The organism is Pseudomonas sp. Root569 (assembly GCF_001427465.1).
Taxonomy (GTDB): Bacteria; Pseudomonadota; Gammaproteobacteria; order Pseudomonadales; family Pseudomonadaceae; genus Aquipseudomonas; species Aquipseudomonas synxantha.
Genome location: NZ_LMGQ01000025.1, coordinates 1 through 407,302, shown reverse-complemented (window position 1 = coordinate 407,302; position 407,302 = coordinate 1). Strand labels below are relative to the sequence as shown.

General features: G+C 59.7%; 380 protein-coding genes, 2 tRNA genes and 3 pseudogenes. 209 read left to right on the top strand and 176 right to left on the bottom strand.

What is annotated here, in order from left to right; genetic code table 11:
• Positions 1-110 precede the first annotated feature (110 nt).
• Complete coding sequence (locus tag ASD70_RS22225; protein ID WP_056847464.1) at positions 111-1,223, bottom strand: TIGR00730 family Rossman fold protein; 1,113 nt, start codon at positions 1,221-1,223, stop codon at positions 111-113.
• Positions 1,224-1,516: 293 nt separating this feature from the next.
• On the bottom strand, positions 1,517-1,951 hold the full coding sequence (locus tag ASD70_RS22220) for a PA3611 family quorum-sensing-regulated virulence factor (RefSeq protein ID WP_043048893.1): 435 nt from the start codon (positions 1,949-1,951) through the stop codon (positions 1,517-1,519).
• Positions 1,952-2,130: 179 nt separating this feature from the next.
• Between ASD70_RS22220 and ASD70_RS22215 the strand changes: the two genes are divergently transcribed.
• The 3 genes from ASD70_RS22215 to ASD70_RS22205 all read left to right on the top strand — a co-directional run bounded on the left by ASD70_RS22215 (position 2,131) and on the right by ASD70_RS22205 (position 4,191).
• Positions 2,131-2,850 carry a tRNA-uridine aminocarboxypropyltransferase gene (locus ASD70_RS22215; RefSeq protein WP_046071232.1) on the top strand — a complete coding sequence of 240 codons (720 nt, stop codon included), beginning with the start codon at positions 2,131-2,133 and terminating at the stop codon, positions 2,848-2,850.
• Between the two features lie 252 nt (positions 2,851-3,102).
• Positions 3,103-3,753 (top strand): response regulator transcription factor ErdR, encoded by a 651-nt coding sequence (gene erdR, locus ASD70_RS22210; protein ID WP_046071233.1) that lies wholly within the window; start codon positions 3,103-3,105, stop codon positions 3,751-3,753.
• Between the two features lie 75 nt (positions 3,754-3,828).
• Positions 3,829-4,191, top strand: a complete 363-nt coding sequence (locus ASD70_RS22205; protein ID WP_043048897.1) for a diacylglycerol kinase — start codon at positions 3,829-3,831, stop codon at positions 4,189-4,191.
• A gap of 3 nt (positions 4,192-4,194) precedes the next feature.
• On the opposite strand, the gene ASD70_RS22200 is transcribed toward ASD70_RS22205, so the two are convergent.
• A complete protein-coding gene (locus tag ASD70_RS22200; protein ID WP_010212678.1) occupies positions 4,195-5,121 on the bottom strand; it encodes a LysR family transcriptional regulator in 927 nt (308 codons plus the stop codon).
• Positions 5,122-5,246: 125 nt separating this feature from the next.
• On the opposite strand from ASD70_RS22200, the gene fpr reads away from it, so the two are divergent.
• Positions 5,247-6,026, top strand: a complete 780-nt coding sequence (gene fpr, locus ASD70_RS22195; RefSeq protein ID WP_003172178.1) for a ferredoxin-NADP reductase — start codon at positions 5,247-5,249, stop codon at positions 6,024-6,026.
• 182 nt (positions 6,027-6,208) lie between these two features.
• Here the strand turns inward: fpr and tsaA are convergent, their stop codons facing one another.
• From tsaA to rimO, 5 genes are all read right to left on the bottom strand, one after another.
• Complete coding sequence (tsaA, locus tag ASD70_RS22190) at positions 6,209-6,904, bottom strand: tRNA (N6-threonylcarbamoyladenosine(37)-N6)-methyltransferase TrmO (RefSeq protein ID WP_046071234.1); 696 nt, start codon at positions 6,902-6,904, stop codon at positions 6,209-6,211.
• Positions 6,905-6,907: 3 nt separating this feature from the next.
• Positions 6,908-7,369: a DUF1456 family protein gene (locus ASD70_RS22185; RefSeq protein ID WP_056847463.1), complete on the bottom strand. Its 462-nt coding sequence runs from the start codon at positions 7,367-7,369 to the stop codon at positions 6,908-6,910.
• Between the two features lie 68 nt (positions 7,370-7,437).
• Positions 7,438-8,148: an rRNA pseudouridine synthase gene (locus ASD70_RS22180; RefSeq protein WP_056847462.1), complete on the bottom strand. Its 711-nt coding sequence runs from the start codon at positions 8,146-8,148 to the stop codon at positions 7,438-7,440.
• A gap of 71 nt (positions 8,149-8,219) precedes the next feature.
• Positions 8,220-8,693 carry a GNAT family N-acetyltransferase gene (locus ASD70_RS22175; protein WP_046071237.1) on the bottom strand — a complete coding sequence of 158 codons (474 nt, stop codon included), beginning with the start codon at positions 8,691-8,693 and terminating at the stop codon, positions 8,220-8,222.
• A 108-nt stretch (positions 8,694-8,801) separates the two neighbouring features.
• Positions 8,802-10,142: a 30S ribosomal protein S12 methylthiotransferase RimO gene (rimO, locus tag ASD70_RS22170; RefSeq protein ID WP_005785474.1), complete on the bottom strand. Its 1,341-nt coding sequence runs from the start codon at positions 10,140-10,142 to the stop codon at positions 8,802-8,804.
• Between the two features lie 289 nt (positions 10,143-10,431).
• Between rimO and ASD70_RS22165 the strand changes: the two genes are divergently transcribed.
• From ASD70_RS22165 to ASD70_RS22150, 4 genes are all read left to right on the top strand, one after another.
• Positions 10,432-12,333, top strand: coding sequence for a potassium transporter Kup (locus ASD70_RS22165; protein ID WP_046071238.1), 1,902 nt, complete (start codon positions 10,432-10,434; stop codon positions 12,331-12,333).
• Between the two features lie 211 nt (positions 12,334-12,544).
• Positions 12,545-13,651 carry an NADH:flavin oxidoreductase/NADH oxidase gene (locus tag ASD70_RS22160; protein WP_056847461.1) on the top strand — a complete coding sequence of 369 codons (1,107 nt, stop codon included), beginning with the start codon at positions 12,545-12,547 and terminating at the stop codon, positions 13,649-13,651.
• A gap of 103 nt (positions 13,652-13,754) precedes the next feature.
• Positions 13,755-14,291 carry a GNAT family N-acetyltransferase gene (locus ASD70_RS22155; protein ID WP_056847460.1) on the top strand — a complete coding sequence of 179 codons (537 nt, stop codon included), beginning with the start codon at positions 13,755-13,757 and terminating at the stop codon, positions 14,289-14,291.
• A gap of 204 nt (positions 14,292-14,495) precedes the next feature.
• Entirely contained in the window at positions 14,496-14,681 is a 186-nt protein-coding gene (locus ASD70_RS22150; protein ID WP_043051506.1) for a hypothetical protein, read from the top strand.
• Positions 14,682-14,734: 53 nt separating this feature from the next.
• Here the strand turns inward: ASD70_RS22150 and ASD70_RS22145 are convergent, their stop codons facing one another.
• Positions 14,735-16,360: a glucan biosynthesis protein D gene (locus tag ASD70_RS22145; protein WP_046071241.1), complete on the bottom strand. Its 1,626-nt coding sequence runs from the start codon at positions 16,358-16,360 to the stop codon at positions 14,735-14,737.
• 304 nt (positions 16,361-16,664) lie between these two features.
• On the opposite strand from ASD70_RS22145, the gene ASD70_RS22140 reads away from it, so the two are divergent.
• The 8 genes from ASD70_RS22140 to ASD70_RS22105 all read left to right on the top strand — a co-directional run bounded on the left by ASD70_RS22140 (position 16,665) and on the right by ASD70_RS22105 (position 26,121).
• Entirely contained in the window at positions 16,665-17,372 is a 708-nt protein-coding gene (locus tag ASD70_RS22140) for a tellurite resistance TerB family protein (protein ID WP_046071242.1), read from the top strand.
• A 339-nt stretch (positions 17,373-17,711) separates the two neighbouring features.
• A complete protein-coding gene (locus ASD70_RS22135) occupies positions 17,712-19,334 on the top strand; it encodes a methyl-accepting chemotaxis protein (protein WP_046071243.1) in 1,623 nt (540 codons plus the stop codon).
• A complete protein-coding gene (locus tag ASD70_RS22130) occupies positions 19,334-19,846 on the top strand; it encodes a chemotaxis protein CheW (protein ID WP_056847459.1) in 513 nt (170 codons plus the stop codon). The genes ASD70_RS22135 and ASD70_RS22130 overlap by 1 nt, the downstream gene beginning before the upstream one ends.
• On the top strand, positions 19,843-21,102 hold the full coding sequence (locus tag ASD70_RS22125; RefSeq protein ID WP_056847458.1) for a CheR family methyltransferase: 1,260 nt from the start codon (positions 19,843-19,845) through the stop codon (positions 21,100-21,102). The genes ASD70_RS22130 and ASD70_RS22125 overlap by 4 nt, the downstream gene beginning before the upstream one ends.
• Positions 21,095-21,796 (top strand): chemotaxis protein CheW, encoded by a 702-nt coding sequence (locus ASD70_RS22120; RefSeq protein ID WP_046071246.1) that lies wholly within the window; start codon positions 21,095-21,097, stop codon positions 21,794-21,796. Before ASD70_RS22125 ends, ASD70_RS22120 begins: the two co-directional genes overlap by 8 nt.
• Positions 21,793-24,060, top strand: coding sequence for a hybrid sensor histidine kinase/response regulator (locus ASD70_RS22115; RefSeq protein ID WP_056847457.1), 2,268 nt, complete (start codon positions 21,793-21,795; stop codon positions 24,058-24,060). The genes ASD70_RS22120 and ASD70_RS22115 overlap by 4 nt, the downstream gene beginning before the upstream one ends.
• A complete protein-coding gene (locus tag ASD70_RS22110) occupies positions 24,057-25,067 on the top strand; it encodes a chemotaxis response regulator protein-glutamate methylesterase (protein WP_056847456.1) in 1,011 nt (336 codons plus the stop codon). Before ASD70_RS22115 ends, ASD70_RS22110 begins: the two co-directional genes overlap by 4 nt.
• Positions 25,068-25,119: 52 nt before the next feature.
• Complete coding sequence (locus ASD70_RS22105; protein WP_046071249.1) at positions 25,120-26,121, top strand: response regulator; 1,002 nt, start codon at positions 25,120-25,122, stop codon at positions 26,119-26,121.
• 137 nt (positions 26,122-26,258) lie between these two features.
• Here ASD70_RS22105 and ASD70_RS22100 read toward each other — a convergent pair whose 3' ends face one another.
• The 3 genes from ASD70_RS22100 to ASD70_RS22090 form a co-directional block, all read right to left on the bottom strand.
• Positions 26,259-26,525: a bacteriocin immunity protein gene (locus ASD70_RS22100; RefSeq protein WP_056847455.1), complete on the bottom strand. Its 267-nt coding sequence runs from the start codon at positions 26,523-26,525 to the stop codon at positions 26,259-26,261.
• A gap of 222 nt (positions 26,526-26,747) precedes the next feature.
• Positions 26,748-27,002 carry a bacteriocin immunity protein gene (locus ASD70_RS22095; protein ID WP_056847454.1) on the bottom strand — a complete coding sequence of 85 codons (255 nt, stop codon included), beginning with the start codon at positions 27,000-27,002 and terminating at the stop codon, positions 26,748-26,750.
• 4 nt (positions 27,003-27,006) lie between these two features.
• Positions 27,007-29,274, bottom strand: coding sequence for an S-type pyocin domain-containing protein (locus tag ASD70_RS22090; protein WP_056847469.1), 2,268 nt, complete (start codon positions 29,272-29,274; stop codon positions 27,007-27,009).
• 557 nt (positions 29,275-29,831) lie between these two features.
• Between ASD70_RS22090 and prfB the strand changes: the two genes are divergently transcribed.
• The 9 genes from prfB to ASD70_RS22040 all read left to right on the top strand — a co-directional run bounded on the left by prfB (position 29,832) and on the right by ASD70_RS22040 (position 38,683).
• Positions 29,832-30,927 (top strand): peptide chain release factor 2 gene (prfB, locus tag ASD70_RS22080; RefSeq protein ID WP_108240705.1). Its coding sequence is split into 2 segments (ribosomal slippage): positions 29,832-29,903 and positions 29,905-30,927, totalling 1,095 coding nucleotides; the frame shifts between segments, so codons are not numbered across the junction.
• Positions 30,928-31,010: 83 nt separating this feature from the next.
• A complete protein-coding gene (gene lysS, locus ASD70_RS22075; RefSeq protein WP_046071251.1) occupies positions 31,011-32,513 on the top strand; it encodes a lysine--tRNA ligase in 1,503 nt (500 codons plus the stop codon).
• A 106-nt stretch (positions 32,514-32,619) separates the two neighbouring features.
• Positions 32,620-33,336: a TetR/AcrR family transcriptional regulator gene (locus ASD70_RS22070; protein ID WP_056847467.1), complete on the top strand. Its 717-nt coding sequence runs from the start codon at positions 32,620-32,622 to the stop codon at positions 33,334-33,336.
• Between the two features lie 16 nt (positions 33,337-33,352).
• Positions 33,353-33,901 carry a lipoprotein gene (locus tag ASD70_RS22065; RefSeq protein WP_046071253.1) on the top strand — a complete coding sequence of 183 codons (549 nt, stop codon included), beginning with the start codon at positions 33,353-33,355 and terminating at the stop codon, positions 33,899-33,901.
• A gap of 21 nt (positions 33,902-33,922) precedes the next feature.
• Positions 33,923-35,200 carry a flavohemoglobin expression-modulating QEGLA motif protein gene (locus ASD70_RS22060; protein WP_046071254.1) on the top strand — a complete coding sequence of 426 codons (1,278 nt, stop codon included), beginning with the start codon at positions 33,923-33,925 and terminating at the stop codon, positions 35,198-35,200.
• A 44-nt stretch (positions 35,201-35,244) separates the two neighbouring features.
• Positions 35,245-36,150, top strand: a complete 906-nt coding sequence (locus ASD70_RS22055; protein WP_056847453.1) for an alpha/beta hydrolase — start codon at positions 35,245-35,247, stop codon at positions 36,148-36,150.
• Entirely contained in the window at positions 36,147-36,473 is a 327-nt protein-coding gene (locus ASD70_RS22050; RefSeq protein ID WP_056847452.1) for a hypothetical protein, read from the top strand. Before ASD70_RS22055 ends, ASD70_RS22050 begins: the two co-directional genes overlap by 4 nt.
• Before the next feature lie 169 nt (positions 36,474-36,642).
• The gene (locus ASD70_RS22045) at positions 36,643-37,002 is read left to right on the top strand and encodes a hypothetical protein (protein ID WP_056847451.1); all 360 of its coding nucleotides are present in this window, start codon (positions 36,643-36,645) and stop codon (positions 37,000-37,002) included.
• Between the two features lie 1,285 nt (positions 37,003-38,287).
• Complete coding sequence (locus ASD70_RS22040; RefSeq protein ID WP_156382937.1) at positions 38,288-38,683, top strand: hypothetical protein; 396 nt, start codon at positions 38,288-38,290, stop codon at positions 38,681-38,683.
• Positions 38,684-38,755: 72 nt separating this feature from the next.
• Here ASD70_RS22040 and ASD70_RS22035 read toward each other — a convergent pair whose 3' ends face one another.
• From ASD70_RS22035 to ASD70_RS22025, 3 genes are all read right to left on the bottom strand, one after another.
• Entirely contained in the window at positions 38,756-39,541 is a 786-nt protein-coding gene (locus ASD70_RS22035; RefSeq protein WP_056847449.1) for an OmpA family protein, read from the bottom strand.
• 56 nt (positions 39,542-39,597) lie between these two features.
• Positions 39,598-40,023, bottom strand: a complete 426-nt coding sequence (locus ASD70_RS22030; protein WP_043050915.1) for a DUF4398 domain-containing protein — start codon at positions 40,021-40,023, stop codon at positions 39,598-39,600.
• 280 nt (positions 40,024-40,303) lie between these two features.
• Positions 40,304-40,648: a hypothetical protein gene (locus ASD70_RS22025; RefSeq protein ID WP_046071258.1), complete on the bottom strand. Its 345-nt coding sequence runs from the start codon at positions 40,646-40,648 to the stop codon at positions 40,304-40,306.
• Between the two features lie 196 nt (positions 40,649-40,844).
• On the opposite strand from ASD70_RS22025, the gene ppc reads away from it, so the two are divergent.
• From ppc to ASD70_RS21990, 7 genes are all read left to right on the top strand, one after another.
• Entirely contained in the window at positions 40,845-43,472 is a 2,628-nt protein-coding gene (gene ppc, locus ASD70_RS22020) for a phosphoenolpyruvate carboxylase (protein ID WP_056847448.1), read from the top strand.
• A gap of 280 nt (positions 43,473-43,752) precedes the next feature.
• Positions 43,753-44,400 carry an adenylate kinase gene (gene adk / locus ASD70_RS22015; protein ID WP_032893225.1) on the top strand — a complete coding sequence of 216 codons (648 nt, stop codon included), beginning with the start codon at positions 43,753-43,755 and terminating at the stop codon, positions 44,398-44,400.
• Between the two features lie 91 nt (positions 44,401-44,491).
• Entirely contained in the window at positions 44,492-45,178 is a 687-nt protein-coding gene (gene tsaB / locus ASD70_RS22010; protein ID WP_046071260.1) for a tRNA (adenosine(37)-N6)-threonylcarbamoyltransferase complex dimerization subunit type 1 TsaB, read from the top strand.
• A gap of 160 nt (positions 45,179-45,338) precedes the next feature.
• Positions 45,339-45,641, top strand: coding sequence for a hypothetical protein (locus tag ASD70_RS22005; protein WP_046071261.1), 303 nt, complete (start codon positions 45,339-45,341; stop codon positions 45,639-45,641).
• Entirely contained in the window at positions 45,641-46,501 is an 861-nt protein-coding gene (locus ASD70_RS22000) for a DUF72 domain-containing protein (protein WP_056847447.1), read from the top strand. Before ASD70_RS22005 ends, ASD70_RS22000 begins: the two co-directional genes overlap by 1 nt.
• 27 nt (positions 46,502-46,528) lie before the next feature.
• Entirely contained in the window at positions 46,529-47,356 is an 828-nt protein-coding gene (locus ASD70_RS21995; protein WP_056847446.1) for an isocitrate lyase/PEP mutase family protein, read from the top strand.
• 3 nt (positions 47,357-47,359) lie between these two features.
• Positions 47,360-48,058: an extensin-like domain-containing protein gene (locus tag ASD70_RS21990; protein WP_056847445.1), complete on the top strand. Its 699-nt coding sequence runs from the start codon at positions 47,360-47,362 to the stop codon at positions 48,056-48,058.
• A 3-nt stretch (positions 48,059-48,061) separates the two neighbouring features.
• Here the strand turns inward: ASD70_RS21990 and ASD70_RS21985 are convergent, their stop codons facing one another.
• On the bottom strand, positions 48,062-48,682 hold the full coding sequence (locus ASD70_RS21985; RefSeq protein WP_046071265.1) for a hypothetical protein: 621 nt from the start codon (positions 48,680-48,682) through the stop codon (positions 48,062-48,064).
• 96 nt (positions 48,683-48,778) lie between these two features.
• On the opposite strand from ASD70_RS21985, the gene ASD70_RS21980 reads away from it, so the two are divergent.
• A complete protein-coding gene (locus tag ASD70_RS21980; protein ID WP_046071266.1) occupies positions 48,779-49,561 on the top strand; it encodes a class I SAM-dependent methyltransferase in 783 nt (260 codons plus the stop codon).
• 39 nt (positions 49,562-49,600) lie between these two features.
• Here ASD70_RS21980 and ASD70_RS21975 read toward each other — a convergent pair whose 3' ends face one another.
• Positions 49,601-50,236 (bottom strand): TetR/AcrR family transcriptional regulator, encoded by a 636-nt coding sequence (locus tag ASD70_RS21975; protein ID WP_046071267.1) that lies wholly within the window; start codon positions 50,234-50,236, stop codon positions 49,601-49,603.
• A 93-nt stretch (positions 50,237-50,329) separates the two neighbouring features.
• Here ASD70_RS21975 and ASD70_RS21970 point away from each other — a divergent pair, with 93 nt between their 5' ends.
• From ASD70_RS21970 to ASD70_RS21960, 3 genes are all read left to right on the top strand, one after another.
• Complete coding sequence (locus ASD70_RS21970) at positions 50,330-51,430, top strand: efflux RND transporter periplasmic adaptor subunit (protein WP_056847444.1); 1,101 nt, start codon at positions 50,330-50,332, stop codon at positions 51,428-51,430.
• Between the two features lie 4 nt (positions 51,431-51,434).
• Positions 51,435-54,500, top strand: a complete 3,066-nt coding sequence (locus ASD70_RS21965) for an efflux RND transporter permease subunit (RefSeq protein ID WP_056847443.1) — start codon at positions 51,435-51,437, stop codon at positions 54,498-54,500.
• Between the two features lie 143 nt (positions 54,501-54,643).
• Positions 54,644-54,886: a hypothetical protein gene (locus ASD70_RS21960; protein ID WP_046071270.1), complete on the top strand. Its 243-nt coding sequence runs from the start codon at positions 54,644-54,646 to the stop codon at positions 54,884-54,886.
• A gap of 593 nt (positions 54,887-55,479) precedes the next feature.
• Here ASD70_RS21960 and ASD70_RS21955 read toward each other — a convergent pair.
• Genes ASD70_RS21955 through plsB form a run of 3 tightly spaced genes read right to left on the bottom strand, consistent with a single transcriptional unit; the run spans position 55,480 to position 59,169 of the window.
• Positions 55,480-56,169, bottom strand: coding sequence for a DUF4197 domain-containing protein (locus ASD70_RS21955; RefSeq protein ID WP_056847442.1), 690 nt, complete (start codon positions 56,167-56,169; stop codon positions 55,480-55,482).
• Positions 56,170-56,196: 27 nt separating this feature from the next.
• Positions 56,197-56,598, bottom strand: coding sequence for a YbaY family lipoprotein (locus ASD70_RS21950; protein WP_046071272.1), 402 nt, complete (start codon positions 56,596-56,598; stop codon positions 56,197-56,199).
• Positions 56,599-56,649: 51 nt separating this feature from the next.
• Positions 56,650-59,169: a glycerol-3-phosphate 1-O-acyltransferase PlsB gene (plsB, locus tag ASD70_RS21945; protein WP_056847441.1), complete on the bottom strand. Its 2,520-nt coding sequence runs from the start codon at positions 59,167-59,169 to the stop codon at positions 56,650-56,652.
• 179 nt (positions 59,170-59,348) lie between these two features.
• Here plsB and ASD70_RS21940 point away from each other — a divergent pair, with 179 nt between their 5' ends.
• Positions 59,349-59,558, top strand: a complete 210-nt coding sequence (locus ASD70_RS21940; RefSeq protein WP_003219353.1) for a cold-shock protein — start codon at positions 59,349-59,351, stop codon at positions 59,556-59,558.
• Between the two features lie 133 nt (positions 59,559-59,691).
• On the opposite strand, the gene ASD70_RS21935 is transcribed toward ASD70_RS21940, so the two are convergent.
• The 4 genes from ASD70_RS21935 to ASD70_RS21920 form a co-directional block, all read right to left on the bottom strand.
• Positions 59,692-60,069, bottom strand: a complete 378-nt coding sequence (locus tag ASD70_RS21935; RefSeq protein WP_046071274.1) for a hypothetical protein — start codon at positions 60,067-60,069, stop codon at positions 59,692-59,694.
• 54 nt (positions 60,070-60,123) lie between these two features.
• Positions 60,124-60,933, bottom strand: a complete 810-nt coding sequence (locus ASD70_RS21930; protein ID WP_056847440.1) for a putative RNA methyltransferase — start codon at positions 60,931-60,933, stop codon at positions 60,124-60,126.
• Complete coding sequence (dapE, locus tag ASD70_RS21925) at positions 60,933-62,084, bottom strand: succinyl-diaminopimelate desuccinylase (RefSeq protein WP_046071276.1); 1,152 nt, start codon at positions 62,082-62,084, stop codon at positions 60,933-60,935. The genes ASD70_RS21930 and dapE overlap by 1 nt, the downstream gene beginning before the upstream one ends.
• A gap of 111 nt (positions 62,085-62,195) precedes the next feature.
• Positions 62,196-64,787, bottom strand: coding sequence for a glycosyltransferase (locus ASD70_RS21920; RefSeq protein ID WP_056847439.1), 2,592 nt, complete (start codon positions 64,785-64,787; stop codon positions 62,196-62,198).
• A gap of 217 nt (positions 64,788-65,004) precedes the next feature.
• Here ASD70_RS21920 and tcdA point away from each other — a divergent pair, with 217 nt between their 5' ends.
• Complete coding sequence (tcdA, locus tag ASD70_RS21915; RefSeq protein ID WP_442965908.1) at positions 65,005-65,814, top strand: tRNA cyclic N6-threonylcarbamoyladenosine(37) synthase TcdA; 810 nt, start codon at positions 65,005-65,007, stop codon at positions 65,812-65,814.
• A gap of 131 nt (positions 65,815-65,945) precedes the next feature.
• Here the strand turns inward: tcdA and ASD70_RS21910 are convergent, their stop codons facing one another.
• From ASD70_RS21910 to ASD70_RS21895, 4 genes are all read right to left on the bottom strand, one after another.
• Complete coding sequence (locus ASD70_RS21910) at positions 65,946-66,359, bottom strand: SufE family protein (protein ID WP_046071279.1); 414 nt, start codon at positions 66,357-66,359, stop codon at positions 65,946-65,948.
• Positions 66,356-67,561, bottom strand: a complete 1,206-nt coding sequence (locus ASD70_RS21905) for an aminotransferase class V-fold PLP-dependent enzyme (RefSeq protein WP_056847437.1) — start codon at positions 67,559-67,561, stop codon at positions 66,356-66,358. Before ASD70_RS21905 ends, ASD70_RS21910 begins: the two co-directional genes overlap by 4 nt.
• 67 nt (positions 67,562-67,628) lie before the next feature.
• Positions 67,629-68,663, bottom strand: a complete 1,035-nt coding sequence (gene dapD / locus ASD70_RS21900; protein ID WP_056847436.1) for a 2,3,4,5-tetrahydropyridine-2,6-dicarboxylate N-succinyltransferase — start codon at positions 68,661-68,663, stop codon at positions 67,629-67,631.
• A 31-nt stretch (positions 68,664-68,694) separates the two neighbouring features.
• Complete coding sequence (locus ASD70_RS21895; RefSeq protein WP_231984831.1) at positions 68,695-69,003, bottom strand: arsenate reductase; 309 nt, start codon at positions 69,001-69,003, stop codon at positions 68,695-68,697.
• A gap of 267 nt (positions 69,004-69,270) precedes the next feature.
• On the opposite strand from ASD70_RS21895, the gene ASD70_RS21890 reads away from it, so the two are divergent.
• Positions 69,271-70,914 carry a Na+/H+ antiporter gene (locus ASD70_RS21890; RefSeq protein ID WP_046071282.1) on the top strand — a complete coding sequence of 548 codons (1,644 nt, stop codon included), beginning with the start codon at positions 69,271-69,273 and terminating at the stop codon, positions 70,912-70,914.
• 11 nt (positions 70,915-70,925) lie between these two features.
• Here ASD70_RS21890 and dapC read toward each other — a convergent pair whose 3' ends face one another.
• The 3 genes from dapC to map all read right to left on the bottom strand — a co-directional run bounded on the left by dapC (position 70,926) and on the right by map (position 75,835).
• Positions 70,926-72,125 (bottom strand): succinyldiaminopimelate transaminase, encoded by a 1,200-nt coding sequence (gene dapC / locus ASD70_RS21885; protein ID WP_056847435.1) that lies wholly within the window; start codon positions 72,123-72,125, stop codon positions 70,926-70,928.
• 158 nt (positions 72,126-72,283) lie between these two features.
• Entirely contained in the window at positions 72,284-74,986 is a 2,703-nt protein-coding gene (locus tag ASD70_RS21880) for a [protein-PII] uridylyltransferase (RefSeq protein ID WP_046071284.1), read from the bottom strand.
• 66 nt (positions 74,987-75,052) lie between these two features.
• On the bottom strand, positions 75,053-75,835 hold the full coding sequence (map, locus tag ASD70_RS21875) for a type I methionyl aminopeptidase (protein WP_043049616.1): 783 nt from the start codon (positions 75,833-75,835) through the stop codon (positions 75,053-75,055).
• A gap of 387 nt (positions 75,836-76,222) precedes the next feature.
• Here map and rpsB point away from each other — a divergent pair, with 387 nt between their 5' ends.
• The 23 genes from rpsB to ispD all read left to right on the top strand — a co-directional run bounded on the left by rpsB (position 76,223) and on the right by ispD (position 102,378).
• Positions 76,223-76,960, top strand: a complete 738-nt coding sequence (gene rpsB, locus ASD70_RS21870; protein WP_003219330.1) for a 30S ribosomal protein S2 — start codon at positions 76,223-76,225, stop codon at positions 76,958-76,960.
• Positions 76,961-77,151: 191 nt separating this feature from the next.
• Positions 77,152-78,015, top strand: a complete 864-nt coding sequence (tsf, locus tag ASD70_RS21865; RefSeq protein ID WP_046071285.1) for a translation elongation factor Ts — start codon at positions 77,152-77,154, stop codon at positions 78,013-78,015.
• 212 nt (positions 78,016-78,227) lie between these two features.
• A complete protein-coding gene (gene pyrH, locus ASD70_RS21860) occupies positions 78,228-78,971 on the top strand; it encodes a UMP kinase (protein WP_003189161.1) in 744 nt (247 codons plus the stop codon).
• Positions 78,968-79,525 carry a ribosome recycling factor gene (frr, locus tag ASD70_RS21855; protein ID WP_043049618.1) on the top strand — a complete coding sequence of 186 codons (558 nt, stop codon included), beginning with the start codon at positions 78,968-78,970 and terminating at the stop codon, positions 79,523-79,525. Before pyrH ends, frr begins: the two co-directional genes overlap by 4 nt.
• Before the next feature lie 17 nt (positions 79,526-79,542).
• The gene (gene uppS / locus ASD70_RS21850) at positions 79,543-80,298 is read left to right on the top strand and encodes a polyprenyl diphosphate synthase (RefSeq protein WP_005785713.1); all 756 of its coding nucleotides are present in this window, start codon (positions 79,543-79,545) and stop codon (positions 80,296-80,298) included.
• Positions 80,299-81,105 carry a phosphatidate cytidylyltransferase gene (locus tag ASD70_RS21845; protein WP_046071286.1) on the top strand — a complete coding sequence of 269 codons (807 nt, stop codon included), beginning with the start codon at positions 80,299-80,301 and terminating at the stop codon, positions 81,103-81,105.
• Positions 81,102-82,292 carry a 1-deoxy-D-xylulose-5-phosphate reductoisomerase gene (ispC, locus tag ASD70_RS21840; RefSeq protein WP_056847434.1) on the top strand — a complete coding sequence of 397 codons (1,191 nt, stop codon included), beginning with the start codon at positions 81,102-81,104 and terminating at the stop codon, positions 82,290-82,292. The genes ASD70_RS21845 and ispC overlap by 4 nt, the downstream gene beginning before the upstream one ends.
• A 53-nt stretch (positions 82,293-82,345) precedes the next feature.
• On the top strand, positions 82,346-83,698 hold the full coding sequence (rseP, locus tag ASD70_RS21835; RefSeq protein WP_046071288.1) for a sigma E protease regulator RseP: 1,353 nt from the start codon (positions 82,346-82,348) through the stop codon (positions 83,696-83,698).
• A gap of 74 nt (positions 83,699-83,772) precedes the next feature.
• Positions 83,773-86,160, top strand: coding sequence for an outer membrane protein assembly factor BamA (gene bamA, locus ASD70_RS21830; protein ID WP_046071289.1), 2,388 nt, complete (start codon positions 83,773-83,775; stop codon positions 86,158-86,160).
• Between the two features lie 45 nt (positions 86,161-86,205).
• Positions 86,206-86,709: an OmpH family outer membrane protein gene (locus ASD70_RS21825; protein ID WP_003172279.1), complete on the top strand. Its 504-nt coding sequence runs from the start codon at positions 86,206-86,208 to the stop codon at positions 86,707-86,709.
• 3 nt (positions 86,710-86,712) lie between these two features.
• Positions 86,713-87,768 carry a UDP-3-O-(3-hydroxymyristoyl)glucosamine N-acyltransferase gene (gene lpxD, locus ASD70_RS21820; RefSeq protein ID WP_046071290.1) on the top strand — a complete coding sequence of 352 codons (1,056 nt, stop codon included), beginning with the start codon at positions 86,713-86,715 and terminating at the stop codon, positions 87,766-87,768.
• Positions 87,769-87,879: 111 nt separating this feature from the next.
• Positions 87,880-88,320: a 3-hydroxyacyl-ACP dehydratase FabZ gene (gene fabZ / locus ASD70_RS21815; RefSeq protein ID WP_034118457.1), complete on the top strand. Its 441-nt coding sequence runs from the start codon at positions 87,880-87,882 to the stop codon at positions 88,318-88,320.
• On the top strand, positions 88,317-89,093 hold the full coding sequence (lpxA, locus tag ASD70_RS21810) for an acyl-ACP--UDP-N-acetylglucosamine O-acyltransferase (protein WP_043049624.1): 777 nt from the start codon (positions 88,317-88,319) through the stop codon (positions 89,091-89,093). Before fabZ ends, lpxA begins: the two co-directional genes overlap by 4 nt.
• A gap of 2 nt (positions 89,094-89,095) precedes the next feature.
• Complete coding sequence (lpxB, locus tag ASD70_RS21805; protein WP_056847433.1) at positions 89,096-90,235, top strand: lipid-A-disaccharide synthase; 1,140 nt, start codon at positions 89,096-89,098, stop codon at positions 90,233-90,235.
• Positions 90,232-90,864: a ribonuclease HII gene (gene rnhB / locus ASD70_RS21800; protein ID WP_046071292.1), complete on the top strand. Its 633-nt coding sequence runs from the start codon at positions 90,232-90,234 to the stop codon at positions 90,862-90,864. The genes lpxB and rnhB overlap by 4 nt, the downstream gene beginning before the upstream one ends.
• Before the next feature lie 76 nt (positions 90,865-90,940).
• The gene (gene dnaE / locus ASD70_RS21795) at positions 90,941-94,462 is read left to right on the top strand and encodes a DNA polymerase III subunit alpha (protein ID WP_046071293.1); all 3,522 of its coding nucleotides are present in this window, start codon (positions 90,941-90,943) and stop codon (positions 94,460-94,462) included.
• Positions 94,463-94,590: 128 nt separating this feature from the next.
• On the top strand, positions 94,591-95,538 hold the full coding sequence (locus tag ASD70_RS21790; protein WP_003189182.1) for an acetyl-CoA carboxylase carboxyltransferase subunit alpha: 948 nt from the start codon (positions 94,591-94,593) through the stop codon (positions 95,536-95,538).
• A gap of 161 nt (positions 95,539-95,699) precedes the next feature.
• On the top strand, positions 95,700-97,019 hold the full coding sequence (gene tilS / locus ASD70_RS21785; protein ID WP_056847432.1) for a tRNA lysidine(34) synthetase TilS: 1,320 nt from the start codon (positions 95,700-95,702) through the stop codon (positions 97,017-97,019).
• 273 nt (positions 97,020-97,292) lie between these two features.
• Positions 97,293-98,924 (top strand): CTP synthase, encoded by a 1,632-nt coding sequence (locus tag ASD70_RS21780; RefSeq protein ID WP_046071295.1) that lies wholly within the window; start codon positions 97,293-97,295, stop codon positions 98,922-98,924.
• Positions 98,925-98,929: 5 nt separating this feature from the next.
• Entirely contained in the window at positions 98,930-99,775 is an 846-nt protein-coding gene (gene kdsA / locus ASD70_RS21775; protein ID WP_003189190.1) for a 3-deoxy-8-phosphooctulonate synthase, read from the top strand.
• A 156-nt stretch (positions 99,776-99,931) separates the two neighbouring features.
• On the top strand, positions 99,932-101,221 hold the full coding sequence (gene eno / locus ASD70_RS21770) for a phosphopyruvate hydratase (RefSeq protein WP_003189193.1): 1,290 nt from the start codon (positions 99,932-99,934) through the stop codon (positions 101,219-101,221).
• A gap of 171 nt (positions 101,222-101,392) precedes the next feature.
• Positions 101,393-101,671 carry a cell division protein FtsB gene (gene ftsB, locus ASD70_RS21765; RefSeq protein WP_003189195.1) on the top strand — a complete coding sequence of 93 codons (279 nt, stop codon included), beginning with the start codon at positions 101,393-101,395 and terminating at the stop codon, positions 101,669-101,671.
• On the top strand, positions 101,668-102,378 hold the full coding sequence (gene ispD / locus ASD70_RS21760; protein WP_046071296.1) for a 2-C-methyl-D-erythritol 4-phosphate cytidylyltransferase: 711 nt from the start codon (positions 101,668-101,670) through the stop codon (positions 102,376-102,378). The genes ftsB and ispD overlap by 4 nt, the downstream gene beginning before the upstream one ends.
• Before the next feature lie 3 nt (positions 102,379-102,381).
• Here ispD and ASD70_RS21755 read toward each other — a convergent pair whose 3' ends face one another.
• Positions 102,382-105,405, bottom strand: coding sequence for a membrane-targeted effector domain-containing toxin (locus ASD70_RS21755; protein WP_056847431.1), 3,024 nt, complete (start codon positions 105,403-105,405; stop codon positions 102,382-102,384).
• 69 nt (positions 105,406-105,474) lie between these two features.
• The gene (locus ASD70_RS21750; protein WP_056847430.1) at positions 105,475-106,371 is read right to left on the bottom strand and encodes a LysR substrate-binding domain-containing protein; all 897 of its coding nucleotides are present in this window, start codon (positions 106,369-106,371) and stop codon (positions 105,475-105,477) included.
• 109 nt (positions 106,372-106,480) lie between these two features.
• Between ASD70_RS21750 and ASD70_RS21745 the strand changes: the two genes are divergently transcribed.
• From ASD70_RS21745 to rpoS, 8 genes are all read left to right on the top strand, one after another.
• Positions 106,481-107,593 carry an S-(hydroxymethyl)glutathione dehydrogenase/class III alcohol dehydrogenase gene (locus tag ASD70_RS21745; RefSeq protein WP_043049632.1) on the top strand — a complete coding sequence of 371 codons (1,113 nt, stop codon included), beginning with the start codon at positions 106,481-106,483 and terminating at the stop codon, positions 107,591-107,593.
• Positions 107,594-107,601: 8 nt separating this feature from the next.
• Positions 107,602-108,447, top strand: coding sequence for an S-formylglutathione hydrolase (gene fghA / locus ASD70_RS21740; RefSeq protein ID WP_056847429.1), 846 nt, complete (start codon positions 107,602-107,604; stop codon positions 108,445-108,447).
• Between the two features lie 54 nt (positions 108,448-108,501).
• Entirely contained in the window at positions 108,502-108,975 is a 474-nt protein-coding gene (gene ispF / locus ASD70_RS21735; RefSeq protein WP_046071301.1) for a 2-C-methyl-D-erythritol 2,4-cyclodiphosphate synthase, read from the top strand.
• Positions 108,972-110,030, top strand: a complete 1,059-nt coding sequence (gene truD / locus ASD70_RS21730) for a tRNA pseudouridine(13) synthase TruD (protein WP_046071302.1) — start codon at positions 108,972-108,974, stop codon at positions 110,028-110,030. The genes ispF and truD overlap by 4 nt, the downstream gene beginning before the upstream one ends.
• Entirely contained in the window at positions 110,018-110,767 is a 750-nt protein-coding gene (surE, locus tag ASD70_RS21725) for a 5'/3'-nucleotidase SurE (protein ID WP_046071303.1), read from the top strand. The genes truD and surE overlap by 13 nt, the downstream gene beginning before the upstream one ends.
• 41 nt (positions 110,768-110,808) lie before the next feature.
• On the top strand, positions 110,809-111,444 hold the full coding sequence (locus tag ASD70_RS21720) for a protein-L-isoaspartate(D-aspartate) O-methyltransferase (RefSeq protein ID WP_169850588.1): 636 nt from the start codon (positions 110,809-110,811) through the stop codon (positions 111,442-111,444).
• A 208-nt stretch (positions 111,445-111,652) separates the two neighbouring features.
• Positions 111,653-112,489, top strand: a complete 837-nt coding sequence (locus tag ASD70_RS21715; protein ID WP_056847428.1) for a peptidoglycan DD-metalloendopeptidase family protein — start codon at positions 111,653-111,655, stop codon at positions 112,487-112,489.
• Positions 112,490-112,594: 105 nt separating this feature from the next.
• Positions 112,595-113,605 carry an RNA polymerase sigma factor RpoS gene (gene rpoS, locus ASD70_RS21710; RefSeq protein ID WP_046071305.1) on the top strand — a complete coding sequence of 337 codons (1,011 nt, stop codon included), beginning with the start codon at positions 112,595-112,597 and terminating at the stop codon, positions 113,603-113,605.
• 236 nt (positions 113,606-113,841) lie between these two features.
• Here the strand turns inward: rpoS and ASD70_RS21705 are convergent, their stop codons facing one another.
• On the bottom strand, positions 113,842-114,051 hold the full coding sequence (locus ASD70_RS21705) for a cold-shock protein (protein WP_002554837.1): 210 nt from the start codon (positions 114,049-114,051) through the stop codon (positions 113,842-113,844).
• Positions 114,052-114,438: 387 nt separating this feature from the next.
• Here ASD70_RS21705 and dcd point away from each other — a divergent pair, with 387 nt between their 5' ends.
• Both dcd and ASD70_RS21695 read left to right on the top strand, forming a co-directional pair.
• A complete protein-coding gene (dcd, locus tag ASD70_RS21700; protein ID WP_003189215.1) occupies positions 114,439-115,005 on the top strand; it encodes a dCTP deaminase in 567 nt (188 codons plus the stop codon).
• 108 nt (positions 115,006-115,113) lie between these two features.
• A complete protein-coding gene (locus ASD70_RS21695) occupies positions 115,114-115,311 on the top strand; it encodes a hypothetical protein (protein ID WP_005785769.1) in 198 nt (65 codons plus the stop codon).
• Between the two features lie 23 nt (positions 115,312-115,334).
• Here the strand turns inward: ASD70_RS21695 and pdeM are convergent, their stop codons facing one another.
• From pdeM to ASD70_RS21630, 14 genes are all read right to left on the bottom strand, one after another.
• Entirely contained in the window at positions 115,335-115,985 is a 651-nt protein-coding gene (gene pdeM / locus ASD70_RS21690) for a ligase-associated DNA damage response endonuclease PdeM (RefSeq protein WP_056847427.1), read from the bottom strand.
• Positions 115,985-118,465, bottom strand: coding sequence for a ligase-associated DNA damage response DEXH box helicase (locus ASD70_RS21685; RefSeq protein WP_056847426.1), 2,481 nt, complete (start codon positions 118,463-118,465; stop codon positions 115,985-115,987). Before ASD70_RS21685 ends, pdeM begins: the two co-directional genes overlap by 1 nt.
• Positions 118,466-118,623: 158 nt before the next feature.
• Positions 118,624-119,388 carry an ABC transporter ATP-binding protein gene (locus ASD70_RS21680; RefSeq protein WP_056847425.1) on the bottom strand — a complete coding sequence of 255 codons (765 nt, stop codon included), beginning with the start codon at positions 119,386-119,388 and terminating at the stop codon, positions 118,624-118,626.
• Positions 119,389-119,401: 13 nt separating this feature from the next.
• The gene (locus ASD70_RS21675; RefSeq protein ID WP_046071309.1) at positions 119,402-120,520 is read right to left on the bottom strand and encodes a succinylglutamate desuccinylase/aspartoacylase family protein; all 1,119 of its coding nucleotides are present in this window, start codon (positions 120,518-120,520) and stop codon (positions 119,402-119,404) included.
• A 9-nt stretch (positions 120,521-120,529) separates the two neighbouring features.
• On the bottom strand, positions 120,530-121,240 hold the full coding sequence (locus tag ASD70_RS21670) for an ABC transporter permease (protein WP_046071310.1): 711 nt from the start codon (positions 121,238-121,240) through the stop codon (positions 120,530-120,532).
• On the bottom strand, positions 121,237-121,965 hold the full coding sequence (locus ASD70_RS21665) for an ABC transporter permease (protein WP_046071311.1): 729 nt from the start codon (positions 121,963-121,965) through the stop codon (positions 121,237-121,239). The genes ASD70_RS21670 and ASD70_RS21665 overlap by 4 nt, the downstream gene beginning before the upstream one ends.
• A gap of 57 nt (positions 121,966-122,022) precedes the next feature.
• Positions 122,023-122,802: a transporter substrate-binding domain-containing protein gene (locus ASD70_RS21660; protein WP_046071312.1), complete on the bottom strand. Its 780-nt coding sequence runs from the start codon at positions 122,800-122,802 to the stop codon at positions 122,023-122,025.
• Between the two features lie 239 nt (positions 122,803-123,041).
• The gene (locus ASD70_RS21655; RefSeq protein WP_056847424.1) at positions 123,042-124,676 is read right to left on the bottom strand and encodes an ATP-dependent DNA ligase; all 1,635 of its coding nucleotides are present in this window, start codon (positions 124,674-124,676) and stop codon (positions 123,042-123,044) included.
• Positions 124,673-125,677 carry a ligase-associated DNA damage response exonuclease gene (locus ASD70_RS21650; RefSeq protein ID WP_046071314.1) on the bottom strand — a complete coding sequence of 335 codons (1,005 nt, stop codon included), beginning with the start codon at positions 125,675-125,677 and terminating at the stop codon, positions 124,673-124,675. The genes ASD70_RS21655 and ASD70_RS21650 overlap by 4 nt, the downstream gene beginning before the upstream one ends.
• A 203-nt stretch (positions 125,678-125,880) precedes the next feature.
• Positions 125,881-128,322 carry a penicillin acylase family protein gene (locus tag ASD70_RS21645; RefSeq protein ID WP_056847423.1) on the bottom strand — a complete coding sequence of 814 codons (2,442 nt, stop codon included), beginning with the start codon at positions 128,320-128,322 and terminating at the stop codon, positions 125,881-125,883.
• Between the two features lie 223 nt (positions 128,323-128,545).
• Positions 128,546-128,746, bottom strand: a complete 201-nt coding sequence (locus tag ASD70_RS28605; RefSeq protein WP_046071316.1) for an SEC-C metal-binding domain-containing protein — start codon at positions 128,744-128,746, stop codon at positions 128,546-128,548.
• Entirely contained in the window at positions 128,743-129,225 is a 483-nt protein-coding gene (locus ASD70_RS21640; protein ID WP_056847422.1) for an LEA type 2 family protein, read from the bottom strand. Before ASD70_RS21640 ends, ASD70_RS28605 begins: the two co-directional genes overlap by 4 nt.
• Before the next feature lie 21 nt (positions 129,226-129,246).
• Positions 129,247-129,717: a YchJ family protein gene (locus tag ASD70_RS21635; RefSeq protein WP_046071318.1), complete on the bottom strand. Its 471-nt coding sequence runs from the start codon at positions 129,715-129,717 to the stop codon at positions 129,247-129,249.
• A 4-nt stretch (positions 129,718-129,721) separates the two neighbouring features.
• Positions 129,722-130,219, bottom strand: a complete 498-nt coding sequence (locus ASD70_RS21630; RefSeq protein ID WP_056847421.1) for a DUF6231 family protein — start codon at positions 130,217-130,219, stop codon at positions 129,722-129,724.
• 188 nt (positions 130,220-130,407) lie between these two features.
• On the opposite strand from ASD70_RS21630, the gene ASD70_RS21625 reads away from it, so the two are divergent.
• Positions 130,408-131,166 (top strand): hypothetical protein, encoded by a 759-nt coding sequence (locus ASD70_RS21625; RefSeq protein ID WP_046071320.1) that lies wholly within the window; start codon positions 130,408-130,410, stop codon positions 131,164-131,166.
• A gap of 120 nt (positions 131,167-131,286) precedes the next feature.
• Here the strand turns inward: ASD70_RS21625 and ASD70_RS21620 are convergent, their stop codons facing one another.
• Positions 131,287-131,751 (bottom strand): CopD family protein, encoded by a 465-nt coding sequence (locus ASD70_RS21620; protein ID WP_056847420.1) that lies wholly within the window; start codon positions 131,749-131,751, stop codon positions 131,287-131,289.
• Between the two features lie 99 nt (positions 131,752-131,850).
• On the opposite strand from ASD70_RS21620, the gene dinG reads away from it, so the two are divergent.
• The 6 genes from dinG (at position 131,851) to ASD70_RS21590 (ending at position 140,308) form a co-directional block, all read left to right on the top strand.
• A complete protein-coding gene (gene dinG, locus ASD70_RS21615; protein WP_043051579.1) occupies positions 131,851-133,995 on the top strand; it encodes an ATP-dependent DNA helicase DinG in 2,145 nt (714 codons plus the stop codon).
• Between the two features lie 88 nt (positions 133,996-134,083).
• On the top strand, positions 134,084-136,381 hold the full coding sequence (locus ASD70_RS21610) for a beta-galactosidase (protein ID WP_056847419.1): 2,298 nt from the start codon (positions 134,084-134,086) through the stop codon (positions 136,379-136,381).
• Between the two features lie 81 nt (positions 136,382-136,462).
• Complete coding sequence (locus tag ASD70_RS21605) at positions 136,463-137,608, top strand: serine hydrolase domain-containing protein (RefSeq protein WP_056847418.1); 1,146 nt, start codon at positions 136,463-136,465, stop codon at positions 137,606-137,608.
• A gap of 143 nt (positions 137,609-137,751) precedes the next feature.
• On the top strand, positions 137,752-138,903 hold the full coding sequence (locus ASD70_RS21600; RefSeq protein WP_056847417.1) for an OmpA family protein: 1,152 nt from the start codon (positions 137,752-137,754) through the stop codon (positions 138,901-138,903).
• A gap of 27 nt (positions 138,904-138,930) precedes the next feature.
• Entirely contained in the window at positions 138,931-139,578 is a 648-nt protein-coding gene (pdxH, locus tag ASD70_RS21595; protein WP_043051583.1) for a pyridoxamine 5'-phosphate oxidase, read from the top strand.
• Between the two features lie 265 nt (positions 139,579-139,843).
• On the top strand, positions 139,844-140,308 hold the full coding sequence (locus ASD70_RS21590; RefSeq protein ID WP_003189251.1) for a glycine zipper 2TM domain-containing protein: 465 nt from the start codon (positions 139,844-139,846) through the stop codon (positions 140,306-140,308).
• A 75-nt stretch (positions 140,309-140,383) separates the two neighbouring features.
• Here ASD70_RS21590 and nhaA read toward each other — a convergent pair whose 3' ends face one another.
• A complete protein-coding gene (gene nhaA / locus ASD70_RS21585) occupies positions 140,384-141,559 on the bottom strand; it encodes a Na+/H+ antiporter NhaA (RefSeq protein ID WP_046071325.1) in 1,176 nt (391 codons plus the stop codon).
• 216 nt (positions 141,560-141,775) lie between these two features.
• Here nhaA and ASD70_RS21580 point away from each other — a divergent pair, with 216 nt between their 5' ends.
• Positions 141,776-142,870, top strand: coding sequence for a PLP-dependent cysteine synthase family protein (locus tag ASD70_RS21580; protein WP_056847416.1), 1,095 nt, complete (start codon positions 141,776-141,778; stop codon positions 142,868-142,870).
• 36 nt (positions 142,871-142,906) lie between these two features.
• On the opposite strand, the gene ASD70_RS21575 is transcribed toward ASD70_RS21580, so the two are convergent.
• The 3 genes from ASD70_RS21575 to ASD70_RS21565 form a co-directional block, all read right to left on the bottom strand.
• The gene (locus ASD70_RS21575; protein ID WP_056847415.1) at positions 142,907-144,520 is read right to left on the bottom strand and encodes an NAD(P)/FAD-dependent oxidoreductase; all 1,614 of its coding nucleotides are present in this window, start codon (positions 144,518-144,520) and stop codon (positions 142,907-142,909) included.
• 106 nt (positions 144,521-144,626) lie between these two features.
• Positions 144,627-145,298, bottom strand: a complete 672-nt coding sequence (locus ASD70_RS21570; protein ID WP_056847414.1) for a COG3650 family protein — start codon at positions 145,296-145,298, stop codon at positions 144,627-144,629.
• A gap of 95 nt (positions 145,299-145,393) precedes the next feature.
• Entirely contained in the window at positions 145,394-146,026 is a 633-nt protein-coding gene (locus tag ASD70_RS21565; RefSeq protein ID WP_267896706.1) for a short chain dehydrogenase, read from the bottom strand.
• A 69-nt stretch (positions 146,027-146,095) separates the two neighbouring features.
• On the opposite strand from ASD70_RS21565, the gene ASD70_RS21560 reads away from it, so the two are divergent.
• Entirely contained in the window at positions 146,096-147,004 is a 909-nt protein-coding gene (locus ASD70_RS21560) for a LysR family transcriptional regulator (RefSeq protein WP_046071330.1), read from the top strand.
• Here ASD70_RS21560 and ASD70_RS21555 read toward each other — a convergent pair.
• From ASD70_RS21555 to ASD70_RS21515, 9 genes are all read right to left on the bottom strand, one after another.
• Entirely contained in the window at positions 147,001-147,486 is a 486-nt protein-coding gene (locus ASD70_RS21555) for a DoxX family protein (protein WP_056847413.1), read from the bottom strand. The genes ASD70_RS21560 and ASD70_RS21555 overlap by 4 nt on opposite strands.
• Positions 147,483-148,259, bottom strand: a complete 777-nt coding sequence (locus ASD70_RS21550; RefSeq protein WP_046071332.1) for an HvfC/BufC N-terminal domain-containing protein — start codon at positions 148,257-148,259, stop codon at positions 147,483-147,485. The genes ASD70_RS21555 and ASD70_RS21550 overlap by 4 nt, the downstream gene beginning before the upstream one ends.
• Complete coding sequence (gene bufB, locus ASD70_RS21545) at positions 148,256-149,134, bottom strand: MNIO family bufferin maturase (protein WP_056847412.1); 879 nt, start codon at positions 149,132-149,134, stop codon at positions 148,256-148,258. Before bufB ends, ASD70_RS21550 begins: the two co-directional genes overlap by 4 nt.
• Positions 149,135-149,157: 23 nt before the next feature.
• Positions 149,158-149,454, bottom strand: a complete 297-nt coding sequence (locus tag ASD70_RS21540) for a BufA1 family periplasmic bufferin-type metallophore (protein WP_046071334.1) — start codon at positions 149,452-149,454, stop codon at positions 149,158-149,160.
• A 248-nt stretch (positions 149,455-149,702) separates the two neighbouring features.
• Positions 149,703-150,404 carry an ABC transporter ATP-binding protein gene (locus ASD70_RS21535; RefSeq protein ID WP_046071335.1) on the bottom strand — a complete coding sequence of 234 codons (702 nt, stop codon included), beginning with the start codon at positions 150,402-150,404 and terminating at the stop codon, positions 149,703-149,705.
• Position 150,405: 1 nt separating this feature from the next.
• Positions 150,406-151,173 carry a high-affinity branched-chain amino acid ABC transporter ATP-binding protein LivG gene (livG, locus tag ASD70_RS21530; RefSeq protein WP_046071336.1) on the bottom strand — a complete coding sequence of 256 codons (768 nt, stop codon included), beginning with the start codon at positions 151,171-151,173 and terminating at the stop codon, positions 150,406-150,408.
• Entirely contained in the window at positions 151,170-152,423 is a 1,254-nt protein-coding gene (locus ASD70_RS21525) for a high-affinity branched-chain amino acid ABC transporter permease LivM (protein ID WP_046071337.1), read from the bottom strand. Before ASD70_RS21525 ends, livG begins: the two co-directional genes overlap by 4 nt.
• The gene (livH, locus tag ASD70_RS21520; protein ID WP_003193535.1) at positions 152,420-153,343 is read right to left on the bottom strand and encodes a high-affinity branched-chain amino acid ABC transporter permease LivH; all 924 of its coding nucleotides are present in this window, start codon (positions 153,341-153,343) and stop codon (positions 152,420-152,422) included. Before livH ends, ASD70_RS21525 begins: the two co-directional genes overlap by 4 nt.
• A gap of 227 nt (positions 153,344-153,570) precedes the next feature.
• Entirely contained in the window at positions 153,571-154,698 is a 1,128-nt protein-coding gene (locus ASD70_RS21515) for a branched-chain amino acid ABC transporter substrate-binding protein (protein WP_046071338.1), read from the bottom strand.
• A gap of 341 nt (positions 154,699-155,039) precedes the next feature.
• Between ASD70_RS21515 and ASD70_RS21510 the strand changes: the two genes are divergently transcribed.
• Positions 155,040-155,342 carry a DUF2288 domain-containing protein gene (locus ASD70_RS21510; protein ID WP_017530446.1) on the top strand — a complete coding sequence of 101 codons (303 nt, stop codon included), beginning with the start codon at positions 155,040-155,042 and terminating at the stop codon, positions 155,340-155,342.
• 225 nt (positions 155,343-155,567) lie between these two features.
• Here ASD70_RS21510 and ASD70_RS21505 read toward each other — a convergent pair whose 3' ends face one another.
• Together ASD70_RS21505 and ASD70_RS21500 are read right to left on the bottom strand one after the other, a co-directional pair.
• Entirely contained in the window at positions 155,568-157,832 is a 2,265-nt protein-coding gene (locus ASD70_RS21505; protein ID WP_056847411.1) for a putative bifunctional diguanylate cyclase/phosphodiesterase, read from the bottom strand.
• Positions 157,833-157,970: 138 nt separating this feature from the next.
• Positions 157,971-158,339: a YkgJ family cysteine cluster protein gene (locus ASD70_RS21500; RefSeq protein WP_056847410.1), complete on the bottom strand. Its 369-nt coding sequence runs from the start codon at positions 158,337-158,339 to the stop codon at positions 157,971-157,973.
• 250 nt (positions 158,340-158,589) lie between these two features.
• Here ASD70_RS21500 and ASD70_RS21495 point away from each other — a divergent pair, with 250 nt between their 5' ends.
• Complete coding sequence (locus ASD70_RS21495; RefSeq protein WP_056847409.1) at positions 158,590-159,936, top strand: spinster family MFS transporter; 1,347 nt, start codon at positions 158,590-158,592, stop codon at positions 159,934-159,936.
• Between the two features lie 158 nt (positions 159,937-160,094).
• On the opposite strand, the gene rapA is transcribed toward ASD70_RS21495, so the two are convergent.
• A complete protein-coding gene (rapA, locus tag ASD70_RS21490) occupies positions 160,095-162,941 on the bottom strand; it encodes an RNA polymerase-associated protein RapA (RefSeq protein ID WP_046071342.1) in 2,847 nt (948 codons plus the stop codon).
• Positions 162,942-163,160: 219 nt separating this feature from the next.
• Here rapA and ASD70_RS21485 point away from each other — a divergent pair, with 219 nt between their 5' ends.
• Complete coding sequence (locus ASD70_RS21485) at positions 163,161-163,502, top strand: hypothetical protein (RefSeq protein WP_056847408.1); 342 nt, start codon at positions 163,161-163,163, stop codon at positions 163,500-163,502.
• Here ASD70_RS21485 and ASD70_RS21480 read toward each other — a convergent pair.
• The 3 genes from ASD70_RS21480 to ASD70_RS21470 form a co-directional block, all read right to left on the bottom strand.
• Positions 163,499-164,680, bottom strand: coding sequence for an aminotransferase class V-fold PLP-dependent enzyme (locus tag ASD70_RS21480; RefSeq protein ID WP_056847407.1), 1,182 nt, complete (start codon positions 164,678-164,680; stop codon positions 163,499-163,501). The two genes, ASD70_RS21485 and ASD70_RS21480, sit on opposite strands and share 4 nt — an antisense overlap.
• Positions 164,677-165,147 (bottom strand): RidA family protein, encoded by a 471-nt coding sequence (locus ASD70_RS21475; RefSeq protein WP_046071345.1) that lies wholly within the window; start codon positions 165,145-165,147, stop codon positions 164,677-164,679. Before ASD70_RS21475 ends, ASD70_RS21480 begins: the two co-directional genes overlap by 4 nt.
• 90 nt (positions 165,148-165,237) lie before the next feature.
• Entirely contained in the window at positions 165,238-166,110 is an 873-nt protein-coding gene (locus tag ASD70_RS21470) for a LysR substrate-binding domain-containing protein (protein ID WP_046071346.1), read from the bottom strand.
• A 133-nt stretch (positions 166,111-166,243) separates the two neighbouring features.
• Between ASD70_RS21470 and ASD70_RS29165 the strand changes: the two genes are divergently transcribed.
• Complete coding sequence (locus tag ASD70_RS29165) at positions 166,244-166,405, top strand: hypothetical protein (RefSeq protein WP_164484814.1); 162 nt, start codon at positions 166,244-166,246, stop codon at positions 166,403-166,405.
• 143 nt (positions 166,406-166,548) lie between these two features.
• Positions 166,549-166,665 (top strand): cytochrome c oxidase subunit CcoM, encoded by a 117-nt coding sequence (gene ccoM, locus ASD70_RS29840; RefSeq protein ID WP_017530457.1) that lies wholly within the window; start codon positions 166,549-166,551, stop codon positions 166,663-166,665.
• 139 nt (positions 166,666-166,804) lie between these two features.
• Here ccoM and ASD70_RS21460 read toward each other — a convergent pair whose 3' ends face one another.
• Together ASD70_RS21460 and ASD70_RS21455 are read right to left on the bottom strand one after the other, a co-directional pair.
• Positions 166,805-168,280, bottom strand: coding sequence for an inorganic phosphate transporter (locus ASD70_RS21460; protein ID WP_046071347.1), 1,476 nt, complete (start codon positions 168,278-168,280; stop codon positions 166,805-166,807).
• Between the two features lie 332 nt (positions 168,281-168,612).
• Positions 168,613-168,813 carry a hypothetical protein gene (locus tag ASD70_RS21455; RefSeq protein WP_003189295.1) on the bottom strand — a complete coding sequence of 67 codons (201 nt, stop codon included), beginning with the start codon at positions 168,811-168,813 and terminating at the stop codon, positions 168,613-168,615.
• Between the two features lie 563 nt (positions 168,814-169,376).
• Between ASD70_RS21455 and pcaR the strand changes: the two genes are divergently transcribed.
• The 11 genes from pcaR to pcaC all read left to right on the top strand — a co-directional run bounded on the left by pcaR (position 169,377) and on the right by pcaC (position 180,081).
• Positions 169,377-170,219 (top strand): pca regulon transcriptional regulator PcaR, encoded by an 843-nt coding sequence (gene pcaR / locus ASD70_RS21450; protein ID WP_043049992.1) that lies wholly within the window; start codon positions 169,377-169,379, stop codon positions 170,217-170,219.
• A 145-nt stretch (positions 170,220-170,364) separates the two neighbouring features.
• Positions 170,365-171,705, top strand: coding sequence for an MFS transporter (locus ASD70_RS21445; RefSeq protein ID WP_056847406.1), 1,341 nt, complete (start codon positions 170,365-170,367; stop codon positions 171,703-171,705).
• A gap of 188 nt (positions 171,706-171,893) precedes the next feature.
• Positions 171,894-172,751 (top strand): CoA transferase subunit A, encoded by an 858-nt coding sequence (locus ASD70_RS21440; protein ID WP_046071349.1) that lies wholly within the window; start codon positions 171,894-171,896, stop codon positions 172,749-172,751.
• On the top strand, positions 172,751-173,530 hold the full coding sequence (locus tag ASD70_RS21435) for a CoA-transferase subunit beta (protein WP_034118527.1): 780 nt from the start codon (positions 172,751-172,753) through the stop codon (positions 173,528-173,530). The genes ASD70_RS21440 and ASD70_RS21435 overlap by 1 nt, the downstream gene beginning before the upstream one ends.
• Complete coding sequence (gene pcaF / locus ASD70_RS21430) at positions 173,527-174,732, top strand: 3-oxoadipyl-CoA thiolase (RefSeq protein WP_177342329.1); 1,206 nt, start codon at positions 173,527-173,529, stop codon at positions 174,730-174,732. The genes ASD70_RS21435 and pcaF overlap by 4 nt, the downstream gene beginning before the upstream one ends.
• Positions 174,733-174,746: 14 nt before the next feature.
• Positions 174,747-175,451 (top strand): protocatechuate 3,4-dioxygenase subunit beta, encoded by a 705-nt coding sequence (gene pcaH / locus ASD70_RS21425; RefSeq protein WP_046071351.1) that lies wholly within the window; start codon positions 174,747-174,749, stop codon positions 175,449-175,451.
• Position 175,452: 1 nt separating this feature from the next.
• Complete coding sequence (gene pcaG / locus ASD70_RS21420; RefSeq protein ID WP_046071352.1) at positions 175,453-176,019, top strand: protocatechuate 3,4-dioxygenase subunit alpha; 567 nt, start codon at positions 175,453-175,455, stop codon at positions 176,017-176,019.
• A 183-nt stretch (positions 176,020-176,202) separates the two neighbouring features.
• On the top strand, positions 176,203-177,498 hold the full coding sequence (locus ASD70_RS21415; RefSeq protein ID WP_046071353.1) for an MFS family transporter: 1,296 nt from the start codon (positions 176,203-176,205) through the stop codon (positions 177,496-177,498).
• A 10-nt stretch (positions 177,499-177,508) separates the two neighbouring features.
• Positions 177,509-178,873: a 3-carboxy-cis,cis-muconate cycloisomerase gene (locus tag ASD70_RS21410; RefSeq protein WP_046071354.1), complete on the top strand. Its 1,365-nt coding sequence runs from the start codon at positions 177,509-177,511 to the stop codon at positions 178,871-178,873.
• Between the two features lie 10 nt (positions 178,874-178,883).
• Positions 178,884-179,675: a 3-oxoadipate enol-lactonase gene (pcaD, locus tag ASD70_RS21405; protein ID WP_056847404.1), complete on the top strand. Its 792-nt coding sequence runs from the start codon at positions 178,884-178,886 to the stop codon at positions 179,673-179,675.
• Between the two features lie 10 nt (positions 179,676-179,685).
• A complete protein-coding gene (gene pcaC, locus ASD70_RS21400; protein WP_046071356.1) occupies positions 179,686-180,081 on the top strand; it encodes a 4-carboxymuconolactone decarboxylase in 396 nt (131 codons plus the stop codon).
• Between the two features lie 87 nt (positions 180,082-180,168).
• Here the strand turns inward: pcaC and ASD70_RS21395 are convergent, their stop codons facing one another.
• From ASD70_RS21395 to ASD70_RS21375, 5 genes are all read right to left on the bottom strand, one after another.
• Positions 180,169-181,068, bottom strand: coding sequence for a polysaccharide deacetylase family protein (locus ASD70_RS21395; protein WP_056847403.1), 900 nt, complete (start codon positions 181,066-181,068; stop codon positions 180,169-180,171).
• Positions 181,069-181,151: 83 nt separating this feature from the next.
• Positions 181,152-182,402, bottom strand: a complete 1,251-nt coding sequence (locus tag ASD70_RS21390) for an OprD family porin (RefSeq protein WP_056847402.1) — start codon at positions 182,400-182,402, stop codon at positions 181,152-181,154.
• Between the two features lie 183 nt (positions 182,403-182,585).
• Positions 182,586-184,043, bottom strand: coding sequence for an AdeC/AdeK/OprM family multidrug efflux complex outer membrane factor (gene adeC, locus ASD70_RS21385; RefSeq protein ID WP_046071359.1), 1,458 nt, complete (start codon positions 184,041-184,043; stop codon positions 182,586-182,588).
• A complete protein-coding gene (locus ASD70_RS21380) occupies positions 184,040-187,201 on the bottom strand; it encodes an efflux RND transporter permease subunit (protein WP_046071360.1) in 3,162 nt (1,053 codons plus the stop codon). Before ASD70_RS21380 ends, adeC begins: the two co-directional genes overlap by 4 nt.
• A gap of 3 nt (positions 187,202-187,204) precedes the next feature.
• The gene (locus tag ASD70_RS21375) at positions 187,205-188,353 is read right to left on the bottom strand and encodes an efflux RND transporter periplasmic adaptor subunit (RefSeq protein WP_043050009.1); all 1,149 of its coding nucleotides are present in this window, start codon (positions 188,351-188,353) and stop codon (positions 187,205-187,207) included.
• A gap of 265 nt (positions 188,354-188,618) precedes the next feature.
• On the opposite strand from ASD70_RS21375, the gene ASD70_RS21370 reads away from it, so the two are divergent.
• On the top strand, positions 188,619-189,251 hold the full coding sequence (locus ASD70_RS21370) for a TetR family transcriptional regulator (RefSeq protein WP_046071361.1): 633 nt from the start codon (positions 188,619-188,621) through the stop codon (positions 189,249-189,251).
• Between the two features lie 304 nt (positions 189,252-189,555).
• On the opposite strand, the gene ASD70_RS21365 is transcribed toward ASD70_RS21370, so the two are convergent.
• The 3 genes from ASD70_RS21365 to ASD70_RS21355 are packed head-to-tail and all read right to left on the bottom strand — an operon-like array spanning position 189,556 to position 192,150.
• The gene (locus tag ASD70_RS21365; protein WP_056847401.1) at positions 189,556-190,611 is read right to left on the bottom strand and encodes an alkene reductase; all 1,056 of its coding nucleotides are present in this window, start codon (positions 190,609-190,611) and stop codon (positions 189,556-189,558) included.
• Between the two features lie 31 nt (positions 190,612-190,642).
• Positions 190,643-191,809, bottom strand: coding sequence for an MFS transporter (locus ASD70_RS21360; RefSeq protein ID WP_056847400.1), 1,167 nt, complete (start codon positions 191,807-191,809; stop codon positions 190,643-190,645).
• A 14-nt stretch (positions 191,810-191,823) separates the two neighbouring features.
• The gene (locus ASD70_RS21355; protein WP_043050013.1) at positions 191,824-192,150 is read right to left on the bottom strand and encodes an ArsR/SmtB family transcription factor; all 327 of its coding nucleotides are present in this window, start codon (positions 192,148-192,150) and stop codon (positions 191,824-191,826) included.
• 154 nt (positions 192,151-192,304) lie between these two features.
• On the opposite strand from ASD70_RS21355, the gene ASD70_RS21350 reads away from it, so the two are divergent.
• On the top strand, positions 192,305-192,889 hold the full coding sequence (locus ASD70_RS21350; protein ID WP_056847399.1) for an acyl carrier protein phosphodiesterase: 585 nt from the start codon (positions 192,305-192,307) through the stop codon (positions 192,887-192,889).
• 44 nt (positions 192,890-192,933) lie between these two features.
• Here ASD70_RS21350 and ASD70_RS21345 read toward each other — a convergent pair whose 3' ends face one another.
• Positions 192,934-193,725 carry a lysophospholipid acyltransferase family protein gene (locus ASD70_RS21345; RefSeq protein ID WP_056847398.1) on the bottom strand — a complete coding sequence of 264 codons (792 nt, stop codon included), beginning with the start codon at positions 193,723-193,725 and terminating at the stop codon, positions 192,934-192,936.
• Positions 193,725-194,480 (bottom strand): L-ornithine N(alpha)-acyltransferase, encoded by a 756-nt coding sequence (gene olsB, locus ASD70_RS21340; protein ID WP_003189352.1) that lies wholly within the window; start codon positions 194,478-194,480, stop codon positions 193,725-193,727. Before olsB ends, ASD70_RS21345 begins: the two co-directional genes overlap by 1 nt.
• A gap of 188 nt (positions 194,481-194,668) precedes the next feature.
• On the opposite strand from olsB, the gene ASD70_RS21335 reads away from it, so the two are divergent.
• Both ASD70_RS21335 and ASD70_RS21330 read left to right on the top strand, forming a co-directional pair.
• Positions 194,669-195,742: a serine hydrolase domain-containing protein gene (locus tag ASD70_RS21335; protein ID WP_056847397.1), complete on the top strand. Its 1,074-nt coding sequence runs from the start codon at positions 194,669-194,671 to the stop codon at positions 195,740-195,742.
• Positions 195,739-196,053 (top strand): hypothetical protein, encoded by a 315-nt coding sequence (locus ASD70_RS21330; protein WP_046071369.1) that lies wholly within the window; start codon positions 195,739-195,741, stop codon positions 196,051-196,053. The genes ASD70_RS21335 and ASD70_RS21330 overlap by 4 nt, the downstream gene beginning before the upstream one ends.
• 125 nt (positions 196,054-196,178) lie before the next feature.
• Here ASD70_RS21330 and ASD70_RS21325 read toward each other — a convergent pair whose 3' ends face one another.
• Both ASD70_RS21325 and ASD70_RS21320 read right to left on the bottom strand, forming a co-directional pair.
• Complete coding sequence (locus tag ASD70_RS21325; protein ID WP_046071370.1) at positions 196,179-196,568, bottom strand: hypothetical protein; 390 nt, start codon at positions 196,566-196,568, stop codon at positions 196,179-196,181.
• Entirely contained in the window at positions 196,565-197,971 is a 1,407-nt protein-coding gene (locus tag ASD70_RS21320; protein WP_056847396.1) for a PAAR domain-containing protein, read from the bottom strand. Before ASD70_RS21320 ends, ASD70_RS21325 begins: the two co-directional genes overlap by 4 nt.
• 495 nt (positions 197,972-198,466) lie before the next feature.
• Between ASD70_RS21320 and ASD70_RS21315 the strand changes: the two genes are divergently transcribed.
• The 6 genes from ASD70_RS21315 (at position 198,467) to ASD70_RS21290 (ending at position 205,299) form a co-directional block, all read left to right on the top strand.
• Positions 198,467-199,645, top strand: a complete 1,179-nt coding sequence (locus ASD70_RS21315) for a M20 aminoacylase family protein (protein ID WP_046071371.1) — start codon at positions 198,467-198,469, stop codon at positions 199,643-199,645.
• A gap of 170 nt (positions 199,646-199,815) precedes the next feature.
• Positions 199,816-201,126 (top strand): citrate-proton symporter, encoded by a 1,311-nt coding sequence (locus ASD70_RS21310; protein ID WP_056847395.1) that lies wholly within the window; start codon positions 199,816-199,818, stop codon positions 201,124-201,126.
• On the top strand, positions 201,123-202,565 hold the full coding sequence (locus tag ASD70_RS21305; protein ID WP_056847394.1) for an amidase: 1,443 nt from the start codon (positions 201,123-201,125) through the stop codon (positions 202,563-202,565). The genes ASD70_RS21310 and ASD70_RS21305 overlap by 4 nt, the downstream gene beginning before the upstream one ends.
• A 63-nt stretch (positions 202,566-202,628) precedes the next feature.
• On the top strand, positions 202,629-203,387 hold the full coding sequence (locus ASD70_RS21300; protein WP_046071374.1) for a helix-turn-helix domain-containing protein: 759 nt from the start codon (positions 202,629-202,631) through the stop codon (positions 203,385-203,387).
• A 171-nt stretch (positions 203,388-203,558) separates the two neighbouring features.
• Complete coding sequence (locus tag ASD70_RS21295; protein ID WP_056847393.1) at positions 203,559-204,140, top strand: YceI family protein; 582 nt, start codon at positions 203,559-203,561, stop codon at positions 204,138-204,140.
• Position 204,141: 1 nt separating this feature from the next.
• The gene (locus tag ASD70_RS21290) at positions 204,142-205,299 is read left to right on the top strand and encodes a phospholipase D-like domain-containing protein (protein WP_046071376.1); all 1,158 of its coding nucleotides are present in this window, start codon (positions 204,142-204,144) and stop codon (positions 205,297-205,299) included.
• A gap of 130 nt (positions 205,300-205,429) precedes the next feature.
• Here the strand turns inward: ASD70_RS21290 and bglX are convergent, their stop codons facing one another.
• Positions 205,430-207,721, bottom strand: coding sequence for a beta-glucosidase BglX (gene bglX / locus ASD70_RS21285; RefSeq protein WP_046071377.1), 2,292 nt, complete (start codon positions 207,719-207,721; stop codon positions 205,430-205,432).
• A gap of 238 nt (positions 207,722-207,959) precedes the next feature.
• Here bglX and ASD70_RS21280 point away from each other — a divergent pair, with 238 nt between their 5' ends.
• The 4 genes from ASD70_RS21280 (at position 207,960) to ASD70_RS21265 (ending at position 211,406) form a co-directional block, all read left to right on the top strand.
• On the top strand, positions 207,960-208,571 hold the full coding sequence (locus ASD70_RS21280; protein WP_046071378.1) for a LemA family protein: 612 nt from the start codon (positions 207,960-207,962) through the stop codon (positions 208,569-208,571).
• Positions 208,572-208,589: 18 nt separating this feature from the next.
• Positions 208,590-209,318 carry a TPM domain-containing protein gene (locus ASD70_RS29750; RefSeq protein WP_056847392.1) on the top strand — a complete coding sequence of 243 codons (729 nt, stop codon included), beginning with the start codon at positions 208,590-208,592 and terminating at the stop codon, positions 209,316-209,318.
• Positions 209,319-209,349: 31 nt separating this feature from the next.
• Complete coding sequence (locus tag ASD70_RS21270) at positions 209,350-209,967, top strand: TPM domain-containing protein (RefSeq protein ID WP_046071380.1); 618 nt, start codon at positions 209,350-209,352, stop codon at positions 209,965-209,967.
• 221 nt (positions 209,968-210,188) lie between these two features.
• On the top strand, positions 210,189-211,406 hold the full coding sequence (locus ASD70_RS21265) for a class I SAM-dependent methyltransferase (protein ID WP_056847391.1): 1,218 nt from the start codon (positions 210,189-210,191) through the stop codon (positions 211,404-211,406).
• A 123-nt stretch (positions 211,407-211,529) separates the two neighbouring features.
• Here ASD70_RS21265 and ASD70_RS21260 read toward each other — a convergent pair whose 3' ends face one another.
• The 5 genes from ASD70_RS21260 to ASD70_RS21240 form a co-directional block, all read right to left on the bottom strand.
• Positions 211,530-214,088, bottom strand: coding sequence for a TonB-dependent receptor (locus ASD70_RS21260; RefSeq protein WP_056847390.1), 2,559 nt, complete (start codon positions 214,086-214,088; stop codon positions 211,530-211,532).
• Between the two features lie 127 nt (positions 214,089-214,215).
• Entirely contained in the window at positions 214,216-215,184 is a 969-nt protein-coding gene (locus tag ASD70_RS21255) for a FecR family protein (protein ID WP_056847389.1), read from the bottom strand.
• Entirely contained in the window at positions 215,181-215,720 is a 540-nt protein-coding gene (locus tag ASD70_RS21250) for an RNA polymerase sigma factor (protein ID WP_046071384.1), read from the bottom strand. The genes ASD70_RS21255 and ASD70_RS21250 overlap by 4 nt, the downstream gene beginning before the upstream one ends.
• Before the next feature lie 134 nt (positions 215,721-215,854).
• Entirely contained in the window at positions 215,855-216,727 is an 873-nt protein-coding gene (locus ASD70_RS21245) for a dihydrodipicolinate synthase family protein (RefSeq protein WP_056847388.1), read from the bottom strand.
• Positions 216,728-216,754: 27 nt separating this feature from the next.
• Complete coding sequence (locus ASD70_RS21240; protein WP_046071386.1) at positions 216,755-217,537, bottom strand: aldolase; 783 nt, start codon at positions 217,535-217,537, stop codon at positions 216,755-216,757.
• Positions 217,538-217,697: 160 nt separating this feature from the next.
• On the opposite strand from ASD70_RS21240, the gene ASD70_RS21235 reads away from it, so the two are divergent.
• On the top strand, positions 217,698-218,225 hold the full coding sequence (locus tag ASD70_RS21235) for a helix-turn-helix domain-containing protein (RefSeq protein ID WP_056847387.1): 528 nt from the start codon (positions 217,698-217,700) through the stop codon (positions 218,223-218,225).
• Between the two features lie 140 nt (positions 218,226-218,365).
• Here ASD70_RS21235 and ASD70_RS21230 read toward each other — a convergent pair whose 3' ends face one another.
• A complete protein-coding gene (locus tag ASD70_RS21230; protein WP_056847386.1) occupies positions 218,366-219,382 on the bottom strand; it encodes a DUF4917 family protein in 1,017 nt (338 codons plus the stop codon).
• A 123-nt stretch (positions 219,383-219,505) separates the two neighbouring features.
• On the opposite strand from ASD70_RS21230, the gene yiaY reads away from it, so the two are divergent.
• On the top strand, positions 219,506-220,654 hold the full coding sequence (gene yiaY, locus ASD70_RS21225) for an L-threonine dehydrogenase (RefSeq protein WP_056847385.1): 1,149 nt from the start codon (positions 219,506-219,508) through the stop codon (positions 220,652-220,654).
• 89 nt (positions 220,655-220,743) lie between these two features.
• The gene (locus ASD70_RS21220; RefSeq protein WP_056847384.1) at positions 220,744-221,418 is read left to right on the top strand and encodes an NAD(P)H-binding protein; all 675 of its coding nucleotides are present in this window, start codon (positions 220,744-220,746) and stop codon (positions 221,416-221,418) included.
• Between the two features lie 23 nt (positions 221,419-221,441).
• On the opposite strand, the gene ASD70_RS21215 is transcribed toward ASD70_RS21220, so the two are convergent.
• On the bottom strand, positions 221,442-221,930 hold the full coding sequence (locus tag ASD70_RS21215; RefSeq protein ID WP_056847383.1) for a DMT family transporter: 489 nt from the start codon (positions 221,928-221,930) through the stop codon (positions 221,442-221,444).
• Between the two features lie 77 nt (positions 221,931-222,007).
• Here ASD70_RS21215 and ASD70_RS21210 point away from each other — a divergent pair, with 77 nt between their 5' ends.
• The 4 genes from ASD70_RS21210 to ASD70_RS21195 all read left to right on the top strand — a co-directional run bounded on the left by ASD70_RS21210 (position 222,008) and on the right by ASD70_RS21195 (position 224,692).
• Complete coding sequence (locus ASD70_RS21210) at positions 222,008-222,925, top strand: LysR substrate-binding domain-containing protein (RefSeq protein WP_411741012.1); 918 nt, start codon at positions 222,008-222,010, stop codon at positions 222,923-222,925.
• A gap of 15 nt (positions 222,926-222,940) precedes the next feature.
• A complete protein-coding gene (gene fos / locus ASD70_RS21205; RefSeq protein ID WP_046071392.1) occupies positions 222,941-223,357 on the top strand; it encodes a fosfomycin resistance glutathione transferase in 417 nt (138 codons plus the stop codon).
• Between the two features lie 45 nt (positions 223,358-223,402).
• The gene (locus ASD70_RS21200; protein ID WP_046071393.1) at positions 223,403-224,044 is read left to right on the top strand and encodes a LysE family translocator; all 642 of its coding nucleotides are present in this window, start codon (positions 223,403-223,405) and stop codon (positions 224,042-224,044) included.
• A gap of 120 nt (positions 224,045-224,164) precedes the next feature.
• Entirely contained in the window at positions 224,165-224,692 is a 528-nt protein-coding gene (locus ASD70_RS21195) for a DUF4142 domain-containing protein (protein ID WP_005785958.1), read from the top strand.
• A gap of 55 nt (positions 224,693-224,747) precedes the next feature.
• Here ASD70_RS21195 and ASD70_RS21190 read toward each other — a convergent pair whose 3' ends face one another.
• The gene (locus ASD70_RS21190) at positions 224,748-225,173 is read right to left on the bottom strand and encodes a low affinity iron permease family protein (protein WP_046071394.1); all 426 of its coding nucleotides are present in this window, start codon (positions 225,171-225,173) and stop codon (positions 224,748-224,750) included.
• A 177-nt stretch (positions 225,174-225,350) separates the two neighbouring features.
• On the opposite strand from ASD70_RS21190, the gene ASD70_RS21185 reads away from it, so the two are divergent.
• Entirely contained in the window at positions 225,351-226,133 is a 783-nt protein-coding gene (locus tag ASD70_RS21185) for a GNAT family N-acetyltransferase (RefSeq protein ID WP_056847382.1), read from the top strand.
• Here the strand turns inward: ASD70_RS21185 and ASD70_RS21180 are convergent, their stop codons facing one another.
• From ASD70_RS21180 to ASD70_RS21170, 3 genes are all read right to left on the bottom strand, one after another.
• Entirely contained in the window at positions 226,134-226,634 is a 501-nt protein-coding gene (locus ASD70_RS21180; protein WP_056847381.1) for a methylated-DNA--[protein]-cysteine S-methyltransferase, read from the bottom strand.
• Between the two features lie 99 nt (positions 226,635-226,733).
• Positions 226,734-227,066, bottom strand: coding sequence for a hypothetical protein (locus ASD70_RS21175; RefSeq protein WP_056847380.1), 333 nt, complete (start codon positions 227,064-227,066; stop codon positions 226,734-226,736).
• A gap of 179 nt (positions 227,067-227,245) precedes the next feature.
• Positions 227,246-228,139, bottom strand: a complete 894-nt coding sequence (locus ASD70_RS21170) for a LysR family transcriptional regulator (protein WP_056847379.1) — start codon at positions 228,137-228,139, stop codon at positions 227,246-227,248.
• A 95-nt stretch (positions 228,140-228,234) separates the two neighbouring features.
• On the opposite strand from ASD70_RS21170, the gene ASD70_RS21165 reads away from it, so the two are divergent.
• Complete coding sequence (locus tag ASD70_RS21165) at positions 228,235-229,398, top strand: MFS transporter (protein WP_056847378.1); 1,164 nt, start codon at positions 228,235-228,237, stop codon at positions 229,396-229,398.
• 841 nt (positions 229,399-230,239) lie between these two features.
• Positions 230,240-231,211, top strand: a complete 972-nt coding sequence (locus ASD70_RS21160; protein ID WP_056847377.1) for a hypothetical protein — start codon at positions 230,240-230,242, stop codon at positions 231,209-231,211.
• Between the two features lie 313 nt (positions 231,212-231,524).
• On the opposite strand, the gene ASD70_RS29200 is transcribed toward ASD70_RS21160, so the two are convergent.
• Positions 231,525-231,677, bottom strand: coding sequence for a hypothetical protein (locus ASD70_RS29200; RefSeq protein WP_156382936.1), 153 nt, complete (start codon positions 231,675-231,677; stop codon positions 231,525-231,527).
• On the opposite strand from ASD70_RS29200, the gene ASD70_RS21155 reads away from it, so the two are divergent.
• Positions 231,676-234,102 carry a DEAD/DEAH box helicase gene (locus ASD70_RS21155; RefSeq protein WP_082561458.1) on the top strand — a complete coding sequence of 809 codons (2,427 nt, stop codon included), beginning with the start codon at positions 231,676-231,678 and terminating at the stop codon, positions 234,100-234,102. The two genes, ASD70_RS29200 and ASD70_RS21155, sit on opposite strands and share 2 nt — an antisense overlap.
• Before the next feature lie 340 nt (positions 234,103-234,442).
• Here ASD70_RS21155 and ASD70_RS21150 read toward each other — a convergent pair whose 3' ends face one another.
• From ASD70_RS21150 to ASD70_RS21130, 5 genes are all read right to left on the bottom strand, one after another.
• Positions 234,443-235,069 carry a retron system putative HNH endonuclease gene (locus tag ASD70_RS21150; protein ID WP_056847375.1) on the bottom strand — a complete coding sequence of 209 codons (627 nt, stop codon included), beginning with the start codon at positions 235,067-235,069 and terminating at the stop codon, positions 234,443-234,445.
• Positions 235,066-236,538 carry an AAA family ATPase gene (locus ASD70_RS21145; RefSeq protein WP_158682876.1) on the bottom strand — a complete coding sequence of 491 codons (1,473 nt, stop codon included), beginning with the start codon at positions 236,536-236,538 and terminating at the stop codon, positions 235,066-235,068. Before ASD70_RS21145 ends, ASD70_RS21150 begins: the two co-directional genes overlap by 4 nt.
• 324 nt (positions 236,539-236,862) lie before the next feature.
• A complete protein-coding gene (locus tag ASD70_RS21140) occupies positions 236,863-237,960 on the bottom strand; it encodes a helix-turn-helix domain-containing protein (protein WP_056847373.1) in 1,098 nt (365 codons plus the stop codon).
• A complete protein-coding gene (locus ASD70_RS21135; protein ID WP_056847372.1) occupies positions 237,950-238,570 on the bottom strand; it encodes a hypothetical protein in 621 nt (206 codons plus the stop codon). Before ASD70_RS21135 ends, ASD70_RS21140 begins: the two co-directional genes overlap by 11 nt.
• A gap of 158 nt (positions 238,571-238,728) precedes the next feature.
• Complete coding sequence (locus tag ASD70_RS21130) at positions 238,729-239,091, bottom strand: HAD family hydrolase (RefSeq protein WP_236708736.1); 363 nt, start codon at positions 239,089-239,091, stop codon at positions 238,729-238,731.
• Positions 239,092-239,242: 151 nt separating this feature from the next.
• On the opposite strand from ASD70_RS21130, the gene ASD70_RS21125 reads away from it, so the two are divergent.
• Entirely contained in the window at positions 239,243-240,415 is a 1,173-nt protein-coding gene (locus tag ASD70_RS21125) for an HNH endonuclease (RefSeq protein WP_236708735.1), read from the top strand.
• Between the two features lie 200 nt (positions 240,416-240,615).
• Here the strand turns inward: ASD70_RS21125 and ASD70_RS21115 are convergent, their stop codons facing one another.
• Positions 240,616-241,650: a tyrosine-type recombinase/integrase gene (locus tag ASD70_RS21115; RefSeq protein ID WP_236708734.1), complete on the bottom strand. Its 1,035-nt coding sequence runs from the start codon at positions 241,648-241,650 to the stop codon at positions 240,616-240,618.
• Positions 241,651-242,104: 454 nt separating this feature from the next.
• Between ASD70_RS21115 and ASD70_RS21110 the strand changes: the two genes are divergently transcribed.
• Entirely contained in the window at positions 242,105-242,896 is a 792-nt protein-coding gene (locus tag ASD70_RS21110; RefSeq protein ID WP_056847371.1) for a hypothetical protein, read from the top strand.
• Between the two features lie 75 nt (positions 242,897-242,971).
• Here the strand turns inward: ASD70_RS21110 and ASD70_RS21105 are convergent, their stop codons facing one another.
• Positions 242,972-243,874 (bottom strand): ribonuclease H1 domain-containing protein, encoded by a 903-nt coding sequence (locus ASD70_RS21105; RefSeq protein ID WP_056847370.1) that lies wholly within the window; start codon positions 243,872-243,874, stop codon positions 242,972-242,974.
• Positions 243,875-243,938: 64 nt separating this feature from the next.
• The gene (locus tag ASD70_RS21100; protein WP_056847369.1) at positions 243,939-244,295 is read right to left on the bottom strand and encodes an MbcA/ParS/Xre antitoxin family protein; all 357 of its coding nucleotides are present in this window, start codon (positions 244,293-244,295) and stop codon (positions 243,939-243,941) included.
• A 207-nt stretch (positions 244,296-244,502) separates the two neighbouring features.
• Between ASD70_RS21100 and ASD70_RS21095 the strand changes: the two genes are divergently transcribed.
• Positions 244,503-245,819, top strand: a complete 1,317-nt coding sequence (locus tag ASD70_RS21095; RefSeq protein WP_056847368.1) for an RES family NAD+ phosphorylase — start codon at positions 244,503-244,505, stop codon at positions 245,817-245,819.
• 159 nt (positions 245,820-245,978) lie between these two features.
• Here the strand turns inward: ASD70_RS21095 and ASD70_RS21090 are convergent, their stop codons facing one another.
• Positions 245,979-246,626 (bottom strand): TetR/AcrR family transcriptional regulator, encoded by a 648-nt coding sequence (locus ASD70_RS21090; RefSeq protein ID WP_056847367.1) that lies wholly within the window; start codon positions 246,624-246,626, stop codon positions 245,979-245,981.
• A 356-nt stretch (positions 246,627-246,982) separates the two neighbouring features.
• Here ASD70_RS21090 and ASD70_RS21085 point away from each other — a divergent pair, with 356 nt between their 5' ends.
• On the top strand, positions 246,983-247,825 hold the full coding sequence (locus ASD70_RS21085; protein ID WP_056847366.1) for a hypothetical protein: 843 nt from the start codon (positions 246,983-246,985) through the stop codon (positions 247,823-247,825).
• Between the two features lie 392 nt (positions 247,826-248,217).
• Here the strand turns inward: ASD70_RS21085 and ASD70_RS21080 are convergent.
• The 4 genes from ASD70_RS21080 to ASD70_RS21065 form a co-directional block, all read right to left on the bottom strand.
• A tRNA-Gly gene (locus ASD70_RS21080) sits at positions 248,218-248,291 on the bottom strand.
• 262 nt (positions 248,292-248,553) lie between these two features.
• Positions 248,554-249,438, bottom strand: a complete 885-nt coding sequence (locus tag ASD70_RS21075; protein ID WP_056847365.1) for an alpha/beta fold hydrolase — start codon at positions 249,436-249,438, stop codon at positions 248,554-248,556.
• Positions 249,439-249,744: 306 nt separating this feature from the next.
• Positions 249,745-250,437 (bottom strand): 16S rRNA pseudouridine(516) synthase, encoded by a 693-nt coding sequence (locus ASD70_RS21070; protein WP_046071401.1) that lies wholly within the window; start codon positions 250,435-250,437, stop codon positions 249,745-249,747.
• Complete coding sequence (locus ASD70_RS21065) at positions 250,427-250,639, bottom strand: cysteine-rich CWC family protein (RefSeq protein WP_046071402.1); 213 nt, start codon at positions 250,637-250,639, stop codon at positions 250,427-250,429. The genes ASD70_RS21070 and ASD70_RS21065 overlap by 11 nt, the downstream gene beginning before the upstream one ends.
• A 244-nt stretch (positions 250,640-250,883) precedes the next feature.
• Between ASD70_RS21065 and ASD70_RS28585 the strand changes: the two genes are divergently transcribed.
• Positions 250,884-251,243, top strand: a complete 360-nt coding sequence (locus ASD70_RS28585) for a hypothetical protein (RefSeq protein ID WP_081214409.1) — start codon at positions 250,884-250,886, stop codon at positions 251,241-251,243.
• 153 nt (positions 251,244-251,396) lie between these two features.
• Positions 251,397-251,888, top strand: coding sequence for a DUF3757 domain-containing protein (locus ASD70_RS28580; RefSeq protein ID WP_068966582.1), 492 nt, complete (start codon positions 251,397-251,399; stop codon positions 251,886-251,888).
• Here ASD70_RS28580 and ASD70_RS21060 read toward each other — a convergent pair.
• A complete protein-coding gene (locus ASD70_RS21060) occupies positions 251,836-252,948 on the bottom strand; it encodes an enoyl-CoA hydratase/isomerase family protein (protein ID WP_056847364.1) in 1,113 nt (370 codons plus the stop codon). The two genes, ASD70_RS28580 and ASD70_RS21060, sit on opposite strands and share 53 nt — an antisense overlap.
• A 136-nt stretch (positions 252,949-253,084) precedes the next feature.
• On the opposite strand from ASD70_RS21060, the gene ung reads away from it, so the two are divergent.
• From ung to ASD70_RS21040, 4 genes are all read left to right on the top strand, one after another.
• Entirely contained in the window at positions 253,085-253,777 is a 693-nt protein-coding gene (gene ung / locus ASD70_RS21055; protein ID WP_005785971.1) for a uracil-DNA glycosylase, read from the top strand.
• A gap of 228 nt (positions 253,778-254,005) precedes the next feature.
• Positions 254,006-256,036 (top strand): hypothetical protein, encoded by a 2,031-nt coding sequence (locus ASD70_RS21050; RefSeq protein WP_056847363.1) that lies wholly within the window; start codon positions 254,006-254,008, stop codon positions 256,034-256,036.
• Between the two features lie 262 nt (positions 256,037-256,298).
• A complete protein-coding gene (locus ASD70_RS21045) occupies positions 256,299-258,236 on the top strand; it encodes a hypothetical protein (protein WP_056847362.1) in 1,938 nt (645 codons plus the stop codon).
• 183 nt (positions 258,237-258,419) lie between these two features.
• Positions 258,420-260,708, top strand: coding sequence for an autotransporter outer membrane beta-barrel domain-containing protein (locus tag ASD70_RS21040; protein WP_056847361.1), 2,289 nt, complete (start codon positions 258,420-258,422; stop codon positions 260,706-260,708).
• 24 nt (positions 260,709-260,732) lie between these two features.
• Here ASD70_RS21040 and ASD70_RS28955 read toward each other — a convergent pair whose 3' ends face one another.
• The 6 genes from ASD70_RS28955 to ASD70_RS21015 all read right to left on the bottom strand — a co-directional run bounded on the left by ASD70_RS28955 (position 260,733) and on the right by ASD70_RS21015 (position 269,288).
• The gene (locus ASD70_RS28955; RefSeq protein ID WP_156382935.1) at positions 260,733-261,128 is read right to left on the bottom strand and encodes a hypothetical protein; all 396 of its coding nucleotides are present in this window, start codon (positions 261,126-261,128) and stop codon (positions 260,733-260,735) included.
• 334 nt (positions 261,129-261,462) lie between these two features.
• Positions 261,463-265,002 carry a YncE family protein gene (locus ASD70_RS21035; RefSeq protein WP_056847360.1) on the bottom strand — a complete coding sequence of 1,180 codons (3,540 nt, stop codon included), beginning with the start codon at positions 265,000-265,002 and terminating at the stop codon, positions 261,463-261,465.
• A gap of 159 nt (positions 265,003-265,161) precedes the next feature.
• The gene (locus ASD70_RS21030; RefSeq protein WP_046071408.1) at positions 265,162-266,190 is read right to left on the bottom strand and encodes an AbrB family transcriptional regulator; all 1,029 of its coding nucleotides are present in this window, start codon (positions 266,188-266,190) and stop codon (positions 265,162-265,164) included.
• A complete protein-coding gene (locus ASD70_RS21025; protein ID WP_046071409.1) occupies positions 266,183-267,697 on the bottom strand; it encodes a tripartite tricarboxylate transporter permease in 1,515 nt (504 codons plus the stop codon). Before ASD70_RS21025 ends, ASD70_RS21030 begins: the two co-directional genes overlap by 8 nt.
• A gap of 1 nt (position 267,698) precedes the next feature.
• Positions 267,699-268,157: a tripartite tricarboxylate transporter TctB family protein gene (locus tag ASD70_RS21020; RefSeq protein WP_056847359.1), complete on the bottom strand. Its 459-nt coding sequence runs from the start codon at positions 268,155-268,157 to the stop codon at positions 267,699-267,701.
• Between the two features lie 147 nt (positions 268,158-268,304).
• Positions 268,305-269,288: a Bug family tripartite tricarboxylate transporter substrate binding protein gene (locus ASD70_RS21015; RefSeq protein WP_056847358.1), complete on the bottom strand. Its 984-nt coding sequence runs from the start codon at positions 269,286-269,288 to the stop codon at positions 268,305-268,307.
• Positions 269,289-269,532: 244 nt separating this feature from the next.
• Here ASD70_RS21015 and ASD70_RS21010 point away from each other — a divergent pair, with 244 nt between their 5' ends.
• Together ASD70_RS21010 and ASD70_RS21005 are read left to right on the top strand one after the other, a co-directional pair.
• Complete coding sequence (locus ASD70_RS21010) at positions 269,533-270,204, top strand: response regulator (protein ID WP_046071411.1); 672 nt, start codon at positions 269,533-269,535, stop codon at positions 270,202-270,204.
• Positions 270,197-271,582, top strand: coding sequence for a sensor histidine kinase (locus tag ASD70_RS21005; protein WP_046071412.1), 1,386 nt, complete (start codon positions 270,197-270,199; stop codon positions 271,580-271,582). The genes ASD70_RS21010 and ASD70_RS21005 overlap by 8 nt, the downstream gene beginning before the upstream one ends.
• Here ASD70_RS21005 and ASD70_RS21000 read toward each other — a convergent pair whose 3' ends face one another.
• The gene (locus tag ASD70_RS21000; protein WP_046071413.1) at positions 271,583-272,404 is read right to left on the bottom strand and encodes an HDOD domain-containing protein; all 822 of its coding nucleotides are present in this window, start codon (positions 272,402-272,404) and stop codon (positions 271,583-271,585) included. It abuts the gene before it with no gap.
• A 36-nt stretch (positions 272,405-272,440) separates the two neighbouring features.
• Complete coding sequence (gene ygfZ / locus ASD70_RS20995; protein WP_056847357.1) at positions 272,441-273,382, bottom strand: CAF17-like 4Fe-4S cluster assembly/insertion protein YgfZ; 942 nt, start codon at positions 273,380-273,382, stop codon at positions 272,441-272,443.
• A 139-nt stretch (positions 273,383-273,521) separates the two neighbouring features.
• Between ygfZ and ASD70_RS20990 the strand changes: the two genes are divergently transcribed.
• Together ASD70_RS20990 and ASD70_RS20985 are read left to right on the top strand one after the other, a co-directional pair.
• Positions 273,522-273,776, top strand: a complete 255-nt coding sequence (locus ASD70_RS20990) for an FAD assembly factor SdhE (protein WP_043046387.1) — start codon at positions 273,522-273,524, stop codon at positions 273,774-273,776.
• On the top strand, positions 273,760-274,206 hold the full coding sequence (locus ASD70_RS20985; RefSeq protein ID WP_056847356.1) for a protein YgfX: 447 nt from the start codon (positions 273,760-273,762) through the stop codon (positions 274,204-274,206). The genes ASD70_RS20990 and ASD70_RS20985 overlap by 17 nt, the downstream gene beginning before the upstream one ends.
• On the opposite strand, the gene nadB is transcribed toward ASD70_RS20985, so the two are convergent.
• Complete coding sequence (gene nadB, locus ASD70_RS20980) at positions 274,175-275,791, bottom strand: L-aspartate oxidase (protein ID WP_056847355.1); 1,617 nt, start codon at positions 275,789-275,791, stop codon at positions 274,175-274,177. The two genes, ASD70_RS20985 and nadB, sit on opposite strands and share 32 nt — an antisense overlap.
• Positions 275,792-276,252: 461 nt before the next feature.
• Here nadB and rpoE point away from each other — a divergent pair, with 461 nt between their 5' ends.
• The 4 genes from rpoE (at position 276,253) to ASD70_RS20960 (ending at position 280,102) form a co-directional block, all read left to right on the top strand.
• Positions 276,253-276,834 (top strand): RNA polymerase sigma factor RpoE, encoded by a 582-nt coding sequence (gene rpoE / locus ASD70_RS20975; protein ID WP_003172477.1) that lies wholly within the window; start codon positions 276,253-276,255, stop codon positions 276,832-276,834.
• Between the two features lie 32 nt (positions 276,835-276,866).
• Positions 276,867-277,454 carry a sigma-E factor negative regulatory protein gene (locus tag ASD70_RS20970; protein WP_046071417.1) on the top strand — a complete coding sequence of 196 codons (588 nt, stop codon included), beginning with the start codon at positions 276,867-276,869 and terminating at the stop codon, positions 277,452-277,454.
• A gap of 16 nt (positions 277,455-277,470) precedes the next feature.
• Positions 277,471-278,430 (top strand): MucB/RseB C-terminal domain-containing protein, encoded by a 960-nt coding sequence (locus ASD70_RS20965; protein ID WP_056847354.1) that lies wholly within the window; start codon positions 277,471-277,473, stop codon positions 278,428-278,430.
• A 235-nt stretch (positions 278,431-278,665) separates the two neighbouring features.
• Entirely contained in the window at positions 278,666-280,102 is a 1,437-nt protein-coding gene (locus ASD70_RS20960) for a DegQ family serine endoprotease (protein ID WP_043046394.1), read from the top strand.
• 67 nt (positions 280,103-280,169) lie between these two features.
• Here the strand turns inward: ASD70_RS20960 and ASD70_RS20955 are convergent, their stop codons facing one another.
• The gene (locus ASD70_RS20955; RefSeq protein ID WP_046071419.1) at positions 280,170-281,603 is read right to left on the bottom strand and encodes a M48 family metalloprotease; all 1,434 of its coding nucleotides are present in this window, start codon (positions 281,601-281,603) and stop codon (positions 280,170-280,172) included.
• A 95-nt stretch (positions 281,604-281,698) separates the two neighbouring features.
• Between ASD70_RS20955 and ASD70_RS20950 the strand changes: the two genes are divergently transcribed.
• Positions 281,699-281,938 carry a sulfurtransferase TusA family protein gene (locus ASD70_RS20950; protein ID WP_056847353.1) on the top strand — a complete coding sequence of 80 codons (240 nt, stop codon included), beginning with the start codon at positions 281,699-281,701 and terminating at the stop codon, positions 281,936-281,938.
• A 19-nt stretch (positions 281,939-281,957) separates the two neighbouring features.
• Here ASD70_RS20950 and ASD70_RS20945 read toward each other — a convergent pair whose 3' ends face one another.
• The gene (locus ASD70_RS20945) at positions 281,958-282,431 is read right to left on the bottom strand and encodes a peroxiredoxin (RefSeq protein ID WP_056847352.1); all 474 of its coding nucleotides are present in this window, start codon (positions 282,429-282,431) and stop codon (positions 281,958-281,960) included.
• A gap of 10 nt (positions 282,432-282,441) precedes the next feature.
• Positions 282,442-283,002, bottom strand: a complete 561-nt coding sequence (locus ASD70_RS20940; RefSeq protein ID WP_003189463.1) for a glycine cleavage system protein R — start codon at positions 283,000-283,002, stop codon at positions 282,442-282,444.
• A 261-nt stretch (positions 283,003-283,263) separates the two neighbouring features.
• Between ASD70_RS20940 and dapA the strand changes: the two genes are divergently transcribed.
• From dapA to hepT, 7 genes are all read left to right on the top strand, one after another.
• Complete coding sequence (dapA, locus tag ASD70_RS20935; RefSeq protein ID WP_046071422.1) at positions 283,264-284,142, top strand: 4-hydroxy-tetrahydrodipicolinate synthase; 879 nt, start codon at positions 283,264-283,266, stop codon at positions 284,140-284,142.
• 17 nt (positions 284,143-284,159) lie between these two features.
• Positions 284,160-285,275 carry an outer membrane protein assembly factor BamC gene (bamC, locus tag ASD70_RS20930; protein WP_046071423.1) on the top strand — a complete coding sequence of 372 codons (1,116 nt, stop codon included), beginning with the start codon at positions 284,160-284,162 and terminating at the stop codon, positions 285,273-285,275.
• Positions 285,276-285,279: 4 nt separating this feature from the next.
• Positions 285,280-286,038, top strand: coding sequence for an MBL fold metallo-hydrolase (locus tag ASD70_RS20925; RefSeq protein ID WP_056847351.1), 759 nt, complete (start codon positions 285,280-285,282; stop codon positions 286,036-286,038).
• Between the two features lie 27 nt (positions 286,039-286,065).
• The gene (gene purC / locus ASD70_RS20920; RefSeq protein WP_005786030.1) at positions 286,066-286,779 is read left to right on the top strand and encodes a phosphoribosylaminoimidazolesuccinocarboxamide synthase; all 714 of its coding nucleotides are present in this window, start codon (positions 286,066-286,068) and stop codon (positions 286,777-286,779) included.
• Between the two features lie 83 nt (positions 286,780-286,862).
• A tRNA-Ser gene (locus ASD70_RS20915) sits at positions 286,863-286,952 on the top strand.
• 121 nt (positions 286,953-287,073) lie between these two features.
• On the top strand, positions 287,074-287,469 hold the full coding sequence (mntA, locus tag ASD70_RS20910; RefSeq protein ID WP_056847350.1) for a type VII toxin-antitoxin system MntA family adenylyltransferase antitoxin: 396 nt from the start codon (positions 287,074-287,076) through the stop codon (positions 287,467-287,469).
• Positions 287,459-287,878 carry a type VII toxin-antitoxin system HepT family RNase toxin gene (hepT, locus tag ASD70_RS20905; protein ID WP_056847349.1) on the top strand — a complete coding sequence of 140 codons (420 nt, stop codon included), beginning with the start codon at positions 287,459-287,461 and terminating at the stop codon, positions 287,876-287,878. The genes mntA and hepT overlap by 11 nt, the downstream gene beginning before the upstream one ends.
• A 32-nt stretch (positions 287,879-287,910) precedes the next feature.
• Here the strand turns inward: hepT and ASD70_RS29160 are convergent.
• Positions 287,911-287,994 (bottom strand): annotated as a pseudogene (locus ASD70_RS29160) (type II toxin-antitoxin system RelB/DinJ family antitoxin); the annotation flags it as partial.
• Positions 287,995-288,513: 519 nt separating this feature from the next.
• Between ASD70_RS29160 and ASD70_RS20895 the strand changes: the two are divergent.
• The gene (locus ASD70_RS20895; RefSeq protein ID WP_005786036.1) at positions 288,514-288,765 is read left to right on the top strand and encodes a DUF6124 family protein; all 252 of its coding nucleotides are present in this window, start codon (positions 288,514-288,516) and stop codon (positions 288,763-288,765) included.
• A 75-nt stretch (positions 288,766-288,840) separates the two neighbouring features.
• Here the strand turns inward: ASD70_RS20895 and ASD70_RS20890 are convergent, their stop codons facing one another.
• From ASD70_RS20890 to ASD70_RS20875, 4 genes are all read right to left on the bottom strand, one after another.
• Positions 288,841-290,067, bottom strand: coding sequence for an MFS transporter (locus ASD70_RS20890; protein WP_056847348.1), 1,227 nt, complete (start codon positions 290,065-290,067; stop codon positions 288,841-288,843).
• Positions 290,068-290,305: 238 nt separating this feature from the next.
• Complete coding sequence (nadS, locus tag ASD70_RS20885; RefSeq protein ID WP_003189536.1) at positions 290,306-290,593, bottom strand: NadS family protein; 288 nt, start codon at positions 290,591-290,593, stop codon at positions 290,306-290,308.
• 2 nt (positions 290,594-290,595) lie between these two features.
• Positions 290,596-290,910, bottom strand: coding sequence for a type II toxin-antitoxin system RelE/ParE family toxin (locus ASD70_RS20880; protein ID WP_046071432.1), 315 nt, complete (start codon positions 290,908-290,910; stop codon positions 290,596-290,598).
• A 105-nt stretch (positions 290,911-291,015) separates the two neighbouring features.
• Complete coding sequence (locus tag ASD70_RS20875; RefSeq protein WP_056847347.1) at positions 291,016-291,957, bottom strand: LysR family transcriptional regulator; 942 nt, start codon at positions 291,955-291,957, stop codon at positions 291,016-291,018.
• A 157-nt stretch (positions 291,958-292,114) separates the two neighbouring features.
• On the opposite strand from ASD70_RS20875, the gene ASD70_RS20870 reads away from it, so the two are divergent.
• Genes ASD70_RS20870 through ASD70_RS20860 form a run of 3 tightly spaced genes read left to right on the top strand, consistent with a single transcriptional unit; the run spans position 292,115 to position 295,721 of the window.
• Entirely contained in the window at positions 292,115-293,431 is a 1,317-nt protein-coding gene (locus ASD70_RS20870; RefSeq protein ID WP_056847346.1) for an MFS transporter, read from the top strand.
• Positions 293,432-293,442: 11 nt separating this feature from the next.
• Positions 293,443-294,672: a Zn-dependent hydrolase gene (locus ASD70_RS20865; protein WP_056847345.1), complete on the top strand. Its 1,230-nt coding sequence runs from the start codon at positions 293,443-293,445 to the stop codon at positions 294,670-294,672.
• An 11-nt stretch (positions 294,673-294,683) separates the two neighbouring features.
• Positions 294,684-295,721 carry a histone deacetylase family protein gene (locus ASD70_RS20860; protein ID WP_046071436.1) on the top strand — a complete coding sequence of 346 codons (1,038 nt, stop codon included), beginning with the start codon at positions 294,684-294,686 and terminating at the stop codon, positions 295,719-295,721.
• Between the two features lie 18 nt (positions 295,722-295,739).
• On the opposite strand, the gene ASD70_RS20855 is transcribed toward ASD70_RS20860, so the two are convergent.
• Both ASD70_RS20855 and ASD70_RS20850 read right to left on the bottom strand, forming a co-directional pair.
• Positions 295,740-296,093 (bottom strand): type II toxin-antitoxin system RelE/ParE family toxin, encoded by a 354-nt coding sequence (locus ASD70_RS20855; protein ID WP_056847344.1) that lies wholly within the window; start codon positions 296,091-296,093, stop codon positions 295,740-295,742.
• A complete protein-coding gene (locus ASD70_RS20850; protein ID WP_056847343.1) occupies positions 296,090-296,494 on the bottom strand; it encodes a ribbon-helix-helix domain-containing protein in 405 nt (134 codons plus the stop codon). Before ASD70_RS20850 ends, ASD70_RS20855 begins: the two co-directional genes overlap by 4 nt.
• 210 nt (positions 296,495-296,704) lie before the next feature.
• Here ASD70_RS20850 and ASD70_RS20845 point away from each other — a divergent pair, with 210 nt between their 5' ends.
• On the top strand, positions 296,705-297,607 hold the full coding sequence (locus tag ASD70_RS20845; RefSeq protein ID WP_056847342.1) for a LysR family transcriptional regulator: 903 nt from the start codon (positions 296,705-296,707) through the stop codon (positions 297,605-297,607).
• On the opposite strand, the gene ASD70_RS20840 is transcribed toward ASD70_RS20845, so the two are convergent.
• Both ASD70_RS20840 and ASD70_RS20835 read right to left on the bottom strand, forming a co-directional pair.
• Positions 297,599-298,357 (bottom strand): substrate-binding domain-containing protein, encoded by a 759-nt coding sequence (locus ASD70_RS20840; RefSeq protein ID WP_056847341.1) that lies wholly within the window; start codon positions 298,355-298,357, stop codon positions 297,599-297,601. The two genes, ASD70_RS20845 and ASD70_RS20840, sit on opposite strands and share 9 nt — an antisense overlap.
• Positions 298,357-299,661 carry an MFS transporter gene (locus tag ASD70_RS20835; protein WP_056847340.1) on the bottom strand — a complete coding sequence of 435 codons (1,305 nt, stop codon included), beginning with the start codon at positions 299,659-299,661 and terminating at the stop codon, positions 298,357-298,359. Before ASD70_RS20835 ends, ASD70_RS20840 begins: the two co-directional genes overlap by 1 nt.
• Before the next feature lie 197 nt (positions 299,662-299,858).
• Here ASD70_RS20835 and ASD70_RS29155 point away from each other — a divergent pair, with 197 nt between their 5' ends.
• Positions 299,859-300,002: a hypothetical protein gene (locus ASD70_RS29155; protein WP_173664474.1), complete on the top strand. Its 144-nt coding sequence runs from the start codon at positions 299,859-299,861 to the stop codon at positions 300,000-300,002.
• Between the two features lie 160 nt (positions 300,003-300,162).
• Here the strand turns inward: ASD70_RS29155 and ASD70_RS20830 are convergent, their stop codons facing one another.
• Positions 300,163-300,600 carry a hypothetical protein gene (locus tag ASD70_RS20830; RefSeq protein WP_046071441.1) on the bottom strand — a complete coding sequence of 146 codons (438 nt, stop codon included), beginning with the start codon at positions 300,598-300,600 and terminating at the stop codon, positions 300,163-300,165.
• 1,017 nt (positions 300,601-301,617) lie between these two features.
• The gene (locus ASD70_RS29150) at positions 301,618-301,794 is read right to left on the bottom strand and encodes a hypothetical protein (protein ID WP_173664475.1); all 177 of its coding nucleotides are present in this window, start codon (positions 301,792-301,794) and stop codon (positions 301,618-301,620) included.
• A gap of 129 nt (positions 301,795-301,923) precedes the next feature.
• Here ASD70_RS29150 and ASD70_RS20825 point away from each other — a divergent pair, with 129 nt between their 5' ends.
• Complete coding sequence (locus ASD70_RS20825) at positions 301,924-302,847, top strand: LysR substrate-binding domain-containing protein (protein ID WP_046071442.1); 924 nt, start codon at positions 301,924-301,926, stop codon at positions 302,845-302,847.
• An 89-nt stretch (positions 302,848-302,936) separates the two neighbouring features.
• Here ASD70_RS20825 and ASD70_RS20820 read toward each other — a convergent pair whose 3' ends face one another.
• The 3 genes from ASD70_RS20820 to ASD70_RS20810 all read right to left on the bottom strand — a co-directional run bounded on the left by ASD70_RS20820 (position 302,937) and on the right by ASD70_RS20810 (position 306,970).
• A complete protein-coding gene (locus ASD70_RS20820) occupies positions 302,937-303,872 on the bottom strand; it encodes a LysR family transcriptional regulator (protein WP_046071443.1) in 936 nt (311 codons plus the stop codon).
• A 137-nt stretch (positions 303,873-304,009) separates the two neighbouring features.
• Positions 304,010-305,197, bottom strand: coding sequence for a cyanate transporter (locus tag ASD70_RS20815; protein WP_056847338.1), 1,188 nt, complete (start codon positions 305,195-305,197; stop codon positions 304,010-304,012).
• Between the two features lie 150 nt (positions 305,198-305,347).
• Positions 305,348-306,970: a 5-guanidino-2-oxopentanoate decarboxylase gene (locus ASD70_RS20810; protein WP_056847337.1), complete on the bottom strand. Its 1,623-nt coding sequence runs from the start codon at positions 306,968-306,970 to the stop codon at positions 305,348-305,350.
• Positions 306,971-307,081: 111 nt separating this feature from the next.
• Between ASD70_RS20810 and ASD70_RS20805 the strand changes: the two genes are divergently transcribed.
• A complete protein-coding gene (locus ASD70_RS20805; protein ID WP_056847336.1) occupies positions 307,082-307,960 on the top strand; it encodes a LysR substrate-binding domain-containing protein in 879 nt (292 codons plus the stop codon).
• Between the two features lie 472 nt (positions 307,961-308,432).
• On the opposite strand, the gene ASD70_RS20800 is transcribed toward ASD70_RS20805, so the two are convergent.
• On the bottom strand, positions 308,433-309,047 hold the full coding sequence (locus ASD70_RS20800) for an NAD(P)-dependent oxidoreductase (RefSeq protein WP_056847335.1): 615 nt from the start codon (positions 309,045-309,047) through the stop codon (positions 308,433-308,435).
• A 34-nt stretch (positions 309,048-309,081) separates the two neighbouring features.
• The gene (locus ASD70_RS20795; protein ID WP_056847334.1) at positions 309,082-309,948 is read right to left on the bottom strand and encodes an MBL fold metallo-hydrolase; all 867 of its coding nucleotides are present in this window, start codon (positions 309,946-309,948) and stop codon (positions 309,082-309,084) included.
• Positions 309,949-310,053: 105 nt separating this feature from the next.
• Between ASD70_RS20795 and ASD70_RS20790 the strand changes: the two genes are divergently transcribed.
• Together ASD70_RS20790 and ASD70_RS20785 are read left to right on the top strand one after the other, a co-directional pair.
• Positions 310,054-310,959: a LysR family transcriptional regulator gene (locus tag ASD70_RS20790; protein WP_056847333.1), complete on the top strand. Its 906-nt coding sequence runs from the start codon at positions 310,054-310,056 to the stop codon at positions 310,957-310,959.
• Between the two features lie 101 nt (positions 310,960-311,060).
• Positions 311,061-311,240, top strand: a complete 180-nt coding sequence (locus ASD70_RS20785; protein ID WP_046071450.1) for a hypothetical protein — start codon at positions 311,061-311,063, stop codon at positions 311,238-311,240.
• Here the strand turns inward: ASD70_RS20785 and ASD70_RS20780 are convergent.
• Positions 311,233-312,108: a helix-turn-helix domain-containing protein gene (locus ASD70_RS20780; RefSeq protein WP_046071451.1), complete on the bottom strand. Its 876-nt coding sequence runs from the start codon at positions 312,106-312,108 to the stop codon at positions 311,233-311,235. The genes ASD70_RS20785 and ASD70_RS20780 overlap by 8 nt on opposite strands.
• Positions 312,109-312,297: 189 nt before the next feature.
• Here ASD70_RS20780 and pobA point away from each other — a divergent pair, with 189 nt between their 5' ends.
• Both pobA and ASD70_RS20770 read left to right on the top strand, forming a co-directional pair.
• Positions 312,298-313,482: a 4-hydroxybenzoate 3-monooxygenase gene (gene pobA / locus ASD70_RS20775; RefSeq protein WP_177342328.1), complete on the top strand. Its 1,185-nt coding sequence runs from the start codon at positions 312,298-312,300 to the stop codon at positions 313,480-313,482.
• Between the two features lie 66 nt (positions 313,483-313,548).
• A complete protein-coding gene (locus ASD70_RS20770; RefSeq protein WP_046072678.1) occupies positions 313,549-315,066 on the top strand; it encodes an MDR family MFS transporter in 1,518 nt (505 codons plus the stop codon).
• Positions 315,067-315,143: 77 nt separating this feature from the next.
• On the opposite strand, the gene ASD70_RS20765 is transcribed toward ASD70_RS20770, so the two are convergent.
• Genes ASD70_RS20765 through ASD70_RS20755 form a run of 3 tightly spaced genes read right to left on the bottom strand, consistent with a single transcriptional unit; the run spans position 315,144 to position 317,179 of the window.
• The gene (locus ASD70_RS20765; protein WP_056847331.1) at positions 315,144-315,983 is read right to left on the bottom strand and encodes a cache domain-containing protein; all 840 of its coding nucleotides are present in this window, start codon (positions 315,981-315,983) and stop codon (positions 315,144-315,146) included.
• Positions 315,984-316,038: 55 nt separating this feature from the next.
• Positions 316,039-316,509, bottom strand: coding sequence for a cyanase (cynS, locus tag ASD70_RS20760; protein ID WP_056847330.1), 471 nt, complete (start codon positions 316,507-316,509; stop codon positions 316,039-316,041).
• A gap of 28 nt (positions 316,510-316,537) precedes the next feature.
• Positions 316,538-317,179 (bottom strand): carbonic anhydrase, encoded by a 642-nt coding sequence (locus tag ASD70_RS20755; RefSeq protein ID WP_056847329.1) that lies wholly within the window; start codon positions 317,177-317,179, stop codon positions 316,538-316,540.
• A gap of 112 nt (positions 317,180-317,291) precedes the next feature.
• Between ASD70_RS20755 and cynR the strand changes: the two genes are divergently transcribed.
• Positions 317,292-318,176, top strand: a complete 885-nt coding sequence (gene cynR, locus ASD70_RS20750; protein WP_056847328.1) for a transcriptional regulator CynR — start codon at positions 317,292-317,294, stop codon at positions 318,174-318,176.
• A 131-nt stretch (positions 318,177-318,307) separates the two neighbouring features.
• On the opposite strand, the gene ASD70_RS20745 is transcribed toward cynR, so the two are convergent.
• Positions 318,308-319,081: a transporter substrate-binding domain-containing protein gene (locus tag ASD70_RS20745; protein ID WP_056847327.1), complete on the bottom strand. Its 774-nt coding sequence runs from the start codon at positions 319,079-319,081 to the stop codon at positions 318,308-318,310.
• 383 nt (positions 319,082-319,464) lie between these two features.
• On the opposite strand from ASD70_RS20745, the gene ASD70_RS20740 reads away from it, so the two are divergent.
• The 5 genes from ASD70_RS20740 to ASD70_RS20720 all read left to right on the top strand — a co-directional run bounded on the left by ASD70_RS20740 (position 319,465) and on the right by ASD70_RS20720 (position 324,121).
• On the top strand, positions 319,465-320,835 hold the full coding sequence (locus tag ASD70_RS20740; RefSeq protein WP_056847326.1) for a glutamine synthetase family protein: 1,371 nt from the start codon (positions 319,465-319,467) through the stop codon (positions 320,833-320,835).
• Positions 320,836-320,935: 100 nt separating this feature from the next.
• Complete coding sequence (locus tag ASD70_RS20735) at positions 320,936-321,532, top strand: class I SAM-dependent methyltransferase (RefSeq protein ID WP_046071460.1); 597 nt, start codon at positions 320,936-320,938, stop codon at positions 321,530-321,532.
• 125 nt (positions 321,533-321,657) lie between these two features.
• Complete coding sequence (gene rnd, locus ASD70_RS20730) at positions 321,658-322,791, top strand: ribonuclease D (protein WP_056847325.1); 1,134 nt, start codon at positions 321,658-321,660, stop codon at positions 322,789-322,791.
• The gene (locus tag ASD70_RS20725; RefSeq protein WP_005786089.1) at positions 322,788-323,081 is read left to right on the top strand and encodes a YcgL domain-containing protein; all 294 of its coding nucleotides are present in this window, start codon (positions 322,788-322,790) and stop codon (positions 323,079-323,081) included. Before rnd ends, ASD70_RS20725 begins: the two co-directional genes overlap by 4 nt.
• A 107-nt stretch (positions 323,082-323,188) precedes the next feature.
• Entirely contained in the window at positions 323,189-324,121 is a 933-nt protein-coding gene (locus ASD70_RS20720; RefSeq protein ID WP_056847324.1) for a D-2-hydroxyacid dehydrogenase, read from the top strand.
• Between the two features lie 131 nt (positions 324,122-324,252).
• On the opposite strand, the gene ASD70_RS20715 is transcribed toward ASD70_RS20720, so the two are convergent.
• On the bottom strand, positions 324,253-324,837 hold the full coding sequence (locus ASD70_RS20715; protein WP_056847323.1) for a nitroreductase family protein: 585 nt from the start codon (positions 324,835-324,837) through the stop codon (positions 324,253-324,255).
• Positions 324,838-324,990: 153 nt separating this feature from the next.
• Between ASD70_RS20715 and ASD70_RS20710 the strand changes: the two genes are divergently transcribed.
• Together ASD70_RS20710 and ASD70_RS20705 are read left to right on the top strand one after the other, a co-directional pair.
• The gene (locus ASD70_RS20710) at positions 324,991-325,440 is read left to right on the top strand and encodes a YcgN family cysteine cluster protein (protein WP_056847322.1); all 450 of its coding nucleotides are present in this window, start codon (positions 324,991-324,993) and stop codon (positions 325,438-325,440) included.
• 14 nt (positions 325,441-325,454) lie between these two features.
• Complete coding sequence (locus ASD70_RS20705) at positions 325,455-326,675, top strand: hypothetical protein (protein ID WP_056847321.1); 1,221 nt, start codon at positions 325,455-325,457, stop codon at positions 326,673-326,675.
• 79 nt (positions 326,676-326,754) lie between these two features.
• Here the strand turns inward: ASD70_RS20705 and ASD70_RS20700 are convergent, their stop codons facing one another.
• From ASD70_RS20700 to ASD70_RS20690, 3 genes are all read right to left on the bottom strand, one after another.
• Positions 326,755-327,105, bottom strand: coding sequence for a YgaP family membrane protein (locus tag ASD70_RS20700; RefSeq protein WP_056847320.1), 351 nt, complete (start codon positions 327,103-327,105; stop codon positions 326,755-326,757).
• Between the two features lie 67 nt (positions 327,106-327,172).
• The gene (locus ASD70_RS20695; protein WP_010212123.1) at positions 327,173-327,640 is read right to left on the bottom strand and encodes an RNA methyltransferase; all 468 of its coding nucleotides are present in this window, start codon (positions 327,638-327,640) and stop codon (positions 327,173-327,175) included.
• A gap of 161 nt (positions 327,641-327,801) precedes the next feature.
• Positions 327,802-328,176 carry a YajD family HNH nuclease gene (locus ASD70_RS20690; RefSeq protein ID WP_005786102.1) on the bottom strand — a complete coding sequence of 125 codons (375 nt, stop codon included), beginning with the start codon at positions 328,174-328,176 and terminating at the stop codon, positions 327,802-327,804.
• Positions 328,177-328,282: 106 nt separating this feature from the next.
• Between ASD70_RS20690 and ASD70_RS20685 the strand changes: the two genes are divergently transcribed.
• Entirely contained in the window at positions 328,283-329,203 is a 921-nt protein-coding gene (locus tag ASD70_RS20685) for a ParB/Srx family N-terminal domain-containing protein (RefSeq protein ID WP_056847319.1), read from the top strand.
• A 25-nt stretch (positions 329,204-329,228) separates the two neighbouring features.
• Here the strand turns inward: ASD70_RS20685 and ASD70_RS20680 are convergent, their stop codons facing one another.
• Complete coding sequence (locus tag ASD70_RS20680) at positions 329,229-329,915, bottom strand: spermidine synthase (RefSeq protein WP_046071468.1); 687 nt, start codon at positions 329,913-329,915, stop codon at positions 329,229-329,231.
• Between the two features lie 78 nt (positions 329,916-329,993).
• Between ASD70_RS20680 and ASD70_RS20675 the strand changes: the two genes are divergently transcribed.
• Positions 329,994-330,272 carry a hypothetical protein gene (locus ASD70_RS20675; RefSeq protein WP_046071469.1) on the top strand — a complete coding sequence of 93 codons (279 nt, stop codon included), beginning with the start codon at positions 329,994-329,996 and terminating at the stop codon, positions 330,270-330,272.
• Here ASD70_RS20675 and ASD70_RS20670 read toward each other — a convergent pair.
• Both ASD70_RS20670 and ASD70_RS20665 read right to left on the bottom strand, forming a co-directional pair.
• On the bottom strand, positions 330,269-330,742 hold the full coding sequence (locus tag ASD70_RS20670) for a Crp/Fnr family transcriptional regulator (RefSeq protein ID WP_056847318.1): 474 nt from the start codon (positions 330,740-330,742) through the stop codon (positions 330,269-330,271). The genes ASD70_RS20675 and ASD70_RS20670 overlap by 4 nt on opposite strands.
• Before the next feature lie 68 nt (positions 330,743-330,810).
• Positions 330,811-332,853, bottom strand: a complete 2,043-nt coding sequence (locus tag ASD70_RS20665) for a S9 family peptidase (protein ID WP_056847317.1) — start codon at positions 332,851-332,853, stop codon at positions 330,811-330,813.
• Positions 332,854-332,877: 24 nt separating this feature from the next.
• Between ASD70_RS20665 and ASD70_RS20660 the strand changes: the two genes are divergently transcribed.
• Genes ASD70_RS20660 through ASD70_RS20650 form a run of 3 tightly spaced genes read left to right on the top strand, consistent with a single transcriptional unit; the run spans position 332,878 to position 334,766 of the window.
• Positions 332,878-333,405 (top strand): hypothetical protein, encoded by a 528-nt coding sequence (locus ASD70_RS20660; protein ID WP_046071472.1) that lies wholly within the window; start codon positions 332,878-332,880, stop codon positions 333,403-333,405.
• Positions 333,406-333,435: 30 nt separating this feature from the next.
• Positions 333,436-334,212, top strand: coding sequence for a class II glutamine amidotransferase (locus ASD70_RS20655; RefSeq protein ID WP_003189615.1), 777 nt, complete (start codon positions 333,436-333,438; stop codon positions 334,210-334,212).
• Positions 334,213-334,223: 11 nt separating this feature from the next.
• Complete coding sequence (locus ASD70_RS20650) at positions 334,224-334,766, top strand: DUF2937 family protein (RefSeq protein ID WP_046071473.1); 543 nt, start codon at positions 334,224-334,226, stop codon at positions 334,764-334,766.
• A gap of 123 nt (positions 334,767-334,889) precedes the next feature.
• Here the strand turns inward: ASD70_RS20650 and ASD70_RS20645 are convergent, their stop codons facing one another.
• Positions 334,890-335,804: a LysR family transcriptional regulator gene (locus ASD70_RS20645; protein WP_056847316.1), complete on the bottom strand. Its 915-nt coding sequence runs from the start codon at positions 335,802-335,804 to the stop codon at positions 334,890-334,892.
• Positions 335,805-335,979: 175 nt separating this feature from the next.
• Between ASD70_RS20645 and ASD70_RS20640 the strand changes: the two genes are divergently transcribed.
• From ASD70_RS20640 to ASD70_RS20620, 5 genes are all read left to right on the top strand, one after another.
• On the top strand, positions 335,980-336,720 hold the full coding sequence (locus ASD70_RS20640; protein ID WP_046071475.1) for a 5-oxoprolinase subunit PxpA: 741 nt from the start codon (positions 335,980-335,982) through the stop codon (positions 336,718-336,720).
• Positions 336,717-337,421 (top strand): 5-oxoprolinase subunit PxpB, encoded by a 705-nt coding sequence (gene pxpB / locus ASD70_RS20635; RefSeq protein ID WP_056847315.1) that lies wholly within the window; start codon positions 336,717-336,719, stop codon positions 337,419-337,421. The genes ASD70_RS20640 and pxpB overlap by 4 nt, the downstream gene beginning before the upstream one ends.
• Entirely contained in the window at positions 337,418-338,326 is a 909-nt protein-coding gene (locus ASD70_RS20630; protein WP_046071477.1) for a biotin-dependent carboxyltransferase family protein, read from the top strand. The genes pxpB and ASD70_RS20630 overlap by 4 nt, the downstream gene beginning before the upstream one ends.
• 137 nt (positions 338,327-338,463) lie before the next feature.
• Entirely contained in the window at positions 338,464-339,006 is a 543-nt protein-coding gene (locus ASD70_RS20625) for a hypothetical protein (protein WP_046071478.1), read from the top strand.
• Positions 339,007-339,250: 244 nt separating this feature from the next.
• The gene (locus tag ASD70_RS20620; protein WP_046071479.1) at positions 339,251-339,835 is read left to right on the top strand and encodes a hypothetical protein; all 585 of its coding nucleotides are present in this window, start codon (positions 339,251-339,253) and stop codon (positions 339,833-339,835) included.
• Positions 339,836-339,853: 18 nt separating this feature from the next.
• Here ASD70_RS20620 and ASD70_RS20615 read toward each other — a convergent pair whose 3' ends face one another.
• From ASD70_RS20615 to ASD70_RS20605, 3 genes are all read right to left on the bottom strand, one after another.
• Entirely contained in the window at positions 339,854-341,032 is a 1,179-nt protein-coding gene (locus ASD70_RS20615) for a vWA domain-containing protein (protein WP_056847314.1), read from the bottom strand.
• Entirely contained in the window at positions 341,032-341,877 is an 846-nt protein-coding gene (locus ASD70_RS20610; RefSeq protein ID WP_034118675.1) for an AAA family ATPase, read from the bottom strand. The genes ASD70_RS20615 and ASD70_RS20610 overlap by 1 nt, the downstream gene beginning before the upstream one ends.
• A gap of 150 nt (positions 341,878-342,027) precedes the next feature.
• Positions 342,028-343,104, bottom strand: coding sequence for a DUF748 domain-containing protein (locus ASD70_RS20605; protein WP_046071481.1), 1,077 nt, complete (start codon positions 343,102-343,104; stop codon positions 342,028-342,030).
• A 125-nt stretch (positions 343,105-343,229) separates the two neighbouring features.
• Between ASD70_RS20605 and cysK the strand changes: the two genes are divergently transcribed.
• Positions 343,230-344,204, top strand: coding sequence for a cysteine synthase A (gene cysK / locus ASD70_RS20600; protein ID WP_056847313.1), 975 nt, complete (start codon positions 343,230-343,232; stop codon positions 344,202-344,204).
• A 244-nt stretch (positions 344,205-344,448) separates the two neighbouring features.
• Positions 344,449-345,387 (top strand): aspartyl/asparaginyl beta-hydroxylase domain-containing protein, encoded by a 939-nt coding sequence (locus tag ASD70_RS20595; RefSeq protein ID WP_056847312.1) that lies wholly within the window; start codon positions 344,449-344,451, stop codon positions 345,385-345,387.
• 137 nt (positions 345,388-345,524) lie between these two features.
• On the opposite strand, the gene acnA is transcribed toward ASD70_RS20595, so the two are convergent.
• A complete protein-coding gene (gene acnA, locus ASD70_RS20590; RefSeq protein WP_046071484.1) occupies positions 345,525-348,266 on the bottom strand; it encodes an aconitate hydratase AcnA in 2,742 nt (913 codons plus the stop codon).
• 196 nt (positions 348,267-348,462) lie between these two features.
• Here acnA and rlmM point away from each other — a divergent pair, with 196 nt between their 5' ends.
• Both rlmM and tusA read left to right on the top strand, forming a co-directional pair.
• On the top strand, positions 348,463-349,539 hold the full coding sequence (gene rlmM / locus ASD70_RS20585) for a 23S rRNA (cytidine(2498)-2'-O)-methyltransferase RlmM (RefSeq protein WP_046071485.1): 1,077 nt from the start codon (positions 348,463-348,465) through the stop codon (positions 349,537-349,539).
• A 127-nt stretch (positions 349,540-349,666) separates the two neighbouring features.
• The gene (gene tusA, locus ASD70_RS20580) at positions 349,667-349,912 is read left to right on the top strand and encodes a sulfurtransferase TusA (RefSeq protein WP_032877224.1); all 246 of its coding nucleotides are present in this window, start codon (positions 349,667-349,669) and stop codon (positions 349,910-349,912) included.
• Here tusA and ASD70_RS20575 read toward each other — a convergent pair.
• On the bottom strand, positions 349,909-351,303 hold the full coding sequence (locus ASD70_RS20575; RefSeq protein WP_056847311.1) for an MATE family efflux transporter: 1,395 nt from the start codon (positions 351,301-351,303) through the stop codon (positions 349,909-349,911). The genes tusA and ASD70_RS20575 overlap by 4 nt on opposite strands.
• Positions 351,304-351,474: 171 nt before the next feature.
• On the opposite strand from ASD70_RS20575, the gene pdxB reads away from it, so the two are divergent.
• On the top strand, positions 351,475-352,617 hold the full coding sequence (gene pdxB / locus ASD70_RS20570; RefSeq protein WP_056847310.1) for a 4-phosphoerythronate dehydrogenase PdxB: 1,143 nt from the start codon (positions 351,475-351,477) through the stop codon (positions 352,615-352,617).
• Between the two features lie 53 nt (positions 352,618-352,670).
• Here the strand turns inward: pdxB and ASD70_RS29145 are convergent, their stop codons facing one another.
• On the bottom strand, positions 352,671-352,844 hold the full coding sequence (locus ASD70_RS29145) for a PA1571 family protein (RefSeq protein ID WP_043047507.1): 174 nt from the start codon (positions 352,842-352,844) through the stop codon (positions 352,671-352,673).
• A 245-nt stretch (positions 352,845-353,089) separates the two neighbouring features.
• Here ASD70_RS29145 and ASD70_RS20560 point away from each other — a divergent pair, with 245 nt between their 5' ends.
• Positions 353,090-354,856: an ABC transporter transmembrane domain-containing protein gene (locus ASD70_RS20560; RefSeq protein WP_046071489.1), complete on the top strand. Its 1,767-nt coding sequence runs from the start codon at positions 353,090-353,092 to the stop codon at positions 354,854-354,856.
• A gap of 63 nt (positions 354,857-354,919) precedes the next feature.
• Positions 354,920-355,681: pseudogene (locus ASD70_RS20555) on the top strand (Fic family protein); the annotation flags it as partial.
• Positions 355,682-355,771: 90 nt separating this feature from the next.
• Here the strand turns inward: ASD70_RS20555 and ASD70_RS20550 are convergent.
• Entirely contained in the window at positions 355,772-357,700 is a 1,929-nt protein-coding gene (locus ASD70_RS20550) for a transglycosylase SLT domain-containing protein (RefSeq protein ID WP_046071491.1), read from the bottom strand.
• A gap of 213 nt (positions 357,701-357,913) precedes the next feature.
• Between ASD70_RS20550 and ASD70_RS20545 the strand changes: the two genes are divergently transcribed.
• A complete protein-coding gene (locus tag ASD70_RS20545; RefSeq protein WP_005786146.1) occupies positions 357,914-359,833 on the top strand; it encodes an ATP-binding cassette domain-containing protein in 1,920 nt (639 codons plus the stop codon).
• Between the two features lie 133 nt (positions 359,834-359,966).
• Here the strand turns inward: ASD70_RS20545 and ASD70_RS20540 are convergent, their stop codons facing one another.
• Positions 359,967-360,407 carry a universal stress protein gene (locus ASD70_RS20540; RefSeq protein WP_043047503.1) on the bottom strand — a complete coding sequence of 147 codons (441 nt, stop codon included), beginning with the start codon at positions 360,405-360,407 and terminating at the stop codon, positions 359,967-359,969.
• Positions 360,408-360,512: 105 nt separating this feature from the next.
• Between ASD70_RS20540 and ASD70_RS20535 the strand changes: the two genes are divergently transcribed.
• The 7 genes from ASD70_RS20535 (at position 360,513) to ASD70_RS20505 (ending at position 368,893) form a co-directional block, all read left to right on the top strand.
• Positions 360,513-360,950, top strand: a complete 438-nt coding sequence (locus ASD70_RS20535) for a hypothetical protein (protein WP_046071493.1) — start codon at positions 360,513-360,515, stop codon at positions 360,948-360,950.
• Between the two features lie 458 nt (positions 360,951-361,408).
• Complete coding sequence (fadB, locus tag ASD70_RS20530; protein ID WP_005786151.1) at positions 361,409-363,556, top strand: fatty acid oxidation complex subunit alpha FadB; 2,148 nt, start codon at positions 361,409-361,411, stop codon at positions 363,554-363,556.
• 29 nt (positions 363,557-363,585) lie between these two features.
• Positions 363,586-364,761: an acetyl-CoA C-acyltransferase FadA gene (fadA, locus tag ASD70_RS20525; protein WP_043047500.1), complete on the top strand. Its 1,176-nt coding sequence runs from the start codon at positions 363,586-363,588 to the stop codon at positions 364,759-364,761.
• Positions 364,762-364,859: 98 nt separating this feature from the next.
• On the top strand, positions 364,860-365,096 hold the full coding sequence (locus ASD70_RS20520; RefSeq protein ID WP_046071494.1) for a DUF1653 domain-containing protein: 237 nt from the start codon (positions 364,860-364,862) through the stop codon (positions 365,094-365,096).
• A gap of 114 nt (positions 365,097-365,210) precedes the next feature.
• Positions 365,211-367,832 (top strand): type I DNA topoisomerase, encoded by a 2,622-nt coding sequence (topA, locus tag ASD70_RS20515; RefSeq protein ID WP_043047499.1) that lies wholly within the window; start codon positions 365,211-365,213, stop codon positions 367,830-367,832.
• A gap of 190 nt (positions 367,833-368,022) precedes the next feature.
• The gene (locus ASD70_RS20510; RefSeq protein ID WP_046071495.1) at positions 368,023-368,544 is read left to right on the top strand and encodes a DUF6586 family protein; all 522 of its coding nucleotides are present in this window, start codon (positions 368,023-368,025) and stop codon (positions 368,542-368,544) included.
• A gap of 115 nt (positions 368,545-368,659) precedes the next feature.
• Positions 368,660-368,893, top strand: coding sequence for a hypothetical protein (locus ASD70_RS20505; protein WP_005786160.1), 234 nt, complete (start codon positions 368,660-368,662; stop codon positions 368,891-368,893).
• Positions 368,894-368,930: 37 nt separating this feature from the next.
• Here the strand turns inward: ASD70_RS20505 and sulA are convergent, their stop codons facing one another.
• Together sulA and lexA are read right to left on the bottom strand one after the other, a co-directional pair.
• Positions 368,931-369,404, bottom strand: a complete 474-nt coding sequence (sulA, locus tag ASD70_RS20500) for an SOS-induced cell division inhibitor SulA (protein ID WP_046071496.1) — start codon at positions 369,402-369,404, stop codon at positions 368,931-368,933.
• Between the two features lie 10 nt (positions 369,405-369,414).
• A complete protein-coding gene (gene lexA, locus ASD70_RS20495; protein WP_003172575.1) occupies positions 369,415-370,023 on the bottom strand; it encodes a transcriptional repressor LexA in 609 nt (202 codons plus the stop codon).
• A gap of 263 nt (positions 370,024-370,286) precedes the next feature.
• On the opposite strand from lexA, the gene ASD70_RS20490 reads away from it, so the two are divergent.
• From ASD70_RS20490 to ASD70_RS20480, 3 genes are all read left to right on the top strand, one after another.
• Positions 370,287-370,994 carry a TetR/AcrR family transcriptional regulator gene (locus ASD70_RS20490; RefSeq protein ID WP_046071497.1) on the top strand — a complete coding sequence of 236 codons (708 nt, stop codon included), beginning with the start codon at positions 370,287-370,289 and terminating at the stop codon, positions 370,992-370,994.
• A 136-nt stretch (positions 370,995-371,130) separates the two neighbouring features.
• Complete coding sequence (gene nagZ, locus ASD70_RS20485; protein ID WP_046071498.1) at positions 371,131-372,141, top strand: beta-N-acetylhexosaminidase; 1,011 nt, start codon at positions 371,131-371,133, stop codon at positions 372,139-372,141.
• Between the two features lie 127 nt (positions 372,142-372,268).
• A complete protein-coding gene (locus ASD70_RS20480; RefSeq protein ID WP_056847308.1) occupies positions 372,269-375,574 on the top strand; it encodes a DEAD/DEAH box helicase in 3,306 nt (1,101 codons plus the stop codon).
• A gap of 101 nt (positions 375,575-375,675) precedes the next feature.
• Here the strand turns inward: ASD70_RS20480 and ASD70_RS20475 are convergent, their stop codons facing one another.
• The 3 genes from ASD70_RS20475 to mfd are packed head-to-tail and all read right to left on the bottom strand — an operon-like array spanning position 375,676 to position 382,403.
• The gene (locus ASD70_RS20475) at positions 375,676-378,366 is read right to left on the bottom strand and encodes a DEAD/DEAH box helicase (RefSeq protein WP_056847307.1); all 2,691 of its coding nucleotides are present in this window, start codon (positions 378,364-378,366) and stop codon (positions 375,676-375,678) included.
• A 9-nt stretch (positions 378,367-378,375) separates the two neighbouring features.
• Complete coding sequence (locus ASD70_RS20470; protein WP_046071500.1) at positions 378,376-378,942, bottom strand: CsiV family protein; 567 nt, start codon at positions 378,940-378,942, stop codon at positions 378,376-378,378.
• An 11-nt stretch (positions 378,943-378,953) separates the two neighbouring features.
• Positions 378,954-382,403, bottom strand: coding sequence for a transcription-repair coupling factor (gene mfd / locus ASD70_RS20465; RefSeq protein WP_056847306.1), 3,450 nt, complete (start codon positions 382,401-382,403; stop codon positions 378,954-378,956).
• 340 nt (positions 382,404-382,743) lie between these two features.
• Between mfd and ASD70_RS20460 the strand changes: the two genes are divergently transcribed.
• Together ASD70_RS20460 and sthA are read left to right on the top strand one after the other, a co-directional pair.
• Positions 382,744-384,207 (top strand): glyceraldehyde-3-phosphate dehydrogenase, encoded by a 1,464-nt coding sequence (locus tag ASD70_RS20460; RefSeq protein ID WP_043047491.1) that lies wholly within the window; start codon positions 382,744-382,746, stop codon positions 384,205-384,207.
• Between the two features lie 450 nt (positions 384,208-384,657).
• Positions 384,658-386,052: a Si-specific NAD(P)(+) transhydrogenase gene (gene sthA / locus ASD70_RS20455; RefSeq protein ID WP_056847305.1), complete on the top strand. Its 1,395-nt coding sequence runs from the start codon at positions 384,658-384,660 to the stop codon at positions 386,050-386,052.
• Between the two features lie 42 nt (positions 386,053-386,094).
• On the opposite strand, the gene ASD70_RS20450 is transcribed toward sthA, so the two are convergent.
• Together ASD70_RS20450 and ASD70_RS20445 are read right to left on the bottom strand one after the other, a co-directional pair.
• Entirely contained in the window at positions 386,095-386,817 is a 723-nt protein-coding gene (locus tag ASD70_RS20450; RefSeq protein WP_046071503.1) for a glycerophosphodiester phosphodiesterase, read from the bottom strand.
• Positions 386,818-386,860: 43 nt separating this feature from the next.
• Positions 386,861-387,445, bottom strand: coding sequence for a PilZ domain-containing protein (locus tag ASD70_RS20445; protein WP_046071504.1), 585 nt, complete (start codon positions 387,443-387,445; stop codon positions 386,861-386,863).
• A 94-nt stretch (positions 387,446-387,539) separates the two neighbouring features.
• Here ASD70_RS20445 and ASD70_RS20440 point away from each other — a divergent pair, with 94 nt between their 5' ends.
• Genes ASD70_RS20440 through ASD70_RS20430 form a run of 3 tightly spaced genes read left to right on the top strand, consistent with a single transcriptional unit; the run spans position 387,540 to position 390,786 of the window.
• Positions 387,540-388,790 carry a lipoprotein-releasing ABC transporter permease subunit gene (locus tag ASD70_RS20440; protein ID WP_056847304.1) on the top strand — a complete coding sequence of 417 codons (1,251 nt, stop codon included), beginning with the start codon at positions 387,540-387,542 and terminating at the stop codon, positions 388,788-388,790.
• A gap of 7 nt (positions 388,791-388,797) precedes the next feature.
• Entirely contained in the window at positions 388,798-389,481 is a 684-nt protein-coding gene (lolD, locus tag ASD70_RS20435) for a lipoprotein-releasing ABC transporter ATP-binding protein LolD (protein WP_019818240.1), read from the top strand.
• 60 nt (positions 389,482-389,541) lie between these two features.
• Positions 389,542-390,786, top strand: a complete 1,245-nt coding sequence (locus tag ASD70_RS20430) for a lipoprotein-releasing ABC transporter permease subunit (protein WP_056847303.1) — start codon at positions 389,542-389,544, stop codon at positions 390,784-390,786.
• A gap of 117 nt (positions 390,787-390,903) precedes the next feature.
• On the opposite strand, the gene ASD70_RS20425 is transcribed toward ASD70_RS20430, so the two are convergent.
• Positions 390,904-392,250: a heavy metal sensor histidine kinase gene (locus tag ASD70_RS20425; protein WP_046071507.1), complete on the bottom strand. Its 1,347-nt coding sequence runs from the start codon at positions 392,248-392,250 to the stop codon at positions 390,904-390,906.
• Entirely contained in the window at positions 392,247-392,927 is a 681-nt protein-coding gene (locus ASD70_RS20420; protein WP_056847302.1) for a heavy metal response regulator transcription factor, read from the bottom strand. The genes ASD70_RS20425 and ASD70_RS20420 overlap by 4 nt, the downstream gene beginning before the upstream one ends.
• Before the next feature lie 159 nt (positions 392,928-393,086).
• On the opposite strand from ASD70_RS20420, the gene copI reads away from it, so the two are divergent.
• Together copI and queF are read left to right on the top strand one after the other, a co-directional pair.
• Positions 393,087-393,608 (top strand): copper-resistant cuproprotein CopI, encoded by a 522-nt coding sequence (gene copI, locus ASD70_RS20415; protein WP_046071509.1) that lies wholly within the window; start codon positions 393,087-393,089, stop codon positions 393,606-393,608.
• Between the two features lie 66 nt (positions 393,609-393,674).
• Complete coding sequence (queF, locus tag ASD70_RS20410; protein WP_046071510.1) at positions 393,675-394,505, top strand: NADPH-dependent 7-cyano-7-deazaguanine reductase QueF; 831 nt, start codon at positions 393,675-393,677, stop codon at positions 394,503-394,505.
• A gap of 138 nt (positions 394,506-394,643) precedes the next feature.
• Here the strand turns inward: queF and ASD70_RS20405 are convergent, their stop codons facing one another.
• On the bottom strand, positions 394,644-394,910 hold the full coding sequence (locus ASD70_RS20405; RefSeq protein ID WP_043047481.1) for a DUF4404 family protein: 267 nt from the start codon (positions 394,908-394,910) through the stop codon (positions 394,644-394,646).
• A 111-nt stretch (positions 394,911-395,021) separates the two neighbouring features.
• On the bottom strand, positions 395,022-395,630 hold the full coding sequence (locus ASD70_RS20400) for a hypothetical protein (protein WP_046071511.1): 609 nt from the start codon (positions 395,628-395,630) through the stop codon (positions 395,022-395,024).
• A 196-nt stretch (positions 395,631-395,826) separates the two neighbouring features.
• On the opposite strand from ASD70_RS20400, the gene ASD70_RS20395 reads away from it, so the two are divergent.
• On the top strand, positions 395,827-396,516 hold the full coding sequence (locus ASD70_RS20395; protein WP_043047479.1) for an MlaA family lipoprotein: 690 nt from the start codon (positions 395,827-395,829) through the stop codon (positions 396,514-396,516).
• Positions 396,517-396,578: 62 nt separating this feature from the next.
• Here ASD70_RS20395 and ASD70_RS20390 read toward each other — a convergent pair whose 3' ends face one another.
• Complete coding sequence (locus tag ASD70_RS20390; protein ID WP_046071512.1) at positions 396,579-396,875, bottom strand: PilZ domain-containing protein; 297 nt, start codon at positions 396,873-396,875, stop codon at positions 396,579-396,581.
• Positions 396,876-397,151: 276 nt separating this feature from the next.
• Between ASD70_RS20390 and rssB the strand changes: the two genes are divergently transcribed.
• Positions 397,152-398,333: a two-component system response regulator RssB gene (gene rssB / locus ASD70_RS20385; protein ID WP_005786210.1), complete on the top strand. Its 1,182-nt coding sequence runs from the start codon at positions 397,152-397,154 to the stop codon at positions 398,331-398,333.
• On the top strand, positions 398,333-398,815 hold the full coding sequence (gene rssC, locus ASD70_RS20380; RefSeq protein WP_010212025.1) for an anti-sigma factor antagonist RssC: 483 nt from the start codon (positions 398,333-398,335) through the stop codon (positions 398,813-398,815). The genes rssB and rssC overlap by 1 nt, the downstream gene beginning before the upstream one ends.
• 200 nt (positions 398,816-399,015) lie before the next feature.
• On the opposite strand, the gene tal is transcribed toward rssC, so the two are convergent.
• The 5 genes and pseudogenes from tal to ASD70_RS20355 all read right to left on the bottom strand — a co-directional run bounded on the left by tal (position 399,016) and on the right by ASD70_RS20355 (position 402,564).
• Positions 399,016-399,942 (bottom strand): transaldolase, encoded by a 927-nt coding sequence (gene tal / locus ASD70_RS20375; protein ID WP_046071513.1) that lies wholly within the window; start codon positions 399,940-399,942, stop codon positions 399,016-399,018.
• A gap of 331 nt (positions 399,943-400,273) precedes the next feature.
• Entirely contained in the window at positions 400,274-401,260 is a 987-nt protein-coding gene (gene dusA / locus ASD70_RS20370; RefSeq protein ID WP_056847301.1) for a tRNA dihydrouridine(20/20a) synthase DusA, read from the bottom strand.
• An 83-nt stretch (positions 401,261-401,343) separates the two neighbouring features.
• A pseudogene (locus tag ASD70_RS20365) lies at positions 401,344-401,669 on the bottom strand (type II toxin-antitoxin system RelE/ParE family toxin).
• Positions 401,617-401,859, bottom strand: coding sequence for a CopG family ribbon-helix-helix protein (locus ASD70_RS20360; RefSeq protein ID WP_056847300.1), 243 nt, complete (start codon positions 401,857-401,859; stop codon positions 401,617-401,619). The pseudogene ASD70_RS20365 and the gene ASD70_RS20360 overlap by 53 nt, the downstream one beginning before the upstream one ends.
• A gap of 216 nt (positions 401,860-402,075) precedes the next feature.
• On the bottom strand, positions 402,076-402,564 hold the full coding sequence (locus ASD70_RS20355; protein WP_420794066.1) for a thiol-disulfide oxidoreductase DCC family protein: 489 nt from the start codon (positions 402,562-402,564) through the stop codon (positions 402,076-402,078).
• A gap of 388 nt (positions 402,565-402,952) precedes the next feature.
• On the opposite strand from ASD70_RS20355, the gene ASD70_RS20350 reads away from it, so the two are divergent.
• Together ASD70_RS20350 and ASD70_RS28565 are read left to right on the top strand one after the other, a co-directional pair.
• Complete coding sequence (locus ASD70_RS20350) at positions 402,953-403,318, top strand: DUF6124 family protein (protein WP_056847298.1); 366 nt, start codon at positions 402,953-402,955, stop codon at positions 403,316-403,318.
• A gap of 145 nt (positions 403,319-403,463) precedes the next feature.
• A complete protein-coding gene (locus tag ASD70_RS28565) occupies positions 403,464-403,682 on the top strand; it encodes a hypothetical protein (protein ID WP_082561455.1) in 219 nt (72 codons plus the stop codon).
• Positions 403,683-403,827: 145 nt separating this feature from the next.
• Here the strand turns inward: ASD70_RS28565 and ASD70_RS20345 are convergent, their stop codons facing one another.
• Entirely contained in the window at positions 403,828-405,015 is a 1,188-nt protein-coding gene (locus ASD70_RS20345; protein WP_056847297.1) for an MFS transporter, read from the bottom strand.
• 481 nt (positions 405,016-405,496) lie between these two features.
• On the opposite strand from ASD70_RS20345, the gene mqo reads away from it, so the two are divergent.
• Positions 405,497-407,143, top strand: a complete 1,647-nt coding sequence (mqo, locus tag ASD70_RS20340; protein ID WP_056847296.1) for a malate dehydrogenase (quinone) — start codon at positions 405,497-405,499, stop codon at positions 407,141-407,143.
• Positions 407,144-407,302: the final 159 nt, after the last annotated feature.

Here is a 407,302-nt window from a genome sequence, read left to right as displayed (position 1 = left end):
GGAACGGCCACACCTGTCCCTGAAATACAAAACGCCCGATGCGGTGCATCGGGCGGTTTGAGACTGAAACAGGTGTAAACCTATTTCAGGACTAGACACCTGCAATAAAGTCACGCGGGTTCTGGCGTCACCCGTTGCTGCGTCTTGCCCTGAGCCTGCGCCCAGTTTTCCGGGAGGTTGATGTAATCCACCAACTCTCGTAGCCGCCCCTGATCGCGGCCATTGAAGTTGAACACCAAGCGGGTCAAATGACTGAATCGCGGTTCGTCGTGGTCTTCACCTGTATAGGCGAGTTGCTGGAACTCACCACTGAGCCGCAGGCTGGCAAATTCTTCCTGCAAATGGGCCAAGGCATGGTCGCTGAGGGGATGGTGCATGCGCACCACAAACTCACGCTTCAACCAACGGGTAGAGTGGAAGTTGGCGTAAAACTGGTTGATTTCGTCCACCGCTTCCTCGGCGCTGTAGACCAGGCGGATCAGCTTGAGGTCGGTGGGCAGGATATAGCGATTGGCCTCCAACTGGCTGCGGATAAAGTCCAGGGCGCCTTGCCAGAAACCACCACCAGGTGCATCCAGCAGTACCACCGGCACCAGCGGGCTCTTGCCGGTCTGGATCAAGGTCAACACTTCAAGTGCCTCATCCAGGGTGCCGAAACCACCCGGGCACAGCACCAGCGCGTCGGCTTCCTTGACGAAGAACAGCTTGCGGGTAAAGAAGAAGTGGAAGGACAGCAGGTTTTCGGTGCCATCAATGGTCGGATTGGCGTGCTGTTCAAACGGCAGGGTGATGTTGAACCCCAGGCTGTGCTCCAGGCCCGCGCCCTCGTGGGCTGCGGCCATGATACCGCCGCCGCCACCGGTGATGACCATCAGGTCCGAACGCGCCAACGCAGCGCCCACTTCTCGGGCTAACGCATACAGTGGGCTTTCCACAGGTGTGCGTGCCGAGCCGAATACTGTCACCTTGCGCCGCCCCTTGAACTGTTCGAGTACACGAAAGGCGTGGTCCAGTTCGCGGATGGCGCGCAGGGTGATCTTGGCGTTCCAGCGGTCGCGGTCGTCCTGGGCCATGCGCAGGACGGTGAGGATCATGTCGCGATAAAGGGGGATATTTGGGCTATTAGGGGCGATCAGCTGGATTTGTGCGTCGACCTGCTGCGTGAGGTCGGTCCCGTTTTCTTCAAAATGACGAAGCAACTGCTCATTCGATTCATAAGGCATTCAACTTCTCCTTCTTTACAGGGCCTGGGTAGTCGACGAGAGCGTCGTCGGGGCCACGACACTGCATGTGTCGCGACATGCCGCAGGAGGGCAGGCCTTTCTTGCCCTGAAAGTACTACAGAACAGCATTGAAACTGCTGTGGATGGGCGTATGGGATGGCTTGATCATGGGCCGAAAAACCCTTGGCTGGCAACCGCTTATTGGTCACCCATCACGAAGTTCGGTTGTTGGCAGGAAACGCCGCGGTGGTGTACGCGCTGCCGGACAGCAGCGCGTGAGGATTCAGCAGTCGTTACTTTTTCTTTTTTGCCGGAGCCGGGCAGTCGGCTTCTACGAACTTGACCGATGCCACAGGACGGTTGGTCTTGTTTTCGGTGATTTCGTAGCGCATCACCGCGCCCTTGGCCATCAGCTCGCGATAGCCCGGGTTGGTGCACACACTGCGGCCCAGCTGGAAGTACACAGCCTTGGGGTTGGCGCGCATCTGTTCGGCGCGATCAGGTAGCACGCTGAGGTGATCAATCAGCTGCATGCCTTCGACGGTGTAGGCCACTTCCAGGGTCTTTTCATCGATTTCCCGGGGCAGGTCCTTATTGCTTTCAGCCGCGACGCTTTGCAGCTTCCTGTTCATTTGAGCCTCCAGCAGCGAGGCCGCATGGGCGCCCATAGGCAAGGCCAACGCAAGGGCGACGGATGGGGCAACAAGGCGCAGCATGGAACGCAGCATTAAACTCTCCTGATTCGGTTACTGGTGCATAGACCAGCCACTGCGCTGTGCGTTCAGTGGCGCGCAATTATAGGTGAGCCCTTGCCACTACAGCCAGGCGTATCGCTGGTAAACTGCGGGCACTTCTGTTTTTCACGAGTTTGTTCCGTGTCGATTTCCTTTTCTTCGCCGCGTGCCCGATGAGCCACGCCGTTTCCCGCTTGCGCACCCAACGCCTGGCGCGTGCCATCAGGCCGTTTCTCAATCGTGGTTCCCGGGCTGAGCGCTGCCCCGGCTGTCGGGTGATTCCCGAATATTGCTTGTGCGCCTGGCGGCCCAAAGTCGCGGCCAAGTCAGCCATGTGCCTGCTGATGCACGACGTTGAACCGATGAAGCCGAGCAATACGGGCTGGCTCATTGCCGATGTAATCGGCGACACCACGGCATTTGCCTGGTCACGTACCGAGGTAGATCCTGATTTGCTGACGTTGTTGGCTGACCCGCAGTGGCAGCCATACATCGTATTTCCCGGCGAGTTTGTGGCGCCGCAACGGGTGGTCAGTCAAGTCCGCGTGGAGGAGGGCAAGCGTCCGCTGTTTATCCTGCTGGATGGCACTTGGAGCGAAGCGCGCAAGATGTTTCGCAAAAGCCCCTACCTGGAGCATTTGCCAGTCCTGAGCCTCGCCCCTGAGCAGTTATCGCGCTACAAGCTGCGGCGTTCTAAGCGTGATGACCATTTCTGTACTGCCGAGGTGGCGGCGCTGTGCCTGGAGCTGGCCGAAGACTTGACTGCCAGCGAAGTGCTGGACGCCTACCTCGATGTATTCAGCGCCCATTACCTGGCAGCCAAGTTCCAAATGCCCTTGGACCCGATGGACGCTGTCCATATGCGCCTTGCACCCTATATACCGGCAGCCTAGCCAGACGACGTTTGCATGATGGCACCCTGAACCCGCAACCCGCTAGAATGCCCACGGGCGTAGCGCTTGACCCTCCAGGCTGCGCTGGGCATGCTGGGCGCCGATTGGGGCGCAACCGTGAATGCTCGACGTCATTACATGTGTTTTTGGCGTTGGGCGAGCCCTGTGGCGATAGCTGCCTGGCCGTCGCCTTGTGTATTGGTGAGCCCTGAACCCATCAAGGCTCCCATAAAAAACAGGATCATTTAACCAATGGCCACATACGAAATCCTGATAGCCGATGACCACCCGCTGTTTCGCAGCGCACTGCATCAGGCGGTAACCCTGGGCCTTGGTCCTGATGTACGCCTGGTCGAAGTGGCCAGCATTGCCGAACTCGAAGCCCGCCTCACCGAAAAATCCGACTGGGACCTGGTATTGCTCGACCTGAATATGCCGGGCGCCTACGGTTTCTCGGGCCTGGTGCTGCTGCGCGGGCAATACCCACAAATTCCTGTGGTGATGGTTTCGGCCCAGGAAGAAGCCGACGTGGTAGTGCGCTCCAAGGAGTTTGGTGCCAGCGGTTTCATTCCCAAGTCCAGCGCGATGGAAGATATCCAGAAAGCCGTGCGCGCGGTGTTGGATGGCGATGTGTCGTGGCCACCCCAGGCGTTTGAAGAAATCAATGTGTCCGAGGAAGCCAAGGCTGCCCGTGATGGCCTGGCCAGCTTGACCCCCCAACAATTCCGCGTGTTGACCATGGTCTGTGAGGGGCTGCTGAACAAGCAGATTGCCTACGAGCTGAGCGTGTCCGAGGCGACCATCAAGGCACACGTGACAGCGATTTTTCGCAAGCTGGGGGTGCGTACGCGAACCCAGGCCGCGCTGCTGTTGCAACAACTTGAGTCAATTTCGCAGCATTAAGTTACAACCGCTTCACGCTTTTTTGACTTTGCGTGATCTAGCTTCCCCACTTCTTTGGTTCAGTTGCCTACATCTATGTCGCCTTTCAAGGGTCAAACCGGTATCAAACGTATCTTCAATGCAGGGGGCTATTCCCTGGATGGCCTGCGCGCGGCTTTCACTGGCGAGGCGGCATTCCGTCAGTTGGTGTTGCTGAACGTTATCCTGATCCCAGTGAGCTTTTTCCTGCAGGTCAGCCGGGTTGAGCGGGCACTGCTGATTGCGGTGTGCCTGTTGGCGTTGATCGTCGAGCTGCTCAACTCCGCGGTGGAAGCGGCTATCGACCGCATTTCCCTGGACCGCCACCCCTTGTCGAAAAATGCCAAGGACATGGGCAGCGCCGCGCAATTCGTGGCGCTGACCATGATTACCCTGGTGTGGGCCGTGATCCTCGTCTGAGCATCAAGCGATACTCGGCAGTACGATCTCGTCGCTGCGCTGCACCCCCGCGGTGAAGGCGCGGCACAGCTCCAGGAACTCGCGCATGGCCGAGGTCTGGTACTTCTGCTTATGCCAGATGAAGTAGAACTGCCGGGCCAGGTCCAGGTCCGGGGTTTCCACCGGCACCAGGCTGCCACGGCGGAACGCATCGCGTAGCGCCAGGCGCGAAATGCAACCAATCCCCAAACCAGATTCCACCGCCCGTTTGATCGCCTCGGTGTGTTCCAGCTCCAGGCGGATATTCAGCGCGCTGCGGTGATGACGCATGGCCTGGTCAAAGGTCAGGCGCGTGCCCGAGCCTTGTTCCCGCAGGATCCAGGCTTCATGGGTCAACTCGTCCATGCTCGCCACGCCACGTTTGGCCAAGTGATGCTGCGGCGCACAAAACACCACCAGTTCGTCCTCCACCCAGGTTTGCACCTCGATATCCGGGTGGCTGCAGTCGCCTTCGATTAGACCCAGGTCAATTTCGTAGTGCGCCACCTGATGCACGATATGCGCAGTGTTCTGCACGTGCAGCTTCACTTGGCTCTCGGGGTGTTGCTGCATAAAACTACCGATCAACAGCGTCGCCAGGTAATTGCCTATGGTCAGGGTGGCGCCGACCGCCAGGGAACCGAAGCCGGACTTACCGTTGAGCAGGTCCTCGATCTCCTTGGCCTGGTCCAGCAACGCCACGGCCTGGGGCAGCAGCTGGTGGCCGAGGGCGTTGAGGCTCAGGCGTTTACCGGCGCGGTCGAATAATTGGCAGCTGGATTGACGCTCCAGCTCGGTGATCGATGTGCTGGCGGCAGATTGAGATAAGGCCAGAAGGCCAGCAGCGCGGGAGACGCTTTCCTGCTGGGCGACGGCGACGAAGACTTGCAGTTGACGGAGAGTAAATCGCATATCGATATAACCGATAACCCTTATCTTAATAATCCAGTTAACAGATATTGTCGCCGCCATTAGAATGCTGTGCAATTGCGCATCTGTATCTTTGGCGCAGACCCATTTCCAGGAGTCCCCCGTACATGAGCAACATGAACCACGAGCGTGTCCTCAGTGTTCATCACTGGAACGACACTCTGTTCAGCTTCAAGTGCACCCGCGATCCGGGCTTGCGCTTCGAGAACGGTCAGTTCGTGATGATCGGCCTGCAACAGCCCAACGGCCGCCCGCTCATGCGTGCTTACTCGATTGCCAGCCCAAACTGGGAAGAGCATCTGGAGTTCTTCAGCATCAAGGTGCCCGATGGCCCGCTGACTTCCCAATTGCAGCACTTGAAGGAAGGCGACGAGATCATCATCAGCAAAAAACCGACAGGCACCCTGGTGCTTGACGATTTGAAGCCGGGCAAGCACCTGTACCTGCTCAGCACCGGTACTGGCCTCGCGCCCTTCATGAGCGTGATCCAGGACCCGGAAACCTACGAGCGTTTCGAAAAAGTGATCCTGTGCCACGGCGTGCGTTACGTCAACGAAGTCGCCTACCGCGAATTCATCACCGAGCACCTGCCGCAGAACGAATTCTTCGGCGAGGCCCTGCGTGAAAAGTTGATCTACTACCCCACCGTGACCCGCGAGCCGTTCGAAAACGAAGGCCGCCTGACCGACCTGATGCGCAGCGGCAAGCTGTTCAGCGACATCGGCCTGCCCCCGATCAACCCCGAGGATGACCGCGCCATGCTGTGCGGCAGCCCGAGCATGTTGGACGAGACCAGCGAAGTGTTGAACAGCTTCGGCCTGAAAGTTTCGCCACGGATGCGTGAGCCGGGTGACTACCTGATCGAGCGTGCGTTCGTAGAGAAGTGACTTCGGGTCACTTGTAGGAGCGAGCTTGCTCGCGAAGGACGTCAACGATAACGCTGGCATCTTGATTCAACGCGGTGCCTGTTCGTTTTTCGCGAGCAAGCTCGCTCCTACAGTTGAATGCGTTTGCAAAGAAAAGCCCGCGTTGCCTGTGAAGGCAGCGCGGGCTTTTTCGTTTATGCGATTTACTGCGCCGCAACCACTTCCAGCACACAAATCAGCCCGGGTTCCGGGTAGTGCCAGCGCACATCCACATCCCAGAATTGTGCTCCATACTCCCGTTCGGACGTAGGCACCTGGTACGCCGGCCGCGGATCCTGCGCCAGACACTGCTCAATCAGTTCCACCAACGGCTCGCCGAGGCGCTGAGCGTGGCCTTGCGCCTGTTGCAGCGCAGTCTTGAGCCACTGCACAGCAATCAGCTGCGGCGCGCTGCTGGCGATGCTGTTGGTGGCGCTGTCGATCATGTCGGCATAGGGCACATACGGTTTGATATCCAGTACCGGAGTGCCGTCGAGCAGATCAATCCCGGATATCCACAGCCGCCCCGGCTCCACCTTGTCCAGCTTCACCACCGACTGCCCAATGCCATTGGGCCGATGGGTTGCACGGGTGGCAAACACGCCCATGGACGTGTTGCCACCCAAACGTGGCGGGCGCACTTTCAGGCGCGGCTTGTCTTCCAGGGCCTGGTGAAACAGAAACAGCAGCCACACATGGCTGACCTGCTCCAACCCCTGCACCGCCTCACCCTGGTCGAACGGCGCCACCAACTCCAGTACGCCACGGGCAGCCGGTGCCAGTTGCGGTTGGCGCGGGATGGCGAACTTCTCCTTGAAGCAGGAGCGTACGAAGCCGACGGGCGAGACCTGGTAACTCATGGCTTAAGCGCGGACCCGCAGGGTCAGGCCCTTGAGGAAATTACGCAGCAACTGGTCGCCGCACGGGCGGTAATTGGTGTGACCGAACTTGCGAAACAGCGCGCTCAGTTCAGGCTTGGACACCGGGAACTCGGCTGCCTTGAGGATTGCATGCATGTCGTCTTCTTTCAGCTCGAAGGCCACGCGCAGCTTTTTCAGGATGATGTTGTTGGTCACCGGGGTTTCAATCGGCTGCGGCTGACGGCTTTCGTCCTTGCCGCGCTTGAAGATCACCAAGCCATCGAGGAAGTGGGCCATGACCTCATCCGGGCAGAACACGAAGCCTTCTTCCTCATCTTTCTTGAGGTAGGTCAGCAGGTCTTCCTTGGTCACGTCCATGCCGCCGAGCTTGATGATCTCGACCATCTTGTTGTCGCTGATGTCGAGCATGTAGCGCACGCTGCGCAGTACGTCGTTGTGAATCATGGTGGGCAATCCTGGTTTTCAACGGTGGACACCGCCCAATCAGGCGGTGTCGGGAAAGGGCGAACGACTTAGAACTTCTCTTTACCGGACAAGTAGCGCCATTGGCCAACTGGCACCTTACCGATGGACACGCCGCCGATGCGGATACGGCGGATGGCGATGACTTTCAGGCCAACCGCTTCGCAGAACAGCGCAATCACACCGGGTTGCGGGTTTTTCATCGCAAAGCGCAGGCGGTTTTCGTTCTGCCAGCTGGCTTTGACGGCCGGTAGCTCTTTGCCTTTGTAGGTCAGGCCATGGTTCAGGCGGTTGAGGCCGTGGGCAACCATGTCGCCTTCGACTTCTACCACGTACTCTTGCTCGATCTTGGCGGCATCGGCGGTCAACTTGCGCAAAATCTTCCAGTCCTGGGTAAACACCAACAGGCCGCTGGCCTTGGCTTGCAGGTCGGCACTGGCGGTCAGGCGCAAAAAATGCCCCTTGAGCGGGCGCTTACTGAAGCGGTGTTCTTCGGACAGTGTTTCAGCGCTGATCGAGGCCATGGCGGTTTCAGCATCCATGCCTGCCGGTGCATGCAGCAGGATAGTGACCGGCTCCGGAGCGGTGGCTTTAGCCTCCGGATCCAGCTCGACTTTCTCGGTCGTGACCTTGAACTGCGGCTCGTCGATCACTTCGCCGTCCACCGAGACCCAGCCGCCTTCGATAAACAACTCAGCCTCCCGACGGGAGCAACCGACCAGTTCGATAAGGCGTTTGGAGAGGCGTATGGGGTCAGTCATGACAAGGGCCGTAACAAAAGGGGGCGGCTATTGTACCTGCCTGGCGCCGGTTAATCCCGAGCCCATTTCATTTAGCCCTGGTGCGCCTGTTGTTGCGCCTGGCGCAAACGCATATGCAGCAGCGGGTAAGGCTGGCCAAGGCCGTCATGCTCAGTGCGTCCGATCACCTCAAAGCCTTGCTTTAAGTAAAACCCCAGGGCCTGGGGGTTTTGTTCGTTGACGTCCAGTTCCTCGGCGTTCATATGTTCGATCGCATAGGTCAGTAGTTGGCGGCCCAGACCCTGGCCTCGGTGTTGCGGGTCGATAAACAGCATCTCCACTTTGCCCGCCGCCACGCCCGCGAACCCGGTGATGTGTTGGCATGAGTCCTTGGTGCAGACCAGCATCACCGCATCCAGGTAGCGGGTCAGCACCAGGTTTTTCAGCAAGTCTATATAGCTGTCCGGCAGGAAGTCGTGGGTGGCGCGTACCGAAGCTTCCCAGATCTGCGTCAGGCGCGCGTAGTCGCTGTTTTTAGGTGTGTGGATAACCGAATGCTGATGCATGCCCGCTGCCCCTTGCCGTAATTGGCGTTGATGGGCAAAACGATAGCCCGAAAAAAGCCCCGCATCTTGTCAGAAACGGGGCTTTTTCAAAATATTGCGCAAACCCGATCAGTCGCGCTTTTCAGCCCACAAGTCATACTCGTCGGCGTCGGTCACGGTGCACCAGACCTTGTCGCCCGGCTTCAAGCCGCTGGCGTCGTCGATAAACACGTTGCCGTCGATTTCCGGCGCATCGAAGAAGCAGCGGCCAACTGCGCCTTGCTCGTCGACTTCGTCGATCAGCACTTCGATTTCCTTGCCGATACGCAGTTGCAGACGCGCCGAGCTAATTGCCTGCTGGTGCGCCATGAAACGCTCCCAACGGTCTTGCTTAACGTCGTCCGGCACCACGGCCAGGTCCAGCAGGTTGGCGGGAGCGCCTTCCACCGGCGAGTACTGGAAGCAGCCAACGCGGTCCAGCTGCGCTTCGGTCAGCCAGTCGAGCAGGTACTGGAAATCTTCTTCGGTCTCGCCGGGGAAGCCGACGATGAAGGTGGAACGGATGATCAGTTCCGGGCAGATCTCGCGCCAGTTCTTGATCCGCGCCAGGGTCTTGTCTTCGAAGGCCGGGCGTTTCATGGCCTTGAGCACTTTCGGGCTGGCGTGCTGGAACGGGATGTCCAGGTACGGCAGGATCTTGCCGGCGGCCATCAGCGGGATCAGCTCATCAACGTGCGGGTACGGGTAAACGTAGTGTAGGCGCACCCACACACCCAGGCTGCTCAAGGCTTCGCAGAGTTCGGTCATACGGGTTTTCACCGGCGCGCCGTTCCAGAAGCCGGTGCGGTATTTCACATCGACGCCGTAGGCGCTGGTGTCCTGGGAGATCACCAGCAGTTCCTTGACGCCGGACTTGACCAGGCGTTGGGCCTCGTCGAGCACGTCACCGACCGGGCGGCTCACCAGTTTGCCGCGCATCGACGGGATGATGCAGAAGCTGCAACTGTGGTTGCAGCCTTCGGAAATCTTCAGGTACGCGTAATGGCGCGGGGTCAGCTTGATGCCTTGGGGCGGCACCAGGTCGATCAACGGGTTGTGGTCCTGGCGTGGAGGCACCACGTCGTGCACGGCGTTGACCACCTGCTCGTACTGCTGCGGGCCGGTCACGGCGAGCACGCTCGGGTGCACGTTGCGGATATTGCCTTCTTCCACACCCATGCAGCCGGTCACGATGACCTTGCCGTTTTCCTTGATGGCTTCGCCAATCACTTCCAGCGACTCGGCTTTAGCCGAGTCGATGAAGCCGCAGGTGTTGACCACCACCACGTCGGCGTCCTGGTAAGTGGACACAACGTCATAGCCTTCCATGCGCAGTTGCGTGAGGATGCGCTCGGAGTCAACCAGAGCCTTCGGGCAACCCAGGGAAACAAAGCCAACCTTGGGGTTGGCTTTTGCGATGGTGGTGGACATGTCTAACCTCGGTATTGAATGACGCTGCCGGTCGTGCACGACAAGGCAGCGGAAGGGCGCTTGGTGCGCCTCTGATCAAAAAGTGCGCAATTCTAGCGACGGGCAACGCACTTGACCAGCTTTATGCAGGGAAATGCGACGAGTGCTGCGCTATGCTTCGCGCCGTTGCGCATGGGCAAAGCCCTTGGGTCAATAAAACGTCTGTTACGAGAAGTAAAACAGCGCATGCTAGGGTCAGCTTAGACGTGCTGTTTATAAAAGACCTCGGGTCAAAGGGCAGGAGTGGTTGATGGGTCAGGCAAGTAGTCAGGCAGCAGGTGCCGAGCATTCAAACGCCAAGCCGATTGGCATGTTGGTGGCAGCGGTCGGGGTGGTTTATGGCGATATCGGGACCAGCCCGCTCTACACCCTTAAAGAGGTGTTCAACGGCGGTTATGGCGTCCAGGTCAACCATGACGGCGTCTTGGGGATTCTGGCACTGATCTTTTGGTCGCTGATCTGGGTGGTGTCGATCAAATACATGCTGTTTGTGCTGCGCGCCGACAACCAGGGCGAAGGCGGCATCATGGCGCTCACCGCACTGGCGCGGCGAGCGGCCGGGGAGCGTGCAAAACTGCGCAGTTTCCTGGTGGTGTGCGGCCTGTGTGGCGCGGCACTGTTCTATGGCGACAGCATGATCACCCCGGCGATTTCCGTGTTGTCGGCCATCGAAGGCCTGGAGCTGGCGTTCGACGGCCTGGAAAAATGGGTGGTGCCCATCGCATTGATTGTGCTGGTGGCGCTGTTCCTGATTCAGAAGCACGGCACCGATCGCATCGGCAAGCTGTTCGGCCCGGTGATGGTCACCTGGTTCCTGGTGCTGGGAGGGCTGGGTGTGTACGGCATCCTGCAGCAGCCCGAAGTGCTGAATGCACTGAACCCGGCATGGGGCGTGCGCTTCTTTATGGTGCACCCCGGTATCGGCGTGGCGATTCTCGGCGCGGTGGTGCTGGCCTTGACCGGTGCCGAAGCGCTGTATGCCGACATGGGCCACTTCGGCCGCAAACCCATTGCCCGTGCCTGGTTCATCCTGGTGCTGCCGGCGCTGGTACTCAACTATTTCGGCCAGGGCGCCATGCTGCTGGGCGATCCGGAAGCCGCACGCAACCCGTTCTACCTGCTGGCGCCGAGCTGGGCGCTGATCCCGCTGGTGGGCTTGTCCACACTGGCTACGGTGATTGCATCCCAGGCGGTGATCTCTGGTGCGTTCTCATTGACCCGCCAGGCGATCCAGCTTGGTTACATCCCGCGTATGCATATCCAGCACACCTCCAGCGCCGAGCAGGGCCAGATCTACATCGGCGCCGTGAACTGGTCGCTGATGGTGGGGGTGATCCTGCTGGTGTTGGGCTTCGAGTCCTCCGGCGCCCTGGCTTCGGCCTACGGCGTAGCGGTGACGGGCACCATGCTGATGACCACGATCCTGGTGTCGGCGGTCATGCTGCTGCTGTGGAAATGGCCACCGGTGCTGGCTGTGCCGGTATTGCTTTGCTGCCTGTTGGTGGACGGCCTGTTCTTCGCGGCCAATGTGCCCAAGGTGATCCAGGGTGGCGCCTTTCCGGTGTTGGCGGGGATCGTCTTGTTTGTGTTGATGACCACCTGGAAGCGCGGCAAGCAATTGCTGGTCGAGCGCCTCGACGAAGGCGGTTTGCCGTTGCCGATTTTTATCAACAGCATCCGCGTGCAGCCGCCCCATCGCGTGCAGGGGACTGCGGTATTCCTCACCGCACGCCCGGATGCGGTGCCCCATGCGCTGTTGCACAACCTGCTGCATAACCAGGTGTTGCACGAGCAGGTGGTGTTGCTGACGGTGGTCTACGAAGACATTCCAAGGGTGCCCGCCGCACGGCGCTTCGAGGTGGATTCCTACGGCGAAGGCTTCTTCCGCGTGATCCTGCACTTCGGTTTTACCGACGAGCCGGATGTGCCCGAAGCACTGAAGCTGTGCCATCTGGATGAGCTGGATTTCAGCCCGATGCGCACCACCTATTTCCTCAGCCGCGAAACGGTGATCGCCTCGCGTATCAAGGGCATGGCCCGCTGGCGCGAAGCCCTGTTCGCCTTCATGTTGAAGAACGCCAACGGCAACCTGCGCTTCTTCAAGTTGCCGGTAAACCGCGTGATCGAGCTGGGCACCCAGGTCGAAATGTAAGGCGCTGCACTACGGGAGCCGGCAATCGGCTCCCGCTTTCCTTTCTGAACCCTGTGCTATCGATAGTTGTCGACTAGGCTGGTAGGAGCGAGCTTGCTCGCGAAAAACGTCAACGATAACGCGTTAATGCTGGATAAACGCAGCGCCTAAGAGGCCTTCGCGAGCAAGCTCGCTCCTACAGAAATGTCTAGAAACCCAGAAGAGGTGCGCCATGAGTCAGCTGCTCGAACCCTATACCCTGCGCCAATTGACCCTGCTCAACCGCATCGCGGTCTCGCCGATGTGCCAATACTCAAGCGACGATGGCCTGGCCAACGACTGGCACCTGGTGCATCTCGGCAGCCGCGCCGTGGGGGGCGCCGGGCTGATTTTCACCGAAGCCACTGCCGTGACCGCCGACGGGCGCATAACCGCCCAGGACCTGGGCCTGTGGAACGACGCCCAGATCGAGCCACTGCGGCGCATCACGCGCTTTATCGCGGCCCAGGGGGCGGTAGCGGGTATTCAGCTGGCCCATGCCGGACGCAAGGCCAGTACCCATCGGCCCTGGATCGGCAAGCATGGGAGTGTCAAGCCGGGGGAGGGCGGCTGGGTGCCGGTGGGCCCATCACCGATTGCCTTCGACCCGAATCACACCCAGCCCAAGCCACTGGACGAAGGGCAGATCCAGCAAGTAATCGCCGATTTTGTCGCTGCCGCCAAGCGCGCCTTGACCGCAGGCTTTGAAGTCGTGGAGATCCATGCTGCCCATGGATACCTGCTGCACCAATTTCTCTCGCCGATCAGCAACCAGCGGCAGGACCACTACGGTGGGTCGTTCGAAAACCGCATTCGCCTGGTGCTTGAGGTAACCCAAGCCGTGCGCGCCGCATGGCCTCAGGAGTTGCCGCTGTTTGTGCGGGTGTCGGCCACCGATTGGGTAGAAGACGGCTGGAACCCGGATGAAACCGTGGAGCTGGCGCGCCGCCTGAAAGACCTGGGCGTCGACCTGATCGACGTGTCCTCCGGAGGCACCGCCGCCAATGCCGAGATCCCCACCGGCCCCGGCTACCAGACGCGCTTCGCCGAGCGGGTGCGCAAGGAGTCGGGCATCGCCACCGGCACGGTAGGCATGATCACCGAACCGGCCCAGGCCGAGCACATCCTGCGCACTTGCCAGGCTGACATTATCTTCCTGGCCCGTGAATTGTTGCGCGACCCGTACTGGCCGCTACATGCCGACGATGACCTGGGTGGGCGCAAGGCCATCTGGCCGGCGCAATACCAGCGGGCGACCCATCGCGACCAGCCGATCCATGAGTCGGACCTGCGCGACTGATCTTGCACACGGCCCTGCCAGACCCACCCTGACACGGTGGGTTTTTTCTTGCCCGCGTTTGAAGGAAGGCTGATCCTTGGTGGTCGTGAAGCAGGAGACCCCTATGCTGGTGGAACGCGCATTAACCGAAAACGATATCCCCTTGCTGGCAACCATCGACCGTACGGAACTGATCCAGGCGTGCTATCGCATGGATCGCGGCGAACTGGTGTTATATGCCGCGCACCATGATATGCGCGGCTGGCCCGAAGGCGAGGCCGAGCAGGATGCAGTGGCTCTGCGGGCCTGCCTCCAGCGTGGCGGATGGTTGTGGGGCGTATTTGACGGCCAGGCGCTGGTCGCCGCAGCGGTGGTGGATAATCGGACTTTCCATCATCAAGGCCTGCTGATGCGGCAGTTGAAGTTCCTGCATGTCAGTCACGCGGCCCGTGGCTCGGGCCTGGGCAGTCGATTGTTGGTGCTGGCCTGCGAGCACGGCCGGCAAGTGGGAGCTCAAGCGCTGTATATCTCGGCCACGTCGTCGCGTAACACCGTGGACTTTTACCTGCGCCATGGTTGCCGACTGTTGCAGCTACCTCATGCTGAGCTGTATGCACAGGAACCGTTAGACATTCACCTGTATCGACCACTGTGTGAGTAACGGCTGTAGGGTTTTATTACCCAGGCTATTTTTTTAAGTTAATACTCTAAAAAAATCCCACGTGCGACGAGATAGTTTCTAAGATTAGGGTAAGTCTGGTTCCTGGCCCAGGGAGGCAGGTTGCTTGTCCACGAAAGCGTTGCGCTTCGGGGAGTTGGTAAGTGGGCACCAGGAGTATTTGACTGATATCAGGAGTAACAGTCCATGGCCAAGTCCTATGGCGTAGCGGGTGCGGTGGCGTCTTTCCTCAGCCGCCGGATGTCCTTGCGGGATCGCAGGTTGAGTTCGGATGAAATGGAGCTGCTAGCCCAGTATCGGGCGCTGACCGAAAGCGATCAGGTGGCGATGCGGTACTTGATTGGTGCGATGAAAAGCGTATCGCGCTTCTGAGCTATATACGATCACTCCCACGTTCTCGCGTGGGAATGATCGCGAAGCTCACCTCAGGTGTACTTGCGCTGCTCCGGCGCAGGCGGGAAGTACTGGTAGAGCCAGGTTTCGCTCAAGGTTCGGTCCTGTGTGCGAATAAACAGGCGCAGCTCCACCGGCTCCACGCTGTCGCTGGTGGGGTACCAGTCGAACAGGATGCGATAGCCCTTGATATTTTCCAGCACCAGCACGCTGAAATCCTTTACCTCACCATGGGAGCAGGTCACCACCGGTTCGATGCCGGTGCCCGCCGGCAGGCGATCCAGGCCGCCGCCCTTGAAGTCGACGGCGAAACGCCGTGCCCACACCTGCGGGTAATGTTCGCCGGGCGCCCAGCCCTCGGTAAATCCACCCATGCCCGAACGAGTCGCGTCGACCTGTGCCAGCGGCGTGCTCACCGGCGGCAATGCGCTCCAGTACAGCTTGTAGCCATAATTGAGCGAATCACCGGCGGCCACGGGATTTTTCGGGGTCCAGAAGGCCACGATGTTGTCCAGGGTTTCTCCGGTGGTGGGGATTTCCAGCAGGTCGATCGAGCCTTCGCCCCACGCAGTGGTAGGTTCTACCCATAGGCTGGGGCGCTTGCTGTACCAGTCGACGGTGTCCTGGTAGCTGGCGAATTCATGATCGGTCTGCACCAGGCCGAAGCCTTTGGGGTCGGTGTCGGCGAACGCATTGAATTGCAGCTTGGCCGGGTTGTTCAGCGGGCGGCAGATCCACTCGCCATTGCCGCGCCACATGGCCAGGCGGTCCGAATCGTGGATTTGCGGGTGGATGGTGTCGCACATGCGCCGCTCGTGGGTACCGCAGCTGAACATGCTGGTCATCGGCGCGATGCCCAGTTGTTCGATGGCGGTGCGGGCATTGATATGCGCATCGATCGCCATCACCACCTGATTGGCCTGGCAGTCGATATCGAAACGGTAGGCGCCAGTGGCGCTTGGCGAGTCGAGCAGGGCATAGACCACAAAACGCGTGGCGTTCTTGTCCGGGGTTTCGAACCAGAACTGCGTGAAATCGGGGAATTCTTCGCGTTTTTTCGCGTAGGTATCAATCGCCAGGCCACGAGCCGAGAGGCCGTATTGGCCGGTGGAGTCCACTGCGCGGAAGTAGCTGGCGCCGAGAAACGACAGCACGTCATGGCGGTCCAGTTCCGGCGCCTTGAACAGCTTGAAACCGGAAAAGCCCAGGTCGCCGGTCAGTTGCTTGGTGTCCACCGTGGTTTTTTCATAGTTGAACAGCGAAGGGCGGAAATGCACTTCGCGGGCCTCGCGGGTCTTTGGATCGACACTGTGCATGCGCACCGGCGTCTTGAAGCCCATGCCGACGTGGAAGAACTGCACGTCGAGTTGGCCGTTCAGCTCTTTCCACAATGAATGGTTGCCGTCATAGCCAATGGCATTGAAATTCTGCGGGGTCATGCTTGCCAGGGTCGGTGGCAGTACCTGTTTAGTGTCCTGATAGCCACGGGTGGCCAATTGCTTGGCTTGCGCCTTGAGCGATTCGAAATCGAACGCCACGGCCTTGCCATCGGCGGCCCGGTTCCCGGCCCAAGCCTGCGCGGCCAGCAGGCCACTGGCCGACAAACCGGTGTAAGCCGCAATGGCCATGGATGCTTTGAGCAAATTCCTGCGGTGCATAGAGACAACCTGTCGTGAGCAAATCCCGCGCCGTTCCTGGCACGTAATGGATCAGAAATAACGGTTCGGACATGCCTTCGGCCAAACGCAACGGACATTAAACAGACGCCGGATAGCTTAAGCGGTTCGATGCTTAAGGAAAAATGATTGATGGCGTGATGATGGCGTTGCATGTGCAACAAGACATTTCCAGCATGGCAGTCAAACGTTACATCTGGAAGCACTCTAGATCGTGGCTCTTTGGCACTTAGTTTTACGCTGAGGGCCTACTGTTCCTACCAACTCAAGTGTCTGGAGGCTATAAATGAATACCCGTGGATTGCTCGATCAGTTGCTCAAGTCTGGCCAGGACATGTTGCAAAACAAGGCTGGTGGCCAGGGGAAGTCCAATGACAAAGGCGCCCTGGGTGGCTTGCTCGGCGGTGGCGGGCTCGGCAGCCTGCTCGGCGGTGCCGGCGGCGGCGCCCTGGCAGCCGGGGCCATGGGCCTGTTGCTGGGTAACAAAAAGGCGCGCAAATTCGGCGGCAAGGCCCTGACCTACGGCGGCCTGGCGGCACTGGGTGTGATTGCCTACAAGGCCTACGGCAACTGGCAGGCCCAGCAGGCCAGCGCCCCCCAGGGCGAGCCACAAACCATCGACCGTCTGCCTCCGGCCCAGGTCGAGCAACACAGCCAGGGCATCCTCAAGGCCCTGGTGGCGGCGGCCAAGGCTGACGGGCATGTGGATGAACGCGAACGTGCGTTGATCGAAGGGGAATTCACCAAGCTGGATAATGACCAGGAACTGCAGCACTGGCTGCATGCCGAACTCAACAAGCCCCTGGACCCTGCGGACGTCGCCCGCGCCGCCAGCACCCCGGAAATGGCTGCTGAGATGTACATCGCCAGCGTGATGCTGGTGGACGAGGAGAACTTCATGGAGAAGTCCTATCTGGACGAATTGGCTCGCCAACTGAAGCTTGAGCCGGGGTTGAAGCTGGAGTTGGAAAAGCAAGTACGGCTCAACACATAAGTTAAGGCAGCCGGCACAACTTTGCAGGCCAACGGTAAGCGCGATGTGAGGCGGGCCGCTCTTGATCTTGCCTTTGATCATGATCTCAGGCGTCCCGCCTCTGTATCCCGGCCGACCCCAAGGCCGCCATCGAGGGCAAGCCCCCTCCCACATTTGAACTGAGGACCGTCAGTTAGATCTGCGTGGGCTTTCGGGCCTACGAGGGAGCAAGGTCCATCGCCGCAGGTGATATCCATCCTACATTTTCATTCTGTGCACGCGCCCTCAAAAGCGTTGATAAACGCAGGCATCCGCTCAGCTATACTCCCCTCCATTTGAATGGCTCTGCGAGGAATTACTGTGAAGAACTGGACCCTGCGCCAAAGGATTTTGGCGAGCTTTGCGGTAATCATCGCGATCATGCTACTGATGGTGGTGCTCTCGTATTCGCGACTGCTGAAGATCGAAGCCAGCGAAAATTCAGTCCGTGACGATGCCGTGCCAGGGGTGTTTTTCAGCTCGATGATTCGCAGTGCCTGGGTCGACAGCTACCTGCAGACCCAGGAATTGGTCGGGATCCACGAGAACCAGAGGATTTCCGAGGAAGACAAGCAGGACTACAAGTCGTTCGAGGCGCGGCTTGAGCAGCACATGGCCAGCTACGCGGGGACGATCAATATCACCCAGGATCGCACCCAATTCGATGCCTTCGAAAAATTGCATCAGAGTTACAACGGGATTCTTGCCCAGGTCCTGGCGGCCCATCAAAACAACAACCCGGCTGAGGCGCTGAGACTGTTCAACGAGCAACTGACGCCTGCCTGGACCGCAGGCCGCATGAAGCTCAACGACATCATCAATGAGAACAAACAGGTTGCTGACAATGCCACGGCCGCCATCGATGATGCCGTTGCGGCCGCAAAGGTCAGCATGGGCGTCTCGCTGCTGCTGGCGATTCTCGCCGCCGCGTTGTGCGGCCTGTTGTTGATGCGCGCGATCATGGCGCCGATGCAGCGCATCGTCGAGATCCTCGAAGTCATGCGCACCGGTGACCTGAGCAAGCGCCTGAACCTGGAGCGCAAGGACGAATTCAACGTTGTCGAAACCGGCTTCAACGACATGATGACCGAACTGACCGCCCTGGTATCCCAGGCGCAACGTTCGTCGGTGCAAGTCACCACTTCGGTTACCGAGATTGCTGCGACCTCCAAGCAGCAACAGGCCACCGCCACAGAAACCGCAGCCACCACCACCGAAATCGGCGCCACGTCCCGCGAGATCGCTGCTACCTCCAAGGACCTGGTCCGCACCATGACCGAAGTGTCCACTGCCGCCGACCAGGCCTCGGTTGCCGCCGGTTCAGGCCAGCAGGGTCTGGCGCGCATGGAAGAAACCATGCACTCGGTGATGGGCGCCGCCGATCTGGTCAACGCCAAGCTGGCGATCCTCAACGAGAAGGCCGGCAATATCAATCAGGTGGTGGTGACCATCGTCAAGGTGGCTGACCAGACCAACCTGTTGTCGCTCAACGCCGCCATCGAGGCTGAGAAAGCCGGTGAGTACGGTCGCGGTTTTGCCGTGGTAGCCACCGAAGTGCGCCGCCTGGCCGACCAGACCGCCGTGGCCACCTACGACATCGAGCAAATGGTGCGTGAGATCCAGTCGGCAGTGTCGGCGGGGGTGATGGGCATGGACAAGTTCTCCGAGGAAGTACGCCGGGGCATGTTCGAAGTGCAGCAAGTCGGCGAGCAGTTGTCGCAGATCATCCATCAGGTCCAGGCCCTGGCGCCGCGGGTGTTGATGGTCAACGAGGGCATGCAGGCCCAGGCCACCGGCGCCGAACAGATCAACCACGCGCTGGTGCAGTTGGGCGATGCCAGCAGCCAGACCGTCGAATCCCTGCGCCAGGCAAGCTTCGCCATTGATGAACTGAGCCAGGTTGCGGTCGGTCTGCGCAGCGGCGTGTCGCGTTTCAAAGTCTGATGAGCGATCTCGCGGCTAAGCGCGGCGCCGTTCCGGCAGCGAAAAAAGCGTTGTTCCTGGTGTTCCACATCGGCAACGACCGCTTTGCCCTGAAAGCCACCGAAGTGGCGGAGGTGCTGCCGCGGCTGCCACTCAAACCCATCGCCCATGCGCCCGTGTGGGTGGCGGGTATCTTCGCCCATCGCGGGGCGCTGGTGCCGGTGATTGACTTGAGCGCCCTGACCTTCGGCACCTCGGCCCAGGCTCGCACCAGCACACGGCTGGTGTTGGTCAATTACCAGCCGCAGCCCTGGAGCCAGGCGCGCTGGTTGGGGCTGATCCTGGAACAGGCCACCGACACCCTGCGTTGCGACCCCGCCGAGTTCCAGCCCTATGGCTTGGACAACCAGCAGGCGCCGTACCTGGGGCCGGTGCGCGAGGATGCCCATGGCTTGATGCAGTGGATTGGCGTCGCCGAGCTGCTGACCGCTGAAGTGCGTGCCTTGTTGTTTTCTGCCGAGTTGAGTTTATGAGCAGCGACCCGCGTTTTTCGGCGTTCTTGAAAGAGCGCATCGGCTTGGACGTTGCCTCGGTGGGCGAGGCGATCATCGAGCGTGCCGTGCGCCAGCGTTGCCAGTCATCCCAGGCACAGTCGGTGGAGGCTTACTGGCAGCACCTGCAAAATTCCCACGACGAGCAGCAGGCGCTGATCGAAGCGGTGATCGTGCCCGAGACCTGGTTTTTTCGCTATCCCGAATCCTTTGCAACCCTGGCTCGCCTGGCCCAGGTGCGCCTGGCCGAAATCAAGCAAATGCGCGCCCTGCGCATTCTCAGCCTGCCGTGTTCTACCGGCGAAAAGCCCTATTCGATTGCCATGGCCTTGCTCGACGCGGGCTTGGCGCCCCATCAGTTCAAGGTGCAGGGGATGGACGTCAGCCCCCTTTCGGTAGAGCGTGCGCGGCGCGGTGTGTACGGCAAGAACTCGTTTCGCGGCGCCGATCTTGAGTTTCGCGACCGCCACTTCACCGAAGAGGCGGGCGGTTACCGCATCGCCGACCGGGTGCGCGAGCAAGTTCGCCTGCAAGTTGGCAACTTGCTCGACCCGACACTGCTGGCCAACGAGCCCACCTATGACTTTGTGTTTTGCCGCAACCTGCTGATCTATTTCGACCAGCCGACCCAAAAGCAAGTCTTTGACGTGCTCAAGGAACTCACCCACGTGGACGGCGTGCTGTTTATCGGCCCGGCCGAGGGTAGCCTGCTGGGGCGCCACGGCATGCGTTCGATTGGGGTGCCGCAATCTTTTGCCTTCAGCCGGCATGTAGAACAGACACCGCCGGCACCGGTATTTGTACCCATGCCCGCGCCAACGCCGCAACGCAGCGCGGCGCCGATACCGCCCAAGCCGCGGCCGTTCAGCAAGCCCTGCCCGCCAGTGCCGCAGGCCAAAGTGCCACACACCGATGCCGGCGAGCTGCTCAGCCAGATCGCGACCCTGGCCAATGAAGGCAAAAGTGCCGAGGCTCGTGCCGCCTGCGAGCGCTATTTGAGCAGCCATCCACCGGCCGCCCAGGTGTTCTACTGGCTGGGGCTGCTCAGCGATGTGGCCGGCAGCGCCCTGGAGGCCCAGGGGTATTACCGCAAAGCCTTGTACCTGGAACCGCAGCATCCGCAGGCCTTGATGCATCTGGCCGCGCTGCTCGAGTCCCAGGGCGACAGTGCGGGGGCGCGTCGTCTTCAGGCGCGCGCCGCCCGTAGCGAGCTGACAGTGAGTCCAAACCATGAGTAGCCCTGACGCGCTCGACACCGCAGGCCTGGACCTGACGCTGACCGATACCCAAGCCATCGACGACTGCTGGAATCGCATCGGCATTCATGGCGACAAGTCTTGCCCATTGCTGGCTGAGCACATTCACTGCCGCAATTGCTCGGTGTACTCGGCCGCCGCCACGCGCCTGCTGGACCGCTATGCGCTGCAGCAGGACGATCATCGCCCCCAGGCTGCCGTCGAAGCGGATAACGAGGCAGTCACCCGATCACTGTTGATGTTCCGCCTCGGCGAGGAATGGCTCGGTATTGCTACCCGCTGCCTGGTGGAAGTGGCGCCATTGCAGCCGATCCACTCCCTACCGCACCAGCGTTCCCGGGCGCTGCTGGGCGTGGCCAATGTGCGCGGCGCGTTGGTGGCGTGCCTGTCACTGGTAGAACTGCTGGGCCTGGACAGTACCAGTGCCGGTGCCAGCGGCGCGCGTATCATGCCGCGCATGTTGATCATTGCGGCTCAGGACGGCCCGGTGGTCGTGCCGGTGGACGAAGTGGACGGCATCCATGCCATCGATGAACGCACCCTGAAGGCGGCGTCGGCCTCCGGTACCCAGGCCAGCGCACGCTACACCCAGGGCGTGTTGCAGTGGAAAGGCCGCAGCCTGCGCTGGCTGGACGAAGCGCAATTGTTGTCCGCCGTGACTCGGAGCCTCGCATGACCCCCGACCAGATGCGCGATGCCTCGCTGTTGGAACTGTTCAGCCTGGAGGCCGATGCGCAGACCCAGGTATTGAGCGCGGGCCTTTTGGCCCTGGAGCGCAATCCAACCCAGGCCGACCAGCTCGAAGCCTGCATGCGCGCCGCGCACTCGCTCAAGGGCGCGGCGCGGATTGTCGGCGTGGATGCCGGGGTCAGCGTCGCCCACGTCATGGAAGATTGCCTGGTCAGTGCCCAGGAAGGCCGCCTGTATCTGCAGCCCGAACACATCGACGCGTTGCTGCAAGGCACCGACCTGCTGATGCGTATCGCCTCACCGGGCAATGATGTGGGGGCGACGGATATCGAGGTGTATGTGGCGCTGATGGAGCACTTGCTTGATCCGACACAGCCCACCGCCATGCGTGCGCCAAAGCCCGAGCCTGCACCTATCGTTGAAGAAGTGCCGCAGCAACCGGAGCCCGCACCACCGGTCAGCAGTGAAGCGCCGCGCCAGAACAAACGCATGACTGAAGGCGGCGAGCGCGTACTGCGGGTGACGGCCGAGCGCTTGAACAGCTTGTTGGACCTGTCCAGCAAGTCCCTGGTGGAAACCCAGCGGCTCAAGCCGTACCTGGCGAGCATGCAACGCCTCAAGCGCATTCAAAGCAACGGCTTGCGCGCCCTGGATACCTTGGACGGCCAGCTCAAGGCCCTGGACTTGAGCCTGGAAGCCCAGGAGGCCCTGGCCGACACCCGTCGCTTGTTGAGCGAAGCCCAGGCGCTGCTGGCGGAAAAACACGCCGAGCTGGACGAGTTCGGCTGGCAGGCCGGGCAGCGTGCCCAGGTGCTCTACGACACCGCGTTGGCCTGCCGCATGCGCCCGTTTGCTGACGTGCTGGCCGGGCAGGTGCGCATGGTGCGTGACCTGGGCCGCAGCCTGGGCAAGCAAGTACGCCTGGAGATCGAGGGCGAGAAGACCCAGGTCGACCGTGACGTACTGGAAAAACTTGAAGCGCCGCTCACCCATTTATTACGCAATGCCGTCGACCACGGTATCGAAACCCCCGAGCAACGCGTGCTGGCAGGCAAACCCGCCGAAGGCCTGATCCGCCTGCGCGCGTCCCACCAGGCCGGGCTGCTGGTGCTGGAGTTGAGCGATGACGGCAACGGTGTCGACCTCGAGCGCCTGCGGGGCGCCATCGTCGACCGGCACCTGTCGCCGGTGGAAACCGCACTGCGCTTGAGCGAAGAGGAACTGCTGACGTTCCTGTTCCTGCCCGGTTTCAGCCTGCGCGACAAGGTTACCGAAGTGTCCGGGCGTGGCGTCGGCCTGGACGCGGTGCAGCATATGGTCCGGCAACTACGCGGCGCGGTGGTGCTGGAGCAGACGGCGGGGCAGGGCAGCCGCTTCCACCTGGAAGTACCGTTGACCTTGTCGGTGGTGCGCAGCCTGGTAGTGGAAGTGGGCGAAGAAGCCTATGCCTTTCCGCTGGCCCATATCGAACGTATGTGCGACCTGGCGCCCGACGACATCGTGCAATTGGAGGGTCGCCAGCACTTTTGGCATGAGGGCCGGCACGTTGGCCTGGTAGCCGCCAGCCAGTTGTTGCAACGCCCGCCGGGGCAAACCCCATCAGATACCTTGAAAGTGGTGGTGATCCGCGAGCGTGACGCGGTGTACGGGATTGCTGTGGAGCGCTTTATCGGTGAGCGCACCCTGGTGGTGTTGCCCCTGGATGATCGCCTGGGCAAGGTTCAGGACATCTCTGCCGGGGCCCTGCTCGATGACGGCTCGGTGGTGTTGATCGTCGATGTCGAAGACATGCTGCGTTCGGTGGACAAGCTGCTCAACACCGGCCGCCTGGAGCGTATTGCCCGGCGCAGCCAGCAGGCCAGCGAAGCACCGCGCAAGCGCGTGCTGGTGGTAGACGATTCGCTGACCGTACGGGAGCTGCAGCGCAAATTATTACTCAATCGTGGTTATGAAGTGGCTGTTGCGGTCGATGGCATGGATGGCTGGAACGCATTGCGTTCCGAGGACTTCGACCTGCTTATCACTGACATTGATATGCCTCGCATGGACGGTATTGAATTGGTCACACTCTTGCGTCGTGACAGTCGCCTGCAATCGTTGCCGGTGATGGTGGTTTCCTACAAGGATCGTGAAGAAGACCGGCGCCGTGGGCTCGACGCCGGTGCCGACTATTATCTAGCCAAAGCCAGTTTCCATGACGACGCCTTGCTCGACGCCGTGGTTGAACTGATCGGAGGCGCCCGGACATGAGGATTGCGATCGTCAACGACATGCCTCTGGCCGTGGAGGCATTGCGTCGTGCCTTGAGTTTCGAGCCCGCCCATGAGGTGGTGTGGGTGGCCAGCAATGGCCTGGAAGCCGTGCAGCGTTGCGCCGAACTGACCCCGGACCTGATCCTGATGGACCTGATCATGCCGGTCATGGATGGGGTGGAAGCTACCCGCCAGATCATGGCCGACACGCCATGCCCAATCGTGATCGTCACGGTCGACCGCCAGGCCAACGTCAGCCGCGTATTCGAGGCCATGGGCCATGGCGCCCTGGACGTGGTGGATACGCCGGCGCTGGGTGTGGGCAACCCCAAGGATGCGGCCGCGCCGTTGTTGCGCAAGATCCTCAATATCGGCTGGCTGGTCGGCCAGCGCGGCAGTCGCGTGCGTGTCGAAACCCCGACGCAGCGCATCACTGGCAAGCGTCAACGGTTGGTGGCCATTGGTTCTTCGGCCGGTGGGCCGGCGGCCCTGGAGATCCTGCTCAAGGGCTTGCCGCGCAATTTCCCCGCCGCCATCGTGCTGGTGCAGCACGTGGACCAGGTGTTCGCCGCGGGCATGGCCGAATGGTTGAGCAGCGCCTCCGGCCTGCCGGTACGCCTGGCCTGTGAAGGCGAGCCGCCGCAAACCGGGGTGGTATTGCTGGCCGGTACCAACCACTATATTCGCTTGTTGAAAAATGGCACGCTAGCCTATACGGCAGAGCCGGTGAACGAGATCTACCGGCCTTCCATCGACGTATTTTTCGAAAGCGTCGCCAGCCATTGGAACGGCGATGCCGTCGGTGTCTTGCTGACCGGCATGGGGCGCGATGGCGCCCAGGGCCTCAAGTTAATGCGGGAACAAGGATATTTGACCATCGCCCAGGACCAGCAGAGTTCGGCGGTGTATGGCATGCCCAAAGCGGCAGCGGCGATCGACGCTGCTGTTGAAATTCGCCCACTGGATAGAATTGCGCCCCGATTGCTGGAGGTCTTTGCCAAATGAACAAAAATCTCCCGCCGTGCTGGCTTGCAGGTAGTAATTCAGGTGATTGCACATGAATGATTTACAGCTCGACGACTTCAAGACCGACGAAAACGCCGCCATGGTGTTGTTGGTCGACGACCAGGCCATGATCGGCGAAGCCGTGCGGCGTGGCCTGGCCAATGAAGAAAACATCGACTTCCACTTTTGCGCCGACCCGCACCAGGCGATTGCCCAGGCGATCCGCATCAAACCGACGGTGATCCTGCAAGACCTGGTAATGCCGGGCCTCGACGGCCTGACCCTGGTGCGCGAATACCGCAATCACCCGGCCACCGCGAATATCCCGATCATCGTGCTGTCCACCAAGGAAGACCCGCTGATCAAGAGCGCGGCCTTTGCCGCCGGAGCCAACGACTACCTGGTCAAGCTGCCGGACAACATCGAGCTGGTGGCACGCATCCGCTACCACTCGCGCTCCTACATGACCCTGTTGCAGCGCGATGCGGCCTACCGCGCACTGCGGGTCAGCCAGCAACAGCTGCTGGACACCAACCTGGTGCTGCAACGCCTGATGCACTCCGACGGCCTGACCGGGTTGTCCAACCGCCGCCACTTCGATGAGTACCTTGAACTGGAATGGCGCCGCGCCATGCGCGATCAGACCCAACTGTCGTTGTTGATGATCGACGTGGACTTCTTCAAGACCTACAACGACAGCTTCGGTCACGTTGAAGGCGACGAAGCCCTGCGCAAAGTCGCCGAAGCCATTCGCGATGCCAGCAGCCGCCCTTCGGACTTGCCGGCGCGCTACGGCGGTGAAGAATTCGCCCTGGTGCTGCCCAACACCTCGCCGGGCGGTGCGCGGCTGGTGGCTGAAAAACTGCGCATGGCCGTGGCCGCGTTGAAAATCCCGCACAATGCTCCGGTGGAAGGTTCGAGCCTGACCATCAGTATCGGCTTGTCGACCTTGACGCCGGTGCAGGGCACGGACTGCCGGCAACTGATCATGGCGGCGGACAAGGGGCTGTATACGGCCAAGCATAATGGGCGCAATCAGGTTGGTATCGAATGATTTGAGGGCCGTACCCCAGTTCAAGTGTGGGAAGGTTGCCCCTCCCACATTCAAACTTCAGAGTTTTCCGGCTTTAGCAAAATCGTAGGGGCGTTGAGTAAAAACGCCGCTCAATATCAGTTCAATGGCCGTATTTGTTATGGCTCAACTTTAAAGCCAGGCTTGTTATTGGTGGTTCGCCAGTTTTCAACTCTTTCAGTTATAGCTTCAATTGTACTTTCTGTATCCGATGCGGCGTAATAAATAAGGTCTGTTCCTTTCGGGTGTTCAGTAATTAACTCGAAGTGTTGTAAGAGCTTATCTAGTCGCTCATCGGTTGGGGCGGTATTTTCCTTGAGTATTTCTTTCATGAGTAGTAAAAATTCATCTTTTGTATACTCGGAAAAGCTTTGTTTGAGTTTCATTGTTCGGCTCCTTTTTTATGAAGTTCTATATGGCGTTTAGGGGTTAGTATGCGTAAATTTTCAGCATTATGATTCTGACCGCCCATCGGCAGCCGTCTTCGAACTCATTCGAGCCGGCAGGTCGATTGGGCTCTTGACTGCCGAGGTTATCGTCGACTCGTTGAGTGAAAAAATAAGAAGTTTGCCATCGTTGTAGAACCGATGGCAGGTGACAGGGCGGCGTTATTCTACTCTGAATCCAGGCTTGCCATTTTTCGCGCGCCACTCTTTGACCTCTTTTACAATGCCTTCTGGGGTGTCCTCTCTGTCATCTTTTGGGTAGTAGATTAGATCGGCTCCGTCCGGGTGCTCCGTCAGGCGTTCGAACTCGAAAACCATTTCAATGTCTTCTTCTTCGGTGCGAACGCTGCTGTCACAAAGAGAGATTACAAAGTTCAGAAATTCGGTCTCTGTGTATTCAGTGATTAATGTTTTCATCTTTTTAAATGCCTTTTCTATGAATTTCTTTATGGCGTTTTGGGGTGACTATATAGATGTTGTCAATGTCAAAAATCTCGCCGCCTTGAGAAATTAAAATTTTGTGGTGAATTTCGAATTTAACAGATTTCCCCACCCATTCTGATTTGCTTGGAAAGGGAGCTTTCCCATCCAGCATTATCGACAAATTTTGACGTTTGAACTGACTTGCCAGTTCCGAGTCGTTGGCAACCGTTTTCCAGAAGGCTTCGCGAAATGCTCTGAAGTTTTTAAACTCCTGACCTTTAAGCTTGTCGGCAATTTGCGAAGGGATAGGGGAGCCTTCCCCTTGTGAGGCCGCTCCTAGCCAGGAACCGGTTATAGATTGCCCGTTGCCTGTCACAACTCCTGGGTCTTCCCGTCGATCCCTGAAAAACACATAGATGGGAGGTAAGCCAGAGTTGACCGGGAAGACAGTGATGAAGTCGTCAAATCCTGCCTCATCAGCGGCTGGAAAACTGTCAATCCTTCCTTCAACGGGAGTTACGGTAGCTCCCGTATAGACAGGCGGTTCAGGTTGATCAACGGGCAGTGTTGTTGAGCTATCCCCAGGGGCAACGATAGGTGTCCAGATCAACGTTCTTGGTGGACTGTCACCTGTAGTAACGGTGTACACCTTCTGCGCTGGATCATAGGTCGCAGCAACCACCTTGACCTTGGAAGGCACGCTTGTACCGTCGGCGTTGACCACGAATACTTCTGAGCGGCCATCCGCAGCGGTCTTCGAGCTCATGCGAACCGGAAGGTCAATTGTGCCGTTGACTACCGAGGTTATCGTTGACTCGTTAAGGTCTGGTACGAAGGTTGAGACCGGTGTGCCGAGCGCATAACGCTCTGGAAGTTCTCCATTTGCGAGTTTGGGGGAATAGACCAAAGCTGAAACACCGACCAGTAAGCCACTGGCGGTACTGGCGGCCAATTCCGTCAATGCGGCCACGGCTGCACGAATAGCGGTTTGAAGCGTGACGGCAGTCCCTTCTGCTGTAGCGATAGTCCCGACTGAGGTTATGACTATCGCTTGAGTCGCAGAGGGAGTACCCGACAGGCGATAGGTATTGGCTACTCGGACCGCTTCCATACGAGCCTGCGCCGCAGCGACCTGTCGCGCACGTTCCGCGAGATTGCTGATTGCATTGGAGGCGTTGACCAGATACCTGGCAGACTCTGACTTGAGCACAAAATCATGATGGCTGAGCCACCTCACCCCAAGCGCGGTATTCTGCTGCAGATAAATGAGCTGTTTGAGCCCCTCAAGCTCGGGTTTGCTCAGGGGCGGTGTGACCAGTGGATTGGTTGCAGGATAGTAAATGATGAGCCCATTGCGGTTATGGGCGAGTGGTGGGTCAACAGGCCTGATAGCAGCCACCGTGTCTTCGATCATTTTGTCCAGCGTGGTTTTGTAATGCATGAGGGTTTGGTCGGGTGGCAAGCCAACTACGGAACCTGAAAGGGAAGCCAATTCGACCTGCAGAAACTCCGGGAGTAGCTGCACGTGAATGTCTAATTCATGTGCAATGATCTTCAGGTATTCGTTGTTTAAGTTTGACCAGGCTGGATCAGTCTCGACGATGGAGGCTTCCAACATTTGCCTGGTTTTCGCCAGCCCTGAAAGCTTTTCGGTTAAAATTTCCAGGGCGAGTGAAAGAGCCTTGAGTTCTTGTGCGGCCCGCCAGACGCTATCGTAAAGTGCATATGTATCGCTCAGGTTTGTTACTGGATCGGCAGACGCCAGTGTTTCGCGAAGCTTTGTGTAGGTTAAATTTTCCATCAGGTAAAAAGGGCTCTGATCATAAAGACCATAGATGAGTGGTGCGTTACTCATATATTTTGTTTTTTTGGCGCTGATGATTTCCAACGCGATTTTTTGATCGATAACGGCTGACTCTATATCAGTGAGGTGTTGGGAGGCTTTCGCCGCCTGCTGCTGCTCTTTGAGTTCGCGTTCAGTCTCGGTATTGAGTATTGCGAATCGTGCTTTGTACTCTGCATCAATCAAGGATTGGTTGTACTTTTGCTCTCCAATGAAATCTGCTGTGGTGCTGGGGAAGTCGAACTGCTTGAAGCGGCTACGGTCTCCTTCGCCTCGGCGTGGCCCTTCCTGAAGGCCCCATCCATCTCCGCTACCGATATAACCGCCGCCTTCGCCGCCCCAATAAGTGTTTCGTCTCCCAGCTGTAATTATCGTTGGCTTGAGTACTAACGGTTGTCCTGGCTGCCACCCTTGTTGTGCCATGTGTCTCTCCGCTTTCTTGTGAGAGTGATCTGGTTTTGAGATGTGTGCGTGCTGAAGGAACATAGCTTCAGTCGCTTTGATTAAACTTATTTGAGCAGGAAGGAAGAAAAAACTGATGGCGTTTTGATGCGGTCAGAGGTTTGTAGGACGCTTTGTAAGTTTGGTGTGAAACAGATGTATTTATATTCTGATATATTTGTAGGTTGCGTCTTAGGACGGTTTGTCTGGACGTCTAATTGTTTGTTTTTGCTGGAGGTAGGTGATTTAGAATTTTCCAAGTTGTCTCTGATGTTGGTTTTAAGCTTTTTTGTATAAACAGATGAACGGTCTGTTTTTAACCAGTAATAGAGTCTGGTTGCTCTAACGGTAGACGCCGCCAGCCGACGCGAAATGGGTGGACGGGTGCCTTTTACTGAATCAAGCGAAACGGCAGCAATCAGGATTTGATCCAGAGGGCAGCGCCGCCTTGGCAGAATCGACCAAGCGGGCTGCCGCTGCCGCCCGTTTGCCGTTATACTCGCCGGCTTTCAAAAGTTCGCCAACGAGTGCTGCCCGCCATGGAAATCAACCCGATCCTTAACACCATCAAGGACCTGTCCGAGCGCTCCGAAACTATTCGGGGGTATCTTTGACTACGATCAAAAGCATGAGCGTCTGACCGAGGTCAACCGCGAGCTTGAAGATCCGAGTGTCTGGAACAAACCTGAATACGCCCAGGAGCTGGGGCGCGAGCGCTCTGCGCTGGCGCAGATCGTCGATACCCTCGATGAACTGAACACTGGCCTGGGCGATTGCCGTGACCTGCTGGACATGGCCGTCGAGGAAAACGACGAAGGCGCAGTGGGCGATGTCGTCGCCGAGCTGGCCCGTCTTGAGGAAAACCTCGCCAAGCTTGAGTTCCGCCGCATGTTCAGCCATGAAATGGACCCGAACAACGCCTACCTGGACATCCAGGCCGGTTCCGGCGGCACCGAGGCCCAGGACTGGGCCAACATCCTGTTGCGCATGTACCTGCGCTGGGCCGACAAGCGCGGTTTCGACGCGACCATCATGGAACTGTCCGCCGGTGAAGTCGCCGGTATCAAGGGCGCGACCGTGCATATCAAGGGTGAATACGCCTTTGGCTGGCTGCGTACCGAGATCGGTGTACACCGCCTTGTGCGCAAGAGCCCGTTCGACTCCGGCAACCGTCGCCACACCTCGTTCTCTGCGGTGTTCGTCTCGCCCGAGATCGACGACAAGGTGGAAATCGAGATCAACCCGGCCGACCTGCGCATCGATACCTACCGTTCCTCCGGTGCTGGTGGTCAGCACGTAAACACCACTGACTCGGCCGTACGTATCACCCACGTACCGACCAACACCGTGGTCAGCTGCCAGAACGAGCGTTCCCAGCATGCCAACAAGGACACCGCCATGAAAATGCTGCGGGCCAAGTTGTACGAGCAGGAAATGCAGAAGCGCAATGCCGCTTCCCAAGCGCTGGAAGACACCAAGTCGGATATCGGCTGGGGTCACCAGATCCGTTCGTACGTGCTCGATGCGTCGCGGATCAAGGATCTGCGCACCAACATCGAACGCAGCGACTGTGACAAGGTGCTCGACGGCGATATCGACGAATACCTGGAAGCCAGCCTGAAATCCGGCCTGTAACACCCTATGTGGGAGCGGGCTTGCCCGCGATCCCCAGGCCGCAGGCCTGGGGGCAACGAACCTGTGATGGAAAATTTAAAGACATGAGCGACCAACAACTCGACCCGCAAGCCCTGCAACAGGAAGAAAACTCCCTGATCGCCCTGCGCAAGGAAAAGCTTGCTGCCGAGCGCGCCAAGGGTAATGCCTTCCCCAATGACTTCCGCCGCGACAACTACTGCGATGCCTTGCAGAAGCAGTACGCGGACAAGACCAAGGAAGAGCTGGCAGAGGCTGCGATCCCGGTCAAGGTGGCAGGTCGCATCATGCTCAACCGTGGCTCGTTCATGGTGATCCAGGACATGACCGGGCGTATCCAGGTCTACGTCAACCGCAAGACCCTTTCCGAAGAAACCCTGGCCTCGGTGAAAACCTGGGACATGGGCGACATCATCGCCGCCGAGGGCACCCTGGCCCGTTCCGGCAAGGGCGACCTGTACGTCGAGATGACCAGCGTGCGCCTGCTGACCAAGTCCCTGCGTCCGCTGCCGGACAAACACCACGGCCTGACCGACACCGAGCAGCGTTATCGCCAGCGCTATGTCGACCTGATCGTCAACGAAGACGTGCGCCAGACGTTCCGCGTGCGTTCGCAAGTCATTGCGCACATCCGCAGCTTCCTGATGCAGCGTGACTTCCTCGAAGTGGAAACGCCGATGCTGCAAACCATCCCAGGTGGTGCCGCAGCCAAGCCGTTCGAAACCCACCATAACGCCCTGGACATGGAAATGTTCCTGCGCATCGCGCCTGAGCTGTACCTCAAGCGCCTGGTTGTCGGCGGTTTCGAGAAAGTGTTCGAGATCAACCGCAACTTCCGTAACGAAGGTGTCTCGACCCGTCACAACCCTGAATTCACCATGTTGGAGTTCTACCAGGCCTACGCCGATTACGAAGACAACATGGACCTGACCGAAGAACTGTTCCGCGAGCTGGCACAGCTGGTCCTGGGCAGCACCGACGTGCCGTACGGCGACAAGGTGTTCCATTTCGGCGAGCCGTTTGTGCGTCTGTCGGTGTTCGACTCGATCCTCAAGTACAACCCTGAGCTGACGGCTGACGACCTCAATGACATCGACAAGGCCCGCGCCATCGCCAAGAAAGCCGGGGCCAAGGTGCTGGGTTTCGAAGGCCTGGGCAAGTTGCAGGTGATGATTTTCGAAGAACTGGTGGAGCACAAGCTGGAACAGCCGCACTTCATTACCCAGTACCCGTTCGAAGTGTCGCCGCTGGCCCGTCGCAACGACGACAACCCGAACGTCACCGACCGTTTCGAGCTGTTCATTGGTGGCCGTGAAATCGCCAACGCCTACTCCGAGCTTAACGACGCGGAAGATCAGGCCGAGCGCTTCATGGCCCAGGTGGCCGACAAGGACGCCGGCGATGACGAAGCCATGCACTACGACGCCGACTTTGTACGTGCCCTGGAATACGGCATGCCGCCCACCGCCGGTGAAGGCATCGGTATCGACCGGCTGGTGATGTTGTTGACCAACTCGCCGTCGATCCGCGACGTGATCCTGTTCCCGCACATGCGGCCACAAGCGTAACCGTAGCGAAAACCGAAGCCGCCTTTTATAAGGCGGCTTTTTTATGTGGCGTATTCAAGCGTCAAGCGAACAGCGCCAGGTTTTGATCTATTCAAGGATGTGTTTGGTGAACCGCGTAATGGCTCAAGAAGGTGCCGCCGGCATAGCTGCTGCCGTGGCTGAAAGCGTTCAATATCAAGGCCGCAAGGCCAGCCGCCGGGGCAGTGAGCAACGCCGCCAGGACATTCTCGATGCGGCCATGCGCATCGTGGTGCGCGAAGGCGTACGCGCCGTGCGCCATCGGGCCGTGGCCGCCGAGGCCGGCGTGCCGCTGTCGGCCACTACCTACTATTTCAAGGATATCGACGACCTGCTTACCGACACCTTCGCCCAGTACGTCGAACGCAGTGCCGCGTTCATGGGCAAGCTGTGGGTGCGCAACGAGGGCTTGCTGCGCGAGATGGTTGCCTATGGCGATGGCAGCCCACAGTCGCGTTCGCAACTGGCCGATGACATCGCCCGGCTGACCGCCGACTACGTGCTGCGCCAACTGACCAACCGTCGCGAATACCTGATGGCCGAACAGGCCTTTCGCCAAGAGGCGCTGTTGAACCCGCGCCTGGCCGAGCTGGTGCGTTCCCACCAGCAGATCCTGTTGCAGGGCACCGGGCAGTTTTTCCAGGTATTGGGCTCCCGTGAGCCGCAACAGGATGCCAAAGTGTTGACGGCTATTATCAGTCGGATGGAATATCAGGGCCTGCTTGGCGGCCCAGAGCCGCTGACCGGCGAAGAGATGCTTGAAATCCTCAAGCGTTACATGCATTTGGTGCTGGCTTCGGTCTGACACCGGGGGATGTCCAATGAAAGTCTGGCGCGTCGCGGTAATCGCCTTGTTGGTCCTGTTGCTCAGCGGTTGCCTGGTGACTTTCAAGGAACCATTGCCGACGGCTGAAGCCGCGCCAGAGGCTCTGCTAGGCAAGTGGGCCAGTAGGAATGCCTGGGGCGAGCCGCTCAACCTGCAGATCACCCGTGCCGGCGAGCATCGTTATAAAGCGGTGAGCTACCCTAAAGCCAAGCCGGGCCAGCGCGATGAGTATCTGTTTAGCGTCTCGCGCCACGGCAGCCGCTGGTATCTGTCGGCGCCGCTGCCTGCAAGACTGGGCGGGCATTTCATCCTGGCGGGCTTTGAGTTTGATGAAAAGCACGAACTGGTGGTCTACAACCTCGACCTCGAACAGATCCACCAAGCCATTGGCCAGCAGGCCTTGCACGGCGGCACTGTAGACACCGTCGAAGGCGCCGGTGTGCTGGTGGACAGCCCCATGGACCAGGTGTTTGCCTACCTGGATGACCCGGCCAATGCCGATGTGTTCGTTGAAGCCGTGCGCTACCGGCGCGTGGGTAAATAACGTTTAAAGAGGAAGCACCGGGTGGACGAATACCAGCAGACGATACGCACCTTGTCCGATCGCATTGTGCTGGCGCAAACACCGATCCGTGTCCTCGATGCGGTGAAATGGGACGAGAATATCCGCCAGGGATTTCTCAAGGCCAAGGGCAAGGCCATGCCTGCCGTAGACCGCGATTACTACCTGAACCGGCCTCTGTCGTTCGACTCCAGTGCGGTCAAGCTGGAGTTCCAGAACATCGAGCGCGACATCACCCGTCGCCTTGGGCAGTTCAGCCCGGTGGGGCAGATCATGCGTCGCATGTGCCGTGAATACCGCATGGTGGTGCGCATGCTCGAAGCACGCGGCACCGAGGATTTCGGCCTGATCTCCCAGGAGCTGTATGGCGCCGCTTCCGATGCCTTCCACGCCGGCGACCCGACCCTGGCGGACCTGGGCCTGATGCTGTCCGACTACCTGAACAATATCGATGGCCGTGGCGACCTTAAGGACGAAGCCAAGACCCTCACGGCCAAGGATGCGGTCAGCCTGCTGCAAACGCGCTTGAACAAGGTATTTGGTGAAGCGGAGGAAACCATCCGGGTGTTCGAGTCCGACGGGATCGTCGCCGATGCGGCAGCCGGCGCCGACTACATCAAGATCCGCGCCGACGCGATGTTCAACGACCGTGACGTGCGCGCCCTGGAGGTGCATGAAGGGCTGGTGCATGTGGGCACCACCCTCAATGGCCAGAACCAGCCGATCTGCACGTTCCTGTCAAAGGGCCCGCCGTCGTCCACCGTGACCCAGGAAGGCCTGGCGATCCTGATGGAAATCATCACCTTCGCCTCTTACCCCAGCCGCCTGCGCAAGTTGACCAACCGCACCCGCGCCATCCACATGGTGGAGGAGGGCGCCGACTTCTTGCAGGTGTTCGAGTTCTTCCGCGAGCAAGGCTTTGAAATGGCCGAGAGCTATGGCAACGCCAGCCGGGTATTCCGTGGCTCGGTGCCGACCGGACTGCCGTTTACCAAGGATTTGTCCTACCTCAAGGGCTTTATCATGGTCTACAACTACATCCAGCTTGCTGTGCGTAAAGGTAAGCTGGAGCAAGTGCCGTTGTTGTTCTGCGGCAAGACCACCCTGGAAGACATGCGGACCCTGCGCCAACTGGTCGATGAAGGCCTGGTGATACCGCCCAAATACCTGCCGGAGCAGTTCCGCGACATGAACGCGCTGGCGGCGTGGATGTGCTTCTCCAACTTCCTCAACCATTTGAGCCTGGACCGGATCGAGGCGGATTACTCCAATATCCTTTAGGGGGTCTCCAAGGGACTTCATATTTGTTAGCGAGGTTTCAACGGATGAGAATCCTCGGCATTCTATGCCTGCTACTTACACTCAATGGCTGCAGCTCCTTGCTGTTCTACCCTGAACCCGGCCTGCCGTTTACGCCGGAAAAAGCCCGCCTGCAATACCGCGACGTCACCCTCACCACCGCCGACGGCATCAAGCTCCACGCCTGGTGGCTGCCGGCCAAACCCGGTGTGCCGCTCAAGGGCACGGTGCTGCACCTGCACGGCAACGGCGGCAACCTGTCCTGGCACCTGGGTGGCAGTTGGTGGTTGCCCGAGCAGGGCTATCAAGTGCTGCTGCTGGACTATCGCGGCTATGGACTCTCGCAAGGCAAGCCGTCGTTGCCGGCAATCTATCAGGATATCGACGCCGCGTTCAGCTGGATCGACAAGGCGCCCCAAACCCAGGGCCAACCGCTGATTGTGTTGGGCCAAAGCCTGGGCGGCGCACTGGCCGTGCATTACCTGGCAGCCCATCCGGAGCGTCAAAGCCAACTCAAGGCCTTGGTGCTGGACGGTGTGCCGGCCAGTTATCGTGACGTAGGACAATTCGCCCTGAGCACTTCATGGTTAACCTGGCCATTCCAGGTTCCCTTGTCTTGGTTGGTGCCCGACGCCGACAGTGCGATCAACACCATGCCCCAGTTGACCGGCGTGCCAAAACTGCTATTTCACAGTCTGGATGACCCGATCGTGCCGGTGTCCAATGGGCTGCGCCTGTATCAAGCGGCCCCACCGCCAAGGGTGCTGCAACTGACCCGGGGCGGCCATGTGCAGACTTTTGCCGACAAGACCTGGCAAACCGTGATGCTGCGTTACCTGGACGATCCACAGCATTTCAATGGCCTGCGTCGCCTTGGCGAAATCCCGAATTATCCAACCTCTAAAGTTGATCCATCAGAGAGCCCGCAATGAGTGAAGAACGCAACATGATCCCGCTGATCCTCACCGGTATCTGCACCATCATCGGCACCGTCGGCTGCCTGTGGTACTACGGCTATCTGCATTTCGCCAAGCCGGAGGATGCGTTGCTGCTCAGTGACTTCACCATGCTCAAGACCTTGCCGGGTGAGGATTACAAAATATCCCTGACGCCCGCCGCGCAAGTGGCGCAGTGCGTGGACGGTGTGTTGGTGATGTTTGATACCGAACAGAAAGGCTTGAGCGGCGTACTGGTGAACAACAAGAAGCAGGCCGTTCGTTGCATGGGGCAGGAAACCCCGCAACTGCAACAGTGAACTGCACTACCGCCTTTGTGGGAAAGCCCTTTGATAGATGCCGATTAGTCAGTCAAGGCCGGTCGGAACCGTTACAGGCCGGAACCACTTTGACGCGTTTGCCACAGATGGGGACTGATCGGCGTGGCTGATCAGCCCACCGTATTAATTAATCTGGAGTACGCGTTTTATGGCTGGTATCAGTGGTGTGCAGGGCGCAGGCAATGTTGGCAACCCAGGTAGCGTCGGCGGTCCCCAGCAGGACCTTGCCCAGCAAATTCAGGACATTAGGCAACAAATAGATGCCAAGCTTGCCGAAGGTTCCCAAGGTGGCCAAGCGGGTGGCGGTAGCAACGGGGCTGGCGGTGCTCAAGGCGGTGGAGGTGCCGAAGGAGCAGAGAGTGGTCTCAGCCTCGAAGAGCTGCTCGAAAAACTGAAGCAATTGCTTGAACTATTCAATCAAAACGCCCAAGGCGCACAGAATGGCGCGCAAGATCCGGGTCAGGTCCCGGCGGGTGGGGCCGAGAGCCAAGGCCCGGTCGCCTGGTAATCGACGACTCGTCACACACTCGCCCGCTATAGCCGGGTTTAACATGCATGCAGGGATGAACCTGGCCGGGCCGGCCGGTTAATACTGTGGGCGTGCGCAACGAAATTATCTGGAACCGTTTTGCGTAAAAATGCCACACAGGGCGATGTAACTTACACAGAGCGGGGGCCGGAAAGCAGTGATAGACATTGATGCGATACGCAATATGGTGGCCATGTGCAGGGCGCATCAGGCGTTGGAGCGAGAGGACGCGCACCATCGGGCACGTAACAAGTCGGAAGGTAGCTCATCGGACAGCTCCCATAATGGAAAGATGATAATGCCACCGGATGAAGATACTGATCGTCCGATCAAATTTTCCTAATCAAAAAACCCACCGCTTCTGGTGGGTTTTTTAATTTTCAATCCGCGACAAATACGGTAGGAGCCCGCACGGTACGGCCTGCAGGCACGACGTGCCGTGATCAAACCCCCCGCTTGGAAGACTGGCATGCCAGCCATAGTTTATTACCAGGATATACGGTCGGGAACTGATAGTTGTCAGCGACCACTGTTATAGCTGCCAGGAAATCAAATCTGGACGTGTGGGAAAATCATTAGGAGTAAAGCGATGAGATTAGACTCATTGATGAACACGATGTTCATGAACACCATAGGGACCATGTCCAATGCGTGGAACGTTGTCACAGGGCAGAACACAGGCTGGCGGCGCCCTCCAGGAAAAAATACATATAATTACAATAGCTACCAATCGAGCGCGCGCCCCATGTATACAGGCACTCAACCTTCTACTCGCGGGTCAGCTCAGTACAGGGGGGTATCCCCTGGGGTTCAGCCATCAGCGTCACGTCGGCCGCCTACAGTCAACTACATAAGCTATGTGTTCAACACCAACTATGTTTACGTCGGAGGTTTAAAGTCTGGTCAAGTTGGCGTGCATGTCAATAACGGTAATAACAGCATGAACGGGGGTAATTTTGGCAATTATGGAAATAACGGCAATAGTGGAAGTCATAGCCGTTATTCCAATCACGGCAGCAACGGAAATCCTGCAAACCTAATGATGAATGGCAATAGCCAGGCTCGGCCAATTCAAGCGTGAAATCCATCGCCCTTGACGGGGGCAAGAGCACTGCCTTGCTTGGACTTGATGTTTAGAGCGCTCGCAATGAAAGGCTCAGTGCAATACGCCAGTCACGAACCGACACCCTACAGGCTGCGCAATGCGCCTCGTGTGTGTGAATTTATAAAGTAGTTATTCTATTTGAAAGGAGAAAGTATCAAGATGAATTATTTAATGGCCTCGCGATATGCACAAGATGCTGCTTTTTATCCACGTTATCCTCATGAGTACGCCGGGAAAACAGCGCCAGGACAGCGGGTGTGGGGGAGTAGGCATAATAATGGCAGTGACGGTAATTATGGCAATTATGGGAATAACGGAAACAGCGGGAGCTGTAGCCGCTATGAAAACCATGGTCATAACGGCAATGACAGGATTAGTCAGTTCGTGCAAACATCTGACGGCTACGGTGGCTACCGCAGCCACCGAGGTTACGCAAGCTACGGCAACTCTGGGAACTACGGAAATTACGGGAATAACGGTAACTCCGGCAGCTATAGCAGCTATATTAACTCCGGTCAGAACGGCAACCGCAGTAACGGTTATCTCAGTTACTAAAGACTAAAAGCGGTTTTAGATAGGTAAAAAAAAGCCCCGTCTATCAAGACGGGGCTTTTTCCAGGCAACGGATCAGTTGGCTACGGAAGACCGTGGCTTGACCGGCTGGTTATCGTTGGAGATGGTAACTTCAACGCGACGGTTCATGGCACGGCCAGACACGCTGCCGTTGTCGGCAACCGGGTATTCCTTGCCGTAGCCCTGGGTCACGATGCGCGAGATGTCCACGCCTTGTTGAGCCAGTGCACGTTGTACGGAAGCGGCACGACGCTCGGACAGGCTCTGGTTGTACGAGTCCGAACCGGTGCTGTCGGTGTAGCCTTCAACGATGACTTTACGGTCCGGATTATCGCGCAGGAACTGAGCCAGCTTGGTGATGTTCACCAGGCCGCTGGATTTCAGGTCGGACTTGTTGGTAGCGAACAGCACATCACCGAAAGTCACCAGGGTGCCACGGTCGGTCTGCTTGGCATTCAAGCTGTTTTGCAGTTGCTTGATCTGCGCATCACGGGCGTCGAGCAGGGCGCGGGCACGTTCGTCGCCGGCGTTTTTCAGCTTGGCTTCGTTTTCGCGCAGGGCGATGGTGTCCTTGGCGACTTCAACGCGCTGGTTGGTCAGGTAGGCGAGTTGGTCGACCTTCTTCTCGTCTTCCTTGTCGCGGTACGCCTTGTCAGCCTTGTCCAGCCATTCGCTGGCGTCTTTGGTTTCCAGTGCTGCCAGCTTGGTGGCTTGCGGGTTGGTTTGCAGGGCCGAGAAGTTGGTCCGTGCATTTTCCAGGTTCGCGTTCGGCGGGGTGGAGCAGGCCGCCAAGGCAACGCTCATCGCCAGCAGGGCAGGGATCATCAGTTGTTTACGCATAGTCGTGTCGTCCTTTCAATTCGATATCAGGTGCGATGCAGTCAAGGGGCTGCGGCTTACTTCTGCTGGATAGCAGCCGGGCGCATGCCTTCCTTACGCAGCTCTTCAACAGCCTTCTGGGAGTCCTTCACAGCCTGTTCAGCCTTGGCAGCCTGGGCTTTACGCTCAGCGACGCGAGCGTCCCACTCGGCCTGCTCAGCCAACATACGAGCCTTGTCGTAGTTCTTGTCGTGCATGGCCAGTTCAGCTTCCTTGAGCTTGTCCTGGGCCGCCTTCATTTCCACGGCAGCGTACTCGGTGCCGCCGGCGCTCACGGCGCTGTTGACAGCCGATTGAGTCACGGCGTACTGCTCGGTTGGAGGGTTGCCGGCGCAGCCCGCCAGAACGAAGCTGGTGCCGATTGCCAGCGCGGCCAATTTGAGCCCGCGCAGGTGGTTAAACGAGGATTTGGCAGTGCTGGTGTTCATCGTCTTCAACTCCATTGGATAACTCCTGAAAAACATCAAAATCCATCGTGGCGTATCGATTGCGGCCCCGGCGATAAAGCACATGACGCCAGTTTCAAACGACCGTTCCAAGTGATGGCTTACTGGCTGTGACCGGCGGCTTTTTTCAAAAGTTCAGAGAAGATGGCGATTTGCCTAAAAAAATATCTGACTGATCGGTCAGCGTTTAAACATGGAACTTTCAGTGCTCGCAGAGGTAGACCGAGCCTCTAAGAGGCCCGGAATACTTGATTCAGATGGGCATTGCGGGTGTATATCAGTGCTTTTGTTCGTCGGCACTGGCTGACAGATCATGCAGATAACGGCGCGACAGGCTAAGAAAACGTGGAGTGGGCCCGACGTCTTCATACAGCGGGTCACCTTCCTCGTCGGTGGCAATCACTTGCTGGCCCTTGATATAGGGGAAGCTGGCTTCCAGCTCTTCCAGGGCGGCACCGATCAGCTCTCCGAGCAATTCCTCGGTGTGGCGCTTGGGGTACATCTCGGCAAGGGCAGCCAAGCGTGCTGCGGATTCCACGTCCAGATGAATCGCGTATTCAGTCTGGGTCAGGCGACCCTTGGCGGTTTCTTCCCAGTGCTGGGGCAGTTCTCGAATCTTCATGGCAACCTCAATGAGCCTGCGATGGCAGGCGGTGATGAGTGACCAGCCGCCTGCTTGGATAACGTGGCGGCTCACTCTTGAGACTAGCTGTCAGCCACAAGGTTTAAAGTCGTTTGCGTTCGGTCTTGTCAGATACCGACGCGGGCGGCACTCTGGGACACCTGCGCGTCCCGGATTTCTGGCTGGAGATTGGCTGATGAGTGATATCGATGCACGCTTGCGTGAGGATGTTCACCTGCTGGGTGAGCTGTTGGGCAACACCATTCGAGAGCAGTACGGCGATGATTTCCTCGATAAGATCGAGCAGATCCGCAAAGGCGCCAAGGCCGATCGTCGCGGCGCTGGCGATGAACTGAGCACCCGTCTGAACCAGTTGCAGGAAGACGAATTGCTGCCCGTGGCCCGGGCCTTCAATCAGTTCCTCAACCTGGCCAACATTGCCGAGCAATATCAGTTGATTCATCGGCGCGATGAGTCGCAACCCGCGCCGTTCGAATCCCGAGTCTTGCCGGAGTTGCTGGCCCGTCTGCAAGGCGAGGGGCACAGCAATGAATCCCTGGCCCGCCAGTTGGCACGGTTGGAGATTGAGCTGGTGCTCACCGCCCACCCCACTGAAGTGGCTCGCCGCACCCTGATCCAGAAATACGATGCAATCGCCGCGCAACTGGCCTTGCAGGATCACCGCGACCTCACCAGTGCCGAGCGCGAGCAGATCCGCACACGCCTGCAACGACTGATCGCCGAAGCCTGGCATACCGAGGAAATCCGCCGCGTCCGGCCCACCCCGGTTGACGAAGCCAAATGGGGCTTCGCGGTCATCGAGCATTCGCTGTGGCACGCCATCCCCAATTACCTGCGCAAGGCTGACCAGGCCCTGTTTGCCGCTACCGGGCTGCGCCTGCCCCTGGAGGCAGCGCCGATTCGCTTTGCATCGTGGATGGGCGGCGACCGTGACGGCAACCCGAATGTAACCGCGCCGGTCACCCGCGAAGTGCTGTTGTTGGCACGCTGGATGGCGGCTGACTTGTATTTGCGCGACATCGACCACCTGGCCTCCGAGTTGTCGATGCAACAAGCCAGCCCGGCGTTGCAGGCCAAGGTTGGCGACAGCGTCGAGCCCTATCGAGCCTTGCTTAAGCAACTGCGTGAGCGCCTGCGTGCGACGCGCCAGTGGGCCCACACGTCGTTGACCGCCACCACAGCGGCGCCTGCCGAGGTGTTGCAGGACAACCGCGACCTACTGGACCCGCTGGAGTTGTGCTACCAGTCGCTGCATGAATGCGGCATGGGCGTGATTGCCGATGGCCCGCTGCTCGACTGCCTGCGACGCGCCGTGACCTTCGGCCTGTTCCTGGTGCGCCTGGATGTGCGCCAGGATTCCAGCCGCCATTGCGCGGCCATGACCGAAATCACCGACTACCTGGGCCTCGGCCGTTATGAGGACTGGGACGAAGACGCGCGCATCAGCTTCCTCACCCAGGAGCTGGCCAATCGTCGGCCTCTGCTGCCGGGCTATTTCAAGCCGTCGGCGGACACCGCCGAAGTGTTGAATACCTGCAAGGAAATCGCCGCCGCACCGGCGGCATCATTGGGTTCGTACGTTATCTCCATGGCGGGCGCCGCGTCGGATGTGCTGGCGGTGCAGTTGCTGCTCAAAGAGTCGGGCGTACAACGGCCGATGCGCGTGGTGCCGCTGTTCGAGACCCTGGCCGACCTGGATAACGCCGGGCCGGTGATGGAGCGGCTATTGCAACTGCCGGGCTATCGCGCACGGTTGCAGGGCCCGCAGGAAGTAATGATCGGCTACTCGGACTCGGCCAAGGACGCCGGTACCACCGCTGCGGCCTGGGCGCAGTACCGGGCGCAGGAGCGGTTGGTGGATATTTGCCGCGAGCAGCAGGTGGAGCTGCTGCTGTTCCACGGTCGCGGCGGCACGGTCGGCCGTGGCGGCGGCCCGGCTCACGCGGCGATCTTGTCGCAGCCACCGGGCTCGGTGGCGGGGCGGTTCCGTACGACTGAACAAGGCGAGATGATTCGCTTCAAATTCGGCCTGCCGGATATTGCCGAGCAAAACCTCAACCTCTACCTGGCTGCCGTGCTGGAAGCGACGTTGTTGCCACCGCCGCCACCGGAACCAGCCTGGCGTCATCTGATGGATGAGTTAGCGGCCGATGGTGTCAGCGCTTACCGTGCCGTGGTACGGGAAAACCCGCAATTCGTCGAATACTTTCGCCAGTCCACCCCGGAGCAGGAACTGGGCCGGTTGCCCCTGGGCAGTCGTCCGGCCAAGCGCCGGGCCGGCGGTATTGAAAGCCTGCGTGCCATTCCGTGGATTTTCGGCTGGACCCAGACGCGCCTTATGCTGCCCGCCTGGCTCGGTTGGGAAGCGGCATTGAGCAAGGCGCTGGAGCGCGGTGAAGGCCCGTTGCTGGGGCAGATGCGTGAACAGTGGCCGTTCTTCCGCACGCGCATCGACATGCTGGAAATGGTGTTGGCCAAGGCGGATGCCGATATCGCCCGTCTTTATGATGAGCGCCTGGTGCAGGTGGACCTGCTGCCATTGGGCGCGCATTTACGCGACCTATTGTCGCAGGCGTGTGGCGTGGTGCTTGGCCTGACCGGGCAGTCTCAGCTGCTGGCCCATAGCCCCGACACTCTGGAGTTCATCCGCCTTCGCAACACCTACCTCGACCCTTTGCACTTGTTGCAGGCCGAGTTGCTGGCACGTTCGCGTCAACAGGAGGCGGCGCAAGACAGCCCTCTGGAACAGGCGCTGCTGGTGTCCGTCGCCGGTATTGCCGCCGGTTTGCGCAACACCGGTTGAGGTTTCTTGCGAGTTCTCAACGGCTTGCGGATAAACCCCGATGACCGCCCTGAAAAGGGCGGTCATCGTTTGAGAGGGCGGGTTGCGCTCAGGCACACCCCGTCGCTGACGCATGCCGGGCGCGGGTTTCTCCTACTTTTGGCGGCTTGTATGGTAAGGGCCCGCTGTGTATCTTGATCAGCCTTTGGCCGTTTGATCGGCCTGGAACCACATTTTTACGAGATTGGCCCCACGCGGCGAATCCGAGCGTCATCTCTATAAAAAATTGAGGAGCACATCGATGCGCGTCATTCTGCTGGGAGCTCCCGGGGCCGGTAAAGGTACTCAGGCAAAGTTCATCACTGAAAAATTCGGCATTCCGCAAATCTCCACCGGCGACATGCTGCGTGCGGCCGTCAAGGCTGGCACCGAGCTGGGCCTGATCGCCAAGAGCGTGATGGACAGCGGTGGCCTGGTCTCCGATGACCTGATCATCAACCTGGTCAAGGAACGCATCAGCCAGGACGATTGCAAGAACGGTTTCCTGTTCGACGGCTTCCCACGCACTATTCCCCAGGCTGAAGCCCTGGTTAAGGCGGGTGTGGAGCTGGACGCCGTGGTCGAAATCGCGGTTGAAGATGAAGAAATCGTCCAGCGTATTGCCGGCCGCCGTGTCCACGAAGGCTCGGGCCGCGTTTACCACATCGTCTACAACCCGCCAAAAGTGGAAGGCAAGGACGATGTCACCGGCGAAGACCTGGTGCAGCGCAAAGACGACACCGAAGAAACCGTGCGTCATCGCCTGTCGGTCTATCACTCCCAGACCAAGCCGCTGGTGGATTTCTACCAGAAGCTGTCCGCAGCCCAAGGCAAGCCGAAGTACAGCCATATCCCTGGCGTGGGCTCGGTAGAAGCCATCACCGCCAAGGTGCTGCAAGCATTGAGCTGATCCAGTCATCGGCTTTACCTACAACGGCCCGCTTGCGGGCCGTTGTTGTTTATACTGGCGCACTTTTTTTCCGACTTGGACACCTACACCGATGAGCACCCTGCTGGCCCTGGACACCGCGACTGAAGCTTGCTCCGTTGCCTTGCTGCACGATGGCAAGGTAACGAGCCACTACGAGGTGATCCCGCGCCTGCATGCGCAGAAGCTGTTGCCGATGATCAAGCAGTTGCTTGAAGACGCCGGCACCACCCTGGCGTGTGTGGATGCCATCGCCTTCGGTCGTGGCCCCGGTGCCTTTACCGGCGTGCGTATTGCCATCGGCGTGGTGCAGGGCCTGGCCTTTGCATTGGAGCGTCCGGTATTGCCGGTGTCCAACCTCGCCGTGCTGGCCCAGCGCGCATTGCGTGAACATGGCGCCACGCAAGTGGCGGCGGCGATTGATGCGCGCATGGATGAAGTTTATTGGGGTTGCTACCGCCAGACCGCCGGCGAAATGCGCCTTGTGGGTGTGGAAGCGGTACAGGCGCCGCAAGTGGTGACATTACCGGATGACGCCAGTGGGGATTGGTTTGGTGCCGGCACGGGCTGGGGTTATGGCGAACGCATCAAGGTGCAGTTGGCAGGACGGGACGCTGCGATGTTGCCCCATGCCGAAGATTTGCTGGCATTGGCACGGTTCGCATTCGAGCGCGGCGAGGCCATTGCGGCAGATCAGGCTGCACCGGTTTACCTGCGCGATAAAGTGGCGCAGACCAAGGCCGAACGCGGAATTATTTGACGTCAAGAATGTAGGCATTCGGTGGCAAATTTCGCCAATCGTCAGAATTTGCCGCAGTTTTTAAACCTTTTACGAATTATGTGTTCTAGTTATCACCAGAGCATTTGCGCACCACGGAAAGTGCCGCTAAATTGCCATCATTGATACCGAGTCTGCATGTATGCGTATAGACGGCTTTTCCTCACAGTCCTACCCACTCAAGCGTAAGCCGCGCAAGGCGAACGTGACGGTAGATGATTCGGTCGAGGATTCGCCGGACTTCATCGAAGTCCACTCTGAGTCGCCCTCCCGCGCCCAAAGTGCTGGCGGCGCCCGTACCAGCGGCGTTCCCGCCCGTCAGCAAGACATGGTCTTCCCCCGCTCCATGAGCAAAAGCGTTGCCACCGCCTTGGCCAGCTACCTGACCACTGCCGGTTTCGTCGAGTGGGATATGGAAGTTCTGGGTCTCGATATCCATATCTGATGAGGTTGCCTTACTACATCGGCTGCCCGTCCTGGAGTGAAAACGCCTGGCGCGAATACCTGTATCCCCTGGATGCTCGCTCCGGCGATTACCTCGGGCTCTACTCCCAGGTCTTCAACGCTGTTGAAGGCAATACCACATTCTATGCTCGCCCCTCGGCCGCCACAGTACAGCGCTGGGCTGACATCATGTCCGATGACTTTCGCTTCACCGCCAAATTCCCCGGGGATATCAGCCATGCCGGCGACTTGCGTGAGCAATTGCCGGCGGCCGAAAGTTTTGTCGGGCTGATGAGCCCTCTGGGCGCGCGCGTTTCGCCGCTGTGGCTGCAACTTTCCAAGGGTTTTACACCGCAACGCCTCCCTGAGCTGGCCGGGTTCCTTGATGGCATTGATCGTCCGCTGGCCGTGGAGGTCAGGCATGAGCAGTTCTTCGCCAAAGGCGACGCCGAACGCATGCTCAACCGCCTTTTGCGTGACCGTGGCGTCGAACGCATCTGCCTGGATCCCCGTGCCCTGTTCAGTTGCACCTCCACGTCGGCGGCGGTGCTGCATGCCCAGGCAAAAAAGCCCAAGGTGCCACCGCGCCCGGCGGCGCTGACCCAGTTTCCCCAGGTGCGTTTTATCGGCCATCCGCAGCTTGAGGCCAACGACCCGTTCCTGATCCCGTGGGTGGAAAAGATCGCCAGCTGGATCGAAGAGGGGCGTACGCCCTACATGTTCCTGCACACCTCGGATAACCGCCTCGCCGCACAACTGGCCCTGCGCTTTCACGCCAAGCTGATGGTGCGCCTGCCCGGGTTGCCGCCGCTGCCCACCTTGCACCGAGCGCCCGAAGCGGAGCAACTGGGGTTACTCTAAGGCTCCTTTTCTCGCCAGGAGTCAGTCATGGATGCCCAAACCCTACGCGCCGAAACCTTCAAGGCCCTGCATGAACGTGACCGCGCGTTTGTGATGCCCAACCCCTGGGATGCGGGCTCCGCGATCATGCTCGCCAGCCTGGGCTTCGAGGCGCTGGCCACCACCAGCGCGGGTTATGCATTCAGCCTGGGGCGGCCGGATGCGCAGGGCGCTCTGACCCTCGAGGACACCCTGCTCAATGCTGAAATGATCGCCAACGCCACCACTCTGCCGGTCGCGGCGGACCTGGAAAACGGCTTCAGTGATACCCCCGAAGGCTGCGCCCAGGCCATCTTGCGGGCGGCGGCCAGCGGGATTGTCGGTGGCTCCATCGAAGATGCCACGGGCATTGCCGTAGACCCGATCTATCCCTTCGATCTGGCGGTTGAACGTGTGGAGGCCGCCGTCGCCGCCGCCCGCAGTTTGCCATTCCCCTTCACCCTGACCGCCCGCGCAGAAAATCTCCTGCACGGTCACCTGGATCTGCCGGACACCCTCAGGCGCCTGCAGGCCTTTGCTGAGGTCGGTGCCGACGTGCTTTACGCCCCGGGCTTGCGCAGCGCCGAAGAGGTGCTGGCGGTGGTCAAGGCTGTGGCGCCTAAACCCGTGAATGTGTTGATGTCCGGTTGCCTTAAGCTCAGCGTGGCGCAGTTGAGCGCGATGGGCGTCAAGCGCATCAGCGTCGGCTCGGCCATGGCGTTGGCGGCGTATGGCGAGTTCTATCGCGCTGCCCGGGAAGTCCATGAACAGGGCACATTCACCTTTACCGAGCGTTCGATGTCTTATGCCCAGGCCACTCAATTCTTCAAGGCCTGAGCCGTGGGCGGGATAAAAGTGTTGGGTGCGTTGCTATTGCTGGCGTGCGCGTTCGCGCTGGGAGTTTGGCGGGGCTGGGTGCCGATGCCGGCTGAATGGAATCCCTGGGCACCTTTGGATGTGCGCGCCAGCCCGAACCTGCTGACGCGCTACAAGCTCAGCCGTTTGCAAGATGATCCGGCGCTGTGCGACCAGGTATTGCAAACCTCCGGCCTGCGGGTAAGTCGCCAGGCGGACACCGCGGCCGATACGGCGTGCCCCTTGCGCAATATCTTGCGGGTGCAGGGCGCTGACGTTGTCTTGAGCAGCAGCTTTCTCGCCAGTTGCCCGCTGGCCGTGGCGTTCGCCTTGTTCGAGCGCCACAGCCTGCAACCGGCGGCCCAGGCGATTTTTGGCCAACGGGTGAGTCGCGTCGAGCATTTGGGCAGCTTTGCCTGTCGCAATGTCTACAACCGAGCCGAAGGGCGACTCAGTCAGCACGCCTCGGCCAATGCCCTGGACATCGCCGGTTTTCGCCTGGCGGATGGGCGCAGCATCAGCGTGCTCAAGGATTGGCCGGGGGAGGGTGACGGTGCGCGGTTCCTGCGCCAGGTACGCGATGGCGCTTGTGATGATTTCAACGTGGTATTGAGCCCGGACTACAACGCGGCGCATCGCAACCACTTTCATCTGGATATGGGGCGGTGGTGGGCGTGTCGCTGAGGTTTAAGCGGCCAGGCGCAGGTTTTGGGTAACCAGCGGGCGTGCCCAGTAGTAGTCGAAATCCAAGGCCTTTTGTTGTGCCACAAGCTCTTCTTCAGGGTACGGCGTAGCAGCTGGTGGCAACAGATCCAGTTCGAACTCGGCAATTGGCAAATGCAGTGGGCGTGGCTGCGGCGCCGGGCCTGGGGCTGGCAGCGGTTGGCCGGCATTCAGGACAATCGGCCGTACCCAGCCACTATCGAAATCCTGCAGGCGCTGCTGGGCGATGATTTCGTCTTCCGGGAACGGTGTCGCGGCCGGTGGCAGTAGCTCGGTTTCGAATTCGGCAATCGGCAGGAACAGCGGTTCGGGCGGCGCGATCTCGGTGTCTTTGACCTCGCACTCGCGTTGGGTGAGGATCTGCGACAACAGGTCGGCGCCTTCACTGGGCTCGACCGCTGGGTCCAGCGGTGCTGGCGCCTTGGCGGCCAGCGCCTGCGGCGTTTCACCGAGCTGCTCGGCCAATGCCCGGGCGAAGAAGTCCTGCCACACATGACTCACCCCGGCCAGCGCTTGGGTATTGCGCAGGCCGTAATGGTTGTGGGTCGGCAGTACACCGATGGTTAGAGGAAGAATGTCTGACATTTTTCTCGGTCGTCGCTCAGCTCTGGCAAAATACCTGACTGTTGTTTTTATCGGCCGTTTTTGGCCGATCCTTAATATTTTCGAGCGTAGCGATTGATGAGCGAACAACCAGCGGCCAGCCGCATCCAGGTCGAGGCGTTGGCCGACAGTTTCCAGGCCCGCGCCGAGCAGTGGGCTGCGCTGCTGGGCTTGCCCCTGCAGGTGGTGGATGCGGATTTTTCCCTGCAAGTCGGGGAACAGGGCCTGCAACTGCAACAGCTTGGGCCTGATGCGCCGGGGCCCGTGCGGGTCGACTTTGTCGAAGGAGGCGCGGCGCACCGGCGTCTATATGGCGGTGGCAGCGGGCAAATGATCGCCAAGGCCGTGGGCATCGCTCAAGGCGTGCGGCCCCGGGTACTGGACGCCACGGCCGGCTTGGGCAAGGATGCGTTCGTACTCGCCAGCCTGGGGTGCGAGATGAGCCTGATCGAGCGCCAGCCGTTGATCGGCGCCTTGCTCGAAGACGGTCTGGCACGCGCTGCGCAAGATGTTGAAGTGGCACCGATTGTGGCGCGCATGCAGTTGCTCAAGGGCAACTCCATCGACGTGATGCTCAATTGGGAGGGTGAGCCGCCGCAGGTGATCTACCTGGATCCGATGTTTCCGCACCGTGAGAAAACTGCCCTGGTAAAGAAGGAAATGCGCCTGTTCCGGCCGCTGGTAGGCGATGACCCGGATGCACCGGCGCTGCTCGCGGCTGCCCTGGCCCTGGCCAGCCACCGTGTGGTAGTCAAGCGCCCGCGCAAGGCGCCGTGCATTGACGGGCCGAAGCCGAGCCATGCGCTGGATGGCAAGTCCAGCCGTTATGACATCTATGCTAAAAAAGCCCTGAAACCCTGAGGCCGACCGCTCCCACGCAGGCGCGTGGGAACGATGGGTTCAAGGCCTGAATGCGCGCATAAACAACCTCACCACCTCCTGCACATGCTCTTCGGCCTCTACGGCGCTCAGTTGCCCACCGCAGCCGTACAGCAAGCGAAAATTCGCCGTGCCCTTGAGCAGGCAAAAGAAGTGTTCGGCTGCCTTGAACGGTTTATCGATGCGCAGGGCACCGCTCTGGTCAATCTTGCCGAGCAGGCGCTCCATGCCTTGCAGCATGCGCATGGGGCCGGCTTCAAAGAAGATCTGTGAGAGTTTCACGTCCTGATTGCCGGTGGTCATCATCAGGCGATGCAGGTTCACCGACTCCTCGCTGTTGATCAGCCGATGGAAGCCACGTGCGATGTTCAACAGCACAGTCTCGACGGGCATGCCTGCGGGTAGCTCGAAGTACATCACCGGCAATTGCTCTTCACACTTGGCCACCACCGCGGCAGTGAACAACGTCTCTTTGTCGGTGAAATGGCTGTATACGGTGAGTTTCGATACGCCGGCCGCCAGGGCCACGGCATCCATGCTGGTGTTCGCGTAACCGTTGCTCAAGAACAGGGACTTCGCCGCTTCGAGGATTGCCTGGCGTTTTGCCATGTCCTTGGGACGCCCGGGGCTGGCGGTGTTCACAGGATTGTCGGACATTTTTACCTTTAATACTGGACTGGCGAGTTTGGTATTAATAACATACCGGCCAGTATAATTATTCCTAGCTCTATTTGCGAAAGGTCCTTCAGCATGCGCAGCGCCGTCCTGCCCCTTGCTTTGCCTGTCAGTCTGGTCTTCCTGTTAGCCGCCTGCGGCCATGAAGAAGCGACCCAAACCAGCGTCCGCCCAGCCATGGTGGTACAACCGCAACCCTCGGCGCAGGCAATGGACAGTTACCCTGGCGAGGTGCGTGCCCGTTATGAGCCAGACCTGGCCTTTCGCATCGGTGGCAAAGTCAGCAAGCGCCTGGTGGAGGAGGGGGAGCGGGTCAAGGCCAACCAGCCGCTTGCCGAACTCGACCCCCAAGATGTGCGCCTGCAACTGGAAGCCACCCGTGCCCAAGTGGCTGCCGCCGAGGCCAACCTGAGCCTGGTGCGCGCAGAGCGTGATCGCTACAAGACCCTGATGGATCGTCAGATGGTCAGCCGTTCGCAGTACGACAATTCCGAAAACCTCTACCGAGCGGGTGAAGCACGCCTGAAGCAGATCAAGGCCGAGCACGAAGTCTCGAGCAACCAGGCCGGCTACGCCGTGCTGCGTGCGCCCCAGGACGGGGTGGTCGCCAAGCGTGCAGTGGAAGTGGGCCAAGTGGTCTCCGCTGGCCAGACGCTGTTCACCCTGGCCACCGATGGCGAGCGTGAGGTATTGATCAGCCTGCCCGAACATGGCTTTGGCCGTTTCAAGATTGGCCAAGCGGTGTCGGTGGAATTGTGGAGCCAGCCGGATCAACGCTTCGCCGGGCGCATTCGTGAGCTGTCACCTGCCGCCGATCCGAAATCACGCACCTTCGCCGCTCGCGTGGCCTTCACGGGTGGCAAAGTACCCGCCGAGCTGGGCCAAAGTGCCCGTGTGTTCATACAAGCTGACGGTGTCATTCCACTGTCGGTGCCGCTGTCTGCCCTCAGCGCTGAGAATGGCGCGTCCTACGTCTGGCGCGTACAGCCGGACAACACGCTTGAGCGCACCCCGGTGCGCATTGGCGCTTTCGGTGAAAAAACCGTGCCGGTACTGGAAGGCTTGACCCCCACCGACTGGGTGGTTGCCGCAGGCGTGCATGTGCTCCATGAGGGCCAGCAAGTGCGCCCGGTGGATCGCTCCAACCGAGTGGTGAATCTGGCGGCCAAGGAGTAGTCCCATGGGTTTCAATCTTTCCGAATGGGCGTTGCGTAATCGCCAGATCGTACTGTTCCTGATGATCCTGCTGGCGGTGGTCGGCACCTTGTCCTACACCAAGCTTGGGCAAAGCGAAGACCCGCCCTTTACCTTCAAGGCCATGGTGATCAAGACCAACTGGCCCGGTGCCACGGCCCAGGAGGTGTCGCGCCAAGTCACCGAGCGCATCGAGAAAAAACTGATGGAGACCGGTGAGTACGAGCGCATCGTGTCCTTCTCGCGCCCCGGTGAATCACAGGTGACCTTCATGGCTCGCGATTCGATGCCTTCGGCACGGATCCCTGAGCTGTGGTACCAGGTGCGCAAGAAAATCAGCGACATCCGCCAGACCTTGCCGCCCGACATCCAGGGGCCATTTTTCAACGATGAATTCGGCACCACTTTCGGCAACATCTATGCGCTGACCGGCGACGGCTTTGACTATGCCGTGCTCAAGGACTACGCCGACCGCATCCAGATTCAACTGCAGCGGGTGCCGGACGTAGGCAAGGTTGAGCTGCTTGGCCTGCAGGACGAGAAGATCTGGATCGAGCTGTCCAACCTCAAGCTCGCCACCCTCGGGTTGCCATTGGCCGCGGTACAGCAGGCGTTGCAGGAGCAAAATGCGGTCTCGACCGCCGGTTTCTTTGAAACCCCGAGCGAGCGCGTGCAGTTGCGGGTATCGGGCAATTTCAAAACCGTGGAGGAAATCCGCAACTTCCCGATCCGTGTTGGGGATCGCACCTTCCGCATCGGTGATGTGGCCGACATCCACCGTGGCTTCAATGACCCTCCGGCACCGCGCATGCGTTATATGGGCGCAGACGCCATCGGCCTGGCGGTGGCCATGCGTGACGGTGGGGATATTCTGGTGCTGGGTAAAGCCCTTGAAGGTGAATTCGCACGCTTGCAGAAGAACCTTCCAGCAGGCATGGAGCTGCGCAAGGTGTCAGACCAGCCGGCCGCGGTGAAGACCAGCGTCGGCGAATTTGTCCAGGTACTCGCCGAAGCATTGGCGATTGTATTGCTGGTGAGTTTTTTCTCCCTCGGTGTGCGTACCGGCATGGTGGTTGCCCTGGCGATTCCGCTGGTACTGGCGATGACCTTTGCCAGCATGTATTACCTCGGCATCGGCCTGCACAAGATTTCCCTCGGCGCCCTGGTCCTGGCCCTGGGCTTGCTGGTGGACGACGCGATCATCGCTGTGGAAATGATGGCGATCAAAATGGAGCAGGGCTACGACCGCCTCAAGGCTGCCAGCTTCGCCTGGACCAGCACCGCGTTCCCCATGCTCACCGGTACGTTGATCACGGCGGCGGGCTTCCTGCCGATTGCCACCGCGCAATCGAGCACTGGCGAATACACTCGTTCGATCTTCCAGGTGGTGACCATCGCGTTGCTGGCCTCCTGGGTGGCCGCCGTGGTGTTCGTACCCTATCTGGGGGAAAAACTCTTGCCGGACCTGGCAAAGATTCATGCGGCCAAGCATGGCGCCGATGGTCCTGATCCCTACGGCACGCCTTTCTACCAGCGCGTAAGACGTTTGGTGGAGTGGTGCGTACGTCGGCGTAAGACGGTTATCGTCCTGACCTTGCTGTTGTTCATTGGCTCGGTTGCGTTGTTCCGCTTCGTGCCGCAACAGTTCTTCCCGGCGTCCGGGCGCCTGGAGCTGATGGTCGATCTGAAACTGGCCGAAGGCGCCTCCCTGAGCAACACCGCCGACCAGGTCAAGCGCCTGGAGGCGTTGCTCAAGGAACACGCCGGCATCAATAACTACGTGGCTTATGTGGGCACCGGTTCGCCGCGCTTTTACCTGCCTTTGGACCAGCAATTGCCGGCCGCCAGCTTTGCGCAATTCGTGGTGCTGGCTAACACCATCGAGGAACGTGAAAGCCTGCGCACCTGGCTGATCGAAACCCTCAACGAGCAATTCCCCGACCTGCGCTCGCGGGTCACCCGCCTGGAGAACGGCCCGCCCGTGGGTTACCCGGTGCAATTTCGTGTGACTGGCGAGCACATTGAAGAAGTCCGCGCACTGGCCCGCAAAGTGGCGGCCAAGGTTCGCGAAAACGCCCATGTGGTCAACGTGCACCTGGATTGGGAAGAACCGAGCAAAATCGTCTACCTGAACATCGACCAGGACCGTGCACGCGCCCTGGGTGTGAGCACCGCCAACCTGTCGAAATTCCTGCAAAGCTCCTTGACCGGTTCCAGTGTCAGCCAATACCGGGAGGACAATGAGTTGATCGAGATCCTCCTGCGCGGCACTGTCCATGAACGTACCGAGTTGTCGCTGCTGCCAAGCCTGGCGGTGCCGACTGACAACGGTAGAAGCGTGGCGCTGTCGCAGATCGCTACCCTCGAATATGGTTTTGAAGAGGGCATTATCTGGCACCGCAACCGCCTGCCGACAGTGACCGTGCGCGCCGATATCTACGGCAAGGAACAACCGGCGACATTGGTCCAGCAGATCCTGCCGACCCTCGCACAGGTGCGTGCCGAACTGCCGGACGGCTACCTGCTGGACGTGGGCGGCACAGTTGAAGACTCCGCTCGTGGGCAGAACTCGGTGAAGGCGGGCGTGCCGCTGTTTATTGTGGTGGTGCTGACGTTGCTGATGCTGCAGTTGCGCAGCTTCTCACGCACGGCGATGGTCTTCCTTACCGCGCCGTTGGGGTTGATTGGCGTCACGCTGTTTCTGCTGGTATTCCGACAACCCTTCGGTTTCGTCGCCATGCTCGGCACCATCGCCTTGTCGGGGATGATCATGCGCAACTCGGTGATCCTGGTCGACCAGATCGAGCAGGACATCAAGGCCGGCCTGGCGCCTTGGCAGGCGATCATCGAAGCCACTGTCCGGCGTTTTCGCCCCATTGTGCTGACGGCCCTGGCGGCCGTGCTGGCGATGATTCCGCTGTCGCGTAGCGTGTTCTTCGGGCCGATGGCCGTAGCGATCATGGGCGGATTGATTGTAGCGACGGCGTTGACGCTGCTGTTCTTGCCGGCGCTGTACGCGGCATGGTTCAGAATCAGGAAGGATGGGGTGTAAACCTGCGAATGTTTTGGTAAGCCGGGCGGGAACCTTTTTTTCACGCTTGCCACATATGGTTACCTGTTCGACAGGTATTTAATCCGGTCGATTTTTTATCGCCAGGATCAAGTTTCCAGAACATTCATAGAGGTGGAACTGAGATGCTACTACAAGCATTGGGTAACTTTTATACCGGGATCGGCATGCTGCTGGGTGGTGGTCTAAACCAGATGGGCTGCAACAAGCATTCGGATAATGATTCTGTCAGTCGGCGTGAGCTGACTGATGCGCTCGAATCCTTTAAATACGACAATTCACAGCCCAAGGGCAATATCACAATCAACAACAGCATTGCCAACGCCAATGCCAATAGCAACACCCAATTGGGACGCTCAATGCATTGAGTGAGCGTTTGTCACTTTTTTGTCATTGGGTGAACGGCAAGCACTTCGCGCCTCGCGAAGTGTTTGCCGTTTACGATCAAGCAATGCTCCATGGGCCAGGCTGTTGGCTGGTTATCCGCGCCGATTTACATGCTGATGCAAACACCCAGCAGCTCAGTTGGAACGCCTGCGCCTGTTTCCCCGACTCAGAAATGCCTGATGGACAGGCAGAAGACTTGGCATCGCCATCTGGCGGCCAAGCCGTTTTCAATGAGTATATGGAGAGTTCTACATGTCGTTTTTTAATGCCATTGCAGCTTTCAAAGGGGCGTTTCTCGGGGCTTTGCTAGGTAATCATTTTCCCCGTGATGATGTTGGCACCACCCGACCCTACAGGCCTGATGAAGGGGCTTCGGGCCATCACCGTCCCCACTTCAGCCACACCCGCCCCGTGACGACATACCAGCATCAACAACCGGTCAGCGGCTATCACTCGCCCCACAGACCCTTGTACCCGCTTTTTCGTTGATCCATTAGTGGGCGTTGCCTGAAACAACTGCGCCAAGGCCGTTAGAAGCGGCCTTGGCGCAGTGGTAAACAGGTGCAGTTGAGGGTTACAGCGCCCCAAACACCTTTTTCGCCAGACTGGTGGCTGCAGCGGCCGGATTCTTGCGAATGGTCTCTTCCTGTTGCGCAATCATCTTGAACAACCCGTCCAGTGCCTGCTCGGTCACGTAGTTTTCGACGTTGGCGCTCTTGGCATCCACGGCGCCGAAAGCTGCGGCCTTTCCGGCCAGGGCGTTGTACTGCTGGGCGACGCCGACCTTGTCGGTGGCGGCCTTGACGATGGGCAGGAACTTGGCGCGGATTTCCTCGCGGCTGCTTTTGTCCAGGTATTGAGTGGCGGAGTCCTGACCACCACTGAGAATGCCCTTGGCGTCGGTCACACTCATCTTCTTCACGGCGTTGACCAGAATCGGCTGGGCCTGGGTCACGGCGGTTTCAGCCGCCGCGTTCATGCTGGTTTCCAACTGCGTGACCTGGTCACCCATGCCAAACATTTTCAGCTTGTCGGCGACTTTGCCGAGTTTGCCCGGCAGGCCGATTTTCACTTCCGGGTTGTCGCTGAAACCACCGGGTTTACCCAGTTGCTTCACGGCGATCTGCGCACCCTGAGTCAAGGCATCCTTGAGGCCACCGCTGGCGTCGCCCTGGGACAGGCTACCGAGATCCAGGGCCATGGCATTGGCACCGAACATCAGTCCGGCGCACAGGGCGGTAAGGCGAAGAGTTTTACGAAGCATGGGCGCTTCCTTATGACGTGGAAATTATTAATGTGCGACCGCATCAACCCGCAGGCGCAGCGGTTGGGGATCCTGGCCATTGAGGTGCACGGCGTGCCGCTCGGTGGTGATAAACAGTAGCTTGCCGTCCAGCTCGATGCGAGCGCTCACCGAGTAGGTGTGGCCAGGCTTGACCTGGGCCGGGTCATAGCTCAGGTGAAACGGCAGCGGCACCTGACCTTTGACCGGGCCTTTCTGTTCGGCAAGGGTCACGGCCGGAGCGTCCATCAGGGACACGTCTTGCAGGCTGACGCTCAGTGTGGCGGCAGGCGGCAGGGCAATGCGTTGCAGGTAGAACACTTCGCCGTCGAGGCTGGCCTTCGGGGTTGGGGTCATCGAGTGGCAGGCTCCGAGCAGGGCTGTCAGGCCAAGGAGGATGATCTTTTTCATGGTGCAGCTCCTTTTCAACGGCGCCGGAATCCGCCCGGCGCCTCAGTCAATCTAACGGCTTTCTTTAGGGGGCACCGCATCCGCTTCGGCCGATCCCTCGGCGGCGCCATCCACGCGGTGCAAGGCGACCTGGCGGATCGACAGGCGAATATCGGCCGGCAGCACGCGTTTGGCCGCGCCTTCGGCCAGTTCGCCAAGCAGGTCGTGATAGCTCAGTTTGCCAGCTTCATCGCGGCGCAGCACATCTTGCTCCAGCAACGTCTGGATGAAATGTCGGAAAAGACTCTTGTCGAAGAATTCCGGGGCGTTGAGGCCGTGCAGGATCGACAGGCGCTGGGCCATGATCGTGCACAGGTCTTCCAACTCTTCGGCGCTGATACTGTTCTGGCCACTGTTGAGCAGCAGCGAGATCGCCATGTAGAAGCGCTGCAGGGTCTGGGCGATGCTCTTGGACAGTAGCGTCAGCAGCACAAACTGCCGCGAACTCGGGGCCGGGCGCAGGTACACAGCGTTTTCGAAGCGCAGCAGGCCTTGTTCGACAAACGCGTCCAGCCACTGGTCGACCACGGTGTCCAACTCTTCCAGCGACCAGCGAATAAACAGCTCCGATTGCAGGTACGGGTAGAGCGCGCGGGTGTAGCGCAGGATCTGTTCGCGGCTCATCCGCGAGCTGCTCTGGAAGAAGCTCGCGAGCAACGCCGGCAGGGCAAAAATGTGCAACACGTTGTTGCGGTAGTAGGTCATCAGGACGGCGTTCTGTTCGTCCAGGTAGACGATCTTGCCCAGGGCGTCGCTCTGTTCCGACAGCAGCTTCATGTCCTTGACGTGCTTGATCAGCGCCAGGCCATCGCCTTCCGGCAGGGTGGTATGGGGCGAGTAGGGCACGCGGCGCAACAGCGCCAGGTACAGGTCCAACTGACGCGCCATGGCTTGCTCATCCAGGGCCAGGCGTGTGGTCGACAGCAGTGCCAGGGCCACCAGGTTCACCGGGTTGATCGCTGCAGCTTCGTTCAAGTGCCGCGCCACCTGCTCGCCGAGGCGGTTGGTGGTTTCGTTGAGCCAGGCCGGCTTATAGTTCGGGCCCAGTTCCTGGGCGCGCCAATCCGGTTGTTCTGCGTCGAGGAATTCGGCCAGCTTGATCGGTTCGCCGAAGTTGACGGCGACTTGGCCAAAGCGCTGCTTGAGGGCGCCGACCACTTTGAAAATATCGAAGATCGATTCTTTCTTCTTGCTCGCGCCGCGCAGTTCGCCCAGGTAGGTGCGGCCTTCGAGCACGCGTTCATAGCCGATATACACCGGTACGAACACGATTGGCATGCGCGAGGAGCGCAGGAAGCTGCGCAGGGTAATCGCCAGCATCCCGGTTTTCGGTTGCAGCATGCGCCCGGTGCGCGAACGGCCGCCTTCGACGAAATACTCCACCGGGAAACCCTTGGTGAACAGGGTGTGCAGGTATTCATTGAACACCGAGGTGTACAGCGGGTTGCCCTTGAAGGTGCGGCGCATGAAAAACGCCCCGCCACGGCGCAGCAGGCTGCCGATCACCGGCATGTTGAGGTTGATCCCGGCGGCGATGTGCGGTGGGGTCAGGCCATTCTTGAACAGCAGGTAAGACAGCAGCAGGTAGTCGATATGGCTGCGGTGGCAAGGTACGTAGATCACCTCGTAGCCTTGGGCGACCTTCTGCACGCCCTCGATGTTGTTGACCTTGATGCCGTCGTAGATCTTGTTCCAGAACCAGCTCAGTACCACTTCCAGGAAGCGGATCGCGGTGTAGGTGTAGTCCGAGGCAATCTCGTTGCCATAGCGCAGGGCCTGGACCTTGGCTTTTTCCGGGCTGATCTTCTCCCGTTCAGCCTCATCCAGGATGGCCTGGCGGACCAGCGGCATATTGACCAGGCCCTTCACCAGGTTACGTCGGTGGGACAGGTCGGGGCCGATCACCGCGGTCTTCAGGTTACGAAAGTGCACACGCAGGATGCGCTGGGCCATGCGCACGGTACGTTCATGCCCTTTATTGTGCTCGATCAATTCGCGCAGGTTGATAGGCGCGGAGAATTGCACCCGGGTCTTGCGCCCCAGGATCAGGATGCTCAACAACCGGCGCAGGCGCCCGGTGACGGCCCAGCTGTCGGCGAACAGCAATTTCCATGGGCTGGACTCGCTCTCCGGGGATTGTCCCCAGAACACGCTGACCGGAATGATTTGTGCATTCTCTTCGGCGTGCTCGGCGAGGGTGTTGACCAGGCGCGTCAGGGTGGGCGGTGCGCCGCGCTTGTCCTGGCGGCCGAGCCAGTCCGGATCCGGCGTGAGGTAGAAAAACGCTGCGGGCTCCAGCAACGGCCCCACTGAGACTGGCAGCACCGGGCGCGGCAAGCCGGCCTTGGTGCACTCGGTATCGACCACAGCCAATTCGGTGAGGGAGGGTGATTGCAGGACGTAGAAAACCGGCCGGCTGCGGTCCAGGTTAAGGGTTAGGGACGACTGGTTGATCGTCTCCGAGCGAACCCAGAGGTACAACAGTCGGCGCAAGGTGCCAAACACCAGACGGCGGAACGGGGAGCGGGTCATAGGCGAACTGCTTCAAGTGGAAAAAACCGAGCAGGCGCTCGGGCGGATAGTGTGCCGTATTCGCCAAAAATCGGCAAAAAAGCAGCGATGTAAACTTGAGTTGATGGTTTTTGAGCCTGTCTTATACTCGGCAGTTCAATGCACCGACTCAACAATAAAAACCAAGTGGGAGTGAACTGATGGCAACGCGCGAAACGGGCAATGTGAAGTGGTTCAACGATGCAAAAGGCTACGGCTTTATTCAACGGGAAGATGGCAAGGATGTTTTTGTGCACTACCGCGCCATTCGCGGTGAAGGCCACCGTTCGTTGGCCGAAGGCCAGCAGGTGGAGTATGCCGTGGTGACGGGTGAGAAGGGCTTGCAGGCCGAGGATGTGGTCGGTTTGTAAGTTCACCACTGAACCAATGTGGGAGGGGGCTTGCTCCAGATGGCAGAGTATCAGTCAATGTATTCAGTGACTGACCCACCGCTATCGGGAGCAAGCCCCCTCCCACACTTTTGATTGGATTTACAGACCAGGATCAGGTGGTTTTCCAGGTGATCTGTTCTTCACCGTCTACGCTGATGCGAATCCAGGTATCGGCACTTTCCTCACCTTCCTCCTCAACCCACGTCCCCGGTGCACAGCGCACTTCGACGTTCAGCGCGGCGAACGCAGCGCGGGCGCAGGCGATGTCGTCTTCCCACGGGGTCTGGTCGCTTTCCAGGTACAGGCTGTTCCACTTGCCGACGGCTTTCGGCAGCCAGGTGACCGGCACGCTGCCGGCCTTGCACTTGTAGGTCTGGCCTTTCTGGACCCAGTCGGTGCACGGGCCCAGGGCGCCGCCGAGCCAGGCGGCGATGGCCTTGTGATCGACGTCGGCGTCTTTCAGGTAAATCTCAATATCAGGTTGGCGCATGGATGTTCCTCGTTGCGGGATTCGAAAATCCATTCGCGGATGCTTGAAAGGCGGTTATTGAAGCACGAAATAATCGTAGCGCATCGACACAGTGACCAGCAGTGGCTCAACCGCCTCGATCACCTCGCTGCGACGCTCGGCACTGGCACGCCAGCCGTGGGGCGTCATCGCCAGCAGGTTGGCGCGGTCCTTGGGGGCGGCCAGGCTCAGGCTGAACTCCAGGGTTTCACTGTGCGCAAGGCTCATGCCGTCCGGCACCAGGGCCAGGTGTTTGTCGTCGGTGTACTCGCGCACTTCGTCGTACAGGCGCTCGCGCAGTTCCATCAAGTGGCCGCTGGTGGGGCCGACCTTCATCAAGCCGCCACCGGGGCTGAGCAGGCGCTTGGCCTCTTGCCAGTCCAAGGGGCTGAACACACTGGCGAGGAACTGGCAGCTGGCATCGGCCAATGGCACACGGGCCATGCTGGCGATCAACCAAGTTAGGTCTGGGTTGCGTTTGCACGCACGCTTGACCGCTTCCTTGGAGATATCCAGGGCATAGCCATCGGCGTTGGGCAGGGCCTCGGCGATTTGCGCGGTGTAGTAACCCTCGCCACAGCCGATGTCGACCCAGCGCTGCGGTGCGCGCTCGTCGGCCAGCTCGGCCAGGCGCTTGGCCACCGGGGCGTAGTGCCCGGCGTTGAGGAAGTCACGGCGTGCCTCGACCATGGCCAGGTTGTCGCCCGGGTCGCGGCTGTTCTTGTGCTGCACCGGCAACAGGTTCAGGTAACCCTGGCGCGCGCGATCGAAACGGTGCCCGGCCGGGCAGACCACGCCATTGTCCACCGCGTTGAGCGGTGCGCTGCAAATGGGGCAGGCAAGCATCAGGCGAGCAACTTGATCAGGGTCTGGTAATAGATTTCGGTCAGTACATCCAGGTCGCTGGCGAGAATGCGCTCGTTGACCTGGTGGATCGTCGCGTTGACCGGGCCCAGTTCGACCACTTGGGTACCCAGGGTGGCAATAAAGCGCCCATCGGAGGTACCGCCGCTGGTGGACGCCTTGGTCTCGCGCCCGGTGATCGCCTTGATGCTGGCGGATACCGCATCCAACAGAGCCCCCGGCTCGGTGAGGAACGGCAGGCCCGACAGCGCCCAGTCCACATGCCAGTCCAGGCCATGCTTATCCAGGATCGCCGCAACCCGTTGTTGCAGGCCCTCGACGGTGGACTCGGTGGAGAAGCGGAAGTTGAACACCGCCGTCAGGTCACCGGGGATCACGTTGGTCGCGCCGGTGCCGGAGTTGAGATTGGAAATCTGGAAGCTGGTCGGCGGGAAGAAGGTGTTGCCGTCATCCCAGTGCTCGGCAGCGAGTTCCGCCAGGGCCGGCGCGGCGAGGTGGATCGGGTTCTTCGCCAGGTGCGGGTAGGCCACGTGGCCCTGTACACCGCGTACGGTCAGGGTGGCGCCGAGGGAGCCGCGACGGCCATTCTTGACTACGTCGCCGACGAGGGTGGTGCTCGACGGTTCGCCGACGATGCACCAGTCCAGGCGCTCCTTGCGTGCCGCCAGGCGTTCGATCACAGCCTTGGTGCCGTGGTGCGCCGGACCTTCTTCATCGCTGGTGATCAGGAAGGCCACCGAACCCTTGTGGTCCGGGTAGTCGGTGACGAAGCGTTCCGCCGCCACCAGCATCGCCGCCAGGCTGCCTTTCATGTCCGCCGCGCCACGCCCGCAGAGCATGCCATTTTCATCGATCAACGCATCGAACGGGTCGTTCTGCCAGGCCTGCACCGGGCCGGTCGGTACTACGTCGGTGTGACCGGCGAAGCACAACACCGGGCCTTCATGCTTGCCGTGGGTGGCCCAGAAGTTGTCCACGTCGAAGATGCGCATCGGTTCAAGTGCAAAACCGGCGTCGCCCAGGCGCTGCATCATCAGCTTCTGGCAATCGGCATCGACCGGCGTGACCGATGGGCGACGGATCAGGTCGATGGCAAGTTGAAGGGTCGGCGAAAGGTCGGCATGGGCCGTCATGGTGAAACTCCGGAAAGCGTATTTGGAAGAGCGGGGCGGGCACACAAAAGGGCCGTTATCTTATAGCAAAACGGCGGCCAGAGGCCGCCGTTTAGTGCATTGCGCAAGTTTTTACACCGCAGTCACAGGCTCAGCCTTCGATGCCGGCTTGGGCAGCGACGACAGGAACGCCATGATCAGCGCCGCCACGTACGGCAGCGATTGCACCAGCAGCATCACCACCCAGAAGCGTATGTCATTGCTGGGCAGGCCCTGTACCAGGTAGATCCCCAGCGCTGCGCCCCACAGCAGTAGCATGATGAACATTTCTTCGCGGGCTTCGGAGATCGCCACCCAGAAGCCGTGGTTATCCGCGTTTTTCGGCGTACGAAAGAACGGAATACTGGTGGTGAAGAAGCCATACAACACTGCCTTGGCGATGGTATGGGACAACGCCAACCCGGCCAGCGCCGCGCAGAACGCATCTTTCAAGTTCACGCCTACCGCACGACGGTAGAGGAAGATGATCTTGCCGACCTTGAACACAAACAACGCCAAGGGCGGGATGGCGAAAATCAGCAACGGCGGGTCGACCCGCGTCGGCACGATGATCATTGCCGCCGACCACAACAGCGCGCCGACGGTAAAGAAGATGTTCATGCCATCGGCCACCCACGGCAGCCAGCCGGCGAGGAAGTGGTAGCGCTGGCCGCGGGTCAGCTCGGTGCCCTTGCCGCGCAACAGGCTGGCGGTATGACGCTTGATGATCTGGATCGCACCATAGGCCCAGCGGAAACGCTGTTTCTTGAAGTCGATAAAGGTATCCGGCATCAGGCCCTTGCCGTAGCTGTCGTGGTAATAGGCCGCTGACAGGCCTTTCTCGAACACGCGCAGGCCCAGTTCGGCGTCTTCACAGATGCACCAGTCGGCCCAGCCCAGCTCTTCGAGCACCGAACGGCGAGTCATGGTCATGGTGCCGTGCTGGATAATCGCGTCGCGGTCGTTGCGGGTGACCATGCCGATATGGAAGAAGCCCTTGTATTCGGCATAGCAGAGCTTCTTGAAGGTGCTTTCGTTCTGGTCGCGGTAATCCTGGGGCGACTGCACCACAGCGATTTTTGGGTCGGCGAAGTGCGGCACCATGTGCTTGAGCCAGTTGGGCGACACGCAGTAGTCCGAGTCGATCACCGCGATCACTTCGGCGTCCTTGGCGGTGTGCGGGATCAGGTAGTTCAGCGCGCCACCCTTGAAACCAGCCAGAGGGGCGACGTGGAAGAACTTGAAGCGCGGGCCCAGGGTTTCGCAGTAGTCACGCACCGGCTCCCACACCGCGGGGTCCTTGGTGTTGTTGTCGATGATCAGAACTTCGTAGTCCGGGTAATCGAGGGCGGCCAGGGCGTCGAGGGTCTGTTTGACCATCTCCGGCGGCTCGTTGTAGCACGGCACATGGATCGACACTTTCGGGCGGTAGTGCGAATCCCCGATCACCGGCAGGAATTCACGCCGACGCTTGTGGGTCCAGACTGCTTCTGCCAGTTCGTGGGCTTCGGTCAGCAACACGATAAACACACCGAGGGCGCCCAGAGCGAGGAGAATGCCCACGGTGACGCTGAACCAGGTGCTGTATTGCTGGCTGTAGTCGTAGCCGATCCAGACCAGCACCGACCCACACAGGAACGCGATAAAGGTCAGGAAGGTACGACCACGCTGGCGCAGGGCCGAACCGTCGATCATCAACAGGGTCAGGGACAGCAGTGCAAGCACCACCGAGCCGATGGCCAGCACGCGCCATTGCGGGATTGCTACCACCGGGCCTTCAAAATTGAATTTCTGCTGGCGTGCGGCGTTGAACACGCCCCAGTAGGCGCCCGCCGAACCTTCGTCGCTGACCTTCCAAGGCTGGTCAAAGGCTTCGATTACGAAGTAGTTGTAACCCTGGCGATTGAGCTTGTTCACCAGCGTGCGCAGGTAAATCGCCTGGTCGGCCGGGGACGATTCATTGCCACCGCGCATACGGCCGTTACTCGGCCAGCCAACTTCCGACAGCAGCAGCGGTTTTTTCGGGAAGGCTTTCTTCAGGTCTTTGGCGCGGTCAATAACGTATTGGCCGGCCTTGTCCATCGGGATGTATTCCCAGAATGGCAGGATGTGCGCGGCAATCAGGTCAACGTGCTTGGCCAGTTGCGGGTTCTTTTCCCAGATGTGCCATTGCTCGGAGGTGGTCACCGGCACTTTTACCGCGGCGCGTACGCGGTCGAGCAGTACGATCAGGTCTTCGGGGGTGATTTCTTTACGGAACAACGCTTCGTTGCCGACCACCACGCGCACAACACTGCGCGAGGTGTTGGCGATTTCGATGGCGCGCTGGATTTCACGCTCGTTGCGTTCAAGATCCGGGCTGATCCAGATCCCCAGGGTCACGCGCAGACCGAACTCTTCGGCCAGCTTGGGGATGTCACCCAGGGTACCGTCGACCGAGTAGGTACGGATGTTGTCCGTCAGCTTGCTCATGATCGCCAGGTCTTGACGCATCTGTTCGTCAGTGGGGAACTGGTTCTTCTGCGGGTACTGGCCCTGCTGGAACGGCGAGTAGGAAAACCCGGAGATCTGTTCAGGCCAGTTGGGGGTAGTGACCGGGCGGTTGATCAGCGCCCAGAAGCCGGTGAACAGCGCGGCAATTGCCAGCACTACCACCAGGTTGAGTCCAAATTTACGCGATGACATGGCGATTTCGGGTTCCAAAAGGTGTGGAACGAAAAGAGGTGTCGGCCTACGCCGAACGGCGCGCATCCTACACCGGCCCCTCCCTGAGCGTATAGCAGACAAGGAAAAGCCGGACGTTAGTCTGCGAAAGTTCACCTAAGTTCTTTACTTGTAGCTGGAAGCTTCGAACTTGTCGCTCTGTAGTCCATAATGCGCGCCGGTTTTTGGGGTAATGATCATGAGTACAGAAGATCCGCGGTTTGCAGGCGTCGCCCGCTTGTACGGCATTGAGGGCCTGGAACGCTTGAAAGCGGCCCATGTGGCAATTGTCGGCGTCGGCGGCGTAGGCTCCTGGGCGGCGGAAGCGATTGCCCGTTGCGGGGTGGGCGAGATTTCACTGTTTGACTTGGACGACGTCTGTGTCAGCAATAGCAACCGGCAGCTGCATGCCCTGGACAGCACCGTGGGCAAGCCCAAGGTCGAGGTAATGGCCGAGCGCCTGCGAGGCATCAACCCGGGTTGCAGCGTGCATGCCGTGGCGGATTTCGTCACTCGCGACACCATGGCCGAGTACATCACCCCGAACATCGACTGCGTGATCGACTGCATCGACGCCGTCAACGCCAAGGCGGCGCTGATCGCCTGGTGCAAGCGCCGCAAGATCCAGATCATTACCACCGGCGGCGCCGGCGGGCAGATTGACCCGACATTGATCCAGGTGTGCGACCTGAACCGTACCTTTAATGACCCCCTGGCCTCGAAAGTGCGCTCTACCTTGCGCCGCGACTATGGCTTTTCGCGCACGGTGACCCGTCATTACAGCGTGCCCTGCGTGTTTTCCACCGAGCAGCTGCGCTATCCCAAGCCGGATGGCAGCATCTGTTTGCAGAAGAGTTTTGTCGGTGATGGGGTCAAGCTTGACTGCGCAGGAGGGTTTGGCGCGGTGATGATGGTGACCGCCACGTTCGGCATGGTGGCGGCGACCAAGGCGGTGGACAAGATCGTGGCAGGAGTGCGCAGACCTTCGGAACGGGTCAAGCCCACCTAGATCCCACTGTCGAACATAGATCCAAATGTGGGAAGGGCGGTGCGACGATTCGACTTGCTCCCGATTACGGTGTGTCAGATTGATATATGTACCTGATCCACCGCTATCGGGAGCAAGCCCCCTCCCCAGATTTAGTTGTGTGTACGGCTTAATTCACGCATGCGCTGCAACACGGCATTCAGGCCATTGCTGCGCGACGGTGAAAGCTGGCGGGAAAGCCCAAGTTGATTGAACCAACCAGGCAAATCAACCGCCTGCAACTGCGCCGCCGACAACCCATTGACCCGCGCCAGCAGCAACGCCACTAACCCACGAATCATTCGCGCCTCGCTGCTGGCAGCAAACTGCCAATGGCCGTCCTGCAAGCGCCCCACCAGCCATACCAGGCTTTCGCAGCCATGCACCAGGTTGGCTTCAACCTTTTCGTCATCAGCCAGTACGGGTAGCCGCTCGCCCCATTGCATCAGCATACGGGCCCGTTGCTCCCAGCTGCCGACGGCCTGGAACGCTTCGAGTGCCGCTGCTGCGTCAACTGGCAAGTTCATCGCAACATGTCCAGTGCCTGGTCCAGCGCTTCAAACAAGCGCTCCAGGTCGTCGGAATCGTTGTAGAGCGCCAGGGAGACGCGAATGGCCCCCGACAACTGCATCGCCTTGAGCAACGGCATGGCGCAATGATGACCGGCGCGCACGGCAATGCCTTGCTCGGTCAGAAGGTGAGCGAGGTCGGCATTGTGCACACCGTCCACCACAAAGCTGACCAACGCCACTTGCGGCGATCCGAGTACGCGTACGCCCTTGCGTGCTTTAAGCCCACGCAACAGGTAGTCGTGCAACGCCGCTTCATGGGCGATAACGGCGGGCTGATCCAGGGAACTCAGGTAATCGAGGGTCGCCCCCAGGCCGATCACGCTGGCAATCGGCGGCGTGCCAGCCTCGAACCCCAAGGGCGCGGGACGGAAACTGGCGCTCTGGTAATCCGCCTGTTGCACCATCTCGCCGCCGAATTGCCAATGACGCAGGTGATGCAGGGCTTCATTGCGGCCAAATAGCACGCCTACGCCGTCGGGGCCGTAGAGTTTGTGGCTGGAAAATACATAGAAGTCGCAGCCCAAGGCCTGCACATCATGGCGGCCATGGACGATGCCTTGGGCGCCATCCACCACGGCCAAGGCGCCGTTTGCTTTGGCCATCGCCAGTAAGGCCTCCAACGGCTGCCAGGCGCCGAGTACGTTGGATAACTGGCTTACGGCGAGCAGGCGCGTGCGCGGGCCGATCAAGTCGGCGGCGGCCGCAAGATCGATCACCCCGTCATCACCCAGGGGCATTACCACCAGTTTGAGCGCGCGACGCTTGGCCAGTTGCTGCCAGGGCAACAGGTTGGCGTGGTGTTCGAGGGCGCTGATGACAATCTCATCGCCCGCATTGAATAAGTGCTCCAGGCCGTAGGCCAGGAGGTTCAGCGCAGAGGTCGCGCCGTGGGTAAACACGATCTGCCCGCTGTCACCTGCGTTCAACCACTGTGCGACCTTGCTTCGACTGTCTTCAAAGGCCTGGGTCGCATGGGCTCCTGGCAAATGTTGGGCGCGGTGCACATTGGCGGCGCCATTGGCGTAGTAATGGCTGATCGCATCCAACAGGGCCTGGGGCTTTTGCGTGGTGGCGGCGTTGTCCAGATAGGTCTGGTCTTGCCGTTGCAGGGTGGCGATGGCCGGGAAATCGGCGCGCCAGGGGGAGGGCACAAGCATGGTGATCAAGACTCGTATAAGCGGGCCGCCCCGGAGGTGCGGCCCGCTAGTGGCATCGAGTGGCTGCTTAGTTGTGAGCGTGCAGCGCTTCGTTCAGTTCGATGGCCGATTTGTGGGTTTTGCATTCCACGGCACCGGTCACGGAGTTGCGGCGGAACAGCAGGTCTGGTTGACCAGCCAGTTCGCGCGCCTTGACCACCTTGACCAATTGGTTCTGCTCGTCCAGCAGGGCAACCTTGGTGCCGGCGGTGATGTACAGGCCCGACTCCAAGGTGTTGCGATCGCCCAACGGGATGCCGGTACCGGCGTTGGCGCCGATCAGGCAGCCTTCGCCCACCTTGATCACGATATTGCCGCCGCCTGACAGGGTGCCCATGGTGGAGCAGCCACCGCCCAGGTCCGAGCCTTTGCCAACGAATACGCCTGCCGATACGCGGCCTTCGATCATACCCGGGCCTTCGGTGCCGGCATTGAAGTTGACGAAGCCTTCGTGCATCACGGTGGTGCCTTCGCCCACGTAGGCGCCCAGGCGGATACGCGCGGCATCGGCGATACGCACGCCGGCCGGTACCACGTAGTCGGTCATTTTCGGGAATTTGTCCACCGAGAACACTTCCAGCAGCTCGCCACGCAGGCGCGCTTCCAGTTGGCGTTCGGCCAGTTCGTTGATATCGATGGCACCTTGGCTGGTCCAGGCCACGTTCGGCAATTGCGGGAATACGCCGGCCAGGTTCAGGCCGTGGGGCTTGACCAGGCGATGGGACAGCAGGTGCAGCTTGAGGTAGGCCTCAGGCGTGGAAGTCAGCGCGGCGTCTTCGGACAGCAAGGTAGCGACCAGCGGCGTATGGCTTTCAGCCAGGCGATTTAGCAGCGCGGCTTGGGTGGCGTCGACGTTCTTGAGTGCATCTGCCAGTTGCAGCGCCTGGCTGATGGTGAACGTGATCGCCTGGTTACCCTCGGTGTAACCCAGGATCGGCGCAATGGCCGCAACGATTTCTGCCGACGGGTTGAGCAACGGTTGTGCGTAAAACACTTCCAGCCAAGCACCTTGGCGGTTCTGAGTGCCGACGCCGAAGCCCAGGCTGAACAGGGAATTGGACATGCTGTTACCTCTACAAAAATGGAAGGCTGGCCTACTTGAGGGCCGCCGAATAACTTTCTGGCTTGAAGCCAATCAGGGTTCTGTCACCGAGATCGAGCACCGGGCGCTTGATCATCGAGGGTTGTGCGAGCATCAATTCAATGGCTTTCGACTGATCGAGATCGGCTTTGCGTTCGTCTTCGAGTTTGCGAAAGGTGGTGCCCGCACGGTTCAAAACCACCTGCCAACCGTGCTCGTTGCACCATTGGGTCAAGTGTTCGCGGTCGATACCGGCCGTTTTGTAGTCATGGAACTCGTAGCTCACCGCGTGCTCATCGAGCCAGGTGCGCGCCTTTTTCATGGTGTCGCAGGCTTTGATGCCGAAAAGGTGCAAGGTTTTGCTTGAAGCGGTCAAGGAATTGCCCCCCTTTGGACGTACGAAAATGAAAGGTCACGGATTATGCCACGACCAGCAAGTTTCGGCGCCGCTCGTCAACACTCTGCGACTTTTGTGCAAAAGCCTGCGCGTAGCATGAGCGGGTAACATAGCTGGGTAATATGGCACTTCAACGGCCAGTTGTTGCCTCACGTGTGTCGTTGCAAGTCGATTGTCCGGGAAACCCGCGTTATGCAAACTGCCTATACCGTTCTTATCCTGCTGATGCTGGTCAGCGTTTCGCGCCTTGTCGGGCGTGTCATTCCTCTGCCCCTGCCGCTGGTGCAGATTGCCGCCGGAGCCTTGTTGGCCTGGCCCACGCTGGGGCTGCATGTGGCCCTGGACCCGGAGCTGTTCCTGTTTTTGTTCCTGCCGCCACTGCTGTTCTCGGATGGCTGGCGCATGCCCAAGCGCGAATTGTGGCGTCTGCGCGGGCCAATCCTGACGCTGGCGGTAGGGCTGGTATTGTTCACCGTGGTTGGCGCCGGCTATTTCATTCACTGGATATTGCCGACGATTCCGTTGCCGGTGGCCTTCGCCCTGGCAGCAGTTTTATCACCGACGGATGCTGTGGCAGTGTCGGCCATTTCCCAGAACCGTTTGCCCAAGCCACTGATGCATATGCTCCAAGGCGAGGCGCTGATGAACGACGCGTCGGGCCTGGTGACCTTCAAGTTCGCCCTGGCGGCGGCGTTGACCGGGGTGTTTTCCTTGGCGGATGCCAGCCTGACGTTTGTGTTGGTCGCCGTGGGTGGCCTGGCGGTCGGCGTGGCGTTGAGCTGGCTGGTCGGCCGCCTGCGCGCCTGGATGATCGCGCGGGGCTGGGATGATCCGGCGACCCATGTGGTGTTCATGCTATTGCTGCCCTTTGCTGCCTACGTGCTGGCCGAGCGCCTGGGCGCTTCGGGCATTTTGTCGGCGGTGGCGGCGGGCATGATGCAGAGCTGGCTGGACCTGCTGCCACGCCAGACCAGTACGCGCTTGCTCAATCGCAGTGTCTGGTCGTTGCTGGAATTCGCCTTCAACGGCCTGATCTTCCTGCTGCTCGGCTTGCAATTGCCGGACATCATCAAGGCGGTGGTGAGTCACGAAACCACGCTGTGGCCCACCCTGTTGTATCGCTGCCTGGATGTGGTGGCGATCTTCCTGGTGCTGGTGGTATTACGTTTTATCTGGGTGCAAAGCATCTGGCGCCTGTCGGGCTTGCTCCGCAGGCTGCGTGGGAAAAGTGCGCTCACCCTGGTGCCCACCGCCCGTTCCTGCTGGTTGTTGACCGTCGGCGGTGTACGCGGGGCAGTGACCTTGGCCGGTGTCATGTCGGTGCCGTTGCTGTTGGCGCCGGGGCAGGATTTTCCTGAGCGCGACTTGCTGATCTTTATCGCGGCGGGAGTGATCCTGTTGTCGCTGGTTGCTGCCTGTATTGCGCTGCCGCTGCTATTGCGCGGCGTAGAGAAGAGCCCGGATGAAAAGCGCCATAACGAGGTGCGCGAGGCGTGGAAAAAGACTGCCGTGGCGGCAATTCATGCTCTCGAGGCTGAGGAGCCCGCAGAGGCCGAACCGTCGGATGCGGCCCAGGCTGCATTGGCTACGGAGCTGAAGGCCCGGCTGATGTCGGAATACCGCCACCAACTGGAGGTTTTCAATGATTCGGCCGAAGCCCAGGCGCTGGCGCAACAGATGGATCAGCTGGAGCGCAAACTGCGGCTCAAGGCCCTGCGTGCACAACGCCTGGAGCTATATAGCTTGAGCCGTCATCACCAGATTGGCGATGACGTTTTGAGGGAAGTGCTGGCAGAATTGGATATGAGCGAGGCGAACCTGGGCCACATGAAGTGACCCATGGGCCTTTATCGGCGCCGTTGGATAAAGTCTCGAATCCGCTCGGCCGCTTCCACGCATTCAGCTAGCGGTGCAACCAACGCCATGCGCACACGCCCGGCGCCTGGGTTGACGCCATCCACGTCCCTCGACAGGTAAGAGCCCGGCACCACGGTCACGTGTTCCTCTACGAACAAATCACGGCAGAAAGCGGCATCATCGCCATTCACGTTCGGCCACAAATAAAAACCGCCGTCCGGGCTTTGTACGTCCAGTACCGGCTTGAGGATCGCCAGCACCGCGTCGAACTTTTCGCGATACAGGTCGCGGTTGGCCTGGACGTGGGCTTCGTCCTGCCAGGCGGCAATGCTTGCCAGTTGGGTTTGCACCGGCATCGCGCAGCCGTGGTAGGTGCGGTAAAGCAGGAAGCTCTTGAGGATGTCGGCATCACCGGCCACGAAGCCCGAGCGCAGGCCTGGCAGATTGGAGCGCTTGGACAGGCTGTGGAATACCACGCAACGCTTGAAGTCCTGGCGCCCCAGCTCGACGCAGGCACTGAGCAGGCCCGGCGGCGGGGTTTGTTCGTCGAAGTACAGCTCGCTGTAGCACTCGTCGGCGGCGATCACGAAGTCGTATTCGTCGGCCAGGGCGATGAGTTTTTTCAGGGTGCCCACCGGGATCAGCGCGCCGGTCGGGTTGCCTGGCGAGCACAGGAACAGGATCTGGCAGCGTTTCCAGATATCCGGCGAAACCGCCTCGAAATCCGGGTTGAAGCCGTTGGCATCCAGGCACGGCAGGTAGTGCGGCTTGGCGCCGGCGAGGAACGCAGCGCCTTCGTAGATTTGGTAGAACGGGTTCGGGCTGACCACCAGCGCATCATCGCCGCGGTTGACCACGGTCTGGGTAAAGGCGAACAGGGCTTCACGGGTGCCGTTGACTGGCAGGATGTTACGCGCCGGGTCCAACCAGCCCTTGGGCACGTTGAAGCGGCGTTCGCACCAGGCGCCGATGGCTTCGCGCAGTGCCGGGATGCCCAGGGTGGTGGGGTACACCGCCATCTGGTCGAGATTGTTGCTCAACGCCTCGGCAACGAATGCTGGCGACGTGTGCTTGGGCTCGCCGATGGATAGCGCGATCGGGCGTTTGTCCGGGTTCGGCGTGACACTGCCGAGCAAAGCGCGCAATTTCTCGAAGGGGTAGGGCTGCAACTGGTTAAGGGCGTTGTTCATCGAAGATCTCGTTTAATTCAGTTGTAATGCGATGGGCCGGACAAAGCAGATCTAAAGGTGGGAGGGGGCGTGCTCCCGATAGCGGCCTGTCAGTTGATCTCTTTGTTGCTGACCCGCCGCTATCGGGAGCAAGCCCCCTCCCACAATAAGCCGGGTGTTCAAATGGTCAGGCGCGTCAGCTCAACGCCAGGTTCCTGGGTCACGCTCAATTGCTGGACGATGGCGTCCTGCAAACGTCGGCACAGTTCCGGGTCGGACAGCGGCTGGTTGTCGGCATCGGTAATAAAGAACACGTCTTCCACCCGCTCGCCAAGGGTCGCAATCTTGGCGTTCTGCAATGACAGGTCGAACTCCAGAAAGATCCCGCCGATGCGTGCCAGCAGGCCTGGGCGGTCCGGTGCGCTGAGCTCCAGCACCGTTACCGGGCGCTGGGCATCGTTGGAAATGGTCACCTGGGGCGCAAAGGCAAAATGCTTGAGCTGGCGCGGCACCCGGCGCTGGATGATGGTCGGGTAATCGTCCGGGTTGCGCAGGGCTTCGGTCAGGCCCTCGCGGATCTTTTTCACCCGCGCCGGGTTGTCGCCAATCGAGTCGCCGTCGGTGTCGAGCACGATGTAGGTGTCGAGGGTGAACTGGCTGCTGGAGGTGATGACCCGGGCGTCATGGATGTTCAGGTTGAGCTGGTCCATGGCGGCCACGGTCACGGCGAAGAAGTCGTGCTGGTCCGGCGCGTAGATGAAGATCTGCGTGCCGCCTTCGAATTCGCGCTGGGTAGTTTCCTTGATCAGCACCAAAGGGCCGCCATCGGCCGGTTGCTGCAGGATCGCGTCGCTGTGCCAGGCTACGTCGCCGGCGGTGTGGCGCAGGAAATAATCGTCACCCAGTTGCGACCAGAGTTGCTCGACGTCGTCCGGGTCGTTGCCACCGCGTACGAGGATATCCAGGGCCGCGCTCTGGGTGCGGCGGATCTGTTCTTCGCGATCCACCGGGTTCTCCAGGCCGCGGCGCAGGGCGCGCTTGGTCTCGGTATACAACTGGCGCAACAGGCTGGCACGCCAGGAATTCCACAGCGTGGGGTTGGTGGCGTTGATGTCGGAGACCGTCAGCACATACAGGTAGTCGAGGCGGGTTTCATCGCCGACGACTCCCGCGAAATCGTGGATCACCTGCGGGTCGGACAAATCCTTGCGCTGGGCAGTGGTCGACATCACCAGGTGGTTTTGCACCAGCCAGACAATCAGGCGGCTGTCCCACAGGGGCAACTGGTGACGCTGGCAGAAGGCTTCGGCGTCCACCGCGCCAATTTCCGAGTGATCGCCATGCCGGCCCTTGCCGATATCGTGATACAGGCCGGCCAGGTAGATCAGTTCGGGCTTGGGCAGTTTGGCCATCAGCTTACTGGCCAGCGGGAATTTCTCTGACACCTGGGTGTACTGCAACTTACGCAGATGCTTGATCAGGTTCAGGGTGTGGGCGTCGACGGTATAGATGTGGAACAGATCATGTTGCATTTGCCCGACGATAAAGCCGAACTCCGGCAGATAGCGCCCGAGGATGCCGTAGCGGTTCATGCGCCGCAGGTTGCGGTGGATGCCGATGCGGCACTTGAACAGCTCGATGAACAGGCTGGTGTTGCGGATGTCGTTGCGAAATTCGTCGTCGATCAGGTGGCGGTTTTCCCGCAGCAGGCGAATGGTATCGGCACGCACGCCTTTGATATCCGGCTGCTGGGCCATTAGTACGAAGATTTCCAGCATGGCGAACGGGGTGCGGCGGAACACGTTGTCGTTGCGTGCCTCGATATAGCCATCGTGCAGCTGGAAGCGCGCATTGATCGGCTGCGGCGGCGCTTCGTCTTCGGGAGCCAGGATCACCTCTTCGAAGTGCTGGATGATCAGGTCACTGAGCTGGGCAATGCTCATGACCACCCGGTAATACTGCTGCATGAAGCTTTCGATGCTGGTCTTCGCGTCTTCGCCTTCAAACCCCAGCAGGGTGGCGATGGAGCGCTGGTGATCGAACAGCAGGCGGTCTTCGGAACGTCCGGCCAGCATGTGCAGGGCGTAGCGCACCTTCCACAGGAACTCCTGGGACGAGGCCAGCAGAGTGTTTTCGCTTTCCACCAGGAAGCCCTCGCCGGCCAGGGCGCGCAGGTTCAGCGTGCCATATTGGCGGCGCGCCACCCACAAAATCGTCTGGATATCCCGCAGCCCGCCCGGGGAGCCTTTGACGTTGGGTTCCAGGTTGTATTCAGTGTCGTTGTACTTGTGGTGCCGCGCCTTCTGTTCGGCGCGCTTGGCCAGGAAGAAATCCTTGCTCGGCCACATGTGTGCAGTGCTGGTGACTTCGAGCATGCGTTGGCGCAGGCGCTCGGGGCCGGCGATGGTGCGGCTTTCCATCAGGTTGGTGATCACCGTCAGGTCGGCGCGGGCTTCTTCGGCGCACTCGGCTACCGAGCGCACGCTCTGGCCGACCTCCAGGCCGATGTCCCACAGCAACGTCAGAAAACGCTCGATAGAATCGCGAAAGATCTCATGGTCGGCGCTGTCCAGCAGGATCAGCAGGTCGATGTCGGAGTAGGGGTGCAGTTCGCCGCGACCGTAGCCGCCGACAGCCACCAGGGCGATATCGGCGTTTGCACTCCAGCTGAACTGTTCCCAGGCCTTTTGCAGGATGTTATCGACGAACCAGGCGCGATCCTCGATGAGGCGACGGATGTCCCGACCGCTGCGAAAGCGCGCGTCGAGCACCTCGCGGGCCTGACGGATGGCCTTCTTGAAGGCGGCGATGGGGCTCGCCTTCAGTGCCAGCTCGGCCTGGAACTGGCCGCGGTCGAAGAGTTCGGGATCCACCTGGGGCATCGATCGGCTTTCCTTTCTATCTAATAGTCAGTCACAGCACAGCGTGGGAAAACCAGCACAGCCTTTTTACGCAGAGACGCGAGGGATTGTGTCGTCGGCGCGCAGGGTGAAGATCTCGTAGCCGGTGTCGGTGACCAGCAGGGTGTGTTCCCACTGGGCCGAGAGCTTGCGGTCCTTGGTAATGGCGGTCCAGCCGTCGCCCAGCACCTTGGTGTCGGCCTTGCCCTGGTTGATCATCGGCTCGATGGTGAAGGTCATGCCGGCCTTGAGTTCCATGCCGGTGCCGGCCTTGCCGTAGTGCAGGATCTGCGGCTCTTCGTGGAACACCTTGCCGATGCCGTGGCCGCAGAATTCGCGCACGACCGAGAAGCCGTTCTTTTCCGCGTGCTTCTGGATCACTTCGCCGATGTCACCCAGGCGGCAGCCAGGCTTGACGATCTCGATAGCCTTGTACATGCATTCCTGGGTGACCTGGGACAGGCGCTCGGCCCACACCGGCACGTTGCCGACGTGGAACATACGGCTGGTGTCGCCGTGGTAGCCATCCTTGATCACGGTGACGTCGATGTTCAGGGTGTCGCCATCCTTCAGCGGCTTGTCACCGGGAATCCCGTGGCAGACCACGTGGTTGATCGAGGTGCAGATCGACTTGGGGAAGCCTTTGTAGTTCAGTGGGGCAGGGATGGCTTTTTGCACGTTGACTATATAGTCGTGGCAGATACGGTCCAGCGCCTCGGTGGTGACACCGGGCTTGACGTGTTCGGCAATCATTTCCAGCACGTCGGCAGCCAGTTTGCCGGCAACGCGCATGCCTGCGATGTCTTCGGCGGTTTTCAAGGTAACGGTCATACAGGCTCTCTCTAGCGCGACGCGCTGAAATCAATACGGTTCACGGGGGGCGCGACAAAGGGGTGAAGCATTCGCGCAAGTCCCAAAAAACGCAATTCTAACAGACGATGGTGTCAAATCATGAGCGTCTGGTGATCGCTTCTCTCTATCAAGGTAGCGCCAGGGTGGCTCTATTCAAGGGTTTGGCTAAAGGCGGCGGGGCAAATGTGATTGCGGGTTTCGTTTTTGTCGATGCTGTGGTATAAAATGCGCCGCTTTCCGGGGATACCCCGCGAAGCTTAAATCCACACACGTGTCGACACGATGACCTGGGTGCCGGAGGCCTTGATGCCGCTGGTTGGTCATTGGGATACGTGGAGGCCAAACCCGACTTATTAAGGAACTATCATGTCCCAAGTCAACATGCGCGATATGCTGAAGGCCGGTGTGCACTTCGGTCACCAGACCCGTTACTGGAACCCGAAAATGGGTAAGTACATTTTCGGCGCGCGTAACAAGATCCACATTATCAACCTTGAAAAAACCCTGCCAATGTTCAACGAAGCACTGACTTTCGTAGAGCGCCTGGCCCAGGGCAAAAACAAGATCCTGTTCGTCGGCACCAAGCGTTCCGCTGGCAAGATCGTTGCTGAAGAAGCAGCACGTTGCGGTTCGCCGTACGTCGATCACCGCTGGTTGGGCGGCATGCTGACCAACTTCAAAACCATCCGTGCTTCCATCAAGCGTCTGCGTGACCTTGAAGTGCAAGCCGAAGACGGTACTTTCGCCAAGCTGACCAAGAAAGAAGCGCTGATGCGCACTCGTGACCTGGAAAAGCTCGATCGTTCCCTGGGTGGTATCAAGGACATGGGCGGTCTGCCTGACGCACTGTTCGTTATCGACGTTGATCACGAGCGCATCGCGATCACCGAAGCCAACAAGCTGGGCATCCCGGTTATCGGCGTAGTCGATACCAACAGCAGCCCGGAAGGCGTTGACTACATCATCCCAGGCAACGATGACGCAATCCGCGCTATCCAGCTGTACATGGGTTCGATGGCTGACGCTGTAATCCGTGGCCGCAACCACGTTGCTGGTGGTACCGAGCAGTTCGTTGAAGAAGCTCCGGTAGCTGCCGCTGAGTAACTGACGCCCTGGCGTTGACTCAGTAAGCAAAAAGGGGGCTTGGCCCCCTTTTTGCCACCTCGAAAACCATTTGTCGGCAGCGCAGCTACATTCTTTGTAACGTGCAGCGGCCTACAACGGAGATTCGGGAAGAATTGATCGCCCGTTTGATCGGGTGGAATGGTTGAAAACCTATCCAAGAGGATTTTGAAATGGCAGAGATTACTGCAGCGTTGGTTAAAGAACTGCGTGAGCGTACCGGCGAAGGCATGATGGATTGCAAAAAGGCCTTGACCAAGGCCGGCGGCGACATCGAAAAAGCCATTGATGACATGCGTGCTTCCGGCGCCATCAAGGCTGCCAAGAAAGCAGGCAACGTCGCTGCTGAAGGCGCCATCGCCCTGAAGGAAGACGGTAAATCCGCCGTTCTGCTGGAAGTGAACTCGCAGACCGACTTCCTGGCCCTGCAGGATGACTTCAAGGCATTCGTTGCTGCCAGCGTCGAGAAAGCCTTCGCTGACAAGCTGACCACTGTTGAGCCTCTGATCGAAGCTCAAGAAGCTGATCGCCTGGTACTGGTCGGCAAGGTTGGCGAAAACGTCAATATCCGTCGCCTGGTTCGCGTTGAAGGTGATGTCGTTGGTGGTTACCTGCACGGCAACAAGATCGGTGTAGCGGTTGTTCTGAAAGGCGGCGACGTTGAGCTGGCCAAAGATATCGCGATGCACGTTGCAGCCAGCAACCCTGAGTTCCTGCTGCCTTCGGAAGTTTCTGCCGAAGCGATCGAGCGCGAAAAAGCGGTATTCCTGCAGCTGAACGAAGAAAAAATCAAAGGCAAGCCAGAAAACATTGTTGAGAATATGGTCAAGGGCCGTATCAGCAAGTTCCTGGCTGAAGCAAGCCTGGTTGAACAGGCGTTCGTCAAGAACCCTGAAATCAAGGTGGGCGAACTGGCCAAGAAAGCCGGTGCTGAAATCGTTTCCTTCACTTACTTCAAAGTAGGCGAAGGCATCGATAAGCCGGTCGACAACTTCGCTGAAGAAGTTGCTGCCCAGCTGGCTGCCGCCAAGCAATAAGACAGTTCCAGACTGTCGCCGAAAGAGGCTGCCCGCTCACGCGCGCAGCCTCTTTTCAAATGGGAAGGCCAATTTTATTTGGTTTCCTCTCGGAACTGGCTTACAAAGCCGTGTTCCGATGGCGCTGTGATAGCGTCCAGCTAGAGTGAACGCAAGCCGTAAACGGCTCGCCAAGAATTTTTTAAAAAAATACGCCGCAGGAGAGATTCGCAATGGCTCAGCAGGGCAGTGGTTATCAGGCTCGCTATAAACGCATTCTACTCAAGCTCAGCGGCGAGGCCCTGATGGGCTCGGAAGAGTTCGGGATCGACCCCAAGGTGCTTGACCGCATGGCGCTGGAAGTCGGCCAGCTGGTCGGTATCGGCGTGCAGGTCGGCCTGGTGATTGGTGGTGGCAACCTGTTCCGTGGTGCGGCACTGAGTGCGGCTGGCATGGATCGGGTCACCGGCGACCACATGGGCATGCTGGCCACTGTGATGAACGCCCTGGCCATGCGCGACGCCCTGGAGCGCGCCAACATCTCGGCCATCGTGATGTCGGCTATTTCCATGGTTGGCGTGACTGATCACTATGATCGACGCAAAGCCATGCGCCACCTGAATTCCAAGGAAGTGGTGATCTTCGCTGCCGGCACTGGTAACCCATTCTTTACCACCGACTCGGCTGCGTGCCTGCGCGCGATCGAAATCGATGCCGACGTGGTGCTCAAGGCGACCAAGGTAGACGGCGTATACACTGCAGACCCATTCAAAGACCCGCATGCCGAGAAGTTCGATCATCTGACCTACGATGAAGTGCTGGATCGCAAGCTGGGCGTGATGGACCTGACGGCTATCTGCCTGTGCCGCGACCACAAAATGCCGTTGCGCGTATTTAACATGAACAAGCCCGGCGCCCTGCTGAATATCGTACACGGCGGCGCAGAAGGGACTCTGATCGAGGAAGGCCAACAATGATCAATGAAATCAAGAAAGACGCCCAGGCGCGTATGCAGAAATCCCTGGAATCCCTGAGCCACGCATTTGGCCAGATCCGTACCGGCAAGGCGCACCCGAGCATCCTGGGCAGCGTGATGGTGCCTTACTACGGCGCTGACACTCCTCTGAGCAGCGTGGCCAACGTCACCGTCAAGGACTCGCGTACCCTGCAAGTCGTGGCTTTCGAGCGCAACATGCTTGCTGCTGTAGACAAAGCGATCCAGAGCGCCGGCCTGAACCTCAACCCGACCAACCTGGGCGAGTTGTTGCTGATCTCCATGCCTGCCCTGACCGAGGAAACCCGTAAAGGCTTCACCAAGCAGGCACGCAGTGCCGCTGAAGATGCGCGCGTTGCCGTGCGCAACATCCGCCGTGATGCATTGGGTGACCTGAAGAAGCTGGTCAAGGACAAGGAAATCAGCGAAGACGAAGAGCGTCGTGCCGTCGCTGATATCGACAAGCTGACCAAGGACGCCGAAGCGCAGATCACCAAGGCGACCGAAGAAAAAGAAAAGGACCTGATGGCCGTATAAGGGGTCAGGACGCCTTCATGGAAAAGACCAAGCAGACTGTGCCCTCCGTGGTGCCGCGCCATGTCGCGATCATCATGGATGGGAATAATCGCTGGGCGAAAAAACGCTTTATGCCGGGTGTTGCCGGGCATAAAGCGGGTGTTGACGCGGTAAGGGCAGTGATTGAGGTGTGCGCTGAGGCCAAGGTCGAAGTGTTGACCTTGTTCGCCTTCTCCAGTGAAAACTGGCAGCGGCCCGCCGATGAAGTCAGCGCCTTGATGGACCTGTTCTTCAAGGCGCTGCGTCGTGAGGCCAAGCGCCTCAATGACAACAACATCAGTCTGCGCATCATTGGTGATCGCTCGCGGTTCCACCCGGAACTGCAAGCCGCCATGCGCGAAGCCGAGGCTATTACCGCAGGCAGTAACCGCTTTGTGCTGCAGATCGCAGCCAACTACGGTGGCCAGTGGGATATCGCCCAGGCAGCGCAACGGCTGGCCCGCGAAGTGCAGGCCGGTCACCTGCGACCGGACGACATCACGCCTGAACTGTTGCAAACCTGCCTGGTGACTGGCGACCTGCCGTTGCCGGACTTGTGCATTCGTACCGGTGGCGAGCATCGCATCAGCAATTTCCTGCTGTGGCAGCTGGCATACACCGAGTTGTACTTCTCCGACCTGTTCTGGCCGGACTTCAAACACGATGCCATGCGTAATGCGCTGGCTGATTTCGCTTCCCGTCAGCGTCGCTTCGGTAAAACGAGCGAGCAGATCGAAGCTGGAGCCCGGGTTTAAATGTTAAAACAACGAATCATCACGGCGCTGATCCTGCTGCCGATTGCCTTGTGTGGTTTTTTCCTGCTTGAAGGTTCCGGCTTTGCGCTGTTTATCGGCCTGGTCGTGACGCTGGGAGCCTGGGAGTGGGCGCGCCTGGCGGGTTTCAGCGGCCAATTGCCGCGTATGGCGTATGCGGCAGTGGTCGCAGTGCTGTTGTTCCTGATGTACATCCTGCCGGACATTGCGCCTTGGGTGCTGGGTGCGGCAGTGCTGTGGTGGGCGTTGGCGACATTCCTGGTGCTGACTTACCCGCGCACCAGTGGCCAGTGGTCGAGCGTGGCCTGCAAGCTGGTGATTGGCCTGCTGATCCTGCTGCCGGCCTGGCAAGGGCTGGTGGAAATCAAGCGTTACCCCCTCGGTAACGAATTGATCCTGGCGGTGATGGTGCTGGTGTGGGGCGCAGACATTGGCGCCTACTTCTCCGGCCGTGCCTTCGGCAAGCGCAAGCTGGCCCCGGCCGTCAGCCCCGGCAAGAGCTGGGAAGGCGTGTATGGCGGCTTGGCGTTGACGCTGCTGATCACGCTGGTAGTCGGTATGGTACGCGGCTGGTCGGTGAAGGAGATTTTCATGGCCTTGCTGGGCACGGCTATCGTCGTGTTCATCTCGGTGGTGGGTGACCTCACCGAAAGCATGTTCAAACGCCAGGCCGGCATTAAGGACAGCAGTAACCTGCTGCCAGGGCATGGTGGTGTGCTGGATCGTATCGACAGCCTGACTGCCGCGCTGCCGATCTTCGCTGTGCTGCTGTGGATGATCGCTTCGTGAGCCGCCTGCAACAGGTCACCGTGCTGGGGGCGACCGGCTCGGTCGGGCTGAGTACCCTGGACGTCATTGCCCGTCATCCTGATCGCTATCAGGTTTTCGCCCTGACCGGCTTCACGCGCTTGAGTGAGTTGCTGGCCTTGTGTGTGCGCCATGCGCCGCGCTTTGCCGTGGTGCCTGAGGCGGCGGCAGCCCGTAGCTTGCAGGATGATCTGCGGGCTGCCGGGCTGGACACCCAGGTCCTGGTGGGTGAGGCGGGGCTGTGCCAGGTGTCAGCCGATGCGCAGGTGGATACCGTCGTGGCGGCGATTGTCGGTGCGGCGGGTTTACGCCCGACCCTCGCTGCAGTCGATGCAGGCAAGAAGATTCTGTTGGCCAATAAGGAAGCCTTGGTCATGTCCGGGGCGCTCTTCATGCAGGCGGTGCGCAAGAGCGGTGCGGTGCTGCTGCCACTCGACAGCGAGCACAACGCAATTTTCCAGTGCATGCCCGGGGATTTTGCCCGCGGCTTGAACCAGGTCGGCGTGCGCCGGATTCTACTGACGGCGTCTGGTGGTCCATTCCGGCAGACTCCGTTGGCCGAGCTGGAACATGTGTCTCCCGATCAGGCCTGCGCTCACCCGAACTGGTCCATGGGGCGCAAAATCTCCGTGGATTCGGCAAGCATGATGAACAAGGGCCTGGAGTTGATCGAGGCGTGCTGGTTGTTCGATGCGCGGCCTGACCAGGTCGAGGTGGTGATTCACCCGCAAAGCGTGATCCATTCCCTGGTCGATTACGTGGACGGTTCGGTGTTGGCGCAGCTGGGTAATCCGGATATGCGTACACCGATCGCCAACGCCTTGGCCTGGCCGCAGCGGATTGATTCCGGCGTAGCGCCATTGGATCTGTTTGCGGTGGCGCGCCTGGACTTCGAAGCGCCGGACGAGCAGCGCTTCCCATGCCTGCGCCTGGCTCGGCAGGCGGCCGAGGCGGGCGGCACCGCGCCGGCGATGCTGAATGCGGCCAATGAAGTGGCCGTGGCGGCGTTTCTCGAACGGCGCATCCGCTTTCCGCAGATCGCGAGTATCATCGAGGACGTCCTGGGCCTTGAGCCTGTCGTGGCGGTGAATGACCTGGGGGCCGTGTTTGAGGCGGATACCAAGGCGCGAGCCCTGGCCGGACAATGGCTGGGCCGCAATACGCGTTAGGCTGTGGGTGGGATCGAGCCTTCAGGCATTGGATTGAAATGCGGAGAAATTAGATGAGTGCGCTCTACATGATTGTCGGCACCCTGGTTGCTCTGGGTGTGCTGGTTACCTTCCACGAATTTGGCCACTTTTGGGTGGCGCGTCGTTGCGGCGTCAAGGTATTGCGCTTTTCCGTCGGTTTCGGCATGCCTTTGTTGCGCTGGCATGATCGCCGTGGCACCGAGTTTGTGATCGCCGCTATCCCGCTGGGTGGCTACGTCAAGATGCTCGATGAGCGTGAAGGCGAAGTGCCCGCTGATCAGTTGGACCAATCGTTCAATCGCAAGACCGTTCGTCAGCGTATCGCGATTGTCGCTGCGGGCCCGATTGCCAACTTCCTGTTGGCGATGGTGTTCTTCTGGGTGCTGGCCATGATGGGCAGCCAGCAGGTGCGTCCGGTCATCGGCGCGGTCGAGGCGGACAGCATCGCGGCCAAGGCGGGCCTCATCGCAGGGCAGGAAATTGTTTCCATTGATGGCGAGCCTACCACGGGTTGGGGCGCGGTCAATTTGCAGTTGGTGCGTCGCCTGGGTGAAAGCGGCACCGTCAATGTGGTGGTGCGTGACCAGGATTCCAGCGCCGAAACCCCGCGGGCATTGGCGCTGGATCATTGGCTCAAAGGGGCCGACGAGCCGGATCCGATCAAATCCCTGGGGATTCGCCCTTGGCGCCCGGCATTGCCGCCGGTGCTGGCTGAGCTCGATCCGAAAGGCCCGGCCCAGGCCGCGGGCCTGAAAACCGGTGATCGTCTGTTGGCCCTCGATGGCCAGGCGCTGGGTGACTGGCAGCAAGTGGTCGACCTGGTGCGTGTACGCCCTGATACCAGGATCGTGCTGAAAGTTGAGCGAGAGGGTGCTCAAATCGATGTGCCTGTGACCTTGTCGGTTCGTGGCGAGGCCAAGGCGGCCGGGGGGTACCTGGGGGCCGGCGTCAAAGGTGTCGAGTGGCCGCCATCGATGGTACGAGAGGTCAGCTTCGGGCCTTTGGCCGCGATTGGCGAGGGCGCGAAACGCACCTGGACCATGAGCGTGCTGACCCTCGAATCGCTCAAGAAAATGTTGTTCGGTGAGCTCTCGGTAAAAAACTTGAGTGGACCGATAACCATTGCTAAAGTGGCGGGCGCTTCTGCCCAGTCGGGTGTCGCGGATTTCCTGAATTTCCTGGCTTATCTGAGTATTAGCCTGGGGGTTCTGAATTTGCTGCCCATTCCAGTATTGGATGGGGGGCATCTGTTGTTTTATCTGGTCGAGTGGGTGCGTGGTCGCCCCTTGTCGGATCGGGTGCAGGGTTGGGGGATACAGATCGGTATCAGTTTGGTGGTCGGAGTGATGTTGTTAGCTCTGGTCAACGATCTGGGACGACTGTAACGCTTCGCTGAATTGCGAATCTGCCGCATTTTGCGGCAGTTTGTTTATTGCCAGTTGGAATAAGAAAGGACTTCATGAAACGTCTGCTGCTAACTGCGGTTCTCACCGTATTGATGATCGCCGAAGTTCACGCCGAGTCCTTCACTATCTCCGATATTCGTGTCAACGGCCTCCAGCGGGTATCCGCCGGTAGCGTCTTTGGTGCCTTGCCGTTGAACGTCGGGGAACAGGCGGATGATCGTCGCCTGGTGGAATCCACTCGTGCGCTGTTCAAAACCGGGTTCTTTCAAGATATCCAGCTGGGTCGCGAAGGCAACGTCCTGGTTATCACGGTCGTCGAGCGACCTTCCGTCGCCAGTATCGCGATCGAGGGTAACAAGGCCATCTCCACTGAAGACCTGATGAAGGGCCTCAAGCAATCCGGCCTGGCCGAGGGCGAGATCTTCCAGCGCGCTACCCTTGAAGGTGTGCGTAACGAGCTGCAACGCCAGTACGTTGCCCAGGGCCGCTACTCCGCGACCGTGGAAACCGAAGTAATCCCGCAGCCTCGTAACCGTGTGGGCCTGAAGGTCAACATCAACGAAGGCACCGTGGCGGCCATCCAGCACATCAACGTGGTGGGCAACACCAAGTTCGCTGATGACGACCTGGTCGACCTGTTCGAACTCAAGACCACCAACTGGCTGTCGTTCTTCAAGAACGATGACAAGTACGCCCGTGAAAAACTCTCCGGTGACCTGGAACGCCTGCGCTCCTACTACCTGGACCGTGGCTACATCAACATGGACATCGCTTCGACCCAGGTGTCCATCACCCCGGACAAGAAGCACGTCTATATCACCGTCAACGTCAACGAAGGCGAGAAGTACAAGGTTCGTGACGTCAAGCTCAGCGGCGACCTGAAAGTCCCTGAAGACCAGGTCAAGTCCCTGCTGCTGGTGCAGAAGGACCAGGTGTTCTCGCGCAAGCTGATGACCACCACCTCCGAACTGATCACTCGTCGCCTGGGTAACGAAGGCTATACCTTCGCCAACGTCAACGGCGTGCCGACCCCGAATGATGAAGACCACACCGTGGACATCACCTTCGTCGTCGACCCGGGCAAGCGTGCCTACGTCAACCGCATCAACTTCCGCGGCAACACCAAGTCTGCCGACGAAGTGCTGCGTCGTGAGATGCGCCAGATGGAAGGTGGCTGGGCTTCGACCTACCTGATCGACCAGTCCAAGACCCGTCTTGAGCGCCTGGGCTTCTTCAAGGAAGTCAACGTCGAAACTCCGGCCGTACCGGGTGTGGATGACCAGGTTGACGTGAACTACGCCGTTGAAGAACAAGCCTCGGGTTCGATCACCGCCAGCGTCGGTTTCGCACAGAGTGCCGGCCTGATCCTCGGTGGCTCGATCACCCAGAACAACTTCCTCGGTACCGGTAACAAGGTGTCCATCGGCCTGACCCGCAGCGAATACCAGAGCCGCTATAACTTCGGTTATGTCGACCCCTACTGGACTGCTGACGGTGTGAGCCTGGGCTACAACGCCTTCTACCGCACCACCGACTACAAAGACCTCGACGTTGACGTTGCAAGCTATGCGATCGACAGCCTGGGTGTGGGCGCCAACATCGGTTACCCGATCAGCGAGACCTCGCGCCTGACCTTTGGCATCACTGCGCAACAGGATGAGATCAAGACCGGTGTGTACACCGTGGACGAGATCTTTGACTTCACCCGTCGTGAAGGCGACAAGTTCCTGAACTTCAAGGCGTCTGCCGGCTGGTCCGAGTCGACCCTGAACAAAGGTGTGCTGGCAACCCGTGGTCATTCCCAAAGCCTGACTGCAGAAGTCACCACGCCGGGCAGCGACCTGTCGTTCTTCAAGCTCGATTACCGCGGCCAGCTGTTCCAGCCGTTGAGCGATAACTACACCATGCGCCTGCACACTGAGCTGGGCTATGGCGACGGTTACGGTTCCACTGATGGCTTGCCGTTCTATGAAAACTACTACGCCGGTGGTTTCAACTCGGTGCGTGGCTTCAAGGACAGTACGTTGGGCCCGCGTGGTACCCCGAGCCGCGGTGTTGAACAAACCGGTAACGCCGGAACGCGACGTGACGACGACAACGACCCGCTGCCATTCGGTGGTAACGTGCTGATCCAGGGTGGTGCAGAGATCCTGTTCCCGCTGCCATTCGTCAAGGACCAGCGTTCGCTGCGCACCTCGGTCTTCTGGGACGTGGGTAACGTGTTCGACTCCAAGTGTGAACAAGTCACCAACCCGAACGGTTCGCGGTCCAACACCCAATGCAACGACGTGAGCCTCAGCAACCTGGCGAGCTCCGTGGGCGTGGGTGTGACCTGGGTGACGGCGCTGGGCCCGTTGAGCTTTGCTCTGGCCATGCCGATCAAGAAACCGGATAACGCTGAAACCCAGATTTTCCAATTCTCCCTCGGCCAGACGTTCTAAGCGTCTGACCTAAGATAACGACAACGGATTCTGTAGGAGTACATCGTGCGTAAGTTGACTCAATTGGTCCTGCTGGCCACTGTGCTGGTAACCACCCCGGCCTTCGCCGAAATGAAAATCGCCGTGCTGAACTATCAGATGGCCCTGCTGGAATCCGATGCGGCCAAGAAGTACGCCGTGGATGCCGAGAAGAAGTTCGGTCCGCAACTGACCAAGCTCAAGACGTTGGAAAGCAGCGCCAAGGGCATCCAGGATCGCCTGGTAGCCGGTGGCGACAAGATGCAGCAAGGCGAGCGCGAGCGTCTGGAGCTTGAATTCAAGCAAAAGGCCCGTGACTACCAGTTCCAGTCCAAGGAACTGAACGAAGCCAAGGCCGTGGCTGACCGTGAGATGCTCAAGCAGCTCAAGCCCAAGCTCGACAGCGCCGTGGAAGAAGTCATCAAGAAGGGTGCCTTCGACCTGGTGTTCGAGCGCGGCGCCGTGATTGACGTAAAGCCTCAATACGACATCACCCGCCAGGTGATCGAGCGCATGAACCAGCTGAAGTAACCCATGACTGCGACTATCAAGCTCGGCGAGTTGGCCGAGTTCCTGGGAGCCACCTTGCGTGGCTCCCCGGAGAAAGAAATTACTGGGCTAGCCACCTTGCAGGAGGCTGGCCCAGCTCAGTTGAGCTTCCTCGCAAACCCCCAATACCGTAAGTACCTGGTCGATTGCCAGGCCGCAGCCGTGTTGCTGAAGGCCGCTGACGCCGAAGGGTTTATCGGGGATGCGCTGGTGGTGGCCGACCCGTACCTGTCGTACGCCAAGGCGTCACACCTGTTCGATCCCAAGCCGAAAGCGGCTGGCGGTATTCATCCGTCTGCCGTGATCGCCGATGATGCCCAGGTTGATCCTGCGGCCAGCATTGGTGCGTTCGCCGTGATCGAGAGTGGTGCGCGTATCGGTGCAGGCGTGACCGTGGGCGCCCACTGCTTTATCGGTGCGCGCTGCGAAATCGGCGCCGATGGCTGGCTGGCCCCCCGTGTGACCCTCTACCACGATGTGCGTATTGGTCAGCGTGTGGTCATTCAGTCGGGGGCGGTGATCGGTGGTGAAGGGTTCGGTTTTGCCAACTCCAAGGGTGTCTGGCACAAGATCGCCCAGGTCGGCGGCGTATTGATCGGCGACGATGTGGAGATCGGCGTGAACACCGCTGTTGATCGCGGGGCCCTGGCCGATACCGTGATCGGCAACGGCGTGAAGCTCGATAACCAGATCCAGATCGCCCACAACGTACAGATTGGCGATCACACCGCCATGGCTGCCTGCGTGGGCATCTCCGGCAGCACCAGGATCGGCAAGCATTGCATGCTCGCCGGTGGTGTCGGGCTGGTCGGGCATATCGACATTTGCGACAACGTCTTCATCACCGGCATGACCATGGTGACCCACTCGATTACCGAGCCTGGTGCCTATTCTTCCGGTACCGCCATGCAACCTGCGGCTGAATGGCGCAAGAGTGCGGCGCGGTTGAGGAAGATCGACGACATGGCACGACGCATCAAACAGCTGGAAAAGCGTGTTGGGGACGTGACCCCTGGCGGTAATGCTTCATCAGAAGGCTGATACCATTTCCATATCAAGTGTGCACAGCCGCTAGACTGCCCCCTTGATTTGCTAGCGGGGCGTGCGCTTAGTCCGCCCGCCCCCAATCTTTATTACAGGCTTCCCCCCGAAATGATGGACATCAACGAGATTCGCGAATACCTGCCTCACCGTTACCCGTTCCTGCTGGTGGATCGTGTAGTGGACCTCAACGTCGAGGAAAAGCGCATTCGTGCCTACAAGAATGTCAGCATCAACGAACCATTCTTCAACGGTCACTTTCCTGCGCATCCAATCATGCCGGGTGTGTTGATCATCGAGGCGATGGCCCAGGCTGCCGGTATCCTTGGTTTTAAAATGCTCGACCTCAAGCCTGCCGATGGCACGCTTTACTATTTCGTGGGTTCCGACAAACTGCGTTTTCGCAGCCCGGTCACTCCGGGTGACCAGTTGATCCTGGAAGCCAAGTTCATCAGCTGCAAGCGCCAGATCTGGAAGTTCGAATGCCAGGCCTCGGTCGATGGCAAGCCAGTGTGCTCTGCCGAGATCATCTGTGCGGAACGCAAACTATGAGTTTGATTGACCCTCGCGCAATCATCGATCCGTCGGCCGTACTGGCCGCCGACGTTGAGGTCGGCCCTTGGTCGATCGTCGGCGCAGGTGTGGAAATCGGCGAGGGGACTGTCATCGGGCCGCACGTGATCCTCAAGGGTCCGACCCGCATTGGCAAACACAATCGTATCTACCAGTTTTCCTCGGTAGGTGAAGACACCCCGGACATGAAGTACAAGGGTGAAGAAACACGCCTGGTAATCGGTGACCACAACATCATCCGTGAAGGCGTCACCATTCACCGCGGGACTGTGCAGGATCGTGCCGAAACCACCTTGGGTGATCACAACCTCGTCATGGCCTATGCGCATATCGGCCATGACAGCGTGATCGGCAACCATTGCATCCTGGTCAATAACACCGCGCTGGCAGGCCACGTGCACGTTGACGACTGGGCGATCCTGTCCGGATTCACCCTTGTGCATCAGTATTGCCATATCGGCGCCCACAGCTTCTCCGGCATGGGCACTGCTATCGGCAAGGATGTCCCGGCATTCGTTACGGTGTTCGGCAATCCTGCCGAAGCCCGTAGCATGAACTTCGAAGGCATGCGCCGCCGGGGTTTCAGCGAGGATGCGATCCACGCCCTGCGCCGCGCCTACAAGACCGTTTACCGCCAAGGATTGACGGTTGAGCAGGCCCTTACCGAACTGACCGAGCCGGCTACGCTGTTCCCGGAAGTCGCGGTGTTCCGTGACTCGATCCAGGCGTCGACTCGCGGCATCACCCGCTGATCATGGCCAACCTGCGTATTGCGCTAGTGGCCGGTGAAGCTTCCGGCGATATCCTGGGTGCTGGCCTGATGCGTGCCCTCAAGGCCCAGCATCCCGCGGTGGAATTTATCGGGGTGGGTGGCCCCTTGATGCAGGCCGAAGGTCTTGCCTCCTATTTTCCCATGGAGCGTCTGTCGGTCATGGGCCTGGTGGAGGTATTGGGACGCCTGCGCGAGCTTCTCGCTCGTCGCAAACTGCTGGTCAAGACACTCATCGAAGAAAAGCCCGATGTGTTTATCGGTATCGATGCGCCGGATTTCACCCTCAATATCGAACTCAAGCTGCGTCAGGCTGGAATCAAGACCGTGCACTACGTCAGCCCGTCCGTGTGGGCGTGGCGACAGAAGCGCGTGTTGAGGATCCGTGAAGGCTGCGACCTGATGTTGACCCTGTTGCCATTCGAGGCGCGGTTCTACGAAGAGCAGGGCGTGCCGGTGCGTTTTGTCGGTCATACCTTGGCAGATGCCATCCCCCTGCACGCTGACCGTGCTGCGGCGCGTGCCGCATTGGGCTTGCCCGATGGCCCATTGGTGGCGTTGATGCCGGGCAGTCGTGGCGGTGAGGTCGGGCGCTTGGGTGCGCTGTTTTTTGACGCCGCCGAACGTCTGCAAGCGCAAAAACCGGGCGTTCGTTTTGTATTGCCATGCGCCAGCCCGCAACGTCGCGCGCAGATCGAAACCTTGCTGGAAGGCCGCGACCTGCCGCTGACCCTGCTCGACGGCCAGTCCCACCTGGCCCTGGCAGCCTGCGATGCCGTGCTGATCGCGTCGGGTACTGCCACCCTGGAGGCCTTGCTGTACAAGCGCCCCATGGTCGTAGCCTATCGCCTGGCGCCGCTGACCTTCTGGATCCTCAAGCGCATGGTCAAGAGCCCCTACATCTCTCTGCCCAACCTGCTGGCCCAGCGCCTGCTGGTGCCGGAGTTATTGCAGGACGATGCAACGCCTGAGGCGCTTGCGCAAACTCTACTACCCTTGATCGACGGCGGCGAAGAGCAGACCCGTGGTTTCGATGACATTCACCGTACCCTGCGTCGTGATGCCTCGAACCAGGCGGCCGACGCCGTGTTGACCTTGATCGGCCAAAAACAGGGAGCCTTATGATCACGCAAATGGGCCTGGATTTCAGCCTGGTTGCCCAAGCCCATGAGCTGGTGGCCGGCGTTGACGAAGTAGGGCGCGGTCCGCTGTGCGGTGCAGTGGTCACGGCGGCGGTGATCCTTGACCCGAACCGTCCGATCCTGGGCCTCAATGATTCGAAAAAACTCACTGAAGCCCGTCGTGAAAAACTCTTCGACGAGATCTGTGAGAAAGCCCTGAGCTGGCATATTGCCCGGGCAGAAGTAGAAGAAATCGACGAATTGAACATCCTGCACGCTACTATGCTGGCCATGCAGCGTGCGGTGGAAGGCCTGCATATCACCCCGAAATTGGCGATGATCGACGGCAATCGTTGCCCGAAACTGGCGATGCGCGCTGAAGCCGTGGTCCAGGGCGATGGCAAGGTTCCGGCCATTGCTGCGGCGTCGATCCTGGCCAAGGTCAGTCGTGATCGCGAAATGGCTGCGTTCGATTTGATCTACCCCGGCTATGGCATGGGTGGGCATAAGGGCTATCCGACACCCGTTCATCTGGAAGCCCTGGCCCGCCTCGGCCCAACGCCTATCCATCGTCGCTCCTTTGCCCCGGTGCGCCAGGCTTATGAGGCGCGTGAGAGCCTGATCGAGGTTTAGCGGCAAGGCTGATGTTTTTACCAAGGCCCGGTACAATCCGGGCCTTGTTGTTTTCATGTATCAAGACAGGATCACTATGCCGGCTTCATTCGTTCACCTGCGCCTGCACACTGAATACTCCCTGGTCGACGGCCTGGTACGGATCAAGCCACTGGTCAAAACCCTGGTGGGCATGAACATGCCTGCGGTGGCGGTTACCGATCAGAACAACATGTGCTCCCTGGTCAAGTTCTACAAGAATGCCATGGGCGCCGGCATCAAGCCGATCTGCGGTGTCGACCTGTGGCTGTCCAACAAAGACCCGGATAACCCCCTTAGCCGCATCAGCCTGCTGGCGATGAACGGCGTGGGTTATCGCAACCTTACCGAACTGATTTCCCGTGGTTTTATCGACGGCCAGCGCAACGGCTCGATTATTATCGAGCGCGAGTGGGTGGCCGAAGCCAGCGAAGGCGTGATCATGCTCTCGGCGGCCAAGGAAGGTGAAATCGGTATCGCGCTGCTGGGCGGTAATCCCCAGGAAGCCGAAGTGCTGGCCCGCGAATGGATGCAGGTTTTTCCGGACCGCTTCTACCTGGAAGTCCAACGTACCAACCGCCCCAATGATGAAGAGCACCTGCACGCCGCCGTGGCCCTGGCCGACAAGCTGGGCGCGCCGCTGGTGGCGACCAACGATGTGCGCTTTATCAAGAAAGAAGATTTCGAGGCCCACGAAACCCGCGTGTGCATCGGCGAAGGTCGGGCCCTGGATGACCCGCGCCGCTCGAAAAACTACAGCGAAGAGCAGTACCTCAAAAGCGCCGAAGAAATGGCGGAGTTGTTCAGCGATTTGCCCGAGGCCCTGGAAAACTCCGTCGAGATCGCCAAACGCTGCAACATTGAAGTGAAGCTGGGCAAGCACTTCCTGCCCAACTTCCCGATTCCCGATGGCATGACCATCGATGAGTACTTCCGCAAGGTGTCGTTCGATGGCCTGGAGGAGCGCCTCAGCGTGCTGCTGCCCAAAGACACCACCGAAGACTATGAAGCCAAGCGTCAGGTGTATGTCGACCGGTTGAATTTCGAGCTGGATATCATCATCCAGATGGGGTTCCCGGGCTACTTCCTGATCGTGATGGACTTTATCCAGTGGGCCAAGAACAACGGCGTGCCGGTCGGTCCGGGCCGGGGGTCAGGTGCTGGCTCCCTGGTGGCCTATGTGCAGAAGATTACCGACCTCGACCCGCTGGAATATGACCTGCTGTTCGAACGGTTCCTGAACCCGGAACGGGTATCCATGCCCGACTTCGATGTCGACTTCTGCATGGACGGTCGCGACCGGGTCATCGAGTACGTGGCCGAGAAATACGGCCGCAACGCGGTAAGCCAGATCATCACCTTCGGTTCCATGGCCGCCAAGGCGGTAATCCGTGACGTGGCGCGGGTGCAAGGCAAGTCCTACGGTTTGGCGGATCGCCTGTCGAAGATGATCCCGTTCGAAGTCGGCATGACCCTGGAAAAAGCCTACGAACAGGAAGAGATCCTGCGCGACTTCATCAAGGTCGATGAAGAAGCCGCGGAAATCTGGGAGATGGCGCGCAAGCTTGAAGGCGTGGTGCGTAACGTCGGTAAGCACGCCGGTGGTGTGGTGATCGCGCCGACCAAGCTGACCGACTTTTCGCCGATCTATTGCGATGAAGAAGGCGACGGCCTGGTGACCCAGTTCGACAAGGATGACGTGGAGGCGGCCGGCCTGGTGAAGTTCGACTTCCTCGGCCTGCGCACCCTGACCATCATCGACTGGGCGCTCAAGACCATCAACCGCGACCGTGCCAAGGTCGGCGAAGAACCGCTGGACATCGCGTTTATCCCGCTGGACGACAAGCCGACCTACAGCCTGTTGCAAAAAGCCGAAACCACGGCGGTGTTCCAGCTTGAATCCCGGGGCATGAAGGAGCTGATCAAAAAGCTCAAGCCCGACTGCCTGGAAGACTTGATCGCACTGGTGGCCCTGTTCCGTCCGGGCCCGCTGCAATCGGGCATGGTGGATGACTTCATCAACCGTAAGCACGGCCGCGCCGAACTGGCGTATCCGCACTCCGACTACCAGTACGAGGGCCTCAAGCCCGTATTGGCGCCGACCTACGGCATCATCCTGTACCAGGAACAGGTGATGCAGATCGCCCAGGTGATGGCGGGCTACACCCTAGGTGGTGCGGACATGCTGCGTCGCGCCATGGGTAAGAAAAAGCCCGAGGAAATGGCCAAGCAGCGTGGCGGTTTCATTGAAGGCTGCGCAACTAACAATATCGACGCCGACCTGGCGGGTAACATCTTCGATCTGGTGGAGAAGTTCGCCGGTTATGGCTTCAACAAATCCCACTCCGCCGCCTACGGTCTGGTGTCGTACCAGACCGCCTGGCTGAAAGCCCACTATCCAGCGCCGTTCATGGCAGCAGTACTCTCGGCGGATATGCACAACACCGACAAGGTCGTGACCTTGATCGAGGAAGTGCGCACCATGAAGCTGCGCCTCGACGCGCCGGACGTGAACGCCTCGGAGTTCAAGTTCACGGTGAATGACGAAGGCCGCATCATTTATGGCCTCGGCGCGATCAAGGGCGTGGGCGAAGGCCCGGTGGAAGCCATCACTGAGGCGCGCCAGGACGGGCCGTTCAAGGACCTGTTCGATTTTTGCGCACGGGTTGACCTCAAGCGCATCAACAAACGCACCCTCGATGGCTTGATCCGCAGCGGCGCACTCGACCGGCTCGGCCCGTATTTCCATGATGAGCCGAAGGCTTACCAGGCCAATATCGACCGCAACCGCGCGGTGCTGCTCACCGCCATGGAAGAGGCGATCAAGGCTGCCGAACAGACCGCACGTACCCATGACAGCGGTCACGCCGACCTGTTTGGCGGGCTGTTTGTCGAAGAAGATGCTGATGTCTACGCCAACCATCGCAAGGCCAAGGAGCTGACCCTCAAGGAGCGTCTCAAGGGTGAGAAAGATACCTTGGGCCTGTACCTCACCGGTCACCCGATTGACGAGTACGAAGGCGAGATCCGACGTTTCGCCCGCCAGCGCATCATCGACCTGAAACCGGCGCGCGATACCCAGACCGTCGCCGGCATGATCATCGCCCTGCGGGTGATGAAAAATAAGAAGGGCGACAAGATGGGCTTTATCACCCTGGACGACCGCTCGGGCCGTATCGAGGCGTCGCTGTTTGCCGACGCCTTCCACTCCGCCCAGTCGCTGCTGCAGACCGACGCCATGGTGGTAGTGGAAGGGGAGGTCAGCAACGACGACTTCTCCGGCGGCCTGCGCCTGCGTATCAAGCGGGTGATGAGCATGGAAGATGCCCGTACCAACCTCGCCGAAAGCCTGCGCTTGAAGGTCAAGACCGAAGCGCTCAAGGGCGATCAGCTACGCTGGTTGGGTGACCTGCTCAAACGCCACCGTGGCGCTTGCCCGGTGACCATGGAGTACACCGGCAATGACGCCAAGGCCATGTTGCAGTTTGGCGAGACGTGGCGAATTGATCCCGCCGATGGCTTGATTCAAGCTTTGCGTGACCAGTTCGGGCGAGACAACGTCTTCCTCCAATACCGTTGACGGTCAGTACCCCTGACCTCGGCTGAACATTTAATCTCGACCTAAACGCGCCTCTCCCTTAAGGTAGGGCGCGAATAGACAACCGGCTGGCCAGGCACCCCTTGGCCGTCGACCCAAGACGGACGCTTATGAACCCGAATTTTCTTGATTTCGAACAGCCGATCGCTGACCTGCAAGCCAAGATCGAAGAGCTGCGCCTGGTCGGCAATGACAATTCGCTGAATATCGGCGATGAGATCGCTCGCCTGCAAGACAAGAGCAGCACGCTCACCGAAGACATTTTCGGCAAGCTGACCAGCTGGCAGATCGCGCGCCTGGCTCGCCACCCGCGCCGTCCGTACACCCTGGACTACATCGAGCACATCTTCACCGAGTTCGACGAGCTGCACGGCGACCGACATTTTTCCGATGACGCAGCCATCGTAGGCGGTATCGCTCGCCTGGACGACCAGCCAGTGATGGTGATCGGTCACCAGAAAGGCCGTGAAGTGCGCGAGAAGGTGCGCCGCAACTTCGGCATGCCGCGCCCGGAAGGCTACCGCAAGGCGTGCCGCCTGATGGAAATGGCCGAGCGCTTCAAGATGCCGATCCTGACTTTCATCGACACCCCGGGCGCCTACCCGGGTATCGATGCCGAGGAGCGTAACCAGAGCGAAGCGATTGCCTGGAACCTGCGGGTCATGGCGCGCCTGAAAACCCCGATCATCGCCACCGTGATCGGTGAGGGTGGGTCCGGCGGTGCACTGGCCATCGGCGTCTGCGACCAGCTGAACATGCTGCAATACTCGACCTACGCGGTGATCTCACCGGAAGGTTGCGCCTCGATCCTGTGGAAAACCGCAGAGAAGGCGCCGGATGCGGCTGAAGCCATGGGCATCACCGCTGATCGCCTCAAGGGCCTGGGGATTGTGGATAAAGTCATTGCCGAGCCACTGGGCGGCGCTCACCGCGACCCGGCTGCGGCCGCCGCGACCATCCGTGCTGAACTGGGCTCGCAATTGGCGATGCTCAAGAAGCTGGATAACGAAGCGCTGCTGGCCCGTCGTTACGAACGCCTTATGAGCTACGGTCTCTAAAGTCGCAGCAGTACTAATGTGGGAGGGGGCTTGCTCCCGATTGCTGGGTGTCAGTCACTGTATCTGCTGACTGATCCACCGCTATCGGGGGCAAGCCCCCTCCCACATTTGCTTTGTGTATGCTCAGCCTACGTATTCCAGATTTGTGGCGGTGACATCTGATGAAACCGGCTCTACCCGCCAGACTCCTGAAAACCCTGGCCCCCTGGCGCAATGCCCCCGCCTGGCATATCGCATTCTCCGGTGGCCTCGATTCCACCGTCCTGCTGCACCTTCTGGCCTCCCTGGCAAACACCGAAAACCTGCCGCCCCTCAGCGCTGTGCATGTCCATCATGGCCTGCAAACGGCCGCTGACGCCTGGCCCAGTCATTGCCACGAGTTATGTGACAGCCTGGGCATACCTTTGCAGGTATTGCGTGTACAGGTGCAACCCGGTGCCAGCCTGGAGCGGGCCGCGCGTAACGCACGTTACCAGGCGTTTACCGAAGTGATCGGGGCAGGGGAGGTGCTGCTCACCGCCCAGCATCGCGACGATCAGGCCGAAACCCTGCTGTTGCGCCTGTTGCGCGGCGCCGGAGTGCGTGGGTTGGCGGCAATGCCCGAGTGTCGCCGGTTGGCGACGGGGTACGTGGTGCGGCCATTGCTGGCGGTTTCCCGCGGAGTGCTGGAAGCCTACGCCCACGAACACCAATTGAAGTGGATTGAAGACCCTTCGAATGCCGATCCACGGTTCTCGCGCAATTACCTGCGCCATCAGGTCTTTCCAGCGCTGACCCAACGCTGGCCACAGGCAGCCTTGAGCCTGGCCCGCACTGCCGAGCACCTGAGTGAAGCCCAGGGCCTGCTCGATGAGCTGGCGCACATGGATCTGATCGTCGCCGATCAGCCTTCAGCGTTTCCCTGGTTGCCTTTGCCCTCCCTGGCCCTTGCTCCGTTACGCAAGCTTTCCGATGCGCGCCAGCGCAATGCCTTGCGTCATTGGCTGAATCCCCTGACTCGACTGCCCGACAGTCACCACTGGGCCAGCTGGTACGCCCTGCGCGATGCCAAGGTGGACGCGCAGCCGTTATGGCGCCTGGCGGACGGTCAGCTTCATCGTTGCGGCGAACGCATTTGGTGGCTGCCTTCCATTTGGTCGGAATTTTCCGACGTGTCGGTGAGCTGGCCCGATCCGCGAAATCCACTAGAGTTACCCGGGAACGGCCAACTGATATTTGTCGGCAAGGCTCCCGAGGGCCCTTTGTCGATTCGTTATCGCCAGGGTGGCGAAATCGTCGAAGTGCCAGGTCGAGGCCGGCGTGATCTTAAGCGCCTGCTGAATGAAAGTGGTATGCCGGGCTTCGTCCGTGGCAGATTGCCGCTGGTCCATCGGGGCGAGCAATTGCTGGCTGTGCCGACGCTTGCGGGGCTGTGGGCCAGCCCGCTGGATGACTGGCAATTACATTGGTTGCCACAGACCTGCGATCAAGGTTTGAGCTGATAGAGCCTTTCCGGTAGACTACGCTCCCTTCTTGATACAACTTCTGTGGATTCGACTGAATCGCAGCAGTTGCCGATTACCAAGCAGTCTTTGCTGGGCGATTCCAAAAAATGTGTAGCGATCAACGTACCGGTGTTCCATTGCTGGTCTGTCACAACGCGGCGGTTTTTTTGAAAGGTGCACTGTGATTAATGCAGGTGATCGGGGGCTTCGGCCTTCCTTCGCTTTCCCCGGCGGCTCGGACCGCTTTAACGCAGACTTCTAGGGTTTTTCATGACGCGCTACATATTCGTCACGGGCGGTGTTGTTTCTTCATTGGGGAAAGGCATTGCCTCCGCTTCATTGGCGGCCATCCTGGAGGCGCGGGGACTTAAGGTCACCATGCTCAAGCTGGACCCGTACATCAACGTTGACCCGGGCACCATGAGCCCGTTCCAGCACGGTGAAGTGTTCGTCACCCACGACGGCGCCGAGACCGACCTGGACCTGGGCCACTACGAGCGGTTCATCCGCACGACCATGACCCAGAACAACAACTTCACCACCGGCCGTGTCTACGAGCACGTGCTGCGCAAGGAGCGCCGTGGTGACTACCTGGGTGCAACCATCCAGGTGATCCCGCACATCACCGACGAAATCAAGCGCCGCATCATCAAGGGTGCAGGCGATGCCGACGTGGCGATGGTCGAGATCGGTGGCACCGTGGGTGACATCGAATCCCAACCGTTCCTCGAAGCCATCCGCCAGTTGCGTTTCGAAGTTGGCGCCAAGCGCGCGATGCTGATGCACCTGACACTGGTGCCGTACATCGCCACCGCCGGCGAAACCAAGACCAAGCCCACCCAGCACTCGGTCAAGGAACTGCGTTCCATCGGCCTGCAGCCTGACGTGCTGGTGTGCCGCTCCGATCACCCGATCGACATTTCCTCGCGCCGCAAGATCGCGCAATTCACCAACGTTGAAGAACGTGCGGTGATCGCCCTCGAAGACGCCGACACCATCTACAAGATCCCGGGCATCCTGCATTCACAGGGCCTGGATGATTTTGTGGTCGAGCGTTTCGGCCTGCAGTGCAATGGCGCGGACCTGTCCGAGTGGGAAGCCGTGGTCGACGCCAAGCTCAACCCTGAGCATGAAGTCACCATCGCCATGGTCGGCAAGTACATGGAGTTGCTGGATGCGTACAAGTCGCTGATCGAAGCGATGAGCCATGCCGGCATCAGTAACCGTACCAAGGTCAACCTGCGCTACATCGATTCCGAAGACATCGAGAATCAGGGCACCGCGCTGCTCGAAGGTGTCGACGCGATCCTGGTTCCCGGCGGTTTCGGCCTGCGCGGCGTGGAAGGCAAGATCACTGCGGTGCAATATGCCCGTGAGAACAAGGTGCCGTACCTGGGCATCTGCCTGGGCATGCAAGTGGCCGTCATCGAGTTCGCCCGTAACGTGCTGGGCTGGAAAGACGCCAACTCCACCGAGTTCGATCACAGCAGCGGCCACCCGGTCGTGGGCCTGATCACCGAATGGGAAGACGCCACCGGCGCGGTTGAAACCCGCACCGAAAGCTCCGACCTGGGCGGCACCATGCGCCTTGGCGCACAGGATTGCCTGCTGGAAGCAGGTTCCCTGGTGCACGACTGCTACGGCAAGGACGTGATCGTCGAGCGTCACCGTCACCGCTATGAAGTGAACAACAACCTGCTGCCGCAGATCAAAGAGGCGGGCCTGAAAATTTCCGGTCGCTCCGGTGATGGCAAGCTGGTTGAAGTGGTCGAGGCGCCGGATCATCCGTGGTTCGTGGCCTGCCAGTTCCACCCTGAGTTCACCTCGACGCCGCGCGACGGTCACCCGTTGTTCAGCGGTTTCGTCAAAGCAGCACTGACGCAACATCAGAAGAAGGCGTAAACCTGATGGCCCAGAAGATCATTCGCGTTGGCGACATCGAGATTGCCAACGACAAGCCCATGGTGCTGTTCGGCGGCATGAACGTACTGGAAAGCCGCGACATGGCGATGCAGGTCTGTGAAGAGTACGTGCGGGTTACCCAGAAACTGGGTATTCCTTATGTGTTCAAGGCCAGCTTCGACAAGGCCAACCGTTCGTCCGTGACCTCCTATCGCGGCCCCGGCCTTGAAGAAGGCATGCGGATCTTCCAGGACATCAAGCAAGCCTTCGGCGTGCCGATCATCACCGACGTCCACGAGCCTGAGCAGGCTGCCGTGGTCGCCGAGGTGTGCGACATCATCCAGTTGCCGGCCTTCCTGTCGCGCCAGACCGACCTTGTGGTCGCGATGGCCAAGACCGGCGCTGTGATCAATATCAAGAAAGCGCAGTTCCTCGCGCCCCAGGAAATGAAACATATCCTGAGCAAGTGCGTGGAAGCGGGTAACGACCAGTTGATCCTGTGCGAGCGTGGTTCGAGCTTCGGCTACAACAACCTCGTGGTGGACATGCTCGGTTTCGGCATCATGAAGCAGTTCGAATACCCGGTATTCTTCGACGTGACCCACGCGCTGCAAATGCCTGGTGGTCGCTCGGACTCAGCCGGCGGGCGCCGTGCCCAGGTCACCGACCTGGCCAAGGCGGGCATGAGCCAGTCCCTGGCCGGCCTGTTCCTTGAAGCCCACCCGGATCCGGACAACGCCAAATGCGATGGCCCATGCGCCCTGCGCCTGGACAAGCTGGAGCCATTCCTGGCCCAACTCAAGCAGTTGGACGAGCTGGTCAAGAGTTTTCCGACGGTAGAGACCGCGTAACTGCCATTTCTCCGGTAGAATTTCCCACGCTTTACGCTCAGGCCCACGGGCCTGGGCCTTGCCCTCTGCAAGCCTGCCCCGTTGTTCCACCCTTGCGGTCGGTCAAAGATTCCCTTCAGCTGCGTCGTTTTCGTCAACTTTGGAGTGTTTACAACAATGGCAAAAATCGTCGACATCAAAGGTCGTGAAGTTCTCGACTCCCGTGGCAACCCCACCGTCGAAGCCGACGTGCTTCTCGATAACGGCATCATCGGCAGCGCCTGCGCACCGTCCGGTGCCTCCACCGGTTCGCGCGAGGCGCTGGAACTGCGTGATGGCGACAAGAGCCGTTACCTGGGCAAGGGTGTACTCAAGGCTGTAGCCAACATCAACGGTCCGATTCGTGACCTGTTGCTGGGCAAGGACCCGCTGGACCAGAAAGCCCTGGACCACGCGATGATCAAGCTCGATGGCACCGAAAACAAAGGCAGCCTGGGCGCCAATGCGATCCTCGCCGTGTCCCTGGCCGCTGCCAAGGCCGCAGCCCAGGACCAGGACCTGCCGTTGTACGCGCACATCGCCAACCTGAACGGTACCCCGGGCGTCTACTCGATGCCGGTGCCGATGATGAACATCATCAACGGTGGCGAGCACGCTGATAACAACGTCGACATCCAGGAGTTCATGGTGCAGCCGGTGGGCGCCAAGTCCTTCTCCGAAGGCCTGCGCATGGGCACCGAGATTTTCCATCACCTCAAGGCTGTACTGAAGGCCCGTGGCCTGAGCACTGCCGTGGGTGACGAAGGTGGTTTCGCACCGAACCTGGCCTCCAACGAAGATGCACTGAAAGTCATTTCCGAAGCCGTGGCCAACGCCGGCTACAAGCTGGGCACCGACGTAACCCTGGCTCTGGACTGCGCTGCCAGCGAGTTCTATGAAGATGGCAAGTACAACCTGTCCGGCGAAGGCCAGGTGTTCAACTCCGAAGGTTTCGCCGAATACCTCAAGGGCCTGACCCAGCGCTACCCGATCATCTCGATCGAAGACGGCCTGGACGAGTCCGATTGGGACGGCTGGAAAATCCTCACCGACAAGATCGGCGAGAAAATCCAGCTGGTGGGCGACGACCTGTTCGTGACCAACACCAAGATCCTGAAAGAGGGCATCGACAAGAAGATCGCCAACTCGATCCTGATCAAGTTCAACCAGATCGGCACCCTGACCGAAACCCTGGAAGCCATCCAGATGGCCAAGGCTGCGGGCTACACCGCTGTGATCTCCCACCGCTCCGGCGAAACTGAAGACTCCACCATTGCCGACCTGGCCGTGGGCACTTCGGCGGGCCAGATCAAGACCGGCTCCCTGTGCCGTTCCGATCGCGTTTCCAAGTACAACCAATTGCTGCGCATCGAAGAGCAATTGGCAGGTAAAGCCAAGTACAACGGTCGCGGCGAGTTTCGCGGCTAAGCAGTAAATGGTAAAAAGTCGGCGGGTTGCGTCGGAAATTTCACGAAAGTGTGAATTTCGGCGCTAATCTGCTGACTGACAAGCGCAAGCCTGGTTTTTCCAGGCTTTGTGCTATCAGTTGCTGCAAAAGGTTTGCATGACTGTCTTTTTTCACTGGATATCCGGATTTCGATGCGCAGTCCCAATTGGTTGTTCCTCGTCTTGCTCTTGTTGCTGGCTGGCCTGCAGTACCGCCTATGGGTCGGTAATGGCAGCTTTGCGCAGGTGGAAGAGCTGACCCAGCAAATTGCCGACCAGCGTGCCGAAAACGAACGCCTGCTGGAGCGCAACCGCGTCCTCGACGCCGAAGTGCTTGAGCTGAAGAAAGGTACCGAGACCGTTGAAGAGCGGGCTCGCCATGAGTTGGGCATGGTCAAGGAGGGCGAGACCCTCTACCAGTTGGCCCAATGAACGGTGATTTACCGGCCTTCTGGGCCGTGATCCCTGCCGCGGGCGTTGGTGCCCGTATGGCTGCGGACCGTCCCAAGCAATACCTGCAATTGGGCGGGCGCACTATTCTCGAACACAGCCTCGGCTGTTTCCTCGACCATCCATCGCTCAAGGGCCTGGTAGTCAGCCTTGCTGTGGATGACCCTTATTGGCCGACCCTGGCGTGTGCCACTGACCCGCGTATCCAGCGTGCGGACGGTGGCTCGGAGCGCTCGGGCTCGGTGCTTAATGCGCTGCTGCACCTCAATGCCCTGGGTGCCAGCGATGACGACTGGGTGCTGGTGCACGACGCCGCGCGGCCCAACCTGGGCCGTGATGACCTCGACAAACTCCTGACTGAACTGGCGGATGATCCGGTGGGCGGTCTGCTGGCGGTGCCGGCTCGCGACACACTCAAGCGCGTCGACAAGCATGGCCGCGTGGTGGAAACCGTCGACCGCAGCCTGATCTGGCAGGCTTATACGCCGCAGATGTTCCGCCTGGGCGCCTTGCACCGTGCCTTGGCCGACAGCCTGGTAGCAGACGCCGTGATCACCGACGAAGCATCGGCCATGGAATGGTCCGGCCAGGCGCCGCGGCTGGTCGAAGGGCGTGCGGACAACATCAAGGTCACCCGCCCCGAAGACCTTGAATGGCTGCGCCAGCGCCGGGCTTATCAGGCCTCCTGACCCTCAGCCGTAGACTTGCTCCAACCCGGGCAGGCTTTTCAGCTCGCTCACCAATGCCTCAATGCTGTCGAATGGCTTCTCATCAATAGGCCAGCCGGCCACGTTGATGAAGTACCTGCCCTCCTGGTTGTTGATCCTGAAACTGCGCAGGTCCCCACGTCGGGACCGATAGTCAATGTGGGTGGCCTTGGTGAGCATGAATTGGCCCGGCCGTGTCAGCAGTGTCTGGGCCGACGTCACCACCCGACTGTGGGAAGGGCCGGGCTGTGGTTCCATTGAGTGCTGCAAGACGGCAGGATCGACGCGCAAGACCAGGTTGGCTTTGACCGTGGCTTCTCCCTTGTTGAGCCCCAGGCTGGCAGTGCGCCCCGGATCGACTTCGATGCCCAAGGGGTGGGCGCCCACTCTATCTTCTATCCGCAAGCCGATGCTGCCTGTGAGTTCGGCCACCCCAGGGATGTCCTTGAAGGTATTGGTATGGGTATCGCCCACCAGCGCGACCCATTTACCTGGTTGGCGCTTGGAGGTCTGGATCCACTGGATCACCTCGGTGGCGTAATAGTTCATCATTCGCTGGCGCAGGGTTCCCGCGCTGTCGCGCATATCGCGTAGTACGTAGCTCACGGTACAGTCGATCGGCTGGATCTTGATCCCGGCGTCTCGGGCTTTGGTCACGACGTTTCTGAATGAGTAATAGTGGTTTCGGGGCAGTGGGTAGATCCCGTTCAGAAAGTTCGTCAGCTCCTCGGCCATGGGGGCGCTCTTGGACCGGTAAAATGCCTTCAACATTGGAATATGCACATCTGTCAGCAGATGTTCGAAGTAAATGCGTTTGACACCTTGGCCGGCGAGTAGCTGCATGTTGTCGATCAGAAAGGCTTTGCTCGATTCGGCGCTGTGGCTTTCGCCAACCACTAGGCCGTCACTGGCACGTAGCAATTTTTCGATAATGCTTTGCTGTGATTCGTTCAAGCTCAAGCGGGGGAGTACCGGCTGCAGGGGAGAATAGGGCAGGTGGCTAAAGAAGATCGCCGAATCCTGGTTTAGTTGGCTCCTTTTCTCAAAGAACAGTTTGCGGACGTTACTGATCGATTGTGCATCTATGCCGAAGGGTTCGAAGTCTTCTGAAAATGAACTGGTGTCGGTGAGCATCTGCACCAGGGTCTCGCGCAGGGGCGCTGGCATTTGATAGGCGATGAAGAAACTCGACTGCTCGGAGCCGCCGAACAGTTTGTAAACCCGTTGCCAGGCGTTGCGAAATGCGCCGCCTCCGGCCAGCCCGGCACGCCGCCACTGCTGGTCGGCGCTTTGAATAGCGTAGAGACCCGTAGATTGGATCTGCTCGGGGGCTTCTGGGTTATTCACGAAGAGTTCAAAAAAGCCCCAGTCATTCGGCTTTTTGTAGCTCAGGAAAGTCTGGCCCTGTAACTTGATGGTCTGCAAGCCACTGGGGGCTGCCGTAGCGACCAGCGGGCGAGTTTCAGCCTGGGCCGACGCGGGGCCCTGAATGACCCTGACACTGATCTGACCCTCCTCTGCACGCGTGGCCGGGCCAAGCACAGGCCGCAACGCCTCAAGATTGCTCACTCCTTTACTGATGCCGTGGATAACCACCGGGAGCGCGTTCAAGGCGCCGAACACAATGCGCTCAACGGCGTGGGGTTTGTCTTTAATCACGTCATCGGCACCGATAGCCATTCCAGTCAAACCCGATGTCACGAAGCAAAACTCCGCCAGCAGCGCCGTGCCCATGGTCAGCGCCACCGGGATCGCCAGCAGGCAGGCCTTTTCCAACGCGTCAAGGGTGTCGGCCTTGAGTGTATCCAAGGGCGAGACAATGGTTTTTGCCGCCAGCTTTGCAATGCGAGCGCGGATCTGCCGTGCGATATACGCAAATGGATTGCTTCTGAGCGCCGGATACATCGGGTTATTGATGTATTGCTCGGGGTCCCAGTAACCGTTGTGCAACAAACTGTTGAAAAAGCCGGGAGGGCTGGAGGATTCCGGGTACATAGCCATGCCGATCAGTGCTTCCTCGACACCACTGTAGAGTAGGCCGGAGTCAATCGAGTCGGGTTCAAAGTGGTTGGTCAGGGCTTTGCGCTGGGTGGGGTCTTTGGCCAGTCTCACCAGCACATTGCGCATGTCCGCCGGGGTGTTGAAACCATGGATGGGCGAGGAGTTTCCCGGAATGTACAGCAGGGTGATCTGGCTCTGGTTGTCGGTAATCGTGAGGATGTCGGTGGCTTCGGATTGATGAATACGCAACATGCGCACGGACAGGTTTGCATCGGGTGAATAGGGCGCCTGGAAGTCTTCGAGGGTCAGGTTGCTGGCGTCCTTGTCGATGCCGATACCTGCCGCTCGGGCGGCCAATTGCCGTTCTGCTTGGGTAAGCGTGAATTCTTCGTACTGATGGAGGTAAGCCTTGGTGAAGGCGATGCGCATCAGGGTCGTGTAATTGTCCCGATGTTCGCCCCAGAACAGGGTGACGGCCTTGTCGTAGGTTTGTTCGAAGTTGCTTGAGTCAATGACCTTCCTGAGCACGGCAGGCGCCATCTCCAATTGGGTGGTCGGATCGTAGACCTGAGGCTCGCTTTGCCGGTAGAGCGCCTCATACCGTCTGGGCGGGATCCAGCCGGACGTAATGAACTCTTCGTTGAACATCTGCGGAATGCGGTTATCCATCAGGCGCGGTAATTCATCCACGATATTGAAATACGGCGCGGTGGTGGAAAAGCCCGTGGTGTTGATCATACCGCCAGGGGCATGGGGCGCGTTGCAGATCATGGCCTCGGTCAGGCTCATGGATTGGACGATCTGAGCGCTGTAGGCCGCGTTGGGGTTGTCGATGTTGTATTCAAGGGTGGTCAGGAGCGTGGTGTCCGGGTCCACTGGTTCCTGGCTGAATGGTTGCAGATGCTCGCAAAGCAATTGGGCGGCGATAGCGCTGGGCACCGGAAAGTCGGCCAGGACCTTACGGACAAAATGATTGATATGCTGGAGTTGTTCGGCGTTGGACGTCATGGGCTTGCCTGGTTTTGCGGTGGGAGCGGCTATTTACCGGTAGCCAGGCAATGCACGGGCGGTAGTTGTTTATGCTCGGTAGACCGGGTTGTCACCCAGGCCTTCTTTGAGAAAGTCCACCAGTTTCCTGACCTTCGGCGACAAATGCCGCTGCTGCGGATATAGCGCCCACACTGCGGTATTTGGCGGTTGGTGGGCTTCCAGCAACGACACCAACGTACCGTGTTGCAAATGTTCCAGTACGTAGTAATCAGGCAACTGGCATAACCCCACGCCTTGCAAAGCCGCGTCCAGTACCGCTTGCCCGCTGTTGCAGCGCCAATTGCCCTGAACGCGCTGGGAAAATTCCCGCCCGTCCTGGGCCAGTTGCCAGATATCCGAACTGCCAATCAGGCAATTATGTCGACTCAGTTCCGACAGACTATGTGGCCGACCATAGCGTTCAAGGTAGGAAGGCGAGGCACACAAGTACATGCGCCGCGGCGCCAGGCGGCTTGCAACCATGCGCGAGTCTTGCAGTCGCCCCAGGCGGATAGCCAGGTCGAGCCCTTCATGGACCAGGTCCAGCGGGCGATTGGTCAGCTCGATATCCACGCGCAATTGCGGATAGAGCGCCATGAACCGCGTGACCAAGGGCACGATAAAGCGTTCGCCGTACGCCACGGCACAGGTCATGCGCAACATGCCCTTGGGCTCGCTGGTGAGGTCGCCGACCGCGCGCAAGGCTTCTTCGCGACCGTCCTGCAAGCGTTGGCAGTGCTGCAGGAAGGTCTGGCCGGCCTCGGTCAACGTCACCCTACGTGTGCTGCGGTACAGCAGTCGGGTTTGCAGGCGTTCTTCCAGGCGCGCGACTTGCCGGCTGATGTGGGAGGACGATACCCCCAGGCGCTCCGCTGCTGCCGTGAACTGACTGCATTCGGCCACCGCAACGAACTCATCGATGCCTTCCCAGCGGTTCTCCAGCATTGTCATTGTCCCTGTACAGCAATAATGTTTTGCTTTTGCCTGGATTATTAATCAGCGGGTGATGTTTTACACTCCCTCTCTCAGTTTTTAACCCGATGGAGAAACCCGGATGATCAAGTCCCGTGCCGCCGTAGCCTTCGAAGCCAAGAAGCCCCTTGAGATTGTTGAAGTGGATGTCGCTATGCCCAAGGCCGGCGAAGTGCTGTTGCGGGTGGTGGCGTCCGGCGTGTGCCATACCGATGCCTATACGTTGTCGGGCGCAGACCCGGAAGGCATTTTCCCGTCGATCCTCGGCCATGAAGGCGGTGCAGTGGTGGAAGCCATCGGCGAAGGCGTGACCTCCGTCGCAGTCGGCGATCATGTGATCCCGCTGTACACCCCGGAATGCGGCAAGTGCAAATTCTGCCTGTCGGGCAAGACCAACCTGTGCCAGGCCATCCGTTCGACCCAAGGCAAAGGCCTGATGCCGGATGGCACCACGCGTTTCTCCTACAAGGGCCAGCCGATTTTCCACTACATGGGCACCTCGACCTTCTCTGAGTACACCGTACTGCCGGAAATCTCCGTGGCCAAGATTTCTAAAGAAGCACCACTGGAAAAAGTCTGCCTGCTCGGTTGCGGCGTCACCACCGGCATCGGCGCGGTGCTCAACACCGCCAAGGTCAAGCCGGGCGATACCGTGGCTATCTTCGGCCTCGGCGGTATCGGCCTGTCGGCTGTGATTGGTGCGGTCAAGGCCAAGGCCGGGCGCATCATCGCCATCGATATCAACCCGGCCAAGTTCGAAATCGCCAAGCAACTGGGCGCTACCGATTGCATCAACCCGAAAGACTACGACCGCCCGATCCAGGACGTGATTGTCGACCTGACTGACGGCGGCGTGGACTTTTCCTTCGAGTGCATCGGCAATGTGCAGCTGATGCGTGCGGCCCTCGAGTGCTGCCACAAGGGCTGGGGTGAATCGGTGATCATCGGTGTAGCCGGTGCTGGCCAGGAGATCGCCACACGTCCGTTCCAGCTGGTCACCGGGCGCGTCTGGCGCGGTTCGGCGTTCGGCGGCGTGCGTGGGCGTACCGAATTGCCAAGCTATGTGGAAATGGCCCAGACCGGAGAAATTCCGCTGGATACCTTTATCACCCACACCATGGGCCTGGAAGACATCAACAAAGCGTTTGACCTGATGCACGAAGGCAAGAGCATTCGTACCGTCATCCACTTCTGAGGTCGGCCATGAGTCTGGAAAACCTGTCATGCCAGAAGAGCTTCGGCGGCTGGCATAAACGCTACAAGCATCATTCCGACGTGCTCGGTTGCGACATGACCTTCGCCGTCTACCTGCCGCCGCAAGCGGAGCAGGGTGGCAAGTTGCCGGTGCTGTACTGGCTGTCCGGCTTGACCTGCACCGATGAAAACTTCATGCAGAAGGCCGGCGCCCAGCGCATGGCTGCCGAGCTGGGCCTGATCATCGTCGCACCGGATACCAGCCCTCGTGGTCCGGGTGTACCGGACGATCCGGACAACGCCTGGGACTTCGGCCTCGGTGCCGGTTTCTATCTGAATGCCACCCAGGAGCCCTGGGCCAAGCACTACCGGATGCATGACTACGTGGTGCAGGAATTGCCGGCACTGGTGGAGGCGCATTTCCCAGCATCGGAAAAACGCGGCATCAGCGGTCATTCCATGGGCGGGCACGGTGCGCTGGTGTGTGCGCTGCGTAACCCAGGGCGATACCAGTCGGTATCGGCGTTTTCGCCGATCACCAATCCGATGGACTGCCCGTGGGGCCAGAAAGCCTTTTCCCGTTACCTCGGCGAAGAGCGTTCTAAGTGGCGTGAATGGGACGCCTGTGTGCTGATCAGCGAAGCCTCGCAAAAGTTGGCGTTGCTGGTGGACCAGGGCGATCGTGACGATTTCCTCGAGGTTCAGCTCAAGCCGCAGGCCCTGGTGCAAGCGGCCAAGACAGCCAACCATCCGTTGGAATTGCGCCTGCAACCCGGCTACGACCACAGCTACTTCTTTATCGCCAGCTTCATCGAAGACCATTTGCGACATCATGCTCGCGCTTTGCTCGGTTAATGTGAGGCAAAAGTAGGTAGAATCACGCCCTGAATTAATTCGGGGCGTTTTTTTATGCGTATTGGCCACGGCTACGATGTGCACCGTTTCGCTGAAGGCGATTTCATCACCTTGGGCGGCGTGCGCATTGCACACCATCATGGGTTGCTGGCCCATTCCGACGGCGACGTTGTCTTGCATGCCTTGAGCGATGCATTGCTCGGCGCGGCGGCGTTGGGCGATATCGGCAAGCACTTTCCGGACACCGATCCCAGCTTCAAGGGCGCGGACAGCCGAGCATTGCTGCGCCATGTGGTCGGGTTGATCCACGCCAAGGGCTGGAAGGTCGGCAATGTCGATAACACCATCGTGGCCCAGGCACCGAAAATGGCCCCGCATATCGAGGCGATGCGCGCACTGATTGCCGCGGACCTGCAAATTGAATTGGATCAAGTCAACGTGAAAGCCACCACCACCGAAAAGCTCGGGTTTACCGGTCGCGAAGAGGGCATCGCGGTGCACTCCGTCGCCTTGTTGCTGCGCGCATGAACGACCTGCAACTGCTGGGCCCACGGGCCTACGGCGAGGCCTTGGGCAGCGCGGTACTGAAGGCGACGGCTGAAGACTTCCAGGTGGATGAGGTGCTGGACATCCCGCTGACCGGCGAGGGCGAGCACCTGTGGCTGTGGGTGGAAAAACGCGGCTTGAATACCGAAGAGGCCGCACGGCGTATCGCCAAGGCTGCCGGCGTGCCGTTGCGCACCGTCAGCTATGCCGGTCTCAAGGATCGTCAGGCCCTGACCCGCCAGTGGTTCAGCGTACAGTTGCCCGGCAAGGCCGATCCGGACCTGAGCGGCGCGGAAAACGACACCCTCAAGATCCTCAAAACCACCCGTCATAAGCGCAAGTTGCAGCGTGGCGCGCATTCGGCCAATGGCTTTACCTTGCGCCTGACCCAACTGGCCGGCGACACCGCCGCCATCGACGCACGTTTGCAGTTGATTGCCCAGCACGGCATACCCAATTATTTCGGTGCCCAGCGTTTCGGCCACAACGGCGGCAATGTGGTGGATGCCCGCGAATGGGCAGCGCGCAAGGCCCTGCCGGAGCAACGCAATGTGCGCTCGCGGCTGCTGTCCACCGCCCGTAGCTACTTGTTCAACAAAGTCTTGGCGGCGCGTGTCGCCGACGGCTCCTGGCAGCGTGCCCAGGTGGGTGACCTGCTGGCGTTTACCGACAGTCGCAGTTTTTTCCCGGCCGGGGAGGCTGAATGCAGCGACCCGCGCCTGGCGATCCTGGACCTGCATCCGACCGGTCCGCAATGGGGCGAAGGTGATTCGCCAGCGACAGGTCTTACACATGAACTGGAACAATCTGTCGCCGCCAGCGAAGCCGACCTGCGTGATTGGCTGGTGAATGCGGGCATGAGCCAGGAACGTCGCATTCTGCGACTGCCCATTGGCGGGTTGACGTGGCATTATCCCGGGCCTGACATTCTGCAATTGGAATTCGTCCTGCCGGCCGGATGCTTCGCCACTGTCTTGGTGCGCGAGCTTGTTGATCTGGTGCCGGTGGGGCAGACGGACAGCCCATGCGTATTCTGATATCAAACGATGACGGTGCCACCGCACCCGGTCTTGCCGCGCTCTATGCTGCGCTGCAAGATTATGCCGAGTGCGTGGTGGTTGCCCCCGACCAGGACAAGAGCGGCGCCAGCAGTTCGCTGACGCTCCACCGTCCGCTGCACCCGCAGGTCCTGGCCAATGGCTTTATCAGCGTGAACGGTACTCCCACCGACTGCGTGCACCTGGCGATCAACAGCTTGCTGGAGCATCAGCCGGACCTGGTGGTCTCGGGTATCAACCTGGGCGCCAACCTGGGCGATGACGTGCTGTATTCCGGCACCGTGGCGGCGGCCCTTGAGGGGCGTTTTCTCGGGCGCACCGCGTTCGCTTTTTCCTTTGCCTCGCGGCAGTTGGATAACCTGCCGACGGCGGCCTATTTCGCACGCAAGCTGGTGGAGGCCCATGGTTCCTTGGACCTGCCGCCGCGTACCGTGCTCAACGTCAATATCCCCAACTTGCCCCTCGACCATATCCGCGGTATCCAACTGACGCGCCTGGGTCATCGTGCCCGTGCGAAGGCGCCCTTGAAGGTGGTCGATCCGCGCGGCAAGGAAGGCTATTGGATCGCCGCGGCCGGTGATGCCGAGGATGGGGGCGAGGGGACGGACTTTCATGCGGTGATGCAAGGTTATGTATCCATTACCCCGTTGCAGTTTGATCGCACCTTCAGTGATGCCTTCAGTGGTCTCGATGGCTGGCTGGAGGGACTGCGTTGATGGCTCGTGAACAAGACGACCTGCTGCGCCGTGGCATCGGCATGACTTCCCAGCGCACCCGGGAGCGATTGATCCAGCGTCTTTATGAAGAAGGCCTGTCCAACGCCCAGGTGCTGGAAGTCATCCGGCGTACGCCGCGGCATCTGTTTGTCGATGAGGCCTTGGCGCACCGAGCCTATGAAGATACGGCGTTGCCCATTGGCCACAACCAGACCATTTCCCAGCCCTACATGGTTGCGCGCATGAGCGAGCTGTTGCTGGCGGCGGGTCCGCTGGACAAGGTGCTGGAGATCGGTACCGGTTCCGGCTACCAGACGGCCGTGCTGTCGCAACTGGTGGAACGGGTGTTTTCGGTGGAGCGCATCAAGGTGCTGCAGGACCGGGCCAAGGAGCGTCTCGTCGAGCTGAACCTGCGCAACGTGGTGTTCCGGTGGGGCGACGGTTGGGAAGGCTGGCCGGCGTTGGCGCCGTACAACGGTATTATCGTCACAGCAGTGGCCACTGATGTGCCGCAAGCCTTGCTGGATCAATTGGCACCCGGCGGGCGGCTGGTCATCCCAGTGGGCTCCGGCGAAGTGCAACAGTTGATGCTTATCATCCGTGAAGACGAAGGTTTTTCCCGGCATGTGCTGGGTGCCGTGCGCTTCGTGCCGTTGCTCAATGGTCCGCTGGCCTGATCATTTATTTGCAAGCAGTGAATTCTGTTGGCGGGTATGTGTCTTACGGCGGGGTCTATTGAATCAACATGCTTGGCGATCGGTATTAAACATGATGAATTTTTCGTTTCAGTCAGGTGCCAGTAAAAGGCCAATGCCCAGTTATACTTGCGTCATATTTCAAGCCTGATACAGGCGTTATGTTCAGCCACCACAAAGGGAGCGGCGGGTGAGTCTCACAGGTCCTGCGCAGCGAATGAGTAAAACAAGCTTTCAGCGACTGGTGCTTGGCCTTGTCTTGAGTTCCTTATTGGCGGCCTGTTCGAGCACGCCATCCGGCGGTGCGCGTGTCGTTGACCGCACCAACGCCGCACCGCAAAGACCGACGGTGACCACCGGCCAATACGTGGTGCGCAAAGGCGACACCCTGTTCTCGATTGCCTTCCGCTACGGCTGGGACTACAAGGCACTGGCCGCCCGTAACAACATTCCTGTGCCCTATACCATACATCCGGGGCAAACCATCCGTTTCGATGGTCGCAGCGGTTCGGCATCTACGGCAGTTGTGACAAAGTCTGGTTCCTCGCCATCGTCTTCGAGCAAGACCACCGTCATCACCCGGCCGGCAGGCAGCGCTGCGCCTACGGTTACGAGCAAGTCGCCACCCGCGCCGTTGCCACCTGCAGGGCCTGCGCCGACAGGTTGGGGGTGGCCTTCAAACGGAGTGTTGATTGGAAAATTCTCTTCAAACGGTAGTTTGAATAAAGGCATTGATATCGCCGGGGATTTGGGACAGCCTGTTTTAGCTGCGTCTGATGGGACAGTTGTATACGCCGGGAGTGGTTTGCGGGGCTACGGCGAACTGGTCATCATCAAACACAGTGATACCTACGTCAGTGCCTACGGTCATAACCGCAGGCTGTTGGTTCGGGAGGGGCAGCAGGTCAAGGTCGGACAGACAATTGCCGAAATGGGTTCAACGGGTACAGACCGGGTGAAACTGCACTTTGAGATTCGCCGCCAAGGGAAACCTGTAGATCCGCTGCAATTCCTGCCCCGTCGTTGATAGGTTGCACAGCCTGTTCCTAGCGTAGAAGGAACAGGCTCCAGCGTTGCCAAGGATAAAGGCGTCGCTTGAGCTTGAGGTCGAACTCACCAAAGGACTATAACAATGGCTCTCAGTAAAGAAGCGCCGGAGTTTGACATCGACGATGAGGTTCTCCTTGAAATGGAGAGTTTCACCGATAAGGAATCGATGTCGAATGATGAAGGGTCTGCACCGCCTTCAGTTCGCACCAAATCCAGGAACTCCACTGCGTTAAAGCAACACAAGTACATTGATTACACGCGGGCGCTCGATGCTACCCAGCTGTACCTCAATGAAATCGGTTTTTCCCCTCTGCTGACCCCCGAAGAAGAAGTCCATTTTGCGCGTTTGTCGCAGAAGGGTGATCCGGCTGGGCGTAAACGCATGATTGAAAGCAACCTGCGCCTGGTGGTGAAAATCGCCCGACGCTATGTCAATCGTGGGCTGTCGCTACTGGACCTGATTGAGGAAGGCAACCTGGGCTTGATCCGGGCGGTGGAGAAGTTCGACCCTGAGCGGGGCTTCCGCTTTTCAACCTATGCCACTTGGTGGATTCGCCAGACCATCGAACGGGCGATCATGAATCAGACCCGTACGATCCGGTTGCCGATCCACGTGGTCAAGGAGCTCAACGTCTACCTGCGGGCGGCGCGTGAGCTGACGCAAAAACTCGATCATGAACCTTCACCCGAAGAGATCGCCAACCTGCTGGAAAAACCGGTAGGCGAGGTCAAGCGCATGCTGGGTCTCAATGAGCGCGTGTCTTCGGTTGATGTCTCGCTGGGGCCGGATTCGGATAAAACCCTGCTGGACACCCTGACAGATGATCGTCCGACGGATCCTTGCGAACTGTTGCAGGACGATGATCTTTCCCAAAGTATTGACCAGTGGCTGTCGGAGCTCACGGACAAGCAGCGTGAGGTGGTGATTCGCCGCTTCGGCCTGCGCGGCCATGAGAGCAGCACCCTGGAAGATGTGGGCCTGGAGATTGGCCTGACCCGTGAACGGGTGCGGCAGATCCAGGTGGAGGGCCTCAAGCGCTTGCGTGAGATCCTGGAGAAAAATGGCTTGTCGAGTGAGTCGTTGTTCCAATAAAGATCCTACTTGAACGCTTGAACGCTTGAACGCTTGAACGCTTGAATGTGGGAGGGGGCTTGCCCCCGATTGCAGTGGAACAGTCGCCAGATGCATCGACTGGGCTGCCGCAATCGGGAGCAAGCCCCCTCCCACATTTTTTTGTGCCAGACATCAGGCTCGCACTAGTGCCAAATCCCAGGCATAAAAAAACCCCGCTTTTGAGGGCGGGGTTTTTTCGACTAAGTCAGTACAAGTTAGATAACTTGAACTTCTTCAGCTTGCATGCCTTTCTGACCGCGGGTAGCGATGAAAGAAACCTGTTGGCCTTCTTTCAGGCTTTTGAAGCCGTCGGATTGGATAGCTTTGAAGTGAACGAACAGGTCGTCACCGGATTGTGGAGTGATGAAGCCGAAGCCTTTTTCATCGTTGAACCACTTAACGGTACCAGTTTGGCGATTAGACATGGTGTATCTCCTTGGACAAAGTTAACTGCGACTCAGGAAAAGCCCTGGCCGAGACTGAGTGCAAAGAGCAGGAAAAATTCTTGGAGATGGTTGGATCGAAATTCAACATATCGTGTAGAGATTCTCAGTGACACAAGCAGCACAGTGGCGCCACCTTAACCCTTTTTCCGGAACGTGCCAATGGTATTTCCGAAGGTTTCTCTATTTTCGTGACTGGCGGTGGTATTTACCGTCACCCTTGGCAGCGATCCGGGGCCCGGCCCCGCTGGCCGCGGCCTATAGACGGCAGTACATTCAGCAAGAAAACCCCTGCGGCCTTTGAACCCCAACGCCGGCCCCGGTAAGATGGCCCACAGTTTTTTCTACCTCGCTATTCAGGACACCGCCATGAGCATCAAATCGGACAAGTGGATTCGCCGCATGGCGCAGGAACACGGCATGATCGAGCCGTTCGTCGAGCGCCAGATTCGTGGCGAAGGCGACGAGCGGGTGATTTCGTACGGGGTTTCCAGCTATGGCTACGACGTGCGGTGCGCCGATGAATTCAAGGTGTTCACCAACATCAATTCGGCCATCGTCGACCCGAAGAACTTCGATGAAAAGAGCTTCGTCGACGTCAAGAGCGATGTGTGCATCATCCCGCCAAACTCCTTCGCCCTGGCGCGTACCGTGGAGTTCTTCCGTATTCCCCGTGACGTGCTGACCATCTGCCTGGGTAAAAGCACCTACGCGCGCTGCGGCATTATCGTCAACGTGACGCCGCTTGAGCCGGAATGGGAAGGCCATGTGACCCTGGAGTTCTCCAACACCACGACGTTGCCGGCGAAAATCTACGCCAACGAAGGTGTGGCGCAGATGCTGTTCCTGCAGTCTGACGAAGCTTGCGAAGTGTCCTACAAAGACCGCGCCGGCAAGTATCAGGGCCAGCGTGGCGTTACGCTTCCACGCGCTTGATCGAAAGCTCCTACCGGTAAAGGGAATTAGTCTGCGCAAAGTGACTCTATCTAGGTGTACTGCCTCGGCGCGTGCAAAACGCGCCGGGCCACGCTTGAGGAGTACCTTATGAAGATCGATCCGCGAATCAGCGCAGAACTTGCCCGGCTTGAACCCAACCAGATTGGCGTTCTGGCCTGGTCCCTGATGGCCAATCCCGCCCATGCAGGCGGCATTCCGGGCCAGCCCGAACCCGATTATCCACAGCCTACCGAACCCGGTGAGCCGACCCTGCCAGACGAGCCACCACCTGCACCTGTCGCCTGATACCCGGATGGCCGGTCAGCACTTCACTGAATCGGCCAGACCGCCTGATCGCCGATCACAAAGATTCGGCGGTCATCGTCCTGCTCCACGGCATACCCGCCCGTAAATGCGCCAAATGCTGGCAGCAGGCTGACCCGTCTGCCGATCTGGAAGCACGGTAGGCGCAGACGCTGGCGGCCTTTGCCGCGCAGGCGATACACCGGGTGCACATGCCCCGCCAGCACGTGATGGGTGGGGTGGCTGTCCGGTTCATGTTGCAGGGCGAAAGGGCCCATCAACAGCGGCTCAGGGACCACCTCGATCCTCAAGTCCGTAGGCGGGTCGCCCGCACGTTTATCGTGATTGCCGCGAATCAGGGTCATGACCAGGGTCGGATTGCGTGCACGCCAGGCTCGGATCGCGCTGAGGGTGCCACTGGCGTGTGAGCCTGGACCATGGAGAAAGTCACCGAGAAAGATCAACTGCGAGCAAGGCAGGGCCGCTAACAGGTTGTCCAGCCGTTGCAGATTGGCGGTGGTGGTGCCCTGGGGCACAGGTTGCCCGAGGCTGCGGTAGGCCGATGCCTTGCCAAAATGCGCATCGGCAACCAGCAGGCACTGACGGGCTGGCCAGTACACGGCCTTTTCCGCCAACAACCACAGCTCTTCGCCTTCCAGTGTCAGTGCACAATGCATCACCCAATTCCTTTGTCTGCGACTTTCTCCAGGTCCTTGACCATCCGCGCAATGCGCTCCGAGAGTTTTTCCGAACTCATGCTCTCGCGCATGCGTTCTACCAGCAGCGGGAAGGCCAGGGGCGTAGGCCGCTGGATCAGGTGCAGATCCAGCTTCAGCGCCGATAAATGGCTTAAGGTCTGCTCCAGCCGACGAATATCCAACTCATCGCGCAGCACTTCTTCCCCGGCCTGGGCCAGCAGCAGGTTCTGCGGGTCATATTGCTTGAACACTTCAAAGAACAAACCGCTGGACGCTTGCACCTGCCGCGTACTCTTCGGTGCGCCAGGATGGCCGGCAAATACCAGCCCGGCGATCCGCGCAATCTCGCGAAAGCGGCGCAAGGCCAGCTCGCCGGCATTGAGGCTGGCGGCCACGTCGTTGAGCAAGTGCTCGGGGCTCAGCAACGCTGCATTCAGCAACCTTGGCCAGTGCACCTCGGTAGCGCTCAATAGCTCCAGGCCATAATCATTCACGGCAATCGAAAAGGTCAGCGGCTGCTGTTGGCTGACGCGCCACGCCAGCAAGCTCGCCAACCCCAAGTGCACCTGGCGCCCGGCGAAGGGATAGAGAAATAGATGCCAGCCCTCCCGCGATTGCAGCCTTTCAGCCAGCAAATTCTCGCGTGTGGGCAGGCCGGACCAGCGCAGCTGGGTTTGCAGCAACGGTTGTACCGCCTGCATCTCCGGGCCGTCGAAGTGCCCCTGCGCCGCGGCGTCAAAACGCTCGATCACCGCCTGGGCCAGCTCGTTTGAAAGCGGCATGCGCCCGCCATTCCAGCGGGGCACGGCGGCTTTTTTGGCGTTACTGCGGCGCACATAGGCGGTCATGTTTTCCACCCGTACCAACTCCAGCAAGCGCCCGGCGAACAAGAAGCCATCCCCCGGCTTGAGCCGGGCAATAAAGCCCTCCTCGACACTGCCCAGGTGCTTGCCGCCGCCGCCTTTGCTCCAGAATTTCAGCTGGATACTGGCATCGCTGACGATGGTCCCCACGCTCATGCGATGGCGACGCGCCAGGCGTGCGTCCGGGACACGCCAGATGCCGTGCTCGTCGGGCTCTACACGGCGGTAATCCGGGTAAGCCGTCAGTGACAGGCCGCCATGGCGTACAAACCCCAAGGCCCAGGTCCAGTCAGCCTCGCTGAGATCGCGGTAGGCCCACGCGCCGCGCACTTCCGCCAGCAATGCATCCGGGGTAAATCCGCCGCCCAGGGCCATGCTGACCAGGTGTTGTACAAGCACATCCAGCGGTTTGTGCGGCGATTCCCGCGCTTCGATGCGCCGTTGGGCAATCGCCTCCTGGGCCGCCGCGGCTTCCACCAGTTCCAGGCTGTGTGTCGGCACCAGTGTCACCCGTGATGGCCGCCCGGGCGCATGGCCGGAGCGCCCGGCGCGCTGCATCAGCCGCGCCACGCCTTTGGCGGAACCGATCTGCAGCACCCGTTCTACCGGCAGGAAGTCCACGCCCAAGTCCAGGCTTGAGGTGCACACCACCGCCTTGAGCTGGCCGTCTTTCAAGGCGCGCTCCACCCAGTCCCGGGTTTCCCGCGATAACGAGCCGTGGTGCAGGGCAATCAATCCCGCCCAGTCCGGGCGGGCGTCGAGTATCGCCTGATACCAGATCTCCGATTGTGCCCGGGTATTGGTAAACACCAGGCAACTGCTGCTGGCCTCCACCTCGGCGACCACTTGCGGCAACATCTTCAAGCCAATATGCCCCGCCCAGGGAAAACGCTCGGTGACGGGCGGCAGCAAGGTGTCGACCCTCAATTCCTTGGCCGTTTGCCCCTGTAGATTGACCCCGCCACCCTGTGGGACCAGCACCTCCAACGCGTGGGCCTGGTTGCCCAAGGTCGCCGAGATGCCCCACACCATCAGCTCAGGATGCCAGCGCCGCAAGCGTGCCAGGGCCAGTTGCAACTGCACGCCGCGCTTATTGCCGATCAGCTCGTGCCATTCATCCACGATCACCATGCGCAGGTGCGCCAGGCTCGTCTCACTGTCGGCCCGTGCGAGCATCAGCGTCAGGCTTTCTGGGGTGGTGACCAGAGCGGTGGGTTGGCGGCGGGTCTGGCGTGCGCGCTCGCTGCTGCTGGTGTCGCCGGTACGCAGGCCCACGCTCCAGGGAATTTGCAGGGCGTCCAAGGGTGCCTGCAGGGCACGTGCGGAATCGGCAGCCAAGGCACGCATCGGCGTGATCCACAGCACCGTCAGCGGTTCAGCGGGTGGCTTGCGCTTGCCGGTAGCGGGCGGGCGGGTGATGGCGAAACGGTTGAGGGCGGCGAACCACAAGGCATAGGTTTTACCTGCACCGGTACTGGCATGCAGCAGCCCTGACTGGCCAGCCTTGACCGCTGCCCATACGTGTTTCTGAAAGGCGAACGGTTTCCAGCCTTTGGCGGCGAACCATTGTTTGGCGAAATCGTGGGTTTTTGCCATTCGGCAACTGACGCTCTGGAGGGCTTAGTTCAAAGACCCTTAAGGCTGTGCTGACGTTCCAACTGTAGGAGCGGGCTTGCCCGCGAAAAAAGCTCAGGCGCCGCGTTTAATCTGGATGCCCGCGTTATCGTTGACGATTTTCGCGAGCAAGCTCGCTCCTACTTCAAATTGCCACTCAGAAACTGCTGCAGGCGCTCGCTTTTCGGATTGCCCAGCACATCCTCGGGGGTGCCTTGCTCTTCCACCAGGCCCTTGTGCAGGAACAGCACCTGGCTTGAGACCTTGCGCGCAAAGCTCATCTCGTGAGTCACCATGATCATGGTGCGGCCTTCCTCGGCCAGGCCCTGGATCACCTTCAACACTTCACCCACCAGTTCCGGGTCGAGGGCCGAGGTGGGTTCATCGAACAGCATCACCTCAGGCTCCATCGCCAGGGCGCGGGCGATGGCTACCCGCTGTTGCTGGCCGCCAGACAGGAACGCCGGGTACTGATCGGCTACACGTACCGGCAGCCCGACCTTGTCCAGATAGCGGCGGGCGCGGTCTTCGGCGTCTTTCTTGCTGCACCCCAGCACGCGGCGCGGGGCCATGGTGATGTTTTCCAGCACGCTCATATGGCTCCACAGGTTGAAGTGCTGGAACACCATCGCCAATCGTGTGCGCAGGCGTTGCAGCTCGGCATCGTCGGCCACGCGCATGCCGTGGCGGTCGCTGACCATGCGGATCGTCTGGCCGTCCAGGGTCATGGCGCCATCGTTGGGGGTTTCCAGGAAGTTGATACAGCGCAGGAAGGTGCTCTTGCCCGAGCCACTGGCGCCGATCAGGCTGATCACATCACCGGTCCTGGCCTTGAGCGACACACCTTTGAGCACTTCATTGTCGCCATAGCTTTTATGCAGGCCTTCAACGGTCAGTTTGTACATGGGGCGTGCATCCTCAAGGCGAAAGTAGATAGCCGCTGCGGTAGGCCTGCGTGCCGGCGATATGGCTGATGACCATCCCGGCAGTGGCCATGCGCCGCAGCGAACGGGCGTAGAGCAGGCCGGCGTGCTGGCAATGCACGGGCGTTACGCGGTCGGTAATGGGGTCGATGATTTCGGCGATCAGTTGCCCGGCCTCTAGGTATTGACCCGGCAAGGCGCTGAACACCAGCAAGCCGCCCACCGGAGTCGTCACCGGTTCCACGCCCGCCAATGGAGTGGCCGGGTAGGCCAGGGCAGGCAGGGGGGCGACGTCGCCGGTGATGGCGCCGAAGTGGATCAGGTAATCGATGATGGCCTGGCAGTCCGACGCAGCGAGGCCATGAGTGACATCGCCTTGGCCGCGCAACTCGACGGTCACCGACAAGCTGCCCATGGGAATCGGGAAGCGCTCGCCGAAGCGTTGCTGCAACTGCCACCACACCAGAGTGAAACACTCATCAAAGGACTGCCCGCCAGAGTCGGTGGCCAGCAAGTTGGCCTGCGAGCCGAGGTAACGCGCTAAGGGTTCCACTCGCGGCCAGCCCTGTGGCGTGGTGTACAGGTGCGCGACGGCTTCGAAGTCGCAATGCAGGTCGAGCACCAAGTCGGCATCACAGGCCAGGTGTTGCAGCACCAGGCGTTGGGATTGCAGCTGGGTCTGGGGCGTCTGCGCGGCCAGGGCGTTGGACAAGGCTGTGCGGATCAAGTGGATATTGTGTTGGGGATCATCGCCCAGGCGCTCTTCGATTTGGTCGCCGACCGCTTCGCTGAGGTCGACAAACAAACGATTGAAGTTCTGCCCGCTTTCCAGCTCGTAGCGGCCCAAGGGGATGTCCATCAACACTTGTTCGAGGCCCACCGGATTGGCGACAGGCACCAGCACGATTTCGCTGCGCAAGCGTCCGGCTGCCGCCAGCTCTGCCAGGCGCGCCTTGAGGTGCCAGGCTACCAGCATGCCCGGCAGTTCATCGGCATGCAGGGAGGACTGGATATAGACCTTGCCCGCGGCCTGTTCCGGGCCGAAGTGAAAACTGTGCAGTTGCCGCGCCGTGCCCGGCACCGGCGCGATCAGGTCATGTTGCTGATGTCGCATGCAGGCTCCTTAGTGGCTCGGCCCGAGGAAGGCCAGCCAGCGGCGCTCCGCCAGGCGGAACAGGCCGACCAGGGTAAAGGTCACCGCGAGGTAGATCAGCGCGGCGATGCCGAACGATTGAAAGGTCATGAAGGTGGCGGAGTTGGCGTCCCGTGCCACCTTGAGGATGTCCGGGATGGTCGCGGTGAACGCCACCGTGGTCGAGTGCAGCATCAGGATCACTTCATTGCTGTAGTAGGGCAACGCGCGGCGCAGTGCTGAGGGCATGATCACGTAGGCGTACAACTTCCAGCCGCTGAGGCCGTAGGCCTTGGCCGCCTCGACTTCGCCGTGGGCCATACTGCGGATCGCCCCGGCGAAAATCTCCGTGGTGTAGGCGCAGGTGTTGAGGGCGAAGGCCAGAATGGTGCAATTCATTGCATCGCGAAAGAACGCATCCAGCACCGGCTGAGCACGCACTGCCGCGATGCTGTAGATGCCGGTGTAGCAGATCAACAATTGGATATAGAGCGGCGTGCCGCGAAACAGGTAGGTGTAGAACTGCACCGGCCAACGCACCAGGCGCTTGCGCGAGACGCGGGCGATGGACAGCGGGATCGACACCAGGAAACCGATGACGAGGGCAGCACTGAGCAGCCACATCGTCATGGCCAGGCCGGTGATGTGCTGGCCGTCGCTGTAAAGGAAGGGGCGCCAGTATTCCTGCAACAGTTCGATCATCGCACTGCCTCCCGGGCGCCTGCGGAGTAGCGACGTTCAAGCCGACGCAAGACAAAATTGGAGGCGCTGGTGATCAACAGGTAGATCAGCGCGGCGAGTACCAGGAAATAGAACAGTTGATAGGTACTCTTGCCCGCGTCCTGGGCTGCTTTCACCAAGTCTGCCAGACCGATGATCGACACCAGCGCGGTGGCCTTGAGCATCACCATCCAGTTATTGCCAATGCCCGGCAGGGCAAAGCGCATCATCTGCGGGAAGGTCACGTAGCGAAACCGCTGACCGCGCTTGAGCCCGTAGGCGGTGGCGGCTTCCAGCTGGCCGCGGGGCACGGCGAGGATCGCGCCGCGAAATGTTTCGGTGAAATAGGCGCCGTAGATGAAACCCAGGGTAATCACTCCGGCGCTGAAGGGGTCGATCTCGATGTATTCCCATTCCATAAAGTCGGTCAGGCCAGTAAGCCAGGTTTGCAGGCTGTAAAAGATCAACAGCATCAGCACCAGGTCGGGCACCCCGCGAATCAATGTGGTGTAAAGCTGGGCGGGGATGCGCAGTAATGCCAGGCTGGACAGCTTGGCGCTGGCGCCGAGCAGGCCGAGCAAGACGCTGACGGCCAGGGACAGCACCGATAACTTGATGGTCATCCAGGTGCCTTGCAGCAACAGCGGGCCGAAACCCTTCAAGCTGAACGCGCTCAGCCCGAGGGTTTGCAACAGATCTTCGAACATAAATCAGGACCTATGGCGATAGAAAAGCGCCCCTCCCGAGGAAGGGCGCCCCAGGCATTATTTGCCGCTGTACAGGTTCAGATCGCCGAAGTGTTTTTTCTGAATGGTGGCGTAGGTGCCATCATCGTGTAACGCTTTGATACCTTTATCCAAAAGGGCCTTCAGCTCAGTGTTACCTTTTTTGATACCGATGGCGGTTTTCGAGGGCAGCAACGGGTCATCGATGGCTGCGCTGACTTCGTAGCCGGCGCCCGCTGGCGACTTGAGAAAACCCAATTCAGCTTGCAGCATGTCCTGCACGGAAGCATCGAGGCGCCCGGAGGTCAGGTCGGCGTAGACCTGATCCTGGTTGGCGTAGGCCTTGGTGGTCACCCCGGCTTTATCCAGCACGGCCTTGGCGTAGGCTTCCTGGATGGTGCCTTGCTCGTAGCCTACGGACTTGCCCTTGAGGGATTCAGGTGTCGAATACCCTGCGCCTTTTTTGAACACCAGCGAGGTGGGGCCGGAGAACAGCTCGTTGGAGAAGTCGATCGCCTTCTCGCGCACTGGCGTCACGGTCATGGAGGAAATCACGCCGTCGAACTTGTTAGCTTTCAGGCCCGGAATCATGCCGTCGAAGTCGCTTTCGACCCACTTGCATTTGACCTTCAGCTCCGCACAGATCGCATTGCCCAGGTCGATATCGAAGCCCACCAGGCTGCCGTCGGCGGCTTTGGATTCGAACGGTGCATAGGAGGGGTCGACACCAAAACGCAATTCCTTGTATTCCTTGGCGCTGGCAACACCAGCAGCCATGCACAGAGCCAGTGCAGAAAGGGTCAGCAATGCTTTTTTCATTAGGTAATCCCTGGAAACCAAGATAAGCGCTTTTGGCGCGTTTAGAACTGTTACTGAGCGGTGTCAGACGGATCACAAGTAGCAATTTCTGCACCATAGTTCCGGATGGGCTTTTTAAAAGGTGGGATAAGGCAAATCGGAGTGTAGGAGATGCCCGAAAATGAGCATCAGAAAATGGGTGCACTGTTTCAGGTCGTATGGAGATTCCAATGTGGGGCTTGCTCCCACAGGGATTTATGTCAAATCAGTAGGTCTTGTAGTGTGGCAAGGTTGTCAGCCTCTTCCACCGTCTTGTCCTGACGCCAGCGCAACATGCGCGGAAACCGCACCGCAATCCCGCTCTTGTGCCGCTTGGACAGGGCGATACCCTCAAAGCCCAGTTCAAACACCATGCTTGGCGTCACGCTGCTGACCGGGCCGAATTTTTCTACCGTGGTTTTACGCACGATGGCGTCCACCTTGCGCATTTCCTCGTCGGTCAACCCGGAGTACGCCTTGGCGAACGGCACCAGGGTGCGCTCGCTGCCCGGCGGGCCATCCCACACCGCGAAGGTGTAGTCGCTGTACAGGCTGGCGCGCCGGCCATGGCCGCGCTGGGCGTAGATCAATACGGCGTCGACGCTGAAGGGGTCGACTTTCCACTTCCACCACAGGCCCATGTCCTTGGTGCGGCCCACGCCATAGAGGCCTTGGCGATCCTTGAGCATCATGCCTTCGACACCAAGGCTGCGGGAGGCTTCGCGCTGCTCGGCCAACGCTGCCCAGGTTGGCCCCTCGAGCAGCGGTGAGGGCAGCAATACGGGTTGGTTGCACTCAGCGATCACGCGTTCCAGCTGTGTACGACGCTCAGCCTGGATATGGTTGCGCCAGTCATCGCCCTGAAATTCCAGCAGGTCGTAGGCGAGCACTGCAACCGGAGCATCCTCCAGGACTTTTTTGCTCAGGGTCTTGCGGCCGATCCGCTGTTGCAGCAATGCAAAGGGTTGCACCGAGTCTTTCCACACCACGATTTCGCCATCGATCACCGTGCCGTCGGGCAGGCCACTCACCAGGCTGTGCAGCTCGGGGAAACGCTCAGTCACCAACTCTTCACCCCGGGACCAGATCCACAGACGCCCCTCACGCTTGACCAGTTGCGCGCGAATGCCATCAAACTTCCATTCCACCTGCCAATCGGCGGGCGAACCGAGCAGCGTGTCGAATTGCTCCACCGGTTGCGCCAACCCATGGGCCAGAAAAAACGGATACGGCTGCCCACCTCGTTGCGCATGCTCGTCGGACGATTCGGCAGCGATCAGCTTGAGATAGCCCGCAGGCGTCGGGCGATTCGATAAATCGGTGTAGCCCACCAACCGCTGGGCCACGCGCTTGCTATCAAGGTCGGCCATGGTGGCAAGCGCGCGGGTGACCAGCAGTTTGGACACGCCGACGCGAAAGCTGCCGGTGATCAGCTTGATGCACACCATCAGGCTCGGCTGGTCCAACTGCGCCCAGAGGGCCGGCAGCCGTTCGGCCAGGTCCATGGGCGAAAGCCCGCGCAGGGGCAGCAATTTGTCTTCCAGCCACACGGCCAGGCCGTCCTCGGAGCTGTAGGTGGATTCGGGTAGGAGCAGGGAAATCGTCTCGGCCAAGTCACCCACTGACTGGTAGCTCTCCTCGAACAGCCAGGGTTCGATGCCGGCCGCTTCGGTGGCCATGTCCCGTAGCAGACGCGTGGGCACCAGTTGCCGCGGCCGTCCACCGGAGAGGAAGTACACCGCCCATGCAGCATCTGCTGGCGGCGCTTGCAGGAAGTAGGCTTGCAGCGCCGCGAGCTTGGCATTGCTGGAGGTGGTGGCGTCGAGGTTGGCGTACAACTCGGCGAAGGCTTTCATGCCGTAGCCTCTTCTTCGTCATCACCGTACTCGGTGGTGAAACCCTGAGCATCCAAGCCTTTTTCCCGCAGATGACGTACCAGCACGCCGACCGAGCCGTGGGTAACCATTACCCGTTCGGCACCGGTTTGTTCGATGGCCCATAACAGCCCGGGCCAATCGGCGTGGTCCGACAGCACAAAGCCACGGTCCACGCCACGCCGCCGACGGGTACCACGCAGACGCATCCAGCCACTGGCGAAGGCGTCGCTGTAGTCGCCGAAGCGGCGCATCCAAGTGCTGCCGCCGGCGGAGGGCGGGGCGATGATCAGTGCTTGGCGTAACAGCGGGTCGGTCTTCTTGAAATCGCCGGCGTACAGCGTCTCGGGAATGTAGACGCCGGCTTCACGGTAGACCCGATTCAAGGGCTCGACTGCGCCGTGGCTGAGGATCGGGCCGATGCTGGCGTCGAGGCCATGGAGAATGCGCTGGGCCTTGCCGAAGGAATAACAGAACAACACGCTCGCCTTGCCGTTGGCGATATTGGCCCGCCACCAGTCGTTGATCCCCGCGAAAATCTGCGCCTGGGGCTGCCAGCGGTAGATCGGCAGGCCGAACGTAGATTCGGTGATAAAGGTATGGCAACGCACCGGTTCGAACGGCGCGCAGGTGCCATCGGGTTCGACTTTGTAGTCGCCGGACGCCACCCAGACTTCGCCCTGGTATTCCAGGCGGACCTGGGCCGAACCGAGCACATGCCCGGCAGGATGAAAGCTCAAGGTCACGCCGTGATGCTCCAAGCGTTCGCCGTAGGCCAGTGTTTGCAGGTTGATGTCCTGGCCCAGGCGCCAGCGCAGGATACCTTCGCCGGGCGCGGCGGCCAGATAATGCTGGTTGCCGGTGCGCGCGTGGTCGCCGTGGGCGTGGGTGATCACGGCGCGCTCCACCGGGCGCCAGGGGTCAATATAGAAATCACCGGCAGGGCAATAGAGGCCTTCGGGGCGGGCGATGACGAGGTCCATGGGGTTGCCGTGGGCGATGGGCTTATCAGTTAGGAGGCGAGGGCAGTGCGAGAAGTTCTATCTGATATACATGGGGCCAAATGTGGGAGGGGGCTTGCTCCCGATAGCAGTACTTGAGTCAATGAATGTGTTGACTGTCACACCGCTATCGGGAGCAAGCCCCCTCCCACATTTGGATTCGGTTTCTGCTGGGGAAAACCGGGTTACTTGCCAGGCGTCAGGGTCAGCCTTGTCTTGCCATACACCTTTTCAAAGTTTTGGGGCTGCATCGGGAAGCTCAGGTATTGCGCCTTGAGCGATGGGTCGATGCCGTTGGCATAGTTCGGGCTCGCCGGGTTGCCTGACTGGCCGATGCCACCCTGGCCCAGCATTGGTTCCGCTATGCCGAAGTCGATGATCATGCGCAATGCCGGCACCTGGGTGGTGTTGAAATCCTGGCCCCAGCTGTATGGCGCCGGGTTCAGGGTGTTGTGGTCGCCACCGCTGGCAAGGGGGCCGCGGATAACCTGGCCGTTAGTGTTTTTCCAGCGGGTGCTGTGCAGCTTGCCCCACTGCCAGGCCTTGTGATCGGCGCCCAGTTGGCTGTCGCCGGTGCTGATGGCGGCGGCGAGGGTGCGGGCCAGGATCGCGGGTTTGTCTTCTTTTTGCTGTGTGCGCGTGTCGTCCCAGAATGGGCTGTCTTCACGCCCCAGCAAATGATCGGCGACGGCCGAGTAGGACAGGCTGGCATTGCTGACGAAGGCGCTCCAGCTGGCGCTGTTTTCAGGGCCGAGTTTGTCGAGGAAGATCTGTTTAGCACTTTCCTGCAGGAACAACTCGTAAATTGCTGCGTCAGCCGAAGTTGGCGCAAGACGGCCATCGAAGGCCAGCAGGCGGTCCAGTGCTTCGCGAGCCTTGGCGCGATCCGTCGCCGGGAGGGCGTCGATGGCCTGCTTGAGCGGCTGGGCCATGCCTGGCGCCTGGAACATGCCCTTGAGCTTGGCGGCGAAAGTGGTGGTCTGGTCGTATTGCATGGCGATCAGGCTGCGGCTGTCATGCTTGCCGGCATTGGCCAGTTGCGCCAGGCGCTCGCTACGTTCCGGTGCGTCCCAGGAGTTGGACAACTGCATGCCGTAGCCACGTGGTGCAGTACGCTGGTTGGCGGTGCCGATCCAGCCTTGGGCCGGGTCCTGGTCGTAGGGGTGCAGCATCGCATCGGCGTAGCCGTCCCAGTCAAAGCGCGTATCCCAGCCCGGCGACGGCAACAGGCCTTCGCCTTCGCGGCGGTTGGGGAAGCGGCCGGTGACCTGCCAGCCAATATTGCTGGCGTCGGCGAAAATCATGTTCAACGCGATGGCGCGGATCTCACGGGTGGCATCCGACGCCTTGCCAGCGTTTTGCGCACGGGACAGGTCGAAGAACGCATCCAGGCTCTTGTCGTCCTTGAAGTTGGCGGTTTGCAAGGCCAGGCCAAGCCCGCTGGTGAGCGCCTGGCTGCTGTTGAGCATTACGCCGTGGCGTGTTTCATACACCACTTCGCGAATCGAGCGCTGACCCTTGATGAAGAAGGTTTCGTTGCGCACGCCAGCCGGTAGCCATTTGCCGTTGTTCTCGTAGTACAACGCGCTGCCCTGGCGCTTGACCTTCTCCAGGAACAGGTCCTGGGTGTCGCCCTTGACCGCGCTCATGCTCCACGCAACCTTGCCGTTGAAGCCGGACAGCAGGGTCGGCAGGCCGGCGATCGAAGCCCCGACGGCCTGGTATTTCGGCGCACGAATCTGCACGTAGCTCCACGGTGACGGCGCTTGCGGCTGGGCGGCGATATCATTGGCCAATAGGCTCTTGCCGCTGCGGCTGCGTTGCGCACCGATGGCCCAGTTGCTTGACGTGGTGATCGCCAGCGCGTTGAGGCTGTTCAATTGCTGGCTGACTGTGTCCAGCGTGGCGAGGCCGGTGATCTGACCCAGATTCACGCCCTTGAGCTTGTGGGCTTCGGCCTGCGGGATCGCTTCGTCCGGCGCACTCGGAGTGAGCCAGGCGAGTTTGTCGATGCCGACTTTTTGCGCCAGCACCAGGGACGAAATTTCTTCCTGCAGGTTGCCTGACTGGCTGAAATTCAGCAGGCAGAACAGCAGCGCCGAATCTTCCGGCTTCCAGTATTCCGGTTTGTAGCCGCTCTGGGCCAGGTCCGCCGGCAGTTTGTCGCGATAGCGGAACAGGTAGGCATTGACGCCCCGGGCATACACCTCAAAGAAACGCTTGAGGCGCGGCGACGAGGCGCTGTACAGCTCGCCGGCGCTTTTCTTGAGGTTGACCGCACGCATGAAACGGTCGACATCCAGCACTTGCGGGCCGGACATTTCCGCCAGGCGACCCTGGGCCAACAGACGCAGGGTGACCATCTGGGTGATGCGATCGCTGGCGTGGACGTAACCGAGGCTGAACAGTGCGTCATGGAAGGTGTTGCTTTCGATCAGCGGCATGCCCTGGGCATTGCGGCGCACCGATACATTTTGTGCCAGGCCTTTGATCGGCTGTACGCCTGCAACGGGGGGAAGGGTGTCCTGGGTGCTCTGGAGCTGGCAACCGGCCAGGCCCAAGGCACTGGCCACTGCCGCGGCAACGCCGAACCGGGGAAGAAAATGTAAGAGGGCTGGCGAGGCCATGGCAAAGCTCCTGCGGGGGGTAGCGTCAGTAAAGGCGCTACGTTAGTGAGCGCGGCGAAACGACGCAAGCAGGAGTTGTGTAATTGCGTAAGCGCTCAAGCTGTGTGCAAATCAATGTGCGAGGGGGCTTGCTCCCGATTGCGGTGAATCAGTCAGCTCATCTGTAGCTGACACTGCGCAATCGGGAGCAAGCCCCCTCCCACATTTTGGTCTTCAGCGTGGCTTATGCGCCATGGCACTTCTTGAATTTCTTCGCGCTGCCGCACGGGCAAGGATCGTTACGACCCACATCCTTCAAGGCATTGCGCACGGGCTCCTGGTGAGCGTGGCCGCAGTTCGGGCCGTGGACATGGCCGTGGTCGTGATCATGGTGCTCATGATCGTGGTTGCAGTCAGGACCATGGACATGGGGTTGCTGAGTCATCGATGTTGCTCCGGAATAAAATCGCCGGGGATTATCTCGCCATTGTGCGCGACCTGCACGTCATTACCGATGAATAATCCGGTTTTCAGTTCGCCTTCCAGACGATAAGGCACGGGCTGGTCGGGATTTTTCAGCATCTGTACCACGTCACGCACCTGCGGCCAGAGGTTGGTGCGTACCGAAACCCGGAAGAACTTATGACTGCGCGGCGGTACGGTCAGCCATTCGTTGGACTCGCCCTCGGTCAGCAGCAGGTTGCCCAGGCTGATCTTATAGACCAGGCCACGCACCGTCAGGTCGGCGTCGTCGCGGTTGTCTACGCGAAAGTACAGCTTGAACTTCTGCTCCAGCAGCTTGGCCCGCACCACTTCGACCTTGACCAGGGACACGTGGGGCGCAGGCGAATCGTCTTCGAACCAGGACGCGCAGCCGGTGAGGCCCAGGGTCAACGCCAGCATCAAGCTGTACATCCGAAGCATGGCGTTATCCCTTTCGAGTGATTAGAGGTAGCTGGAGCAACACTTCTTGAATTTCTGCCCACTGCCACACAAACATACATCATTACGTCCGATCGTCACGTCTACCGTCGGGTCGATGAAGTACCAGCGCCCATCATTCTGTACGAAAGATGATTGCTCTCGGTGGCTGTGTTCGCCGCTGCTGTCATGCCAGCGCGCGGTAAAGGTGACGAAGGCGTGTTCCGGCTGGCCGCCGAACACTTCTGAGCTTTCCACCTCAAGGCCCAACCAGGTGCTCTGGGCACTCCAGGCGGCGATGGCGTCGCGGTCCAGCCCGGCCTGTTGCGCGGGCAGGGTAGTGGCCACCAGGTAATCGACCAGGCCCAGCACATAGGCGCTGTAGCGCGAGCGCATCAACGCGCTCGCGCAGGGTGCCGGGTGGCCGGCGTGATAGTGGCCGCAGCAGGCATCCAGCAGATTGCCGCTGCCGCACGGGCAAATGGATGTACTCATCGGGTTACCACCAATACTTTCCGAAGTTTTCCGGGTTGGCCCAGAAGCGGGCGTTGAGCCAGTCCGGCACCTGTTTATAGTCAAGCAGATCATAGGTAAACAGCGTCAGGACCTGCTCATCGCGCTGGAAGTACTCGCCGGCTTGCAAGGCCAGGGAGAAGAAATCGGTTTCCTTCCAAGCGCAGGCGCCCAGGTCGACCAGCACGGCAATGCGGCTGGCATTGAGGTTGCGAATGCCGCCGAGCAAGGTCAGACCCTGCGCTTTTGACAGGTGCTCCAGGCAGTCGACTACCAACGCCAGGTCAAAACGCTGCGCCGCCAGTTCCGGCGGTAACGGCCCTGGCGCTGCCCGGAAAACCTGGGTGTCAGGGTGGGCCTGCTCAAAGGCATCCAGCGCCGGGAATTGGCTGGCACCCACTAGCAGCAAGCGCTTTGGCCGTTGAAGATCAAGCAAGGCAGCCAAGGCTTGCTGGGGCGTACGGGAAGAAATTCCAGCGGTCATTGCAAATCCTCACATCAAGACCGTAGAGACTAGCGCGGCTGAGCGCGTGGGCCTAGCGCGCGGCGGTCGATACCTACCTGGCAGTAACCGTCTCATCGGAAGTTTTTTGATCCTTCACTGGCAAATCGCCTGTAGAAGTCGTTACTGTGCATCCAAAGAAAAATTTGAAAACACTCAGGAGCCCCATGATGCGTAAGGTTTTTCTGCTGGCCCTGTTGGTCAGCCCCGTTGCCCTGGCCCAGAGCGTCAGTGTCGAAACCAACTCGTTGATGCGCCTGCCCAGCAGCACCAGCGTGCTGCAACTGGAGCGCCTGGAGGTGGCGGACTACGGCACTTTGCTGATTCCGTCCACTATCAGCCAGGTCACGGTGGAGGAGCTGCACCTGGGGCGCGACGCACGCATCGCCATTGTCCCCGGCAATACTGCGCTGCAAATGCAAGTGCGCCAGGCGCAACTGGAGCACGGTAGCCAGATCACTTCACGCGGGGCCCCTGGCACCCATGAAAAACCGGCCAAGGCTGGGCGTGACCTGATCTTGCGGATCAACGACCTTAGCGCTGAAGAATTGTCTGTGGATGCCCGCGGCGGGGCCGGTGCCCAAGGGTATGCGGGGCTCGATGGTGCCAACGGCGAGGACCCGGGATGTACGTGGGGTTCGGCTGGGCGCGGGGCCAACGGTGATAACGGCGGCGACGGCCTGCCGGGCGCTTCGGGGGCGAGTGTAAGGCTGGAGTTGCCGCAAGACTTTCCTGGCGACAAAATCAAGGTCTGGGTTGATGGTGGCGCCGGCGGTTTGGCCGGTATAGCGGGCAAACCCGGGAAGGGTGGGCAGTCGAAGGGATGCCTGGTGTACCGTGCTGACGGCGGCGACAAAGGCCGGTCCGGGTTGGAAGGGCAGCCGGGGCCGGCTGGGCCTGCGGGGTCTGTGACCATTCAGCGGCTCTGAGTCGCCTGGGTCTGACGCTATCGGGGGCAAGTCCAATCGTCGCACCGCCCCTCCCACATTTTGGAACGCATTCCAAAGTGTGGGAGGGGGCTTGCCCCCGATGGTGGCCTCAGGGCCGCCTCAGAACATCGGTCGAGCCGAAGCAATTGCCACCACTACCAACCCCACGATCAAATTAATTCCCACCAACCTGCGAATCTGCCCCAGCGCAGCCGCGCCCGCTGGCCAATCTTCGGCCGCTACTGCCTTGCGCAGCTCCGGGAATTTCAACGCCTGGATGCGGATAAACAGCGCCGTCATCACCAGATACAAACCCATCATCACTTGCACATAGCGCGGTGCAGTCTCAAATCCGTTGAAGCGCAGGTGCAAAAGGCCTATGCCGCTGATCGGCAAAACCAGCACTGTCACCCACACCCATACGAAAAAACGTTGAAACACATTCGCCCACAGCTTGAGCCGGGCGGCGCCCTCAAGGGCCGCCATGGCGGCGGGGCGCAGGATCATCCAGGCGAAAAACATACCGCCGACCCAGATCAGGGCAGCCAGTACATGCAGGGTGTAAGCGAAGCTAAACGCGGTCATTGTGGTACTCCGTTCTGCGCGGGATTAATTAGCGGGGTATGATAGCGGCCGATCCGAACCACTGAAAATTTATCCAGCGTTTTTTGCGCCCGACTATCCATGATCAGCACTGAACTCAAAACCACGATCCAGGGCGCCTATTCGCGTTTTCTCGAAGCCAAGAGCTTGAAACCACGCTACGGCCAACGCCTGATGATCGCCGAAGTCGCGAAAGTCCTCGGGGATATCGACACCGACGACGAAGGTCGCCGCGAGGGCGAGCCCGCGGTCGTGGCCGTCGAGGCCGGCACCGGTACCGGCAAGACCGTGGCCTACAGCCTTGCCGCGATCCCCACTGCCAAGGCCGCCGGCAAGCGCCTGGTGATCGCCACCGCCACCGTCGCCCTGCAAGAGCAGATTGTCTACAAAGACCTGCCCGACCTGATGCGCAACAGCGGCCTGAGCTTTACCTTCGCCCTGGCCAAGGGGCGGGGCCGCTACATGTGCCTGTCCAAGCTCGACGTCCTGCTGCAGGAAGGCCACGCGCAAACCGCGACCGCCTCATTGTTCGAAGAAGAAGGCTTCAAGATCGAGGTGGATGAGGCCAGCCAAAAACTGTTTACCAGCATGATCGAGAAACTGGCCGGCAATAAATGGGACGGCGACCGCGACAGCTGGCCCACCGCCCTGGAAGATGCCGACTGGGCGCGCCTGACCACCGACCACAGCCAGTGCACCAACCGCCATTGCCCCAACTTTGGCCAGTGCGCCTTCTACAAGGCCCGCGAAGGCATGGGCAAGGTTGACGTCATCGTCACCAACCACGACATGGTGCTGGCCGACCTGGCCCTGGGCGGCGGCGCCGTGTTGCCCGATCCGCGCGACACCCTTTACGTATTCGACGAAGGTCACCACCTGCCGGACAAGGCCATTGGCCACTTCGCCCATTACACGCGCCTGCGTTCCACCGCCGACTGGCTGGAAACCACCGCCAAGAACCTTACCAAGTTGCTGGCCCAGCATCCGCTGCCCGGTGACCTGGGCAAGCTGATCGAGCAGGTGCCGGAACTGGCGCGCGAGATCAAGACCCAGCAGCAGTTCATGTTCAGCGCCTGCGAGCAGGTCGCAGATTTCAAGCCCGGTGAAGACGTCGAGGGCCGTGAGCGCCCGCGCCATCGCTTTGTCGGTGGGATGATTCCCGAGCACATGCGCGAAATGGGCATCGAGTTGAAGAAGGGCTTTTCACGCCTGACCGACCTGTTCACCCGCCTGACCGACTTGCTCAAGGAAGGCATGGATGGCGAGGTCAATATCGGCATCGCCAGCAACCAGGCCGAAGAATGGTACCCGTTGTTCGGCAGCCTGCTGTCCCGCTCCCAAGGCAACTGGGAGCTGTGGACCGCCTTCACCGTCGAAGACCCCGAAGACAACCCGCCGATGGCCCGTTGGCTGACCCTGTCGGAAAGCGGTGCGCTGTTTGATATCGAGGTCAACGCCAGCCCGATCCTTGCCGCCGAAATGCTGCGCCGCAACCTGTGGAACGTAGCTTACGGCTGCCTGGTGACGTCGGCCACGCTGACCGCCCTGGGCACCTTCGATCGCTTCCGCATGCGTGCCGGCCTGCCGAAAAAGGCCGTTACCGCCGTGGTGCCAAGCCCCTTTCATCACGCCGACGCCGGTGTGCTGCGGGTGCCGGACCTCAAGGCCGACCCTCGGGATGCGGCGGCGCACACCGCGGCGATCATTCGCGACCTGCCATCGTTGGTCGAAGGCTCCCGCGGCACCCTGGTGCTGTTCTCGTCACGCAAACAGATGCAGGACGTGTTCGATGGCCTTGACCGCGACTGGCGCAAGCAGGTGTTTATCCAGGGCAACCTGTCCAAGCAGGAAACCCTGAACAAGCACAAGGCGCGGGTCGATGGCGGTGATTCCAGTGTGCTGTTTGGCCTGGCCAGCTTTGCCGAAGGCGTGGACTTGCCCGGCGCCTACTGCGAACACGTGGTAATCGCCAAGATCCCGTTCTCGGTGCCCGATGATCCGGTCGAGGCCGCACTGGCCGAATGGATCGAAGCACGGGGCGGCAACCCGTTCATGGAAATCTCGGTGCCGGATGCTTCACTGAAGCTGGTGCAGGCCTGCGGGCGCTTGCTGCGTACCGAGGAAGACCGGGGCACCATCACCTTGCTTGACCGCCGCCTGGTCACCCAGCGCTATGGCAAGGCTATCCTCAATGCCTTGCCGCCGTTCAGGCGCGAAATTTCTTAAGCCACCGTGGGCGAATTCGCCCACTGCGTGGTCTATCTCATCACTATCATCAGGCCATTCATCGGCCGTCTGGGAGAACCTTGTTCGTATGATTCGCACGCTGCCCGCCCTGTTTGCCTTGCTGTTCGCTGCGCCGTTGATGGCTGCACCTGCCGGGCAACAAACGCTGTTCAACTTCGTCAGGCCTGCCGATGTGGTCAAGGTGGCGACCCAGGACGCCAGCCTGCCGCAATACAACGCCGAACAAACGCCCGAAGGCGAGGTGCTGCGCCGCATCACCTTCAACCCGGCGGCCGAGCCGAGCCTGGTGCTCAGCCCGCAAACCGGCGTGTGGGACTGGTCGCAATCCAGCGCCATGAGCCTGCGTATCCAAAGCGCCATGAGCTGGGCGCTGACTCTCTACATCAAGGTGCAGAGCGCCGACGGCAAGACCCTGGTCAGCCGCGTCGACCTGCCGGCCGGCCCGGCCCAGACCCTGCTGGTGCCGCTGCAAGCCAACTCGCCACTGAGCCAGGGCATGAAGGCCGGCCCGCCGATGCCTGTCACCGTGGAGGGCCAGCGGGTGTTGCTGGCCGGTAGTGCCGGGGAAATCGACCGCAGCCAAGTGGTCTCGGTGACCCTGTCGATGATCAAGCCCAACGCCGCCCAAAGCATCCTGCTGGAGCGCTTCGGCGTGCAGGACAGCGAACCGGTGTTGAAGGCCGCCTACAGCGAATTGGTCGACGCCTATGGTCAGTCGACCCGTGCGCGCTGGCCGGAAAAGGTCAGCAGCGATGACCAGCTCAAGGCTTTGGCCGCCAAGGAACAGCAGCAGCTCAAGACCTGGCTGGCCGAGCGGGACAAATCCTCCCTGGACGCATATGGCGGCTGGAACAAAGGCCCGGCATTCGACGCCAGCGGCTTTTTCCGCACCGAGAAGCGCGATGGCCGCTGGTACCTGGTGACCCCCGACGGAAATCCGTTTTATTCCTTGGGCGTCAACACCGTGGCGCCGGACAACAGCCAGACCTACGTGGCGGGGCGTGAATGGATGTTCGCGGCGCTGCCCAAGGCCGGCGAACCTTTCGACAAGTATTACGGCAGCGGCGACAACCGCAGCGGCAACGGTGCCGGCGAAGGACGTGGCTTTGGCTCGGGCCGCTGGTACGATTTCTATGGCGCCAACCTGCAGCGCACTTATGGCGGTGAAGGTCTGGACCAGAAGCGCTGGGTTACCCACACCCTCGACCGTCTGCAAGCCTGGGGTTTCAACACCGTAGGCAACTGGAGCGATGCGGACCTGGCCACGGCCGACCGCGTACCGTACACCCTGCCGCTGTCGATTGTGGGTGACTACGCCAGCATCAGCACCGGCACTGACTGGTGGGGCGGCATGCCCGACCCGTTCGACCCACGCTTTGCCATGGCCACCGAACGCGCCGTGGCCATCGCCGCGCGCGATCACCGCGATGACCCGTGGTTGATCGGCTTCTTTGCCGACAACGAGCTGGCCTGGGCCGGCCCCGGCGACGATCCGAAAGCCCGCTACGCCTTGGCCTACGGTACCTTGCGCATGACCACCGATGTGCCGGCCAAGCGCGCCTTCCTCAAGCAACTGCGTGACAAATACCGCAACGAAGAAGGCCTGTCCAAAGCCTGGGGCATTCATTTGGCGGGCTGGGAGCTGATGGAAGACCCAGGCTTCGAGCCACCGATGCCCAACCCGGAGCACCCGGAAATCGAAGCCGACTTCAAGTATTTCCAGAAAACGTTCGCCGATGCCTACTTCAAGACCCTCTCTGACTCGCTGAAGTGGCACGCGCCCAACCAACTGTTGCTGGGCGGCCGTTTTGCAGTGAGCACCCCGGAAGCGGTGGCGTCGTGCGCACAGTATTGCGACGTGTTGAGCTTCAACATGTACACCCTCAAACCCCAGGACGGTTACGACTTCGCCGCCCTGCGCGCATTGGACAAACCGGTACTGATCACCGAATTCAACTTTGGCTCCGCCGACCGTGGCCCGTTCTGGGGCGGCGTGACGCAACTGGCCCGCGAAGAAGACCGCGGCGCGGCTTACAGCGCCTTTCTCAAGCAGGCCATGGCCGAGCCGTCGATAGTTGGCGTGCACTGGTTCCAGTACCTCGACCAGCCGGTGACAGGGCGTCTGCTGGATGGCGAAAACGGCCACTTCGGCCTTGTCGGCATCACCGATGTGCCGTTCCAGGGCTTCGTCGACAGCGTCCGTAAAAGCAACCTTGCGGCAGTCGACCAATTGGGCAAGGCGGCCGAAAAAGCCAAGGCGGCCGGTGCCGTGCGTGAGCACGAAGGTGGCCGATCAGCCCAAGCAGGCAAAGGCGCGGGGCAGGGCGCCGGTCAGGCCGGTGGGCACTCTGGAAATGGTCATTGATTCATCGTTGACGGGTTCACAAAACCGACAATGACTGGAACAATGTCGACCATTTCCTACAGTATTTTCAAGGCGGCTTAGGTGCAGATTCAGGGTCATTACGAGCTCCAGTTCGAAGCGGTACGCGAAGCCTTCGCCGCACTGTTCGATGACCCCCAGGAACGTGGTGCCGGGTTGTGCATCCAGATCGGCGGGCAGACCGTCGTCGACCTGTGGGCCGGTACTGCCGACAAGGACGGGGCCGAAGCCTGGCATAGCGACACTATCGTCAACCTGTTCTCCTGCACCAAGACCTTCACGGCCGTTACTGCCCTGCAACTGGTGGCCGAAGGCAAGCTCAAGCTCGATGCGCCTGTGGCCGATTACTGGCCGGCATTTGCCGCGGCGGGCAAAGAAGCGATTACCCTGCGCCAGTTGCTCTGTCACCAGGCCGGGCTGCCGGCCATCCGCGAAATGCTGCCTACCGAAGCCCTCTACGACTGGCAGTTGATGGTCGACACCCTGGCGGCCGAGGCTCCCTGGTGGACACCGGGCGAGGGGCATGGCTATGAGGCGATCACTTACGGTTGGCTGGTCGGCGAATTGCTGCGCCGTGCCGATGGGCGCGAGCCGGGGGAGTCCATCGTGGCGCGGGTCGCACGGCCCTTGGGGCTGGATTTTCATCTGGGCCTTGCGGATGAAGAGTTTTATCGTGTTGCCCATATAGCCCGCAGTAAAGGCAATATGGGCGATGAAGCGGCACAACGGTTACTTCAAGTAATGATGCGCGAACCCGCAGCAATGACCACACGTGCATTTGCCAATCCACCGTCTATTCTGACCAGCACTAACAAGCCCGAATGGCGACGCATGCAGCAGCCCGCGGCTAATGGTCACGGTAATGCACGCAGCCTGGCCGGGTTTTATAGCGGGTTGTTGGACGGTAGTTTGCTGGAAAGCGACATGCTCGAACAATTGACTCGTGAACACAGTATCGGGCTGGACAAAACCTTATTGACCCAAACCCGCTTCGGCCTGGGCTGCATGTTGGATCAACCGCAGTTGCCCAATGCCACGTTTGGCCTGGGGCCACGCGCATTCGGGCATCCCGGGGCAGGCGGCTCAGTCGGGTTTGCCGACCCTGAACATGATGTCGCATTCGGTTTTGTGACTAATACCCTAGGGCCTTACGTACTTATGGACCCGCGTGCGCAGAAGTTGGTCGGAATATTGGCCGATTGTCTATAAACCCCTTGCTGTTTCACAATTTTTTGTTACAAAGGCAAGTATAAGAAAGATGCTGAACGACACGATGTAACTTGAATGTTCTTTAAGCGTCGGTTTAACGGGTCACGAGACCCCCTGGTTTTTTCTCATTTTGTGGATATCTCATGTTATCGAACAAGTCCTTGGCACTGGCGCTGTGCCTCACTATTACGGGTTGCGCACAAACTCCACAAAATGATGCCGAAGGTGGGCATTGGTGGTCATTCGGATCGGACAAGACTGCGACCAAGGACGCAGTGACCCAAACCGACGCCAAGCCCGATGCCAAGCCTGCTGCAGGCGCCAAGCCCGTTGAGCCCGTCGCCGCTGCTGCTGCACCGGCTCCGGCCACCAAGGCTGATACCGGTTACAGCTGGTGGCCGTTCTCCACCAAGAGTGCCGAAGAGAAGGCCGCCGATGCCAAGGCTGACCTGAAAGCCGACCTCAAGGCAGCCACCCCGACGTCGGACGCGGCGCCTGTGGTCGCCAAGACCGACACCGAGCCTCATTGGTGGTGGCCGTTCGAAAGCAAGCCAAAGCCCTTGGCCAAGGTCGACGTGACCAACGTGCAGATGCCTGACCCGAAAATCACTCAAGCCTGGCTGGATGACTACGAACCTCGCCTGCGTGAGGCCATCAAGGGCAGCACCCTGCAACTTGAGCGTCGCGACAACGTGCTGGTAGTGATTGCCCCTGTCGACGGTTCCTACAACCCGAAGCGCCCGGCGATGTTGCTGCCGGTGACCCTGGGCCCGTTTACCCGTGTGGCCAAGGCTGTAGAGGCTGATCCAAAGACCGCCGTACTGGTCTTGGGCCACGTCGACGCCACTGGCAGCGCGCCGGCGAGCCAGGCGTTGAGCAAGGAGCGTGCGCAGTCGATTGCATCGATTTTCAGCCTCAGTGGTTTGAAGCAGGACCGCCTGATGCTGCGTGGCATGGGCGACCTTATGCCGCGTGCCGCCAACGACAGCAATCAGGGCCGTGCGCTGAATCGTCGCATGGAAATCATGTTCACTCAGCGTACAACGATGTTGGCACTGCTGAGCAAGTACAACTCGGGCAAGACGCCGCCTGTTGCTGAAATGGTTGCCGTGCAGGACGTTCCCGCCCCGGCACCCGCGGCAAAGGCAAAAGCGCCAGCCAAAAAGGCCCCGGCCAAGAAAGCTGCTGCCAAGCCCGCGGCTAAAAAAGCCGCAGCCAAACCGGCAGCGAAGAAACCCGCTGCGGCCAAAGCCAAAGCTGCTGCACCCGCTTCGAACGACCAGGCAAAAAACTGAGCCGTTGAACCACGAGGATAAAGCCGCATGACCCAGGCACTGGCCGATATGCGCCGTGACTACACACGGGACGGTTTGAGCGAGGCCCAGGCCCCGGATGAGCCGTTTGCGTTGTTCCACCAATGGTTCGGTGACGCGGTGAAAACCGAACAGCCACCGGTGGAGGCCAATGCCATGACCCTGGCGACGGTCGACCAGGACGGTCGCCCGCACTGTCGTATCCTGTTGCTCAAGGGCCTGGATGCACAGGGCTTTACCTTCTTCACCAACTATCAAAGCGCCAAGGGTGAACAGCTCGCGGCGCGTCCGTTCGCAGCCATGACCTTCTTCTGGCCGACCCTGGAGCGCCAGGTGCGCATTGAAGGGCGCGTGGTCAAGGTCACCCCTGAAGAGTCGGATGCTTATTACCAAGTACGTCCTTTGGGCAGCCGCCTGGGGGCTTGGGCTTCCCCGCAGAGCCAGGTCATTCGTGACCGCGAAGAACTGCAGGAACTGCTCAAGGCCACTGAACAGCGTTTCAGCGATACCCAGCCCGACTGCCCTGAGCATTGGGGTGGGTACCGTTTGCTGCCCGAGCGCATCGAGTTCTGGCAAGGCCGCGCCAGCCGCCTGCATGACCGCCTCAACTATCGCCTGCAAGGGGCTCAATGGTCCCGCGAGCGCCTGGCGCCCTGAGCGTCACCTTTCGTCATCCCGCCTGAATCAAAGCTATTGCGCTGGAGTCCCTGATCAAGAGACCTCGGCGCTTTCGGCTGCGCGGCTACACTGGTCAAACAGGTTATGGCATCGTTCGGCGCCATAATCTTCGTTACCGTTCGTCGAGTTTTCTGGTGCTGGCAGTCTGTACTCAGGCTGAATGAAAACAATTTTTTGCCTGGCTTGCCGTGACAGGCGCCAAGCCAGAGCGTTTAATGAATACCTGTCCTTTGGAGTTGATGCTATGCGTAAGTCCGTTTTACTAGTTGCCTGCTTTACCACCCTGTCGTTGCTCTTGGGTGGCTGCGCCTCGAGTCTGACCGGCGACTCGTACTCTCGCGATGAGGCGCGTCGTGTACAGACCGTGCGCATGGGCACCATCGAATCCCTGCGTCCGGTGAAAATCGAAGGTACCAAGACCCCAATCGGCGGCGCTGCAGGCGCAGTCATCGGCGGCGTTGGCGGCAGCGCCATCGGTGGCGGTCGTGGCAGCATTGTCACCGCGGTGATCGGTGCGGTCGCTGGCGGCCTGTTGGGCTCGGCCACCGAAGAAGGCCTGACCCGTACCCAGGGCGTGGAAATCACCGTTCGCGAAGACGACGGCAGCATGCGTGCCTACGTACAAGCCGTGCAGGAAAATGAAATCTTCCGCATCGGCGACCGCGTACGCATCATGACCGTTGACGGTACCAGCCGCGTTACCCGCTAAGCGCTAGCGAGCAGGCAAAGAAAAACCCCAGCCGGGGGACCGGTTGGGGTTTTTTTATGCTGTTTTCCCAGAGGGTCAGGCTTTCTTGCGGCTCGCCATTGCCGTCACCGCGTACCCGATAAAGGCCGCCAGGATCGACCCGGTCAGAATGCCCATGCGGTCTTCACCGGCAAACTCACTGGCGCCCGGCACAAACGCCAGTGAGCCGACAAACAGGCTCATGGTAAAGCCGATGCCGCACAGGATCGCCACCCCCAGCACCTGGCCCCAGTTGGCGCCGCTGGGCAGTGAGGCGATACCGGTCTTGATCGCCAGCCAGGTCAGGCCGAATACGCCGACGGTCTTGCCGATCAACAGGCCAGCGGCGATGCCCATGGGCACGTGGTGGGTGAAGCTGTCCAGGCTGACGCCGCTGAGGGAGACGCCAGCATTGGCGAATGCGAAGAGCGGCAGGATGGCATAGGCCACCCAGGGGTGCAGGGCGTGTTCCAGGGTCAGCAACGGTGAAGTCTCGGCATTTTTGGTACGCAGGGGAATGCAGAACGCCAGGGTCACGCCGGCCAGCGTGGCATGCACACCGCTCTTGAGTACGCACACCCACAGGATCAAGCCAACGATCAGGTACGGCCCAAGCTTGATCACGCCCAGGCGGTTCATCGCAATCAAGGCAATCAAGCAAGCCCCCGCGCCCGCCAGGGATGCGCCGGACAAGTCGGCGGAGTAAAACAACGCAATGACGATGATGGCACCGAGGTCGTCAATGATTGCCAGGGTCATCAGGAACAGCTTCAGCGACACCGGTACGCGCTTGCCCAGCAGGGCCAGCACGCCCAGGGCGAACGCAATATCCGTGGCCATGGGGATCGCCCAGCCTGCGAGAGCGGCGGGGTTGTCCTTGTTCAGCGCCCAGTAGATCAGGGCCGGCACCACCATGCCGCCGATGGCTGCTGCGCCGGGCAGTACCACTTGGGAGGGCTTGGACAGGTGGCCATCGAGGAGTTCGCGCTTGACCTCCAGGCCGATCAACAGGAAGAACAGGGCCATCAGGCCGTCATTGATCCACAGCAGCGCCGGCTTGGCGATGGTCAACGCTCCCACCTGTGTGACCACCGGGGTCTCGAGGAAGGCGTTGTACAGGTGCGACAACGGCGAGTTGTTGATGATCAGCGCCAAGGCGGCAGCGGCGATCAACAACAGGCCACTGGCGGCTTCCAGCTGGAAGAAACGGGTGAAAGTGCTACGCAGAGGCAAGGGATGCTCTCCATTCCAGGTTCAATAGGTGGGTACCCTAACCCGTACTGTTAGTTGTTAAAACAAAAGTTATATTCTTATTTGTTATAAGAGATTGGCGCGGTTACCGATGCCTTGAAGACTAGCAATTGTGTGTCCAATTGAGTCGGCACTGTATCTGTGTTGAGTGTAGGAAACATCCTAAGATCAAGTCTGAAAACCTTTAGAGAACCCACCATGAGCGACCACCGTACCTGGGCCCGCGAAGCCATTCGCATCATTGAAGCGGACTTCCAGCGGAGCGCTGACACCCACCTGATCCCGTTGCCATTACCGGGGTTGCCAGGCATCGAGCTGTACTTCAAGGACGAGTCCAGCCACCCCACCGGCAGCCTGAAACATCGCCTGGCCCGCTCACTGTTCCTGTACGCACTGTGCAATGGCTGGCTCAAGCCTGACGCCCCGGTGGTTGAAGCGTCGAGTGGTTCCACGGCGATCTCCGAAGCCTACTTCGCCCGCCTGCTGGGCTTGCCGTTTATTGCGGTCATGCCTGCTTCCACGTCCCAGGAGAAAATCGCCCAGATCGCCTTTTATGGTGGCAAGAGTCATCTGGTCCAGGATCCGACGCAGATCTACGCGGAATCCGAACGCCTGGCCAAGGAGGGTGGTGGTCATTTCATGGACCAGTTCACCTATGCCGAACGTGCTACCGACTGGCGAGCGAACAACAACATCGCCGAGTCGATCTTCCAGCAGATGCGCTTTGAACAGCACCCGGAGCCCAGCTGGTTGATTTCCAGCCCCGGCACTGGCGGCACTACCGCGACCCTGGGCCGTTATGTGCGTTATCGCCAGCATTGCACCCGCGTGTTGTGTGCCGATGCAGAACGTTCGGTGTTTTTCGACTTCTACCAGAGCGGCGACGCCAGCCTGCGCCTGGAGTGTGGCTCACGGATCGAAGGGATTGGCCGGCCGCGAGTGGAAGCGTCGTTTCTGCCTGCGGTGATTGATGCGATGGTCAAGGTCCCGGATGCGTTGTCACTGGCGGCCATGCATTATCTGGCCGAGCGTCTGGGGCGACGGGTTGGCGGTTCCAGCGGGACCAACCTGATCGGCGCATTGATGGCCGCGCAACAGATGAAAGCGGCGGGGGAGTCGGGGTCGATCGTAGCGATCTTGTGTGATGGCGGCGAGCGTTATGCCACCACCTATTATGATCAGGCGTGGTTGGCGGGGCAGGGCTATGAGCTGGAGAGCTTGATTGCGGCGGTGGCGGCGAGTGTCGAGCGCGGTGAACCGTTGCCCAACACTATCCTGCGCGCCAATATCTGACCCACCGCAAATCAAAATGTGGGAGGGGCGGTGTGCTCAGGCCTCAATGCCGAGCATATCCCGCGCCAACGCCTCGGCAATCCGAATCCCGTCAACACCCGCCGATAGAATCCCGCCGGCATAACCCGCACCTTCCCCGGCCGGAAATAGACCTTTTACGTTCAGGCTCTGCATCGACTCATCGCGGGTAATGCGCAACGGTGACGAGGTGCGGGTCTCGATCCCCGTCAACACTGCATCGTGCAGCGAGTAACCCTTGATCTGCTTCTCGAACGCCGGCAAGGCTTCGCGGATGGCTTCGATGGCGAAGTCCGGCAAGGCCAGGGCCAGGTCGCCCAGGGATACGCCGGGCTTGTAGGAAGGTTCCACACTACCTAAGGCGGTGGACGGTTTGCCGGCGATAAAGTCGCCCACCAACTGCGCCGGTGCCTCGTAGTTGCTGCCGCCGAGGATGTAGGCGTGGGACTCCAGGCGCTCCTGCAATTCGATACCGGCCAACGGGCCACCTGGGTAATCCACTTCGGGGGTGATGCCGACCACAATGCCGGAGTTGGCGTTGCGCTCGTTGCGCGAGTACTGGCTCATGCCGTTGGTCACGACGCGATTGGGTTCCGAGGTCGCGGCCACCACAGTGCCGCCCGGGCACATGCAGAAGCTATAGACCGAACGGCCGTTCTTGGCGTGGTGCACCAGCTTGTAGTCGGCCGCGCCCAGTTTCGGGTGGCCGGCGTACTTGCCCAGGCGTGCGGCGTCGATCAGCGACTGCGGGTGTTCGATACGGAAACCCACCGAGAACGGCTTGGCCTCCATGTATACGCCGCGGCCATGGAGCATGCGGAAGGTGTCACGTGCGCTGTGGCCCAGGGCAAGAATCACGTGCCTTGAGAGAATCTGCTCGCCGCCGTCGACGACCACGCCGTTCAACTGCCCATTTTCGATCAACACGTCGGTGACCCGTTGCTCGAAGCGCACTTCACCGCCGAGGGCGATGATCTGCTCGCGCATGTTTTCCACCACGCCGGTCAGGCGGAAGGTGCCGATATGGGGCTTGCTGACGTAGAGGATCTCTTCCGGCGCGCCGGCCTTGACGAACTCGTGCAGCACCTTGCGGCCGTGGAATTTCGGGTCCTTGATCTGGCTGTAGAGCTTGCCGTCAGAGAAGGTGCCGGCGCCGCCTTCACCGAATTGCACGTTGGATTCGGGGTTGAGCACGCTTTTACGCCACAGGCCCCAGGTGTCCTTGGTGCGTTGGCGCACTTCCTTGCCGCGCTCAAGGATGATCGGCTTGAAGCCCATCTGTGCCAGCAGCAGCCCGGCGAAAATTCCGCAGGGGCCAAAACCGACCACGATCGGCCGCTCGACCAGGTCTGCCGGCGCCTGGCCCACCACCTTGTAGCTGACGTCGGGGGCCGGGTTGACGTTGCGGTCGTCGGCAAACTTGAGCAGCAGGGCGGCTTCGCCCTTCACGTTCAAGTCGATGGTGTAGATGAAGCACAGCTCCGACGACTTTTTACGGGCGTCGTAGCTGCGTTTGAACAGGGTGAAATCGAGCAGTTCATCACTGGCGATGCCCAGGCGCTGCACGATGGCTGGCCGCAGGTCTTCTTCGGGATGGTCGATGGGCAGCTTGAGTTCGGTGATTCGTAACATGACAGGATCCGGTAGGCGGCGGGCGAGAAGGCCGGCTGTTTTGCAAACCGGCGATTATAAGCTCCAATGGCGACTTTCCGTCAGGTTAAAACAGCTCAGGGTCGAATCAGTCGTCCCGCGAGCCGCCAAAGGCTGCGCAACCACGCTGCACCTGGCCGTTGACCCGCAACTCGGCGCTCATGTGTTGCAGGCTGCCGCTCACACTGTCGACGCAGCGCTGGGGCGCCACCCACAGCTCGATGTGCTGGTTATTGGCTTCGGTCATCAGGTTGAAGCGGCCGTCGCCCAGTTGTTCTTCGACGTACGGCACTGCCAAAGGTGGTTGGCCCTCACGTTCCAGCACCATGCCCTTGGCCGTGACGTTCATCGCCCAGGCCGGTTTATGGCCGTTGGCGCGCAGGATCATGCGCTTGAAGTCCGGGTCGGTACAGGCAGAGGTCGAGCGTTCTACGCGGTACAGCTGTTGCAGCTCCACTTCGCCCTGGGTACCGGTGGCAACCCCGGAAAACTTGCCGCGCAGGTCGGCAAACAGTGCGCCTTGCTGGCCGGCCAGGGAGGCCGCTTCCTGCAGGATGCTGGTGCCGCCGGTATCCTTGACCACGTAGTTACGCTGGTCGCCGCACGGCTGGAACAACAGCTTGCCGTCCACCGCGGTCAATTCACCCTGCATACGGGTCAGCCCGACGGTAGACGGCTTGGCCGGCTCGCTTTCGAACAGCTGGCAAGCGGCGAACAAGGGAAGCAAGGCACACAGGGCGAGGGTACGGGCGGCACGCATATTGGGTCTCCAAACAAGTGCCGCCACGTTACGCAGGCTGGCGCCGCATCACAAGCCCGCTCGCCGGCTTCAGGTGTTTCTGACAGACATCAAATTCAGCCTACGATAAAGGTCTGACCGGTTTGTAGGCCCTCGACGCTTTTTGCGTAAGCCAGTGCCACATCGGCAGCTGGAGCTGGTTTGTAGCCACGGAAATACGGTGCATAGCTGCCCATGGCTTCCAGTAGAACGGTCGGGCTCACAGCATTGATACGCAGGCCACGTGGCAATTCAATGGCCGCCGCTTTGACGAATGCGTCCAGTGCACCGTTGACCAACGCCGCCGAGGCACCGGTGCGGATCGGATCACGGTTCAGGATGCCGCTGGTGAAGGTGAACGAAGCGCCGTCGTTGGCATATTCCCGACCGATCAGCAGCAGGTTGACCTGGCCCATCAGCTTGTCACGCAGGCCCAGTTCAAAGTCGCTTTCGTTCATCTCGCCCAAGGCTACGAAATTGACGTTGCCCGCTGCGCAGACCAGTGCGTCGAACGGGCCGGTTTGTTCAAACAATTTACGAATCGAAGCGCTGTCGCTGATGTCCACCTGGAAATCGCCGCTGGTGCGACCGATGCTGATCACTTCGTGACGCTGGCTCAGCTGCGCCTTCACCGCCGAACCGACTGTGCCGCTGGCACCAATCAATAGGATTTTCATCGTGCTGTTCCTCCAGAGATAGTGAAGGTTCAGTGTAGTGTGGCTTTTTCAGCGGATAAACGCGCTAATAGGCAACCTTTGGTTTTCAAATGGAAACAATCCATGAGCGAAATGGATGATCTGGCAGCCTTCGCGGTGCTGATTGAAGCTGGCAGCTTTACCCTGGCCGCCGAGCAACTGGGTTGCAGTAAGGGGCAGCTGTCCAAGCGCATCAGCCAGTTGGAAGCGCAGTTTGCCGTGGTGCTGTTGCACCGTACGACACGCAAACTGAGCCTCACCGCCGCCGGCGCGGCGTTGCTGCCTCAGGCACAAGCGCTGGTGGTGCAGGTGGAGCGCGCGCGCCAGGCATTGGCGCGGCTCAAAGATGATTTGACCGGCCCTGTGCGCATGACCGTTCCGGTCTCGTTGGGTGAGACCTTCTTTGATGGCTTATTACTGGAGTTCTCCAAACAATACCCGCAGGTCCAGGTCGAACTGGAGCTTAATAACAGTTACCGCGACTTGGCCCGGGATGGTTTTGACTTGGGCGTACGCTCGGGTGCCATCGAACATGAACGCCTGGTGGCCAAGCCTCTGCTGGCGTGGCGCGAGATGACCTGCGCCAGCCCTGCCTATCTGGAACAGCATGGCGAACCACTGACCCCGGCGGACCTGGCGACACACATCTGTTTGCTCAACAGTCACTACAGCGGACGCGAGGAATGGTTGTATCACCAGCAACACGAATTGCTGCGGGTACGGGTAAGCGGCACGTTTGCCTCCAACCACTACAACCTGCTGAAAAAAGCCGCGCTGGTGGGCGCCGGTATCGCGCGGCTGCCGTCCTACGTATTACCGAAGGAACTGGCCGAAGGCCGGTTACGCTGGCTCCTGCGCGACTATCAGACGCGCAGCATGCCGATGTACCTGGTGCACCCCTACCAGGGTGGCCTGCCGCGGCGTACCCAGGTATTGGCCGATTACCTGGTGGACTGGTTCAGGCGCAGCGGCGAGGCGTTGGATCGGCTTTAACGCAAGCGACGGGCGATCAAGTGGTCGATGGACAGGCTGCCCGGTCCCTTGGCAAGCAACAGCAACAGCAGCGCAATCCAGGTGCCGTGGGTCGGATAGGCATCAGGGTAGACGAACAACTGGATGGTCAAGGTCATGCCGATCAGGGCCAGGGCCGAGAAGCGCGTAGCCAATCCCAGCAGGATCAGCACCGGGAAAAAATGCTCGGCAAAGGTCGCCATATGCGCGGCCACTTCCGGCGCCAGCAACGGCACGTGGTACTCGCTGCGAAATAACCACAACGCCGACGCAGCAAGCTTGGGCTCGCCCCATTGGAATGTGCCGCTGACCAGGTCAATGGCAAAGCCTTCGACTTTGGTTTGCCCGGATTTCCAGAACACTGCTGCAATGGAGAAGCGCGCAATAAACGCGATCAGGCTGTAGGGGATGTTTTCGAACAGGGCGATGGCCCGTTTTACCAGGCAGGGGGCGGGCGCGTTCATGGCGATACCTTTCTTTCCAGGTGCAAATGAGTGATGGCGTCGTGGCTGATCAGCAGCTTGAGACATTGGTGCAGGTCGAATTCGGCCGAGGCTTCAAGCGCATTGGCAACGGCCGCCTCCAGCCCGGCGCCTTGCTTGAGGCGGTTGATAAAGATGACCGAGCCACTGTCGATGGCAAATACTTTGACCGCCAACCCTTGGCGCAAGACCAGAGCGCCCTGGGCATGCCAGGGGTTCAACGTGGCGATAGCGTCCTCGGTCTGGTGCGCGGCCCATACCGCGACGATTGCGTAGGGGGAGTTCAGCGTGGCGAGCGATGGGTGCAGTTGCACACGCAGGTGTCCGAGTTGCTCTGCGCCTTGCAGTTGTTGAAGAACGCTGGGCTGGTCCAGCGCCTGGCGATCCGCCGCGTGATAGGCGCGAACCCGCAGGCGTTCCAATCGCGCTATATCTGCCAGGTAAGGCACGCTCGAAGCCGGCTCAAACCCTTGGATAAAGTCAGCCAAAGAGCTGCCGTATTCGCTGATTAACGGGGTAGTGGGCGGATAAGCCTGGACGTACAGGCCGGCCATGGCATGGAAAAACTCATCGCCTACCAATCGCCGCACCACCGGATAAGCGGCCGCCAGCCCATCGTTCAACGAGCTGTGAACGTTATTGCGATACACCGCGAAGCGGCTTGCCGGGTCGGCACCATTGCTGCTGAACACACCCTCGGGACAGACTGCGTCGGGCGCCAGCAAAGCCTGGGCAAATTCGTGTTGAATACTCATCTGGCCACCTGCGACAAATACCATTTGGCTTGCCGGGCCTCGGCCTGCAGCACGCTGAATGCCGGCACGTGATTATCCCGTTCGATCAAGGTGGCTACCGGGCCGGTCCGTGTCAGTACCTGTTCGTACAATTGCCACACGGCGTTATCGATAGGCGCGCCGTGGTCATCGATCAGCAGGCGGTCGCCCAGGCTGTCAGTGTCTTCGGCAAAGCCGGCCAGATGAATCTCACCGACTGCGTGCAATGGCAGGGCATTGATATAGGCAAGTGGGTCGCGCTGATGATTGATGCAGGAGACATAGACGTTGTTGATATCAAGTAGCAGGCCGCAACCGGTACGGCGGATGATCTCGCCGATGAAGTCGGTTTCGTCCAGGGTGGAGCGCTGGAACTGCAGGTAGGTCGAGGGGTTCTCCAACAGCATCGGCCGCTTGAGTGTGCTTTGTACCTGATCGACGTGGTCGCATACCCGGCTCAGGGTGCTGGCGTCGTAGGCCAGGGGCAGCAAGTCGTTGAGAAACACCGGGCCGTGGCTGGACCAGGCCAGGTGTTCGGAAAAAGACTGGGGTTGATAGCGTTCGATCAGCGTGACCAGGCGTGCCAGGTGCTCATGGTCCAGGGGACCTTCGCCGCCGATGGACAGGCCCACGCCGTGCAGTGACAGTGGGTACTGCGCGCGGATCAAGCCCAGGTAGTGATGAAACGGGCCGCCGGCCACCATGTAGTTTTCGGCGTGCACTTCGAAAAAACCGATGTCGGGGCAGGTCTCGAGCACTTGGGTAAAATGCTCGGTCTTCAGCCCCAGCCCGGCCCGCAAGGGCAGGCCAGGCGCCTGAGCCAGTGAGATCGTGTAGTCGGGTGTTGGCGTCATCATCAGTACTCAGGCTTGCGGGGGGATCAGGACTTGGCGGTGAAGGCGGCTTCCTGGCCGAAACCGGTCGGCGAGGTGGTGCTTGGGGTCTGGGTGCAGGTGCCGGCGGGCACCAGTTTCCACGCGTTGGCCTGGTCTTTGGTTTTGGAGGTGCCAGCGCAGGAAGTGCCAGCACCCGCGGCGCAATCGTTCTTGCCGGCTTCAGCCACGCCGAAGCATTTCTGCATCTCGTCGGCCGCATGAGCGGTGGTGGTCAGGGCGGACAGGCTCAGGGCCGAGCCCAGGGCCAGGATGAGGGAGGCGGCAGACAGTTTGGTGGTCATGGGTATAACTCCAGCAGTGGGTTGAATGAGCGGGCTTGATTGCCTGCTTGCACCACTAGAGAGAGGGGGGGTGAGTTCGTTACAAAGAGTTCGAAAATAATTCGAGAATCTTTCGGTTCACACAAAAAATGTGGGAGGGGGCTTGCCCCGATAGCGGTGGTTCAGTCACAAGATGCGGTGACTATCAGCCTGCCATCGGGGGCAAGCCCCCTCCCACATTTAGATCCGGTTTACTCAGTTACCGGGTCTTAGCCGCCGAGGTACGCCTCCCGCACCTTCGGGTCCGTCAGCAGTTGCTCGCCAGTCCCCTGCATCACCACCCGACCGTTTTCCAGCACATAGGCACGGTCAGCAATTTTCAGTGCCTGGTTGGCGTTCTGCTCTACCAGGAACACCGTTACACCATCCTTGCGCAGCTGTTCGATGATGTCGAAGATCTGCTGGATGATGATCGGTGCCAGGCCCAGGGACGGTTCGTCCAACAGAAGCAGCTTGGGCTTGCTCATCAGCGCCCGGCCGATGGCGAGCATTTGCTGCTCGCCGCCGGACATGGTGCCGCCGCGCTGGCTGAAGCGTTCCTTGAGGCGCGGGAACAGGTGCAGCACCTTGTCCATTTGCTCCTGGTAGTCGCCCTTGTCGGTGAAGAACCCACCCATGGCCAGGTTCTCTTCCACGGTCAGGCGCGAGAACACCCGACGACCCTCCGGTACCACGGCAATGCTCTTGCGCATGATCTCGGCGGAGTGCTTGCCCACCAGTTCCTCACCCATGTAACGGATGCTGCCGCCGTGGGCCTGGGGCGAACCGCACAGGGTCATCAGCAGGGTCGATTTGCCGGCGCCGTTGGCGCCGATCAGGGTGACGATCTCACCCTGGCGTACTTCGACATTGACGTCGTGCAGGGCCTGGATCTTGCCGTAGAACGTGGAAACGTTTTCGAACTGCAGCATTTTACGCTTCCCCCAGATAGGCTTTGATCACTTCAGGATTGTCGCGGATCTGCTCCGGCGTGCCGTCGGCCAGCGGCGTGCCCTGGTTGATCACCACAATATGGTCGGAAATGCTCATGACCAGTTTCATGTCGTGTTCAATCAACAGCACCGTGGCGTCGTTCTCCTCACGCAGCACGCTGATCAGCGCCTTGAGGTCTTCGGTTTCCTTGGGGTTCAGGCCGGCGGCGGGTTCGTCGAGCATGAGGATCCGCGGGCGGGTCATCATGCAACGAGCGATTTCCAGGCGACGCTGCTGACCATAGGCCAGGGTGCCGGCCGGGCGGTTGGCAAATTCCGTCAGGTTGACCTTGTCCAGCCAGTACGCCGCGTACTCCATGGCCTCGCGCTCGCTCTTGCGGAACGCCGGGGTCTTGAACAGGCCTGCGAAGAAGTTGGTGTTCAAATGGCGGTGCTGGGCGATCAACAGGTTCTCGACTGCGGTCATGTCCTTGAATAACCGCACGTTCTGGAAGGTACGCACCACGCCCTTGCGAGCGATCTCGTGACCCGCCAGGCCCTGGATCGGTTGGCCGTCCAGCAGGATGCTGCCGCCGCTCGGCTTGTAGAAGCCGGTGAGGCAGTTGAACACTGTGGTCTTGCCGGCGCCGTTGGGGCCGATCAGTGCTACAACCTGTTTCTCTTTCACGGTCAGGGCTACACCGTTGACCGCCAGCAAGCCGCCGAAGCGCATGCTCAAGTTTTCTACTTTCAGGATCTCGCGGCTCATTTGCGCAGCTCCATATGTGGACGTTGCATGGGCAGCAGGCCCTGAGGGCGCCAGATCATCATCAGCACCATCAAGGCGCCGAACATCAACATGCGGTATTCGCTGAACTCACGCATCATTTCCGGCAGCAGGATCATCACGATCGCCGCCAGGATCACGCCCAGTTGCGAGCCCATGCCACCGAGCACCACGATGGCGAGAATGATCGCCGACTCGATAAACGTGAACGACTCCGGGGTCACCAGGCCCTGGCGCGCGGCGAAGAAGCTGCCGGCGAAACCGGCGAACGCGGCACCCAGGGTGAACGCGGAAAGCTTGATGATGGTCGGGTTCAGGCCCAGGGCACGACAGGCGATTTCATCTTCGCGCAACGCTTCCCAGGCGCGGCCGATGGGCATGCGCAGCAAGCGGTTGATCACGAACAGTGCCGCCAGCGCCAGCAACAGCGCCACCAGGTACAGGAACACCACTTTGCTGACCGGGTTGTAGGCAATCCCGAAGTATTCGTGGAAGGTCTGCATGCCTTCGGCTGCGGTACGGTCGAACGACAGCCCGAAGAACGTCGGCTTGGGGATGCTGCTGATGCCGTTGGGGCCACCGGTGATGTCGGTGAGGTTACGCAGGAACAGACGGATGATTTCACCAAAGCCCAGGGTCACGATCGCCAGGTAGTCACCGCGCAGGCGCAGCACCGGGAAGCCCAGCAGGAAGCCGAACGTCGCCGCCGCCATACCGGCCAATGGCAGGCAGATCCAGAAGCTCCAGCCCAGGTAGTGCGAGAGCAGCGCGTAGGTATAGGCACCCACGGCGTAGAAGCCCACATAACCAAGGTCAAGCAGGCCGGCCAGGCCCACCACGATGTTCAGGCCCAGGCCCAGCAGCACGTAGATCAGGATCAGCGTGGCAATGTCGACCGCACCGCGGGAACCGAAGAACGGCCAGATCAGCGCAGCGATAATCAGGCCGATGATGATGTAGCGCTGGGTACGCGGCAGGGTCAGGAATTGGCTGACCTTGGGCGACACCAGCGGGCCACGATTGCCCTTGAACAAGGCACCGACCTGCTGGGTGAACAGCACGCGCAGGAACATCAGCACCGAGCACAGGGCGATGACGGCCAGGGTCACGGGACCGGTGCCATGCACTTCCAGGTTGATGCCGACAATGCTCAGCTTGAGGCCGAGTACCGGAAAGGCCACGGCCCATACCAGCAAGGCGCTGAAAAACGCCGATTTAAGATATCTGCTCATACTTTCTCAACCTCCGGACGGCCCAGGATGCCGGTCGGACGGAACAACAGCACCAGAACCAACAGGCCGAACGCCACGACGTCCTTGTACTGGTCACCGAAGATATCGGCGCCAAAGGCTTCGGCCACACCCAGCACCAGCCCGCCGAGCATCGCGCCCGGAATGCTGCCGATGCCGCCCAATACCGCTGCGGTAAAGGCCTTCAGGCCCACCAGGAAACCGGCGTTGGGGTTGATCACGCCGTATTGCATGCTCAGCAACACGGCCGCCACGGCCGCCAGTGCGGCACCAATGACGAAGGTCAAGGCGATGATGTTGTTGGTGTTGATGCCCAGCAGGTTGGCCATCTTGATGTCTTCGGCGCAGGCCCGGCAGGCGCGCCCCAGACGGGAGCGGGAGATGAACAGGGTCAGGCCCAGCATGGCCACCAGGGTGACGACGAAGACCAGGATCTGCATGTACGAAATCAGCACTTCTTGTGCGCCACCTGGGCCGAAGGAGATGCTCCCCGGGATCAGGTTGGGAATGGACTTGTCCTTGGAGTCCTGGGACAGCAATACGGTGTTCTGCAGGAAAATCGACATGCCGATGGCGGAAATCAGCGGGATCAAACGGTTGCTGCCACGCAAGGGACGATAGGCAACCCGTTCGATACTGTAGCCATAGGCACTGGTCACGATGATCGACGCCAGGAACGCAGCGGTCATCAACAGCGGCAGGGAGTGGATCCCCATCATGGCCAGCCCGGCGAGGGCGATGAAGGCCACGTAGGAACCAATCATGTACACCTCGCCATGGGCGAAGTTGATCATTCCAATGATGCCGTAAACCATTGTGTAGCCAATGGCTATCAAGGCATAGGTGCTGCCAATGGTCAGGCCATTAACCAGCTGTTGGAAAAAATGATAGATCTCAGGCATTACAGCGCTCCTAAAAACCCGATACGCATTTCACTGGTGGAGTCATTTCCGGCTGGGTGCCCTGTTCTGTGAGCAGGTTGCACAAAGCGTTTGCCAGCGAACCGCTGGTGACGGTTTTAAGATTTTCAGGTGAGCCAGCGCCCGGATCGCGGGTGACATGGCCCATAAACCTCGTAAAACAAAGCCCACTGCTTGCACAGTGGGCTTGTTGACCAGTAACGCCTGGCTTACTGAGGGGAAACTTCGGTTTTTGGTTTACCGAAGTGCCATTCGTAGACCACGAATTTGAAGTCTTTCAGGTCGCCCTTGGCGTCAAAGCTCAGATCGCCGGTAGGGGTCTTGAAGGTGCCCGCGTGGATGGCCTCGGCCACCTTGGCGGTGTCTTCGCTCTTGGCCGCTTTGATGCCGCCAGCGATGACTTCAATGGCCGAGTAGGCCGGGAACACGAACGGACCGGTTGGGTCCTGCTTGTTCTTGGCGAACTCTTCGACGATGGCTTTGTTGGCAGGGTCGGTGTCGAAGGACTTCGGCAGGGTCACCAGCAGGCCTTCGGAAGCGCCCTGGGCGATTTGCGAGATGGAGTCGTTGCCGACGCCTTCAGGGCCCATGAACTTGGCGTTCAGGCCTTTTTCCTTGGCTTGGCGCAGAATCAGGCCAAGCTCAGGGTGGTAGCCGCCGTAGTAGACGAAGTCGACATTGGCTTGCTTGAGTTTCTGGATGATCGAGGAGAAGTCCTTGTCACCGGCGTTCAGGCCTTCGAAGACGGCAACCTTGGTGCCTTTCTCTTCAAGGGTTTTCTTCACGGCGCTGGCGATGCCTTCACCGTATTGCTGTTTGTCGTGCAGCACGGCAACGATCTTCGGCTTCACGTGGTCGGCGATGTAGTTGCCGGCCGCTGGGCCTTGCGCGCTGTCGAGGCCGATGGTGCGGAAGATCAGCTTGTAGCCACGGGAGGTGATTTCCGGGCTGGTGGCGGCTGGGGTAATCATGATGACGCCTTCGTCTTCATAAATGTCCGACGCTGGCTGAGTGGAGCTGGAGCAGAGGTGACCGACTACGAACTTGACGCCGTCGTTGACCACTTTGTTGGCGACGGCCACGGCTTGTTTCGGATCGCAGGCGTCGTCGTATTCCTTGGCTTCAAGCATTTTGCCATCGACGCCGCCCTTGGCGTTGATGTCGGCGATTGCCTGCTTGGCACCCATGAATTGCATGTCACCGTATTGCGTCACCGGACCGGTCTTGGGACCGGCGATGCCGATCTTGATGGTGTCGGCTGCGAACGAATGGCCGGCAACCCCAGCCAGGACCATAGCGGCAAACAGTTTGGAAATCTGCTTAGTAGCCTTATTCATAGTGCTCCACTCTTACTGTTGTATTTTTTATAGTTCTAGCGGCCTTGTGAGCTGCAGAACCGGATCAGATATCGCGGATATCCCCCCGGCATTGCCCTGGCAACTGTACCGGTACAGTGTAGAGCGCCGGTTGATCGCTTGAAAAGCTGGCAGCTGGGGGCATACCACTGCTATGTCGCTTAAATGAAAGAAAAAGACAGAATTGCGGCGGGTTCTTATCAGCCTTCAAGGCATTCCTTGGCTTTCCTGGCACTTTCAATCGCTACCTCATTTGCTACTGGGTTTTTCTACCTGGGTTACGAGGCTATGATTGCGCCGATTTTTTATTCAGGTGAACTCCCATGACGCAAGAACCTAGCACCCTCTATGCCAAGCTGCTCGGTGAAACCGCCGAAATTTCCTGGAAGGAGCTCGAGCCGTTCTTTGCCAAGGGTGCCCTATTGTGGGTCGACGCCGGCCTGGATCTGATCGAAGCGGCCGAGGGAATGGCCGAAGACAACCGTGACAAAGTCGCCGCCTGGCTGGCCGCGGGGAGCCTTGGCGAAGTGTCTGCAACGCGGGCATTGGACTTGGTGGAGCGTGATCCGAGCCTGTGGGCGGTGGTGGTGTCGCCTTGGATTCTGATCCAGGAAAGGGCAGCTTAAGAATTGTCTGCACGAAAAAGGTGCGTCTTTTTAACCCCTGCAAGTGTGTAGCGGAGTAACCGCCTAGCCGGTGATGGCACCTTGCCGTAGAGAAAGGTCACAGCCGAGGGTGACGTAAACGTCACGGGAACAGTTGATACCGAGGGGAAATCGAGGATGAATTGTTTCCGGGTGTGCCAGGGCGCTGGAGTTCAGCGACTGGACTGTCCATTCGAACGCTCGATCTCAGCGAATTGGCCTGACGATAGAAGGCGGGCCGATGCGCGCCGGCGCAGGGTCGTTCGGCGGTGGGGTGTCCGTGGCGCCTTCCACGCTGAATGGGTAAAGCGGGTTGCGCAGCGCAATGCCTTGGATCACGCCGATGATCTCGTTGAAGGGCACCGCCGGGCTGAGCAGGTAGCCCTGGATATAGTCGCAGCCATGTTTGAGTAGCAGCTCGAATTGCTCCTGGGTTTCCACTCCTTCTGTGACCACCTGCAAGTGCAGGGTGTGGGCCATGCCGATAATCGCCTGGACGATTTCGCTGTCGGCTCTGGACCTTGGTATGTCCTGGATAAACGAGCGGTCGATTTTCAAGGTGTTGAGCGGCAAGCGCTTGAGGTAGGCCAGGGATGAATAGCCAGTGCCGAAATCATCGATCGCCAGGGAGACGCCCAACGCACGGATTTGCCGCAACAGCGCCAGGGTGCTGCTGATATTGCCCATCAGTGCATTTTCGGTGACTTCCAGTTCCAGACGGTTGGCAGCCACAGCAGCGAAGCGCAGGGCGGCTTCGATTTCATCGGCCAACTCGTCCCGGGCCAGGTTCAGCGCCGAGCAGTTCACCGCCATGGTCAGTTCGGTGTAGCCTCGGTCAGACAGCAGGCTCAGATCATGACAGGCCTGGCGCAGTACCCAGTGATCAAGCTCCGCGATCAGCCCGTTATTCTCGGCGATGCCGATAAAGCGGTCCGGTGCCAGTAGCCCGTGCTGCGGATGCTGCCAGCGCACCAGGGCTTCCAGGCGCGTGACCTTGGCGAGCTTCATGTCGAAGATCGGTTGATAGAACAGCACCAACCCACTGCGTGCGCGCAGGGCAGCGCGCAGCTCTTCTTCCAGCTGCAGTTCGAGGAACGCGCGGGTTTTCAGGTTGGAGCTGAAGAAGTGCAGGCTGTTGCGCCCGGCATCCTTGGATTGATAAAGCGCCAGGTCGGCGGTTTTCAACAGTTCTTCGCAGGTCTGGCCGTCGTCGGGGAACAGGCTGATGCCGATGCTGGTGGTCATCACCATGCGTCGCCCGGCCAGTTCGATGGGTTCTTTCATTTTCTGCATGATGCGCAGGGCCATATGCCGTGCTTCGTCGCGGTGATGAATATTGATCAGGATGCAGAACTCATCGCCACCAAATCGTGCGACGACATCCTCATGGCTGCGTACCGAGCTTTTGATATACCCGGCCAATACGGTGAGCAACTGGTCGCCAGCATCGTGCCCAAGGCTGTCATTAATGCGCTTGAAGTGATCTATATCGAGGAAGATCACCGCCATCATCCCTTTGTTTCGCGTTTTTTCTACGACTTTTTCCGCGAAAATCTGATTGAACCCGCGGCGGTTGAGCAGATTGGTCAATGCATCGAAGTGGGCCACTTGTTGCAGCGAGGCGCGAGCCTGGTCCAGTTCGCTGAGCAGCGCGTTGACCCGGCGCAGGTCATGCTCCTTGTGTTGCAGTTTTTTATCCGCCAGGGCTGCGCTGATACTGCTGCCGATCACCAGCAAAGTAATCACCGCCACCGACAGGCCCAGTTGAATCGGGTTGTTATCTACCGGCAGCGACAGGTCCGCATCATTGAGTACCAGCATTTGCATGGCGGCCATGCCTGTGAAATGCATGCTCAGGATTCCGGCGCCCAGCACCAGGCTGGCGGCGTATTTGAGCAATTGATGAAAGACCCCGGCACCGTTACGCAGGTAACTGGACAGCAGCAACGCCGCCAGGCTGGCACCGATGGCAATCGCCACCGACGCCATGAACAGTCGCGATTCAACGTACACCTGGGCCTGGGAGCGCATGGCCGCCATGCCCACGTAGTGCATCAGTGCGATGCCCAGGCCCATCCACACTGAGGCCAGCAGGTATTGGTGGGGCCGCACGTGGGCATGACTGAGGGTTTGCATGGCCAATAGCGCAGCGATCAGGGCGATCAGCAGGGAAGCGAAGGTCGTGAGAAGTTCGTAGTGAATGGCGACAGGGGCCTGGAAGGCCAGCATGCTGATGAAGTGGGTCGACCAGATCCCGCCCGCCAGGCAACCCGCTCCCAGCCAGCACCAATGACGGCGGGCGGTGGGGTTTTCGACATGGCCGACGCGTTCGGCCATGTCCAGCGTACCGAAACCCGCTGCGCAGGCGACCAGGTAGGCGAGCAGCACCAGAAAGGGGTTATGACTGCAATTGAGTAATAAATGCCCGCTGTCTGGAAGGTCGGTAAAAAAATGCTGACCCAGCCATTCCATAGCTTATCCCATCTTGGAGCCACGTCACTGCCAGAGGCGATGACCTATGACGTCGAGTATAGAAGCCTCGTGGCATTTGCCATGAATAATGGCACTTTGATTTCAATGATTTTGGCATGCGACACATAGCGTTTGGTGCTAAGCACTGATGGGCAATTCCAGTTCGAAGTGTTGCTCCTCAAGGGGGGCCAGGCCGAACGCGGCGCGCGCCGCATCGCAGTCGACATTTTGCACCCCCTGGCTCCAGGAAGAATCGAACTCGCGGCATACGCTGGAACGCTGTTCATAGATCGAGCAACTGGTTGCCTGCCCAACCTCACCTTCAAGGCTGCAACACCGCGCGGGCTTCTGGTCGGTACCGATCATCGCCACTCGGCTGGGGTTGATCTGCACCACCAGGTCATCGGGCACCGTACCCCCGGATGAGGCGCACTCGCCCCAAAAGAAAGACACACGAAAGTGTGAACAGCAGGCACCGCAATTCAGACACGGACTGGCTTCGGACATGGGCGTCATCGATAAGAAGGTAAGAGGAGGGTGCAACGGAAGGCTCGCCATTCTATCCGTGCCAAGGCCATTGGGAAGGGGGGCAAGCACTTATATTTTTGTGGGTGAAATCCCGCGTTATCGGGTGAAATCATGCCCTATCAGCTTTACGAATCATTACAGACAACCGCTGCCAGCCTGATTATGTTGCAGGTACCGGGCAGGATGCGTCGGGCATCGCAGCTCTCATAACAATAAAAGAGACGGACCCATGCAGAACTCGACCCAAGCGGCGAATGCCTGGCGCATTCTGTTCCTGCTGTTCCTCGCCAACCTGTTCAATTTCTTTGATCGCACCATCCCCGCGATCATCATCGAGCCCATTCGCATGGAATGGCACCTGAGCGACTTCCAGCTCGGGATCATCGGCACCGCCTTTACCATTGTCTACGCCATCGCCGGGCTGCCGCTCGGGCGCCTGGCCGATACTGGCTCACGCAGCAAATTGATGGGCTGGGGCCTGTTCGCCTGGAGCGGGCTGACGGCAGTCAACGGCTTGGTCGGCAGTTTCTGGACCTTCCTGCTGGTGCGCATGGGCATTGGTATTGGCGAGGCCAGCTATGCGCCGGCTGCCAACTCGCTGATTGGCGACCTGTTTCCCGCCCACCGCCGTGCGCGAGCCATGGGCATTTTCATGCTCGGTCTGCCGTTGGGCCTGTTGCTGGCGTTCTTTACCATCGGCTGGATGGTCAAGGCTTTCGACAGCTGGCGTGCGCCGTTCTTTATCGCGGCGGTGCCGGGGCTGATCCTGGCGGTGTTCATGTTCTATATAAAAGAACCCAAGCGCGGCGCGGCGGAAACCGTGCAAGTCTCCCAGGAGCGCGTCGACCGCCCGATCCGTCGCGTGCTGGCGGTGCCGACCTTTCTCTGGCTGGTGCTCGCCGGGCTGTGCTTTAACTTTGCTACGTATGCGTGCAACTCGTTCCTGGTGCCGATGCTGCAACGGTATTTTCTGATGCCATTGCAGAATGCGGCTGTCGCGACGGGTGTGATTGTCGGTTTGACCGGCCTGGTGGGCTTGACCCTGGGCGGCTGGATTGCCGACAAGATTCATCAGCGGATCGCCAATGGCCGTCTGCTGTTTGCCGCGTGCAGCTTGATTATCTCCACGGTGACTACCGCCTGGGCCTTGCATGCCGGACGTATAGAAATTGGCGTGTTTGTCGCGCTGTTCAGTGTGGGCTGGTTGTTTGCCTACAACTTCTACACTTGCGTTTATACGGCGATCCAGGATGTGGTCGAACCGCGCCTGCGCGCTACGGCAATGGCGCTGTTCTTTGCCGGTTTGTATTTGCTCGGCGGCGGGATGGGACCGATTGTGGTGGGCGGGCTGTCTGATCACTTTGCCCATTCGGCAATGTACGCGGCGGGAGCGGAGCAGATGACTGAGGCTTATAAAGCCGTGGGGTTGCATGACGCCATGTACCTGATTCCGGTGGCGCTGTTCTTGACCATGCTGTTTTTGTTCCAGGCGTCACGTAGTTTTGTGCGCGATGCCAAGCGCATGAAGGATGGGCTGAGTGGGGTTCAAGTGCCGGCTTCTGCGGTAACGGCATGAGACCGAGGTGACCCTATCGGGGGCAAGCCCCCTCCCACATTTGACCGAGTTGTCTGAACCCTACTCGGTCAGTGTGGGAGGGGCTTGGCCCCGATGAGGCCCTCAGGACCAATAAAAAAGGCCCGCACTAAGCGGGCCTCCTCATTGGCAGCGAATGATCAACCCGCGACCAACACCCGAATCGCTTCCAAGCGCAGTGCCGCCTTGTCGAGCATGGCCAGGCCTTGCTCGCGTTGATTGCGCAAGGCAACCAGCTCGCTGTCACGCACGGTGGGGTTGACCGCTTGCAGTGCGGTCAGGCGCGCCAGTTCTTCGTCGGTGTCCGCCGCCAGGCGGCGCTTGGCCTCGGCCACACGCTCGGCGTGGCGCGGGGCGATCTTCTCTTCACCGGCGTTGATGCGCGGTGTGAGCTGGTCGCGCTGGGCCTGTACGAACTTGTTGGCGCTGGCCCGTGGCACGCTTTCCAGTTGGTCGTTCAAGGTCACAAACGACACGCGACCCGAGAGGTCGTTGCCATTGGCATCCAGCAGGCAGCGCAGGGCGGCCGGTGGCAGGTAGCGGCCCAGTTGCAGCGAGCGCGGCGCCACCACTTCGCTGACGTAGAGCAGTTCCAGCAACACAGTGCCCGGTTTGAGCGCCTTGTTCTTGATCAACGCCACGGCGGTGTTGCCCATTGAGCCGGACAGTACCAGGTCCATGCCGCCTTGCACCATTGGGTGTTCCCAAGTGATGAACTGCATGTCTTCGCGCGACAGTGCCTGGTTGCGGTCGTAGGTGATGGTCACACCCTCGTCGTCACCCAGGGGGAAGCTGGCGTCGAGCATTTTTTCGCTGGGCTTCAAGATCAGCGCGTTTTCCGAATGGTCCTCGCTGTCGATGCCGAAGGCGTCGAACAGGGTTTCCATATAGATCGGCAGGGCGAACTGGTCGTCTTGCTCGAGGATGTCTTCGACCAGCGCATCGCCTTCACCGGCGCCGCCGGAGTTGAGTTCCAGCAAGCGGTCACGACCGGTGTGCAGCTCCTGCTCCAGGCGTTCGCGCTCGGCACGGGCTTCGTCGATCAGGGCTTGCCACTCGCCGTCGTCGGCAGCTTCCAGCAATGGCAGCAGGCGCGGGCCGAACTGATGCTGCAAGGCGTTGCCGGTCGGGCAGGTATTGAGGAAGGCGTTGAGCGCTTCGTGGTACCACTGGAACAGGCGCTGTTGCGGGCTGGTTTCCAGGTACGGTACGTGCAGTTCGATCACGTGTTTCTGGCCGATCCGGTCCAGACGGCCAATACGCTGTTCCAGCAGGTCGGGGTGGGACGGCAGGTCGAACAGCACCAGGTGATGGGAGAACTGGAAGTTGCGGCCTTCACTGCCGATTTCCGAACAGATCAGCACCTGGGCACCGAACTCTTCATCGGCGAAGTAGGCGGCGGCGCGGTCACGCTCGAGGATGTTCATGCCCTCGTGGAACACCGTGGCCGGGATGCCGGAGCGCACGCGCAGGGCGTCTTCCAGGTCCATGGCGGTTTCGGCGTGGGCGCAGATCACAAGGACCTTGGTGCGCTTGAGCATTTTCAGTTGGTCGATCAGCCACTCGACCCGTGGGTCGAAGCGCCACCAGCGGTTTTCTTCCTCGATGTCCGGTTGCGCCTGGAAGCTGACTTCCGGGTACAGCTCGGCGTGTTCGCCCAAAGGCAATTCGAGGTATTCATCCGGGTTCGGCAGCGGGTAGGCGTGCAGCTTGCGCTCGGGGAAGCCCTGCACGGCGGCACGGGTATTGCGGAACAGCACGCGGCCGGTGCCGTGACGGTCAAGCAGTTCACGCACCAGGCGGGCGCTGGCTTCGCTGTCGCCATCGTTGACGGCGGTGAGCAGGGCTTCGCCTTCGTTACCGAGGAAACCCTGGATAGTCTTGTGCGCGGCCGGTGACAGGCGGCCCTTGTCCAGCAGTTCCTGCACGGCCTCGGCAACCGGGCGATAGTTCTCGCTCTCGGCGCGGAAGGCTTGCAGGTCGTGGAAACGGTTTGGGTCGAGCAGGCGCAGCCGCGCAAAGTGGCTGTCCTGGCCGAGTTGTTCCGGGGTGGCGGTCAGCAGCAGGACGCCGGGAATGACCTCGGCAAGCTGCTCGACCAGGCTGTATTCGGCGCTGGCCTTGTCTTCATGCCACACCAGGTGGTGGGCTTCGTCGACCACCAGCAAATCCCAGCCGGCCGCAAACAGCGCGTCCTGGGCCTTCTCGTCATCCACCAGCCATTCCAGCGCAACGAGTGCAAGCTGGGTGTCTTCGAACGGGTTGGTGGCATCGCTTTCGATAAAGCGCTCTTCATCGAACAGCGCGACCTGCAGGTTGAAGCGGCGGCGCATTTCCACCAGCCACTGGTGTTGCAGGTTTTCCGGGACCAGGATCAGCACGCGGCTGGCACGGCCCGAGAGCAGTTGGCGATGGATCACCAGGCCCGCTTCGATGGTCTTGCCCAGGCCCACTTCGTCAGCCAGCAAGACTCGTGGCGCGATACGGTCAGCGACTTCACGGGCGATGTGCAGTTGGTGCGCAATAGGTTGCGCGCGTACGCCACCCAGGCCCCACAATGATGATTGCAGTTGGCGGCTGGTGTGTTCCAGGGTGTGATAGCGCAGCGAGAACCAGGCCAGCGGGTCGATCTGCCCGGCGAACAGACGGTCGCTGGCCAGGCGGAACTGGATAAAGTTGGACAGTTGGGTTTCCGGCAGGGTGACCTGCTCGTTCTGCCCGTTGAGGCCGTGGTAGACCAGCAGGCCATCGACGTCGTCGACTTCCTGTACGGTCATTTTCCAGCCTTCGAAATGGGTGATGGTGTCACCCGGCGAAAACCTCACGCGAGTGAGGGGCGCATTCCGTAGCGCATACTGGCGGGTGTCGCCAGTGGCCGGATAGAGCACGGTCAACAAGCGCCCGTCCTGTGCCAGAACGGTGCCTAACCCCAGCTCTGCTTCGCTGTCACTAATCCAGCGTTGCCCCGGTTGATACTGCTGCGCCATGCTGCCTGACTCCCGCCGTGAAAAAGCCGACTATCTTAACGGAACAAGCCCCTGCGCCCAAGGACTCTGACAAAAACTACGCTGTTTGTGAGGTGCGCCGGGAGTTGAATCGACGGGTGGCGGGCACTTGCGAGTGTCGACTGGGTCACAGCTTGGCACGCCGGTGCTCAAGTCGCCTTGCCATCCGCCGACAGCCTGTTGATCAGGAGAATAACTATCATGCTTCCACCCATGCTGCCCGTCAGTGTTGTGCCGGTCACGTCGCAACTCGATCCGGCACGCCAGAAGCCGGATATTCCGCCGGTGGTCCCCGTTCAACCGGGCTCCAACGAGAGCACCATCGACCTGAAGAAGGGCGATGCCGAGCAATCGACCTTTCTGCTGCGCGAAGAACAACGTCGCCAGCAAGATCAACAGAAGCGCCAGCGTGAAGCCGACGATGAGGCGCAGCAGCACCTGCCCATTCCCGGCGACCTGCTCAACGCTGACAACACTGTTCCCGTGGCGCCGCTGATCGAAGATGCGCCGCGCCAGGGCCTGTGGGTGGATATCGAGGTTTAATCGATCAGTTCAACCAGGGCCGTCATCAGCCGCTCGATGTCATCATCGGTGTTGAGCGGGCTGACGGATATTCGTGCAATGCTTGCCAGCCCGCGTGCTTGCATATCCAGCGGCGTGTAGGCGATACCATTGGCGCCGATGTTGATGCGCTTCAATCCCAGGCGCCGCTTGAGTTCAAAGCTATCCCAGCCAGCCAGGTTGAAAGCGATCAAACCTGAATGCGTGGTGCCCAAGTCGTGCAGGGTAATCTGCGGTAGCTGACGCAGTGCTTCGCGGATACGTGTGCTGGTCTGCGAGACCCTCTCCCACACCCGCTCGATCCCCCATCGATTGATCTCTTGCAACGCATTGCCCAAGCCTGCCAGCAAGGCGAAGGACACTTCGCTGGTTTCGAAACGCCGGGCATCGTTGCGCAAGTCGAAGCCCTCGGCAGTCCAGGGCGCTGAAAACACGTCGCGCTGGACGGGGTTCAGGTGCTGGAGAAAATCAGGCCGTATATAGAGCAGTGCGGTACCGCGAGGCCCGCGCAGGTGTTTGCGACCGGCGGACTTGAGCACGTCGCACTGCAACGCTTGCACATCCACTGGCACCTGGCCGACGGCTTGGCCGGCGTCGATAAAGTAGGGGATGGCATGCCGCCGGGCTACCGCGCCGATGGCCTGGGCCGGGTTGATCAGGCCACTGTTGGCCGGTAGCCAGGTAAGGTCGATCAGCTTCACATGGGCGTCGAGCATTGCCTCAAGTGCCACCGGGCAGACCGCGCCGGCGGCGTCACAGGGGATCACCTCCACCTGTGCACCCGCTTGCACGGCCAGCGCCATGCTCGCCAGGTTGCCGCCCCATTCATGGCGGCCCACCAGGATGCGGTCGCCCGGCTGCCAAGGCCCCAACGCCTGGAACGCCATGCTCCAGGCTGTGGAGCCACTGCTGGCGAAGGCAATCGACGACGCCGGCGCATTGAGCAACTGTCCGGCGGCGCGGCGGGCTTTTTCCACCAGCACGGCGCCCCGTTCGCCGGCCTCCATCGGGCCGTCGCGGGCCTCACAATGCAACTGCTCGATGATGGCGTCCAGTGTCGCCTGGCTGGGCAAGGACGCTCCTGCGTGGTTGAAATGCACGATGCCCGACTGACAGCCGGGCGTGGTGTCGCGCAATTGCTGGATGTCCAGCGCGCTCACGGTTGCAGCTCGAAAATGGCATCCACCTCGACGGCGACGCCGGCAGGCAAACTGCAGACGCCTATGGCGGTGCGCACATGTCGGCCCTTATCGCCCAGGGCATTGACCAGCAGGTTCGAGGCGCCATTGGCGACCACGCTCTGGTGCTGGAATTCGGCAGTGCTGGCGATGAATACGCCCAGGCGCAGGGTACGCGTTACACGCGACAGGTCGTCCCCCAGCGCATCGCTCAATTGCCCCAGCAGGCCCAGCGCCGCCAGTTCCGCCGCGTGGGTGCCTTGTTCATCGCTGAGGGAATCGCCCAGGCGCCCGATGTAGGCCGGTTTACCATCGACCAGGGGAATTTGTCCGGAGATAAACAGTTGGTGTTGGCTGATGACATGGCTGATGTAGTTGGCCGCCGGCTGGCTGGGCGTTGGCAGTATCAGGCCGAGGGCGTGTACGCGTTGGCGGATGGAATCGGTCATGGTGAAGCCTCCAGGTTCAGGAGGTTTGAGCATGTCGATTGACGCGATGGCCGACAAACGGATAGATCTCAATCGACGTATCGAAAAAACTCACGCGTTTGCGCAGGTTTGCTTGAGCCACTGGCTGAAACACTCGGCCGCTTGGCTGAGCGGGCCTTGGGGTGCGATCAGCCAATAGCCGATTTCACTGTGATAGGGCGGCCAGTCAAACGCCTGGACCAGGCTGCCTTCCTGGAGTCTGCGCTCGATCAGGCGATGGCGGCCCATGGCGATACCCTGGCCGGCCACGGTGGCTTCGACCACAATGTTGTAGTCATGCAGCATGACGCGGGGGTAGGGGCTGAGGTCGACCCGGTAATGGGCAGACCAGTCCGTCCATTCGAAAGGGCGGTGCGAAGTTGCCATCAACAAGGCGCCATGGGGCATCTGCCTGGCCTTGAAACCCGGGCTGCACACCGGGGACAGGATTTCGGGCATCAGGCGTGTGGCCTGCACGTCGGGCCAATCGCCCTTGCCGTAACGGATGGCCAGGTCAACCTCGGCCGTGGCGACGTTGGCCAGTTGGATCGCGGGCAGCAACTCTACCTGGATGTGCGGGTAGCGCTGCAGAAAGTCGGCCAGGCGCGGTGCCAGCCATAGCGTGGCGAACGACGCCAGCACGCCGATGCGCAGTACGCCGGCGCTGGGGGCCACACGTTGGCTGCGAGTTGCCGCGCCGATGGCTTCCAGGGCCGGGCGGATTTGATCGTAGTAGTGTTGCCCGTCCAATGTCAGATCAATCGCACGGGTACGCCGGATAAACAGCGGCTTGCCCAAATGCTGTTCGAGCTTGTGCACCTGATGGCTCAGCGCGCTTTGGGTCACCGACAACTCGTCCGCCGCCTTGATAAAGCTCAAGTGCCGCGCCACGGCTTCGAAGGCGCGCAGGGCCAGCAGCGGTGGAAGGTCGTTGTGCAAGGCCACCTGGATGCGTCTCCTGGGTCGAGTGGAAGGTGCCGATTTTGGTCGATGCCCTGCATTTTGTCGCCCGCTGATTTGCCGTGGGGCGGGGCAGGCCGCATTATTGGGGTATTCCCGCCACGACGTAAGCCAAGCCATGAGTGATGACGATAAGCTGATTGACCTGAATGCCGAACGCGCCAAGCGTGTACACGACCTCAATGACAAACGCTTGAATGAAGTGCGCCAAGCCTTTGAACAAGCCATGCCCTTGGGAAAAACCAAGAAGAAGTCGAAAAACAAACCGAAAAAGCGTTGAAACAGCCTGCATCCATTGATGCAGGTCAGTTATTACCCTTCTTTACGCCCTCTTATGGGCGACATTGATCCTGATCAATTTCCCACTGCGCCTTCTCCATTAACTTAGCCCTATCGCAACAGGGCAAGTGCAGGAGGCCGGTCATGTTTATCGATAATGTGGTTTTTGCCGGAGTGCTGACTGTAAGCCTCATGGTGCTGTTTTTTGTAGGGTTTGGATTTTTTATCTGGAAAGACGCGAACAAGCGTAAAAAACCTTAGGTTTTTCCGGATTACATGGGCACGCAAGGCATTTTGGGCGACTTCGGTCGCCCTTTTTTTTGCTCTGCTTTTCTCTAACCGCGAATATAAAAAAGGTGCGACCCTCGCGGATCGCACCTTTTTTATGGCCGGCTGGCTATCAGTTGCCCAATGCCTTGGACGCCAACCAGAACAACCCGGCCGACAGGCCCACGGTCGCCGGCAGGGTCAATATCCAGGCCATCAAGATGGTCTTGACGGTGCCGCCTTGCAGGCCGCTCTTGTTGGCGACCATGGTGCCCGCGACGCCTGAAGACAGCACGTGGGTGGTGGACACCGGCAGAGCGAAGATATTGGCGAAGCCGATCATGGTGGCGGTGGTGATCTGGGCCGACATGCCCTGGGCATAGGTCATGCCCTGCTTGCCGATCTTCTCGCCGATAGTCAGTACCACGCGCTTCCAGCCCACCATGGTGCCCAGGCCCAGGGCGAGTGCGACCGCAAGGATCACCCAGAACGGGGCGTACTCGGTGGTGGCGGTCAGGTCTTTGCGCAGCTTGTCGAGGTCGGACTTCTCACGGGAATCCAGGCCTGGCAGCTTGCCGACTTTCTTCGCGGTGTCGTCCAGGCAGAGCAGGTAGCGACGTACTTCAATGCGGTGGTCGGCAGTCAGCGAGTGGTAGTCCGAAACGCCTTTCAAGGTGCCCAGCAGCGCGTTGATCGTCGGTTCGGTCTGCTGCGGGTTGCAGCGGAACTTGCCCGGCAGGTCATCCTTCACGCTTTTGCCCAGGGCCAGGAACTCGCCCAGGGTCTCGTGGTTACGCTGGTAGAACTGGTTCAGGTGCAGGGTCGCGTCGCGGGTACGCTCGATCTGGTAGGTTGTGCTGCCCAGGTCAAGGACGAACTGCGCCGGCACGATACCGATCAGCACCAGCATGATCAGGCCGATACCTTTCTGGCCGTCGTTGGAGCCGTGTACGAAGCTGACGGCCATGGCCGAAATCACCAGGACCAGGCGGTTCCAGAACGGCGGGTGTTTCTTGTCGTCTAGCTTGCGGCGCTGGTCCGGAGTCTTGTGCATCTTCGACAGCGGGCGCCACCACTTCAGGCCGATCAGCACCAGGGCTGCGACCAGAAAGCCGGCCATCGGCGAGAACACCAGGGACGCGCCGATATCCACGGCTTTCTGCCAGTTCACACCGTCAGCCAGGGGGATGTCGTTGATCAGGGCATTGGCCAGGCCGACACCGAGGATCGAGCCGATCAGGGTGTGGGAGCTGGAGGCGGGGATACCAAAGTACCAAGTGCCCAGGTTCCAGGTGATAGCCGCAGCCAATAAAGAGAAGACCATCGCCAAGCCATGGCCGGTGTTCACATTGATCAGCAACTCCACCGGCAGCAAATGCACGATGGCGTAGGCGACACCGACACCACCGAGCAATACGCCGAGGAAATTGAACACCCCGGAAAAGAACACGGCCAGGTGTGGCGGCATGGCTTTGGTATAGATGACTGTGGCCACCGCGTTAGCGGTGTCATGAAAGCCATTGATGAACTCGAAGGCGAGGACAAAGGCCAGGGCGAGCAACAGGCTCACTAGAACCCAAGCATCCAGTCCGCTGAATAAATCGATCATGAAGGTTTTCTGACCCGGTCGTAAGGGGGCGCGATTATGCCAGAAAACATCGGTAATCGATGCATTAGCTGCTCATCGGTAACAATCTTCATTGAAAAACCCGCGCCAGGATGGACGCATCCCAGGGTTTTCGGGGCTTTGGCAAGTCTTTGATTTATAAAGCTCAGGCCGGAAAAGACCGGCGTTGGTCATGAAAATGTCATGCCTGAAACATTTGTATGAAATTTCGTTGGCGGCCGTAGGTTACTGACCAGCGGGCGGTGCGCCATGGAGCCCTCTGCCAGTGGTGGACCGGCAGAGACAGCAGACCCTGGAAGCTCGAACGCAAGTGCTTATGGCTCTTCAGTCTTGAGTTCCTGTTCTATCTTTTGGATTTCCTGGGCAAAGGCTTGGTCGAGCAGGCTGGCTCGCTTGCGCCATGGCTTGCGTTCTGGCTCAGGTTGCGCAGCGTAGGTGGTGACTTCCCCGCCGTAGACGTCCTTGTAACGTTGCTCCTGGCGCTCAAGTTCCGCGCGCAGTTCATCTTTCGTCACAGTGTTACCTAATTGAGTTAAGTTTATTGATTGCGCAGCGTCATGCCTGAAAGTCGTCCTCGGATGGTTTCAGGTTGAACAGTCGAACTGTTCAACTTGGAATGCAGACCTGAGGGCAGTTCTTTTAAGCGGGTATTGTGACCGTCGCTGCATACATCCCGCAGCGCCTGGCGAGCTCCAATTCCGATAGTGATATCGGGCTGACCTCTGCACAGGTTGCATTATAGCGGCGCATTTGAATAACACTATCACTACGAAGTTAAAAAGCGTCAACGTTGTGTGAGGGTTTTATTACATGCGGGCGCCAGTATTTGTGAACGCCGTCATCCTAATGTCTACGTTCATTCTAAAGGGCAGGGTAAACGGCCACATTTTTTGGATTTATCAGGCAAATCTGAAACGTTGACCACAGGGGGCGCGCCAGTGCGGGTCAAATTGCGATAATCGCATGATTGTCCGATAATCGCCCAATGTTGCCGGCGCTGTCTTGTGCATCGCGTCCGGCACGGCTTGTAATGGCGGCCAACCCTCCCGTGGTGAAAACAAGAGAAAGGACCCCTGAAATGAACGATCAATTGCGCAACTCCTTTGCATCAGTGGCGCCGCCGATCGTGGCATCACCGGCCAAGCGCATCCAGGCCTTCACCGGTGATCCGGATTTCATGACCTCCCTGGCCCGTGGCCTGGCCGTGGTGCAGGCGTTCCAGGAACGCAAGCGGCACCTGACCATCGCCCAGATCAGCCATCGCACGGAAATCCCCCGCGCCGCCGTGCGTCGTTGCCTGCATACCCTGATCAAGCTTGGCTACGCCACCACCGATGGGCGCACCTACTCGTTGTTGCCTAAAGTGCTGACCCTTGGTCACGCCTATCTGTCGTCCACACCGTTGGCCGTGTCGGCCCAACCCTATCTGGACCGCATGAGCGAGCAGCTGCATGAAGCCTGCAACATGGCCACCCTCGAGGGCGATGACATCCTCTATATCGCCCGTTCGGCCACCACCCAGCGGCTGATCTCCGTTGATTTGTCTGTGGGTGGGCGGCTGCCGGCGTATTGCACGTCCATGGGGCGGATTTTGCTGGCCGCTCTCGACGATGCTTCGTTGCAGGACTATCTCCAGCATGCCGACCTGCAAACCAAGACCAGCCGTACCTTGACCACGCCTGAAGCCCTGTTCGAATGCCTGCAACAGGTCCGTCAGCAAGGCTGGTGCATTGTCGACCAGGAACTGGAGCAGGGCCTGCGTTCTATTGCGGTACCGGTGTATGACGCGTCTGGCCAGGTACTGGCCGCGCTCAATGTCAGCACCCATGCCGGACGGGTCAGCCGCAGTGAGTTGGAGCAGCGCTTTTTGCCGAGCATGCTCAGCGCCAGCCGCGAGTTGAGTGCGCAGTTGTTTGCCTAAGCTGTTCGGTGACCGCACAGATCCCGGTTGGCTCGATTGACGGTGTTTCCCCTGGCTTATTAATGTGCGGCAGCGCTCTGAGGAGCTGCCCAATAATAATGATGACCTGAGGTCGTCAGCCCGCCATCGGTGTGGAATAAAAATAATGAATCAGCCTTCTGTCGGTACCACCCTGGACGTGCAGTCCTTCATCAATACCCAGCCACTGTCACGCTATCAGTGGCGCGTGGTCATTCTATGTTTCCTGATTGTCTTTCTTGACGGGCTCGATACAGCGGCCATGGGCTTTATCGCACCGGCACTGTCCCAGGACTGGGGCATCGATCGCGCCAGCCTCGGCCCGGTGATGAGCGCCGCGTTGATCGGCATGGTGTTCGGCGCACTGGGTTCCGGCCCGCTGGCCGATCGCTTTGGCCGTAAAGTCGTGTTGGTGGGCGCGGTGGTGGTGTTTGGAGCGTTCAGCTTGGCGTCGGCCTACAGCAGTAATGTCGATCAGTTGCTGGTGCTGCGCTTTCTCACCGGGCTGGGCCTGGGCGCCGGCATGCCGAATGCCACTACCTTGCTCTCCGAATACACCCCCGAGCGCCATAAGTCGTTGCTGGTGACCAGCATGTTCTGCGGCTTCAACCTGGGCATGGCTGGCGGTGGGTTTATTTCGGCCAAGCTGATCCCAGCCTTCGGTTGGCACAGCCTGTTGCTGATTGGCGGCATCCTGCCATTGATCCTGGCGCTGGTGCTGTTGGCGTGGTTGCCGGAATCGGCGCGTTACCTGGTGGTACGCAATCGCGGCACCGACAAGGTGCGCAAAACCCTTGCCCCCATCGAGCCCGGTATCGTCGCCCAAGCCAGCGCTTTCAGCGTGCCGGAGCAAAAAACCGTCAAGGCCCGCAATGTGTTCGCGGTGATCTTCTCGGGCACCTACAGCGCCGGCACCTTGCTGTTGTGGCTCACTTACTTCATGGGCCTGGTGATTGTGTACCTGCTGACCAGTTGGCTGCCCACGTTGATGCGCGACAGCGGCGCCAGCATGGAACAGGCCGCGTTTATCGGCGCGTTGTTCCAGTTTGGCGGGGTGTTGAGTGCAGTGGGCGTGGGCTGGGCGATGGACCGGTTCAACCCGCACAAAGTGATCGGTACCTTCTATCTGTTGGCCGGAGTGTTTGCCTACGCGGTCGGGCAGAGCCTGGGCAATATCACGCTACTGGCGACCCTCGTGCTGATCGCCGGGATGTGCGTCAACGGTGCGCAATCGGCGATGCCGTCCCTGGCCGCACGGTTCTACCCAACCCAGGGGCGTGCCACCGGTGTGTCGTGGATGCTTGGCATTGGCCGCTTCGGCGCAATTCTGGGCGCATGGATGGGCGCCACCTTGCTGGGCCTGGGTTGGAATTTCGAGCAGGTGCTTACGGCACTGGTGATCCCGGCGGCGTTGGCCACGGCTGCGGTGGTGATCAAGGGCATGGTCAGCCATGCCGACGCCACCTAAGCCTGGCGGGGATCAAATGTGGGGGGGCTTGCCCCTCCCACATTTGAAGGTTAGCTAGGTAACAATCTGTTCGTTTATCGAACGCTGCGTCGATTATCGGATTGTTTGGCCCCTATCCCCGGCTTAACCTTCAAGCACTTCGGCGCCCCCTCAGCGCCTTTTTTGATCAACAGCGGGAGCCCAACCCCATGGCTGAAATCCTCACTCTGCGTGATGCGGTCAAGCGCTTCGTGAACGACGGCGATACCGTCGCCCTCGAAGGCTTTACCCACCTGATCCCCACGGCCGCAGGTCATGAAATCATTCGTCAAGGCAAAAAAGACCTGACACTGGTACGTATGACCCCTGACCTGATCTACGACCAGTTGATCGGTGCCGGCTGTGCGCGCAAGTTGATTTTTTCCTGGGGCGGCAACCCGGGTGTGGGCTCCCTGCATCGGCTGCGCGACGCGGTCGAGAAGCAATGGCCGCAGCCTCTGGAGATCGAAGAACACAGCCACGCCGACCTGGCCAATGCCTACGTCGCCGGGGCATCGGGCCTACCGTTCGCGGTACTGCGTGCCTACGCCGGTTCTGACTTGCCCAAGGTCAACCCACTGATCAAGACCGTTACCTGCCCGTTTACTGGTGAAGTGCTGGCGGCGGTACCGTCGGTACGTCCGGACATCACCGTGATCCACGCACAGAAAGCCGATCGCAAGGGCAACGTGCTGCTCTGGGGCATTCTCGGCGTGCAGAAGGAAGCGGCCCTGGCGGCCAAGCGCTGCATCGTCACCGTCGAGGAAATCGTCGATGACCTGAATGCACCGATGAACAGCTGCGTGTTGCCGACCTGGGCGCTGACGGCGGTATGCCTCGTACCCGGAGGTGCACATCCCTCCTACGCCCACGGCTACAACGAGCGCGATAACCGTTTCTACCAGGCGTGGGACCCGATTGCCCGCGACCGTGAAACCTTTACTGCTTGGATCGACGAATACATCCACGGCACCGCCGATTTCAATGAATTCCGGGCCAAGCTGGCCACCGCGCAGGAGGCCAAGTAATGGCTTACTCCACTAATGAAATGATGACCGTCGCCGCTGCACGCCGCTTGCAGAACGGCTCGGTGTGCTTCGTCGGCATCGGTCTGCCGTCCAAGGCCGCCAACCTGGCGCGCCTGACTTCATCGCCCGACGTGGTGCTGATCTACGAGTCCGGCCCGATTGGGGCCAAGCCCAGCGTGCTGCCGCTGTCCATCGGCGATGGCGAGTTGGCGGAGACCGCCGACACCGTGGTGCCCACCGGTGAGATCTTTCGCTATTGGCTGCAGGGCGGGCGCATTGATGTGGGCTTTCTCGGCGCGGCCCAGGTTGATCGGTTCGGCAATATCAACACCACCGTGGTCGGTGACTATCACCAGCCCAAGGTGCGTTTGCCCGGTGCCGGTGGCGCGCCGGAGATTGCCGGTTCGGCCAAGAGCGTGCTGATCATCCTTAAGCAATCGTCCCGTTCGTTTGTCGACAAGCTGGACTTCATCACCTCTGTCGGTCACGGCGAAGGCGGCGACTCACGCAAGCGTCTTGGCCTGCCCGGCGCAGGACCCGTAGGCATCATTACCGACCTGTGCATCATGGAACCGGAGGAGGGCAGCCATGAATTCGTGGTCACCGCGCTGCATCCCGGCGTGACCCGTGAACAGGTAGTGGCCGCCACCGGTTGGGCGATTCGCTTTGCCGACCAGGTCAGCACCACGGCTGAACCCACCGAGACAGAACTGACCGCCCTGCGTGACCTCGAAGCACGCACGGCCGCGGCCCACGGCCAAGCGCCGGGAGAAGCCTGATGCGCGACGTATTCATCTGTGATGCCATTCGCACGCCTATCGGCCGTTTTGGCGGCGGCTTGTCGACTGTACGCGCCGATGACCTGGCGGCGCTGCCGATCAAGGCGCTGATCGAGCGCAACCCCTCGGTGGATTGGAATGCAGTGGACGAGGTGTTCCTCGGCTGCGCCAACCAGGCCGGCGAAGACAACCGCAACGTGGCGCGCATGGCACTGTTGCTGGCGGGGCTGCCGGAAAGCGTTCCGGGCGTGACCCTCAACCGTCTGTGCGCCTCGGGCATGGATGCCATCGGCACGGCCTTTCGCGCCATCGCCAGCGGCGAAATGGAGCTGGCGATTGCCGGTGGCGTCGAGTCGATGTCCCGTGCTCCCTTCGTGATGGGCAAGGCTGATGCGGCGTTTTCGCGCAACATGAAGCTGGAGGACACCACCATCGGCTGGCGCTTTATCAACCCGCTGATGAAGGCCCAGTACGGTGTGGATGCCATGCCGCAGACCGCCGACAATGTCGCCGACGACTATCAGGTTTCCCGCGCCGACCAGGACGCTTTCGCCCTGCGCAGCCAGCAGCGCACCGCCGCCGCACAAGCCGCCGGCTTCTTCGCCGAGGAAATCGTGCCGGTGCGGGTCGCCCATAAAAAAGGTGAAACTGTAGTGGAGCACGATGAGCACCCACGGGACACCAGCCTGGAAGCCCTGGCCAAGCTCAAGCCAGTCAACGGTCCGGACAAGACCGTCACTGCCGGCAACGCTTCGGGCGTGAACGACGGCGCTGCGGCATTGATCCTCGCGTCTGCCGAAGCGGTAAAGAAACACGGTCTCACTGCCCGCGCCCGCGTACTGGGCATGGCCAGTGCCGGTGTCGCCCCGCGTCTGATGGGTATCGGCCCGGTGCCTGCGGTGCGCAAGCTGGTGGAGCGCCTGGGGTTGGCGGTCACTGACTTTGATGTGATTGAACTCAACGAAGCCTTTGCCAGCCAAGGCCTGGCAGTGCTGCGCGAACTGGGGCTTGCCGACGATGCCCCCCAGGTCAACCCGAACGGTGGCGCCATCGCCCTCGGCCACCCCCTGGGCATGAGCGGTGCGCGGCTGGTCCTGACGGCCCTGCACCAATTGGAAAAAACCGGCGGCAGCAAAGGCCTGGCGACCATGTGCGTGGGTGTCGGCCAAGGGCTGGCCCTGGCGATTGAACGCGTCCAATAAGAGAGGATTGCTCCATGAGTGACAAGCCCGGTTACCGGCGCCCGCACGCGGGTACCCAACCTGATTACCTGCACCCGGCCTACCAGTCGACGAACCTGCGTTCGCCGTCCCAGCCATTGGTGTTCCTGCCCCATTCCTTGTCGGAAATCACCGGCCCGATCATCGGCGCCGAGCGTATCAATGAGAAGGACAACGACCTGACGGCCCAGCATGAAGGCGAGCCCCAAGGCGAGCGCATCATCATTCACGGCCGCGTACTCGATGAGAACGGCCTACCGGTGCCGGGCATCCTCGTGGAGATCTGGCAGGCCAACGCCGCTGGTCGCTACAACCACAAGCGCGACCTGCACGATGCACCGCTGGACCCGAATTTCACCGGCACCGGGCGCACCGTCACCGACGCCGATGGCTGGTACCAGTTCCAGACCATCAAGCCCGGCGCGTACCCGTGGGGCAACCACCACAATGCATGGCGCCCGGCGCATATCCACTTTTCGCTGTTCGGCCCCAGTGTGCTGACGCGGTTGGTGACGCAAATGTATTTCCCCGGTGACCCGTTGCTGGAATACGACCCAATCTACAACTGTGTACCGGATACCAGTGCCAAGGAGCGCTTGATCGCGCGATTCGACCTGGAAAAAACCGTTCCGTCCTACGCTCTCGGTTACCGCTGGGACATCGTCCTGCGCGGCCGCGACGCCACGCCGATGGAGAAATGAGATGACACTCTACGCAACCACGTCCCACACCGTCGGGCCTTATTACCACATCGGCCTGACCTGGCTGAACCGCGAAGACCTGACGGTAGCCGCGACCCTCGGCGAACGCGTGGCGATCAGCGGGCAAGTGCTGGACGGCAACGGCGATATCGTCAACGACGCCATGCTGGAAGTCTGGCAGGCCAATGCCGCCGGCAAATACGACCACCCTGAGGATGAGCAGGACAAGGCGCTTGACCCCAACTTCGAAGGCTTCGGCCGGGTGCCGGTAGATGCCGAAGGGCGCTTTCGCTTTACCACCATCAAACCAGGCAGTGTGCCGGGATTGAAAGGCACGACCCAGGCGCCGCATCTGGTGGTACTGGTATTTGCCCGGGGGCTGGTGAAGCACTTGCTGACGCGGATTTATTTTGACGGCGAGGCGCTCAATGGCGATGACCCGCTGTTGGCATGTGTGCCAGCAGAGCGTCGCGGTACCTTGATTGCCAAGGCGGACGCGCAGGGTGTGCATCAGTGGAATGTGATTTTGCAGGGGACAGACAAGGAAACGGTGTTTTTCGATTACTGAGTTGGCTGTAGGCCTCATCGGGAGCAAGCCCCCTCCCACATTGAATGTCACAAGTCCAAATGTGGGAGGGGGCTTGCCCCCGATGAGGCCCTTACAGTCACTGCATACCCAAAAGTCTGCTTGCGGAACATGGTTGTTGCAAAGTATGTCTAGGCTATAACCGTTCCCACTGAGTGAAAAAACATGACAACAACAACCAGCCACTACACCGGAGAAGAACGCAGCAAACGGATTTTTGCGATTGTCGGTGCCTCATCCGGCAACCTTGTCGAATGGTTCGACTTCTACGTCTACGCCTTCTGCGCGATTTATTTCGCCCCGGCGTTTTTCCCCTCCGACGATCCCACGGTGCAGCTGCTCAACACCGCCGGCGTGTTCGCCGCCGGGTTCCTGATGCGGCCTATCGGCGGCTGGTTGTTTGGCCGGGTGGCCGACAAGCACGGGCGCAAGAACTCGATGATGATCTCGGTGCTGATGATGTGCGCCGGTTCCCTGGTCATCGCCTTCCTGCCCACCTATAACGACATCGGTGCCTGGGCGCCGGCGCTACTGTTGGTGGCGCGGCTGTTCCAGGGCTTGTCGGTGGGGGGCGAATACGGCACCACGGCGACCTACATGAGTGAAGTCGCGCTCAAGGGCCAGCGCGGTTTCTTCGCCTCGTTCCAGTACGTGACCCTGATCGGCGGCCAGTTGCTGGCGGTGTTGGTGGTGGTGATCCTGCAGCAGATCCTCACCGAAGAAGAATTGCGTGCCTGGGGCTGGCGCATTCCTTTTGTGATCGGCGCGATTGCTGCGGTGATCTCCCTGCTGCTGCGCCGCACCCTGAAAGAAACCACCAGCAAGGAAATGCGCGAAGACAAGGACGCCGGCAGTATCGTCGCGCTGTTTCGCGACCACGGCAAAGCCTTCATCACCGTGCTTGGCTACACCGCCGGTGGCTCGCTGATTTTCTATACCTTCACCACCTACATGCAGAAGTACCTGGTGAACACCGTGGGTATGCACGCCAAGACGTCCAGCTACATCATGACCGGGGCGCTGTTTCTGTACATGTGCATGCAGCCGCTGTTCGGCATGCTGGCCGACAAGATCGGCCGGCGTAATTCCATGCTCTGGTTCGCCGGCCTTGGCACCCTGTTCACCGTGCCGATCCTGTTGACCCTGAAAACCGTGACCAGCCCGTTCCTGGCCTTTGTGCTGATTACCCTGGCCCTGGCGATTGTCAGCTTCTACACCTCTATCAGCGGCCTGGTCAAAGCCGAGATGTTCCCGCCCCAGGTACGTGCCTTGGGCGTGGGCCTGGCCTATGCCGTGGCGAACGCAGTGTTTGGTGGCTCCGCGGAAGTGGTCGCGCTGAGCTTGAAATCCATCGGCATGGAAAACACCTTTTATTGGTACGTCACTGCGATGATGGCGGTGGCCTTCCTGTTCAGCTTGCGCCTGCCGAAACAGGCGGCTTACCTGCACCACGATCTATAAGGGACGAGTTATGACGCTGCGCACGAGCAATCAACTGTTCGACGCTTACTTCACCGCCGGCAGCATGGCGGAAGTGTTCTGCGACCAGGGACGCCTGCAGGGCATGCTGGATTTCGAGGCCGCGCTGGCCCGGGCTGAGGCCCAGGTCGGGTTGATTCCGCAGGCCGCCGTGGCGCCGATTGCCCAGGCTTGCCTGGCTTCGCTCTACGACGTGGACGCCCTCGGCGTGGCGATTGCCACGGCAGGCAACTCGGCGATTCCGTTGGTCAAGGCACTGGGCAAGTTGATTGCCAGTGAAGATCCCGGCGCCGAGCGCTATGTGCATCTGGGCGCGACCAGCCAGGACGTGATGGACACTGGCCTGGTGCTGCAGTTGCGCCAGGCACTGGGGTTGATCGAAGCGGACCTGGCGCGCCTGGGCGATGTGCTGGCTGCCCAGGCCCAGCGTTACGCCGCCGTGCCATTGGCCGGGCGTACTTGGTTGCAACACGCGACACCGGTCACCCTGGGCATGAAAATCGCTGGTTGGCTGGGCGCCGTGACGCGCAGTCGCCAGCGCCTTGCCGAGTTGAAGCCGCGTTTGCTGGTGCTGCAGTTCGGCGGCGCGTCCGGCACTTTGGCAGCGCTCGGCGAACACGCCATGCCCGTCGCCGAAGCCTTGGCCGCTGAATTGCAGTTGGGCTTGCCCGAACAACCCTGGCATACCCAGCGTGATCGCCTGGTGGAATTTGCCAGCGTGCTCGGCCTGATCGCCGGCAGCCTCGGCAAGCTGGGTCGCGATATCAGCCTGTTGATGCAAACAGAAGCGGCGGAGGTATTTGAACCTGCGGCGCCGGGCAAGGGTGGTTCTTCGACCATGCCCCACAAGCGCAACCCTGTGGGCGCCGCGGTACTGATCAGCGCCGCCACCCGCGTACCGGGCCTGGTGGCGACGATGTTCAGTGCCATGCCCCAGGAGCATGAACGCAGCCTGGGCTTGTGGCATGCCGAATGGGAAACCCTGCCGGAGATTTGTCGGTTGGTGTCCGGCGCCTTGCAACAGGCGGTGTTGGTCAGTGAAGGGCTGGAGGTCGACCCCGAGCGCATGGCGCAGAACCTCGACCTGACCCAGGGCCTGCTGCTAGCCGAAGCTGTCAGCATCGTGCTTGCCCAGCGCCTGGGCCGCGACACCGCCCACCATCTGCTGGAGCAGTGCTGCAAACGCGCCGTGACCGAGCGGCGCCACTTGCGTGAAGTATTGGCGGATGAACCGCAAGTGACCGCCGAGCTGTCTGCGGCTGAACTGGATCGCCTGCTCGACCCGGCCCATTACCTGGGCCAGGCGCACACCTGGGTCACCCGTGCAGTGACCGAACACTTTGCCTTGACTGCCTGAGGAGACTGCTGTGGCTTTTGTACAACTCGCCGAGGGCGAACTGCATTACCAATTGGAGGGGCCCGAGGGCGCACCGGTGCTGGTGCTGTCCAACTCCCTGGGCACCGACTTGCATATGTGGGACATCCAGATCCCGGCGTTCACCGAGCATTTTCGCGTGTTGCGCTACGACACCCGTGGCCATGGCAAATCCCTGGTGACCGAAGGGCCGTACAGCATCGAGCAACTGGGCCGAGACGTGATTGCCCTGCTGGATGCGCTGGGTATCCAGCGTGCGCATTTTTGCGGCCTGTCCATGGGCGGCTTGATCGGCCAATGGCTGGGCATCCACGCCAGCGAACGCCTGCAACGCCTGGTGGTATGCAATACCGCCGCCAAGATCGGCACGCCGGACACCTGGAATTCACGCATCGAAATGGTCCTGCGCGATGGCTCAGCCGCGATGGTGGCCCTGCGTGATGCCTCGATTGCGCGCTGGTTCACAGCGGATTTTGCTGCCGCCAATCCGCACCAGGCCAAGCAGATCACCGACATGCTCGCGGCTACTTCGCCCAAGGGGTATGCCGCTAACTGCGGTGCGGTGCGCGATGCAGATTTTCGTGAGCAATTGTCGTTGATCAAGGTGCCGACCCTGGTCATTGCCGGCACTGAAGACGCCGTGACGCCGCCCGCCGGAAGCCACTTTATCCAGAGCCATGTGCGCGGCGCCGAATACGCCGAGTTCTATGCGGCGCACCTGTCCAATGTGCAAGCCGGCGCTGCATTCAGCGACCGGGTGATTAAATTCCTGCTGGCCCGCTGAGGAGCTTTTTGTGGACGAGAAACAACGTTACGCCGACGGCCTGCAAGTGCGCCGCGAAGTACTGGGCGATACCCATGTTGATCGCAGCCTCAATGCCCTGACCGAGTTCAACAGCGAGTTCCAGGAAATGATCACCCGCCACGCCTGGGGTGATATCTGGACGCGCCCCGGACTGCCTCGGCATACCCGCAGCCTGATCACTATTGCGATGCTGATCGGCATGAACCGCAGTGAAGAACTGAAATTGCACCTGCGCGCCGCTGCCAGCAATGGGGTGACCCGCGCCGAGATCAAGGAAGTGTTGATGCAGAGTGCGATTTACTGCGGTATTCCGGCGGCAAATGCAACCTTTCACCTGGCTGAGTCGGTGTGGGATGAATTGGGCGTTGAGTCCCGAGAAACCTGAGTTGAAATACGGTCAACCTGTGGGAGGGGGCAAGTCGAATCGTCGCACCGCGCCTCCCACATTTCTGATCACTACAACCTGCAGAGATCAGCGTGAATCGGCATCCCATACCCAATTCCATACGCCTGGCAGGTGCACGGGCTCGCTTACGACCTTCACCGTACGTGCCAGCGCCGCCTGTTGAAGCTGGGTGGTGTCGGTGTAGAAAGGCTCGACAGCGGTGTTCAAACCGTTGATTTGCGCGCTGTCCATCAGGATCTGCAAGTACTCCTGCATATGTCGCGCGGTGTAGCGGTTGATATCGTGGAAAGTCACCACCACGGGGATAACGCCGTCCACCGTCGGTAATTCGCCCAGGGCAATGCGTTCACGTACCAGTGACAACTGTCGGTACAAATTGGCCCGTCGGCGCGGGCTGCCATTGAAACCCCAGATCTTGCCGTCGTTGGCGCTCAGGTCCGTCAGCAACACCTGCAGGCCATGCCGCTGGTAGGCGGCGAAGGTGCGCTTGTCGTAGTTCCAGAAGGGCGGGCGTACCAGCACCGGAGGCGTGCCGGTGATGCTGGCGATATCGGCGGCACCTTCGGTCAGGGTGCGTTCCAGTTCGGCATCATTGAGCCAGCGATGGTTAGTATGAAGCGCCGTTGCCGTATGGAATGCCAGGATGTGGCCGGCGGCATGTTCGCGCTCCATGGTCTTGCGCCCCCGGGAACTGCCGCCGGAGCGGGCCGCTTCGGTCTGCAGGAAGAACACCGCCTTGATACCCGGCAGTACCGGGTTGTGCGCCAGGTCGGCTATCACTGAGCGGCTCGGATTGTTGTAGCCCGAGGCGCTGGGGCCGTCATCGAAGGTCAGCAGGAAGCGGATCGGTGCCTGGGTTTGCAAGCGTTGCTGGGTTGCCGGCGTCAGGGCAACAGGTGCGCCGATGCAGCCGCTCAGGCACAGGGCCAGGGCCAACAATGCGCTTGCTATGGCAAGGGATCTCATGAGGGGCGCAGGCTCGATAGGGGCCGCTGTCAAAGGGGATCAGCAGCGGCAGGCGCGCACCATACCTTAAGTCTGACGCCGGTTTACAGCAGACTTATCGGATAGCTGACGATCAACCGGTTTTCATCAAACTCATTGTTGCTGTAGTCCCGGCGCATGCTCGAATTGCGCCAACGTACATTGAAATTCTTCAGTGCGCCGCTCTGCACCGTATAGCCGACTTCACTCTCGCGGCCCCATTCCTTGCCGTCGCTGATGGTGCCGGTGTGCACGTTGCTGCCGCTGATATAACGGTTCATCAGCGTCAGGCCGGGTATGCCGAGAGCGGCGAAGTTGTAGTCGTGGCGCACTTGCCAGGATTTTTCCTCGGCGTTGTCGTAACTCGAGTTATAACTGTCATTGGCGAGGGTGCCGCCACTGGTGCCATTGACGCGCATCCACGCGCTGTTGCCGGTGAGTGTTTGCAGGCCGAGGTAGAAGGTATTGCCGCCGTACCTGGCGGAGAACAGGCCGGACCAGGTTTTGTTGTCCAGGCTGCCTGCGCGGGCGCTGCCGTCGTCCTTGCCGTAGAAGAACCCGAGGTTGGCGCCGAGGGTCCAGTTGCCGACGGGCTGGCTGTGGATCAGGTTGATGAATTGCTGACTGTAGATGTCCTTGAGCTGGGCGTTCCATACGCCGACCTGGGTGCGCTTGTCGTTGAACGCATATTCGGCACCCTGGAAGTTGAAACGGTCGGAAGTAAACGCAGTTTTACCGAGCATCGACATGTCGCTCATGCTGCCGTCATCACGCGGGCTGTTGGCGCGGAACTGGCCGCCATACAGGGTCAGGCCGTCGATTTCCTTCGAGGTGATCTGCCCGCCGCGCAGGGTCTGCGGCAGGGAGCGGCCGTCGTCCGAACGCAGGATCGGCAGCACCGGCATCCATTCGCCTACCTTCAGCTCCGTATTGGAAAACCGCGCCTTGAAGGCCACGCCCAGGCGTCCGAATTCGTCCGCCGGCCGGCCATCATGGTCCAGCGGCAGCAACTGGGTGCCGCCCGTGCCACGTCCGCCATCGAGCTTGAGCGAGTACAAGCCGAGCAAATCCACACCAAAACCTACGGTGCCTTGGGTAAAGCCGGACTTGGCGTCGAGGATGAAACTCTGCGTCCACTCCTGCGCACCGCCCTGGGCCTTGGTCGGGTTGGTGTAATTGCGGTTGAAGAAGAAATTACGCAGGTTGAGATTGGCGCTGGCGTCTTCGAGAAAGCCGTGTTCTTCGGCGATAGCGGGAAGGGCAAGGCTGGCGACAGCGGTCGCCAGCAACAGCTGGCGCGGTTGGAAAGTGCTCATGGCGTAGGACCTGTTGTTATTGGGGTTATGCAGGTGGCGGCCATGGTGCGCGGCGGTGTGGGGGCTATTCAACCGGGGCAGGGTGGGTTGTGGGCGATGATCGAACGCAAGTTGGCGGGGTAATAATCCAGGCATAAAAAAACCGCTTCCGGTGAGGGAAGCGGTTTTTTTACACCTGCACTATCAGAACAGCTTCAAGGGCGGTGCTTCTTCTTTCAATGGCTCGTTCTGTGCGGTCTGTTCGTTCCAGCCACCGCCGAGGGCCTTGTACAGGTTGACCTCGCTGGTCAGCTGCGCAAGGCGGTCGGTGATCAGCGATTGCTGGGCACTGAACAGTTGGCGCTGGGCGTCGAGGAAGGTCAGGTTGCTGTCGACACCAATGCGGTAGCGACGCTCGGCCAGGCGGTAGTAGTCCTGGTTAGCCTCGACAAAGCCACGTTGGGCGTCCAGTTGCTGCTTGTAGGTCGCCCGTGCGGCAAGGCCGTCGGAGACTTCCTGGAAGCCGGTCTGGATCGCTTTCTCGTAGTTGGCCACGTTGATCTCTTTCTGGATCTTCGAGTAGTCCAGGCTTGCGCGCAGGCTACCGGCATTGAAGATCGGGATGTTGATCTGCGGGGCGAACGCCCAGGTGCCCGAGCCGCCTTTGAACAGGCCGCCCAGGGTAGGGCTGGCGGTGCCGGCGCTGGCGGTCAGGCTGATGCTCGGGAAAAACGCAGCACGGGCCGCGCCGATATTGGCGTTGGCCGCCTTGAGGTTGTACTCGGCCTGCACAATGTCGGGACGACGTTGCAGCAGGTCCGATGGCAACCCGGCAGGGACTTCGCTGAGCAGGTTATCCGACAGCGGCTTGCTGGCGATATTCGCCGGCAGGCCGGTGCCCAGCAGCAGGGTCAGGTTGTTTTCGTCCTGGGCCACCTGGCGGGTATACCGGGCCAGTTGGACCCGGGCGTTTTCCACCGAGGTGCGTGCCTGGCTGAGGTCCAGCGCCGAGGCCACGCCGACTTCGTTGCTGCGCGAGGTGAGCTTGAAGCTCTGCTCGAAAGCACCGAGGGTGTCCTGGGTCAGCTTGAGCAGTTCCTTGTCGGCCTGCCAGGTCAGGTAGGCATTCGCCACGCTGGCCACCAGGCTGATCTGGGTGCTGCGCCGCGCCTCTTCAGTGGCGAAGTACTTTTGCAGCGCTTCTTCACTCAGGCTGCGTACGCGACCGAACAGGTCCAGCTCGTAAGAGCTGATCCCGAGGCCGGCCGAGTATTGGCTGGTGATGCCTGCTTCGCCGGTCTGCGACAGCTTGGCCGGGGTGCGCTGGCGGCTGCCGCTGCCGGTGGCCGACACGGCCGGGAACAGGTCGGCACGCTGGATCTGGTACTGCGCCGCATAGGCGTCGATGTTCAAGGCCGCGACACGCAGGTCACGGTTGTTCACCAACGCGGTCTGGATCAGCTGCTGCAGGGCAGGGTCATGGAAAAACTGCTTCCAGCCTTGCTCGGCAGCGGCCTGGCCCGGCGCCTGGGCCGACGAATACGCCGGCCCCTGCGGGAACTGCGCGGCCACCGGCGCATCGGGACGCTGATAGTCAGGTATCAGCGAGCAGCCACTGAGCACGAATGCCGTGACGGCTAGGGAAAGTAGCGACTTGCTCATTGGCCAGCCTCTTTAGGAGTTTCAGTAGTGTCTTTCTTTTTGCGTTCGCCAGCCGAGGACACGGTTGCATAGAACAGTGGCACCCAGAAGATCGCCAGCACGGTGGCGGTGATCATACCGCCGATTACGCCGGTACCGATTGCGTGTTGGCTACCTGAGCCTGCGCCACTGGAAATTGCCAGCGGCAGTACGCCGAGCACGAACGCCATGGACGTCATGATGATCGGGCGCAGACGCATCCGCGAAGCTTCGATCGCCGCCTCGACGATGCCTTTGCCTTGCTCATGCAGCTCCTTGGCGAATTCCACGATCAGGATGGCGTTTTTCGCCGCCAGGCCCACCGTCACCAACAAGCCCACTTGGAAGAACACGTCGTTGGACAAGCCACGCATGCTGGTAGCGATCAGCGCACCGATCACACCCAGTGGCACCACCAGAATCACCGCAATCGGGATCGACCAGCTTTCGTACAGTGCCGCCAGGCACAGGAATACAACCAGCAGCGACAGTGCGTACAGCGCAGGTGCCTGGGAGCCGGACAGGCGTTCTTCATACGACAGGCCTGTCCAGGAGTAGCCGATGCCGGCCGGCAGTTCCTTGGCAATGCGTTCGACTTCCGCCATCGCGTCACCGGTACTGTAGCCCGGCGCCGGGGTACCGAGGATTTCCATCGCCGCTACACCGTTGTATCGCGAGAGCTTCGGCGAACCGAAGATCCACTTGCCCGACGAAATGGCCGACAACGGCACCATCTTCCCGGAGTCGCTGCGCACGTACCATTTGTCCAGGTCTTCCGGCGCCATACGGCTGGCAGCGTCACCTTGCACATACACCTTCTTCACACGACCACGGTCGATGAAGTCGTTGATGTAGCTGCCACCCAGGGCAATGGCCAGGGTCTGCTGGATATCGGCGAGGCTGATGCCCTGGGCGCTGGCTTTCTCGTCGTCGACGGTCAGCTCGTACTGTGGTTCATCGTTCACGCCGTTTGGACGTACGCCTGCCAGTACCTTGCTTTGCGCCGCCGCACCGAGGAACTGGTTACGTGCAGCCATCAGCTTGTCGTGGCCGACGCCACCCTGGTCTTGCAGGAACACGTCGAAACCGGTGGCGTTACCCAATTCAAGAACCGAAGGTGGCACGATGGCGAATACCATTGCGTCCTTGAAGGCTCCGAAGAAGTAACCCTGGGCCCGCTTGGCGACTTCGAATACCGATTGGGTCGAGTCACGCTCATCCCATGGCTTGAGCATCACAAACGCGAGGCCCGAGCTCTGGCCACGGCCGGCGAAGTTGAAGCCGTTTACGGTAAACACCGAGTTCACTGACTTGCCTTCGCCTGGCTCGCCTTCCTTGTCATGCAGCAGGAAGGCGCGCATGTCATCGATGACTTTTTGCGTACGTTCAGCCGAAGAGCCGACCGGTGTCTGCACCTGGGCAAAGATCACGCCCTGGTCTTCCTCAGGCAGGAACGCGCTCGGGATACGGGTGAACATCCAGATCATGCCGGCCAGGATCAGCACATACACCAGGAATGCCGGGATCTTGTGCTTGATCATGCCGCCCACGCCGCGCTCGTACTTGAGTACGCCGCTGTCGAAGGTGCGGTTGAACCAGCCGAAGAAGCCGCGCTTGGGTTGGCCGTGCTTTTCCGGATCGATCGGCTTGAGCATGGTGGCGCACAAGGCTGGGGTGAAGATCAGGGCAACCATGACCGACAACGCCATCGCCGAAACAATGGTGATGGAGAACTGGCGGTAGATCACCCCGGTGGAACCACCGAAGAACGCCATCGGCAGCAGTACCGCCGACAGTACCAAAGCAATACCCACCAGGGCGCCCTGGATCTGGCCCATGGACTTGATCGTCGCTTCTTTGGGCGACAGATGTTCCTCGGCCATTACCCGTTCGACGTTTTCCACCACCACGATGGCATCGTCCACCAGCAAGCCGATGGCCAGGATCATGCCGAACATGGTCAGGGTGTTGATGGTGAAGCCGCATGCGGCCAGGATCCCGAAGGTACCCAGCAATACCACTGGTACGGTCATGGTGGTAATGATGGTGGCGCGGAAGTTCTGCAGGAACAGGAACATCACCAGGAACACCAGCACGATCGCTTCGACCAGGGTGTGAACCACACCGGAGATCGATTCGGTCACTACCGGGGTGGTGTCATACGGCACCACCGCCTTCATGCCCGGCGGGAAGAACGGCTCCAGGGACTTCACTGTTTCGCGGATGGCCTTGCCGGTGTCCAATGCGTTGGCACCTGCCGCCAGCTTGATGGCCATACCCGAGGCCGGCTTGCCGTTGAACTGCGCACTGATGCTGTAGTTCTGGCCGCCCAGCTCGATACGCGCGACGTCACCCAGGCGAACCTGGGAGCCGTCGGTGTTGACCTTCATCAGGATCTTGGCGAACTCTTCAGCGCTTTGCAGGCGCGTCTTGCCGATGATGGTGGCGTTCAGCTGGGTACCGGGCAGGGCAGGCAGGCCGCCCAGTTGGCCGGTGGCCACCTGCACGTTCTGCGCCTTGATGGCGTTGCTGACATCCACCGGGGTGAGCTGGTAGTTGTTCAGCTTGGCCGGGTCGAGCCAGATACGCATGGCGTACTGCGAACCGAAGACCTGGAAGTCACCTACACCCGAGGTACGGGAAATCGGGTCCTGGATGTTGGACACGATGTAGTTGGACAAGTCGTCTTTGGTCATGCTGCCGTCTTCCGACACCAGACCGATTACCATCAGGAAGTTCTTCACCGACTTGGTCACGCGGATACCCTGTTGCTGCACTTCTTGCGGCAGCAGCGGGGTGGCCAGGTTCAGCTTGTTCTGCACCTGGACCTGGGCGATATCCGGGTTGGTACCCTGGTTGAACGTCGCGGTGATGGTCATGCTGCCGTCGGAGTTACTGTCCGAGGCGACATAACGCAGGTTGTCGATACCGTTGAGCTGTTGCTCGATGACCTGAACCACGGTGTCTTGCACGGTTTGTGCGGACGCGCCTGGGTAGGTCACCTGGATATCAATGGCCGTTGGCGCAATGGCCGGGTATTGGTTGATGGGCAACTTCAGGATCGACAGTGCCCCGACCAGCATGATCACCAGGGCTATTACCCAGGCAAAAATGGGACGGTCGATAAAAAATTTCGACATGGATTACTCCCCTTGACCAGCAGCGGCAGCAGGCGCTGCAGCAGTACCGGCGGGTTTGGCGTTGTCGGCGTCCTTGACCTTGACTTCGATACCCGGCTTGATGAATTGCAGGCCCTCGGTGATCACGCGGTCACCGGCGTCCAGGCCTTTTTCCACCAGCCAGTAGGCACCGGCAGTGCGGTTGGCAACCAGTTCGCGTTGCTCGACCTTGTTGTCCTTGTTCACGATCAGCGCCGTCGGAATGCCCCTGAGGTCCCGGGTCACGCCTTGTTGCGGAGCGAGAATGGCCTTGCTGTTCACACCCGCTTGCAGCTGGGCGTGCACGAACATGCCCGGCAGCAGCACATGGTCAGGGTTGGGGAACACGGCACGCAGGGTCACGGAACCGGTGGTCTGGTCGACCGACACTTCGGAGAATTCGAGCTTGCCGTCCTGGGCGTAAGGCGTGCCGTCTTCCAGGGTCAGCTTGACCTTGGCCGCGTTGTCGCCGGCTTTCTCCAGTTGGCCACTGGCAAGGTCGCGACGCAGCTTCAGCATTTCAGCCGAGGACTGGGTAACGTCGACGTAGATCGGGTCCAGTTGCTGGATCACGGCCATGGCATCGGCCTGGCCATTGCTGACCAGTGCGCCTTCGGTGACCGAAGAGCGGCCGATACGCCCGGAGATCGGTGCGAACACCTTGGTGTAGCGCACATTGATCTGGGCGCTCTGCAGGTCGGCTTCGGCGGTCATGCGGTCGGCGACGGCGGTGTCGTATTCCTGGCGGCTGACGGCCTGTTCATCGACCAGTTGCTTGTAGCGGTCTGTGATCGACTTGGTCTGGGTCAGCTTGGCCTGGGCGCTCTTGAGTGTCGCCTCATAGACCGACGGGTCGATCTGGTACAACTGCTGGCCTTCCTTCACATCCGCGCCTTCCTTGAACAAGCGCTTGAGAATGATGCCGTTAACCTGAGGCCGGACTTCCGCGATGCGATAGGCCGTGGTGCGGCCTGGCAACTCGGTGGTCAGGGTAAAGGCTTGCGGTTGAATGGTGACCACGCCGACCTGAGGGGTTTGAGCGGGCGGTGCCGCTTCTTCCTTTTTACATCCGCTGAGCAGCGATGCCAGGGCGACGGCAGTGACCAGAGCGGTAACAGCTGGCTTAAGTTGCATGAAGATCCTCGGGTCAGGCGCGCAGAGTGCGCACAAGAAGTGTGGAAAGGTAAAAAACAGGCTGTGAGTGGATAAGTAGCTTGCTACGCAATATACTTACGTTCATGGTTGTTTGTAAACTCTTGACAGGCCGTGCGCAATGTTGACAAAGCAGCGCCCCAAGCCTCGATTCTAGTACGTTCGGCGCCCCTGACGGCGTCGTCCCACAATTATTCAGATGATGGTCAAGCACCATCCACAGTGTCCCGATTGAGGTTTTACTGCCATGGTTCGTCGCACCAAAGAGGAAGCTCAAGAAACGCGCAGCCAGATTCTCCAAGCCGCTGAGCAAGCCTTCTATGAGCGTGGCGTGGCGCGCACCACCCTGGCGGACATCGCCGCGCTGGCGGGGGTGACGCGCGGTGCCATCTACTGGCATTTCAGCAATAAGTCCGATTTGCTTCAGGCATTGCTCGACACGCTGCACGAGCCCCTGGACGAATTGGCCCGCGCCAGTGAAAGCGAGGACGAAGTCGACCCGCTGGGCTGTATGCGCAAGTTGTTGATTCATCTCTACCATGAAGTGGCCCTGGACCCGAAAACCCGGCGCATCAACGAAATCCTGTTTCATAAGTGCGAGTTCACCGATGAAATGTGTGACATGCGCCGCCAACGCCAGACCCACAGTCTTGAATGCAACCTGCGTATCGGCTTGACGTTGCGTAACGCGGTCCATCGCGGGCAACTGCCGGAAACGCTCGATACCACCCGCGGGGCCATATGCATCCATGCGTTTATCCACGGTCTGATCGGACAGTGGCTGTTGGTGCCTGACAGTTTTCAACTGCATCAAGACGCCGAGCGCTGGGCTGACATAGGGCTGGACATGCTGCGCCTGAGCCCCAGCCTGCGCAATTGAGACAAAATGCGTAATTGCATCCAGTTGTGTCAACAGTAAAGACCAGAGACAGTCAATCGTCCCTTTGCCTGATTGGCGGGGTGACTTTATATACGGGCTGGCCTGCGGTTGATAGGTAGCCGGCTAAGTATTTTGTAGCGATATTGTTGCGGTTCTGTGAAGCAATGTTTCCAAGTGGCTACATACAGTCAAAATGTGGGAGGGGGCTTGCTCCCGATAGCGGTGTGTCAGTCAATGATGTGTTGACTGAGCCACCGCTATCGGGAGCAAGCTCCCTCCCAGTTTGTTTTTCTGTTTCAGTCAGTTAGATCGGCAGCGTCGGGTAATCGATATAACCCACCGGGCCCTTGCCATAGAAGGTTTCCGGGTGCGGCTCATTCAGCGCTGCATCCGCCTTCAAGCGCGCCGGCAGGTCCGGGTTGGCAATGAAGGGAATGCCGAAAGCCACGGCATCGGCTTTACCTTCGGCCAGCCAGGCGTTGGCGCTGTCCTTGGTGAAGCGTTCGTTGGCGATGTACACGCCGCCGAAGGCTTTTTTCAGTTGTGGGCCGAGGCTGTCCGCGCCTTCTTTTTCACGGGAGCAGATGAAGGCGATGCCACGTTTGCCCAGTTCGCTGGCGACGTAGGTGAAGGTTTCGGCCAGGTTGGCGTCGCCCATGTCGTGCGCATCGGCACGCGGTGCCAGGTGCACGCCCACGCGGCCGGCGCCCCAGACTTCGATGGCGGCGTCGGTCACTTCCAGCAGCAGGCGCGCACGGTTCTCCAGGGAGCCACCGTAGCTGTCGGTGCGCTGGTTGGTGCTGCTTTGCAGGAACTGGTCGAGCAGGTAACCGTTGGCTCCGTGGATTTCCACGCCGTCAAACCCTGCAGCCTTGGCGTTCTCGGCACCTACGCGGTAAGCGTCGACGATGTCGGCGATTTCAGCGGTTTCCAGGGCGCGTGGGGTCGGGTAGTCGGCCAATGGACGAACCAGGCTGACGTGACCTTTGGCCTGGATCGCGCTGGGGGCCACCGGGGTTTCGCCGTCCAGGTAGGACTCGTGGGAAATGCGGCCCACATGCCACAGTTGCAGGAAAATCTTGCCGCCCGCACCGTGTACGGCCTTGGTGATGTTGGCCCAGCCGCGCACCTGGTCGTTGGACCAGATGCCTGGGGTGTCCGGGTAGCCCACGCCCATGGGCGTCACGGAGGTGGCTTCGCTGAGGATCAGCCCGGCGGAGGCACGCTGCGCGTAGTACTCGGCCATCAGCGCGTTGGGCACGCGACCGGCGTCGGCGCGGCAGCGGGTCAGCGGCGCCATGATGATGCGGTTCGACAGTTCCAGGTCGCCCAGTGTGATCGGATCGAAAATAGTCGTCATGGGATAACACCCTTCTCTTTAAGTGGATTGATCAGTTGGTCGCAGGGGCCAGGTCGGCATCGCCGCTCTGACGGAAAGTGATCAGGGTCACCAGCAGGGCCAGAATCGCCAGTGCTGCGGCGGCCAGCGGCACGCTGGTCAGGCCGAAACCATGGGCGATCACGCTGCCACCGACCCAGGCGCCAAGGGCGTTGCCGATATTGAAAGCGCCGATGTTCAAGGTGGACACCAGGTTCGGTGCCGCCTTGCCGAAGGTCACTACGTTGATTTGCAGCGCCGGTACGGCGGCAAACGAAGCGGTGGCCCACAGGAACAGGGTGATTTCGGTGGGGATCAGCGCGACGCTGGTCCAGGACAGGACAGTTGAGACAACCGCCATGCTGATGAACACGCCGATCAGGGTGGCCGCCAGGCGCTTGTCCGCCAGCTTGCCGCCGATGATATTGCCCACGGTCAGGCCCAGGCCGATCAGCAGCAGGGTCCAGGTCACGCCCTTCGGTGACACGCCGGTGACATCGCCGAGTAGCGGTGCGACGTAGGTAAAGAGGGTGAACATGGAGGCGGCGAACAATGCCGTCATGCTCAGCGACAACCAGATGCCGGCACCCTTGAGGGCTGCCAGTTCGGCACGCATGTCGAGTTTTTCTTCGTCACGCTTGGCCGGCAGGAAGCGGATCAGGCCGATCAAGGCGATCACGCCAATCACGGTCACCGCCCAAAAGGTCGAACGCCAGCCCGCTTGCTGGCCCAGGGCGGTGCCCAGTGGTACGCCGAGCACGTTGGCCAGGGTCAGGCCGGTGAACATCAAGGCCACGGCCGAAGCGCGCTTGTTGGCTGGTACCAGGTTGGCCGCGACCACTGAGCCAATCCCAAAGAAGGCGCCGTGGCACAGCGCCGTGATGACGCGAGCAAACATCAGCACGTTGTAGTCACTGGCCAAGGCGCAGAGCAGGTTGCCGATAATGAAAATGCCCATCAACGCTACCAAGGCGGCCTTGCGTGGCAGCTTGGCGGTGGCCAGTGCCATGAACGGCGCACCGATGGCCACGCCCAGGGCGTAGCCAGTAACCAGCCAGCCGGCGCCGGGAATCGACACGCCCAGGTCCGCCGCCACATCAGGCAGCAGCCCCATGATGACGAATTCGGTGGTGCCGATGGCGAAGGCGCTGAGGGCCAGTATGAGTAGCGAGAGGGGCATCTACGTTTCCTTTATTACAGCGGTGCGCTCATATCAGCGCTGAGTTCAGTGGTGAGCGCCGCGAGAAAGGCTTGGATCACTGCCTCGTTGCGTTTGAAAAAGTGCCATTGCCCGGCCTTCTGGCTGCTGATCAACCCGGCTCGTTGCAAAGTGGCCAGGTGGGCCGACACGGTCGACTGGGACAAGCCGCAGCGCTGGTCGATCTGCCCGGCGCAGATGCCGTATTCATGGTTGTGCAGTTGCTCGGGGAATTGCACCTTCGGGTCTTTCAGCCAGGTGAGGATGTCTCGTCGTACTGGGTGCGCCAGGGCTTTTATTATTTCGTCGAGGTCAATGGACATGGCAGGTGCTCGGTGTCGTAAAGCGTTATATCGCGATGAGGCGAACTTTAAATCGGTCTATCCCGATATACCAATATGAATTTGATCTGAGGTCAGGCTTAATCGGTATATCGGGTTATAACGATATGTTAAAGGCAGTGTTAGACTGCGCGCCATGAATTATCTCGCACATCTGCACCTGGGCGGCCAACTTCCTGCGCAACTGCTGGGCAGCCTCTATGGCGACTTCGTCAAAGGTCGCTTGCAGGGCCAGTTCAGCCCGCAAATCGAAGCGGCGATCCAGCTGCATCGCTCCATTGATCGTTTTACCGATAGCCATGCGCTGGTGGGCGAGGCGTTGTCGCGTTTCAGCCTGACCCGCAGGCGCTATGCCGGGATCGTCCTCGATGTGTTTTTCGACCATTGCCTGGCGCGGGATTGGGCACTGTATGCCGACCAGCCCCTGGACCGTTTTACCTCGCAGGTGTATCGCGTGCTGGCGGCCGAACCCGCTTTGCCGGGGCGGCTGGCGCAGATTGCGCCCTACATGGCGGCGGATGATTGGCTGGGCTCGTATCGCGAGTTTGCGGTGATGGAGCAGGTGCTGCGTGGGATTTCGCGGCGGCTGACTGACCCAGACGCGTTGGGGTTTGCGATGCAGGAGTTGCGGGTGTTGTATGAACCACTGAGCAGAGACTTCAGTGAGTTCTACCCAGAGTTACAGGCATTCGCACAAACCCAGCAGGCTACACAGAATTAAATGTGGGAGGGGCTTGCTCCCTCCCACATTTAACCGTGCCCACTTTAGGCCGCAAACGCAGGCCGAGTATTTACTGGCTCAACCTCCGGCACCGGCCCAAACAATGCCTTCTGCACCGCCTGCTGCGCCTGGAACGCCAACGCCGCACGCTCTTGCCCGGCGCAGGCAATGGGCTTGAGCATATGGATTTCCACATTGCCTTGGTCATTGGAAAACAGGCGCATCAGGTGCGAGAGCAAATCATCATCGCCAATGAACGGTGCCAGCGGGTCGACCTGGCCGTCGCGCAAATAACGGATCGCTACCGGTTGCAGCGACACATCCGCCTCAATCGCGCTGGCCAGTAAACGCCCGTGGAAGGTACGCAGGCTGCGCCCGTCGGTGGTGGTGCCTTCGGGAAACATCAGCAACGGGTGCTGTTGCTCCAGATGACGGGTCATCTGCTTGCGGATCAACTGGCTGTCGCCCGCGCCGCGACGGATAAACAGGCTGCCAGCCTTGGCCGCCAGCCAGCCTGCCACCGGCCAGGTGCGCACTTCGGCCTTGGACAGGAACGACATCGGCGTGACCATGCCCAGCAGCGGGATATCCGTCCAGGACACGTGATTGCTCACCCACAGCATCGGCTGTTGCGGCACCTTACCGTGCACCGTCACGCGAAAGGGCAGGGCGTTGCTCAGGCGCGCCATAAAGAACCGCGACCAACGCTGGCGTCGCACCATCGAGTTGGCGACACCCAAGCGCTCGAACAGGCCAAACACACTGGCCATGCTCAAACCCAGCGCCACCACCAGCAGCACCCGGGCGATGCGCCCGTACACACGCAGGCGGCTCATCACATGGCCGCCTTGAAGTGCCGCGCATAACGCGGGCACAACTCATCGCGCTTGAGCAGGATGAACACGTCGGCAACCTGGAAGTCTTCATCCCAGCACGGCTCGCCGCAGATCTTTGCGCCCAGGCGCATATAGGCCTTGAGCAGTGGTGGCATCTCGGCGATGACGTTGGACGGCAGGTCCAGGGCCGGCAGCGGTTTTTTCGGTTCGGCGCGCAGGTGTTCGTTGCACAGGTAGCGTTCGCGCAGGCGCTGCATGATCGCGTGCGCCTGGATACCGCCATCGTGCATCGGGATGCTTGCGCAGCCCATCAGGTAGCTGTAGCCACCCTGGTTGAGCACCTCGGCCAACTCGCCCCACAATACCGCGATGGTACCGCCGTTGCGGTAGGCCGGGTCGACGCAGGTGCGGCCGATTTCGAGGATCGGGCCCTGCAAGTGCAGCAGGCCATGCAGGCTGAATTCTTCTTCGCTGTAGAACCGGCCCAGGGTGCTCGCGGCCTGGTGGTCGAGCAGACGGGTGGTGGCGACGAGTCGACCGCTGTTCAAATCCCGCACGCCGATGTGGCTGCAGTGAACATCATAGTCATCCATGTCCAGGCCCAGTTCCGCGCCTTTCAGCTTGGCGTTGAACTCGCCGCTGAACACGTTGAACCGCAGGGCCTGGGCTTCCTGCAAAGCCTGTGCGCCCACCAGGCGTTCGGCTTGCAGACGGCGTTCATTGCCTTTGTCGCTGATGCGGGCGATCTGAGTCATAGCGAGTCTCCGAGTGCCGGCCAGGTTGTACGGCCAGTCGACTTTGTTGTCCAAAGTCAGGCTATGTAGCCTCGGTGTCATCTCCATGAAGTTACGGTGACGGTTGGATGACAGACCCTGTGTAGCAAATCTGTCATTGGCCTGCGCTAGGCTCGCGGGCTTGAATGCCCCCCCTTGAGTTTGCGTCCATGGTCCGAGGCCTGTTGTGCGTTGCCCTGCTGTTTGTCACCGTTACCGCCCGCGCCGAAACCTGGCCTGAAAAGGATTGGGCCATGGGCGCACCACTCAATGGCCCCGCTGTCGATGCACTGGACGCCTACGCTTTCCCGCCCCGTGACGACACCAGCCGCGAAGGCATTCGTACCGATGCGCTGCTGGTCATTCGTGACGGCGAAATCATCTACGAACGCTACGCCGCGCCATCCACCGCCAGCACGCCGCACCTGACCTGGTCGGTGAGCAAAAGCCTGATGGCCACGGTGCTTGGAGTCGCCTACGGCGAAAACCGCTTCAAGTTGAGCGACCCCGTTGCGCGTTTCTACCCGCCGATGAAGCAGCATCCCAAGGTGACCATGGCCGACCTGCTGCACTGGGCCTCGGGCCTGGACTGGCAGGAAGACTATGAATACGCGCCGCTGAAATCCTCGGTGGTGGCGATGCTCTACACCCGAGGTCGTGGCGATATGGCCGAGTTTGCCGCCAGTACCGACGCTGCTGCTGCCCCGGGCCAGGCGTTTCGTTATTCCAGTGGCGACAGCAACATCTTGTCTGCGGCCCTCAAGGGCATGCTCGGCCACAAGGCGTATATGAGCTATCTGTGGGATGCGTTGTTCAAGCCGTTGGGCATTCGCAATGCGACCTGGGAAACCGATGCCGATGAAACCTTCGTCGCTTCGTCCTATGCCTACCTCACCGCCCGCGATCTGGCGCGTGTCGGCCTGCTGATGGCGCGGGGTGGACGTTGGGGTGAGCAACAGTTATTGCCTGAAGAATGGGTCGCCTTCAATCGCCAGCCGTTCGCCAAATACAAAAGCGGCCAGGATGAAGCGGTTCCCGGCGGCCAATGGTGGCTCAACACGGGTGCGTCCAGACCGTGGCCCGATGCCCCCGCCAATACCTTCGCCGCATTGGGCCACTGGGGCCAAGCGCTGTTCGTGCTGCCGGACGAACACTTGGTGATCGTACGTTACGGCGATGACCGCGACGGCAGCTATCGGCACAACGAACTGCTCAAACGCGTGCTGGCGGCGGTGCAACCATGATCCGCCGTCGGCCGTTTACCAGTCTGTTTCTGCTGCTGTTGCTCGCCCTGCTGGGCTGGGTGTGGCATGAGCGCGTCAACCTGCAAGCCTTCCCCGACATCATCGCGGCATACACCGCCAAGGAGTATTGCTCGTGCCGGTATGTGGAAAACAACCCGGCGCAGTATTGCCGTGGGTATGTGAAGCAGTACGTGCCGACCAGTGCGTTGATCGACACGCCTGAGCGCAGTGAAGTGACGGCGAGTGGGTTGGGGCGTACGCATACGGCTAGGTGGTTGGGGGAGCGGCAGGGGTGTCGCCTGACTCCCTGACACCCCACATTACCCCTGTGGAAGCGGGCTTGCTCGCGAAGACGGTGGGTCAGTCAACTTACGTATTGGCGGGTATTGCGTCTGATTCTTTGCTGATGTCGGGCCTCGGGTGAGGCCCGTTTGGGTTACCTGAACTTTGCCAGAATGTATGCAGCCGCCAACCAAATCAAAGCCGTACAGATCAGCGTTGTAACGATTATGAAAAGACGTTTTAGATAGGGTGGGAAGTTTTCAAAGTCCACTGGATCCAAGTTGCCATGCCGGATATGCACCTTTGGCATCAGGATCATTCCGGCAATTTGTGACATTTCCAAAAGAGACCAAATCAAACCGCGCTTCCCAAGGCTGTCTCCCCAAAGATAGATATAACGGCTGTTTTTCAAAGCCTCTTTTATGGCATCCATGTGACGGTGAGTAAGATAGAGATTAAGCGCGAGACCAGTAAATCCAAGAAGGAATGGGCTGGCCAAAAGCCAGATTTCTAACCAGGCATTCCAAGACTCATCCGTTGTCATGGCAAAGTTTTCTCGTACAGTTTTTCGCCTATCTGTTCTCCACGCATACCGCCGATAGTCGTACCCGCCCATGCGCCTGTCCCAACTAAAGTCGCGACACACACAACGCCTCCTATACCGGTCGTAACACCAAGTGCAAGACAGATCGCGCCACCAGCAACACCGCCTGCCGATCCGCCAAATGCGCCGCCGCCAACCGAGCCTGCGAACTTTCCACCCTCTGTGAACTTGATCTTTTCGCAAGCCGCCCTGGAATCGTTATTGCAAACCTGTTGTATCGCCAGCAAGGAGGATACGCCGCCAAGCCCAATCCCAATGTAACCACCCGCCTTCATGTATCTGGTAGCGCGGCTGGTCGCTTCCACATGCGCGGAATAACCCGGAATCTGCCCCGGCGCACCGGCCTTGTCCCAATGGTGCACCAAGCTGCGACTGGAAATGCCGAGGGCCGTTTTCAACTTGGGGTGATCGCCCAGGGTGGTTTGGCCACGCAGCCGAGTGGAATTCAACAGATGAGCATCCAGCTGGCTCATAAGACGCTGGCGATCCGTGAAGAACTGCGACGACTTAAGGTGGCCGTGCTGACGATAAGTTTGTTGGTGTAGACGCTCGATGGCCTGGAGGGTGTTGCGCAAGTTATTCAGGTGCGTTTCCATCACCACCGCGCTGACGCCGAGCCAGGTTGAGGTATGGCCTATGAAGCTGGCGATTTCGGCACCGTGTCGATACAGAAAGTCGGCCTCGTCCGGCGTAAGGGAATCCAGGGAGGCATCGACTTGTTGAGCGGCCTGCATCAACTGCGCTTCCTGATAAGTGCAGGAGGTGTTGTTCGGATCGCTGAGCACGACCATTGAGCCGGCTTTGAAGTGACCTGTATTGGGATTCAGCGATTGAAACTTACGCATCACCGCCGGGTCGCGAATCGGAAAAAGCGTGGCCTCCAAGGCTTCGCGAGTCACGCTTTTGGGCACGATATAAAAACCTGGCTCCTGGCCCGATAGGCCGTTAAATGCAGACGGGACTGAATGGCTTGGCGGCTTGTAAGCGCTTTGAGAAGGCGCCGCCCAACTGGTAGCGGCTCGGACCGGTTCGGCTGCTCGTCTGGCGGAGTTCGTAGCGCCGCTATCTTTACCATATTGAGCTGAAAACACTGAAGGAATCAGCTCGGCTTTACAGGGACAGTCGCTGTAACTGTCCAACGTACCGGCCATAAGCCGGCCATGACTGTTCATGTAAGAAATGCCACCGACGATCTTATATGTTTGCCCATCCTTGCCACAGGTAACTCGATCACCTTCGCAGGCATGAAGAAGGCCATGGATGTTGACTCTTTTATCTCCGTCCAGCACTTCCCCGCCGCAAGTGGTCTTGTCACCCAGGCCAATGAAATAACCTACGCTCATTGTTTTTCCCTTTATCCATTAAGTTTTTTTGGCCGTACTTTCCTCCTCGTCTCGACAAGAAAACTAACGCGTGACGCATTTCAATCGAGGTAAACGAGCAAGGGAGAGTCAGTGGCAAGCCAAACTTTGGAGAGGGATTTACTTAGGGTAAAGTCGGACGTTTCCGGGTATTTAGTCGTATAAGTCTGATAGCTCAGCGACGCCCGGCGTAGTGCACTCAATGACGCGGTGAGATCCAGCGGATGTATGAAGATCATAATGTGGGAGGGGGCTTGCTCCCGACTGCGGCGTGTCATTCACAACATCAGTGACTGAAGCAACGCGTTCGGGAGCAAGCCCCCTCCCACATTTTGATCTCCAGAGATTTTAAGAAAATGGTTGGCCTTAGGTTCCACTGGGTGGAACCACCTTTGATTGTCCTCGCGCCCACATCGCGGTTAGCTGGCGGTGTGTCGCCAACAAGAACGGGAACACCCGCCTGTGAGGAGAATCACCATGCGCCCACACCAGCACATCCTGGATTGGCTCAGCGACGTTGCCAGCGACTTGCACGCTGTGCGTCACGATATCCATGCTCATCCTGAGCTTGGCTTTGAAGAGAACCGTACCTCGGCACTGGTCGCGCAATCCTTGCGGGAGTGGGGGTATGAGGTGCATACCGGCATCGGCAAGACCGGTGTGGTCGGTGTGCTGCGTAACGGCAGCAGTTCGCGTACGCTGGGCATTCGTGCCGATATGGACGCCTTGCCCATCATCGAAAACACCGGCGCGGACTACACCAGCCAGCACGCCGGTTGCATGCACGCCTGCGGGCATGACGGTCATACCACCATGTTGCTCGGCGCTGCCCGCTACCTGGCGGCGACGCGGCAATTCGACGGCACGCTGAATCTGATTTTCCAACCCGCCGAAGAAGGCCAGGGCGGTGCCGAGGCGATGCTGGCGGAGGGTTTGCTGGAGCGTTTTCCCTGTGATGGGTTGTTTGGCATGCACAATATGCCGGGCTTGCCAGCAGGGCATTTGGGGTTAAGAGTTGGCCCAATGATGGCCTCCCAGGACTTGCTCACTGTCACCCTCGAAGGCGTCGGCGGCCATGGCTCCATGCCGCACTTGACCGTGGACCCGTTGGTAGCGGCCGCGAGTATGGTCATGGCCCTGCAGACGGTGGTGGCGCGCAATATCGACACCCAGGAAGCCGCCGTGGTCACGGTAGGCGCCTTGCAGGCCGGTCAGGCGGCCAACGTGATTCCCCAGCAAGCGTTATTGCGCCTGAGCCTGCGCGCACTCAACCCCAAGGTGCGCGAGCAGATGCTCGAGCGGGTCAACGCGATCATCCAGACCCAGGCCGCCAGCTTCGGCTGCACGGTGCAGATCGAACACCGCCCGGCCTATCCGGTGCTGGTCAACCACGCCGAAGAAACCGAGTTTGCCCGCCAGGTCGGCGTAGCCTTGCTCGGCGCCGACGCCGTGGACGGCAACACCCGCACGCTGATGGGCAGCGAAGACTTCGCCTGGATGCTGCAACGCTGCCCCGGCAGCTACCTGTTTATCGGCAATGGCGTATCGCGGCCGATGGTGCATAACCCCGCCTATGACTTCAACGACGACATCCTGCTGACCGGCGCCGCCTATTGGGGCGCGCTGGCCGAGAGCTGGTTGAAACCAGCTGGATGATCCGAATACCCGTAGGAGCGAGCTTGCTCGCGAGAAACCAACAGACGACTCGGGCTACCTGAAAGCGCTGCGTCATCGTTGACGATTTTCGCGAGCAAGCTCGCTCCTACAGCAACACCTTTTTTCTGCCGCTGGACCCTTTCCCTTATCGGTTGAATGGAGTGTTCCTCATGCAGACTTCAAAACCTGGCGTCTCCCGCACCCGCCAAGTGGTGGCGGCCGTGATCGGCAACGCGCTGGAGTGGTACGACTTTATCGTCTATGGCTTTCTGGCCAGCATCATCGCCCGGCAATTCTTCCCCTCCGAGGATGAATACGCTTCGCTGCTGATGGCCTTGGCCACCTTTGGCGTGGGCTTTTTCATGCGCCCGGTGGGCGGCATCCTGTTGGGTATCTACTCCGACCGCAAAGGCCGCAAGGCGGCGATGCAGTTGATTATCCGGCTGATGACCGTGTCCATCGCAATGATCGCCTTTGCGCCAAACTATGCGGCCATCGGCATGGGAGCGCCGCTGTTGATCGTGGTGGCGCGCATGCTCCAGGGCTTTGCCACCGGCGGGGAATACGCCAGTGCCACCGCGTTCCTGGTAGAAAGTGCGCCGGCCCATCGCAAGGGCTTGTACGGCTCGTGGCAGTTGGTGGGGCAGTGCCTGGCGGTGTTTGGGGGAGCAGCGATGGTGGCGCTGGTGACGCACTTCTTTTCCCCCGAGACCCTCGACCTGTGGGGCTGGCGCCTGCCCTTCGTGCTGGGCTTGCTGATCGGCCCGGTGGGGTTGTGGATTCGTCGGCACATGGAAGACCCGGAAGAGTTCATTGAGGCGCGCAGAAACGCCACCGGCCCGGCGCCGAGCCTGATGAATGTGTTGCGTGATCATCGCCGCAGCATCCTGGTGTCCATGGGCCTGGCCTGTGGGGCGACGGTGTCGTTCTATGTGGTGCTGGTGAACATGCCGACCTTCGCCCACAAGAACCTCGGCCTGCCGTTGGACGAGGTGCTGATGGTGCAGATGTTTGCGGTGGCGCTGATGACCGTGGTGATTCCGTTGTCCGGCCTGCTTTCGGATCGCCTGGGGCGACGGCCGGTGCTGATGGCGTTCACCCTGGCCTTCTTCGTGATGGTCTACCCGCTCTATGTCTGGGTGGCCGCCGCGCCGTCCATCGAGCGCTTGCTAGTGATGCAGGTGATGCTGTGCACCGCCATTGGCGGGTTCTTCGGCCCGGCGCCGACGGCGTTGGCCGAGCAGTTTCCCATCGAGGTGCGCTCCACCGGCGTGTCGGTGGCCTATAACGTAGCGGTGATGGTGTTCGGTGGTTTTGCACCGCTGATCGTGACTTGGTTGAGCAAAGTGTTGGGCACACCGGTGGCGCCGTCGTTCTATGTGTTGTTCGCTTGCGTGCTGACGCTGTTGGGCACTTACTGCATGCAGGAGGCACCGCGGGCGAAAAAACCGCTGCCGTTTTCAAGCGAGGTGAAGCCTTGAGTATTGTTGATTGGGATGCCACGCAACTGTCGCGAGCGATCCATGGGCGGCAGGTGTCGTGTGAAGAGGTGATGCAGGCGTACCTGGCGCAGATCCAGCGCTTTAACCCCAGGGTGAATGCACTGGTGTCGTTGCGCGACAGCGATGCCGTGCTGGCCGAGGCGAGAGCCTTTGATCGTGAGCTGGACCAGGGTAAGTCCCGCGGCTGGATGCACGGCATGCCCCAGGCGATCAAGGACCTGGCGGCGACCCAAGGCTTGCGCACCACCCTGGGCTCACCGTTGTTTGCCGAGCATGTGCCGAGTGAAGACGCCATCAGCGTGGCGCGGGTGCGGGCCAATGGCGCGATCATCATCGGCAAGACCAACGTGCCGGAGTTCGGCCTGGGCTCCCATACCTACAACACGCTGTTCGGTACCACCGGCAATGCTTATGACCCGCGCCTGTCGGCCGGCGGCAGCAGCGGCGGGGCGGCGGTGGCCCTGGCGCTGCGCATGCTGCCGGTGGCCGATGGCAGCGACATGATGGGCTCGCTGCGCAACCCGGCGGCGTTCAACAATGTGTTCGGCTTGCGCCCATCTCAGGGGCGTGTGCCCCACGGGCCGATGCCGGAACTGTTCGTGCAGCAGTTGGGTACCGAAGGCCCGATGGGCCGCAGCGTGACGGATGTGGCGCGGTTGCTGAGCATCCAGGCCGGTTACGACCCACGGGCGCCGTTGTCATCCCAGGATGATCCCGCGATGCTGGGCCAGCCGCTGCAGCGCGACTTCAAAGGCGCACGCCTGGGCTGGCTGGGGGACTACAATGGTTATCTGCCGATGGAAGACGGCGTGATGAGCCTGTGCGAAACCGCCCTGGGTGACTTCGCCGAGCTTGGCTGCGAAGTAGAAGGCTGCCAGCCGGACTTTTCAATGGCTCGACTGTGGCGCTGCTGGCTGGTACACCGCCATTGGCTGGTGCACGGCAACCTCGGCGCGGCCTATGCCAACCCGAAAAAACGTGCACTGCTCAAGCCTGAAGCGCAATGGGAAGTGGAGGGCGGCCTCGGCTTGAGCGCCCAGCAGGTGTACCAGGCGTCGGTGGATCGTAGCGAGTGGTATAGAGCCCTGACCAAGTTGTTCGAGCGTTACGATTTCCTGCTGCTGCCTACCGCTCAACTGTTCCCTTTCGATGCACAACAAGCGTGGCCGTGCCATGTGGCCGGGCGCGAAATGGACACCTATCACCGCTGGATGGAAGTGGTGATCGGCCCAACCCTGGCCGGCTTGCCGAGCATGAGCATCCCCGTGGGCTTCAACCCCCGGGGCCTGCCCATGGGCCTGCAAATCATCGGCCCGGCCCAGGCGGACCGCGCCGTGCTGCAATTGGCCTATGCCCATGAACAGCTGACCCAATGGGTACGACGCCGGCCGCCGGAATGTCTTGCAGCGACCGGCTGAGCCGCGACCGGGCCTGCATCTTGCTGTGAAAATGATCATCCACCGGCAACAGGGAGATCGAACATGGACACAGGCACCGTACGCTCGGTTGAGCGCGCACTGGCAATCGTCGAGTTGCTGGGTGAGCACCAGGCCCTGGGGCTGGAGGAACTGCACTACCTCACGCGCCTGCCCAAGGCCACGGTGTCGCGCATGTTGCTGACCTTGCAGGAACAGGGCTGGGTCTATCGCGGCCTGAGCGATCGGCGCTACCGCCTGCGTGCACGACGTTTGTTTGGCGATACCCAGCAACGCTTCAGGCGCCAGGTGGTGGAAAGCGCGGCGCCGTGGTTGGTGGAGCTGAGCGAACGCACCGGCTTGGTGGTGGACTTGTCCTGTTTCGACGGCGAGCGCCTGGAAGTCATGGAGAGCGCGATTCCCAGTGTGTTGCGCAAGCTGTACCCGAACAACTGCCAGATCGTCGGCCAGTACGCCAGCCTGTTCCACTCGGCGATGGGTAAGGCGTGCCTGACGCAACTGCCCCTTGATGAAGTGCAACGCCTGGCGGGCCGCGACCGGGTGGCCGCCGATGAGCAATACCATGCGTGCGAGCACACCCAGCACCAGGGTTTCGGCCAGCGTACCGAGGGCTATTGGGAATACCCGGTGCGTCTGCCGTTCCTGATCCGGGCGGTGGCGTTGCCGGTGCGCGCCCATGGCCGGTTGGTGGGCAGCATGGCCTTGCATTGGCCGATGCATCAGGCGCCGGTGGAGCGGGTGTTGAACCTGCATATGGCCAGCCTTGAAGAAACGATCTGCGAAGTCCAGCGGGCATTGGCCTGAACAGTCGCCGCCGGACCCATGTGGGAGGGGGCTTGCTCCCGATAGCAGGGTGTCAGCCACTGGATGAGTTGCTGATCCACCGCCTTCGGGAGCAAGCCCCCCACATTGGATTTGCGCCGTTCGTGAGATTGCGCTTAATGTTCGCCCAGGTTTTTTGCCCCATGAGTCTTTATGTTCAATGTCAAACCCCTGGTCTTCGCCTTGCTGACCTGTGCCAGCGTGCCTGCCCACGCCGACTGGTACCTGGATAACGAATCCTCGCGCCTGTCTTTCGTCACCACCAAAAACACCGAGATTGCCGAGGTGCATCGCTTCCTGGTGTTGCATGGCAAGGTCGACGCCAAGGGCGCGGCGCAGTTGCAATTGGAGATGGAGTCGATCAACAGTGGCATCCCACTGCGCGACGAGCGCATGCGCAAAGAGCTGTTCCAGATCAAGACCTTCCCCGAAGCGCAGATCAGCGCGCAGATCAATCTGCAACCGATCAACGACCTGGCGCCCGGCGCGCAGTTGGAATTGCGCCTGCCGCTGAGCGTTACCCTGCATGGCAAGACCCAGACCTACAGCGCCGAATTGCTCGCCACGCGCCTGGATGAGCGGCGCTTCCAGGTGGTGACCCTGGAGCCGGTGGTGTTGCATGCCGAGGATTTCGACCTGGCGCCGGGCGTAGCGGCGTTGCGCAAGGCTGCCGGGCTTAAGTCGATCAGCCTGTCGGTGCCGGTGGGTGCGGTACTGATCTTCACGGCGCGCTGACATGAGCGGCGCAGTGTTCCCGTGGCGCAGCGCCAATCAGTTCGAATTGCTGATCGACGGGCCGAGTTTCTTCCCGCAGATGCTGGTGGGCATTGCCCGGGCCGAGCAGCAGGTCGATCTTGAATTGTATTTGGTCGAAGCCGGGGCCTGTGCCGACGCCATGGTGCAGGCGCTGGTGCTGGCCGCCGAGCGTGGTGTGCAAGTGCGCTGCCTGTTTGATGATTACGGCAGCCTGGCGTTTACCCTCGGGCTGCGCAAGCGCTTGATCGATGCTGGCGTGGAGCTGCGCTTCTACAATCGCTTGAACTGGCGGCGCTGGATGCGCAACCTGTACCGTGACCACCGCAAGCTGTTGCTGATCGACCAGGGTATCGCCGTGGTCGGCGGCACGGGCGTCACCGATGAGTTCTGGACGCCAGGGCAAGACAGCGCCGACTGGCATGAAGTGATGGTGCAGATCAGCGGCCCGCTGGTGCTGGACTGGCAGGCGCTGTTCGACCGTCAATGGCACGCCAACGCGGCGCGCCGTGAATGGAAACCAGCGACCCATTTCGGTTTGCCGCGCCTGCCCAAGGTGCCTGCGATGGGCCCCGGCCTGGGTCGTGTGGCCTATGCCGACGCCCGTCAACACCGGGATATCCTGCAATCGCTGATCCGCGCCTTGAACCGCAGCAAGGGGCGGATCTGGCTGGCGACGCCTTACTTCCTGCCGACCTGGAGCGTGCGTCGTGCCTTGCGCAGGGCGGCAGGGCGGGGTGTGGATGTGCGTTTGCTGCTCACCGGGCCACGTACCGATCACCCGTCAGTACGCTACGCCGGCCATCGTTATTACCCGCGTCTGCTGCGGGCAGGCGTGCAGATCTTTGAATACCAGCCGTGCTTTTTGCACCTGAAAATGGTGCTGGTGGATGATTGGGTGAGCATTGGTTCATGCAATTTCGATCACTGGAATTTGCGCTTCAACCTGGAAGCCAACCTCGAAGCGTTGGACCCGGGATTGACGGCGGCGGTGGTGGCCAGTTTCGAAACTGATTTTGCCCAGAGCCAGGCGGTGAGCCTGGAGGCATGGAAAGCGCGGCCGTTGTGGCGGCGTGTGAAGCAGAGGGTGTGGGGGTGGATTGATCGGTTGGTGGTCAATCTGCTCGACCGGCGCGGCTAACAAGCACAATGAGGTCAAATGTGGGAGGGGGCTTGCTCCCGATGGCGGTGTTTCAGTTAACAGATTCATTGACTGACCCACTGCTATCGGGAGCAAGCCCCCTCCCGCATTTTTTTGACCGCGTGAGGCGTTAGAGCAGTTCAAAGGTCTGTTGCTGAACATCCTGGGAATCCAGCCCGATCTGCACATTGAACTCACCCGGTTCCGCCGCGAACTTGAGTTGGGCGTTGTAGAACTTCAAGTCCTCCTCGGTGATGGTGAAGTGCAGCGTGCGTTCTTCACCGGCTTTGAGCATGACCTTCTGGAAGTTCTTCAGCTCCTTGATCGGGCGGATCATCGAGCCGGCCACGTCCTGGATATACAACTGCACCACGGTTTCGCCATCGACCTTGCCGGTGTTCTTCACCGTGACGCTGGCGTCGAGCTTGCCGGTCTTGTTCAGGGTGGTGGACGACAGCGCCATGTCCGCCAGGCTGAACGTGGTGTAGCTCAGGCCATAGCCAAATGGAAACAGGGGACCTGTGGTGTCATCGAAGTACTGCGAGGTGTAGTTGCCCGGCTTGCCTGGGGTGAACGGCCGGCCAATGGTCAGGTGGTTGTAGTAGGTGGGAATCTGCCCCACCGAACGCGGGAAGGTGATCGGCAGCTTGCCCGACGGGTTGTAGTCACCGAACAGCACGTCGGCGATGGCGTTGCCGCCTTCGGTGCCGGCGAACCAGGTTTCCAGGATCGCGTCGGCCTGCTGGCTCTCATCGAGAATCGACAGCGGGCGGCCGTTCATCAGCACCAAAACCAACGGTTTGCCGGTCGCCTTGAGGGCCTTGATCAGGTCGCGCTGGCTTTGCGGGATATTCAGGTCGGTGCGGCTCGACGACTCGTGGGACATGCCACGGGACTCGCCCACCGCTGCGACGATCACGTCGGCGTTCTTCGCCGCTTTCACTGCTTCGTCGATCAGCACTTGGGCAGGGCGCGGGTCATCCACCACTTCCGGGGCATCGAAGTTAAGGAAGTTGAGGTAATCGAGCACCGCCTTGTCGCCGGTGATGTTGGCGCCGCGGGCATAGATCACTTTGCCCTTCTCGCCGATCACAGCGTTCATGCCGTCGAGCAGGGTTACCGATTGCGCAGGCCGGCCAGCAGCGGCCCAACTGCCCATCATGTCGATAGGGGCCTTGGCCAGCGGGCCGACCAGGGCGATGGTCGCGGATTTTTTCAGCGGCAGGGTTTCGTTGTGGTTTTTCAGCAACACCAGGCTACGGCGTGCGATATCCCGGGCCTCGGCGCGGTGCAGGCGGCTGTCGGCGTAGGTGTCGACCGGGTCATCCTCGGCCTTGCCGATGCGCAGGTACGGGTCCTTGAACAGACCCATGTCGTACTTGGCGCCGAGCACTTCGCGCACGGCGTTGTCGATGTCGCTCTGCTCAATCTCTCCGGACTTGAGCAGCCCGGGCAATTCCTTGCCGTACAGCGAGTCGTTCATGCTCATGTCGATGCCGGCCTTGATCGCCAGCTTGGCGGCTTCGCGCCCGTCCTTGGCCACGCCGTGCTTGATCAGCTCGAAGATTGCGCCGTGGTCGCTGACGGTCAGGCCCTTGAAGCCCCAGTCTCTGCGCAGCAGGTCGTTCATCAGCCAGGTATTGGCGGTGGCGGGCACGCCGTTGATCGAGTTCAACGCCACCATCACGCCGCCGGAACCGGCCTTGATTGCCGCGTGGTAGGGCGGCAGGTAGTCCTGGTACATCTTGACCGGGCTCATGTCGACCACGTTGTAGTCGCGCCCGCCTTCCACCGCGCCGTACAGGGCGAAGTGCTTGACGCTGGCCATCAGGCTGTCGGCATTCGCGGGGCTGGTGCCCTGGAACGCCTTGACCATGACTTCGGCAATCCGCGAGACCAGGTAGGTGTCTTCGCCGAAACCTTCGGAGGTACGGCCCCAGCGCGGGTCGCGGGAGATATCGACCATCGGCGCGAAGGTGATGTCGAGGCTGTCGGCAGCGGCTTCCTGGGCGGCGATGCGCCCGGAGCGGCCGATGGCGTCCATGTCCCAGCTGGAGGCCAGGGCCAGGCTGATCGGGAAAATCGTACGGTGGCCGTGGATCACGTCGTAGGCGAAGAACATCGGGATCTTCAAGCGGCTGCGCATGGCCGCGTCCTGCATCGGACGGTTTTCCGGGCGGGTGATGGAGTTGAACGTGCCACCGATGCGGCCGGCGGCGATTTCCTGGCGGATCAGTTCCCGGGGCATTTCCGGGCCGATGCTGATCAGGCGCAATTGGCCGATCTTTTCATCCAGGGTCATTTGCTTGAGCAGGTCGCTGACGAAGGCGTCCTTGTCTTTAAGCGCAGCAGGCTTTGTTTCTGCCCAGACGGGGTGGGTGGCCAGAGTGGCAACAAGGCCGAGCAAACACAGCTTCTTCATGAATATCCTTTTTCGGCTCACTGCACAGCGATAACGCTGATCGGCCAAAATGTGGGGAGCGTCTATTGTTGTTCGGGTGTTGTTCAGATAAATGCAGCACACTCTGAACTCTTTTTCGCGCTGGGCATCTTTGTAGCTGATTGGCTCGATGCATGCCAGTGGTGGCGGATTATGCCCCAAGCGCGTCGTTTGTAGGGTTAGTCATCAAATTCCATCGAGATCGGGCAGGAGAAACACCATGCAAGCAGCACAAACTTACCGCTGGGGCTTCAAGGCTGCGGCGTTGTTACTGATCAGCACCGTGCTGAGCGGTTGCGGCATCAACAATATCCCGACCCTGGACGAACAGGCCAAGGCAGCCTGGGGCCAGGTGCAGAACCAGTACCAGCGCCGTGCCGACCTGATCCCCAATCTGGTGGAAGTGGTCAAGGGCTACGCCGCCCATGAACAAGACACCCTGACCGCGGTGATTGAAGCGCGGGCCAAGGCCACCTCGATCCAGGTGGATGCCAGCACCCTGGACAACCCGGAAAAACTCAAGCAGTTCCAGCAAGCCCAGGATGGCCTGAGCGGTGCACTCAGCCGCTTGATGGTAGTTTCCGAGCGTTACCCGGACCTCAAGGCCAACCAGAACTTCCTGGCCTTGCAGTCTCAGCTTGAAGGCACCGAGAACCGGATCGCCGTGGCTCGTCGTGATTTCATCCAGGCCGTGCAAGCCTACAACACCGAAATCCGCACCTTCCCTGGCCGCCTGTGGCACACCGTGATGTACAGCGACCTGCCGATCCGCGCCACGTTTGAAGCCACCAGTGCCGATGCCGATAAAGCACCGCAAGTGAAGTTCAAATAAGGCCACACTGAGGTGTCGATGCGTTTATTACGGATAGGCCTGGCGCTATGGTTGTTGGCCTGCGTGGGCATGGCCCAGGCGGCGCTGACCTTCCCAGCGCTGAGCGGGCGTGTGGTGGACAGCGCGCAGATGATCGACCCGGCGGTGCGCGAGCAACTGACCCAGCAGTTGCAGGCGCTGGAGCAAACCTCGGGCGACCAGCTTGTGGTGGTTACTGTGCCCGACCTGCAGGGCGTGCCCATTGAAGATTACGGTTATCAACTGGGTCGCCAGTGGGGCATCGGCCAGAAGGGCAAGGATAACGGCGCGCTGCTGATCGTCTCCCGTGATGACCGCAAAGTGCGCATCGAAGTCGGTTACGGCCTGGAAGGTGTGCTGACGGATGCGCAATCCTGGGTGATCATCAATCAGGTGATCTTGCCCAAGTTCAAGGCCGGCAACTTCAGCCAGGGCATCAGCGACGGCGTGGCGGCGATGATCCAGGTGGTGGGCGGTGAACCCTTGGCAGTGCCAGCTCATGTGGCGGATGCGAATTTCGCCAAGGATAATCCAGGGTTCTCCATCGGTTTGTTTATCCTGCTGATCGGCGTGTTGTGGCTGTGCAATCGCATGGGCCTGCCGGTGGGCGCTATTCTGCTGGCCATTCTCAGCAGCAGCGGCCGCGGCGGCGGTGGGGGCGGCGGTGGCGGTGGTTTCCGTGGCGGCGGTGGTGGCTTCGGCGGTGGCGGGGCTTCGGGCGGCTGGTAATGACAATAACGAGAAAAGAGCATCTACAACCATGGCATTACTGACTGAACATGAGCAGCGCCAAGTCGCCGAAGCAATTGCCCGGGTCGAAAAAAACACCGACGCAGAACTGGTGACCGTGCTGGCGGCGCGTGCCGACGACTACGCCTACATCCCGTTGCTGTGGGCCAGCCTGATCGCGTTGGTGGTACCGGGCGTGGTGCATTATTTGTCGGGCTACCTGACCATGTACACCTTGCTGCTGGCGCAATGGACGACGTTTATTGTGTTGTGCCTAGTGTTTCGCTTGCCCAAGGTCACCACCCGCCTGATTCCCCGCTCCGTACGCCACTGGCGCGCCTCTAACCTGGCGCGTCGGCAGTTTCTGGAGCAGAACCTGCACCACACGCTGGGCAGCACTGGCGTGCTGATATTTGTCAGCGAGGCGGAACGCTACGTCGAGATCCTCGTCGATGACGGCATTTCCAAACGCCTGGATGACAGCAGTTGGGACGCCATCGTCAAGACGTTCACCCAGCAGGTGAAACAGGGGCAGACGCTGGCCGGGTTTATTGCGTGCATCGAGGCGTGCGGCGAGTTGCTCAAGGTGCATGTGCCGGTGACGCAAACGCGCAATGAGCTGCCCAATCGCCTGGTGGTACTCGAATAGCCCGGCCAACTCAGTTCCAAATGTGGGAGGGGGCTTGCTCCCGATGGCGGTGCACCAGTCAATGAATCTGTTGGCTGACACACTGCAATCGGGGGCAAGCCCCCTCCCACATTTGGATCTACTGTGACTGCTGGAACTGACCATTGGTCAAATAACTCCGTGCCGTTGAGGGTTATCCCCCCTAAAATGCCCGGCATTCTTTGCCCGAGGCGTTTTTGTTCATGTCCGTCACCGCTCAACCCGCCAACCCTGCGCCGGATCATCACGCCCAGTTCATCCAATTGCTGAGCGCAAGCCTTGCGCAAAACGCCTTTATCAAGCTGGTGCTGGCCAAGTACGTCGGTGAGGAAGCCGAGCTGCAACGGCTGATCATCAAGCCGGTCACCGTCAAAGACCAGCCGTGCCTGTCCTTCGTGTACCGCTACAAGACCCGCGACATCACCAAGAATTTCCCCTCGGCCGACGGCGTGGCGGCGATTGCCGAGCTGTTGCCTGCATCATTCAAGAACGCGCACTTGCTGTCGCTGACTGACGAAGCCCAGCTGGAATACAGCAAGAAGAACAAAAGCTCGCTGTTCAAAAGCAAACCGCAACAATTGCGCGAAGCACCGTCGGCCGAGCATAACCGTGAAAAGAACCGTTTCCTCGACCTGAGCCGGCCGTTCCTCGTCGACCTCGGTGTGACCGACGCCAAGCAGGCGCTGATCCCATCGATGTCGCGCAAGTGGAAGCAGATCAACAAGTTCATCGAAGTGTTCAGCCATGCGCTGACGTCGTCGCCGTTGAAGCTTGATCAACCGGTGCGCGTTGCCGATTTCGGTTCGGGCAAGGGCTACCTGACCTTCGCCATCCACGACTACCTGCGCAATACCCTCAAGGCCGAGGGCGAGGTCACCGGCGTTGAATTGCGCGAAGACATGGTCACCCTGTGCAACAGCGCCGCCGCCCGCCTTGAACACCCGGGGCTGGTGTTCAAATGCGGGGATGTGCGCAGCGTGGCGCCGAGTGAGTTGGACGTAATGATCGCCCTGCATGCGTGTGACATTGCCACTGATTATGCGATTCACACCGGCATCCGTTCCGGTGCGTCGATCATCATGTGCTCGCCCTGCTGCCACAAGCAGATTCGCCTGCAGATCCAGAGCCCGGCGCTGCTCAAACCGATGCTGCAATATGGCCTGCACCTGGGCCAGCAGGCGGAGATGGTCACCGACAGCTTGCGCGCGTTGTTCCTCGAAGCCTGCGGCTATGAGACCAAGGTGTTTGAGTTCATCTCGCTGGAGCATACCAACAAGAACAAGATGATTCTTGCGGTCAAGCGTGCGCAGCCGGTGGACAACGCGCAGTTGCTGGTGAAAATCCAGGAGCTCAAGGCGTTCTACCACATCACGGAACACTGCCTGGAAACCCTGCTGCGCGCCGATGGCTACCTGGCCTGAATACAGAGTTTTTGTAGGAGCGAGCTTGCTCGCGAAAAACATAAGGACGCTTCGGGGCATCAGGAGCCCTCGTGTCAGCGTTGGCGATTTTCGCGAGCAAGCTCGCTCCTACAGGTTCAGCGATCAGAAGAACCGCGTCACGCTGATCTTCGCATCGCGGCCCTTGGTGTAGGCGCGGTCGCCGCTCAAGGCCGGGCGGAAGTTTTCGTTGAACAGGTTGTCCACGGTGAAGTTGACCTCGGTGCCTTTGAGGTACGCCTGTTGCGGGGCCCATTTGGCGAACAGACCCTGGGTGTTGTAGCGCTTGTTACCGTACTGGTCGAAGAACAAGTCACCCACACCGGAGCCCGGGCCACCGGAGTATTTATCACTGGGCAGGCGGTCGGTGGCGCCGATGAATTGGCCCATCCAGCCCACCTGGGCATCCCAGGCGGGAATGTGGGTGCCCAAGACCAGCACCCATTTGGTCGGCGGGATATCCCGTGCTGCCACGTCAGGGCCCCACGGGTTGGTGTAGGCGCCTTGGTGCTGGCCCTTGGCATAGGCGAACGACACCGAGCCAAACAGGTAGGTGGAGTTATAGATCGACTCCAGCTCGACGCCCTTGATGGTCATGCCACCGATATTGCGGTAGTTGGACATCGGCCCGGGTGGGCAAGCCGAGGAAATACTGCCGCCGTTGATGGCCTGGTTCTGGCAACCCACGCCGGTGGCCTTGAAGATTTCGTCTTCGACTTTGTTGTGGAACAGGGTGGTTCGCAGTTGCAGGTTGTCGTCCTGAGCGATCAGGTTGTCGAAGCTGGTGATGTTGCCCAGGGTGATCGAGGTGATGCGTTCCGGGTCCAGGTCCACGCTGGTGGCGGTACGGCTGCCCAGGCCCTGGACTTCATATTGTTCGTCGATCACCGGCGCACGCCAGGTCTGGCTCCAGTTGGCGAACAGCCCGACGTTCGGCGTCACGGTCCAGAACAGCGCCAGGCGTGGCGACCAGCCTGTGTAGGTGCGGTCGCTGTAGTCGTGGCCAACGGCCGGGTCGGGGTTGTTGTAATAGGGCGCATCGTTGCCTTCGCCGCGGTTGCGCACATGGTCGTAGCGCAGGGACGGCGTAATTGTCACGTCGCCGATAGTCACCGCGTCCTGGATAAAGAAGCTGTTGGTGTCGACCTTGCCGTGGGGCATGAAGCCCGGCTGGAAGTGCCCGTAGTTGTAGCGCGCTGTGTTGTAGGTGGTGCCGGGCATCCACATTTCGGTTTCGCGGATGTGTTTGCGGATCTGCCCGCCGACCGTCACCGCATGCTGCAAGGGGCCGGTATCGAACAGGCTGACGTTACGGATATCGAGGTTCTTGTCGGTATAGGACGTGTCCATCTTGCGCCCGCCGGTGGCCAGCTGGAAAAACGCGGTGGCGTCACGCTCGTCGGTCTGCTCGGTGTCGGACTGGGAATACTTGATGGTCAAGTCCACCAGCGGGTTATCCAGGGGCTGGTATTCGTACTTGCCCGACCAGGTGGTGTCGACCGTGTCACGGTGGGCCAGGAAACGCTTCAACGCACCTTCGTAGCCGTAGCGGTCGATGTTGAACTGGGTGGGCGGCGTCGGATAGCTCGCTGCGGAAAACGGCGTCCAGCGGTTGCTATGGGAGCGTGAGTACGACAGGCCGACACTGTGCTCATCGGTGAAATGTGCGTTGACCTTGAACAACTTGCCGTCCACATCCTGGGCGCTGTTGGGCAGGCGCTGGGGGTTGATGGGGTATTGGTTGTTCTCGTTGGGCAACTTGGCGGCCACCTTCATATCGCCGCCGTCCCGTTGGGTCAGGTAGGCCAGGGCGTCGAAGCGACCATCGTCGGTACGGCCATACACCGCACCGCTGTAGACCTGTTCATGGTCATTGCTGGAGTAGCCGTATTTGAGCATCGCGCCGCTATTGCGACCGTCCTTGAGCAGGTCCGGGGCGTCCTTGGTGATCATGTTGACCGTGCCGCCGAAACCGCCATTGCCGGTGAACGGCGAGTTCGGGCCTTTTTCCACTTCGATGCGCTTGATCAGCTCAGGCTCGATAAATACAGTGCCTTGCTGGTAGCGCTCGAAGCCAGTCTTGGTGGCGCCGTCCACGGTCAGCGGTACGTCTTCGGCATCACCGAAACCACGGATGTTGATGGTCTGGCCGCCGGGTTTCAGCGAGCCGCCCTGGCTGACGCCGGGTAGGGTCTGCAACAGGCTCGGGATGTTATTGGACTGGTAGCGGTCGATATCGGCCTGGGTCAGGGTGGAGCGGTTGACCGTGCTGGAGTTCACTTCGTTGCCCGTGCCGATCACGCTCAACGTGTCCAGCTGGATCGCGCCGCTTTGGGTGGTCTTGCCCTCATCCGGGCGCACGACATAGGTGCTGCCGACCTTGATCAGGGTGAAGTCGCCATTCTTGAGCAGGGAGCGGATCGCCGCTTCCGCTGTGTAGTCACCGTTGAGTGCCGGCGCCTGCAGGTTCTTGAGCAGGCTTTCATCGAACAGCAGCTGGATTTGCGCCTGTTGCGCCACCTGGCTCAGGGACGTGGCCAGCGACTGGGCCGGCAGTTGCAGCTTGAACGACTCGGCCTGGGCGCTGAGGCTGAAGGCCAGGCAGGCAGCGATGAGCGTCGGTCGAAGAAACAGGTGCGAAGCGTGGCAAGGCGCGCGAAACATGAAATCCCCCGGTGCGGCTAAGTAGCCAAAAAGGTGTGCGTATCAAACGCAGACAGGAGGAAGACGGGGCAGGCAAAAAAAACCACACATGCGAATGCAAAATATTCTCATGTGTGGGTTATGCAGGCTATTTGCTTGGCTCGATTCTCACAATGCCATCGGCCGACACTACGGTTTTCACCGGCAACAACGCGGGCAGGGCGCTGAGCAGGGCGTCCGGGTCATTCACGTCAAGGTTGCCCGACACCTTGAGTTGGGCGACGGCCTTGTTGACCTGCAAAGGTTGTTGGGGCCGGTACAAGCTCAATTCGTCGATCAGGCCGGCCAGCTCGCGATTACGAAACGATAAGTGCCCGCTGCGCCAATCGGCCACTTCTTCGGCGCTGAGGGTTTGCTGTTGCAAGGTGCCCTTGGCGTAGTTGTAAGCGGCGCGTTGTCGGGTGCCGAGCAGGGTGAGTGGGCTTTTGCCATCCGTTTCGAACGCCACTTGGCCATGGGCAACACTGACCACCAGTTGCTGTTGGCCGCGGCGCACATCAAACCCGGTGCCCACCACCCGTACGTTCGACTCGCCGGCCTGTACGTAGAGTGGGCGCTCCTTGTCGGCGGCCACTTCGATATACAGCTGGCCCTTGTCCAAGTGCAGGATGCGTTGGTGGGCGTTGAAGTCCACACGGATGCGGGTGTTGGCATTCACATACAAGGTGCTGCCATCGGGCAGGTTCAACATACGCATGCCCTTGGCCTGGGTGGCGATCTGGGTGTGATACAGCTCGCGGGGCGCGCCGAGAGGCGTCGCCAGCACCGCGCAGAGCAGGGCAGCGGCCACAGCCAGGGCAGGGCGCCAGAGGCTGGGCTTGCGCTGGGGCAGCGGCATGGGTTTGTTCAGTTGCTGCAATTGGGCGAGGTCGGCCCACAGCTGTTCGAATTCGGCATAGGCGCGCGCGTGCGCAGGCACGGCCTGCCAGGCGGCAAAGGCTTTGCGGTCGGCGCGGCTCGCCTCGTTGCAATTGCGTGCAAACCAACTGGCGGCTTGGGCGTCGATGGAGTCACTTGCTTCGATGTCCAGGGCGTCGATGTCGCTCAGGCGGTTCATTCTGGCTGCTCCGTGCCGGGGTCGGGTTGAAGGCGTCGCTTGCAATGCAGCAGGGCAAAGGCGATGTGCTTTTCTACCATGCTGGTGGAAATGCCCATGCGCTCGGCGATCTGCGCCTGACTCAGGCCTTCGAAGCGGTGCAGCATAAGGGCTTCTCGCCGGCGGGGCGAGAGTTCGGCGAGGACTTCTTTCAACTGTTCCAGGCGTTGCAGGCGCAGGGCGGCGGCCATGGGGTCGTGCTGCTCATCGGTGACCGGCTCGGCATCCATTTCGGCGGGGTCAGAGTGGACGGTCTGCCGTACCTTCTGTTTGCGCCAGTGATCGCGCAGCAGGTTGCGCGCCATCTGGAACAGAAACGCCCGTGGCTGCTCGACCTTGGCCCGGTCGCGGTAGCCCAGCCATTGGGTAAAGACATCCTGGGTCATGTCCGCCGCGTCGCTGGCGTTGTCCGTGCGTTTACGCAGGAAATACAGAATATCTGCATAAAACCCGCGACAGGCATCGGCCGACGACGGGTCGGGCTTGGGACGAGACATGGATATCCTTCTTGACGAAGCACGGCGTGGAAAAGTCGCGAATGATATCGAGAATTATTGTCATTTGTCTCTATTTAAAGAGTTTGCTCGGCTAAATGTGGGAGGGGGCAAGCCCCTCCCACATTTGCTTAGTGTCAGCGCAGCAATGTCTTCAACTGCTCGATCCCGGCTTCACCCAGCGGGAATACCGGCAACCGAGGATCCCCCACCTCCAACCCGGTCAAGCGCAGCCCGGCCTTGATCGTCGCCGGCAACCCACCCTTGAGAATGAATTGCAGCAGCGGCAACTGCCGGTAGAACAGTTCCCGCGCCTGGTTCAAGTCATTGGCCAGCACTGCCTGGTACAAATCCAGGTTGAGTTGGGGGATCAGGTTCGGCGCTGCGGTGCACCAGCCTTTGGCACCGGCGGCGAAAGCCTCCAGGGCCAGCGGGTTGCAACCGTTGTAGAACGGCACGTCACTCAGGAGTTTCAGCTGGTGCATGCGCTGGATATCGCCGGTGCTCTCCTTGACCATGGTCACGTTGTCGACCTGCTTGAGGATGCGCAGGATCAGCTCCACCGACATGTCGGTGCCGCTGGTGGCCGGGTTGTTGTAGAGCATGATCGGTACGCCGATGCTGTCGCCAATCGCGGCGTAGTGGGCGAGGATTTCCGCGTCGCTGAGTTTCCAGTACGAGGCGGGCAGTACCATCACCACATCGGCGCCTTGGGCTTCGGCATAGCGTGCCCGGCGCACGGTCTTGGCGGTGGTCAGGTCGGACACGCTGACAATGGTCGGCACACGCTTGGCGACTTTCTTGATGCTGTAGGCGCTGACTTCGTCCCACTCCGCGTCGCTCAGGTAGGCGCCTTCGCCGGTGCTGCCCAAGGGCGCGATGGCGTGGACGCCGCTGTCGATCAGGCGGTCGATGGAGCGCCCGAGGGCGTCGAGGTCAATACGCTGGCCGTCGGCGCTGAACGGGGTGATGGTATAGCCGATGATGCCGTGAATAGTTGGGTTTGACATGGGTAAACTCCGGTCAGAAAGGGGCAATCAGTTCAGGCAATCGGCATGCTTGCGCAGGTTCTGCCGGGCGTAATAGTTGAACGCGGCGCCGTGGCGCTTGGGCTTGGAGATCCAGTCATGGGCCTCGCGCCCCAACTCCGGCAGGATCGGCTTGACGGTGCCTGCGGCCATCGCCAGCAACTGCAACTTGGCCGCACGTTCGATCAACTGTGCGATGACGCAAGCCTCTTCGATGCTGGCGCCCGTGGACAACTGACCGTGGTGCGAGAGCAGGATGGCGCGCTTGTCGCCCAGGGCCGTGGTGATGATTTCCCCTTCTTCATTGCCCACCGGCACGCCGGGCCAGGCTTGCAGGAAGGCGCAGTCTTCGTACAGCGGGCAGAGGTCCATGTGTGACACCTGCAGCGGCACTTCCAGCATCGACAGCGCGGCAATGTGCGTCGGGTGCGTATGGATGATGCAGTTTACATCCGGCCGGCCGCGGTACACCCAGGTATGAAAACGGTTGGCCGGGTTGGGAATGCCATGGCCTTCCAACACTTCAAGATCTTCGTTGACCAGCAGCAGGTTGCTGGCGGTGATTTCGTCAAAACCCAGGCCCAGCTGCTGGGTGTAGTAGGTGCCAGGGGTGGGCCCGCGCGCGGTGATCTGCCCCGCCAGGCCGGAATCGTGACCGTGCTCGAACAGGATTCGGCAGGTCAGCGCCAGCTTTTGCCGGTCGGTCCACGTATTATCCGCCAGATTGTTTTGCATCTGGCTCAGGGCTTGCTTGACCAGTTGGTCTTTTGGGAGTGCTAATGTCTTGGCCATATCGGTGTCCTTTGGGTGGTTCAATGGACGTCGGATTTGCTGCTCGCCCGCTGCTCGCAAGGTCGTTAGGTGAATGCAAATGACACGAATGATGCTATATGACACTTTGTGTCATTAGCAAGCACGGCTCATCGCTTTCTGCAGGGATTAACCGCAGCAAATGTCTATCCGTTTGAAATTATTGAGAAAAAAACTTGGCGTGACCCTGGAAGCCTTGGCTGAAAAATCCGGGATGACCAAGAGTTATCTGTCGAAAGTGGAGCGCGGGCTCAACACGCCCTCCATTGCAGCTGCGTTGAAATTGGCCAAGGCGTTGAACGTGAAGGTCGAAGAGCTGTTCAGCGAAGACAAGGTCAGCCTCGACAGCTACAGCCTGGTGCGCAGCCACGAACGGCCCGACACCTCGCCGGGTTATGCGGTGCTGGCCCATCAAGTCAGCGAGCGCAGCCTGCTGCCGTTCATCATCTACCCGCCGGCGGAGTTCACCGACAAGACCTTCAAGGAGCATTTTGGGGAGGAGTTTCTGTTCGTGCATGAAGGCCGGGTGGAAGTGGATTTCATGAACGAGCGGGTGATCCTGGAGCGTGGTGACGCTTTGCATTTCAATGCGCAGAAGCCCCACCGCCTTCGTTCGGTGGGAGAGGTGCAGGCGCAGTTGCTGGTGGTGGTGCACAGTTCGGAGGAGTAACGCTTGCCGCAACCTGAAATGCAGTCAGTGTGGGAGGGGGCTTGCTCCCGATGGCGGTGGATCAGTCAGCTCATCTGTAGCTGACGCTCTGCCATCGGGAGCAAGCCCCCTCCCACAGTTGATTTTCTTTGTTCACTGGATCAGCGTTCGACCGGGACTGAAAGCGTCGGGTTACCCAGCGGATGGGTGCGTGCTACGAAGAACCTCAGCGTTGCGCCACTGCCCTCGAACAACTCCGAATACCGCCGCTTCTGCTGACGAATAAACCCATCGCTGCGCCCCGACACCGAGATCGCCAGGGTGCTGATGCTGGCTTGGCGAATTGCATCCACCAGGTGTTTATCCTGCGGCCCCAAGTCATGGCCGAAGATGCACAACGCGCCTTCATGGCTCAGCAATTGCTCATAACAGAACGACAGGTAATCCGAACTGCGGATGCTCTTGAGCTTCTCTTCTACCTTGCCTTCACTGACGAACAGCGGCACATCGTCCAGGGTCTTGATCGTATTGTTTATCGCAAAGCTGCTGAGCAAGGTGCTGTCGGTGGACGGCAGCTTGCGCGCCGTGCCATCGAGGTTGCGCACCAGGTGCAGGCCGCCGTGCAGGTAGAGGATGCGCGTGGTATCGGTATGGGTATTGCGCAGGTCGAAGCTTGAGTCGGCGCTGCGGAACAGGTCATCAATGCCCGGCGTGTGCAGGATCGCCCAGTAGTTGAGCAAGTCGTAGTTGCTGGTGAAGACGGTGGCGTAGTTGGCTAATTCCGCGTTGATCGTCGTCAGCGTCGACGGCTGCACCAGGCGCCAGGGAATGTGTACGGCATGAATGGTGTTGATCAGCGCTTCCTTGATCGCGTAGTAACGGTTACGCGGCGCCGCCGAACTCACCGCCAGGGCCTTGTTGACCCGGCTGGTGGTCTTCAAGGCGCCCAGGGCTTGTTCGAAGCTGCGGGTTTGCAGGGCGTCAAATACGCTGAGTTCGGATTGGCTCAGGGGTTTTTCTTCAACGGTGCGGGCGTTTTCGAACAGCGAGTCGTAGGAGAAGTCTTCCCAAATCGTCCGACTGGCACCGTTGCCGATCAGAATCCCGCTGAAGTCGAGGGCAGCGCGCAGGGCGCTCCAGTCTTCAAGGTGGGCGTCATTATCCTGGAAATCCTTCATTGCGGCGGGTCTACTCGAAATCGGCTGGGTGGTGACTTTATCACGAGCCGACGTTGATCCTGATCAAGATGCGCCATGCGGTACAGGTTGATTCTGTGGGCATAAAGCCTCTGAGGATTGACCATGAGCAGCACGTTCTTCATCCCCGCCGTCAACATCATGGGCAGCGACTGCCTCGACGAAGCCATGATCGCCATTCGCAATTATGGCTTTCGTAAAGCCTTGATCGTCACCGATGCCGGCCTGGCCAAAGCCGGCATGGCCAGCATGATCGCCGAGAAGCTGGCGATGCAGGATATCGATTCGGCGATCTATGACGGTGCCAGACCCAACCCCACGGTGGAAAACGTCGAGAAGGGCCTGGCATTGCTGCAGCAAAATGCCTGCGATTTTGTGCTGTCCCTGGGCGGCGGCTCGCCCCATGACTGCGCCAAGGGCATCGCGCTGTGCGCCACCAACGGCGGGCGTATCGGCGATTACGAGGGCGTCGACCAATCGAGCAAGCCACAACTGCCGCTCGTAGCTATCAACACCACCGCCGGCACTGCCAGCGAGATGACACGGTTCTGCATCATCACCGACGAAACCCGCCACGTGAAAATGGCCATTGTTGATCGCAACGTTACGCCGCTGCTGTCGGTCAATGACCCGGCGCTGATGGTCGGCATGCCCAAGGGGCTCACCGCTGCCACCGGCATGGATGCGCTGACCCACGCCATCGAAGCCTATGTGTCTACCGCTGCTACGCCGATCACCGACGCCTGCGCCATCAAGGCCATCGAGCTGATCAGCGCCAACCTGCGCTTGGCGGTGCGCGATGGCAGTGACATAGCGGCACGGGAAAACATGGCCTACGCGCAGTTTCTCGCCGGCATGGCCTTCAATAACGCGTCCCTGGGTTTTGTGCATGCCATGGCTCACCAGTTGGGCGGTTTGTACGACTTGCCCCATGGCGTGTGCAACGCGGTGTTATTGCCCCATGTGCAGAGCTTCAATGCCAGTGTCAGTGCCAAACGCTTGAGCGACGTGGCCCGTGCCCTTGGCGCGGATATCAAGGGCATTACGGTGGAAGAAGGGGCCCAGGCGGCCATCGCAGCGATTCGCCGCTTGTCCCAGGACGTGGATATTCCCGCTGGCCTGCGCGAGCTTGGCGCCAAATTGCAGGATATCCCGCTGCTGGCTGCCAATGCGTTGAAGGACGCGTGCGGGCTGACCAATCCAAGGCGAGCGGATCAGCGGCAGATCGAAGAGATTTTCCGTAGCGCGTTTTGATAGGGGGCAGCCTTTAGCCGCAAGCGTTAAGCTACACGCTGAACGCGTTTAACTTGAGCAAGCTTGCGGCTTGCCGCTGAGGTCCCCTAATGAGAGTTCTGTTATTCGGCGCCACCGGCATGGTCGGCCAGGGCGTGCTGCGCGAATGCCTGCTGGCGGCTGATGTGCAGGAAGTCGTCGCCGTCGGCCGTACGCCCCTGACCCAGGAACACGGCAAGCTGCATCAGGTGTTGCACAGCGACATGCTGGATTTCCAACCCCTGGAAAACCTGTTGCAAGGCTTTGACGCGTGTTTCTTCTGCCTCGGCGTTTCCTCGGCGGGCATGAACGAAGCGCGGTACACCCACCTCACCTATGACCTGACCCTGGTCGCCGCCAGTACGCTGGCGCGGCTTAATCCGCAGATGACCTTTATCTATGTGTCCGGTGCCGGCACGGACAGTTCCGAGGCGGGCAAGTCGATGTGGGCGCGGGTCAAGGGCAAGACCGAGAATGCCTTGCTGCGATTGCCGTTCAAGGCGGTGTACCTGTTCCGTCCGGGGGTTATCCAGCCGTTGCATGGTGTGCGTTCGAAAACGCCGCTGTACCAGTCTTTCTACAGCGTGCTCGGGCCTGTGCTCTTGTTTGTGCGTCGGGTAAAACCGGCGTGGGTGGTAAGCACCGAGACCGTCGGCCGGGCGATGTTGCAAGCCGCCAGCCATGGCGCGCCGCAGCCGGTGGTGGAGCAGGCCGAGATCAATCGCCTGGCTGCCGAGCGCCGTTGAGGTTGCACAAGCGCTCGATCTGATCAACTCGCAGTTGCCAGCGCCCGGGCGGGTGCGGCGCTGAATTGAATCAACGCCACGCCGCCGATCAACAACACCGCCCCCAGCACCCGTGGCGTATTCAGTTGGCGTTCCGCCAGGCCGAACAGACCAAAATGGTCGAGCAGTAACGACGCAAGAATCTGCCCGGCCATGGCCAACGCAATAAACCCCGATGCGCCCAGCTTGGGCAGCAGCATCAACGCCAACGAAATAAAACACACGCCGAACGCACCGCCGGCCCACATCCACAAGGGTGCTTTGCAGATAAAAGCCAGGCTCGGCAGCGGTAAACGCAGCGCCACCATCACCGGCAGCAGCACGATGATGCTTACCAGCAATGACGCCAGGGTGGCCCACAACGGATGCCCAAGCCCGCGCCCGAGGTTGGCGTTGATCGCGCTTTGAAACGGCACCACCGCCCCGGCAATCACCGCCAGCGCTAACAAACCCAGCCAATGCAACGTCGTCATCTCACATCTCCCAGAGGTTTTGCTGGACTCTAGGTTATTCGTCAAGCAAATTTAAATTCCAAATTCTTATGCCGAGCATGCAGCTGATGAATGACCTGCGCCGCATCGACCTGAATCTGCTGGTGATACTCGATGCCCTGCTCAGCGAGCAACATGTCACCCGCGCTGCCGAGCGCCTGCACCTGAGCCAGCCGGCAGTCAGCCATGCGTTGGCGCGCTTGCGCGATATGCTCGGTGACCCGTTGCTGGTGCGCCAGGGCGGTACCCTGGTGCCGACGCCCCGTGCCCTGGAGCTGGCGGCGCCGTTGACCGAAGCCCTTGCCCAAGTGCAGGCGTTGCTGGCACCGAATCGTTTCGACCCGGCTTCGGCCAAGCGCCGGTTTCGTATGGCGATGTCGGACTACAGCGCGGCGATTATCCTGCCCAGCTTGGTCCGTGCCCTACGTCATGAAGCACCTGGCATCGATCTGCAGATCATCCACGCCAGCCGTGAAGGTATGGTCGACGGCGTGCTCAATGGCGATCTCGACCTGGCGGCTGGCGTATTCCCCGATATGCCCGTCGAACTGCGTACAACGCTTCTGTTCGAAGAGCATTACACCTGCCTGGTCGACCGCCACAGCCTTGCACCCAGCGGCGTGCTCGACCTGCCGACTTACCTGGCGCGCCCCCATGTGCTGTTGGAGATGCGCGGCAGCGGCACGCCGGAAATCGAACGGGCCCTGCGCGCGATACGTGAACGGCGGCATGTGGCGATCAGCCTGCCGCATTGGGGCGTGGCACCGCAGTTGATCGAGGGCACGGACCTGATTTTGACGGTGTCGTCCCGCGGTTTACTGGATATCGATCATGCACGCCTGTTGACCGTGCCGCCGCCGTTTCATATTCCGTCCTTTGCCTTTGAGCTGGCCTGGCATGCGCGGCGGGGTGGGGATTCGGGGTTGCAGTGGTTGATTGGGCGGGTGCGGAGTGTATTGTCAGACGGTCACCAATAACCACGGGAAATCTACATGCTCAGCGGCTTTAACCACCTGACCCTGGCCGTGACCGACGTGCCGCGCAGCGTCAGTTTTTATCATGAGTTGTTGCACCTCCAGCTTGACGCCACCTGGGACAACGGTGCCTACCTGTCATTACCCGGCCTGTGGCTGTGCCTGTCACTGGACCCGATGCGCCCGCCCGTGCCGGCAGCCGACTACACCCACTATGCCTTCACCGCCGACGCCACTCATTTCGCCGCGCTGGTCGAGCGCCTGCGGGCGGCTGGTGTGCAGGAGTGGCGCGACAACCGTAGCGAAGGCGCGTCGTTTTATTTCCTGGATCCCGACGGCCACAAACTGGAGGCCCATGTCGGCGACTTGACCTCGCGCCTGCAAGCCTGTCGCGCCAAGCCTTATGCGGGAATGAAGTTTTACCCCCCGAGCTGAAACATGCAGAATCAATCACCTTCACACGTCTGTCAGAGCCTACCTATGACCCCCTCCTTGCTGCTCGCCGTCCTTGCATCGGGTTTTATCTACGGTATTACCCCCGGGCCGGGTGTCTTGGCTGTGTTCGGCATCGGCGCTGCCCGTGGTCGACGTGCCGGGGCGGGTTTCCTGTGTGGGCATTTGCTCGGCGATGTGGTGTGGTGCAGCACGGCGCTGATTGCCATCGTCGGTGCGCGGGAAGTCGGCAGCAGCGCCTTCGATGTATTGGGCGTACTCAGCGGTGTGTATTTGTTCTGGCTCGGCTGGCGTGCAATCCGCACCCAGCGCCGCAGCAGCGATGCGCCTCAGGGCGCGGCGCGGCATCCGTTCTGGCATGGCATTCTGTTCGGCCTGACCAACCCCAAGGCGTACCCGGTTGCCGTGGCGACCTTCACGGCGTTGCTGTCCAGCCGTGCGGAGTTGCTGACCTGGTCGATGCTGCCGTCGCTGATTTTCCTGAGCTTTATCGGTGGCCTGTTGGCCTACGCGATTCTGATCGGCGTGGTCGGCGCCCAGCGGGTGCGTACGGTGTATCAGCGTCATGAAATCCTCATCACCCGGCTCTGTGGTGTGATGTTTATTGGCTTCGCCATCAATGCCTTGGCGCACGCGCTGCCGGGCCTGTTGGGCAATAAATCGGCCTGAAGCATCCACGACCGTTCGTCGCACTGGCAGGTTTTTTCTAAACCTTTGCCGCGCAAAAAATTCGAACTCAGGGCGGGGCGTGTTTTCCCCGCACTTATTTTTGCCCTGGAGGAACCCATCATGAGCCGCATGGCTATCCGGTTACGCACCGCCAGTTTCGCGATGCTGCTGGGCCTCGGCGCCAGCAATGCTTTCGCCCAGTCGCCTGCCGAATTCATCGAGCAGGCTTCGGCCAAAGGCATGGCCGATATCGAAACCAGTCGCATGGCCCACGCCAAGACCTCATCCCAAGAGATCAAGGACTACACCATCGAAGTCATCAACGAACGTACCCTGGCCAACCAGCACTTGGCAGCTATCGCCAAGAAGCTCGACTTGCCGGTAGCACCTCGGGAAAAGATCGTTGATAAAGCCGAAACCCTGATGCCCGAACTCAAGGACGGCGACTCCTTTGACGCTGCCTACACCGCGCAGCAGGTCAAGGAAAACGAAGACGCCATCGCCCTTTTCAAGAAAGAAGGTGCGGCGTCGGATGTGCCGGAAATAAAAGCGCTGGTGGATGAAACGCTGCCCAAGCTCGAAGAGCGTCTGCAAAAAGCCCGTGCCTTGGCATCGACCTATGGCAAGGGGCATCAAGGTGATGGCTGAGGTCCTTACGTGAAATAAAAAAACGGCGATTGGATCACTCCAACCGCCGTTTTTTTCAGGCCTGGTTCAAGTCAGTCTTGATCTGCGCTGCATCGTCGGCCGCGGCCCCGCAACTGCTGTTCAAACTCACCTTGTCGCTGCTGCCAATGCTGCGGTACTCCTTGCGCAGTCTTTCAAGTTCCTTGCGGTCCAGGCCATCCAGGCTGAGCACGGCATTCTGTGCGTCTTTGGATGCGCGCAACAGTTCATCGATCTTGATATGCAAGATGTCGTTATCACGGTTCTGCGTGTTCTGAATCAAAAACACCATCAGGAAGGTGATGATGGTGGTCGAGGTGTTGATGATCAGTTGCCAGGTATCGTTGTAGTGGAAGTACGGCCCGCTCAGGCTCCATAGGAGAATCAGCGCGACTGCCGCGTAGAAGGTCTTGGGGCTGCCTGCCCAACGTGACAGGGTTTGGGAGACTGCAGAGAATTTCATGACCGTTTTCCTCAAAAAGGGTGATGAAAATTCTGACCGCGGGCAGTCGCCGAAATTTCTTTTTACAACTTAGCGTTTGAACAAAGTTGTGCGTTTTTCTGCCAGGTATTTAAGCAGGAACCTACGGCGTCCCAGGACGGCCAGGGCAAGACTGGGTTTTTTTCTGGATACCGCCTCATGGACGCCAATCCCGCCTTTGACCTGGTCACGCTTTATCATCTGACCGAGGACCACTATTTTGCCGCCACCTGCCTGACGCACCGACGCTACTGCGCGGCCATCAATGCCTATTTTATCGACGAGCATGATTTTCCGTGGAATTTGCTGTTCATTCGCCTGGGCAGCGCCCCATTGGGTGAGGAAATGGCTGCTGCCCTCGAGCTGATCCGACGCACCCCGATTGAAGTACGCCTAGTGATTCATGAGCAAAAGGTCGAGGGCTTAGGCGAAGTGCTCACGGGGCTCGATTTTCACCCCGCTGAAAAGACCACGGCAATGGTCCTCCAATTGTCAGCGCTTATTCCATCAGAGGGTGAGGGCGATGTACACGTCCGCCTGACACGGGATTTGAATGAGTGGGCCGTTCCGCTTGGCAATGCGTACGCGATGCTACCCGAAGTGGTTGCGCATTATCAGGCCCGGCACCAGAGGGCCCTGGACGCTGATGAAAGCCTTTATCACTTCACCCTGTGCGCCGAAGGGCAGGTGAGCTGCTCGTTGACCTTGTCTCTATGCAATGGTGAGGCCCGGCTTAATGATGTCGGTACGCTTATTAACTTGCGTGGAAGAGGCTATGCCACGCGTTTGATTCGAGAGGCCCTGCATCATGCGTCGAGCCTGGGCGCCCAGCGTTGCTTTCTCGAGGCATCGGAGGGCGCCGTCCCGCTGTATCGCAAGTTGGGTTTCGAACGTTTATTCGACTATCGGGCATTTGTTCGCGTGGCTTTACCAGGCCTATGATCAGAAAGCCATTTTGATTTGGCCGCGATCTTCGAGGGTCAATAGATACTGTTTGGCCTCAAGCCCTCCTGCAAACCCGGTCAGCCCGCCCGATGCACCCACTACGCGGTGGCACGGCGCGATGATCGAGATCGGATTGCGCCCGTTGGCGGCGCCTACTGCGCGCACGGCCTTCGGGTTGCCGATCTGCTGGGCGATCTGGCTGTAGCTGCGGGTTTCGCCGAACGGAATGGTCAATAACGCCTGCCAGACTTGCTTTTGAAAGTCGGTGCCGATGAAGTCCAGTTCCAGCTCGAACCGGTTGCGCGTTCCATCAAAGTACTCCCTCAATTGACGCTCGGTTTCCAACAGCACCGGGTTGTCGTTGGCCTCGATCAATTCGCCCAGGCGCACGCGGTTGGCACGTTCCACTTCCCACAGGATGGCGCTGAGCCTGCCATTGCGCGTCACCAGGGTCAGTTCACCGACGGGGGAAGGCATGAGCTTGTATTGGTAAGTCACGAGCAGGCTCCTCGAAAGGGCGTCAATGGATACGACGCTACTGTAGTTCTACCTGCTGGCGAGGGCACTACGTTTCTTGCGGTCAAATTCTTCGCCAGTCTAGAAGTTCCAGTAAACCCAATTGGAATAGTACGGGTACCAGTAGAGCCTGGAGATATAGTAGAGCCCCATCAGCACTGAGGCTGTACTCAACATAAAGGAAGAAGTGACATTGAGCAGAGTGACAATCAACGCGAATACAGCTACGCGTCGGGTTGCATGACCCCAGGCAAGCTTTACGCCATAAGCCGACGCAACAAGCGCTCCCGTTTGAAGGAGCAATGCAAGAGGAAATGGCAGCCTTATAAACGAAACCAGTAGCGGCAAAACCACCACCCAGCCCACCACTTGGCGCAGGATTGGTTTAGACGTGTGCTGTTTGCTTTCAACCATCGCAAAGCTTCCGAGGTCCAGGTCGACAAGCTGACATCATCACCCATGTGGTTTCGTCACTGCCATAAGTCTTTACTTACCTACCAGCGGAATCTGTGCGGTTTTCAGTAGGCGTTGAATGAAGTGTATGGGCGCGCAGAAAAGGCGCCGTGGAGAGGTATTGCAAGGGTTTTCAGGGGTTAACGGGTATGCAGTGACTGCTCGAGTACGCCAAGAAATGCATCCGCCAACACACTTCTTGCTGATGCCGGGGTCAGTACCAGCAATTGTGCACACGCATCCACTTCCTGCATTGGCCTATAGGTCACACCTGTGTTCATCAGACTCTGCGTACAGTCCGGCACGAGCGCCACGCCCTGTCCGGCCGCCACCAGGGCGATGATCGAAGTGATCTGCCGCCCGGTCGGCCCAGGCCGCAGCGGATGGCCGTGGTGGCGGTAAAGTCGCTCGATGGACTGGTTCAAGCCTGACCCATAGTCAGCGGGAAACAGAATCAGCGGGTAAGTGCTTAGTTGCGCCAGGCTGACCGTCGCCTGGCTCGCCAACGGGCTCTCGCTGGAGACCGCTGCCACCAGCCGTTCTTCACCTAGTGACAATGCCTGGACATCAGTGCTTTTTGGCAACAGCCGGCTCAAGCCGATATCCAGGCGCCCATCCGCCACCTGCGCGCCCAGGCTGCCGGACGCGCACTCCACCAAGGTCAGTTGCACATCGGGAAAGCGCTGGGCGAAGGCCTGGATGGCGCGGCTGAACAGGTCTGACAAGGCGATTGAACTGACATAGCCCAATGTCAGCTGACCCGCCGTGCCGGCAGCCAATTTACCGGCGATCACCTGCGCCAACTCCACCTGTTCCAGCACGCTCCTGGCGTAGGGCAGGAACGCACGTCCCTGGGCGGTGAGGGTGACCGTGCGGCTGGTGCGATCAAACAGCTTGAACCCCAATTCGGCTTCAAGGGCGGAAATCTGCCGGGTCAGCGGCGGCTGGGCCAGGTGCAGGCGAAGGGCTGCGCGGCCGAAGTGCAATTCTTCGGCGACCGTCAGAAAGTAACGCAGCTTGCGTAGGTCGAGCATCCTGGTCCTTGGGTATCAATCGGTCGGAATTCGGTATTGGTTTAAGAGCTACCCGGCATTCTATAAAGACCTCACAAAATAAAACGAGAGGTTTCATGAAACCACGCCTGCATTGTGCCCGCCTTGCCCTGTTCCTGTGTGGCTGCGCGGCGTTTCTCAATCTCTACGCCACCCAGAGCATCCTGCAGGTGTTCGCCGCGCAATTTCATATCAGCGCCAAGACCGCGGGATGGAGTATTACCGTGACCACACTGGCCGTGGCGATGACTGCGCCGTTTGTCAGCCGCCTGACCCGGCACTTCGAGCAGCACATTGTGATCTCGACTGCGGCGTTGCTGCTGGCCGGGCCGGTGCTGATGACGGCCTATGCTGACAGTTTCGCGCAAGTGCTGGTGTGGCGCTTTGTCGAGGGCATGTTGATCCCGTTTGTGTTTGCCTCCAGCGTGGCCTACATCGGCGATCGCTGGCGCGGCGGCACGGTGACCGAAGTCACCAGCCTTTACGTGGCGGGCACTGTGTTGGGAGGGCTTGGCGGGCGCTTCATCACCGGGGTGGTGACTGAATATGTGGGCTGGCGTGAAGCGTTTGAGTGGCTGGCGGTACTGAGCTTGATGGTGGGCGGTTTTATTCAGTTTCTGCTGCCGGCCAACCGCCCGCGGGCGCAGCAGGTCCAAGCGGCTTCGTCAGGCGTTTGGCGCAAGCCGTTGCTGGCCGCTTATGCCGTAGGCTTTTGCGTATTGTTCTCGCAAGTCGCTGCTTTTACCTACGCAGGTTTGTACCTTGGCCTACCGCCGTTCAACCTCGGGCCTGCCGCCTTGGGAACGCTGTACATGGTGTTTCTGTTAGCGTTGGTTGTGATCCCCATTGCCGGCCGCCTCAGTAAAGCCCGCCCGCATGTCGAATTGCTGAGCGTTGCCGCCATCTTGGGCGTCTGTGGTGCGGCCCTGACCCTGGTGCCTTCCCTCTGGTGCATTGTGGTGGGCCTGGCACTCAGTTCTACCGGCGTGTTCCTCGCCCAAGCCACTGCCAATGCCTTCACCACCGCCACCGCTGGCGCCGACAAGGCAGCGGCGGTGGGGGTCTATCTCACCTGTTATTATCTGGGGGGGAGCTGCGGCGCTATCGTCCCGGCACTGATCTGGGAGCGCTGGGGCTGGGCCGGTTGTGTGGGGCTGATCATTGGTTTCCAGGTGCTGACCCTGTTGATCGCGCTGGCCGGCTGGAAGCCCCTTAAACCTGAGCTGATCCGCGTACCATGACCCATAAAAAAACCGGCCACCAAGGGCCGGTTCTTATGCATTCGCGCCAGAACCATCCCGACGCAAGCGCAAAATCTGAGTGGAGCGGGTAGAGGGAATCGAACCCTTATTGGGCATTTGGGGCCTAAAGCGTGTATCCGTGTAGTGGTCTCCTTCCGCTATGACCCAGTTTTACGGGTGAATAGCTCCGTTCTCGATTGTGCACCATGGTGCACCCTGATATCCATGCCCCCACAGACAGGTGACCAATCACCTATCGTTCAATCCTGAGGCCTTCAAAGCAGCGCATGGCAACGTAGACAAGGTAGTCCGGTCGCGAGTCCAGCGGAGTTCGGGCGGAAGGGGTATTAGTCGGCAAGGTGGCCAGCGTGTTCACTTCCACCGACACCGGTGTCGGTCAGCAGATCCGTCGCTTCGACTCGACGACCTTCACATCGCACCATGATCATCGTGCCGATCGGCTACGGCAATGGTGCGCTGTTGGACATCTCGAAAATGGATGGTAGAACTCTTTACGGGGACAGTATGCAAATGGCCAGTAGCCTTGAGTCATCATTCCTCATTAAGTGAGCGCATCCCTGTACGGCTAGCCCATTCGTACAGCAGAAGCATGCATTATCCCCCCATTAGCATTTACTTTCGCGTCATCCATAGGCTGGTCAAGGGCCATGGGGCGCTGACGCCCTGCACAACACAAAAAGTATCTGTTTTTTGAGGAAATGGTGCATTCTGGGCAGCTATTTTGATGAATAGTTTTTGTGACCTAAATTTGATTAACTGCCGTTGAAGTGATGCTGCTAATCGCTAAAATTCTAGCCTAAATTTTGTCAAAGGATGAGCCATGGAAGATGAGAAGGTCACTGTGTTCAAGGTGAATGTTGGAGTCGGGCTTATGGGCATGACCTCTGTCAGCACATCAATAGATGAAAATTCAAAGAAAACATGGATAGAGCGCCATGGCTCTATGGTTAGTAATCTTATCCCGTCCGTGATCGTCATTTGTGAAGATGATTTAGCCAAAACTATTCTCGGGATGGTCGCCCATGAGGCGAATGGGTCGTACAAAGTCATCACAGCGGGCGCATGGGATAACATGCCAACGCTCATGTATGGTATCTATGTATATCGCGAGCAGCTAAAGGCGTCTGGGGATAATAGATTCCTTGAGGTTGTGTGCGTGACTGATGGCGATATTCATAACGACAAGCTTAACAAAGTGCTCGAAAAGGTACATAGCGGCATCAACGTACCCGAAGATATGAAACAAGCTTTGGCTTTAGCTAAGTGCAGTCTACATGATTTTCATTTGCAAAATTTTAAGCCTATTGGCGGCCTTCCTGAATATCATCATCAGTTATGGCTCAATGACGTCTCTGAAGAAGTTGTTAATGACTATCACCGAGAAAAAGTTCAAATGCTTGAATCTGCTCTTGAGCGGGCAGAAGAGAGGATTAGGCCTAGTATCGAGATAGAGTTGATTTGCCTTTATAAAGACATGGAAGAGGTTAACCGAATAGCAAATGCCTCAAGGTCAATACCCTGCCATACTATGAAAGATGGCAAAGGTAGAGTTGATTGTCATGAGTTCTATAATGTGCTGAGGGAAAAACTTTCTGATGGAGATACCTTGATGAAGTACTCTTTGCATCACTTGGAGTTTTCAGTCCTGTCCATCATCAGGCAATACAATCATGAATCCTGGCAGGCCTATATTTCCCCTGTCAAGGATGCGATGGAGAAGGCGTTCGCTCATCACGTGAAGATGTTCACACCTGATCGGTTCAATCTCACTGAAATTGGCAGAGGAGAGTGAATACTCTAACTGACTATTCACGTTGCCCTGTTTTTCTCGTTGCAGAGGTATCTGGGAGAGATCAGCGTCCCAATACTGCCTTTCTCGCGTTCGACCAGATCAGTCGACCTTAGTACCCGCGGCGTGGGGTAGATGATTCGACCATTGTGAGTACGAAGGTGGCACATTGAGTTCCCGTTCGAGGGGAGGACGGCCTGAAGGGCTTTCGGGTGTTGCTAATGGAGCACGCTATCCTTGGCGACGACCCTGTGGGCGTCGCGGCCACCTGCAAGAGATGGAACAAGCTGTCAGGGAATGCTCTGATCTATCACAATTAATCGTTGATGATGATATCCAATCGGACGAACATGGGCAGCTCAAGCTCAACGGCGACTGTGAGGTAAACAAGGATGGTGGACTTTAACAAACTCAGGTCGCAGTCCCAGCGGCCAGCGCCAATAGATCCCCTGGAAATCTTCAGGCGCATGCCTAAGCCTCAGGGCATCAATGATCTTTACACCAGTCAAGCTGAGGTGCTGGAGGCATGGTTCAAGCGCAAGGACGAGCGTGACACGGTGGTCAAGCTCCATACTGGGGGAGGAAAGACCCTGGTTGGTCTGTTGATTGCTCAGTCGACCTTGAATGACCTGAAAGAGCCTGTGCTGTATCTGGCTCCGACCACGCAGTTAGTCAAGCAGACCCTGGAGAAGGCAAAGTCGCTGGGGATTCTCGCTGTCCCATATACCCGAGGACAGCCGCTGCACGACGACTTTGTAAACGGCAAAGCAGTGATGGTCGCGTCGTACAAAGCCTTGTTCAACGGCCATAGCAAGTTTGGGGTTCGTGGGGGGCGGATGCCCATTAAAGTGGGTGCGGTAATCCTCGATGACGCCCACGTAGCATTTTCTGTTGTGCGCGAGTCGTTCACTCTCGAGATCTCCTCTGAGGATGATCAGGAGACTTATGCCGCGCTGTGCACCTTGTTCCGCAGCGCCTTTCGAGAAATTGATCGACTAGGAACCTTTGACGATACCGTTTCGGGCCTGAACAACGGCGTCGTGGAAGTACCTTATTGGGCCTGGAATGAGCAGTTGGACACCGTAAGGGGAATGTTGCGTGGCGACGGTGGGGACGTTCCTTTTGCTTGGCCATTGCTGCGGGACAATCTGCACCTGTGCCATGCGCTGATCAGCAGCAAAGCATTCACCGTTACGACTGTCCTGCCCCTAGTGAACAATTTCCCCACATTCGCTGATGCCCCTCGGCGAATCTATATGTCGGCGACCATCGCTGACGATAGCGAAATTGTCCGTACGTTCGACGCCAATCCTCAACATGTGAACAATGCGTTGGCCTCCAGATCTCTCGCCGGGATCAGTGAGCGGATGATCCTGATCCCAAGCCTGATGCAGTTCGATTTCGATGCGCAAAGCGTTGCTAAATCCATTCTCACGCAAGTCGCTGCGATGAACCTTGGGGCTGTGGTGTTGGTGCACGCCAATTATGCCGCGAAGGCATGGGACGGCACTGCGCAATTCGCCGAAGGCTCAGACCAAGTTGAAAATGCAATTGAGGCACTGCAATCTCGCAGAACGAGCGGGCCAGTCGTATTTGCCAACCGTTACGATGGGATAGATTTGCCAGGCGATTCATGCAGAATCCTGGTGATGGAAGGGCTTCCCTCCGGGACGTCTGATTATGAGCTCCTGCGTGCTGCCACCCTGTACGGTGGGGCTACCATCAGTCGCATGCTAGCGCAGCGCATAGAGCAGGGTATCGGACGCGGAGCACGTGGAGCGGGTGACCATTGCGTAGTGCTGCTTCTTGGTTCTGATTTAGCAGGTTGGATTGCCAAGGACGCTAACTTCAAGCTGCTCACGAGTGCGACCCGAGCACAGCTTGAAATGGGGTCGACTGTCAGCAAAGAAGTCAGTGACGTTAACGATTTGGGAAATACAGTCGCGCTCAGCATCAACCGGAACACTGAATGGGTTGAGTATCATGCCGCCACGCTGGCGGAAAACGTGGGGCCGGAAGTCCCAGATCCGAAGCGGTTCGATACGGCGTCGACGGAGCGCAAAGCTTTCAACCTCTGGGCGGACGGGTGTTATGACAAGGCCATCGCTCGCTTGGATCAGGTAGCGGGTGCTCAGGACGCGGTTGATGAACAAACACGCGGTTGGCTATACCAGTTGGCAGGCCGTATAGCGAACAACTGGGGACAAGCCGAGCGTAGTGACGAGCTCCAACGATCGGCATTTTCCGCGAACCGTAATCTTTTACGTCCGCGCACCTCATCACCCTACCGACCTCTCCCTTCTCCTGGTGCGCAGGGCTCAGCTATTGCATCTCAGCTGCGTGGATACCGGATGAGACGTGGTTTGCTTCAACGCTTCGAGCAGGTGGTATCCAGGTTGAACAGCAACGCTTCTGCCAACCAGTTTGAGCAGGCGCTTGCAGATCTCGGTGTCTTGATAGGCCTTTCTACCGAACGCCATGACGTCGGTGGGGAGGGGCCTGATGTACTATGGCTTCTACCCAACAAGGCTGCTCTGATCCTGGAAGCAAAAAGTCGCAAGCAGGACAGGAACCCTTTAACCAAGGAGGAGCATGGCCAGCTTCTTGTCGCAGAGCAGTGGTTTGTTCAAAACTACCCTGGATACTCAAGTCTACGTGTGGTTGTGCACCCCACGAACAAGGCAACCGCAGCAGCGTCAGCACACGAGAGCTATGCCCTCACGCTTGATCGGCTGAATCAAATGGTTGCAGATTCTAGGGTGTTGCTGAGAGCGCTCTGCGAGTCTCAATTGACCGACATTGAGCTTGAAGGGCATTGCCAGCATTTAATCGAGCACTCGCAGATACGCGCGGACAGATTGGCCAACTACTTAGTGCCTTTCGTGGAAGGGTAGTGGATATCCACTCAGAGTACGTCTGAAATCGGCGAACGGCAGGCGCATGGTGCGTCAGCCGGTCGCCAAAATCGATGGTTCAATAGGCTAGTGGCCCTGACCAGCACCTGCGGTATTGATCAAGACGTCGATCCGCTTGCGAGTCTCCGAGGTGGAATCAGTGCGGCTCCCCCCAGCTCTGCAAGCTGGTCATGTCCAGCGGGGCAGAGCTTGGTAAACGGGGAATCGAATGTCGCATCGGCGTAAATATGCAGCGACCAAAAGGCGCATAGGCACCTTTTGCATTTGAGAACTGGGGAGGACACTTATTAGTGTTACTCAATCCTCACCAAGATGGCTTCTAGTCATTCATCTTCAACAGCCGCGTCTCAATGGCAGCTCTCGCGTTTTCCAGCAACGCACGATGGTAGCCATACAAGTCTGCCGCGTCCTCGTCATGGAGATAGTCTTTAGCTCGCTGTTTGGAACGCTCCGTGCTGGAGAGCTCAAATACATCGATGGTCTTTTTGCCTTTAGTCGAGCCGTTACGCTCTTGGATTAAAACTTTAACATCCTCCGATGTATAGGTGATGTGGTCGTCGAGGTCATCAAAGTAAGGATGTACGAATGAGAATTCTGACCGTCGATAGGTGCTTCCTTTGACCAATATTGGGTCGAAAGTTTTCTTAAGGTCGGTGTTGCACGTATAGCATGATAAAACTAAATTGGTAGGCCAAAACATCCACTCTCTATACGATTCCTTCGGGGCTATATGATCTCGGTGAGGGCGCTTTTCGAACAGTCGGCAGCCACAGTAAGCGCAGCGCCTCTTCTGTTCGATAAGCATGAGTCTCGTCATTTCTTGTTTGAAATTCTTAGTTGCCTGTTTTCCATGGCTCCAGGGATCTTTGGCCTTGGTTGTAATTGCATAATGCTTTAATTCTTTGACTAGCTTCCATCCATACGAGGGGACTATGAACCTTTTCAATTCAGACGCTCCATGTAAGTTTGGACTTCCTTAACTACTAGCGCCAGCGGCTCAATGCCTTTGTAGTTAATGCGAGATATCTTGGTCATGAAGCCGTTGAGAAAATCTCTGTCTTTTCCCCCGTCTTGGATGTGCTTAAGCACGGCGCTCAGTTCTCTCGTCAGGTGGTAGTTTGACGCAGACGGTATTTGCAATACGTTATACAAGACGGATTCGGAACCCCAACCCTCGAATACGCCATCTTGAACCTCAGCGACTATCTGATCCGACTTGCGCCCCAGCGTGACAATACTGGCAAGTCCATGCGCTACGCTTGACAGCATATGAGGCGAATGGGTCGCGATGATTACGTGGCTCCCAGTGGCCCCTGCTAAAGACTTTTGTAATAATTCCACGTAACGCTGTTGCCAAATTACATTGAGGCTAACCTCAGGCTCATCAATCACCACTAGGCAGCCAGGGGTCGCGTAGGCAATGACTTTCGCGCCGACTGACAGTAAATTTTGCTGCCCTGAACTCAACTCCTCAAAGCCCAACCACGATCTTCCCTCAAACAAAAGGCTTGGCCACACAGAAATACCAGCGCGACTCGCAGCTAAAAAACCAATCACAAGTCTACTCAGATTAGATTTGTCCTGCTCTTGAAGTGTGGCCAGTCTCAATGTGGCTCTCTCGACTTTAGAGTAGAGTTGAGTTTGAAGATTATTTTCCAGTAGAGTGAACAGCTCCTCAATATGGCCTGTCATAGCTAGCAGCTCCTCACCGCTGATCATGTCAGCCCTTCTAGAGCCCATGCGCCGCTCTAGCCGCTCTTGTATATATTCGAACTTGTTAGCGATTTTGAGGAATTTTCGTATTTCCTGAAGCTTACGTCTGTTGAACCCAAATGCGATTTCCCTGCCATTGCCGAAGACCATATCAATCCATGACCCAAATGCTTCCAGGCGCGTGCTATCGGCAAGCATTCGTATCACCGACTCAGCCACCGCTCTATCGGTCGATCCCGTCGTGGTCAGATTGGTCGCTTGTCTGACTCCTAGGTAATAATAGAATTGATCTTCGTCGATGCTATCTTGACGATAAGGAAACTTATCGATCACTAGGTTAGAAATGGCTAGGATTCTTGATGGAAGATGTGGTGTAGAAAGTTTTTTCTCTTCGGAGTGTTGGGCCCTTGTCTGATCTGAGATACCATGTGCCCTCGCCACTATTTCAATGCATGGCAGGTTGTGTGAGCCTGATAGTTGGCGATGATATTTTTCTTCAATTGAGTTTTGTGAATGTTGCTCATTAAAAGCATCTACTAGGCTGGCTAGCATGCGGCTTTTGCCAGTGCCATTTGCTCCAACGATAAAGGAGATGTGTGTTTTCTTTAAGTTGGCGTTCTCGCCGATAAATTTAACATGTCCGTCAGAGCCGTCTCCGAAGTCAAAGCGAGCACTTTCTAGCAAGTATGATGGTGTTTTCACTTGCAGACATCCTTGTATGTAAATAGTGGGAATACTACCCGTGTTTTACGGCCTAGCGATGCTGTTGGGCCAGCCTGTCAAGTTGGCTTTAGGGCGTCGCATTCAAAACATGATGTGTGGGTTGCGGGCTTAAAAGTAACCGATGTTGCATTCGATATTATCTTCTTATGACGTCAGGCTAAATCTGTTGCTTGCTGATTAGGTCGATTAGTTGCACCTGCATTTTTCAGGATTTTGGTTTTATGGTTCTGCCGTCGTCAGAGGGAGGATATGTGCCTGCAGCCGTTCGAAATTGAGCTCCATATCCGCCTCGTAGTAGATCCTTTAGACCAGCCTCAAAGGTGGCTCAGGTGGTGTGAGCATGAAGCGGCTTTCAACCATCTCGCGGGTAAGCCCACAAGCCTTGAGAGCTTTTCTCCAACTCGCATGATCCAGCAAATCCAGGGCGCGCTGCACCAGTCGAGGTGACTCCATCTCGATCTGATCATCGAGATCTTCCCGCCGTGTGAAGCCCTTACGATTCAGGTAAGTGAAGCCTGACTTGGCCTGCTCTTGGCTGATGAGATCCAGAGCCTGAGCCCGATAGATCAGAGCCTTGAAACTAACCTTCCACCTCAGCTTTAGCTCACCCAATGCTTGCCAGTTGAGATACCGGCCTCGCATTGCAGGGAATTCTCCTGCAAAGCTTGCCCTGGGCATCAAAAGGGCACTTGCGAATTGGTTGGCCTGATCTTCCGTGTGCCGGCAGCCCGTTTCCACACCTTGGTGCATCACCAGGTGACCGAGCTCATGGGCGATGTCGAAACGTTGTCTGCATGGGTTCTGCTTTGCGGTGTTGCGAACAATCAGTGGGCGCTTGTTGTGTAAGGAAAACGCGTCGATGCGATCATCCGCTTCAGCGATATTGACGACCAGCACTCCAATTTTCTCGACCAGTCTGGTGACGTTCGAGAGAGGCCCAAGCCCCAACGATTGCTCTCTACGAAAACGCTCAGCAATCTGTTCGATAGTATTGACACTTGTCACTGGTTCATCATGTGTCCGAAAGCTGATATCCGGGAACGCGACTTCTTTGTCGAGCTCATCAATCAGCAGTTCGAAAAGCTCAACCTGAGCTGCAATCGATTTCTTCACCGTCACAGTTGAGGCGCGCACGCTTCGGAAATGGCATTGCTCAAGTTCAACGGAGCTGCGTCTGGGCGCAAAGAAAAACTCCTGAGTGACGCCCAGAGCCGTGCTCAGCATTTCCAGCTGTACGGCGGAGGGAAATCCATTTACCTCCAGTTTGTGAGCATACTGCCGGGTAACTCCAAGCAGGTCACCGATGTCTGCAAGCGACCAGCCGGACGCGCAGCGCGCAAGGCGCAGCTTGTCCGGAGAGAATTCGTCGCCTAATGCCAGTTGCTGTGTTCTATCGTCCATCTACGCTGCCAGGTTCGTCGGTTTTTTTCGTGTCGGCGTCTTTGTTTCTGCGAACCACCAAAGGTTCCTCGATCTCGACTTGAGCAGGGAGATCGCTGGTTCTGACCGGCACGCTGGCCTTGTATTCATGTGCCCAGTGGCAAAGGATATTTTGGTTGATATCGAAGCCCACGATCGTGGCTTTGAACTCAGGGAATTCGAGGTCGTTGTTCCCATCGACAAACAGTCTCCAGGTGGAAACCTCGGGGCTGGCCTCGAAGAGACTCAGTTGGTGCAGCTCGACCAGATTGGCCTTGAGCCGATGCAGTTTCTTAGGAGCATCAGGATCGTCGGTGACGATCTGTAGCAAAACTCCGTTGATGCTGATCGTGAAGTCCATGGTGCCGTTTCGCAGCTCAAGCCATGGCAGGGTCACATCGGCACCCAACGCCTTACAGAGCCCTTGAAGACGCCCGTAGAGCAGGGTCGCGCGGGTGTATGCGGTATCGTTTGGTGTAGATGCATCAGCCAGCGCCTGATACGCAACTGAGATCACTTCCTGGCAGACCAGATCCAGGTATTCGGGGAGCAACTCGGGTGCGAAATGACTTGGGTGCTGGATTTCGTGCATCGATACGACCTCGAAAACTGTGCAAATAAGGGGTACTGTCAACCGGTATTTTTGTGCAGAAATCTTGGTTTGTCAACTGGAGGATCTGCAGGCTCTTCGCACCCAAAAGCGTCTCAGTCAGCGGATACCGAGCCAAAGCGTTTATTGATCGGTCGTGTCTACAGGCGCCGGACAGGCTCTGCGTATGGGGCTGCTAGATTGGACGCGATGGCAATCTTGATGCCCTCAGCCTGCAATCTGTCGACGGCTCGAATCCCATCTTCGAAGGCTTCGATACTGTCCAGCTCTGCTTCCAAGGCACCGTGAATCTCGGCCATGCGATCTGCAGGAATCTTGATCCCGAAGTGATCTGCCGCATCGCTCAGGCTCAGAGCACGAGCCATGATGTGGTGAAGGTCATCTGGTCGCGGCCTGCGACCCTGGCGGATGCCCTCCTTGAGAATTTGACGATAGGGGTGGGTGGCTTTGGGGATGCGGACAAGCGTGCCGAAGGCATCGAAGAGGACAAATTTGACGGGCATTTGAGCGCCTTGATCAACGAGGGCGACTGCCCGTGCGGTCAGAAATGATACCGTGTATCCGGGCCTAATGGGCTTAGCTGAGCCGCATCGTAAAAGGACAGCTCCGAGTCTCGTTTCACTGATCCCTCCGTACCTGGAAGCCTCTCAAAAAATGGAAAAGTGCTTATTCTGCGATGTCGACTTGAACCCTGGTAGCGATGAACACATCTTTCTGTCCGCTTTAGGGGACCGTCTGATTACCCCCCGCGCCACCTGCACGAAATGCAACAATGCTTTTGCAGGCCAAGAGACTGGCAAGATTGATGACGCCCTGGCTGATGCCTTTGAGCATGTCCGAAATGGTCTCCAAATCTGGACAGGTCGGAAAAAGCCTCCGCCCACGATCGCGAATGCAGGTGTGTTGGAAGAGGGGGCATCGTTCGATCTAGCCCCTGGGTTCATACCCTTCATCAGGCCACCTAAGGTGCCGAGCGACCTCCAGGTTGGGAGTGTCTTGAACCTGACTGTCCCGAATGAAGCCGAGGCCAAGCGGGTACAATCAATCCTGAACAAGCGCAAGCTGCAGGCGGATTTCTCGAACGCGATGATGATTGAGCGGAAAGTGCCGCCAATCAAGTTGGGCTCGAAGTTTGATGGCATAAAGGTGTGGAAATGCATCGCAAAGTCGGCTGTTGCAGGCTTTGTGCTGCTGTACGGCAATGAGCGGGCCCGCGCAGTCATAGATCCTGATGTGAGAGACGCGATCATCTGTGGCGAGCCGGCCATCAACGAGTTCTGCGGGTGGGATTTCGTCAACCCGTGGCCAACCATCTCGAAGATCGAGCCCCATCATAAGTGCATTGGCGCAGAGCTCTCGGGATTTGAGCATTCGTTGATTGTCACTGAAGTCGGTGACCTTATCGTGGCCTTCATTGAGATTTTCGGCGGATGGCGGTTCTCGGTCGTGCTCGGCCCTGCCACGGGCATTCCCTTCCGAGGTTTAGCCATCAATCCTCGATCAATGAGCCCTGCTCGGTTCGTGATCGAGGGGATAGCACCCTCTGGCTACCTCCCGAGGACACCGCAATCGTTCAGGGCGGAACACTCATGCACGATGGCTGCAAACAAAGCCGCATTGGATCGTGTGCTTGAGCAGTGGAGCATCGAAAGCCATGCAGAAAATCGCAGCCGACTCACTCAAGAATTGGACGGCAAGCTCGGAGCTGCACAGACCGAGGATGAGCAGGAAGCCATCATTGATGAGTTCATCAGAAAGGTGGCAACGCTTGAGCAAGGCGAAGCGTGGGAGACTGCGTTGGATCTGACGTTCGGAGACAACGAGTAACGTATCGCTCGTAACGAGCCTTGGAAGTCACTACCCCAAGGCTCGCCGATTGAAGCGCTCCACGCAGCTCTATGTGCCCAGGCCTAGCATGCTGTTAGATGTGGGTCGTCCATGCTAGTCCTCACGGCCTTCCCGTGTGCTCCTGGGTCTTTCAAGACTCAGAGGCTTTCCCGGTTTACTTGGCAGTCTTCAAGGAGGCATCAGCGCCTGTCGTAGTGAGTGAAACGTAGTGTTCGGCCATGGAACTGGAGGAGTGACCCAGCTGACCGGCGATTCGTTTGCCAGGCTGTTGCGGTGGGGTGGACAGCTGCTAGCTGTGCCATAGCTGCCCGTCTCAAGGTGCTCGGCATGAGTGTTGAGCGGGGGAGTTGAGCCCCTCGTTCCCACGACTGAAAAATCCGAAGCAGTTGCGATGTCGACATGGGTTGCTTCCGGTCATCACTCGGGAAGAGATAGTCATCGGCAGAGAGATTTTCCTCCCTAATGTACTTCTCGATTACAGCTGTGTTCGCAAGAGTTAGTGGTGGTTTCGCTTTCGTGATCTCAATGGATATCTCTTTGCTCGAAGGCATTTGGGTTTTCAAGCTGACAACCTGGGAAACCTTGGTACCAAGGATGACGTGCCCCCGAAGCCCTGTCTCCAGCAATGCAAAAAGGCTCCGGTCGCGAAGGCTTCCTGAGTTTTCAACGATCCGCTTGATCGCATCACTGTGAGTGAAGATATCCAGTCCCAACGAAATGGCCTGGAGCTTCGATGGCTTGTGCGTTATAGGTGGACACGTGTAGCGCGGGACTTCTGACTCTGGGGCGGTGGTGTTCACAGGACAGATTTCAGTCTGGTCTAAATCAGGCATTGGGCTCTTGGTCACTTCCACGCCTCGTGAGGCAGCCCCCTTGAACGTGCTAAGCACTTTCAACGGGAGCGTCTCGACAAAAGGGTCAAGCGCGCTGCGCGGTACTGAGGTGTCGTTGGCCAAGGCCAATACCGAAGAAATCTCAGCCGCGAGCTGGGTGTGCGTGGTACTCAGGGCAGGCGTTTCTGCATACTGAGGCCAGTTGACGGACTCTTTCATGAGATCGTGGTAATTGGCATACCCTAGTCCCTTGGACAGGGTCTCTCGGGCAAAAGAGAGCTGGACGGGTGATTGGCCTGGCCACCGTTTCTGGATGAGTTTGGCGAGTCTTTTGAAGGCGGCTCGGGGGAGCAGATCTTCGGGATAGACCGGAACGCGCATGGCAATTCTCCAATGTCACGGTGTCGGCTGCCCGCTGACAATTGTCGAAGTGCGTGCGAAAGAAGGGAGAAACACCTGAGGCGCAAAGGCTTTGCATGCCGACCGCTCGATCCAGGAAGACCGTGGTCGGTACGGTAGCATCGCTTCTGGTGCTGATCAACACTCAGGGACTTGCCAATTTGACAGGCTTGTCAGGCTTGTCAACTTGCTAGGCTTGACCATGAGGGGGATTTTTTCGGCTGCCCTGATGGAAGTCATTGTACAGAGGGCAACGGGGAAACTGTCTTGGGTTGCGAGCTATGCTTCACAGGACGGGTACTGCTGATATTGATTGCGCAATTTATTCTTATTGGCTTCAGCACCCTATTGCCTGAGCCGGTTCGCTCACATGGGTTGGCGGATTAAAGGTATCAGCGTCGCAGGTTGAAGACTCTTAACGAACAAGGAATGATCTATGTGGGAACAGCATCCTGATACTTGTGCAGTGGTTTTTGATCCAGCTAACGAGAAGATATACGAGTTTCGTAGGTCAATGCTCATTAATCAAATAACTCGCGACGCTGATAGAATTGCTAAAAGTTTTGATGCGCTACATAGTGCTGACCTTGAAAAAATGAGTGCACTTTTTACCCATTGCTCCGCTATCTGGGCTTCGGGGATGTTCAGGGCCGAACGCAACGAAGATAAGCTTCGCATGGCGTGTGCAGAACTCCTCTCCAATGCCCTGAACTCCATGGTTGGTGCGGCCTATATGCTTCGTGGTGGCTTCGTTTTGCAGCCTGGGCCGGTCGTGCGCTCAGCCATTGAAACCATGGCCGTAGCCCTGCATCTCATGCAATTTCCGGAAGACTTTCAAAAGTACCAAGAGCACAAATTTGAGTCTCCGCGCGCCGTTTCCAGTGCCAAGCGCGTCTTCCCTCCATTCGGCCACATCTACGGCTTGCTGAGTCGAGAGTTCACACATATTGGAACTTTGCATAAGCAGTTCACGCCCATCCGCGAATACACAGGCGATGAAGAATCGTTACAGTTGAATATTCAATTTCTGACGGCAGGGATATGGATGTGCTATGTGTCCTGCGAGCTGGTGTTTTTGGACGGTGTGGCTGAACCAAGATATTGGCGTGAACTGCCTGAACAAGTTGAGGGTAAGACTGCTTATTCTTACGAGCCCAGTGACGAGGAGCGAACTTGGATGGCGGATTTCTTGGGCTTGGATAATCCGGTCTTTGGAGGAGGTGACTGAGGTGCATCAGGTGCGCTTCTTCTATGCGCTCGGATCCGGTGCTGGAGGGGGCTCTCGTCACCTGGTTGCAGCAGGTCAGGGGAGGCGGTCGATCGCGGCGCCGTAGTCAAAGTTCACGGTTGATCCGGACACGAGGACTGCTTCGAGCTGATGCTTGGATGCGTTCTTGACGATGCGAAATTCGCTGACTTCCCCTGCCTGGCGGGTGAGTTTCCAGATCAACCTGAGCTTCTCGGTGGCCATGCCCAGCTTTATCGCACCTTGGGCAGACTTGGCCAAGAAGGCATTGAGCTTGCTCTTCAGCTCAAACCTGGAGTCGTATGGGTAGGGGCCGAGGGTAAAGGGGCCGTCCCCGATAATTCGATCAAACTCGATTCTGGGCTTCATGTGTAATGCTTGGATTTGGCGATGCTCCCTCGTGCGGTTCCAAACCGTGATACCCCTGGCGGTACAGTGCTCGATCCAGCGTGTCTCGGCCTCCAAAGAGGCCTCTTCAGATTCGCAGGTTTCTACAACTTTGAATGCTGGGGTCATCCCGTCATCGAGTATCTGGGCGATCTTGGCTGCCGCGCGTTTGCAGTCATGGTTGGCTTTCCCAACATGGCCTCGCTGCCGGGCTTCGAAGTCGCCTGTCTGCCCTACGTAGAACGGCTCCTCTGTTACCGGATCGATGATCAGGTAGACGACGTAGTCCTTGGCAACCACGCCGTCCAAGGTCGGCTGTTGAGGCTGTTGTGGAATGACGGTCGGCAGTTGCGCGGACGCTTGCGTGCTGAAGTGAAGAACCGGTGAGTGGTTCGAGCCTGGCGTGGGGGTGTTCTGGCGGTACCACTCCTCAGCGAGCTCAATCGTTGCGAACGACTGGTGTTTCGCTTCCGGAAAACGGTCAATGGACAAGCGAGCCCCACCTTCCCAGCTATTGAAAATCCCGAGTTTCCGTCCGTGGACAACAGCGTAGAACTTCGGCTTCTTGGCCATCCTGTGCAACCTCCCTGAATCACTTAATGGGCCTGCGGGGTGATCTGCAGACCTCGCAATGCTTTCAGGCACCGAACCCATGCTCAATGCGCGCAAGAAGTGTCAAGGCGTCGTCGATGTGGGCATCCCTCGGGCGTTTCGCTCCCAACGCTCGTAAGGGTTGCGATAGCCAGTCCACCGCACTTTTCTTGTCGCCGAAGATTGCCATCGCTGCATCAAGCAGCCGTGGATCAATCGTTTCCGACGACTCCGGGCCGTCCTTGCTTGGACTCATCGCGTCATTGATCGCCTCCGCGAGCGTTTCCAAAGCCTCCCTTAGGCGAGCATTTTCTCGAAAATCCTCAGAGTTTGGCTTGTGTTCTGTGCAGTGGCGCAACAGGGCTTGCGCGTTATTATGGTTGAGGTCGAACTCGATCAGCATGCCGATTCCTTGAGTGGGCTCAATGTCTGAAGTATGGCAGCGTCCGGATTGGGTATCTGGCAGCGCATTAGAGGACACCCTGTCCGATGTTGAGGGCGGCGTTATTCCAGAGCAATTTGGGACTTGAGCCGTTTTGGATGGTATTCCAATCGCGGCGCTTCAGCCATCATGCCCCCTTGATGAACAGGTTCAGGTACTGCCAGCACCATGCGAATGGAAAATGTGAAAGACGGACAGGCTACCAAGGGAGTGTGTTATCAGTGCGTGCACGACCGCTTTCTAGGGCGGCAGATCCAGCGCAGTGGGGCCTCCGCTCAGTGCAGCCTTTGCAACTCGAAACGCAAGTGCGTGCCACTCGCTGAGATCGTCTCTCGTGTCACCGAAATCCTTGGTACCTACATCACAGAGGGTGATCACGTTTGGCGTTGGAACGGTGGTCGGATTGACCATCAAGAAGGCGAGAGCATCGAACACTGGGTAAGCGAAATCTTTGGCTGCGACAACATCGAGCCGATCGTGGCTGCAGTGAGCCGGCGCCTGACGTCATACAGTGACGACATTCAGTACTCCAGACAACGTTTCAGCTTGAATGACATCGGCCACCAATGGTGCGAGTTCCAGGAAGGTATGAAGCATGGAATACGCTTCTTCAACGACAGCGCCAAGGCGTTCTTGGGCTGGATCTTCAAAGATCTGGATAAGTACTCAGCCTCGTCCGATGAAAATGCCGTGGTGCGGTTGCTCACGCCTGAAAACTCTCCGTCGATCTTCCGCGCCCGAACCTGCATGGGCGGCGAGAGTGTTTCCGAGATCACAGCCAACCCTGCGCGTAATCTCGGAGCTCCCCCGAAGGAGCGAGCTGGAGAGGGCAGGATGAACCCTGCAGGTGTTCCTGCCTTCTACGGAGCATTCGAGCGCAAGACCTGTGTCGCTGAGCTCCGTCCCCCGGTTGGCGGCACCGTCGTGAGTGGCGAATTCAGGTTGGTCAGGGAGGTCAAGGTGTTGGATTTCGGACGCTTTGAAAAAGCAGATCTAGGGCCCATGCCAAGCTTCTTTGACTCCAAATACCATTCGAAGGTAGGGCGGCGGGATTTCCTGAGGTATCTGCATGACGCAATCACGGTGCCGGTGCTTCCTGGAGCAGAGCGCGACTATCTAACTACTCAAGTCATCGCTGAGTACCTGGCCACCCACTGCAAGCCCCGTATTGATGGTGTGATCTTCAAATCCGTGCAGGAGAGCGCCGGCAGCAACATTGTGCTGTTCTCGCACGTCGCCTGCGATGCTACCGCTTCGATGGGAAGGGTTCGGAACGGCTATATGGTCAGAGGCCCCAAGGAGTCCGATGGGCCTTGCATCGAGTATGTCAGTGACAGCCTCGTCTACCACGGGATCCGGCAGGTGAAGTACGACACAGATGATCAGGCGCTGCCGGAGGACAAGCTGTTGCCGTTGCTGACTCCACCAAGTAGCGCGCATTCGCTTCCAGCAGGTATGGAGGGGCTGCTGGATGGGGATTTCTGATTGAGTTTAGGTCTGTGGTCTGTGGCGTCAGGGTTCGGGGCGCGTGGCTCTAGAAGCCTCTAGGCCTGCGGTGTGTGGACTGATCGTGCGTGTTCGGGTGTTTTGGCAAGTTTTCCGGTTTTTGCAGGTGTTGCAGGCCTTTCGCTGATCTCTAGGATTTCAGTGCCGGAGCGATCGCAGGAAGGCGTCCACGGTGCGCTCCACGATCTGCTCGATCTCCTCGCGGGCAAGCGGCTCGCTGTTGGCTCTGACCTGTTTCCAGAGAACCCGACCATCGAGCATCTCCATGAAGTCGCAGGCGGCAGTTTCAGGCTCTTGAACTGCCAAGGTACCTCTGCGTGCCAGTTCGGCCAGGTAGTCGCTGATGACGGTCATTGCCGGCGCTTGGATAACCTCGTCAAATCGGCTGGACAGCACAGGAAATCGTCTGCCTTCCATGATGACCATGCGTAGGAAGTCGGCGGCTGTCGGGCCAGACCAGAAGCACGCGAACTCGGTGGCGATCTGCATGAGGCCTCTCCTCGGGTCGGACAGCGCGCGCTCATCTGTTGCAACGTTCATGACGGGGAAGGCTTTCCACATCCGCTCTGCCACCGCCACGAAAAGCGACTCCTTGCCATCGGGGAAGCGGTTATACAGAGTCTGGCGGGTCACCGCTGCAGCCTTGGCGATCTCCTCCATGCTGGCTCCTTCGTACCCGTGCTCAATGAACATCCTGCCCGCAGCCGCTAGAATCCGGACTGGGCGTGATGCGCTTTCGCCTGGGTTGAGCAAGTCGTCGACGGGGGAGGAGGTGGCCACATTCATATCAGTTACCTATGTAGAGTCGGTTAAGTGTTACTGAAAGAGATGCGATCCGCCACCCATGTTTCGCCTAATTAACTTTACTGGGGTGTAAAGTAAAGCTGCTTGGGCTGCGGGGCTTGGTGTTTGGTGTTTGGTGTTAGTTGTTTTCGGATTATTTGGACAAGAACGTTATTTCATCATCTGCCGCTTCAGCTTTGGTTTTGGCTTGATACTTGGGCTTGATGCTCTGCTCAGGCTTGACGTTTGGTGGGGCGCGCTGAGGGTACCCATGACGGAAAGGTTTTTTTTCGGATAGGTACCGACACCTCACGGCTGAGACTTTATCATCTGATTATCAATTAATAGAGGTTTCTAAAATGGATGTTAAAGGTCGTGCCACTGCAATCGATGTGTGTGAAAGCATATTGCGTGAGGACTTTAAATATAATGAGGAAAACGGTACCTGGCGCAGTATCAACCGAATCATCGAGAGTCTGCTGGGACGCACCACTGAGCTTGCTGATGTCTACGTCGAGCTGCACGCCACGCTGGCAGAACAGCCTAGGGCGCTAAGTTCATTCTTTGATGTTTTCACAACCACTGTGTACTCCTGGAATCCTGGAAAGATCAAAGAAGCTCGCGAGGATCGGGAGATGCTCACTGAGTTGAATGTGAGAATTGCAAAAGTTTCAGAGTTGCTCTCGGAGTTGCTCTCGCGGCGCACCGAGGTTAAAGAGATGTCCAGTTTTAGTAGTGATACCTACTACCATATTATGGATGTCGTTGAAGAAGCCTCTGAGGATAATGGGCTTTTCAGGTCTCATGTGAAAGGTAAGTTGGAGAAGTTGACCTATCAGTATGATCTCAAATATTGGCCTTCCATAACTAAAGTGGTGGCGCAGATTGGTATCAATGCGGCTAATGCAGTAACAGTTGCTGATGACTCCGCTGCAAGTGCAGCAACTGAAGCTCGTCGCCCTGGGCTGGCTGACTTCTTGAAAGCATTTGAGGCAGAACTTGATAGGAACAGGGTTGAGAATATTGGCTTCATTCCCAATGATTTTTCACTGAGCGATAGTTCTATGGCGTCGTTGGTAAACTGCGGACTTGGGTTGGGAGTCGAAGAGCTGATCGAAGCCAGCTTTGTAAAGCGTTACCGCCAACGTGAGCGCGATCGTGATCGTGGTCAGGAGCTCGGACGGAAGATGGGGATCGACTGAACATTGGAATGGATGCTGGTGGTCGTTTCGAGCCCTGTATACGTCCAGGTGATTTTTTGAGGGGGAGGGCTGGCCATACCGCTCACTCCCTCTCGGGAGTTCTGGATCGTCTTCCTGGGTAGCATTCCGGGACTGCATTCTTGAGCGCACGATGATGAGCTTGTCGGCGATCCAGGCTAGGTACGAAATGAGCTTTTTGGGGTTTATTGGGTGGCACGAGGAGGGCGATGATCTGTCGATTCGTCATTCTGGACGGCGTCGACGGTGCACCAAATTTTGGTGACTCTAGGGGAGGTACTGGGGAGCTGGGATCGAGGCGTTGCCATGAGGCTTGGAGGGGCTTCCTGATTGGGGGGGATCCCCTGGAAGGCCCGGAAACACTGGCTAGAAGGTGGAGCGGGTAGAGGGAATCGAACCCTCAACTAAAGCTTGGGAAGCTTTCATTTTACCACTAAACTATACCCGCATTACGCGTTTTTACCATGCACCAAAGACGGGTGTCCAATAAGAACCCTCAACTAAAGCTTGGGAAGCTTTCGTTTTGCCACTAAACTATACCCGCTCAGAGCGGCTGACTTTGTACCAGATGTCCGCCAGGATTTGAAGTTTTTCTTCGAAAAATGTGCGAGTTGCATGTGGCGAGGGCGCTCGCTCACGCTGGAGTGCGAAGCGCTCCTACAGACAGTGGATCTGCTTCGCACCCCAATCCGTTCCCGTCAGCCTTCATTTCAGATGGCAAACGCCTGCTGGGCATGACCCTGCTGATACCGCAACCTGCTAACCTGCCGCTCCGGTTTCAAGAAGCCCACCACCGCCTCACGGCTGTCCCTACACGCCGCTTTATGCTCCATATCCAGGAAATGCCCCGTCGCCTGGATGGTGCTGAAGCTGCTCTTGGCCACATGCTGGCCAAACAGCTTGGCATCTTCGGCGCTGGTGTATTCGTCCCATTCACCATTCAGGAACAGCACCGGAATGTCGATCTGCCTCGCCGCCTTGAGGTAGCACAGCCGGTCGCTGTTGAGCACGTGGCTGATGTGGAAGTGCATCTGCCCGTATTCGTGCTCGGCCAGGTTGCTGACGTGGCGGTAGTTGAAGCGTTTGAACAGCGACGGCAAGTGTTTGCCGATGGTGCTGTTGACCAAGTGGCCGACGCGGTCGCGGTCGAGGTTGCCGAGGTAGTCGACGCCGCGTTCGAGGTAGTCACGCATGGGGGCGTTGATCACTGGCGAGAATGAGCAGATCACGGCTTTCTCCACGCGGCGAGGCCGGTGCGCCAGGGCGACCAGAGTGGCAGCGCCGCCCCAGGAGAAAGACAGCACGTGCTCGGCGGCGAAATGGTCGAGCAGTTCCAAGAGGATCTGGCCTTCGACTTCCTTAGTCAGCATCTGCTCATGACGATTATGGATTTTCGAGCGGCCAGCGTAGGGCTGGTCGTACAAAACCACATTGAATTGCGGGTACAGGCTTTTCACGGTTTGAGCGAAGGACGCCGTGGTCGCCATGGAGCCATTGACCAGGACAATGGTCTTTTCAGCTGCGTCCGCGCGATAGAACTCCGTGTACACCCGATACTGCCCCTGTATATCCAGCACAGCGATTTCTGGCCTCATGTCGTAAGACTCCTGGCAAGCGGGTAGTGCGCGCAGATCACTCTGCACGAGCTTTGTGACAGGTAGGCATACGCCTGGAAAATGAGGGCCCCTGTCGGTCCGATGACGGCTGGCCGACGGGTATTGCTAGGGTGGGCTGTTTGCCGTGAAGGCCCGTAGATCAAGGGCGGGCCAGGCAAAATGTTTCTTGGAGGTTATAGGGTGACTCATCAGTCATAAAACTGGTTGATGCCCTGATTCAAGCAGTACAGTCGGCACGTCGCAAGGTTAAGGACTGGTTTTTGGCCATCACCGGCTGAACGGTCGTCAGACTTGTCGGATTTCTTCGTCAGTCAATGGCCGATATTGGCCCGGCGCCAGCGCCGCATCCAGTACCAAAGGCCCCATTCGCTCACGATGCAGTCCGATCACCTTGTTATCAAAATACCCGAACATGCGCTTCACCTGATGGTAGCGTCCTTCGATGATGCTCAACCGCGCCGTTCTTGAGCTCAGTCGTTCAAGCTCGGCGGGTTGGGTGGTGAGGTCTTCGAAGGCGAAGTACACACCTGCGGCAAACGTCGCCGCGTACTCCGGGCCGATGTCCTGCTCGGTTTGCACGTAGTAAACCTTGGGCAACTTGGTCTGTGGTTGCGTCAGGCGCCGCGACCACTGGCCGTCGTTGGTGATCAGCATCAGGCCGGTGGTATTGAAGTCCAGGCGTCCGGCGATATGCAGTTCGGCCTTGTCCGGTTCATCCAGCAAGTCCAGGACCGTGGGGTGTTGTGGGTCCGAAGTGGCGCTGACGCAACCCTGGGGTTTGTGCAGCATGAAATAGCGCGCCGGTTTACCCGCCTGCAGTACGGCGTCATCAACGCAGATCAGGCTGAATTCACGCACGTCATGATGGGGATCGCTGACCGCCACGCCATCAACGGTCACCCGGCGCTCCGCAAGCAGCAGGCGCACTTGCTGGCGATTGAACTGCGGCAGGTTGCTGAGGAAACGGTCAACGCGCATTGCGCTGACGCAACTGGTCGTCCACGTGGGCACAGCGCGGGCACAAGCAGGCTTGATTGCGCACTTCATCAGGCAGGGCTTCAAGCACCGCCGGGTCGATGGTGACGTTGTAGCACCAGCAGGCTTGGTCGGCGGTACGTGGGTCGGCCAGGGTGCAGTCGTTGCGGGCACCGCAGGCGGGGCAGAGGGTTGGCGTGGTCATTGGTCGGTTCAGGCAGGCTTCGGGCTGGGTCGCGCAAGTTCTTGCACGATACAGGGCTGCTCAGTCGCGTTCCATCTCCCTGTCCTGAAGACCGGTATTCAATTCGTCTGAAACAGATGTTTCTACTTGTGTCGTCAGCGCACCAGATTCTGTTTTTGATGTCAGATATTTCGTCATTCAGTGAAAGCTGAATGCCGCTTCCCAGCGTCGCTGGAGGAGCTCTTCCGCGGTCCAGGAGGCCGCCATGTATCGACGACTGCTGCTTATCGCTTTGCTCGGCCTGACCCTTTGCGCCTGCGTGCCCTACTACGATGGAGGCTCTACTTACTACCGTTCCGAGGTCTACACCGCACCTGCGCCGGCCTATTACTACGGTGGCCCGCGTTACTCCCCGTATGGGCGCAGTTACTACGCTCCAGCGCCTCGCTACTATGCGCCACCGCCTCGTTATTATTCCGCGCCGCGTTACTACCAGCCCGCGCCGCGTTATTACCCTAGGGCCGGTTACAGGCCCTATCAGAACCAGGGATGGGGCAATCGCTGGGGCAACGGTGGGTATGGACGGGGCTCCGATCACGGAGGTGGTCGCGGCGGTCACCGTTAAATGTTTTGAAAAACAAGCGGCGCCTGATGCGCCGCTTTTTTTAACCGTTTGTCGGTACTGTCAGATTTAACAGCTATCTTTGGGTTTCTAGATGCATTTCACTATGTGAGGCTGTGTATGCCCCGTAGAGAAAATGGGTGAATGGAACCTGCTATGTTCAAACGATTGATGTGTCTTTTCTTAATGATGGGCAGCGTTGCTGCCCTGGCCAGAGCGGAACAAGGTTGCCCTTATCCCTTGATGATCAAGCATGTCGATGAGCATTTTGAAGTCGTGGATAAAAATGTGCTGTGGCAGAGCCAGAAAGTCGAGAGCCGCGATTTTATCGACCGGTTTATCGGCGCCTTATTTACCCCGGGCAAAGGTGAGGAACGGCAAGGCGGCTACATGGACAAATGTATCTATCGAACTGGCGGGGGCGACGTTGTCGCCTTGAGACCAAGCCCGCCTGGCGTTCCGACCAGCATGTCATTGACTGATACGTTGTATTGGCGGCTAGACAAAGATCTATTCGGCCAACCGGTTTATTTGTGTGACGAAGGGCCGCCGGATAACTGCGCCTTCAAGGTAGCCGACAAAAAACGTAAAGCTGTCAAAAGTCGGATAAATCCGCCAGAGGATTCCTACCTTCCCACGCCTTATTGAAGTGCGCCTGCACCACTGCTTCCGGAAGCGTGTTGATATCCGGCCAATGCCAATGAGGCGCCTGGTCCTTGTCGATCAAGCGTGCCCGGACCCCTTCGGCGAATTCCGGGTGACGGCAGCAGTTGAGACTGATGGTGTATTCCATCTGGAACACCTGGGCCAGGGACAGATGGCGGGCACGCTGGATCTGCTCCCAGACCAGATGCGCCGTCAAAGGGCATCCTTCACTGAGGGTTTTGCCGGCGCGCGCCAATAGCGGGTCGCTGTGATCACGCAGCAGGCTCAATGCACGCCAGGCACAGCGTACATCCCCCACATCCAGCCACTCGTCGATCTGCCCGCGGCGTGGCAGCCACTGCGCTTCGGGTTGCTGGCTCTCCGCTTCCTGGGCCAGGGCCTTGAGCAAGCTGTTGAGCTGCATGACGGTCTGTTCCTGCCAGTTCAGTTGCAGCAGGCCATTGAGCAATTCGTCCTGCTGGTCATCACGCAGGAAGCGGTCGGCCAGGCCCAGGTCCAGTGCATCACGACCGTTGATATGGGCACCGGTGAGGCCCAGGAATAACCCGAGCTTGCCAGGCAGGCGGGAAAGAAACCAACTGGCACCGACGTCCGGGTAAAGGCCGATGCTGATTTCGGGCATGGCCAGGCGGCTGGTTGGCGTGACGATGCGCACGGAAGCGCTTTGCAACAGGCCCATGCCGCCGCCCAGCACATAGCCGTGGCCCCAGCAGATCAGCGGCTTGGGGTAGGTGTGCAGGCGGTAATCGAGGCGATATTCGGCAGCAAAAAACTGCGCGGCCAAGGCCGGGACTTCGCCGGATTGTTCACGGCATTCCTGGGCCAGGCTGCGCACCTCGCCACCGGCGCAAAAGGCTTTGGGCCCATTGCCGCGCAACAGCACGCAGACGATTTGCGGGTCTTTGGCCCAGGCATCCAGGCGGTCGCTCAGCGCGAGGATCATCGGCAGGGAGAGGGCGTTGAGGGTCTTTTCTGCGTCCAGGCTGGCGATGCCAATGCGGGCACCGCCACTGCCGGTCAGTTCTTCGAAGTGCAGGTTCATCGTGACCTCAATCGAGAAGGTGAAGGATGAGTATGATCCCTTCGTGGGAAAGTGCCGGTGGTGTGTCAGATCAATTGACAAGCGGAGTCGGCTTTCCTAGGGTTCGCCTCATTCTTTTTTACAAGACAATTCAACTATGACCGATGGCGACCGTATCAAACTCGAACCCAGCTGGAAACACGCCCTGCGTGATGAGTTCGAGAAGCCCTATATGGCCCAGTTGCGCGAATTCCTGCGTCAGGAACATGCCGCCGGCAAAGAGATCTACCCGCCCGGCCCGTTGATTTTCAACGCTCTCAACTCAACGCCCCTGGACAAGGTCAAGGTCGTGATCCTCGGCCAGGACCCCTACCACGGTCCCGGCCAGGCCCATGGCCTGTGCTTTTCGGTACAACCGGGGGTGCCGGCGCCGCCGTCGCTGGTCAATATCTATAAAGAGCTCAAGCGCGACCTGAACATCGACATCCCCAACCACGGCTACCTGCAAAGCTGGGCCGACCAGGGCGTGCTGATGCTCAACACCACCATGACTGTAGAGCGGGCGAATGCCAATGCCCACGCGGGCAAGGGCTGGCAGTTCTTTACCGATCGGATTATCGAGGTGGTCAGTGAGCATCAGCCCCATCTGGTGTTTCTGCTGTGGGGCGCTCACGCCCAAAGCAAGCAGAAGCTGATCGACGCCACCAAGCATCTGGTGCTGACGTCGGTGCATCCGTCGCCGTTGTCCGCGTATCGCGGGTTTCTGGGATGTGGGCATTTCAGCCGGGCCAACAAGTTTCTTGAGCAAAGCGGTGAGACACCGATTGATTGGGTGTTGCCGCCTGTCTGATACATGCGAGGCGTGCTATGCCGTCTCACATCTGCAATTCGATGATTCGAAAGAATTTTATCGTTCTAGCCAAGCTGAACAAAACTGCACGGGACGCAGCACCTGTTAGTTCTGACAGTATCCGCTTGGGGGCAAATTGCCTTAACTACTCTCCGTGATCTTTGGATGGGGTCAGTACCCTTTAGGTGGTCGAAGGCCTCAACCTGATAGTCGTCTAGGAGAGTCGATATGTCTGAGTACGATCCGCTTAACCCGCCTTCCAGTCGTGGCACAAAAGCAGGTGTGCTGGTCCTGGATGCACCTGTTGCACCTGATGCATTACCCCTTGAGGCAGATGACCGCGGTCATAAAATACCGGTATTTTTTCAAAGCACAGGGCTGAGGGTTGAAGTGCCTACGTTGTGGCCCGGCAGTAATGTGCTTGATCCTGGGGATATCACTCTTGTCAAGTGGTTTTTTGAGGCCGATATGTTTGATGAGAAGAGGCTGACGGCGCCTTATGACGCTAGCGACCTGCCTGACGTTGACGCTCTGGTACCCCCCCATCTCATGGACGTACCCGGCCTGCATAGATTGCGCTACGAGGTGATATTAAGAGAATCAAGTGGTAACCCAGGGGAGCTTTCGTTTTCGACAATTCTGGACAGTGACAAGGTCGGGCCAAATAACGGCTTGCGTGGTCCGCGTTTCCAGTTCCCGCAGGTCATCGAAGATGACGGCGTAACGGATGAATATCTGGATAATCCCGCCAACCTGGACAGAGTGACCGCTACCATTGATTTGATATGGCCGGACATACGTTTGGGGGATGTGGTGGAGGCTTCTTTAATACCACTGCCTTTTCTCAAGCCTTTGCGCAAACGTCCACGCCATTTGGACATCGTTGCCACCACCACCATTGTTCAAGCGCACAAGGATGGGGTTCGGCCCATTGAGGTGCATTTCCCGGGCGCTTTTCTTCGCGGTTTGCCCAATCGGGAGTTCAACGCTCAGTACTATTTGAAAGACCGCTCGGGTCGTGAGTCGGGCCCATCACGTACCGCTCCCCTGTTAATCAATCTGACGCCTACGCCCACCGACCTGGATCCTGTTCAAATTCCGCAGTTGAATGATGGGCGTATAGCCCTCAATGACGCCCGTGCTGAAGGCGGGGTATATATGAATATCCTCGAAGTATTCGGCTCAACAGAGGGGGATCGTCTCCTACCGTCATGGGATCTTATACCGCTTGACCCCATCGTTATTTCAGCTTTTCAGGTTTGGCCTATCAGGGTGCCGATTCCGTATTCGGTGTTGGCCAGCGGCGGTTACGAGTTCGTTTCCGGGATTGTGAGGGCAGAATACAGTTGGCAGAGAGGCGTTGCCCCCTCCAGGCCATCGATCACCCGCTTTGCTCCTGTGGATCTGACGGTTGCCGGGCCGGTGAGCCCGAATAACCCAAACCCTATCAACCTATTGCTGGACGTGGTGACAGTGAAGGGGGTAGATGGTGACAACCAATTGACTATCAACGACGAGGGTAAGCCGGTACGCGTGATTACCTCGTTGTATGGCGCGCCCGATGTTGGTCAAACGTTGGAACTGATGGCAGGGAGCTTTCCCGGGCCCATCGCGACCTACACCGTACAAGCGGGAGATAGCGCGGGTCGGGAAATTGAGTGGTTCGTCGACTGGAACATCATCGAGCTTTTAGATACAGGTTGGGTTCCTTTCTTTTACTGGACCTTCAACGGGGTCAACCGGCAACGCGCGCCAGACACACCGGTAATGATCAATACGGTGCCTATCGTTGGGCTCAAACCCCTTGAGTATGTCGGAGTCAACTACGGACCTGGCCCGGACGCTGGGTTTATCAGCTGCCATCTGCGACCTTGGGTAAACGGAGCCGGCGTTAAAATACCCGGGGATCCAACGCTGTTGGACGGCGGTGATGAGGTGATTTTGCACTGGGCCAGTTATGCGCACCCTAATGGTTTCGCCGGCGCTGTCATTCCTGACACCATCAAGTCCTTCAGCCATACGCTGACGGAACAAGAAGCCCGTGAGGGATATGTCTTTCAGGTTCCGTTTGACCCATACATCTTGCTTCCAGGGCTGATCAAGCCACCAGAAGGGCAAACCAACCCTCGGCATGGCTCTGCGGTTGCGCGCTATCAGATCATCAAACCGGCAGGTGCAGGCATGGGGTATTCCGAGCGTAACTTGGTGTTCATCAGATTGATTCGGCCCAACTCACCGCCTTGCGTGTCGGACGATTAGGCGTAGTGGAGAAGGGTGCAGTGTGCTTGTAGTGGAGGAGGTGCTCGTGGTTGCGAGCATCACAGTCGAGCCGCAAGGGGTACTGTCAAGTTTGACAGTTACGCGTTAAAGGGAAATGCCATTAAATGAATGAGAGGCCAGCAGATTTGCCAATTCAGACCTCTGCAGGGTCGGCATACGTTTAGAAAATGACACCCGGGTGTTTAGTCTTACCGTCGTTTTATGCCCGGACAGATACTTATTCTTTTGAGGAGTTTGAATCATGTCCAACACATCCAGTAAACCTGTTAGTCAAGACCCTGTAGGCCCCATGGAAGAGTGGGAAGAACCCGTTCTCGATCCCACATATTTACCTGCTCCGACGATCCCTGGTTTATTGCCGGCCATTGCTGGCGACAACCACCGGAATGTGGTGCCAAGGGCGCTTCAATTGAGCGGACTCAGTCTAAGGGTTGACCTGTGGGACCGTACCGGCTTTTTTAATGACTTCGATATACTCACCGTCTCTGTGAATGGCCGGCCGGTACATATTGAGACCTACGACGCAGCTGTCACTTTACCTGATCCGGTAATTGTGGATTTGGGCCCCAAGTCGGCCTTGCAAACCAACGGTGTCAAAGACATCAGCGTTCATGTGCTCAACCTCAGCGACAATGACGTTAATTACAACATCAATCGGGTTTACGTAGATGCGCAGGACCCTAACTATGGCAGTCAACCTTCGAGGGTCATGATAGAAGATTACGGCACCGAACTGACCCCAGCCTTTCTCGTGGGTAAAGCGGGTTTGGAATTCACCATTCCCACGCCGGCAGACCGGCGTGGCGGTGATACTTATCGAGTACTTGTGGGAAGTAATATCGTTGCGATCGAGGATGACGTGCCGGTGACAGGCGACATTACTGGTCATATTCCAACTGCAACGATTCTTGAGCGGTCAGGTTCGATAGACGTGAGATATAACCTGGCTGATCGGTCTGGCAACACGACTACGTTGTCTATTCCAAACTACGTACAAGTGAGTCTGAACGAAGCGCCCGTGTTTGGTCCCGTCAGTGTGTTGGAAGAGCCATTGGTTGATAAAGCAGAGGCCCGTAACGGCGCAACGGTGCGGTTGGAAAGCCTGACCGGCCATTTGCAGAACGACACTCTGGTCGTGTTATGGGGGACTATTGAGATCTATCGTCAATCTGTTGGCATGCCCGTTTTCCCAATTGACATCCCTGCACGTTTTGCAGCTATTGCGGCAGGCGGGAATTTCTATACGGCGGATATCAAAGTCATGATTGAGCGCCAAGGCAGCCCCACTTACAACGCAGCTGTGGTGCAAGTGGATGTCGACCTGCGTGAGCCCGGTGGGCAAAACCCTGGCGAAGGCCCTGTAGACACAAACTTGGCACAGCCCGTTCTGCTCGGTGGGGGCCCCGACCCCAAACCCGATAACCGCCTCTCCGAGAAAGATCGCAACTTCGATGCCACCGTCACTTTCACCCTACCACCGGGGCTGGAAGTGGGTGATTTCATTGACTATGTCTATGGGGGGGATGTCGTTGGGACTTACCCGGTAACCGGGGCGGAAGCGCCCGATTTTCCGGTGCCTTTTACCGTGCCGTGGGCCACTATCGATGCCAAGGGCAATGGCACCATTGAAACTCACTGCGTTATTCGGGATGCCATCAACTATAAGCATTCTCCGAATCAAGATGTTGTCGTGGAGATCTTCAACATCGGTAGCCTCACGCCTGTGACCTTTGAAAATGCCACGGTTATTACAGGCAACCCGAACTTCACCTATGCCATTAACTGTGCTCGGCAGCCTTGGCTAGGTGTGCCTGTCAAGATTCTGGATCCCGGGCTCCTCTTGGTTGACGACAAAGTGATCATCGAGGCTGTCAGATACGCGTTCAACGCTCCTGGCGCGCCTGTCGGTACGCCCATAGAGACCTCTGAATTCGAGCTCAACAGTGAGCATGTCAATCTTGGCTTGACCGTCCCGCTGGATTTGAAGGTCTGGCTTCAAGACGTCACAGGCAATAATGGCCGAGGCATCGTCGGTGTGCGTTGGAGGCTTCTGCGCCCCTCCACGGGAGACCGGGGCAGGTCCGACGAGGTGAGGGCAGCCTGGGATCTGGTTGGTTCGGGAGGCAACATTCCTGGCTATTGTGTTCCGGGTGCATCGCGCGTCAAAGGTACGCTTTGATTGATTGTCGGGGCCCCACCCTCTCGCTTGAGAGGGTGGGGTTTTTTATTGAGTTTTGTACCTTAAGGAAAGTCCTACGCTCTTTGGGAACTCACGTTATTAGTCTCTGCACCGTGGAAAACGGAAACCTCTTCGATACGGGTTCCGGGTTCGAACTGGTACTTAATTCTGAGGCTACACAACATGATTTCTCCTGCTTCCCAGCGTTTTCGTTATTCGCGTTTATCATCGATCATCAAGCTCGTAGCCGCCGCACCGTTATGCCTGTTGAGTCAACAGGCAATGTCGACAATTGTGGTGGACGGAACGGTGGGCAGCGGCAAATATGACGTCCGCCCGGGGGCCGCAGCCAGCGACTATCTGGCTCAAAAAGGTGCGACGCTGACTGTTCACAAGAACGCCAACGTTAAAGAAATACGTGCGACGAGCGGGTCGACCTTGACGTTGACAGGAGCCAACGTGAGTTCTGTCCATGGCTCCCAGGCGGCTATTGCGCTCAGCAATTCAAGCGCCACTATTTCCGACGCGCGCATTACCAGCCACACCAGTGGCGGCTTGAATGTGGCTCGCCAGGTGGGCACGCCCACGGGGTCCTACGCACAAGTTGACAATAGTGAAATCACTGGAGCGACCTATGGGGCCAACGTCACGTCCCATAGCCTTCTGGAGTTGAACAACTCTGTGCTGGTGGGCCAACGCCAGCAAGGGTTGAGGCTCCTGGGAGGGGCCGCAATCGCCACTGACAGCGAAATTACCGGTGGTACCACGGGCGTTGTGATGTCCCTTGAAAGTGCAACTGCCCTTGAGTCGCCTCACCTGATACTCGACGGTTCGCGTGTGACGGGCCTCGATGGCCCCGCGATTAATGTGCTGGGGCCGATCACGGCTGAAATCGACGTGACCAATGGTTCGTCCCTGCAGGGTCAGAACGGTAACATGCTCGAGCTGACCCAGGGCGGCTCGGCCAACATGCGCGTGCGCTTCAGCGAGTTGGCTGGCAATATTCAGGTGGGTGCCGACAGCGCGTTGGACCTTAACCTGGACCACGCAATTCTGACGGGTGATGTCATCAACAACGGCGGCAGCGCCAGCGTCGGCCTGAATAATGGCTCGGTGCTCACCGGCCGCCTGGAAAACGTCGACACACTGGCGATCAACAGCGACGCCACCTGGGTCATGGTCGACGACCAGCATGTGGGCGATCTGCTCCTGGCCGGCGGTAACGTCAAGTTCGGCGACACCGGCACGTTCTACAAATTGGACGTGGACAACCTGTCGGGTAATGGCACGTTCGTCATGAGCGTGGATTTCGCTACCTTGACCGGCGACTTCCTGAATGTCACCGGCACGTCCTCGGGTGACCATCAGTTGTTGATCGCCAGCACCGGTGCAGACCCGTTGTCGGAAGATCGCTTGCATGTCGTGCACACCGAAGACGGCGGCGCCAAGTTCAGCCTGGTGGGTGAACGGGTGGACGTGGGTACATACTCCTACAGCCTGGTTGACGACAACGAAGGCAAGGATTGGTTGCTCGATCCGGGCAGCAAGGTGATCAGCCCGAGCACCAACTCCGTGCTGGCCCTGGCCAACGCGGCGCCGAGTGTGTTGTACGGTGAAATGACCAACTTGCGCACCCGCATGGGTGAGCTGCGCCACAGCGATGGTCAATCGACCGGGTTGTGGAGCCGCGCCTATGGCAACAAATTTGAAGTGAACAACAGCGATAAAGGCATGCAGTACAACCAGACCCAGCGTGGTTTCACCCTGGGTGCCGATGTGCCGTTGACCGGCGGTGATGGCCAATGGCTGGCGGGCTTCATGGCCGGTCACAGCACCTCGGACCTGGACCTGAGCCGCGGCAGCAAGGCCACCGTCGACAGCTACTACGTGGGCGGCTATGCAACCTGGCTGGATGCAGAGAGCGGCTTGTACTTTGACGGTGTGCTCAAGTTCAACCGCTTGCACAACGAGTCAGACGTTGCCATGAGCGACGGCAAGAAAGCCAAGGGCAACTACACGCAAAATGCGGTCACGGCTTCGGCTGAAGTGGGGCGTAATATCAAGCTGGATGACGGTTACTTCGTCGAGCCATACGGCCAATTGGCCACGGCGATCATCCAGCGCCAGAGCTATGAGCTGGACAACGGCCTGCAAGCCGAAGGCGCACGTACGGCCTCGGTGGTGGGTAAGCTGGGTGTGACCGCCGGGCGTGATATCCAGTTGGACAGCGGCAGCGTGTTGCAGCCGTACCTGCGTACGGCGGTGGCCCATGAGTTCAACCAGAGCAACAAGGTGTCCGTCAATGGCAACAGCTTCAACAACGACCTGTCGGGTTCGCGGGTTGAGATGGCGGCCGGTATCGCCATGGCGGTGTCGAAGAATTGGAAGGTGCATGCCGATGTGGAACGTAGCATGGGCAAGAGCATTGACCAGCCTTGGGGGGTGAATGTGGGGTTGCGTTACGATTTTTAAGGATGTGAACGTCTGACGTGTAACTCAATAAAAAGCCCCGGATCGCAAGATCCGGGGCTTTTTATTGAGTTGGCACCGGGGGCGAGCTAAAACACCACCAAACACACGGAATCGTACCGTACCGTCTGGCAGGCGGGACGCGCATATGTGCAGGGGGATTGGTTTTTCCTCGCGCGCTTGCTGTTCGGTAACGGTGTGGAAGTCGACCGGGACCAGCAGATCGTTGCAGAACAGCTCAATGAAATCACCTTCAAGCTGGCCTGCATAGGCGCGCAAGATGCAAATCAAGCCTGCGCTACCGTGGCCCTCCAGTAATTGTTGGTACACGCCATCGGAGAACCCTACCGCCGGCGTGGTCAAACCGGGAATGTAAGGCGCTAGCTGCGAGACAGGAGGGAGGTTGCTCAGGGCGGGTTCCATGATCAGGACCTCGTAGTAGGACGCGGCACCGCGACGGGAGGGAGCATCAGGGATTGAACGCAGGGTGGAGGGCGGATGAATAGCTGTGAGAATGGACAGTGCCCACGAGTGGTATGGTGCACTGAGGCTGCCTGAATCGGTGCCCCCAAACTTGCGTCGAGCAGATATATTCGCGCTTTCCTACGAGTCGAAGCGGCGCGTGACTCTTCTGCCGGGCTGGCTGCAAGCACTGAAAATGCGAATAAGCGCTGATTAGTAGCGAATAAAGCGCAAACAGGTTCATCGGAGAGATAAACCTGTTTGCGTTACTTCTGGCTTAAGTTGCCCTGGGTCGTCAAAGTTGAACGATAAACACCGTATTGGCATTGTAGTTGCTGACTAAGGCATATGACCCATCGGGGGCAATGGCGATGCTTTTGGGATAGACGAACCCCGTCAGGGTTCTGATGACCTCCTCTTTGTCGATGTCAATGATTGCCACTGAGTTGGAGGTGTGCATCGTTACATAAGCCAGCCGGCGTGTGGGATGAAAGGCTATACCGAATGCGCCGGTTAGGTTGGGTATGGTGTTGCTGATTAAGTTGGTGCGCGCGTCGACGATTTTCACGTTGGCCGCACTTTGGTCTGTCACATAGATTTTTTGCGCATAAGGGCTGTATGCCAGTCGCCAAGCATAACTGAAACCTGAAAGTGTCGACAGCTGAGTATTGGTAGCCGTGTCGATAATACCCATTGCACTCAACCCTGCGCAGTAAAGGCGTGTGCCCTGTGGCGCCAGCGCCAAGTCTACTGGGTAATAGGCGTAGCCTGTGTAAATTAGAGTGTCGTTCGATGTGTCAATAACCTGAAGTTGGGCTTGATAATAAGCGCCATAGTAAAGGCGTGAACCGTCCAAGTTAAAAGCTAAGCCGCCAAATCCATAAACGTGAATGCCCGTAATCTTGTTGCTGATTGTATTGTCGCTGGTATCGATTACTTGAATTTCGCTAGAGTAGTATCCACTGACATACAGTCGTGACCCATCCGGATGAAGCGCCAATCCATTTGTGTAAGTGTTAGCTGGCATAATAATCGTATCCGAAAGGCTGAACGTCGTCAGATCAATTACGGATACCGTGGCACTATTGTAGTTGGCAACATAAGCTACGGTGCCCTCTGCGTTAATGACGATGCGGTCCGGGCCGCCGCCTACGTTGATGCTGTCTACAACGCCCGGTTGCTTCCTGATTCTGTAACTTGCAGGCACCAACCGTTGCGCTGTCGCCCGCCCGCCCCCATCCAGCGATACATACGCCTTGAGGTCCAGCGGGCTGCCATCGGCGAGTCTTCTCAGGTAACTGGCCGGAATAGGCGTCAGGATGCGCTCGGCGGCAAACTCGGCGGGCGTCAGCGGGGTACCGTTGCGCAACACTTGATTCACTGTGCCCTCGGCGTCAATCCACACCGATTGCGGGTTCTCAGGGTCGTAGCGCAAAAACGGCCAGGCATCGATCCGAACATCATGTGCCTTGGTGACGTCAATCACCCCGCCATTGGTCTCGGCCTGCGGCACACTCACCAAGTCCCAATACTGCGCCTCCAGCGCCTCGATCTCGAGCGTCAGTTCCCTGGACGGTTCACGCTTGTGGTCACGGATCACCTCGTAGAACACCCGGCAACTTTGCGCCAGGTTGGCGCCCACAAACACGTTGGGCACGGTGAAATCGACATAGTCTCCACCGGGCGCAGGTATGCCAGGCTTGATGCCGATAACCGGTGTGCCGAGCTCCGGTTTGCCGATGACGTACACCTCGATGTCATCGCTTGCCAGCATCGGGCGATAACGTACGCGCACGGTCACCACGCCCGACTGCAGCACATGCGCAGGGTTCAGGCGGCTCAGGGTCGGCGTGATCTGCGTGCTTTCGAGCACTTCGGGGACGGGCAGGTCGAGGGCCGCGCCGACGCGGATCGTCAGGGCCTCGGAAAGCATGTCACGCTGCCCCGGTTTTACCACGGTGTAGTACAAACTTTGGGTGCCATTGAGGTTGGCGGTGACGTAGAGCCGAGCAACCACGAAGGGCAGGTCGACACCGAGCCAGTTTTCGTCGATCTCGAATTCCATCCGCGGGGCGCTACCGCCAGGGGCACTGCCTTCGGCGTACAGGTACACCGTGGCGCCCAAGGTGAAGGCGGGATGAGCCTTGACCGTGACATTCAGGTTGCCGCGGTTCTTGTCCGGGTCGAACACATGGTCCGGTGGCACTGCTTCGCGTGTGATGGGCGCTGGCAGGATGGCTCGCAGGCCTCCCACGTACAGGTTCAGCCGACGTGACGGTGGCCCGCCGTTGACGGTGTAGTGCAGCGAGAGCGAGCCGCCTTCCAACTGGGCGATTTCGCCATTGGGCCCGTTGGGTAGCTCTAGGACTATATCGTTCTGGCCGGCGCGGGCCGTGTGCTCGGCATAGTAGGACCGACCATTGGCGTAGGTGCCGTTGAGCACCAGCAAAACGCGAGCGTTGGCAGGGTAGCCGGTAAGGGCCCTGATGAACACCGTCACTGGGTCGGTGGCTGCGGGCAGGTTTCCACCTACGGCCTCGAGCACGATAGGTGGCGCCAGGCCGGCCTCGACGGGGGTACCGGTGATATCCACCGACCTGTCGAGGGAGTTGCGTGGTAATGCGTTGAGGCGAAGCCGTTGATAGGTCAATTGGACGCGCCCATCGATCAACGGCAGGATATCGGCGTAGGGCCAGCGGATGCGCTGGGCGCGAGTGGTGGAGTCAATAGGGTGGTCGTAAAAGGTGGTAATCAACTGGCTGCCTTCAGTGCGCCCGGAGACTTTCAGGCGTAGTACGTCACCGAGTTCATAGCCCTGGCGGTTCACCTCAACCACAATGGTTGCATCGTTGCCGTCAAGGTCATCAGCATCGAGCAGATCGTTTTGGCCTGGCCGCTCGATGGATTCTGCGATGTAAGGGGCCGGTAAAAGCGGTTCTGCACCCGTGTTGCGCCGTACCTCGATGACTTGAGGTGGGGAAAATCCTTGGGAGTGGTTGCCGACCTCGTCCACCACTTCGTATTCGCACACGTGCACGCCGTCACCCACCTTATCCCAAGTGCCGGTGTTGACGTTGATGATGATCGGGGCTTCGCCCGCCGCCTCGAATTCAGTCACGGGGTGTTTGACAACGACCCCCCCGAGGCTCAGGCGAATTTCATCACGAACCTTGCGATGATTGACCCTGGGGAGGTTTGTGTTAACCGGGTAATAGCCGATGGATACGGGGATGGGGTTTATGGAGTTTTCCGACGTGACGCCGAAGTCGATTACATCCTGAGGAAATACGGGCTTGGGCAGGTTCTCGTTTTGCGGGGTGCTGGCCACCGGGTTACGCCCACCTGGGAACTCGATATCGACCTTGATATTGAAGGGTTTGGTTTGGTCGCTGCCTCCACCGACGTGGGTCACAAAGGCCTGCAGTGTATTGCCGGCCTCACGGATAAAGCGTTCGCTGGCCACATGCAGGACAATTTGCAGGCCCTGGCGGGCCTCATCCTCGGTTACGGTATGAAAGTCAACGCGAACACCATTTAATTTCAGCTCGATGAAGTCCCTGTCAACCTGCTCAAGATAAGGCAGCAGGATACAGGTCACGCCTTTGTCACTGACCTCCAGCGCCGCTCGGTTAAAGCCACCATCGAAGCCGACCACCGGATTGCTCAGAGTGGGCAGGTACAGGGGCAAGTCCGCGAAGGGAGTATTGCGAAAGGACTGTGACGTCAAGATGGCGTCGTCGGGTTGGGCAATGGTGAAGCCTTCAGGGCGTAAAGAGGCGGGCTGAACGGAAATGGGTGAGCGATCGGGGTGCTGGGTATCCTGGTCGATAGTCATGAAGAAGGTCCTGTCAGAGCCGTTGAGGGGCGTGCCCGAACTGGTTGGGCTGAGCATCACTCGGTTGATTCAACGCTGTGACGAGGGCGAGAGATAGCTGTGAGAATTGACAGTGCCGACGAATGGTAGGGGCCTGGGGCGACCCAAGCCAAAGCAAGATCAGGCCTGCCGATTCCAATGCCTGAATAACGGCTCCGCCAGAAACAACACAAACAACAAGCGCATCACCTGCATCGCCGTCACCAACGGCACCGACAATTGCAGGGTCTCTGCCGTCAGGCTCATCTCGGCGATGCCACCGGGCATCATGCCCAGCGTCAGTGAGCGCAGGTCCAGGTGGGTCAGCGCACTCAACCCTACCGCTGCCAACGTGGCGAGCGCCATGGTCAAGGCCGTGCCAATCAAGGTGCGGCCCATGAACGCCGGTGCGCTGCGGAAGAACTGCCGATTGAAGTGGCAGCCCAAACCGCTGCCGATCAGCCATTGGCCGATCTGGCTGCCGCCGTCGGGCAGGCCAATGTGTAAATCCCAGGTCACGCTGGCGATGGCACTCACCAGCAATGGCCCGAACAACCAGGGATTGGGTTGGCGCAAACGCTGCCAGCCCCAGGCAACCAGCGCACCTATCGGAAACAGCAGGGCCAGCCACGTCCAGTCCACAGGCGCCGGGTGAAACTGCGGTGTACCGCCACCCAGCAAATACTTGAAGATCGCCGGCACACACAACACCACCACCAGCACACGCAGGCTTTGTCCTGCCGCCACCCGGCTAAGTATTGCGCCGTTGCGGGCGCCGAGGTTGACCATCTCCCCGGAGCCGCCCGGCATACTGGAGAAAAACGCCGTGGCGCGGTCTTCACCGCTGCGGCGCATCAACCACACGCCGACCACGCTCGACAAACTGGTCACCAGCGCCCCGAAGAAGATCAGGCCGAAGTGGCTCATCACTTGCTCGATCACCAGCGGGGTGAAGTGCAAGCCAATGCCGATGCCCACTACCCATTGGCCGCATTTGCGCCCGCCGGGAATCTCCGCCAATTGCCAGGGCGTGAGGCAGCGCACCAGGATGATCGCCAGCAACGAGCCGACCATATACGGCAAAGGCCAGCCGACGAGGCTGGCCAGGTAACCGCCGGCCAGGCCGACCAGCGGTGTTCCCCACCAATGTTTGAAGGTGACCTCAGACATCGGCCACGGCACGACGCTGCAGGGCTCGTTTGCGATAGATGCGAATCAGCGGGAACATCAGCATCAGCGCTGTCAGTACCCATACGCCAAAAGTGATCGGGCTCGACCAGAGGATGTCCAGTGCACCGTTGGAAATCGACAGTGCACGGCGCAAGTTCTGTTCCATCAGGCCGCCGAGGATAAAGCCCAACAACACTGGCGAAAGCGGGAAATCCAGCTTGCGCAGGATGTAGCCGAAGATACCGATGCCGACCATCAGGAACAGATCGAAGGTGGTGGCGTGCACCGCATACACGCCAATGGCGGTAATGATCGCGATCACCGGCACCAGCGCCCAGTTCGGCACAGCGAGGATGCGGGTGAAGATGCGGATCATCGGGATATTGAGGATCACCAGCATGATGTTGGCGATAAACAACGACGCGATCAGGCCCCAGACGATGTCCGGTTGCTGTTGAAACAGCAGCGGCCCCGGGGTGATGTTGTACAGCGACAGGGCGCCGATCATCACCGCCGTGGTGCCCGAACCTGGAACGCCGAGCGTCAGCATCGGCACCAATGCGCCACAGGCGGATGCCCCGATGGCGGTTTCCGGTGCCGCCAAGCCGCGCATATCGCCCTGGCCGAACTTGCCGCTGGCACCGGCCAGGCGTTTTTCGGTCATGTAGGCAACGGCGGACGCCAGGGTTGCACCGGCGCCCGGCAATACACCCATGATGAAACCGAGCAAGCCGCAGCGGACGTTAACCACGAACACCGCACCCGCTTCCTTCAGGTTGAACATCATGCGCCCGGTGGCCTTGACTGCTTCCTGACCACGGTGGGTTTTTTCCAGCAGCAACAGGATCTCGCTGATGGAAAACAGGCCCAGCACCAGCACCACAAACTGAATGCCATCGGTAAGGTGGATGTTGTCGCCGGTAAAACGGTACACGCCGCTGTTGGCATCGATGCCGACTGCCGAGAGGAACAACCCGATCAGCGCCGCCACGAAAGTCTTCAACGGCTTGTCACCGGCCATGCCGCCGAGGCAGACAATCGCGAACACCATCAGTACAAAATACTCTGCCGGCCCGAAGGCAATCGCCCATTTGGCCAACAGCGGGGCAAACAGCACCATGCCGCAGGTGGCAATAAATGCACCGATGAAAGAGCTCCACGCCGACAACGACAGCGCCACACCTGCCAGACCTTTGCGGGCCATCGGGTAACCGTCAAGGGTGGTCATCACGGTGGAGGCTTCTCCAGGGATGTTGAGCAGGATTGAACTGATACGGCCGCCGTATTCGCAACCCAGGTACACCGCCGCAAGCAGGATCAATGCCGACTCCGGTGGCAGGCCCAGGGCAAATGCGATGGGGATCAGCAGCGCTACGCCGTTGATGGGGCCCAGGCCCGGCAGCAGGCCGACCACGGTGCCGATCAGGGTGCCGCACAATGCGGTCACCAGGTTATAGGGGCTCAGCGCGACGCCGAAACCCTGGCCCAAATAGCCAAAGGTATCCATATCAGTTCTCCAGAACGTCGAGCAGGCCGAGGGGCAACGGCACATCCATGGCTTTATCGAACAGCAGGTACAGGCCGATAGCCATCAGGCCGACGATTACCACGCTGGCGACCCAGCGACCGCCATACAGGCGCGCCATTGGAATGCCGATCAACATGCTGCTGAGGATGAAGCCCAGGGATTCGAAGGTGGCGGCGAAGATGAGCAACAGTGCGACGCACATGCCGATTTTGATCAGGGTCTCGCGGTCCAGCGCCGGTTCTTCTTCGGTGTGCTTGGTGGGTTGCGGGCGAAAGAGCATGTAGATCAGCGCCAGGCTCATCAACCCGAGCATCAGCAGAGGATAGGCGCGTGGGCCGACCGGCTCATATGAAAATGCCGCCTGATACGGCCAGGCCATCAGGGCGAGGCCGGCGCAGGCCAGCAACAGCACGGCGGCGAAAATGCGTTGTAAGAGCATAGAAAACTCCAAGGCCCCTCTAGTAGGAGCGAGCTTGCTCGCGAAAAACTTCAACGATAACGCGTGCTGTCTGGACGCACGTGGATGTCCTCGGATTCTTCGCCAGCAAGCTCGCTCCTACAGGGGCATTACACGAAAGACGGGCGTTTACTGGATCAGGCCGAACTCTTTGGCCAGTACCTTGTAGTCAGCCACCTGTTTCTTCACATAGGTGTCCAGCTCCGGGCCGGTCATGGCGAACGGGAACAGCTCGCGCTGGTCACGCAGCTTGGCGAATTCGTCGGAGGCCAGCAGCTTGTCGAATGCCTCTTTCCACCATGCGTAGTCGGCATCGCTGACCTTTGGCCCAAGGTAGAAGCCCCGTACCACCGGCCAGACGATGTCGTAGCCTTGCTCCTTGGCAGTCGGGATATCTTTCATTTCCGGCTCGTCCAGGCGCTTCTCGGCGAATACGGCCAACAGGCGCATGTCCCCGCTGAGGATGTGCGGCATCGAGTCGGAGATGTCAGTACTGCCCACTTGGATGTGCCCACCAAGCAAGGCCGTGGCGATTTCACCGCCGCCCTCGAGGGCCACGTAACGCAGTTCACGCGGGTTGATCCCGGCGGCCTTGGCGATCAGCGCGGTTTGCATCCAGTCCTGGCTGCCTACTGTGCCGCCGGAGCCGATCACCACGCTGCCCGGATCTTTTTTCAAGGCTTTTACCAGGTCGTCGAGGGTCTTGTAGGGCGAGTCGCTTTTCACTGCGATTGCACCGTAGCTGGTGCCTACGGCAGCCAGCCAGCGCACGTTGGTTTCATCGAAACGGCCGAACTTGCCTTGGGCCAGGTTCAATAGCGAGCCGCTGGACCAGGCCACCAGGGTGCCGGCGTCCGCAGGGCGCTGGGCGACCACGGCGTTGTAGGCCACCGCGCCCACGCCGCCGGGCATGTAGGTCACGCGCATCGGCTTGCTCAGCAGCTTTTCATTGACCAACGCGCTTTGTGCCAGCTTGCAGGTCAGGTCAAAACCACCGCCGGGGGAGGCTGGGGCGATGCATTCAGGGCGCTTGGGTTCGTCGGCAGCCAGCAGTTGGCCGGCGAACAGCATGCAGCCGGCGGCAAGGGCAACTCTACGTAGTGAAGAGGTCATGGGATTTCTCCGTTATTGTTCTTATTTTGACGAAAACGCTTCGAGGCGTTTTTCGGGTGCTACGAATCAGGTAGCTCGGCAGGCATAGACCACCGTGGCTGGATGCTAAAGGGCGAAGCTTTCACTAACCTTTCAATTGTCTTTCAATGTTTTCGGGCTTCACAGGGCAGGTTGCGCCTGTAAACTCGCCGGCCAGCGGGTCAATAAAAAGCCGCGCCGACCACCCCTCATGAGGTAGAAATCCATGCGTGTCCTTCTGGTTGAAGACCATTTGCAACTCGCCGAAAGTGTCGCCCAAGCGCTCAAGGGCATGGGTTTGACGGTCGACGTGCTGCACGATGGCGTGGCCGCGGACCTGGCCTTGGGCAGTGAGGAGTACGCGGCGGTAATCCTCGACGTGGGCCTGCCGCGCATGGATGGTTTCGAGGTACTGGCGCGCCTGCGGGCCCGTGGCAAAAACCTGCCGGTGCTGATGCTGACGGCGCGCAGCGATGTGAAAGACCGAGTGCATGGCCTGAACCTGGGCGCCGACGACTACCTCGCCAAGCCGTTTGAGCTGACGGAGCTGGAAGCACGGGTCAAGGCGCTGCTGCGGCGCAGCGTGCTGGGCGGGGAGCGCCAGCAGGCGTGCGGGGTGCTGGTGTACGACCTCGACACCCGGCGCTTCACGGTTGGGGGCGAGTTGATGACCTTGACCTCCCGCGAGCAAGCCGTGCTCGAAGCTCTTATCGCCCGGCCAGGCCGCGTGATGAGCAAGGAACAGTTGGCCTCCCAGGTATTCGGCCTCGATGAGGAAGCCAGCCCCGACGCCATCGAAATCTACGTGCACCGCCTGCGCAAGAAGCTCGACGGCCAGCCCATCGCCATCGTGACGTTCCGCGGCCTTGGCTACTTGTTGGAAGCCCGCGATGCATAAGCCCAGCAGCCTGCGCTGGCGCCTGCTGTGCAACCTGGCGCTGCTGCTGGTGTTGTTGATGCTCGCCAGCGGCATGAGTGCCTACTGGAACGGCCGCGAAGCCGCCGACACCGCCTATGACCGCACCTTGCTGGCCTCGGCGCGCACCATTGCCGCCGGCTTGACCCAGGTCGACGGCACCCTTAGCGCGAATGTGCCATACGTGGCCTTGGACACCTTCGCCTACGACAGCGCAGGGCGTATTTATTACCAGGTCAATGACATCGACCAGAAGCTGATTTCCGGTTACGAAAACCTGCCCGGCCCGCCGCCCGGCACACCACGCACCGACGATTACCCGGCATTGGCACGCTTCTACAACGCTGTGTACCAGGGCCAGCCTGTACGGGTGGTGAGCCTGCTCAAGGCCGTCTCCGAACCGAACATGAATGGCATGGCGGAAATCCGCGTCGCCGAAACCGACGAAGCACGGGTCGCCATGGCCCGCAGCTTGATGGCCGACACGCTGTTGCGCCTGGGCATGCTCGCCATCGGTGCACTGCTGCTGGTGTGGTTCGCCGTGAGCGCGGCATTGCGCCCGTTGGAACGCCTGCGCACCGCGGTGGAAGAGCGCCAGCCCGATGACCTGCGGCCGCTGCCGCTGGTGGAAGTCCAGGATGAATTCGGCCCGTTGGTGCGTTCCCTCAACCACTTTACCGAACGCCTGCGCGGGCAGTTCGAGCGCCAGGCACAGTTTATTGCCGATGCAGCCCATGAGCTGCGCACGCCGCTGGCGGCGCTCAAGGCCCGCCTGGAGTTGGGCCTGCGCGCCGAAGAACCGGCCACCTGGCGCAGCACCCTGGAAAGTGCCGCCCAAGGCACCGACCGCCTGACACACCTGGCTAACCAGTTGTTGTCCCTGGCCCGCATTGAAAACGGTGCCCGGGCCATTGCCGAGGGCGGTGCGCAATTGCTCGACCTCAGCCAGTTGGCCCGCGAGCTGGGCATGGCCATGGCGCCACTGGCCCATGCGCGGGGAGTGGCCTTGGCGCTGGAGGCGGACGAGCCCATATGGCTGCGCGGCGAACCGACGCTGTTGAACGAGTTGCTGAGCAACCTGGTGGATAACGCCCTGGCCCACACACCGCCTGGCGGCAATGTGATTCTGCGGGTGACGGCACCGGCGGTGCTGGAGGTCGAAGATGATGGCCCGGGCATCCCGCTAGATGAGCGGGACCGGGTATTCGAGCGTTTTTACCGACGCAGCCAGCAGGGCATGGGGTCTGGCTTGGGACTGGCGATTGTCGGGGAGATCTGCCGCGCACACCTGGCGCAGATCAGCCTGCATGATGGTGAGTTGGCTGGGCTGAAAGTCCGCGTGAGTTTTATTGCGGGTTGATCAGTAAAACATTGAGCGCGCTTCATCCAGTTCAGCGCGTGACTTTTCGCTGTAGAGATCAAGCTGCAGCTTTTGCATCGCCGGCACGCTGGTAATGTCGACTTTCGCCAGCGGATGGTCGGTGTTGTGGTGGCAGTAGAGTACGGCGATTTGCACCAGATCGACATAGTCGAGCCTGGCAGAGTCGCGTTCCAGGTTCAGGTACTGCCCCGGCAGTTTTGCCAGCATTTCCGGAAAGTCCCAGCCGCCCAACAGTTTGTCGCCCAGCAACGGGTGAATGCTCTCGATGACGTGGTTGAGGCTGACCGGGTCCGAGAGCAGTTCGTAATGGTCTTCGGCGTAGGTGAGGATCGGTAGCACGCCGATCTGGTGCACCAAGCCACCAAGGGCCGCCTGGTCCGCCTTGAGGTGGCTATGCTTGCGGCACAAGGCATAGCTGACGCCGGCTACTTCCAGGCTGCGACACCACACATCACGCATTTTCTGTGCAACCACTTCGGAGCGGGCGTGAAAGATCTGCTCCATCACCAGGCCGATGGCCAGGTTGCTGCTGTAGTTGGTGCCGAGCCGCGTGATGGCGGTGTGCAGGTCGGTGACTTCCTGGCTGGCCCGCAACAGCGGGCTATTGACCACTTTGATCAGGCGCGCCGATAGAGCGGTGTCGCGACTGATCACCTTGCTCAAGTGGCTGATGCTGATCTCCGGGTCTTCGGCGGCCTGGCGAATCCTCAGGGCCACCTCCGGCAGTGTCGGCAGAACCAGGTCATCGTTGTCGATGGCCATCACCAAAGCCTGTTGGACTTTTTCCGCCAGCTTGTTCATTCATGCTCTCTAGGGTGCTGCAAAAAGGTACGGCAATTAACGCTGGATCTCGCGATCACGGTCCAGTTGGTAGGGCAGGTCGAGCATGCGCAAGCCAGAGCCTTCCAAGGTGCCCAAGCGCACGTCGCCATTGTCGGCAGCTTCGGCTTGCAGCACGGCGAGAAGTTCAATCGACTGGTCCGCTTTTGCCGCGATGACGACTTCGCCGATCGCGCTGTTGTGGCTGGGTGAAAACAATGGCGTGCCTGGCTCGGGTAGATGGGCCGCCTCCAGGCTCAGGCGATACAGGCGTCGCTTGAGTTTGCCCAGGTACTGCATGCGCGCGACGATTTCCTGGCCGGTGTAGCAGCCTTTTTTGAAGCTCACGCCACCCACGGCCTGCAGGTTGAGCATCTGCGGGATGAACAGCTCGCGAGTCTGCGGCATCACCTGGCCGATACCGGCGCGGATCTGGCCGAGCAGCCAGGCATTCAAGTCAGCCTGTGGCAGCTGCGCGGCCAGTTGGCTGCGCACGACGTCGGCTTGCTCTACGGGCACCCAGAGTTCGGCACGGTTAGGGGAAACGCGTATGGCGATGAGCGAATCGGTGCGTACTACGCTGTCGGTCTCGGCCGGCAGTGCCAGGCCAAGGGCGGCCAGGGAAGCGTCTGCGTTCGCCAGGCCAAAGCGCGCCCAGGCGGCGCTTTCGTCGGTGAGTTTGGATTTGGAGAACACCGCGTATTTCTTCAGGTCGGCCAGCTGTGGTTCGAGCAGCTCGGTGGCCATGGCCATCAGCACGCCGTCGCCTTGCAACAGGATGCGAAAGCTGGACTGCATACGGCCTTTTTGCGTACAGCGTGCGCCCAGGCTGGCCTGGGTGTCACTCAGGTAATTGAGGTTGCAGGTCAGTTGGCCCTGCAGGAACTTGGCAGCATCGGAGCCGCGGACGGCAAGCACGCCTTCGTGGGTCAGTGAGCAGAAAAACGCAGAGTCGGCCATGGGTCATCGCACATCAAAAAGTCATGGGTGCATCATAGAGGGGCGCCCGGCAAATGGATAGTTTCCGTATGGGCGACCAAAGCCGAGTGTCCCGGTGTCGCCGGGGCTGTATACTGGCGCTCTAAATGAGGAGGGCTCCATGGTCGAAGATGTAGAAATCAATCGTCTCTTCTGGCACAGCCGTCGTGGCATGCTTGAGCTGGATGTGTTGTTGGTGCCGTTCACCAAAGAAGTGTACGCGACGCTTGATAAAGTCGATCGCGATCTCTACGTCAGGCTGCTCGAATGCGAAGACCAGGATATGTTCGGCTGGTTCATGGAGCGCTCCGAATCTGAAGATCCGGAACTGCAGCGCATGGTTCGCAAGATTCTGGACCGTGTCCAGCCCAAGTAATCGCTTCGAATGCCGCTGGCGGGCCTCACGGCTGTTGCTGGCGGCGTATCTGCTTGCCCAGCTGATTGCGCTGGGTAGCCTGCTGGTGCTGAACCTGCCTTATTCAAGCCTTGGCATCCTGCTATGCCTGGCTCACTGCACCTGGGTGCTGCCGCGCCATATCCTGCTCACTCACCGTTCGTCGATTCTTGGCCTGCGCCGTGACGAAGATGGCTGGCAATTATGGAACGCCGCGCGCGGTTGGCACGCAGTGCAACTGCGTCCCGACAGCCTCGCGTTGCCGCTGATCGTTGTGTTGCGCTACCGGGTGCAGGGTGAGCGGCGAGTGCGTTCGATCTGTGTGCCGCAGGACGCACAGGCTGCCGATGTACACCGGCGCCTGCGGGTACGCCTGAAGTTCAGCCGCCGTAGGTGGTTGGCACCAGGATAGTGTCGCGGGCTTCGGGCAGCATCTGCGGGTAGTCAAGGGTGTAATGCAGGCCCCGGCTTTCCTTGCGCTCCATGGCCGAGCGAATCATCAGCTCTGCCACTTGGGCCAGGTTGCGCAATTCGATCAGGTCACGGCTGACCTTGTAGTTGCTGTAGAACTCGTCAATTTCATCCAGCAGCAAGCGTACCCGGTGTTGTGCACGTTGCAGGCGCTTGTTGGTGCGCACGATCCCCACGTAGTCCCACATGAAGCGCCGTAGCTCGTCCCAGTTGTGCGCGATGATCACGTCTTCGTCCGAATCGGTGACCTGGCTGGCGTCCCAGCGGGGCAGGGCGGCCGGCACCGGGATGCGCGGCAGTTGTTCAAGGATGTCCTGCGCCGCTGAGCGTGCGTACACGAAGCACTCGAGCAGTGAGTTGCTGGCCATGCGGTTGGCGCCGTGCAGGCCGGTGAAGCTGGTTTCGCCGATGGCATACAGGCCAGGCACGTCAGTGCGGCCATGCTGGTCGACCATCACGCCGCCGCAGGTGTAGTGCGCCGCGGGTACCACCGGGATTGGGCCTTTGGTGATGTCGATGTTGAAGGTCAGGCAGCGTTCGTAGACCGTCGGGAAGTGGGTCTTGATGAAGGCTTCGGGCTTGTGGCTGATGTCCAGGTATACGCAGTCGATACCCAGGCGCTTCATTTCATGGTCGATAGCGCGGGCGACAATATCGCGCGGCGCCAGCTCGGCGCGAGGGTCGAAGCGCTGCATGAAGCGTTCGCCATTGGGCAGCTTCAGGTGCGCGCCTTCGCCACGCAGGGCTTCGGTAATCAGGAAACTCTTGGCCTGGGGGTGATACAGGCAGGTGGGGTGGAACTGGTTGAATTCCAGGTTGGCCACCCGGCATCCCGAGCGCCAGGCCATGGCAATGCCGTCGCCACAGGCGCCGTCGGGGTTGCTGGTATAGAGGTAGACCTTGGCCGCGCCGCCCGAGGCCAAAATAGTGAAGCGTGCGCCGTAGGTATCGACTTCGCCGCTGGCACGGTTGAGTACGTAGGCGCCCAGGCAGCGCTCGCCCGCCAGGCCCAGGCGTTTTTCGGTGATCAGGTCGACGGCGACGCGTTGTTCAAGCAATTGGATATTGGGGCGTTGGCGGGCCTGCTCGAGCAGCGTCTTGAAAATGGCCGCGCCGGTGGCGTCGGCAGCATGAATGATTCGACGATGACTGTGGCCGCCTTCCCGGGTCAGGTGGAACTCAAAGCCACCGTCGTCGCTGCCGGCATGTTCATCGCGTGTGAACGGCACACCCTGGTCGATCAGCCATTGGATGGCTTCCCGGCTGTGCTCGACGGTGAAGCGCACCGCCTCTTCATGGCACAGGCCGCCGCCGGCATTGAGGGTATCCTCAACATGGGATTGCACCGTGTCGGTATCATCCAGCACCGCGGCGACGCCGCCTTGGGCCCAGAATGTCGAGCCGTTGGCCAGGTCGCCTTTGCTCAAGACGGCGATACGCAGGTGGCTCGGCAGGGTCAGCGCAAGGCTCAAGCCGGCCGCGCCGCTGCCGATTACCAGGACATCGTGTTGGAACTGTTGGCTCATTGAATGGATTCCGCAAAAAGCGATCCGAAGGAGCGGCGCAAACAGGACGCCTGGATCGGCGAATCAAAGGGGCACACGGGCCACTAGTATATAGAGGGGGGGAGCGGCACAATAGCCACGCACACGTGGCATTGTGAGATTATGCTGCGCAGCTTTGGGAAATGGCCGGTTGGCGAGGCGGGAACTTTTTGCATGGGTCCCGACTCAATAGCAGGTTGCCCGAAAGCTGGGAAAACGTTGAGTTTATTGGCCCGTCGGGAGCATTGGACGCGTCACGAAACCGGCGACAAGATTATTCGCGCAGCCGGCGCCGCCCGGGCTGCGTTTTTCGTGTGTGCCAAATCAGTGCATGCCGGAAACTTGCTTGAAGGGGGAGAACTTTTGCGAAAAGCCCGAGTCTATGTTTGCAAGCCTGATCGTTTAGTTATGCAAGCCTCCTTCGAGTACAACGAGGAGTGTTCATGCTAACCCAGGAAGAGGATCAGCAGCTGGTCGAGCGCGTACAACGCGGCGACAAGCGAGCATTTGATCTGCTAGTGCTGAAATACCAGCACAAAATTCTCGGGTTGATCGTGCGGTTTGTGCACGACACCCATGAAGCGCAGGACGTTGCACAGGAAGCCTTTATCAAGGCGTACCGTGCACTGGGAAATTTCCGCGGTGATAGTGCGTTTTATACGTGGCTCTACCGCATCGCCATTAACACGGCGAAGAACTATCTGGTGTCTCGCGGCCGCCGCCCACCAGACAGTGATGTCAGTTCAGAAGATGCAGAATTTTACGATGGTGATCACGGCCTCAAAGATCTCGAGTCGCCGGAGCGTGCATTGCTGCGCGACGAGATTGAAGGCACCGTCCATCGCACAATTCAGCAACTGCCAGAAGATTTGCGTACGGCGTTAACTTTACGTGAATTTGATGGTCTGAGTTACGAAGACATTGCGAGCGTCATGCAATGTCCGGTGGGGACTGTAAGGTCACGGATTTTCCGGGCCCGGGAAGCCATCGACAAAGCCTTGCAACCTTTGTTGCAGGAAAACTAAAGACAGCGGCGACAGCCAAGAGAGGAACCGCCATGAGTCGTGATGCCCTGCAGGAATCGCTGTCCGCAGTGATGGATAACGAAGCGGATGAACTGGAACTTCGTCGGGTGCTCAATGCATTTGATGATGCCGAAACCCGTGATACCTGGTCTCGTTACCAAGTCGCTCGGGCGGTGATGCACAAGGATCTTCTAATCCCTCGTCTGGATATTGCTGCGGCCGTTTCTGCTGCGCTTGCTGATGAAGCCGTTCCGGCAAAAGCTGCACGGGGTCCATGGCGTAGCCTGGGTCGCCTGGCAGTAGCTGCTTCGGTCACCGTCGCTGTGCTCGCAGGTGTTCGCCTGTACAACCAGGACGAGATTGCTGGCAACGAGTTGGCCCAACAGACTCAGCAACCGGTCATGGCCGGTCCGCAAGTCAAAGGTCCGGCTGTACTGGCAGGCTACAAGGAAAGCTCCGATACCACCGGCCCTATGGCTAATGGTGTGCTTCAAGGGCAATCCGGTTGGCAGGACCAGCGTCTTCCAGGCTACCTGCGTCAACATGCGCAGGAATCGGCTTCGAAAGGCACTGATAGCGCTCTGCCATACGCTCGCGCAGCAAGCCAGGAAAACCGCTGATCCGCTAAGGAGCCCTATGCGCGCCATACCGCTCCTTACGCTTTGGCTCAGTAGTTGGTTTGCACTATCCGCCCATGCCGATGAAGCCCAAGACTGGCTGATTCGACTTGGGCGTGCAGAGCAGCAGCAAAGCTTTGAAGGCACGTTTGTCTACGAACGCAATGGTAGTTTTTCTACCCATGACATCTGGCATCGCGTCCAGGATGGCCATGTACGTGAGCGCTTGTTGCAGCTCGATGGCGCTCCCCAGGAAGCCCTTAGGGTAGACGGTCGCACACAATGCGTCAGCGGTGCGCTGGTTGCTGGCCTGGCGAGTTCTTCTGATGCACCTACGCGTGCACTCGATCCACAAAAACTCACTCAATTCTACGAATTGGCCGTTGTCGGTAAATCTCGCGTGGCCGGTCGTAATGCGGTGATCGTGTCGATCAGCCCGCGTGATCAATATCGCTATGGTGTTGAATTGCACCTGGATCGTGAAACCGCGTTGCCGCTCAAATCCTTGCTGCTCAATGATCAGGGGCAGTTGTTGGAGCGCTTTCAGTATACGCGCCTGGATGCCCGCGCCGTTCCGTCCGACCAGGACTTGCAGCCTGGCCGCGAGTGCTCGCCTGTCGCTGTTTCCTCTTCTAAAGCCTCCGACATGCCTGCCACCCAGGTGTGGCATCTGGATTGGCTGCCGCCTGGCTTCCAACAGATCAGTGCTGTCACGCGCAAAGATACCCAAACCAAAGCCACCGTCGATAGCCTGATGTATGACGATGGGCTCGCGCGTTTTTCCGTGTTTCTGGAGTCAGCAAAAGGTGCTGACGTGAATGAAACCCGTGCTCAGCTTGGACCAACCGTAGCCGTATCCCGACGTTTAAATACGGTGGAAGGTGAAATGATGGTGACGGTGGTGGGCGAAATCCCTATCGGCACTGCTGAGCGTATCGCCTTATCGGTGCGTAGTGGAAAGGCTGCTGCCAAGCCATGAAATTGTTAATCCTGCGTTCATGCTGATCTTTCAATCTGTGCCCATCTTTGGTTGGGTGCTGAGCGTATGAAATCTCTGGATCAGCATTTTCACTTGCAAAAACTCCCTATGTTTTTTATAGGTCAGGGTTTGATGGCCCTGGCCTTGTTTTGTTCGCGGGACAAAAGTGCCGGTCGCAGTCTCCGGCATTTATTGAACCCTGTCGCTTAACCCTGCTCGTCGTAACGGGAGCTGTATGTCGATACCACGTTTGAAGTCTTACCTATCCATAGTCGCCACAGTGCTGGTGCTGGGTCAGGCCTTGCCTGCGCAAGCAGTCGAACTGCCTGACTTCACCCAATTGGTGGAGCAGGCCTCGCCTGCGGTGGTGAACATCAGTACCACGCAAAAACTGCCGGATCGCAAAGTATCGAACCAGCAGATGCCGGATCTGGAAGGCTTGCCGCCCATGCTGCGCGAGTTCTTCGAGCGCGGCATGCCGCAACCACGCGCCCCTCGTGGCGGCGGTGGTCAGCGCGAAGCCCAGTCGCTGGGTTCTGGCTTCATCATCTCGCCCGACGGCTATATCCTCACCAACAATCACGTGATTGCCGATGCCGACGAGATTCTCGTACGCCTGGCTGATCGCAGTGAACTCAAGGCCAAGCTGATCGGTACCGACCCACGCTCCGACGTGGCGCTGCTGAAAATCGATGGCAAGGACTTGCCGGTCCTCAAACTCGGTAAATCCCAGGACTTGAAAGCCGGCCAATGGGTGGTAGCCATCGGTTCACCGTTCGGCTTCGACCATACTGTTACCCAGGGCATTGTCAGTGCCATCGGTCGCAGCCTGCCGAATGAAAACTATGTACCGTTCATCCAGACCGACGTGCCGATCAACCCGGGCAATTCCGGTGGTCCGTTGTTCAACCTGGCTGGCGAAGTCGTGGGGATCAACTCGCAGATCTACACGCGCTCCGGTGGTTTCATGGGCGTTTCCTTCGCAATCCCGATCGACGTGGCCATGGACGTTTCCAACCAGTTGAAGAGCGGTGGCAAGGTCAGCCGAGGTTGGTTGGGTGTGGTCATCCAGGAAGTGAACAAGGATCTGGCTGAGTCCTTCGGCCTCGACAAGCCGGCCGGTGCGCTGGTTGCACAGATTCAGGACAATGGCCCTGCTGCCAAGGGCGGGCTGAAAGTCGGCGACGTGATCCTGAGCATGAATGGCCAGCCGATTGTCATGTCGGCCGACCTGCCTCATCTGGTCGGCGCGCTCAAGGCTGGCGGCAAAGCCAAGCTGGAAGTGATCCGTGATGGCAAGCGCCAGAACGTTGAGCTGACCGTCGGCGCCATCCCGGAAGAAGGTGCGACCCTGGATGCCCTGGGCAATGCCAAGCCAGGCGCCGAGCGCAGCAGCAACCGCCTGGGTATTGCCGTGGTTGAGCTGACCGCCGAGCAGAAGAAAACCTTCGACCTGCAGAGCGGTGTCGTGATCAAGGAAGTCCAGGACGGCCCGGCCGCCTTGATCGGCCTGCAGCCTGGCGACGTCATCACCCATCTGAACAACCAGGCGATCGACTCCACCAAGGAGTTCACCGACATCGCCAAGGCGTTGCCGAAGAATCGTTCGGTGTCGATGCGCGTCCTGCGTCAAGGTCGAGCCAGCTTCATCACCTTCAAGCTGGCGGAGTAATCCACTAGCCCACAAAAAAGCCCCGCTGTCGGTTAACGACAGCGGGGCTTTTTTGTGGGTGATGGGTTTAGCTCATCATGCCCTTGACCAAGCGCTCCTGTTCGATCAGCTCACGCTGACGGGCATCGATGCGCGAGGACAGTGGGAAATTATTGCCGGCGCGGCGCTTGGCAAAGTCCAACTGCTGGATGGCTTGCTGGAAATCACCCACCAGGGCGAAGTATTCGGCACGAGCCTGGTGCAGGCCGATGATGTTGCCGGACAAGCCGCGGGTCTCGGCGACCTGATACCACACGTCCGGATCGTCCGGGCGGGACTTGAGCAGCCCATCCAGCGCTTTCTCCGCATCAGCGGTGCGGTTCTGCTTAAGCAACAAGTCCACCCGCACCTGATTCAGCGGATAGTTGCTGGGGTACTGGGTGAGCATGCGGTCGGTACGTTGCTGTGCGTCCGGCATGCGGTTGCTGGTGATGTCCAACTCGATCTGCGCCAGGTTGTAGGTAATGTCGTTGGGCGCCTTGGCCAGCAGCGGTGCCAGGCTCTCCCGTGCTTCCTTGAGTTGAGTGCCCTTGATCTGTGCGATGGCCAGGCCATATCGCGCTACATCGTTCTTGGGGTTCTCGTCCAACTGGGCCTGGAAGCGCTTGGCCGCAAGGCCTGGCGTGTCTTCGTACTTCAATTGCACCCGTGCGCGAATCAACTGATAGCGCAGGCTGTCTTCCTTGCCGCCGGGTTTGGCCTGCTCGGCGCGGTTGCGGGTATCGGCGATCCGCGATTCAGTCACCGGGTGAGTCAGCAGGAACTCCGGTGGCTTGGCATCGAAGCGGTATTGGCGCATCAGGCGTTCGAACATGGTGGGCATGGAGCGTGGGTCGTAGCCGGCTTTCTCCAGGTTGAGGATGCCGATACGGTCGGCCTCTTGTTCGTTCTGCCGGGAGAATCGGCGTTGTTCCTGGATCGCTGCGGCTTGTGAGCCGGCAATCGCGGCGATACCCGCGTCGCCTGCACCCGCGGCGGCGGCGATGATACCGCCGAGCAGGGCGGCCATCATCGGCAGCTGCATGCGCGACTGCGCTTCGACGCCCCGGGCGAAGTGGCGCTGGGACAGGTGCGCCAGTTCGTGGGCCAGTACCGACGCGTATTCACCTTCGGTCTGGGCATTGAGGAACAAGCCGCCGTTGACCCCGACGATCCCGCCAGGTGCTGCAAAAGCATTGAGTTGCGGGCTGTTGATCAGGATGAATTCCAGGCGCCGGTCGTTGACCTGGCTGGTCTCTACCAGCTTGTACACGCTGGTTTCGACGTAATCCTTGAGTTGTGGGTCATTGAGCTGAGAGACCTGGCCGCGCAGGTAGGCCAGCCAGGCGCGGCCCAGTTGGTATTCCTGTTGGGGCGAGACAATGGCAGAACTGGCGTCGCCAAGTGACGGCAGCTCGTCAGCGAAGGCCGGGGAGGCCAGCAGGCAGGCCAGCGTCAGCAGGGTAGGGCGCAAAAAAGTCATGCACAAAGCCTTTCGACAAAGAGCTTACTGTAGCCGGACACTGAGCTTGGGACCAGATATTCTAAGCAGCCCAAATGTTTGCCTGGAGTAATACCATGACCGACGCTGCAGCCTTTGACGCCGAACTCGATGCCTGCGGCCTCAATTGCCCGTTGCCCTTGCTCAAGGCCAAGTTGGAACTCAATCGTATGGCCCGCGGCGCCGTGCTCAAGGTGACTGCCACGGATGCAGGCTCACAGCGTGATTTCAGGACCTTCGCCAGGCTGGCGGGCCATACGCTGCTCCGCGAAGAGGAGGCCGCTGGTGTGTACCATTATTGGTTGCGCAAGGCCTGATAGCCTTGCACGCGCAAGATCAGGCCTTGTTCAGCGCCTGCGCCGCGGCCAGGACCGCATCCACATGGCCCGGTACTTTCACGCCCCGCCATTCCTGACGCAGCACGCCTTCGCTGTCGATCAGGAAGGTGCTGCGATCCACGCCCAGGTATTCCTTGCCGTACAGCTTCTTCAGCTTGATCACATCGAACAGCTGGCAAACCGCCTCGTCTTTATCGCTGATCAGCTCGAAGGGGAATTGCTGCTTGCCCTTGAAGTTCTCGTGGGACTTCACGCTGTCACGCGACACACCAAACACCTCGGTGTTGGCGGCCTTGAACGCTGCGTACTGGTCACGAAAACCCTGGCCTTCGGTGGTGCAGCCCGGGGTGCTGTCCTTCGGGTAGAAGTAGATTACCACTTGCTTGCCCTTGAGGGCCGCGAGGCTGAAAGTCTGGCCGCTGGTGGCCTGGGCTTCGAAATCGGCCACGGGTTTGTCGATGGCTACCGGCATGGGTGTTTCCTTACATTGGGTTCTGTGGGCGCCATGGCTCGATCAAGGCGTCGAGATTCAGGGCATCGGCGAAGTCCAGAAACTGGTCGCGCAACCAACTGATCTGCACGCCGGCCGGCAGGGTCACGGTGAACGTGGCGTTGAGCATGGTGCCGCCGGTCTGTGGCGCCTGGTAGGTGTCGCAGGTCAGGTTTTCCAGCTCGACGTTGTGGTCGATGAAGAACTGGCACAACTCGTTGACGATGTCCGAACGGTAGGCCGAGCTGACGTACGCCACATAAGGCAGGGCCTGCGGGCGATTTTCCAGGGCGGCGCTGCGCACCACATTGACGGTGAAGTCGTGTTTCTTGGCCAGGCCCGGCAGGCCGGTTTCCAGACGCGCCAAGGCGTCCCAGGAGCCGGAGATCTGCAATACCAGCGCACTGCACTCGCCGTGGCGGGTCAGGCGCGAGGTCACGACGGCGCAGCGGTTTTCATGGCTGGCGCGGCACAGGACGTTGGTCAGCTCCATGGGGTTGGCGCCGAGGGCACTGATAACAAGGAATTGTTCGCGAACTGTGGGGGTGGACATGCAGCCTTCCTAAAGCGATGAGCGGTCGATACCGTGTGGCCGTATCGATCAAAGGATGAAGGGTAGCGAAAACCGTCGCCAAGGGCTAGGAGGTGGCGTTTTCATTGTGTGATCGGTCGGCTTGCGGCAGTGCTTTGGCCCAATGATGGCATTGCCCGACGTTTAGTTGGTCCAGAACGCATCCTCACGCGGTACTTCGCTTGTACAAGCATCTTGGCGCCAGTACCATTACGGCTCTCTTTTTCCGGCAGGAGCGGTTGCATGATTGCGGGCAGTATGGTGGCACTGGTCACACCCATGGATGCACAAGGTCGTCTCGACTGGGATAGCCTGGGCAAACTGGTGGACTTCCACCTGCAAGAGGGCACCAACGCTATCGTGGCGGTCGGCACCACAGGTGAATCGGCCACCCTTGATGTGGAAGAGCACATCCAGGTGATCGAGTTCGTGGTCAAGCGCGTCGCGGGCCGTATCCACGTGATTGCGGGAACGGGCGCCAACTCCACGCGTGAAGCGATCGAGCTGACCCGCAACGCCAAGAAAGCCGGCGCCGACGCTTGCCTGCTGGTCACGCCGTATTACAACAAGCCGACCCAGGAAGGCCTGTACCAGCACTTCAAGACCATCGCCGAAGCGGTCGACATCCCGCAGATCCTCTATAACGTACCGGGTCGCACCGCGTGCGATATGAAGGCCGAGACCGTAATCCGCCTGTCCACCGTGCCGAACATCATCGGCATCAAGGAAGCCACCGGCGACCTGCAGCGCGCCAAGGACATCCTGGCCGGCGTGAGCAGCGACTTCCTGGTGTATTCCGGTGACGACGCCACCGCTGTCGAGCTGATCCTGCTGGGCGGCAAGGGCAACATTTCCGTGACCGCCAACGTCGCCCCGCGTGCCATGAGCGATATGTGCGCCGCCGCCATCGCCGGCGATGCCGCGACGGCCCGTGCGATCCACGAGAAGCTGATGCCGCTCAACAAGACACTGTTTATCGAATCCAATCCTATTCCCGTGAAATGGGCGCTGACTGAGATGGGCCTGATGCCGGACGGTATCCGTCTGCCGCTCACCCGGCTCAGCGAAGCCTGTCACGAACCGCTGCGACAGGCCCTGCGCCAGTCCGGCGTCCTGGTTTAATTGAGGAAGCACTACGCATGAAGCGATTGGCCGGACTTTCCGCACTTGCCTTGATTATCTCCAGCACCAGTGGCTGCGGTTGGGTATGGGGCCCGGAAGGCTACTTCCGTGACCGCGGCAGCGATTACCTGGAAGCGCAAGCAACCAAACCGATGCAACTGCCGCCTGACGTCAATGTCGCCAAGCGCCTTGACCCGTTGCTGCCGATCCCGCGCAACGTAGCCGACGACACCGTCAAGGGCGAGTACGTGGTACCGCGTCCACAGCCGATTACCGCAGTGGCGGATGCCAGCGACTACAGCCTGCAGAAAAGCGGCGACAACCGCTGGATCGTGGCCCAGCGCCCACCCGCCGAAGTCTGGCCGGTGGCGGTGCAGTTCTTCCAAGACAACGGTTTTAGCATCGACCAGCAACGCCCGCAAACCGGTGAGTTCACCACGGCGTGGCAGCAAGGTCGCGAGCTGTCCGCGAACATGGCCCAGCGCCTGTTGGCTGGCGGTGTAGCCGCCGACAGCGAAGCCCGTGTGCGGGTACGCATCGAGCCAGGCGTGCAGCGCAATACCAGTGAAGTCTATGTGGTCAGCGCCGAGCGTCCTGCCGGCAGCACTGCCAATGTTGATTTCACCCCGCGTTCGGTCAACACCGGCGTCGATGCCGCGCTGGTCGACGAGATGCTCGCCAGCATGAGCCGTATCTCCGAGAAGGGCGGTTCCGTTTCCCTGCTCGCCGCCCGTGACTACGACACGCCTAACCGCGTCAGCCTCACCGAAGACGGCAGCGGTAACGTGGTGCTGAACTTGGGTGAAGACCTCGACCGTGCCTGGGCCAGTGTTGGCCGTGCATTGGAGCAGGGCCCTTGGCGCGTTGAAGACATCAACCGCAGCCTGGGCCTGTACTACATCAACGTGGCTGAAAAGGCGGAGAAGAAAGACGACGAGCCAGGTTTCTTCGGCAAACTGTTCGGCAGCACGCCGACCAAGGAAGAGGTCGAAACCCGCGCCGAGCGTTACCAGGTTCGTTTGAGCAAGGTTGGCGAAAGCGTGCAAGTCACCGTCGAGAAGAACATCAACACCGTCGCGCCGGCTGAAACAGCGCGCAAAGTGTTGGGCGTGATTCAAGACAACCTGGGCTGATCCGGTGCGTTTTGCCGTTCTCGGCAGCGGTAGCCAAGGGAACGGTACGCTGGTCGCCCATGACGACACGTATGTGCTGGTCGATTGTGGTTTCTCCCTGCGGGAAACCGAGCGGCGCCTGCTGCGCCTGGGGGTTCACCCCGCGCAGCTGAGCGCAATTGTGGTGACCCACGAACATGCCGACCATGTGCATGGCGTGGGTTTGCTGTCTCGGCGCTACAATCTTCCGGTGTACTTGAGTCGTGGCACGCTGCGCGGGATGCGCAAACCCATTGAACCCGCAGGCTTCCTGGCTGGTGGCGAGCAACTGCAAGTCGGTGCCCTGAGCATCGATGTCATTGCGGTCGCTCACGATGCCCTGGAGCCGACGCAGTACGTATTCAGTGGCGGTCAGCGGCGTTTCGGCGTGCTGACCGACCTGGGTTCCTACTGCGCCAAGGTGCTGGACGGTTACCGGGACCTCGATGCCTTGATGATCGAATCCAATCACTGCCGAGACCTGCTGGCGCGCGGTCATTACCCCTACTTCCTCAAGCAAAGGGTGGGCGGCGAGCTGGGACATCTGAACAACCACCAGGCGGCGTACCTGGTATATGAGTTGGGCTGGCAAGACCTGCAACACCTGGTCCTGGCCCATCTGAGCAGCAAGAACAACCTGCCGACGCTTGCCCGGCAATGCTTTGTCGACACCCTTGGGTGCGACCCGGACTGGCTGCAACTGGCCGATCAAGATTCAGGGCTCGACTGGCGACACATCGCCTAGCCCACCTTACTCAAAGCGGAGCCCATCATGGAAAAACGTGAAGAACTCTACCGCGGCAAAGCCAAGTCGGTGTACAAGACCGACGACGCCAACCGCCTGATCCTGCTGTTTCGCAACGACACCTCTGCGTTCGACGGCAAGCGCATCGAACAGCTTGATCGCAAAGGCATGGTGAACAACAAGTTCAACGCCTTCATCATGCAGAAACTCGAAGCGGCCGGCATCCCGACCCAATTCGACAAACTGCTGGGCGACAACGAGTGCCTGGTCAAGAAGCTCGACATGATCCCGGTGGAATGCGTCGTACGTAACTACGCCGCCGGCAGCCTGGTAAAGCGCCTGGGCGTGGAAGAGGGCCTTAAGCTCAACCCCTACACCTTCGAACTGTTCCTGAAGGACGACGCCAAGGGCGACCCGTTCATCAACGAATCCCACGTCGTGGCCTTCGGCTGGGGTACCGCTGAACAACTGGCGCGCATGAAGGAGTTGTCCCTTAAGGTCAACGATGTGCTGACCAAGCTGTTCGACGACGCAGGCCTGTTGCTGGTGGATTTCAAGCTGGAATTCGGCGTGTTCCACGACGGCTCCATCGTCCTGGGCGACGAATTCAGCCCAGACGGCTGCCGCCTGTGGGACAAGGACACCAAGAAGAAGATGGACAAAGACCGCTTCCGCCAGGGCCTCGGTGATGTGATCGAAGCCTACGAAGAAGTCGCCAATCGTCTGGGCGTACCGCTGTAATCGACGCAAGCATCTGATAGCACGGAAAAAAATCACCTTTGGGGTTTGCTTCCGCGAAACACACTGTTATGATGCGCGCCGTTGGAGAGATGCCAGAGTGGCCGAATGGGACGGATTCGAAATCCGTTGTACCTTCACCGGTACCTAGGGTTCGAATCCCTATCTCTCCGCCATTATTTATAAACAGAAACCCCCAATAACTTAAAGGTTGTTGGGGGTTTTTGTTTTTGTAGCAGAAATGCTCAGGTGAATTCTGCTACGGTCGTGATTACCTGATGACAATGCGGGTCAATCATGAATTTTGAAAAAGTGCTCACGCATTTGCAGGCTAACCTTCCAGGTCTTTTGGCAGTGTACGTCTTTGGCAGCCAGGCGACGGGCGAGGCAAATGCCGACAGCGATCTTGACTTGGCTGTGCTGATTGAGGGAAGCATTGACCCACTGCAACTGTGGCGCCTATGCGGGGAATTATCGGATATCGTCAAGGTCCCCGTCGATTTGCTGGACTTACGCGCAGCCTCGACGGTCATGCAATACCAAGTCATAACGACAGGGCGCCGCCTCTGGAGCAAGGACAGTCAGGCGGGTATCTTTGAGAGCTACATACTCAGCGAGAAAACCGCATTGGATTGCGCCAGGGCAGAGCTGCTAGTCGACATTCAAAAGGATGGAACGGTATATGGCCGATGATGTACTCATCAACAAGGCTGCCAGTATTGAGCGTTGCGTTGCTCGTGCTCGGGAGGAGTACGAAAAGGATCCAGCCAGTTTTGCCAATGACTCCACCCGTCAGGATGCGGCCATTCTCAATATTCAGCGTGCCTGCGAGGCGGCTCTGGACATGGGGCAACATCTGATTCGTCGTGAGCGCCTCGGTGTCCCCCAAAGTGCTCGTGACGTGTTTGAGCTGCTGGCGCAGGGCGGATGGGTGAATCCTTCCTTACTGACTAACCTGAAAAACATGGTCGGTTTCCGCAATATCGCGGTGCATGAGTATCAGACGCTTCAGTTGCCTATTGCCGTTGCGATCATCACCAAACATTTGGGCGATTTCCTGGCATTCAGTGCACATGTCTTGACTAAGGACGCGGGCCAGTGAGCCGATTCAAATGGCCCGCGGTAAAATCAAGGCTACAGGTCGTCTAGAGAAACCTTCACTCGCTGAGCAGACGCCTGGCGCTCACGTACGGTCGCTATCAACGCTTCATCCTCTTTTGCCGGGCGCTTTTTGTCCGATTCTTTTACCGTTTCCCTTGGTCTTTTCTTCGCCTCTTGCTCGGTTACGTATTCACCTGTGACCGCATCGCGATATCTCGTTGGCATATCAGCATCCTTGACAGTATGTCGCCACGGCGGCGACCTTTTTGAGGCTAGCTTGCAGGCTTGTGCACACAAGCTTCCTCGCCGGAATTCTGGTTACCAAGCTTTTCCGAAACAGGTGCTTACGTTGTGCCGGTTCGACAGTTTTCCAGCAGGGTTGCGTTGACTGGGGCAGGACGCTAACCTTTCGCCGTCGCCCTCATGGCGACCGGTTTTGACAGACTGATTTACAGGTGTACGACCTCCATGCGATTACAGCGTTTCTGCTGTGACGTCGTTTTATGGCGGCTGTGCGTGGGGCATCTTCGGGTGCGCCGGGTCCTGTATACCGGTCTGTCAACCCGCGCATAGCTGCCACCTGATTCTGTTTGACAGCGGGATGTGGCAGCTCCCATTGCATACAGGAGCTACACAATGAGCAATCTCGATTCTGACTCCGAATTTTCCCCTCGGAAAATCTTCCATGTAGGTGCAGATGTCGGCACCGAAGAAGCCCTCACCAACGCCACCGAAATCCTTTCATCCGCCCTGCAAACCGCCTATCAATGCGCCGAAGATCCTGACAGCACGCAGTCGCCCGTGATCATGGCCCTGGCTCAATTGATCGAAAACGCGCAAATGCTGGTGGATGCCGTCCTCGAGCGTGATTTCCCCACGGCCAAATAAGTACCTGCTCCCTGAAACGAAAAAAGCCTGCTGAACTCAATGCTCAGCAGGCTTTTTTGCGCATCTCTAACCCGGTCAGGCAGGCTGCGCCACCAGGCTATTGCTGACCTTGCGCCCCAATACCAGCACGGTCGCAAACCCGAACCCCACCAACACCGTGGCCAGGCTCAACAACACCGAGCTGCCCATCTGGTCGACGATGCGCCCGCCAAAGAACGAGCCCAGGGCAATGATCACCTGAAACAGCGCCACAAACAGTGGCATGCCGCGTTCGACATCCTTGGGGGCCACGACAAACATCCAGATGCTGGCGCAAGCCGGGAAGGCGCCGAAGGCGAAACCCCAGAGTGCGATCAGCATCGAGGCGCCTGTCAGGCCGGTGGCGAAGTAGGGGAACAGTGCGGTGCTGGTACCGATCATCAACGCAACCAGCAGCAGGGTGTGACGTACGCTGCGGTTGGCGGCGAAACCGGCAAAGATATTGCCCATTACCCCGGCCACACCGTAGAGCAGCAGCAATGAACCAATTGTCGGGCCGTCAAAGCCGGAGCTGTGTTTGAAGAAGGGGGCGACATAGGTATACGCAGCAAAGTGCGCCAGGCCGATCAGCAATATAGCGATCAAGCCGACTCGCGCCTGTGGGTTGATAAACAACGCGGGCAAGTCACGAATCTCAATGGCCTTTTCCGGCGTCAGTCGCGGTAGCAGGAAGATCTGCGCGAGCAGCACCGGAATGCCCACCAACGCAGTAACCAGGAAGGTCATGCGCCAGCCCATCAGTCCACTGAGCCAGGTGCCGACGGGCACGCCCAGTACGGTGGCGAGCGTTACGCCCATCATGATGATCGAGGTGGCTTTCGCAACCCCAACGCCTTTGGGCGCCAGCCGCCCGCTGAGGGCAATGGCCGTGGCCCAGAAGCCGCCGATGCTGATGCCGAGCAATACACGGCCGAACAGCAGCAGGCTGAAATCGTTAGCTAAGGCCACCACCGAGTTGGCGATGATCATCACCAGTGTCAGGCCGATCAGCAGGTAGCGACGGTCCATGGCACCAATGCTGACCGACAGAAACGGCGCGGCGAGGGCGGCCATGATGCCGGGCAATGTGACCATCAACCCGGCGTGACCGGCACTGATGCCCAGGTCGCTGGCGACGTCGTTGAGTACGCCCACCGGCAGAAATTCACTGGTCACCAGGGCGAAGGCACCCACGGCGACCGAAAGAATCGCCAGCCACTGCTGTTTGACGCTTTGTTGATTATGTTCGGGAAGCCCGCTAGGGGCCTGGCTCGCGCTTGGCATGGGATTGGGTTCCGGGAGGAATGTCGCCTGAAGCCAGGCGAGGAGGGAATTTGGAGCGATTATAGGAATCAGTGGCGGCAATCGTTCAGGCGCTCGTTTCGATAGTAATCATCAGTGCTATCGATGTGAGATTTAAAGAGCCTTGAATCTGCCGCACAAACGAAAAAGCCCGTCGCTGGGTCAACTCCGGGCTTTTCCGGGTATGACGATGTTTAAGGCGCAGCGGTGGAGTCTTATTTTAGCTAGCCAACGCATTCAGTACATGGACTGGGTCATTATGGATAGCTTTCAACAATGCCTTTGCTGGTCCGGTAGGCTCACGACGACCCTGCTCCCAGTTCCGTAACGTGCCAAGTTGCACATCAATCAGCGCTGCGAATTTAGCCTGGGTCAGCCCTGTCGCCTTACGGATCTCTTTGACTCGCATTGAATCAACATGGAACTCACGAGAAGGTTCGCGTTCTCCGCGCAGGATCTCGTTCATCTCTTGAACGCTTTCCATCAGTTCATCAAAAAATCTGCTCATAGCTATCTCCAGTGCTCAATCGCAGCCTTCAGTGACTTGCGCTCTACGGCAGTCAAGTCCTGCTGTTCATTTTTGGGATAGATCATCAGTAAAACAATCTGTGATGCCGAGACGAAATGGTAATAGATCACCCGCGCCCCGCCTCGTTTGCCATGGCCTTTGGCTGCTACTCGTATCTTGCGAACTCCACCCGTACCCTCAATCACATCGCCAGCAGAAGGGTTGACTACCAGCACGTTCTGAAGAGCCATGTAGGCATCCTCGTCGATCAATTCTTTAACGCGACGGGTGAAGACTGACGTCTCTATGAAAATCATCGCTAATGTACGCCATTGGCTTAGTTGGCTGCAATCCTAGCCGTGTGTGCTTCGACGTGCATTCAGTGAGTTGTAACTGCTTTTTGACACGCAGGATGTGGTCAATTATACATCGGCCAACCGCCCCAAAAGACTCTCAATAAACACCCCCTCCGCCCGGCTCATCTTCTGCTCCCGGTTCCACAACAGATGAATATCCACATCCGCAATCCCCTCATCCGGCGGCAACCGCCACAGCAGCCCGTTCTTCACATCGTCCGCCACCACATGAATGGGCAAACACCCCAAGCCAAACCCGGCAATGACCAAACGCCGCACTTCTTCCAGGCTGGAAGATGACGCCACGATCCGTCCGCTGAACCCTTGCTGATCACGAAAAATCGTCAGTGGCGAGAGCATCCCGCCAATCTGGTCGCTGGTAAAACTCACGAAGTTTTCCGACTGCAAATCCCCCTCGGCCAGACCTTTGCGCCCAAACAATGGGTGATGTTTTCCGCAAAAGAACGCATAACGCTGACGCAGAAACAGATGCTGTTCCAGGCGCGGTTGCGGCCGGCGATTGAGGCTGAGCCCCAGGGTCGCGGTTTTTTCCAGCAGGGCGGCGACGATGTCGGAGCTGCGCATCACTTCGACTTCCAGATCAACCCGCGGATGGTCGCGATGAAAACCCGCGAGAAAGTCATCGAAGGTGTCTGAATTAATCCGGCTGATCATCAGCAAGCGCACCTTGCCGATCACTTCATCACCGGGCTTTTGCAGGGCGTTGCTCATCTGCGACACCTGGCCATACATCTCACCGGCAATCGCGAAGATCTGTTCACCCGCCTCGGTGAGCACGAAGCGCGGGCCACGGCGCACGATGAGCTGGCAGTCGAGTTGCTCTTCCAGACGCTTGAGCGCCTGGCTGATGGCCGGTTGCGTCAGGTGCAGGCGCGCGGCGGCGCGGCTGATACTCAGTTCCTGGCCGATCACGCGGAAGGTGCGCAGCAGGTTCCAGTCCAGGCGGTCGTTGAGCAGCGGATGAATATCGCGACGGGATTCGGGCATGGCATCGCTCGATAATAAGCAGGATTTATAATCAAGATAATAAATAGAAAATTGACTAATCATAGCCTGGAGCCGAAAAATCGGGCTTAACAAGCGCCACCAGAGCGCACCGGTTCGACCTTCTCCTGCCAAAAAAATAACCAAAGGAGCCAACCCCATGAAGCCTTCCGCTTCGCCGCAGCCTCGCCGTGCCGCGGCCGCCGCTTTTATCGGCACCATGATCGAGTGGTACGACTTTTACATCTATGCCACCGCTGCGGCGCTGGTGTTCGGTCAGCTGTTTTTCCCCTCCGACGATAAACTGTTCAGCACCATGGCTGCGTTTGGCACTTTCGCCGTGGGCTTTTTCGCCCGGCCATTGGGCGGCATTGTGTTCGGCCATATCGGCGACCGCATCGGCCGCAAGAAATCCCTGGTGATTACCCTGGTCATGATGGGCGTGGTCACGGTGTGCATTGGCCTGTTGCCGACCTATGCACAGATCGGTGCTGCCGCGCCGGTGCTGCTGATACTGCTGCGGGTAGTGCAGGGCATTGCGGTCGGTGGCGAGTGGGGCGGGGCGGTGTTGATGGCTGGCGAGCATGCGCCAAAGGGGCGACGTAACTTCTTTGCGTCCTTCGCGCAGTTGGGTAGCCCGGCGGGTTTGATTCTTTCCCTGCTGGCGTTCAGTGCGGTGACCCGTTTGCCCGAAGAAGACCTGCTCAGTTGGGGCTGGCGTCTGCCATTTCTGGCCAGCGCCTTGTTGTTGGTCGTTGGCCTGGCGATTCGCTTGGGTGTGAACGAGTCGCCGGAGTTCCTCGAAGACAAAGCCCTGGCGGAAAAAGCGCGGGCGATCAAGAAGGACCAGGCCCCCGTGCTGGAAGTGCTGAAAACCGCTTGGCGCCCACTGTTGTTGTGTATTGGCGCCAATACGTTGGGGATTGCCGGCGTGTATTTCACCAACACCTTCATGATTTCCTACAGCACTCAACAATTGGGCCTACCGCGCTCGTTGATTCTGGAATGCCTGTTCTTCGTCGCCATTATCCAGTTCTGCGTTCAGCCGCTGGCCGCCTGGGTGGCGGAGAAGGTCGGCGCTACGCGGTTTCTGTGCGCCATGTGCGTGCTGGCAATGGCCTCGCCTTACCCGATGTTCGTATTGGTCAGCAGCGGCCAGGCGCCGTTGATCATCCTCGGCATTGCCCTGGCGGTGGTGTGCATGGCGTCGTTCTATGCAGTCATCGCAGGTTTTGTCAGCGGCTTGTTTGAAACCCGCGTGCGCTACACCGCGATCTCCCTGGCTTATCAGGTATGCGGTGCGTTGGCCGGTGGCCTGACACCCTTGATCGGAACCTGGCTGGCCCATCAGTACCAAGGTCAATGGTGGCCGATGGCAGTGTTTTACAGCGTGATCGCGGCGGTCTCGTTGATGTGCGTACTGGCCTTGTCCCGCCGCCATGCCACGGCCCACCGCTTGGAAATGGCACACAGTTGAGGAAGTCAGCAATGTTGAAGATTAATGGCGAGCGCCTGTGGGCCAGCCTGATGGCCATGGCCGAGATCGGCGCGACCGAACGCGGTGGCAGCTGCCGCCTGGCATTGAGCGCCGAAGACAAGGCCGGTCGCGAGCTGTTCAGTCACTGGTGTAAAGCCGCTGGCCTGACGTTGAGCGTGGATGCCATCGGCAACCTGTTCGCTCGTCGCGCGGGTACCGACAATGACGCCGCCCCGGTAATGATCGGCAGCCATCTCGATACCCAGCCCGAAGGCGGGCGCTTCGATGGCGTGTACGGCGTATTGGCCGGCCTGGAGGTGATCCGCAGCCTCGACGACCACGGCATCCAGACGCGCAAGCCCCTGGAAATTGCGGTGTGGACCAACGAAGAAGGTGCGCGTTTCACCCCGGCGATGCTGGGCTCGGCGGTCTTCACCGGTGCCCTCGCGCTGGACAAGGCGCTGGCGACCACCGACGGTGATGGCGTCAGCGTGGACGAGGCGTTGCGCGCCACCGGTTATAACGGTGAGCGTGCATTGGGTGGGGCGGTGGATGCGTATTTCGAAGCGCATATTGAGCAAGGCCCGATCCTGGAAGACAACGCCAAAACCATCGGCGTGGTCACCGGCGGCCAGGCGATTCGTTGGCTCGATGTGCGGGTCGAAGGCATGGCTGCCCATGCGGGCACCACGCCGATGGCGTTGCGCAAAGACGCGTTGTACGGCGCCGCAAAAATGATCCAGGCCCTGGAAAATCTCGCCGCCGATTTTGCCCCGCAAGGCCTGACCACCGTGGGTGAGTTGAGCATCGCCAAGTCGTCGCGCAACACCATTCCCGGTGTGCTCGATTTCACTGTCGATCTGCGCCATCACCGCGACACCGATATCGACGCCATGGAGCAGCAAGTGCGCGCACGCCTGCAGGCGATAGCCGACAACCGTGGCCTGAGCGTGACCATCACACCGCACTGGATCAGCCCGGCGACGCCGTTCGACGCGCAATGCGTGGCGTGTGTGCAAGCGTCGGTGGACGCTCTGGGCTACAGCCAGCAGACCATCATCAGCGGCGCCGGCCACGATGCCATCCATCTTGCGCGCTATTGCCCGACCGCGATGATCTTCATCCCCTGCGTCGGTGGCCTGAGCCACAACGAAGCCGAAGACGTCTTGCCTGAAGACGTGCGCCAGGGCACCGATGTATTGCTTAACGCCGTGTTGAAACGCGCCGGTCAAGTTCAGTAAGGAATATTCTTATGCGTACATTCTTTCACCCCGAACAACTGTTGCATCACCCACGCAGCTACTACTCTCGTGGCCAGATGCGCACGCCACAGGAGGTTCCCGAGCGTGCGCGCAACCTTCTGCTGGCTGCGCGAACCCTGGGTTTCGATATCCAGCAGCCGGTCGACTACGGCATGGCGCCGCTGTTCGCCGTACACGGCGCGGCATACCTGGGTTTTCTTCAAGAGGCTCACCAGCGCTGGAAGGAAATCCCCGAAGACTGGGGCGACGAAGTCATGTCCAACATCTTCGTACGCGAGCCCAACGCCCTGCGCGGCATTCTTGCCCAGGCGGCACGGTACCTGGCCGATGGCAGTTGCCCGATCGGTGAACTGACCTGGCGCTCGGCGTATTGGTCAGCCCAAAGCGCGGTTGCCGCTGCCCATGCCATCCTCGATGGCGCGCCTGCCGCCTACGCCTTGTGCCGCCCACCTGGTCATCACGCCCGCTTCGATGCAGCGGGTGGCTTCTGTTACATCAATAATGCGGCGGTGGCTGCGCAGGCTTTGCGCCAAAACTTCCAGCGCGTCGCGGTGCTCGATACCGACATGCACCACGGCCAAGGCATTCAGGAGATTTTCTACCAACGCAATGATGTGCTTTACGCGTCGATCCATGGCGATCCGACTAACTTCTATCCAGGAGTGGCCGGCTTTGCCGAGGAAAAAGGCGATGGCGCAGGCTTAGGATTCAACCTCAACCTGCCCATGCCTCATGGTGCCAGCGAAGCGCTGTTTTTCGAAAAGCTGGAACTGGCCGTGGCAGCGGTGAAGGACTTTTCGGCGGATGTGCTGGTGTTGTCACTGGGTTTCGATATTTACGAGCTGGACCCGCAAAGCAAGGTCGCGGTGACGCGGGAAGGCTTTGCGCGGCTGGGGCAGTGCATTCGAGGGCTGGGGTTGCCGTGCTTGATCGTGCAGGAGGGGGGGTATCACCTGGAGACGCTGGACAGTAATGCGCAGGCGTTTTTCAGTGCGCCAGCGGCTTGGGAGAAGCTATCAGGCGATTAAGCGCTAAAAGCCTGCCGATCAGTTTTCAGCAGGCTTTTCATCTATCAATGAGCAGTCGTTCCCCTCACCCTGGAACAGCGCCGTGTAGTTTTGCCCGCCATAAAATACCCCCACTATCGACACCGTTTCGCAATCAGGCCTCACCCTGAACGCGATGATGGTGCTGCGACGATAGTGCGTGATGCGCAAGCCTGTAAGCAGGTCGTCACGGCGCGTGCCACGCAAGGGGAACAGGGCGAGGCTTTCACAGTGGCTGACGAGATTGTCGATAAAGCGCGTCGCTACCAAGGGGGAGCCGGCATCGCAGATGTAATCCTCAAGGGCATCGAGTTGCGTCAGGACTTCAGGCGAAAAAACCACCGAGTAGCTCACGCGTTCCCGATGCCTTTGCGCTGACGCCCGGCTGCCATATGCTCGCGAACCTGTTCTGCAGATAACCCGAGCTCAGGCTGTGCCTCAAGAGCGGTCGCTGCCGGGAGGACTTCGTCCCTCAGCCAATCTTCCATGGCACGGTCACGTGCCAGCAGCACCCGCAATCCGTCGCGAATCACTTCGCTTTCGCTGGCATATTCGCCGGCAGCCACCTTGGCTTTGACCAGGGCCGCCATTTCAAGGGGCAAGGTGATGCTCATTTGCTGAGTTGAGCGCATTGGGATGTCCGCCAGAAGTGAGTAGGATTCAATCCTACTTGACCATTGGCGCGATGCAAGAAGCAACTGATCAATGCCGATCTCTGGCGTCTCGACGTCCATCCAGAAGGGGTAGGTTTGCATGGGGTGCCGCGTCTCCAGTTGTGTGGGTCAGGCTGCAAGTATTGACCCGTTTTGGCGATCGCGTGGCCGTGGATGGCCGATAAGCTGCTGAAATGTATGACTTGATATCTGTAACAGGATTATCTCGATAAAGCCGCCCCGGCTCGCATGGCATCTCATCGGCCCCCATACGATAATGCTCGTCACCTCGACCACTTTGGCCCGCCTCCCGTGATCATCAACTTCGACCTCAACGACCTCCAAGCCTTTCGCGCCGTGGTAGACAAGGGCAGTTTTTGCGGCGCCGCCGAGGCCATACGTATCTCGCAGCCGGCCCTCAGCCGGCGTATCGAGAAGCTAGAATCCGCCCTCGATGTAAAGCTGTTCGAGCGCACCACGCGCCGGGTCAGCCTGACCATGGTCGGCCGTGCATTCTTGCCCCAGGTGGAGCGCATGCTCGATGACCTCGACATCGCCCTGATGGGCATCAGTAATGTCGCGTCGACGCGCATGGGCAATGTCACCATCGCCTGTGTGCCATCCACCGCGTATTACTTCATGCCCCACGTCATCTCCGAATTCCACAAGCTGTATCCGAAGATTCGCCTGCGGGTGCTGGATGCCAGTGCTGGTGAGGTGAGCAATGCGGTGGCCAGTGGCGAAGCGGATTTTGGTGTGAGTTTCAGCGGCAGTCTGGCCGATGAAGTGGAGTTCGAGCTATTGCTGCAGGAGCGTTATGTGCTCGCCTGCCGCCGAGACCATCCGCTGGCCGCACGTGAGAGCGTGACGTGGACCGAAGCCTACGAACACGACTACATCACCGTGGACAAAACCTCGGGCAACCGTTTCCTGCTCGACCAGGCCCTGCGTGGAGTGCGCGTGAAAAAACCGAGTATCTGCGAGACTCACCACGTGACGACGATGATCGGGCTGGTGGAGGCGGGGTTGGGCGTGGCGATGGTGCCGTCGATTGCGATGCCGGCGCACACCCACCCGATTCTGGTGAGTGTGCCCCTGGTAGAGCCGCAGGTGATGCGCAACGTAGGCTTGATCAAACGCCGCGGACGGACATTGCCGCCAGCGGCGCTGGAGTTGGAGCGATTGGTGCGGGAGATGCCGTTTCGGTCAGCGTGACACCGAGTCCAGTCCGGTGGACTGCACCACCGGCTGAGCTTGCGGCGAGGCCATGAACTGCAGCAGCGCCTTGGCCTCGTCGGGGTGTTCGGCGTTGACCGGAATGCCCGCCGCAAAGCGTGTCACCGACTGCACGTTTTCCGGAATCTTGCCGACAAACGTGACACCCTTGACCGGCAACAATTCAGCCACCTGTTGCAAGCCGACTTCGTAGTCACCCCTGGCCACCTGTTCGCCCACGGGTACCCGCTCGATCATGGTGCCCTTGGCCGGCATGCCGAGTTTCTTGAACAGCTCCTTCTCGACATACACACCGCTGGCACTGTCCGAATACGCCACGGATTTAGCCTTGCTCAGCACGGCCTTGAGTTCGGCATCGGTAGTGATCGCAGGTTTCGCCGCGCCTTCTTTCACCACCAGCCCAATCCGCGAGTCCGCCAGTTCCACGCGGGACGCGGGGTCGACCTTGCCCTGTTTGATCAGCTCGTCCAGTGCGTAGCCGACCATGATCACCACATCGGCATGTTCGCCACGAGCCAGGCGGTTGGGAATCGCTTCCGGCGCCTTGCCCATCGACGGGCCGAGGATGGTGTCGAGGGTGTCACCGCTTTGCTTGGCGTATTGCGGGCCGAGCAACTTGTAGGCAGCGGTGAAGCCACCAGAGGTCATTACCTTGAGTTCTTCGGCCTGGGCCGCCAGCGCCAGGGCGCCAAGGGCGAATGCCGCCAGGGTTTTGAGTAGAGTCTTCATCAAACGGCCCCCTGCATGACCTGCCCGCGGGTGTTAGCCCGGCGATACAGCGCCAGGGTCGAGCACAGGGCGCACAGCGCGGCAAACATCATCCAGTAGGCCGGTGAGGCCTTGTCTTCGGTGATGTGAATAAACCAGGTGGAAATCGCTGGCGTGAAGCCACCGAAGACCGCGGTTGCCAGGCTGTAGGCCAGGGAGAAACCCGCCACGCGCACTTCCACCGGCATGATTTCGGTTAGTGCCGGAATCATCGCGCCGTTGTACATGCCGTAAAGGAAGGAGAACCACAGCAGGGTTTCCAGCATATGGGCGAAGCTCGGTGCATTCACTACGTAGGACAACGCTGGGTAAGCAGTGAGAACGGTCAGCACCGTCATGGCGATCAATACCGGCTTGCGGCCAAATCGGTCGCTCAAGGTGCCGCCGATCGGTAGCCAGACAAAGTTCGACACGGCCACCAGCAAGGTTACCAGCAAGGCATCGGAGGTACTCAATTGCAGCACGGTCTTGCCGAAGGTTGGCGCGTATACGGTGATCAGGTAGAACGCCGTGGTCGTCATCGCCACCATGAGCATGCCGCCGATCACCACGGTCCAGTTCTTCACCAGGGTCGCCATCACTTCACGCATGGTCGGGCGATGCTTGCGGTTGGCGAACTCTTCGGTCTCCTCCAGATTGCGACGCAGCACAAAGATAAACGGAATGATCACGCAACCGACGGCAAACGGAATACGCCAGCCCCAATCGGCCACCACCGCCGGTTCCATCCAAACGTTCAGGCCATAGCCGAGGGCGGCAGCGACCACGATGGAAATCTGTTGGCTGCCCGACTGCCAGCTGGTGTAGAAACCCTTGCGACCCGGGGTGGCCATTTCGGATAGGTACACCGACACACCACCCAGTTCCGCGCCGGCCGAGAAGCCTTGCAGCAGGCGGCCCAGCAGCACCAACAGCGGCGCCCACAGGCCAATGGTGTGATAACCCGGTACCAGCACAATCAACAGCGTACCGCTGGCCATGATCGACAAGGTCACGATCAAGCCTTTGCGACGGCCCACGTCATCGATATAGGCACCCAGAATGATTGCGCCCAGTGGACGCATCAGAAAGCCCGCACCGAACACGGCGAAGGTCATCATTAATGACGCAAACTCATTAGCGGCCGGGAAGAACGCGGCAGCGATATAGGTGGCGTAGAAACCGAACAGGAAGAAGTCGAACTGTTCGAGGAAGTTGCCCGAAGTCACGCGGAATACCGCACCGATTTTCGAGCGGGCAGCGTCGGGCCGGGAAGGGCTAGTCATGGTTTTGTGTCTCCAGCGTTCTTTTTAAAGTGCTTGTTTCGCTTAAGACTGGGGATAGTGGCTGACACATTTAGAAATGATAAGTGACAAATTTGAATGGATTGATGCGCGCTGGCTATCAATCAGTGCCTCCGTCAAAAGACCTGCCTTGTTCTATACTTGAGCCTGTGTCCAATTCTTACGGATGGGAGGTGGTAATGGCTGACGAACAGAAACGGCAGAATGAGTCGGAGCGCGAACAACCCCGGCGACAGGAGGAGGAAAAACCGCAGACCTGGAAGCATCCCGATGATGGGACTGAGCTTTCCGAGCGGGACCAGGAGCGTCCGCTGAAACCCTGAGTACCCATCCAGTCAAAAAAATTGAGAGCGACGTTGTATGTGTGGGGGGGCGTCAAAGTACCTTCGCTCTCATATATGACCGATGCAAAGGGTATATTTATATTTCGTTTTCCTCGAAGTTGAAGATAAACGCTTTATTTATGTGGGTGGCAAATAATTATTATTTTTTATATTTTACGTCGCTTTTCAGGGAGTGTCCCTCGAACTCGCCCTCGCCATCTATTTTCTTACGTTCTTGGTTGTTTGCCGGGTTAACTGCAACAAAATTGAAAGATATTTTGATAGAAGCGTCGTTCGAGGAAACTGATAACACATTCACCGTTCCGCCTTTTTCATCGGCATCCCAGCTGTTTGCCCTCCCGGGATTGAACCACGCGCCGACTCTGGTAACTCTATTGATTGCATGCTCGCCAATAGAGATATTTGTGGGGAATGTAAAATACAAACCTTTGAACATGAATCCTCCTTCTGGACCACCTACTACAAAAGAGTTCGTGTCGGCCTCATAGATAACTGAGTCAGCCACCCACCGTTCAGTGTCACCTTCGATATCGGCTTCTAAGCGACCTGTAGTTGCGCGTTTTTCGATAGTCGTCATGATGGAGTTCTCATCAGTGTCAGTAGTATTTAACAGCCTTTTTCGTGATTAATGAATAATACTAATGTCAGTGAAAATCTACTGTCAGATTTAACAGTAAATCGATTCAGTTGATTTGTGGGAGTCCCACCACATCTTCGATGTGACGCTGTCGCGCAGCAAACTAGGGAGCTTGCTCCCGTGGCGGCCTGATAGCCGAGGATGTTGGTTTTCGTCCTGGGTACATATCCGTTGTTTAGGTAACGGCCACCCGGCGTCCTGCCGGGTTACCCGCGGCTTCAAGCCTGCGTTCGGCCAGCGTGGTTTAACGGGGCGCCTGAGATCAAGATCAAGAGCGACTCGCTGCGCATCGCAGATACGCTGGCGGCGCTTTTGCTTTTCTGTAGGAGCGAGCTTGCTCGCGAAAAACCTGAGAACGCCGCGTTCTTTCTGGTTTCCCGCGTCATCGTTAACGACCTTCGCGGGCAAGCCCGCTCCCACAGTTGTACGCGCACGCTTCAACGATCAGGTCGGCTATAAGGCCGCCTCGCTGTGCTTTTGATCTTAGGCGCCCCGTTAAACCACGCTGGCCGCAAATCAATGTCGGATTACGGGCACACCGAGCCTGGGCGAGGTGCCGAGTGGTGGGGCAAGAGTGTTTTGCTTACTTCTGCGCTTTTCAAAAGTGAGCCGCTGTAAAAGCGGAACCATAAGTGGCCGTTACCTAAGCAACGGATATGTACTCGCCCTAACAACCCAACAACCCGGTCACATCGTCGACGTGGTGCCGTCGCGCAGAACCTGGGCCGCCTCCAAAATATCCGGCATTAAGACTAAATTTTAAATATTTAAAATCAGTAGCTTACTTGAAGCTTGATAAGAGCAGCCTCGCCTGGAAGAGAGCGACGACCGAATTTCGCAACACCTTCAGAGACATTACCCCACATCCCCCAATGCCTGCGTCGAGAACCGCACCCGCTTTGGCGGCCTAGTGGCCGCGTTGTCGGCATTACGCCTGCGCCAGGGTCAGGAGGCCCCTCACACCAGCAACGAGGTCGGAAACCCGGAAGCCAGCACCAGGTAAGCCACCACCGCCGCCAGGCATAAACCGACAAATACGCGCAGCAAAGTTCTGGCGGTGGGGTGAACAATGAATTTGATGGCCCATAGCAAAAAACCGCTGAGCAGTAGGCTTAGGGCGAAAATGACCAACACAATGGAGTACCTGCGACCTTCAAGAGCTGATTTATAGTCCCAAAGCCTGCGGATGAACAGTGCGCACATAGACGCAGCCCCGCTGCCTTTCTAAACTGCGGCTTGTCTTGGGGAAAGGGGCAGGCGCCGATGAATCGCAATGAATTACGCAAGGCCGATATCAACCTGATGGTGGTCTTCGAAGCGCTGATGCTCGAGCGCAATGTGACGCGGGTGGCCGAGAAGCTGTTTCTTGGCCAGCCGACTATCAGCTCGGCCCTCAATCGCTTGCGCACCCTGTTCAATGACCCGCTGTTTATTCGCGTCGGACATCGCATGGAGCCCACGGCCCGCGCCGAGGAAATTATCCAGCACCTGTCGCCGGCCCTGGATTCGCTGTCATCGGCCCTGAGCCTGACCCACGATTTTGACCCCTCCATCAGCACCATGACCTTTCGCATCGGCCTGTCCGATGACGTTGAGTTCGGCCTGCTGCCACCGTTGCTGCGGGCCTTGCGCCAGGAAGCGCCCCAGGTGGTGTTCGTGGTACAGCATGTGGATTACTGGCGTATTCCCGACCTGCTGGCTTCCGGCGATATCACCGTCGGCATCACCCAGACCCGCGGTCTGCCGGCGAATGCCAAGCGTAAGCTGTTGCGGCATATCCGCCCGTGCCTGCTGCGCGCCGATGCCTCGGACACGCCGCTGACCCTCGACGAATATTGCGCACGGCCCCATGTTCTGGTGTCCCACACTGCCAACGTGGCCGGGTTTGCCGATGAGTGGCTGGCGGAGGTGGGCCGCAAGCGCCATGTGGTGCTCTCGGTGCCGCAATACAGCTCGCTGCCGGCGTTGCTTGCCGGCACCGACATGATCGCCAGCCTGCCGGACTACACTGCTCAGGCCATGGCCGCCAGCGGGAACCTGTTCTGCGAGCCGTTTCCGTTCCAAACCCCGACCCTGGACTTGTCGATGGTCTGGCTCAGCCATGTCGACACTGACCCTGCGGAGCGCTGGATGCGCTCGCGGCTGGAGGCATTCATGAGCGACCGAGGGCCTGCTGGCGAAATGTAGGAGCGAGCTTGCTCGCGAAAAGCGTCAACGTTAACTCGGGATTCCTGAATGAGCGCGGCGCCTGCGAGTTTTCGCGAGCAAGCTCGCTCCTACAAAAGGCTCTGTTCCTCACACACCCTCACCACTTGCTCACGAAACCAGGTATTGGCCCTGTCCTGCCCACTGGTTTCATTCCATTGCATATCCAGGGTGAAACCCGGAAGGCCATTAGGGGCTTCGCACACACCGAACGCCGGCGCCGGTGCCAGCAATTTCTGCACGCGGCGGGGCAGGGTGAGGATGAAGTCGGTGCCGGCAATCATCTTTAACGCCGCGCTGTAGCTGTTGGCCCGCGCGATCACCTGGCGCTTGCGGGCCTGCCGTGCGAGCCAGCCGTCGATCATATTGGTGTCGGAGGTCCACGGCGTGGGGAATACGTGACGTCGCTCAACGTAGGATTGCAGGCTGAACGCCGGCTCCCGGGGCGCCGAGCGTTGGTCAAACACGCAGACCAGGTCGTCTTCAAGCAGCATCTGTGTCTTGAAGTCTTTATGAGCGCGGTGAAAGTGCGGACCGAAGCAGATCACCAGGTCGAGGCGACCTTCACGCAGGTCGTCGGCGGGGATATCGGTTTCCAGTTTTTGCACATTGACGATCACCGGCAGGTCGGCGCGGTCGAAGTGCTTGAGCAGGCGCGGCAGGATCAGTTGTTCGAAATATTCCGGGGCGCACACATTGAAGGTCACCGCCTGTTGGGTCGGATCGAAAGCCTGGCCACCGGCGTGACACAGGTTGATGCTTTCCAGGATCTTCTGCACATGCCCGTACATGGTGGTGGCCTTGTACGTAGGGCGCATGCCCGCCCGCGTGTTGATAAACAGCTCATCCTCAAAGCTGGTACGCAGCTTCTTCAGGCTATAGCTCACGGTGGACTGGCTGACGAACAGCGTCTCGGATACATCGGTAACGCTGCTCTGGTCGTAGACGGCGATGAACACCATCAGGTCCTGCATGTCGAGTTTTCTGAGCAAGTTACTGTTTAGCATCGGTTTCGTCCGTAAACCCTTTGTACCGAACTCAGTACAAGACTGGGCAAAATGTTAACGGAACGCTCGTACCAATAGAAAGCTCTGTAGGACCCTTCAATGTTATGTGTGGGACAAATAATGTTTGCAATACGACGTCAGCGGATATGTTGCGCGTAATGCTTCGGATCGAAGCGGATGACGATCAGCAGCATCGCCACCATCACCGCCGTCAATGACCACCAGGCCCATTCGAAACTGCCCAGTTGGTCGCGGATGATTCCGGCGATCAGCGGCGACAGGCCGGCGATCAGGTAGCCGATGCCCTGCACAAATGCGGTAAGGCTACCGGCGCGCCGTGGGTTGTCGAGGTGGTCAAGAGACAGGATCAGGCTCATCGGAAACAGGCCGCCTATACCCAGGCCGAGCAGGCATGGCCATAGCAGGCTCCAGTGTCCGGGGCTAAGGATAAGCCCGCAGAACCCCAGGATGATCAGCACCAGCAGCACCGCGACTATCGCGCGTTTATCCTGGCGGCTGTTGGCGATGGCCGGCGTGACCAGGCCCGAGATCACTTCCATGGCGGTCAAGAAGCCCAGCAGCAAACCGGCATTCTGTTCACTCCAGCCCTGTTCGACGTAATACGGCGCCAGCCACGCCAACACACAGGTGTAGGACGCCGTGCCGAGGCCGAAAAAAATCGCCAGCAGCCAGGCGCGGCGGTTGCCGAAAAAGGAGGCCTGCGCGCTTGAACCGGCTTGGGGTAAAGGCGGCAAGACTGCGCGCTGGGCATACCAGAACACCAGAGCCAGCAACGCCAGTGCTGCCCAGATCGCCAAGCCTATGCGCCAACTGCCGGTCTGCACTTGTACAAACGGTGAGAACGAGGCGGCCAGCGCGGCGCCACCCATGATCGCGGTGACATACAGGCCCATGAATAACGAGACATTAGCGCTGAACCGCGACTTGATCAGCGACGGCATCAGCGCCTGGATCAGCGCAATGCCGACACCCGCTGCGATGGCGCTGACGATCAGCTCCAATGCCGACTCCAGGAACAACCGCGACAAGGTTGCCAGCCCAATCACCAGCAACGACAGCACAATGCTGCGATGCTCGCCCAGGCGCTTGGCCAGGCCCATGCCAAAGAACATTGCCAGGCCCATGGCCATGACCGGCAACATGGTCAGTAAGGCTGCGCTGCTGAAACTCAACGGCACATCCAAGCGGATCGACGACAATAACGGCCCCACGGCTGCCATTGACGGGCGCAGGTTAAGGGCGACCAGCACCACACTGATCATCAGCCAAACAGCGGTGGTGGGTTTTGCCTGAACGTTTTCCATGGGCCTGCCTTGAGTGAACAAGGGCGAATCAGGCCATGGATGGGAGGAGCGGGGCAAATCAGAAAGTCGCAGGGGCTATTGAAAAAATGCAGGCCCCTGACGTTGCGCACTTCAAATGGGAGGCGGATCTCCAGAGTTAGATAGAGCGGATTAAGGCTTGGTCAACGCCCACCGCTCTTGGTCGACTTCAATCAGCGTCGGCCCTGGGCGAGCAGCAGCGGCCTGCAATGCTGCACGCAGCGGTTCGACGCCATCGATGCTTTCTGCCGCGCACCCCGTTGCCTTGGCGATGCCGATGAAATCCGGTGTGTAGATGTCCACGCCCACCGGCTCGATGGCGCGGTTGAGCATGTACTTCTTGATCTCTTCATAACCCTGGTTATTCCACAACAGCACGATCACCGGGATGCGGGCTTCCACGGCGCTGGCCAGTTCCGGCAGGGTGAATTGCAGACCGCCATCGCCGATCAGGCACACCACCGGTTGCCCGTTGCCGCGCCCCAACCAGGCGCCGATAGCAGCGGGCAGGGCATAGCCGAGGGTGCCGTAGCCGGTGGAGGAGTTGAACCAGCGGCGTGGGTGCTCGAGGTTCAGGGTGAGGTTGCCGCTGTACACCGGTTGGGTGGAGTCGCCTACCAGCACGGCGTCGGGCAGCTTTTCCAGGACGGTATGGAGCAGCAGTGTTTGTGCGCGGGTGGCGGCATCCCAGGTGGGTGCCAGTTCGGTCCACAAACGGGCGACGCGTGCCGCGCCCCACCCGGTATTGCGTGGCGCCAGTGGCTGGCGGTTGAGTTCAGTGAGCAAGGCCTCGGCGGCGATTGTCGCGTCGGCCACCAGCGCCATCTGGGGTGGGTAGTTGCGTACGGTCTGGTCCGGGTCGATATCGACCCGCAGCAGCGCGCCGGGAATCTCGAAACCGCCGGCGAAGGTCACGTCGTAGTCGGTTTCCGCCAGTTCCGTACCGATGGCCAGCACCACATCGGCCTCGGCGACCATGGCGCGGGTGGCCGCCAGGCTTTGGGTCGAGCCGAGCAACAAAGGATGTGCGGCAGGCAGCAGGCCTTTGGCATTGATGGTCAGGGCCATGGGGGCGCCGAGGGTTTCGGCCAGGCGGGTCAGCTCTGGCGCTGCATCGATAGCACCGCCACCGGCCAGGATCAGTGGGCGCTTGGCGGCGGCGAGCAAGCGGCTCATCTGCCTGACCGCCGCCGGTGCCGCGCCGGCGCGGGCTACGCTGACCGGTGCACTGCCCATCAGGGCGTCGGCGTTCTCCACCAACACATCCAGCGGGATCTCGATATGCACCGGGCGCGGTCGACCGGCCTGGAACAGCGCAAACGCCCGCGCCAACACGCCGGGCAGTTCTGCCGCCGACATCAGGGTATGGGAGAATGCCGCCACGCCTGCCACCAGCGCGCTCTGGCTGGGCAGCTCATGCAACTTGCCGCGCCCGCCCCCCAATTGGCTGCGCGCCTGCACACTGGAAATCACCAGCATCGGGATCGAGTCGGCATAGGCCTGCCCCATGGCCGTGGTGATATTGGTCATGCCGGGGCCCGTGATGATAAAGCACACGCCGGGCTTGCCGCTGGTACGTGCATAGCCGTCAGCCATAAAGCCGGCACCCTGCTCATGGCGCGGGGTGACGTGACGGATACTGGAACGCGCCAGGCCACGGTACAGCTCCACGGTATGTACTCCGGGGATGCCGAACACCTGGTCCACGCCATAGCTTTCCAGGAGGTTGACCAATACTTCGCCGCAGGTCGCCATAGAGGTCGCTCTTGTGATGGATTCAAGGCGCTATTGGAGCGGCTTGCCGGTAGCGGCAACAACCGATAAAAAGTCATACTCGCCATGTCCTCACGTCATGGCTGAGCCGCGATGAAACGTCTTCCGCCCTTGCCCGCGTTGCACACTTTCTGGGTCACGGCCCAATGCTGCAACTTCACCCGTGCCGCCGAGCAGCTGCACATTACCCAGGGGGCGGTGAGCCGGCAGATCGCGGGGTTGGAACGCCAGTTGGGCTATGCTTTGTTCCTGCGCCAGGCGCGGGGTTTGCGCTTGACCGAGGAAGGCCGCGAGTGGGCGTTGCGGGTGCAACAGGTGTTCGGCTTGATCGGTGAGGGCGTGGAGCAGATCGGCAGCCGCCGCGAGGTGTTGCAACTCAAGGCGTCCACCTGCGTCATACGCTGGCTGCTGCCGCGCGTGTTGCAATGGCAGAAGGAGCGCCCGGAGGTGCCGGTTGAACTCACCACTACCGTGGCCTATACCGTGGACTTTCGCCGCGAGCGATTCGACGCGGCGGTGATCTACGCACCCATCGCCGAGCAGGCCGCCGAGGCACGGCATTTGTTCGACGAACAACTGACCCCGGTGTGCGCGCCAGCGTTGCTGGCAGGCTTGCACACGCCGGCTGATTTGCAGCAACAAGTGCTGTTGCATCCCACGAGGGACGAGCGGGATTGGACACTGTGGTTGAAGGCGGCGGGTACGCACTTGAGTCACCTGAAACAGGGGCCTCATTTCGAAACACTGGACTTGGCGATGACGGTGGCGTCACAGGGAAATGGCGTGGCGATCGGTGATGGTGCGTTGATTGGCGAGGACTTGAAGGCCGGGCGCCTGGCAATGCCGTTTGAATTGCGGGTGCCGACGGGCATGGGCTATTACCTGGTGTATCCGCCGGGGAAAGTGCCTTCTGCTGGCTTGTTGGCCCTGATGGACTGGCTAGTGAGCCAGGCACAGCAGTCACAGCACTGAAGATTCAAATGTGGGAGGGGGCTTGCCCCCGATGGGCATGGGTATCTACACAACTCTGACATGCGACCGTCAGTAACCACGATGCGAAGCGAGCCGCTCTTGATCTTGCTCTGCTTTTGATCTCAGGCCCCCCAAATCCCTGTCGGATTACGGGCACACCGAGCCTAAGCGAGGTGCCGAGTGGTGGGGCAAGAGCATTTGGTTACTTTTGCGCTTTTCAAAAGTGACTCGCCGTAAGGGCGGAACCAATAGCGGTCGTCACCTAAACAATGGATATGTACTCGATCCAACCGAACATCCTGGTCGGCTGTGAGGCCGCCATCGGGAGCAAGCCCCCTCCCACATGGGCCGGCGGCGTACCAGAAGTTGTGTAGATACCCATGCCCCGATAGCGGTGTGTCAGTCACAAATAATCTGCCTGATCCACTGCTATCGGGCGCAAGCCCCCTCCCACATTTTTTACCGCGTGGTGTCAGTAGCCAACGGTGAAGCGCTGACGCGAGTGTCTAGGTGTTCCAACCTCATCAATCATGGCGATGGCGTAGTCGGCAAAGCTGATCGAGCTGTTACCGTCACTGCTCTCCAGCAGATCATCCTGGCCCAGACGGAACTTACCGGTGCGCTCGGTTCCATCGAACAGGGCAGAGGGCGACAGGAATGTCCAATCCAGCTCTTTTTCCTGACGCAACGTTTCCAGGAATTCAGCCCCGGCACTGGCTTCGGCCTTGTATTCTGCCGGGAAGTCCGGGCTGTCGATCACTCGGCTGCCGTCCGGTAGCAGCAACGAACCCGCACCACCCACCACCAGCAAGCGTTTGACCCCAGCCTTTTTCACCGGGCCGATCACGGCGCTGGCGGGCAAGGTGGCAAAGTGTGCGGCGCTGATCACCACGTCGCTGCCGCTGATGGCGTGTTGCAGGGCGTCGGCGTCCAGGGCGTCGACCTGCTTGACCGTGACGCCTGGGCGTACGGCAAGCTTGTCGGTGTTGCGGGCGATGGCCGTGACGGTATGCCCACGGCGCAGCGCTTCTTCCAGCAGTTGGCTACCGGCACGGCCGGTGGCTCCAATGATTGCGATCTTGCTCATGACGTTCTCCAACAGGGTTAAGGGTTTAAACCAATCACCACTTCATTTCGCCTTTGGCGACTTTGGCGCTCAGTTCCAGCGAGCTTTCGTCAGCGAGGGTGGGGTAACGCTTTTTCATCGCCGCGATCAGGGCGGCGGAATCCTTGGCCTTGGCGGTCTCGATGTCGAAGGCCTTGATGTAGTCAGCGGTGAATTTCACCGAGGCCAATGATGGCGTGCCCAGGTAATGGCCCGGAATCACCGTCTGCGGCTTCAGGTCTTCAATACGCTTGAGGGTTGCCAACCAGTCTTTATGGGATTGCGCGCCCTGGGTATCGGCCATCCACAGGTGGATGTTTTCTGCGACCACCACACCACCGACCACGGCCTTGATCGACGGAATCCACACAAAGCTGCGATCCGGCTGCGGGCCGTCGAGGCCGATCACCTCAAGCTGTTGCCCTTCAAGGGTCAGGCTGTGGCCTTGCAGTGCCTGCGGCACGATGGTCTTGGCAGGTTTGTCGGCGCCCATTTTCGGGCCCCAGAATTCCAGCTTGCCGGCGACGGTGGCGTTGATATGGTCGACCACCGGTTGCGGCGCAAGCACCTTGGCGTCGGGGAATGCTCTGGTGAGCGTGTCGAGGCCGAAGTAGTAGTCCGGGTCGCCATGGCTGATGTAGATGGTGGTCAAGTGCTTGCCGCTGGCGCGGATCTTTTGCACCAGTTGCTCGGCTTGGCCCTTGCCGAATTGCGCATCCACCAGGATCGCGTCTTTGGCGCCGCTGACCAGCACCGAGCTGACCGGGAAGATCGCGGCTTCGCCGGGGTTGTAGACGTCGAGTTTCAGCTCTGCGGCGGCGGCGTGAGCGGCGAAGGCCAGGGCGGCAGTGGCCAGGGTCAAGCGTTTGAAGGTCGAGAACATCGGGTAGCTCCTGCCATGGGTAAGGGATGCACAGAGCTTAGTTGCATAAAACACCCCAAAAAATGCGATGCTGGAACATAGTTTGTTTCTGAAATCGGGCAAATCATGGATCGTCTTCAAGCAATGCGCGTGTTTGTCACCGTGGTGGACCTGGGCAGCCAGTCTGCCGCCGCCGACCATCTGGACCTGTCGCGCCCGGTGGTGTCGCGCTACCTGGCCGAGCTGGAAGATTGGGTCGGCGCGCGGCTGCTGCACCGCACCACACGCAAGCTCAGCCTCACCGCAGCCGGCAGTGAAACCCTGCCACGCTGTCGGCAATTGCTGGAACTGTGTGGTGATATGCAGGCCGCCGTCAGCGAGCCCGATGACGCGCCCCGAGGCTTGCTGCGCCTGAGTGTGAGCACCTCGTTCGGCCAGGCGCAGTTGGGCGCGGCCATTGCCGAGTACGTCAAACGCTACCCGTTGGTGACGGTTGATCTGCAGATGCTTGACCGCACGGTGAACCTGGTGGATGAGCGCATCGACCTGGCGATTCGCACCAGTAATGACCTGGACCCGAACCTGATCGCCCGACGCTTGACCGTCTGCCGCTCGGTGGTCTGCGCCACACCGGCCTATCTGCGCGAGCATCCAGCCCCGCAGAAAGTCGAAGACCTGGCCCGGCACAATTGCCTGACCCACTCTTATTTCGGCAAGAGCCTGTGGCATTTCGAAGAACAGGGCGAACACGTGTCGGTGCCGGTGCACGGCAATATCACGGCCAACGAGGCCAGCACGTTATTGCGTATCACCCTGGCCGGGGCAGGGGTGGCGATGCTCCCCAGCTACCAGGCCGGTGACTTGATCCGCAGTGGTGAACTGGTGCGCTTGCTGCCAGAAGCCGAGCCGCGGCAGATGAACATCTACGCGGTGTATGCCTCGCGCAAGCACATGCCTTCGGCGCTGCGCAGCCTGCTGGATTTCCTGGTGCTGCGGTTTCCCGAGGAGCCCGCATGGGACACCGGGCTCTGAGACGCTATAAGCGCGCTGAATGGCAACCAATCATGGCAACTTGCCCTAGCTGACCTATGCTTTAAACAGCGCCCTGTAGATCGGGTCCGGAGGTCAGTGCCATGAGTATTAAAACCCGCAAATACCTGACGATTTTCTCCCTCTGCGCATTGGCGACGGCGCTGTATGGCACTGCCGCCTATCGCGTCGAGCAAACGCGCATGCAACCGGCGGCTTTCGCCATCAGCTGCCATCAAGGTCAATGCGTGCCGCGCACCGGCAGTTTCAGCGCACTCAGGTAGGCTGCCCGGCCTTCAACTGCTCGCGAAAGGCCTTGGGTGAAAACCCGACTCGGCGGCGAAACAGCCGCGAGAAGTTAGTCGGGTCGGAAAAACCCAGCACCTCGGACATCTCATTGATGGTCATGCTGGTGTAGGTCAACAAACGCTTGGCTTCCAGCAACTGGCGGTCATGCATGATCTGCAACGCCGGTTGCCCACCCAACTCCCGACACGTCCCATTCAGGTGTGAGACCGAGATGCCCAGCTTGTGGGCCAAGTCTTCAATCTTGGGGTGCTCGCGGTAATGCTGCTCGACCAGTTGGGTGAAGCGGCGAAAATACTCACGACCCCGCGGCGCCCGGGGATGGCGGCGCTGGATCGCCTGGCGGCTGACCCACACCAGCAGCACGCTCACCAAGGCATGCAGCATCATGTCCCGGGCCGGCTGATCATCGGCGTATTCGTCCTGCAAACGGGCAAACAGGTTATTCAAATAGTCGCTGTCCTTGCCCGCCGGGTAACTGCCAAGGGTTTGCAAACCATCGATGGTGTCGCCCAGCTGCGCCTGCAAGTGGCTGACCAGCGGCGCCGAGAGGGTCACGACATAACCTTGTACATCTTCGGAAAAACGAAAGCCATGCACACAGAGCGGCGGCAGCACTTGCAGGCTCGACTCGTTGAGGGTGGTGCGCTGGCCTTCGATTTCCAGTTGTGCCTGGCCTTTGTGCACATACAGCAACTGGCACAGGTCCGCGTGCCGGTGGGGCTGGATTTCCCACTGGTATTCCCGACTGCGCCGGGAAATGGTTTCGCAGTGCAACAAATCGGGCGTCGGCCACTGCTGGCTTTCCCCGTAAAGCTTGAAGACCGGAATCGCGGTTTTGGTCATGGTTTCAATCCGATACTCAGGATAGTGGTTCGGTAATCGCCCCGATTGGCGAAAAGTGCAGGCTTTGCGGCAGTTTTCACCTTCTTATGCTGCTCACTCAAGTGAAAAATGTCAGCCACAAGTCCACTGACAACTCTTTTACTCGATCCGTTCGAATGAAGGATGAAGGCGATAAAAATAATGAAAACCTTGAAAACCCAAGTCGCCATTATCGGTGCCGGTCCGTCTGGATTGCTGCTCGGCCAACTGCTGCATAACGCTGGCATTCAAACCCTTGTCCTAGAGCGCCAGAGCGCCGAGTACGTCCAAGGTCGCATCCGTGCCGGCGTGTTGGAGCAAGGCATGGTCGACCTGCTGCGCGAGGCAGGCGTCAGCCAACGCATGGACACGCAAGGGCTGGTACATGACGGCTTTGACATAGCGCTCAATGGTCGACTCATCCCTATCGACCTCAAGACCCTGACCGGCGGCCAGTCGGTGATGATCTACGGCCAGACCGAAGTCACCCGCGACCTGATGGCTGCTCGTGCAGTCGCCGGCGCCACCACGCTGTACGAAGCGTCCAATGTGCAGCCCCATGACCTCAAGGGTGAGCAGCCCTGGCTGACGTTCGAGCATGAAGGCCAAGCCTGGCGCCTGGAGTGTGACTACATCGCCGGTTGCGATGGCTTCCATGGCGTCGCCCGCCAGTCGATTCCGGCCGAGGCATTGAAAGTGTTCGAACGGGTCTACCCCTTCGGTTGGCTGGGCGTGCTCGCCGACACGCCGCCGGTACACGCCGAGCTGGTGTACGCCAAACACGCAAGGGGGTTTGCCTTGTGCAGCATGCGCTCACCGACACGTAGCCGTTATTACCTGCAAGTGCCGCAGGACGAGGTCGTGGAGCAATGGTCGGATGCACGTTTCTGGGAGGAGCTCAAGGCACGGCTGCCCAGCGCATTGGCAGAGCAGTTGGTCACCGGCCCGTCGCTTGAAAAGAGCATCGCGCCGCTGCGCAGCTTCGTGGTGGAGCCCATGCAATACGGGCGCCTGTTCCTGCTCGGCGACGCCGCGCATATCGTCCCGCCCACCGGCGCCAAGGGCCTGAACCTGGCGGCCAGCGATGTGAGCACCTTGTTCAGGATCCTGCTCAAGGTGTATCGCGAAGGGCGCCTGGACTTGTTGGAAAAATACTCGGCGATCTGCCTGCGTCGAGTGTGGAAAGCCGAACGGTTTTCCTGGTGGATGACCTCGATGCTGCATCAGTTTCCCCAGGCTGACGCTTTCAGCCAGCGTATTGCCGAGAGCGAACTGGACTATTTCATTCACTCCGACGCCGGGCGCAAAACCATCGCAGAAAATTACGTCGGGCTTGCTTACGAGCCTATCGAATAGCCTGCTATCGTATCGAGCATTCCCGCGGGCGACCTTTTCCTGCGGGCCTTGCTCGAAGGTTCTGCCGTGACTCACCTCAATCAGCCCGCTCCAACCGTTCCCGCCGTGCGCAGTATCCTTGCTGCGCTGATGATGGCGATCTTCCTTGGTGCCCTGGACCAAACCATTGTCGCGGTGTCCATGCCGGCCATTTCCGCGCAGTTCCACGACGTCAACCTGCTGGCCTGGGTGATCTCCGGCTATATGGTGGCGATGACCGTGGCGGTGCCGATCTACGGCAAGCTCGGCGACCTGTATGGGCGCCGGCCGATGATGCTGGTCGGCATGGGCGTGTTCACCCTGGCGTCGCTGTTCTGCGCCGTGGCCCAGAGCATGGAACAATTGGTGCTGGCGCGGATTCTCCAGGGCATCGGTGCCGGCGGGATGATCTCGGTCAGCCAGGCAATCATCGGCGACATCATTCCCCCGCGTGAACGCGGCCGTTACCAGGGCTACTTCAGCAGCATGTACGCGGTAGCCAGTGTGGCCGGGCCGGTGCTGGGCGGTTATATGACCGAGTACCTGTCGTGGCGCTGGGTGTTTTTGATCAACCTGCCGCTGGGTGCAGGCGCGTGGTACGTGGCCCATCGCACCCTGGTGGGGCTGCCGGTGCCGCAGCGCAAGCCGATCATTGATTATCTCGGCACGGTGCTGATGATCATCGGCCTCACCGCCTTGTTGCTGGGTATCACTGAAATCGGCCAGGGCCATCATTGGCGTGACGCTCAAGTGCTGGGGTTGCTGGCCTGCGCGCTGCTGGCGTTGAGCGTATTTGTGTGGCACGAACGCCGCGCCCTTGAGCCATTGCTGCCGATGCACCTGTTCACCAACCGCAGCGCGGTGTTGTGCTGGTGCACGATTTTTATCACCAGCTTCCAGGCGATTTCCCTGAGCGTGCTGACGCCCCTGCGTTACCAGACCGTGACCGGTTCCGGTGCCGACAGCGCGGCCCTGCACCTGCTGCCACTGGCGATGGGTTTGCCGATGGGGGCGTATTTCGCCGGGCGCATGACCTCGGTGACCGGCCGCTATAAACCCATGATCCTCAGTGGCGCATTGTTGAGCCCCTTGGCCATCCTTGGCATGGCCTACAGCGCGCCGCAGGCGGTAGTGGTCACCGCTGTATTCATGTTGCTGTGCGGGATCGCCGCGGGCATGCAGTTCCCCACCTCATTGGTAGGCACGCAGAATTCGGTGGAACAACGGGACATCGGCGTCGCCACCAGCACTACCAACCTGTTCCGCTCCCTGGGCGGGGCCGTCGGGGTGGCGTGCATGTCGGCGCTGTTGCTGGCTCTGTTGCACGATTCCAGTTTTGCCCACTTGGCCAGCGGCGCGCTGGTGGCCGAAGGCAGCTCCGGCAACGTCTTGCTCGACGGCCTCAACGCCGCCCCGGGCGCGGCGCAGGATGCGTTGCGTGGGGAGTTGGCGGTGACGTTCCGGCATTTGCTGATGGTGAGTGCGGCGGTGTCGTTGCTCGGGTTGGCGGCGGCGATAGCGATGCCGAACCGGGTGCTGCGCGGTCGCGAAGACAAAGCCCGCTAGGTCCAAATGAATGTAGAAGATCAAAATGTGGGGGTGGGCAAGCCCCCTCCCACATTTTTATTGCATTCCAAGTCAGGTCAGGGGCTGTAGTAACCCACCGCCACCATGAAATGCCCGGTCTTGCGCACATAAGCGTGCTTGTTTTCGACCTTGCCGGTCACCGGGTTCTTCCAGCGGTACTTGTATTCCCCCTGGTCCTGCTCGGCCATCAGCTTGAGGATCGGCTCGCCCACCGGCTTGCCATCCGGGTCCTTGATCTTGCCGAAGTCGGTATTGACCAGGCGCAGGTTGGTGCCGTGGGCCACATAACGTTGGGTATCCAGGTCGACCACAAACACATAAAGGTCATCCTGCAGGAACCCGCCCTGCAAGGAATTGATCGCCTTGAGTGTGCCGGTTTCGTCCTTCACCAGCGCATTCACCGCCTTGTTGCGCAGCGCTCGCGCCTGTTCCGGCGTGGCCCGGGGCAGGTAATAGCCCACCGCGAGGATGCGTTCGCCCACCCGCTGATAAAACACGTGCTTGTGTTCGACCTTGCCGTCATTCCAGTTCTGCCAACGATAGTCAGCCTGCTGGATGCCCTGGCCTTCGGGCACCTTGAGCGCGTCCTTGAATGACTGACGCAAATCCGGCCCGAGTATCTCGGACACGTCGCGACCGAGCAGTGCAGAGGAGGGGCCGCCACTGGCGAGCAGTACTCCCCGGGTATCGACCACAAACACATAGCGGTCCTGGTCGATGAAATCACCTTGGCGGCTGAACGCGGCAAAGGCCTTGTCGCCTTGCTGGTGGTAGTACGCCAAGGCCTTTTCCAGCAGGGCCTTGGCGGCTTGGGCGTCCGCTTCCTGAGCCGGGTCGGCATGCACCTGGCTGCAACACAACAGCAGCAGCCAGGTGATTCGAAGCAGTGTGTTCATTTACCCGTCCCTCGATCTTGTTGATGTGCCAAGAGCGTAGACGGTTGCCGGGAAATCAGAAGGGTTTGGTCGGCAGGTATTTGCCGTCCAGGGTGATGACCGCACGGGAGCCGCCGTCCGGGTCTTCGACTTTCTTGATGTCCAGCTTGAAATTGATGGCGCTGATGATGCCGTCGCCAAACTGTTCATGCACCAAGGCTTTGAGGGTAGAGCCGTAGACCTGCAGCATTTCGTAGAAACGGTACATGGTCGGATCGGTCGGCACGCCGCCTGGGAAACTGCCGCGCAGAGGCACGCTTTGCAGCAGGCGGCTGGCGTCCTGGTCGAGGCCGAGTTTGTCGCACACAATGTCGGCGGCGTCCTTGGGCAATGGATGCTGGCCGAGCAGGGCGGCGGTGACGAAGGCCAGGCTCAGGCCGGTGCCGTCGGTGAGGTCCTGCCAGGACAGGTTCTTGCGCGCCTTGAGGTCGATAATGGTGTCGGCCAGGGCCAGGCGTGGGGTTTGGGCGAATTGGGATTGCAACATGGTGACGTCCTCTTGGTTTAAGTCAGGTTCAGGCGGCGTGGGCACAGGTGGCTGGATGGTCGAGCAGGGAGACGAAGCGCCCGGTGTGCCCGTCCAAAGCGTCGATGCCGCCGGTTTCGATGTCGTAGACCCAGCCATGCAGGTTCATCCGGCCTTGTTCCAGGGCCAGGGCGACGCTGGGGTGAGTCTTGAGGTTAGCCAATTGGGCGATTACGTTTTCGCGCACCAATGCATCCAGGCGTGCAGCGTCCGAGACGTGCTGGCGTGAAGCGTTGATCACCTTGGCCGACTCGGCATGGCGCAACCAGTTGGCCACGGCTGGCAAATGGTCCAGGCATGTGCAGGTGGAAATCGCGGTCATTGCGCCGCAGTCCGAATGCCCGCAAATCACAATGTCGCGGACCCCGAGTACCGCCACGGCATATTCGACCGTGGCCGACACGCCGCCCGGCTCCGGGCCGTAGGACGGCACTATGTTGCCGGCATTGCGAATGACGAACAGATCGCCGGGCTCCTGCTGGGTCAAAAGCTCCGGGACTACGCGGCTGTCAGAGCAGGACACAAACAAGGTGCCTGGGTTTTGCGTGGTCGCCAGGTGTTTGAACAGGTCGCTGCGCTGGGTAAAGGCTTCACCCTGGAATTTGCGAAAGCCGTCGATGAGATGCTGCATGGTGGTTCTCCTTGCGTCGCTGATGGGGCAAGGATGGAAGTTTTCAGTTATAGCGTCCAAGACCGGTTTATTATGCTTACTATAAGTTGTGCCTATAGTTGGAGCATTGTCGATGCTGTTGCGCCATATCCGTTATTTGCTGGCCGTTGCCGAGCACCGTAACTTCACCCGTGCCGCCGAAGCGTTGCACGTGTCGCAGCCGACCCTGTCGCAGCAGATCAAGCAGTTGGAAGAGACCCTGGGGGCGCCGCTGCTGGACCGCTCCGGGCGCAGCATCAGCCTGACCGATGCCGGGCAAGCCTATGTGCGTTTTGCCCGGCTGGCCTTGCAGGACCTGCAGGCCGGCAGCCGCGCCATACACGATGTACAGGACTTCAGCCGAGGGCATTTGCGCCTGGCCATGACACCGACCTTTACCGCCTACCTGATCGGCCCGCTGCTGGCACGGTTCAATGCGCTCTATCCGGGCATTACCCTGAGCATCGAGGAGTTGACCCAGGACCGTATCGAAGCGGCACTGGGCGAAGACTTGCTGGATATCGGCATTGGTTTTACTGGCGAGCATGGGCCGGACATCGAGTGCGAGGCGTTGTTTGTCGAAGAACTGAGTGTGGTCGTGGGTGCCACTCATCCCCAACTGAACCGCCTGGACTGGCTCGAGCAGCCGCTGGTGCTACTCAATACGGGATTCGCCACCCGCCGCTACATCGATGATTACTGCCGTCAGCAAGGGGTTAAACCGTGCATCGCCATGGAGGCCAACTCCATCAGTGCCATTATCGAGATCGTGCTCAGCACGCCGCTGGCAACCATCCTGCCGCGAGCACTGGCCCAGGCGCAGGCAGGCCTGCATGACGTGGCCGTCGACCCACCGCTGCCGCGGCGTACTGCCGCGCTTTTGAGCCGCAAAGGCGCCTACCGCAGCGCCGCGTGCAGGGCGTTCGTTGAGTTGATAATGGCGCCAAGTGGCTGGGCAAGCGCGATTGCCCTGGTGTAAGACAACCAAAATGTGGGAGGGGGCTTGCTCCCGATAGCGGTGTGTCAGTCAAAAATATTCTGACTGATCCACCGCAATCGGGAGCAAGCCCCCTCCCACACTTTGACCGCGGTGTACCGGTTGGGTCGCCATCAAGGCGCGGCCAGCCACTGGCTGACAATGCCCGCATACGCGCCAGTCGCCACGCTCAGGTGTAGCCACTGATCCACATAACTCTTCCAGGCCACATCGTCCCGAGGCAGCAGGAAGGCTTTTTCACTGTATTGCATTGGCTGCTCCGGGTTGACCGCACACAAACCAGGCTTGAGCTTCTGCTGGTAGCGCGCCTCGCTGGCGTCGGTGATCATCACGTCGGCGTTGCCTGCCAGCAATTGGTCAAAAATCGTCACATTGTCATGCAGGCGAATCTGCGTTTTGGCCAGGTGGGCGCGGGCAAACACTTCGTTAGTGCCGCCTGCCGGCTCGATCACTCGCACCTGGGGCTGATTGATCTGTTCGACTGTCTGGTAGCGCTGCACGTCGGCGCAGCGCACCAGCGGGATCTTGCCGTCGACTCCGAGGGACTGGCTGAAGAAGGCCTTTTTCTGGCGCTCCAGCGACACGGAAATACCGCCCACGGCGATGTCGCAACGTTGGGCAAGGAAGTCCGGCATCAGGGTTTTCCAGGTCGTAGGCACCCAGTTGACCTTGGCGTTGAGGCTCTTGGCCAGGGATTCGGCCATGGCAATGTCAATGCCTTCATAGCGGCCGTCGGTACGCAACGAGGTGTAGGGCTTGTAGTCGCCGGTGGTGCAGACGGTGAGGGTGCCGCGCTGAAGTACTTCATCCAGGCGCGAGGCGGCGGTGTCGGCCTGGGCGGTGCTTGCCAGGGTCACCAGTACACAGAGGGCTAGAGGCACTTTCATGGGAGTCGAATCCTTGGAGGCCATGCGGGGGGGGGCGGCCATTATTTCCAGCAGAGCGCCAAGGTAGCAAGGGGCGGCGAATGTTTGGCCGCATTGCAACAAAACGTTATAGAACCTGGATCTAACTCGCGATCAACGCGTGCTAAGGTGCCGGGCATCTACCTCAATGTGATTTGCGCATGGACGGTTCTTCCCCTCATCCCGTGACATTGCCCGTGCCCGGCCGGGCCGATATTGAGGCGCTACCCTCCGAACTGGCCTTCTGGGCCTTGTTTCACTGCCGACACGCACGCCCACCCGATACCGTTTTCCTACGTTGATCTATCCCATGGATGACGCGCTCCTGTGCGCATCTGCCTGACCCAAACGTATGAGAAGCCCCCATGAGTGTTTTTGCCAGCCTGCACGAAGCCCAGGCGTTCCTTGAACAGAACCCGGACATCGAGCTGTTCGAGCTGTTTATCCTCGACAACAACGGCGTACCACGCGGCAAGCTGCTGCACCGCGACGAGCTGCTGGCGGTGTACGAAAGTGGTCGGCCATTGCCCAGCACCATCCTTGGCCTGACCATTAACGGCGATGACGTTGAGAACTCCGGGCTGGTGTGGGAAGTAGGCGATATCGATTGCCGTGCGTACCCGATCAGCGGCAGTTTGCAGCGTATGCCCTGGCGCTTGATCCCAACCGCTGCGGTGCAAGTCAGCATGCACCCCACCGAAGGCTTACCCGCCACCGTCGCCGACCCCCGGCACTTGCTGGCCAAGGTCATCGATGCGCTCAAGGCCGACGGTTATTACCCAGTGATGGCCGCGGAACTGGAGTTCTACCTGCTCGACCAGAAGCCCGACAGCAACGGTCGCCCGCAACCGGCGCGGGACGCGGACGGCAAGCGTCCACGTTCGACCCAGGTCTACGGCCTGCGCGAACTGGAGCAGATCGAGCCGTTTCTCGCCGACCTCTATAGCGCCTGCAAACTGCAAGGTATCCCGGCGCGCACGGCGATCTCCGAATACGCTCCGGGCCAGGTTGAAATCACCCTCGAGCATCGCACTGACGCGTTGCAGGCGATGGACGAGGCGGTGCGTTACAAACGCCTGGTCAAGGGCGTGGCCCACAAGCATGGGATGACGGCGTGTTTCATGGCCAAGCCATTCGATGACCTGGCCGGCACCGGCATGCATATGCATGTCAGCCTGGCCGATGCCCAGGGCCGTAACCTGTTCGCCAGCGAGGCGGCTGATGGCACGCCGCTGTTGCGCCAGGCGGTGGGCGGCATGCTCGACACCTTGCTCGATTCGTTGCTGATGTTCTGCCCTAACGCCAACTCTTATCGGCGCTTCCAGACCAACAGCTACGCGCCGCTGGCCGCCACCTGGGGCGTGGACAACCGCACCGTCAGCCTGCGCGTGCCCGGCGGCCCGGCCCATTCCCGGCATATCGAGCATCGCATTTGCGGGGCGGATGCCAATCCTTACCTGGCGGCCGCTGCGATTCTTGCCGGCATCCACCGCGGCATCCGCGAACAGCGCGACCCCGGTGCCCCGGTGGAAGGCAACGGCTACGCCCAGGCCAAGGAGTTGTTGCCTACCGATTGGCTGACCACCCTGCGTGCCCTTGAGGGGTCAAGTTGGGCACGGGATGCGTTCGGCAGTGAATTCCTCGGCGTCTATCTGGCGGTGAAACGCGAAGAATACCGCCAGTTCATGGGCGAGGTGGGGGAGCAGGATTGGCGTTGGTACCTGCACCAGGCGTGACCGATTCACGGTAGTGAAGCTTTCGACCTTTTTTTCACGTTGCGGTAGTTAAGCTGTGGATCAAGGTCGTTCACTACCGTTCTATCCACATGAGCCCGCGATGTCGCCACAACCCCCATCCCCCATTGAGATCGAATTCGCTGAGCGCTGTGGCCGTGAGCACGCCAGGGTCTGCGGTGACCCGCGCCCACCTCGGCTGCTGCAGCGCCTGGCGGCGTGGCGGAATACGCGGCTGGTACGCCATGCATTGAAGGTGGCCGGCGAGCCGGGGCTTATCCTTGACCTGGCGTGTGGTTCGGGGCGTTTCTGGCCGGTGTTGGCTGAGCACGTCAACCGGGTGATCCTGGCCTCGGACCACTCACAGGCCATGCTCGATCACGCTCGTACCCATCATCCTGGGGCGCTACTTAAGCGCGTCAAGACATTCCAGGGCTCGGCGTTTTCCATTGGCCTATCGGCGAATGCGGTGGACTGCATTTTCTGCCTGGAATTGTTTCGTCATGTGCCCGGCAGCGATGTGCGATTAATGTTGTTACGCGAGTTTCATCGCGTCAGCCGCGACACGGTCATTGTCGCTGTAGGCGCAGGAACACCGGTGCAGGACGAATTTCGTCAAGCAGGCTTCAAGATTCTGAATTATCAGGAGTTCCTACCGGGCTCCAGACTGTGGTGCGTCTACGTTCTGCGTAAGAGATGATAACTTTCATTTGTCGGACTATTCTTCGCCTACTGTCGGAGTTTTCATGATGCTGTGTGCACTACGGATGCTCGCAAGTCCCTTTCGCGATATATACTGCGCGCCATTCTTCAAGGGAGAGCCGTGTGGCCATCGATATTCACTGGATCTGCGACAACGATAGCCTCGGCCAGCATTGCGCCGAATGGCAGCAGTTGCCATTCGTCGCCCTCGACACCGAATTCATGCGGGTCGACACCTTTTATCCTATTGCCGGGCTGATCCAGATCGGTGATGGCATCCGCGCTTACCTGATCGATCCACTGACCATCGATAATTGGCAACCCTTGGCCGCCTTGCTGGAAAACTCAGGCGTGATCAAGGTGGTGCACGCCTGCAGCGAAGACCTGGAAGTACTGCTGCGCCTGACCGGCAGCCTGCCGGTGCCGTTATTCGACACCCAGTTGGCAGCGGCTTATCTCAATCTTGGTTTCTCCATGGGCTACTCACGCCTGGTACAGGCCGTGCTGGACATCGAGCTGCCCAAGGGCGAAACCCGCTCCGACTGGCTGCAGCGCCCATTGTCCGAGACGCAGGTCAGCTACGCCGCCGAAGACGCGGTGCACCTGGCCGAGGTGTATATCCGCCTGCGCCCGCAACTATCGGATGACAAGTACGCCTGGGTACTGGAAGACGGTGCCGAACTGGTGGCCAACCTGCGTCGTGAGATCGACCCGTACGAGGTCTACCGCGATGCCAAGCTGGCATGGAAACTTTCCCGGGCCCAACTCGCCGTGCTGCGTGAGCTATGCGCCTGGCGCGAGCAGCAGGCCCGTGCCCGCGACCTGCCGCGCAACCGCATCATTCGCGAACACTCGTTGTGGCCGCTGGCCAAATCCCAGCCGGATAACCTGGCGGCGCTGGGCAAGATCGAAGACATGCACCCGCGCACCGTGCGCCAGGACGGCCAGTTCCTGCTGGACCTGATCAAGCGAGCCGGCAGCGTGCCGATGGACCAATGGCCTCCCGCCGTCGCCGAGCCTTTGCCGGTGGACGCAGCCACGCTGATCAAGCAACTGCGCGCCCTGGGCCAGACGTTCGCCGAACGCCTGGACATGGCGCCGGAACTGATGCTGCGCAAGAAAACCCTCGAAGCCCTGGTTAAAAGCGGCTACCCCGATGGGCCTTATCAATTGCCAGACTCGCTGCGTGGCTGGCGTCGCGAGTTGATGGGCCAAGCGCTGCTCGACAGCCTGGCCACTGCCGGAGAACAGCCTTGAAACGTATTTGCTCCATCTATCGCAGCAAGAAAAAAGACGGCATGTACCTCTATGTGCTCAAAAGCGACGCCCTGGAACGCGTGCCAGAACCCTTGATGGACGCTTTCGGCAAGGCGCACCACGCCTTCGACATGGTGCTGACGCCGGAGCGCAAGCTGTCCCGCGAAGACATCACGGTGGTGCTGGAAAACCTCGACAAGCAGGGTTACCACCTGCAAATGCCGCCGGCCGAGGATGAGTACATCGAGCACTTGCCCGAAGAGCTGCTGCGCCGCAACGACCCGATGTGATCGATCAGTGCCCGCATCAGGGCACAGGCTTTAATGGAATCGTATTAGAGGACGGTGGCCGTAAGGATGCGGGCGGCCGTCTGCACTGTTTTTGAAAGGTTTGAACCATGCGTGTTCTGATTGCTGAACAGGATCACCCGCTCTACGCCCAATTGCTCAAGGAAGCGGCCCCAGACCTTGAAGTGCTGACCAGCGGCGATTCTGCCGAACTCTCGCGGCTGGCCGCCGATTGCCCGGTATGGCTGGGCCAGCCGGATCTGCTGGCGACCCTGTTGCGCCAGGGCCATCACCCGCAGTGGCTGCAATCGACCTGGGCCGGTATTACGCCGCTGCTGGCCGATGGCTTGCCCCGCGACTATCGCCTGACCCGTGCGGTGGGGATTTATGGCCAGGTCATGGCCGAGTTCGTCCTCACCTACATGCTGGGCCACGAGCGCGAAGTGCTGGCGCGCCTGGTCAGCCAGGTCGAGCGCAAGTGGGACAACCGCATGGGCCAGAGCCTGGCGGGGCGCAAGGTGCTGATTGTCGGCACCGGCGATATTGGCCAGAGCGTCGCCGATTTCCTCGTGCCGTTTGGTGTCACGCTGTACGGCATCGCCAGTGCGGCGCGGGAACAGGCACCGTTTATCGAAGTGGCCGGGCTCGACCAGTTGGGCCGCTTGGTGGGAGAGGTCGATTACGTGATCAACCTGCTGCCCAATACGCCCGAAACCCATGACCTGTACGACTGTGCACTGTTCAAGCAATTCAAGTCCACTGCGCTGTTTATCAACGTCGGGCGCGGCGTGGCGGTGGTGGATGCCGATCTGGTTGAAGCCCTGAAAGAAGGGCACCTGGCCGGCGCGGTGATCGACGTGTGCCGTCAGGAGCCGCTGCCGCAGCGCCACCCGTTTTGGACTGCGTGGGGTTTGCTGTTGACCGGGCACAGCTCGGCGCCGACCTCGCCGTCGATGATGGTGGCGTTGTTTGTGCAAAACGTGCGCGCCTACCAGGCCAAGCAAGCGTTGCGTGGGGAAGTGGATTTCGACCGGGGCTACTGATCCTTGGCCATGCATCAATCTAAAATGTGGGAGGGGGCTTGCTCCCGATAGCAGTATGTCTGTCAGCACATTTCTAACTGACCCACCGCTATCGGGAGCAAGCCCCCTCCCACATTGGAGTTGCACTAGGCTTACAGGCTGAAGTCGCCCTCAGACACCAGTTCAGTCAACGGCTTGCGCGGGCTCGGCGCTTCACGGCCCTGCAGATACTCCGGCAAGCTCGACTTGTCACCCAGCTTGCCCACGGCCACGGCCGCATGCAACGCGTACCCTTGTGGAATCTTCAGCTCCTTGCGGGTCAGCTCCTGATCGAAACCGGCCATGCCATGGGTATGCCAGCCGCTTAGGCTGGCTTGCAGCGCCAGATGGCCCCAGGCCGAGCCGGTGTCGAAGGTGTGCCACAGCGCTGGGGTTTCTTCCGTGGCGCCTGGAGCCATGAAGTCGGTTTTCGAGGCAATGATCACCAGGGCCGATGCATGCTGCGCCCAATTGCGATTGAATTCATTCAGCAGGCCCAGGAAACGCTCCCAGTCCGGGGTGTCCCGACGCGCATAGAGAAATCGCCACGGCTGCGAGTTGTAGGCCGATGGTGCCCAGCGTGCGGCTTCGAAGAAACTCAGCAGGGTCTCTTTCGGGATGCTTTCGCCGGTAAAGGCGCGGGGCGACCAGCGTTCTGTGAATTGGGTGTGGATCGGGTAATCGGCAACGCGTGTCATGGGCTGTTCCTGATCGTCAATTCGGTGCTCAAAACTACTGCGGGCTCAGTAGTCTGACAAGTGTTGCTACACCGTCAGTCGTAAGCGCTTGGCCCCAGCGGGCTTGGGCACTAGACTGGCGGCCTTTTCAGCTTCCGATACTGATGTAGAGCCATGGCCGCCAAAGTCGAACCTTTCTGGATACGCAAAACCCTTGAACAGCTCGACCAGGAGGAGTGGGAGTCGTTGTGCGATGGCTGTGGCCTGTGCTGCCTGCAAAAGCTTGAGGATGAAGACGACAACAGCGTTTACTACACGCGTATCGCCTGCAAACTGCTCGACCTGAAAACCTGTCAGTGCACGGATTATCCCAACCGCCGGGCCACGGTGCCGGACTGCATCCAGCTCACCCCGGGCCAGGCCGACCAATTCAAATGGTTGCCGCCGACCTGCGGCTACCGGCTGGTCAGCGAGCGCAAGGACTTGCCGCTTTGGCACCACTTGGTGTGTGGCGACCGTGACGCGGTGCACCACGAACGCATTTCCCAGTCCGGGCGCATGCTCAGCGAAGGCAACGTGCCCGAGGACGACTGGGAGGACTACCTGATCTTCCGCGCAGGTTGAACTAAGGAGTGTGTATGAAGGCGGCAGCCAAGTTAGCCGCGGGCCTGGTATTACTGGCGCTGAGCGGGCCGGGCTGGTGCGCGAAGAAAGTCGACCTGGACTATCACGTCAAGCTGCTGCCCCAGAGCGATCAGGCGCAGGTGCGCGTCAGCCTGTCCCAAGGCTCGGCGGTGCGTAGCCTGGACTTCGACCTGGGCCGCGAGGGTGACTACAGCGACTTCAAGGCCGACGGCCAATGGCAGATCACGGGCAGCCGTGGCCTGTGGCAACCCAGCGCCGACAAGGCCAGCCTGACCTACAAAGTACGCCTGAGCCATACGCTCAAGCCGGGCGTCTATGACACACGGGTCACGCCGAGTTGGGCGTTACTGCGCGGTGAAGACCTGGTGCCGGCTGCGCGTCTCGATCAGCAAGATGGCATTGAGTTGGTCTCGCGCCTGGCGTTCGAGTTGCCCACGGGCTGGAAGAGTATCGAAACCGCCTGGCCGCGCATTGGCAAGCATAAATTCCGCATTGATAACGTGTCCCGCCTGTTCGACCGGCCCACCGGCTGGATGCTCGCCGGTAACCTCGGCAGCCGCCGCCTGCGCCTGGGCGAAACCGAAATCACGGTGGCCTCGCCCAGAGGGCAGGGCATGCGCCGCATGGACGTGCTCACGCTGCTGACGTTTGTCTGGCCCCAGGTGGAGGCCGCATTCCCGCGCCATCCCGGCAAATTGTTGATCGTCGGCGCCAGTGACCCGATGCGCCGTGGCGCCTATTCATTGCGCGATTCGATCTACCTCAACAGCCGTACGCCATTGGTCAGCGAAAACGGCAGCAGCCCGTTGCTGCGCGAAGTGGTGCAGGCTATCGGGCGCTTTAACGACCATGACAGCAGTGACTGGATCAGTGAGGGCTTGGGGGAATATTACGCGGTTGAGCTGATGCGGCGCGCCGGAGGCATCACCGATGAACGTTATGCGGCGATCCAGGCGCGGCTGGCCAAAGACAGCAAGGCGGTTACTACCCTGAGGGGCGAGCAAATCGGCAGCGCCGGTGTAGCGCGGGCAGTGCTGGTGTTGCAGGATCTGGACCGGGAGATCCGTGTGAAGACCCACAATAAACGCTCCCTGGATGACCTGGCGCAGGCAGTGATGCGGGTTAACAGCATTGATACCAAGGAATTTGTGCAACTGGCTGAAAGTGTGATCGGCGAGTCTTCAGTTATTCTGGACAGCAAACTACTGCGCTGATCCCAAGCCATGTGCAGTTCAAAATGTGGGAGGGGCAAGCCCCCTCCCACATTTGATCTGTGCGGTCTTAAAGCCTGGATCAGGCTTGGGGTTTTACAGCCTTTTCAGCCGCCACTTCGGCCTTGGTCTTCAAGTTCTTCAACTCTTCCCCGGCGCGCTCGATCTTGGTACGTACGCTGTTCATTTCCTGACGGCCCTGCTCCAGCTTGTCCTTGAGCGAACTGTGCCCGGTAAAGCCACGGGCCAGGGCCACGCCGCCAATCGCCACCTGGATCAACCCGAAAATCCCACCCCGGCGCAGGCCTTTGCCGACCATCATCACGCCGCCCGCCACCGAGCCGATGCGTTCCCAGCCATGCACGTTCTGGGTCTGCTGAGCCTTCAACGGCGCGGCTTCGATGATAGGTTGTAAGATTTTGCTGTCGCTCATTATCTGTCTCCAACAAGGGCAAGTGTAACTAGCTGACTGCGCGCAGGTGCCGGATGTTCCCGGAAAGTCAGTACTTGGGCCCCGAACGGGTGTTGTTGCCCTTGGCCAGGCGGTCGTAGAGCACCACATTGACCGTGGCCGCCAGGTTCATGCAGCCGGTGGTGGGGATGTAGATCACGTCTTCGCACCAGTCGCGGATCTCCTTGTCCAGGGAGCCGTCTTCGGGGCCGAAGATATACAGAGCACGGTCGGGGTGGGTGTATTCAGGCAGCGGGCGGGCGCCTTCCACCAGTTCCACGGCGACCGGGATGCAGCCCAGGGGCAGGATCTTTTTCAGGTCGTCGATGCCGATCAGCGGAATGTCGTGGTGGACCTTTTTGGTGTCGGTGATGAAATCCCGGGCGCGCTCGTAACGTACGCCCGTGTAGAACACCGAGGCCACGCCATAGCAGCCGGCGGCACGCATTACCGAGCCGACGTTTTCGGGGGATTTGGGGTTATACAGACCGATGCAGCTGTAGCGTTTATTGCCCACGGGGAAGGGTGCCTTGGAGAAAAACGGCGATTATACGGCCTGGGGGTATGCAGTGCTTGGGCGATCGTCACCGCGGGCAAGCCCGGCTCCCACAGGGGAATGCATTCCAAATGTGGGAGCTGGCTTGCCTGCGATGAGGCCAGTACAGACAAGGACGATCTTCAGTCGTCTTTCTTCATCAACCCCGCCAACGCCGCAAACGGATTATGCGTCGCCTTGGCAATGCTCGGGCTGCTGGTGGAGCCTTCGCCGAAGTACTGCTGGTCGGTGTAGCGCGAATGTTCGTTGTCGTGGCAATACAGGCACAGCAACTCCCAGTTGGAGCCGTCCTGGGGATTGTCATCATGGTTGTGGTTACGGTGGTGTACGGTCAGCTCACTCAGGCGCTTGCCGGCGAATTCACGGGCGCAACGGCCGCAGACGTGGGGGTACATCTTCAAGGCTTTGTCGCGATAGCCCATTTCGCGGTCGCGCTGGGCATCGGCGAGGATGCGGTCCAGCTTGGCGGTGTGGGAGGGCGGGTTGGTCGAGCTCATCATGGCTCCTGGCTATTTGATGGTTCACGGATAAGGTGGATTCTAGCCGCTTGCGCGGTAAATGACCGCTAGGATTGCTTCACTGACTGATAAGGAATGGAAATTCATGCGTCTGCATTCATGGACTATCGGGCTCGTGCTCTGTGCCCTTACCGGCCAAGCCCAGGCGTTTTCGACGCCACAACCGGGGCAGGTGATCGAGGTTGCCCTGGAACAACTGCACCCGACCCAGGCCGTGGTGGGCTTCGACCAGATTTACTACAGCCTGGGGCTGTTCGCCGACAAGCCCGCCAAGGCTTTCGACGAATACTGCGAAACCAACGGCCAGGGCGAGGCCGACCAGGTGCCTAAGACCGCCGAACTGCTGCGGCCCGCCAGCTTCACCTGCAAGCGTGCGGTGGGCACTTATCCCGATGAGATGAAAACCGTGGTGGTCGGCCCCGGCGGCCAGCTGTACCTGACCGATGGTCATCACAGTTTCACCACCCTATGGGAGACCCCTGGCGCCGGCCCGCGTTTGAAAATGTGGGTCAAGGTCACCGACGATTTCAGCAGCAGCCCAAACCTTGCCACCTTCTGGCAACGCATGGAGGCTGCGCGCAAGGTCTGGCTCAAGGACAACCGGGGCCAGACGCTGCCACCTGCGCAATTGCCAGCGCACCTGGGCTTCAAGAACCTGCAGGACGACACGTTCCGCAGCTTGGTGTATTTCACCCGCAAGGCCGCCTATGGCAAGCCAACCGACGGTGCGATTGCGCCGGAATTCCTCGAGTTCTACTGGGGTAACTGGCTGCGCACGCAAATTGACCTGGGCAGCTACAACCTGAATAAGAAAGGCGGGTACAAGGACGCCATTGAAGCTGTGGCCCAACGCATAGTCAGCCTGGCGCCGGGATCGAAGGTGGGCGACAGCGGTTTCACGGCCCGGCAATTGGGTGGTATGACCCAGCTGGATCACAGGGAGCTGGAAAAGACTTTCGATAAAAAACTGCCATATGTGATCGAGTACCGCAAATCCAGAGACTGAAGCAGTACCAAATGTGGGAGGGAGCTCAGCCCTTCAGCTTTTCCGCAATCCAGATGGTATGCCGCGTACCCTTGTTGCCATGGGCAAACACCTGGACTTCCTCAGCCTTGAAGCCGGCCTTGCGCAGTTTGTCGCTGAACAGCTTATCGGCGCTCGCCGACCACACGGCCAGTACGCCCTTGGGGCGCAGGGCCTTGGCGCACGCGGCCAGGCCACCGGCGGAATACAACCAGCTATTGGCCTTTTGCGTCAGACCCTCGGGGCCGTTGTCGACGTCGAGCATGATTGCGTCGAAGCCCTGGGGCTCGGCCTGCAGCACCTTGGCCACGTCTTCCAGGCGGATCACCGTGCGTGGGTCCAGCAGCGGGCGCCCGGACTTTTCCCCCAGCGCCCCACGGTTCCACTCCACAACGCCGGGCACCAACTCCGCGACCACCACTTCGGCGCTCTTGCCCAAATGCTTGAGCGCTGCGGCCAAGGTAAAACCCATGCCCAAGCCGCCGATCAGTACCCGTGAGCCCGGGCGGCCGGCCACCTTGCGGCAGGGGATCTCGGCCAGGGCGTCTTCGGAGCCGTGCATGCGCGTGTTCATCAGCTGGCCGCCGTCACCGCCCTGGATCTTGATGACAAAGTCCTCGCCGTATTCGAACAGGCACAAGGCACCGCCATTGTCGGGAATCGGAGTGGTGTCCAGCAGAACGAAACGTTTCATGGAAATCTCATTGGGAAGGGCATTCTTGCGCAGTTGGGAGTAGCCTTACGATATTCCGGTCAGGCCATGGAGCCATCGATGAAGTGCAGCATTCTAACGGCCATTGTATTGAGCGCGCTCATATCTGCTGTGGCGCAGGCTCAGGAGTTGCAAACCGTTCCGGTCGCGCCCGCTCCAACCCCAGGCGCGCCGGGCACGCCAACGCCGACCTTGTACCCGCAAGTCACGCCACCAGCCGTGCCCAAGACCAACGGCTCGCCGCCCCTGGTGCCCATCGTATTGCCCGCGCCGCCCAAGGACCAGACCGTCCCCGGCCTGCAGCAGAACGATAGCAAGCCCAAGACCCCCGGCGGTTAAAACTGTTGAGATAACAGTTGCCCATCGGCCATGCGCAGGCGCTTGGACAGGGCCACGGCAATGGCGCGGATAATCTTGGCCGCCACCCTTGGCGCTTCATAGAGCATTTTTTCCAGGGCGTCCTTGCCCAGGTTTAACAGCACGCAATCACTGGCCGCGACGCAACTGGCCGAGCGCCGCTCGCCGTCGAGCACCGCCATTTCGCCAAACGCCCGGCCACTGCGCAGGGTGGCGATGGTCAGGCGCTGGCCGGTGTGATTGATTTTCTGCACGGCCACCTGGCCAGTGTGGAGGATGCACATGAACGTGCCGGCATCGCCCTCGAGGAAAATCACCTCGCCCTGGGGAATGCTGCTGATATTGAAGTAGCCCGCGGCGATATGAAAATCTTCGGGCAGCAACGGGTCAAACAGCCCGCAGTCCATCAGCATGTCGCGGATTTCGTCGTTGAGTAACGTGGCTTGTGGCATGGCAGCAGTATTGGTCCGTCAATATGTAGGGCGGTCCCCTGTTCAGACAGGGCCGCCCCGGTAAGTTCCTAAATCAGCCCGAGCGCCTTGAACACAAACGCATATTCGAGCGCTACGTCACGTAATCCCTGATAGCGACCGCTCATGCCGCCATGGCCGGCGCCCAGCTCGGTCTTGAGCAGCAGCAGGTTGTCGGAGGTGGCGGTGTCGCGCAGCTTGGCCACCCATTTGGCCGCTTCCCAGTACTGCACGCGGCTGTCGTTGTAGCCGGCGATCACCAGAGTGGCCGGGTAAGCCTGGGCGCTGACGTTTTCGTAGGGCGCGTAGGCCTTGATGCGCGCATACACCTCGGGGTCCTCGGGGTTGCCCCATTCGTCGTACTCGGTGATGGTCAGCGGCAGTTCCGGGTCGAGCATGGTGTTGAGCACATCGACGAACGGCACTTCGGCAATCGCTGCCTGGAACAGTTCCGGACGCTGGTTGAGTACGGCGCCGATCAACAGGCCACCGGCACTGCCGCCGCTGATCGCCAGTTGCCTGGAGGTGGTCACGCCCTCGGCAATCAAGTGTTCGGCGCAGGCGATAAAGTCGCTGAAGGTGTTCTGCTTGTGCTGCTGCTTGCCATTGCGATACCAGGCTTCGCCCAACTCACCGCCGCCACGCACATGGGCGATGGCAAACGCTACCCCACGGTCCAGCAAGCTCAGGCGTGCGTGGGAGAACCACGGATCGAGGCTTTGGCCATAGGCACCATAGCCATACAGGTACAGCGGCGTCGGCTGGCCGAGCCGGTCACGCTTGACCACCAGGCTGATGGGCACCTGGGTGCCGTCAGCGGAGGTGGCCCATAGGCGTTGGCTGACGTATTCGTCAGCATTAAACACGCCAAGTACCGGGGTTTCCTTGAGCACCACTTGGGCGCCTGTCGCCAGTTCGAGCTGACGTACCTGGGCCGGACGGTTCAAGGCCTCATAGCGCAGGCGGATCTTGTCGCTGTGAAATTCCAGGCTGTTTTGTACGTAGAGGCTGTAGGCCGCATCGGGTAACTCCACGCGATAGGCCGGTACATCTTCGGGGTGCACCTCGATGACCGGCAGGCCACCGATGCGCAGGCTCAAGGTCATGGCGCTGGCGTTCAGGCTCACACCGTCGAGCATAACTTCATCGCTGTGAGGGATCAGGTTCTGCCAGTCGGCCTCGGTAGGCGGCGTGCCGTTATCGGCAGCGATGAACAGCGCGTAGTTGATCCCATCGCGGTTGCTGCGAATAAACCAGGTCCATTCGCCATTGCGCTTGCCATGGTCGACATCGTATTCATGGTCTTCGACACGTGGCGCCAGGCAGGTAAAGCCCAGGTGCGGCTGGTTGGCGTCCAGCGCCCAGATTTCGCTGGTTGTCTTGCTGCCCAGGGCCAGCAGCAGTTGGCGCTCGGAGCTGGAACGGTAGCAGTGCAGGAAGAAACGTCCGTCGGGCTCGTGGAATACTTCCTGCGCCGCCGTACCATCCAGGCGATAGCGATACAGCTTGTGCGGGCGATGGGTGTCGTCCAGTTCGCCGAAGAACAGGGTCAGGCTGTCATTAGCCCAGGTCATGCTGCCGTCGCAATTCTCGAACGACAGTTCGCTGACTTTACCTGTGGCCAATTCCTTCACGAACAGGGTGTAGATCTCTTCGCCGCTGGTGTCCAGGCTGTAGGCCAGGCGCTGGTGGTCGGGGCTGATGCTGAACGCGCCGAGGGAGAAAAAGCCGCCGTTGGCCAATGCGTTCGGGTCCAGCAGCAATTCTTCGCTGCTGTCATCTACCTGGTTGCTGTCGTCAGCCGGGCGGCGGCAGCGGTAATGGCGCGCATATTCGTCACCGGCGGTGGTGCGGGTGTAGTACAGGTACGGGCCCCAAGGGGAGGGCAGGGACAGGTCGGTTTCAAGGATACGGCCCTTGATCTCTTCGAACAGGGTCTCGCGCAGCGCCTGCTGGTCGGCCAACTGGGCCTCCTGCCAGGCGTTTTCGGCCTTGAGGTAGTCGAGCACTTCTGGGGTGTCCCGCGCTTGCAGCCAGGCGTACGGGTCTGGGCCTGGGGCCTTGCGGGCAATCGGGGCGGTCGATGACGTCATGGATCACTCTCTGTCTGGCGGAAGGTGGCAGGCATTGCAGCCGCGACACGCAAAAGCCGTTATCATAGCCGCCTGTTTGCCAACCTTGCCATGGACACCATGACCGAGAACGACTATCTGACCGCTTGGGGCCTCTACGCCTTCGCCGCTTTGGGCTGCCTGTTGGTGTGGTGGCGCATGACCCGCTGGATGTGGCGCTGGCTGCGCGAGCCGTTGCAATTGCTGATGGCGGTGTTGTTGCTGAGCCCGACCATCGTCGACCCGGTCAAGACCCAGTTCGCGCCGGCCGTGGCGATTACCGCCCTGGACCTGGTGCTCAAGGTCGGCAACAACGCCTGGCGGGCGATTTCCGATCTGTTCATGTACACCATGATCGTGTTCGCCCTATACATCGTGTTTGTGTTGATCCGCTGGCCAATCGAGCGTGCGGCCAACGCCCGGCGTGAGCGCAAGGCCGCCACGGATGCTGCCCTGGCCGCCGAGCCGGAAGACGACGAACCGTTCCGTCGCCCGGCGCCGGTGAGTGGCATGCGGGTCGAACCGCGCCTTTAACGTTGTCCGCCCTGCAGCGAGAGCCCTGGCATGTGTGAATTATTGGGCATGAGTGCCAACGTCCCCACCGATATCGTGTTCAGCTTTACCGGGCTGATGCAGCGCGGTGGGCGTACCGGCCCGCACCGCGACGGCTGGGGCATCGCCTTCTACGAAGGTCGTGGCCTGCGGCTGTTCCAGGACCCGGCCGCCAGCAGTGAGTCGGAAGTCGCGTTGCTGGTGCAGCGCTATCCGATCAAGAGCGAAGTGGTGATTGGCCATATCCGCCAGGCCAACGTGGGCAAGGTGAGCCTGGCCAATACCCACCCGTTCGTGCGCGAGCTGTGGGGCCGCAACTGGTGTTTTGCTCACAACGGCCAACTGGCGGACTTCAACCCCCGCGCCACCTTCTACCGCCCGGTGGGCGATACCGACAGCGAAGCGGCCTTCTGCGACCTGCTCAACCGCGTGCGCGAAGCCTTCCCCGAGCCGGTAGACATCGAGCAAGTGCTGCCGGACCTGATCGCCGCCTGCGCCGAATACCGCAGCAAGGGCGTGTTTAACTGCTTGCTCAGCGATGGCGACTGGCTGTTCTGCTACTGCTCTACCAAACTGGCGCAGATTACCCGGCGCGCACCCTTTGGCCCGGCGCGCTTGAAAGATGTCGACGTGATCGTCGATTTTCAGGCCGAAACCACCCCCAATGACGTGGTAACGGTGATCGCCACCGAGCCCCTGACCGACAACGAAAACTGGACCCGCTACGAACCGGGCCAATGGAGCCTATGGCGACGCGGTGAATGCGTCAGCCAGGGCGTTACCGAGTAAGGATATCGATCATGTTGCTTAGCTATCTGCGGTTGGTGCTGTTTGCCATGGGCTTGTTGATCGGCGTGCAGGTGCCGGGGTTTATCAACGACTACGCCAAGCGCGTCGAAGCCCACCTGATCGAGGCCCAGACTGGCCTGCGCGGCTTTGAATCCACGGCGCAACAGTTTTTCAACGGTGATATGCAAGCGTTGGTGGCCCATTACCGTGCCAGCGATGACCCGGTATTCCAGAGCGACGCCAGCAGCCTGGGCGCGATGCTCGATCGCCAGCTTGAGTTGGACAAGCAATTCCAGGCCATGCAGGGCCCGTGGTATATCCGCGTGCTGCAAGTGGCGGTGGCCGCCGACCCGGATATCCGCCAGGAAACCTGGAATGGCTACAGCTACCAGATATTGCTCACACCCGAAGCCATGGGCTGGGGCCTGGGTGGGGCGATGCTGTTGTCGTTTGGCATCGAATGCCTGTACCGCCTGATTGATTGGGTGGTGTTGGGCGGCAGGCGCTTGCGTCAGAGCCGGCCCATCGAAGAGCGGGACCTCAAGGGCCTCTAACGCCTAACTCGGCCAAATGTGGGAAGGGGCTTGCTCCCGATGGCCGCAGGTCAGTCAACATCTTCATCGACTGACACTCTGCTATCGGGAGCAAGCCCCCTCCCACATTTGGATCCGGTTTAGTCAGTGGCTTAGTAGCATCCGCTCTTCACCGACTTCCTCGGCGTAGCGGGCCACCACCTTCTGGCACAACCCCACAATCTCCTCCACCAACTCAACTCCCACGCGCCATGACACCACTACCTGCAAGTTCGGCAGGCGCTGGGCCATCGGCAGCATCACCAATTCGCCCCGCGCCAGTTCTTCGCTGACCAGTACCGGCGGCAGTGCGCCAATGCCGAAGCCATCGCGCAGCAAGCGGGTAATCGCCGACACCGAGTTCACACAGTTCATCCGTGGCGCGGCCACGCCGTTGGCCTGCATCAGGCTGATCACGTCCTGGTGCGGGTGGGAATTTTTCGAGTAGGTGATGATGCGCTCCTGGGCCAGTTCGGCCAGGGAGGCGTAGTCGCGGTGATAGATCGATTGGCTGGCAACGATCCAGGCCATGGGGTGGCTGGCCAGTTCCAGGCTGCGTACGGTTTCCAGGCGCAGCAGGTCGGTTTGCAGGATCAGGTCGAGGAAACCTTTTTGCAACTGATCGCTGAGGTTAAGTGCGGTATCGGCGACCAACTCGATTTCCACCAGTGGGAAATGATCCATCAATTCCGCGACCAGCGGGCTCAGCCAAGTGTGAATCACTGTGTCCATCGCGCCTATGCGAATGCGCCCGACCTTGCTGCTGGTGGTTTCCAGGGACTGCTTCAAGCCCTGCATGGTCACCATCATCTGCTCGGCGTAATCGAGCACTTTCAAGCCTTCCGGGGTCAGGCTCACGCCCCGGGAGTCGCGCAGGAACAGCTTCACGCCCAACTCGCTTTCCAACACCGCGATGCGGCTGGAAATCGATGCCTGGGTGGTGAATAGCTTCTCGGCAGTCAGGCGGAAACTCTTGAGCTTGGCCACCCAGACGAAGGTTTCGAGGAACTTCAAATTCATGGGATCAACTTTTTCTTATGCATGGATCGGTTTTTATTAGTTGGACGTCGCACCGGGCAAGCGCCAAAAATCGAGCTGTTCCACGATAAGCGTCGTAGGGGTGCCAGGACAAGTTGCGAGTTCTGTGTAATAAATCCCACACTACAAAAAAACAAAGCCTACAGGAGCGACCACCGTGAGCCGCCTGCTTTTGAACTGCGACATCGGCGAAAGCTTTGGTAACTGGACCATGGGTCTGGACGCCGAAGTCATGCCGTTCATCGACTGCGCCAACGTGGCCTGCGGCTTTCATGCCGGCGACCCGAGCATCATGCGCAAGACCGTCAGCCTGGCGTTCAAGCATGGCGTGCAAGTCGGCGCCCATCCGGCCTATCAAGACCTGCAGGGCTTTGGCCGGCGTTCGATGCACTACACGCCCCAGGAAATCCAGGATCTGTTGCACTACCAGATCGGCGCGCTGGACGGCATCTGCCGGGCCCAGGGCGGTCGCGTCAGCTATGTGAAGCCCCACGGCGCGATGTACAACGACATGATGGCCAACCCGGCGCAGTTGCGTGCGGTGATCCAGGCCGTGGCCGCCTACGGCGACCTGCCGCTGATGCTGCTGGCCATGCGCGACAACAGCGCTGCCCAGGCATTGGCCGATGAATACGGCGTGACGTTGTGGTTCGAAGCCTTTGCCGACCGTGCCTATGACAGCAAGGGCCACTTGGTTTCGCGCCAGTTGCCCGGCGCGGTGCATCACGACTCCGACACCATCGTGCAACAGGCCCTGACCATTTCCCTTGGCGAGGCGCTGGTCGCCAGCGACGGCAGTGCGCTGGTATTGCAGGCCAATACCTTGTGCGTGCATGGCGACAACGCCAGCTCGGTGGCTGCGGTGCAGCGTATCCGTGAGGCGTTGAAGACAGCATGAAGCCACGCATTGAAGTGGTGGCCATCGATTGTCTGATGGTGCGTCTGTTTGAGGCGATTGCCGAAGCCAATATGCCATGGATGCTCGCCGCCACCCAGCGCCTGCGGGCCGGATTCGGCCCCGCGTTGGTGGACCTGGTGCCGTCCTATACCACCTTGATGGTGCATTACGATCTCACGGCGTTGACCCCGGCCCAGGCCCGGGAACTGATCGACCAGGCCCTTACCGATCTGCAACCCCAGGCCCAGGCCAGCGGCCAGTGCCATGTGCTGCCGGTGTGGTACGACCTGAGTGTCGGCCCGGAACTGACCCTGCTGGCCCAGCGTAGCGGGTTGGCGGTGGATGAAGTGATCCGCCGCCACAGCGCCCACGAATACCAGGTGTTCGCCCTCGGTTTCGCCCCGGGTTTTGCCTTTATGGGGCTGGTGGACGAAACCCTCGCCACGCCGCGCCTCAGCACCCCGCGCAAACGCGTGGCGGCCGGTAGCGTCGGCATTGCCGAACGGCAAACGGCTGCTTACCCAGTGGTGTCACCGGGCGGCTGGAACCTGATCGGCCGCACCCCGGCCAAGCTGTTCGACCGCGAACGCGACGGCTACAGCCTGATGCAGCCCGGTGACACGGTGCGCTTCGAAGCGGTCAATCACGCTGAATTTATCCACCTGGGAGGCGATGACACGCCGTTGGAGGCGCAGGCATGAGCGGCTTGATCATCGAGGCCAGCACACCGCTGTGCCTGTTGCAGGACGCCGGGCGTTTTGGCGTGCGCCACCTCGGCGTAACCCAGGGCGGCGCGCTGGATTGGGTATCCATGTCCTGGGCCAATTGGCTGCTGGACAACGCCCTGGATGCGCCTGTGGTGGAAGTCACCCTCGGCGGCTTTACCGTGCAGGCCGAGGACTATTGTCTGCTGGCCTTGGCCGGTGCGGACCTGGGCGCGTATATCGATGAGCGTGCCATCAGCCCCGGGCGCAGTTTTATCCTGCAAAAGGGTCAGCGTTTGCGCTTTACCCAGCCATTCAGTGGGGCACGGGCTTACCTGGCGGCGCCGGGCGGGTTCGATGCGCCGCACGTGCTCGGCAGTTGCGCCACGGTGGTGCGTGAGGCGATGGGCGGGGTGGACGGTTTCGGCAAAGCCTTGGCTGAAGGCGCGCGGTTGACCTATTCCGGGACCGGGGGCGCGATGAAAGTGCTGGCCAACCCGGATTTGCCATCCGCTGCATCCCTGGACGTGATCATCGGTGCGCAGATCGGCCAGTTCAGCGGGCAGAGCCTGTTTGATGCGTTCAACACCGAATGGGTCCTGGACAGCCGCGCCGACCGCATGGGCATGCGCTTGCTCGGTACGCCGCTGCACTACCAGGGGCCGTCGTTGATTTCCGAAGGTATCCCACTGGGCGCGATCCAGGTGCCGCCGGACGGGCAGCCGATTGTATTGCTCAATGACCGGCAAACTATCGGTGGTTATCCGCGCCTGGGTGCGTTGACGCCGTTGGCGCTGGCGCGCCTGGCACAGTGTTTGCCGGGGGAGAAAATCAGGTTGGCGCCGGTGGTACAAGAGACGGCGCATCGGCAGCACAACGAATATCTGCGCCGATTTAAATAACACCGCCCCTGATCGTCCCTACGCCGAGCGCGGGGGACGATCTTAAGGTTATTCCTACGCGTGCCCGATGTTTGCCTTCTTTGTTCGATCACCTCTCCATGCAAGCCTGATCGTGTCATTCACTATCAGGCTTTGTTATGCGTTACTTGAAGATTTTTGCTCAGGACATACTCGATAACGACATTCCCGATGTTGTCTATCTGGAGTTTTATGACGACACCTGCACGCCTGCGCTGGCTTATAAGGCGACGGCCTTCGATATTACGGATGATGGCAAGCTTGACTGGGTCATGGCCGATGATATGAATCAAGATGGTATTGTCGATACAGTCGACCGGCAGATGGCACTTGAGTTTGCCCAGTTGTTCCTGGCGTTTGAGTGGTTCAGCGTCGATGCGCCTTTTGACAAGTACTTGAAGGTGTTTGCGGGGGATTTTGACAACAACGGGATTCCCGACACGGTCCGATTGCACTTCCATCAGGGCGACGGCGTGGCCCGGGACGATACCCTGGTCTATTCGGCGGCGGTTTACAGTGACGGAAATGGCCTGGGCGCCAGTGTTTCGATCCATCAGGATGTCAACAATGATGGAAAAGTGGACCGCCAGGATACGGAGTTGGTCAAACAGTTCGCCGCGCGCTTCCTAAAGTTTTCCTGGGTAGACAGCGAGCACTGCTGAGTGAAATGCCTGCAGTCGGGACTACCGACTACAGGTTCCAGCCACTATTGGGAAAAGAACCGCTTCCCTTGCTCCACGCCTCGCAACATTCGCAGGTACACGTAATCGAGCCTATGGGCCAAAAACCACTGCTCGGCCGGACAGGCACGCCAGAATTGCCTGACTTGCCCTGACGGCTTGAGGCCGTCGACCTCGAGTCGCAGCAATGGGAGCCTGTGGGCTCTTCTTGTTACGAGTTTGTATTATGCGATTCTTGATTCTGCGTGCTTACGATATTACCGACAACGCCAGGCCCGACGTGGTCTGCCTGGACTTCTACGACGACACACTCGCGCAGCCCCTTGCCATGGCGGCTGCAGTGGTGGATATGAAGGGTGATGGCAGGCTTGATTGGAAGCTGGCTGACGACATCAACCATAACGGTGTCACTGACACGCTGGATGCAGCCATGGCGCTGGAGTTCGCCCAGCAATTCCTCGAGTTCAACTGGTTCAGCCAGGACGGCGCCGCCGATAAATACCTGATGGTGTTTGCCGTAGACTTCGATGCCAACGGCATACCGGATACCGTGCGCCTGCATTTTCACCAAGGTGAGGGGCAGCTCGATGATGAGTCACTGGCCTACACAGCGGCTTATTTTACCAACGAGGTGGGCACCGCCGATGGCGCCCATATCAGCCAGGACGTGAACAACGACGGCCGCGTCAATGGCGTCGATGCGGAACTGGTGCGGCGGTTCTCCAGTAACTTCCTGCTGTTCGGCTGGCATGATGCGTGCAGGCCCACACCGTCGACACCACCATGCAAACCGGTGCTGAATCGGCCGTAAAGGGCCTTCCGAGGCGGCTTATTTGGCCAGGAAGCGCATGCCTTCCTCCAGGCCGCGCAAGGTCAGCGGATACATCTGATCCTCCACCAGCTCCCGCACGATCCCGGTCGATGCGGTATAGCCCCAGGTGTCCTTGGGGTACGGGTTAATCCAGATCAGCTTCTTGTACTTGGCCATGAAGCGTTGCATCCACACATACCCAGGCTCCTCGTTCCAATGCTCGACGCTGCCGCCGGCCTGGGTGATCTCATAGGGCGCCATGGCTGCATCGCCGATGAAGATCACCTTGTAGTCGGCGCCGTACTTGTGCAGCAGGTCCTGGGTGGAGGTGCGCTCCGAGGTGCGGCGCTGGTTGTTCTTCCATACCGATTCGTACACGAAGTTATGGAAGTAGAAGTACTCCAGGTGCTTGAACTCGGTCTTGCACGCTGAGAACAGCTCTTCGCAGGTCTTCACATGGGCGTCCATCGAACCGCCGATATCAAACAGCAACAACAGCTTGATGGTATTGCGGCGCTCGGGGCGCATCTGGATATTCAGCAACCCGGCGTCGCGGGCGGTGTGGTCGATGGTGCCGTCGATATCCAGCTCTTCGGCGGCACCCTGACGTGCGAACTTGCGCAGCCGGCGCAGGGCGATCTTGATGTTGCGCGTGCCCAGTTCCACCTGGTCGTCGAGGTTCTTGTACTCGCGCTGGTCCCAGACTTTCACCGCCTTGCCCTGGCGCTTGCCGGCGTCACCGACACGAATGCCTTCGGGGTTGTAGCCACCGGAACCGAACGGGCTGGTGCCGCCGGTGCCGATCCATTTGTTGCCGCCGGCATGGCGTTCTTTCTGTTCTTCCAGGCGCTTCTTGAATTCCTCGATCAACTTGTCGAGGCCGCCCAGGGATTGGATCTGCGCGCGTTCTTCATCGCTCAGGGAGCGTTCGAACTCCTTGCGCAGCCAGTCTTCGGGGATGAGCGCCTGCAGGTGGTCGTCGAGCTTCTCCAGGCCGTTGAAGTAGGCCCCGAAGGCGCGGTCGAACTTGTCGAAATGCCGCTCGTCCTTGACCAGGATCGCCCGGGCCAAGTAGTAAAACTCGTCCATGTCGGCGAAGGTCACGCGTTGTTTCAGCGCGTTGATCAGGTCGAGCAGCTCGCGCACCGACACCGGCACCTTGGCTGCACGCATTTCATTGAACAGGTTGAGCAACATTATCGATTACCGCGACGGCTCATGAAGGCCAGACGTTCCAGCAGTTGCACGTCTTGCTCGTTCTTGACCAGGGCGCCGGCCAGCGGCGGGATAGCTTTGGTAGGATCGCGTTCGCGCAGCACCGCTTCGCCGATATTGTCGGCCATCAGCAGCTTGAGCCAGTCCACCAGTTCGGAGGTGGACGGTTTTTTCTTCAGGCCCGGCACCTTGCGTACATCGAAGAACACATCGAGCGCTTCGCTGACCAGGTCCTTCTTGATGTCCGGGTAGTGCACATCCACGATCTTCTGCAGGGTAGGGCGGTCAGGGAAGGCGATATAGTGGAAGAAGCAGCGGCGCAGGAAGGCGTCCGGCAGCTCTTTTTCGTTGTTGGAGGTAATGATGATGATCGGGCGCTTCTTGGCCTTGATGGTCTCGTCGATCTCGTAGACGTAGAACTCCATCTTGTCGAGTTCCTGCAACAGATCGTTGGGGAACTCGATATCGGCCTTGTCGATTTCATCGATCAGCAGGATCACCCGCTCTTCGGATTCGAAGGCTTCCCAGAGCTTGCCCTTCTTCAAGTAGTTGCGCACATCGTGGACCTTGTCCACACCCAGTTGCGAATCGCGCAGGCGGCTGACCGCGTCATACTCGTACAGGCCCTGATGGGCCTTGGTGGTTGACTTGATGTGCCAGGTGATCAGCCGGGCACCGAAGGATTCGGCCAGTTGCTCGGCGAGCATGGTCTTGCCGGTGCCCGGTTCGCCCTTGACCAGCAGCGGACGCTCCAGGGTGATGGCGGCGTTGACGGCCAGTTTCAGGTCATCGGTAGCCACATAGGCCTGGGTGCCTTCGAACTTCATCGGTCATTCCTCGAATTCATCAATGTCCGGACTATACCGCGCAGCCCTGGCGACTGTGAACGCAGACGGGTTATTCAGTCTCTGAATGGCCGGTCACTTCCGTTGACCAGTGCGCTACATGTGGGAGGGGCAAGCCCCTTCCCACATTTTTTAGTCCGCGCTGGGCTTGGGTTGTTCGTACCTTGCATTAAAGGCCTGGATGAAGCCATTGCGCAAAATCGCCAGGAACGCGGAAAAGGCGCTGATATCTTGCTGATGCACGCTGCCGCTGAGTTCTACCCGGGTCGCAAACTGGTTTTTGTTCTGGTTTTTCAACACGGTCTCGCTGGCGCCGACCACCGCTTCCCAGATTGAGCGAAAGATATTTTTGTCCTTGTTCTCAACATCCTGCTGCCAGTCAAAGACTTCTACGTCACGCAGCAATGGTTTGATATAACCGCTCAGTTGGCCTTTCTCAGCCTGGGCTTCGATCACCACATCGCCGGTGCCGGCCTTGAAGTCGAATTTTCCATAGGCGGACGCGAAGTCATTCATGCGTTTGAGTTGCAAGTCTCTAGCGCGGAAGCGGAACTCAAAGTCTTCGAAATTGCTCAGCGGATCAAAGGTCGCGTTGGCCTCCAGGGGCGCCTGCCCCAGCAGCAGGGCTTTGCCTTCAAAGCTGGCGTCGCGCTTGCCTTCAACGTCTACCACATTGGTCAGGTTATAGAGGCTGGCATTGACCGAGGTCGCATTGATATTGACCGGCGGCTTTGAGCTGAAATTGTGGAAGGCGATCTTGCCCTCTCGGATGCGCACTTCGTTCAGGGTAATTGGCAGCAGCTTGCTCAACTGCGCTCGCCAGTCGGTGCCCTTACCCGTTTGGGACGCCTGTTTGTTGGCCCCGCCATCGACGAAGTTCAGCTCAGGCTTGAGAAACTCCACCTCGGCCACCACCGCATGGTCGTACCACAGCGAATGCCAGCTCACCGACAAGTCGATCAGCGGCGCCTTGACGAAGGGCACCGGCACTTTGCCGTCGACCTTGACGATCTGCAGGCCGTTGATCTTGTAGGCGCCACGCCACAGCGCCAGGTCCACGTCAGTGATCTGGCCACGGTAATCGCCCATGTCGGCGAGCTTGTCGTTGAGGTAGTTACGCACCAGGTAGGGCAGGGCCAGGTCCAGGGCAACCAGCAGCACCAGCAGCGCGGCGATTGTCCATAACGGCCAACTGTAGCGACGTTTCATGGGTTGGTTCTCCTTGCTTGTAGGAGATTGACTGTTCTGATGAACGCAACGTTCCACCGTCTGGACGCGTTGAAGTACGAGGCATACCCTTGGGGCCTTCTTCAAAGCCGTCAATAGGACCCGTCATGAGCCGTATCTTTGCAGACAACGCGCACTCCATCGGTAATACGCCGCTGGTCCAGATCAACCGCATCGCACCGCGTGGCGTGACCATCCTGGCCAAGATCGAAGGGCGCAACCCCGGTTATTCGGTGAAGTGCCGGATTGGCGCGAGCATGATCTGGGACGCGGAAAGCAGCGGCAAGCTCAAGCCTGGCATGACCATTGTCGAGCCGACTTCCGGCAACACTGGTATCGGCCTGGCGTTTGTCGCTGCCGCCCGTGGCTACAAACTGCTACTGACCATGCCAGCGTCCATGAGCCTTGAGCGCCGTAAAGTGCTCAAGGCGCTCGGTGCCGAGCTGGTGCTGACCGAGCCGGCCAAAGGCATGAAAGGAGCCATCGACAAGGCCGGCGAAATCGTCGCCGGCGATCCGACCACCTACTTCATGCCGGCCCAGTTCGATAACCCGGCCAACCCTGCGATCCACGAGAAAACCACCGGCCCGGAAATCTGGAACGACACCGACGGCGCCGTGGACGTGCTGGTGGCAGGGGTAGGGACCGGCGGCACCATCACCGGTGTGTCGCGCTATATCAAGAACACGGCGGGCAAGCCGATCCTGTCGGTGGCCGTCGAGCCGAGGGTGTCGCCGGTGATCACCCAGGCGTTGGCGGGTGAAGAGATCAAGCCCAGCCCGCACAAGATCCAGGGCATCGGTGCCGGTTTTGTGCCAAAGAACCTCGACCTGTCGATGGTTGACCGCGTGGAACTGGCGACCGACGAAGAATCCAAGGCCATGGCCCTGCGCCTGATGCAGGAAGAGGGCATTTTGTGCGGTATCTCCTGCGGCGCCGCCATGGCCGTGGCGGTACGCCTGGCCGAGAAGCCGGAAATGCAGGGCAAGACCATAGTGGTGATCCTGCCGGACTCCGGTGAGCGCTACCTGTCGAGCATGTTGTTCAGCGACTTGTTTACCGACCAGGAAAACCAGGCCTGACTGTAGGAGCGAGCTTGCTCGCGAAAAACCTGAGAGCGCCACGTTGTATCAGTAAGCCCGCGTTATCGTTGAGGTTCTTCGCGAGCAAGCTCGCTCCTACAGAGGGAAGGCGTGTTGATCCAGATCAGCCAGACGGCCTGGGCCTTCTGCATAATGCTCCAAGTGTTTATCATGGCCGGCTATTACGTCTGGTTTCCGTTGACGGAAGTTTGCTGGCCAGGCGCTTATTTCCAGGAGTTGCTGCATGACCTTTTCCTTGGCCACCAAACTGTCGGTGTTGCTGCTGTTTATTGGCAGCACGCTGTATGTCCACCTGCGCGGCAAGGCCCGTTTGCCGATGTTGCGCCAATTCGTCAACCATTCGGCGCTGTTCGCCCCGTATAACGCCCTGATGTACCTGTTCTCCGCGGTGCCGTCCAAGCCCTACCTGGATCGCAGCAAGTTCCCGGAACTGGACGTGCTCAAGGACAACTGGGAAGTGATTCGCGAAGAGGCCATGCACCTGTTCGACGAGGGCTACATCCGCGCTGCCGAAAAGAACAACGACGCCGGCTTCGGTTCGTTCTTCAAGAAGGGCTGGAAACGCTTCTACCTCAAGTGGTACGACAAACCCCTGCCATCGGCCGAGGCGTTATGCCCCAAGACCGTGGCGCTGGTGAGCAGCATCCCCAACGTCAAGGGCGCGATGTTCGCGCTGTTGCCGGGCGGCAGCCACCTCAACCCTCACCGCGACCCGTTTGCCGGTTCCCTGCGCTATCACCTGGGGCTGTCCACGCCGAACTCCGACGACTGCCGCATCTTCGTCGACGGCCAGGTCTACGCCTGGCGCGACGGTGAAGATGTGATGTTCGACGAAACCTACGTGCACTGGGTCAAGAACGAAACCGATCAGACCCGCGTGATTCTGTTCTGCGACATCGAGCGGCCATTGAGCAACCGCCTGATGACCCGTATCAACCGCTGGGTCAGCAAGCAACTGGGCCGGGCTACTGCGCCGCAGAACCTTGACGACGAACGCGTGGGCGGCATCAACCAGGCCTATGCCTGGAGCAAGACCTTCAGCGACAAGTTCAGTGGCCAGGTCAAACAGTGGAAGCGCAAGCATCCCAAGGCGTACCGCATTGCGCGGCCGGTGCTGGCGGTGGTGGTGTTGGTGCTGTTGTGGAAGTGGTTGTTCGGCTGATTGTGATTTCTTGACTTGAAATGCAGCCAAATGTGGGAGGGGGCTTGCTCCCGATAGCGGTGGATCAGGTATAGATATTTAACCTGACATACCGCCATCGGGAGCAAGCCCCCTCCCACATTGGTTTGCGGTGTTGCTTATGACGCGATCAACTGCCGCAATACGTAGTGCAAGATCCCACCCGCTTTGAAGTACTCCACTTCATTCAAGGTATCAATCCGGCACAGCACCTCAACCTTCTCGCTGCTGCCATCTTCCCGGGTAATCACCAGTGTCAGGTTCATCCGCGGTTCGATCTCTGCATCGGTCAGCCCGAGGATATCGATCTTCTCCTTACCGGTGAGCTTGAGCGTCTTGCGGTTCTGGTCCAGCTTGAACTGCAACGGCAATACGCCCATGCCCACCAGGTTGGAGCGGTGGATGCGCTCGAAACTCTCGGCGATCACCGCCTTGACCCCCAGCAGGTTGGTGCCCTTGGCTGCCCAGTCACGGCTGGAGCCGGTGCCATATTCTTGCCCTGCGATCACCACCAGCGGCGTGCCTGAGGCCTGGTACTTCATTGAAGCATCGTAGATCGCCATCTTCTCGCCGGTGGGGATATACAGCGTATTGCCGCCTTCCTCGCCGCCAAGCATTTCATTGCGGATACGGATATTGGCGAAGGTGCCGCGCATCATCACTTCATGATTGCCCCGGCGTGAGCCGTAGGAGTTGAAGTCACGCGGCTCCACGCCTTGCTCGCGCAAGTAGCGCCCGGCCGGGCTGTCTGTCTTGATATTGCCGGCAGGGGAGATGTGGTCGGTGGTCACCGAATCCCCCAGCAGGGCCAACACGTTGGCGCCCTTGACGTCCTTGATCACCGGCAGCGGGCCAGCAATGTCGTCGAAGAATGGTGGATGCTGGATATAGGTGGAATCCTTCTGCCACACGTAGGTTGCCGCTTGTGGCACTTCAATCGCCTGCCATTGCTCGTCACCGGCAAACACCTCGGCGTATTCCTTGTGGAACATGCTGGTACTGACCTGGGCCACCGCGTCGGCGATCTCCTGGCTGCTGGGCCAGATGTCCTTCAGGTACACCGGGTTTCCATTCTGATCGTTACCCAGTGGCTCGCTGCTGATGTCGATGCGCACAGTGCCGGCCAACGCATAGGCGACTACCAGGGGCGGCGAGGCCAGCCAGTTGGTTTTCACCAGCGGGTGCACGCGGCCTTCGAAGTTGCGGTTACCCGACAGCACCGAGGCCACGGCAAGGTCGGCCTTCTGAATGGCCTTTTCGATAGGCTCGGGCAACGGCCCGGAGTTGCCGATACAGGTGGTGCAGCCGTAGCCCACCAAGTCGAAGCCGAGCTTGTCGAGGTATTGGGTGAGGCCCGCGGCCTTGTAGTAGTCGGTGACCACCTTGGAACCTGGGGCCAGCGAGGTCTTGACCCAAGGTTTGCGGGTCAGGCCTTTTTCCACGGCTTTTTTAGCCACCAGCCCGGCAGCCATCATTACACTGGGGTTGGAGGTATTGGTGCATGAGGTAATCGCAGCGATCACTACGGCGCCGTTTTTCAGGCGATAGGTCTGGCCGTCGTATTCATAGTCCGTCTCACCGACCAGGTCGGCATTGCCCACGGCCACACCGCCACCGCCTTCACTTTCCAGGCGGCCTTCTTCCTTGCTGGTGGGTTTGAATTGCAGGTCGAGGAAATCGCTGAACGCTTGGCCGACGTTTGGCAGGGATACACGGTCCTGCGGGCGCTTGGGCCCGGCGAGGCTGGCTTCGACGCTGCCCATGTCCAGGGCCAGGGTGTCGGTGAATATCGGCTCCTGGCCAGCGTTGCGCCACAGGCCCTGGGCCTTGGTGTAGGCTTCCACCAGTTTCACCGTTTCAGCCGGCCGGCCGGACAGGCGCAGGTAATCCAGAGTCACTTCGTCGACCGGGAAAAAGCCGCAGGTGGCGCCGTATTCCGGAGCCATGTTGGCGATAGTGGCGCGGTCGGCCAGGGGCAGGTCGGCCAGGCCGTCGCCGTAGAACTCGACGAACTTGCCCACTACGCCTTTCTTGCGCAGCATCTGCGTGACAGTCAGCACCAAGTCGGTGGCGGTGATGCCTTCCCTGAGCTTGCCGGTGAGCTTGAAGCCGATCACTTCCGGGATCAGCATCGACACCGGTTGGCCGAGCATCGCCGCTTCGGCTTCGATCCCGCCCACGCCCCAGCCGAGTACCCCGAGGCCGTTGATCATGGTGGTGTGGGAGTCGGTGCCGACCAGGGTGTCGGGGAAGGCGTAGGTGCGGCCGTCTTCCTCTTTGGTCCACACGGTGCGGCCCAGGTATTCTAGGTTGACCTGGTGGCAGATGCCGGTGCCCGGCGGGACCACGCTGAAGTTGTCGAAGGCGCTCTGGCCCCAGCGCAGGAAGGCGTAGCGTTCGCCGTTGCGCTGCATTTCGATATCGACGTTTTGCTCGAAGGCGCTGGTACTACCGAACTTGTCGACCATCACCGAGTGGTCGATCACCAGGTCCACCGGCGACAGCGGGTTGATACGCTGCGGGTCGCCACCGGCCTTGGCCACGGCGGCGCGCATGGCGGCCAGGTCAACCACCGCGGGCACCCCGGTAAAGTCCTGCATCAGCACACGGGCGGGGCGGTACTGGATCTCGCGGTCAGACTGGCGCTCTTTAAGCCAGGCGGCGATGGCCTTGAGGTCGGTGCCGGTGACGGTCTTGGCGTCTTCCCAGCGCAGCAGGTTTTCCAGCAGCACCTTGAGGGACATCGGCAGCTTATCCAGGTCACCCAGGCTCTTGGCGGCTTCGGGCAGGCTGAAGTAGTGGTAAGTCTTGCTGTCTATTTCCAGGGTTTTTAGGGTTCTCAGGCTATCAAGGGATGACATTACATGACTCCTTATGGTCCGCACGGCTACGGACCTGACGGGACGAACAGAGCTATCACGTTAGCGCTGTTTTCAATAGCAAGCTAATAACTGGACTCTATCGCCGAGCCCAAGGTTCCGAACTCGGCTATCATGCGCGCGTTTTCATGACAGGCATTGCGATAGCGCAAGGTCAGTTGATTCACCAGGAGAGTTGATGAACACCCTTTTTATGCACTGCCGCCCCGGCTTTGAAGGCGAAGTCTGTTCCGAGATCGCGGAACACGCCGCGCGCCTGAACGTTTCCGGCTACGCCAAGGCCAAGACCGGCAGCGCCTGCGCCGAATTTGTCTGCACCGAGGAAGACGGCGCCCAGCGCCTGATGCACGGCCAGCGCTTTGCCGAGCTGATCTTCCCCAGGCAGTGGGCGCGTGGGGTGTTTATCGACCTGCCGGAAACCGACCGCATCAGCGTGATCCTCACCCACCTGCGCGACTTCCCGGTGTGCGGTAGCCTGTGGTTGGAGATGGTCGATACCAATGACGGCAAGGAACTCTCAAACTTCTGCAAGAAATTCGAAGTGCACCTGCGCAAAGCCCTGCTGGGCGCTGGCCGGCTGGTGGACGACCCGAGCAAGCCGCGCCTGCTGCTGACCTTCAAGAGCGGCCGCGAAGCGTTCATGGGCCTGGCCGAGTCGAACAACTCGGCGATGTGGCCCATGGGGATCCCGCGCCTCAAGTTCCCACGTGACGCGCCCAGCCGTTCGACCCTGAAACTGGAGGAGGCCTGGCATCACTTTATCCCCCGTGACCAGTGGGACGAGCGCTTGCACGGCGACATGACCGGCGTTGATCTCGGCGCAGCGCCGGGTGGCTGGACCTGGCAACTGGTCAACCGCGGCATGCTGGTGACCGCCATCGACAACGGCCCCATGGCCGAAAGCCTGATGGACACCGGCCTGGTGCAACACCTGATGGCCGACGGTTTCACCTTCGTACCCAAGCAACCGGTGGACTGGATGGTGTGCGATATCGTTGAAAAGCCGGCGCGTAATGCGGCGCTGCTGGAAACCTGGATCGGCGAGGGGCATTGCCGTGAGGCGGTGGTCAACCTCAAGCTGCCGATGAAGCAGCGTTACGCCGAAGTAAAGCGTCTGTTGGAGCGCATCGAAGAGGGCTTCAAGGCGCGTGGCATACGGGTGGAAATCGGTTGCAAGCAGCTGTATCACGACCGGGAAGAAGTGACGTGCCACTTGCGCCGTTTGGTGGATGTGAAGAAATCCAAAAGCCGCTGAAATCAAATGTGGGAGCGGGCTTGCCCGCGATAGCGGTATAACAGTCGAAATCTATGTTGAATGTGCCCACGTCATCGCGGGCAAGCCCACTCCCAACATAAGAGCGGGCCTGTTTCAGGAGTGAAGTATGAGTGTTGATTTACCCGTAGACGGCACCCTCGACGCCACCGGGCTCAACTGCCCGGAGCCGGTGATGATGCTGCACCAGCATATCCGCGACCTGCCGGCGGGCGGCTTGCTCAAGGTGATCGCCACCGACCCGTCGACCCGCCGTGATATCCCCAAGTTCTGTGTCTTCCTTGACCACGAACTGGTGGATCAACAGGAAGATGCTGGCACCTACCTGTACTGGATCCGTAAGAAAGCCGATTAAGCCAGCGCCTTTTCGGCCCGAATGCGTCGGCGTGCACTGCGCGCCAGGCGCACCAGCAACATCCCCGCCGCACAGCTCAAGCCGACGATCAGCCCTTGCCACAAGCCGCTTGGGCCGCTGGGCTCGCCGAGCCAGTCGGTCAGCCCCAGGGCATAACCCACCGGTAACCCTACGCCCCAGTAGGCGAACAAGGTCAGCACCATGGTCACCCGGGTGTCCTGGTAGCCGCGCAGTGCGCCGGCCGCGGTGACCTGGATCGAGTCGGAGAACTGGAACAGCGCCGAGAACACAATCAGCATCGAGGCCAGGTGGATCACCACCGGGTCCGGCGTATAGATCGCTGCGATCTGCTCACGAAACACCAGCATCAGGCTGCACGACAGGCACGCATAGGCCAATGCGGTGCCCATGCCGACCCCGGCAGCGAAGCGCGCTTCGCGGGGCTCGCCACGGCCCAGGGCCTGGCCGACCCGTACGGTCACGGCCATGCTTAGGGAGTAGGGGATCATGAACACCAGGGAGCTGACGTTGAGTGCGATCTGATGGCCGGACACCACGGTAGCACCGAGGCTGCCGAGCAACAGGGCAATCACCGCGAAAATGCTCGACTCGGCGAAGATCGCCACACCAATCGGCAGGCCGATGCCCAATATGCGCTTGATCACCGTCCATTTCGGCCAGTCGAATCGCTTGAACAATTCACTGCTCTGGTAAGCCGGGCCCCAGCGCGTCCAGCCGGCCAGGCCAAGCATCATCACCCACATCGCAATCGCCGTGGCCCAGCCGCAGCCAACACCGCCCATGGCCGGCAGGCCGAGGTGGCCGTAGATGAAGATGTAGTTCAACGGAATATTCAGCGCCAGGCCGCACAGGCCCATGACCATGCTCGGCCGCGTGCGGCCCAGCCCGTCGCTGAAACAGCGCAGCACGTAATACAGCGCAATCGCCGGCATGCCCGCGGCGATGCCATGCAGGTAACCCATGGACGGCTCGATCAGGTCAGGCTCGACCTTCATCGCATGCAGGATCGGCTCGGCGCATAGCAACAACAGCGCGCCGCAGAGGCCGACCACCACGGCCAACCACAACGATTGGCGCACCAACGGCCCGATCTCGGTGAGTTTGCCCGCGCCATAGCGCTCGGCAACTTTCGGCGTGGTGGCCAGCAAGGTCCCGGTCATCAGCAGGTACACCGGGATCCAGATCGAGTTGCCCAGGCCGACCGCCGCCAGGTCCTGGGGGCTGACACGCCCGGCCATCACCGCATCGACAAAGCTCATCGCGGTGGTTGCCAGTTGGCCGATCATGATCGGCAAGGCCAGCGTCAGCAGGCCGCGCACTTCCCGGCTGATGCGCGCGGGGCGGGAGAGGGTAGCGGTGGCAGTGTTCACGTACAGGTGTCCAATCAAAAGGCAGTCGCAAGGACGGCGGATTCTACGCTTTGACGCAGCGGTCAGGAAAAAACCTGTGTTGCTGATTTGTAATGCGACCACGCAGGCACCCCCCTCGCACATTGGATCCTCACAAGCCTGTACACTGCTGATCCGCCAAAGGAGCCTGCCATGCTGATTGTTGCCGACGAAAATATCCCGCTGCTCGATGCATTCTTCGAAGGGTTTGGCGAGATTCGCCGTGTGCCTGGCCGGTCCATCGACCGCGCCACCGTCGCGCAGGCCGACGTGCTGCTGGTGCGCTCGGTGACCAACGTCAACCGTGCCTTGCTCGAAGGCAGCAACGTACGTTTCGTCGGCACCTGCACCATCGGCACCGACCACCTGGACCTCGACTACTTCAAACAGGCCGGTATCCAATGGTCCAGCGCGCCGGGCTGCAATGCCCGTGGCGTCGTGGACTACGTGCTTGGCAGCTTGCAGACCCTGGCCGAAATCGAAGGCGTCGAGCTTGGCCAGCGCACCTATGGCGTGGTCGGGGCCGGTGAAGTCGGCGGGCGGCTGGTCAAGGTACTCAAGGGCCTGGGCTGGAACGTGCTGGTCTGCGACCCACCGCGCCAGATCACTGAGGACGGTGACTACGTCAGCCTGCAGCAGATCATCGAGCAGTGCGACGTGATCAGCTTGCACACGCCGCTGACCAAGTCCGGTAATGGCTCCACCTGGCACTTGTTGGATCGCCAGCGCCTGGAGCAGCTCAAGCCCGGTACCTGGCTGATCAATGCCAGCCGTGGTGCGGTGGTGGACAACGCCGCCCTGCGTGAGGTGCTGCTGGCCCGTGACGACCTGCAAGCCGTGTTGGACGTGTGGGAAGGTGAGCCCGAGGTGGATGTCGACCTGGCTGACCTGTGCGTGCTGGCCACGCCGCATATCGCCGGCTACAGCCTCGATGGCAAGCAGCGCGGCACGGCGCAGATCTACCAGGCGTTCTGCGCGCACCTGGGCCAGGAGCCGAGTGTTCAGTTGAGTGATTTATTGCCGGCACCGTGGCTGGCCGAAGTGCATCTTAACGCAGCCACTGATCCTGCCTGGGCACTGGCGACCCTGTGCCGCAGTGTGTACGACCCGCGCCGTGACGATGCGGACTTCCGCCGCAGCCTGGTCGGCACGGTGGAGGAACAGCGCAAGGCATTCGACCTGCTGCGCAAGCACTATCCGCTGCGGCGTGAGATTGACGGCTTGAAGGTGCGGATCAACGGTGAGTCGGCGGCGCTGGCCGCTATCGTCTCGGCCTTGGGCGCCGAAGCCCTGTAGACACTCATAAAAAACCCGGCCACCTGGGCCGGGTCTCAAAGAGCGCGGGCGTATCAGCCTTGCTGGGCAGGTTTGACCAGACGCTGTTCCAGCTCGCTGCAGGCTTGCTGGATCATCTCTTCGGTAATCTGCACTTCGCGGCCCTTGGCATCGATGTACGAGCATGGCAGTTGCTGCGGCTGGCGGATCACTTCAATCTTGGCATTGCTGCTATCTTGCAAGGTCATGGCCTGTCTCCTCATCAGGTTGTGTACCTACTTTAAATCCCCCGCGTGAACGCGCTGTTACAACTCCCTACGCGATCATCGGTTCGAACACCCAGTCCACCAGAAACCGGTACATATTTCCAGATGAGTCTTAGACCGATAGCCTCTATGGGCTTGCGTCGGCGGGCATAATTAACCTGACTCATTGTTATTCACGCAAGTTCCCCCAATGTTGAGGTACACAGACTCCTCATTGGTGATGTCCCATGCTCTCGACCCGTCAACGCCGTGCGATTCGCGTGGCCAGCCGCTTTATTGCGCCCTATCGCTGGCAGGCGCTGGGTGCCCTGTTGGCGCTGATCGTCACCGCCGGCATTACTTTGTCTATGGGGCAAGGTATTCGCCTGCTGGTGGACCAAGGCTTCATGACCCAGTCACCTCATCTGCTTAACCAGTCCATCGGCCTGTTCATGGTGCTAGTGTTGGGCCTGGCCGTGGGCACCTTCACGCGGTTTTACCTGGTGTCGTGGATAGGCGAGCGGGTGGTGGCGGATATTCGCCGGCAGGTGTTCAACCACCTGATCTACCTGCACCCCGGCTTCTACGAAAACAACCGCAGCTCGGAAATCCAGTCGCGGCTGACCACCGACACCACCTTGCTGCAATCGGTGATCGGCTCCTCGCTGTCGCTGTTCCTGCGTAATGCCCTGATGGTCATCGGTGGCATCGTGCTGCTGTTTGTCACCAACCCCAAGCTCACCAGTATCGTGGTGGTGGCGTTGCCGCTGGTGCTGGCGCCGATCCTGATCTTCGGGCGCCGCGTGCGCAGCCTGTCGCGCATGAGCCAGGACCGCATCGCTGACGTCGGCAGCTATGTTGCCGAGACCCTGGGCCAGATCAAGACCGTGCAAGCCTATAACCACCAGGTTCAGGACGAACAGCGGTTCGCTGTGACGGTGGAAGACGCCTTCACCACCGCACGTAAACGCATCCTGCAACGCTCCTGGCTGATAACCCTGGTGATCATGTTGGTGCTTGGCGCTGTGGGCGTGATGCTATGGGTAGGCGGCATGGACGTGATCAGCGGGCGCATTTCCGGCGGTGAGCTGGCCGCGTTTGTGTTCTACAGCCTGATCGTCGGCAGCGCCGTCGGCACTCTGAGCGAAGTGCTCGGCGAGTTGCAGCGTGCCGCCGGTGCGGCCGAGCGCATCGGTGAGCTGTTGCAGTCGAGCAACGATATCCAGGCGCCGGCCAATGGCAGCGAACGCCTGCCGGAACGTGTCAGTGGCCGCATGGAGCTTAAAGACCTGCGCTTTTCCTACCCCTCACGGCCGGACAGTTACGCCATCGATGGCCTTAACCTGACCATCAATCCCGGCGAAACCCTGGCGCTGGTAGGCCCCTCCGGCGCGGGCAAGTCGACAATCTTCGACCTGCTGCTGCGCTTCTACGATCCCCAGCAAGGTCGCATCCTGCTCGAAGGCCACCCGCTGACCGAGCTGGACCCCCTGGACCTGCGTCGCCATTTCGCCTTGGTGTCCCAGAGCCCGGCGCTGTTTTTCGGCAGCGTTGAGGAAAACATCCGCTACGGCAAGCCGTCCGCGACCATGGCCGAGGTCGAAGCCGCTGCGCGTATCGCCCATGCCCACGACTTCATCCTGCAGATGCCCGACGGCTACCAGACCCATCTTGGCGATGGCGGCATGGGCCTCTCCGGCGGCCAGCGCCAACGCCTTGCCATCGCCCGCGCCTTGCTGATAGATGCGCCGATCCTGTTGCTGGATGAGGCCACCAGCGCTCTAGACGCGCAGAGTGAGCATCTGATCCAGCAAGCGCTGCCGCAACTGATGCAGGGACGAACCACTTTAGTGATCGCTCACCGCCTGGCGACCGTCAAGAATGCCGATCGAATAGCGGTGATGGATCAAGGCAAGCTTGTGGCGGTGGGTACGCATAGGCAATTGATTGCGAGCAATCCGCTGTATGCGCGGTTGGCGGCGTTGCAGTTCAGTGAAGGGGGGGAGACGGAATGAAGCTGCGATACCCCTGCTCAATGAGGCATCATGTGATCTTTCGTTATTGATCTGGATGAGGACATGAGCCGTTATCAACCTCCGTTGACGCTGACTCCAAAAATGCTGGCCCTTGTGGCAGATATCAGTGAGCAGATTGGTCAGCTTTCAGTCGGTGACGATGGCCGCCAGACGCCTCAGTTAAGGCGCGGCAATCGAATTCGCACCATTCAGGCTTCACTGGCGATCGAAAACAACACGCTCAGCGTCGAGCAGGTGACGGCTGTTCTGGAAGGTAAGCGGGTGCTGGGCTTGCCCCGGGAAATTCAGGAAGTGCGTAATGCATTTGCTGCTTACGAGGCCATGCCGCAGTGGAATCCAGGTGATCGTGTCGACCTGCACAAGGCTCACGAACTGCTCATGTTTGGATTGATCGACGATGTCGGTCGGTTTCGACAGGCAGGTGTCGGCATCTATCGCGGCGAGCAACTTGTCCATATGGCGCCGCCTGCGAGCCGTGTAACTCACTTGGTGGACGATTTGCTGCAATGGCTGGCGGTTTCCGACTGGCATCCGTTGATAGCCAGTTGCGTCTTCCATTATGAGTTCGAATTCATTCATCCATTTGCAGAAGGTAATGGGCGGATGGGGCGGCTCTGGCAAACCTTGATACTCAGCCAGTGGCGCTCGGTGCTGGCATACCTGCCGGTGGAAGCGGTGATTCGAGAGCAGCAAGAGGCTTACTACGCCGCACTGTCCGCAGCAGACCAGCAAGCGCAGGCAACGCCCTTTGTAGAGTTCATGCTACAGGCGTTGAACTTGGCGCTGGCCGAAGCTGGGCAAAGTGGGCTTCCAGCAGCACCATAAAAAATGCCCGCATTTATCAATGCGGGCATTTTCTCACAGCTTCAAACTTATCGCTTGAAGCTGCTCTTATCACTGATCGTCAAAATACCGCTCATGCCAATCCACCAGCGGCTGCGGCGAATTGAGCTTCTGCCCGTAGATCACCGAATAAGACAGCACGTTCTGCACATACTGGCGGGTTTCGTCGAAGGGGATGCTTTCCACCCAGACATCGAAACTCAGGTGGTCTGCGCCGCGCAGCCACTGGCGCACGCGGCCGGGGCCGGCATTGTAGGCGGCGGAGGCGAGCACGCGGTTGCCATTGAACTGGCTGTGCACTTGGCTCAGGTAGGCGGCGCCCAGCTGGATGTTTTTGTCTGGGTCCAGCACCTGGGCCGGGGAGGCCAGGGGTATGCTGAACTTGCGCGCGGTTTCCTTGGCGGTGCCGGGCATCAGTTGCATCAGGCCGCTGGCGCCGACGCCGGAGCGGGCGTCGTCCATAAAGGCACTTTCCTGGCGGGTAATGGCGAACACCCAGCTCGAATGCAGGCCGCGGACCTTGGCTTCGCGCACCAGGGTGTCGCGGTGGGCCATCGGGAAGCGGATATCCAGATCGTCCCAGTACTGCGCCTGGCTGATGGTGCGGATGGCCGGGAAGTACCACTTCATGTCGTAGGCCAGCTTGGCCTGGGCAACCATCTCGTCGCGGTTGAAGTGGCGGCTGACGTGATACCACTCGCGGCGGCCGTCGACGATCTGGCCGCGGGCATAGAACTCCAGGGCACGGCGTACACCTGGGGTATTGCGGACCTTGTTGACCAGCGCCTGGCTCATCACCAGCGGCTTATTGTTCAACTGGTAGGGGGATTTGGAGCGATCAGCGGCGAGAAAGCCGTAGAAGTCCCGCTCCTTGGCCACGTTCTTGTAGAGCACCAGCGCCTGCGGGTTTTGCGGCTCGGCCAGCTCCAGGCTGCGCGCCTGCCAGTAGCGCCAGCGGTTGCTGGTGGCCAGGTCTTGTGGAAGCTTGCGGGTCAACTGGTAGGCATCTTCCCAACGTGCCAGGCGCAACAGCAGGCGCAGGCGCCATTCGGACACGGTGTTGTCGCGCAGTTCCGGGTCGTACTTGGTCATCACTTCCAGCGCGCGCGGGTCGAAGCGCTTGGCCAGGGTCAGGCCAATCTCGCGGGCAATCGACACTTTTTCGTCACGGGAGAAGTGCATGCTGCTGGCATAACCGTCGAGCAGGGCCATGGCCTTGTCCGGATCCTGGCGCGCCAGGCGACGCAGGCCCAGGCCCACGGCGTCCGACATCGCTTCGGTGGCCGGCAGGAAGCGTGACGGGTCACTGAGCATGTCGGGCTTCTGCGCCACATCCACCATCAGCCGGCCCTGGGCGCCGAGGGTTGGCAGGGTTTTCACCAGGCTGTTGGCCAGCGCGTAGTTACGAGCTTCGGCGGCGAGTTTGGCGCGGTCCCAGATCTTCTGTTCGGTCAGCTGGCCGGCAGCGGCCCATTGGCCGAACGTAGCGTCACAAGCGGTCGGCTGGGTTTTGCCGGTCATCCATAGTTTTTCGGCGGTCTTGTAGCCTTCAGCCTTGAGATTGTGGCTGAGCTGGTACTGGCCATGCAGGCAGTCCAGTTCGACGAAATTGAGCTTGGGGTCGTAGTACTTTTCAAAGGTCTGCCAATCGCCACGTTCGGCCAGCCAGCGTAGCCAACGCAGTTTCATCCAGTTGGCCTGGGGCAGGTCGCCGTGTTTGGCGAGGAACTGTTCGATTTCCTCGTTGCTCGCGGTTTTCAGGCGTGCGGTCAGCTCGTCATACGCCAGGTACGGCGTGAGCGGGTAGTCGGCCAGGGCCTGGCTGTATTGCATGTAGGGGCCGCTGTCACCCTTGGCCAGGGCGCGTTTGGCTTGATCGTAATACTGACGTTGGGTAGTGAGGTCCACCGCTTGGGCGGATTGAACGGCAGTGGCGGTAAGAAGCAGGCAAGATAAAAAGTTGAAAAGGCGACTGCGCATGAGACGTCCGTGCAGAGAAATCACGACTAGCACCGGCACTGCCGACACTGATTGCCCCTAGCTTAGCCTTTTGCCAGCGGCCCGCGAAAGCTTTGCCGGTCGGTCGGTTGAAGATCGCCGGAAATGTCCTACAGAACGTGTCGATAGAGAAAATCCCGACCGCATCCCACCCTCAAGTCAGGTAGAATGCGCGCCCAGTTTTTGGAGAAGCGTATGACCCTGCTCAAATTCAGCGATGTGTCCCTTGCTTTCGGCGCCATGCCGTTGTTGGACAAGGTGTCCTGGCAGATCGCCCGTGGTGAGCGGGTGTGCATCATCGGCCGCAACGGCACCGGCAAGTCCAGCATGATGAAGCTGGTAAAAGGCGACCAGAAGCCCGATGACGGCTCTGTCTGGCGTGCCCCGGGCCTCAAGATCGGCGAATTGCCGCAAGAATTGCCGGTGGCCGACGGACGGACAGTGTTCGACGTGGTTGCCGAAGGCCTGGACGGCGTTGGCGAGTTGCTCGCGCAATACCATCACCTGGCGCAGAACTGCGTCACCGAGGAAGACCTGGACAAGCTGATGCACGTCCAGCAAGACCTCGAAGCCCGTGACGGCTGGCGCTTGCAGCAACTGGTGGACAGCACCCTGAGCCGCCTGCAACTGCCGGCCGACAAGACCCTCGCCGAATTGTCCGGCGGCTGGCGTCGCCGTGTGCTGCTGGCCCAGGCGCTGGTGTCCGAGCCGGACCTGCTGCTGCTCGACGAACCGACCAACCACCTGGACATCGGCGCCATCGCCTGGCTTGAAGAAGCCATCAAAGACTTCCAGGGCGCCGTGCTGTTTATCACGCACGACCGTGCATTCCTGCAGAGCCTGGCTACGCGCATCCTCGAGCTGGACCGTGGCGGCCTGATCGACTGGAACGGCGACTACGCCAGCTTCCTGGTGCACAAGGAAGCCGCCCTGGCTGCCGAAGAAACGGCCAACGCGCTGTTTGACAAAAAGCTGGCTCAGGAAGAAGTCTGGATCCGCCAGGGCATCAAGGCCCGTCGCACCCGTAACGAAGGCCGCGTACGTGCCTTGAAAGCCTTGCGCGTCGAGCGTAGCGAACGCCGCGAGCGTACCGGCAAGGCCAATATCCAGCTGGATACCGCCGACAAGTCGGGCAAACAAGTCATGGTGCTGGAGAACGTCAGCTTCCATCACCCGGACGGCCCGTTCCTGATCAAGGACTTTTCCATGGTCCTGCAGCGAGGCGACCGTATTGGCCTGCTGGGCGCCAACGGCACCGGCAAGACCACCCTGTTGAAGCTGATGCTCAGCGGTCTGCAACCGACCAGCGGCAAGGTGGAAGAGGGCACGCGCATCGACGTGGCCTACTTTGACCAGTTGCGCCATCAGTTGGACCTGGAAAAGACCGTGATCGACAACGTCGCCGAAGGCCGCGACTTTATCGACATCGACGGCCAGAGCCGCCATGTGCTCAGCTACCTGGGCGACTTCCTGTTCAGCCCGCAACGTGCGCGTACGCCGGTCAAGGCTCTGTCCGGTGGTGAGCGTGCGCGTTTGCTGCTGGCCAAGCTGTTCAGCAAGCCGGCCAACCTGCTGGTGCTCGACGAACCGACCAACGACCTCGATGTGGAAACCCTCGAGTTGCTCGAAGAAGTGCTGCTGACGTTCAACGGCACTGTGCTGATGGTCAGCCACGACCGGGAATTCCTCGACAACGTGGTCACCAGCACCCTGGTCTTTGAAGGTGAAGGCAAGGTGCGCGAATACGTCGGTGGTTACCAGGACTGGCTGCGCCAGGGCGGCTCGCCGCGCCTGCTGGGAGTGACCGAGAGCAAGTCCGGCAAGGCCGACCTGACCTCGGCGGTGGTGACTCCTGTGCAAGAGGCTGCACCGGCCCAGGAAGCTGCACCAGCGGCCAAGAAGAAACTCAGCTACAAGCTGCAGCGTGAGCTGGAAGCCTTGCCGGGTGAGATCGACGCCAAGGAACAGCAGATTGCCGCGGTAGAAGCGCAAATGGCTGACGCCGGTTTCTACCTGCGCCCGGCGGCAGAAACCGCTGCGGTCATCGCTTCCCTGGAGACGTTGAACCAAGAGCTGGAAGCGTTGGTTGAGCGTTGGGCCGAGCTGGATGCCTGAGTGATTGCTGGGCAATAAAAAACCCGGTGTTCATCTGATGAGCACCGGGTTTTCTATATGAAGTGCGATTCAAAATGTGGGAGGGGCGGTGCGACGATTCGACTTGCCCCTCCCACATTAGCCTCCATCGGTCTTACGAATTTTTTACCAGCTTGACGGCCAGTACATCGCACGGCGCGCCGTGCAGTACATCATTGGCAGTAGAACCCAGCAACAACGCCAAACCGTGACGACCATGGCTACCCACCACGATCAAGTCGCAAGCCTTTTCCTTGGCCAAGTGGTGGATTTCCTGGCGCGGTTGGCCGTATGTCAGGTGGCAGTCTTCCTTTTTCAGGTGCGGGTATTTGAGAATCAAACGGTCCAGGCGCTCCTTGGCCTGGTCGAATTGTTGTTGCTGCAACTGGGAAAGGTCCATCGGTACGTCACCGCCAAAGGCCATGGCCATGGGCTCGACGATATGCACCAGCGACAGTATGGCGCCATTGGCCAATGCAGATTCCTGCGCGCGCTTGATCACCGGATCGCACTCTTCGGTCAGATCGACAGCGACCAGAATATGTTTGTAGGGCATGAGGCGTTCCTCCAAGGGACTGCAATAAGTTCAGTATGGCTGCTTTCAAGCGGATGGGGTTGCGTCAGGTCAAATCCGCTCATCTAGAAATTCGGGAGTACACATATGACGGTGTGGATAGTGGTGTCAATCCTTGCGGTGGTTTTAAGCCCCCTGGCCTGGCTGCGCCCGTCGCGTGGACAGAGCGGGCGCATGGCCCTGCGCATGGAGGCGCGCCGCATCGGCCTGGCCATGCAGCTCGCGCCCCAGGAGTGGCCGCATTGGCTCAAGCAGGAGCCGCCGAGCCCCTGTGCGCAATACTGTCGGCCACGTCGCGGCAGCACCCCGGCCCTCTGGAGTTACTGGCAGCTGGAGCCGGGGGTGTGGGTCAATCAATGGCGTGAAGTGTGCGTGGATGAAAAGTTGTTGCCGCATTTTGCGACGCTGCCGGCTAACGTCTACAAGGTCGAGGCCGACAAGCAGATGATCGCCTTGTACTGGGGCGAGAAGGGCGACATGAGTGTGTTGAAGGATATTGATGCGTTGCTCAGGGCCTTGGCCTGACACTCCTACAGAGGCCGGGCAATAAAAAGCCCGACATCATCATCGGGCTGGAGGTGGCCAGGCAGGCCGGTAAATCTGCAAGTTGCCGCTAGCCTAGCCGTATATCCCTTTCTGTACAGCCATTTCCCACATCTTTTCTATTATTGATCTTGTGAATATTTAAATATTGACGGGTTGCCCACCCGTGGTCCGGGTTCTGAAATGACTGGAAAGTCGCGTTTTTCCTAGCCTTTGGAGCGATTGACAATTGCTCGGAATTGGATGAAGGTGGCGTACCCAAATCAAACGGGCGTATGAATTGAGCGTTTGCCTGTCAGACGACTCGTACAGAATCCCGACTATCGCACTGGCGGGTGTGACTGGCTGATTGGCGTGAGCATTGATGCAACTGTCAATGTCAAACCAGCGACCAGCGTCCAGTGTGTACTGTTCAGCTTCCATATCGTGGAGATCAGTTGATGATTTACGAAGGTAAAGCCATCACGGTTAAGGCTCTTGAAAGTGGCATCGTCGAACTCAAATTCGACCTCAAGGGTGAGTCCGTCAACAAGTTCAACCGTCTAACCCTGAACGAACTGCGTCAGGCCGTAGACACCATCAAAGCAGATGCTTCGGTCAAGGGCGTGATCGTCTCCAGCGGCAAGGACGTGTTTATCGTCGGCGCTGACATCACCGAATTCGTCGACAACTTCAAGCTGCCCGATGCCGAGCTGGTGGCTGGCAACCTCGAAGCCAACAAGATCTTCAGCGATTTCGAAGACCTCAACGTGCCGACCGTTGCCGCGATCAATGGCATCGCGCTGGGCGGCGGCCTTGAAATGTGCCTGGCGGCGGATTTCCGCGTCATGTCCGCCACCGCCAAGATCGGCCTGCCGGAAGTCAAACTGGGCATCTACCCAGGTTTTGGCGGCACCGTGCGCCTGCCGCGCCTGATCGGTGCTGACAATGCTATCGAGTGGATCGCCGCCGGTAAGGAAAACAAGGCCGAAGACGCCCTGAAAGTCGGTGCTGTCGACGCTGTTGTTGCCCCGGACAAACTGGCCGAAGCTGCGCTGAACCTGATCAAGGGCGCCATCAGCGGCGAATTTGACTACAAGGCCAAGCGTCAGCCAAAGCTGGAAAAACTCAAGCTCAACGCCATCGAACAAATGATGTCGTTCGAAACCGCCAAGGGTTTCGTGGCTGGCCAGGCCGGCCCGAACTACCCGGCGCCGGTTGAAGCGATCAAGACTATCCAGAAGGCCGCGAACTTCGGTCGCGACAAGGCCCTTGAAGTGGAAGCGGCCGGCTTCGTCAAGCTGGCGAAGACCTCGGCGGCCCAGAGCCTGATCGGCTTGTTCCTGAACGATCAGGAACTGAAGAAAAAGGCCAAGGCCTACGACGAAATCGCCAAGGACGTGAAACAGGCTGCCGTACTCGGCGCCGGTATTATGGGTGGCGGCATCGCCTATCAGTCGGCGTCCAAGGGCACGCCGATCCTGATGAAAGACATCAACGAACACGGTATCGAGCAGGGCCTGGCCGAAGCCGCCAAGCTGCTGGTTGGCCGTGTTGATAAAGGTCGCATGACCGCGGCGAAAATGGCCGAGGTGCTTAATGGCATTCGTCCTACGCTGTCTTACGGCGATTTCGGCCACGTCGACCTGGTGGTCGAAGCGGTTGTCGAGAACCCGAAGGTCAAGCAGGCCGTGTTGGCTGAAGTTGAAGCCCAGGTCAAGGACGACACCATCCTGGCGTCCAACACCTCAACCATTTCCATCTCGCTGCTGGCCAAGGCCCTCAAGCGGCCGGAAAACTTCGTCGGCATGCACTTCTTCAACCCGGTGCACATGATGCCGCTGGTGGAAGTGATCCGTGGCGAGAAATCCAGCGAGCTGGCGGTTGCCACCACCGTTGCCTACGCCAAGAAAATGGGCAAGAACCCGATCGTGGTCAATGACTGCCCGGGCTTCCTGGTCAACCGCGTACTATTCCCCTACTTCGGCGGTTTCGCCAAGCTGGTCAGTGCCGGTGTGGACTTCGTGCGCATCGACAAGGTCATGGAAAAATTCGGCTGGCCAATGGGCCCGGCGTACCTGATGGACGTGGTCGGTATCGACACCGGCCACCACGGTCGCGACGTGATGGCTGAGGGCTTCCCGGACCGCATGAAAGACGACCGCCGCTCGGCGATCGATGCGCTGTACGAGGCCAAGCGCCTGGGTCAGAAGAATGGCAAGGGTTTCTACGCCTACGAGGCCGACAAGAAGGGCAAGCAGAAGAAAGTGGCCGACCCGTCGGTGCATGAAGTGCTGGCTCCGGTTATCTACGAACAGCGTGAGGTGTCCGACGAGGACATCATCAACTGGATGATGATCGCCCTGTGCCTGGAAACCGTGCGTTGCCTGGAAGACGGCATTGTCGAGACCGCCGCCGAAGCCGATATGGGCCTGGTGTACGGTATCGGTTTCCCTCCATTCCGTGGTGGTGCGCTGCGTTACATCGATTCGATCGGTGTGGCTGAGTTCGTTGCCCTGGCTGACAAATACGCTGATTTGGGCCCGCTGTACCACCCGACCGCGAAGCTGCGTGAAATGGCCAAGAACGGCCAGAGCTTCTTCGGTTAAGTGCCCAGACGACTAGAGCGAGAATATTTATGAGCTTGAATCCAAGAGACGTCGTGATTGTCGACTTCGGTCGTACTCCGATGGGCCGCTCCAAGGGCGGCATGCACCGCAACACCCGTGCCGAAGACATGTCGGCGCACCTGATCAGCAAGCTGCTGGAACGCAACGTCAAGGTTGATCCCAACGAAGTCGAAGACGTGATCTGGGGCTGCGTCAACCAGACCCTGGAGCAAGGCTGGAACATCGCACGCATGGCTTCCTTGATGACCCAGATCCCGCACACCGCGGCTGGCCAGACCGTCAGCCGCCTGTGTGGCTCCTCGATGAGTGCACTGCACACCGCTGCCCAGGCGATCATGACCGGCAACGGCGATGTATTCGTTGTCGGTGGCGTGGAACACATGGGCCACGTCAGCATGATGCACGGTGTCGATCCTAACCCGCACATGTCGCTGTACGCGGCGAAAGCCTCGGGCATGATGGGCCTGACCGCAGAAATGCTCGGCAAGATGCACGGCATCACCCGTGAGGCCCAGGACGCGTTCGGCGTGCGTTCCCACCAGCTCGCCCACAAGGCGACCGTGGAAGGCAAGTTCAAGGATGAAATCATCCCGATGAACGGCTACGACGAGAACGGCTTCCTGAAACTGTTCGATTACGACGAAACCATTCGTCCGGACACCACCCTGGAAAGCCTGGCGGCCCTCAAGCCGGCTTTCAACCCAAAGGGCGGCACCGTGACCGCCGGTACGTCGTCGCAAATCACCGACGGTGCCTCGTGCATGATCGTGATGTCGGCGCAGCGTGCCCAGGACCTGGGTATCCAGCCGCTGGCCGTGATCCGTTCGATGGCAGTGGCGGGTGTGGACCCGGCAATCATGGGCTATGGTCCAGTACCGGCCACACAAAAAGCCTTGAAGCGCGCAGGCCTGACCATCAACGACATCGACTTCTTCGAGCTCAACGAAGCTTTCGCCGCACAGGCCCTGCCAGTGCTGAAAGATTTGAAAGTGCTCGACAAGATGAACGAGAAGGTTAACCTGCACGGCGGTGCGATTGCCCTGGGCCACCCATTCGGTTGCTCCGGTGCACGTATCTCCGGCACTTTGCTTAATGTGATGAAGCAAAATGGCGGCAACCTTGGGGTTGCAACCATGTGCATTGGTCTCGGCCAAGGCATTTCCACCGTCTTCGAACGCGTCTAAGCGTTTCGTTGACGGAAGCCGGGGCCCAGTGCCCCGGTTTTTGTTTTTTGAAACTTTTTAATATTTTTTTTCAACAAATTTTGTAAGGGGGCCAGAGCATGAAAGTCGAACCAGGGCTCTACCAACATTATAAGGGGCCGCAGTACCGCGTTTTCAGCGTGGCACGCCACTCCGAAACCGAAGAAGAAGTGGTGTTCTACCAAGCACTGTATGGCGAATACGGCTTTTGGGTACGCCCCTTGAGCATGTTCCTTCAGACCGTCGAAGTTGACGGCGAGCAGGTCCCGCGCTTTGCTTTGGTCCAGGCCGAACCCAGTCTTTTTAAAGGGCAATAACGGCAGGTCGCGCAGAATGCTGCGCTTGACCTCACCTTGTTGCCACTATATATAGCGTTGCCGCGTCAGGCGCCAACTGCCTTTCACTTCTCGAATTCAGGAACTTTCCGATCCATGGGCAAATCGCTGGTCATTGTGGAATCCCCGGCTAAGGCCAAGACCATCAACAAGTACTTGGGCAACGAGTACGTGGTGAAGTCGAGTATCGGCCATATCCGAGACCTGCCCACCAGCGGTTCGGCTAGCGCCAGCAAGGAGCCTGCCGCCAAGCGCGGCAAGGCGGCTGCGGGCGAAGGTCCGGTGCTCAGCCCTAAAGAGAAAGCGCGCAAGCAGCTGGTCTCGCGCATGGGGGTGGACCCGGACCATGGCTGGAAGGCCAAGTACGAAATCCTTCCGGGCAAGGAAAAGGTCATCGAAGAGCTGCGCCGGCTCGCCAAGGATGCTGACACCATCTATCTCGCGACGGACTTGGACCGCGAAGGGGAAGCCATTGCCTGGCACCTGCGCGAAGCCATTGGCGGCGATGACAGCCGCTACAAGCGTGTGGTGTTCAACGAAATCACCAAGAAAGCCATCCAGGAAGCCTTCTCCAAGCCGGGGGAGCTGGACATTGACCGCGTCAATGCCCAGCAGGCCCGTCGTTTCCTCGATCGCGTGGTGGGCTATATGGTCTCGCCACTGCTATGGGCGAAGATCGCCCGTGGTTTGTCCGCTGGCCGTGTGCAATCGGTAGCGGTCAAGCTGGTGGTAGAGCGTGAGCGCGAAATCCGTGCGTTCAACCCCGAAGAATACTGGGAAGTCCACGCCGATCTCGGCACCGCCAAGGGCGCCAACGTGCGCTTCGAAGTGGCCCGGGAAAAAGGCGAGGCTTTCAAGCCGCTGAACGAAGCCCAGGCCATGGCCGCGCTGGAAAAGCTCAAGGCTTCCAGCTACAGCATCGTCAAGCGCGAAGACAAACCGACCAGCAGCAAGCCGTCGGCGCCTTTCATCACCTCCACCCTGCAACAGGCCGCGAGCAACCGCCTGGGTTTCGGGGTGAAGAAAACCATGATGATGGCCCAGCGTCTGTACGAAGCCGGCTACATCACTTATATGCGTACCGACTCCACCAACCTGTCGCAAGACGCGGTGGCGATGGCGCGCACCTATATTGAAAGCGAATTCGGCAAGAAGTACCTGCCGGAGAAGCCCAACGTCTACAGCAGCAAAGAGGGCGCCCAGGAGGCTCACGAAGCGATTCGTCCCTCTGATGCCAACACCGAGCCCTCCAAGCTGAGCGGCATGGAGCGCGACGCTGAGCGCCTCTACGAGCTGATCTGGCGCCAGTTCCTGGCCTGCCAGATGCTGCCGGCGCAATACCTGTCTACCACTGTCAGTGTGGGCGCTGGCGACTTCGAGCTGCGTGCCAAGGGCCGTATCCTCAAGTTCGACGGCTACACCCGCGTCATGCCGCAAATCGCCAAGCCAGGCGATGACGACGTGCTGCCGGACATGGCCCAGGGCGATACGTTGAAGCTGATCAAGCTCGACCCGTCCCAGCACTTCACCAAGCCGCCAGCGCGCTATTCGGAAGCCAGCCTGGTGAAGGAGATGGAAAAACGCGGTATCGGTCGCCCGTCGACCTATGCGGCAATCATCTCCACCATCCAGGATCGTGGCTACGTCGCTCTGCACAACCGTCGTTTCTATTCGGAAAAGATGGGCGACATCGTTACCGAGCGCCTGTCGGAGAGCTTCTCCAACCTGATGGACTACGGTTTCACCGCCGGCATGGAAGAGAACCTCGACGACGTGGCCCAGGGCGAGCGCGACTGGAAAAACGTGCTCGACGAGTTCTATGGCGACTTCAAGAAAAAACTCGAAGTGGCTGAAAGCCCTGAGAGCGGCATGCGTGCCAACCAGCCGGTAATGACCGACATCCCGTGCCTGACCTGTGGCCGTCCGATGCAGATTCGTACTGCGTCCACCGGCGTGTTCCTCGGTTGCTCGGGCTACAGCCTGCCGCCGAAAGAGCGCTGCAAGGCGACCGTCAACCTGGTGCCAGGTGATGAGATCGCGGCCGATGACGAGGGCGAATCCGAGTCGCTGGTGTTGCGTGGCAAGCACCGCTGCCCGATCTGCAGCACGGCGATGGACGCCTACCTGCTGGACGAGAAGCACAAGCTGCACATCTGCGGTAACAACCCGGACTGCAATGGCTACGAGATTGAAGAGGGCACTTACCGCATCAAGGGCTACGAAGGCCCGAGCCTGGAATGCGACAAGTGCGGCAGCGAGATGCAGCTCAAGACCGGTCGTTTCGGCAAGTTCTTCGGCTGCACCAACCCTACGTGCAAGAACACCCGAAAACTGCTGAAAAGTGGTGACGCGGCGCCGCCGAAGATGGACCCGGTGAAGATGCCTGAGCTCAAGTGCGAGAAGGTCAACGACACCTACATCCTGCGTGACGGTGCTTCGGGCCTGTTCCTGGCGGCCAGCCAGTTCCCGAAAAACCGCGAGACCCGTGCGCCGCTGGTGATGGAAATCGTACCGCACAAGGACGAGATCGATCCCAAGTACCACTTCCTGTGTGAAGCGCCGAAGAAGGACCCGGATGGTCGTCCAGCCGTGATCCGCTACAGCCGCAAGACCAAGGAGCAGTACGTGCAGACCGAAGTGGACGGCAAGCCTACTGGCTGGAAAGCGTTCTACGACGGTGGCAAGTGGAAGGTCGAGGACAAGCGCCAGGGCGCTTGATCCGCTAGTCTGTTAACGCCAAAAGCCGTCTGTATAGACGGTTTTTGCTTACTGTAGGAGCGAGCTTGCTCGCGAAGATCGTTAGTTAAACGCGGGAAGCCTGGCACCCTGCCGTGCCGGGAGGTTTTTCGCGAGCAAGCTCGCTCCTACACAGCCAGCATCACGCCTATTCGTTGTGGAGATTGCCGTCATGGCCAACGAACTCTATACCCGTACCAATCAGAAAATTTACTTCGCGGGTTTGTCCTTGGAGGCCCTTGGCCGTGCCGAGGAAGGGAAGGAGATGAACGCCATCGCGCTGGTCCAGGCGGGGCGCGAGGCGGCCTTGTTCCATCTGTATGGCGCTTTGCTGGGTTTGTGTCATGAAATCGCCGGGTTCTATCGCTTGCCCCAGGCCGGCTCGCCCAGAGCGGAAATGATCATGAATCACGAAGTGCTGGAATCCATGGCGATCCCTGAGTTGGCAGAGCTGGTGGAAATGACCCAGAGCCCTGACAGTTGGGTGGCGCGGTTGCTCAAGGCGCATGCAGATATGTTTCAGCCGCCGCGTATTCCTCATGTGCCCAAAGGCGATGTCACCCAGCCGCTGATCGTTGCCGTGGCGTTGGAACAGGATGAGCCCAAGCCCCTGAGCCGCGAAGAGTTGGAAAGCTGGCGCCAGGAGCTGAAAAAGATGGCGCTGCGGTTTCGTGAGGGTTTGAACGAGTGCTGAAAGTGGGCACTTGCCCGGCACCATTCATCACGCGGTAAAGAAACCTGCCCAGTTACCCTGCGAGGCTGGGTGGATGACTGATATAATCCCGGCCTTTCGTGGAGAACAGACTTTTATGCCAACGTCCTTTCTGGAAATTGTTGAACTGCCTGATGGCCGAATCGAACTGCGCCGAGCTGAGGACGAAGGTTCTCTAGTCATTCTGGATTTCTCCGAAGATGCCAAAGTGTTCCTGCAGGGTCAGCATGTGGAAGTGGCCAAGGCCATGTTGAGCGTGGGCGTGCAGATGGCAGGTCGCCTGGCGGAAGGCGAGCCTGAGAAAGACGACGGCCCGCGGGTTCTTCACTGAGCCCCGATAACAAGCTCGCTCGCCACCACAAGCCCCTCTATCCCAAGCGAATATTCAAGCTCTGTGCATCACCTGTGCGTGCGGCACTGATCAGTTGCTGCTTGGCGCTGGCATTCAGCGGATTCAACCAACTCACCACCGTATGACTACGACCCAGGCGCAAGGCTTCGCAGGTCAGCTGTTGGGCGCTCTGCGTTCCGCGTGGTTGCAGCAACAGGATGCGCTCGCGGTTGAGGCCGGCCTCCCGCAGCCAGGCCTGCGTCAGGCTGGCGGGCGGGGCGATCAGCGTCAGCCAGCGTGCGTCCTTGTCTTCGCTCAAGTCGCGCAGAATGGGAGCCAGCAGGTTCAGGCAGCTCTCAGCCGCACCGCGCAACGACAATTCACTGAATGCCTCGGGCTCGCCGCCCCAGGGGGCCTCGACCGTTTCCTTGAGGATGGGCGCAAGGGGTTGGGCCATGAAGGCCTCGAACAGCGACAGTTGGGCGTGTTGTGGGGTGTGCACGAGCTGCATGATGCCTCCTTTAGCGGCGAATGACGCCGACACTCAAGCCTTCGATCACCAGATCCTGGTCTTTCAGGTTGACTTCGATCGGGGCAAACTCAGGGTTTTCAGCCAGCAGCCAAACCTTGCTGCCTTCACGCTTGAAGCGTTTGACGGTGACTTCGTCGCCGATACGGGCCACGACGATCTGGCCATTGCGGGCTTCGCGGGTGGTGTGGACGGCCAGCAGGTCGCCGTCAAAGATGCCCACGTCCTTCATGCTCATGCCGTGCACGCGCAGCAGGTAGTCGGCCCGAGGATGGAAGAACGTCGGGTTGATGTTGCAGGATTCCTCGACGTGCTGCTGCGCCAGGATCGGCGCACCGGCGGCGACGCGACCGATGATCGGCAATGTCGATTCGTCGGCCTTGGCTTCGAAGCCAGGGATGCGAATACCCCGCGAGGCACCCGGGGTCATCTCGATTGCGCCCTTGCGGGCGAGGGCCTTGAGATGCTCTTCTGCGGCGTTCGGGGACTTGAACCCCAGCTCCAGGGCAATTTCCGCACGGGTCGGCGGGTAACCATTGTCATCAAGGCAGCGCTTGATAAAAGCCAGAATCTCAGCTTGGCGTGGCGTCAGTTTTAGCATGTTGATCGCTCTGTCTTTTTATACAGTGACTGGGATTATATACAGTGAACTGCGCTTGGCAATCATCCTTTTCATCGGCTCCGCTGGACGGTCATTCGTCACCCTTCCTACAGCCCAGGAATAGTGCTGCCTACAGAGCGAGAAGGATGTGATTAAATAGCCATGCAAGTGATGACTGCCCGGCCGGAAAACGAACCTCCAGGCTTGACAAGACACACTCTGAAACGTATGTTTCAAACAAGTGTTTGTCAGGCGGAGTAGCCATGGCCCAGTCGGAAACCGTTGAACGCATTCTCGATGCTGCCGAGCAGTTGTTCGCGGAAAAAGGATTTGCTGAAACCTCACTGCGGCTGATCACCAGCAAGGCTGGGGTCAACCTTGCCGCCGTGAACTACCATTTCGGTTCAAAAAAAGCCCTGATCCAAGCCGTATTCTCACGCTTCCTGGGGCCGTTCTGCGCCAGTCTCGATCGTGAGCTGGAGCGCCGTCAGGCCAAGGCCGATCACAAGCCGAGCCTGGAAGACCTGCTGGAAATCCTCGTTGAGCAAGCGTTGGTCGTGCAGCCACGCAGCGGCAATGACCTGTCGATCTTCATGCGCCTGCTGGGCCTGGCATTCAGCCAGAGCCAGGGCCACCTGCGCCGTTATCTGGAAGACATGTACGGCAAGGTGTTCCGTCGCTACATGCTGCTTGTCAACGAAGCCGCCCCGCGTATTCCGCCTATCGAACTGTTCTGGCGCGTGCATTTCATGCTCGGCGCTGCAGCCTTCAGCATGTCCGGTATCAAGGCTTTGCGGGCGATTGCCGAGACCGATTTCGGGGTGAACACCTCCATCGAGCAGGTCATGCGCCTGATGGTGCCGTTTCTCGCGGCCGGCATGCGCGCCGAAACCGGCGTCACCGACCCGGCCATGGCCGCTGCCCAGTTGCGTCCACGCAGCAAGAACGCGCCGACCGCCGCCAAGGTTTGACCGCCCCCGGGTGTGCGCGGCCGCTTGCATCCGCTAAGCTAGCCGCCATGCCGATTTCAGCTATCTACTCGCAACCCGTCGTGCTTACCTTGCCCGGTAAGGGCGGTGGGCTGTGTGCGTTATTTAAGGAAGGTTTATGACTGCTGCCCTGCAAGGTTCTTTGATGGTCGACGTGGCTGGTACCTGGCTGACGGCCGAGGACCGCCATCTGTTGCGCCAACCGGAAGTGGGCGGCCTGATCATTTTTGCGCGCAATATCGAGCACCCACGCCAGGTTCGCGAGTTGAGCGCGGCAATCCGTGCGGTGCGCCCGGACCTGCTGCTGGCGGTCGACCAGGAAGGCGGGCGCGTACAGCGCCTGCGCCAGGGCTTCGTGCGCTTGCCGGCCATGCGTGCGCTGGCCGATAACCCCAACGCTGAATACCTGGCAGAACAGTGCGGCTGGATCATGGCCACCGAAGTACTGGCTGTGGGTCTCGACTTGAGTTTCGCCCCGGTGCTGGACCTGGATTACCAACGCAGCGCTGTGGTCGGCACTCGCTCCTTCGAAGGCGACCCCGAGCGCGCCGCCGTACTGGCCGGTGCCTTTATCCGCGGCATGAACAGCGCCGGCATGGCCGCCACCGGCAAACACTTCCCTGGCCACGGTTGGGCCGAGGCCGATTCCCACGTCGCCATTCCCAATGACGAGCGCAGCCTGGAACAAATCCGCGCCAATGACCTGGTGCCCTTCGCACGCTTGAGCAAGCAATTGGCCGCAGTGATGCCCGCGCACGTGATCTACCCGCAGGTGGACAGCCAGCCCGCCGGCTTCTCGCGCCGCTGGTTGCAGGACATTCTGCGCGGCGAGTTGCAGTTCGACGGGGTGATTTTCAGTGATGACCTGTCCATGGCGGGCGCCCATGTGGTCGGCGATGCGGCGAGTCGGATCGAGGCGGCGCTGACGGCGGGTTGTGATATGGGTCTGGTGTGCAATGACCGTGCGGCTGCCGAGCTGGCACTCACCGCCGCGCAGCGGATGAAGGTCACGCCGTCGGCGCGGATTGCGCGTATGCGTGGGCAGGCGGTTGCGTCGACTGATTACAAACAGGATCCGCGCTGGTTGACGGCTCTCACAGCGTTGCGGGACGCTCAGTTGATTGAGTGAACGGCGCCTGTGCTGTTAAGAAGCTTGGTGTAAGAAGCGTCTGAATATGGCTGTAGCTATCTCTTACCGCCTTGTAGGAGTCGCCCTGCTTTAAATCTCGTTGCTGACCGCTGTAGAGTTCTGCTCCATGAATGACCTGATTGCACGTATCGTCGAGTTGGATTGGCAGGAATACTTTGACCCTCGCTCGCTGGAGCGTGGCTTTGAGTATGCTGGCGAAAATCGTCTTGAGATAAAAGAATTCGGACAGGGCAGACTGATTGCACAGTGCAAGGGGTCTGGCCGTAATGTCTATAACCTGGTGATTACCCTGGAGGGTGCAGCATCACGTTGGACGGGCATCAGGTGCGTGTGTTCTTGCCCGGTGGCGATCAATTGCAAGCACGCCGCTGCAACCTTGTTTACGTTGACCGCGCTGTATGACGAGCTGAACGAACCGAAAAAACAGGTGGCTGACCGTCTGAATCCGCAGCTCGAAAACTGGCTTGAGAGTATCCCCAAGCCCGCTCCTGTGGATGAGGTACAACACAAGAACACTGGTACCTGTTTGCTGTATCAACTCGCCCCCGATGCTTATTCAATGAGGTGGTCACTAGAGGTATATCGGGCACGCGTGACGAAGAAAGGTGACTACAGCGATATCAAGCCGCTGCACTCGATGGATGAAATATTGCGGCGTACTCCCGCTTATATGCATGAGCTGGATATAAAGCTTGGTCGCTTGCTCATGTTGAGCCGTCCTTACCTAAGCTACGGCAGCGCTTTTCAGTTAACGGGGGAGGCGGGCGCCGAAATACTCCAGCTGGCGTTGAAAACCCAGCGTCTTTTTTTTGATTTGGATGCTGGGTTAGCGCTTAACCCAGGGCCTGTCCGTGCCGCTCGTTTCAATTGGGCCGTGATGCCTGATGGCAATTATTGTCCTGAATGGCTCAGCAATGGTCGTGAACTGGACGAAGTATTGCCTCTCAAGCCGCTCCATTATCTGGACTTGGGCAACATGCAGTTGGGCGTGCTTGAGCCTGGGGTGGATGAGAACCTGGCGATACATTTATGTGGCCTGCCCGTGATTCCAGCTGATCAGGTGGCGATGTTCAGTCATCGGCTCAGTGTGGTGTCCCAAGTCATTCCTCCGCCACGTGAGCTGACCGAGCGCGTCGTGGATACGCTGGAACCACAAGGCTGCCTCACCTTGGGAAGCGACGAATCCTACGTCTACAGCCAGACCGACTATCGACGAATGCCCATCCTGGAACACCGCGCTGCCTTGGCTTTCCGTTACGACACCAGCCTGGTCAGCGGCAAGGGCACTGAAGACATCCTGTTTCTCAACGGCACCGAAACCCAGCGCATTCAACGCAAGCCGGCGGCTGAAAAAGCCCTGCGCAAGACGCTCACAAAAATCGGCTTCAAAACGGTCAATCGTAAAACCCGTGCGCTGCCTGCCAGTGCAGGAGAGATGTTCGATCTACCCAATGATGAAGCCTGGCTGGCGTTTGTTGAGAGCGGGCTGTCGGTTTTGCGTGAGGCAGGGTGGGACGTCGTCATCCATCCGGGGTTTTATTACGATGTGGAGGCTGTAGACGGCTGGTACGCGGACATCGAAGAGTCGCCCGGCCACGAGTGGTTTGACCTTGAGCTGGGCATTGAGGTCAACGGCGAGCGTCACAGCCTGCTGCCAATCGTATTAGACTTGATGCGTCGTCAACCCAAACTGCTTGACGCCGCCTACATGGCCGAGCGTGATGATCAAGAGCGCGTGTTGGTCAGTCTGGGCACCCGCACTCATACCAAAGTCGCGCTGCCCTACGGTCGTATCAAACCCCTGATGGCGACCCTCGGCGAACTCTACCTGCGTGCACCAGAAGGCGATGCACTGCGGCTGAGTGCGCCGGATGCGGCACGGCTCAGTAATCTGGATGCACTACCCTTGGTCTGGCAGGGCGGCGAGCGACTGCGTGATTTCGCCAAGCGCCTTAAAGACTCCATTCACGTTCATGTGCCGGCTCCTCGGGGCCTGAACGCGGAACTGCGCGGCTATCAGCTCGAAGGGCTGAACTGGATGCAAACCCTGCGCGAGCTGGAAGTCGGCGGGATCCTGGGTGACGACATGGGGCTTGGCAAAACCCTGCAGGCGCTCGCCCATCTACTCTGCGAAAAGCAGTCTGGCCGTTTACAGGCGCCTGCACTGGCGGTAATGCCCACCAGCTTGATCCCGAACTGGATGGACGAAGCTGCGCGTTTTACGCCACAGCTCAAAGTCCTGGCACTGCACGGTGCGCAGCGTCAGGCTGACTTCACGCGCTTGACCGATTACGACCTGGTACTCACCACCTATGCACTGTTGCCGCGGGACCTTGAAGTCCTGCAGCTTCAGCGCTGGAGCGTGCTGATCCTGGACGAAGCGCAAAACATCAAGAACCCCAACAGCAAAGCGGCTCAGGCTGCTCGTCAATTGGAGGCCGGTCAGCGTTTATGCTTGAGCGGTACGCCTTTGGAAAACCACTTGGGTGAGCTGTGGTCGCTGTTCCACTTCCTGTTACCGGGCTGGTTGGGCGACAGCAAAACCTTTAATCGTGATTACCGTACGCCCATCGAGAAACACGGTAATGCGCAGCGTATGCAGCACCTCAGCGCGCGTATCAAACCGTTCCTGTTGCGACGTAAAAAGGAGCAGGTCGCGACGGAATTACCGCCCAAGTCCGAAATCGTCCACTGGGTCGAGCTGAGCGACGCACAGCGGGATGTCTACGAAACGGTACGCGTGGCGATGGACAAAAAGGTGCGCGACGAAATCAGTCGGCATGGCGTGGCCCGTAGCCAAATCATCATTCTCGAAGCACTGCTCAAACTGCGCCAGGTGTGCTGTGACTTGCGCCTGGTCAAATCTGCGCCGGTGACTAAAGCTGTCAAGGCCGGCACTGGCAAGTTGGGCAGCCTGATGGAGATGCTGGAAGAGTTACTCAGCGAGGGGCGGCGGATTTTGTTGTTCTCGCAATTCACCTCGATGCTGGCGTTGATTGAAGAAGAGCTCAAGCAGCGTGGGCTTGAGTATTCGATCCTGACGGGAGACACCCTTGACCGACGTACGCCAGTGAAGAACTTCCAGGACGGCAAGACACCATTATTCCTGATCAGCCTGAAAGCGGGCGGTACGGGCTTGAACCTGACGGCGGCCGATACGGTGATTCATTACGATCCGTGGTGGAACCCTGCCGTGGAGAGTCAGGCCACCGACCGGGCTTATCGTATAGGCCAGGATAAGCCGGTGTTTGTGTACAAGATGATTGCCCGGGGCACGGTCGAGGAGAAGATTCAGGCGTTGCAGTTGGAGAAGGCTGCATTGGCTGATGGAGTGCTGCAAGGTGGCGCCGGTGCGGGTTGGAAGCTGGAGCAGAGGGATATTGAGGCGCTGTTTGCGCCCTTGCCTGGCTAAGCACCACGGCGCACCCATCGGGGGCAAGTCCCCTCACGCACTTTGAATTGTAAATACATACAAATGTGGGAGGGGTCTTGCCCCCGATGGCGATGTAACAGTCAGCGCTTTTCTTGCTTGTTGGGCAACGGCGCAAACAACGCCTCAATATCTTCATTGCCCAACTGCCAATCCCCAGTGGTACGCCCATCCAGCACGCCTGCCGCCAAGTCGGACTTCTCCTTCTGCAGGTGCTGGATTTTCTCCTCCACCGTGCCCCGCGCAATCATCTTGTACACAAACACTGGCTTTTCCTGCCCGATGCGATACGCACGGTCGGTGGCCTGGTTTTCCGTGGCCGGGTTCCACCACGGGTCGTAGTGAATCACCGTGTCGGCTTCGGTCAGGTTCAAACCCACGCCACCGGCCTTCAAGCTGATCAAAAAGATCTGCAACTTGCCGCTCTGGAAATCCTTCACCGGTGTACGTCGGTCACGGGTCTGGCCGGTCAGCAATGCGTAGGCAATCCCGCGTTTTTTCAGTTCGATTTCGATCAGGCTCAGCATCGAAGTGAACTGCGAGAACAGCAGAATCCTGCGGCCTTCGGCAAACAGCTCGTCGAGCATGTCCATCAGGCTGTCGAGCTTGCCCGAGCTGCTGCCACGCGCCGGCAGAGTGGCGTCGTTGACCAGACGCAGGTCGCAGCACACTTGTCGCAGTTTGAGCAGCGCTTCAAGGATGATGATCTGGCTGCGGGCCACGCCCTTGCGGGTGATTTCGTCGCGGACTTTTTTATCCATGGCCAGACGCATGGTTTCGTACACGTCGCGCTGGGCCTCGTTGAGGTCGACCCAGTGGATGATCTCAGTCTTGGGTGGCAGTTCGGTCGCCACCTGTTCCTTGGTGCGGCGCAGCAGGAACGGTTTGATCCGACCGTTGAGGTGCTGCAAGCGCACGTCACTGGCGCGTTTTTCAATCGGCACGCGGTAATCACGGTTGAAGCTCTTCACGTCGCCCAGCCAACCCGGCAACAGGAAATGGAACAGCGACCACAGTTCACCCAGGTGGTTTTCCAATGGCGTGCCGCTCAGGCACAGGCGCTGGCGGGCGTTCAGCTCGCGTGCGGCCTGGGCGGCCTTGCTGGACGGGTTCTTGATGTACTGCGCTTCATCCAGGATCAATACATGCAAGGGCAGGGCGGCGAGCGTGTCGATGTCCTTGGGCAGCAGGGCATAAGTGGTCAGCAGCAGGTCGTAGTCGTGCAGGTTGGCGAAGTGTTTCTTGCGCCCTGCGCCGTACAGCGCCTGCACCCGCAGTTGCGGGGTGAAGTGCGCAGCTTCATCGAGCCAGTTCGGAATCAGACTGGTGGGCATCACGACCATGCAGGGCCGATCAAGGCGCCCGGCGATTTTCTCGGTGAGAATATGCGCCAGGGTTTGCAGGGTTTTGCCCAGGCCCATATCGTCCGCGAGAATCCCGCCCACTTCCAGCTGTCGCAGTGACTGCATCCAGCTCAAGCCTTCCAGTTGATAGGGGCGCAAGGTTGCGTTCAGTCCCTCGGGCGCGACGCAGGTGAAGTCCTTGATGTCCCGCAGGCGTTGGGCGAAGTTGCGGATCTTCTCGCCGCCTTCCCATTGCAACGGCAGGTCTTCCAGCGGGTTGAGCCTGATCGCGTCGGCCTTGGCCAGGCGCAACGTCGTGGTGCCGGTTTCCTGCAGGTAGAACTCGCCGAGAGTCGCCAGCACCGGCTTCAAGCGCCCGTAGGGCAGCGCCACTTGCAGCGGGCCGTGGCCGTTGGGCAGCCCGGGAATATTCACCAGGATCAGTTCATCATCGCGGCGCCTTGCGAGTTTTTCCGGATTGAGGATCTCGGTGTGGGAGCGCATCAGGTTCAGCAATATCGGTAGCAGGCTCAACCGTTCGCCATTGACGATGATGCCCAACTCCAGGTCGAACCAGTCACGCTCCGGCGCTTCATCGACGCTGGCGTACCAGTCGTCCACCGGGCTCAGGTCGAAACCGAAGTCTTCATCGATTTGCAGCTCCCAGCCCTCGGCCCGCAGCGTCGGCGATGAGTTGAGCGTGAAGTTCAGCCAGGCGCTGTCATTGACCATCTCGAACAGCTCGCCGGCGCTTTCAGGCAAGGCCTTGCTTTGGCGCGTGGCGATCTTGAAACCCAGCAAGCGCAGTTGTTCGCGACAGGCTTGTTCCTGCTCGGGATGGCGCTTGATTCGCAGGCTCTGGGTGTCCTGGCGCACGATGATATCGGCGTTCTTTTGCCCACTGACGTAATTGCCCAGGTAGTTGAACGACAGTGCCGCACGGTGCTGGATATAGCGCTGCATCTTGCCGTTGCGCGGTTCGAACGCGCTGAACTCGACGCTGGCCAGCCACAGGCGCGGCACGGGCCGCACGTCCTCCATGACCACCTGCGGCAGGACCACGCGGTTATCCAGCACGGCCTGGAGTTTTTCCAGCAGTTGCGCATCTTGGGTTGCCGCCGGGTAGGCCAGGGTTTCCTGAACCTTGAGCAGCACCGCCGCGATGTGTTTGCAGTTGGTGTGCACCGGGCAGGTACAGCGGCTATCCACCAGGATCAGCAGGCCCTTGGCCGACTCACGCAACGAGATGGTTTGCCGATAGACGTTACCGCCGGAGCCTTCGCAACTGGCGGTAATGGTGCTGTCACCGCACTCGACGATACGCACGCGGTTTTCCAGTGCGTAACGCCGCCCGCGCTCCAGGCTCTGCTCTTTGAAGCGATTGGCCCACGAAGGGGCCAGGGGTTTGGTCAGAGGCGAAGTGAGGGGCATGGCGCTGGATCAGTCCTGCATGTCGGGCGGTGGTGCGCTGGGCGGCTTGGCGGTCAGCGAGGTGATCTTGATCAACAACGCCAGGTGGCCGCCGTCCAGGTAATTAAGCTGGTTGTTCTTGGTGCGTACGTCTTTCTGCGCCAGGTGTTCACTGGCGATCACGCTGCCGTTGCCGTCGAACTGGTTGATCCAGAAATCGGCATCGATGTCGGTGAAACGACCCAATTGCAGGCTCAACACACCCTCGATAGGAAACTGGCCGAATTGCTCCTGGCCGTCGGTGATCGCGATCTTTACCGGCTGCTCGCCCAGATTCTGTTCCCAGGCCTTGTGCGCGAGCACGGTGTAGTTGGAGTCGGCGCGCAATTTTTCGACGATGTTGCCCAGGCGCGGCGGGCTCAGCCGCTCGCCCAGGCGCTGGGCGCCGCCGTCCCAGTTTTCCGGGGCGGCGCGGCTGTTGATCACCGGCTCCGCATTCTGGCGCACCAGGATCATTTCCACCTGGTACGGGCTGTCGGCAAATGCCGAAGGCGCGAGTACCACCAACAACAGGCTCAGAATGCGGAACAGGCGCATGGCGGCGTCCTTCAAGGGGATTTCGGAAGGAGGCGCTCAAACAGCGCCTCCAGGGTATTGAAGCGTTCTTCGGCACGTTCCATCGGCACCATGAACTTGAACAGCGTAGCCCCTTCGAACTTGTAGCGGTTGGGCTGGCCCTGGATCAGCTTGATCAGCACCAAGGGGTCTACCGGCGTCTGCGCTTCGAATTCGATACGCCCACCTTGCGGCCCGGCGTCGACCTTCTTGATCCCCAACTGCTCGGCCTGCAACTTGAGCAGGGTCAGGCGCACCAGGTTCTTGGTCGGTTCCGGCAGCAGGCCGAAGCGGTCGATCATTTCCACTTGCAGGTCCTTGAGACCTTCTTCGTCAGTCGCCGAGGCAATGCGCTTGTACAGGATCAGCCGTGCATGCACATCCGGCAGGTAGTCTTCGGGAATCAACGCCGGCAGGCGCAGGTTGATCTCCGGGCCGCCGCCCAGGGGTTGGTCGAGGTTCGGTTGCTCGCCCTTGCGGATGGCTTTCACTGCGCGTTCGAGCATCTCCATATACAGGGTGAAGCCGACTGCCTGGATCTGGCCGCTCTGGCCATCACCGAGCAGTTCGCCGGCGCCACGGATTTCCAGGTCGTTGGTGGCCAATACAAAGCCGGCACCCAGGTCCTGGGTGTTGGCGATCGCTTCCAGGCGCTTTTCCGCATCGGAGGTGATCTGTTGGCGCGGCGGTGTGAGCAGGTAGGCATACGCCTGGTGGTGACTGCGCCCGACGCGCCCGCGCAGCTGGTGCAGCTGGGCCAGGCCGAACTTGTCGGCACGCTCGATGATGATGGTGTTGGCGCTCGGCACGTCGATGCCGGTCTCGATGATGGTCGAGGCGATCAGCACGTTGAAGCGCTTGTGGTAGAAGTCGCTCATCACCTGCTCGAGTTCGCGCTCGCGCATCTGCCCGTGGCCGATGGCGATGCGTGCTTCGGGCACCAGCTCGGCGAGGTCGGCGGCACATTTCTCGATGGTCTTCACATCGTTGTGCAGGTAGTAAACCTGGCCGCCACGCAGCAGTTCGCGCAGCAGTGCTTCCTTGACCGTGCTCTTGTTCTGTTCCATCACAAAGGTGCGCACCGACAGGCGACGCGCCGGCGGCGTAGCGATGATCGACAGGTCGCGCATGCCCGACACCGCCATGTTCAGCGTGCGCGGAATCGGCGTGGCGGTCAGGGTAAGAATGTCGACTTCACTGCGCAGGGCCTTGAGCTGTTCTTTCTGACGCACACCGAAGCGGTGTTCTTCGTCGATGATTACCAGGCCCAGATTCTTGATCTTCACATCGTCCGACAGCAGTTTGTGGGTGCCGATGACGATATCGATCTTGCCCTCGGCCAAATCGGCGATGGCGGCGTTTACTTCCTTGGCGGACTTGAAGCGGCTCATCACCTCCACGGTCACCGGCCAGTCGGCAAAGCGGTCGCGGAAGCTGTTGTAGTGCTGCTGGGCGAGCAGGGTAGTGGGCACCAGGATCGCCACTTGCTTGCCGCCGTGTACCGCAATGAAGGCTGCGCGCATGGCCACTTCGGTTTTGCCGAAGCCCACGTCGCCACACACCAGGCGGTCCATCGGCTTGGGCGCGAGCATGTCGGCGCGCACCGCTTCGATGGTGGTCTGCTGGTCCGGGGTTTCTTCGAAGGCGAAGCCGGCGCTGAAGGTGGCGTAGTCGGCTTTCGGGTCGGCGAAGGCATAGCCTTCGCGGGCCGCGCGGCGGGCATAGATGTCGAGCAACTCGGCAGCCACGTCGCGCACCTGTTCGGCAGCCTTGCGCTTGGCTTTCTGCCAGGTCTCGGAGCCCAGGCGGTGCAGCGGTGCCAGGGCGTCGTCGCTGCCGGTGTAGCGGGCGATCAGGTGCAGGCTGGCCACCGGCACGTAGAGCTTGGCGCCTTCGGCGTATTCCATGGTGAGGAATTCGGCGGCCTGGTTGTCGATCTCCAGGGTCTGCAAGCCCAGGTAGCGACCGACGCCGTGGTCGATATGCACCACCGGCGCGCCTTCGCGCAGTTCGGTGAGGTTCTTGATCACCGCATCATTGTTGGCGTCTGCGCGCTTCTCACGGCGACGGCGCTGCATCACACGCTGGCCGAACAGCGGGCTTTCGGCGATCAAGGCAAGGGCCGGGTCGTCCAGCAACAAGCCCTCGTCCAACGGCGCGATGGTGATCGCCAGGCGCTCTTTGCTATTTACAAAATCCGGCCAGCTGTCGACCGTCTTCGGCCGCAGTTTCAGGCGTTCCAATAGCTCCAACAGCACTTCGCGGCGCCCGGCGGACTCGGCGGTGAAGAGCACGCGACCGGGGAAGTCGCCAAGGAAATTGGACAGCGCTTCCAGCGGCTGGGTTGCCTTGGCCTGGATCGCCAGGTCCGGCAGCATCCCCGCCGGGAAGCGCTCACGGCCACTGCCGGCGTCCACATCCTGCTGGCTGGCAACTACACGCGGCCAGTTTTTCAGACGGGCGAAGCAGTCTTCCACCGGCAGGAACAGTTCTGCGGGCGGCAATAAAGGCCGAGACGGATCGACGCGGCGCTCTTCGTAGCGGTTGCGCACATCGTTCCAGAAGTTTTCCGCCGCCTGCTCGATGCCCGGCAACGAGAACACCTGGGTGTCCTGGGGCAGGTAATCGAAGAGGGTGGAGGTTTCGTCGAAAAACAACGGCAGGTAGTACTCGATACCGGCCGGGGTAATCCCGCTGCTCAGGTCCTGGAAGATCGGGCAGCGGCGGAAGTCCACGTCAAAGCGTTCACGAAAGCGCGCCTTGAAGCGGGTGACCGCGTCTTTTTGCAGCGGGAACTCCCGCGCCGGCAGCAGCTTGATCGAGTCGACCTTGTCGATGGAGCGCTGGTTTTCCGGATCGAAGGTGCGCAAGGTCTCGATTTCGTCATCGAACAGGTCGATGCGATACGGCAACTTACTGCCCATCGGGAACAGGTCGATCAGGGCGCCGCGCACTGCGAACTCACCGTGCTCGTACACCGTGTCGACGCAGCGGTAGCCGCTGGCTTCCAGGCGCGTGCGCATCTGTTCTACGTCGAGCTTCTGGCCGATATCCAGCACCAGACTGCTGCCGAGCAGGAACTTGGTCGGCGCCAGGCGATGCAGGGCCGTGGTGATCGGCACCACCAGCACGCCGTGGGCCAGTTCCGGTAGGCGGTACAGGCTGGCGATGCGCTGGGAGATGATGTCCTGGTGCGGCGAGAACAGGTCGTAGGGCAGGGTTTCCCAGTCGGGAAAATGCAGCACCGGCAAATCCGGGGCGAAGAAGCTCAGCTCCTGCTCCAACCGTTCGGCACTTTGGCTGTCGGCGGTAAGCAGCAGGGTAAAGCGCTTGGCTGCGCTGGCAGCCTCGGCTATGGCCAGGCTCAGGGCGGCACCGGGCAGGTTGCCCCAGTGCTGTTTACCTGCCGCGGCAGGGAGAAGCGGTAGACGCAGAACGGGCACGGAAGGTTGAGCTCCAAGCGTTGCGACAAAGTCGGTAATTGTAACGGCCCGAGGTGCCGCCTGTCAGTTGCTGACTGTGCCTATTACGGTTTGTAGGAAATGTAGTGGCTAAGACAAACAATGCCGGGTTTTGACTCAATATGTAGTGCCAAAAAGCGCGAATGTTTAGGAGTGTTACGGACAAGTCGGCCCGCCCGCTCAACTAGTGGCCTTCTGGAACCCGCGTATTTCCTGGGCTGTAGCGCGGTAGTATTTTTTTGCAAGGGCTTTTTGTTGCCCCTCGCGCATTGCTCATCGTGCAGTCGGGCGACATAATGTAGCCCCTTTTTTCAGCCCCTACATGTGGAAGGTTCCCGTGACTCAGAAGCCCGACCAGTGTCTTGGTGAATGGATCGACCGTGAAGCACTCGCAGAAGCGATGATTCCGCTTATCGGCCAGCTGTACCGCAATAACAATGTGGTGAGCTCGATCTATGGCCGCAGCCTGATCAACCAGTCTGTCATCGCGATTCTCAAGGCGCACCGCTTTGCGCGCCATCGCTCCGCCGACGACAGCGAACTCTCCGTCCACGAAACATTCCCACTGCTCAAGGCCATGAGCGAGCTCAAGCTCGGCGCGGCCTCGGTAGACCTGGGCAAGCTGGCCTACAAGTTCCGCAAGGAAGGCGCCGGCCGTAGCGCCGAGCAGTTCGTGCGTGAAGAAATGGCCGATGTGGTTGGCCAGCAAAACGCCGCACCTCGCAAGGGCACCGACGTGGTGCTGTACGGCTTCGGGCGTATCGGCCGCCTACTGGCGCGCATCCTGATCGAGAAAACCGGTGGCGGCGACGGCCTGCGCCTGCGTGCCATCGTGGTGCGCAAAGGCGCCGAGAATGACCTGACCAAACGCGCCAGCCTGCTGCGTCGCGATTCGGTACATGGTTCGTTCAACGGCACCATCACCATCGATGAAGAAAACAACACCATCACTGCCAACGGTAACCTGATTCAGGTGATCTACGCTAAGAACCCGACTGAGGTGGATTACACCCAGTACGGCATCCAGGACGCCCTGCTGGTGGACAACACCGGTGTATGGCGTGATGCCGAGGGCCTGGGCCAGCACCTGGCTTGCCCGGGTATCGACCGCGTTGTGCTGACCGCGCCTGGCAAAGGCAAGCTCAAGAACATCGTGCACGGTATCAACCACGCTGAAATCACCGCTGACGACAAGATAGTGTCCGCCGCTTCCTGCACCACCAACGCCATCGTGCCGGTGCTCAAAGCTGTGAATGACAAGTTCGGTATCGTTAACGGCCACGTTGAAACCGTTCACTCCTACACCAACGACCAGAACCTGATCGACAACTTCCACAAGGGCGATCGCCGTGGTCGCAGCGCCGCGTTGAACATGGTGATCACCGAGACCGGTGCTGCCACCGCTGCTGCCAAGGCCCTGCCTGAGCTGGCCGGCAAGCTGACCGGTAACGCGATCCGCGTGCCGACGCCGAACGTGTCGATGGCCATTCTCAACCTCAACCTTGAGAAAGCCGCCACCCGCGAAGAGATGAACGAGTACCTGCGCTACATGGCGCTGCACTCCGATCTGCACAAGCAAATCGACTTCGTCAATTCCCAGGAAGTGGTCTCCACCGACTTCGTTGGTTCGCGCCACGCCGGTGTGGTGGACGCTGAAGCGACCATCACCCAGGACAACCGCGTTGTGCTGTACGTATGGTACGACAACGAGTTCGGCTACAGCTGCCAGGTGGTTCGCGTGATGGAAGACATGGCTGGGGTCAACCCGCCTGCGTTTCCGCGCTAAGCCTTAGCGCTGAATGAAAACGCCCCGACTTATTCGGGGCGTTTTTGTGTCTGGCATATGTGGACCTGTAGAAGCGAGCTTGCTCGCGAAAACCATCAACGAAGACGCAGCGCTTCTGGTTTAACGCGTGGTACTCAGGTTTTTCGCGAGCAAGCTCGCTCCTACAGTGGAGGGTGTGTATCAGTGATTGAGGAGCTCGTCGCTTAAACTATCGGAGAAAAAAATAGTTGTCGCATACTGGCTCATCCTGAATTCGGCGCTGATTTGCGTCCTGTAGTATGGCAACACTGGCCTACGACGCGACCAAGGGTTAATGTTCGCCGCGCTCGGCCTTCTATAGACTGTGCCCCGGTTCACACACTTGAGCCAAATTGTCCTTCATGACCGCTGGCCGCGGCATGATTTAGCCCGGCGTCCAACCGTACGCCTGGCCTGTTCTGAGGAGTACGCATGGCTGTCTACAACTATGACGTGGTGGTACTGGGTTCCGGCCCAGCTGGAGAAGGTGCGGCGATGAACGCTGCCAAAGCAGGGCGCAAGGTGGCGATGGTCGATAGCCGTCGCCAGGTCGGCGGCAACTGCACCCACCTGGGTACCATCCCGTCCAAGGCGTTGCGTCACTCCGTGCGCCAGATCATGCAGTTCAACACCAACCCGATGTTCCGGGCCATTGGCGAGCCACGTTGGTTCTCGTTCCCGGACGTATTGAAAAGCGCCGAAAAAGTCATCTCCAAGCAAGTCGCCTCGCGCACCGGCTATTACGCCCGTAACCGCGTCGACCTGTTCTTCGGCACCGGCAGCTTCGCCGACGAGCAAACCGTCGAAGTGGTCTGCGCCAATGGCGTGGTCGAGAAACTGGTGGCCAAGCACATCATCATTGCCACCGGTTCGCGCCCGTATCGCCCGGCGGACATCGATTTCCACCACCCGCGTATCTACGATAGCGACACCATCCTCAGCCTGGGCCACACCCCGCGCAAACTGATCATCTATGGCGCCGGCGTGATCGGCTGTGAATACGCATCGATCTTCAGTGGCCTGGGTGTGTTGGTGGAGCTGGTAGACAACCGTGACCAGTTGCTCAGCTTCCTCGATTCGGAAATTTCCCAGGCGTTGAGCTACCACTTCAGCAACAACAACATCACCGTGCGTCACAACGAGGAGTACGAGCGGGTCGAAGGCCTGGACAACGGGGTGATCCTGCACCTCAAGTCCGGCAAGAAGATCAAGGCCGACGCCTTGCTGTGGTGCAACGGCCGTACCGGCAACACCGACAAGCTGGGCATGGAAAACATCGGGGTCAAGGTCAACAGCCGGGGCCAGATCGAGGTGGACGAGAACTACCGCACGTGCGTGACCAACATCTACGGCGCCGGTGACGTGATCGGCTGGCCGAGCCTGGCCAGCGCCGCCCATGACCAGGGCCGTTCGGCCGCCGGCAGCATCGTCGACAATGGCAGCTGGCGCTACGTGAACGATGTGCCGACCGGGATCTACACGATTCCCGAGATCAGCTCCATCGGCAAGAACGAGCACGAACTGACCAAGGCCAAGGTGCCTTACGAAGTCGGCAAGGCGTTCTTCAAGAGCATGGCACGTGCGCAGATCGCCGGTGAGCCGCAAGGCATGCTGAAGATTCTGTTCCACCGTGAAACCCTGGAGGTCCTCGGCGTGCATTGCTTCGGCTACCAGGCGTCGGAGATCGTGCACATCGGCCAGGCGATCATGAGCCAGCCGGGTGATCTCAACACCCTCAAGTATTTCGTCAACACCACGTTCAACTACCCGACAATGGCCGAAGCCTATCGGGTGGCCGCCTACGACGGCCTCAACCGGCTTTTTTGAGCGGCTCCGGCCGGTGGCCTGAGCCGGCCGGGGAGACCGATTTCAGTAATTCCCGAGGGTGGCAGTGGCCAAACCGGGAAAGTCTGTAATCAGGCTATCTACGCCGAAGTCGGCGAGCCTGCGCATCAGCGCGGGTTCGTTGACTGTCCACACGGACACGTGCAGGCCCTGGCGCTGGGCTTTTTCCAGCCGCTCAGGGGTGCACAGCGTCCAGTTCAACGCCAAATATTCACAGCCATAGTTCTGCGCGACCTTCAACGGGTCGAGCCAGGCATATTCGGCGACCAGGCCACGTGACAGGTCCGGGGTGAGTTCGACCGCCGCCTTGAGCACTTCCCGCGAGCTTGACGTCACGGTGACCTTGTCCATCAGGCCAAAACGCACGGCCATTTCACGGATTGCCAGCACGGTGGTGGCAGCACGGGTGCGCGAGGCGCTTTTGACTTCCAGTTGCCAGTGATCGAAGTCGCACTTTTCGAACAGCTCCTCCAACCGCGGGATCGGGCACGGGGTGACCCAGCCCGGGCCGCCTTTGCGTGCGTCCATTTTCACCAGGTCGGCCGCCGAGTACTCGACGACTTTGCCGCGCCGGTCGGCGGTGCGCTTGAGGGTCGGGTCGTGGATGACCATCAGCTCGCCGTCCATGGACAGGTGCAAATCCAGTTCGCAACGGCGCACGCCGTGCTTGAGGCACTCCTGAAAGCTGGTCAGGGTGTTTTCCGGTGCTTCGCCTTTGGCACCGCGGTGGCCGTAGATCAGGGTCACAGTTGCTCCTTTGCGCCAGGTGAGCTGGCGGGGTCATACGAATTCAGGTGTCTTGGGCGTCGCTTTGTTCCCGTGCCAGGCGCCGTTCCTGCGCCTGCTTCTGCAGGATATAGCGCGCCAGCAACTGGCGTTGGGCATCGGTCATGGATTCGAATTCCGTGCCCACATCAAAGCTGTCGCCCTTGGGGTCGCAATGGGTCACCCGCGCGCGCAGCAACAGGCCGAGCGCCTGGGGCATCAGCACCAGCTTGACCGCCAGGTGGGTGTCGGGTGCCAGCGGGGTAGGGTGCTGGAAGTCGATGCCGCCCTCGGAAAGGATCACCGGTTGCGGCGCGCCTACTTCATTGAGCAGGCCGCGGGCCATGACCTGGCTGAGCAGGTCCAGGCGTTTGTTCTGCACCTTGAGGAACGCCGCCAGGCTGCGGTCTTTCTCGCTGATCTGGCGCAGCAGGTGCTGGGCTTCGAATTCGCTCAGGTGCAGTTCGCTGAGCAGGTTGAACAGCGGCGAATCATCCAGCAACACTTCCTTGCTCGCCGCTTCGGGGCCAGACAATGTGCTGATTTGAAGTGCGATCATGTCGTCGATACGGTAGTATTCGCGGCGCTCTTCTTCATCTAATGTCGACATGGCGAACCCCAGGTTACGGTAATGGTCTGAGTGTAAAGCTGCTTACCAGACCCCGCCACCGGGACGTCTTCTTTTCCTCCGAACAAGCCCCGACATGTTCAGACCTCTCTTCGTATTTATTGGCACGCGTTATACCCGTGCAAAGCGTCGCAATCATTTTGTGTCGTTCATTTCCTTGACCTCGATGATCGGTCTCGCCCTGGGCGTGGTCGTGATGATCGTGGTGCTGTCGGTGATGAACGGCTTCGATCATGAGATGCGTACCCGCGTGCTGGGCATGGTGCCCCACGCGACCATCGAGGGCGACGCGCCCATCGATGACTGGCAAAGCCTGGCCGCCAAGGTCAAGCAGAACCCCAAGGTGGTGGCCGTTGCGCCGTTTACCCAGATGCAGGGGTTGCTGACCAACGACGGCAAGGTGCAGAAGATTCTGCTCAATGCCATCGACCCGGCCCAGGAGCGCAACGTCTCGATCATCGACCGGTTCATGCTGCAGGGTAAGCTCGACGACCTGGCGCCCGGCAGTTTTGGCATCGTCATCGGCGACAAGGCCGCGGCCAAGCTCGACGTGGGCGTCGGTGACAAGCTGACCTTCGTCGCTCCGGAAGTCACCGTGACCCCGGCCGGCATGTTCCCGCGCATGAAGCGCTTTACCGTGGTTGGCACCTTCCATGTCGGCGCCGGCGAGATCGACGGTTACATCGGCCTGACCAACCTCACCGACCTGGCCCGCCTGCATCGCTGGCAGCCGGACCAGGTGCAGGGCCTGCGCCTGAAGTTCAATGACCTGTTCGATGCGCCGCGCGGCGCCTGGGAAATCGCCCAGCACCTGGGCGAGTCGCAGTACTATGCCCGCGACTGGACCCGCACCCACGGCAACCTGTACCAGGCCATCCGCATGGAAAAAGCCATGATCGGCCTGCTGTTGCTGCTGATCGTGGCGGTTGCTGCCTTCAACATCATTTCCACGCTGGTGATGGTGGTGAACGACAAGAAGGGCGATATCGCCATCCTGCGCACCCTGGGCGCCACGCCGGGGCAGATCATGGCGATCTTCATGGTGCAGGGCACCGTGATCGGCGTGGTCGGCACCTTGATCGGCACGGCGGTGGGCATCCTCGCCGCGTTGAACGTCAGCGCCGCCATCGCCCTGCTAGAAAAAGTGATCGGCCACAAGTTTCTCAACGCTGACGTCTACTTCATCGATTACCTGCCGTCCCAGGTGCAAACCCAGGACGTGCTGATGGTGGGCGGCGCTGCGTTGGTCCTGAGCTTCCTTGCCACCCTGTATCCAGCCTGGCGCGCGGCACGTACCCAGCCAGCACAGGCATTACGTTATGAGTGAATCGGGCATGAGTGAAAAAGCAATCCTGAGCTGCCGCAACCTGGGCAAATCCTACGAGGAAGGCCCGGAGTCTGTGGTGGTGCTGTCCAACCTGCAACTTGAACTGCACCCGGGCGAGCGCGTGGCAATCGTCGGCAGTTCAGGTTCCGGCAAAAGTACCTTACTCAACCTGCTGGGCGGCCTCGATACGCCGTCCCAGGGCAGCGTGTGGCTGGCCGGCGAAGAGCTTTCGGCGTTGAATGAAAAGGCCCGTGGGCAACTGCGCAACCGTTCGTTGGGCTTTGTGTACCAGTTCCACCACCTGTTGCCGGAATTCACCGCCCTGGAAAACGTGTGCATGCCGCTGTTGATCGGCAAGACCGCGATCCCCGAAGCGCGCCAACGTGCCACCGCCTTGCTGGAGCGCGTCGGCCTCGGCCACCGCCTGGAGCACAAGCCGGCCGAACTGTCCGGCGGCGAGCGCCAGCGTGTGGCGATTGCCCGCGCCCTGGTGAACAACCCGGGCCTGGTGATGCTCGACGAGCCTACCGGCAACCTCGACTCCCACACCGCCCAGGGCATCAAGGACTTGATGCTGGAACTGAGCACCCAGATGCGCACCGCGTTCCTGGTGGTGACCCATGACATGAGCATGGCCCGGCAGATGGACCGCGTGTTGCACCTGCAGGAAGGTCACCTGGTCGCCATCTGACCTGTTTCAAGCCTGGCGCCTGGCGTCGGGCTTTTTCATTTTTTCAGGCGGTGTACGCGAATGTTCAGACCGTTATCCATTTTCATCGGCACGCGCTATACCCGCGCCAAGCGCCGCAACCGTTTTGTCTCGTTTATCTCGATGACCTCGATGATCGGCCTCGCCCTGGGCGTATTGGCCATGATCGTGGTGCTCTCGGTGATGAACGGCTTCCAGCGCGAAATGAGCTCGCGCATCCTCGGCATGGTGCCCCACGCCACCATCGTCGGCGTAAAGCCGATTGATGATTGGCAACCGGTGGCCGCCGCGGCGATGAAGAATCCGCAAGTCACCGCCGCCGTACCCTTCACGCAGATGGACGGTATGTTCTCCTACAAGGGCGCCATGCAGCCGATCGAGATCAGCGGCATCGATCCGGCCCAGGAAGGCAAGGTGTCGATCGTGACCCAGCACATTGTGCGCGGCAAGCTGGACGACCTGAAGCCCGGTGAGTTCGGCGTGGTGGTCGGCGATATCACCGCACGCCGCTTCCGCCTGAATGTGGGCGACAAGCTGACCCTGATCGTGCCGGAACTCAGCAGCGCCCCAGGTGGCATCACACCGCGCATGCAACGGCTGAACGTGGTGGGTATCTTCAAGGTGGGCGCCGAGCTGGATGGCTCCATGGCGCTGATCCACATGGCCGACGCGGCAGAAATCCAGCATTGGCAGCCCAACCAGGTGCAAAGCGTGCGCCTGGCGGTGAAGGACTTGTACGCAGCGCCGACCGTCTCGGCGGATATCGCCGCCAGCCTGGGCGCAGCCTACAAGCCCGATGACTGGACTCACACCCAGGGCAGCCTGTTCAGCGCGATGAAAATGGAAAAGACCATGATCGGCCTGCTGTTGCTGATGATCGTCGCCGTGGCCGCGTTCAACATCATCGCCACCTTGATCATGGTGGTGAACGACAAGGGCGCGGACATCGCGATCCTGCGCACCATCGGCGCCACGCCCCGGCAGATCATGGCGATCTTCATGGTCCAGGGCACGGTGATTGGTGTGGTGGGCACCCTGATTGGCGGGGTGCTGGGGGTGATCGCAGCGCTGAATGTCAGTGAGCTGGTGGGCTGGCTGGAGCGGGTCAGCGGGCAGCATATCTTCAGCTCGGATGTGTACTTCGTCAGCAACCTGCCTTCGGAACTGCAGGGAGGGGACGTGTTGCTGATATGTTCGGCGGGGTTTGTATTGAGCTTTTTGGCAACGATTTACCCGGCGTATCGGGCGGCGAAGATTGAGCCGGCCCATGCGCTGAGGTATTCGTAAGGCCTTAGACCGCTATCGGGGGCAAGCCCCCTCCCACACTGGACCGCGTTTATTCAGGAACAATGAGGTCAAAATGTGGGAGGGGGCTTGCCCCCGATAGGGCCGGCCCAGCTTGCGTCAATCTCCCTTGGGCAACTCAATCACAAACCTCGTCCAGCCCGCCTGCGACTCACAATAAATCCTCCCCCCATGCGCCCGCACAATCGACTGGGTAATCGCCAACCCCAGCCCCGCATGTTCACTGCTGCCTGGCCGTCTTGACGGGTCGGCTCGGTAGAACCGGTCAAACAACCGCGGCAACAGCTGCGCAGGAATACCTTCCCCGGTGTTCTCAACTGTCAGTGTCACGCCACTCTCTATCCGCACCCGTACTTCACCGCTCGGTGGGGTAAACCGCAGCGCGTTATCCAGCAAGTTCGACAAGGCCCGGCGCAACATGCCGCGATCGCCCAGCGTATGGGCGGTGCCTTCGCGTACCAGCGTGACCTGCGCATCCTCTGCCAGCAGGGTAAAAAACTCCAACAGTGCGTCGACCTCGTCGCCCAGATTCAGGGCTTCACGGTTGGGCATCAGCAAGCCGTGGTCGGCTTTGGCCAGGTACAGCATGTCGTTGACCAGTTGCGCCATCCACTGCAACTCTTCGAGGTTGCTGTGCAGTGCCTCGCGGTAGTCCTCCAGCGGGCGCGGTTGAGTGAGGATCACCTGGGTCTGGGTCAGCAGATTGGAGAGCGGTGTGCGCAGTTCGTGGGCAATATCGGCGGAGAACGCCGACAGGCGCTGGAACGCGTCGTCCAGGCGCCCCAGCATGGCATTGAAGGCCTGGGCCAGTTCCGCCAGCTCCATCGGCATTTGCGCCTGGGGCAGGCGTTGGGTCAGGGAGTGGGCGGATACGCTGGCGGCCACTTCGCCCATGCGTCGCAACGGTCGCAGCCCGCTGCGTGCGGCCCAGGCGCCGAGCAGGGCAGTGGCCAGGGCCGAGAGGCCGACGGTCAGCCAGATCAAACGCTGCATACGCTCCAGAAAGTGCTGATGGTGGGTGATATCGAGGATCAGGCTCAGCTGTGGCGAGCCGGGTTGGCCGGGCGTCAACGGCGCGTTGTACACACGGTAGTCGGTGCCGGCGTTTTGCAGGCTGTGCAGGCCCGGTGCTGCGGGCACGCTGAGGTACGGCGCACCGTCCACCCAGCGCTGGTCGGCCGCAGTGATACGCAAGGTGAAGTCGGGCTGGTGATCAAGTTCGGCGCGCCATTGCGGGCCTCGCAGCGCAAAGGCTTCCCGTGAGTCGACACCCTGCAAGGCACTGCGCAGGGCCACCAGCTTGCTGTCGAGCAGTTGCTGGTCCAGCTCGATAAAGTGCGCCTCGCTGGCGCGGTTGAACAGCACCCCGGCAATCAACGAGACCACCGCCGTGCAGGCGGCAAACAGCAGCGCGAGGCGGCTGGCCAGGGACAGGCGCTTGATCACGTGAACCGCTCCTCCAGCACATAACCCATGCCGCGCGCGGTGTGGATCAGCTTGTTGGGGAAGTTGTCATCGACTTTAAGGCGCAGGCGACGGATCGCCACTTCGATTATGTTGGTGTCGCTGTCGAAGTTCATGTCCCAGACCTGGGAAGCGATCAAGGTCTTGGGCAGCACTTCGCCCTGGCGGCGTAGCAGCAGTTCCAGCAGGGCAAATTCCTTGGCGGTGAGGTCAATGCGCTGGCCGTCGCGCTCGACCCGGCGGCGGATCAGGTCCAGGCTCAGGTCGGCCAGTTGCAGGGTGGTTTCCTGCGGTGTGCTGCTGCCACGGCGCAACAAGGTGCGTACCCGGGCCAGCAGTTCGGAAAAGGCGAAGGGTTTGACCAGGTAATCGTCGGCGCCCAGTTCCAGGCCATGCACGCGGTCTTCCACGGCATCGCGAGCGGTGAGAAACAGTACCGGCATGTCCAGTCCAGCACTGCGCACCGCCTGCAGGATCTGCCAGCCGTCGCGGCCCGGCAGCATCACATCGAGGATCAACAAGTCATAGTCACCCGTCAGCGCCAGGTGCTGGCCGGTCGTGCCGTCGGCCACCAGTTCGGTGGTAAAGCCAGCCTCGGCCAGGCCCTGACGCAGGTAGTGGCCGGTTTTGAGTTGGTCTTCGACGATCAGCAGTTTCATATCGGGCTCTTGGTAAAGGATGGCAGCCGGCCTTTATACCCTGGGCTCCAGGGGATGGGCGCAAGCTGACAAAGTTGTAATCTAGCAGTCAGCTGGCTGGCAGCGAGGCAATCTTAAAGTGTTGCCCAAGCTGGACACCTATTTTTTGGAGAGTGAAAGATGGCGATGCGCACACCCCTGTTATTGGCGGGCTGCTTGTTGGCGATGAGCTTCAATGCGCTGGCGGACGCTGCTCACACCTACGCGTTCGGCCAGCCCGCACCGGCGGATAAAGCCACGCGTACTGTGCAAGTCACGCTGCAGGACATTGCCTTTGAGCCCAAGGCCCTGGACGTAAAGGCCGGTGAAACCGTGCGTTTCGTGCTGGTCAACAAAGGCCAGTTGCTACATGAATTCAACCTGGGCGACGCATCGATGCATGCCGCCCACCAGAAAGAGATGCTGCAGATGCAAGCCAGTGGCATGCTTACCGCCACAGGCATGGGCAAGATGGACCACAGCGCCATGGGGCACGGCGATATGGGCGGCATGAAGCACGACGATCCCAACAGTGTCTTGGTGGAGCCGGGCAAGACTGCCGAACTGACGTGGACCTTCACCAAAGCCACGGGCCTGGAGTTCGCCTGCAACCTGCCGGGGCATTATCAGGCGGGCATGGTCGGCAAACTGACCGTTGAGTGAGGCGTTTGTTAAGGGCGGGGGCAAAGGCTGGTAGACTGGCGCGGTTTATTTAGCCAGGTTTCCGCCATGCATCCCGCAGCCGAACATTCGCCGCTGGGCAAGTCCAGTGAATACATCTCCACTTACACCCCATCGTTGCTGTTCCCGATTCCGCGCGCCGCCAAGTGGGCCGAACTGGGCCTGAGCGCCGACACCCTGCCGTACAAGGGCGTGGATTTCTGGAACTGCTTTGAATTGTCCTGGCTGCTGCCGTCGGGCAAGCCGGTGGTGGCCATCGGTGAGTTCAGCATCCCGGCCGACTCGCCGAACATCATCGAGTCCAAGTCCTTCAAGTTGTACCTCAACTCGCTGAACCAGACCGCCTTTGTCGATACGCCAAGCCTGGAAGCCACCCTGCGCACCGACCTCAGCTTTGCAGCCGGCAAGCCGGTGACCGTGCGCATCCGCAGCCTGGCCGACATCGAGGCCGAAGGCGTGATGGCGTTGCCGGGTGCGTGCATTGACGGCCTGGATATCAATGTCAGCAGCTATGAGCATCCGCGCCCGGAGCTGCTGCGTTGCGATGACTCGCGTGTGGTGGAGGAGAGCGTGCACAGCCACCTGCTCAAATCCAACTGCCCGGTGACCAGCCAGCCGGATTGGGGCAGCGTGGTAGTGGAGTACCGTGGCGCGGCGTTGGATCACGCCAGCCTGCTGGAATATATCGTGAGTTTTCGCCAGCACTCGGACTTCCATGAGCAGTGCGTGGAGCGGATCTTCCTGGACTTGCAGCGCTTGCTCAAGCCGGAGAAGCTGACCGTTTATGCGCGCTATGTGCGCCGGGGTGGGTTGGATATCAATCCGTACCGCAGCACTGAAAATACCCAGTTCCTGAACGTGCGCCTGGCGCGCCAGTAAGCCTGCATAAACAAGCAAATGTGGGAGGGGGCTTGCTCCCGATAGCGGAGTGTCAGTCACAGCATCTGTGTCTGAACTTCTGCTATCGGGAGCAAGCCCCCTCCCACATTTTGGTTCTTTATTGGGCTTAGGGTCGGGTTAGATCCCGATATTGCCCAGGGTGATCATGATATTGCGCAATGTCCCGGAAATGACCGGGTGCTCAGCGTCGAACTCTATGGCCGCCTGATTCACATCGTCGGAGATGCTCGGCGTCTGAGTGGCCGGTTCCAATTCAAGTTGCACTTCGAACTTGGCAATCAGTTCCTCCAACGCTTCACGTTTTTCCGGTGACAGCGGTGGCTCCTGTTCCAACTGCCCGCGCAGGATCTCGACCTGTTCTTCCAGCTTTTTGCGATCAGGCATGACGTTCTTTCCTTTTATCGATAGTCACTGGCATAGACCACGGCACGCCGCGAAAGGTCTACGGGCTGACCTCTAGATTAATCCACTGGGGCTAACCGTGCATGATCTTGATCAGGGCTTCTCGCCTTTGAGCCGGCGCAGGCTGATGTCTGCCAGGCAACTGCCGAGCTCGCCGAGGTGGTCGATCACCGAGTGCACGCCCAGGCCATAGAGCGCCACAGTCGCCTTGCCGCGCTTGTATTCGCGTTGCTGTGCGGTGAGTGCCTGCCATTGCTCGGGTGACAGGCCGCAGAGCGAGCCACAAGAGGCCAGGCCGATGGTCCACAACCCGGCATTAAGGCCCGATTGCAGCAGGCGCGGCTCGCCGCTGACCAGTACGCAACCTTCCAGGCGTTCGATGTTCAGTTCCATCAAGGCTTGCCAGCAGGCGTGGGGCGCGGGCCAGCGGATGGGGGAGGGTGAGGCAGCCTTGACCCAGCCCGGCAGACTGGTGGACAGGGGCGTGGTAACCGAGGGCGGCAGTTCGTCCAGCCAGGCGCAGGGCACGCCTAGTTCTTTCAGGCTACGCAGGCTTTTCAAAGCGCCGGGTGTGGCCACGGAGCCGGGGCAGGGCGAATCGGTACGCGCCAGGGAACCAAAATCCACCAGGCAGCCACTCAGGCCAAATAACACGGCGGTCAATGAAGGGGCTGTGGCGATAGCAATCTCGGCGTGTGGCATCTGAACGTCCCTGAAATAGCAGCAACACTAACGGGGTGGCATGACAAGGCCATGACACTGATGGTGTTTGTAGGAATTTTGTGCATTTTTCGTAAGACAGGATCCTTGTAGCTGCCTAAACACACACTTCCGTCATATACTGACGGCCTTATTCAGGGCATAGCGCCCATGACAGACCATTCAAGGAGCAAAAGCTATGCGCTGGAGCCACTACTTCGCTCAGCTGTCGGTGTGTGCCACCGTGCTGTTGGCACCTTTCGCCGTACAAGCCGCGTCGGAAGATGACCCATGGGAAAGCGTCAACCGCCCGATTTTCACCTTCAACGACACCGTTGATACCTACGCCCTCAAGCCAATCGCCCAGGGCTATCAGTTCGTCACCCCGCAATTTGTGCAGGACGGCGTTCACAACTTCTTCCGCAACATCGGCGATGTCGGCAACCTGGCCAACAACGTGCTGCAGCTCAAGCCCTACAATGCTGGTGTCGACACGGCTCGCCTGCTGGTCAACACCACGTTTGGCGTGCTGGGCTTTATCGACGTCGGCACCAAAATGGGGCTGCATCGCAGCGATGAAGACTTCGGCCAGACCCTCGGCTACTGGGGCGTCGGCAGCGGTCCCTACGTGATGATTCCGTTGCTCGGCCCAAGCACCTTGCGTGATGCGCCGTCCAAATACGTCGACAGCTACACCCAACCCTACCGCTACATGAATGACATCGGCTGGCGTAACAGCACCTTCGGCCTGAACGTCGTCGACGTGCGCGCCAGCTTGCTCGACAGCGAGAAGCTGATCAGCGGCGACAAGTACACCTTCATTCGTAACGCCTACCTGCAGAACCGTGAGTTCAAGGTCAAGGATGGCAAGGTCGTTGACGACTTCTAGGCCGTGACGTTTTGAAATGAAAAAGGCGACCTTTGAAAGGTCGCCTTTTTTGTGCGCGCTTTTCAGCGCATCTTCAAGATCCTGAGACCCAAGTGCTGTTCATCGCCCGCAGCCTTGGTCCACACGACTTCAGTGTCTGCCTCCAGGCCCTTGAGTGCGGCGTGCTCTGAATCGATGCGTACGGTCAGTAGGTCGCCCACGATGAACTGGCGCGGCGCCTGCACCTGCATGCCGGAGCTGGAAAGGTCCAGGCATACACCTTCAATCTCCTGCCCGGCGTGGATCAGGGACACATTGGCATCCACCCGCATGCGGATGAAATCGCGTTTTTCGGCGTAGTCGCGCTCGTGTTCGCTCACAGCATCCATCCTTACTTTACGTTGGGGTTGTGGCAGTTCTTATAACTCCCGGTGATTTGCGGTGTAAAGACGCCCGGCGACCATCGGCATGAGCTTGAAACCCCTCACGGATGGGAGTACCGTCTGCGCCTTAGAAGGGCACCTCTGCTTTACCGTTGTGCATGGGCGAAATCCCAATGCTTTGTAGGACAGAGAGGCTAGAAAGCGAATCCAGTACGTGAGCCCGGCCATTGCCGAGCCGCCTACGCCAACCTAATTCTGGCGCCGTTTGCCCACATGCAAAAAACCAGTGCCACGCTGCTGATAATCGATGACGACGAAGTAGTGCGCGCGAGCCTCGCGGCCTACTTGGAAGACAGTGGCTTCAGCGTCCTGCAGGCCAGTAATGGCCAACAGGGTCTCCAGGTATTCGAGCGCGACAAGCCCGACCTTGTGATCTGCGACCTGCGCATGCCCCAGATGGGCGGCCTGGAGCTGATTCGCCAGGTGACCGAGCTTGCCCCGCAAACACCGGTGATTGTCGTGTCCGGTGCCGGTGTCATGAACGACGCCGTCGAAGCCCTGCGCCTGGGCGCTGCCGATTACCTGATCAAGCCCCTGGAAGACCTGGCCGTGCTGGAGCACTCGGTGCGCCGCGCCCTGGACCGTGCCCGCCTGCTCTTGGAAAACCAGCGCTACCGCGAAAAGCTCGAGACCGCCAACCGCGAGCTCGAAGCCAGCCTGAACCTGCTCCAGGAAGACCAGAACGCCGGTCGCCAGGTACAGATGAACATGCTGCCGGTGAGCCCCTGGAGCATCGACGAGTTCAAGTTTGCCCACCAGATCATCCCGTCGTTGTACCTGTCGGGTGATTTTGTCGATTATTTCCGTGTGGATGAGCGACGCGTGGCGTTCTACCTGGCCGACGTTTCCGGCCATGGCGCTTCTTCTGCCTTTGTGACCGTGTTGTTGAAGTTCATGACCACACGGCTGTTGTTCGAGTCCAAGCGCAATGGCACCTTGCCGGAGTTCACCCCCTCCGAGGTGCTGGGCCACATCAACCGGGGCCTGATCAGCTGCAAGCTGGGCAAGCACGTGACGATGGTCGGCGGCGTGATCGACGAAGAAACCGGTCTTTTGACCTACAGCATTGGCGGTCACCTGCCGATGCCTGTTTTGTACACTCCTGACAGTGTGCGCTACCTGGAGGGTCGTGGCCTGCCCGTAGGCTTGTTCAATGAAGCCACCTACGAAGACCACATCCTGGAACTGCCGCCGACTTTCAGCCTGACGCTGATGTCCGACGGCATCCTGGACCTTTTGCCAGAGCCTACACTCAAAGAGAAAGAAGCCGCCTTGCCCCAAAAGGTCAAGTCGGCGGGCGGCAGCCTGGATGGCCTGCGGCAGGTTTTTGGATTGGCCACGCTAGGGGAGATGCCGGATGATATCGCCCTATTGGTGTTGAGCAGGAATCTTTGATGAGTACCGGAAGAATCCAATTCGCCGAGCAAGACGGGACCTTCGTCCTCAAGTTTGTCGGCGAAGTGCGCCTGACCTTGTGTTCGGCGCTGGATGCGACGATTGAGCGGATCTTCACAGCGCTGAACTTCTCGGCGATCGTGATCGATCTGACCGAAACCCGCAGCATCGACAGCACCACCCTGGGGCTGTTGGCCAAGCTGTCCATTCTGTCTCGGCAGAAGGTCGGCCTGTTGCCGACCGTCGTCACCACCCACGAAGACATCACCCGGCTGCTGCAGTCCATGGGCTTCGACCAGGTGTTCAACATTGTTGACCGCCCGATTCCCTGCCCGGAATGCCTCACCGACCTGCCGTCGCAAGACCAGTCCGAAGAGATCGTACGGGTCAAGGTGCTGGAAGCGCACAAGATCCTCATGGGCCTCAACGAGTCCAACCGCGAAGCCTTCCACGACCTCGTCAACGCCCTCGAGCGCCACTGACGGCTTCCCTGTCGAAACACATACCCATGTGGGAGGGGGCTTGCTCCCGATAGCGGTGGATCAGTCAACAAATCCAGTGACTGACACTCCGCTATCGGGAGCAAGCCCCCTCCCACAATTGACCTGCGATCGACTTGAAACTGGTACACAAAAAAGGGCGGCACCGTCACAGGTGCCGCCCTTTTTGCTGCTATCTGCCCTTACAGCTTGGCCGACAACAACGCCTCCAGCTTCTCCTGATCGCGAGCAAACTGGCGAATGCCCTCTGCCAGCTTCTCAGTCGCCATCGCATCCTCGTTGGACTCCCAACGGAACTGCGCTTCAGTCATATGCACACGCGCCTCACCGGCATGCCCTGGCGCCAATTTACGTTCCAGCTTGCCTTCATCCGCCGCCAGCTTCTCCAGCAGGTCCGGGCTGATGGTCAGGCGATCACACCCGGCCAGCTCTTCGATCTGGCTCAGGTTACGGAAGCTCGCACCCATTACCACAGTCTTGTAGCCATTGGCCTTGTAGTAGTTGTAGATGCGCGTCACCGACTGCACGCCCGGGTCTTCGGAACCGGTGTAGTCGTTGCCGTTGGCCTTCTTGTACCAGTCGTAGATACGGCCCACGAACGGCGAAATCAGGAACACGCCGGCTTCAGCGCAGGCCACGGCCTGGGCGAAAGAGAACAGCAGCGTCAGGTTGGTCTGGATGCCTTCTTTTTCCAGCTTCTCGGCGGCACGGATGCCTTCCCAGGTAGAAGCGATCTTGATCAGCACACGGTCACGGCCAACGCCGGCTTTGTCGTACAGGTCGATCAGACGGTGCGCACGCTTGAGAATGGCCGCCTCGTCGAACGACAGACGCGCATCCACCTCAGTGGAAATACGGCCCGGCACTACTTTGAGAATTTCTTGACCCACCGCCACCGCAAAGCGGTCGCTGGCCAGGCCTACGTCGCCGTTGCAGTCCTGTACACACTCATCCAGCAGCTTGGCATAACCAGAGATGGACGCAGCCTTGAGTAGCAGGGAAGGGTTGGTAGTAGCGTCCTGCGGCTTGAGCTTGGCGAGGGTAGAAAAATCGCCGGTATCGGCTACGACGGTGGTGAATTGCTTGAGTTGTTCCAGCTTGGAAGTCATGGGCGTGCTCTGTCCTGTGGGTCTGATGACATTACCCGAGCGCTGGCAGGCGCTCAAGGGCGCAAATGCGTTAGGTCGTTTGCGAGGGCAATAACCTGGAAACGGCCGTTTGAATTACCGGCAGTGGTGCTCAATAGGAGGGCAAAATCGCTGGCAGGTTCAACCCAACTGCCCGATGACACGGTCATCGCCACTGGGCCTGACCCAATACGGTAGGAGCGAGCTTGCTCGCGAAAAACGTCAACGATAACGCGTACTTCCTGAATAAACGCGGCGCCTATGGGTTTCTCGCGAGCAAGCTCGCTCCTACCAGAGCCCAGCAGCTATCCAGTCACCGACCCTCCAACAACTCCCCAGCCTGATCCAGCAACGCCAATGGATCCGCCGCCTTATGAATATCCACCGACAACAACTGCCTGAACTTACGAGCCCCCGGAAACCCAGTACCCAACCCCAACACATGCCGCGTAATGTGATGCATCGTCCCACCACTGGCCAAATGCTCAGCAATATAAGGCCGCAACTGCACCAACGCCTGCGCCCGACTAATCACCGGCGCCTCACTGCCAAACAACCGCTGATCCACCTCCGCCAACAGATACGGATTGTGATAAGCCTCCCGCCCCAACATCACCCCATCAAACGTCTGCAAATGCTCCTGGCACTGCTCCAACGTCTTGATCCCACCGTTGAGATTAATCTCCAACTCCGGAAAATCCCGCTTCAACTGCGCCGCCACGTCATAACGCAACGGCGGAATGTCCCGGTTCTCCTTGGGCGACAACCCCTCCAGAATCGCAATCCGCGCATGCACGGTAAAACTGGTGCAACCAGCGTCCCTCACCGTGGCGACGAAATCACACAACTCGGCATAACTGTCCCGGCCATTGATACCGATACGGTGCTTTACCGTCACAGGGATCGACACCGCATCGCGCATCGCCTTCACACAATCCGCCACCAGGGCAGGGTGCGCCATGAGGATCGCGCCGATCATGTTGTTTTGTACGCGGTCGCTCGGGCAGCCAACGTTCAGGTTCACCTCGTCGTAACCGGCGGCCTCGGCCATACGGGCACAGGCGGCCAGATCGGCGGGGACACTGCCACCCAATTGCAGCGCCAGCGGGTGCTCGGCTTCGTTGTGGCGCAGGAAGCGCTCGTGGTCGCCGTGGAGGATTGCGCCGGTAGTGACCATCTCGGTGTAGAGCAGGGCGTGTTTGGAAAGCAGGCGCAGGAAGAACCGGCAGTGGCGGTCAGTCCAGTCCATCATCGGGGCGACGGAGAAGCGGCGGGAGAGTGGGGCGGTTTGTAGGGACATGGGGGATCTGAGTCAGCGAGGCGAATGGCGCGCAGTTTATCAGGAACGGATCTTGGGTGCCGGAGAGGCAAGTTTTGCGCGCATTACCACTTCGAGCGAGGACGTTGCCGTGTGTGGAATACGCCAAGGATCTGCAGTCGATCGCCCCGCACTCTATACGGGATCAGATAGGACCAGTTGGGAACCGCCCATTCGCGGGTATGTTTCACCCGACCTTCGCGGCCCATGGAAGGAAACTGAGCCAGCCTGTCGACGCTGGCGAAAATGGCATCCGAGAAGTCGTCAGCGGCTTTTGGATTTTCGAGAGCGATATAGTTCGCTTCGTCTTCCAGGTTTTTGAGTGCTTTTCCAGCCACTCAACCCGCGTTCCTGCTCCAGCGCCTAGCGCGCATGGCCGCCACTTGGTCATCACTGGCGAATTTGCCCTCGTCGGCGTCTTTTACCGCCAGCTCGATCTGAGCGGTCAGCGTTTTTTCGTGCTCGATGTAGTCTCGAAGAACGTCCATCGCCAGGTAGCTCGCTGTTTGGCCATTGGTTTTGGCTAGGTCGGCGAGAGAGTTGGAGAGGTCTTCCGGCAGGTTTAGGGATATCCCAGTCATGGCGGCCTCGATGGTGGACGGTTGTGGGGTATCTTACACCGTGAAGCGTCGGGTTGAAGCAGCAGGCCGTCGCGAGGTGTGTCTGGGAGTGAGTCGTTTGCTTTTCCTTTGCCAACTCATAGCCGGTGTCGTGGTCTTATCCCGGTATCCGAGGCGGTTTTTTGCTGCCTGCTGATTAGCTTTGTTTCTGCAATGGTATAAATAAATCCGTCCTCTTTATCTCCGCGCCTTCAAAAACCGCCCTTCGTAATCCGCCACCGGAAGACGGGTGGAATCGTACTTCCCAAATAATCTATAACGATTTATAGCGATTTTGTCGTACATCCAATCTCGCAGGGTCGCTGGGACGACGCGGGCAGCCGTTAGCCAGCGCCACGGGGCATCCAGGCGTGCCAAGATTTCGAACATTGCCTCGGAACGCACGGACACCTTGTCATTCGAGATGAGAACAATGGTGTTGAATTTGTCCTGCGGTAGCCCCGCCCACTTTAATAGCGCTTGACCTTCCGGCGATTGAACCGCAGCAAGCTGAATTTGACGAGCATGGTCATAGTGAATAATAAATCGTGCCCAGCCGTTGCAGAGCTTGCAAGTGCCGTCAAAAAGTACTGCTGTTTCGCCTGGATTTAGAAGCGGGGCGGGAGATTGGGTTTGGATGGTCATCGGGTCTGCCGTATCTGAAGATAAACCCTTTGAGGCTGTCATTTTGCGATCGTTTTATAACTTAACGATCTTTAAATTCTCGTTGCCTCTACGCCTGTTCAACAAATGTCTCGCTCAGGCTTGGCAGGATATGACATGGAACGTCACAAGGGCACCCCCCCTGTCGTTGGCGTTGCTCCACCCTGGAGCGCATACGACGTTGTTTAAAGCAACTTACAGCTCGCAGACGTAACGAAGTTGTTAAATGTGCTGACCGGGAGTTTAGATCCAGTCCTTGGTACGCCTTTAGGGTATTTCCTACACATTTCTCGGCTTGCCCCTCAGACCACCCCTAGCTAACCTCCTCAAGCCGCTGCAAACCCAGCGGCCGGAGGTGGAAGACCGTATTGCTAAGGCGTTTTTAACTCCCGAAATATTTGGAGCTTCGCCCATGCACAACAACACACGCAGTTCTTCATTCGATCAAACCGCATCGTCCGTCGACCCCAAGCTTCAAGCCGCGGCCCAGCGTGCAATCAATCATCACTTGCCCCCATCCGACGACGCTGCGCCCGCCGAACGCTCAAGCAACCGCTTATTCCTCGTCAACCCAACCATCGACCCCGAAACCCTCCTGGCTAACGCCGCCGAAAATCTGGCATCCGCCAACGAAATGGCCGCCACCTTGGCGTTCGATCTCGACGATTCCCAGCGCGCCATCGCCCTGGGCATTCAGCAGTTAATCGAGTTGAGCTCGCTGCTCGTTGGCCGAGCCCAGGAGCAAGTTGCGCCCGTAACCGCCCCAGTCAAAGCCTGACAACCAACCCTGCCGCCTTACCCAAGGCGGCAACCTGAACTCATGCTGTCCCTCAGCAAAGTTTCATAATTCCCTGCGCCTTTGAGGCCTACGATTGCCTGCAAGAGAGGACGCCAGCGCCTCCAGCCCATAGGGAGTTGAAACCATGATCTCGAACCTCGTCAAAGTTGTGATGATCACCGGCACGTTGCTGTTGAGTGCTTGTTCATCTTCACCCGCCGTGAGCAGTGACCCGTGCTTTTCAGGTGGATGCCAGGCATTTGGGGACCATAGCCCCAGCAAAGCAGCGAAGATGAATTTTGGTGGCAGTGGGTTGGGAAGTAGTTATGGGGAGTATGGTTCGGGGTTGTTGCGTGATGATTGATGCCGCGCTGGGCTGCTGCAGCCCGCTGGAGTGATGACGTGTAGGAGCGAGCTTGCTCGCGAAAAACTTGAGGGCGCGGTGGTGAATCAGGATGCCCGCGTTATCGTTGGCGATTTTCGCGAGCAAGCTCGCTCCTACAGAGAGCCTAGTGGCCGCCTTTCATACGCCGAGCGATCAGGTAGAGGCCCAGGCCGACCAGGGCTGTCGCGGCGCCGATGTAGCCGGTGCTGGTCCAGCCGAGGCCGGCAGTAATGGCCATGCCACCAAACCACGGGCCCAGCGCATTTGCCAGGTTGAACGCCGCATGGTTCGAAGCCGCCGCCAAGCTCGGCGCTTCGTGTGCGATGTCCATCAGGCGGATCTGCAACGGTGCCGCCAATGCGACCATGGTGCCCACCAACCCCATGCTCAGCAGCACGCCCCATAGCGACGAGGCGGCGAAAGGGAAGAACAGCAGCACGGCCATCGACCACACCAGAATCAAGCCCACCGCCCGGAACTGCATGCGATCAAACAGCTTGCCACCGGCAATGTTGCCGATGATGCCGCCGACGCCGAACGCGGCAAGGCCAAACGGAATCCACTGCGGCGAGACCTTGGTCACTTCCAGCATGGTTGGCGCCAGGTAGCTGAATACGCAGAACATCCCGGCAAAGCCAATCGCGCCGATGGACAGGGCCATCCATACCTGGGGTTTGGTGAAGGCGCGCAGTTCTTTGCGTGGGTCGCTGCGTTGTTCGTCGTGGCGGTGGGGCACGAATTGCCAGACCAGGGCGATGGTGAGCAGGGCGATCACGCTGACCAGGGCGAACGCCGAGCGCCAGCCCAGGTGTTGGCCGAGGAAGGTGGCGATGGGGTTGCCGAGCAGCATGGCCAGGGTCAGGCCCATCATCACGCGGGCTACGGCGCCGGCGCGTTTGTCGGTGGGCACCATGCTGGAGGCAACCACGGCGGCGATGCCGAAGTAGGCGCCGTGGGGCAGGCCGCTGATAAAGCGGAAGACCACCAGCGAGCCGAAGGTAGGGGTGAAGGCGGTGGCGAAGTTGCCCAGGGCGTACAGGCCCATCAGCAACAGCAGCATGTGTTTGCGCAGCAGCTTGGCGCCGAGGATGGCCAGCAGTGGGGCGCCGACCATTACGCCGAGGGCGTAGGCGCTGATGGCGTGGCCGACTTGCGGTTCGCTCAGGCCCAGGTTTTGGGCGATGTCGGGCATCAGGCCCATGATGGCGAATTCGCCGGTGCCGATCGCGAAGGCGCCTACGGCCATGGCCGCTTCCATTTTCGCGGCGCTGCGCGCGGGCAGTACGTGCCCGGGTGTTTGCTGGGTAGTCATGGGTAACTCTATGTGGAAGGTGTGCACGAAAGACAGCCGCCGATGCTACGCAGGCAACGGCGAAGGTGTCTAGAACCGCCATTTGCGTCAGAGTTCCAGGCCTGTGACCGCAGGTCGCGGCTGTCAGGCTTGACACCGGCGCATTAAAAGCCGCGATTTGGGCCTGTCAATTGGCCAAACGGCGCATAAACGCTGTTTAGCGTGATATTCTGCGCGCCGTCTTGGTCTAGGCTTTCCCTGGTGCGTACACCCGTATACGTCCCAGCGGTTGGCTGTTGCCCAGGTAGCTGAGCCAATAATGATAAGAAGTCAGCGCAGAAGGGACATAACAGTGAGGTCGATCCATCGGCCTTGTGTGCCCACCCTGCAGCCTTCATGTGAATGTGCAGACCCCGCGGTACGTTGCCTGACGTAGCGTGAACGAGGGTTACTCATGATCGGAGGCGGTAGGGCGGATGGCGTTTTATCATAGGTGCTACTGATGTTTAAAAAAGTAAACACTGCCCTGCTGGGGCTGGCTTTGTCGATGGGGATCACGTCCGTGCAAGCGGAAGAGGCAAAGAAAGTCGATGTGCTGCTGATCGGCGGCGGCATCATGAGTGCAACCCTGGGTGTCTGGCTCAATGAGCTGGAACCGGATTGGTCGATGGAAATGGTCGAGCGCCTCGATGGCGTGGCCGAAGAAAGCTCCAACGGCTGGAACAACGCCGGTACCGGTCACTCTGCTTTGGCTGAGCTGAACTACACCCCGGAAGACAAGAACGGCAACGTTGAGATCCCTAAAGCGGTCGAGATCAACGAAGCGTTCCAGATCTCCCGTCAGTTCTGGTCCTGGCAGGTCCAGCAGGGCGTGTTGAAGAACCCGCGTTCGTTCATCAACTCCACGCCGCACATGAGCTTTGTGTGGGGCGATGACAACATCAAGTTCCTGAAAAAACGCTACGAAGCCCTGCAAGCGAGCCCGCTGTTCGCCGGCATGCAGTACTCCGAAGACCCGGCGCAGATCGCCAAGTGGGTTCCGCTGATGATGGAAGGGCGTGATCCGAAGCAGAAGATCGCGGCCACCTGGAGCCCGATCGGTACCGACGTGAACTTCGGCGAGATCACCCGCCAGTTCGTCGCTCACCTGCAAACCACGCCGAAGTTTGACTTGAAACTGTCGAGCGAAGTGCAGGACATCACCCGCAACGACGACGGTTCGTGGCGTGTGAGCTACAAAAACCTGAAAGACGGCACCAAGACTGAAACCGACGCCAAGTTCGTGTTCATCGGCGCCGGCGGCGGTGCCCTGCACCTGCTGCAGAAGTCGGGCATTCCTGAAGCCAAGGAATACGCGGGCTTCCCGGTGGGCGGTTCGTTCCTGGTCACCGATAACCCAACTATCGCCGAGCAGCATCTGGCCAAGGCCTACGGTAAAGCCTCGGTCGGTTCGCCACCGATGTCGGTTCCGCACCTGGACACCCGCGTGCTGGATGGCAAGCGCGTGATCCTGTTTGGCCCATTCGCGACCTTCTCGACCAAGTTCCTGAAAGAAGGCTCGTACCTGGACCTGCTGACCAGCACCACCACCCACAACATCTGGCCCATGACCAAAGTCGGTATTCGTGAATACCCACTGGTCGAGTACCTCGCCGGCCAACTGATGCTGTCGGATGACGACCGCTTCAAGGCGCTGCAAGAGTACTTCCCGAACGCCAAGCAGTCCGACTGGCGCCTGTGGCAAGCCGGCCAGCGCGTGCAGATCATCAAGCGTGACGAAGAGCAGGGCGGCGTGCTGAAACTCGGTACCGAAGTGGTCAGCTCTGCTGACAACTCCATTGCCGGCCTGTTGGGTGCATCGCCAGGCGCGTCCACCGCGGCTCCGATCATGCTGACCGTGCTGCAAAAAGTCTTCAAGGACAAGGTAGCAAGCCCGGCCTGGCAGGAAAAACTGCACCAGATCGTGCCAAGCTACGGCACCAAGCTGAACGACAGCCCTGAAGCTGTTGCCAAGGAATGGGCCTACACTGCCGGTGTGCTGCAACTGACACCACCGCCAGCGATCCCGCAATTGGCCGCTCCACAGGCTACCGAGGCTGCCAAGCCTGCGGCTGAGCCAAGCAAGCCGGCGTCTGACCTGGCGCTGTAAGCAACACCCACGAAAAAGCCCGCTGAACCGGTGACGGTCAGCGGGCTTTTTTGTGGGCGCTGTCCCGTCCTGAATAAGGTTTACGCCTTCTGACCTATCTTCAGGAGGAGTCAATGGATTCGGGCAAAAGGCGGAGCCAGCGTGACTACACGCTAGGCT

Excerpts from the sequence above, each read along its gene's own strand:
- cynS (WP_056847330.1), bottom strand. The coding sequence starts at position 316,509 with ATGTTGCAATCCCAATTCGCCCAAACCCCACGCCTGGCCCTGGCCGAC.
- ASD70_RS21475 (WP_046071345.1), bottom strand. The coding sequence starts at position 165,147 with ATGACCGATTCCATCCGCCAACGCGTACACGCCCTCGGCCTGATACTG.
- fadA (WP_043047500.1), top strand. The coding sequence starts at position 363,586 with ATGAGCTTGAATCCAAGAGACGTCGTGATTGTCGACTTCGGTCGTACT.
- ASD70_RS20545 (WP_005786146.1), top strand. The coding sequence starts at position 357,914 with ATGACCCTGCTCAAATTCAGCGATGTGTCCCTTGCTTTCGGCGCCATG.
- ASD70_RS21020 (WP_056847359.1), bottom strand. The coding sequence starts at position 268,157 with ATGCTCTTACAACGCATTTTCGCCGCCGTGCTGTTGCTGGCCTGCGCC.
- ASD70_RS20815 (WP_056847338.1), bottom strand. The coding sequence starts at position 305,197 with ATGGAAAACGTTCAGGCAAAACCCACCACCGCTGTTTGGCTGATGATC.
- ASD70_RS22100 (WP_056847455.1), bottom strand. The coding sequence starts at position 26,525 with ATGAAACTCAAACAAAGCTTTTCCGAGTATACAAAAGATGAATTTTTA.
- ASD70_RS20615 (WP_056847314.1), bottom strand. The coding sequence starts at position 341,032 with ATGTTGCTCAACCTGTTCAATGAAATGCGTGCAGCCAAGGTGCCGGTG.
- ASD70_RS22165 (WP_046071238.1), top strand. The coding sequence starts at position 10,432 with ATGGGTCAGGCAAGTAGTCAGGCAGCAGGTGCCGAGCATTCAAACGCC.
- ASD70_RS20835 (WP_056847340.1), bottom strand. The coding sequence starts at position 299,661 with ATGACTAGCCCTTCCCGGCCCGACGCTGCCCGCTCGAAAATCGGTGCG.
- ASD70_RS21640 (WP_056847422.1), bottom strand. The coding sequence starts at position 129,225 with ATGCTTCGGATGTACAGCTTGATGCTGGCGTTGACCCTGGGCCTCACC.
- ASD70_RS20360 (WP_056847300.1), bottom strand. The coding sequence starts at position 401,859 with ATGACTGGGATATCCCTAAACCTGCCGGAAGACCTCTCCAACTCTCTC.
- ASD70_RS20795 (WP_056847334.1), bottom strand. The coding sequence starts at position 309,948 with ATGTTCTCGACCTTCAAACGCTTGACCCTGGCCACTGCCGCCCTGGCC.
- ASD70_RS21050 (WP_056847363.1), top strand. The coding sequence starts at position 254,006 with ATGTCTGAGTACGATCCGCTTAACCCGCCTTCCAGTCGTGGCACAAAA.
- fabZ (WP_034118457.1), top strand. The coding sequence starts at position 87,880 with ATGATGGACATCAACGAGATTCGCGAATACCTGCCTCACCGTTACCCG.
- ASD70_RS21980 (WP_046071266.1), top strand. The coding sequence starts at position 48,779 with ATGAGCGAACAACCAGCGGCCAGCCGCATCCAGGTCGAGGCGTTGGCC.
- ASD70_RS22055 (WP_056847453.1), top strand. The coding sequence starts at position 35,245 with ATGAGAATCCTCGGCATTCTATGCCTGCTACTTACACTCAATGGCTGC.
- ASD70_RS21105 (WP_056847370.1), bottom strand. The coding sequence starts at position 243,874 with ATGGCCAAGAAGCCGAAGTTCTACGCTGTTGTCCACGGACGGAAACTC.
- ASD70_RS21890 (WP_046071282.1), top strand. The coding sequence starts at position 69,271 with ATGCAAACTGCCTATACCGTTCTTATCCTGCTGATGCTGGTCAGCGTT.
- tsf (WP_046071285.1), top strand. The coding sequence starts at position 77,152 with ATGGCAGAGATTACTGCAGCGTTGGTTAAAGAACTGCGTGAGCGTACC.
- ASD70_RS20895 (WP_005786036.1), top strand. The coding sequence starts at position 288,514 with ATGAGCAATCTCGATTCTGACTCCGAATTTTCCCCTCGGAAAATCTTC.
- ASD70_RS20745 (WP_056847327.1), bottom strand. The coding sequence starts at position 319,081 with ATGAAAGTGCCTCTAGCCCTCTGTGTACTGGTGACCCTGGCAAGCACC.
- ASD70_RS21335 (WP_056847397.1), top strand. The coding sequence starts at position 194,669 with ATGGTCCGAGGCCTGTTGTGCGTTGCCCTGCTGTTTGTCACCGTTACC.
- ASD70_RS28585 (WP_081214409.1), top strand. The coding sequence starts at position 250,884 with ATGTATCGACGACTGCTGCTTATCGCTTTGCTCGGCCTGACCCTTTGC.
- ASD70_RS21260 (WP_056847390.1), bottom strand. The coding sequence starts at position 214,088 with ATGTTTCGCGCGCCTTGCCACGCTTCGCACCTGTTTCTTCGACCGACG.
- ASD70_RS21175 (WP_056847380.1), bottom strand. The coding sequence starts at position 227,066 with ATGGTTGAAAGCAAACAGCACACGTCTAAACCAATCCTGCGCCAAGTG.
- ASD70_RS21365 (WP_056847401.1), bottom strand. The coding sequence starts at position 190,611 with ATGACGACTATTTTCGATCCGATCACACTGGGCGACCTGGAACTGTCG.
- ASD70_RS20785 (WP_046071450.1), top strand. The coding sequence starts at position 311,061 with ATGAGTATTAAAACCCGCAAATACCTGACGATTTTCTCCCTCTGCGCA.
- ASD70_RS21440 (WP_046071349.1), top strand. The coding sequence starts at position 171,894 with ATGGCTGAAATCCTCACTCTGCGTGATGCGGTCAAGCGCTTCGTGAAC.
- ASD70_RS20345 (WP_056847297.1), bottom strand. The coding sequence starts at position 405,015 with ATGACTACCCAGCAAACACCCGGGCACGTACTGCCCGCGCGCAGCGCC.
- ASD70_RS22120 (WP_046071246.1), top strand. The coding sequence starts at position 21,095 with ATGAGTAGCCCTGACGCGCTCGACACCGCAGGCCTGGACCTGACGCTG.
- ASD70_RS20475 (WP_056847307.1), bottom strand. The coding sequence starts at position 378,366 with ATGCCCCTCACTTCGCCTCTGACCAAACCCCTGGCCCCTTCGTGGGCC.
- ASD70_RS21330 (WP_046071369.1), top strand. The coding sequence starts at position 195,739 with ATGATCCGCCGTCGGCCGTTTACCAGTCTGTTTCTGCTGCTGTTGCTC.
- ASD70_RS20805 (WP_056847336.1), top strand. The coding sequence starts at position 307,082 with ATGAAACGTCTTCCGCCCTTGCCCGCGTTGCACACTTTCTGGGTCACG.
- ASD70_RS20510 (WP_046071495.1), top strand. The coding sequence starts at position 368,023 with ATGGCCAACGAACTCTATACCCGTACCAATCAGAAAATTTACTTCGCG.
- ASD70_RS21960 (WP_046071270.1), top strand. The coding sequence starts at position 54,644 with ATGCTACTACAAGCATTGGGTAACTTTTATACCGGGATCGGCATGCTG.
- ASD70_RS22200 (WP_010212678.1), bottom strand. The coding sequence starts at position 5,121 with ATGCGATTTACTCTCCGTCAACTGCAAGTCTTCGTCGCCGTCGCCCAG.
- nagZ (WP_046071498.1), top strand. The coding sequence starts at position 371,131 with ATGACTGCTGCCCTGCAAGGTTCTTTGATGGTCGACGTGGCTGGTACC.
- ASD70_RS21100 (WP_056847369.1), bottom strand. The coding sequence starts at position 244,295 with ATGCTGATCGAGTTCGACCTCAACCATAATAACGCGCAAGCCCTGTTG.
- ASD70_RS20945 (WP_056847352.1), bottom strand. The coding sequence starts at position 282,431 with ATGCCGGTAGCCATCGACAAACCCGTGGCCGATTTCGAAGCCCAGGCC.
- ASD70_RS22145 (WP_046071241.1), bottom strand. The coding sequence starts at position 16,360 with ATGCACCGCAGGAATTTGCTCAAAGCATCCATGGCCATTGCGGCTTAC.
- ASD70_RS22140 (WP_046071242.1), top strand. The coding sequence starts at position 16,665 with ATGAATACCCGTGGATTGCTCGATCAGTTGCTCAAGTCTGGCCAGGAC.
- ccoM (WP_017530457.1), top strand. The coding sequence starts at position 166,549 with ATGTTTATCGATAATGTGGTTTTTGCCGGAGTGCTGACTGTAAGCCTC.
- ASD70_RS21575 (WP_056847415.1), bottom strand. The coding sequence starts at position 144,520 with ATGTTACGAATCACCGAACTCAAGCTGCCCATCGACCATCCCGAAGAA.
- ASD70_RS20950 (WP_056847353.1), top strand. The coding sequence starts at position 281,699 with ATGACCGACGCTGCAGCCTTTGACGCCGAACTCGATGCCTGCGGCCTC.
- ASD70_RS22110 (WP_056847456.1), top strand. The coding sequence starts at position 24,057 with ATGAGGATTGCGATCGTCAACGACATGCCTCTGGCCGTGGAGGCATTG.
- ASD70_RS20630 (WP_046071477.1), top strand. The coding sequence starts at position 337,418 with ATGAGCGGCTTGATCATCGAGGCCAGCACACCGCTGTGCCTGTTGCAG.
- ASD70_RS21310 (WP_056847395.1), top strand. The coding sequence starts at position 199,816 with ATGCAGACTTCAAAACCTGGCGTCTCCCGCACCCGCCAAGTGGTGGCG.
- ASD70_RS22185 (WP_056847463.1), bottom strand. The coding sequence starts at position 7,369 with ATGATTCACAACGACGTACTGCGCAGCGTGCGCTACATGCTCGACATC.
- ASD70_RS21370 (WP_046071361.1), top strand. The coding sequence starts at position 188,619 with ATGGTTCGTCGCACCAAAGAGGAAGCTCAAGAAACGCGCAGCCAGATT.
- fadB (WP_005786151.1), top strand. The coding sequence starts at position 361,409 with ATGATTTACGAAGGTAAAGCCATCACGGTTAAGGCTCTTGAAAGTGGC.
- ASD70_RS20810 (WP_056847337.1), bottom strand. The coding sequence starts at position 306,970 with ATGGCGACCTGCGGCGAAGTATTGGTCAACCTCCTGGAAAGCTATGGC.
- ASD70_RS21035 (WP_056847360.1), bottom strand. The coding sequence starts at position 265,002 with ATGACTATCGACCAGGATACCCAGCACCCCGATCGCTCACCCATTTCC.
- ASD70_RS28580 (WP_068966582.1), top strand. The coding sequence starts at position 251,397 with ATGTTCAAACGATTGATGTGTCTTTTCTTAATGATGGGCAGCGTTGCT.
- ASD70_RS29165 (WP_164484814.1), top strand. The coding sequence starts at position 166,244 with ATGAGTGATGACGATAAGCTGATTGACCTGAATGCCGAACGCGCCAAG.
- topA (WP_043047499.1), top strand. The coding sequence starts at position 365,211 with ATGGGCAAATCGCTGGTCATTGTGGAATCCCCGGCTAAGGCCAAGACC.
- ASD70_RS21995 (WP_056847446.1), top strand. The coding sequence starts at position 46,529 with ATGGATGCCCAAACCCTACGCGCCGAAACCTTCAAGGCCCTGCATGAA.
- ASD70_RS21905 (WP_056847437.1), bottom strand. The coding sequence starts at position 67,561 with ATGCTTGTGCCCTCCCCCTGGCGCGCCGATTTCCCGGCCATCGCCACC.
- ASD70_RS21255 (WP_056847389.1), bottom strand. The coding sequence starts at position 215,184 with ATGAACCGCCTGAGCGACATCGACGCCCTGGACATCGAAGCAAGTGAC.
- rlmM (WP_046071485.1), top strand. The coding sequence starts at position 348,463 with ATGAACACCCTTTTTATGCACTGCCGCCCCGGCTTTGAAGGCGAAGTC.
- copI (WP_046071509.1), top strand. The coding sequence starts at position 393,087 with ATGGCGATGCGCACACCCCTGTTATTGGCGGGCTGCTTGTTGGCGATG.
- ispF (WP_046071301.1), top strand. The coding sequence starts at position 108,502 with ATGCGTATTGGCCACGGCTACGATGTGCACCGTTTCGCTGAAGGCGAT.
- dusA (WP_056847301.1), bottom strand. The coding sequence starts at position 401,260 with ATGTCCCTACAAACCGCCCCACTCTCCCGCCGCTTCTCCGTCGCCCCG.
- ASD70_RS21170 (WP_056847379.1), bottom strand. The coding sequence starts at position 228,139 with ATGCTCGACCTACGCAAGCTGCGTTACTTTCTGACGGTCGCCGAAGAA.
- ASD70_RS21140 (WP_056847373.1), bottom strand. The coding sequence starts at position 237,960 with ATGGACGATAGAACACAGCAACTGGCATTAGGCGACGAATTCTCTCCG.
- pxpB (WP_056847315.1), top strand. The coding sequence starts at position 336,717 with ATGAAGCCACGCATTGAAGTGGTGGCCATCGATTGTCTGATGGTGCGT.
- lpxA (WP_043049624.1), top strand. The coding sequence starts at position 88,317 with ATGAGTTTGATTGACCCTCGCGCAATCATCGATCCGTCGGCCGTACTG.
- ASD70_RS21745 (WP_043049632.1), top strand. The coding sequence starts at position 106,481 with ATGATCAAGTCCCGTGCCGCCGTAGCCTTCGAAGCCAAGAAGCCCCTT.
- ASD70_RS28565 (WP_082561455.1), top strand. The coding sequence starts at position 403,464 with ATGATCTCGAACCTCGTCAAAGTTGTGATGATCACCGGCACGTTGCTG.
- ASD70_RS21005 (WP_046071412.1), top strand. The coding sequence starts at position 270,197 with ATGCATAAGCCCAGCAGCCTGCGCTGGCGCCTGCTGTGCAACCTGGCG.
- ASD70_RS20610 (WP_034118675.1), bottom strand. The coding sequence starts at position 341,877 with ATGAAGTTCGAAGGCACCCAGGCCTATGTGGCTACCGATGACCTGAAA.
- ASD70_RS21845 (WP_046071286.1), top strand. The coding sequence starts at position 80,299 with ATGTTAAAACAACGAATCATCACGGCGCTGATCCTGCTGCCGATTGCC.
- ASD70_RS20965 (WP_056847354.1), top strand. The coding sequence starts at position 277,471 with ATGCGCGCCATACCGCTCCTTACGCTTTGGCTCAGTAGTTGGTTTGCA.
- ASD70_RS22150 (WP_043051506.1), top strand. The coding sequence starts at position 14,496 with ATGGCCAAGTCCTATGGCGTAGCGGGTGCGGTGGCGTCTTTCCTCAGC.
- rimO (WP_005785474.1), bottom strand. The coding sequence starts at position 10,142 with ATGTCCACCACCATCGCAAAAGCCAACCCCAAGGTTGGCTTTGTTTCC.
- ASD70_RS21015 (WP_056847358.1), bottom strand. The coding sequence starts at position 269,288 with ATGACCTCTTCACTACGTAGAGTTGCCCTTGCCGCCGGCTGCATGCTG.
- ASD70_RS20890 (WP_056847348.1), bottom strand. The coding sequence starts at position 290,067 with ATGCCAAGCGCGAGCCAGGCCCCTAGCGGGCTTCCCGAACATAATCAA.
- ASD70_RS20670 (WP_056847318.1), bottom strand. The coding sequence starts at position 330,742 with ATGCCACAAGCCACGTTACTCAACGACGAAATCCGCGACATGCTGATG.
- purC (WP_005786030.1), top strand. The coding sequence starts at position 286,066 with ATGGAAAAACGTGAAGAACTCTACCGCGGCAAAGCCAAGTCGGTGTAC.
- ASD70_RS20820 (WP_046071443.1), bottom strand. The coding sequence starts at position 303,872 with ATGCTAAACAGTAACTTGCTCAGAAAACTCGACATGCAGGACCTGATG.
- ASD70_RS20740 (WP_056847326.1), top strand. The coding sequence starts at position 319,465 with ATGAGTGTTTTTGCCAGCCTGCACGAAGCCCAGGCGTTCCTTGAACAG.
- ispD (WP_046071296.1), top strand. The coding sequence starts at position 101,668 with ATGAACGGTGATTTACCGGCCTTCTGGGCCGTGATCCCTGCCGCGGGC.
- ASD70_RS20595 (WP_056847312.1), top strand. The coding sequence starts at position 344,449 with ATGACCTTTTCCTTGGCCACCAAACTGTCGGTGTTGCTGCTGTTTATT.
- erdR (WP_046071233.1), top strand. The coding sequence starts at position 3,103 with ATGGCCACATACGAAATCCTGATAGCCGATGACCACCCGCTGTTTCGC.
- ASD70_RS21660 (WP_046071312.1), bottom strand. The coding sequence starts at position 122,802 with ATGAAAAAAGCATTGCTGACCCTTTCTGCACTGGCTCTGTGCATGGCT.
- ASD70_RS22115 (WP_056847457.1), top strand. The coding sequence starts at position 21,793 with ATGACCCCCGACCAGATGCGCGATGCCTCGCTGTTGGAACTGTTCAGC.
- ASD70_RS20720 (WP_056847324.1), top strand. The coding sequence starts at position 323,189 with ATGCGTGTTCTGATTGCTGAACAGGATCACCCGCTCTACGCCCAATTG.
- ASD70_RS20550 (WP_046071491.1), bottom strand. The coding sequence starts at position 357,700 with ATGCGCAGTCGCCTTTTCAACTTTTTATCTTGCCTGCTTCTTACCGCC.
- olsB (WP_003189352.1), bottom strand. The coding sequence starts at position 194,480 with ATGACTCAGATCGCCCGCATCAGCGACAAAGGCAATGAACGCCGTCTG.
- ASD70_RS21320 (WP_056847396.1), bottom strand. The coding sequence starts at position 197,971 with ATGAGCGTAGGTTATTTCATTGGCCTGGGTGACAAGACCACTTGCGGC.
- ASD70_RS21560 (WP_046071330.1), top strand. The coding sequence starts at position 146,096 with ATGAGCGAAATGGATGATCTGGCAGCCTTCGCGGTGCTGATTGAAGCT.
- ASD70_RS21965 (WP_056847443.1), top strand. The coding sequence starts at position 51,435 with ATGGGTTTCAATCTTTCCGAATGGGCGTTGCGTAATCGCCAGATCGTA.
- bufB (WP_056847412.1), bottom strand. The coding sequence starts at position 149,134 with ATGATGACGCCAACACCCGACTACACGATCTCACTGGCTCAGGCGCCT.
- ASD70_RS21065 (WP_046071402.1), bottom strand. The coding sequence starts at position 250,639 with ATGACCACGCCAACCCTCTGCCCCGCCTGCGGTGCCCGCAACGACTGC.
- fos (WP_046071392.1), top strand. The coding sequence starts at position 222,941 with ATGCTCAGCGGCTTTAACCACCTGACCCTGGCCGTGACCGACGTGCCG.
- ASD70_RS21675 (WP_046071309.1), bottom strand. The coding sequence starts at position 120,520 with ATGCGACATCAGCAACATGACCTGATCGCGCCGGTGCCGGGCACGGCG.
- ASD70_RS21220 (WP_056847384.1), top strand. The coding sequence starts at position 220,744 with ATGAGAGTTCTGTTATTCGGCGCCACCGGCATGGTCGGCCAGGGCGTG.
- bamA (WP_046071289.1), top strand. The coding sequence starts at position 83,773 with ATGAAACGTCTGCTGCTAACTGCGGTTCTCACCGTATTGATGATCGCC.
- ung (WP_005785971.1), top strand. The coding sequence starts at position 253,085 with ATGACCGATGGCGACCGTATCAAACTCGAACCCAGCTGGAAACACGCC.
- ASD70_RS20850 (WP_056847343.1), bottom strand. The coding sequence starts at position 296,494 with ATGCAAACCTACCCCTTCTGGATGGACGTCGAGACGCCAGAGATCGGC.
- ASD70_RS20350 (WP_056847298.1), top strand. The coding sequence starts at position 402,953 with ATGCACAACAACACACGCAGTTCTTCATTCGATCAAACCGCATCGTCC.
- rssB (WP_005786210.1), top strand. The coding sequence starts at position 397,152 with ATGCAAAAAACCAGTGCCACGCTGCTGATAATCGATGACGACGAAGTA.
- rpoE (WP_003172477.1), top strand. The coding sequence starts at position 276,253 with ATGCTAACCCAGGAAGAGGATCAGCAGCTGGTCGAGCGCGTACAACGC.
- dapE (WP_046071276.1), bottom strand. The coding sequence starts at position 62,084 with ATGACGGCCCATGCCGACCTTTCGCCGACCCTTCAACTTGCCATCGAC.
- ASD70_RS20840 (WP_056847341.1), bottom strand. The coding sequence starts at position 298,357 with ATGAAGACTCTACTCAAAACCCTGGCGGCATTCGCCCTTGGCGCCCTG.
- ASD70_RS20710 (WP_056847322.1), top strand. The coding sequence starts at position 324,991 with ATGGCCGCCAAAGTCGAACCTTTCTGGATACGCAAAACCCTTGAACAG.
- ASD70_RS21155 (WP_082561458.1), top strand. The coding sequence starts at position 231,676 with ATGCCTAAGCCTCAGGGCATCAATGATCTTTACACCAGTCAAGCTGAG.
- ASD70_RS20405 (WP_043047481.1), bottom strand. The coding sequence starts at position 394,910 with ATGCCTGATCGCAAAAAGCTGGAAGAACAGGTCGAGATCCTGCGCGGG.
- ASD70_RS21665 (WP_046071311.1), bottom strand. The coding sequence starts at position 121,965 with ATGTTCGAAGATCTGTTGCAAACCCTCGGGCTGAGCGCGTTCAGCTTG.
- ASD70_RS20870 (WP_056847346.1), top strand. The coding sequence starts at position 292,115 with ATGAAGCCTTCCGCTTCGCCGCAGCCTCGCCGTGCCGCGGCCGCCGCT.
- ASD70_RS20685 (WP_056847319.1), top strand. The coding sequence starts at position 328,283 with ATGCGTCTGCATTCATGGACTATCGGGCTCGTGCTCTGTGCCCTTACC.
- ASD70_RS20620 (WP_046071479.1), top strand. The coding sequence starts at position 339,251 with ATGCGATTCTTGATTCTGCGTGCTTACGATATTACCGACAACGCCAGG.
- ASD70_RS21085 (WP_056847366.1), top strand. The coding sequence starts at position 246,983 with ATGGATGTTAAAGGTCGTGCCACTGCAATCGATGTGTGTGAAAGCATA.
- ASD70_RS21350 (WP_056847399.1), top strand. The coding sequence starts at position 192,305 with ATGAATTATCTCGCACATCTGCACCTGGGCGGCCAACTTCCTGCGCAA.
- ASD70_RS21075 (WP_056847365.1), bottom strand. The coding sequence starts at position 249,438 with ATGAGGCCAGAAATCGCTGTGCTGGATATACAGGGGCAGTATCGGGTG.
- ASD70_RS21495 (WP_056847409.1), top strand. The coding sequence starts at position 158,590 with ATGCAGAACTCGACCCAAGCGGCGAATGCCTGGCGCATTCTGTTCCTG.
- ASD70_RS20765 (WP_056847331.1), bottom strand. The coding sequence starts at position 315,983 with ATGAACACACTGCTTCGAATCACCTGGCTGCTGCTGTTGTGTTGCAGC.
- ASD70_RS20675 (WP_046071469.1), top strand. The coding sequence starts at position 329,994 with ATGAAGTGCAGCATTCTAACGGCCATTGTATTGAGCGCGCTCATATCT.
- ASD70_RS21190 (WP_046071394.1), bottom strand. The coding sequence starts at position 225,173 with ATGAAATTCTCTGCAGTCTCCCAAACCCTGTCACGTTGGGCAGGCAGC.
- ASD70_RS22130 (WP_056847459.1), top strand. The coding sequence starts at position 19,334 with ATGAGCGATCTCGCGGCTAAGCGCGGCGCCGTTCCGGCAGCGAAAAAA.
- ASD70_RS20790 (WP_056847333.1), top strand. The coding sequence starts at position 310,054 with ATGGATCGTCTTCAAGCAATGCGCGTGTTTGTCACCGTGGTGGACCTG.
- ASD70_RS20520 (WP_046071494.1), top strand. The coding sequence starts at position 364,860 with ATGAAAGTCGAACCAGGGCTCTACCAACATTATAAGGGGCCGCAGTAC.
- ASD70_RS20715 (WP_056847323.1), bottom strand. The coding sequence starts at position 324,837 with ATGACACGCGTTGCCGATTACCCGATCCACACCCAATTCACAGAACGC.
- pyrH (WP_003189161.1), top strand. The coding sequence starts at position 78,228 with ATGGCTCAGCAGGGCAGTGGTTATCAGGCTCGCTATAAACGCATTCTA.
- ASD70_RS22005 (WP_046071261.1), top strand. The coding sequence starts at position 45,339 with ATGCGTATAGACGGCTTTTCCTCACAGTCCTACCCACTCAAGCGTAAG.
- ASD70_RS20650 (WP_046071473.1), top strand. The coding sequence starts at position 334,224 with ATGTTGCTTAGCTATCTGCGGTTGGTGCTGTTTGCCATGGGCTTGTTG.
- ASD70_RS21790 (WP_003189182.1), top strand. The coding sequence starts at position 94,591 with ATGAACCCGAATTTTCTTGATTTCGAACAGCCGATCGCTGACCTGCAA.
- ASD70_RS20655 (WP_003189615.1), top strand. The coding sequence starts at position 333,436 with ATGTGTGAATTATTGGGCATGAGTGCCAACGTCCCCACCGATATCGTG.
- dinG (WP_043051579.1), top strand. The coding sequence starts at position 131,851 with ATGATCAGCACTGAACTCAAAACCACGATCCAGGGCGCCTATTCGCGT.
- lpxD (WP_046071290.1), top strand. The coding sequence starts at position 86,713 with ATGACTGCGACTATCAAGCTCGGCGAGTTGGCCGAGTTCCTGGGAGCC.
- ASD70_RS21680 (WP_056847425.1), bottom strand. The coding sequence starts at position 119,388 with ATGTACAAACTGACCGTTGAAGGCCTGCATAAAAGCTATGGCGACAAT.
- ASD70_RS21395 (WP_056847403.1), bottom strand. The coding sequence starts at position 181,068 with ATGAGATCCCTTGCCATAGCAAGCGCATTGTTGGCCCTGGCCCTGTGC.
- ASD70_RS20990 (WP_043046387.1), top strand. The coding sequence starts at position 273,522 with ATGGTCGAAGATGTAGAAATCAATCGTCTCTTCTGGCACAGCCGTCGT.
- ASD70_RS22040 (WP_156382937.1), top strand. The coding sequence starts at position 38,288 with ATGAATTATTTAATGGCCTCGCGATATGCACAAGATGCTGCTTTTTAT.
- ASD70_RS29155 (WP_173664474.1), top strand. The coding sequence starts at position 299,859 with ATGGCTGACGAACAGAAACGGCAGAATGAGTCGGAGCGCGAACAACCC.
- hepT (WP_056847349.1), top strand. The coding sequence starts at position 287,459 with ATGGCCGATGATGTACTCATCAACAAGGCTGCCAGTATTGAGCGTTGC.
- rpoS (WP_046071305.1), top strand. The coding sequence starts at position 112,595 with ATGGCTCTCAGTAAAGAAGCGCCGGAGTTTGACATCGACGATGAGGTT.
- ASD70_RS21635 (WP_046071318.1), bottom strand. The coding sequence starts at position 129,717 with ATGAGTACATCCATTTGCCCGTGCGGCAGCGGCAATCTGCTGGATGCC.
- ASD70_RS20560 (WP_046071489.1), top strand. The coding sequence starts at position 353,090 with ATGCTCTCGACCCGTCAACGCCGTGCGATTCGCGTGGCCAGCCGCTTT.
- ASD70_RS21720 (WP_169850588.1), top strand. The coding sequence starts at position 110,809 with ATGACTTCCCAGCGCACCCGGGAGCGATTGATCCAGCGTCTTTATGAA.
- ASD70_RS20680 (WP_046071468.1), bottom strand. The coding sequence starts at position 329,915 with ATGAAACGTTTCGTTCTGCTGGACACCACTCCGATTCCCGACAATGGC.
- ASD70_RS22090 (WP_056847469.1), bottom strand. The coding sequence starts at position 29,274 with ATGGCACAACAAGGGTGGCAGCCAGGACAACCGTTAGTACTCAAGCCA.
- ASD70_RS21360 (WP_056847400.1), bottom strand. The coding sequence starts at position 191,809 with ATGCCCCTCTCGCTACTCATACTGGCCCTCAGCGCCTTCGCCATCGGC.
- ASD70_RS20875 (WP_056847347.1), bottom strand. The coding sequence starts at position 291,957 with ATGCCCGAATCCCGTCGCGATATTCATCCGCTGCTCAACGACCGCCTG.
- ASD70_RS21670 (WP_046071310.1), bottom strand. The coding sequence starts at position 121,240 with ATGATCGAACTGTTGCAGGAATACTGGCGCCCCTTCCTTTACAGCGAC.
- pcaH (WP_046071351.1), top strand. The coding sequence starts at position 174,747 with ATGAGTGACAAGCCCGGTTACCGGCGCCCGCACGCGGGTACCCAACCT.
- plsB (WP_056847441.1), bottom strand. The coding sequence starts at position 59,169 with ATGACCCGCTCCCCGTTCCGCCGTCTGGTGTTTGGCACCTTGCGCCGA.
- dapD (WP_056847436.1), bottom strand. The coding sequence starts at position 68,663 with ATGTCCAATTCCCTGTTCAGCCTGGGCTTCGGCGTCGGCACTCAGAAC.
- ASD70_RS20355 (WP_420794066.1), bottom strand. The coding sequence starts at position 402,564 with ATGACAGCCTCAAAGGGTTTATCTTCAGATACGGCAGACCCGATGACC.
- ASD70_RS21750 (WP_056847430.1), bottom strand. The coding sequence starts at position 106,371 with ATGCTGGAGAACCGCTGGGAAGGCATCGATGAGTTCGTTGCGGTGGCC.
- uppS (WP_005785713.1), top strand. The coding sequence starts at position 79,543 with ATGGAAAAGACCAAGCAGACTGTGCCCTCCGTGGTGCCGCGCCATGTC.
- ASD70_RS20605 (WP_046071481.1), bottom strand. The coding sequence starts at position 343,104 with ATGAAACGTCGCTACAGTTGGCCGTTATGGACAATCGCCGCGCTGCTG.
- ASD70_RS20830 (WP_046071441.1), bottom strand. The coding sequence starts at position 300,600 with ATGACGACTATCGAAAAACGCGCAACTACAGGTCGCTTAGAAGCCGAT.
- ASD70_RS21355 (WP_043050013.1), bottom strand. The coding sequence starts at position 192,150 with ATGTCCATTGACCTCGACGAAATAATAAAAGCCCTGGCGCACCCAGTA.
- ASD70_RS21135 (WP_056847372.1), bottom strand. The coding sequence starts at position 238,570 with ATGCACGAAATCCAGCACCCAAGTCATTTCGCACCCGAGTTGCTCCCC.
- ASD70_RS22215 (WP_046071232.1), top strand. The coding sequence starts at position 2,131 with ATGAGCCACGCCGTTTCCCGCTTGCGCACCCAACGCCTGGCGCGTGCC.
- ASD70_RS21000 (WP_046071413.1), bottom strand. The coding sequence starts at position 272,404 with ATGAACAAGCTGGCGGAAAAAGTCCAACAGGCTTTGGTGATGGCCATC.
- ASD70_RS21325 (WP_046071370.1), bottom strand. The coding sequence starts at position 196,568 with ATGACAACGGATGAGTCTTGGAATGCCTGGTTAGAAATCTGGCTTTTG.
- rnhB (WP_046071292.1), top strand. The coding sequence starts at position 90,232 with ATGATCACGCAAATGGGCCTGGATTTCAGCCTGGTTGCCCAAGCCCAT.
- bglX (WP_046071377.1), bottom strand. The coding sequence starts at position 207,721 with ATGAAGAAGCTGTGTTTGCTCGGCCTTGTTGCCACTCTGGCCACCCAC.
- sthA (WP_056847305.1), top strand. The coding sequence starts at position 384,658 with ATGGCTGTCTACAACTATGACGTGGTGGTACTGGGTTCCGGCCCAGCT.
- pdeM (WP_056847427.1), bottom strand. The coding sequence starts at position 115,985 with ATGCATTGTGCACTGACACTGGAAGGCGAAGAGCTGTGGTTGTTGGCG.
- ASD70_RS21600 (WP_056847417.1), top strand. The coding sequence starts at position 137,752 with ATGTTATCGAACAAGTCCTTGGCACTGGCGCTGTGCCTCACTATTACG.
- ASD70_RS20800 (WP_056847335.1), bottom strand. The coding sequence starts at position 309,047 with ATGAGCAAGATCGCAATCATTGGAGCCACCGGCCGTGCCGGTAGCCAA.
- frr (WP_043049618.1), top strand. The coding sequence starts at position 78,968 with ATGATCAATGAAATCAAGAAAGACGCCCAGGCGCGTATGCAGAAATCC.
- ASD70_RS21215 (WP_056847383.1), bottom strand. The coding sequence starts at position 221,930 with ATGACGACGTTGCATTGGCTGGGTTTGTTAGCGCTGGCGGTGATTGCC.
- ASD70_RS20665 (WP_056847317.1), bottom strand. The coding sequence starts at position 332,853 with ATGACGTCATCGACCGCCCCGATTGCCCGCAAGGCCCCAGGCCCAGAC.
- ASD70_RS22125 (WP_056847458.1), top strand. The coding sequence starts at position 19,843 with ATGAGCAGCGACCCGCGTTTTTCGGCGTTCTTGAAAGAGCGCATCGGC.
- ASD70_RS20705 (WP_056847321.1), top strand. The coding sequence starts at position 325,455 with ATGAAGGCGGCAGCCAAGTTAGCCGCGGGCCTGGTATTACTGGCGCTG.
- ASD70_RS21895 (WP_231984831.1), bottom strand. The coding sequence starts at position 69,003 with ATGAAAAAGGCGCGCACCTGGCTCGATGAGCACGCGGTGAGCTACGAG.
- ASD70_RS21095 (WP_056847368.1), top strand. The coding sequence starts at position 244,503 with ATGCGAATGGAAAATGTGAAAGACGGACAGGCTACCAAGGGAGTGTGT.
- ASD70_RS20535 (WP_046071493.1), top strand. The coding sequence starts at position 360,513 with ATGACGGTGTGGATAGTGGTGTCAATCCTTGCGGTGGTTTTAAGCCCC.
- ASD70_RS22050 (WP_056847452.1), top strand. The coding sequence starts at position 36,147 with ATGAGTGAAGAACGCAACATGATCCCGCTGATCCTCACCGGTATCTGC.
- dnaE (WP_046071293.1), top strand. The coding sequence starts at position 90,941 with ATGCCGGCTTCATTCGTTCACCTGCGCCTGCACACTGAATACTCCCTG.
- ASD70_RS21975 (WP_046071267.1), bottom strand. The coding sequence starts at position 50,236 with ATGTCCGACAATCCTGTGAACACCGCCAGCCCCGGGCGTCCCAAGGAC.
- ASD70_RS21625 (WP_046071320.1), top strand. The coding sequence starts at position 130,408 with ATGCGTAAGGTTTTTCTGCTGGCCCTGTTGGTCAGCCCCGTTGCCCTG.
- ASD70_RS20420 (WP_056847302.1), bottom strand. The coding sequence starts at position 392,927 with ATGAAACTGCTGATCGTCGAAGACCAACTCAAAACCGGCCACTACCTG.
- ASD70_RS20940 (WP_003189463.1), bottom strand. The coding sequence starts at position 283,002 with ATGTCCACCCCCACAGTTCGCGAACAATTCCTTGTTATCAGTGCCCTC.
- ASD70_RS21250 (WP_046071384.1), bottom strand. The coding sequence starts at position 215,720 with ATGTCTCGTCCCAAGCCCGACCCGTCGTCGGCCGATGCCTGTCGCGGG.
- ASD70_RS22105 (WP_046071249.1), top strand. The coding sequence starts at position 25,120 with ATGAATGATTTACAGCTCGACGACTTCAAGACCGACGAAAACGCCGCC.
- ASD70_RS22095 (WP_056847454.1), bottom strand. The coding sequence starts at position 27,002 with ATGAAAACATTAATCACTGAATACACAGAGACCGAATTTCTGAACTTT.
- ASD70_RS22160 (WP_056847461.1), top strand. The coding sequence starts at position 12,545 with ATGAGTCAGCTGCTCGAACCCTATACCCTGCGCCAATTGACCCTGCTC.
- ASD70_RS29145 (WP_043047507.1), bottom strand. The coding sequence starts at position 352,844 with ATGACCTTGCAAGATAGCAGCAATGCCAAGATTGAAGTGATCCGCCAG.
- ASD70_RS22000 (WP_056847447.1), top strand. The coding sequence starts at position 45,641 with ATGAGGTTGCCTTACTACATCGGCTGCCCGTCCTGGAGTGAAAACGCC.
- ASD70_RS20865 (WP_056847345.1), top strand. The coding sequence starts at position 293,443 with ATGTTGAAGATTAATGGCGAGCGCCTGTGGGCCAGCCTGATGGCCATG.
- ASD70_RS21555 (WP_056847413.1), bottom strand. The coding sequence starts at position 147,486 with ATGAACGCGCCCGCCCCCTGCCTGGTAAAACGGGCCATCGCCCTGTTC.
- adeC (WP_046071359.1), bottom strand. The coding sequence starts at position 184,043 with ATGAGCAAGTCGCTACTTTCCCTAGCCGTCACGGCATTCGTGCTCAGT.
- ASD70_RS21500 (WP_056847410.1), bottom strand. The coding sequence starts at position 158,339 with ATGTCCGAAGCCAGTCCGTGTCTGAATTGCGGTGCCTGCTGTTCACAC.
- ASD70_RS21485 (WP_056847408.1), top strand. The coding sequence starts at position 163,161 with ATGCTTCCACCCATGCTGCCCGTCAGTGTTGTGCCGGTCACGTCGCAA.
- ASD70_RS21130 (WP_236708736.1), bottom strand. The coding sequence starts at position 239,091 with ATGCCCGTCAAATTTGTCCTCTTCGATGCCTTCGGCACGCTTGTCCGC.
- adk (WP_032893225.1), top strand. The coding sequence starts at position 43,753 with ATGCGCGTCATTCTGCTGGGAGCTCCCGGGGCCGGTAAAGGTACTCAG.
- ASD70_RS21040 (WP_056847361.1), top strand. The coding sequence starts at position 258,420 with ATGATTTCTCCTGCTTCCCAGCGTTTTCGTTATTCGCGTTTATCATCG.
- ASD70_RS21930 (WP_056847440.1), bottom strand. The coding sequence starts at position 60,933 with ATGCTTGCCTGCCCCATTTGCAGCGCACCGCTCAACGCGGTGGACAAT.
- ASD70_RS20445 (WP_046071504.1), bottom strand. The coding sequence starts at position 387,445 with ATGTCGACATTAGATGAAGAAGAGCGCCGCGAATACTACCGTATCGAC.
- ASD70_RS21525 (WP_046071337.1), bottom strand. The coding sequence starts at position 152,423 with ATGAGCAGATATCTTAAATCGGCGTTTTTCAGCGCCTTGCTGGTATGG.
- ASD70_RS21265 (WP_056847391.1), top strand. The coding sequence starts at position 210,189 with ATGTCCGTCACCGCTCAACCCGCCAACCCTGCGCCGGATCATCACGCC.
- tal (WP_046071513.1), bottom strand. The coding sequence starts at position 399,942 with ATGACTTCCAAGCTGGAACAACTCAAGCAATTCACCACCGTCGTAGCC.
- lolD (WP_019818240.1), top strand. The coding sequence starts at position 388,798 with ATGAGTGAAAAAGCAATCCTGAGCTGCCGCAACCTGGGCAAATCCTAC.
- tusA (WP_032877224.1), top strand. The coding sequence starts at position 349,667 with ATGAGTGTTGATTTACCCGTAGACGGCACCCTCGACGCCACCGGGCTC.
- tsaA (WP_046071234.1), bottom strand. The coding sequence starts at position 6,904 with ATGAGTTACCAGGTCTCGCCCGTCGGCTTCGTACGCTCCTGCTTCAAG.
- ASD70_RS20460 (WP_043047491.1), top strand. The coding sequence starts at position 382,744 with ATGTGGAAGGTTCCCGTGACTCAGAAGCCCGACCAGTGTCTTGGTGAA.
- ASD70_RS20780 (WP_046071451.1), bottom strand. The coding sequence starts at position 312,108 with ATGACCAAAACCGCGATTCCGGTCTTCAAGCTTTACGGGGAAAGCCAG.
- lpxB (WP_056847433.1), top strand. The coding sequence starts at position 89,096 with ATGGCCAACCTGCGTATTGCGCTAGTGGCCGGTGAAGCTTCCGGCGAT.
- ASD70_RS21940 (WP_003219353.1), top strand. The coding sequence starts at position 59,349 with ATGGCAACGCGCGAAACGGGCAATGTGAAGTGGTTCAACGATGCAAAA.
- ASD70_RS21210 (WP_411741012.1), top strand. The coding sequence starts at position 222,008 with ATGCAGCTGATGAATGACCTGCGCCGCATCGACCTGAATCTGCTGGTG.
- ASD70_RS21985 (WP_046071265.1), bottom strand. The coding sequence starts at position 48,682 with ATGTCAGACATTCTTCCTCTAACCATCGGTGTACTGCCGACCCACAAC.
- ASD70_RS20440 (WP_056847304.1), top strand. The coding sequence starts at position 387,540 with ATGTTCAGACCTCTCTTCGTATTTATTGGCACGCGTTATACCCGTGCA.
- ASD70_RS21540 (WP_046071334.1), bottom strand. The coding sequence starts at position 149,454 with ATGACCACCAAACTGTCTGCCGCCTCCCTCATCCTGGCCCTGGGCTCG.
- ASD70_RS21010 (WP_046071411.1), top strand. The coding sequence starts at position 269,533 with ATGCGTGTCCTTCTGGTTGAAGACCATTTGCAACTCGCCGAAAGTGTC.
- ppc (WP_056847448.1), top strand. The coding sequence starts at position 40,845 with ATGAGTGATATCGATGCACGCTTGCGTGAGGATGTTCACCTGCTGGGT.
- ASD70_RS21445 (WP_056847406.1), top strand. The coding sequence starts at position 170,365 with ATGAATCAGCCTTCTGTCGGTACCACCCTGGACGTGCAGTCCTTCATC.
- ASD70_RS21030 (WP_046071408.1), bottom strand. The coding sequence starts at position 266,190 with ATGTCTGAGGTCACCTTCAAACATTGGTGGGGAACACCGCTGGTCGGC.
- ASD70_RS21240 (WP_046071386.1), bottom strand. The coding sequence starts at position 217,537 with ATGGCCAAGACATTAGCACTCCCAAAAGACCAACTGGTCAAGCAAGCC.
- ASD70_RS20490 (WP_046071497.1), top strand. The coding sequence starts at position 370,287 with ATGGCCCAGTCGGAAACCGTTGAACGCATTCTCGATGCTGCCGAGCAG.
- ASD70_RS21090 (WP_056847367.1), bottom strand. The coding sequence starts at position 246,626 with ATGAATGTGGCCACCTCCTCCCCCGTCGACGACTTGCTCAACCCAGGC.
- ASD70_RS21910 (WP_046071279.1), bottom strand. The coding sequence starts at position 66,359 with ATGAACTTGCCAGTTGACGCAGCAGCGGCACTCGAAGCGTTCCAGGCC.
- tilS (WP_056847432.1), top strand. The coding sequence starts at position 95,700 with ATGAAACCGGCTCTACCCGCCAGACTCCTGAAAACCCTGGCCCCCTGG.
- ASD70_RS21920 (WP_056847439.1), bottom strand. The coding sequence starts at position 64,787 with ATGTCATCGCGTAAATTTGGACTCAACCTGGTGGTAGTGCTGGCAATT.
- ASD70_RS22225 (WP_056847464.1), bottom strand. The coding sequence starts at position 1,223 with ATGCCTTATGAATCGAATGAGCAGTTGCTTCGTCATTTTGAAGAAAAC.
- ASD70_RS21045 (WP_056847362.1), top strand. The coding sequence starts at position 256,299 with ATGTCCAACACATCCAGTAAACCTGTTAGTCAAGACCCTGTAGGCCCC.
- ASD70_RS20960 (WP_043046394.1), top strand. The coding sequence starts at position 278,666 with ATGTCGATACCACGTTTGAAGTCTTACCTATCCATAGTCGCCACAGTG.
- ASD70_RS21375 (WP_043050009.1), bottom strand. The coding sequence starts at position 188,353 with ATGCAACTTAAGCCAGCTGTTACCGCTCTGGTCACTGCCGTCGCCCTG.
- kdsA (WP_003189190.1), top strand. The coding sequence starts at position 98,930 with ATGGCCCAGAAGATCATTCGCGTTGGCGACATCGAGATTGCCAACGAC.
- ASD70_RS21060 (WP_056847364.1), bottom strand. The coding sequence starts at position 252,948 with ATGAACCTGCACTTCGAAGAACTGACCGGCAGTGGCGGTGCCCGCATT.
- ASD70_RS22155 (WP_056847460.1), top strand. The coding sequence starts at position 13,755 with ATGCTGGTGGAACGCGCATTAACCGAAAACGATATCCCCTTGCTGGCA.
- lexA (WP_003172575.1), bottom strand. The coding sequence starts at position 370,023 with ATGCTAAAACTGACGCCACGCCAAGCTGAGATTCTGGCTTTTATCAAG.
- ASD70_RS20955 (WP_046071419.1), bottom strand. The coding sequence starts at position 281,603 with ATGACTTTTTTGCGCCCTACCCTGCTGACGCTGGCCTGCCTGCTGGCC.
- ASD70_RS21650 (WP_046071314.1), bottom strand. The coding sequence starts at position 125,677 with ATGGACCTCGTCATCGCCCGCCCCGAAGGCCTCTATTGCCCTGCCGGT.
- eno (WP_003189193.1), top strand. The coding sequence starts at position 99,932 with ATGGCAAAAATCGTCGACATCAAAGGTCGTGAAGTTCTCGACTCCCGT.
- ASD70_RS21955 (WP_056847442.1), bottom strand. The coding sequence starts at position 56,169 with ATGCTTCGTAAAACTCTTCGCCTTACCGCCCTGTGCGCCGGACTGATG.
- mqo (WP_056847296.1), top strand. The coding sequence starts at position 405,497 with ATGTTTAAAAAAGTAAACACTGCCCTGCTGGGGCTGGCTTTGTCGATG.
- ASD70_RS21610 (WP_056847419.1), top strand. The coding sequence starts at position 134,084 with ATGATTCGCACGCTGCCCGCCCTGTTTGCCTTGCTGTTCGCTGCGCCG.
- livH (WP_003193535.1), bottom strand. The coding sequence starts at position 153,343 with ATGCCTGAGATCTATCATTTTTTCCAACAGCTGGTTAATGGCCTGACC.
- ASD70_RS22220 (WP_043048893.1), bottom strand. The coding sequence starts at position 1,951 with ATGCTGCGTTCCATGCTGCGCCTTGTTGCCCCATCCGTCGCCCTTGCG.
- ASD70_RS21505 (WP_056847411.1), bottom strand. The coding sequence starts at position 157,832 with ATGGAATGGCTGGGTCAGCATTTTTTTACCGACCTTCCAGACAGCGGG.
- cysK (WP_056847313.1), top strand. The coding sequence starts at position 343,230 with ATGAGCCGTATCTTTGCAGACAACGCGCACTCCATCGGTAATACGCCG.
- map (WP_043049616.1), bottom strand. The coding sequence starts at position 75,835 with ATGACCGTTACCTTGAAAACCGCCGAAGACATCGCAGGCATGCGCGTT.
- ASD70_RS21390 (WP_056847402.1), bottom strand. The coding sequence starts at position 182,402 with ATGAGCACTTTCCAACCGCGCCAGCTGTTGCTGGCGACCGCTGTCGCC.
- ASD70_RS21300 (WP_046071374.1), top strand. The coding sequence starts at position 202,629 with ATGGACACAGGCACCGTACGCTCGGTTGAGCGCGCACTGGCAATCGTC.
- ASD70_RS21410 (WP_046071354.1), top strand. The coding sequence starts at position 177,509 with ATGACGCTGCGCACGAGCAATCAACTGTTCGACGCTTACTTCACCGCC.
- rpsB (WP_003219330.1), top strand. The coding sequence starts at position 76,223 with ATGTCCCAAGTCAACATGCGCGATATGCTGAAGGCCGGTGTGCACTTC.
- ASD70_RS22180 (WP_056847462.1), bottom strand. The coding sequence starts at position 8,148 with ATGACTGACCCCATACGCCTCTCCAAACGCCTTATCGAACTGGTCGGT.
- ASD70_RS21270 (WP_046071380.1), top strand. The coding sequence starts at position 209,350 with ATGGCATTACTGACTGAACATGAGCAGCGCCAAGTCGCCGAAGCAATT.
- ASD70_RS20625 (WP_046071478.1), top strand. The coding sequence starts at position 338,464 with ATGCGTTACTTGAAGATTTTTGCTCAGGACATACTCGATAACGACATT.
- ASD70_RS21510 (WP_017530446.1), top strand. The coding sequence starts at position 155,040 with ATGACGCAAGAACCTAGCACCCTCTATGCCAAGCTGCTCGGTGAAACC.
- ASD70_RS28955 (WP_156382935.1), bottom strand. The coding sequence starts at position 261,128 with ATGGAACCCGCCCTGAGCAACCTCCCTCCTGTCTCGCAGCTAGCGCCT.
- pdxH (WP_043051583.1), top strand. The coding sequence starts at position 138,931 with ATGACCCAGGCACTGGCCGATATGCGCCGTGACTACACACGGGACGGT.
- ASD70_RS21235 (WP_056847387.1), top strand. The coding sequence starts at position 217,698 with ATGTCTATCCGTTTGAAATTATTGAGAAAAAAACTTGGCGTGACCCTG.
- ASD70_RS20825 (WP_046071442.1), top strand. The coding sequence starts at position 301,924 with ATGAATCGCAATGAATTACGCAAGGCCGATATCAACCTGATGGTGGTC.
- ASD70_RS22030 (WP_043050915.1), bottom strand. The coding sequence starts at position 40,023 with ATGGAGTTGAAGACGATGAACACCAGCACTGCCAAATCCTCGTTTAAC.
- fpr (WP_003172178.1), top strand. The coding sequence starts at position 5,247 with ATGAGCAACATGAACCACGAGCGTGTCCTCAGTGTTCATCACTGGAAC.
- rapA (WP_046071342.1), bottom strand. The coding sequence starts at position 162,941 with ATGGCGCAGCAGTATCAACCGGGGCAACGCTGGATTAGTGACAGCGAA.
- ASD70_RS21535 (WP_046071335.1), bottom strand. The coding sequence starts at position 150,404 with ATGCTGCAGTTCGAAAACGTTTCCACGTTCTACGGCAAGATCCAGGCC.
- cynR (WP_056847328.1), top strand. The coding sequence starts at position 317,292 with ATGCTGTTGCGCCATATCCGTTATTTGCTGGCCGTTGCCGAGCACCGT.
- queF (WP_046071510.1), top strand. The coding sequence starts at position 393,675 with ATGCATCCCGCAGCCGAACATTCGCCGCTGGGCAAGTCCAGTGAATAC.
- ASD70_RS20470 (WP_046071500.1), bottom strand. The coding sequence starts at position 378,942 with ATGCGCCTGTTCCGCATTCTGAGCCTGTTGTTGGTGGTACTCGCGCCT.
- ASD70_RS20755 (WP_056847329.1), bottom strand. The coding sequence starts at position 317,179 with ATGCAGCATCTCATCGACGGCTTTCGCAAATTCCAGGGTGAAGCCTTT.
- ASD70_RS21580 (WP_056847416.1), top strand. The coding sequence starts at position 141,776 with ATGAGCGACCACCGTACCTGGGCCCGCGAAGCCATTCGCATCATTGAA.
- ASD70_RS21685 (WP_056847426.1), bottom strand. The coding sequence starts at position 118,465 with ATGGCAAAAACCCACGATTTCGCCAAACAATGGTTCGCCGCCAAAGGC.
- ASD70_RS21705 (WP_002554837.1), bottom strand. The coding sequence starts at position 114,051 with ATGTCTAATCGCCAAACTGGTACCGTTAAGTGGTTCAACGATGAAAAA.
- ASD70_RS21025 (WP_046071409.1), bottom strand. The coding sequence starts at position 267,697 with ATGGATACCTTTGGCTATTTGGGCCAGGGTTTCGGCGTCGCGCTGAGC.
- ASD70_RS21185 (WP_056847382.1), top strand. The coding sequence starts at position 225,351 with ATGGACGCCAATCCCGCCTTTGACCTGGTCACGCTTTATCATCTGACC.
- ASD70_RS21245 (WP_056847388.1), bottom strand. The coding sequence starts at position 216,727 with ATGTCAAACCCAACTATTCACGGCATCATCGGCTATACCATCACCCCG.
- ASD70_RS22035 (WP_056847449.1), bottom strand. The coding sequence starts at position 39,541 with ATGCGTAAACAACTGATGATCCCTGCCCTGCTGGCGATGAGCGTTGCC.
- ASD70_RS20395 (WP_043047479.1), top strand. The coding sequence starts at position 395,827 with ATGCGCTGGAGCCACTACTTCGCTCAGCTGTCGGTGTGTGCCACCGTG.
- rssC (WP_010212025.1), top strand. The coding sequence starts at position 398,333 with ATGAGTACCGGAAGAATCCAATTCGCCGAGCAAGACGGGACCTTCGTC.
- mntA (WP_056847350.1), top strand. The coding sequence starts at position 287,074 with ATGAATTTTGAAAAAGTGCTCACGCATTTGCAGGCTAACCTTCCAGGT.
- ASD70_RS20970 (WP_046071417.1), top strand. The coding sequence starts at position 276,867 with ATGAGTCGTGATGCCCTGCAGGAATCGCTGTCCGCAGTGATGGATAAC.
- ASD70_RS22065 (WP_046071253.1), top strand. The coding sequence starts at position 33,353 with ATGAAAGTCTGGCGCGTCGCGGTAATCGCCTTGTTGGTCCTGTTGCTC.
- ASD70_RS21315 (WP_046071371.1), top strand. The coding sequence starts at position 198,467 with ATGCGCCCACACCAGCACATCCTGGATTGGCTCAGCGACGTTGCCAGC.
- ASD70_RS20860 (WP_046071436.1), top strand. The coding sequence starts at position 294,684 with ATGCGTACATTCTTTCACCCCGAACAACTGTTGCATCACCCACGCAGC.
- ASD70_RS21290 (WP_046071376.1), top strand. The coding sequence starts at position 204,142 with ATGAGCGGCGCAGTGTTCCCGTGGCGCAGCGCCAATCAGTTCGAATTG.
- ASD70_RS20690 (WP_005786102.1), bottom strand. The coding sequence starts at position 328,176 with ATGAGCTCGACCAACCCGCCCTCCCACACCGCCAAGCTGGACCGCATC.
- ASD70_RS20880 (WP_046071432.1), bottom strand. The coding sequence starts at position 290,910 with ATGATTTTCATAGAGACGTCAGTCTTCACCCGTCGCGTTAAAGAATTG.
- ASD70_RS21695 (WP_005785769.1), top strand. The coding sequence starts at position 115,114 with ATGAAGATCGATCCGCGAATCAGCGCAGAACTTGCCCGGCTTGAACCC.
- ASD70_RS21415 (WP_046071353.1), top strand. The coding sequence starts at position 176,203 with ATGACAACAACAACCAGCCACTACACCGGAGAAGAACGCAGCAAACGG.
- ASD70_RS20700 (WP_056847320.1), bottom strand. The coding sequence starts at position 327,105 with ATGAGCGACAGCAAAATCTTACAACCTATCATCGAAGCCGCGCCGTTG.
- ASD70_RS21590 (WP_003189251.1), top strand. The coding sequence starts at position 139,844 with ATGCGTAAGTCCGTTTTACTAGTTGCCTGCTTTACCACCCTGTCGTTG.
- ASD70_RS21935 (WP_046071274.1), bottom strand. The coding sequence starts at position 60,069 with ATGCGCCAACCTGATATTGAGATTTACCTGAAAGACGCCGACGTCGAT.
- ASD70_RS21110 (WP_056847371.1), top strand. The coding sequence starts at position 242,105 with ATGTGGGAACAGCATCCTGATACTTGTGCAGTGGTTTTTGATCCAGCT.
- ASD70_RS22175 (WP_046071237.1), bottom strand. The coding sequence starts at position 8,693 with ATGCATCAGCATTCGGTTATCCACACACCTAAAAACAGCGACTACGCG.
- ftsB (WP_003189195.1), top strand. The coding sequence starts at position 101,393 with ATGCGCAGTCCCAATTGGTTGTTCCTCGTCTTGCTCTTGTTGCTGGCT.
- ASD70_RS20735 (WP_046071460.1), top strand. The coding sequence starts at position 320,936 with ATGTCGCCACAACCCCCATCCCCCATTGAGATCGAATTCGCTGAGCGC.
- truD (WP_046071302.1), top strand. The coding sequence starts at position 108,972 with ATGAACGACCTGCAACTGCTGGGCCCACGGGCCTACGGCGAGGCCTTG.
- ASD70_RS21620 (WP_056847420.1), bottom strand. The coding sequence starts at position 131,751 with ATGACCGCGTTTAGCTTCGCTTACACCCTGCATGTACTGGCTGCCCTG.
- ASD70_RS21515 (WP_046071338.1), bottom strand. The coding sequence starts at position 154,698 with ATGAATAAGGCTACTAAGCAGATTTCCAAACTGTTTGCCGCTATGGTC.
- ASD70_RS20645 (WP_056847316.1), bottom strand. The coding sequence starts at position 335,804 with ATGAATTTGAAGTTCCTCGAAACCTTCGTCTGGGTGGCCAAGCTCAAG.
- ASD70_RS29750 (WP_056847392.1), top strand. The coding sequence starts at position 208,590 with ATGCGTTTATTACGGATAGGCCTGGCGCTATGGTTGTTGGCCTGCGTG.
- ASD70_RS21295 (WP_056847393.1), top strand. The coding sequence starts at position 203,559 with ATGTTCAATGTCAAACCCCTGGTCTTCGCCTTGCTGACCTGTGCCAGC.
- ASD70_RS21115 (WP_236708734.1), bottom strand. The coding sequence starts at position 241,650 with ATGCGCGTTCCGGTCTATCCCGAAGATCTGCTCCCCCGAGCCGCCTTC.
- ASD70_RS22205 (WP_043048897.1), top strand. The coding sequence starts at position 3,829 with ATGTCGCCTTTCAAGGGTCAAACCGGTATCAAACGTATCTTCAATGCA.
- ASD70_RS21460 (WP_046071347.1), bottom strand. The coding sequence starts at position 168,280 with ATGATCGATTTATTCAGCGGACTGGATGCTTGGGTTCTAGTGAGCCTG.
- ASD70_RS21125 (WP_236708735.1), top strand. The coding sequence starts at position 239,243 with ATGGAAAAGTGCTTATTCTGCGATGTCGACTTGAACCCTGGTAGCGAT.
- ASD70_RS22045 (WP_056847451.1), top strand. The coding sequence starts at position 36,643 with ATGGCTGGTATCAGTGGTGTGCAGGGCGCAGGCAATGTTGGCAACCCA.
- dapC (WP_056847435.1), bottom strand. The coding sequence starts at position 72,125 with ATGAACAACGCCCTTAACCAGTTGCAGCCCTACCCCTTCGAGAAATTG.
- lysS (WP_046071251.1), top strand. The coding sequence starts at position 31,011 with ATGAGCGACCAACAACTCGACCCGCAAGCCCTGCAACAGGAAGAAAAC.
- ASD70_RS20400 (WP_046071511.1), bottom strand. The coding sequence starts at position 395,630 with ATGCCACACGCCGAGATTGCTATCGCCACAGCCCCTTCATTGACCGCC.
- sulA (WP_046071496.1), bottom strand. The coding sequence starts at position 369,404 with ATGCAGCTCGTGCACACCCCACAACACGCCCAACTGTCGCTGTTCGAG.
- ASD70_RS21550 (WP_046071332.1), bottom strand. The coding sequence starts at position 148,259 with ATGAGTATTCAACACGAATTTGCCCAGGCTTTGCTGGCGCCCGACGCA.
- ASD70_RS29200 (WP_156382936.1), bottom strand. The coding sequence starts at position 231,677 with ATGCGCCTGAAGATTTCCAGGGGATCTATTGGCGCTGGCCGCTGGGAC.
- ASD70_RS21195 (WP_005785958.1), top strand. The coding sequence starts at position 224,165 with ATGAGCCGCATGGCTATCCGGTTACGCACCGCCAGTTTCGCGATGCTG.
- surE (WP_046071303.1), top strand. The coding sequence starts at position 110,018 with ATGCGTATTCTGATATCAAACGATGACGGTGCCACCGCACCCGGTCTT.
- acnA (WP_046071484.1), bottom strand. The coding sequence starts at position 348,266 with ATGTCATCCCTTGATAGCCTGAGAACCCTAAAAACCCTGGAAATAGAC.
- ASD70_RS21280 (WP_046071378.1), top strand. The coding sequence starts at position 207,960 with ATGCAAGCAGCACAAACTTACCGCTGGGGCTTCAAGGCTGCGGCGTTG.
- ASD70_RS21165 (WP_056847378.1), top strand. The coding sequence starts at position 228,235 with ATGAAACCACGCCTGCATTGTGCCCGCCTTGCCCTGTTCCTGTGTGGC.
- ASD70_RS21570 (WP_056847414.1), bottom strand. The coding sequence starts at position 145,298 with ATGCGTGCCGCCCGTACCCTCGCCCTGTGTGCCTTGCTTCCCTTGTTC.
- pcaR (WP_043049992.1), top strand. The coding sequence starts at position 169,377 with ATGAACGATCAATTGCGCAACTCCTTTGCATCAGTGGCGCCGCCGATC.
- ASD70_RS21200 (WP_046071393.1), top strand. The coding sequence starts at position 223,403 with ATGACCCCCTCCTTGCTGCTCGCCGTCCTTGCATCGGGTTTTATCTAC.
- rseP (WP_046071288.1), top strand. The coding sequence starts at position 82,346 with ATGAGTGCGCTCTACATGATTGTCGGCACCCTGGTTGCTCTGGGTGTG.
- ASD70_RS20430 (WP_056847303.1), top strand. The coding sequence starts at position 389,542 with ATGTTCAGACCGTTATCCATTTTCATCGGCACGCGCTATACCCGCGCC.
- tcdA (WP_442965908.1), top strand. The coding sequence starts at position 65,005 with ATGAGTACAGAAGATCCGCGGTTTGCAGGCGTCGCCCGCTTGTACGGC.
- ygfZ (WP_056847357.1), bottom strand. The coding sequence starts at position 273,382 with ATGGCCGACTCTGCGTTTTTCTGCTCACTGACCCACGAAGGCGTGCTT.
- ASD70_RS21755 (WP_056847431.1), bottom strand. The coding sequence starts at position 105,405 with ATGACGTCCAACGCCGAACAACTCCAGCATATCAATCATTTTGTCCGT.
- livG (WP_046071336.1), bottom strand. The coding sequence starts at position 151,173 with ATGAGCCGCGAGATCCTGAAAGTAGAAAACTTGAGCATGCGCTTCGGC.
- nadB (WP_056847355.1), bottom strand. The coding sequence starts at position 275,791 with ATGAGCCAACAGTTCCAACACGATGTCCTGGTAATCGGCAGCGGCGCG.
- fghA (WP_056847429.1), top strand. The coding sequence starts at position 107,602 with ATGAGTCTGGAAAACCTGTCATGCCAGAAGAGCTTCGGCGGCTGGCAT.
- ASD70_RS22025 (WP_046071258.1), bottom strand. The coding sequence starts at position 40,648 with ATGAAGATTCGAGAACTGCCCCAGCACTGGGAAGAAACCGCCAAGGGT.
- ASD70_RS21380 (WP_046071360.1), bottom strand. The coding sequence starts at position 187,201 with ATGTCGAAATTTTTTATCGACCGTCCCATTTTTGCCTGGGTAATAGCC.
- dapA (WP_046071422.1), top strand. The coding sequence starts at position 283,264 with ATGATTGCGGGCAGTATGGTGGCACTGGTCACACCCATGGATGCACAA.
- tsaB (WP_046071260.1), top strand. The coding sequence starts at position 44,492 with ATGAGCACCCTGCTGGCCCTGGACACCGCGACTGAAGCTTGCTCCGTT.
- ASD70_RS21655 (WP_056847424.1), bottom strand. The coding sequence starts at position 124,676 with ATGAAAGCCTTCGCCGAGTTGTACGCCAACCTCGACGCCACCACCTCC.
- yiaY (WP_056847385.1), top strand. The coding sequence starts at position 219,506 with ATGAGCAGCACGTTCTTCATCCCCGCCGTCAACATCATGGGCAGCGAC.
- ASD70_RS21435 (WP_034118527.1), top strand. The coding sequence starts at position 172,751 with ATGGCTTACTCCACTAATGAAATGATGACCGTCGCCGCTGCACGCCGC.
- ASD70_RS21230 (WP_056847386.1), bottom strand. The coding sequence starts at position 219,382 with ATGAAGGATTTCCAGGATAATGACGCCCACCTTGAAGACTGGAGCGCC.
- dcd (WP_003189215.1), top strand. The coding sequence starts at position 114,439 with ATGAGCATCAAATCGGACAAGTGGATTCGCCGCATGGCGCAGGAACAC.
- ASD70_RS21630 (WP_056847421.1), bottom strand. The coding sequence starts at position 130,219 with ATGACCGCTGGAATTTCTTCCCGTACGCCCCAGCAAGCCTTGGCTGCC.
- ASD70_RS20480 (WP_056847308.1), top strand. The coding sequence starts at position 372,269 with ATGAATGACCTGATTGCACGTATCGTCGAGTTGGATTGGCAGGAATAC.
- ASD70_RS20540 (WP_043047503.1), bottom strand. The coding sequence starts at position 360,407 with ATGCCCTACAAACATATTCTGGTCGCTGTCGATCTGACCGAAGAGTGC.
- ASD70_RS21970 (WP_056847444.1), top strand. The coding sequence starts at position 50,330 with ATGCGCAGCGCCGTCCTGCCCCTTGCTTTGCCTGTCAGTCTGGTCTTC.
- bamC (WP_046071423.1), top strand. The coding sequence starts at position 284,160 with ATGAAGCGATTGGCCGGACTTTCCGCACTTGCCTTGATTATCTCCAGC.
- ASD70_RS21880 (WP_046071284.1), bottom strand. The coding sequence starts at position 74,986 with ATGCCCCAGGTGGATCCCGAACTCTTCGACCGCGGCCAGTTCCAGGCC.
- ASD70_RS21070 (WP_046071401.1), bottom strand. The coding sequence starts at position 250,437 with ATGCGCGTTGACCGTTTCCTCAGCAACCTGCCGCAGTTCAATCGCCAG.
- pdxB (WP_056847310.1), top strand. The coding sequence starts at position 351,475 with ATGCTGATTGTTGCCGACGAAAATATCCCGCTGCTCGATGCATTCTTC.
- ASD70_RS21780 (WP_046071295.1), top strand. The coding sequence starts at position 97,293 with ATGACGCGCTACATATTCGTCACGGGCGGTGTTGTTTCTTCATTGGGG.
- pcaG (WP_046071352.1), top strand. The coding sequence starts at position 175,453 with ATGACACTCTACGCAACCACGTCCCACACCGTCGGGCCTTATTACCAC.
- ASD70_RS20505 (WP_005786160.1), top strand. The coding sequence starts at position 368,660 with ATGCCAACGTCCTTTCTGGAAATTGTTGAACTGCCTGATGGCCGAATC.
- ASD70_RS21345 (WP_056847398.1), bottom strand. The coding sequence starts at position 193,725 with ATGAGCCGCCTGCGTGTGTACGGGCGCATCGCCCGGGTGCTGCTGGTG.
- nadS (WP_003189536.1), bottom strand. The coding sequence starts at position 290,593 with ATGAGCAGATTTTTTGATGAACTGATGGAAAGCGTTCAAGAGATGAAC.
- ASD70_RS28605 (WP_046071316.1), bottom strand. The coding sequence starts at position 128,746 with ATGACTCAGCAACCCCATGTCCATGGTCCTGACTGCAACCACGATCAT.
- ASD70_RS21645 (WP_056847423.1), bottom strand. The coding sequence starts at position 128,322 with ATGGCCTCGCCAGCCCTCTTACATTTTCTTCCCCGGTTCGGCGTTGCC.
- ASD70_RS21950 (WP_046071272.1), bottom strand. The coding sequence starts at position 56,598 with ATGAAAAAGATCATCCTCCTTGGCCTGACAGCCCTGCTCGGAGCCTGC.
- ASD70_RS21160 (WP_056847377.1), top strand. The coding sequence starts at position 230,240 with ATGGAAGATGAGAAGGTCACTGTGTTCAAGGTGAATGTTGGAGTCGGG.